The sequence below is a fragment of the Gordonia spumicola genome, assembly GCF_009932475.1.
Lineage (GTDB): Bacteria > Actinomycetota > Actinomycetes > Mycobacteriales > Mycobacteriaceae > Gordonia > Gordonia spumicola.
Window position 1 is genome coordinate 515,010 of record NZ_BJOV01000003.1, and the last position, 459,502, is coordinate 974,511.

429 protein-coding genes, 4 tRNA genes, 3 rRNA genes, 1 other RNA gene, 8 pseudogenes and 1 riboswitch (1 of these 446 running past the window's edge) are annotated in these 459,502 nt (G+C 67.9%); of the genes and pseudogenes, 182 read left to right on the forward strand and 263 right to left on the reverse strand.

What is annotated here, in order from left to right:
* Positions 1–227: 227 nt before the first annotated feature.
* Positions 228–1,436, reverse strand: a complete 1,209-nt coding sequence (locus GYB83_RS08485) for a low temperature requirement protein A (RefSeq protein WP_228461315.1) — start codon at positions 1,434–1,436, stop codon at positions 228–230.
* A 207-nt stretch (positions 1,437–1,643) separates the two neighbouring features.
* Here GYB83_RS08485 and GYB83_RS08490 point away from each other — a divergent pair, with 207 nt between their 5' ends.
* Together GYB83_RS08490 and GYB83_RS08495 are read left to right on the forward strand one after the other, a co-directional pair.
* Positions 1,644–3,116: an IS30 family transposase gene (locus tag GYB83_RS08490; RefSeq protein ID WP_371865023.1), complete on the forward strand. Its 1,473-nt coding sequence runs from the start codon at positions 1,644–1,646 to the stop codon at positions 3,114–3,116.
* A gap of 33 nt (positions 3,117–3,149) precedes the next feature.
* A complete protein-coding gene (locus GYB83_RS08495) occupies positions 3,150–4,439 on the forward strand; it encodes an HNH endonuclease signature motif containing protein (protein ID WP_161895073.1) in 1,290 nt (429 codons plus the stop codon).
* A gap of 94 nt (positions 4,440–4,533) precedes the next feature.
* Here GYB83_RS08495 and GYB83_RS08500 read toward each other — a convergent pair whose 3' ends face one another.
* From GYB83_RS08500 to GYB83_RS08520, 5 genes are all read right to left on the reverse strand, one after another.
* The gene (locus GYB83_RS08500; RefSeq protein WP_161895074.1) at positions 4,534–6,660 is read right to left on the reverse strand and encodes an ArnT family glycosyltransferase; all 2,127 of its coding nucleotides are present in this window, start codon (positions 6,658–6,660) and stop codon (positions 4,534–4,536) included.
* Complete coding sequence (locus GYB83_RS08505) at positions 6,657–7,919, reverse strand: bifunctional glycosyltransferase family 2/GtrA family protein (RefSeq protein ID WP_161895075.1); 1,263 nt, start codon at positions 7,917–7,919, stop codon at positions 6,657–6,659. The genes GYB83_RS08500 and GYB83_RS08505 overlap by 4 nt, the downstream gene beginning before the upstream one ends.
* A gap of 66 nt (positions 7,920–7,985) precedes the next feature.
* Positions 7,986–8,375: a PPOX class F420-dependent oxidoreductase gene (locus GYB83_RS08510; protein WP_161895076.1), complete on the reverse strand. Its 390-nt coding sequence runs from the start codon at positions 8,373–8,375 to the stop codon at positions 7,986–7,988.
* Between the two features lie 5 nt (positions 8,376–8,380).
* Complete coding sequence (locus GYB83_RS08515) at positions 8,381–9,388, reverse strand: aldo/keto reductase (RefSeq protein WP_161895077.1); 1,008 nt, start codon at positions 9,386–9,388, stop codon at positions 8,381–8,383.
* Between the two features lie 11 nt (positions 9,389–9,399).
* Positions 9,400–9,834, reverse strand: coding sequence for a MerR family transcriptional regulator (locus GYB83_RS08520; RefSeq protein ID WP_161895078.1), 435 nt, complete (start codon positions 9,832–9,834; stop codon positions 9,400–9,402).
* A gap of 89 nt (positions 9,835–9,923) precedes the next feature.
* Between GYB83_RS08520 and GYB83_RS08525 the strand changes: the two genes are divergently transcribed.
* Positions 9,924–12,059: a RecQ family ATP-dependent DNA helicase gene (locus GYB83_RS08525; RefSeq protein WP_161895079.1), complete on the forward strand. Its 2,136-nt coding sequence runs from the start codon at positions 9,924–9,926 to the stop codon at positions 12,057–12,059.
* Positions 12,060–12,066: 7 nt separating this feature from the next.
* Here the strand turns inward: GYB83_RS08525 and GYB83_RS08530 are convergent, their stop codons facing one another.
* The 11 genes from GYB83_RS08530 to GYB83_RS08580 form a co-directional block, all read right to left on the reverse strand.
* The gene (locus GYB83_RS08530; RefSeq protein WP_161895080.1) at positions 12,067–13,188 is read right to left on the reverse strand and encodes an Rv1490 family membrane protein; all 1,122 of its coding nucleotides are present in this window, start codon (positions 13,186–13,188) and stop codon (positions 12,067–12,069) included.
* A 76-nt stretch (positions 13,189–13,264) separates the two neighbouring features.
* Positions 13,265–13,381, reverse strand: a 5S ribosomal RNA gene (gene rrf / locus GYB83_RS08535).
* A gap of 108 nt (positions 13,382–13,489) precedes the next feature.
* A 23S ribosomal RNA gene (locus tag GYB83_RS08540) occupies positions 13,490–16,619 on the reverse strand.
* 444 nt (positions 16,620–17,063) lie between these two features.
* Positions 17,064–18,584, reverse strand: a 16S ribosomal RNA gene (locus GYB83_RS08545).
* Together the 16S, 23S and 5S rRNA genes form the textbook arrangement of a ribosomal RNA operon.
* A 490-nt stretch (positions 18,585–19,074) precedes the next feature.
* Entirely contained in the window at positions 19,075–20,592 is a 1,518-nt protein-coding gene (locus GYB83_RS08550; protein WP_161895081.1) for a multicopper oxidase family protein, read from the reverse strand.
* Positions 20,593–20,655: 63 nt separating this feature from the next.
* Positions 20,656–21,081, reverse strand: a complete 426-nt coding sequence (locus GYB83_RS08555; protein ID WP_161895082.1) for an HIT family protein — start codon at positions 21,079–21,081, stop codon at positions 20,656–20,658.
* A 9-nt stretch (positions 21,082–21,090) separates the two neighbouring features.
* The gene (locus GYB83_RS08560) at positions 21,091–22,521 is read right to left on the reverse strand and encodes a sensor histidine kinase (RefSeq protein WP_161895083.1); all 1,431 of its coding nucleotides are present in this window, start codon (positions 22,519–22,521) and stop codon (positions 21,091–21,093) included.
* Positions 22,518–23,228, reverse strand: coding sequence for a response regulator transcription factor (locus GYB83_RS08565; protein ID WP_161895084.1), 711 nt, complete (start codon positions 23,226–23,228; stop codon positions 22,518–22,520). Before GYB83_RS08565 ends, GYB83_RS08560 begins: the two co-directional genes overlap by 4 nt.
* A gap of 76 nt (positions 23,229–23,304) precedes the next feature.
* Entirely contained in the window at positions 23,305–24,489 is a 1,185-nt protein-coding gene (locus GYB83_RS08570; RefSeq protein ID WP_161895085.1) for a winged helix DNA-binding domain-containing protein, read from the reverse strand.
* Positions 24,486–24,878 carry a RidA family protein gene (locus GYB83_RS08575; protein ID WP_161895086.1) on the reverse strand — a complete coding sequence of 131 codons (393 nt, stop codon included), beginning with the start codon at positions 24,876–24,878 and terminating at the stop codon, positions 24,486–24,488. The genes GYB83_RS08570 and GYB83_RS08575 overlap by 4 nt, the downstream gene beginning before the upstream one ends.
* Positions 24,875–26,437 carry a carboxylesterase/lipase family protein gene (locus GYB83_RS08580; protein ID WP_228461317.1) on the reverse strand — a complete coding sequence of 521 codons (1,563 nt, stop codon included), beginning with the start codon at positions 26,435–26,437 and terminating at the stop codon, positions 24,875–24,877. Before GYB83_RS08580 ends, GYB83_RS08575 begins: the two co-directional genes overlap by 4 nt.
* Positions 26,438–26,495: 58 nt before the next feature.
* On the opposite strand from GYB83_RS08580, the gene GYB83_RS08585 reads away from it, so the two are divergent.
* Positions 26,496–26,966 (forward strand): GyrI-like domain-containing protein, encoded by a 471-nt coding sequence (locus GYB83_RS08585; protein ID WP_161895088.1) that lies wholly within the window; start codon positions 26,496–26,498, stop codon positions 26,964–26,966.
* 168 nt (positions 26,967–27,134) lie between these two features.
* A complete protein-coding gene (locus GYB83_RS23580; protein ID WP_228461319.1) occupies positions 27,135–27,983 on the forward strand; it encodes a helix-turn-helix domain-containing protein in 849 nt (282 codons plus the stop codon).
* Here the strand turns inward: GYB83_RS23580 and GYB83_RS08595 are convergent.
* Together GYB83_RS08595 and GYB83_RS08600 are read right to left on the reverse strand one after the other, a co-directional pair.
* Positions 27,916–29,151 carry an MFS transporter gene (locus GYB83_RS08595; RefSeq protein ID WP_161895089.1) on the reverse strand — a complete coding sequence of 412 codons (1,236 nt, stop codon included), beginning with the start codon at positions 29,149–29,151 and terminating at the stop codon, positions 27,916–27,918. The two genes, GYB83_RS23580 and GYB83_RS08595, sit on opposite strands and share 68 nt — an antisense overlap.
* Before the next feature lie 121 nt (positions 29,152–29,272).
* Positions 29,273–29,344, reverse strand: a tRNA-Thr gene (locus GYB83_RS08600).
* A 27-nt stretch (positions 29,345–29,371) separates the two neighbouring features.
* Here GYB83_RS08600 and GYB83_RS08605 point away from each other — a divergent pair.
* The 5 genes from GYB83_RS08605 to otsB are packed head-to-tail and all read left to right on the forward strand — an operon-like array spanning position 29,372 to position 34,086.
* The gene (locus GYB83_RS08605) at positions 29,372–30,895 is read left to right on the forward strand and encodes a threonine/serine exporter family protein (protein ID WP_161895090.1); all 1,524 of its coding nucleotides are present in this window, start codon (positions 29,372–29,374) and stop codon (positions 30,893–30,895) included.
* Positions 30,896–30,936: 41 nt separating this feature from the next.
* Entirely contained in the window at positions 30,937–31,713 is a 777-nt protein-coding gene (locus tag GYB83_RS08610) for a MerR family transcriptional regulator (protein WP_161895091.1), read from the forward strand.
* 10 nt (positions 31,714–31,723) lie between these two features.
* The gene (locus GYB83_RS23370; protein WP_186349745.1) at positions 31,724–31,885 is read left to right on the forward strand and encodes a hypothetical protein; all 162 of its coding nucleotides are present in this window, start codon (positions 31,724–31,726) and stop codon (positions 31,883–31,885) included.
* A gap of 3 nt (positions 31,886–31,888) precedes the next feature.
* A complete protein-coding gene (locus tag GYB83_RS08615) occupies positions 31,889–33,325 on the forward strand; it encodes an alpha,alpha-trehalose-phosphate synthase (UDP-forming) (RefSeq protein WP_161895092.1) in 1,437 nt (478 codons plus the stop codon).
* A complete protein-coding gene (gene otsB / locus GYB83_RS08620) occupies positions 33,322–34,086 on the forward strand; it encodes a trehalose-phosphatase (protein ID WP_161895093.1) in 765 nt (254 codons plus the stop codon). Before GYB83_RS08615 ends, otsB begins: the two co-directional genes overlap by 4 nt.
* Positions 34,087–34,137: 51 nt before the next feature.
* Here the strand turns inward: otsB and GYB83_RS08625 are convergent, their stop codons facing one another.
* Entirely contained in the window at positions 34,138–34,887 is a 750-nt protein-coding gene (locus GYB83_RS08625) for an SDR family NAD(P)-dependent oxidoreductase (protein WP_161895094.1), read from the reverse strand.
* Between the two features lie 41 nt (positions 34,888–34,928).
* On the opposite strand from GYB83_RS08625, the gene GYB83_RS08630 reads away from it, so the two are divergent.
* The gene (locus tag GYB83_RS08630) at positions 34,929–36,056 is read left to right on the forward strand and encodes an ROK family transcriptional regulator (RefSeq protein WP_161895095.1); all 1,128 of its coding nucleotides are present in this window, start codon (positions 34,929–34,931) and stop codon (positions 36,054–36,056) included.
* A gap of 405 nt (positions 36,057–36,461) precedes the next feature.
* Entirely contained in the window at positions 36,462–36,959 is a 498-nt protein-coding gene (locus tag GYB83_RS08635; protein ID WP_161895096.1) for a hypothetical protein, read from the forward strand.
* Between the two features lie 77 nt (positions 36,960–37,036).
* On the opposite strand, the gene deoC is transcribed toward GYB83_RS08635, so the two are convergent.
* Positions 37,037–37,699, reverse strand: coding sequence for a deoxyribose-phosphate aldolase (gene deoC / locus GYB83_RS08640; RefSeq protein WP_371865049.1), 663 nt, complete (start codon positions 37,697–37,699; stop codon positions 37,037–37,039).
* A 42-nt stretch (positions 37,700–37,741) separates the two neighbouring features.
* Between deoC and purU the strand changes: the two genes are divergently transcribed.
* The gene (gene purU / locus GYB83_RS08645; RefSeq protein ID WP_161895098.1) at positions 37,742–38,632 is read left to right on the forward strand and encodes a formyltetrahydrofolate deformylase; all 891 of its coding nucleotides are present in this window, start codon (positions 37,742–37,744) and stop codon (positions 38,630–38,632) included.
* Positions 38,633–38,841: 209 nt separating this feature from the next.
* Here purU and GYB83_RS08650 read toward each other — a convergent pair whose 3' ends face one another.
* The 6 genes from GYB83_RS08650 to GYB83_RS08675 all read right to left on the reverse strand — a co-directional run bounded on the left by GYB83_RS08650 (position 38,842) and on the right by GYB83_RS08675 (position 43,461).
* The gene (locus GYB83_RS08650) at positions 38,842–39,906 is read right to left on the reverse strand and encodes an LmeA family phospholipid-binding protein (RefSeq protein ID WP_161895099.1); all 1,065 of its coding nucleotides are present in this window, start codon (positions 39,904–39,906) and stop codon (positions 38,842–38,844) included.
* Positions 39,903–40,724, reverse strand: coding sequence for a carbon-nitrogen hydrolase family protein (locus GYB83_RS08655; RefSeq protein WP_161895100.1), 822 nt, complete (start codon positions 40,722–40,724; stop codon positions 39,903–39,905). The genes GYB83_RS08650 and GYB83_RS08655 overlap by 4 nt, the downstream gene beginning before the upstream one ends.
* Positions 40,725–40,752: 28 nt before the next feature.
* The gene (locus tag GYB83_RS08660; protein WP_161895101.1) at positions 40,753–41,583 is read right to left on the reverse strand and encodes a hypothetical protein; all 831 of its coding nucleotides are present in this window, start codon (positions 41,581–41,583) and stop codon (positions 40,753–40,755) included.
* Between the two features lie 64 nt (positions 41,584–41,647).
* Positions 41,648–42,442, reverse strand: coding sequence for a class I SAM-dependent methyltransferase (locus GYB83_RS08665; protein WP_161895102.1), 795 nt, complete (start codon positions 42,440–42,442; stop codon positions 41,648–41,650).
* Complete coding sequence (locus GYB83_RS08670) at positions 42,439–42,951, reverse strand: DUF2505 domain-containing protein (protein ID WP_161895103.1); 513 nt, start codon at positions 42,949–42,951, stop codon at positions 42,439–42,441. The genes GYB83_RS08665 and GYB83_RS08670 overlap by 4 nt, the downstream gene beginning before the upstream one ends.
* A 21-nt stretch (positions 42,952–42,972) precedes the next feature.
* Entirely contained in the window at positions 42,973–43,461 is a 489-nt protein-coding gene (locus GYB83_RS08675) for a DUF2505 domain-containing protein (protein WP_161895104.1), read from the reverse strand.
* Positions 43,462–43,485: 24 nt separating this feature from the next.
* Here GYB83_RS08675 and GYB83_RS08680 point away from each other — a divergent pair, with 24 nt between their 5' ends.
* The gene (locus tag GYB83_RS08680) at positions 43,486–44,550 is read left to right on the forward strand and encodes a UDP-N-acetylmuramate dehydrogenase (protein ID WP_161895105.1); all 1,065 of its coding nucleotides are present in this window, start codon (positions 43,486–43,488) and stop codon (positions 44,548–44,550) included.
* Here GYB83_RS08680 and GYB83_RS08685 read toward each other — a convergent pair.
* The 5 genes from GYB83_RS08685 to GYB83_RS08705 form a co-directional block, all read right to left on the reverse strand.
* Positions 44,528–45,604, reverse strand: a complete 1,077-nt coding sequence (locus GYB83_RS08685) for an alpha/beta fold hydrolase (RefSeq protein ID WP_161895106.1) — start codon at positions 45,602–45,604, stop codon at positions 44,528–44,530. The two genes, GYB83_RS08680 and GYB83_RS08685, sit on opposite strands and share 23 nt — an antisense overlap.
* Before the next feature lie 24 nt (positions 45,605–45,628).
* Positions 45,629–46,375, reverse strand: coding sequence for a MerR family transcriptional regulator (locus tag GYB83_RS08690; RefSeq protein ID WP_161895107.1), 747 nt, complete (start codon positions 46,373–46,375; stop codon positions 45,629–45,631).
* A 19-nt stretch (positions 46,376–46,394) separates the two neighbouring features.
* A complete protein-coding gene (locus GYB83_RS08695) occupies positions 46,395–46,727 on the reverse strand; it encodes a DUF2516 family protein (protein WP_161895108.1) in 333 nt (110 codons plus the stop codon).
* A gap of 9 nt (positions 46,728–46,736) precedes the next feature.
* Positions 46,737–47,192, reverse strand: a complete 456-nt coding sequence (locus GYB83_RS08700) for a helix-turn-helix domain-containing protein (protein ID WP_186349746.1) — start codon at positions 47,190–47,192, stop codon at positions 46,737–46,739.
* A gap of 135 nt (positions 47,193–47,327) precedes the next feature.
* Positions 47,328–48,545 carry a DUF445 domain-containing protein gene (locus tag GYB83_RS08705; protein WP_186349768.1) on the reverse strand — a complete coding sequence of 406 codons (1,218 nt, stop codon included), beginning with the start codon at positions 48,543–48,545 and terminating at the stop codon, positions 47,328–47,330.
* Between the two features lie 130 nt (positions 48,546–48,675).
* Between GYB83_RS08705 and GYB83_RS08710 the strand changes: the two genes are divergently transcribed.
* Positions 48,676–49,452: a TetR/AcrR family transcriptional regulator gene (locus tag GYB83_RS08710; protein ID WP_228461407.1), complete on the forward strand. Its 777-nt coding sequence runs from the start codon at positions 48,676–48,678 to the stop codon at positions 49,450–49,452.
* Positions 49,449–50,288, forward strand: coding sequence for a polyphosphate kinase 2 family protein (locus GYB83_RS08715; RefSeq protein WP_161895110.1), 840 nt, complete (start codon positions 49,449–49,451; stop codon positions 50,286–50,288). The genes GYB83_RS08710 and GYB83_RS08715 overlap by 4 nt, the downstream gene beginning before the upstream one ends.
* Before the next feature lie 60 nt (positions 50,289–50,348).
* Here GYB83_RS08715 and GYB83_RS08720 read toward each other — a convergent pair whose 3' ends face one another.
* The 4 genes from GYB83_RS08720 to GYB83_RS08735 all read right to left on the reverse strand — a co-directional run bounded on the left by GYB83_RS08720 (position 50,349) and on the right by GYB83_RS08735 (position 54,745).
* Positions 50,349–51,101, reverse strand: coding sequence for a heparin-binding hemagglutinin (locus GYB83_RS08720; protein ID WP_161895111.1), 753 nt, complete (start codon positions 51,099–51,101; stop codon positions 50,349–50,351).
* Positions 51,102–51,326: 225 nt separating this feature from the next.
* The gene (locus GYB83_RS08725) at positions 51,327–52,214 is read right to left on the reverse strand and encodes a 3-hydroxybutyryl-CoA dehydrogenase (protein WP_161895112.1); all 888 of its coding nucleotides are present in this window, start codon (positions 52,212–52,214) and stop codon (positions 51,327–51,329) included.
* A gap of 127 nt (positions 52,215–52,341) precedes the next feature.
* A complete protein-coding gene (aceA, locus tag GYB83_RS08730) occupies positions 52,342–53,634 on the reverse strand; it encodes an isocitrate lyase (protein WP_161895113.1) in 1,293 nt (430 codons plus the stop codon).
* Positions 53,635–54,001: 367 nt separating this feature from the next.
* Positions 54,002–54,745 carry a hypothetical protein gene (locus tag GYB83_RS08735; RefSeq protein ID WP_228461321.1) on the reverse strand — a complete coding sequence of 248 codons (744 nt, stop codon included), beginning with the start codon at positions 54,743–54,745 and terminating at the stop codon, positions 54,002–54,004.
* Positions 54,746–54,805: 60 nt separating this feature from the next.
* Here GYB83_RS08735 and ramB point away from each other — a divergent pair, with 60 nt between their 5' ends.
* Genes ramB through GYB83_RS08765 form a run of 6 tightly spaced genes read left to right on the forward strand, consistent with a single transcriptional unit; the run spans position 54,806 to position 59,442 of the window.
* Positions 54,806–56,230 (forward strand): acetate metabolism transcriptional regulator RamB, encoded by a 1,425-nt coding sequence (gene ramB / locus GYB83_RS08740; protein ID WP_161895114.1) that lies wholly within the window; start codon positions 54,806–54,808, stop codon positions 56,228–56,230.
* Positions 56,231–56,290: 60 nt separating this feature from the next.
* The gene (locus tag GYB83_RS08745; RefSeq protein WP_228461323.1) at positions 56,291–57,229 is read left to right on the forward strand and encodes an alpha/beta hydrolase; all 939 of its coding nucleotides are present in this window, start codon (positions 56,291–56,293) and stop codon (positions 57,227–57,229) included.
* Between the two features lie 21 nt (positions 57,230–57,250).
* A complete protein-coding gene (locus tag GYB83_RS08750) occupies positions 57,251–57,790 on the forward strand; it encodes a carboxymuconolactone decarboxylase family protein (RefSeq protein ID WP_161895115.1) in 540 nt (179 codons plus the stop codon).
* Complete coding sequence (locus GYB83_RS08755; protein WP_161895116.1) at positions 57,787–58,431, forward strand: class I SAM-dependent methyltransferase; 645 nt, start codon at positions 57,787–57,789, stop codon at positions 58,429–58,431. Before GYB83_RS08750 ends, GYB83_RS08755 begins: the two co-directional genes overlap by 4 nt.
* 1 nt (position 58,432) lies before the next feature.
* The gene (locus tag GYB83_RS08760) at positions 58,433–58,762 is read left to right on the forward strand and encodes a cupin domain-containing protein (protein ID WP_161895117.1); all 330 of its coding nucleotides are present in this window, start codon (positions 58,433–58,435) and stop codon (positions 58,760–58,762) included.
* A gap of 2 nt (positions 58,763–58,764) precedes the next feature.
* Positions 58,765–59,442: a helix-turn-helix domain-containing protein gene (locus tag GYB83_RS08765; RefSeq protein WP_161895118.1), complete on the forward strand. Its 678-nt coding sequence runs from the start codon at positions 58,765–58,767 to the stop codon at positions 59,440–59,442.
* Positions 59,443–59,457: 15 nt separating this feature from the next.
* On the opposite strand, the gene GYB83_RS08770 is transcribed toward GYB83_RS08765, so the two are convergent.
* Positions 59,458–60,333 (reverse strand): DNA-3-methyladenine glycosylase family protein, encoded by an 876-nt coding sequence (locus GYB83_RS08770; RefSeq protein WP_161895119.1) that lies wholly within the window; start codon positions 60,331–60,333, stop codon positions 59,458–59,460.
* Positions 60,334–60,455: 122 nt separating this feature from the next.
* Between GYB83_RS08770 and GYB83_RS08775 the strand changes: the two genes are divergently transcribed.
* The 4 genes from GYB83_RS08775 (at position 60,456) to GYB83_RS08790 (ending at position 65,899) form a co-directional block, all read left to right on the forward strand.
* Positions 60,456–62,498, forward strand: coding sequence for an acetate--CoA ligase family protein (locus GYB83_RS08775; RefSeq protein ID WP_161895120.1), 2,043 nt, complete (start codon positions 60,456–60,458; stop codon positions 62,496–62,498).
* A gap of 33 nt (positions 62,499–62,531) precedes the next feature.
* A complete protein-coding gene (locus tag GYB83_RS08780; protein ID WP_161895121.1) occupies positions 62,532–63,968 on the forward strand; it encodes an aldehyde dehydrogenase family protein in 1,437 nt (478 codons plus the stop codon).
* A gap of 34 nt (positions 63,969–64,002) precedes the next feature.
* A complete protein-coding gene (locus tag GYB83_RS08785; protein ID WP_161895122.1) occupies positions 64,003–65,163 on the forward strand; it encodes an acyl-CoA dehydrogenase family protein in 1,161 nt (386 codons plus the stop codon).
* A 136-nt stretch (positions 65,164–65,299) separates the two neighbouring features.
* The gene (locus GYB83_RS08790; RefSeq protein ID WP_161895123.1) at positions 65,300–65,899 is read left to right on the forward strand and encodes a TetR/AcrR family transcriptional regulator; all 600 of its coding nucleotides are present in this window, start codon (positions 65,300–65,302) and stop codon (positions 65,897–65,899) included.
* A gap of 40 nt (positions 65,900–65,939) precedes the next feature.
* On the opposite strand, the gene GYB83_RS08795 is transcribed toward GYB83_RS08790, so the two are convergent.
* Positions 65,940–67,418 carry a cytosine permease gene (locus GYB83_RS08795; RefSeq protein WP_161895124.1) on the reverse strand — a complete coding sequence of 493 codons (1,479 nt, stop codon included), beginning with the start codon at positions 67,416–67,418 and terminating at the stop codon, positions 65,940–65,942.
* Entirely contained in the window at positions 67,418–67,582 is a 165-nt protein-coding gene (locus GYB83_RS23375) for a hypothetical protein (RefSeq protein ID WP_186349747.1), read from the reverse strand. The genes GYB83_RS08795 and GYB83_RS23375 overlap by 1 nt, the downstream gene beginning before the upstream one ends.
* Positions 67,583–67,708: 126 nt before the next feature.
* Between GYB83_RS23375 and GYB83_RS08800 the strand changes: the two genes are divergently transcribed.
* Positions 67,709–69,094, forward strand: a complete 1,386-nt coding sequence (locus GYB83_RS08800; RefSeq protein WP_161895125.1) for a flavin monoamine oxidase family protein — start codon at positions 67,709–67,711, stop codon at positions 69,092–69,094.
* A gap of 66 nt (positions 69,095–69,160) precedes the next feature.
* Here GYB83_RS08800 and GYB83_RS08805 read toward each other — a convergent pair whose 3' ends face one another.
* From GYB83_RS08805 to GYB83_RS08815, 3 genes are all read right to left on the reverse strand, one after another.
* On the reverse strand, positions 69,161–70,759 hold the full coding sequence (locus GYB83_RS08805) for a thiamine pyrophosphate-binding protein (RefSeq protein ID WP_161895126.1): 1,599 nt from the start codon (positions 70,757–70,759) through the stop codon (positions 69,161–69,163).
* A gap of 43 nt (positions 70,760–70,802) precedes the next feature.
* Complete coding sequence (locus tag GYB83_RS08810; RefSeq protein WP_161895127.1) at positions 70,803–72,026, reverse strand: Glu/Leu/Phe/Val dehydrogenase dimerization domain-containing protein; 1,224 nt, start codon at positions 72,024–72,026, stop codon at positions 70,803–70,805.
* A gap of 122 nt (positions 72,027–72,148) precedes the next feature.
* Positions 72,149–72,742, reverse strand: a complete 594-nt coding sequence (locus GYB83_RS08815) for a TetR/AcrR family transcriptional regulator (protein ID WP_228461324.1) — start codon at positions 72,740–72,742, stop codon at positions 72,149–72,151.
* 220 nt (positions 72,743–72,962) lie between these two features.
* Between GYB83_RS08815 and GYB83_RS08820 the strand changes: the two genes are divergently transcribed.
* The 3 genes from GYB83_RS08820 to GYB83_RS08830 all read left to right on the forward strand — a co-directional run bounded on the left by GYB83_RS08820 (position 72,963) and on the right by GYB83_RS08830 (position 81,012).
* Entirely contained in the window at positions 72,963–74,399 is a 1,437-nt protein-coding gene (locus GYB83_RS08820; RefSeq protein ID WP_228461325.1) for an amino acid permease, read from the forward strand.
* Positions 74,396–75,634: an NAD(P)/FAD-dependent oxidoreductase gene (locus tag GYB83_RS08825; protein WP_161895128.1), complete on the forward strand. Its 1,239-nt coding sequence runs from the start codon at positions 74,396–74,398 to the stop codon at positions 75,632–75,634. Before GYB83_RS08820 ends, GYB83_RS08825 begins: the two co-directional genes overlap by 4 nt.
* Before the next feature lie 146 nt (positions 75,635–75,780).
* Positions 75,781–81,012, forward strand: coding sequence for a beta strand repeat-containing protein (locus GYB83_RS08830; RefSeq protein WP_161895129.1), 5,232 nt, complete (start codon positions 75,781–75,783; stop codon positions 81,010–81,012).
* Positions 81,013–81,090: 78 nt separating this feature from the next.
* On the opposite strand, the gene lpdA is transcribed toward GYB83_RS08830, so the two are convergent.
* A complete protein-coding gene (lpdA, locus tag GYB83_RS08835; protein WP_228461327.1) occupies positions 81,091–82,476 on the reverse strand; it encodes a dihydrolipoyl dehydrogenase in 1,386 nt (461 codons plus the stop codon).
* Between the two features lie 102 nt (positions 82,477–82,578).
* Between lpdA and GYB83_RS08840 the strand changes: the two genes are divergently transcribed.
* From GYB83_RS08840 to GYB83_RS08855, 4 genes are all read left to right on the forward strand, one after another.
* The gene (locus tag GYB83_RS08840) at positions 82,579–83,154 is read left to right on the forward strand and encodes a TetR/AcrR family transcriptional regulator (RefSeq protein ID WP_161895131.1); all 576 of its coding nucleotides are present in this window, start codon (positions 82,579–82,581) and stop codon (positions 83,152–83,154) included.
* Positions 83,151–84,392: an oxidoreductase gene (locus tag GYB83_RS08845; protein WP_161895132.1), complete on the forward strand. Its 1,242-nt coding sequence runs from the start codon at positions 83,151–83,153 to the stop codon at positions 84,390–84,392. The genes GYB83_RS08840 and GYB83_RS08845 overlap by 4 nt, the downstream gene beginning before the upstream one ends.
* A gap of 217 nt (positions 84,393–84,609) precedes the next feature.
* Positions 84,610–85,962, forward strand: a complete 1,353-nt coding sequence (locus GYB83_RS08850) for an MFS transporter (RefSeq protein WP_161895133.1) — start codon at positions 84,610–84,612, stop codon at positions 85,960–85,962.
* 24 nt (positions 85,963–85,986) lie between these two features.
* On the forward strand, positions 85,987–88,023 hold the full coding sequence (locus GYB83_RS08855; protein ID WP_161895134.1) for a prolyl oligopeptidase family serine peptidase: 2,037 nt from the start codon (positions 85,987–85,989) through the stop codon (positions 88,021–88,023).
* A gap of 57 nt (positions 88,024–88,080) precedes the next feature.
* On the opposite strand, the gene GYB83_RS08860 is transcribed toward GYB83_RS08855, so the two are convergent.
* On the reverse strand, positions 88,081–89,592 hold the full coding sequence (locus GYB83_RS08860) for an HNH endonuclease signature motif containing protein (protein ID WP_161895135.1): 1,512 nt from the start codon (positions 89,590–89,592) through the stop codon (positions 88,081–88,083).
* A 295-nt stretch (positions 89,593–89,887) separates the two neighbouring features.
* On the opposite strand from GYB83_RS08860, the gene GYB83_RS08865 reads away from it, so the two are divergent.
* From GYB83_RS08865 to GYB83_RS08875, 3 genes are read left to right on the forward strand one after another with little or no spacing between them, the layout of a single operon-like run.
* A complete protein-coding gene (locus GYB83_RS08865; RefSeq protein WP_161895136.1) occupies positions 89,888–91,081 on the forward strand; it encodes an ABC transporter substrate-binding protein in 1,194 nt (397 codons plus the stop codon).
* Positions 91,078–92,118, forward strand: coding sequence for a FecCD family ABC transporter permease (locus GYB83_RS08870; protein WP_161895137.1), 1,041 nt, complete (start codon positions 91,078–91,080; stop codon positions 92,116–92,118). The genes GYB83_RS08865 and GYB83_RS08870 overlap by 4 nt, the downstream gene beginning before the upstream one ends.
* On the forward strand, positions 92,115–92,900 hold the full coding sequence (locus GYB83_RS08875) for an ABC transporter ATP-binding protein (RefSeq protein ID WP_161895138.1): 786 nt from the start codon (positions 92,115–92,117) through the stop codon (positions 92,898–92,900). Before GYB83_RS08870 ends, GYB83_RS08875 begins: the two co-directional genes overlap by 4 nt.
* Positions 92,901–93,274: 374 nt before the next feature.
* On the opposite strand, the gene GYB83_RS08880 is transcribed toward GYB83_RS08875, so the two are convergent.
* The 7 genes from GYB83_RS08880 to GYB83_RS08910 form a co-directional block, all read right to left on the reverse strand.
* A complete protein-coding gene (locus tag GYB83_RS08880; protein ID WP_228461330.1) occupies positions 93,275–93,901 on the reverse strand; it encodes a rhomboid-like protein in 627 nt (208 codons plus the stop codon).
* Positions 93,902–93,917: 16 nt separating this feature from the next.
* Positions 93,918–94,745, reverse strand: coding sequence for a hypothetical protein (locus GYB83_RS08885; protein WP_161895140.1), 828 nt, complete (start codon positions 94,743–94,745; stop codon positions 93,918–93,920).
* A 17-nt stretch (positions 94,746–94,762) separates the two neighbouring features.
* Positions 94,763–95,728, reverse strand: coding sequence for a polyphosphate kinase 2 (gene ppk2 / locus GYB83_RS08890; protein WP_161895141.1), 966 nt, complete (start codon positions 95,726–95,728; stop codon positions 94,763–94,765).
* A 64-nt stretch (positions 95,729–95,792) separates the two neighbouring features.
* The gene (locus GYB83_RS08895; RefSeq protein WP_161895142.1) at positions 95,793–96,317 is read right to left on the reverse strand and encodes a DUF6764 family protein; all 525 of its coding nucleotides are present in this window, start codon (positions 96,315–96,317) and stop codon (positions 95,793–95,795) included.
* 170 nt (positions 96,318–96,487) lie between these two features.
* The gene (locus tag GYB83_RS08900) at positions 96,488–96,922 is read right to left on the reverse strand and encodes an SRPBCC family protein (RefSeq protein ID WP_161895143.1); all 435 of its coding nucleotides are present in this window, start codon (positions 96,920–96,922) and stop codon (positions 96,488–96,490) included.
* A 51-nt stretch (positions 96,923–96,973) separates the two neighbouring features.
* Positions 96,974–97,537: a TetR/AcrR family transcriptional regulator gene (locus GYB83_RS08905; protein WP_161895144.1), complete on the reverse strand. Its 564-nt coding sequence runs from the start codon at positions 97,535–97,537 to the stop codon at positions 96,974–96,976.
* Positions 97,534–98,364 carry a tyrosine-protein phosphatase gene (locus tag GYB83_RS08910; protein ID WP_161895145.1) on the reverse strand — a complete coding sequence of 277 codons (831 nt, stop codon included), beginning with the start codon at positions 98,362–98,364 and terminating at the stop codon, positions 97,534–97,536. Before GYB83_RS08910 ends, GYB83_RS08905 begins: the two co-directional genes overlap by 4 nt.
* A 65-nt stretch (positions 98,365–98,429) precedes the next feature.
* Here GYB83_RS08910 and GYB83_RS08915 point away from each other — a divergent pair, with 65 nt between their 5' ends.
* Both GYB83_RS08915 and GYB83_RS08920 read left to right on the forward strand, forming a co-directional pair.
* A complete protein-coding gene (locus GYB83_RS08915; RefSeq protein WP_161895146.1) occupies positions 98,430–99,716 on the forward strand; it encodes an amidohydrolase in 1,287 nt (428 codons plus the stop codon).
* A gap of 24 nt (positions 99,717–99,740) precedes the next feature.
* Positions 99,741–101,399 carry a protein kinase domain-containing protein gene (locus tag GYB83_RS08920; protein ID WP_161895147.1) on the forward strand — a complete coding sequence of 553 codons (1,659 nt, stop codon included), beginning with the start codon at positions 99,741–99,743 and terminating at the stop codon, positions 101,397–101,399.
* Positions 101,400–101,649: 250 nt separating this feature from the next.
* Here the strand turns inward: GYB83_RS08920 and GYB83_RS08925 are convergent, their stop codons facing one another.
* Positions 101,650–102,492 carry a serine protein kinase RIO gene (locus GYB83_RS08925; protein WP_161895148.1) on the reverse strand — a complete coding sequence of 281 codons (843 nt, stop codon included), beginning with the start codon at positions 102,490–102,492 and terminating at the stop codon, positions 101,650–101,652.
* A 209-nt stretch (positions 102,493–102,701) separates the two neighbouring features.
* On the reverse strand, positions 102,702–104,327 hold the full coding sequence (gene groL / locus GYB83_RS08930; RefSeq protein ID WP_161895149.1) for a chaperonin GroEL: 1,626 nt from the start codon (positions 104,325–104,327) through the stop codon (positions 102,702–102,704).
* A gap of 230 nt (positions 104,328–104,557) precedes the next feature.
* Between groL and GYB83_RS08935 the strand changes: the two genes are divergently transcribed.
* Positions 104,558–104,830 (forward strand): excalibur calcium-binding domain-containing protein, encoded by a 273-nt coding sequence (locus GYB83_RS08935; RefSeq protein ID WP_228461331.1) that lies wholly within the window; start codon positions 104,558–104,560, stop codon positions 104,828–104,830.
* 85 nt (positions 104,831–104,915) lie between these two features.
* Here GYB83_RS08935 and phoA read toward each other — a convergent pair whose 3' ends face one another.
* Complete coding sequence (gene phoA, locus GYB83_RS08940) at positions 104,916–106,403, reverse strand: alkaline phosphatase (protein WP_161895151.1); 1,488 nt, start codon at positions 106,401–106,403, stop codon at positions 104,916–104,918.
* A gap of 213 nt (positions 106,404–106,616) precedes the next feature.
* Here phoA and GYB83_RS08945 point away from each other — a divergent pair, with 213 nt between their 5' ends.
* The 7 genes from GYB83_RS08945 (at position 106,617) to GYB83_RS08975 (ending at position 113,565) form a co-directional block, all read left to right on the forward strand.
* On the forward strand, positions 106,617–107,849 hold the full coding sequence (locus tag GYB83_RS08945) for a sensor histidine kinase (RefSeq protein ID WP_161895152.1): 1,233 nt from the start codon (positions 106,617–106,619) through the stop codon (positions 107,847–107,849).
* On the forward strand, positions 107,846–108,616 hold the full coding sequence (locus GYB83_RS08950) for a LytR/AlgR family response regulator transcription factor (RefSeq protein WP_161895153.1): 771 nt from the start codon (positions 107,846–107,848) through the stop codon (positions 108,614–108,616). The genes GYB83_RS08945 and GYB83_RS08950 overlap by 4 nt, the downstream gene beginning before the upstream one ends.
* Before the next feature lies 1 nt (position 108,617).
* Positions 108,618–108,989, forward strand: a complete 372-nt coding sequence (locus tag GYB83_RS08955; protein ID WP_161895154.1) for a hypothetical protein — start codon at positions 108,618–108,620, stop codon at positions 108,987–108,989.
* 124 nt (positions 108,990–109,113) lie between these two features.
* Positions 109,114–110,793, forward strand: a complete 1,680-nt coding sequence (locus GYB83_RS08960; RefSeq protein WP_161895155.1) for a sodium/solute symporter — start codon at positions 109,114–109,116, stop codon at positions 110,791–110,793.
* Positions 110,793–111,425: a hypothetical protein gene (locus GYB83_RS08965; protein WP_161895156.1), complete on the forward strand. Its 633-nt coding sequence runs from the start codon at positions 110,793–110,795 to the stop codon at positions 111,423–111,425. The genes GYB83_RS08960 and GYB83_RS08965 overlap by 1 nt, the downstream gene beginning before the upstream one ends.
* Positions 111,426–111,568: 143 nt before the next feature.
* Positions 111,569–111,934, forward strand: a complete 366-nt coding sequence (locus GYB83_RS08970) for a DUF485 domain-containing protein (protein WP_161895157.1) — start codon at positions 111,569–111,571, stop codon at positions 111,932–111,934.
* Positions 111,934–113,565: a monocarboxylic acid transporter gene (locus tag GYB83_RS08975; RefSeq protein WP_161895158.1), complete on the forward strand. Its 1,632-nt coding sequence runs from the start codon at positions 111,934–111,936 to the stop codon at positions 113,563–113,565. The genes GYB83_RS08970 and GYB83_RS08975 overlap by 1 nt, the downstream gene beginning before the upstream one ends.
* Before the next feature lie 84 nt (positions 113,566–113,649).
* Here the strand turns inward: GYB83_RS08975 and GYB83_RS08980 are convergent, their stop codons facing one another.
* Complete coding sequence (locus tag GYB83_RS08980; protein ID WP_161895159.1) at positions 113,650–115,056, reverse strand: amidase; 1,407 nt, start codon at positions 115,054–115,056, stop codon at positions 113,650–113,652.
* Positions 115,057–115,139: 83 nt separating this feature from the next.
* On the opposite strand from GYB83_RS08980, the gene GYB83_RS08985 reads away from it, so the two are divergent.
* From GYB83_RS08985 to GYB83_RS09015, 7 genes are all read left to right on the forward strand, one after another.
* Complete coding sequence (locus tag GYB83_RS08985) at positions 115,140–116,336, forward strand: acyl-CoA dehydrogenase family protein (RefSeq protein ID WP_161895160.1); 1,197 nt, start codon at positions 115,140–115,142, stop codon at positions 116,334–116,336.
* A gap of 19 nt (positions 116,337–116,355) precedes the next feature.
* Positions 116,356–117,465, forward strand: coding sequence for an acyl-CoA dehydrogenase family protein (locus tag GYB83_RS08990; protein WP_161895161.1), 1,110 nt, complete (start codon positions 116,356–116,358; stop codon positions 117,463–117,465).
* Positions 117,466–117,516: 51 nt separating this feature from the next.
* Complete coding sequence (locus GYB83_RS08995; RefSeq protein ID WP_161895162.1) at positions 117,517–117,978, forward strand: SRPBCC family protein; 462 nt, start codon at positions 117,517–117,519, stop codon at positions 117,976–117,978.
* Between the two features lie 81 nt (positions 117,979–118,059).
* Positions 118,060–118,767 (forward strand): phosphatidylserine decarboxylase, encoded by a 708-nt coding sequence (locus GYB83_RS09000; protein WP_161895163.1) that lies wholly within the window; start codon positions 118,060–118,062, stop codon positions 118,765–118,767.
* Positions 118,767–119,768: a CDP-alcohol phosphatidyltransferase family protein gene (locus tag GYB83_RS09005; protein WP_371865027.1), complete on the forward strand. Its 1,002-nt coding sequence runs from the start codon at positions 118,767–118,769 to the stop codon at positions 119,766–119,768. The genes GYB83_RS09000 and GYB83_RS09005 overlap by 1 nt, the downstream gene beginning before the upstream one ends.
* 1 nt (position 119,769) lies before the next feature.
* Positions 119,770–122,019, forward strand: a complete 2,250-nt coding sequence (locus tag GYB83_RS09010; protein WP_161895164.1) for an AAA family ATPase — start codon at positions 119,770–119,772, stop codon at positions 122,017–122,019.
* A gap of 106 nt (positions 122,020–122,125) precedes the next feature.
* Positions 122,126–122,587, forward strand: a complete 462-nt coding sequence (locus GYB83_RS09015; protein WP_161895165.1) for a hypothetical protein — start codon at positions 122,126–122,128, stop codon at positions 122,585–122,587.
* 102 nt (positions 122,588–122,689) lie between these two features.
* Here GYB83_RS09015 and GYB83_RS09020 read toward each other — a convergent pair whose 3' ends face one another.
* Positions 122,690–123,112 carry a hypothetical protein gene (locus GYB83_RS09020; RefSeq protein WP_161895166.1) on the reverse strand — a complete coding sequence of 141 codons (423 nt, stop codon included), beginning with the start codon at positions 123,110–123,112 and terminating at the stop codon, positions 122,690–122,692.
* Between the two features lie 77 nt (positions 123,113–123,189).
* Here GYB83_RS09020 and GYB83_RS09025 point away from each other — a divergent pair, with 77 nt between their 5' ends.
* From GYB83_RS09025 to mnhG, 6 genes are read left to right on the forward strand one after another with little or no spacing between them, the layout of a single operon-like run.
* Complete coding sequence (locus tag GYB83_RS09025) at positions 123,190–126,063, forward strand: Na+/H+ antiporter subunit A (protein ID WP_161895167.1); 2,874 nt, start codon at positions 123,190–123,192, stop codon at positions 126,061–126,063.
* Positions 126,060–126,719, forward strand: coding sequence for a Na(+)/H(+) antiporter subunit C (locus tag GYB83_RS09030; RefSeq protein ID WP_161895168.1), 660 nt, complete (start codon positions 126,060–126,062; stop codon positions 126,717–126,719). Before GYB83_RS09025 ends, GYB83_RS09030 begins: the two co-directional genes overlap by 4 nt.
* Positions 126,716–128,326: a Na+/H+ antiporter subunit D gene (locus tag GYB83_RS09035; RefSeq protein WP_161895169.1), complete on the forward strand. Its 1,611-nt coding sequence runs from the start codon at positions 126,716–126,718 to the stop codon at positions 128,324–128,326. Before GYB83_RS09030 ends, GYB83_RS09035 begins: the two co-directional genes overlap by 4 nt.
* Positions 128,323–129,132 carry a Na+/H+ antiporter subunit E gene (locus GYB83_RS09040; RefSeq protein ID WP_161895170.1) on the forward strand — a complete coding sequence of 270 codons (810 nt, stop codon included), beginning with the start codon at positions 128,323–128,325 and terminating at the stop codon, positions 129,130–129,132. Before GYB83_RS09035 ends, GYB83_RS09040 begins: the two co-directional genes overlap by 4 nt.
* On the forward strand, positions 129,129–129,389 hold the full coding sequence (locus tag GYB83_RS09045) for a monovalent cation/H+ antiporter complex subunit F (RefSeq protein ID WP_161895171.1): 261 nt from the start codon (positions 129,129–129,131) through the stop codon (positions 129,387–129,389). Before GYB83_RS09040 ends, GYB83_RS09045 begins: the two co-directional genes overlap by 4 nt.
* Positions 129,386–129,712, forward strand: coding sequence for a monovalent cation/H(+) antiporter subunit G (mnhG, locus tag GYB83_RS09050; protein ID WP_161895172.1), 327 nt, complete (start codon positions 129,386–129,388; stop codon positions 129,710–129,712). Before GYB83_RS09045 ends, mnhG begins: the two co-directional genes overlap by 4 nt.
* Positions 129,713–129,781: 69 nt before the next feature.
* On the opposite strand, the gene GYB83_RS09055 is transcribed toward mnhG, so the two are convergent.
* The 4 genes from GYB83_RS09055 to napA form a co-directional block, all read right to left on the reverse strand.
* On the reverse strand, positions 129,782–130,915 hold the full coding sequence (locus GYB83_RS09055; RefSeq protein WP_228461333.1) for a glutamate--cysteine ligase: 1,134 nt from the start codon (positions 130,913–130,915) through the stop codon (positions 129,782–129,784).
* Positions 130,916–130,935: 20 nt separating this feature from the next.
* Positions 130,936–131,544, reverse strand: a complete 609-nt coding sequence (locus GYB83_RS09060; RefSeq protein WP_161895173.1) for a superoxide dismutase family protein — start codon at positions 131,542–131,544, stop codon at positions 130,936–130,938.
* A 52-nt stretch (positions 131,545–131,596) separates the two neighbouring features.
* The gene (locus tag GYB83_RS09065) at positions 131,597–132,106 is read right to left on the reverse strand and encodes a LytR C-terminal domain-containing protein (protein WP_186349749.1); all 510 of its coding nucleotides are present in this window, start codon (positions 132,104–132,106) and stop codon (positions 131,597–131,599) included.
* Positions 132,107–132,179: 73 nt separating this feature from the next.
* Positions 132,180–132,524, reverse strand: coding sequence for a nucleoid-associated protein NapA (gene napA, locus GYB83_RS09070; protein WP_161895174.1), 345 nt, complete (start codon positions 132,522–132,524; stop codon positions 132,180–132,182).
* 195 nt (positions 132,525–132,719) lie between these two features.
* Between napA and GYB83_RS09075 the strand changes: the two genes are divergently transcribed.
* Genes GYB83_RS09075 through GYB83_RS09095 form a run of 5 tightly spaced genes read left to right on the forward strand, consistent with a single transcriptional unit; the run spans position 132,720 to position 135,786 of the window.
* Positions 132,720–133,310: a peptide deformylase gene (locus tag GYB83_RS09075; RefSeq protein ID WP_161895175.1), complete on the forward strand. Its 591-nt coding sequence runs from the start codon at positions 132,720–132,722 to the stop codon at positions 133,308–133,310.
* 2 nt (positions 133,311–133,312) lie between these two features.
* On the forward strand, positions 133,313–133,987 hold the full coding sequence (locus GYB83_RS09080; protein WP_228461334.1) for a GNAT family N-acetyltransferase, cg3035/Rv0428c family: 675 nt from the start codon (positions 133,313–133,315) through the stop codon (positions 133,985–133,987).
* 38 nt (positions 133,988–134,025) lie between these two features.
* Positions 134,026–134,538 carry a guanyl-specific ribonuclease gene (locus GYB83_RS09085; protein WP_161895176.1) on the forward strand — a complete coding sequence of 171 codons (513 nt, stop codon included), beginning with the start codon at positions 134,026–134,028 and terminating at the stop codon, positions 134,536–134,538.
* Entirely contained in the window at positions 134,535–134,999 is a 465-nt protein-coding gene (locus tag GYB83_RS09090) for a barstar family protein (RefSeq protein WP_161895177.1), read from the forward strand. The genes GYB83_RS09085 and GYB83_RS09090 overlap by 4 nt, the downstream gene beginning before the upstream one ends.
* Positions 135,000–135,003: 4 nt before the next feature.
* Positions 135,004–135,786 carry an exodeoxyribonuclease III gene (locus GYB83_RS09095; RefSeq protein WP_161895178.1) on the forward strand — a complete coding sequence of 261 codons (783 nt, stop codon included), beginning with the start codon at positions 135,004–135,006 and terminating at the stop codon, positions 135,784–135,786.
* 58 nt (positions 135,787–135,844) lie between these two features.
* Here GYB83_RS09095 and GYB83_RS09100 read toward each other — a convergent pair whose 3' ends face one another.
* Together GYB83_RS09100 and GYB83_RS09105 are read right to left on the reverse strand one after the other, a co-directional pair.
* Entirely contained in the window at positions 135,845–136,597 is a 753-nt protein-coding gene (locus GYB83_RS09100) for a siderophore-interacting protein (RefSeq protein WP_161895179.1), read from the reverse strand.
* A gap of 41 nt (positions 136,598–136,638) precedes the next feature.
* Complete coding sequence (locus tag GYB83_RS09105) at positions 136,639–136,980, reverse strand: GNAT family N-acetyltransferase (protein ID WP_161895180.1); 342 nt, start codon at positions 136,978–136,980, stop codon at positions 136,639–136,641.
* 158 nt (positions 136,981–137,138) lie between these two features.
* A riboswitch (TPP riboswitch) is annotated at positions 137,139–137,251 on the forward strand.
* Between GYB83_RS09105 and thiC the strand changes: the two genes are divergently transcribed.
* From thiC to GYB83_RS09130, 5 genes are all read left to right on the forward strand, one after another.
* Positions 137,244–138,890, forward strand: coding sequence for a phosphomethylpyrimidine synthase ThiC (thiC, locus tag GYB83_RS09110; protein WP_161895181.1), 1,647 nt, complete (start codon positions 137,244–137,246; stop codon positions 138,888–138,890). Its footprint overlaps the riboswitch before it by 8 nt.
* Positions 138,887–139,726 (forward strand): bifunctional hydroxymethylpyrimidine kinase/phosphomethylpyrimidine kinase, encoded by an 840-nt coding sequence (thiD, locus tag GYB83_RS09115; protein WP_161895182.1) that lies wholly within the window; start codon positions 138,887–138,889, stop codon positions 139,724–139,726. Before thiC ends, thiD begins: the two co-directional genes overlap by 4 nt.
* A gap of 149 nt (positions 139,727–139,875) precedes the next feature.
* A complete protein-coding gene (locus GYB83_RS09120) occupies positions 139,876–142,116 on the forward strand; it encodes a serine/threonine-protein kinase (RefSeq protein WP_228461336.1) in 2,241 nt (746 codons plus the stop codon).
* Between the two features lie 29 nt (positions 142,117–142,145).
* Complete coding sequence (locus GYB83_RS09125; protein ID WP_228461411.1) at positions 142,146–142,970, forward strand: serine/threonine-protein kinase; 825 nt, start codon at positions 142,146–142,148, stop codon at positions 142,968–142,970.
* The gene (locus GYB83_RS09130) at positions 142,967–144,895 is read left to right on the forward strand and encodes a hypothetical protein (protein ID WP_161895185.1); all 1,929 of its coding nucleotides are present in this window, start codon (positions 142,967–142,969) and stop codon (positions 144,893–144,895) included. The genes GYB83_RS09125 and GYB83_RS09130 overlap by 4 nt, the downstream gene beginning before the upstream one ends.
* 56 nt (positions 144,896–144,951) lie before the next feature.
* On the opposite strand, the gene GYB83_RS09135 is transcribed toward GYB83_RS09130, so the two are convergent.
* The 5 genes from GYB83_RS09135 to GYB83_RS09155 form a co-directional block, all read right to left on the reverse strand.
* The gene (locus GYB83_RS09135) at positions 144,952–146,175 is read right to left on the reverse strand and encodes an acyl-CoA dehydrogenase family protein (RefSeq protein ID WP_161895186.1); all 1,224 of its coding nucleotides are present in this window, start codon (positions 146,173–146,175) and stop codon (positions 144,952–144,954) included.
* Position 146,176: 1 nt separating this feature from the next.
* Positions 146,177–147,187: a phosphotransferase family protein gene (locus GYB83_RS09140; protein WP_161895187.1), complete on the reverse strand. Its 1,011-nt coding sequence runs from the start codon at positions 147,185–147,187 to the stop codon at positions 146,177–146,179.
* Positions 147,187–147,639, reverse strand: a complete 453-nt coding sequence (locus GYB83_RS09145; RefSeq protein WP_161895188.1) for a MaoC family dehydratase — start codon at positions 147,637–147,639, stop codon at positions 147,187–147,189. Before GYB83_RS09145 ends, GYB83_RS09140 begins: the two co-directional genes overlap by 1 nt.
* A gap of 4 nt (positions 147,640–147,643) precedes the next feature.
* Positions 147,644–148,399, reverse strand: a complete 756-nt coding sequence (locus GYB83_RS09150; protein WP_161895189.1) for an SDR family oxidoreductase — start codon at positions 148,397–148,399, stop codon at positions 147,644–147,646.
* 275 nt (positions 148,400–148,674) lie between these two features.
* On the reverse strand, positions 148,675–149,727 hold the full coding sequence (locus GYB83_RS09155) for a helix-turn-helix domain-containing protein (protein ID WP_161895190.1): 1,053 nt from the start codon (positions 149,725–149,727) through the stop codon (positions 148,675–148,677).
* A 203-nt stretch (positions 149,728–149,930) separates the two neighbouring features.
* On the opposite strand from GYB83_RS09155, the gene GYB83_RS09160 reads away from it, so the two are divergent.
* Both GYB83_RS09160 and GYB83_RS23380 read left to right on the forward strand, forming a co-directional pair.
* Positions 149,931–151,229: an IS256 family transposase gene (locus GYB83_RS09160; RefSeq protein WP_161894958.1), complete on the forward strand. Its 1,299-nt coding sequence runs from the start codon at positions 149,931–149,933 to the stop codon at positions 151,227–151,229.
* 194 nt (positions 151,230–151,423) lie between these two features.
* On the forward strand, positions 151,424–151,966 hold the full coding sequence (locus GYB83_RS23380) for a hypothetical protein (protein WP_186349750.1): 543 nt from the start codon (positions 151,424–151,426) through the stop codon (positions 151,964–151,966).
* Between the two features lie 172 nt (positions 151,967–152,138).
* Here the strand turns inward: GYB83_RS23380 and fgd are convergent, their stop codons facing one another.
* Both fgd and GYB83_RS09170 read right to left on the reverse strand, forming a co-directional pair.
* Positions 152,139–153,149, reverse strand: coding sequence for a glucose-6-phosphate dehydrogenase (coenzyme-F420) (gene fgd, locus GYB83_RS09165; RefSeq protein WP_161895191.1), 1,011 nt, complete (start codon positions 153,147–153,149; stop codon positions 152,139–152,141).
* A gap of 40 nt (positions 153,150–153,189) precedes the next feature.
* Entirely contained in the window at positions 153,190–154,374 is a 1,185-nt protein-coding gene (locus GYB83_RS09170) for an acyl-CoA dehydrogenase family protein (protein WP_161895192.1), read from the reverse strand.
* Positions 154,375–154,537: 163 nt separating this feature from the next.
* Here GYB83_RS09170 and GYB83_RS09175 point away from each other — a divergent pair, with 163 nt between their 5' ends.
* Positions 154,538–158,425, forward strand: a complete 3,888-nt coding sequence (locus GYB83_RS09175) for a Pls/PosA family non-ribosomal peptide synthetase (RefSeq protein ID WP_161895193.1) — start codon at positions 154,538–154,540, stop codon at positions 158,423–158,425.
* A gap of 10 nt (positions 158,426–158,435) precedes the next feature.
* On the opposite strand, the gene GYB83_RS09180 is transcribed toward GYB83_RS09175, so the two are convergent.
* From GYB83_RS09180 to GYB83_RS09190, 3 genes are read right to left on the reverse strand one after another with little or no spacing between them, the layout of a single operon-like run.
* The gene (locus GYB83_RS09180) at positions 158,436–158,693 is read right to left on the reverse strand and encodes a variant leucine-rich repeat-containing protein (protein WP_161895194.1); all 258 of its coding nucleotides are present in this window, start codon (positions 158,691–158,693) and stop codon (positions 158,436–158,438) included.
* A 39-nt stretch (positions 158,694–158,732) separates the two neighbouring features.
* Positions 158,733–159,116 (reverse strand): hypothetical protein, encoded by a 384-nt coding sequence (locus GYB83_RS09185; RefSeq protein WP_161895195.1) that lies wholly within the window; start codon positions 159,114–159,116, stop codon positions 158,733–158,735.
* Position 159,117: 1 nt separating this feature from the next.
* Complete coding sequence (locus GYB83_RS09190) at positions 159,118–159,564, reverse strand: hypothetical protein (protein WP_161895196.1); 447 nt, start codon at positions 159,562–159,564, stop codon at positions 159,118–159,120.
* 163 nt (positions 159,565–159,727) lie between these two features.
* On the opposite strand from GYB83_RS09190, the gene GYB83_RS09195 reads away from it, so the two are divergent.
* A complete protein-coding gene (locus tag GYB83_RS09195) occupies positions 159,728–161,113 on the forward strand; it encodes a M1 family metallopeptidase (RefSeq protein WP_371865028.1) in 1,386 nt (461 codons plus the stop codon).
* A gap of 143 nt (positions 161,114–161,256) precedes the next feature.
* Here GYB83_RS09195 and GYB83_RS09200 read toward each other — a convergent pair whose 3' ends face one another.
* Both GYB83_RS09200 and rfbA read right to left on the reverse strand, forming a co-directional pair.
* The gene (locus GYB83_RS09200; RefSeq protein WP_161895198.1) at positions 161,257–161,859 is read right to left on the reverse strand and encodes a dTDP-4-dehydrorhamnose 3,5-epimerase family protein; all 603 of its coding nucleotides are present in this window, start codon (positions 161,857–161,859) and stop codon (positions 161,257–161,259) included.
* Positions 161,860–161,863: 4 nt separating this feature from the next.
* Positions 161,864–162,739, reverse strand: a complete 876-nt coding sequence (gene rfbA / locus GYB83_RS09205) for a glucose-1-phosphate thymidylyltransferase RfbA (protein ID WP_161895199.1) — start codon at positions 162,737–162,739, stop codon at positions 161,864–161,866.
* Positions 162,740–162,796: 57 nt separating this feature from the next.
* Between rfbA and rfbB the strand changes: the two genes are divergently transcribed.
* Positions 162,797–163,816 (forward strand): dTDP-glucose 4,6-dehydratase, encoded by a 1,020-nt coding sequence (gene rfbB / locus GYB83_RS09210; RefSeq protein WP_161895200.1) that lies wholly within the window; start codon positions 162,797–162,799, stop codon positions 163,814–163,816.
* Positions 163,813–164,832, forward strand: coding sequence for a UDP-glucose 4-epimerase GalE (gene galE, locus GYB83_RS09215; protein WP_161895201.1), 1,020 nt, complete (start codon positions 163,813–163,815; stop codon positions 164,830–164,832). Before rfbB ends, galE begins: the two co-directional genes overlap by 4 nt.
* A gap of 99 nt (positions 164,833–164,931) precedes the next feature.
* On the opposite strand, the gene GYB83_RS09220 is transcribed toward galE, so the two are convergent.
* Both GYB83_RS09220 and GYB83_RS09225 read right to left on the reverse strand, forming a co-directional pair.
* A complete protein-coding gene (locus GYB83_RS09220; protein ID WP_161895202.1) occupies positions 164,932–166,188 on the reverse strand; it encodes an MFS transporter in 1,257 nt (418 codons plus the stop codon).
* A complete protein-coding gene (locus GYB83_RS09225; RefSeq protein WP_186349751.1) occupies positions 166,185–166,814 on the reverse strand; it encodes a GntR family transcriptional regulator in 630 nt (209 codons plus the stop codon). Before GYB83_RS09225 ends, GYB83_RS09220 begins: the two co-directional genes overlap by 4 nt.
* Before the next feature lie 171 nt (positions 166,815–166,985).
* Between GYB83_RS09225 and GYB83_RS09230 the strand changes: the two genes are divergently transcribed.
* The 6 genes from GYB83_RS09230 (at position 166,986) to GYB83_RS09255 (ending at position 171,638) form a co-directional block, all read left to right on the forward strand.
* Positions 166,986–168,170 (forward strand): NAD(P)-dependent malic enzyme, encoded by a 1,185-nt coding sequence (locus GYB83_RS09230; RefSeq protein WP_161895203.1) that lies wholly within the window; start codon positions 166,986–166,988, stop codon positions 168,168–168,170.
* 41 nt (positions 168,171–168,211) lie between these two features.
* Positions 168,212–169,066, forward strand: coding sequence for an arylamine N-acetyltransferase family protein (locus GYB83_RS09235; RefSeq protein WP_161895204.1), 855 nt, complete (start codon positions 168,212–168,214; stop codon positions 169,064–169,066).
* 68 nt (positions 169,067–169,134) lie between these two features.
* A tRNA-Thr gene (locus GYB83_RS09240) sits at positions 169,135–169,210 on the forward strand.
* Between the two features lie 159 nt (positions 169,211–169,369).
* Positions 169,370–169,591, forward strand: coding sequence for a hypothetical protein (locus GYB83_RS09245; RefSeq protein ID WP_228461338.1), 222 nt, complete (start codon positions 169,370–169,372; stop codon positions 169,589–169,591).
* Complete coding sequence (locus GYB83_RS09250; protein ID WP_161895206.1) at positions 169,579–170,364, forward strand: hypothetical protein; 786 nt, start codon at positions 169,579–169,581, stop codon at positions 170,362–170,364. Before GYB83_RS09245 ends, GYB83_RS09250 begins: the two co-directional genes overlap by 13 nt.
* Positions 170,365–170,438: 74 nt before the next feature.
* Positions 170,439–171,638, forward strand: a complete 1,200-nt coding sequence (locus GYB83_RS09255) for a cytochrome P450 (RefSeq protein ID WP_161895207.1) — start codon at positions 170,439–170,441, stop codon at positions 171,636–171,638.
* A 3-nt stretch (positions 171,639–171,641) separates the two neighbouring features.
* Here the strand turns inward: GYB83_RS09255 and GYB83_RS09260 are convergent, their stop codons facing one another.
* Together GYB83_RS09260 and GYB83_RS09265 are read right to left on the reverse strand one after the other, a co-directional pair.
* Positions 171,642–172,640, reverse strand: a complete 999-nt coding sequence (locus GYB83_RS09260) for an esterase/lipase family protein (protein ID WP_161895208.1) — start codon at positions 172,638–172,640, stop codon at positions 171,642–171,644.
* A complete protein-coding gene (locus tag GYB83_RS09265; protein ID WP_161895209.1) occupies positions 172,637–173,794 on the reverse strand; it encodes a lipase family protein in 1,158 nt (385 codons plus the stop codon). The genes GYB83_RS09260 and GYB83_RS09265 overlap by 4 nt, the downstream gene beginning before the upstream one ends.
* 133 nt (positions 173,795–173,927) lie before the next feature.
* Here GYB83_RS09265 and GYB83_RS09270 point away from each other — a divergent pair, with 133 nt between their 5' ends.
* Entirely contained in the window at positions 173,928–175,148 is a 1,221-nt protein-coding gene (locus GYB83_RS09270) for a PucR family transcriptional regulator (RefSeq protein ID WP_161895210.1), read from the forward strand.
* Between the two features lie 53 nt (positions 175,149–175,201).
* On the opposite strand, the gene GYB83_RS09275 is transcribed toward GYB83_RS09270, so the two are convergent.
* From GYB83_RS09275 to crcB, 3 genes are all read right to left on the reverse strand, one after another.
* The gene (locus GYB83_RS09275) at positions 175,202–175,783 is read right to left on the reverse strand and encodes a hypothetical protein (protein WP_161895211.1); all 582 of its coding nucleotides are present in this window, start codon (positions 175,781–175,783) and stop codon (positions 175,202–175,204) included.
* Between the two features lie 113 nt (positions 175,784–175,896).
* Positions 175,897–176,253 (reverse strand): fluoride efflux transporter FluC, encoded by a 357-nt coding sequence (locus tag GYB83_RS09280; RefSeq protein ID WP_161895212.1) that lies wholly within the window; start codon positions 176,251–176,253, stop codon positions 175,897–175,899.
* Complete coding sequence (gene crcB, locus GYB83_RS09285; RefSeq protein ID WP_161895213.1) at positions 176,250–176,669, reverse strand: fluoride efflux transporter CrcB; 420 nt, start codon at positions 176,667–176,669, stop codon at positions 176,250–176,252. The genes GYB83_RS09280 and crcB overlap by 4 nt, the downstream gene beginning before the upstream one ends.
* Before the next feature lie 62 nt (positions 176,670–176,731).
* On the opposite strand from crcB, the gene GYB83_RS23385 reads away from it, so the two are divergent.
* Complete coding sequence (locus GYB83_RS23385) at positions 176,732–176,869, forward strand: hypothetical protein (RefSeq protein ID WP_186349752.1); 138 nt, start codon at positions 176,732–176,734, stop codon at positions 176,867–176,869.
* An 11-nt stretch (positions 176,870–176,880) separates the two neighbouring features.
* Here GYB83_RS23385 and GYB83_RS09290 read toward each other — a convergent pair whose 3' ends face one another.
* The 3 genes from GYB83_RS09290 to GYB83_RS09300 form a co-directional block, all read right to left on the reverse strand.
* Positions 176,881–178,146 carry a DNA polymerase III subunit delta' gene (locus GYB83_RS09290; protein WP_161895214.1) on the reverse strand — a complete coding sequence of 422 codons (1,266 nt, stop codon included), beginning with the start codon at positions 178,144–178,146 and terminating at the stop codon, positions 176,881–176,883.
* Between the two features lie 233 nt (positions 178,147–178,379).
* The gene (locus GYB83_RS09295; protein ID WP_161895215.1) at positions 178,380–179,267 is read right to left on the reverse strand and encodes an IS3 family transposase; all 888 of its coding nucleotides are present in this window, start codon (positions 179,265–179,267) and stop codon (positions 178,380–178,382) included.
* A 2-nt stretch (positions 179,268–179,269) separates the two neighbouring features.
* On the reverse strand, positions 179,270–179,572 hold the full coding sequence (locus tag GYB83_RS09300; protein ID WP_161895216.1) for a transposase: 303 nt from the start codon (positions 179,570–179,572) through the stop codon (positions 179,270–179,272).
* Positions 179,573–179,630: 58 nt separating this feature from the next.
* On the opposite strand from GYB83_RS09300, the gene GYB83_RS09305 reads away from it, so the two are divergent.
* On the forward strand, positions 179,631–181,193 hold the full coding sequence (locus tag GYB83_RS09305) for an adenylate/guanylate cyclase domain-containing protein (RefSeq protein WP_161895217.1): 1,563 nt from the start codon (positions 179,631–179,633) through the stop codon (positions 181,191–181,193).
* A 156-nt stretch (positions 181,194–181,349) separates the two neighbouring features.
* On the opposite strand, the gene topA is transcribed toward GYB83_RS09305, so the two are convergent.
* The 3 genes from topA to GYB83_RS09320 all read right to left on the reverse strand — a co-directional run bounded on the left by topA (position 181,350) and on the right by GYB83_RS09320 (position 186,042).
* Positions 181,350–184,442 (reverse strand): type I DNA topoisomerase, encoded by a 3,093-nt coding sequence (topA, locus tag GYB83_RS09310; protein ID WP_161895218.1) that lies wholly within the window; start codon positions 184,440–184,442, stop codon positions 181,350–181,352.
* A 721-nt stretch (positions 184,443–185,163) separates the two neighbouring features.
* On the reverse strand, positions 185,164–185,739 hold the full coding sequence (locus GYB83_RS09315; protein WP_161895219.1) for a hypothetical protein: 576 nt from the start codon (positions 185,737–185,739) through the stop codon (positions 185,164–185,166).
* A gap of 99 nt (positions 185,740–185,838) precedes the next feature.
* Positions 185,839–186,042, reverse strand: coding sequence for a cold-shock protein (locus GYB83_RS09320; protein WP_005171662.1), 204 nt, complete (start codon positions 186,040–186,042; stop codon positions 185,839–185,841).
* 232 nt (positions 186,043–186,274) lie between these two features.
* Between GYB83_RS09320 and GYB83_RS09325 the strand changes: the two genes are divergently transcribed.
* Positions 186,275–188,593 carry a DEAD/DEAH box helicase gene (locus GYB83_RS09325; protein WP_161895220.1) on the forward strand — a complete coding sequence of 773 codons (2,319 nt, stop codon included), beginning with the start codon at positions 186,275–186,277 and terminating at the stop codon, positions 188,591–188,593.
* A gap of 51 nt (positions 188,594–188,644) precedes the next feature.
* Here GYB83_RS09325 and GYB83_RS09330 read toward each other — a convergent pair whose 3' ends face one another.
* The 6 genes and pseudogenes from GYB83_RS09330 to GYB83_RS09355 form a co-directional block, all read right to left on the reverse strand.
* The gene (locus tag GYB83_RS09330; RefSeq protein ID WP_161895221.1) at positions 188,645–189,043 is read right to left on the reverse strand and encodes a type II toxin-antitoxin system VapC family toxin; all 399 of its coding nucleotides are present in this window, start codon (positions 189,041–189,043) and stop codon (positions 188,645–188,647) included.
* Entirely contained in the window at positions 189,040–189,264 is a 225-nt protein-coding gene (locus GYB83_RS09335; RefSeq protein WP_161895585.1) for a type II toxin-antitoxin system Phd/YefM family antitoxin, read from the reverse strand. The genes GYB83_RS09330 and GYB83_RS09335 overlap by 4 nt, the downstream gene beginning before the upstream one ends.
* A gap of 47 nt (positions 189,265–189,311) precedes the next feature.
* Positions 189,312–189,674: an Rv3654c family TadE-like protein gene (locus GYB83_RS09340; RefSeq protein ID WP_161895222.1), complete on the reverse strand. Its 363-nt coding sequence runs from the start codon at positions 189,672–189,674 to the stop codon at positions 189,312–189,314.
* The gene (locus GYB83_RS09345) at positions 189,658–190,020 is read right to left on the reverse strand and encodes a TadE family type IV pilus minor pilin (RefSeq protein ID WP_161895223.1); all 363 of its coding nucleotides are present in this window, start codon (positions 190,018–190,020) and stop codon (positions 189,658–189,660) included. The genes GYB83_RS09340 and GYB83_RS09345 overlap by 17 nt, the downstream gene beginning before the upstream one ends.
* Before the next feature lies 1 nt (position 190,021).
* Positions 190,022–190,150 (reverse strand): annotated as a pseudogene (locus GYB83_RS09350) (DUF4244 domain-containing protein); the annotation flags it as partial.
* A gap of 126 nt (positions 190,151–190,276) precedes the next feature.
* On the reverse strand, positions 190,277–190,498 hold the full coding sequence (locus GYB83_RS09355; protein ID WP_161895224.1) for a hypothetical protein: 222 nt from the start codon (positions 190,496–190,498) through the stop codon (positions 190,277–190,279).
* 166 nt (positions 190,499–190,664) lie between these two features.
* Here GYB83_RS09355 and GYB83_RS09360 point away from each other — a divergent pair, with 166 nt between their 5' ends.
* From GYB83_RS09360 to GYB83_RS09385, 6 genes are all read left to right on the forward strand, one after another.
* Positions 190,665–191,405 carry a metallophosphoesterase gene (locus GYB83_RS09360; protein WP_161895225.1) on the forward strand — a complete coding sequence of 247 codons (741 nt, stop codon included), beginning with the start codon at positions 190,665–190,667 and terminating at the stop codon, positions 191,403–191,405.
* Positions 191,406–191,499: 94 nt separating this feature from the next.
* Positions 191,500–191,694: a hypothetical protein gene (locus GYB83_RS09365; RefSeq protein ID WP_161895226.1), complete on the forward strand. Its 195-nt coding sequence runs from the start codon at positions 191,500–191,502 to the stop codon at positions 191,692–191,694.
* Positions 191,695–191,738: 44 nt separating this feature from the next.
* Positions 191,739–192,602, forward strand: coding sequence for an MT-A70 family methyltransferase (locus GYB83_RS09370; RefSeq protein WP_161895227.1), 864 nt, complete (start codon positions 191,739–191,741; stop codon positions 192,600–192,602).
* Positions 192,603–192,643: 41 nt separating this feature from the next.
* Positions 192,644–193,411, forward strand: a complete 768-nt coding sequence (locus tag GYB83_RS09375) for a BglII/BstYI family type II restriction endonuclease (protein WP_161895228.1) — start codon at positions 192,644–192,646, stop codon at positions 193,409–193,411.
* A 139-nt stretch (positions 193,412–193,550) separates the two neighbouring features.
* Entirely contained in the window at positions 193,551–195,344 is a 1,794-nt protein-coding gene (locus GYB83_RS09380; protein ID WP_161895229.1) for an McrB family protein, read from the forward strand.
* Complete coding sequence (locus GYB83_RS09385) at positions 195,341–196,711, forward strand: 5-methylcytosine restriction system specificity protein McrC (protein WP_161895230.1); 1,371 nt, start codon at positions 195,341–195,343, stop codon at positions 196,709–196,711. Before GYB83_RS09380 ends, GYB83_RS09385 begins: the two co-directional genes overlap by 4 nt.
* A gap of 43 nt (positions 196,712–196,754) precedes the next feature.
* Here the strand turns inward: GYB83_RS09385 and GYB83_RS09390 are convergent, their stop codons facing one another.
* On the reverse strand, positions 196,755–197,324 hold the full coding sequence (locus GYB83_RS09390) for a hypothetical protein (protein WP_161895231.1): 570 nt from the start codon (positions 197,322–197,324) through the stop codon (positions 196,755–196,757).
* Positions 197,314–198,441 (reverse strand): hypothetical protein, encoded by a 1,128-nt coding sequence (locus GYB83_RS09395; protein ID WP_161895232.1) that lies wholly within the window; start codon positions 198,439–198,441, stop codon positions 197,314–197,316. The genes GYB83_RS09390 and GYB83_RS09395 overlap by 11 nt, the downstream gene beginning before the upstream one ends.
* 385 nt (positions 198,442–198,826) lie before the next feature.
* Here GYB83_RS09395 and GYB83_RS09400 point away from each other — a divergent pair, with 385 nt between their 5' ends.
* From GYB83_RS09400 to GYB83_RS09440, 9 genes are all read left to right on the forward strand, one after another.
* A complete protein-coding gene (locus tag GYB83_RS09400) occupies positions 198,827–200,590 on the forward strand; it encodes an ATP-dependent nuclease (protein WP_161895233.1) in 1,764 nt (587 codons plus the stop codon).
* A 507-nt stretch (positions 200,591–201,097) separates the two neighbouring features.
* Positions 201,098–201,337 carry a hypothetical protein gene (locus tag GYB83_RS09405; protein ID WP_161895234.1) on the forward strand — a complete coding sequence of 80 codons (240 nt, stop codon included), beginning with the start codon at positions 201,098–201,100 and terminating at the stop codon, positions 201,335–201,337.
* On the forward strand, positions 201,334–201,993 hold the full coding sequence (locus tag GYB83_RS09410; RefSeq protein ID WP_161895235.1) for a recombinase family protein: 660 nt from the start codon (positions 201,334–201,336) through the stop codon (positions 201,991–201,993). Before GYB83_RS09405 ends, GYB83_RS09410 begins: the two co-directional genes overlap by 4 nt.
* 50 nt (positions 201,994–202,043) lie before the next feature.
* On the forward strand, positions 202,044–202,493 hold the full coding sequence (locus GYB83_RS09415; protein WP_161895236.1) for a hypothetical protein: 450 nt from the start codon (positions 202,044–202,046) through the stop codon (positions 202,491–202,493).
* A 61-nt stretch (positions 202,494–202,554) separates the two neighbouring features.
* Entirely contained in the window at positions 202,555–202,929 is a 375-nt protein-coding gene (locus tag GYB83_RS09420; RefSeq protein ID WP_161895237.1) for a hypothetical protein, read from the forward strand.
* Complete coding sequence (locus tag GYB83_RS09425; protein ID WP_161895238.1) at positions 202,926–203,492, forward strand: antirestriction protein ArdA; 567 nt, start codon at positions 202,926–202,928, stop codon at positions 203,490–203,492. The genes GYB83_RS09420 and GYB83_RS09425 overlap by 4 nt, the downstream gene beginning before the upstream one ends.
* A 342-nt stretch (positions 203,493–203,834) precedes the next feature.
* Positions 203,835–204,128 (forward strand): helix-turn-helix transcriptional regulator, encoded by a 294-nt coding sequence (locus GYB83_RS09430; RefSeq protein ID WP_161895239.1) that lies wholly within the window; start codon positions 203,835–203,837, stop codon positions 204,126–204,128.
* 109 nt (positions 204,129–204,237) lie between these two features.
* Positions 204,238–204,621 carry a hypothetical protein gene (locus GYB83_RS09435; protein ID WP_161895240.1) on the forward strand — a complete coding sequence of 128 codons (384 nt, stop codon included), beginning with the start codon at positions 204,238–204,240 and terminating at the stop codon, positions 204,619–204,621.
* 27 nt (positions 204,622–204,648) lie between these two features.
* Complete coding sequence (locus GYB83_RS09440; RefSeq protein WP_161895241.1) at positions 204,649–205,611, forward strand: hypothetical protein; 963 nt, start codon at positions 204,649–204,651, stop codon at positions 205,609–205,611.
* Between the two features lie 200 nt (positions 205,612–205,811).
* Here the strand turns inward: GYB83_RS09440 and GYB83_RS09445 are convergent, their stop codons facing one another.
* The 5 genes from GYB83_RS09445 to GYB83_RS09465 all read right to left on the reverse strand — a co-directional run bounded on the left by GYB83_RS09445 (position 205,812) and on the right by GYB83_RS09465 (position 211,842).
* Positions 205,812–207,611 (reverse strand): hypothetical protein, encoded by a 1,800-nt coding sequence (locus tag GYB83_RS09445; protein WP_161895242.1) that lies wholly within the window; start codon positions 207,609–207,611, stop codon positions 205,812–205,814.
* Positions 207,612–208,727: 1,116 nt separating this feature from the next.
* Positions 208,728–208,988: a hypothetical protein gene (locus GYB83_RS09450; RefSeq protein WP_161895243.1), complete on the reverse strand. Its 261-nt coding sequence runs from the start codon at positions 208,986–208,988 to the stop codon at positions 208,728–208,730.
* Between the two features lie 11 nt (positions 208,989–208,999).
* Complete coding sequence (locus GYB83_RS09455) at positions 209,000–210,034, reverse strand: DUF2637 domain-containing protein (protein WP_228461413.1); 1,035 nt, start codon at positions 210,032–210,034, stop codon at positions 209,000–209,002.
* Positions 210,034–211,599, reverse strand: a complete 1,566-nt coding sequence (locus GYB83_RS09460; RefSeq protein WP_161895245.1) for an AAA family ATPase — start codon at positions 211,597–211,599, stop codon at positions 210,034–210,036. The genes GYB83_RS09455 and GYB83_RS09460 overlap by 1 nt, the downstream gene beginning before the upstream one ends.
* A 63-nt stretch (positions 211,600–211,662) precedes the next feature.
* The gene (locus GYB83_RS09465) at positions 211,663–211,842 is read right to left on the reverse strand and encodes a helix-turn-helix domain-containing protein (RefSeq protein ID WP_161895246.1); all 180 of its coding nucleotides are present in this window, start codon (positions 211,840–211,842) and stop codon (positions 211,663–211,665) included.
* 134 nt (positions 211,843–211,976) lie between these two features.
* On the opposite strand from GYB83_RS09465, the gene GYB83_RS09470 reads away from it, so the two are divergent.
* Complete coding sequence (locus tag GYB83_RS09470; RefSeq protein ID WP_161895247.1) at positions 211,977–212,399, forward strand: helix-turn-helix domain-containing protein; 423 nt, start codon at positions 211,977–211,979, stop codon at positions 212,397–212,399.
* A 1,089-nt stretch (positions 212,400–213,488) separates the two neighbouring features.
* Here the strand turns inward: GYB83_RS09470 and GYB83_RS09475 are convergent.
* The 9 genes from GYB83_RS09475 to GYB83_RS09510 form a co-directional block, all read right to left on the reverse strand.
* A complete protein-coding gene (locus GYB83_RS09475) occupies positions 213,489–215,174 on the reverse strand; it encodes a recombinase family protein (RefSeq protein ID WP_161895248.1) in 1,686 nt (561 codons plus the stop codon).
* On the reverse strand, positions 215,171–215,365 hold the full coding sequence (locus GYB83_RS09480) for a hypothetical protein (protein WP_161895249.1): 195 nt from the start codon (positions 215,363–215,365) through the stop codon (positions 215,171–215,173). Before GYB83_RS09480 ends, GYB83_RS09475 begins: the two co-directional genes overlap by 4 nt.
* 221 nt (positions 215,366–215,586) lie before the next feature.
* Positions 215,587–216,168 (reverse strand): type II secretion system F family protein, encoded by a 582-nt coding sequence (locus tag GYB83_RS09485; protein ID WP_161895250.1) that lies wholly within the window; start codon positions 216,166–216,168, stop codon positions 215,587–215,589.
* Entirely contained in the window at positions 216,165–216,932 is a 768-nt protein-coding gene (locus tag GYB83_RS09490) for a type II secretion system F family protein (protein WP_186349753.1), read from the reverse strand. The genes GYB83_RS09485 and GYB83_RS09490 overlap by 4 nt, the downstream gene beginning before the upstream one ends.
* Complete coding sequence (locus tag GYB83_RS09495; protein WP_228461342.1) at positions 216,929–218,104, reverse strand: TadA family conjugal transfer-associated ATPase; 1,176 nt, start codon at positions 218,102–218,104, stop codon at positions 216,929–216,931. The genes GYB83_RS09490 and GYB83_RS09495 overlap by 4 nt, the downstream gene beginning before the upstream one ends.
* Complete coding sequence (gene ssd / locus GYB83_RS09500; RefSeq protein ID WP_161895252.1) at positions 218,101–219,141, reverse strand: septum site-determining protein Ssd; 1,041 nt, start codon at positions 219,139–219,141, stop codon at positions 218,101–218,103. The genes GYB83_RS09495 and ssd overlap by 4 nt, the downstream gene beginning before the upstream one ends.
* A 64-nt stretch (positions 219,142–219,205) precedes the next feature.
* Positions 219,206–219,694 carry a class I adenylate-forming enzyme family protein gene (locus tag GYB83_RS24090; RefSeq protein ID WP_371865031.1) on the reverse strand — a complete coding sequence of 163 codons (489 nt, stop codon included), beginning with the start codon at positions 219,692–219,694 and terminating at the stop codon, positions 219,206–219,208.
* A gap of 15 nt (positions 219,695–219,709) precedes the next feature.
* Complete coding sequence (locus GYB83_RS09505; RefSeq protein ID WP_371865032.1) at positions 219,710–220,801, reverse strand: class I adenylate-forming enzyme family protein; 1,092 nt, start codon at positions 220,799–220,801, stop codon at positions 219,710–219,712.
* A 1-nt stretch (position 220,802) separates the two neighbouring features.
* A complete protein-coding gene (locus GYB83_RS09510) occupies positions 220,803–221,750 on the reverse strand; it encodes an esterase/lipase family protein (protein WP_161895253.1) in 948 nt (315 codons plus the stop codon).
* 312 nt (positions 221,751–222,062) lie between these two features.
* Here GYB83_RS09510 and GYB83_RS09515 point away from each other — a divergent pair, with 312 nt between their 5' ends.
* On the forward strand, positions 222,063–222,881 hold the full coding sequence (locus tag GYB83_RS09515; protein ID WP_371865033.1) for an HAD family hydrolase: 819 nt from the start codon (positions 222,063–222,065) through the stop codon (positions 222,879–222,881).
* A 431-nt stretch (positions 222,882–223,312) separates the two neighbouring features.
* On the opposite strand, the gene GYB83_RS09520 is transcribed toward GYB83_RS09515, so the two are convergent.
* On the reverse strand, positions 223,313–224,065 hold the full coding sequence (locus GYB83_RS09520; protein WP_161895255.1) for a Fic family protein: 753 nt from the start codon (positions 224,063–224,065) through the stop codon (positions 223,313–223,315).
* 207 nt (positions 224,066–224,272) lie between these two features.
* On the opposite strand from GYB83_RS09520, the gene acs reads away from it, so the two are divergent.
* The 3 genes from acs to GYB83_RS09535 all read left to right on the forward strand — a co-directional run bounded on the left by acs (position 224,273) and on the right by GYB83_RS09535 (position 227,791).
* The gene (acs, locus tag GYB83_RS09525; RefSeq protein WP_161895256.1) at positions 224,273–226,216 is read left to right on the forward strand and encodes an acetate--CoA ligase; all 1,944 of its coding nucleotides are present in this window, start codon (positions 224,273–224,275) and stop codon (positions 226,214–226,216) included.
* A 110-nt stretch (positions 226,217–226,326) separates the two neighbouring features.
* A complete protein-coding gene (locus GYB83_RS09530) occupies positions 226,327–226,848 on the forward strand; it encodes a phage holin family protein (protein ID WP_161895257.1) in 522 nt (173 codons plus the stop codon).
* Positions 226,849–226,858: 10 nt separating this feature from the next.
* Positions 226,859–227,791 carry an alpha/beta fold hydrolase gene (locus GYB83_RS09535; RefSeq protein WP_161895258.1) on the forward strand — a complete coding sequence of 311 codons (933 nt, stop codon included), beginning with the start codon at positions 226,859–226,861 and terminating at the stop codon, positions 227,789–227,791.
* A 15-nt stretch (positions 227,792–227,806) separates the two neighbouring features.
* Here GYB83_RS09535 and GYB83_RS09540 read toward each other — a convergent pair whose 3' ends face one another.
* From GYB83_RS09540 to nth, 4 genes are read right to left on the reverse strand one after another with little or no spacing between them, the layout of a single operon-like run.
* Complete coding sequence (locus tag GYB83_RS09540) at positions 227,807–229,012, reverse strand: MarP family serine protease (protein WP_161895259.1); 1,206 nt, start codon at positions 229,010–229,012, stop codon at positions 227,807–227,809.
* On the reverse strand, positions 229,009–229,764 hold the full coding sequence (locus tag GYB83_RS09545) for an NUDIX hydrolase (protein WP_228461344.1): 756 nt from the start codon (positions 229,762–229,764) through the stop codon (positions 229,009–229,011). Before GYB83_RS09545 ends, GYB83_RS09540 begins: the two co-directional genes overlap by 4 nt.
* Positions 229,761–230,450 (reverse strand): TlpA family protein disulfide reductase, encoded by a 690-nt coding sequence (locus GYB83_RS09550; RefSeq protein ID WP_228461346.1) that lies wholly within the window; start codon positions 230,448–230,450, stop codon positions 229,761–229,763. The genes GYB83_RS09545 and GYB83_RS09550 overlap by 4 nt, the downstream gene beginning before the upstream one ends.
* Complete coding sequence (nth, locus tag GYB83_RS09555) at positions 230,447–231,133, reverse strand: endonuclease III (RefSeq protein ID WP_228461419.1); 687 nt, start codon at positions 231,131–231,133, stop codon at positions 230,447–230,449. The genes GYB83_RS09550 and nth overlap by 4 nt, the downstream gene beginning before the upstream one ends.
* A 181-nt stretch (positions 231,134–231,314) precedes the next feature.
* On the opposite strand from nth, the gene GYB83_RS09560 reads away from it, so the two are divergent.
* Together GYB83_RS09560 and GYB83_RS09565 are read left to right on the forward strand one after the other, a co-directional pair.
* The gene (locus GYB83_RS09560; RefSeq protein ID WP_161895261.1) at positions 231,315–231,584 is read left to right on the forward strand and encodes a hypothetical protein; all 270 of its coding nucleotides are present in this window, start codon (positions 231,315–231,317) and stop codon (positions 231,582–231,584) included.
* A 134-nt stretch (positions 231,585–231,718) separates the two neighbouring features.
* Positions 231,719–232,393, forward strand: coding sequence for a Crp/Fnr family transcriptional regulator (locus GYB83_RS09565; RefSeq protein WP_161895262.1), 675 nt, complete (start codon positions 231,719–231,721; stop codon positions 232,391–232,393).
* A gap of 156 nt (positions 232,394–232,549) precedes the next feature.
* On the opposite strand, the gene GYB83_RS09570 is transcribed toward GYB83_RS09565, so the two are convergent.
* From GYB83_RS09570 to sp36, 3 genes are read right to left on the reverse strand one after another with little or no spacing between them, the layout of a single operon-like run.
* Complete coding sequence (locus GYB83_RS09570; protein WP_161895263.1) at positions 232,550–233,356, reverse strand: MBL fold metallo-hydrolase; 807 nt, start codon at positions 233,354–233,356, stop codon at positions 232,550–232,552.
* 4 nt (positions 233,357–233,360) lie between these two features.
* Positions 233,361–233,831 carry a RidA family protein gene (locus GYB83_RS09575; protein ID WP_161895264.1) on the reverse strand — a complete coding sequence of 157 codons (471 nt, stop codon included), beginning with the start codon at positions 233,829–233,831 and terminating at the stop codon, positions 233,361–233,363.
* A 5-nt stretch (positions 233,832–233,836) separates the two neighbouring features.
* A complete protein-coding gene (gene sp36, locus GYB83_RS09580; RefSeq protein ID WP_161895265.1) occupies positions 233,837–234,001 on the reverse strand; it encodes a Sp36 family protein in 165 nt (54 codons plus the stop codon).
* A gap of 73 nt (positions 234,002–234,074) precedes the next feature.
* Here sp36 and bagA point away from each other — a divergent pair, with 73 nt between their 5' ends.
* The 4 genes from bagA to GYB83_RS09600 are packed head-to-tail and all read left to right on the forward strand — an operon-like array spanning position 234,075 to position 238,131.
* Positions 234,075–235,079, forward strand: coding sequence for an ATPase BagA (gene bagA, locus GYB83_RS09585; protein WP_161895589.1), 1,005 nt, complete (start codon positions 234,075–234,077; stop codon positions 235,077–235,079).
* Entirely contained in the window at positions 235,079–236,176 is a 1,098-nt protein-coding gene (gene bagB / locus GYB83_RS09590) for an ArsA family ATPase (protein ID WP_161895266.1), read from the forward strand. The genes bagA and bagB overlap by 1 nt, the downstream gene beginning before the upstream one ends.
* 4 nt (positions 236,177–236,180) lie before the next feature.
* The gene (locus tag GYB83_RS09595; protein ID WP_161895267.1) at positions 236,181–236,864 is read left to right on the forward strand and encodes an Abi-alpha family protein; all 684 of its coding nucleotides are present in this window, start codon (positions 236,181–236,183) and stop codon (positions 236,862–236,864) included.
* 1 nt (position 236,865) lies between these two features.
* Positions 236,866–238,131 carry a DUF445 domain-containing protein gene (locus GYB83_RS09600; protein ID WP_161895268.1) on the forward strand — a complete coding sequence of 422 codons (1,266 nt, stop codon included), beginning with the start codon at positions 236,866–236,868 and terminating at the stop codon, positions 238,129–238,131.
* Between the two features lie 48 nt (positions 238,132–238,179).
* Here the strand turns inward: GYB83_RS09600 and GYB83_RS09605 are convergent, their stop codons facing one another.
* Positions 238,180–238,509 (reverse strand): WhiB family transcriptional regulator, encoded by a 330-nt coding sequence (locus GYB83_RS09605; RefSeq protein ID WP_161895269.1) that lies wholly within the window; start codon positions 238,507–238,509, stop codon positions 238,180–238,182.
* A 277-nt stretch (positions 238,510–238,786) separates the two neighbouring features.
* Between GYB83_RS09605 and GYB83_RS09610 the strand changes: the two genes are divergently transcribed.
* Together GYB83_RS09610 and GYB83_RS09615 are read left to right on the forward strand one after the other, a co-directional pair.
* The gene (locus GYB83_RS09610; RefSeq protein WP_161895590.1) at positions 238,787–241,213 is read left to right on the forward strand and encodes a penicillin-binding protein; all 2,427 of its coding nucleotides are present in this window, start codon (positions 238,787–238,789) and stop codon (positions 241,211–241,213) included.
* Between the two features lie 32 nt (positions 241,214–241,245).
* The gene (locus GYB83_RS09615; RefSeq protein WP_161895270.1) at positions 241,246–242,214 is read left to right on the forward strand and encodes a metallophosphoesterase; all 969 of its coding nucleotides are present in this window, start codon (positions 241,246–241,248) and stop codon (positions 242,212–242,214) included.
* 175 nt (positions 242,215–242,389) lie between these two features.
* On the opposite strand, the gene GYB83_RS09620 is transcribed toward GYB83_RS09615, so the two are convergent.
* The 13 genes from GYB83_RS09620 to GYB83_RS09680 form a co-directional block, all read right to left on the reverse strand.
* Positions 242,390–242,463, reverse strand: a tRNA-Pro gene (locus GYB83_RS09620).
* Positions 242,464–242,555: 92 nt separating this feature from the next.
* On the reverse strand, positions 242,556–242,762 hold the full coding sequence (locus tag GYB83_RS09625; protein ID WP_161895271.1) for a helix-turn-helix domain-containing protein: 207 nt from the start codon (positions 242,760–242,762) through the stop codon (positions 242,556–242,558).
* 1 nt (position 242,763) lies between these two features.
* The gene (locus tag GYB83_RS09630) at positions 242,764–243,252 is read right to left on the reverse strand and encodes a DUF2975 domain-containing protein (protein ID WP_161895272.1); all 489 of its coding nucleotides are present in this window, start codon (positions 243,250–243,252) and stop codon (positions 242,764–242,766) included.
* Between the two features lie 54 nt (positions 243,253–243,306).
* Positions 243,307–244,782 carry a hypothetical protein gene (locus tag GYB83_RS09635; protein ID WP_161895273.1) on the reverse strand — a complete coding sequence of 492 codons (1,476 nt, stop codon included), beginning with the start codon at positions 244,780–244,782 and terminating at the stop codon, positions 243,307–243,309.
* Complete coding sequence (locus tag GYB83_RS09640) at positions 244,782–245,171, reverse strand: hypothetical protein (RefSeq protein WP_228461348.1); 390 nt, start codon at positions 245,169–245,171, stop codon at positions 244,782–244,784. The genes GYB83_RS09635 and GYB83_RS09640 overlap by 1 nt, the downstream gene beginning before the upstream one ends.
* 122 nt (positions 245,172–245,293) lie before the next feature.
* On the reverse strand, positions 245,294–245,725 hold the full coding sequence (locus GYB83_RS09645; protein WP_161895274.1) for an organic hydroperoxide resistance protein: 432 nt from the start codon (positions 245,723–245,725) through the stop codon (positions 245,294–245,296).
* Between the two features lie 54 nt (positions 245,726–245,779).
* Entirely contained in the window at positions 245,780–246,430 is a 651-nt protein-coding gene (locus GYB83_RS09650) for a hypothetical protein (protein WP_161895275.1), read from the reverse strand.
* Between the two features lie 24 nt (positions 246,431–246,454).
* Positions 246,455–247,867, reverse strand: a complete 1,413-nt coding sequence (locus tag GYB83_RS09655; protein ID WP_161895276.1) for a hypothetical protein — start codon at positions 247,865–247,867, stop codon at positions 246,455–246,457.
* A 171-nt stretch (positions 247,868–248,038) separates the two neighbouring features.
* Positions 248,039–249,295 carry a lipase family protein gene (locus GYB83_RS09660; RefSeq protein WP_161895277.1) on the reverse strand — a complete coding sequence of 419 codons (1,257 nt, stop codon included), beginning with the start codon at positions 249,293–249,295 and terminating at the stop codon, positions 248,039–248,041.
* A 69-nt stretch (positions 249,296–249,364) separates the two neighbouring features.
* Positions 249,365–250,567, reverse strand: coding sequence for a tetratricopeptide repeat protein (locus GYB83_RS09665; RefSeq protein WP_161895278.1), 1,203 nt, complete (start codon positions 250,565–250,567; stop codon positions 249,365–249,367).
* Positions 250,564–251,787, reverse strand: a complete 1,224-nt coding sequence (locus GYB83_RS09670) for an ATP-binding protein (protein WP_161895279.1) — start codon at positions 251,785–251,787, stop codon at positions 250,564–250,566. Before GYB83_RS09670 ends, GYB83_RS09665 begins: the two co-directional genes overlap by 4 nt.
* A gap of 27 nt (positions 251,788–251,814) precedes the next feature.
* Positions 251,815–252,840 (reverse strand): aspartate-semialdehyde dehydrogenase, encoded by a 1,026-nt coding sequence (locus GYB83_RS09675; protein WP_161895280.1) that lies wholly within the window; start codon positions 252,838–252,840, stop codon positions 251,815–251,817.
* Between the two features lie 2 nt (positions 252,841–252,842).
* Positions 252,843–254,108 carry an aspartate kinase gene (locus tag GYB83_RS09680; RefSeq protein ID WP_161895281.1) on the reverse strand — a complete coding sequence of 422 codons (1,266 nt, stop codon included), beginning with the start codon at positions 254,106–254,108 and terminating at the stop codon, positions 252,843–252,845.
* A 147-nt stretch (positions 254,109–254,255) separates the two neighbouring features.
* On the opposite strand from GYB83_RS09680, the gene GYB83_RS09685 reads away from it, so the two are divergent.
* The 3 genes from GYB83_RS09685 to GYB83_RS09695 all read left to right on the forward strand — a co-directional run bounded on the left by GYB83_RS09685 (position 254,256) and on the right by GYB83_RS09695 (position 256,945).
* Positions 254,256–255,428, forward strand: a complete 1,173-nt coding sequence (locus GYB83_RS09685) for a hypothetical protein (protein ID WP_161895282.1) — start codon at positions 254,256–254,258, stop codon at positions 255,426–255,428.
* A 94-nt stretch (positions 255,429–255,522) separates the two neighbouring features.
* Positions 255,523–256,263, forward strand: coding sequence for a FadR/GntR family transcriptional regulator (locus tag GYB83_RS09690; RefSeq protein ID WP_161895283.1), 741 nt, complete (start codon positions 255,523–255,525; stop codon positions 256,261–256,263).
* A 13-nt stretch (positions 256,264–256,276) separates the two neighbouring features.
* Positions 256,277–256,945 carry a cache domain-containing protein gene (locus GYB83_RS09695; protein ID WP_161895284.1) on the forward strand — a complete coding sequence of 223 codons (669 nt, stop codon included), beginning with the start codon at positions 256,277–256,279 and terminating at the stop codon, positions 256,943–256,945.
* Between the two features lie 930 nt (positions 256,946–257,875).
* Here GYB83_RS09695 and GYB83_RS09700 read toward each other — a convergent pair.
* The 4 genes from GYB83_RS09700 to GYB83_RS09715 form a co-directional block, all read right to left on the reverse strand.
* Complete coding sequence (locus GYB83_RS09700; protein WP_228461350.1) at positions 257,876–258,085, reverse strand: HNH endonuclease signature motif containing protein; 210 nt, start codon at positions 258,083–258,085, stop codon at positions 257,876–257,878.
* 54 nt (positions 258,086–258,139) lie between these two features.
* Positions 258,140–258,697, reverse strand: coding sequence for a hypothetical protein (locus GYB83_RS09705; protein ID WP_161895285.1), 558 nt, complete (start codon positions 258,695–258,697; stop codon positions 258,140–258,142).
* Entirely contained in the window at positions 258,694–259,209 is a 516-nt protein-coding gene (locus GYB83_RS09710) for a hypothetical protein (protein WP_161895286.1), read from the reverse strand. Before GYB83_RS09710 ends, GYB83_RS09705 begins: the two co-directional genes overlap by 4 nt.
* Positions 259,210–259,270: 61 nt before the next feature.
* The gene (locus GYB83_RS09715; RefSeq protein ID WP_161893848.1) at positions 259,271–260,584 is read right to left on the reverse strand and encodes an ISL3 family transposase; all 1,314 of its coding nucleotides are present in this window, start codon (positions 260,582–260,584) and stop codon (positions 259,271–259,273) included.
* A gap of 387 nt (positions 260,585–260,971) precedes the next feature.
* Here GYB83_RS09715 and GYB83_RS09720 point away from each other — a divergent pair.
* Positions 260,972–261,151 (forward strand): annotated as a pseudogene (locus GYB83_RS09720) (transposase); the annotation flags it as partial.
* A 418-nt stretch (positions 261,152–261,569) separates the two neighbouring features.
* Here GYB83_RS09720 and GYB83_RS09725 read toward each other — a convergent pair.
* From GYB83_RS09725 to GYB83_RS09755, 8 genes and pseudogenes are all read right to left on the reverse strand, one after another.
* Positions 261,570–263,264 (reverse strand): hypothetical protein, encoded by a 1,695-nt coding sequence (locus tag GYB83_RS09725; protein ID WP_161895287.1) that lies wholly within the window; start codon positions 263,262–263,264, stop codon positions 261,570–261,572.
* A gap of 658 nt (positions 263,265–263,922) precedes the next feature.
* Positions 263,923–264,240: a hypothetical protein gene (locus tag GYB83_RS09730; protein ID WP_228461352.1), complete on the reverse strand. Its 318-nt coding sequence runs from the start codon at positions 264,238–264,240 to the stop codon at positions 263,923–263,925.
* A 39-nt stretch (positions 264,241–264,279) separates the two neighbouring features.
* Complete coding sequence (locus GYB83_RS23850; RefSeq protein ID WP_267130322.1) at positions 264,280–264,462, reverse strand: MspA family porin; 183 nt, start codon at positions 264,460–264,462, stop codon at positions 264,280–264,282.
* 82 nt (positions 264,463–264,544) lie between these two features.
* Positions 264,545–264,898, reverse strand: a pseudogene (locus GYB83_RS23855) (MspA family porin); the annotation flags it as partial.
* 327 nt (positions 264,899–265,225) lie between these two features.
* Positions 265,226–266,026 carry an ABC transporter permease gene (locus tag GYB83_RS09740; RefSeq protein WP_161895290.1) on the reverse strand — a complete coding sequence of 267 codons (801 nt, stop codon included), beginning with the start codon at positions 266,024–266,026 and terminating at the stop codon, positions 265,226–265,228.
* A gap of 16 nt (positions 266,027–266,042) precedes the next feature.
* Entirely contained in the window at positions 266,043–266,939 is an 897-nt protein-coding gene (locus tag GYB83_RS09745) for an ABC transporter permease (protein WP_161895291.1), read from the reverse strand.
* A gap of 94 nt (positions 266,940–267,033) precedes the next feature.
* Positions 267,034–268,212, reverse strand: a complete 1,179-nt coding sequence (locus GYB83_RS09750) for an ABC transporter substrate-binding protein (protein ID WP_161895292.1) — start codon at positions 268,210–268,212, stop codon at positions 267,034–267,036.
* A 32-nt stretch (positions 268,213–268,244) separates the two neighbouring features.
* Positions 268,245–269,264 carry an ABC transporter ATP-binding protein gene (locus tag GYB83_RS09755; protein ID WP_161895293.1) on the reverse strand — a complete coding sequence of 340 codons (1,020 nt, stop codon included), beginning with the start codon at positions 269,262–269,264 and terminating at the stop codon, positions 268,245–268,247.
* Between the two features lie 203 nt (positions 269,265–269,467).
* Between GYB83_RS09755 and GYB83_RS09760 the strand changes: the two genes are divergently transcribed.
* Positions 269,468–270,955 (forward strand): MFS transporter, encoded by a 1,488-nt coding sequence (locus GYB83_RS09760; RefSeq protein ID WP_161895294.1) that lies wholly within the window; start codon positions 269,468–269,470, stop codon positions 270,953–270,955.
* Between the two features lie 54 nt (positions 270,956–271,009).
* Here the strand turns inward: GYB83_RS09760 and GYB83_RS09765 are convergent, their stop codons facing one another.
* Complete coding sequence (locus GYB83_RS09765) at positions 271,010–271,435, reverse strand: hypothetical protein (RefSeq protein ID WP_161895295.1); 426 nt, start codon at positions 271,433–271,435, stop codon at positions 271,010–271,012.
* 335 nt (positions 271,436–271,770) lie between these two features.
* On the opposite strand from GYB83_RS09765, the gene leuA reads away from it, so the two are divergent.
* The gene (gene leuA / locus GYB83_RS09770; RefSeq protein ID WP_161895296.1) at positions 271,771–273,618 is read left to right on the forward strand and encodes a 2-isopropylmalate synthase; all 1,848 of its coding nucleotides are present in this window, start codon (positions 271,771–271,773) and stop codon (positions 273,616–273,618) included.
* A gap of 80 nt (positions 273,619–273,698) precedes the next feature.
* On the opposite strand, the gene GYB83_RS09775 is transcribed toward leuA, so the two are convergent.
* Positions 273,699–274,310: a hypothetical protein gene (locus GYB83_RS09775; RefSeq protein WP_161895297.1), complete on the reverse strand. Its 612-nt coding sequence runs from the start codon at positions 274,308–274,310 to the stop codon at positions 273,699–273,701.
* Positions 274,311–274,644: 334 nt separating this feature from the next.
* Positions 274,645–276,996, reverse strand: coding sequence for an Ig-like domain-containing protein (locus GYB83_RS23590; protein WP_161895298.1), 2,352 nt, complete (start codon positions 276,994–276,996; stop codon positions 274,645–274,647).
* 177 nt (positions 276,997–277,173) lie between these two features.
* Between GYB83_RS23590 and GYB83_RS09785 the strand changes: the two genes are divergently transcribed.
* Positions 277,174–277,791, forward strand: coding sequence for an ASCH domain-containing protein (locus tag GYB83_RS09785; protein ID WP_161895299.1), 618 nt, complete (start codon positions 277,174–277,176; stop codon positions 277,789–277,791).
* Positions 277,792–277,828: 37 nt separating this feature from the next.
* On the opposite strand, the gene GYB83_RS09790 is transcribed toward GYB83_RS09785, so the two are convergent.
* Positions 277,829–278,806 (reverse strand): helix-turn-helix transcriptional regulator, encoded by a 978-nt coding sequence (locus GYB83_RS09790; RefSeq protein WP_161895300.1) that lies wholly within the window; start codon positions 278,804–278,806, stop codon positions 277,829–277,831.
* Positions 278,807–278,937: 131 nt separating this feature from the next.
* Here GYB83_RS09790 and GYB83_RS09795 point away from each other — a divergent pair, with 131 nt between their 5' ends.
* Entirely contained in the window at positions 278,938–280,371 is a 1,434-nt protein-coding gene (locus GYB83_RS09795; RefSeq protein ID WP_228461354.1) for an MFS transporter, read from the forward strand.
* 66 nt (positions 280,372–280,437) lie between these two features.
* On the opposite strand, the gene GYB83_RS09800 is transcribed toward GYB83_RS09795, so the two are convergent.
* Entirely contained in the window at positions 280,438–281,514 is a 1,077-nt protein-coding gene (locus tag GYB83_RS09800; protein ID WP_161895301.1) for an alpha/beta hydrolase, read from the reverse strand.
* 87 nt (positions 281,515–281,601) lie between these two features.
* Here GYB83_RS09800 and GYB83_RS09805 point away from each other — a divergent pair, with 87 nt between their 5' ends.
* Both GYB83_RS09805 and GYB83_RS09810 read left to right on the forward strand, forming a co-directional pair.
* Complete coding sequence (locus GYB83_RS09805; RefSeq protein WP_161895302.1) at positions 281,602–282,903, forward strand: MurT ligase domain-containing protein; 1,302 nt, start codon at positions 281,602–281,604, stop codon at positions 282,901–282,903.
* Positions 282,903–283,616, forward strand: coding sequence for a type 1 glutamine amidotransferase (locus tag GYB83_RS09810; protein WP_161895303.1), 714 nt, complete (start codon positions 282,903–282,905; stop codon positions 283,614–283,616). The genes GYB83_RS09805 and GYB83_RS09810 overlap by 1 nt, the downstream gene beginning before the upstream one ends.
* A 34-nt stretch (positions 283,617–283,650) precedes the next feature.
* Here the strand turns inward: GYB83_RS09810 and GYB83_RS09815 are convergent, their stop codons facing one another.
* From GYB83_RS09815 to GYB83_RS09840, 6 genes are all read right to left on the reverse strand, one after another.
* Complete coding sequence (locus tag GYB83_RS09815; protein WP_161895304.1) at positions 283,651–284,205, reverse strand: uridine kinase family protein; 555 nt, start codon at positions 284,203–284,205, stop codon at positions 283,651–283,653.
* Complete coding sequence (recR, locus tag GYB83_RS09820; protein WP_161895305.1) at positions 284,192–284,803, reverse strand: recombination mediator RecR; 612 nt, start codon at positions 284,801–284,803, stop codon at positions 284,192–284,194. The genes GYB83_RS09815 and recR overlap by 14 nt, the downstream gene beginning before the upstream one ends.
* 9 nt (positions 284,804–284,812) lie before the next feature.
* Positions 284,813–285,166: a YbaB/EbfC family nucleoid-associated protein gene (locus GYB83_RS09825; protein ID WP_161895306.1), complete on the reverse strand. Its 354-nt coding sequence runs from the start codon at positions 285,164–285,166 to the stop codon at positions 284,813–284,815.
* A gap of 19 nt (positions 285,167–285,185) precedes the next feature.
* Entirely contained in the window at positions 285,186–285,515 is a 330-nt protein-coding gene (locus GYB83_RS09830; protein WP_161895307.1) for a hypothetical protein, read from the reverse strand.
* Positions 285,516–285,532: 17 nt separating this feature from the next.
* A complete protein-coding gene (locus GYB83_RS09835; RefSeq protein WP_161895308.1) occupies positions 285,533–286,462 on the reverse strand; it encodes a pseudouridine synthase in 930 nt (309 codons plus the stop codon).
* A 62-nt stretch (positions 286,463–286,524) separates the two neighbouring features.
* On the reverse strand, positions 286,525–286,962 hold the full coding sequence (locus GYB83_RS09840; RefSeq protein WP_161895309.1) for an SRPBCC family protein: 438 nt from the start codon (positions 286,960–286,962) through the stop codon (positions 286,525–286,527).
* 113 nt (positions 286,963–287,075) lie between these two features.
* On the opposite strand from GYB83_RS09840, the gene GYB83_RS09845 reads away from it, so the two are divergent.
* Together GYB83_RS09845 and GYB83_RS09850 are read left to right on the forward strand one after the other, a co-directional pair.
* Positions 287,076–288,488, forward strand: a complete 1,413-nt coding sequence (locus GYB83_RS09845) for an FAD-binding oxidoreductase (RefSeq protein WP_161895310.1) — start codon at positions 287,076–287,078, stop codon at positions 288,486–288,488.
* Positions 288,485–289,753: a class I SAM-dependent methyltransferase gene (locus GYB83_RS09850; RefSeq protein WP_161895311.1), complete on the forward strand. Its 1,269-nt coding sequence runs from the start codon at positions 288,485–288,487 to the stop codon at positions 289,751–289,753. Before GYB83_RS09845 ends, GYB83_RS09850 begins: the two co-directional genes overlap by 4 nt.
* A gap of 101 nt (positions 289,754–289,854) precedes the next feature.
* Here GYB83_RS09850 and GYB83_RS09855 read toward each other — a convergent pair whose 3' ends face one another.
* From GYB83_RS09855 to ffs, 3 genes are all read right to left on the reverse strand, one after another.
* Complete coding sequence (locus GYB83_RS09855) at positions 289,855–292,149, reverse strand: DNA polymerase III subunit gamma and tau (RefSeq protein ID WP_161895312.1); 2,295 nt, start codon at positions 292,147–292,149, stop codon at positions 289,855–289,857.
* 9 nt (positions 292,150–292,158) lie between these two features.
* Positions 292,159–293,433 carry an aspartate aminotransferase type Ic gene (locus GYB83_RS09860; RefSeq protein ID WP_161895313.1) on the reverse strand — a complete coding sequence of 425 codons (1,275 nt, stop codon included), beginning with the start codon at positions 293,431–293,433 and terminating at the stop codon, positions 292,159–292,161.
* A gap of 25 nt (positions 293,434–293,458) precedes the next feature.
* Positions 293,459–293,553, reverse strand: an RNA gene (gene ffs, locus GYB83_RS09865) — signal recognition particle sRNA small type.
* 60 nt (positions 293,554–293,613) lie between these two features.
* Here ffs and GYB83_RS09870 point away from each other — a divergent pair.
* Positions 293,614–293,702 (forward strand) — tRNA-Ser (locus GYB83_RS09870).
* A gap of 211 nt (positions 293,703–293,913) precedes the next feature.
* Here the strand turns inward: GYB83_RS09870 and GYB83_RS09875 are convergent.
* From GYB83_RS09875 to GYB83_RS09895, 5 genes are read right to left on the reverse strand one after another with little or no spacing between them, the layout of a single operon-like run.
* Positions 293,914–295,113 carry an acetate kinase gene (locus tag GYB83_RS09875; RefSeq protein ID WP_161895314.1) on the reverse strand — a complete coding sequence of 400 codons (1,200 nt, stop codon included), beginning with the start codon at positions 295,111–295,113 and terminating at the stop codon, positions 293,914–293,916.
* Positions 295,110–297,275 carry a phosphate acetyltransferase gene (pta, locus tag GYB83_RS09880; protein WP_228461356.1) on the reverse strand — a complete coding sequence of 722 codons (2,166 nt, stop codon included), beginning with the start codon at positions 297,273–297,275 and terminating at the stop codon, positions 295,110–295,112. The genes GYB83_RS09875 and pta overlap by 4 nt, the downstream gene beginning before the upstream one ends.
* A gap of 23 nt (positions 297,276–297,298) precedes the next feature.
* Positions 297,299–297,847 carry a TetR/AcrR family transcriptional regulator gene (locus tag GYB83_RS09885; protein ID WP_161895315.1) on the reverse strand — a complete coding sequence of 183 codons (549 nt, stop codon included), beginning with the start codon at positions 297,845–297,847 and terminating at the stop codon, positions 297,299–297,301.
* A 21-nt stretch (positions 297,848–297,868) separates the two neighbouring features.
* Entirely contained in the window at positions 297,869–298,237 is a 369-nt protein-coding gene (locus GYB83_RS09890) for a DUF5709 domain-containing protein (RefSeq protein ID WP_161895316.1), read from the reverse strand.
* 18 nt (positions 298,238–298,255) lie between these two features.
* Entirely contained in the window at positions 298,256–299,152 is an 897-nt protein-coding gene (locus GYB83_RS09895; RefSeq protein WP_161895317.1) for a cation diffusion facilitator family transporter, read from the reverse strand.
* 93 nt (positions 299,153–299,245) lie between these two features.
* On the opposite strand from GYB83_RS09895, the gene GYB83_RS09900 reads away from it, so the two are divergent.
* Together GYB83_RS09900 and GYB83_RS09905 are read left to right on the forward strand one after the other, a co-directional pair.
* Complete coding sequence (locus GYB83_RS09900; RefSeq protein ID WP_161895318.1) at positions 299,246–299,689, forward strand: hypothetical protein; 444 nt, start codon at positions 299,246–299,248, stop codon at positions 299,687–299,689.
* A 38-nt stretch (positions 299,690–299,727) separates the two neighbouring features.
* The gene (locus GYB83_RS09905; protein WP_161895319.1) at positions 299,728–300,288 is read left to right on the forward strand and encodes a hypothetical protein; all 561 of its coding nucleotides are present in this window, start codon (positions 299,728–299,730) and stop codon (positions 300,286–300,288) included.
* A gap of 9 nt (positions 300,289–300,297) precedes the next feature.
* On the opposite strand, the gene GYB83_RS09910 is transcribed toward GYB83_RS09905, so the two are convergent.
* Positions 300,298–300,861 (reverse strand): HdeD family acid-resistance protein, encoded by a 564-nt coding sequence (locus GYB83_RS09910; protein ID WP_161895320.1) that lies wholly within the window; start codon positions 300,859–300,861, stop codon positions 300,298–300,300.
* A 24-nt stretch (positions 300,862–300,885) separates the two neighbouring features.
* On the opposite strand from GYB83_RS09910, the gene GYB83_RS09915 reads away from it, so the two are divergent.
* From GYB83_RS09915 to GYB83_RS09925, 3 genes are all read left to right on the forward strand, one after another.
* Positions 300,886–301,770: an acyl-CoA thioesterase domain-containing protein gene (locus GYB83_RS09915; protein ID WP_161895321.1), complete on the forward strand. Its 885-nt coding sequence runs from the start codon at positions 300,886–300,888 to the stop codon at positions 301,768–301,770.
* A 17-nt stretch (positions 301,771–301,787) separates the two neighbouring features.
* Positions 301,788–302,555: a deoxyribonuclease IV gene (locus GYB83_RS09920; RefSeq protein ID WP_161895322.1), complete on the forward strand. Its 768-nt coding sequence runs from the start codon at positions 301,788–301,790 to the stop codon at positions 302,553–302,555.
* A gap of 173 nt (positions 302,556–302,728) precedes the next feature.
* Entirely contained in the window at positions 302,729–304,555 is a 1,827-nt protein-coding gene (locus GYB83_RS09925) for an acyl-CoA dehydrogenase (RefSeq protein WP_161895323.1), read from the forward strand.
* Positions 304,556–304,670: 115 nt separating this feature from the next.
* Here the strand turns inward: GYB83_RS09925 and GYB83_RS09930 are convergent, their stop codons facing one another.
* Both GYB83_RS09930 and GYB83_RS23595 read right to left on the reverse strand, forming a co-directional pair.
* Positions 304,671–308,162, reverse strand: coding sequence for an nSTAND1 domain-containing NTPase (locus tag GYB83_RS09930; RefSeq protein ID WP_228461358.1), 3,492 nt, complete (start codon positions 308,160–308,162; stop codon positions 304,671–304,673).
* Positions 308,114–308,416, reverse strand: coding sequence for a hypothetical protein (locus tag GYB83_RS23595; RefSeq protein WP_228461360.1), 303 nt, complete (start codon positions 308,414–308,416; stop codon positions 308,114–308,116). Before GYB83_RS23595 ends, GYB83_RS09930 begins: the two co-directional genes overlap by 49 nt.
* Positions 308,417–308,592: 176 nt before the next feature.
* Here GYB83_RS23595 and GYB83_RS09935 point away from each other — a divergent pair, with 176 nt between their 5' ends.
* Complete coding sequence (locus GYB83_RS09935; RefSeq protein WP_161895324.1) at positions 308,593–308,757, forward strand: hypothetical protein; 165 nt, start codon at positions 308,593–308,595, stop codon at positions 308,755–308,757.
* Positions 308,758–308,949: 192 nt separating this feature from the next.
* Here GYB83_RS09935 and GYB83_RS09940 read toward each other — a convergent pair whose 3' ends face one another.
* Together GYB83_RS09940 and GYB83_RS09945 are read right to left on the reverse strand one after the other, a co-directional pair.
* Complete coding sequence (locus tag GYB83_RS09940) at positions 308,950–309,426, reverse strand: hypothetical protein (protein WP_161895325.1); 477 nt, start codon at positions 309,424–309,426, stop codon at positions 308,950–308,952.
* Positions 309,427–309,500: 74 nt separating this feature from the next.
* The gene (locus GYB83_RS09945; protein ID WP_161895326.1) at positions 309,501–309,824 is read right to left on the reverse strand and encodes an ArsR/SmtB family transcription factor; all 324 of its coding nucleotides are present in this window, start codon (positions 309,822–309,824) and stop codon (positions 309,501–309,503) included.
* A gap of 91 nt (positions 309,825–309,915) precedes the next feature.
* Here GYB83_RS09945 and GYB83_RS09950 point away from each other — a divergent pair, with 91 nt between their 5' ends.
* Complete coding sequence (locus GYB83_RS09950; protein WP_161895327.1) at positions 309,916–311,136, forward strand: MFS transporter; 1,221 nt, start codon at positions 309,916–309,918, stop codon at positions 311,134–311,136.
* A gap of 60 nt (positions 311,137–311,196) precedes the next feature.
* Here GYB83_RS09950 and GYB83_RS09955 read toward each other — a convergent pair whose 3' ends face one another.
* Positions 311,197–311,709: a glycine cleavage system transcriptional repressor gene (locus GYB83_RS09955; protein WP_161895328.1), complete on the reverse strand. Its 513-nt coding sequence runs from the start codon at positions 311,707–311,709 to the stop codon at positions 311,197–311,199.
* Positions 311,710–311,875: 166 nt separating this feature from the next.
* The gene (locus GYB83_RS09960; RefSeq protein ID WP_161895329.1) at positions 311,876–312,652 is read right to left on the reverse strand and encodes an SDR family NAD(P)-dependent oxidoreductase; all 777 of its coding nucleotides are present in this window, start codon (positions 312,650–312,652) and stop codon (positions 311,876–311,878) included.
* A 160-nt stretch (positions 312,653–312,812) separates the two neighbouring features.
* Between GYB83_RS09960 and GYB83_RS09965 the strand changes: the two genes are divergently transcribed.
* Positions 312,813–313,982 (forward strand): hypothetical protein, encoded by a 1,170-nt coding sequence (locus GYB83_RS09965; protein WP_161895330.1) that lies wholly within the window; start codon positions 312,813–312,815, stop codon positions 313,980–313,982.
* A 1-nt stretch (position 313,983) separates the two neighbouring features.
* Here GYB83_RS09965 and GYB83_RS09970 read toward each other — a convergent pair whose 3' ends face one another.
* Both GYB83_RS09970 and GYB83_RS09975 read right to left on the reverse strand, forming a co-directional pair.
* Positions 313,984–315,669 carry a VanW family protein gene (locus tag GYB83_RS09970; protein ID WP_161895331.1) on the reverse strand — a complete coding sequence of 562 codons (1,686 nt, stop codon included), beginning with the start codon at positions 315,667–315,669 and terminating at the stop codon, positions 313,984–313,986.
* Between the two features lie 131 nt (positions 315,670–315,800).
* The gene (locus GYB83_RS09975; protein ID WP_161895593.1) at positions 315,801–317,135 is read right to left on the reverse strand and encodes an acetyl-CoA C-acetyltransferase; all 1,335 of its coding nucleotides are present in this window, start codon (positions 317,133–317,135) and stop codon (positions 315,801–315,803) included.
* A gap of 154 nt (positions 317,136–317,289) precedes the next feature.
* Here GYB83_RS09975 and GYB83_RS09980 point away from each other — a divergent pair, with 154 nt between their 5' ends.
* Positions 317,290–318,651 carry a 3-oxoacyl-ACP reductase gene (locus GYB83_RS09980; protein ID WP_161895332.1) on the forward strand — a complete coding sequence of 454 codons (1,362 nt, stop codon included), beginning with the start codon at positions 317,290–317,292 and terminating at the stop codon, positions 318,649–318,651.
* Entirely contained in the window at positions 318,651–319,532 is an 882-nt protein-coding gene (locus tag GYB83_RS09985; protein WP_161895333.1) for a MaoC/PaaZ C-terminal domain-containing protein, read from the forward strand. The genes GYB83_RS09980 and GYB83_RS09985 overlap by 1 nt, the downstream gene beginning before the upstream one ends.
* 74 nt (positions 319,533–319,606) lie before the next feature.
* On the opposite strand, the gene GYB83_RS09990 is transcribed toward GYB83_RS09985, so the two are convergent.
* Entirely contained in the window at positions 319,607–320,215 is a 609-nt protein-coding gene (locus GYB83_RS09990; RefSeq protein WP_161895334.1) for a TetR/AcrR family transcriptional regulator, read from the reverse strand.
* A gap of 25 nt (positions 320,216–320,240) precedes the next feature.
* Positions 320,241–321,419: a glycoside hydrolase family 3 N-terminal domain-containing protein gene (locus tag GYB83_RS09995; protein ID WP_161895335.1), complete on the reverse strand. Its 1,179-nt coding sequence runs from the start codon at positions 321,417–321,419 to the stop codon at positions 320,241–320,243.
* A 127-nt stretch (positions 321,420–321,546) separates the two neighbouring features.
* Between GYB83_RS09995 and GYB83_RS10000 the strand changes: the two genes are divergently transcribed.
* Together GYB83_RS10000 and GYB83_RS24095 are read left to right on the forward strand one after the other, a co-directional pair.
* The gene (locus GYB83_RS10000) at positions 321,547–321,750 is read left to right on the forward strand and encodes a DUF2613 domain-containing protein (protein WP_161895336.1); all 204 of its coding nucleotides are present in this window, start codon (positions 321,547–321,549) and stop codon (positions 321,748–321,750) included.
* 4 nt (positions 321,751–321,754) lie between these two features.
* Positions 321,755–325,903, forward strand: coding sequence for a DUF3367 domain-containing protein (locus tag GYB83_RS24095; RefSeq protein WP_161895337.1), 4,149 nt, complete (start codon positions 321,755–321,757; stop codon positions 325,901–325,903).
* On the opposite strand, the pseudogene GYB83_RS10010 reads toward GYB83_RS24095, so the two are convergent.
* Positions 325,792–326,955: pseudogene (locus GYB83_RS10010) on the reverse strand (acyltransferase family protein); the annotation flags it as partial. The gene GYB83_RS24095 and the pseudogene GYB83_RS10010 overlap by 112 nt on opposite strands.
* Before the next feature lie 39 nt (positions 326,956–326,994).
* Between GYB83_RS10010 and pgfA the strand changes: the two are divergent.
* On the forward strand, positions 326,995–328,107 hold the full coding sequence (pgfA, locus tag GYB83_RS10015) for a cell envelope lipid trafficking protein PgfA (RefSeq protein ID WP_186349756.1): 1,113 nt from the start codon (positions 326,995–326,997) through the stop codon (positions 328,105–328,107).
* Positions 328,108–328,503: 396 nt separating this feature from the next.
* On the opposite strand, the gene GYB83_RS10020 is transcribed toward pgfA, so the two are convergent.
* The 7 genes and pseudogenes from GYB83_RS10020 to GYB83_RS24100 all read right to left on the reverse strand — a co-directional run.
* Positions 328,504–329,541, reverse strand: coding sequence for a hypothetical protein (locus GYB83_RS10020; protein ID WP_161895338.1), 1,038 nt, complete (start codon positions 329,539–329,541; stop codon positions 328,504–328,506).
* A gap of 81 nt (positions 329,542–329,622) precedes the next feature.
* Positions 329,623–330,150 (reverse strand): hypothetical protein, encoded by a 528-nt coding sequence (locus GYB83_RS10025; protein WP_161895339.1) that lies wholly within the window; start codon positions 330,148–330,150, stop codon positions 329,623–329,625.
* A 144-nt stretch (positions 330,151–330,294) separates the two neighbouring features.
* A complete protein-coding gene (locus GYB83_RS10030; RefSeq protein ID WP_161895340.1) occupies positions 330,295–330,723 on the reverse strand; it encodes a hypothetical protein in 429 nt (142 codons plus the stop codon).
* A 302-nt stretch (positions 330,724–331,025) separates the two neighbouring features.
* A complete protein-coding gene (locus GYB83_RS10035; RefSeq protein WP_161895341.1) occupies positions 331,026–331,664 on the reverse strand; it encodes a hypothetical protein in 639 nt (212 codons plus the stop codon).
* A gap of 724 nt (positions 331,665–332,388) precedes the next feature.
* Entirely contained in the window at positions 332,389–332,712 is a 324-nt protein-coding gene (locus tag GYB83_RS10040; RefSeq protein WP_161895342.1) for a hypothetical protein, read from the reverse strand.
* A gap of 33 nt (positions 332,713–332,745) precedes the next feature.
* Positions 332,746–333,036, reverse strand: a complete 291-nt coding sequence (locus GYB83_RS23860; RefSeq protein WP_267130323.1) for an MspA family porin — start codon at positions 333,034–333,036, stop codon at positions 332,746–332,748.
* Positions 332,963–333,385: pseudogene (locus GYB83_RS24100) on the reverse strand (MspA family porin); the annotation flags it as partial. The pseudogene GYB83_RS24100 and the gene GYB83_RS23860, both read right to left, overlap by 74 nt.
* A 408-nt stretch (positions 333,386–333,793) precedes the next feature.
* Between GYB83_RS24100 and GYB83_RS10050 the strand changes: the two are divergent.
* Positions 333,794–334,393, forward strand: coding sequence for an HD domain-containing protein (locus tag GYB83_RS10050; RefSeq protein WP_161895344.1), 600 nt, complete (start codon positions 333,794–333,796; stop codon positions 334,391–334,393).
* 21 nt (positions 334,394–334,414) lie between these two features.
* Here the strand turns inward: GYB83_RS10050 and GYB83_RS10055 are convergent, their stop codons facing one another.
* On the reverse strand, positions 334,415–335,572 hold the full coding sequence (locus GYB83_RS10055) for a polysaccharide biosynthesis protein (RefSeq protein ID WP_228461364.1): 1,158 nt from the start codon (positions 335,570–335,572) through the stop codon (positions 334,415–334,417).
* 89 nt (positions 335,573–335,661) lie between these two features.
* Here GYB83_RS10055 and GYB83_RS10060 point away from each other — a divergent pair, with 89 nt between their 5' ends.
* Both GYB83_RS10060 and GYB83_RS10065 read left to right on the forward strand, forming a co-directional pair.
* On the forward strand, positions 335,662–336,576 hold the full coding sequence (locus GYB83_RS10060) for an HpcH/HpaI aldolase/citrate lyase family protein (RefSeq protein WP_161895346.1): 915 nt from the start codon (positions 335,662–335,664) through the stop codon (positions 336,574–336,576).
* Between the two features lie 4 nt (positions 336,577–336,580).
* Positions 336,581–338,230, forward strand: coding sequence for an MmpA family trehalose lipid delivery protein (locus GYB83_RS10065; RefSeq protein WP_161895347.1), 1,650 nt, complete (start codon positions 336,581–336,583; stop codon positions 338,228–338,230).
* Here GYB83_RS10065 and GYB83_RS10070 read toward each other — a convergent pair.
* Positions 338,173–339,300, reverse strand: a complete 1,128-nt coding sequence (locus GYB83_RS10070; RefSeq protein WP_161895348.1) for a glycosyltransferase family 4 protein — start codon at positions 339,298–339,300, stop codon at positions 338,173–338,175. The two genes, GYB83_RS10065 and GYB83_RS10070, sit on opposite strands and share 58 nt — an antisense overlap.
* A 28-nt stretch (positions 339,301–339,328) precedes the next feature.
* Here GYB83_RS10070 and GYB83_RS10075 point away from each other — a divergent pair, with 28 nt between their 5' ends.
* Positions 339,329–340,072 (forward strand): class I SAM-dependent methyltransferase, encoded by a 744-nt coding sequence (locus GYB83_RS10075; protein WP_161895349.1) that lies wholly within the window; start codon positions 339,329–339,331, stop codon positions 340,070–340,072.
* A gap of 83 nt (positions 340,073–340,155) precedes the next feature.
* Here GYB83_RS10075 and GYB83_RS10080 read toward each other — a convergent pair whose 3' ends face one another.
* The 7 genes from GYB83_RS10080 to GYB83_RS10110 all read right to left on the reverse strand — a co-directional run bounded on the left by GYB83_RS10080 (position 340,156) and on the right by GYB83_RS10110 (position 348,138).
* Positions 340,156–340,647 (reverse strand): hypothetical protein, encoded by a 492-nt coding sequence (locus tag GYB83_RS10080; RefSeq protein WP_161895350.1) that lies wholly within the window; start codon positions 340,645–340,647, stop codon positions 340,156–340,158.
* Entirely contained in the window at positions 340,644–343,193 is a 2,550-nt protein-coding gene (locus tag GYB83_RS10085) for an ABC transporter permease (RefSeq protein WP_161895595.1), read from the reverse strand. The genes GYB83_RS10080 and GYB83_RS10085 overlap by 4 nt, the downstream gene beginning before the upstream one ends.
* Before the next feature lie 14 nt (positions 343,194–343,207).
* Positions 343,208–343,987, reverse strand: coding sequence for an ABC transporter ATP-binding protein (locus tag GYB83_RS10090; protein WP_161895351.1), 780 nt, complete (start codon positions 343,985–343,987; stop codon positions 343,208–343,210).
* 164 nt (positions 343,988–344,151) lie between these two features.
* Positions 344,152–345,972: a phosphoenolpyruvate carboxykinase (GTP) gene (locus GYB83_RS10095; protein ID WP_161895352.1), complete on the reverse strand. Its 1,821-nt coding sequence runs from the start codon at positions 345,970–345,972 to the stop codon at positions 344,152–344,154.
* 114 nt (positions 345,973–346,086) lie between these two features.
* The gene (locus tag GYB83_RS10100; protein ID WP_161895353.1) at positions 346,087–346,389 is read right to left on the reverse strand and encodes a DUF6802 family protein; all 303 of its coding nucleotides are present in this window, start codon (positions 346,387–346,389) and stop codon (positions 346,087–346,089) included.
* 28 nt (positions 346,390–346,417) lie between these two features.
* A complete protein-coding gene (locus GYB83_RS10105; RefSeq protein WP_161895354.1) occupies positions 346,418–347,479 on the reverse strand; it encodes a hypothetical protein in 1,062 nt (353 codons plus the stop codon).
* Complete coding sequence (locus GYB83_RS10110; RefSeq protein ID WP_161895355.1) at positions 347,476–348,138, reverse strand: hypothetical protein; 663 nt, start codon at positions 348,136–348,138, stop codon at positions 347,476–347,478. Before GYB83_RS10110 ends, GYB83_RS10105 begins: the two co-directional genes overlap by 4 nt.
* 68 nt (positions 348,139–348,206) lie before the next feature.
* On the opposite strand from GYB83_RS10110, the gene trmB reads away from it, so the two are divergent.
* The 5 genes from trmB to GYB83_RS10135 all read left to right on the forward strand — a co-directional run bounded on the left by trmB (position 348,207) and on the right by GYB83_RS10135 (position 354,294).
* On the forward strand, positions 348,207–348,986 hold the full coding sequence (gene trmB / locus GYB83_RS10115) for a tRNA (guanosine(46)-N7)-methyltransferase TrmB (RefSeq protein WP_161895356.1): 780 nt from the start codon (positions 348,207–348,209) through the stop codon (positions 348,984–348,986).
* Positions 348,987–348,989: 3 nt separating this feature from the next.
* Positions 348,990–349,646, forward strand: a complete 657-nt coding sequence (locus tag GYB83_RS10120; protein ID WP_161895357.1) for an NYN domain-containing protein — start codon at positions 348,990–348,992, stop codon at positions 349,644–349,646.
* A gap of 74 nt (positions 349,647–349,720) precedes the next feature.
* Positions 349,721–352,714, forward strand: coding sequence for an MMPL family transporter (locus GYB83_RS10125; RefSeq protein ID WP_161895358.1), 2,994 nt, complete (start codon positions 349,721–349,723; stop codon positions 352,712–352,714).
* Positions 352,715–352,741: 27 nt separating this feature from the next.
* Positions 352,742–353,881 (forward strand): lysylphosphatidylglycerol synthase transmembrane domain-containing protein, encoded by a 1,140-nt coding sequence (locus GYB83_RS10130; protein WP_161895359.1) that lies wholly within the window; start codon positions 352,742–352,744, stop codon positions 353,879–353,881.
* A gap of 5 nt (positions 353,882–353,886) precedes the next feature.
* Positions 353,887–354,294 (forward strand): DUF3054 domain-containing protein, encoded by a 408-nt coding sequence (locus GYB83_RS10135; protein WP_161895360.1) that lies wholly within the window; start codon positions 353,887–353,889, stop codon positions 354,292–354,294.
* A 4-nt stretch (positions 354,295–354,298) separates the two neighbouring features.
* Here GYB83_RS10135 and GYB83_RS10140 read toward each other — a convergent pair whose 3' ends face one another.
* Complete coding sequence (locus GYB83_RS10140; protein WP_228461366.1) at positions 354,299–355,924, reverse strand: NTF2-like N-terminal transpeptidase domain-containing protein; 1,626 nt, start codon at positions 355,922–355,924, stop codon at positions 354,299–354,301.
* 137 nt (positions 355,925–356,061) lie between these two features.
* Positions 356,062–356,226: a hypothetical protein gene (locus GYB83_RS10145; protein ID WP_161895362.1), complete on the reverse strand. Its 165-nt coding sequence runs from the start codon at positions 356,224–356,226 to the stop codon at positions 356,062–356,064.
* A gap of 35 nt (positions 356,227–356,261) precedes the next feature.
* Here GYB83_RS10145 and GYB83_RS10150 point away from each other — a divergent pair, with 35 nt between their 5' ends.
* From GYB83_RS10150 to GYB83_RS10160, 3 genes are read left to right on the forward strand one after another with little or no spacing between them, the layout of a single operon-like run.
* On the forward strand, positions 356,262–356,987 hold the full coding sequence (locus GYB83_RS10150) for a pirin family protein (protein ID WP_161895363.1): 726 nt from the start codon (positions 356,262–356,264) through the stop codon (positions 356,985–356,987).
* Between the two features lie 19 nt (positions 356,988–357,006).
* Complete coding sequence (locus GYB83_RS10155) at positions 357,007–358,983, forward strand: M13 family metallopeptidase (RefSeq protein WP_161895364.1); 1,977 nt, start codon at positions 357,007–357,009, stop codon at positions 358,981–358,983.
* Entirely contained in the window at positions 358,977–361,046 is a 2,070-nt protein-coding gene (locus GYB83_RS10160; RefSeq protein WP_228461421.1) for an MMPL family transporter, read from the forward strand. The genes GYB83_RS10155 and GYB83_RS10160 overlap by 7 nt, the downstream gene beginning before the upstream one ends.
* Here GYB83_RS10160 and GYB83_RS10165 read toward each other — a convergent pair.
* Positions 360,937–361,926: a DMT family transporter gene (locus GYB83_RS10165; RefSeq protein WP_161895366.1), complete on the reverse strand. Its 990-nt coding sequence runs from the start codon at positions 361,924–361,926 to the stop codon at positions 360,937–360,939. The two genes, GYB83_RS10160 and GYB83_RS10165, sit on opposite strands and share 110 nt — an antisense overlap.
* Positions 361,927–362,022: 96 nt before the next feature.
* Here GYB83_RS10165 and GYB83_RS10170 point away from each other — a divergent pair, with 96 nt between their 5' ends.
* The 3 genes from GYB83_RS10170 to GYB83_RS10180 are packed head-to-tail and all read left to right on the forward strand — an operon-like array spanning position 362,023 to position 365,251.
* On the forward strand, positions 362,023–362,913 hold the full coding sequence (locus tag GYB83_RS10170) for a LysR family transcriptional regulator (RefSeq protein ID WP_228461368.1): 891 nt from the start codon (positions 362,023–362,025) through the stop codon (positions 362,911–362,913).
* An 18-nt stretch (positions 362,914–362,931) separates the two neighbouring features.
* Positions 362,932–364,263 (forward strand): L-serine ammonia-lyase, encoded by a 1,332-nt coding sequence (locus tag GYB83_RS10175; protein WP_161895368.1) that lies wholly within the window; start codon positions 362,932–362,934, stop codon positions 364,261–364,263.
* Between the two features lie 43 nt (positions 364,264–364,306).
* Positions 364,307–365,251 carry a R2-like ligand-binding oxidase gene (locus GYB83_RS10180; RefSeq protein WP_161895369.1) on the forward strand — a complete coding sequence of 315 codons (945 nt, stop codon included), beginning with the start codon at positions 364,307–364,309 and terminating at the stop codon, positions 365,249–365,251.
* Positions 365,252–365,302: 51 nt separating this feature from the next.
* Here GYB83_RS10180 and GYB83_RS10185 read toward each other — a convergent pair whose 3' ends face one another.
* Positions 365,303–366,472: a L,D-transpeptidase gene (locus tag GYB83_RS10185; RefSeq protein WP_161895370.1), complete on the reverse strand. Its 1,170-nt coding sequence runs from the start codon at positions 366,470–366,472 to the stop codon at positions 365,303–365,305.
* Positions 366,472–366,780 carry a hypothetical protein gene (locus tag GYB83_RS10190; RefSeq protein ID WP_161895371.1) on the reverse strand — a complete coding sequence of 103 codons (309 nt, stop codon included), beginning with the start codon at positions 366,778–366,780 and terminating at the stop codon, positions 366,472–366,474. Before GYB83_RS10190 ends, GYB83_RS10185 begins: the two co-directional genes overlap by 1 nt.
* Before the next feature lie 50 nt (positions 366,781–366,830).
* Between GYB83_RS10190 and GYB83_RS10195 the strand changes: the two genes are divergently transcribed.
* Positions 366,831–367,694, forward strand: coding sequence for an alpha/beta fold hydrolase (locus tag GYB83_RS10195; protein WP_161895372.1), 864 nt, complete (start codon positions 366,831–366,833; stop codon positions 367,692–367,694).
* On the opposite strand, the gene GYB83_RS10200 is transcribed toward GYB83_RS10195, so the two are convergent.
* The 5 genes from GYB83_RS10200 to GYB83_RS23965 all read right to left on the reverse strand — a co-directional run bounded on the left by GYB83_RS10200 (position 367,691) and on the right by GYB83_RS23965 (position 371,789).
* On the reverse strand, positions 367,691–368,170 hold the full coding sequence (locus tag GYB83_RS10200; protein WP_161895373.1) for a hypothetical protein: 480 nt from the start codon (positions 368,168–368,170) through the stop codon (positions 367,691–367,693). The two genes, GYB83_RS10195 and GYB83_RS10200, sit on opposite strands and share 4 nt — an antisense overlap.
* A 176-nt stretch (positions 368,171–368,346) precedes the next feature.
* Positions 368,347–368,955: a TetR/AcrR family transcriptional regulator gene (locus tag GYB83_RS10205; protein WP_161895374.1), complete on the reverse strand. Its 609-nt coding sequence runs from the start codon at positions 368,953–368,955 to the stop codon at positions 368,347–368,349.
* Entirely contained in the window at positions 368,952–370,121 is a 1,170-nt protein-coding gene (locus GYB83_RS10210) for an NAD(P)/FAD-dependent oxidoreductase (RefSeq protein WP_161895375.1), read from the reverse strand. The genes GYB83_RS10205 and GYB83_RS10210 overlap by 4 nt, the downstream gene beginning before the upstream one ends.
* Positions 370,118–370,297, reverse strand: coding sequence for a rubredoxin (locus GYB83_RS10215; protein ID WP_008377101.1), 180 nt, complete (start codon positions 370,295–370,297; stop codon positions 370,118–370,120). Before GYB83_RS10215 ends, GYB83_RS10210 begins: the two co-directional genes overlap by 4 nt.
* A 1-nt stretch (position 370,298) precedes the next feature.
* Positions 370,299–371,789 (reverse strand): fatty acid desaturase, encoded by a 1,491-nt coding sequence (locus GYB83_RS23965; protein WP_161895376.1) that lies wholly within the window; start codon positions 371,787–371,789, stop codon positions 370,299–370,301.
* A gap of 134 nt (positions 371,790–371,923) precedes the next feature.
* Between GYB83_RS23965 and GYB83_RS10225 the strand changes: the two genes are divergently transcribed.
* Complete coding sequence (locus GYB83_RS10225) at positions 371,924–372,703, forward strand: SGNH/GDSL hydrolase family protein (protein ID WP_161895377.1); 780 nt, start codon at positions 371,924–371,926, stop codon at positions 372,701–372,703.
* Here the strand turns inward: GYB83_RS10225 and GYB83_RS10230 are convergent.
* Positions 372,688–373,290 carry a hypothetical protein gene (locus tag GYB83_RS10230; protein ID WP_161895378.1) on the reverse strand — a complete coding sequence of 201 codons (603 nt, stop codon included), beginning with the start codon at positions 373,288–373,290 and terminating at the stop codon, positions 372,688–372,690. The genes GYB83_RS10225 and GYB83_RS10230 overlap by 16 nt on opposite strands.
* A gap of 111 nt (positions 373,291–373,401) precedes the next feature.
* Between GYB83_RS10230 and GYB83_RS10235 the strand changes: the two genes are divergently transcribed.
* On the forward strand, positions 373,402–374,724 hold the full coding sequence (locus GYB83_RS10235) for a PIN-like domain-containing protein (protein WP_161895379.1): 1,323 nt from the start codon (positions 373,402–373,404) through the stop codon (positions 374,722–374,724).
* Positions 374,725–374,913: 189 nt separating this feature from the next.
* Positions 374,914–376,149, forward strand: coding sequence for a hypothetical protein (locus GYB83_RS10240; RefSeq protein WP_161895380.1), 1,236 nt, complete (start codon positions 374,914–374,916; stop codon positions 376,147–376,149).
* A gap of 6 nt (positions 376,150–376,155) precedes the next feature.
* Here GYB83_RS10240 and GYB83_RS10245 read toward each other — a convergent pair whose 3' ends face one another.
* From GYB83_RS10245 to GYB83_RS10260, 4 genes are all read right to left on the reverse strand, one after another.
* Entirely contained in the window at positions 376,156–376,350 is a 195-nt protein-coding gene (locus GYB83_RS10245) for a hypothetical protein (protein WP_161895381.1), read from the reverse strand.
* A 328-nt stretch (positions 376,351–376,678) separates the two neighbouring features.
* A complete protein-coding gene (locus tag GYB83_RS10250) occupies positions 376,679–377,191 on the reverse strand; it encodes a hypothetical protein (RefSeq protein WP_161895382.1) in 513 nt (170 codons plus the stop codon).
* Between the two features lie 184 nt (positions 377,192–377,375).
* Entirely contained in the window at positions 377,376–379,574 is a 2,199-nt protein-coding gene (locus GYB83_RS10255; protein ID WP_161895383.1) for a 3-hydroxyacyl-CoA dehydrogenase NAD-binding domain-containing protein, read from the reverse strand.
* A 29-nt stretch (positions 379,575–379,603) separates the two neighbouring features.
* Entirely contained in the window at positions 379,604–380,815 is a 1,212-nt protein-coding gene (locus GYB83_RS10260; protein WP_161895384.1) for an acetyl-CoA C-acetyltransferase, read from the reverse strand.
* 127 nt (positions 380,816–380,942) lie between these two features.
* On the opposite strand from GYB83_RS10260, the gene GYB83_RS10265 reads away from it, so the two are divergent.
* Genes GYB83_RS10265 through GYB83_RS10280 form a run of 4 tightly spaced genes read left to right on the forward strand, consistent with a single transcriptional unit; the run spans position 380,943 to position 384,904 of the window.
* The gene (locus GYB83_RS10265; protein WP_161895385.1) at positions 380,943–382,118 is read left to right on the forward strand and encodes a TetR/AcrR family transcriptional regulator; all 1,176 of its coding nucleotides are present in this window, start codon (positions 380,943–380,945) and stop codon (positions 382,116–382,118) included.
* Positions 382,111–383,016: an adenylate/guanylate cyclase domain-containing protein gene (locus GYB83_RS10270; RefSeq protein WP_161895386.1), complete on the forward strand. Its 906-nt coding sequence runs from the start codon at positions 382,111–382,113 to the stop codon at positions 383,014–383,016. Before GYB83_RS10265 ends, GYB83_RS10270 begins: the two co-directional genes overlap by 8 nt.
* Before the next feature lie 50 nt (positions 383,017–383,066).
* Positions 383,067–384,074 (forward strand): ATP-binding cassette domain-containing protein, encoded by a 1,008-nt coding sequence (locus tag GYB83_RS10275; RefSeq protein WP_161895387.1) that lies wholly within the window; start codon positions 383,067–383,069, stop codon positions 384,072–384,074.
* A complete protein-coding gene (locus tag GYB83_RS10280; protein ID WP_161895388.1) occupies positions 384,071–384,904 on the forward strand; it encodes an ABC transporter permease in 834 nt (277 codons plus the stop codon). The genes GYB83_RS10275 and GYB83_RS10280 overlap by 4 nt, the downstream gene beginning before the upstream one ends.
* A 287-nt stretch (positions 384,905–385,191) precedes the next feature.
* Here GYB83_RS10280 and GYB83_RS10285 read toward each other — a convergent pair whose 3' ends face one another.
* On the reverse strand, positions 385,192–385,857 hold the full coding sequence (locus tag GYB83_RS10285; protein WP_161895389.1) for a hypothetical protein: 666 nt from the start codon (positions 385,855–385,857) through the stop codon (positions 385,192–385,194).
* Between the two features lie 124 nt (positions 385,858–385,981).
* Complete coding sequence (locus GYB83_RS10290) at positions 385,982–386,407, reverse strand: hypothetical protein (protein WP_161895390.1); 426 nt, start codon at positions 386,405–386,407, stop codon at positions 385,982–385,984.
* 152 nt (positions 386,408–386,559) lie between these two features.
* On the opposite strand from GYB83_RS10290, the gene GYB83_RS10295 reads away from it, so the two are divergent.
* The gene (locus GYB83_RS10295) at positions 386,560–388,488 is read left to right on the forward strand and encodes a TerD family protein (protein WP_161895391.1); all 1,929 of its coding nucleotides are present in this window, start codon (positions 386,560–386,562) and stop codon (positions 388,486–388,488) included.
* Between the two features lie 10 nt (positions 388,489–388,498).
* On the opposite strand, the gene GYB83_RS10300 is transcribed toward GYB83_RS10295, so the two are convergent.
* Positions 388,499–389,752 (reverse strand): ROK family transcriptional regulator, encoded by a 1,254-nt coding sequence (locus GYB83_RS10300; protein ID WP_228461370.1) that lies wholly within the window; start codon positions 389,750–389,752, stop codon positions 388,499–388,501.
* Positions 389,753–390,058: 306 nt separating this feature from the next.
* On the opposite strand from GYB83_RS10300, the gene GYB83_RS10305 reads away from it, so the two are divergent.
* Positions 390,059–390,721: a histidine phosphatase family protein gene (locus GYB83_RS10305; protein ID WP_161895392.1), complete on the forward strand. Its 663-nt coding sequence runs from the start codon at positions 390,059–390,061 to the stop codon at positions 390,719–390,721.
* Between the two features lie 134 nt (positions 390,722–390,855).
* Here the strand turns inward: GYB83_RS10305 and GYB83_RS10310 are convergent, their stop codons facing one another.
* The 5 genes from GYB83_RS10310 to GYB83_RS10330 form a co-directional block, all read right to left on the reverse strand.
* Entirely contained in the window at positions 390,856–391,596 is a 741-nt protein-coding gene (locus GYB83_RS10310; protein WP_161895393.1) for an SDR family NAD(P)-dependent oxidoreductase, read from the reverse strand.
* Positions 391,593–392,609 (reverse strand): phosphotransferase family protein, encoded by a 1,017-nt coding sequence (locus GYB83_RS10315; protein ID WP_161895394.1) that lies wholly within the window; start codon positions 392,607–392,609, stop codon positions 391,593–391,595. Before GYB83_RS10315 ends, GYB83_RS10310 begins: the two co-directional genes overlap by 4 nt.
* Positions 392,606–393,808: an acyl-CoA dehydrogenase family protein gene (locus GYB83_RS10320; protein ID WP_161895395.1), complete on the reverse strand. Its 1,203-nt coding sequence runs from the start codon at positions 393,806–393,808 to the stop codon at positions 392,606–392,608. The genes GYB83_RS10315 and GYB83_RS10320 overlap by 4 nt, the downstream gene beginning before the upstream one ends.
* An 86-nt stretch (positions 393,809–393,894) precedes the next feature.
* Entirely contained in the window at positions 393,895–394,509 is a 615-nt protein-coding gene (locus tag GYB83_RS10325) for a TetR/AcrR family transcriptional regulator (protein ID WP_161895396.1), read from the reverse strand.
* 4 nt (positions 394,510–394,513) lie between these two features.
* Entirely contained in the window at positions 394,514–395,155 is a 642-nt protein-coding gene (locus tag GYB83_RS10330; RefSeq protein WP_161895397.1) for a TetR/AcrR family transcriptional regulator, read from the reverse strand.
* 82 nt (positions 395,156–395,237) lie between these two features.
* On the opposite strand from GYB83_RS10330, the gene GYB83_RS10335 reads away from it, so the two are divergent.
* Entirely contained in the window at positions 395,238–396,107 is an 870-nt protein-coding gene (locus GYB83_RS10335; protein ID WP_161895398.1) for an oxygenase MpaB family protein, read from the forward strand.
* 3 nt (positions 396,108–396,110) lie between these two features.
* Here the strand turns inward: GYB83_RS10335 and GYB83_RS10340 are convergent, their stop codons facing one another.
* Both GYB83_RS10340 and GYB83_RS10345 read right to left on the reverse strand, forming a co-directional pair.
* Complete coding sequence (locus GYB83_RS10340; protein ID WP_161895399.1) at positions 396,111–397,529, reverse strand: LLM class flavin-dependent oxidoreductase; 1,419 nt, start codon at positions 397,527–397,529, stop codon at positions 396,111–396,113.
* Between the two features lie 82 nt (positions 397,530–397,611).
* Positions 397,612–398,202, reverse strand: coding sequence for a helix-turn-helix domain-containing protein (locus tag GYB83_RS10345; protein WP_161895400.1), 591 nt, complete (start codon positions 398,200–398,202; stop codon positions 397,612–397,614).
* 18 nt (positions 398,203–398,220) lie between these two features.
* Here GYB83_RS10345 and GYB83_RS10350 point away from each other — a divergent pair, with 18 nt between their 5' ends.
* The 3 genes from GYB83_RS10350 to GYB83_RS10360 all read left to right on the forward strand — a co-directional run bounded on the left by GYB83_RS10350 (position 398,221) and on the right by GYB83_RS10360 (position 400,240).
* The gene (locus GYB83_RS10350; RefSeq protein WP_161895401.1) at positions 398,221–398,922 is read left to right on the forward strand and encodes an AzlC family ABC transporter permease; all 702 of its coding nucleotides are present in this window, start codon (positions 398,221–398,223) and stop codon (positions 398,920–398,922) included.
* Positions 398,919–399,239, forward strand: a complete 321-nt coding sequence (locus GYB83_RS10355; RefSeq protein ID WP_161895402.1) for an AzlD domain-containing protein — start codon at positions 398,919–398,921, stop codon at positions 399,237–399,239. Before GYB83_RS10350 ends, GYB83_RS10355 begins: the two co-directional genes overlap by 4 nt.
* Positions 399,240–399,466: 227 nt before the next feature.
* Positions 399,467–400,240 carry a CPBP family intramembrane glutamic endopeptidase gene (locus GYB83_RS10360; protein ID WP_161895403.1) on the forward strand — a complete coding sequence of 258 codons (774 nt, stop codon included), beginning with the start codon at positions 399,467–399,469 and terminating at the stop codon, positions 400,238–400,240.
* 180 nt (positions 400,241–400,420) lie between these two features.
* Here the strand turns inward: GYB83_RS10360 and GYB83_RS10365 are convergent, their stop codons facing one another.
* Positions 400,421–401,701 carry an alpha-hydroxy-acid oxidizing protein gene (locus GYB83_RS10365; protein WP_161895404.1) on the reverse strand — a complete coding sequence of 427 codons (1,281 nt, stop codon included), beginning with the start codon at positions 401,699–401,701 and terminating at the stop codon, positions 400,421–400,423.
* Positions 401,702–401,853: 152 nt separating this feature from the next.
* Here GYB83_RS10365 and GYB83_RS10370 point away from each other — a divergent pair, with 152 nt between their 5' ends.
* Positions 401,854–402,966, forward strand: a complete 1,113-nt coding sequence (locus tag GYB83_RS10370) for a CopD family protein (RefSeq protein WP_228461372.1) — start codon at positions 401,854–401,856, stop codon at positions 402,964–402,966.
* On the opposite strand, the gene GYB83_RS10375 is transcribed toward GYB83_RS10370, so the two are convergent.
* The 13 genes and pseudogenes from GYB83_RS10375 to GYB83_RS10430 all read right to left on the reverse strand — a co-directional run bounded on the left by GYB83_RS10375 (position 402,919) and on the right by GYB83_RS10430 (position 411,366).
* The gene (locus tag GYB83_RS10375; protein WP_161895406.1) at positions 402,919–403,395 is read right to left on the reverse strand and encodes a DUF4334 domain-containing protein; all 477 of its coding nucleotides are present in this window, start codon (positions 403,393–403,395) and stop codon (positions 402,919–402,921) included. The two genes, GYB83_RS10370 and GYB83_RS10375, sit on opposite strands and share 48 nt — an antisense overlap.
* Before the next feature lie 25 nt (positions 403,396–403,420).
* A complete protein-coding gene (locus GYB83_RS10380) occupies positions 403,421–404,041 on the reverse strand; it encodes a TetR/AcrR family transcriptional regulator (protein ID WP_161895407.1) in 621 nt (206 codons plus the stop codon).
* A gap of 51 nt (positions 404,042–404,092) precedes the next feature.
* Positions 404,093–404,584, reverse strand: coding sequence for a flavin reductase family protein (locus GYB83_RS10385; protein ID WP_161895408.1), 492 nt, complete (start codon positions 404,582–404,584; stop codon positions 404,093–404,095).
* Positions 404,581–405,390 carry an enoyl-CoA hydratase-related protein gene (locus GYB83_RS10390; RefSeq protein ID WP_161895409.1) on the reverse strand — a complete coding sequence of 270 codons (810 nt, stop codon included), beginning with the start codon at positions 405,388–405,390 and terminating at the stop codon, positions 404,581–404,583. Before GYB83_RS10390 ends, GYB83_RS10385 begins: the two co-directional genes overlap by 4 nt.
* Positions 405,387–405,782 carry a RidA family protein gene (locus tag GYB83_RS10395; protein WP_161895410.1) on the reverse strand — a complete coding sequence of 132 codons (396 nt, stop codon included), beginning with the start codon at positions 405,780–405,782 and terminating at the stop codon, positions 405,387–405,389. The genes GYB83_RS10390 and GYB83_RS10395 overlap by 4 nt, the downstream gene beginning before the upstream one ends.
* Before the next feature lie 36 nt (positions 405,783–405,818).
* Positions 405,819–407,144, reverse strand: coding sequence for an MFS transporter (locus tag GYB83_RS10400; protein WP_161895411.1), 1,326 nt, complete (start codon positions 407,142–407,144; stop codon positions 405,819–405,821).
* A 16-nt stretch (positions 407,145–407,160) separates the two neighbouring features.
* A complete protein-coding gene (locus GYB83_RS23875) occupies positions 407,161–407,514 on the reverse strand; it encodes an amidohydrolase family protein (protein WP_267130324.1) in 354 nt (117 codons plus the stop codon).
* A gap of 79 nt (positions 407,515–407,593) precedes the next feature.
* Positions 407,594–408,016 (reverse strand): annotated as a pseudogene (locus tag GYB83_RS23880) (amidohydrolase family protein); the annotation flags it as partial.
* Positions 408,017–408,020: 4 nt separating this feature from the next.
* Positions 408,021–408,410 carry a RidA family protein gene (locus GYB83_RS10410; RefSeq protein WP_161895412.1) on the reverse strand — a complete coding sequence of 130 codons (390 nt, stop codon included), beginning with the start codon at positions 408,408–408,410 and terminating at the stop codon, positions 408,021–408,023.
* A gap of 35 nt (positions 408,411–408,445) precedes the next feature.
* Positions 408,446–409,603 (reverse strand): LLM class flavin-dependent oxidoreductase, encoded by a 1,158-nt coding sequence (locus GYB83_RS10415; RefSeq protein ID WP_161895413.1) that lies wholly within the window; start codon positions 409,601–409,603, stop codon positions 408,446–408,448.
* A gap of 172 nt (positions 409,604–409,775) precedes the next feature.
* Positions 409,776–410,480 (reverse strand): SDR family oxidoreductase, encoded by a 705-nt coding sequence (locus tag GYB83_RS10420; protein ID WP_161895414.1) that lies wholly within the window; start codon positions 410,478–410,480, stop codon positions 409,776–409,778.
* A complete protein-coding gene (locus tag GYB83_RS10425; protein WP_161895415.1) occupies positions 410,477–410,917 on the reverse strand; it encodes a hypothetical protein in 441 nt (146 codons plus the stop codon). The genes GYB83_RS10420 and GYB83_RS10425 overlap by 4 nt, the downstream gene beginning before the upstream one ends.
* Complete coding sequence (locus GYB83_RS10430; protein WP_161895416.1) at positions 410,914–411,366, reverse strand: MaoC/PaaZ C-terminal domain-containing protein; 453 nt, start codon at positions 411,364–411,366, stop codon at positions 410,914–410,916. The genes GYB83_RS10425 and GYB83_RS10430 overlap by 4 nt, the downstream gene beginning before the upstream one ends.
* A gap of 127 nt (positions 411,367–411,493) precedes the next feature.
* Between GYB83_RS10430 and GYB83_RS10435 the strand changes: the two genes are divergently transcribed.
* Together GYB83_RS10435 and GYB83_RS10440 are read left to right on the forward strand one after the other, a co-directional pair.
* Positions 411,494–412,639, forward strand: coding sequence for an acyl-CoA dehydrogenase family protein (locus GYB83_RS10435; RefSeq protein ID WP_161895417.1), 1,146 nt, complete (start codon positions 411,494–411,496; stop codon positions 412,637–412,639).
* A complete protein-coding gene (locus GYB83_RS10440) occupies positions 412,639–413,676 on the forward strand; it encodes an acyl-CoA dehydrogenase family protein (RefSeq protein ID WP_228461374.1) in 1,038 nt (345 codons plus the stop codon). The genes GYB83_RS10435 and GYB83_RS10440 overlap by 1 nt, the downstream gene beginning before the upstream one ends.
* A 158-nt stretch (positions 413,677–413,834) precedes the next feature.
* On the opposite strand, the gene GYB83_RS10445 is transcribed toward GYB83_RS10440, so the two are convergent.
* The 7 genes from GYB83_RS10445 to GYB83_RS10475 all read right to left on the reverse strand — a co-directional run bounded on the left by GYB83_RS10445 (position 413,835) and on the right by GYB83_RS10475 (position 423,434).
* Complete coding sequence (locus tag GYB83_RS10445; protein WP_161895418.1) at positions 413,835–415,088, reverse strand: bifunctional 3,4-dihydroxy-2-butanone-4-phosphate synthase/GTP cyclohydrolase II; 1,254 nt, start codon at positions 415,086–415,088, stop codon at positions 413,835–413,837.
* A 75-nt stretch (positions 415,089–415,163) separates the two neighbouring features.
* The gene (locus GYB83_RS10450) at positions 415,164–416,357 is read right to left on the reverse strand and encodes a thiolase family protein (protein ID WP_161895419.1); all 1,194 of its coding nucleotides are present in this window, start codon (positions 416,355–416,357) and stop codon (positions 415,164–415,166) included.
* 26 nt (positions 416,358–416,383) lie between these two features.
* Complete coding sequence (locus GYB83_RS10455) at positions 416,384–417,850, reverse strand: aldehyde dehydrogenase family protein (RefSeq protein WP_228461376.1); 1,467 nt, start codon at positions 417,848–417,850, stop codon at positions 416,384–416,386.
* A 56-nt stretch (positions 417,851–417,906) separates the two neighbouring features.
* On the reverse strand, positions 417,907–419,022 hold the full coding sequence (locus GYB83_RS10460; protein ID WP_161895420.1) for an LLM class flavin-dependent oxidoreductase: 1,116 nt from the start codon (positions 419,020–419,022) through the stop codon (positions 417,907–417,909).
* 136 nt (positions 419,023–419,158) lie between these two features.
* Positions 419,159–420,682, reverse strand: a complete 1,524-nt coding sequence (locus GYB83_RS10465) for a GMC family oxidoreductase (protein ID WP_161895421.1) — start codon at positions 420,680–420,682, stop codon at positions 419,159–419,161.
* A gap of 74 nt (positions 420,683–420,756) precedes the next feature.
* Positions 420,757–422,256, reverse strand: coding sequence for an aldehyde dehydrogenase family protein (locus GYB83_RS10470; protein ID WP_161895422.1), 1,500 nt, complete (start codon positions 422,254–422,256; stop codon positions 420,757–420,759).
* A 32-nt stretch (positions 422,257–422,288) separates the two neighbouring features.
* Positions 422,289–423,434, reverse strand: coding sequence for an LLM class flavin-dependent oxidoreductase (locus GYB83_RS10475; protein ID WP_161895423.1), 1,146 nt, complete (start codon positions 423,432–423,434; stop codon positions 422,289–422,291).
* Between the two features lie 349 nt (positions 423,435–423,783).
* Here GYB83_RS10475 and GYB83_RS10480 point away from each other — a divergent pair, with 349 nt between their 5' ends.
* The 3 genes and pseudogenes from GYB83_RS10480 to GYB83_RS23975 all read left to right on the forward strand — a co-directional run bounded on the left by GYB83_RS10480 (position 423,784) and on the right by GYB83_RS23975 (position 426,063).
* Positions 423,784–425,742 carry a flavin-containing monooxygenase gene (locus GYB83_RS10480; protein ID WP_161895424.1) on the forward strand — a complete coding sequence of 653 codons (1,959 nt, stop codon included), beginning with the start codon at positions 423,784–423,786 and terminating at the stop codon, positions 425,740–425,742.
* Positions 425,739–425,876 (forward strand): annotated as a pseudogene (locus GYB83_RS23970) (carboxymuconolactone decarboxylase family protein); the annotation flags it as partial. The gene GYB83_RS10480 and the pseudogene GYB83_RS23970, both read left to right, overlap by 4 nt.
* 61 nt (positions 425,877–425,937) lie before the next feature.
* On the forward strand, positions 425,938–426,063 hold the full coding sequence (locus tag GYB83_RS23975) for a carboxymuconolactone decarboxylase family protein (RefSeq protein ID WP_308469477.1): 126 nt from the start codon (positions 425,938–425,940) through the stop codon (positions 426,061–426,063).
* A gap of 62 nt (positions 426,064–426,125) precedes the next feature.
* On the opposite strand, the pseudogene ku reads toward GYB83_RS23975, so the two are convergent.
* A pseudogene (gene ku / locus GYB83_RS10490) lies at positions 426,126–426,899 on the reverse strand (non-homologous end joining protein Ku); the annotation flags it as partial.
* A gap of 51 nt (positions 426,900–426,950) precedes the next feature.
* Between ku and ligD the strand changes: the two are divergent.
* Genes ligD through GYB83_RS10505 form a run of 3 tightly spaced genes read left to right on the forward strand, consistent with a single transcriptional unit; the run spans position 426,951 to position 430,167 of the window.
* Entirely contained in the window at positions 426,951–428,879 is a 1,929-nt protein-coding gene (ligD, locus tag GYB83_RS10495; RefSeq protein ID WP_161895426.1) for a non-homologous end-joining DNA ligase, read from the forward strand.
* A 48-nt stretch (positions 428,880–428,927) separates the two neighbouring features.
* Positions 428,928–429,515 (forward strand): CHAP domain-containing protein, encoded by a 588-nt coding sequence (locus GYB83_RS10500; RefSeq protein WP_161895427.1) that lies wholly within the window; start codon positions 428,928–428,930, stop codon positions 429,513–429,515.
* Between the two features lie 34 nt (positions 429,516–429,549).
* On the forward strand, positions 429,550–430,167 hold the full coding sequence (locus GYB83_RS10505) for a CHAP domain-containing protein (RefSeq protein ID WP_161895428.1): 618 nt from the start codon (positions 429,550–429,552) through the stop codon (positions 430,165–430,167).
* 78 nt (positions 430,168–430,245) lie between these two features.
* On the opposite strand, the gene GYB83_RS10510 is transcribed toward GYB83_RS10505, so the two are convergent.
* From GYB83_RS10510 to GYB83_RS10565, 12 genes are all read right to left on the reverse strand, one after another.
* Complete coding sequence (locus GYB83_RS10510; RefSeq protein WP_161895429.1) at positions 430,246–430,662, reverse strand: nitroreductase family deazaflavin-dependent oxidoreductase; 417 nt, start codon at positions 430,660–430,662, stop codon at positions 430,246–430,248.
* 88 nt (positions 430,663–430,750) lie between these two features.
* Positions 430,751–431,452 carry an Rv1363c family protein gene (locus tag GYB83_RS10515; protein ID WP_186349757.1) on the reverse strand — a complete coding sequence of 234 codons (702 nt, stop codon included), beginning with the start codon at positions 431,450–431,452 and terminating at the stop codon, positions 430,751–430,753.
* Positions 431,449–431,982: an Rv1363c family protein gene (locus GYB83_RS10520; RefSeq protein ID WP_228461378.1), complete on the reverse strand. Its 534-nt coding sequence runs from the start codon at positions 431,980–431,982 to the stop codon at positions 431,449–431,451. Before GYB83_RS10520 ends, GYB83_RS10515 begins: the two co-directional genes overlap by 4 nt.
* Complete coding sequence (locus GYB83_RS10525) at positions 431,955–433,364, reverse strand: MCE family protein (protein WP_161895430.1); 1,410 nt, start codon at positions 433,362–433,364, stop codon at positions 431,955–431,957. The genes GYB83_RS10520 and GYB83_RS10525 overlap by 28 nt, the downstream gene beginning before the upstream one ends.
* On the reverse strand, positions 433,361–434,452 hold the full coding sequence (locus GYB83_RS10530; RefSeq protein WP_161895431.1) for an MCE family protein: 1,092 nt from the start codon (positions 434,450–434,452) through the stop codon (positions 433,361–433,363). The genes GYB83_RS10525 and GYB83_RS10530 overlap by 4 nt, the downstream gene beginning before the upstream one ends.
* Positions 434,449–435,567: an MCE family protein gene (locus GYB83_RS10535; RefSeq protein ID WP_161895432.1), complete on the reverse strand. Its 1,119-nt coding sequence runs from the start codon at positions 435,565–435,567 to the stop codon at positions 434,449–434,451. The genes GYB83_RS10530 and GYB83_RS10535 overlap by 4 nt, the downstream gene beginning before the upstream one ends.
* Positions 435,564–436,553 carry an MCE family protein gene (locus GYB83_RS10540; protein ID WP_161895433.1) on the reverse strand — a complete coding sequence of 330 codons (990 nt, stop codon included), beginning with the start codon at positions 436,551–436,553 and terminating at the stop codon, positions 435,564–435,566. The genes GYB83_RS10535 and GYB83_RS10540 overlap by 4 nt, the downstream gene beginning before the upstream one ends.
* Positions 436,553–437,590 carry an MCE family protein gene (locus GYB83_RS10545; RefSeq protein ID WP_161895434.1) on the reverse strand — a complete coding sequence of 346 codons (1,038 nt, stop codon included), beginning with the start codon at positions 437,588–437,590 and terminating at the stop codon, positions 436,553–436,555. The genes GYB83_RS10540 and GYB83_RS10545 overlap by 1 nt, the downstream gene beginning before the upstream one ends.
* Positions 437,587–438,753: an MCE family protein gene (locus GYB83_RS10550; protein ID WP_161895435.1), complete on the reverse strand. Its 1,167-nt coding sequence runs from the start codon at positions 438,751–438,753 to the stop codon at positions 437,587–437,589. Before GYB83_RS10550 ends, GYB83_RS10545 begins: the two co-directional genes overlap by 4 nt.
* Entirely contained in the window at positions 438,750–439,616 is an 867-nt protein-coding gene (locus GYB83_RS10555) for an MlaE family ABC transporter permease (protein ID WP_161895436.1), read from the reverse strand. Before GYB83_RS10555 ends, GYB83_RS10550 begins: the two co-directional genes overlap by 4 nt.
* 26 nt (positions 439,617–439,642) lie before the next feature.
* Positions 439,643–440,416 carry an MlaE family ABC transporter permease gene (locus GYB83_RS10560; RefSeq protein WP_161895437.1) on the reverse strand — a complete coding sequence of 258 codons (774 nt, stop codon included), beginning with the start codon at positions 440,414–440,416 and terminating at the stop codon, positions 439,643–439,645.
* Positions 440,413–442,152: an FAD-dependent oxidoreductase gene (locus GYB83_RS10565; RefSeq protein ID WP_228461380.1), complete on the reverse strand. Its 1,740-nt coding sequence runs from the start codon at positions 442,150–442,152 to the stop codon at positions 440,413–440,415. The genes GYB83_RS10560 and GYB83_RS10565 overlap by 4 nt, the downstream gene beginning before the upstream one ends.
* Before the next feature lie 183 nt (positions 442,153–442,335).
* Between GYB83_RS10565 and GYB83_RS10570 the strand changes: the two genes are divergently transcribed.
* A complete protein-coding gene (locus GYB83_RS10570; RefSeq protein ID WP_161895439.1) occupies positions 442,336–442,938 on the forward strand; it encodes a TetR/AcrR family transcriptional regulator in 603 nt (200 codons plus the stop codon).
* Positions 442,939–443,040: 102 nt separating this feature from the next.
* Here the strand turns inward: GYB83_RS10570 and GYB83_RS10575 are convergent, their stop codons facing one another.
* Positions 443,041–444,879, reverse strand: coding sequence for an NAD(P)-binding domain-containing protein (locus GYB83_RS10575; protein ID WP_161895440.1), 1,839 nt, complete (start codon positions 444,877–444,879; stop codon positions 443,041–443,043).
* Positions 444,880–445,048: 169 nt separating this feature from the next.
* Here GYB83_RS10575 and GYB83_RS10580 point away from each other — a divergent pair, with 169 nt between their 5' ends.
* On the forward strand, positions 445,049–446,266 hold the full coding sequence (locus GYB83_RS10580) for a GAF domain-containing protein (RefSeq protein ID WP_161895441.1): 1,218 nt from the start codon (positions 445,049–445,051) through the stop codon (positions 446,264–446,266).
* Between the two features lie 29 nt (positions 446,267–446,295).
* On the opposite strand, the gene GYB83_RS10585 is transcribed toward GYB83_RS10580, so the two are convergent.
* From GYB83_RS10585 to GYB83_RS10610, 6 genes are all read right to left on the reverse strand, one after another.
* The gene (locus GYB83_RS10585) at positions 446,296–446,793 is read right to left on the reverse strand and encodes a flavin reductase family protein (protein ID WP_161895442.1); all 498 of its coding nucleotides are present in this window, start codon (positions 446,791–446,793) and stop codon (positions 446,296–446,298) included.
* A gap of 16 nt (positions 446,794–446,809) precedes the next feature.
* Positions 446,810–447,577, reverse strand: coding sequence for an SDR family NAD(P)-dependent oxidoreductase (locus GYB83_RS10590; RefSeq protein WP_161895443.1), 768 nt, complete (start codon positions 447,575–447,577; stop codon positions 446,810–446,812).
* Entirely contained in the window at positions 447,574–448,776 is a 1,203-nt protein-coding gene (locus GYB83_RS10595) for an amidohydrolase family protein (RefSeq protein WP_161895444.1), read from the reverse strand. Before GYB83_RS10595 ends, GYB83_RS10590 begins: the two co-directional genes overlap by 4 nt.
* Before the next feature lie 47 nt (positions 448,777–448,823).
* Positions 448,824–449,348, reverse strand: coding sequence for a hypothetical protein (locus tag GYB83_RS10600; protein WP_161895445.1), 525 nt, complete (start codon positions 449,346–449,348; stop codon positions 448,824–448,826).
* A 139-nt stretch (positions 449,349–449,487) separates the two neighbouring features.
* Positions 449,488–449,829: an NIPSNAP family protein gene (locus tag GYB83_RS10605; protein WP_161895446.1), complete on the reverse strand. Its 342-nt coding sequence runs from the start codon at positions 449,827–449,829 to the stop codon at positions 449,488–449,490.
* Positions 449,830–449,850: 21 nt separating this feature from the next.
* The gene (locus GYB83_RS10610; protein WP_161895447.1) at positions 449,851–450,180 is read right to left on the reverse strand and encodes a hypothetical protein; all 330 of its coding nucleotides are present in this window, start codon (positions 450,178–450,180) and stop codon (positions 449,851–449,853) included.
* 398 nt (positions 450,181–450,578) lie between these two features.
* Between GYB83_RS10610 and GYB83_RS10615 the strand changes: the two genes are divergently transcribed.
* On the forward strand, positions 450,579–451,364 hold the full coding sequence (locus tag GYB83_RS10615) for an enoyl-CoA hydratase (RefSeq protein ID WP_161895448.1): 786 nt from the start codon (positions 450,579–450,581) through the stop codon (positions 451,362–451,364).
* Between the two features lie 26 nt (positions 451,365–451,390).
* On the forward strand, positions 451,391–451,978 hold the full coding sequence (locus GYB83_RS10620; protein WP_161895449.1) for a TetR/AcrR family transcriptional regulator: 588 nt from the start codon (positions 451,391–451,393) through the stop codon (positions 451,976–451,978).
* Positions 451,979–452,112: 134 nt separating this feature from the next.
* Here GYB83_RS10620 and GYB83_RS10625 read toward each other — a convergent pair whose 3' ends face one another.
* The 7 genes from GYB83_RS10625 to GYB83_RS10655 form a co-directional block, all read right to left on the reverse strand.
* Positions 452,113–453,114, reverse strand: coding sequence for an oxidoreductase (locus tag GYB83_RS10625; RefSeq protein ID WP_161895450.1), 1,002 nt, complete (start codon positions 453,112–453,114; stop codon positions 452,113–452,115).
* Positions 453,115–453,155: 41 nt separating this feature from the next.
* Positions 453,156–454,274: an acyl-CoA dehydrogenase family protein gene (locus tag GYB83_RS10630; RefSeq protein WP_161895451.1), complete on the reverse strand. Its 1,119-nt coding sequence runs from the start codon at positions 454,272–454,274 to the stop codon at positions 453,156–453,158.
* Positions 454,267–455,448 carry an acyl-CoA dehydrogenase family protein gene (locus GYB83_RS10635; protein WP_161895452.1) on the reverse strand — a complete coding sequence of 394 codons (1,182 nt, stop codon included), beginning with the start codon at positions 455,446–455,448 and terminating at the stop codon, positions 454,267–454,269. The genes GYB83_RS10630 and GYB83_RS10635 overlap by 8 nt, the downstream gene beginning before the upstream one ends.
* Positions 455,449–455,717: 269 nt before the next feature.
* Positions 455,718–456,719, reverse strand: coding sequence for an acetyl-CoA C-acetyltransferase (locus tag GYB83_RS10640; RefSeq protein WP_161895453.1), 1,002 nt, complete (start codon positions 456,717–456,719; stop codon positions 455,718–455,720).
* Positions 456,716–457,549, reverse strand: coding sequence for an enoyl-CoA hydratase (locus GYB83_RS10645; RefSeq protein WP_161895454.1), 834 nt, complete (start codon positions 457,547–457,549; stop codon positions 456,716–456,718). Before GYB83_RS10645 ends, GYB83_RS10640 begins: the two co-directional genes overlap by 4 nt.
* Positions 457,546–459,042, reverse strand: a complete 1,497-nt coding sequence (locus GYB83_RS10650; protein ID WP_161895455.1) for an aldehyde dehydrogenase family protein — start codon at positions 459,040–459,042, stop codon at positions 457,546–457,548. Before GYB83_RS10650 ends, GYB83_RS10645 begins: the two co-directional genes overlap by 4 nt.
* Positions 459,039–459,502 carry the 3' portion of an AMP-binding protein gene (locus tag GYB83_RS10655; RefSeq protein WP_161895456.1) on the reverse strand. 1,225 nt of this gene lie beyond the right edge of the window, so 464 of the gene's 1,689 nt are visible here — the last part of the coding sequence; its start codon lies off the right edge, out of view; its stop codon occupies positions 459,039–459,041. The genes GYB83_RS10650 and GYB83_RS10655 overlap by 4 nt, the downstream gene beginning before the upstream one ends.

Consider the following 459,502-nt stretch of genomic DNA (forward strand, 5'->3'; position numbering starts at 1 on the left):
CAACCGCTCAACCAGCATGACGGCGACATCGGTTCATTTGTGCAACAGCCCGTGCCCGCGGAGCGGGCAGATCGCCGAAGGAGACTCCGGGTCTATGCCACGCGTCAACTCGTCCGACTCATACCGACTGACGTGTTAAGTATTTCGGCAAGACTTAACATGTCGAGCGGATGTGTCAGATGACCTGACACGTCCGGCCGAACCGCTCCCCCGGGAGGAACTGCCGGTCAACCTGCCGCGTCGACGCTGCCGTTGAGCTCGATGACGAGGGTTGCCAGCACCGGCGCGAGCGCGCCGACGACGACTCCGACGAGCAGCGGTCCGCCCGCCGCCACGAGGGCGACGGCCGCGACGACCGGCGCGACCGCGGCCAGGGTCATCCACATCGCCAGACGCGTCGGACCCGCGAGATAGAAGTGCAGGGCGATGGCCCCGAGAGTGAAGATCAGCAGCGGGATCGCCGACGTGAGCAGCACACTCATCTCGGAGATGTGCGCTTCGCCTTCGATCCAGAGGGCGATCACGTGCATACCCGCGCCGACGGCCGCGCAGCCCATGAAGACCGGGACCATGCCGTATCCCCACACGAAGCAGCGGTCTCGATTCTCGTCGAGGGCGTCACCGTTGGGCATGATCGTGTACAGCCACCACATGGCGAAAGTGACGCCGAGCGCCGTCGCACCGAGCACGGCAGTCTGCGCGCTCCAGCCGGTCCGACCGATCTGCGCCTGCAGGACCGCGACGGTGCCGACGACTCCCTCGCCGAGCGTGATGACCACCAACGTCGAGTACCGCTCGGTGATGTGGAACGGATTCCACGGGGTGCGCTTGACGAACACCTCGGCGATGAACGGGCCGAGGAACTCGACGAACACGCAGATCCCGATCGAGACGAGCGTGAGCGCGAGGCCCATCGGCGCGAGGGCGACGACGATCCACCCGAGCTGCGCGACGATGCTCGCGATCGCGTAGGTGAGGCAGGTCCCCCGATACGGCGGCGATTGCAGTGCGGCCCGCAGCCATTGCGGGATCAAACCGATCCGCATCACCATGTAGCCGAAGACGATCACCTTCACGTCGATGTGATGGTCGGCGTCGATCGAGGTGAAGACGGCGGGGATGCCGGTCGCCATGATCGAGACGCCGATCATCTGGACCAGGACCGACAGGCGGAACCACGGGTCGTCGGTGTCGAATGCCGACGCGAACCACGCGAAGTTGATCCACGCCCAGATGGCTCCGAACGTGACGATCAGGTAGCCGACGATCGCGGTGAAGAACTTGCCTTCGGCGAGGAACTCGGCGAGTTGAACGCCTGCGACGGCGAACAGGACCACGAAGATCAGGTCGTAGAAGACCTCGAGTCCGCTGCCTGCGCGCTCCCCTTCATCGGGGTCCCTGCCGGTCATCCATTGGAGTTCTGTTCTCACGGGCACGGGCCAAGCCTAGGACGTTCGGCTGAGGAGTCGAGCGCAACGTCGATGCGACACGCGCCAATGCGCGAGTGACTACTCGAGACGATAAGTGCAGACCACGTCGTCCATCTCGAATAGAACATACGAACATAGCTATTGTGATGTAAGACATGTCAGAGTAGAGTGGAGATAACAAAAAAACAGACACTCGGCAGGGAGGTGGACACCATGACGAACATCGAACTGCCCGACAATGCGCTGGATCTCGTGCGGTTGCAGGATCAGGTCGCGCAGAGGCTCGCGGTGGTGTCGCTGGCCGGTCTGTCGAATCGCGAACTGCTGGCCGCCTCGGACATCAATGAGCGGTCCAACCGTCGTGGTGTCGGCGTCGATGCACGGCTGTTCGCCGAGGTGTCTCAGCGCGGTGGGCGGATTCAGGTGGCTAGCGCAACACTCCGAGGAGAGGAGTTTGCTGTGCCAGATCGGTTTCCATGGGAGGTTCGCTCGGCTGTCTTGACGGCGCTCATAGAGGGCGGCTCTGGCCGTGACGTTTCCGCCTCGTTGAATGTCGGATTGGCGACGGTCCACAAATGGGCCCATCGCGCTGGACTTCGGTACCACTTCGGCAAGACTGGCGGTGTGATTCCAATGACTGCCGGTCAAGCGACCGGCGAGGTTAAGTATCGGCGACTCACGCTCGCGGACCGTTCCTTCATCGAAGCTGGACTTGCCTGCAGCCCGCCCCTGTCGATGCGCAAGATCGCGGCCGAGCTAGGAGTCGCGCCATCGACAGTCTCCCGTGAGATCAAGACGCGCCAGCAACTCAGCTATAAGGCTCAACCTCACTATCACGCGGCAGCGGCGCACTATGCCGCGGTGGCTGATCGCATAAGACCGAGGGTGGTGAAGCTCGAAGTCTTTGGTGAACTGCGAAATGAAGTTGTGAAACGGTTGAACGACCGACTCTCGCCGGAGCAGGTCTCAGCCGAACTCCGGAAAGAGTTCCCTGACGACCCGGAGATGCATGTGTCGCACGAAACGATCTACCAGGCCCTCTACGTGCAAGGACGAGGGGCGCTGCGGCATGAACTGACCGTCGAGAAGGCCCTGCGCTCGGGACGAGCGGTACGCAAGCCACGCTCGAAGCTGCCGGCCGCGACCAATAGACCGTGGCTTGAAGGAGCCCGCCTCACAGATCGCCCCGCCGAGGCTGCCGATCGAGCGATCCCAGGGCACTGGGAGGGGGACCTGGTTATCGGCTCACGGAACAGCGCCCTGATTAGCTTGGTCGAACGCCGCTCGCGCTACACCCTTGTTGGACGTCTGGTCGACAACCGGCTGGCGCTAACCGTTGCCGAAGTCCTCCAGCAGATGGCAGTGCGTGTACCCGACGCCCTGTTCAGCACGCTCACTTGGGATCAGGGTCCGGAGATGTCTGAACACGCTCAATTCACCGTGGCAACCGACTGCAAAGTGTTCTTCTGCGACCCCCACTCGCCCTGGCAGCGACCCACCAACGAGAACACCAACGGACTGATCCGAGACTTCTATCCGAAGGGCACCGACTTCAACACGGTCAGCGACGAAGACTTGTACGAGATGGAACGCCTCCTCAACCGCCGCCCCCGGAAAGTCCTCGGATGGAACAAACCCCGAGAGGTACTCTTCGAGGACATCACAGGTGTTGCGCTAGCCACCTGAATCCGCCGTGCGTACCGCGAGTTGGGATCGCAGATGCCCGGCAAGTACCTCGAAGGTCAGCTCCGCTTGTCGGTGCGGGCCCGTAAACAGCGCACCGATGCGGCGTTGAGCCTGAGTTCGTTGGTCGCCTTCTCCGGCGAGCAACTCGACCCGACCCTCCCGGCCACTGCAGGCGCCGTCGCGGATGGTGACCTGTCGCTCGACCACGTCGCGGAGATCGTCGACGTCATCGACGCGATTCCCTCGGCGATCCCCGCCGATGTGAAGGCTCGTGCCGAAGCAGAGTTGGCCGGGGTGGCGCGGACGTTGACTCCCGAGCAGACCCGCACCGCCGGCAAGCGGATTCTGGCCCACCTCGATCCCGACGGTGAGTTGACCGACGACACCGACCGAGCCCGCACCCGTGGTGTGACTCTGGCTCCGCAGGATCGGCGGCTCATGTCGGCGATCAGCGCCAAACTGACCCCGGCGGCCCGCGCCAAACTCGAAGCACTGCTCGTCTCATGGGCGGCACCGGGGATGAACAATCCCGACGACGAACAGTCCCCCTCCGGATCATCGGCCAATGTCGACCCCGACGCCCTCTCTGCGGCCGCCGAGCGGAACACCCGTTCGCAAGCGCAGCGCAATCACGATGCGCTGGAGGCCATGTGGACGTTCCTGATCGCCAACGGCGGTCTCGGTGAGGGCACTTCCCTGTCGTCGCAGCTGGTGGTGACCGCGTCGCTGGATGATCTCGAATCCCGCTCGGGTGTCGCGACCACCGCCACCGGGACTCGTCTGCCGGTCAAGGACCTCGTCGAGATCGCCGGCGACGCGACCCCGTGGCTGGAAGTGTTCGCCACCGCCTCAGCACAGATCCTGTACCTCGGGCGCGGCAAACGCCTCGCCTCCCGGGCCCAACGGCTCGCATTGTTCGGCCGCGATCGCGGGTGCACCGCGCCAGGATGCACCGTCCCGTGGTCCAAGACCCAGGCGCACCACATGCCGGACTGGCAAGACGGCGGCCCCACCGACATCGACCACCTCGGTGGAGCGTGCGGCGGCCACAATAGGTCGGTCTCGACGAAGCCTGGCGGATGGGAGACCACCATCCTGCAGACCGGCCCCTTCATAGGCCGGGTCGGGTGGCGGCCCACCGGCTCGAACGAGCCGTGGAAGGTCAACCACGCCCTACAGCCGGAGAAGGCCCTCCCGACGTTCGGAGACCGGGTCACCGAATCCGGGTCGGCCGTCGAGAAATGGCTCGCCTGCCGAATCCCGGCCCCACCACCGGGTCCGCCCGTCCCGCCGGGGACGGACGTGGTGCGGTACCCCGCCTGAGACAGGTCAGGCGGGGACACCGTCATGCACTCACATCAACTCCGAGATCCACGCCCCTCGCCTGTCCGCGAGGGGCGTGTCCCGAGTGTGCCGGTTACTTCGGCGACGTCAGGTCGTACAGGGTGACGCCGTCGACCGTCTTCGAGGTGAAGGTGGCGGTGATCCACTCCTTGATCTGGGCTGACGTGCCCTCCGAGCCACCGCCCATCATGCCGCGTCCCCCTTCGATGAAGTAGTGGATCTTGCCGTCGGCGACGTACTGCTTGAACTGCGCCAACGTGGGCGACGGGTCAGTGCCGTTGAATCCGCCGATCGGCATCACCGAGTAGCCGGACGCGATCTGATAGCCGGACGCCTCGTTGGAACCGACGGCCGCGGCGACCCACGTGTACTCGGACGCGTTGTCGCGGAGCAGTGCGACCATCTCGTCACTGGGCTTGGAGCCGTTGAGGAGTCCGCCCGCGGGACCGTTCATGCCGCGGTTGTTCATACCGGAGTTCGTCGAGCCGGGGCCGGTGGCGCCCGGCATCGTGCCGCCGGGGAAGCTCATGCCGCCGCGGTTGCCCGTCGAGCCCATGCCGGGTGGCGTCATGCCGCCGAATCCGCCTCGATGATGTCCGCCGGGTCCGAACATGCCGCCCGCGACCCGCGGTCCGGCCGAGATGATCGCGCCTTCCTTGCCCGTGTTCACGGTGTCGATCGTGTAGGCGAGAGGACCTGCTAGACCTGCGACGATGGCGGCCGTCGCTCCTGCGGCGAGGGTCCGGTCCTTCCATCCGCTACCGGGTGCGACGAGGAGCGCGGCGCCTGCGACGAGGCCGACGATCAGCACCAGCCACCGCAGCCACGGCACGAACTCGGGCGACCGGTCGAGAAGGGCGAAACCCCAGCCGACAGTCGTCCACGTGGACACGGCGAGGACGAGGCGAACCCACAGCTTCTCGCGGGCGGGCCACACGACGGCGGCCGAACCGGCGATCACCGCGGCGACGGCCGGCGCCATCGCGGCCGTGTAGTACGAGTGGAAGATGCCCGCCATGAAGCTGAACGTCAACGTCATGACCGCCAGCCAACCGCCGAAGAGCAGCAGGTAAGCGCGGCGACGATCGGTGCGCGGCGCCCGGCCGATGACGACGAGCGCGGCGACGCCCAGGATGATCGCGGCCGGGATCAGCCACGCGATCTGGCCGCCCTGCTCGGCGTCGAACATCCGGGTGATGCCGGTCTGACCCCACATCCCGCCGCCGGGGCCGCGTCCGCCGGGTCCACCGGGGAAGCCCTGCTGACCGGCCATGTCGGCGAACCGGCCGCTCTGGCCGCCCATCCGGCCGCCGCCTCCGACGCTGCCCTTCTCGTTGCCGTCGAGGCGGCCGAGACCGTTGTAGCCGAAGGTCAGATCGAGGATCGAGTTGTTCTGCGAACCGCCGATGTAGGGACGGCTCGACGCGGGCCACAGTTCAACGGTCAGGATCCACCAGCCCGCGCTGACGATAAGCGCGCCCAGAGCGGCGAACAGGTGGCCGACGCGGCGCAGCCATCCGCCGGGTGCGGCGACGAAGTACACGACCACCATCGGCGGGACGATCAACATCACTTCGAGCTGCTTGGCGAGGAAGCCGAACCCGACGGCGACGCCCGCGGCGATCATCCAGCGGAGCTTGCCGGACTCGGCGGCCTTGAGCAGCGCGCCCATCGCGGCGACCATCAGCAGGATGAGGAGGGCTTCGGGGTTGTCGAACCGGAACATCATCGCGGCGACGGGCGTCAACGCGAGGACCGCGCCCGCGCCGATTCCTGCCCAGTGTCCGAACACGCGGCGGGTGATGACGTACAGCAGTGCGACGGAGCCGACGCCCATCAGCACCTCGGGCACCAGCACCGACCACGAGTTGAGGCCGAACACCCGGACCGACAGCGCCGGTATCCACAGGGACGCAGGCGGTTTGTCGACGGTGATCGAACTCGCCATGTCGGACGAGCCGAAGAACCAGGCCTTCCACGACTGCGATCCGGCCTGGATGGCCGCCGTGTAGAACGAGTTGCCCCACCCGTTGGCCGACAGGTTCCACAGGTACAGCACCGTCGTCGAGACGAGCAGGACGGCCAGCGACCAGATCGTCGTCCGCCTGCTCGGACCGTCGGACGTGTGGGGTGTCGGGTCCGGGTCTGTCGGCGGCTCGTCGTCGTGGACGACCCTGTCGAGCGTGTCGGTGGCGGTCATGCGGGGGCTCCTTCGCCGGTGCGGCCGCGCGCGACGAAGAGTCGCCGCAGGCCTACGAATCGGGTGGCGGTCGCCACCAGGTTGGCGGTCACGAGGACCGCGAGTTCGGTGCCGCGTCCCGCGTGGGGAGCGAGACTGTGCAGGGCCGCGAGCGAGCCCGCGGTGACGAGCCAGCCGAACATGAAGACGGCCAGACCCATCAGGTGATCGCGCATCGCGCTCTCGGCGCCGCGGACGCCGAAGGTGAAGCGTCGGTTGGCCGCGGTGTTCGCGATCGCGGTGATGCCGAGCGCCAGGAAGTTCGCGGTCTGCGCTCCGACCATCGGATGCAGCATCAGATACAGGAGCGCGTAGACGACCGTCGACGTGACGCCGACGGCGCAGAATCGGGCGAGCTGTCCGACCATGCCAGCGGGGACACCGTCGACGGCAGGACCGGGCAGCCGGTCCCGGCCGAGGGTCGCGCGGAGTTCGGCGATCGGGAGTCGCCCGCGCGCCAACGCCCACCCGACGCGGGCGCATCCCCGCAGGTCGGCGACGGCCGTCGCGACGATGTCGACGGAGCTGTCGGGGTCGTCGGTCCAGTCGACGGGCACTTCGGCGATGCGAAGGCCGACGCGTTCGGCGAGCACGAGCAGTTCGGTGTCGAAGAACCAGCCGGTGTCCTCCACGTAGGGCAGGAGACGGCGCGCGACGTCGGTCCGCATGGCCTTGAACCCGCACTGCGCGTCGGAGAACCTGGCGTGCATCGTGGTGCGGAGGATCAGGTTGTACGAGCGGGAGATCATCTCGCGTTTGGGCCCGCGCACGACCCGTGACGACCTGGACAGCCGGGTGCCGATAGCGATGTCGGAGTGCCCGGAGATCAGCGGTGCGATCAGCGGCATGAGCGCGTTCAGGTCGGTCGACAGGTCGACGTCGCAGTAGGCGACGATCTGTGCGTCGCTGCCCTGCCACACCGTGTTGAGCGCCCCGCCGCGGCCCTTGCGGTCGAGGTGGACCACCCGGACGTCCGGATAGTCGTCGGCGAGACCCTCCGCGATCCGCAGGGTGCCGTCGGTGCTGGCGTTGTCGGCCACCGTGATCCGCGACGTGTACGGGACCGCGGCGTGCAGATGATCGCGCAGACGCACGACGGCGCCCGCGATGTCGTCTTCCTCGTTGTACACGGGGATGACGATGTCGAGGATCGGTGGTGGTGGGGTGTCGGCGACGGCGTCGCCGCGCGCTGTCGGGTCGGGCTCGAGTTGCGTCGTCATGGCAGCTAGATTCGCCGCCGAGCCTCCCACACCACTGCGATCACCCTGTCAGCTTCCTGTGAGGGACTACTGGCTGCTCGTGGACACCGGGACCACGCGGTACACCACGCGGTCGGCGACATCGCCGGGCGGCCCGTCCATCGCGAGTCCGTACCGTTCGGCGAGCGAGGCGAAGAAGGCCCCGTCGACATCGCGATCGATGCGCTCGCACACGCCTCGGACCTCGAGGTAGCGGTAGGGCTGGTCGGGGTCGTTGACCGATACCGCGACCTCCGGATGAGCGGTGATGTTCTTGTACTTCTGCCTGGTCGTGGTGTTCGTGAACAGCAGGTGTTCGCCGTCGAACGCGAACCACATCGGGTTCACCTGCGGGCGTCCGTCCGGTCGGATCGTCGCGAGATGTGCGTACAGCGGTCGTTCCAGCAGGTCGCGATGGCTCTCGGGGATCACGGTCATGTCCGTCACTCCCGGCCCGACGAGATCCATGCGGGATCTGCGACGATGTTGCGCGTCCCACGGATCAGCGATGAGACCTCGCCGAGCGCGGTCATCGCGTCCTGGTCGAGGAGCAGGTCGACGGCCGCGGCGTTCTCGGCGACCCGCGCAGGCGACCGGGTACCGGGGATCGGCACTGTCGGCAGTCCCGCGCGTCGCCCCGACTCCAGCAGCCAGGCGAGAGCGACTTGCGCATTCGTCGCCCCCAGACGATCGGCGACACCCGCGACGACGTCGACGGCCCGCTGATTCGCGTCCCAGTTGTCGCCCATGCGGGCGGTGCCGCCGCGCAGGTCGCCCGCGACCTGATCGCGAGTGAGAGTGCCCGTGAGGAATCCGCGACCGAGCGGCGAGTACGGGACGAACCCGACACCGAGCTCGGCGCACGCGGGGATCACGTTGGCTTCGACGTCACGAGACCACAGGCTCCACTCGCTCTGGACCGCGGCGATCGGGTGCACCGCGTGGGCCGCCCGCAACTCCGCCGCGGTCACCTCGGACAGCCCCAGGTGGCGCACCTTTCCGGCCGCCACGGCCTCGGCCATCGCGCCGACCGTCTCCTCGACCGGCACGTCGGGGTCGCGGCGGTGCAGGTACCAGAGGTCGATCACGTCGACGCCGAGCCGGGTCAGGGAGGCGTCCAGGGTCTCTCGGGCGTACGCGGCATCGCCGCGGGTCGGCTTCTCGGCCCGGCCGGTGATGCCGAACTTGGTCGCGATGCTCACCTCATCGCGCCGATCGGCGAGGAGCTTCCCGACGAGTCGCTCGTTGGAGCCCGCGGGCCCGACCAGCCCGGGCTCCGGTTCGCCGTACACGTCGGCGGTGTCGATGAACGTGATGCCTGCATCGACGGCCGCGTGGAGGACTGCGAGCGCCGACTCGTCGTCGGTGCCGCCGTACACGTGGGTCACGCCCATCCCGCCGAAGCCGAGGGCGGAGGTGACGAGTCCGTCGCCCAGGAGTGTGGTGTGCATAGTGCTCTCCTTCATTCGCGGTTGCGTTGTTCGTCTATGACGTCGGAGTCGGTGATCGGCTGATCGCCGCAGTCGAGGCCGTGGTCGATGAGTCGTCGATAGTGGGCGATCTTCGCGTCGACCGCGTCGAGATCGTCGATGAGCTCCCGCATGCGCGCCTCGATCTCTTCGCGATGGTCTTCGAGGACGCGCATGCGGCGGCCGTGCGTGCGGGCGCCCTGGTCGACGAGCGTCACGAAGTCCCGCATGTGGGCGACGGACATCCCGGTACGCCGCAGCCGCATGAGCAGGTCGATCATTCGGATGGTCGCGTCGTCGTACCTCCGGACTCCTGCCGAGTTCCGCGGGACCGCCGGGATCAGCCCCTCCGCTTCGTACCAGCGGAGCGTGTCGCGGGACAGCCCGGTGCGGGCGGAGACGTCGGCGATGCTCAGTTCATCGGTCATGTGGTCACGGTAGAGGCTGGAGTCCACTCCAACGCAAGCCTGTGGACAACGCATTCGACGGTGTCGGCGGTCACCGTTAAGTTGTTGGCATGTCCACTACGAGCGTTCTCACCGACACGCAGCGCATCGTCGCCGACCGCGTCATCACCTCTCTCGCGGGACCGGACGCCCGGCTGCGCGACGATCAGGAGACGGCCGTCGCGACGCTCGCGACGCCGGGTTCACGTGCGCTCGTCGTGCAGGCGACGGGCTGGGGAAAGTCGGCCGTGTACTGGGCGGCCACCGCAGTCATCCGTTCTGCCGGCGGCGGCCCCACGCTGATCGTCTCCCCTCTCCTGTCCCTGATGCGCGACCAGGTAGCGGCGGCCGGACGTGCCGGGCTCGCCGCGGCGACCGTCAACTCGGCCAATGTCGAGGACTGGGCCGCGATCGAGAACGACCTGCTGTCGGGTCGACTCGACGTACTGCTGGTCTCGCCGGAACGACTGGCGAACCCCGGTTTCGGGGCTCGAGTGCTGAACGCGCTGGCCGGAAAGCTGGGTCTCGTGGTGATCGACGAGGCGCACGCCATCTCCGACTGGGGACACGACTTCCGGCCCGACTACCGTCGCGTGTCGGACGTCCTGCAGAACCTCAATCCCCAGACGTCGGTGCTCGCGACCACCGCGACCGCGAACCGACGCGTCACCGACGACGTCGCCGCACAGCTCGGCGCCGGGAACGGAGGGAGCGGGCCGGATGATCACCGCGGGACCACGCTGGTCCTGCGTGGCCCGTTGGCGCGTAAATCGTTGCACCTCAACGTCGTCGACGGTCTGTCGCCGATTCAGCGCTACGGCTGGGCGGCGCAAGAGATGCCGTTCCTCCCCGGGTCGGGGATCATCTACGTGCTGACCGTCGCCGACGCTGATCGGCTCGTCGCGGCGATCCGTGCGGTGTGGGGGGACGAGTATCCCGTCGCCGCGTACACCGGTCAACTGCCCGCCGAGGAGCGTCACGGGTTGGAGGACGCGCTCCTCGAGAATCGGGTGAAGGCGCTGGTCGCCACGTCGGCGCTCGGCATGGGATTCGACAAGCCTGACCTCGGGTTCGTCGTGCACGTCGGTGCACCGCCGTCGCCGGTGTCGTACTACCAGCAGGTGGGTCGTGCCGGACGCGCGCTCGACGAGGCCGTCGTCGTGCTGCTGGCATCGGCTCTCGACGACGCGATCTGGGAGCATTTCGCGACCGCGACCATCCCCGACCCCAAACGCATGTCGCGCCTGCTCGATGCGATGGCCGGCGCCGGCGGGCCGATGAGCGTCGTAGCACTCGAGTCGGAGACCGGTGTTCGGCGCGGCAAGGTGGAACTGATGCTCAAGCAGCTCGCCGTCGACGGCGTGGTGGAGCGGACGTCGGACGGGTGGGAGACCACCGGCAAGCCGTGGACCTACGACGCGGACCACTACGAAGGCGTCCTCGCCGTACGACGCCGTGAGGCCGACATCATGCGTTCGTACGTCCGCGGAGAGCGGTGCCTGATGCGCCTTCTCACGGAGTCGTTGGACGACCCCGCGGCGGCCGACTGCGGACGATGCTCGGTGTGTCGCGGCGAGCTGACGCCCGGCCTCAACGCCACTCCGAAGGACGAGACGGTCGCGACCATCTCCGCAGTCTTGCGCAGCAAAGCACAGGTGTTGGAGCCGCGGAAGATGTGGCCGCCGAAGGGATCGTTCACGCGCAGCGGTCGGATCCCACCCGATCTCGCCGCCGAACCGGGGCGGGTCCTCGCATTCGCCGACGCACCGCAGTGGGGCGACGTCCTCGTCGGAGCCAAACGCGGAGACGAAGCGTCCCGCGGACATCTGGCGGAGTCCGCCGTCGCCGTTCTCGGCGACTGGCGACGACGCGGCGGCGTCCGACCGGACGCCATCGTCTCCCTCGATCTTCGGGGCGGCGACGTGGCGGCCGATCTGGCAGACCGTCTCCGTGCGGTCGGCCGCAGGCCCGGCTCGACGTTCCCGGTGCTGCCGGGACAGGTACCGGGTAGGGAGGCGACGAGCGGTGTCGAGGCGACGTACTGGAAGGAGCATCTCGGGTCGGCGCCTGCCGACGTGGCCGGGCTCGCCGTGCTTCTCGTGGTGGACGAGACCGCGACCGGGTGGGCGGTGACCCTGGCGGCGGCAGCCTTGCGTGCGGCGGGCGCCACCGCCGTGTCGCCGATGGTGATCCACCAGACCGTCTAGGAGACGCCTAGGGCAGGTAATGCTGGACGAACGTCATCCACCCGCCGCGCCACACCGGGGTCGTCGCGGTTCCGAACAGCGCGTGTTGCACGCCCCAGCCGAGCAGGTAGACGACGACGAGTCCCGCGGGCGGTTCTGATCGTCCCTCCGTGCGGCCGAGGGCGAGGAACGCGGTGGCGATGGCCGCCATGTGGATCCACCGTCCGTAGTCGGCTGCGATGAGCGACAGGGACAGGATGACCGCGATCTGTGCGGGCCACCACCACCGTCGCTCACAGAACCGTCCCAGCCAGCAGACCGGCAGCAGTGCGAGCGCGGCGAGGGGCACGAAGTACAGGTTCTGCGGCATGAACCCGATCGTGTAGTCGTACCCGTACTGGAGGTCGTAGCCGAGCCACCGGATCGATCCGTCGCAGATCTGCTTGTCGAACCCGCGACTCAGCAGGTCGTCGCAGATCCCGGCCGCCGCCCGTGTTCCGCCGGGGGCTGCCAGGCTCGCGCCGACGGCGGCCGCCGAGACGACGAGGATCGACGTACCGGCGATCCGCCACTGCTTCCGGTCGTCGCCGAACGCTCGCCGACACAGGATGAGCAGGGTCGGCAGGAGGACGACCGTCGCCTCCCACGACAGGAGCGACACCGCCCAGATGACGCACGATGCGGATACGAGGAGCATTCGTGCACGGCCGACTCGGTCGGCGGCGAGACTCATCACGGCGAGTGCGAGGAACGCGATGATCTCCTTGCGGAGTCCGCCCTGCGGGTCCCAGCCCGCGAACGGGACCGCTGCCGGTCCGCACCACAGGAGGATCGACGTCGACGACCATTCGTCTTTGCGCAGGCGGTAGACGACGAAGGCCACAAAAAGCAGCCAGAGAGTCATCTGGAGGATCGCTGTCGCGACGAGCAGGTCGTCCGGGTAGGCGAAGCGCAGGATCTCGCCGATGAATCCGCGTCGGATGAATCCGGCCGAATAGTTGATGAGCCAGTCGCCGGTCTGGTGGTCGTTTCCGCCCGCCCGCACGACACGCCAGTACGTGCTCAGCGACACGAATGTCGAGAACGCCAGAATCGTCAGCGCGAGCACGGGTCGCCAGGTGAGTGCTGCCTGTACTTTGACGCGGTTCATGATCCGCCCAGTGTATCGGGTGTAGAAAGCATTCGAGCCCCTCAACCACAAGGGTTGAGGGGCTCGAATAAGTTGAGTTCGGCGGTGTCCTACTCTCCCACACTGACTAAAGTGCAGTACCATCGGCGCTGGAGGGCTTAGCTTCCGGGTTCGGAATGGGGCCGGGCGTTTCCCCTCCGCTATAGCCACCGAAACAATATGAAACTATCAACAACCACCACCAACCCAGGTGACGGTCGTGTGTTGTTTCAGAAGTAGATAGTGGATGCGAACACACTCAAAAACAAAGTGTGTGAGTGTTGTTAGTAAGTCCTCGGCCTATTAGTACCAGTCACCTGAACACATTACTATGCTTACAGTTCTGGCCTATCAACCCCATAGTCTGTAGGGGGCCTTACCCACCCGAAGGTGGTGAGAAACCTCATCTTGGAACAGGCTTCCCGCTTAGATGCTTTCAGCGGTTATCCCTTCCGAACGTAGCTAACCAGCAGTGCCCTTGGTAGGACAACTGGCACACCAGAGGTTCGTCCGTCCCGGTCCTCTCGTACTAGGGACAGGTTTCCTCAAGTTTCTAATCGCGCGCGGCGGATAGAGACCGAACTGTCTCACGACGTTCTAAACCCAGCTCGCGTGCCGCTTTAATGGGCGAACAGCCCAACCCTTGGGACCTACTCCAGCCCCAGGATGCGACGAGCCGACATCGAGGTGCCAAACCATCCCGTCGATATGGACTCTTGGGGAAGATCAGCCTGTTATCCCCGGGGTACCTTTTATCCGTTGAGCGACACCGCTTCCACTTGCCGGTGCCGGATCACTAGTCCCGACTTTCGTCCCTGCTCGACATGTACGTCTCACAGTCAAGCTCCCTTGTGCACTTACACTCAACACCTGATTGCCATCCAGGCTGAGGGAACCTTTGGGCGCCTCCGTTACACTTTAGGAGGCAACCGCCCCAGTTAAACTACCCACCAGGCACTGTCCCTGAACCCGATCAGGGTCCGAGGTTAGAAGCCCAATACGATCAGAGTGGTATTTCAACAACGACTCCACCAACACTAGCGTGCCAGCCTCACAGTCTCCCACCTATCCTACACAAACCGTACCGAACACCAATACCAAGCTATAGTGAAGGTCCCGGGGTCTTTTCGTCCTGCCGCGCGAAACGAGCATCTTTACTCGTACTGCAATTTCGCCGAGCCTGTGGTTGAGACAGCAGAGAAGTCGTTACGCCATTCGTGCAGGTCGGAACTTACCCGACAAGGAATTTCGCTACCTTAGGATGGTTATAGTTACCACCGCCGTTTACTGGGGCTTAAATTCTCAGCTTCGCCACCCAAAAGTGACTAACCGGTCCTCTTAACCTTCCAGCACCGGGCAGGCGTCAGTCCGTATACATCGTCTTACGACTTCGCACGGACCTGTGTTTTTAGTAAACAGTCGCTTCTCTCTGGTCTCTGCGACCACCACCAGCTCCCACCGCAAAGGCGTTCACCAGCCGTGGTCCCCCTTCTCCCGAAGTTACGGGGGCAATTTGCCGAGTTCCTTAACCACAGTTATCTCGATCGCCTTAGTATTCTCTACCTGACCACCTGTGTCGGTTTGGGGTACGGGCCATGTACCAACTCGCTAGAGGCTTTTCTCGGCAGCATAGGATCACTGAATTCACCCCAACGGGCTACGCATCACCTCTCAGGATTATGTGCGACACGGATTTGCCTATGTCACTCCCTACAGGCTTACACCAGTACAACCACTGACTGGCCCAGCTACCTTCCTGCGTCACCCCATCACTTGACTACTACACCCAAGGTCCCACGCAGCCACACCCAGACAACCCCGAAAGGTCGAAAAGATGCTTTTGGATGGTTAGTACAGATGATTCGCCACTGGACGCGGATACACGGGTACGGGAATATCAACCCGTTGTCCATCGACTACGCCTGTCGGCCTCGCCTTAGGTCCCGACTCACCCTGGGCGGATTAACCTGGCCCAGGAACCCTTGGTCATTCGGCGGACAAGTTTCTCACTTGTCTTTCGCTACTCATGCCTGCATTCTCACTCCCACACCCTCCACACCTAGATCACTCCGGCGCTTCCACGGATGCAGGACGCTCCCCTACCCACCCACACCACTAGACCACAAAAGTGGCCGATGTACATGTGTGAGTGCCGCGGCTTCGGCGGTGTACTTGAGCCCCGCTACATTGTCGGCGCAGGATCACTTGACCAGTGAGCTATTACGCACTCTTTCAAGGGTGGCTGCTTCTAAGCCAACCTCCTGGTTGTCTTCGCGACCCCACATCCTTTTCCACTTAGTACACGCTTAGGGGCCTTAGCCGGCGATCTGGGCTGTTTCCCTCTCGACTACGAAGCTTATCCCCCGCAGTCTCACTGCCACGCTCTCACTTACCGGCATTCGGAGTTTGGCTGACGTCAGTAACCTTGTAGGGCCCATCGGCCATCCAGTAGCTCTACCTCCAGTAAGAAACACGCAACGCTGCACCTAAATGCATTTCGGGGAGAACCAGCTATCACGGAGTTTGATTGGCCTTTCACCCCTACCCACAACTCATCCCCTCCATTTTCAACTGAAGTGGGTTCGGGCCTCCACAAAGTCTTACCTCTGCTTCACCCTGGCCATGGGTAGATCACTCCGCTTCGGGTCTAGACCCAGCGACTTGGGGCGCCCTATTCAGACTCGCTTTCGCTACGGCTACCCCACACGGGTTAACCTTGCCACTGAGCACTAACTCGCAGGCTCATTCTTCAAAAGGCACGCCATCACCCCACCCCAAAAGGGAAGGCTCTGACGGATTGTAAGCGTCCGGTTTCAGGTACTATTTCACTCCCCTCCCGGGGTACTTTTCACCTTTCCCTCACGGTACTAGTCCGCTATCGGTCACCAGAAAGTATTTAGGCTTACCGGGTGGTCCCGGCAGATTCACAGCAGATTCCACGAGCCCGCTGCTACTTGGGAAACACTACAACCAGACCGCGCGTTTTCAGTTACGGGACTCTCACCCACTACGGCAGACCATTCCAGGCCACTTCACCTAACACACGATTTTCTTACTGGCCGACACGCCGGCAGACGCACCAATAATGCTCCCACAACCCCACACGCACAACCCCTGCCGAGTATCACATACGCATGGTTTAGCCTCATCCGCTTTCGCTCGCCACTACTCACGGAATCACTATTGTTTTCTCTTCCTGTGGGTACTGAGATGTTTCACTTCCCCACGTTCCCTCCACACCCCCTATATATTCAAGGGTGGGTAACACGACATAACTCGTGCTGGGTTTCCCCATTCGGACACCCTCGGATCACAGCTCGTTTGACAACTCCCCGAGGACTATCGCGGCCTACCACGTCCTTCATCGGCTCCTGGTACCAAGGCATCCACCGAACGCCCTAAAACACTTACAACAACACCCACAAACACACCACCACCCCACCACAACAACCCCGAAAGGCCATCACAGCTTCGTGCGGCACGAATGTGGACATCACAAAAATCAACATACATTTTGAAATTGCAATACGACACCTATATTTCAAGATGCTCGCATCCACTATCCACTTCTCAAACAACACACACCCACCCACACCCAACACCACACGACGTGGCGGAATGTCAGCGAGCAGAGACAACAACCACCACCCACCCCCACAAGGGCAGGACAGCGCGTGTTCTCTCAGAACCCCGATAGTGTGCAAAAAGACAACAGCCAGTCACCCGACTGCAACCACCAGCAGAACACCGACTCTCGCGGCGCCCAACCATCACGGTGGGTTCTTGTGTTTCACCCTATGAACAAACACCAACCCCAGCTGCGTTCGAGTGGGCGTTGGGTGTTGTCTGCTCCTTAGAAAGGAGGTGATCCAGCCGCACCTTCCGGTACGGCTACCTTGTTACGACTTCGTCCCAATCGCCGATCCCACCTTCGACGGCTCCCTCCCACAAGGGGTTAGGCCACCGGCTTCGGGTGTTACCGACTTTCATGACGTGACGGGCGGTGTGTACAAGGCCCGGGAACGTATTCACCGCAGCGTTGCTGATCTGCGATTACTAGCGACTCCGACTTCATGGGGTCGAGTTGCAGACCCCAATCCGAACTGAGACGCGCTTTAAGGGATTCGCTCCACCTCACGGTCTCGCAGCCCTCTGTACGCGCCATTGTAGCATGTGTGAAGCCCTGGACATAAGGGGCATGATGACTTGACGTCATCCCCACCTTCCTCCGAGTTGACCCCGGCAGTCTCCTGCAAGTCCCCGGCATAACCCGCTGGCAATACAGGACAAGGGTTGCGCTCGTTGCGGGACTTAACCCAACATCTCACGACACGAGCTGACGACAGCCATGCACCACCTGTACACCAACCACAAGGGGGGCTATATCTCTATAGCTTTCTAGTGTATGTCAAACCCAGGTAAGGTTCTTCGCGTTGCATCGAATTAATCCACATGCTCCGCCGCTTGTGCGGGCCCCCGTCAATTCCTTTGAGTTTTAGCCTTGCGGCCGTACTCCCCAGGCGGGGTACTTAATGCGTTAGCTACGGCACGGAATCCGTGAAATGGACCCCACACCTAGTACCCACCGTTTACGGCGTGGACTACCAGGGTATCTAATCCTGTTCGCTCCCCACGCTTTCGCTCCTCAGCGTCAGTTACTACCCAGAGACCCGCCTTCGCCACCGGTGTTCCTCCTGATATCTGCGCATTTCACCGCTACACCAGGAATTCCAGTCTCCCCTGTAGTACTCAAGTCTGCCCGTATCGCCTGCACGCCTGCAATTGAGTTGCAGAATTTCACAGACGACGCGACAAACCGCCTACGAGCTCTTTACGCCCAGTAATTCCGGACAACGCTCGCACCCTACGTATTACCGCGGCTGCTGGCACGTAGTTGGCCGGTGCTTCTTCTCCAGGTACCGTCACTCGCGCTTCGTCCCTGGCGAAAGAGGTTTACAACCCGAAGGCCGTCATCCCTCACGCGGCGTCGCTGCATCAGGCTTGCGCCCATTGTGCAATATTCCCCACTGCTGCCTCCCGTAGGAGTCTGGGCCGTGTCTCAGTCCCAGTGTGGCCGATCACCCTCTCAGGTCGGCTACCCGTCGTCGCCTTGGTAGGCCATTACCCCACCAACAAGCTGATAGGCCGCGGGCCCATCCCAAACCGCAAAAGCTTTCCACCATCCACCATGAAGCAGAAGGTCATATCCAGTATTAGACCCAGTTTCCCAGGCTTATCCCAGAGTTTGGGGCAGATCACCCACGTGTTACTCACCCGTTCGCCACTCGAGTACCCCCGAAAGGGCCTTTCCGTTCGACTTGCATGTGTTAAGCACGCCGCCAGCGTTCGTCCTGAGCCAGGATCAAACTCTCCAACAAAAAATACAGAAACACGACCCGAAGACCGCAATTTCAGCACAAGCCAGAAAGCACAACCTGACCAAATCCAAAAAACTGACAAGAATTCAATCAAAAACATCATCGTCCACCAAGGAACCATGATCTGTCCATCAATCCTTCATGCCACAAACCAAAAAAATATGTGGCACAAGAACATCTATTTTACACACTATCGAGTTCTCAAAGAACACACACCCACCAGCACCGATCCCCACAAACAGGGACTGAACTCCAGTGAACTTGCATTGTACGCTGACCGGCTCGCGGCCAACTTTTCCAGCCTAGCGTCTCCGCGACCCGCAGTGCAAATCGTCGGTGTCGGCTAGAAGGCCGGTCCCACCAAGCAACCCCAGCCGGAATCTCGCGACCCGACGTAGAGGAGGTTTGGAGGGAGTTCGTCTTTCGCGGCCTGGCCGCTGCGGACTCGATATAAGTTACGCATCGGGGCCGGGAATGCCAAATCGCCTGGTCATCGCGGTTTCGGGCGCTTCGGCCTGCGCCCACGCGCGTCGGCGACTGTGCTCCCCGGTCGAACCACGAGGAGTCGTCCCTCCATGCCTTGGTCGTTGTTGAGCGCGAGCTGACTGCCGAAGACGTACGGGACTCGCGTCGATGTGTAGTCGATGAATCTGACGGCGAGGTCCATCCGGGCGCCCGGAGGCACGAGGACCGTGTCCTTCCAGCCCGACGTCTGCACACGGGAGGCGGTGCCGCCCGCCGACAGGACTCTGAACTGGGTTCCGTGGATGTGAAGGTTCTCCACTCGTGAGTCCCGATTCCGGACCGTCCACCGTTCGTAGGCTCCAACGGCGACGACGGCGTCGGTCCGGTGGGGATCGGCGATCTGGCCGTTGATCTGGAACCACTGAAGGTCGACGAAGCGACGTTTCGCCATCCCGACCGATGGGCTGGTCCGGACCGTCGGGTTGAGCGCGGACGGCAGAGCCGGCGCGGTGGACGTCGTCGGCGGTGGCCCGACGATCGTCATCAGGTCGAGTTCGTCCAGTTGTCCGATGTCGGGCGCGTCGTCGCCCAGCCCGATGCTCGCGGCGAACGGAACGGTGCGGAGAGTGAGGGTCTCGCCCGGGATGAGGTCGACGACGATCTCCGCCCGCTCCCCCGGGCTCAGCAGCATGCTGCTGACGGTCTGCGGCTCGTCGAGCAGCCCGCCGTCCGAGGCGATGATCGTGAAGCGTCGGTCGTCGGAGAACGCGAGGTTGACGACGCGCGCGGTCGCGGCGTCGACGATCCGGAAGCGGACACGTCGAGTGCGTGCGGTGAAAGTAGGGGAAGCGATTCCGTTGACCGTGACGGTCTCGCCGACGATTCCGACGTCGGGATCGATCTTCTCGTCCAGTGAGTGGTCGGCGGTGAACAGTTTGTCCTGGAGGATCAGGGGGACGTCGTCGACGCCGTACTCCTTCGGAAGGTCCAGGCGTGCGGAGGCGGCGTCGTCGACGATCAGCATTCCGGCGAGTCCGCGGTGGATCTGTCTGGTCATCGAGCCGCGCGCGTTCGGGTGGTACCAGAGGGTCGCGGCCTGCTGTCGGACGCGGAAGCGCGCTTCCCAGCCGCGCCCAGGCGCGATCGGCTGGTCCGGTCCACCGTCCATCTCGGGCGGTGTGTGGAGCCCGTGCCAGTGGACCGTCGTCGACTCTCGCAGTCCATTGACGACCTTGATGCGGACGTCGTCGCCGCGGGCCACGCGGATCGTCGGTCCTAGCTGCGATCCGTTGTATCCCCACGTCGCGGTCCGGGCGCCGGCGAGAATCTCGCTGGTCCCGGCCTGCGCCGTCAGCCGAAACGTCTTCGTCTTACGACGAGTGCTCGGGGCGAGTATCGGTGGAATGGGCAGCGGCCGGGTGACCGCCGACACCTCGGTGACCGCGGGTGTGCCCGCCGAGCACGCGGCGACTCCGCCCGCGAGGAAGGCGAGACCGGCGCCCTTGAGCAATGCCCGTCGCGACAGGGCCCCGTCGACTTCCACACCCTCTCCCGTTCCCGCTGTCGGTTGATCGGACGAGCTTAACCGGGAGCCGATGTGGGCCGGTCAGCCCGGCACGTTCTCGCCGTAGCCCAATGCGCGGAGCGACGTGCGGATGCGGTCGGCGGCGTCGTCCAGCGACTCCGGCGACGGGTTCGGATCGGCCTTCGTCAGATCGAACGCTTCGAGGGAGTGCGCCGGGAACACGTGGATGTGCAGGTGCGGCACTTCGAGACCCGCGATGAGCAGCCCCATGCGGGGAGCGTCGAATGCGTCCTTGACGGCGCGACCGATCTTCTGCGACACGTCGGACAGGTGAGTGAAGGTCGGCGTGTCGATCTGTTCCCAGTGGTCGATCTCCTTGCGGGGGACGACGAGCACGTGTCCGGGGGTCACCGGGTTGATGGTCAGGAAACCGACGCTCTGCCCGTCCTTCCAGACGAAACGTCCGGGCAGGTCGCCGTTGATGATGTGCGTGAAAACCGAGGCCATGCCCCGACACTACCGAGGGTCTGCGGTGTTCGCGCTCGGCAACGCGAACCAGAACTCGGCGCCGTGTCCGGGCTCGGACCGGACGCCGACGCGACCGCCGTGGGCCGCGACGAGCGCCGCGACGATCGACAGCCCCAGTCCGCTGCCCGACGCCGTCTGATCGCGATGGCGAGACGGGTCGCCCCGGTAGAAGCGTTCGAAGACGTGCTCGGCCTCGTCCGAGGAGAGCCCGGGTCCCGTGTCGGCGACGCTGACGACGACCTCCCCGTCGTCGATCCGGGCGGACACGGTGATCCGGTCGTCGTCGCCCGTGTGCGCGACGGCATTGCCGAGGAGGTTGCCGAGCACCTGCCGGAGTCGGAGACGGTCGCCCTCGACCTGCGCCGTCGGCTCGAATCCGGCGAGGTCGAGAGTGATCTCACGACCGGGGGCCGACGCGCGCGCCGCCTCGACGGAGTCGACGAGCAGCGCGAGGACGTCGACCGGCGAATCGTCGAGCGGACGTTGCGCGTCGAGCCTGGCGAGCATGAGGAGGTCTTCGACGAGCATCGTCATCCGGTCGGCCTCACCCGATATCCGGCGGACGGCGTCGCCGGAGTCGCTGACCGCGCCGAGCGTCATCAGATCGGCGAATCCCTTGATCGAGGTCAGCGGCGTCCGCAGTTCGTGAGACGCGTCGGCGACGAACCGGCGCATCTTCTCCTCGGACTCTCGGGCCTGACGTTCGGATGCGGCCGTCGCGGCGAACGCGCTCTGGATCTGCGCCAACATCGCGTTCACCGACTCGCCGAGACTCCCGACCTCCGTGTTGGCGGGCCGGGCGGGCACACGCTGGTGGAGGTCGCCTCCCGCGATGGCGTGGGCCGTCTCCTCGACGCGCCGCAGCGGCCGCAGACTCGATCTGACCAACAGGTAGCTGAGCACTCCGATGAGCAGCACCACGATGCAGCCGACGCCGACCTGCAGCCAGATCAGCCGCGACATCGTCGCATCGACGTCGCTGAGCGGGATCGCGATGACGACGGTCGCGCCGTTCTGCTGCCTCTTCGCGATCCGCCACTCCGGCCCCGATCCGACCGACCGGACCGTGGTCGGTCCGACGTCCCCCGACGGCAGTGACGACTGGTCGGGCGACGACCCGAAGTCGTTGAAGACGAGCTGGAACCCGTTGGGCAGGGTGGACGCCAGGTAGTACTGCGATTTGGGCCGACGCAGCCCCGGCGGCCCCGGCTGATCGTCGTCGCGGATGGCGGGCGGACGTGCCCACCCGTGGATCGCGTCGTTCAGTCCCTCGTCGACGCGGGACACCAGGTCGGCGCGCATCGCCGACGTGACTGCGACACCGGACGCCCCGAGCCCGGCAAGCACCAGGATCACCGTCGACACGACGAGCGTCACCCGCAGCGGCATGGCCCGCATGCGCCGGGCGATCGCGTTCATCGAGGTTCGCGCATCACATAGCCCACTCCGCGCAGGGTGTGGATGAGCCGCGTCGGACCGGTGTCGATCTTGCGCCGCAGGTACGACACGTAACTCTCGACGACGTTCACGTCGCCGCCGAAGTCGTAGTTCCACACGTGGTCGAGGATCCGCGGCTTCGACAACACCGTCCCCGCGTTGACCATGAAGTACCGGAGCAGGGTGAATTCGGTCGGCGACAGCGGAACCAGTTCCCCGGCCTTGAGGACCTCGTGCGTCTCCTCGTCGAGTTCGAGATCGGCGAAGACGATCCGTGACGACGCTTCCTTCTCCTCACCGTGACCGCTGCGTCGAAGCAGGACGCCGAGCCGGGCGACCACCTCTTCCAGGCTGAACGGCTTCGTCACGTAGTCGTCGCCGCCGACGGTGAGGCCGTTGATCTTGTCCTCGACGGAATCGCGCGCCGACAGGAACAGGGCTGGGGCCTCGATGCCGTCGGCCCGGAGCCGACGCAGCAGGCCGAAGCCGTCCATCCCCGGCATCATCACGTCGAGCACCAGCACATCGGGTTTGAACGTCCGCGCGACGTCGATCGCGCGCGGACCGTCCGCCGCCGAGCGCACCTCGTGTCCTTGGAATTTCAACGATACCGACAACAGTTCCCGGATGTTCTCCTCGTCGTCGACGACGAGGACCTTTGCAGGGTTGGCTGATGCGCTCACGGTCATGATCACCATGGTGCACCCGGCCCCTATCCCCTCGCTGGCCGAACGCTGGGAGGTTCCTGTGAGGCGACCCGGGGTCTCAGCGAGGCCTCACGTCACGCATCATCGGCGACGCGAAAGCACCCTGACTGAGACGGACGTCGCCGAGCCAGTCGGCGAGGTCGGCCGCACGAGCGTCGAGGGCCTTCACCGCAGCGACGGGGAGGTCCTCGAGCGGTTGGACGCGCACACTGTCGCCCTCCTGCACCCAGCCTCCGACGATCCGGCCGTCCCACCACGCGGTCTGCCCGCCGTTTCCATTGCTGTCGAACAGGTGCCGGACGTGCCCGGGGTCGAGGTAGAAGTCGCGGCCACGCCACCCCATCGTCGTCGGGTCGAGGCCGGGCAGCAGCAGCGCCCGTGGCGCGACCGGTTCGACGGGGTCGACGTCGTCGGACATCAGGTAGCCGGTGTCGCCGGAGTCGAGGTCGACCTCGGTCACGTCGAGGGCCGAGAGCGCCCTGCGCACGGCGGTCTTGGTGGACCCGAGCCACCAGACGATGTCGGCTTCGCTGCCGGGGCCGAACGAACGGAGCCAGCGTTCGACGAGGTCGCGGTGGCCGTCGTCCGGGGTCACCTCGGCCAGTGGTCCGCCCAGCCATGACGTCATCGACGTCCACCCCGGCTTGGACGCCGTCCAACCCGCACGGTTGTGTCCGCGCACCACATCACCGGCCGCCGCCAGGTGATTGAGGACTCGCGGGAGCATCGGGGACGCTCCTCCGTACGACTTGCCCACGTCACGCATGATCGAGATGTCGAGACCGGGGAGCGCCTTCCGCACCTGTCCGGAGACGAGTTCCGTGCCGTCCAGGAGGTCGAGGACCGCGGTGCGGGCCCGCTCGAGCCACGCCTCGGGATCGGCGGGACCGTCGTCGCGCCGCAGGTCACGGAGCATGTTGGTGCGTTCGGATGCGGCGACGCGGCTGCCGACGGCCCCGACGGCGTCGGCCAGGACCGGCCTGCTCATCACGAACAGCGTCCGCCGCATCGCGAGTTGTTTGACGACGCTCCGCTCGTCGTAGAGCGCCGCGTCGACGTCCGACGCCGCGATGTCGTGATTGCGGGCCCAGGCCGCGAGATGCACGGACGACGCCGTGGTCGCGTGCAGTCCGACGACGGCGTCGGCGATCTGCACCGGCGATGCGCCCGTCGACGACTCGAGGAGATGCCTGCGCTGGAATCGGGCCCGCCGCTGCGCGTCGTCGATCCGTGGCCGCGTCATCGGGTCACCGCGACGGCGTCGAGTTCGACCCGTTGACCCGGGTACGGCAGCACGGTCACGGCGACGATCACCGCGGGCGGGGTGGAACCGTCGAACGCTGCCTCCACGGCCCGCCACACGTCGGCGATCACACCGCGATCGGCGGTCTCGACGTAGACGGTCAACTTGGCGATGTCGGCCGGCGTCGAATCCTGTTCCGCGAGAAGCGTTGTGAGCAGTCCGACGGCGTGCGTCGCCTGGGCGACGGGATCGTCCGGCGACACGATCGCGCCCGCCGCGTCGAGCGGTGAGACACCCGCCGTGAACAGAGTCCGTCCCGCGGGCACGCGTGAACCGTAGGCGAAGCCGCCGTCGAACAGGGAGTCTGAGCCGAATCTGGTGACCGTCATTGGAAGCTCAGCACCTCGTCGCCCCAGGCGCGGAGCATCGCATCGTCGAGGCCGACGGCGGCGGAGTCGTCCGCGCCGATGCGCAGCGACGCGTGATCGTCGGCCGTGTACGGGTTCCAGCGGGCGGAGTCGTCGATGTTCGGATCGCCCGTCGTGGCGAACGCCAGCCACCGACCCTGCACCCGCCTGGTGACCTCGTCGCCGGTGGGGCGCCCGCCGAGTCGGTACATCGGATCGCGTTTGGTCGTCGACGGGTTGCCCCACACGTACGGCACCTCGGTCGCGTGGGCGGCGCCGAAGCCGATGAACCGCAGGAGCGGCGTCGCCCAGTCGAAGCGGTACAGGTGGACCGACGCGCGGGCGTTGTGGGCTTCGGCGATCCACAGGGCAGGCATGCGGAATCCGATGTCGCGGGAGATCGCCATGCTCCGGACCTTGGCCTTGACGTGCTGATACGACTCGTCGAGGTGCTCCGGTTCGGGCAGCGGGAGGTGCGGCTGCTCGGTTCCGATGAGAGCGAACATCGCGTCGACGTGCTCCGCCTTGACCGGCATCAGGGGCGACGACATCCATTTGAACAGCGACGTCTCGTGCCGGTTGGTGCCGATCATCAGCGGCACCGGCAGTGCCCGCCCGGCCTCGTAGACGCGCAGCGGGTCGTCGGGGATCAGGTCGCCGTCCACGATCGGAGTGTGGGCGATGGTGCCGGGATGCTCGCGCGGCACCGAGAGGAACATCTGCTGTGACGCGGCGACCAGCGCGCCGACCGGGATGTCACGCAGCGCTTCCGGAGTCACCTTGTCGGCGGGCATCAGATCGAGCATGGCCCGCGCGTAGCGGGCGGCGCGGTCGGGCCCGTAGACGGATGTGGCGGGCGAGCTCTGCGCGATCGCTCGATGGATCAGGCCCTCCGCGGCAGGCATCGTCAGGAGCGTCGTGACGATGCCGCCGCCCGCGGACTCCCCGAAGACCGTCACGTTGCCGGGGTCTCCGCCGAAGCCCGCGATGTTCAGATTCACCCACCGGAGTGCGGCGAGGACGTCCGACATTCCGCAGTTGGCATCGAACGTCTGCCCGTCGCCCGACCACGACGAGAAGTCGACGAAACCGAACGCGCCCATCCGGTAGTTGATCGTCACGACGACGACCGGCGTCCCCGCGTCGAGCCCCGCCCCGATCAGGGACGTCGCGTCGTACAGCGGTTGCGATCCGGCGCCGCACAGGTAGGCCCCGCCGTGGATCCACACCATCACCGGAAGCCTGTCATCGCTGCGGGACGCGCCGCGCGGTGTCGACACGTTGAGGTACAGGCAGTCTTCCTCCTGCCGTGCGCCCTCGTTCAGTTCGATCACCGGCATCACCGGCTGCGGGCACACCGGGCCGAACGTGTCCGCGGGGACCACGTCGGTGTGCGCGATCGGGTCGACGGCGTGCCGCCACCGCAGGTCGCCGACCGGCGGCCGCGCATACGCGACGCCGCGCCAGACGTCGAGCGTCTCGGTGGCGACGCCGCGGATCGGACCGTAGTGGGTGTCGACGACCAGATCATCCTGAATCACGAAACCATTGTGCCGCGAGCCGTGCGGGCTCTGCAGGCGCAGACGTACCCTGTCGGGCATGAGCATCCCGCTGTTCTTCCGCGACGAGTCGTTCCTGCAGCCGATGGAGGTGACGCTGCCCGACGACATCCGCGTCGTCACGCAGTCGTTCTACGACGTCCGGATGGAGGACATCCGGGACATCTTCGACGAGTCGTTCCAGGTCCTCGCGGGCTGCAGGCCCGTCGGCCCCGGTTACGGCCTGTACGAGGGCGATCCCCACGACGTCTTCGACCTCACCCTCGGCTTTCCCGTGGACGCCCCCGTCGACGTCGAAGGCGTCGACAACGGCGTGTTCCCGTCCGGCAAGGCCCTGATCATGAGCCACATCGGCGCCTACGAGGGCATCAGCTCGGCGTGGGAGTCGCTGTTCGAGGTCCACCGGGTGAACGGCGGCGGCGACCCGCGCGGCGTCATCGAGATCTACGTCAATGACCCGTCGGTCACCGAACCCGAGGACCTCCGCACCGATCTGATCATCCTGTACTGACGCATCTCCGCCGAAGGTTCCCCGATTCGGACGACTCGACCCCGATTCCGACCCCGATCGACCAAATCGGGGAACCTTCCACGCAATTCGCCGGGACAGACCGGATCGGCACCGGGGTGGCGGCCGAACCCGGGAATACGGTGCGCGCGGCGCGCGCTGGTTCTGCACGTGAGCACTTCGTACGCGGGCGCGACCTCAGACAATGTCGACCGGGCGCTCGCCGCGCTCGATTGGACGACCCTCAGTTCTTGCCGCGAACGGTTCACGATCGGGCAGAGCAGGCTGTTCGCCGGATCGTCGGCGGGCTTCACGTATGTGGCGAACGGTCGGGCGACGCTCGACGACGGTGAGCGGCGAACCCTGGTCGCGGGCGACATGATCCTGTGGCCGCGGGGCTTCCGGGCCCGACTGCACGCCGACACCGACGCCGACGTGGTGCATGTGACGGTGACGCCGAGCACCGCGCCCACCGCGGCGCTCGCCGCGCTGCCGTCGACGATCGTGGTCCGCGAGTTCGACGCGGCCGAGCCCGCCGTCACCGGCCTCGTCGAAGCGATGGACTGCGGGCCGACCTCGCCGCTCGCGCGGGCGGGCGACGTCGTCATCTGCAGCCGCATCGCGACGACCGTCGTCTCGGTCGTGATCAGGGCCTGGTTGGAACGCGGCTGCGCCCCCGACTTGTGGGCCGACCGTCTCGCCGATCCCGAGCTGTCGAAGGTCATCGACGCCCTGCACGCCGAGCCCGGTCGCATGTGGACAGTCGACGAGTTGGCGCGCGAGGCGACGATGTCCCGGTCGGCGTTCGCTGAGCGATTCCGCGACCTGACCGGGACGTCGCCCGCGTCGTACCTGACCGGGGTGCGGATGGACGCCGCGAAACGCCTGCTCAGCGAGGGAGCAGGCGTCGCGGCGACGGCGCACCGTCTCGGCTACGAGTCGGAAGCCGGCTTCAGCCGTGCGTTCCGGCGGCACACAGGACAGCCTCCGGCTCGCTGGCGGCGCTCGACGGCCGGCTGACCGGACCACGCGCGGAGCCGAAGAGGGCGCCTCCGACCACGGCGGCCGCGACGGCGATCCACAGTGCGATGGTGATCCCGACGCTGTCGGCGATCGCGCCGCCGATCGAGGCCCCGAGCGTGATCGCGATCTGGAACCCGGCGACCAGGAGGCCGCCGCCCGCCTCGATCCGGTCGGGCGCCACGCGACCGATCCACGTCGACACCACCATCAGCCACGATCCGAAGGCGAAGCCCCAGGTGGCGACCGCGATGACGACGACAGGCAGAGCGTTCGGCGCGGCCGCGACCGCGGCGACGCTCGCGGCGATCAGCGCGGGCACCAGGTACCGGGCCGCGTCGAGATGCTTGTCGACGACGAGCCCGACGACGAAGTTTCCGACGACGCCGCCGACGCCGAACACGACGAGGATCGCGGCGATCGTCGCGGCGTTCAGGTCGGGATCGCGTTCGAGCGCCACCCGGATGTACGTGAACGCGACGAAGTGCCCGAAGACCGTGAGGACGTGGCCGGTCAGACCTCGCGCGATGCCTGGAACTCGAACGGTTCCGGTCAGTGCGCCGAGTCGTTCACCGCCGGCGGGTGCGACGAACGGCAGGACTCTCCACAATGCGACCGAGACCGCCACCGACAGCACCGCCGCCCCGGCGAACACGACCCGCCAGTCGAACACCGATCCCAGATAGGCGCCGAGCGGCACGCCCGCGACCGTCGCGACGGTGGTTCCCGTGTTCACGATCATCATCGCCCTGCCCAGATGCTCTGGTCGCGCGAGCCGGGACGCGACGGCGATCGACATGGCCCAGAACCCGCCGATCGACGCCCCGAGCAGCAGTCGCGCCGCGAGCAGGAGCCAGATGTTCCCGGACACCGCTACCAGCAGGTTCGATCCGGCGGCGAGGACCGTCAACCCGACGAGCAGCAGCCGTCGGTCCAGTCGCGGCAACAGGACGCCGATCGTCGGGGCCGTGAGGAAGCCGACGAAGGCCGTCGCCGTGACCGTCTGTCCGGCGTTGCCTTCGGAGACGCCGAGCGACGAGGCCATCGCGGGCAGCAGACTCGGCGGGAGGAACTCGGCGGTGACGAGCACAAAACTCGTCGCCATCATGACGGCGATCGCCGACCATCTGGTCGCGATCGACTCCTGGGGGACTGTCGTCGTTGTCATGAACCCAGTCTTTCGGCCGCCCACCATCGGCACGTGACCGAAACTCCAGCGGATCCGACCGATCGTCCACGAAAACGAAAACGAAAACGGGCCGGGACGTTCGACGTCCCGGCCCGCGCCGAGCCCCCGGTCGGGATCGAACCGACGACCTGCTGTTTACAAGACAGCTGCGCTACCACTGCGCTACGGAGGCGTGCACCCACTGAGGAGGCGTCCGGTGATGAAGTATATCGATCGCCTCCGCGACGTCCCCCACTACCATCGATCACGCACCCGATCGCAGGACAGGAGGCAAGACGACGTGCGCCCGTTCTTCCGCAGAGGCCTCGACAAGATCCTCGGCAACGCCCAGGCCACGATCGACACGATCGAGCCCGGCAGCATCGTCGTCGCGCCCCGAAAACCGATCGCGCTCGACGACGAGGCCGCGATCACCGAGGTGCTCGACCTGGCGGCCAAGATCGGGGCGGTCCTGCTCGACTCGGGTACCGGCGCGATCGACACGCGCCGACAGATCGAGTTCGTCGCGGGCATCTACGGCCTCGAAGATATCGACGTGGACGTCACGTTCAACACCATCATGATCTGCGCGCGGCGGGGGTTCTCACTGCCGCCGGTGATGGCGATGCGGACGGTGCACTACCGCTCGATGGACTTCACCCGATTGGCGCACGTGGACCGGCTGGTCCGGAGGATCCGGCAGTTGGCGATCACTCCGGGCACCGCGCACCGGATCGTCGACGAGATCATCGCCGCGCGGCATCCCTACCCGTACTGGGTCGCGACCATCGGCTGGGGCGTGATGGCGGCGGGTGTGTCGATCCTGTTGGGCGGCACGGCATTCGTCGGACTGACGTCGTTCATCACCACCTTGGTCATCGTGACCGTCAACCGCCGCCTGGCACGGGACGGCACGCCGATGTTCTTCCAGCAGTTCGCGGGCGGATTCATCGCCGTCATGCCCGCGGCGACGCTGTTCCACTGGCGCGAGCAGATCGGTGTCGACTTCCTGCCGTCGCAGATCATCGCGGCGGGCATCGTCGTCCTGCTGTCCGGGCTGTCGCTCGTCGGCTCGGTGCAGGACGCGATAACCGGCGCGCCGATCACCGGAACCGCGCGGTTCTCCGAGGTGGTGTTGCAGACGGGCGGCATTCTCGCGGGTGTCGCACTGGCGCTGCGCGTGACGGAATGGTTCGGCGTCTTCCTGCCGGGGTTGGGGACGCAGACTCCGTTCGGGCCGGTCGACACCCTGACCCGCATGACCGGTGCGGCGCTCGCCGCGGGGGCGTTCGCGCTGGCGAGCTACGCCGAGAGGCGGGCCATCCCGGTCGCGTTCGGTGCGGGCGTCGTCGCGTCGGGTGTGGCCTTCGGACTCGCGCTGACCCAGGCCGGGACGATCGTGGCGTCGGCTGCGGCGGCGATCGTCGTGGGACTCGTCGGTGGTCTCGCCGCCCGGCGCGCCCTCACTCCCCCGCTGGTCATCGCGGTGGCGGGCATCACGCCGCTGCTGCCGGGCCTGGCGATCTACCGCGGCCTGTACGGGATCATGAGCGGTCAGTCGCTCGAGGGGTTCGGGCAGGTCGCCGCCGCGCTGACGACCGGATGCGCGCTCGCCGCGGGCGTCACCCTCGGCGAATTCCTCGCCCGGTCGCTGCGTCGACCGAGCATCCCCGCCGTCCTCGTCCGGATCCCCGTCCGCCCGGAGCACTTCCCCCGTCGAAAGCCGCGACGAGAAAGTCCTTGACCCTCACGCGGCGTGAGGCGCCACGATCTTCAGGAGTGACGATGACACGAGACGAGACGTGGACCGTGGGTCGGCTGGCCGAGCATTTCGGGGTGACGGTGCGCACACTGCACCACTACGACGAGATCGGCCTGCTGTCCCCGACCGAACGATCGACGGCGGGCTACCGGCTGTACACGCGGGCGGACCTGGTCCGACTGCAGCAGATCGTGGTGTATCGACGGCTCGAGATGTCTCTCGACGACATCGCCGACCTGCTCGACGGGTCGGACGACGCTGTCGACCACCTCCGCCGACAACGTGGAGTCGTCACGGCCAGGCTCGACGAACTCAATGAGCTCGTGAGCGCGATCGACGACGCATTGGAGCGTGAGATGACGAACCGACCCGCCACAGACGCGGAATTGAAAGAACTGTTCGGAGACGGGTTCTCCGACGAGTACCAGGCCGAAGCCGAGGAACGGTGGGGCGAGACCGACGCGTGGGCCCAGTCCGCGGCCCGCACGTCGACGTACACGAAAGCCTACTGGGCGGAGGTCAAGGCCGAACAGGACGCGGTGAACGCCGAGTTCGTCAATGCCAAGAGGTCCGGCGAGCCGGCTGACGGCGAGCGGGCGCGGGCGGCGGCCGAACGCGCTCGCCTGCAGATCAACGACCGCTTCTACGACTGCGATCACGAGTTCCACCGCTGCCTCGGCGAGATGTACGTCGCCGACGAGCGGTTCGCCGCCACCTACGACGCCCTCGAACCCGGACTCGCGCGGTACGTCCGGGATGCGATCGTCGCCAACTCGGACTCGTACAGGTCGCCGGAGTAGAATCGTCGCCATGCCTGCCAAGACCGAAGACATCGCGGACGACGACCTGACTCCCGTGGCCGACGAGACGGCGATCTCGGCCCGCCGCGTGGTCGCCACGTACGCCACCGACGCCGACGAATGCCGGATGCTCCTGGCGATGCTGGGAATCGGCGCAGACGAGTCCGCCTAGGACATGTCGCGCACCGGTGCGGAATTCGTCGTCGTAGCCAATCGGCTCCCCGTCGACAAACGCGTCCACCCCGACGGGACCGTCGAGTGGAAACGCGCCCCGGGCGGTCTCGTCACCGCGATGACCCCGACCTTCGCCACCCGTGAGGGCGCCTGGGTCGGGTGGAGCGGGGGCGCGGGCCCGGCCGATGCGCCGGACACCGTCGACGGCATCGACATCCACGCCGTGCCGCTGAGCGCGGACGAGATCGTCGACTACTACGAGGGCTTCGCGAACTCGACCCTCTGGCCGCTCTATCACGACCTCCTTGTCGAACCGGTCTTCCGGCACGACTGGTGGGACACGTACGTGTCGGTGAACCGCCGGTTCGCGGAGGCCGCGGCCGCCGCCGCGGCGTCGGGAGCGACGGTCTGGGTGCACGACTACCAGCTCCAACTGGTCCCCACCATGCTCCGGGATCTGCGTCCCGACCTGCGGATCGGTTTCTTCCTGCACATCCCGTTCCCGTCGTATGAACTGTTCACGCGACTCCCGTGGCGTCGTGAACTGCTCGACGGTCTGCTCGGGGCCGACCTGGTCGGGTTCCACCTGCCGGGCGGCGCCGAGAACTTCATGACGCTCGTCCGCCGCGTCTGCGGGCTCGAGACGTCCCGCGACCCGGTCGGCGTCCGCGACGGCCTCGGCACGGTCCGGACCGCGTCGCGCACGGTCCGCGTCGGGTCGTTCCCGATCTCGATCAACGCCGCCGACGTCGCCGCACAGGCCGCAGCGCAGACCGGACGGGCAGCGGAGATCCGCGCCGAGCTCGGCGATCCGCGGACCATCCTCCTCGGCGTCGACCGCCTCGACTACACCAAGGGCATCGACGTCCGCCTGGGCGGTCTGGAAGGACTGTTCGCGGCCGGGCGCCTCGACCCGGCGGAGACGGTGTTCGTGCAGTTGGCGAGCCCCTCCCGCGAGCAGGTGGACAGTTACATCGCCGTCCGCAACCGGATCGAGCAGACCGTCTCGCACATCAACGGCACATACGGCACCACCACGTCGCCGCCGGTCCGCTATCTGCTGCGGCCGGTGCCGCGTAACGAACTGCTCGCCTACTTCATGGCCGCCGACGTGGTCCTCGTGACGCCGCTGCGCGACGGCATGAACCTCGTGGCGAAGGAGTACGCGGCGTGCCGCGCCGACCACGGCGGCGCCCTCGTGCTCAGCGAGTTCACCGGAGCCGCCGCCGAACTGACGGACGCCTACCTGCTGAACCCGTACGACGAGCGCGACGTCATGGATGTGATCGAGGCCGCCGTCACCGACGACGACGACGCTCGTCGCTCACGGATGGCCGCCCTGCACCGTCAGGTCCTCGACTTCGACGTCGACCTGTGGGCCACCAGTTTCCTGCAGTCGTTGGCGGGCGCGGGCGCCGCGAACGAGGAGACCGCGTGAGGTCGGACGGCCCACTCGCCCACGCGGTCGCCGAGTTCGCATCGCTCGACCGCGTGCTGCTCGCATCCGACTACGACGGGTGCGTTGCGCCGATCGTCTCCCGGCCCGAGGACGCCGCACCGAATCCGCGGTCGGTGCGCGCACTCGCCGAGGCCGCCCGACTGCCCGGCGTGGAGGTCGCCCTCGTGTCGGGTCGGGCGCGCGCCGACCTCGCTTCGCTGTCCGGCCTCGGCGACCCCGTGATCCTCGTCGGGAGTCACGGCGCCGAGTTCGACACCGGCTTCGCCGACCCCGTCACCGCCGACAAGCAGGCGCTCCTCGACCGGGTGGTCGCCGACTTCCAGGCACTGTCGGTGCGCTTCCCCGGAACATCCGTCGAGACGAAGCCCGCGAGCGCAACCCTGCACGTGCGGAACGCGTCGTCGTCGGACGCCGACGCCGCGCTCGCCCTCGCCGCCGAGGGGCCCGGCTCATGGGACGGCGTCCACGTCACATACGGCAAGGCCGTCATCGAACTCGCCGTCATCGAGACCAGCAAGGGTCACGCCCTGGACCGTCTCCGCGAACGGGCCGGAGCCCAGGCCGTCCTGTACCTCGGAGACGACATCACCGACGAGAAGGCCTTCGCCCACCTCACCCTGCCCGGCGACATCAGCATCAAGGTCGGCGACGGCGCGACCGCCGCCCGCTACCGCGTACCGGGCACGGACGACGTCGCCGACGTCCTCGACGCGGTGGTGGCCCGCAGGCAGAACCGCTGAGTCGCCGGGTCCTCGGGACCGTCTCCTCTCAAGCGTCCTAGCCAGGTCTATCTAGCCGGTTCTGATGTTTCGGCGCGCGCTGGCTTGATCACGCGGCTTCATCACGATCTGGTCGAGGTTCACGTGCGGCGGGCGAGACGCGACGAACGAGATCACCTCGGCGACGTCGTCGGCCACCAACGGCTCGAGTCCGGAGTAGACGGCGTCGGCCTTCGCGGCGTCACCGTCGAAGCGGACCAGGGAGAACTCCGTCTCCACCATGCCCGGCGCGATCTCGGTGAGTCGGATCGGCTTGCCGAGCAGTTCCAGTCGCAGCGTGCGGTGGATCATCGCCTGACCGTGTTTGGCCGCGGTGTACCCGGCGCCGTTGTCGTAGGGTTCGATCGCGGCGAGCGACGTCACCGTCACGATGAGGCCGTCGCCCGACTCCTCCAAGGCCGGGAGCAGGGCTTTCGTGACACGCAGGGTGCCGGCCACGTTGGTCTCCCACATCCACTGCCAGTCGTCGAGGTCGGCGTCCGCGACACTCGCCATCCCCTTCGCCCCGCCGGCGTTGTTGACGAGGACGTCCACGCGGTCCAGCCCCGCGACGAAACGCTCCACCGACTCCGCATCCGTCACGTCCAACTGCTGCGCGCGTCCGCCGATCTCGGCGGCCAACTCCTCCAGCCGGTCGACGCGCCGCGCACCGAGGACCACCTCGTACCCGTCACGCGCCAGCGACCGAGCCGTCGCGGCGCCGATCCCCGAACTCGCACCGGTGACGACCGCGACACGACGCTTGTATCCTCGACTGCTCATGTCACCAGTCTAGGGACGGCCCGGCTGTTAGATTCGACGCCATGACCTCAGGCGGCGTCGTCCCCGCACGACTTCGAATCGGCAGCGGCCCGACGGCTGCCGTCTTGCACGCGATCCGGGTGAACGGACCGGTGACGCGCGACCAGATAGTCCGCGCAGTCGACTTGTCCGCGGCGACCGTGAACCGGCAGGTCAACTCCCTGATCGAGGCGAATCTGATCACCGAGCGTCCCGACCTCGTCGACGTCGGGGCCATCGGCCGACCCAAGATCCCCCTGACCCTCGACCGCGACCACTACTGCGTCGCGGGCATGCACGTCGGAGCCTTGCGGACCGCGCTCGTCATCGCCGACCTCCGCGGCCGGACGCTGTACTCGCACGCCATCGCCACCCAGGAGTTCGCGGGCATGGACGCCTCCGACGCCGTCCGACGCCTGTGCGGTCTCCTGCGCGAACTCGCCGACCGTTTCTCCGGTCGCCGTGTGCTGTGGGGCGGCGCGGCCATCGGCGGCGCGGTCGACGCCGACACCGGCATCGTCGACCATCCGATCCTGAACTGGCACCGTCAGCCGCTCGGTCCGGAACTGACTGCGGCGCTCGGCGTGCCCGTCTCCGTGTCCGAACACGTGCAGGCGATGGCCGCGGCCGACCTGATCCTGTCCGGCGCGATGGACCACGGCCAGTCCGGCCTGTTCTTCTATGCTCGCGAGACCGTCGGCATGGCGATGACCATCGCAGGCGAGGTCCACCAGCCGTCGCACGGCGCAGGCACGATCGCCGGACTACCGGTGGTCCCCGGGATCCTGTCGACCGAGCCGCTCGCACCGCTGCAGTCGGTGATCGGGACCGACGCGACCAACGCCGTCGCCGCACGACTGCGCATCGAGCCCGACGCGAGCGTCATCGCCGATCACCAGGCGCGTGTGCTCGGCGAAGCGGTGGCCGCGATGCGCGACATCCTGAACCCCGACGAGATCATCGTCGCGGGCGACGCGTTCGCCACCCACCCGCAGGGTCTGGCTCCGGTACAGGCCGCGTTCGACGCGGCGACCCGGATCGATCGTCCGCTGCAGATCAACCCGACCTGCTTCGGCGTCCACGTCCCCGAGGCCGCGGCGATCGCCGTCGCGCTGTCGGCCGTCTACGTCGACCCTCTCGCCGTCGTCTAACTGGACGGTTGATTCCCGGTGACAACGTCGCCGTCCGCTGTGTCTCCACTGGTCACGCCGGCCGCTGAACAGTTCGCATACGAGCCAGCTTCGGCGAAATACACTGCTGCACAAGAAAATCCGGCCCATGTCGGGCGGTTTCGACTCGCGACTCCGCTAGCACTGCGCCACGGCTCACACCGTCGTGGGGAGACGCATCACCGGGAATCATTCATCTAGCGTCGATCGGTCCGCCGCGCCGCGAATCGACGCCGTCGACCGGACGTCTTCCCCCGATCGGTGGACCTGTGTTTCCACCGGTGCATCCCCCGTCACGGGGACGTTCACCGACCTCTCCGGCGGGCAGAGTCATGGGTGTCAGACAACGACACACCACCGGCCACACGCCAGAGACGAGGAACCACCATGAACACCACCACCACCGCAACCGCCGGACGCCGCCTCTCCCGCAACCGCCTCGCCGCCGCGGGCGCAGCCGTCGCCATCGCCGCGGGCATCACCGCAGCCGCGGCCGTCGGAGCCGGCGCGGCCCACGCGGGCACCATGCCCATCACCCACCCCGGCGAACCGACCATCGCCACCACGATCACCAACCACACCGACAAGACCGAACACCTCCTCGGCTCCTCGGCAGGCGGCGGCCAGTGGATCAACGCACCCCGGCACACCCTGGCCCCGTACGCCACCGAGACCGTCACCGCATCCGCTCCCACCGGCCACGCCGAGACCGTCACCGTGAACTACCGGATCGGAGCGACCGGACCCACGGCCGTCTACCAGATCGTCGACGCCCCGTCCGGAGCGAACACCAACGCCACCGGAACCACCGGAGACCAGTACCGGATCAACTCCACCGTCGACACCGGATACCCCACCGTCAACGCCGGATTCGACCTGTGGTGACACCCCCGCGAGACAGTTCGCCGACCGAGAACGTTCGCGCATACTCGACGGTCTTGTCGTCGAGCACGGTCAGAGGGCTACGACGCGAATCCGTCAAGGACCGCGCGCGAGCCGGACAGTCCGAGGCGGTTCGCGCCCGCGGCGATGAGCTCGGCGGCGAACTCCGCCGTGCGGATGCCGCCGCTCGCCTTGACCCCGACGTTCGGCCCGACCGCTGCGCGCATCACCTCGACGGCGCGGACGCTCGCTCCGCCCGCCGGGTGGAAGCCCGTCGACGTCTTCACGAACTCGGCCCCCGCCTGCGCGGCACGCAGGCACACTTGCGTGAGCCCGTCCTCGCCGATGGCCTCCAGCAACACCGCCGACTCGACGATCACCTTGAGCACCACGTCTGGGCCGATGCCTTCACGGACCGTCATGACATCGGCGAACACCTCGTCGTACCGCCCGTCGACGGCCGCGCCGACGTCGATCACCATGTCGACCTCGCGCGCTCCCGTCTCGACCGCCAACCGGGCCTCGGCGGCTTTGACGAGCGAATGATGCTTACCCGAGGGAAAGCCCGCGACGACGCATACACGCACGTCCCCGGCGTCGATCGGCAGCATCGACGGCGACAGGCACACCGACGCGACACCTAGCTCCACGGCCTCCGCGACGGCGGCCTCCGCATCGGCGCGCGTCGCTTCGGGCTTGAGCAGGGTGTGGTCGACGAGGGCCGCGACGGCCGCTCGGTTCATGTTGCTTTTCGTCACGTCATCGAGCTTGGCACACTTGGACGGGTGACCACCGCACAGCGCCCCACGAGCGAGCACCCACGACGGCTCGTCCTCACCCTCGGATGCCCCGACACGACCGGCATCGTCGCCTCGATCTCCGGTTTCATCTCCGACATCGGAGGCTGGATCACCGAGGCCTCGTACCACTCGGACGAGTCGACGGGCTGGTTCTTCACCCGCCAGGCGGTCCGCATCGACTCGCCGGAGATCTCCATCGACGACGTCCGCGAACGCTTCGCCTCGATCGCCGCCGCCATCGGCCCCGACGCCGAATGGTCGTTCACCGACACTGCGGTCGAGAAGTCCGTCGTCCTGCTGGTCAGCAAGGACAGTCACTGCCTCACCGACCTGCTGTCGCGCGCCGAGCGCGGCGAGTTCCCGGCGACCATCGCCGCCGTCGTCGGCAATCACCGCGACCTCGAAGAGCTGACGACGCGCTTCGGCGTCCCGTTCCATCACGTCCCGTTCCCCGCCGACGGAAAGGCCGAGGCGTTCGCACAGGTCCGGGGCATCGTCGACGGCTACGACCCGGACGCGATCATCCTGGCCCGTTTCATGCAGATCCTGCCCGCCGACCTCTGCCAGGCGTGGGCCGGTCGCGCCATCAACATCCACCACAGCTTCCTGCCGAGCTTCGTCGGCGCCCGTCCGTATCACCAGGCGTTCGACCGCGGGGTGAAGCTCATCGGCGCCACCTGCCACTACGTGACCGCCGATCTCGACGCCGGACCGATCATCGAGCAGGACGTGAGCCGCATCAGCCACGACTACACGACGGCCGACATGGTCCGGCAGGGCCGCGACATCGAGACCCTCGTGCTGTCTCGCGGCGTCCGCTGGCACCTGGAAGACCGGGTCCTCGTCTACGGCCGCAAGACCGTCGTCTTCTCCTAGACGACTGATTCCCGGTGTGAGCGAGCCTATCCGTTCCATTCGCGAGCGAAGTGAGTCGAAAGGTCTAGCCGGATAAGACCTTTCGACTCGCAAGCTCGCTCAAGGAACGGGGAGCGACAAGCACGCTCGCTCAAGCAACGGGGAGCGACAAGCACGCTCGCTCACACCGGGCATCACTCATATCTAGACGAGTTGCGGGCAAGCCGTGATCAGACGGAGCAGTTGCCGGAGGAATTGCCTGTCTGGCCCTCCGATGCGGCCTTGAGGTTCACGTCGGAGCCGGAGAACGCGAAATCGATACCGGTCGCCGTCACCTTGAGGTCGCTCACCTTGATCTGCTTGAACAGTTGACCGAACATCGAGCTCGTCACCTGGTCGACGATCGGCTGCGCGTAGTCGTTGGGCAGGCCGAACATGAGCGCCTTCGCCTCGGTGACCTCGAACTTCACCGAACCGCCCGTAGTCACCGGCTTCAACGTCACCGTGGCCGGGACGGTGATGATCGCGACCGGGACGTCGACGTTCAACGTGAATGTCCCGGCGTTCGCGTCGCCGGTGATCGACGTGATCGTGGTGACGCCGGACTTGTCGTTCTCGCTGCTCAGTTCGGTGATCCGCTTGTACGGCAGCGAACCCGACCCCTTCAGTGAGCGGACGGTTCCGCCATCCGTGCTGATCCCCTCGGCGCGCGCGTGCAGACGCATGTTGCCGGCGTCCCCGTCGTTCGTGTCCACCTGGACCCAGGACACCTCGCTGCCGAAGATCGACAGGAGCATCGGCTTGCGGGAGACGGACACGTCGGTCGACGCGCCGGTCAGGTTGCCGAACGCGTTGGAGATGCAGTCGGTGACCTTGCTGCGCATGTACAGCTCCGACCCGACTCCCGCGATCACCAACAGCAGGACGACGGCCGCCGAGATCAACGCGATGGTGCGACGACGACCACGCTTGTCACCCGCGGGCGCCGACCTCGTCACCGGGATCGCCGGCGACGACGCGACCGGGATGCCCGGGCTGCTCGACGGGTCGAACCCTCCGGTGCCGAGCGCGTCCATCTGGCGGGTCACCGGTCGCGACTGCCCCTGCGGCGGAACCTTCGCGGCTGGGCGACGGCTCGGGTCGATCGGTCCGGTCACCACCTCACCGGTCGGACTGTCCGCGGGCGACCCGGCGGACGGCAGCGGGCCCTGCGTCGGAGTCGGCCCCGAGGACTGCGTCGAGTCCCGGTCGGTCGGGTCGGGCTCGGTCGAGTCGGGCTTACCGGAGTCGGTCATGTCGCATCGGTCCCATCCAGGCTGCGGATCTCACGGCGATTGGCTAGGGTCGCCAGCGCCGCTCGCGCCTTGTCTGTCCGGGTCAGATCGATATCGTGCACACCGACCTGCTCACCGGAGTCATAGTCGGCGATCACGCTACCGAACGGATCTGAGATTCGGCTATGGCCGATCCCCGTGGGAGCCCCGCTGTCTCTGACTTTCGGGTCGTCGGGCAACGCCTGTCCGACGGCGACGACGGTGGTCCCGGAGTCGAGCGCCCGTGCCGAAGCCAGCAGTTCCCACTGCGCGAGCTTGCCCGCGCCCGACCCCCAGGACGTCGGGACGACTATCAGCTCGGCTCCCCTGGCTGCGAGTTCGACGAACAGTTCGGGGAACCGGATGTCGTAGCAGGTCGCGAATCCGACGCGACGGCCCGCGATCTCGGCGATCACCGTGCGTTCGCCCGGCGCGATGGTCGCCGACTCCGCGAATCCGAACGCGTCGAACAGATGGATCTTGTCGTAGCCGAGGGCCGGCTTTCCCGGCCGGGCGATCAGCAGCGTGTTCCGGATGCGGCCGTCGTCGGACGGGGTGAACATGCCCGCGACGACGGTCACCCCGGTGTCATTCACGAGACGGACGACGCGGGACGCCCACGGTCCGTCGAGCGGCTGCGCGACGCCGGTCAGTGACACGCCGAATCTGCACATCGACGCTTCGGGGAACACGATGAGGTCGACGCCGTCGGCGGCGACGCGTTCGGTCTCGGCGACGATGCGCGTCAGGTTGACGTCGGGGTCGGTTCCGGTCGAGATCTGGGCCATCGCCAGACGCACGTGAGCTCCTGCCTGTCGGGCTCGTCGATCAGCGCTGGTACAGGGTGGATCCCTCGGGGCCGCTCGACGAACTGATGAACTTAGCGAAGCAGTGGTCCTTGTCGAGCGACTGACTCACGCACCAGTTGAGCGCCGACGACGGCGTCGGGAACGACTGGGCCGACACGATGATCCACCAGTTGGTGATCGAGAAGACCGGCCATTCCGACGATCGAAGGAGTCGAACGTTGGGGTACCTCTGCTTCATCGAAACGTACTCGTTGTAGATCGCGGCGTTGTCCCAGGTGCGCCCTTCGGCGTACAGACCCGGCTGTTTCGCGCTGATCTGCGCGGTCCAGCGGTTGTTGTAGTTGGACCGCATGTACGAGGTGTCGGCCGCGGCGGCCGACGCCAGATCGGTCTGCGCCTTCGTCTCCGGATCGACGTGTGCGGTCGACAGGGTGGTCGTCGGGCCGGTCGCCTGCTGCGCGGCGGTGGTCTGCGACGTCGTGTCCGAGGTCTTCTCGGACACCTTCTTCCACACGACGACGCAGCCGACGCCGAGCGCGACGATGCAGGCTATCGTCAGGCCGATGAGCACGCCGCGCATGGCCGACGACTGTCGCTGCTGCGGCGGGTACGGCGCGAACCCGCCGCTCATCGGGTACTGCTGATACGCGTACTGCTCCTGCGAGGGCTGCGTGTACTGGTCGGGTTGGGGGATGCCGCCTGTCGGGTAGTGCCCGGTGGCGGCGTAGCTGGGATTGGTGACCTGCGCGGTCGAGTTCTTGTCGAGGGAGACCTCGTTCGAATCGATGCCGCGGTGCATCGTCTCGGAGAACGGGTTCACGCCGCCGTCAGGGCGTCCGGGAGTCGACATGCGCTCATCGTAACCACACTCGGGCCAATCGGACGCACACGTCATCTGTTCGAATCAACCGAGGTCAGGCCGGTTCGTCGGGCGCCACGAGCGACCACGGGACCGTCAGGTGATTGTCGACGCGCCGCCCGCGCGGCACGGTGACGGGCAGGCCGTCCGCGGCGAGCATCGCGAGCGCGACGCGCCACCGGTCCCGTGGCCCGAACGCCGCCTGGGCCGCCGCCCGGTCCCAGGCGCGGTCGGCGGCGACGAGCAGATCGTGGATCGGCTCGCCGGGCACGTTGCGGTGGATCAGCGCCTTCGGGAGGCGGGGTGCGAGGTCGGACGGCCGGTCCGAATGCGTCGGCGACCAGCACAGCGTGAGTTCGATCGGCCCGTCGGCGTCGAGCAGCACCCAGCAATGTCGGCGGCCGATCTCGTCGCACGTCCCCTCGACGATGAGCCCGCCGGGGGCGAGCGCCGAACGCATCCGTGCCCACGCGGCGTCGACCTCGGCCTCGTCGTACTGGCGCAGAACGTTGTAGGCCCGGACCAGACCGGGCCGCAGTCCGGCCAGTTCGAACCCGCCGAGCGCGAACTCGACGCCGTCACGGGGCGGGACGATGCGGGCGGGATCGATCTCCAGTCCGACCAACCGCAGGTCGGGGACGACCGTTCGCAGACGCGACGCCATCTCGACGGCCGTGTCGGGCCGTCCCCCGTAGCCGAGGTCGACGGCGAGGGGAGTCGGGACGTCCAACGCCTGGAGGACGCGACCGTCGCCCGCCATCGCCCGGTCGACACGACGCAACCGGTTGATGTTGGTGGTGCCTCGGGTGATCCGACCGAGCGGCTTGCCCGCTCGACCGGTCCGGCTCATGCGAGGTTCTTGTCGACCCATCCGGCCGTGAACTCGGCCTCGCCGCGGAACAGATCGACGAGGTTGATCAGCATGAGCTGCTCCAACTTGCCGTTGACGAACGGAATGAAGACCTTGACCTCGGTGGTCTTGCGGACGGTGCAGCCGGTGGCCGTCGGGAAGAGGACCTGCTCGCCGTTGAGGGAACCGGGACCTGCCGGGATCGACGCCGTGTAGGTGCCCGAGGTCTTGTCTCCGTCGAACGCGCCGAGGGTCTCGACGCGCGTGATGATCATGTCCTTCTTCATCACGGTCTGCGCGATCGGCGGCAGCATGTCGCGGGTGATCGTCTGCTGCAGCACCACCCGCATGCCGTCGTCGCCCGTCTCGAACTCCTGGACGTTCGAGATCGGCGTCAGTTCCCGGAACTCCTCCATGAGAGCGTCCCAGTACTGCCGCTGCATCTGCGCCTGGTAGATCTTCTCCGCCGGGTGCTCGTAGCGGGCGGAGTAGCTGAGCCGTCGTGCCATGATCCCAGGGTAACCGGCCTGTTAACGGTCCTGGAAATCGAGAGTGGCGTCGCGTTCGGCGTCGAGCAGCATCACGACCTGCTCGATCACGGCCCGTTCGATCTTTCCGCCGACGAACGGGATCGACACGTCGACGCTGCCCGCGTACCGTGCGACGGCCGGTTCCCCGGTGATCGCGATGTCGCCGGAGATCTTGGCCGGCGCGCCCGACACCGACGCGTCCATGCGGCCGGTGACGGTGCCGTCACTCTTGGTGAAGACGCAGGTGCGGGGGATCTCGAGGTCGCCGGGGCGGACCGCGGTGACGGCCTTCGGCAGGTTCTCGGCCGCGATCCCCTGCTTGGTGACGACGGTGACGACGTCGCCGTCACGGCTGAACGACTCGAGGACGCCGTGCTCGGCGTTGGTCGCGTGGAGCAGCGCCCGCCAGTACTGCTCGTCGCTGAGCAGTGCCCACAGTTCCGCGACAGAGAACGGGTACGACACCGAATGCTCGAAGTTGCTCGCCATGGGTGAGAGGTTACCGTTACCGGCATGACCCACGCACAGTCGCTGTCCGCGTACACCACCCTGCGTCTGGGCGGCCCCGCCCGGGCCGTCGTCGAGTGTGCGGACACGCTGTCGCTGGTGGAGACGGTGACGCGCCTCGACCACGCGGGCGAGCCCGTCCTGCTGATCGGCGGCGGGTCGAATCTGGTGATCGGCGACGACGGGTTCGGCGGGACCGCGGTGATCGTCCGCAGCACCGGCATCGAGTTCGGCTCGGACGACGACGGTCCGTTCGTCACGGCGGCCGCGGGCACCGACTGGGACGAGCTCGTCGCCGCGACCGTCGACGCGGGCTTCGGCGGCCTCGAATGCCTGTCCGGCATCCCCGGAGCCGCGGGCACGACGCCGGTGCAGAACGTCGGCGCGTACGGCGTCGAGGTCGGCGACCTGCTGCGCGGCGTCGAACTGCTCGACCGCACGACGGGCGGGCGCGAGTGGGTCGCCCCGTCCGATCTCGGCCTCGGCTACCGGACGTCGAAGCTGAAAGGCGCCGACACGCACGTCGTCCTGACCGTCTCGTTCCGGCTGAACGCCGACGCCGTGTCGGAGCCGATCGCCTACCGCGAACTGGCGCAGCGCCTCGGGGTGGACGAGGGCGCGACGGCCTCGGCGCGGCTGGTCCGAGAGGTGGTCCTTGGACTGCGCGTGGGCAAGGGCATGGTGCTCGACGCCGAGGACCACGACACGTGGAGCGCGGGCTCGTTCTTCACCAACCCGGTGATCGGCGACGACCGGATCGACCGGGTGATCGCGGCGATCACCGACCGGGTCGGCGACGACGTGCGGATTCCCCGCTTCCCCGCCGACGGCGGAACCAAGCTGTCGGCCGGCTGGCTGATCGAGCGGGCGGGATTCACCCGCGGCTACCCCGACGAGCAGGCTCCCGCCCGACTCTCGACCAAGCACACCCTGGCATTGACCAACCGCGGGGACGCGACGACCGACGACCTCGTGACCCTCGCGGCCGACGTGCGGGACGGGGTGCGCGACGCGTTCGGCGTCGAGCTGCACCCCGAACCCGTGTTCGTCAGCTGTTCACTGCCTCGCTGACGTCGCCGAGAACCGTGTCGAGCAGCCGGTTGTACGCCGCGGCCCGCTCGATGGGAACCATGTGCCCGGCGCCCGGGTACTCGGTGTACGAGTGCAGGACACCGTTTCCGCGCAGCACCGCCGCGATCTCGCCGGCATGGTCGGTGCCGGTCAGCCGGTCCTTCGTCCCGACGACGACGGCCGTCGGGACGCTGATCCGCTCGAGCCCGGCGACCACGTCGAGCGTGTACATCGCCGAACCCCACGCGCCGCGCGCCTTCGGCGAACACGCCGCGATCTGCTCGTGGCTGAAGGCGACGTGCGCCTGCCGGGCCACCGGGCCGAGCGCGACGTAGTGCGAGATCTTCTCCGACAGCCCGGTGGCGGGCAGCGGAACGGGCGACGACACGAACGCCTTCTCCACCAGCGGTTCCGCCGGACGCAGGGCCGCCGGGAGTTCGGGGACCAACTGCTGGCGCTGGACGACGTCCTCCGCCGCGGTCGAGGTGAGGACGATCGCCGAGATCTTCTCCTCCATGCCCGCACTGAACTGCGCGGCCCACGACATGATCGTCATGCCGCCCATCGAGTGGCCGATGAGGACGGCACGTTTGCCGTCCGGCACCATCTCCTCGAGGACCGCCTGCAGGTCCTGGCCGAGGAGATCCATCGTCGGGCGGATCGCACCCATCTCCGACAGCCCGTGCCCACGCTGGTCGTACGCGATGACGGCGCGACCGCTGTCCGCGAAATGGTTGAACTGCGGATTCCAGAACGACGTGTTGCACGTCCAGCCGTGGATGAGGACGATCACCTCGTCTGCGGCATCGACGTCGCCCATCGTCGCGACGTGCAACAACGCGCCGTCGGGAGTGCCGACGACCGACGACCGCGGGGCCTTCGCCGGCACCCGGACGAGCGGGTCGGGACCGTCCTGCACGGGTGCGGGGTACTTGAGCGCCTCGCGGAGGATGAGCCCGCCGATCAGCCCGAGTTCGGCCGCCACAGCGCCCGCGGCGAGTCCGCCTCCGACGATCGCGGCCTTGCCGAGTCGTCCCCAATTCACGTGAACCATCAGTGATCCTTTCTCCGCGCCGCGTCAGTCGCCCGACGACGCCGCGGAGCCTTTCGACTTGTCGAAGATCGAGCTCGCCTCGCCGACGGCGCGGGAGATCTCGTCGTCGAGCGCCTTGGAGAAGGCTGACTCGACGATCTCGTGCGCCATCGGACGCACGGTCTGAACCAGTTCGGCGATCTGCGTGAACGTCTTGTCACCGAGGTTCGGCAGGTTCTCGTCGAAGTACTTGTCGGTGATCAGCGAGACGAAGCTGTGCGCGACGTCGGACAGGTCCTGCTCGACGCGGACCCACATGTCGAGGAGGACGTCGATGTCGATGCCCGCCTTGACCAGGGCCTCGGCGCTGCCGAGCACCTCGGGGTTGCGGACCGCGTAGTGCGCTCCGTCCTTGGTGAGGAGGCCGAGCTTCTGGCTGATGCCGATCGCGCGGTCGGACGCGCCGAGCGACTTGCGCAGTTCGGTGATCGTGATGGTCGCGGCGCGTTTGATGCTCATGAACCGGCTCGCCTTGGGCGAGTCGCGGAGCACGTGCTCCACCTTCATCCCGTAGTGGGCGGCGTGCAGGAGTTCGCTGATCGTCGCGAACGTGTACCCGCGCTCGAGCATGCGGGAGATCAGGTTCAGGCGCACCAGGTGCTCGTCGGAGTACCAGCCGGTGCGTCCGCGGATCGCGGGCGCGGGCAGGAGTCCGCGGTCCTGGTAGACGCGGATGTTGCGGACGCTGACGCCCGACACCTGGGCGAGGTCGTTGATGCGGTACTCGGTCATGCGCGGTCCCGTACGGGTGTCATCCGAGCTTCCGGAACCAGTTGCGGTTCAGGATCTCGTCCACGCGGACACGGACGTCGACGATGTACACCATCGTCGCGATGACCGCGATGAGGAACAGGGCGATCAGCGACATGCTCATGCCGCCGAGGACGAACAGCAGGATCAGGGCGTTCGCTCCGGCCAGCAGCGCCACCCAGAACGTCTTCGACTGCGCGTCCACGGCGGAGAAGGCGTCCGGCCGCGTGGACGCCGCGTGCACCAATGCGATGAGCGCCGACAGCTCGGCGATCACACCGATTGCCAGCAGCAGATACAGCTGGGCGTACTGGACGACCTCTTGAACACTCACCAGGCCACCTTACCCACGAGCGTTGTCAACGTCGGCGTTCGCATCGTCGACGCCCTCCTCCGCCTTGGCGTTCTCCCGCCGGAACGAGTCGTAGATCTCCAACAGCATCTGCTTCTGGCGTTCGCTGATCGAGTCGTCGACGAGCAGGGCGTCGCGCACCGGGCTCGCCGGACGCTCCTCCAAGATCCCCGCACGGACGTACAGCACCTCGGCCGACACGCGCAGGCCCTTCGCGATCTGCGCGAGGACGTCTGCGGAGGGTTTGCGGAGTCCGCGTTCGATCTGCGACAGGTACGGATTGCTGACGCCCGCTCGCTCGGCGAGTTGTCGGAGCGACACCTGCGCGGACAATCGCTGCGTGCGGATGAATGCTCCGATGTCCTGCGCGGCCGCGGCCACCGCTTCCGCGGTCGTCGCGTCGTCCGTCGCCTGATCGGTTGAGGAGTTCCTGCTCTGGCTGCTCACGTTCACTACCCGTTCTCTCTGGAACTCCAGTGTGCCGAACGAGTGCTAGCAAGTGCAAGCACCGGCCGTCCCCTCGACTGCGCTCGGGGAGCCGGAATCGGCGCTTCCCCCGGTTCCCCGAGCGCAGTCGAGAGGTCAGCCGAACACGAGCACGGAGACCGTGTAGATCGCCAGACCGGCGAGGGAGCCGACCACGGTGCCGTTGATCCGGATGAACTGCAGGTCGCGGCCCACCTGCAGTTCGATCTTGCGGCTCGTCTCCTCGGCGTCCCACCCGCGGACCGTGTCGGTGATCACAGAGATGATCTCGGTGGAGTAGTTCTCGGCGACGTGGCGGGCGATGCGCGCGATCCACGTGTTCATCTTGTCCTGCAGCGGCTGGTCGTCGCGGATCCGGACGCCGAGGCGGACGACGGCGTCGGCGATCGACGTCCGCAGGGTCGACGACGGGTCGTCGAGCATCTGCTCGATGACGTCCTTGCCCGCCTGCCAGGCGGTGGACGCGGCCCCGGTCACCTCGTCGCGGCCGAGCAGTTCGGCCTTGATGCCCTCGAACTTCGCGATGGTCGCCTCGTCGTGCTGCAGTTCGTACGCGAAGTCCTTGACGAACTGGTGCATGGCGCGCCGGACGTCGTGCGTCGGGTCCGCACGTACCTTGTACGTGAACTCGGTGAGCTCCTTGTAGATTTTGTCGCCGACCAGGTTGTTCACGAAGTTGGGCACCCAGGCCGGGCCGTCCCTGTCGACCACTCTGTCGATGAGCTCCTGGCTGCCGAGCGCCCAGTCGTGCGCCCGGTCGCACAACACCTGGATGATCGGCTCCACGCGCTCCTCGTCGACGAGCTGTTCGAGGATGCGGCCGAGGGGCGGAGCCCACAGCGGTTCCGCGGCCCACCGCAGGACCGCCTGGATGAACTTCTCGACGTCCTCGTCGCGCAGCATCTCGGCGCCGATCTTGATCGCGCGCGACACCTCGTCGTTGACGCGGACCGAGTTCGCCGGGTCGGCGACCCATCCGGACACCCGTCGCGGCAGGTCGAGCGACACGGCTCGTTCGACGATCACCTCGGGCGTCATGAAGTTCTGCTCGACGAACTCGCCGAGCTGGTCGCCGATCTGGTCCTTCTTCCGCGGGATCAGCGCCGTGTGGGGAATGGGGATGCCGAGCGGCTGACGGAACAGAGCGGTGACCGCGAACCAGTCGGCGAGCGCGCCGACCATGCCCGCCTCGGACGCGGCACGCACGTATCCGACCCACGCCGCGGTGTCGGAGCCGTCGCGGTGCTCGATCCACCTCATCACGAAGTACACGACCGCGGCCCCGACGAGCATGCCGGTCGCGACGACCTTCATCTTCCGGAGATCGCGCACACGTCGTTCGTCGCCCGCCCCGTCCAGGCCTGCAGGCGACGATTTCGGCGAAACACCCAAGGTTGTCGACACGTCACCAGTGTCCCCGAACACCCACTAAAGTTGCCAGGTGATGCCTAACCTCAACCCGCTGTCGTCCGCGACGGTCGCTGTGAACGCCGCCCGGACCCTCACCCGTGAGCTGGAGCAGCGCATTCTCATGCCAGCAGTCGAGGCCGTCACATCCGACGGCCGCAAACAGCGCTGGGAGAAGCACAAGCAGGAACGTCGCGCCGAGCTCACAGCGGGGACCGTCGCCGCCATCCGAGACCTGGGCGCGGACGCCGGAATGGACGAGATCGCGTCGCACGTCGGCGTGTCGAAGACCGTGCTGTACCGCTACTTCGCGGACAAGAACGACCTGGCGGCGGCCGTCACCGTGACATACATGGAGTCGACGCTGCTGCCGAAGGTCAGCGAGGCGCTGTCGGACGACCTCATCGACTACGACCTGGTCCGCGCGGTGATCGGCGCCTATGTGGAGACCGTGTCGGAGGACCCGAACCTGTACCGGTTCACGACGGGCCGCACGGCCGGCAGCAGTTCGATCGCGCACACCGAGCGGATCTTCGCGGGCGCGGTCGCGTCGACGCTCGAGGTCCGGCTGGCCGCGCGCGGCGCCATGACGACCGGAGCCCGGACGTGGGCGACCGCCATCGTCGGGGCGATCATCCGCGCCGTCGACGACGTCCTCGCGCACGGAGACGGCTCCACCTCGCAGCTGGTGGACGAGTTGACGATGCTCGTGTGGGGCGGCCTGGTCGGCATCGTCACCCGGAACGGCGATCCGGAGGCCTTCGCGGCCGATCCCCTGCCCATGCCGCCCCTGCCCGACGAGGAGCCGACGTGACACTCATCCGGACCGACGAACTGCGGGCACGCGCGGCGGGTCCCATCGCCTCGTTCGATCCGGCGTCGACGCCGGGCTACCGCGGCGACAAGGCGTCGGCCGCGGACGACCTCGCCGCCGTCGGCGACGAGTTGTCGAGCCTGCAGGAGATGCTGTTCGCGAACGGCCGGTCCGGCGACGACCGGTCGGTGCTGCTGGTGCTGCAGGGCATGGACACCGCGGGCAAGGGCGGGATCGTCCGCCACGTCGGCGGACTCCTCGACCCGCAGGGCGTCTCGGTGACCGGATTCGGGAAGCCGACCGACGAGGAACTTGCTCACGACTTCCTGTGGCGGATCCGCAACGCCCTCCCGAAGCCGGGACGGATCGGCGTGTTCGACAGGTCGCACTACGAGGACGTGCTCGCCGTCCGAGTGCACTCCCTCGCCCCGGAGAGCGTGTGGCGGCCCCGATTCGAGCAGATCAACAACTTCGAGGCCGAGCTCGCCGACTCCGGCGTGACGATCGTGAAGTGCCTGCTCACGGTGTCGAAGGCCGAGCAGCGATCCCGTCTCGCCGAGCGGCTCGACCGCCCGGACAAGTACTGGAAGTACAACCCGGGCGACATCGACGCACGAGCGTTCTGGGACGACTACCTCGTCGCCTACCAGGACGTTCTCGACCTGACGGACACCGACGTCGCCCCGTGGCATCTGATTCCGGCCGACCGCAAGTGGTTCGCCCGACTGTCGGTGGCCCGGCTGCTCCTCGAAGCGCTCCGCTCGCTCGACCTGTCGTGGCCGCCCGCCGATTTCGACGTCGCCGCCGAGCGCGCCCGCCTCGCCGCCTTGGAGTGATCGACGACGCGAAAGACCCCGCCACCGGCAGAGAGGGTGGCGGGGTCTTTCGCTAGAACCTTACTTGGCTGCGGGAGCCTTCTTGGCCGGAGCGGCCTTCTTGGCCGGTGCGGCGGGCTTGCGAGCGGCGGCGGCCTTCTTGGCCGGCGACGTCGCGGCGGTGCGGGCCTTGGCCTCGACGGTGCCTGCGGCGCCCGCGACCTTGTTGGCTGCGGCGTTGGTCTCGGACTTGACCTTGGCCGCGGCCTGCTCGACCTTCACGGCCGCGCCTTCGACCTTGGCCGACGCCTCGGAGAGGTCCACGGCGGCGTCTTCGACCTTGTCGGCGGCGAGGCCGACGAGTCCGGCCGCACGCTCGCCGACCGCGCGGGTCTGCGACGACACGGCGCCCAGAGCGTCTTCGGTGAGGTCGACGGCGTCGTTGTAGGCCTTCTCGACGCGGGTCAGGTTCTCCTGGACCACGGCGTTCTCGCGGAGGCGTGCGACGGTGGTCTCGCCGCGCTCAGCGAGGGTGTTGTAGAAGTTGGTGGCGCGCTCGACGTAGGGGTCGGCGACCTTGCGCAGCTCGTCGGCGTTCAGCTTGCCGCGGAGCTCGTCGATCGTGGGCAGCTCGGCGGGGAGCTCCTCGATGCGGGTGCGGGTGGCCTCGATGCGGGTACGGGCGCTCTCGATGCGGGTCTGGGTCGCTTCGCGGCGGGCTTCTGCGCGAGTACGCAGGTCGGCGAGGGCGTCCTTGACTTCCTGGACGGCAGCGTCGCCGGCGCCGACGACGGCGAAGACCGGGGTGGGGATGGTGCGTTCGGCGGTGCTCATGAGAACTCCTAGTTCACGTGGTTTTCTGACACTCCGAGTATCGCGCACCTTGCTAACTAGAGCAAGCACTATGCTAGCGAACGTGGTCAGGATCACGACCCGTGAATACCTCGAAAAGCAGCGGTATTAGACCACCTGACCTGCACTCATCACGTCCCCGACGACGGCGCGACCGCGGACTGCCGAATTCGGCCCAGCGCTAGCAGAATGCCTCCAAGCGCCGTCTCAGGACGCGACAGCGGCCCGATCGGCATAGTCGTGGAAGCCCTGGCCCGACTTCTTGCCGAGCCTGCCCTCGTCGACCATCCGGACCAGGAGCGGCGGCGGCGCGTACAGGGGTTCGTCGAACTCCTCGACCATCCGGTCCGCGATCGCCTTGACCGTGTCGAGGCCGACGAGATCCGCGATCTTGAGTGGACCCATCGGATGCGAGAAGCCGAGGACCATCGCCTTGTCGACGTCGTCGACGGTCGCGAAGCCGCTCTCGACCATCCGCATCGCGGTCAGGAGGTACGGCACGAGAAGGGCGTTGACCACGAAGCCCGAACGGTCGGCCGACCTGATCACCTGCTTGCCGAGGACGTCGTGGGCGAAGGTCTCGGCGCGCGCCGCGGCGCCGTCGCCGGTGTTCGTCGTGGTGACGAGTTCGACGAGCGGGATCGTCGGCACCGGATGGAAGAAGTGGAGGCCGAGCACCCGGCTCGGGTCACGGGTCGCCGCAGCGAGTGCGGCGATCGGGATGGACGACGTGCTGGAGGCGATCACCGCGTCCGGCGCGGTGACGATGTCGTCGAGCCTCGCGAACACGGCGGCCTTGGCGGCCTCGTCCTCGGGGACGGCCTCGACGACGAGCTGGCGGTCGGCGAAGTCCGCGAGGTCGGATGTGAAACGCAAGCGCCACGACGCCTGCTCGCGTTCGCGTTCGGTGAGCACGCCGACGGAGACGCCGCGGTCGAGTGCGGCGAGGATGCGAATGCGTCCCTTGGCGACGAGATCGCGCGACGGGGCATAGACGAGCACGTCGACTCCGGCGCGAGCGCAGATCTCGGCGACACCCGAACCCATCCGACCCGCGCCGACGACGCCGACTCGGGTGACCTTCTCGGTTGTCACTGTCGCAACTCCTGTCCGGAACGAATGGGGGCGGGTAGCAGACGATCCCGGATCGGGCGAGGCTCGCGCCCCACCCGATCCGGGATCGTCATGGCGTTGACCGTCTCACGGGGAGACGAGGGAGGTCCTAGTGGAACTGGCCCTCTTCGGTCGAGCCCTTGAGAGCTGCGGTCGAGGTGTTGGGATCGACGGTCGTGGCGATCTTGTCGAAGTAGCCCGCGCCGACCTCACGCTGGTGCTTGGTGGCGGTGTAGCCGCGCTCCTCGGCAGCGAACTCGCGCTCCTGCAGGTCGACGTATGCCGACATCTGGTTGCGGGCGTAGCCGTGAGCCAGGTCGAACATCGAGTAGTTGAGGGCGTGGAAGCCGGCCAGCGTGATGAACTGGAAGGTGAAGCCCATCGCGCCGAGCTCGTTCTGGAACTTGGCGATGGTGTCGTCGTCCAGGTGCTGCTTCCAGTTGAAGGAAGGCGAGCAGTTGTACGAGAGGAGCTGGTCCGGGAACTCGGCCTTGACGGCCTCGGCGAACTGCTTGGCGAGTGCCAGGTCGGGCTTGCCGGTCTCCATCCAGATCATGTCCGCGTACGGCGCGTAGGCCTTGGCGCGGGCGATGCAGGGCTCGATGCCGTTCTTGATGCCGTAGAAGCCTTCGGCGGTGCGGGTGCCGTCGAGGAACGGACGGTCGCGCTCGTCGACGTCCGAGGTCAGCAGCGTGGCGGCCTCAGCGTCGGTGCGGGCGATGACGACGGTGGGGGTGTTCGCGACGTCGGCGGCGAGGCGAGCCGAGGTCAGCGTGCGGATGTGCTGCTGGGTGGGGATGAGCACCTTGCCGCCGAGGTGGCCGCACTTCTTCTCCGAGGCGAGCTGGTCTTCCCAGTGGGTGCCCGCGGCGCCGGCCGAGATCATGGCCTTCTGCAGCTCGTAGACGTTGAGGGCGCCGCCGAAGCCGGCTTCGCCGTCGGCGACGATCGGGACGACCCAGTTGTCGACGGAGTTGTCACCCTCGACAGCGGCGATCTCGTCGGCGCGCAGCATCGCGTTGTTGATGCGACGGACGACGGCCGGAACCGAGTTGGCCGGGTACAGCGACTGGTCGGGGTAGGTGTGGCCCGCGAGGTTCGCGTCGCCTGCGACCTGCCAGCCCGACAGGTAGATGGCCTTGAGGCCCGCGCGGACCTGCTGGACGGCCATGTTGCCGGTCAGGGCACCGAGGGCGTTGATGTAGCTGCCGTCACCCTTGGTGACGCCTTCCCACAGGATCTCGGCACCGCGGCGGGCGAGGGTGTTCTCCTCGACGACCGAACCCTGCAGCTGCACGACCTGCTCTGCGGTGTAGTCACGGGTGATGCCTTCCCAGCGCGGGTTGGTGTCCCAATCCTGCTGGATCTCGGCGGCGGTACGCGGCTTTCCGACGTTGCTCATAGCCTTCGCTTTCGTTAGAACTGCTGGATTCGCAGTGTCTGCTTGGATCTCGGCGCTCCCCGGTTGCGAACCGGCTTACACCTGGAGGCGATGCCTGACGCCAGGTTGCCACAGATCAAACGTCCTGGTCCAGCCCTTGTTACTGCAAAGTTAGGGCATTCGCTTTCGCAATTTTGCAAATGTTGCGAAGATCGTCGAATGCCAGACCGAAGGCTCCTCGCAAAAAAGTACGCGCGTACTGGGAAAACGTCAGACGCGATGCGGCCGACCGCATCGGACCGGCCGCGCCTACACACCCCCGATCGACAGCACAATAATTCATGCGTGTGAGGGACATCACCGTCCGGTGCGCGGCGCCGACCGTCGTCTACTCGGCGCAGGCGCGGTCGACGGCGTCTCGGACGAGGTCGGCGAATGCGGCCTCGGTGATCGGCGGCTGCGTCGACGGCGCGCCCGGCATCACCTCGGCCTCCGTCCCGGAGACGCCCAGCTGGATGGTGATCACCTGGCCGCCCGGACGCTCCACCAGGACGTTGGCGAGCAGCGCCGTCCGCGACCGCGGATTCGCGCCCGCGGGACGTTTCACCGAATCGGTCCGCACCAGGTACGCCTGGACCACGTGGTCGGCCCTCAGCGCGGGCAGTTCGACGGACGTGTTGGTGATCGGAACGCCCGCGAGCGATCCCGTCGACGGCGTCGCGGTGACGACTGCGCACGGTCCGCTGGTGTCGCGCCGATCGGCGTCCACGTCGCGACGGACGCTGCTGAGGAGTTCGCTGAACACGCCGGTGTCCGACTGCGCGACCACCAGGACCGTGTTGTCCTCGGTGAGCTGTGGATTGAACTTCGCGTCGGCCGTCGGCTTGCAGTCGGCGGGGGCGAACGCGACGGTGGCCGCGGAGTCGAGAGTCGCGCGGTTGGCGGCGATGAGGTCGGCGACCGACTGGGGCACCACGGTGAACCCGGCGGGCACTGCGTCGCCCGGCAGCAGCCGCGACGCGAGGTCCGAGCCGGGGTCGGACGGCCCCGATCCACACGAGGTCAGGAGCATCGCCGCGACAGCGACGCCCGCGGCGGTGATGATGGTCGTACCCGGCAGTCGTGAACGCACGCGGTCACGGTACCCCGGACCATCGACTGTCGACGGGCGACGGAGAGGACTCGGCTTTCGATGAGCGGCACCAAGATGTACGTCGGCGCTCGGCTCCGGCGACTCCGCGGCGAGCGTGGACTGTCGCAGTCGACGATGGCGACGACCCTGGGGATCTCGGCGTCGTACCTGAATCAGATCGAGCACGACACCCGGCCGCTGACGGCTCCCGTGCTCGCGAAGATCACCGAGATCTTCGGCATCGACATCGGCTTCTTCGACCCGCAGGACGACGTCCGGCTCGTCGCCGAGCTGCGAGAGGCCCTGCTCGACGAGGACCTCGACTTCGATCCGGCGGCGAGCGACGCGAACGAGGTGTCGGCGATGGTCGGCTCTCACCGCGCGATCGCGGAGGCTCTCGTCGGCATGCACAGCAGGTATCGGGTGGTGTCCGAGCAGTTGGCGGCGGCCACCGCCGGCCGCGGCGAGACGAGCGGACGCGGTGCGATCAGTGCGCCGCACGAGGAGGTCCGGAACTTCTTCTACCAGCGGCGCAACTACATCCACGAGTTGGACGAGGCCGCCGAGGGGCTCACCTCGCGGATGCGCATGCACTCGGCCGACGTCCGCGCGGGCCTCACCTCACGCATCGAGGAGGTCCACGGGATCCGAATCGCCCGGCGCGTCGACCTCGGCGACAACGTGCTGCACCGGTTCGACAAGGAGAGGCGGCTCATCGAGTTCTCCGCGGCGCTCTCCCCCGGTCAGCGCGCGTTCAAGGTCGCGGCCGAACTCGCCTACCTGGAGTTCGGGGATCTGATCACCTCGCTCGTCGCCGAGGGCGGCTTCTCCACGGACGACGCGACGGCCCTCGCCCGGCAGGGGCTCGCGAGCTACTTCGCGGCGGCCGCGGTGCTGCCGTACGCCCAGTTCCACGGCGCCGCGGAGGACTACCGGTACGACATCGAGCGGCTCTCGGCGTTCTACGCGGTCTCGTACGAGACCGTCTGCCACCGACTGTCGACGCTGCAACGTCCGAACCTCCGTGGGGTGCCGTGGACGTTCGTGCGCGTCGACCGCGCGGGCAACATGTCCAAGCGGCAGTCGGCGACGGGTTTCAACTTCTCGTCCAGCGGCGGGACGTGTCCGCTGTGGAACGTGTACGAGTCGTTCACCTCGCCCGGCAAGATCCTCACGCAGATCACCGAGATGCCCGACGGACGCGAGTACTTCTGGGTGTCGCGGACGGTGGAACGCCGCGCGGCCCGCTACGGCCAGCCGGGCAAGACGTTCGCTATCGGCATGGGTTGCGAACTCCGCCACGCGAACCGCGTCGTCTACTCGGACGGAGTCGGGATCGGGTCGGACGCCAGCGCCACCCCGATCGGCGCGGGCTGCCGCGTCTGCGATCGACGGAACTGTCCCCAACGGGCGTTCCCGCCGCTCGGCTCCACCCTCGACATCGACGAACACCGCAGCACCGTCTCGCCATACACGACGACATGACGTCGCGTTCGGCGGGGGGATGACCGTTTTCGGGCGGCCCGTCGGGCACGATCGGAAGGTGTGAGCAGAAGTGTCCGGTGGAAATCCCTCGTCGCGGTCCTCGCGATGTCAGTCGTCGCGCCGTTCCTGACCGTGCCCGGAACCGCCGACGCCGCGACGGCTCGGGTGGTCTCCGTGCACCGGGTGGACGGACAGCTCGCCCTGGTGCGCGTGTACTCCCCCGCACTTCGGACGGTGATCACCAACCAGGTGCTCCTCCCGCCCAACGGTGCGCCGACTCCCGTGTTCTATCTCTTGAACGGCAAGTCCGGCGGCGTCGACGGAGACAGTTGGCTCCGCAAGACGCGGTATCGGACGTTCTTCGCGGGCAAGCGGGTCACCGTGGTGTCGCCCGTCGGCGGTGGATACACCTGGTATTCGACGCGGGGTTGGCAACGGTACCTGCAGCATGATCTCCCCGCCGCGATCGACGCGAGGTTCCCGACCACCGGGCGGGCGGCGATCGCGGGTCTCTCGCACAGCGCGTCGGCCGCGCTCGACATCGCCGGACGTGACCGCCGGTTCGTCGCCGCGGCCTCGTACAGCGGATGCCCGGCGATCACGTCGCCGACGGGAACGGCCGCCGTCGTCGCGACCATGGCGAGCGGCGGACAGAACGCGTTCGCGGTCTTCGGCCCCGCGGGCGGCCCCGGCTGGGTGGACCACGATCCGGCGCGCAACCCGCGTCGGCTCTCCGGGAAGGCCGTCTACCTCGGCGCGGGCAGTGGCGTGCCGGGCCGGTTCGACGGTCCGGTCCTGGGCTACCCCGGACTGCTCGTCGGTCCGACGCAGGTGGAGTCCATCGTCCGCGGCTGCACCGACGTCATGCGCGCGTCCCTCGCGCGCGCCGGGGTGCGGCACACGGTCCGCGTCTTCTCCACCGGGGCGCACACGTGGGGTCTGTTCTACCGCGAGCTCAAGGACAGCTGGCGCGTGATCGCCCCCGCGCTGCATCGCTGAGCCGTCGACTACCGTGTGGTCATGACCACACCTCGCGTGAGTCCCGGCGGCTTCGGCGACCTCGGACCGATCAACTGGCTCGTCGTCCGGGCGATGTCGCTCGCGACCGGCACCGAGAACGCACACATCTTCGCGACCCTCGGCCGCAGCAAGGGCCTGTTCCGCGGCTGGCTACACTTCTCCTCGCGCATGATGCCGTTCGGCGAACTGTCCCGCAGGGAGACGGAGATGATCATCATCCGCGTCGCTCACCTGCGCGGATGCGACTACGAGCTCGATCATCACCGTCGTCTCGGTGCGAAGGCAGGCCTCGACGCGGACGCGATCGACCGCGTCATCGAGGGCCCCGACGCACTGTGGGGCGACCGCGAACGCACGCTGCTGCTGGCCGCGGGCGAGCTCGTCGCCGACCGGGACCTGTCGGATCAGACGTGGGACGCCCTGCGCCGTCATCTCACCGAGCGACAGGCGATCGCCTTCACGCTGCTCGTCGGGCAGTACGACTCCCTCGCCACCACGATCGGCGTGCTGCGGGTGCAGCGGGACGGGTTCGCACGGTGAGCTCCATCGCCCAGCGGATGATGGGCAATCCCGTCTTCTCCCAGGTGTACGAACGCGCATGGCGGCCGCTGTTCACTCGAGGCTTCAGCCTCGGCGCGTCCGACACCGCCGACTACGACCGAGCCCTGCGCGCCTACCTGGCACGGCCGGGCGAGCGGACGGTCCTGGACATCGCGTGCGGACCGGGCAACTACAGCGCGGACGCCTCGCGCGGCCTGACCGGCGACGGCCGGTACATCGGCATCGACTTCTCGGCGTCGATGCTGGCGCAGGCAGTCCGGGACAACAGCGCCGACCGGGTCGCCTTCCTCCGCGGGGACGCCCATCGTCTCCCGTTCGCCGACGGCACGTTCGACACCGTTCTCTGCCTCGCGGCCCTGTACCTGATCCCGGACCCGTTGCCGGTGCTCGACGAGATGGCCCGGGTGTGCGCACCCGGCGGCGAGGCGATCGTGTTCACGACGTCGCGGACGTCGATCGCCGCGCTGCCCGGCGCGGACGCCCTGACCGCCCTGTCCGGCCTGCGGATCTTCGGCGTCCGAGAGATCACCGAGCGGTTCGCGGCGCTCGGCATGGAGCACGTGGAGCAGACCGTGACCGGCGTCGGACAGTTCGTGCACGCACGCAGACCGGCCGAGTGACATGCACGCCTATCTGACAGACCTCGACGCGCCCAACGACACGACGGGCGACCGTCCGACGCTGCGACGACTGCATCTGAGCGACACCGAGACCGTCATCCGCATCGCGTTCCGCGCGGGTCAGCAGATGCGCGAGCACACCGCGGCACATCCGATCCTCGTGCTCGGCCAGACCGGCGAGATCGACTTCACCGTCGAGAACCAGACGCATCGACTGCGTCCGGGCACCGCCGTCACCGTCGACCGGATGGTTCCGCACGCGCTGACGGCGGTCACGGACGGGACTGTCACACTTGTCATGATCCACGGGAGCCGAGCACAGGGAGAGTGACGATGACGGACGCGACCGGTCGCCCGCGCGACCGAGTACGGGAACTCCTCGCGACGTCCGACACCGAACTCGACGCGCACGAGGTCGGCAGAGCGCTCGACATCCACGCGACGACGGCCCGCTTCCACCTGAACAACCTGGTCACCGAGGGCGCCGCGATCACCGTTCAGCTGCCGCCCGAGGGGGTCGGCCGTCCACGGCTGGCCTACACGATCGCGCCGCCGCCCGCCGCCGACGAACTCGACCGGCTGCTGCTGATGCAGCTCGGTCCGACGCCGGAGGCCCGGGAGGCCGCGGCGGCGACGGCGGGGCGTCAGTGGGCCCGACTGCATGCGGCGCCCGCCCCCCAGGCCGCACTCCCCGACCCGGTCATCGCCGTCGAGACGACCCTCACCCGCCTCGGATTCCGCATCACCGACGTGCTGTCGGAGTTCGGGCGGCATCGGATCACGCTGTGCTCATGCCCGCTGAAGCACCTCGCCTCGCGCGCGCCCGAGGTGGCCCGCGGGGCGGTCCGCGGGGCCGTCGACGAGGCCCTCGCCGCGGGCGCCCTCGACGATGCGTACGACGCCGTCGTGCATCCCGATCCGGACGGCGACTGCACCCTGATACTGGTCCTGTCCGGTGCGGAGCAGCTCACGCTCGACGAGATGCTCGCGACCGTCACGCCACCGGACTGAACCCGTCGTGCTCGGTCAGAAGTCGCGGTAGTCGCGCACCGGCATCCGCGCGCCGCGTCGCTCCGGCGCGGTGCCCGCCACCTCGCACAGCCTGATCACGCGGTACCGCTGACCCCGGTAGGGCTCGAGCAGTTCGAGCATCCGGGCGTCGTCGATCCTCTCGCCGATCAGCGTCGTCCCCACGATCGACGGCGTGTGATAGTCCCCGACCGGCACCGCGTCGGGGTCGCCGAGTGCCCTGATCCGCGTGTGCGCGGCCGTCCACGGACCGATCCCGCGCAGCGTCGTCAACGCGTCGGCCTGGCGTTCGACGTCGACCCTCGCCGCGGCGCGGATGGTCCGCATCCGCACGGGTTCCGCTCCGCTGCGATGCCAGTCCGCTTCGGTGATGTCGCGCCACGTCTCCCGTGGCGGCGGGACGCGCATGTCCGGCGGCACGGGCCCCGGCGCGGGTTCGCCGTAGCGTCGCAGCAGGTACCGCCACGCTCGGTGGGCCTCGCTGCCCACCACCTTCTGTTCCAGCACATTCGCGACGAGCGCCTCCCACACCCGACCGCTGGCGCCGATCCGCAGGCCGGGCCGCGCCGAGACGAGGCGTCGCACCACCGGGTCGACCGCCGTCAGCTCCTCCGGCCGGTCGAGCGCTCCGACCATCGCGGGCGCCGAGTCGAGGAGCCACGCCGCGCCCGGTCCCCAGGCCCTGACCACCACCTCATCGCCCCCGACGCGCACGGCGACCGTCCCCGCGCCGTCGGGCGTGTGAACGGCCCGCCAGACCGACCCGTCCGGCGCACGACGGTAGGCGGGGTCGGCTCCGCCCCTGCGGTGGACGCCGAGGATCGCACCGAGCGCCACCGGACCAGCGGTTTTCCAGGAGCGTTCGGCGGCCATGGGTCCATTCTGCCGCCCCGGCGAAATTGTGACTTGACACACGCATCGCTCGGCGACACAATTCTTAACTGAGCCGCCAGTCAGTTATCTGGCTCTCCCCGAACCAGTGAGGTGCATCACCCATGAACAGCCCAGTCCAGACCTCCCTCCCCACCGGACTGTCCGTGTTCAGCACTCCCCGCTCGGTCGCCGTGGTCGGCGCGTCGTCGAACCGCACCAAGTGGGGCTACTGGCTGGCGGCCGGAGCCATCGCGGGCGCCGGCCGGCGTGACGTCCACCTGGTCAACGCGCGCGGCGGAGACATCCTCGGCCACGCGTGCGTCACCTCCCTCGCCGAGCTCGACGAGGCCCCCGAACTCGTCGCCCTGTGCGTCCCCGGACCGATGGTCGGCGCCGTCGTCGACGAGGCCCTCGCCATGGGAACCCGCGGTTTCCTCGGCATCACCGCGGGCATCGAGGACGAGCCGCTGATCGCGGAGCGCATCCGCGCTGCCGGGGCCCGCCTCGTCGGAGCGAACAGCCTCGGCATCTACGACGCCGCAGGCGAGCTCGACCTGAGCTGGGGCAACTTCACGCCGGGTCCGATGGCGATCATCTCCCAGTCCGGTCAGCTCGGCAGCGAACTCGCCCGCTTCGGCCAGCACAACGGCATCGGCGTCTCCCGGTTCGTGTCGATCGGCAACCAGACCGACGTGACCGCGGCCGAACTCCTCGCCGATCTCGTCGACCACGAGGCCACCCGCGTCGTCGTCGTCTACCTGGAGTCGTTCGCGGGCGGAGCCGAACTCTTCGACGCCGTCGCCGCACTGCGCGCCGCGGGCAAACCCGTCATCCTGCTGACCGTCGGCGCGAGCGCCGCGGGCAGCCGCCTCGCCCGGTCGCACACCGGTTCGCTCACCGCTCCCGTCGACATCGTCGACGCGGCGTGCCGCGCCGCCGGAGTGCTGCGCGCCCAGTCGCCCGGCGAGGTGATCGACGTGGCCCGCAGCGTGATCGCGGGCGCGGCGCCCGCCGGTCGTCGCACGGTGATCGTCGGCGACAGCGGCGGTCAGTGCGGCATCGCCGCCGACCAAGCGGCCGCCCACGGACTGTCGGTCCCCGCCCTCGGCTCCGACGCCGACGCCGCGCTGACCGCGCTCCTGCCCGCGGGCGCGGCGACGTCCAACCCGGTGGACCTCGCCGGAGCTGGCGAGGCCGACCTCGCCAACTACGTCAACGCCGTCGCGCTGGCGCTTGCCGACCCTGACGTCGACTCCGCCGTCCTGACCGGCTACTTCGGCTGCTACGGCGCCGACAACCCGGCGCTGATGGACGACGAACTGGCCCTCGCCCAGCGTCTCGCCGATGCCGCCCGCGCGGCAGGCAAGCCCCTGTACGTCCATTCGATGGAGGCGACCGGCCCCGTCGCCGACGCGCTCTGGGCCGCGGGCGTCCCTACCTTCGGCACCGTCGAACCGCTGCTGCGCGCCCTCTCCGGGACGGCCGTGTACTCGCTCCCAGCGCGTGACGTCACGATCGGGTCCGTCGTCGGCGACGCCCCGACCGACGGGTACTGGAACGCCCGCGCGCTCCTGCTCGACCGGGGAGTGGCGTTCCCCGCGGCCGCCGTCGTGACCAGTGTCGACGAGGCCGTCGCCGCCGCGGCCGAGCTCACCGCGCCACTGGTCCTCAAGGCCGCGTGGCTCGAGCACAAGAGCGAGGTCGGCGGCGTGAAGGTCGGACTGTCCGGCGAGGACGTCGCGGCCGTCTTCGCCGACATGCACGGACGGCTCGGCGACGGCGACTACGTCCTCGAGGAGATGGACACCCGCCCGGACGGCGTCGAAGTCCTCATCGGCTGCCAGCGCCATCCGGACCTCGGCGTCACGGTGACCGTCGGGACCGGCGGCGTCGCGACCGAGGTGTACGCCGACGTCGTGCTCGAATCGGCTCCGGTCGACGCCGCGACCGCCGCCGACATGATCTCGCGGCTCAAGGCGCACAAGCTCCTCGCCGGTTGGCGGGGCAAGCCGGCGACCGACGTCGCCGCCCTCGCCGACGTCGTCGCCGCAGTGTCCCGGCTGGCCGCCTCCGACTCCCGGATCTCCGAGATCGAACTGAACCCGGTCCGCGTGGCCCCCGGCGGCGTCGTCGCCCTCGACGCGCTCATCGTCGCCGACCGCTGACCCGAACCCCACCCGACCAGGAAGGACCAGCACATGACCGCACCAACGACCGTCGCCCTGTGGCAGCGCGACGCGGCGCTCATCGACGGCGCGTGGCGCACCGCCGCCACGACAGTCGACGTCCACGACCCGGCGACCGAAGCGAGCATCGGCACGTCCGCATCGTGCGGCGTCGCCGACGTCGACGCCGCCGTGTCCGCCGCCCGCACCGCGCTCCCGGCGTGGAGCACCGCATCGCCGGAGGCACGCGCCGACGTCCTCGACGCCCTGGTCGCCGAGCTGCGCAACCGGCGCGACGACCTCGTCGCCGCGACCGTCGCCGAGGTCGGGGCCCCGCTCGGCGTTGCCCGCGAGGCCCACATCGACCTCGGCATCGAGATCATGGCCGATTTCGCCGAGATGGCCCGCACCTTCGAATGGCAGACGACGATCGGCAACTCGCGGATCCTGCGTCGCGCCGCGGGCGTCGTCGCCGCGATCACGCCGTGGAACTACCCCTTCTACCAGCTCGTCGCCAAGGCCGGAGCCGCCCTCGCCGCGGGCTGCCCGATCGTCGTCAAGCCCGCGGAGCTGACTCCGCTGTCGACCTACCTGTTCGCCGACGCGGCCATCGCTGCGGGCGTACCCGCGGGCGTGTTCTCGCTGGTCCCCGGCGCGGGACGCGTCGTCGGCTCCGCCCTCGCCGAACACTCGGGCGTCGACGTCGTCTCCTTCACCGGTTCCACCGGTGTCGGCAAGACGATCGCCGTCGCGGCCGCGCAGAACATCAAACGCGCGTGCCTCGAACTCGGCGGCAAGTCGGCCAGCGTGATCCTCGACGACGCCGACCTGGACGAGGCGGTCCGGACGAGCGTCGCCGCGGGCCTGTTGAACTCCGGGCAGACGTGCAGCGCCTGGTCCCGGCTGCTGGTCCCCCGCGGCCGGTACGAGGACGCCCTGACGATCGCCGCGGACGCCGTCGCGGCCATGCGCGTCGGCGACCCCACCGACGAGGCCACCGACCTCGGACCCGTCATCTCCGCCGCCCAGCGCGCGTCGATCGTCTCCGCGATCGACGGCGCCCTCGCCCGAGGCGCACGCCTCGTGTGCGGCGGCCCCGATCCCCTGCCGGAGTTCCCGGGAGGACACTTCGTCGCACCCACCGTCCTCGCCGACCTGCAGGCCGACGACCCGGCGGTACGCGACGAGATCTTCGGTCCGGTCATCGTCGTGCTCCCGCACGACGGCGACGACCACGCCGTGCAACTCGCCAACGACAGCGAGTACGGCCTCGCCGGGGCCGTCTGGTCCGGCGACACCGACCGCGCGATCGCCGTGGCGTCGCGCATCGACACCGGCCAGGTGGACGTGAACGGCGCGCCGTTCAATCCGCGTGCGCCGTTCGGCGGCTGGAAGGCCTCCGGACTCGGCCGAGAACTCGGACCCGTCGGACTCGAAGAGTTCACCGAGATCACCAGCATCCAGTTGTAGCCCCTCCCCCCGAGCACCTCCAGAAAGGCATCCCATGAGCACCGTGAACATCCCCGCATTCCCGTTGACCGACGAGCAGAAGCAGATCATCGAGCTCTGCCACGACTTCGCCGAGAAGGAGATCCGCCCGCGCGGCCGCGAGGTCGACGAGGCCGACACCGTGACCCCGGTCGACATCTTCCGCAAGGCCGCACAGGTCGGCATCGCCGACTTCATGATCCCCACCGAGTACGGCGGCGGCGGCATGACCGACGTCTTCACCCAGTGCCTCGTGCAAGAGGAGCTGTGCTGGGGCGATCCCGGCATCGGCAACCTCGTCTGCTCGAACGGCTTCTTCTCCGACCCGCTGATGGTCCTCGGCACCGAGGAGCAGAAGCGCAAGTGGCTGCCGCCGACCACCGGCCCCGACGCGATCATGACCTCGCTCGCCACCACCGAGCCCGGTTCGGGTTCGGATGCGGCGTCGATCATCACCACCGCGACCAAGGTCGACGGCGGCTACACGATCAACGGCCAGAAGGCATGGATCTCCAACGCGGGCGCGGCCGAGCAGTACGTCGTCTTCGCCAAGACCGACAAGACCAAGCGGTCGGCCGGCGTCACCGCCTTCATGTTCAAGAAGGACACCCCCGGCGTCTCGTTCGGCGAGCCGATGAAGAAGATGGGTCAGCGCGCCATCGTCTGCCGCGAGGTGTTCTTCGACGACATGTTCGTGCCCGACGAGGACCGTCTCGGCGAGGAGGGCCAGGGCTTCTACGGCCTGATGGGCACGTTCGACATCTCGCGAGTGGTGCTCGGCGCCGCCGCCGTCGGCGCCGCCCGCGCCGCGTACGAGTACGCCCTGAACTACGCCCGCGAGCGCAAGCAGTTCGGCGTCCCGATCATCGAGCACCAGGCCGTCGCATTCCGCCTGGCCGAGATGGCCACCCGCATCGAGTCGGCCCGCCTGCTGGTCCACCACGCGGCCCGCGTCATCGACAGCGGCCAGCGCGCCACCGGCCTCGCCGCCATGTGCAAGCTGCAGGCGTCCGAGACCGCCATGTTCGTCACCCACGCGGCCGTCCAGACGCTCGGCGGCTGGGGCTACTCCCGCGAGTTCCCCGTCGAGCAGTGGATGCGCGACGTGAAGCTCGAGGAGATCGAAGAGGGCACCTCGGACATCATGAAGCTCGTCATCTCGCGCAACCTGGACTGACAGTCCCACACCATGACCGCGGTGTCGCCTTCGGGCGGCACCGCGGTTCTTCGCTGCCGCCGTCACGTTCGACGAGGACAGTCCAGACGCCGGTCGTTTAGTGTCGAGGGGCGTCCGTACTACAAGGGAGTCCACAGTGCCACGACCGAGCGTGGAAGCCGAGCGCCGCGAGCAGATCCTGTCCGCGGCGTGCGAGGTGATCGCCGAACGCGGGATGCAGTCGTTGCGACTGTCCGACGTCGCTGCGCGGGCCGGAGTCTCGTCTGGCACCGTCCACTACTACTTCGACACGAAGCGCGACGTGATCAATGCGGCCTTCGAACTAAACTATGAGCGGTCCATCGAAGGACGTCGTGCGATGCTCGCGGGCGACGAGACCGATTCCCTCGCGACGCTGCGGGCCCTCGCACACAGCAATCTGCCCGTCACCGAGGCGTCGATCCGAGCCTGGCGGGTGTGGGCCGAACTGTGGGCCGAGGGCATGCGCGACGAGACGTTGCAGGACATCAACTCGCGCTTGTACGGCCAGTGGCGCGAACTCGTCCACGACCTCGTCGTCCACGGCCAGGAACGCGGCCAGATCGTCGACGGCGACGCCGCCGTCTTCGCCGACGTCCTCGTCTCCATGATCGACGGCATGAGCATCCAGAACCTCATGCACTCCCCCGAGATGCCCGTCGACCGGATGATCTCCCGTATCGACTCCTACCTGGACGCCATCGCGGTCCGCACGTGAAACCACCGCGTCACCGACGCGGTGGTTTCACGTCTGAGGCTCAGACGGCCGACTGCAGATCTCGCGACCTTCCCTCGTACAAGCCGAGACCGGACGGCATCACGACAAGTCGAGTCAGCACATAGTGGGCGAAGCCCGCCACGAGGAACGACGGCACCGACGCCGTCGTGTACTTGAAGATCCCCGCGGGCTCGTAGGTGATCGGGTTCAGAAGCAGGCAATACACGACGACCCCGAGCCCGACCGACACGAACGCGCAGATGTTGACTCCTCGCCAGTAGCCGTAGCCCGAGTGCGCTCCGTCGGTGTATAGCTGGCGCACGTCGAGCACGCGGCGGCGCAGTATGAAGTAGTCGACGATCTGCACACCGCACAGGGGTGCGAGGAAGAGCGCTCCCCACGAAAGGAACTGGCTGTAGTTGTCGTACACGGCTTGCGGAAAGAACACGAGGACCACCGCGGGGCCGAGGATGACGGTGATCAGCGCAGGCCAGGAGACACCACGAAGGAGGCGACCGCCGCCGCCGCGCAGCGCGACCATCGAGGCGTATCCCTGCGACAGGATCGCGGTGATGTTGGCGAGCGCGACGACGAACAGCGCCAACACGCCGAACGTGCTGCCGATGAGCGGGATCATCCACTCGGTCGGGTCGTCGAGCTTGAGGGTCAGCGCCGCGAACACACCGACGACCGCGGCGATCACCGACGCACCGAAGATGCCGAGGAAGTTCGGCCAGAACGCCGACCGCGACGTGCGGGTCAGTCGGGCGAGGTTGCCCATGTTGGGCCACCATGCGAATCCGCCCGCGATGTTGATCTCGATGGCGAGCATGAAGCTGACGTGCGAGTCGTCGGCGGGCTCCAGCGGCGCGAGCGAGGCGATGTGGTCCCAGGTGTCGCGGCGCAGCACCATCACGAGGATCGCGATGATGATGAGGATGAGCAGCGGGGCGATGACCTGGCAGACCCGTTCCACCGAGACCGGACCGCGCGACAGGATGAGCCACGAGACGACGACCGCGCCCACCGCGATGATCGACAGGGCCGTGGTCGAGTTCGACAGCTGCCACCCGAACATGTGGCTCAGCGCGTTCACCATGCCGTGACCGAGCATGATGGCGAGCACCGCCGACCAAGCCGCCGCGAGCAACGTCGACATGAACACCATGACCACTCTCGCCCCGCCGTTGCCGAAGACGCTTCGGAGCCCGATGAACTGTTCCACGCCGTACTTCGCCGAGGGCAGACACGGCGCGAGGGCCACGAAGAACACCGCGACGCCGTATCCGATCGCGATCGTCGCGATCGCCTGCTTGGCGCCGACGTAGTAGGCGACCGCCGATCCCTGGAGGAACGCCCAGGTCGCGACCGCCAGTCCGATGTTCACGACCGAGTAGTCCCAGAATCCCCAGATCCGTTCGCGACGGGTGAGAGGGAGTTCGTTCAACGTCGCGTCGTCGACCGTGGACGGGGCCTCGGCGACGATGGTCTCGCCGGTGACGGCCTTTCGGGAGCGCATCACAGGCACCACCAGAGGAGCAGTGCGGATCCGACGACGAGTCCCACGACGGCGAGGACGATGTCCCGCGCAGGCAGATCGGCCAGGATCATCCCGTTGTCGTCTGGGGATTCCAGGAGTTGGAGGCGTCGTTCCAACTCCGTGTCGAACGCGTCGGTTGCCATGTGTGACCTTTCTGACTGACGAACCAGTTAAGTGAGAATGTGTGGTCCCTCACATGCTTGTCAAGACTGAGTCCAGATCACTTCTCATAATTGACTGGCGAATCAGTTAATGTCACGATGGGATCCATGTCACATTCCGAGAACGTCTCCGAGACGTCACCCGACCGAGTCGACGTGGTCGTCGTCGGCGCAGGCTACGCAGGACTGTCCGCTGCCCTCGCACTCGTCGACGCCGGCGTGAACGCGGTGGTACTCGAAGGCGCCGACCGCGTCGGCGGCCGCACGCTCTCCGAGGTCCGCCCGACCGGCGTGACCGTCGATCACGGCGGACAGTGGGTGGGCCCCACCCAGACTCGGCTGCTCGGCCTCGCCGAGCGATTCGGCGTCCCGACCTTCCCCACGTACTGGGCAGGCGACCATCTGGAGATCTGGGCCGACAGCAGCATCAATCGATATCGCGGGACAGGACCCGACGAGGGCGACGGTCTCCACGAGTACGAGGCCCACATCGAGGTGCTCGACGCGCTCGCCGCCACCATCGACCTGCACGATCCCAGCGGGTCGCCCGACGCCGCCGCATTGGACGACGAGACGGTCGCCTCCTACCTGGTCCGCACGGTCCCCTCCGAGGGTGCGCGACGCCGATTCGCGCTGGCGGTCGAAGGCGTCTGGGCATGCGAACCCGCCCACTTGTCGATGCTGCACTTCCTCTTCTACATCGCCGCCGCGGGAAGCTTCGACGAGCTCATGGAGACCGACGGCTGCGCCCAGGACTCCCGTTTCGTCGGCGGCGCACAGGCACCCGCACTCGCCGTGGCAGCCCACCTCGGGGACCGTGTCCGACTCGGGTGGCGCGCCGACCGAGTCGTCGTGACCGACGACGGTGTGCTCGTCGAGACTCCCGTCGGAACCGTCCGCGCCGACCGTGCGATCCTCACGCTTCCGCCGCAGGCCGCGGGCGCCGTCCGGTTCGATCCCCCGCTTCCCCCGGCGAAAGCCCGATTCGTCGACCGCAGCGTGATGGGAGACGTCGCCAAGGTGCACGTCACCTACTCGACCCCGTTCTGGCGAGGCGAGGGACTCAGCGGCCAGGCGACCGTGTACGACGAGCGTGAGACGGGCGTCGTCTTCGACAACTCCCCCGACGACGCGAGCCGGGGCGTCCTGGTGGCATTCGTCTACGGCCGCCGCGTGGATCCGTGGGCCCGGCTCGAAGCCGATGAGCGCCGCGCCGCGATCATGACGACACTCGTCGACCTCTTCGGCGAACGCGCGGCCGATCCCGTCGACTACGTGGAGAAGATCTGGTCGACCGATCCCTGGATCCGCGGTGCCTATGCGGCCAACCCCACGCCCGGGGCCTGGTCGGCATACGGAGAGCAGGGCTGGCGCATCCCCACCGGCCGCCTCCATTGGGCCGGCTCGGAGACGTCGAGCGTCTGGAACGGCTACATCGACGGCGCCATCGCGTCCGGCCGACGCGCCGCACAGGAGATTCTCGACCTGCGCTGACCGGCGCCGCACGAGCACAAGGCCCGGAACCTCGACGGAGGTTCCGGGCCTTGGACGTAGCCGAGATCAGACGGCGGGTTCGCGCACGTAGATCAGAGTCGGACGATCGGCGGCAAACGCCTCCCGAACGGCCGGGCCGACCTCCGCGTACGACGCGGCGTCGACGCCGTGGCAGCCCAGTGCCCGAGCGACACCGGCGAAGTCCGGTGTCGGAAGGTCCACCGCGATCGGCGTCTCGTCCCGGTCGACCATCTCGTTGCGGATCTCGCCGTAGCCGCCGTTGTCGACGACGACGACGGGCAGTGCGATGCCGGCCTGCGCCGCGGTCGCGAGCTCCGGGAGCGAGAACATCACACCTCCGTCACCGATGACCGCGACCACCTGGCGGCCGGGCGACGACACCATCGCGCCGATGCCTGCGGGCAGCGAGTACCCGAGGGTGCCGAGTCCGGACGGGTACATGAACGACCGCGGTGCGTAGCGCGGGAGGTTGCCCATCAGGCCGTAGTAGCACGACATCGTCTGGTCGGCGACGATCACGGCGTCGTCGTCGAGGACCTCGGCGAGCGATTCGGCGAGTCCGACGTACGCCGCACCGATGGTGCGTGCATCTTCGGTGAGCTTGGGACGCCACGCGGCCGCGCGATCGGCGCCGCTGTCGGCCCGACCGGTCACCGGGGCGAGCCGCTCGGTGAGGTCGGCGAGGACGGCCGCGGCGTCGCCGACCACTGCAACCTCGGGGATCGCGTTGGTCGCGACCGCGAGCGGATCGATGTCGATGCGCACCAGGCGGGTCGCCGGCATCGGGCCCCACCACCAGTCGGCGGGCGCGAGTTCCGTGCCGACGGCGACGACGACGTCGCAGTCGCGGACCAGATCGAGGGTCACCTCGAGCGGCACGCCCGCGCCCAGCGCCAGCGGGTGGTCCTCGCGGACGACGGCTTTGCCGTTGGCGGTCGTGACGACCGGTGCGTCGAACTTCTCGGCGAACGCCAACACCTCCGCGGTGGCGCGGCTCGCGCCGCCGCCCGCGACGATCAACGGGCGCTGCGCGGACGCGATCACCTCGGCGGCAGCGGCGACGACCGACTCCGCCGGGACGATCGACGGCACGGTGACCGGAGCCTCGGCGACGACCTGCGCCTGCGCTTCGAGCAGGTCGAGCGGGATCTCCAGGTACGCCGGACGCGGGCGTCCGGTGGTCATCGCGGCGAAGCACTGCGCGACGGCGTGCGGGATCTCCGCGACACTGGTCACTCGCTGTGCATGGGCGACGACTGCCGACATCGCATCGATCTGGCTGCGCACCTCGTGCAGCAGACCGTTGTATCCGCTCGGATGATCCGACGGCATGCCGGGCGCGATGAACAGGACCGGAACCGAGTCCGAGTACGCCTGCGCCGCCGACGCCGCGGCATTGAGGATCGCCGGACCGGTCGTCGTCACGACGACGCCGGGACGGCCGGACAGCCGCGCGTAGCCGTCGGCCGCGTAGCCCGCACCCTGCTCGTGGCGGGGAGTGACGTGGCTGATCGACGACGCCTCGAGCGCGGCGTAGATCGCGAGATTGTGCGTGCCGGGGATGCCGAAGACGGTGTCGACGCCGTGAGCGACCAGCGCGTCGACGACGGCGCCGCCTCCCGAGCGGAGAACACTAGCTGACATGGATATCTGAACTCTCTGTTGAAGTCGAGACGGCGAAGCCGACTCAGTAGATCGGGAACTCGTCGGAGATCGCGGCCAGCTTGCGCGATGCCATCTCGAACGCGGCGGCACGCAGGGAGACGCCCTCGGCCTCTGCGATGTCGAACATCTCGTCGCTCAGGGCGGTGATGCGGCTGTTGATCTTGGCGAACGACTGCTCGGGAGTGCCGTCGACGTCACCGAAGAAGACCCACCACCACCAGGCGTTGGTCGCCGAGTTGGCGACGAAGTCGGGCGAGACCTCGATACCGCGTGCGGCGAGCAGCTCCTCGGCCTCCGGGGTGACCGGCATATTGGCCGCTTCGACCACCAGGCGAGCGCGAACCTGATCCTGGTTGCCGTCGTTGATGCAGTACGAGATGGCGGCGGGCACGAGCACGTCGGCCTCGAGCGAGAGCCAGTCCGACGAGTCCAGGCAGCGGTCGCCGTCGCGGAGCTTAGTGCGGTCGACGTTGCCCTTGGCGCTGCGCGTGAGGAGCAGTTCTTCGACGTCGAGGCCGGCCTCGTTGTAGACGACGCCTTCGACGTCGACGATGCCGACGACGCGGACGCCGACCTCGGCGAGGTAGCGAGCCGTCGCGCCGCCCATCGAGCCGAAACCCTGGATCACGGCGGTGGTGTCGGCCGGCGCCATCTCGCGACGGGCCATCGCCGCGAGGGCGGCCTTGGCGACACCGTAGCCGCCGACCAGCTCGTCGAGGCTCACGCCGTCGACAACACTGTTGAACGCGGTGGACATCCGGCCCCGGGCGGCGTCCGGGTCGTCGACGACCCGCTCGGCCGCCTGGATGGAGCTGCGGAGTCCGACCTCGGGAAGCAGACGGTCGATGGTGGTCTGCTGGACGCCGAAGTCTTCACCCATGGTCCACCGGGTGTCGATGATCGGCGCGGTGGCCTGCAGGAACCGGCGGAGGACACCGTCGGCCTCGGGGCTGTACGGATCGAAGTCGATTCCGCCCTTGGCGCCGCCGAGCGGAACGTAGCGTGCGCCGGGCTCGTAGTGGACGCCCTCCTTGAGCGTCATGCCGCGGGCCAGGCCGCGGACCTCGTCGAGGGTGCAGCCGGCGCGCATGCGCAGACCGCCGGAGGAGACACCGCGGACCAGTCGATCGATGACGACGTAGCCGGTGGCGTCGCTCTCGGTGTCGTGCCAGACGATCTCGAAGAAGGCGTTGTCGTCGCGAGCGCCCGCGGAGGCGTCGATCGCGTTGGGGAGTGTCAGGGACATGGTTCGCTCCTGCGGTAGTGGTGCGTCGATCGGGGTGCGACGCGGAACAATGCTTGACTGAGTACTTAGTCAGTATGGCACCGATCACACGGGAGGGCAACCCTCGAGGGCGATCACATCGATCAGATCCCGAGTTCGCGCTCCAGCGCCAGCTGCGTCCAGTCCCGGATCTGCTCCATCGAGACGACGTCGTCGAACACCACGTGCTGGACCGCGAGACCGTCGAGCATCGATGTGAGGCGCCAGGTGGCCGCCACCGGATCGGGGCAGGTGAACACGCCCTGCGCGACGCCGTCGTCGATGATGCCGATGAGCACCTCGCGCCAGCCCTCGTCGAGGTCGTGGACCACTCCGCGCAGCGTGGGGTCGCGCAGGCTCGCCGACCACGCCTGCACCCACAGTCGCCAGCCGAACTCCGAGCCGGACGGACCGTACTCGATGAGCATCGTCCACAGCCGTTCGGTGACGTCCGACGACGAGGCGGCCAGCGCGGCGTCGCGGTGCTCGATGTCGCGGTCGGACGCGTATCGCAGAGCCTCGACGATCAGCGTCTCGAGGTTGTCGAAGTGATAGAAGACCAGGCCGACACTGACCCCGACACGCTTGGCGACGTCCGCACCGCGCACGCGGTCGATGCCGCCCTCTTTGATCATGTCGAGGGTCGCCCTGAGAATCCCCTCACGCCGATCGGCGGAGTCCTTCGTCACCCGAGTCACCAGGGCAATGCTACGGGTCCGATATGCGTCGTAGCCACCTGTGATCCGTGCGGGGCCTTGACAACACTGTGATGGCCGTCGCATTCTGATTGCGCTGACTGAGTACATAGTCAGCAGATCGTGGACAGTCCGACGCGCAGGGGGTTGCGACCGGGCGTCCGCGCACACACTTCAGGAGCACACCGTGTCAGTAGCCCCGACCACCGGTTCCGAGGAACCGGTGACCTCCCAGACAAGCGGAACGGAAACGCCGTTCTACACTCCCGAGGGGCCAGCCCTCAAACGCGTCATGAAGAGCCGCCACCTGTTCATGATCACCCTCGCGGGTGTCATCGGCACCGGCCTGTTCCTGGGCACCGGACAGGTGATCGGCTCCGCGGGCCCCGGCGGAACCATCGTGGCCTACCTCGTCGGCGGCGTCCTGCTGTACCTGACGATGGTCTGCCTCGGCGAGATGTCGGTCGTCATGCCCGTCAGCGGCTCGTTCCAGGCGCACGCCACCAAGTACATCGGGCCGGCGACCGGATTCACCATCGGCTGGGTCTACTGGATCAGCTGGGCGTCGTTCATCGGCCTCGAATTCACCGCTGCCGGCATCACCATGAAGTTCTGGTTCCCCGACACCCCGACATGGGTGTGGTCGGCGATCTTCATCGCCGTCCTCTTCCTCGTGAACTGCTTCACCGCCCGCTCGTTCGCCGAGACCGAGTACGCGCTCGCCGCGGTCAAGGTCCTCGCCGTCGGCGTGTTCATCGTGCTCGGCGTCCTCGCCATCACCGGCGTCATCAAGATGGACGGCATCGAGGCTCCCGGCCTCTCGAACTTCACCTCGAACGGCGGCTTCTTCCCCGTCGGCTTCGGCGCCGTCTTCGCCGCCATGATGACGGTCGTCTACACGTTCATGGGCTCCGAGGTGATGGGCGTCGTGGCAGGCGAGACGGAGAATCCCCGCAAGGCCGTCCCGAAGGCCGTCCGCACCATCGTGTTCCGCCTCGTATTCCTGTACCTGGGCTCCATCCTCATCCTGATCGCGCTGATCCCGTGGGAGCAGCTCGGCCTCGACGAGAGCCCGTTCGTCACCGTCTTCAAGGCGATCGGCATCCCCTACGCCGCGGGCATCATGAACTTCGTCATCCTGGTCGCCATCCTGTCGGTCGGCAACACCGGCCTGTACATGTGCACCCGCATCCTGTGGTCGCTCGCGCAGGAGAAGGCCGCTCCCCGCGTCTTCGGTGTCACCACCAAGCGAGGCATTCCGATCTGGGGCCTGCTGTTCACCCTCGTCTTCGGCCTGCTGTCCCTGATGACCGAGTTCGTCGCCGCGGACACCGTCTTCGTCTTCCTGATCTCGGTCAGCGGCGTCGGCGGAGCCCTCTGCTGGATGACGATCGCGCTGTCCCAGTACCGCTTCCGTCGGCAGTACGTCAGGGGCGGCGGCAAGGTGAAAGACCTGCCCTACGCGGCGCCGATGTTCCCGCTGACCCCGATACTCGTGATCCTCATGAACTGCGTCGTGTTCGTCTCGATGGCCTTCGACGACACTCAGCGATTGTCGCTGATCCTCGGCCTCGGCTGCGTGCCGGTGTTCTACGCGATCTACCAGTGGGGCATCAAGCCGCGGATCGCCGCCGTCGCGACGCCGGATCCCGCCGCATGACCGCCCCCGCATCCGTCGCCGTCGTCGGCGCCGGGATGGTGGGCCTGTCCACGGCGTGGTTCCTGCAGGAACGCGGCGTCGCCGTGACCGTCGTCGACGCCGTCGGCCCCGCGGCAGGCGCCTCCTGGGGCAACGCAGGCTGGATCACCCCGACCCTGTCGACGCCGCTCACCGACCCGTCGATGCTCACCTACGGTCTGCGCAGCCTATTGAGCCCGACGTCACCGCTGTACATTCCGCCGCGCCCCGATCCGAAGCTCTTCGGATTCCTGGCACGGATGGCCCGCAACAGCACCACGCCCCGATGGAAGGCCGGTGTCCGCGCCCTCGTCGACATCAACCTCCAGGCGTTGGACGCCTTCGACGCACTCGCCGACGGCGGCGTCGACGGACCGATCCAGGAGGCCGACGACTTCCTGTTCGCCTACACCGACCCGACGGGCCCGCAGGGCATGGTCGACGAGGGGCGGAAGATCACCGCGCTCGGGCAGCGGGTGGACGTGGAGCCGATCTCCGTCGGCGACGCGCACCTGATGGCTCCGATGCTGTCCGAGAAGATCCGCGGCGCACTCCTCCTGCGCGGCCAGCGGTTCCTCGATCCGCCGCGCTTCGTCGCCGCACTCGCCGAGTCGGTGGTCGACCGCGGAGCCGCCCTCCGGACCGCGCACGTCCACGAGGTCGTCGACCGGGGCAACCGCGTCCGGCTGATCGGCGACGACATCGACGACGCCTTCGACGCGGTCGTCGTCGCCGCGGGCGTCGAACTCGGGCGGCTCACCCACCGCTACGGTGTACGGACGCGCATCCGACCTGGCCGCGGCTACAGTTTCGCCGTCGACGTCGCCGACATGCCGCCCGGCCCGGTGTACTTCCCCGGCTCGTCCGTGGTGTGCACGCCGCTCGGCGACCGGATGCGCATCGCCGGGATGATGGAGTTCGGACGTCACGGCGACCCCGTCGACCAACGCCGCATCGCCGCCATCGTCGAATCCGTCCGACCGCTGCTGCGCGGCGTCGACCTCGACGACCGGCACGACGAATGGGTCGGTTCGCGCCCGTGCACGCAGGACGGACTCCCGGTCGTCGGACCGACGACGTCGCCGCGCGTGTTCGTCGCGGGCGGGCATGCGATGGAGGGCATGACGCTCGGCCCCGCCACCGGACGACTCCTCGCGGAGACGATCTGCACCGGAGCCGCCCCGTCGGCCCTCGCGGGGTTCGACCCGCTCCGCTGAGCACTCCCGGCTCCGCCCGCGCGGGCGGAGCCGGGGCGTGTCATCGAGTAGTCGGACGCCCCGATACAGGTAGTCGGGGCGCTTGTGGAAGTTCCTTCGAAAGCCGGTGATGGAAGCCAACACCGTCACAGCGAGGGAGTCCGGCCATGCACCACACCGCACGCAATCGGGCACGACTGATCGGCGCCGCGGCAGGCGTATCACTGCTGTTCAGCCCCGCCGGGAACGCTCAGGCCGACGAGCCGGTCGACTCGTCGACGAGTTCGGTGTCCGACACCGAGGCGCAGACCCGGCCCACCGAGCCGGAGGACGCGCCCGCGTCGGACGAGACGGCCGCGGCGCCCGCACCGACTGCCGACGCGAGCACCGCCGCGCCGCAGACCTCCGATACCGCGCCGCCCGCGTCCGAGGCCCCCGCGACGCAGGACCCCGTGGTCCCGGAGTCGCCTCCCGACGATCCGGCGCCCCAGACCTCCGTCGTCGACACCCCGACCGCGACGACGACGATCACCACCTCGCCTGCACCCGCGGTTCCGTCGACCGACGACGACACGGCAGACACCGCACCACCGCAGGACGCCCGGCCCGCCTCGCCCGCCGCGTTCGCACCGACGACGATCGGTGCGCAACAGGCCGATTCGCCGGAACCGGCCCCGCTCGCGGTCATGGCGCCCGCCACCGCGCCGCTGACGGCGCCGGAACCCAGCCTGTTCGGCATGCTGGCACTGTTCGGGGCGCCTCTCGCCGCGGGCTCCACCAGCCCCGCCGCGCCCGCCCCCTGGATACTCGGCTGGTGGAGTCGACGATTCCAGCAGAAGCTGCTCAACAGCACGCCCACCACCGCCACACCCACCGTCAGTGACGGCGGCGACACCGACGACCGGACCTACGCCGTCGCGGTTCCCGCGTCGGACGCCGACGGCGACGCCCTCACGTACACGGTCACTTCGGCACCGAGGCACGGGACTGTGACCGCGGTCCCCGGCGGCTACCGCTACGTCGCCGACCCCGGTTTCAGCGGAGTCGACACCTTCCAGGTCCGGGTGTCCGACGCGTCCGCCGAACCTCACCTTCACGGCCTCGACAGTCTGTTCTCCCTTTTCACGGGCGTGTCAGCGCACGAGACGTACCGGACCGTGTCGGTCGTCGTCGACGCATCCGCTCCGACCAACCAGGCGCCGACCGTCACCGGCGACAACGGCACACCCGCCCCCGACGGAACGGTCAGCGGAACGATCACCGCCTCCGATCCCGACGGCGACCCGCTCACCTACACGGTCAACGGCGTCGGCTACACCCGCGGAACAACGCTCACCACCGACACCGGCGACTTCGTCTGGGACGCCGCCACGAACGGCTACACCTTCACACCGTCCGCCGCCGCCAGACATCGCGCCGCCGCCGACGACGCGGACGCCGACGACACCGCCGAGACCTTCGTGATCGTCGCCTCTGACGGGCGCGGCGGCACATCGACTACGACGCTCACCACCGTCATCACCGGCGACAACACGGCCCCTGTCATCGCCGGACCGACGACCGGCGCGGTGGACCGTGCAACCGGCACGACGGTCGGAACGGTCACCGCATCCGACGGCGACGCCGACCCCCTGCGGTACGCGGTCACCACGGCCCCGTCCCACGGCTCGGTCGAGATGCGTCCGGACGGGTCGTTCGTCTACACGCCGGACGGTACCGACCGGTCGCCTGCGCCGACGGACTCGTTCACCGTCACCGTCGACGACGGCCACGGCGGAACGGTCGCCGTACCGGTCTCGATCGCCGCGTTCCCCCGCTACTTCCTCGACGTCGATCCGCAGAACCTGTTCTGGGACCCGTCCGATGCGGACACGGCCGCCGGGGCCGTACCCGGATCACCGGTCGGCGTCGTCGAGTACTCGGTGGACGGTTCCGGCGCCGTCGTCGTTCACAACACGGGCACGACGCCGATCTCGGTGCTGCAGTACAACACGAACGGCGGCACGCAGAACATCGCCGAGTACGTCGCCATCGCACCCGGCTCCTCCCACACGTTCGGTGTGTCGGCGACCGGATCCGCGCTGGACCAGTTGGTGGTCCAGACGCCCCGCGACGATCAGGGGCGACCCGTCGTCGCCGGGAGCATCGTCCGGCGATCGGACGGCAGCTTCTTCCAGAACACCGTGCCGCGCGTCAACGCGGCGCCGACGTTGACTGCGAGCGACCAGGTCGACGCCGCGTCGTCGACGACGGGCCGTCTCACCGTCGACGACGCGGACGACGATCCGCTGACCTACACGGTCGACGGCATGACGTACCGCCGCGGCGAGACCGTGTACACGGTCAAGGGAGCGTTCACCTGGAACAGCACCGACGACGGCTACACGTTCACTCCGTCCGCGGCCGCGCGCCATGCGGCGTCGGCGCCCGGAGCGACCGCCGACGACAAGTCCACGACCATCACCATCGCGGTGGACGACGGATTCGGCGGACTGGCCTCCACCACCGTCACCGCTCCGATCACCGCGGACAACTCCGTGCCGCTGGTCACCGAGTCGAACAGGGTCGACTCCCCCTCGTCGAGTACGGGCGTGTTGACCGCGTCCGACCCCGACGGAGATCCGATCACGTACACCGTCAACGGCGTCGCGTACTCCCGCGGCCAGACCGTCACCACGCCCAAGGGCTCGTTCGTCTGGAGGCAGGACGGCACGTACACCTACACGCCGACATACCAGGCGCGTCACCGTGCGGCCGCCGACGGCGCATCGTCCACCGACAAGACGGACGTCGTCGTCATCCGAGCCGCGGACGGTCACGGAGGAACGGCCGCGACGGACGTCTCGTTCGCGATCGTCGGGGCCAACTCGCCCGCCCAGCTCGACACGACGACCCCGGTCGGCGCGGTTGTCGCGGCGGGCACCTCCACGGGCAGCTTGGCCCCGCGGGCGAGCGACGTGGACCACGACCCCTTGACCTTCTCGGCACCGTCGTCGACGACGACGGGCGGCGGAAGCGTCACCGTCGCCCCCGACGGGACGTTCGTCTACACCGCCCCGATCGGCGGGTCGCCGACGGCCACCGACAGTTTCACGGTCCATGTGTCCGACGGCCACGGCCCGGCGACGGTCGCCGTCGTGACGGTCCCCGCCCGCAACACCGCTCCACAGTTCACGGCGGGGAACCGGAACGACGGCGCCACCACGAACACCGGCACGATGACCGTCGCCGACGCCGACGGGCATCCGCTGACCTACACCGTGAACGGCCAGGCCTACACGCGCGGGAGCACCGTGTCGACTCCCCAGGGAACCTTCGTGTGGCGGGCCGACGGAACCTACACGTTCACCCCGTCGACGGCCGCCCGGCACGCCGCATCGGCGACGGACGCCGGCCCCGATCAGGTGAACGCCGTCGTCACGCTGGTCGCATCCGATGGGATCGACTCGACCACGTCGACGCTGGTGTTGCCGCTCGTCGGCACCAACAGCGCACCGGTCCTGACCGTCCCTCCCGCACCGGCGCCCGCGGGCGGCAGCGCGGTCGTCAGCGGCGGCTTCACGGCGTCCGACGCGCAGAACGATCCGCTCCGCTTCCGGGTCACCGACGCCGCCCCGACCGGCACGCCGGGGACGTACACGACCGCGGCGGGCGGAACCGTCGTTCTCGACCCGACCGCCCGCACCTACACGTACACGCCGACCGCCGCGATGCGGCTGGCCGCGTCCGACATCAACGCCCCGGCGAGTACTCGCACCGACACGTTCACCATCGAGGTCGACGACGGTCACGGCGGCGTCGTCACCAGGCTGGTCACCGTCACCGTCGACCCGGTCACCGCGGCAGGCTACGCGGTCGGTCCGGTCGTCCTCGGGCCGGACGGAACCCGCTACCTGACGGCATACGACTCGTCCGGCAGCACCACCAACGTCACCGTCGTCTCCCCCGATGGGACGATCGGCCGGGCCCAGATTCCGGGGAGCCCGTCGGGAGGAGTCCAGCTCGATCCCTCCGGCGACGCGTATCTCACCGTCGCCGACCAGGGCTCGTACTCCGTCTACCGGCTCGGCGACGACGGACGGTGGACCTCGCTCAACGGCACCGGAACGCCCGGCACCACCGCCCGGCCCCTGACGTTCCGCCACGGACCGGCGGGGACCACCGTCTACGCGGTCACCCAGTCGGCGACCACGTCCTACCTGTCGGTGATCTCGCCGACCGGGACGACGGTGACCGGGCCGATCCTCGGAGCCACTCGCGGCTACGACGTCGCCGCCGACGGGACCGTCGCGCTGACCACCATCGAGTCGACGGCGAACGGGGACGTGTACCGAACCTCCTACATCTCCCCCACCGGCCAGGTCACCACGCATGTCCTCGGCGGCGGCCCGGTGACCGACTTCAACAAGCTCACGGTGGGTCCGACGGGGATCCCGTACTACGTGGCGACGTCCGGGTCGACGACGACGGTGCACACGATCACGCCCAGCGGACCACACAGCTACTCGGCGACTGGCGATGCCACGTCCAGGCCGACATTCGGCGCTGACGGCACCGCCTATCTCCCGATCCGCAACTTCGACAACAGCACCACGGTGATCATCATGACGCCGAACGGATCGACGACCCGCACCGTCACCGGCAACGCCGTCGACGGGGTCGTCTTCGCGGGCGAGACCCCGTACCTCGTCACACAGACCATCAGCGGAGGATGCCTGATCACCGACCTGCGTCCCGGCGGCGGGTCGAGTACATGCACCGTGACCGGGACACCGACGTCCGGCACCGCGGTCGGCGCGGACGGCACCGTGTACGTGCGCTCGTACGTCTCCTCGCCGACCAGCGGCTGGACCTGGTACGCGACGCCCGTCGTGCCGGGCGGTTCCCCGAGGCCCTCGGTGGTCACGTCTCTGGGCGCACTGCCGACGATGCTTCCGAACGGATCCGCAGCGTATGTCGGGCTCACCGGCGACCAGACGTCCGGGTACACGACCCCGGTGACGATCGTCCGACCGGACGGCACATCGACCGATCTCTCGTTCGACGGCCGGTACTACAACAAGACGGTCGGAGATACCGGCATCCTGTACTTGACGCCGCTGACGGCCGGTCCACCGATCGTGATGATCGACGGAACCACTCCCAGATCGATCCCGATACCTGCCGGAACCCTCTATCAGGTCGTCGAGAGGCCGGGTGGCGGCGCGTACGCCTACGGCAGCACCGGGTCGTCGACGACCTTCGTGATGTACATCGACCCGGACGGAACCACGCGCACGATCACGATCCCCGGATCACCCGTCAATCAAGGGATCACCATCGCCCCGGACGGCTCGGCGACGATCACGACCATCGCGTACCTCCCGAACGGGTCGGTCACACGAGTCACCGACCTGTAGTCGTCCCGGAGACGAGAAAAGTGTTGAGTTGAGGTCCGTGACGGGCCTCAACTCAACACTTTCGCGTCGGGGTTCCTCTTACAGGTTGATCATGTGGCCGATCGCGCCGTGGAAGGTCTCCTGCAGGGCCTCACTCATCGTCGGATGCGTGTGGACGTTGCGGGCGAGTTCCTTGGCGGTCAGGTCCCACTTCTGCGCCAGGGTCAGTTCGGGCAGCATCTCGGAGACGTTGTCGCCGACCAGGTGACCGCCGATCAGTTCGTCGTTGGTCCCGTCAGTGATCAGCTTGACGAAGCCGGCCGGTGCGGCGAGTCCCTGCGCCTTGCCGTTGGCGCTGAACGGGAACTTGGTGACCTTGACGTCGTACCCTTCGGCCTTGGCCTGCTCCTCGGTGAGTCCGAACGATGCGACCTGCGGCTGGCAGAACGTGGCGCGCGGCATCATCCGGTAGTCGCCGAGCGTCATGGTCTCGGCTCCGGCCATCGTCTCGGCGGCGACGACGCCCTGAGCCTCGGCAACGTGCGCGAGCTGCAGCTTCGCGGTCACATCGCCGATCGCGTAGATGCCGTCGACGTTGGTGCGCATGTGATCGTCGATCGCGATGGCGCCGCGGTCGGTGAGTGCGACACCGGTGTTCTCCAGACCGAAGCCCTCGACGCGCGGCGCGAAGCCGACGGACATGAGGACCTTGTCGACGGTCAGGCTGCCGTCGTTGCCCTTGGCGTCCTTGTACGTGACGACGACCTGGCTGCCCTGATCGTCCACGGTCTGGACGCCGGTGCCGGTCATGATCTTGACGCCGAGCTTCTTGTAGGCCTTCGTCATCTCCTTGGAGACGTCGGCGTCTTCGTTCGGGAGGATGCGCGGCATGAACTCGACGATGGTGACGTCGACGCCGTAGTTGGCGAGGACGTATCCGAACTCCATGCCGATCGCGCCCGCGCCGACGATGACGATCGACTTCGGGAGGTCGCGCGTGAGGATCTGCGTCTCGTAGGTGACGACGTTCTCGCTCAGCTCGACTCCGGGCAGGAGACGGACGGTGGAGCCGGTGTCGATGATGACGTTGTCGAACGTGATCTCGCGGTCGCCGACCTTGATGGTCTTGGCGTCGGAGAAGACGCCGTAGCCGTCGATCTCGGTGATGCCGTTCTTCTTCATGAGGAAGTGGACGCCCTTGACGATGCCGTCGGACACCTGGCGAGAGCGGTCGAAAGCGGCGCCGAAGTCGAACGACACCTCCCCGCTGATGCCGAAGGTCTTGGCCTCGTGATTGAAGACGTGGGCGAGTTCGGCGTTGCGGAGCAGCGCCTTGGAGGGGATGCAGCCGACGTTCAGACAGACACCGCCCCACCACTTCTCTTCGATGACGGCGGTCTTCATGCCCAGCTGGGCGGACCGGATCGCGGCCACGTACCCACCGGGTCCGGCTCCCAGGACAACTGTTTGAAAATGTTCAGCCACGACGTCCACCCTAACGCTCATCGGCCTGCGGTGTCGGTGCTCGGTCCAGGAAGTTTCAATCAATGATTGAAACAATGTTTGAAACGTGATGTACTGCACGTCATGGCGACAGACGTGACCCGCACCCGTCTTCTCGACGCCGCGGAGAGAATCCTCGTCGACACCCCGTACGAGCAGCTCAGAGTCCGCGCCGTCTGCACCGAAGCCGGCGTCAACCCGGCCGCTGTCCACTACCATTTCGGCTCGCGTGAGGGATTGGTCACCACGCTGCTCCAAGACCGCCTCGGACCCGTCTGGGCGGAGCCGCTCGACGACATCAGCGACCGCGACACGTCCGTCCGGGAGATCGTCGACGCCATCCTCGAGCCGATCGGCCGCCTCGCCTCCGAACCAGAACTGGCCCAGCACCTCCGCCTGCTGGGACGGTTCGTGATGACGCACGGTGAACTCGACTGGACCGGGACGTGGTTCCGCACGCAGGCGTGGGTGGCGCTGCTCACCCGTGCGATCGACGTCGACGAGGCCACCGCGCGACGACGGTGGCGCTTCACGTTCACCGTGCTGATGACCGAACTGTCGGCCCCGTCGACGCCGAGCCCCGCGACCATCGCGGCACTCGCCGACTTCCTCACCGCGGGCCTGACCGGCCCGAGTCCCTCCCGGAAGGATCCACGATGACCAGCCATCTCTCGACGGTCGACCCGTTCGCTCCCGCACCGCTCGGCCCGATCACCCCTCGCAACCGGCTGATCAAGTGCGCGACGTTCGAGGGCCGCACCCCCGACGCGCTCGTCACCGACGAACTGATCGAGTTCCACCGCGAGACCGCGGCGGGCGGCGTCGGGATCAGCACCGTCGCCTACTGCGCGGTCGCACCGGAGGGGCGGACCGACCGTCATCAGATCCTGATGGTCCCGGAGGCCGCGGAGGGTCTGCGGCGTCTCACCGACGCCATCCACTCCGAGGGAGCGCTCGCCGCCGCCCAACTCGGGCACGCCGGGCCGGTCGCCAACTCGATCTCCAACCGCGCGAAGGCCCTCGGCCCCGGCCGGATCCCGGCTCCGATGGGCATGTCGGCGACAGCCAAAGTCGATGCCGACGACATCAAACGCGTCACCCGGAACTTCGCCGACGCGGCACGACTGGCCGTCGACTGCGGTTTCGACGCCCTCGAAGTGCACTGCGGGCACAACTACCTGATCAGCTCCTTCCTGTCGCCGCTGCTGAATCATCGGCGCGACGGTTACGGCGGATCGGTCGAGAACCGCGCCCGCCTGGCCCGCGAAGTCCTCGAAGCGGTCCGCGGCGCGGTCGGCGACGAAGCGGCGGTCTGGGCCAAGCTCAACATGTTCGACGGCGTCGGCAAGCCGGGACGTGGACGTGGCGGCAAGCCGTGGAGCGGATTCAACGTCGACCAGGCCTGTGAGACGGCGCAGTTGTTCGAGGCGGACGGGTTCATCGACGCCATCGAGCCGACGGCGGGCAGCTCGCTGCTCAACCCGATGTACCTGTTCCACGGGAAACCTCCGCTGGCCGAGTTCGCCGATGCGATGAAGGGCCCCATCCGCACCGGGATGAAGGCCGTCGGCCCGCTGTTCCTCAAGCACTATCCGTATCGGGACGCCTACCTGCTCCCGCTGGCCGCGGAGCTCCGCGCGTCGGTCTCACTGCCGCTGATCCTGCTCGGCGGCATCACCGATCGGGCGTCGATGCAGACCGCGCTCGACGCGGGTTTCGACTTCGTGGCGATGGGCCGGGCCCTGCTCCGCGAACCCGATCTGCCGCTGCGGATCAAGGACGATCCGACGACGACGTCCCGCTGCGTCCACTGCAACCTCTGCATGCCGACGATCTATTCGCAGACACGGTGTCCGATTCGTGAGGGAGAAGTTCCGGATACCTTCTCACCTGCATGAACGGCGCTCTCAGGGGCCGTGAACGCCGCCTTCGCGTTTCCCATCGACGAATGGACATGCTAGGTGTGGATGTAGTCCATTCGGGGGAATGATCCCCTCGTCGTCAACCGTCCGCGAGGACCGTCAGGAAGTGGTAACCGCCGCTCTGCGCGAAGCGAGCGACCCGTCCACCTGACCCGGAGACATCGACTCCTCGAGCACGAATCGACGAACAGAAATGACTGACTCGCCGTCCACCCAGGACTTCCAGGCTCCGCCGACCGCACTCGTCCGCAAGGCGATCGCCGCATCCGCGATCGGCAACGCGACCGAGTGGTACGACTACGGCGTCTACGCCGCGACGACCACCTACCTGACGCAGGCGTTCTTCCCCGGCGCGTGGGGCACGACAGGCACCATGCTCGGCTTCGCGGTGTCGTTCCTCCTACGACCGCTCGGCGGCTTCGTGTGGGGCCCGATCGGCGACAAGCTGGGTCGCAAACACGTGCTCGCCCTCACGATCCTGTTGATCTCGCTCGCGACGGCCCTCATCGGCCTGCTCCCGACCCACGCGTCGATCGGCGTCTGGGCTCCCGTGCTCCTGATCCTGCTGCGCGTGGTCCAGGGATTCTCGACCGGCGGCGAATACGGCGGCGCGGCGACGTTCATGGCCGAGTACGCCCCCGACCGCAAGCGCGGTCGCCTCGGCAGCTTCCTGGAGTTCGGCACGATGGCCGGACTGTCCGCGGGCACCGCGTTCGTGCTGCTGCTGACGTCGATCCTCGACGCCGACCAGATGGCCTCGTGGGGCTGGCGCATCCCGTTCCTCGTCGCCCTCCCCCTCGGTCTCGCGGGCCTCTACCTGCGGTCGCAGTTGGACGATCCGCCCGTCTTCGCCGAGGTCGAGAGCAAGCGCGGCCACGAACCGTCCGGCCTGGAACTCCTCAAGACCGCGGCCGTCGACTACTGGCGGCCCGCGCTGATCATGTTCGGCATGGTGATCGCGTTGAACGTGTCGAACTACACGCTCCTGGCCTACCAGCCCGACTACCTGAAGAACACCATCGGCCTGTCCGAGTCGGCAGGCTCATGGGTGATCCTCATCGGCCAGATCCTGATGATGCTGATGATCCCGGTCTTCGGCCGCTGGTCCGATTCGACGGGCCGCAAACCGATGTGGCGAGCCTCGTTGATCGGGCTGTTCGTCTTCGCATTGCCGATGTACTGGCTCATGGGTCAGGGCTTCGCGTGGGCGATCGTCGGCTTCGCCGTCCTCGGCCTGCTGTACATCCCCCAGTTGGCGACGATCTCGGCGACCTTCCCCGCCATGTTCCCGACGCACGTGCGGTACGCGGGCTTCGCCATCTCGTACAACGTGTCGACGGCCGCGTTCGGCGGCACCGCTCCGCTGGTGAACGACTGGGTGGTCGGCGACACCGGCTGGCACTTGTTCCCGGCCGCCTACATGATGGGCGCCTGCCTCATCGGCATGGTCGCCCTCCACTTCCTCAAGGAGACGGCGGGCGCGTCGCTGCGCGGCACCGACATCCCCAGCGCCGAGCCCGAAGACGCCGAACCGGCGCTGCGCTGACGAGGGTGCGTAGCCTGGGGAACCGTGACCGACGAGAACACGATCGACGATCCCCACCTGTGGCTGGAAGACGTCACCGGAGACGAAGCCCTCGACTGGGTGCGAGCGCACAACCAGCCGACTGTCGACGAATTGACGTCATCGGACAGGTTCGCCGAGATGGAGGCGGACACGTTGGAGATCCTGTCGTCGGACGACCGGATCCCGTACGTGCGCCGACGCGGCGAGTTCCTCTACAACTTCTGGGTCGACACGACCAACCCGTACGGGCTGTGGCGTCGGACGACGCTGGAGTCGTACCGGTCGGACGACACCGTGTGGGACGTGCTGATCGACGTCGACGCTCTCCGCGAGGCCGAAGGTGAGAACTGGGTGTGGGGCGGGGCCGCGATGCTGCGGCCCGACTACGACCGCGCACTGATCTCCCTGTCGCGGGGCGGAGCGGACGCATCGGTGGTCCGCGAATTCGACGTCCCGTCGCGGACATGGGTCGACGACGGCTTCGCGCTGCCCGAGAACAAGTCGAGCGTCGGGTGGATCGACAGGGACACCGTCTACGTCGGCACCGACTTCGGCGAGCAGCCCGACGGGGCCGGTTCGTGGACGTCGTCCGGCTACCCTCGCGTGGTGAAGCGCTGGTCGCGCGGCACCGACCTCACCGACGCGGTGACGGTGTTCACCGGCGAGGTCGACGACGTCGCGGTCGGCGCGGTGTTCGACTCGACACCCGGGTTCGAGCGGCACTTCGCGTACCGATCGACAGACTTCTACAACGCCGACCAGTTCGAGATCCGCGACGGCGAGCTGATCAAGGTCGACATCCCGTCGGACGCCGACTTCTCGCTGCGGCACGACGTGATGCTGGTGTCCCCGAAGTCGGCGTGGACCGTCGACGGTGTCGAACGCGCAGCGGGATCATTGTTGGCGTTCGACTACAACGCCTTCCTGGCGGGCGACCGCACGCACACGGTGCTGTTCGAGCCGGATGCGCACACCAGCCTGGAGACCTACGCGGTCACGCAGTCGCGCCTGATCCTGGTCACGCTGCACGACGTCGCGACGCGGTTGCAGGCCGTCGAGTTCGACACGTGGACGCCGACCGAGCTCGCGGGTGTCCCGGAGTTCGCGACGATCGGCGTCCTCGACACCGACGCCGACCACAGCGACGAGATCTGGTTGTCGTCGAGTTCGTTCACGCAGGCCCCGACTCTGTTGTACGGCGACGCCCGGACCGGCGTGGAGCCGATCAAGTCGTCGCCGGAGCGGTTCGACGCATCGGGCGTGAGCACACGTCAGTACTTCGCGACGTCCGACGACGGCACCGAGGTCCCGTACTTCGTGATCAAACGGGACGACGTGGAGCAGGGCCCGACACTGCTGTACGGCTACGGCGGCTTCGAGAACTCACTGACGCCCGGATACCTCGCGGTCGCGGCGCGCAGTTGGATCACGCGCGGCGGCATCTACGTGTACGCGAACATCCGCGGCGGCGGCGAGTACGGACCCCAGTGGCACACGCAGGCCGTGAAGGCCGGGCGGCATCTCGTGTACGAGGACTTCTCGTCAATCGCACGCGACCTCGTCGACCGCGGTCTGACCACGCCCGCGCAGCTCGCGGCGCAGGGCGGATCGAACGGCGGCCTTCTGATGGGCGTGATGGCGACGAGTTACCCGGAACTGTTCGGCGCGCTGGTGTGCCAGGTGCCGTTGATCGACATGAAGCGGTATCACCTGCTGTTGGCGGGCGCGTCATGGATGGCCGAGTACGGCGACCCCGACGATCCGGCCGAGTGGGAGTTCATCTCGGAGTACTCGCCGTACCAGCGGGTGAGCTCTGACCCCGCCTACCCGCAACTGCTGGTGACGACGTCCACTCGCGACGACCGCGTCCACCCCGGGCATGCCCGCAAGTTCACGGCGGCCCTCGAAGCCGCGGGACAACCGGTGCGCTACTACGAGAACATCGAGGGCGGGCACGGCGGAGCCGCCGACAACAAGCAGGCCGCGTTCAAGAGCGCCCTCGCGTACGAGTTCCTCTGGCGGACCGTGGGTCGTTCGTAGAAGCGCCCCGCCTACGGCTCGATGTGAGTGCATGACGGCATCCCCGCCTGACCTGTCTCAGGCGGGGTACCGCACCACATCCGTCCCCGGCGGGACCGGCGGACCCGGTGGTGGGGCCGGCATCCGGCAGGACAGCCACTTCTCGACCGCCGACCCGGACTCGGTGACCCGATCGCCGAACGTGGGGAGGATCTTCTCCGGCTGCAGGGCGTGATTGACCTTCCACGGCTCATTCGAGCCGGTGGGCCGCCACCCGACCCGGCCCGTGAAGGGACCAGACTGCAGGATGATGGTCTCCCATCCGCCGGGCTTGGTATCCACGCTGCGGTTGTGCGAGCCGCACGCACCACCCAAGTGGTCGATGTCCGTCGGACCACCGTCCTGCCAATCGGGCATGTGATGCGCCTGGGTCCGCGACCACGGCACCGTGCAGCCCGGCGCCGTGCAGCCACGATCACGACCGAACAGGGCCAGACGCTGCGCCCGGGAAGCCAGGCGCTTACCGCGCCCGAGGTACAGGATCTGCGCGGACGCGGTGGCGAACACTTCCAGCCACGGGGTGGCGTCTCCGGCGATCTCCACGAGATCCTTGACCGGCAGACGAGTCCCGGTGGCGGTAGTGGCGACTCCGGTACGAGCTTCGAGATCGTCCAGCGACGCGGTCACCACCAACTGCGACGACAGGGAGGTGCCCTCACCGAGACCGCCATTGGCGATCAGGAACGTCCACATCGACTCCAGCGCATCGTGATTGCGCTGCGACTGCGAACGGGAGTCCCGCTCAGCCGCCGCAGACAGCGCCTCGGGATCGACGTTCGCCGATGATCCGGACGGGGACTGCTCGTCGTCGGGATTGTTCATCCCCGGCACCGCCCATGACACGAGCAGCGCTTCGAGTTTCGCGCGTGCCGCCGGAGTCAGTTTGGCGCTGATCGCCGACATGAGCCGCCGATCCTGCGGAGCCAGAGTCACACCACGGGTGCGGGCCCGGTCGGTGTCGTCGGTCAGCTCACCGTCGGGGTCGAGGTGGGCGAGAATCCGCTTGCCCGCGGTGCGGGTCTGTTCGGGAGTCAACGTCCGTGCCACCTCGGCGAGTTCGGCTTCGGCGCGGGCCTTCACATCGGCCGGAATAGCAGCTGGGATCGCGTCGATGACGTCGACGATCTCCGCGACGTGATCGAGCGAGAGGTCGCCGTCGGCCACGGCGTCTGCGGTGGCCGGGAGGGTCGGGTCGAGTTGCTCGCCGGAGAAGGCGACCAACGAACTCAGGCTCAACGCCGCATCGGTGCGCCGTTTACGGGCCCGCGCCGACAACCGCAACTGACCTTCCAAGTACTTGCCCGGCATCTGCGACCCTGCCAGACGGTACGCACCCCGCTGGGAGACCTCGGCGAACAGCCGCTCATCCACCCCGACACCGCGACGGTTGGACCGCTCATTGACCTCGGAGGCCGCGAGCAGTTCCCGATCGGACAACCCGGCGAGCGACGCCGAGGCGAGCTTCCGCGTGACCTCGTCCCGCAGTCGAGCGAGCTCGAGCGGATTGTCGGGGAGTTCGATGCTCGTCATGGTGTCCACCTCCTCCGAAGGGTGCCCTCTTCTTTCGTTGTCTCCACCCTACACCCATATGTCACAAATCACAATAGATTGATTCATACGTTCTAATCGAGACATGACGGTGGACTTGCGGACTCGCTCACCGGGCAGTTACGTTTCTTGACGTCAACCAGCTTCGGCGTGGGGAAGCCGGTGCGAACCCGGCGCGGTACCCGCCACTGTGTGCGCCCCCGGGGCCACAGCCAGACCTCCGCGGCGAGCTGACCCTTCTCACCGGGGCGGTGTGTCCCCGAGAGAGGTGCATGCCGTGCGCCCGCATTTCCGCAAGGCCGCGCTCGCGTGCCTGCTCGTGGTCCCCCTGACCGTCGCCGGATGCTCCGGATCGTCGTCGAACGATGCGGGAGCCGACCGTGACTGCATCACCGACTTCGACGCGAACACCGACTACTTCCCCGACAAGTCGACGATCACCGACGCGTCCGGACTCGCCATCGAGTACCACAAGTCGTATCAGGTGGTCACCGTCAAGGAGCCGTCACCCGGCGCGAAGCCCGCATCGTATGTGCTGGTCAGGTGCGGCGCGCCCGCCCCGACGCTCGACGCCGCGCTCGCCGACGCACCCCAGGTGCAGGTTCCGGTCCGATCCCTGTACTCCGGGTCGACCACGCACCTGCCCGCCCTCGTGGCGCTCGGGGCCACCGACACGGTGACGGGCGTCAGCTCCGCGGACTACGTCTCGACGCCGGAGATCCGCGCGCGGATCGACGCGGGCAAGGTGGTCCAGTACGCCGACGCGGGCGTCCCCAACGTCGAGAAGGTGATCGCCGGACAGCCGGACGTCCTCGTCTCCGACGGCAACGAGGACCCGTCGTACGCCAAGATCCGCCAGGCGGGGGTCCCGGTCCTCGCCGACGCCGACTGGCTCGAGGCCACTCCCCTCGGCCGCGCGGAGTGGATCAAGTTCTTCGCCGCGCTCACCGGGACCGAGAAGAAGGCCGCGGAGGTGTTCTCCGAGATCAAGCGGCAGTACGACGACGTCGCCGCGAAGACAGCCGCCGCACCGAAGACGAACGTGCTCGTCGGCGGCATCGAGAACGGCGCCTGGACGATGCCCGCGGGCGGCAACTACTTCGGCCGCCTGGTCCGGGACGCGGGCGGCGACTACCCGTGGGCGTCCGACCCGTCGACCGGCTCCCTGCGCCTGTCGATCGAGTCGGTGATCGACAGGTCCCGGACCGCCGACGCGTGGCTGCTGTCGGATATGACCGTCGCGAGCCTTGCCGACCTCTACAAGCAGGACGAGCGGTACCGGGTGTTCGCCCAGCCCGCCAAGCGCGCGTGGAACGCCACGAAGGCCATGAGCGCCACCGGCGGCAACGACTACTGGGAGCGCGGTGTCCTGCGTCCCGACCTCGTCCTCGCCGACCTGGCCGCAATCCTGCATCCCGACCTGTTCCCGGGTCACGACTCCGTGTTCTATCTGCAGCTGCCGCCGCAGTGACCACCCGGTCCCGCGGCTGGGCGTGGCCTGCGCTGATCGTCGTCGCCGTCGTGTCGGCCCTGGTGACGGCGTCGATCGGCGCCGTCGTACTCCCGGTGTCGGACGTGGTGCACGTCCTGACCGGCGGTCACGCGGCCGACCCCGGCCACGACGCGATCCTGCGTCTGGTGCGGTTGCCGCGCATCGCGACGTCGGCGATCGCCGGGGCCGCGCTCGGCGTCGCGGGCCTCCAGATGCAGACCCTGTTCCGCAACGCGCTCGCCGACCCGTACATCCTCGGGGCGAACTCGGGCGCGAGCCTCGGGGTGGCGGTCGTCGCGCTCGCGGGCGGGGCGGGCGGTCCGGCGTTCGTCGGCGTCGTCGCCGGGTGGGGCCGACTCGGCATCGTCCTGGCCGCGGCGGCCGGCGCCGCCGCGGTCCTCGGCATCATCCTGTTGATGGCGGTGTGGGTCCGCAACGCGGTGACGCTGCTGCTGATCGGCGTGATGCTCGGATCGGTGACCGGAGCTCTGGTGGCCGTCCTCATCGTCTACGCCGACCCGACGTCGGTGCAGAAGTACATGATCTGGGGTCTCGGGACGTTCTCGTCCACGTCGTGGAGCGACATCCGCCTGGCGGCACCGGTCGTCGCGGTGACGATCCTCATCGTGTTCTTCACCGTCAGACCGCTGAACGCGCTGCTGCTCGGCGAGGGGTACGCGCGGTCGATGGGCGTCGACCTGCGCATCGCGCGGACTGTCACCCTGCTGACCGCCGCGCTGCTCACGGGCGTGGTCACCGCGTTCTGCGGACCCGTCGGCTTCCTCGGGCTGGTGATCCCCCACGTGGTCCGCGGGCTGCTGCGCACCTCGAACCACCGCGTACTGATCCCCGGCTGCGCACTGGCCGGAGCCGTCCTCGCCGTGTGGTGCGGCGCCCTCGCCGACCTGCCTGGCGAGAACATGTCCCTCCCGCTCAACGCCGTCACGGCGATCGTCGGGGCGCCGATCGTGATCGCCGTCCTGCTGCGCGGCCGCAACCGAGGAGGCGTCGTATGACCGGCCTCGAACTGCACCGACTCACCGTCGGCTATCGGGGACGACGCGGCCGGACCGTCGCGTCCGACCTGTCCGCGGTGGCCGAGACCGGCCGTCTCACATCGCTGATCGGACCCAACGGCGCGGGCAAGTCGACGCTGCTGCGGACGGTCTGCGGACTGCAGCCGCCGTTGTCCGGGACGGCCACGCTCGCCGACGGCACCGACGTCTCGTCCATGAAGGCCGCGGAGCTGGCCCGACGCGTCGCCGTCGTCACCACCGACACCGTGGAACCGGGTCGCCTCACCGCGCGCGAGGTGGCCGCACTGGGCCGGACCCCGTACCTCTCACCGACGGGCCGGCTGTCGGACGTCGACCGCCGACGCACCGACGACGCCCTCGCCGCGGTCCGCGCCAAGCATCTCGCCGACCGCCAGTTCCACGACCTGTCCGACGGCGAGCGTCAGCGCGTCCTCGCCGCCCGCGCCCTCGCGCAGGAGCCGGAGCTGCTGGTGCTCGACGAACCGACGTCTCACCTGGACGCCCCGTCGCGCGTCGAGTTCCTCGACCTGCTCGCCACGCTTGCCCGCGAACAGGGCATCGCCGTGCTGATGAGCTCGCACGAGCTCGAACTCGTCATGCGTCTGTCCGACGAGGTGTGGCTGCTGCGCACGGACGGGACCATGATCACCGGGACCCCGGGCGAACTCGCCGACGACGGCTCCGTGTCGGCCGCCTTCGACCGCGGCCGACTCCGCTTCGACGCCGACCGTCTCGCCTTCGTCATCGACACGCGCTCCTGACCAGGCTCGCAACGTTGTATGAGTATTCGCACCGGATTGACGGTTCGGGACCCTAGTGTCCTGAACCGCTAGTCCGTTGCATAAGTACTCGCACCCCCAACGGTGGTTGAGCCGGGACGGAGCGATAGCGGAGGGCCGCGTCGAAACCCGGTGACATTCGCTGGAACTGCAGTCCGGCTACTGTCGAATCGTCACCATGAAACGTGGCGTGACCAGTGATTTCAGGCGACCTCACCAGGTTTCGACGCGGCCCTCCGCTATCGCTCCGTCCCGGCTCAACCACCATGAATGTACGACTATTTACTGAACGGATGAACCGGCTCGACCACAATTGGGATGCGAATACTTACACAAAGGAATAGCGGTTCGGGACCCTAGCGACGGAACCAGTGCAGGGGTGAGCGGAGTCTGGGCCTGCCACGGGTGATCGGGTACAGCGCGAGACCGATGACGGTGGCCGCGAAGTGCCCGGCGTCGGTGAAGTCGGGTGCGCCGACCACGAGGGGCGTGACGACCGTCGCGAGCACGACCGCCGCGTAGATCCACCGCCACCACGAGGTGAGCCGATACGCGAGGACCCCGACGACCGCCGCCATGAAGTAGCTGACGCCGACGTCGACAGCGTCACGCAGACTGGGGTCGGCGCGACCATGCCCGATGGCGAGGTCGAGCAGGCCCTGGCTGGCGAGGGTCGCGAGGACGTGACCCGCGAGCCCGACGATCACGAACCGCCCGGTTCCGAGCCACCGTTCGGCGACGGCGAGGAACACGGTGAAGCCGATCAGGTACGGGAGCCAGTAGGCCCCGTCCAACCAGAAGAGGCTGCCGACCATCGCCCGCATCGGATGCTCCGACAGGTTCTCGAGGTTGGTCGAGCGCCTGCCGAGGATCCGGTCGACGACTCCGGGCGCCAGTGTGTGCTGGGCGATGGTGGTGACCAGCAGGACGAACAGCCAGGCGTAGGTCACGGGCGCGCTGCGGATCCACGATGCGATCCTCACGACGCCCGCACGCATCTCAGTACATCCGAGTTCGACGGCCAGAGGCCACGCGCAGCACCAGGCCGGCGGCGATCACGAGGGCCCCGGAGGCTCCGACGACGAGCGCCACGTGCGCCAGGTCGGACGAGACGCCGTCCGCCACGACCTCCACGGTCCGGCGGGCCGCCTCATCCGTGTCGGCCGCCTTGTCGCCCGCGAGCGTCCGGATGTACTGGGCCACGCCGAACGCGCCGAGCGCCGCGAGCACCAGGCCCACTCCGAGCCACGCGAGCACCGTCGACCGACGATTGGCCGTCGCCACCGCGAGGAGCCCGGCGACGATCGCACCGATGAGCGCCGCCCACGACGTCGTGTCGACGAGGTCGCCCGTCGACTCGAGCGACCCGGCCGTCAGCCGGTGCTGATCGATGCCGACGTAGATCGGGCGGTCGATCGTGACCGGCGTCGGCAGCGGAGCCGTCGCCAACACCCGGTTCACCATCGGCGTCACGTTGATGTCCATCACATGGACGTCGGTGTCGGCTCCGGGCGCGGTGAACAGCCAGTCGTGCTGCTGGCGGGCGATCTCCTCGAAGTCGGTGACGAAGCCGTCGCTGCGCACGTAACTCTGCGCCAGCGGCGTCACCGCCGAACCGGCGAGCGGGACGCTAGTCTGATCGGCGACCGCCGCGGCGACCTTGGCCGCGAAATAGTCCTGGACCTCGGTGTTTCGTGCCGCATCCGCGGCCGACTTCGCGAAACCGTCCGTCGACACCACCCGCTGCGACACCCACATGCCGGGGACCGCAACGATCATGCAGACGATCGCGACGACGGTGAACAGGCCCGAGACAACACTTCGCACTCGTTCGAGGCTACCGGCTACTCGCCGACGAGATCGCGCGCACGACCCACGATGAGCGGATCGGGTGTACCGACGATGGACGCGTCCTTGCCGTCGTAGTCGTGCAGACTCAGCACGTACCGCATCGCGTTGATGCGGGCCCGCTTCTTGTCGTTGCTCTTCACGACCGTCCACGGCGCGTGATCGGTGTCCGTGTCGGCGAACATGCGCTCCTTGGCGTCGGTGTACGACTCCCACCGGTCGAGCGACGCGAGGTCCATCGGCGACAGCTTCCACTGGCGGACCGGGTCGATCTGCCGGATCGCGAATCGGGTGCGCTGTTCGAGCGGCGTCACCGAGAACCAGAACTTGGTGAGGTGCACGCCGTCGTCGACCAGCATCTTCTCGAACGCCGGAGCCTGGTGCATGAACTGGTCGTACTGCGCGGGCGTGCAGAAGCTCATGACGCGTTCCACGCCTGCGCGGTTGTACCAGGAGCGGTCGAAGAAGACCATCTCACCGGCGGCGGGCAGGTGCTGGACGTACCGCTGGAAGTACCACTCGGTCGACTCGCGTTCGGACGGCTTCTCCAGTGCGACGACCCTCGCCCCGCGGGGATTGAGGTGCTCGTTGAATCGTTTGATGGTGCCGCCCTTGCCCGCAGCGTCGCGCCCCTCGAACAGGAACAGGTGACGCTGGCCGGTCTGCTTGGACCACTTCTGCAGTTTCAGCAGCTCGATCTGCAGGCGACGCTTGGTGACCTCGTACTCGCGGCGGCTCATCCGCTCCTGGTACGGGTAGTCCTCGCGCCACGTGTCGACGACGTTCCGCTCGGGCAGCGTCAGCAGGATCGGGTCGTCGTCATCATCGTCGACGACCGTGAAGTTCCCGGTGTCGCGCAGGTCGACGAGCTGCTGCAATGCTGCGCGCCCGGACACGACGCTCAGGTCCGGACCGATGTTCTGCTGTTCGACATTCTCCACCGGCACAGGGTAGCGCCCCATCGCCCGACCCGCTGGTCGAGCCGGGCGCGCGTCGGGCCGGACGGGACCAAGGTCCCCCGCGTCGTCAGTGGATGTCGATCGACCCCGACTTCACGCAGAACGCGCCGGTGGTGCTGTCGTACGCCGCGCCGAAGCCGCCCGCACAGTACGTTCCGCCGGGGCCCGCGTACGCCTGGCCGCCCCAGCCGCCGATGGCGATCGACGTCCCGTCGTGGCGCGCCATGGCGACCGACTCGGCTTTGGGGCCCGTCGTGATCGAGTAGGCGTTGCCGCCGTAGATGCCGCTCGAGAGGGCCTGCGAGCCGGGCTGCAGGTTCTTGCTCGTGGCGCTGCCGCCGGTGGTGGCGACGGCCGTGGCGATCCCGCTGCCGCTGGTGTCCTCGGCGCTGGCCCGCGATCCGGGGCCCGCATTGGCGATGCAGTGGCTCTCACCTCGCGCGTGCTCGGTGCGCGCGTTGTCGACGGCTCCACAGGTTGTCGATGCGTGCGCGTCACCGCCTCCGAACAGTGCCATCGCCCCGAACGCCGCACCGCACGCCACCGCGCCGAACAACACCCGAATACCTTTATGACCAGTGGAAATACGCACGCCTCGCCCTCTCTGTCGACCGTCGCGGACGACGTTACTCCCGTCACATCATGCACCGCCATGTGCCATGAATCGTTATCTCGCCGACACGGGCCCGAGACTATGCATGGGACGAGAGAGGCCGCCGAGACCGGTGGTCTCGGCGGCCTCTCGGGTCGCTCAGCGGAATGTCAGGCGCGCCGCTTCGCCTCGTCGGTCAGGCCCTTCTTCGCGGTGTCGACGGCCATCTTCTGGGCTCGCTTCACGATCAGGCCGGGCAGCTTGATCTTGAGCTCGACACTGAGGTCGAACTTCACGTGCGAACCCTCACCCTTGGGGGTGACGGTGTACGTGCCCTCCTGCTGGCTCAACTGCGAACTCTCGACGAGGGTCCACGAGCAGGTGTTCTCGGTCCACGTGTAGTCCAGGACCTGATCGTCGGTCATGCCGACGGCGCTGACGGACGCCTCGACGCGTGCGGGGCTCCCGTCCTCGTGCTCGGTGATGATCTTCGCCGACTTGTGCGGACCCGACCATTCGGGCAGCGACTCGACGTCGAGGAGGATTTCCATGATCACCGACGGCGGTGCGTCGATGTCGAATTCAGTGCTTGCGGAGACAGCCATGCGGAAGAACTTACCCCCGCACCTCGCCGCAGTCGCCAGTGTGGCAACAAATCAACCCGAATCCGGCCCGCCGACCATACGTGTGAGCTGGTCGGCGACGAGATCGAGCGGGTCGACGCTCCGCTCGGCACGGCACAGGATGACCGCCCCCTCGAACGCCGCGAGCACCGTGACCGCGACCGCGTGCGCGTCGTCGGCGGTGAATCCGCGGGTCCGCAGGCTCACGGCGAGAACCTGTTCCCACCGTCGGTAGTACTGCGCCGCGATGACCGCCGACTCCGGCGCGTCCCCGTGGGCGGCGCCCGCCGCGGCCGTCGTGCTGCCGCTCGCGAAGTCGGAGTCGGTGAGGACGCGGCGCCACATGGCGGCCAGATCCGCGACTGCGTCGGCGGGCGACTCGCGGGCGCCGTCCACGAGGACGTCGTCGACGCGGGACGCCGCGCGTTCGACCGCGGCCTCGATGAGCTCCGTCCGACCACCGGGGAAATGATGGTAGACGCTGCCACGCGGCGCGTCGGCCTCGGTGAGGACGTCGCCGATGGACGTCCCCGCCACTCCCTTGCGCGCGATGACGTCGGCGGCAGCGGCCACCATCTTCACGCGCTGCGAGGTCATGCCAGCAACGCCCCGCGGAGCATCGCCTGCACATCCGGGCCGATGCCGAGACCGTCGGCGAAGTAGGCCTCGATCGATCCGTGCCGGTCGGCGACCTCGTCGAACGATGCGGCGAGGAACGCCTCGCGGACGCCGAACACCGGCAGCAGCAGATCGGGGTCACCGCCCGCCTCGGCGAACGTGTCGAAGATCGGCTGCAACGACGGGACTAACCGCTCGTTGGTCAGCAGATAATCGGCGAGGACGTCGTCGCGGGACACGCCGAGCAGGGTGAGCAGCGCGGCCGCCGCCCATCCCGTGCGGTCCTTGCCCGCGGTGCAGTGGAACAGCGCCGGACCGTCTCCCCCGGCGAGGCCGGTGAAGAAGTCGCGGTAGGCCGACCGTGCGCTCGGGAGGTTCACCAGGTCGCGGTAGGTGGACGTGATGGCGGCCACGGCCCGTCCACCGCCCAGCTGTTCGCCTGCCTTCGCTACCAGTTCGGGGTCGGAGAAGAACTCGGCGAGGTTGGCCGGGACCGCCATCGACGAGTCGGCCAGCACGTCGAGGCCGACGTTCGACGCTCCGTCGAACGTCGGATCGGGTGACGCCTCGCGTTCGGCCGCCGACCGGAAGTCGTAGACGGTGCGGACGCCGAGCGCCGCGAAGTCGTCGGCGTCGTCGGCGGTGAGCGGCCGGAAGTCGGCCGACCGGTACAGCAGTCCGGGCCGGACGGTCCGCCCGTCCGCGGCCGTCCACCCGCCGAGGCCACGGAGGTTCACCAGCGACGGGACCGGGCTCGGAGCGCCCGGCGCGGCAACGGATTCGGGACTGTTCGGCTGGGTGACCATGCCCGTCATTATGCCGCCGCCGGAAACCGACGGCCGAACGCTCCGGCACGGATACGCTGGCACGCATGGTGACCTCCCGTTCGCTCCCCAAGGATCTGATCGCCCGCGTCGACGACCTCGTGGACGCCGACACCGTGCGCCTGGTGGACTTGTTCAAGGACATCCACCGCAATCCCGAACTCGGTTTCGAGGAGATCCGCACCGCCCGTCTCATCGAGAAGGCGCTGCAGAACCTCGGTTTCGACGTCACGAAGGGCATCGGCAAGACCGGCATCGCCGCGACCTTCCGGAACGGTCCGGGGCCGGTCGTCATGTACCGGGCCGACATGGACGCGAACGCCGTCCGCGAGGAGACCGGCCTGGACTACGCGAGCACCGTCACCGCGTCCAGGGAAGACGGCACCCAGGTGCCGGTCGGGCACATGTGCGGGCACGACGCGCACGTCACCTGGCTCATCGGCATGGCGAACGCGCTGGTCGCGGTGCGCGACGAGTGGTCGGGGACCGTCGTCCTGATCGGGCAGCCCGCCGAGGAGCTCATCACCGGCGCGCAGGCGATGCTCGACGACGGCCTCTACAACTTCATCCCCACGCCGGACGTGCTGATCGGCCTGCACACCGCGCCCGGCCCGGTCGGCATGGTGATCAACCCGCCCGGCACACGGATGGCCGGGACCGACCAGGTGGACGTGCATTTCCACGGCGTCGGCGGGCACGGATCGATGCCGCACAAGGCGAAGGACCCCGTCCGGATGGCGGCGCAGGCCGCCCTCGACTTCACCTCGCTGGTGCCGCGGACCGTCGAGCCCAACGCCACCGCCGTCGTGTCGGTCGGATCCATCCAGGCCGGAACGGACAACAACGTGATCCCGTCCGAGGCGCTGGTGAAGGTGAACCTGCGCTGGTTCGAACCGCACGTCCGTGAGGCCTTGCTCGGCGGGATCCGCACCGCGTCGGAGTCCATCGCCCGGGCCGCGGGGATGGGCGACGACGAACTTCCCGACCTCGTCCTCAAGGGCGCGTCCCCGCCCCTGGTGAACACTCCCGACCTGGCCGAGGCGATGTCGGCGTCGCTGCGCGAGATCATCGGCGCCGAGAACGTCGTCACCGACATGCCCGCCGTGACCGGCTCGGAGGACGCGCACATGCTGCGCGGACCGCACACCGATCTGCCGTTCAACTACCTGCTGGTCGGCGTCGCCGCGCCGGAGGTCTTCCTCGACGCCCTGTCCCGCGGCGAGCTGGTCCCCTACTACCCGCACAACCCGAACTACGTCGTCGATCTCGCCGCGATCGGTTTCGGGACCAAGATCGCCGCCTACTCGGTTCTGGGTCTGCTCGACCCGCGCTGACCGATCGCTGACTACGCTTGCGCCGTGGACCAGACGGGGACTTTGCGGGAGGGCGAGGAGTTCGCCGGGTATCGGATCGTGCGGAAGCTCGGTGTCGGCGGGATGGGCGAGGTCTATCTCGCCTCGCATCCACGCCTGCCGAGGGAGGACGCGATCAAGGTGCTGGGCGCGGTCGACGCGTCCGACGGCCAGTTCCGGGAGCGATTCCTGCGAGAGTCCGACATCGCCGCCGGAATCGACCACCCGAATGTCGTGTCGATCCACGACCGCGGGGTGGCAGGCGACCGGCCGTGGATCGCGATGTCGTACATCGACGGCACCGATGCCGCCCGACTTCTCGCATCCGCCCCCGGCGGCCTCGATCCCGCGGCTGTCGCGCACATCGCGCTCGACGTCGCCGACGCCCTCGATGCGACGAACGCGCAGGGCATCCTGCACCGCGACGTGAAACCCGGCAACATCCTGCTGACCGAACGGCTGCACCGCGGACGGCCCCGCGTCTACCTGACCGACTTCGGGATCGCGAAGGCCGCCGGGCAGGCGCAGTCGTTGACGGCGACGAGTTCGTTCCTCGGCAGCATCTCGTACTGTGCACCCGAGCAGATCGCGGGGACCGCGGGCCCGGCGACCGACCAGTACGCGCTCGCCGCCACCCTCTTCCACCTGCTGACCGGACGAGAGGTCTTCGTCGGAGCACACGTCGGCGAACTCCTCCACCAGCACCTGACCGTGGCTCCGCCACGCGCGTCCGGTGTCCGCCCGTCGCTGCCCACGACCGTCGACGACGTTCTGGCTCGCGCGCTCGCGAAGGACCCGACCGACCGGTTCGCCTCGTGCAGCGACTTCGCCGACGCATTGGCTGCCGCCCTCGACGGCACACCGCCGACCGCGCAGTGGGCTCCGACAACCGTGAACCCGGTCTCGGCAGCCCACCCGCCCGCACCCGCCGCCGCTCGACAGCAGGCCCACCCCACGCCCGGCCCGATGTGGGCGCCCGGACTTCCCGGCCCTCGTGAACGTCGGGGCTTCGCGGCCGCCGCTCCGTTGCTCGCCGCCGAGACGCTGCAGGTCACCGGTCTGCACCTGGCCGCACAGGGACCGGCTCGCGGCATCCGCAAGGAGCTGGCCGACCGCTGGGACCTGAACGGGCCGGTGTCACCCGAGCAGGTCCGGACGGCCGTCGGCGTCGGCTCGTACACCGTGCTCACCGATCCCGTCCTGGAGTGGCTGCGGTCGGCGAACGTCGTGTTCGGCGCCCACTCCCCGAGTGGCCTGCGGTCGGCGATCGCCGACCATCTCAACGATCTCACCCACGAATCGATCGTGACGGCCGTCCTCGACGTCGCATCGGAGCGGATGCTCGACTCCGCCGCCAGGCTCCCCACGACGGTCTCCGCGTGGGACTGCGCGCGCAGCATCCAGCTCGTTCGCAAGTGTGTGACGGTCGGCTATCTGCAACCGGCCGACGCGTGGCCGTTGATCGCCGAGTTCGGCGACGCCGCAGCCGTCTACCCGTCGTGGGAGGCGTTCGCATGGGGCTTCGAAGTGGGGTGCGCGGTCGAGGCAGGCCTCCACACGTCCGGCAAGCGCGCCGTGCGACGGTCGCTCGACCGCACCGAACCGGTGGTCCGTTCGCTGTTGGCCGATCCGACCGGCCCGTGGCGCGCCGTTCCGCTGCACTGACGGAAGCATCAGTCTTGGTGGTTGAGCTGGGCCGGAGCGTTAGCGGAGGCCCTTGTCGAAACCACCGTCACCCGGGCTGGGAGTCCGACAAGACATCTTGGTGGACAATGAGTTCCAGCCCGGGTGACGGCGGTTTCGACAGGCTGCTTCGCTAACGCTCCGCAACCGCTCAACCAGCATGACAGCGACGTCGGTTCATTGTGAAACAGCCCGGTCTGCCCTCGGAGGACTGTCTCGGGGACGTTTTCCGTCACCAGGCCGCGGCGATCACCTCGCCGAACAACTCCTGCGGGTCCACGTCGAGGCCGCGGCGGGCGAACCAGTCGCACATGTTGGTGCAGTCGCGCTGAAGGAAGTCCGCGCCGTTGGGGTTCGCGATCAGGTCGACCATCTGCGGCACGTCGATGATCACCAGCCGCTCGCCCGCGGCGAGGACGTTGTACGGCGACAGGTCTCCGTGGACGAACCCGGCGGCCGACATCGCGAGCATGGCGCCGCGGAGTTGATCGAACCAGTCGACGAGCAGGTCGCGGTCGGGCCGGACCGCGGCGAGCCGAGGCGCCGGGCTGCCGTCCACCGCGACGAGTTCCATCAGGATCTCGGTCCCGTCGATCTGCACCGGGTACGGGACCGGGACGCCCGCGTGCAGGCAGCGGACCAGCGACTCCCATTCGGCGTGCGCCCACTGTCCGGCCGCCATCTCACGACCGAAGGCCGACTTGCGGTTGACGGCCCTGGTCACGCGGGAGTCCCGCACCCGCCGTCCTTCGGTGTACCCGGCGTTCCGTCGGAATGACCGGTGCTGGTCGTCGCGGTACCGCTTGGCGGCGAGGACGCAGCGCTCACCGGTGGCGGGCACCGCGCGTTCGAGCAGGTGGACGTCTGCTTCCTTGCCGGTCTTGAGGACGCCGAGGTCTGTCTCGAGCGCGGCCCGGTCGGTCACCAGCCAGCCCGGGACCGGCTGCGGACCGCGTTGCAGCGGTTCGACGTCCCAGTAGCGGGTGAAGCGTTGATCGTCGCCGGGGTCGTCGATCGGGCGGTAGTCGAAGGTGTAGAGATCAGCGTCGGAGGACGCCTCGTCGTACGAAGTCATGGATGCTCCAGAGAGGGGTGTGATGGCGGGTCGAAGTCACGCCGACGACAGTCATATGCATGTCACTTCCTCTCTGGTGCGGGTGCGGACAACCGGGAACACTGCCAGGGCGTCCGCGCCGAGGCAATCGATTTAACGCCGAAGGCCGGCCACCCGTGTGGGGTGACCGGCCTCCGGTGAGTTCTGCAGTGAACCTCTGATCTGTCAGATCAGAAGCCCATGCCGCCCATCTCGTCGCCGCCCGGCATTGCCGGCATGGCGTTCTTCTCGGGCTTGTCGGCGATGACGGCCTCGGTGGTGAGGAACAGGGCCGCGATCGACGCTGCGTTCTGCAGTGCCGAGCGGGTGACCTTCACCGGGTCGTTGATGCCTGCGGCCAGCAGGTCCTCGTACTCGTTGGTCGAGGCGTTGAGGCCCGTGCCGACCGGCGAGTTGCGGACCTTGTCGGCGACGACGCCGGGCTCGAGGCCCGCGTTGATCGCGATCTGCTTGGCCGGAGCCGACAGTGCGACCTTGACGATGTTCGCGCCGGTGGCCTCGTCGCCGTCGAGCGACAGGCCGTCGATGGCCGACTCCGACTGCAGCAGTGCAGCGCCGCCACCGGCGACGATGCCCTCTTCGACGGCAGCCTTCGCGTTGCGGACGGCGTCCTCGATACGGTGCTTGCGCTCCTTGAGCTCCACCTCGGTGGCCGCGCCTGCCTTGATGACTGCGACGCCACCGGCCAGCTTGGCGAGGCGCTCCTGCAGCTTCTCGCGGTCGTAGTCGCTGTCGCTCTTCTCGATCTCCGAGCGGATCTGCGCGACGCGGCCGGCGATCTGCTCAGCCTCGCCCGAACCGTCGACGATGGTGGTCTCGTCCTTGCTGACGACGACCTTGCGCGCGGTGCCGAGCAGTTCGAGGCCCGCGGTCTCCAGCGAGAGGCCGACCTCTTCGCTGATGACCTCGCCACCGGTGAGGATGGCGATGTCGGCCAGCATGGCCTTGCGACGGTCACCGAAGCCCGGAGCCTTGACGGCGACGGACTTGAAGGTGCCCTTGAGCTTGTTCACGACGAGGGTCGAGAGGGCTTCGCCTTCGATGTCCTCGGCGATGATCAGCAGCGGCTTGCCGGCCTGGATGACCTTCTCGAGCAGCGGGAGCAGGTCCTTGATGGTCGAGATCTTGCCCGAGACGAGCAGGATGTACGGGTCCTCGAGGACGGCTTCCTGGCGGTCCGCGTCGGTGACGAAGTAGCCGGAGATGTAGCCCTTGTCGAAGCGCATGCCCTCGGTGAGCTCGAGCTGCAGGCCGAAGGTGTTCGACTCCTCGACGGTGATGACACCCTCGTTGCCGACCTTGTCCATGGCCTCGGCGATCAGATCGCCGATGCTCTGGTCGCCTGCCGAGATGCCTGCGGTAGCAGCGATCTGCTCCTTGGTCTCGACCTCCTTGGCGGAAGCGAGCAGCGAAGCGGTGACGGCCTCGACGGCCTTCTCGATGCCGCGCTTGAGGACCATCGGGTTCGCGCCGGCCGCGACGTTGCGCAGGCCTTCGCGGACGAGTGCCTGAGCAAGGACGGTGGCGGTGGTGGTGCCGTCACCTGCGACGTCGTCGGTCTTCTTGGCGACTTCCTTGACCAGCTCTGCGCCGATCTTCTCGTACGGGTCCTCGAGCTCGATCTCCTTGGCGATGGAAACACCATCGTTGGTGATCGTGGGGGCGCCCCACTTCTTCTCCAGGACGACGTTGCGGCCCTTGGGGCCGAGGGTGACCTTGACGGCGTCGGCGAGGCTGTTCAGGCCGCGCTCGAGTCCGCGACGGGCCTCTTCGTCGAAAGCAATCTGCTTTGCCATTGGTGTGTGATCCTCCGGTTGGGGGTGACACTAAGTTCTCGTAGGGTCGGACTCGATGCCCGCGACGGACGACCGGGGTGTCTTGTGAACCGATCTCACCGTTCCGACCTGGCACTCGCATGCCGCGAGTGCCAGACTCCGTTTTAGCACTCACCTATGGAGAGTGCAAGGTATGCAGGCCCCCGATCTGGGACTACCCGCGCCCGACGGGCCCGCCTACGATTTCGCGGGTGATCACTCGAATCTGCACCGCGGCAGCCATCGCCCTGACGGTCGTCGCCGTCGCACCGCACACCGACGCCGATGCCGCCCCCGTCAAGCGCTACGCGAACTGCGCGGCACTCAACAAGGACTACCGCCACGGCGTCGCCCGCCCGGGCGGACGCGACGTCGTCAAGGGGAAGAGCAAGCCTGCCCGCGGATACGTCGTGAACAAGGCCGTCTACCAGAAGAACACGCACCTCGACCGCGACAAGGACGGCGTCGCCTGCGAGAAGAAATAACACCCGAAAGGCAGAACCACCGCGCCACAGCACCGATGACGGCCTCTGGACCGTCGTCGACGCTGTGGCGCGGTGGTTCTCCGGACTACTTCTTCTGGCGGTCGAGCCCGAGCTGGTCGGTGATGTAGAAGAACGGGTCGGTCTGGTCGGACAGACCCGAGACGTTCGCGGCGCCGGGGCCGTATGCGGCGATGCGGACCTGGCCGCCGGTGTGCTGTTCCTCGCCGGGCTCGAGCGAGGTGCCGTAGCTGACGGTGATCATCTCGCCGTCCTTCGTCGTCAGGTTGCGAGTGAGGCCGGGCATCGGGAGTTCCGCGTCGGGCTCGGCGACCTGGCTGGAGTGCGCGTGATCGCCGGTCACGATGACGAGCGTGTCCTTGCTCTCCTTGGCGAAGGCGAGAGCCGTGGTCACGGCGTCCGACAGCTGGACGGTCTCACCGATCTGGCCGCATGGGTCGGCGTCGTGGTTCGCCTTGTCGATCGAACCCGATTCGACCTGTAGGAAGAAGCCCTTGTCGCCCTTGAGCAGGTCGATGGCCTTGCTCGTCATGTCGCCGAGCTTCGGGACGTTCGACGTGAACTCGGGGTTCGGGGCGCACGTGACGGCCGGCTGCTTGTTGCCGTCCTTGACCGCCGTCGCCTTACCCCACACACGCGGAAGGTTGCCGTCGGCGAAGACGCCGAGGAGCGGCTTGTCCTGGTCGGCGGACTGGACGTTCTTCAGTTCGTCGGCGCCCCGGATCACCTGGTAGCCGCGTTCTTTGGCCTGGACGTCCAGGGTCTTGCCCTTGTACTCGCCCGCGGTGGCGGTCTCGGTGAAGGTCTCCCAGCCGCCGCCGAGGGTCACGTCGGGGCGGGCCGCGAGGAGCTGTTCGGTGATCGACCCCTTGCCGCCGTTCTCCAGGGCGTTCTCCGGGCACTTCTCCAGTGTCGCCTTCGGGCCGTAGCACTTGCGCTGCGACACGTGCGCCACCTGCACGGCCGGGGTGGCGTCCTGGATCTCGGTGGTGGTGACATCGCCGGTCTTGAGGCCGTTGGCCTTCGCGATCTCAAGGATCGACCGCTGAGCCTTGCCGTTGACGTCGACGCCGATCGCACCGTTGTACGTCTTGGTCCCCGTCGACCACGCCGACCCGGACGCCGCCGAGTCGGTGACGTAGCTGGGCTTGTGCGAGGTCTTGTTCAGCGAGTATGTCGTGTAGTCGCCGCTGAAGGGGAGCTGATCGATGCCGGGGAGCTGCCCGGCCGCGCCATACTGGTAGTCGCGCGCCAGGGTCAACTCCTGGTTGGCGGTGCCGTCGCCGATGATCAGGATGACGTTCTTCGCGCCCGAGCGCTGGATCGAGTCGGCGATCGCCGCGGTCTGATCCTCGGTGAGACGACGCGCCCCGCCGTTCTGCGTGATGTCGCCCGTCGCCGCCCGCTGGATGTCGACGCCCGCGACCTTGTCGCCGTCGTTGCCGACGGCGTCGTCCGACGAGCACGCCCCGAGGACGCCGGTCGCACCGAGGACCGCGACCGCGCCGAGCGCGCTGATCGCCCGGACCTTCTTGTTGCCGTATTTCTGAGCCATGGACGTATGGCAACAGTCGAATATGAACTCGCGGAACCAGTCGGCTGAACAGATGACATACAGTCCGTGATCGACGCGTCTTCGTCTGCTCTCGTTAGCCCATAGCTCGCCGAGTCCGTCGCTCCACATGGGTCGAGCGTCCTCGATGCACGGGACGGTGTACGCGGTGGCAATGCGCTCCGCGGCGGCGGATACCGACTAGCGTCAGGACGCATGTCGGGCGAACTGATCACCATCGCGATCCTCGGGGTGGCGTTGGCCGCGTTGCTGGTCGCGATCGCCCTGCGGACGAGGAAGGTAGTGGCGACACCGCACGAGCGGGCCGTCTACGACACCCTGCAGACCGCGGCGCTGGCGGCGCGGCCCCTCCGCAGCGGGCTCACCGAACAGTCGGCAGCGGAGGCCGTCGGACCGCTGCTGGCGTTGACCTCGGCCGACGGCGTGGCCCTGTACGGGCCGGGCGCCGAACTCCTCGCCCGCGCGGGCGACGACGACCTGTGGACCCCGCCGATCATGACGGCGACCGCAGACCTCGCCGCGACGGCCCTGCGCGACCAGCGTCCGGCCGTCGAACGCGGACCCGGCGGGACCGCGGCCCTCGCCCGACACCTGCTGGCCGCTCCCCTGCTCACCGACGACATCAGCGCGGGAGTCCTCGTCGTCGCCTCGCTCGACGAGCCGGGTCCGGGAAGAATCGGCGCGATCACCGAGGTGGCCCGCTACGCCGCCAGCCAGTTGCAGCTCGCCGAACTCGACGCGTCCCGCGCACGCCTCGACCGCGCCGAAGTCCTGGCGCTGCGCGCACAGATCAGCCCGCACTTCATCTACAACGCGCTCAACACGATCGCGTCGTTCGTCCGCACCGACCCCGACCGGGCGCGCGAACTGATCCTCGACTTCGCCGACTTCACCCGCTACTCGTTCCGCGCGGCGGGCGAGTACACGGCGCTCGCCGACGAACTCCGCAACATCGACCGCTATCTGACCCTCGAACGCGCCCGCTTCGGGCCGGGACTCACCGTGAAACTGCAGGTGGCGCCGGAAGTGCTCGGCGTCGTCGTCCCGTTCCTGGCGCTGCAGCCGCTCGTGGAGAACGCGGTCCGCCACGGGCTCGCGGGGCGCAAGTCCGGGACCATCAGCATCGTCGCCCGCAACGAGGGCCCCGACTGCCTGCTGTCCATCGAAGACGACGGCGTCGGCATGGACCCCGAACTGCTGCGGACCGGAGCCATCGACGCACTCGACCCGGCAGGCCCGGAGGAGTCGGACGGCGCGCACGTCGGGCTCACCAATGTGGACCAACGTCTGCGGTCGGCGTTCGGCAACGACTACGGTCTAGTGGTCGACACCGCCGTCGGCGCGGGCACACGCGTGAGCATGCGGATCCCCAAGTTCGCGTCCGGCATCCGCGTCGACCCGGCCGCCGACGGGAGGGATGACCGATGACCGGACTGACAGTCCTCGCCGTCGACGACGAAGCCCCCGCCCTCGACGAACTCGCCTACCTCCTGAACAGGCACGACGCCGTCGCGGCCGTCATCACGGCGTCCGACGCGACAAGCGCCCTGCGCGAGCTCGCCGACCGGGACGTCGACGCCGTGTTCCTCGACATCTCGATGCCGGGCCTGTCCGGGATGGAACTCGCGGGCGTGCTCGCCAACTACGCGTCGCCGCCGCCGATCGTCTTCGTGACCGCGCACGACGACCGCGCCGTGGACGCCTTCGAGATCGGCGCCCTCGACTACCTGCTCAAGCCGCTCCGCGACGCCCGACTGCACCAGGCCGTCGACCGGGTGGTCGCCCACCTGGGGACCGCTGCCGACGAACCCGAGCCCGTCGTCGAGAGCGACGAGGTGATCCCTGTCGAGTCGGCGGGCGTCACCTCGCTCGTGCGACGCGACGCGATCTCCTGGGTGGAGGCCGTCGGCGACTATGCCCGACTGCACACCGACACCGGCCCGCACCTGGTCCGGGTGACCCTGTCGACCCTCGAAACCCGCTGGCAGTCGGCCGGTTTCGCCCGAGTGCACCGCAGTTACCTGGTGAATCTGCCGATGGTCGTCGGGCTCCGATCGTCCGGAACGACGACGATGGTCCGCGTCCAGGCGAACGGCCGGTCGGCCGCCGTCGAACTGCCCGTCAGCCGCAGACAGGTCCGCGAGCTGAAGGACCGCCTGGTCCGCGACCCGATGCGCACCATCCGCGGCGTCTGACATGCCCGACTTCCCGCCCCGCGAACGCGTGGTCCTGTCTCAACGACGCGGGGCCCGCATGGTGCGGACCCGTGTCCAGGTGGCCGAACAGAGCGGAGTCGGCGAACATCTCGTCCGCGGTCTGGTCCGCGCCCAACTGGCGCTGGCGGTCCGCCTCGGTCTGGCAGTCGTGCTGATCTTCGTCGCCATCCCTGTCCTCGGCGCGACCGTCGAACCGTTCGCCTCCGCCACCGTCGTCGGCATTCGGTTGAACTGGGTGATTCTCGGCGTCCTCCCCTACCCCGTCCTCTACCTCGCGGGCCGCCTCTACCTCCGCCTCGCCGAACAAGCCGAACGCGACTTCGAACGCCTCACCTCCGACGAGCCGTCGTGAGTGGCAACACGCTTCGACTCGCTGCGCTCGCTCAACGAACGGGGGAAGGAAGCCCAGCGGGGAGAGTCAGCCCGGTCGTTGAGCGAGCGAAGCGAGTCGAAGCGTCCATCCAGGACCACACCCGATGAGCGGGTGGACGCTGGCCGCGGTGATCGCCGCGGCCGCGGGAACCCTCGCCGCCGGCGCCTACGCGGGACGGGGCGCCCGCTCGACGTCCGACTTCCTCGTCGCCTCGCGCGGTATCGGCCCCGGCTGGAACGCCGCGGCCATCGCGGGCGAATACCTGTCGGCCGCATCGTTCCTCGGTGTCGCCGGGCTCGTCGCGAAGTACGGCGCCGACGCCCTCTGGTACCCGATCGGTTTCACCGCCGGGTACCTCGCGCTGCTGCTGTTCGTCGCCGCGCCGCTGCGGCGGTCCGGTGCGTACACGGTCCCCGACTTCGCCGAGTTCCGTCTCGCCTCGCCTCGCGCGCGCCGGGTGTCGATGCTGGTGGTGGTCGGCATCTGCGTCCTCTACCTGGTGCCGCAATTGCAGGGCGCGGGCCTCACCCTCGACATCCTGCTCGGCCTGCCGTCGTGGATCGGCGTGCTCGCGGTCGGACTCCTGGTGATCGTCAACGTGGTCGGCGGCGGCATGCGGTCGGTGACGTTCGCGCAGGCCGCGACCTACTGGCTCAAGTTGACGGCGATCGCCGTGCCTGCCCTCGCGATGGCGGTCCTCTTCCTCGGCAGCCCGCACCGGCTGGGTGATCCGGTTCCACCGCATGTGCAGACCGCGACGACGGTCGACGTCGGTCGCACCGTCTCCGTCCGCATCGACGATCCGACCGGCGTCCTGATCGACGGAGCCCCGACCGTGCGCGGCGTCGTGACCGTCGCCGAGGGCTCGACGATCCGACTGGCCGCCGGAGCCCAGACTCCCATCGTCTCCGGCATCCCGCGGACGGGCGACGCCTGGGCGTCGTCCGGCGGCGGCCTCGGCGGCGACCACCCGATGTACCAGGTGCTGTCCCTGATGGTCGCGACGTTCCTCGGCGCGATCGGCCTGCCTCACGTACTGGTCCGGTTCTACACGAACCCCGATGGTCGGGCGGCCCGCCGGACCGCTCTCAACGTGATCGCCGCACTGTCGGTGTTCTACCTGTTCCCGACGATCCTCGGCGCTCTCGCCCGGGTGTGGACACCGCAGATCCTGTCGACGGGCAACGCCGACGCCGCCGTCCTGCTCCTGCCGTCCGCCGCACTCGGCGGAGTGTGGGGCACGCTGCTCGGAGCCCTCGTCGCCGCGGGCGCGATCGCCGCGTTCCTCGCGACGTCGTCGGGTCTGCTGGTGTCGATCGCCGGTGTCATGTCGACCGATCTGCTGCCCGCGGGCGTCCGCAGCTTCCGGATCTGTGCGGTCGTCGGGGGACTCGTCCCGATCGGGTTGGCGTTGAGCGCCGGGTCGTTGGAGCTGTCGCGGTCGGTCGGCCTCGTGTTCGCCGTGTCCGCCGCCACGTTCTGTCCGCTGCTCCTCCTGGGCATCTGGTGGCGCGGTCTCACCGCGACCGGAGCCGTCACCGGACTCGTCGTCGGCGGCATCACGTCGATCACATCCGTCACCCTGGTGGCCGTCGACGTGCTCGACGGCTGGCCCGGCGTGATCGCCGACTATCCGGCCGCCGTCACCGTGCCGTTGACGTTCGCGGTGATGATCGGAGTCAGCCGAATGACACGCGCGACGGTTCCCCCGCGGGTCGCCGGTATCTTCGCAGCCATGCATGTACCGGAACGTCTCGGTCTCGGGGTGGAGAGGACTCCCTGATGGGCGCCGGGGGTGCTGGGCTCATCCTCATTCTCGTCCCGCTGATGGTGGTCATCGTTCTGGTGGGCACGCTCCTGCTCGTCATCGCCTGGAACACCCGCGGCGACAAGCACTCCCGGACCACGGCGATCATCGGCGGTGTGCTCATCGGAACCGTGGTCCTCCCCGTCGCCGGAGCCCTGTTCTTCGGGGCCATCGCCGGGGTCTTCCTCAACGACCCGAAGACCCTCGTCGTCGATCTCCGCAGTCCCGCCAACGCCTCCGAGCTGGGTGGCACCCCGTTCGAAGGTTCCGACACGATCCGCGAATTCACCTCCGAGAACATCGATCTCACGCTCCCCGACGGCTCCACGTTCACGGCGCACGATGTGACGATCTCCGTCCATACAGACACCTCCGATCGCATCGAGTTCGTGTCGATCAACCGCCGCCTCACAGAGCCCTGGGGCGACGCCGTCGACACTCTCCGCGACTGGTCGCACGACCTCGGCGTGGCCGTTCAGACGCCGACGCGCCACGACGTGCAGTGGGAGCAGTCGGCAGAGTCCGGCGGCGCCGTCGTCGACCTGCGCCTGTATCCGACGAGCGCTGGGAACGGCACGGTGTACCTCACGGTCCGACTCGACCGCTGACCGTTCGCCGACGACGACGGACCGTTCGTCGCACCGTCGACAGACCTCGTCGATCAGCTCACAACTTCTCTCCTGTGTGACACCGGTCTCGTTCATGCTCATCGCATGCGATTCACAGTCAACTCACCAGCGAAGGAGTGATCGTGTCCGACCAGCCTCCCGCCAGGCTCGAACCGTCGCCCGACGAGTTCCTCGTAGCCCAGGCCAGCCCCGAATTCACCAAGCTCCGCGCGAGTCTGCGGCGCTTCGTCTTCCCGTTGTCGGCGTTCTTCCTCATCTGGTACGGCGTGTACGTGCTGCTCGGCGCGTTCGCGACCGACTTCATGGGCACCAAGGTGTGGGGCAACATCAACGTCGGTCTCATCCTGGGTCTCCTCCAGTTCGTGACGACGTTCGCCATCACGTTCGCCTACGTCCGGTTCGCGAACCGAGACCTCGATCCGCAGGCGGACGCGATCCGCCAGAAGTTCGCCGACGGCGAGTACGCCGCGGTCGCGAAGGAGAAGTGATGACCACCCGACTCGCAGCAGCCGAAGCCGTCGGCAATCCGACCGTCAACATCTCGATCTTCATCGCCTTCGTCGCCATCACGATGTTCGTGGTGATCAGGGCCAGCCGCAAGAACACGTCGGCGTCCGAGTTCTTCACCGCGGGCGGCGGCTTCTCCGGCCCGCAGAACGGCATCGCGATCGCGGGCGACTACCTGTCGGCCGCCAGCTTCCTCGGCATCGCGGGCGCCATCGCCGTCTACGGCTACGACGGCTTCCTGTACTCGATCGGCTTCCTCGTCGCGTGGCTCGTCGCCCTGCTGCTGGTGGCCGAACTCCTCCGCAACACCGGTCGGTTCACGATGGCCGACGTCTTGAGCTTCCGCCTCAAGGAGCGCCCGGTCCGCATGGCGGCCGCCATCTCGACGCTCGTCGTGTCGCTGTTCTACCTGCTGGCGCAGATGGCGGGTGCGGGCGGCCTCGTCGCGCTGCTGCTGAACATCCACTCGAAGTCGGGTCAGGCGATCGTCATCGCCGTCGTCGGCGTCCTGATGATCGTGTACGTCCTGATCGGCGGCATGAAGGGCACCACCTGGGTGCAGATCATCAAGGCCGTCCTGCTGATCGCGGGCGCCGCGATCATGACGGCGATCGTGCTGATCAAGTTCGGATTCAACATCTCGCACCTGATGGGTGAGGCCCAGAGCATGTTCACCGGCTCGTCCGACTCGAAGGTCGCCGCGCGCGACGTCCTGGCGCCCGGAGCCAAGTACGGCGGGTCGACGGAGTCGAAGATCAACTTCCTGTCCCTCGGTCTCGCCCTCGTCTTGGGCACCGCGGGTCTGCCGCACGTCCTGATGCGCTTCTACACGGTCCCCACCGCGAAGGAAGCACGACGCTCCGTCGTCTGGGCGATCACCCTGATCGGTGCGTTCTACCTGTTCACGCTGGTCCTCGGCTACGGTGCGGCCGCACTCGTCGGCCCGGAGAAGATCCTCGGCGCGGCGGGCGGCGAGAACGCCGCGGCCCCGCTGCTGGCCCTCGAACTCGGCGGCACGGTCCTGCTCGGCATCATCTCGGCGGTCGCGTTCGCGACGATCCTCGCCGTGGTCGCCGGTCTCGCGATCACCGCGTCGGCGTCGTTCGCCCACGACATCTACGCTTCGGTCATCAAGCGCGGCCAGGCGTCGGAGACCGATCAGGTCCGCGTCTCCCGGATCACCGTCGTCGTCCTCGGCGTCGCGTCGATCGTGCTCGGCATCCTCGCCAACGGGCAGAACATCGCGTTCCTCGTCGCCCTGGCGTTCGCGGTGGCGGCGTCGGCAAACCTGCCGACCATCGTGTTCTCCCTGTACTGGCGCCGGTTCAACACCCGCGGCGCACTGTGGAGCATGTACGGCGGTCTGATCTCGTGCATCGTCCTGATCGTCTTCTCGCCCGCCGTCTCCGGCACCGCGAAGTCGATGATCAAGGGCTCCGACTTCCACTGGTTCCCGCTCGAGAACCCCGGCATCGTGTCGATCCCGCTGGCATTCGTCCTCGGCATCGTCGGCACTCTGACGTCGCGCGACCGCGGCAATCCCGCCAAGAACGCAGAGATGGAGGTCCGCTCCCTCACCGGAGTCGGAGCCGAGGGCGCCGTCGCCCACTGACCTCTTCGCCGAACAGTCACCGCTCCGGGGCGGCGATGCTCTCACGAGTATCGCTTCCCTGGAGCGGTGACTGTTAGGACGGCCCTAGGCGGACTGAATGCGGGCGAACGGCCTGGCGGCTTCGAGTTCGTACGACAGTTCCAGAAGGGTGCGTTCGTCGCCGAGGTCGGCGGAGAAGTGGATACCGATCGGGAGACCGGTCGAGGTCTGCGCCAGCGGAAGCGAGACGGCGGGGGTGCCGCTCACGTTGTTGGCCGGCGTGAACGACACGTAGTCGACGAGCTTGGCGAACACCTCGTCGAAGTCACCCGCGGGCGAGAGGACGCCGATCTCGGGGGTCACGTGGGCCAGGGTCGGCGACAGGACGACGTCGAAGTCGTCGAACAGGCTGCGGAACGCCGCCGTCCCCTTGTGGAGGCCGCGGATCGCCAGCGGAGTCCGGTAGAAGCGTCGCGCGAAGCGATTCGACAGTCCGCGCGTGAACGGGTCGATCTGCGAGTTGTCGAAACCCTTGCCGATCGTGAACCTGCCGAGTCGGTCGATGCCGAACGCCATCAGTGCCCAGTAGTCGGAGAAGTCGTCGATGAACGACCGATCGACGGGCAGCGGGACCGTCGTCACCCGGTGACCGAGCGACTCGAGCAGTTCGACGGTGCCGTTCACGGCCTTGTCGGTGTCGCGGTCGAGGAGGCCGCCGGTGATCGGCGCGTTGACCAGCGCGATCCTCAGCCGTTTGTCCCCCGGCCCCTGGACGTCGCCGATCGCGGGCATCCCCGCCGCCGGGTGGCGGCGTTCGACGTCGGCGAGAAACGCGGCGCTGTCGCGCACGGACCGGGTGACGACGCCATTGCTGACCAGGTCGATCGGGAGACTCTTCGCCATCTCCGCCGGAGCCGTCCGCCCTCGGGTGGGTTTGAACCCGACGAGGCCGCACGCCGCGGCCGGGATGCGGATGGAGCCGCCGCCGTCGTTCGCGTGCGCGATCGGCAGCACACCCGATGCGACGAGGGCCGCCGCGCCGCCCGACGACGCACCCGACGAGAAGTCCGTGTCCCACGGGTTGCGGGTGGGATCCCGGTCGACGAACTCGGTGGTCGCGGTGAGCCCGTACGCCGGAGTCGTCGTGGCGCCGATCATGTTGAGGCCGGTCTCGACGAGTTGGTCGGCGAACGGCTCGTTCTCGGACGCCTTCACGTCGGGGGTGGCCGCCGACCCGTTGCGGGTGGCGATCCCGGCGAACGCCGTGTTGTTCTTCACGGCCGACGGGACCCCGGCGAAGACGCCGCCGAACGATCCGTCCGCGCGGGCGACCGCCCGGTCGCGGTCGTCGACGGCGACGGCGTTGAGCTGCGGATTCACCGCGTCCAACCGCGCGAGCGACGCGTCAAGCACCTCCCGCGCGCTGACCTCACCGGATGCGATCCGCCGGGCGACGCCCACCGCGTCGAACTCGCCGAGTGCGTCGTCGCGAAATGCGTGAACGTGTCTCATGGTCGCTCAGCCTACTTTCCCGGCCGGTAGTGTCTCGCGCCACCACGTGACGTGACGCACATCCACACGGTAGGAGTAGAGGCATGCAGCTGCGATTCACCCCAGAGGAAGAAGCCTTCCGGACCGAGCTTCGAGAGTTCTTCACCACCGAGATCCCCGAGGACATCCGGCGACGCAACGCCGAGGGCAAGACGATCTACCCGGACGACATCGTCACCACCACCCAGATCCTGAACAAACGCGGCATCGCGGTCCCGGCCTGGCCGGTGGAAGCGGGCGGGCAGGACTGGACGCCGGTGCAGCATCACATCTGGCGCGAGGAGATGGCCCTCAACTTCGTCCCCGACCTGCTGCCGTTCAACGCGGGCATGGTCGGCCCGGTGATCGCGCACTTCGGCAACGACGCGCAGAAGGAACGGTTCCTCCCGATCACCCGCAACCTCGACCTGTGGTGGTGCCAGGGCTTCTCCGAGCCGGAGGCCGGCTCGGACCTCGCGTCGCTCAAGACCCGCGCGGTCCGCGACGGCGACCACTACGTCGTCAACGGCCAGAAGACGTGGACCACACTCGGTCAGTACGCCAAGTGGATCTTCATGCTCGTCCGCACCGACCCCGACGTGAAGAAGCAGGCGGGCATCAGCTTCCTGCTCATCGACCTCGACACTCCCGGCATCGAGATGCGCCCCATCCAGCTGATCGACGGCGGGTACGAGGTGAACGAGGTGTTCTTCAGCGACGTCCGCGTCCCCGTCGAGAATCTCGTCGGCGAGGAGAACCAGGGCTGGACGATCGCGAAGTTTCTGCTCGGCAACGAACGCTCGGGCATCGCCCGCGTCGGCTACACGAAGACCAAGCTGGCGCGCGCCAAGGAGCTGGCTTCTGGGATCGCCACGCCGAACGGCACCCTGCTCGACGATCCGGCCATCTCGTCGCGCCTCGCCGACTTGGAGAATCAGCTCCTCGCCCTGGAGATCACTCAGTTGCGCGTGGTCGCGGGGTCGGCCAACGGCAAGCAGAACCCGGCGTCGTCGCTGCTGAAACTGCGCGGCTCGGAACTGCAGCAGCAGGCGATGGAACTGCTCGCCGACATCGCGGGCCCCGACTCGCTGCCGGTCGCCGGAGTGGACTCCGCGGCCGCCAACGGGACCGCCGACGTCGACTCCCCCGCGTGGGCGCAGCTGACCGTCCCCACCTACCTCAACTACCGCAAGGTCACGATCTACGGCGGCTCGTCCGAAGTGCAGCGCCAGATCATCGACAAGGCCGTGCTCGGCCTCTAGCGACATCAGGAGAACTTTCATGGAATTCGATCTGTCCGAAGAACAGGTGATGTTGCGCGACACCGTCCGCGACGTCCTGACCTCCCACTACGACGTGGAGACCCTCCGCTCGGTCACCGACACCGACGTCGGGTGGAGCCCTGACGTGTGGCGCTCGCTCGCCGAGATCGGCATCCTCGGCCTCGTGTTCAGCGAAGACGACGGCGGCATGGGCGCGGGCCACGAGGAACTCTCGGTGGTGATGGGCGAGCTCGGCGCCAGCCTCGCACCGGAGCCGCTGCTCGGATCGGTGGTGGTCCCCGGCCTGCTGGTGTCGCGGACCGCCGACGCCGCGACGCGCGCCGACATCATCGGCGGGCTCTCCGCGGGCGAACGGATGCTGGCGTTCGCGCACACCGAGCCGAGGGACCGCTGGCCGCACGCCGCGGTGGCGACGACCGCGGTCGACGGCCGTCTGACGGGAACGAAGACCCTCGTCGACCACGGCGACGTCGCCGACACGTTCGTCGTCTCCGCACGTGAGCAGGACGGCGCCATCGGCCTGTACCTGGTGGCGGCCGACGACGTCACGCGCACCGCGTACCGCACTCACGACCGCAGGCGGGGTGCACAGATCGAGCTCGCAGACACGCCCGGCACACGTCTGGGCGACGGCGACGCGTCGCAGGTCATCGCCGACGTCGAGGTCGCGACGCAGTCGGCGCTCTGCGCGGAGGCCGTCGGCGCGATGACCCGCGCGCTGGCGCTCACCGTCGACTACCTGAAGACGCGCAAGCAGTTCGGCGTCCCGCTCGCCACGTTCCAGGCGCTCACGCACCGCGCCGCCGACATGTACGTCTCGAACGAACTCGCCCAGAGCATGAGCACGTATCTGACGGCGTCGTTGGCCGACGGCGACTACGACCCGGTCACGGCGTCGCGCGCCAAACTGCAGATCTGCCGCAGCGGACGGCACATCGGCCAGGAGGCGATTCAGATGCACGGCGGCATCGGCATGACCGCCGAGTACCCCGTCGGCCACTACGTCAGCCGCCTGACCGCCATCTCCCACACCCTCGGCGACGCCGACGCCCACCTCGCTCGACTGTCGGGCAGGGTGTCCGAGTACGACATGGTGACCGTCGGCTGAGGCGGCCGTCACGCTACCGCTCGTCACAGCAACTGGTTTAGGGTGACGGGCATGGCTGAACCCATCATCGAAGACTCGATCGACGTCAACGCATCCCCCGAGGCCGTGTGGTCCGTGATCAGCGACCTCAAGCGCATGGGCGAGTGGAGCCCGCAGTGCAAGAAGATGGTCGTGCTCGGGGGCGACGTGCGCCAGGGCGCCCGCACCGTGAACCTGAACCGCCGCGGCCCGCTCTTCTGGCCGACCAGCGCGAAGGTCGTCACCTTCGATCCGAACCGGGAGATCGCGTTCCGGATCGCCGAGAACCACACCGTGTGGTCGTACCGGATCGACCAGACCGAGGGCGGCGTCCGCGTCACCGAGACGCGCACCGCGAAGGACGGCAAGACCACCGCGGTCTCGGCGTTCCTCGTCGACAAGGTGTTCGGCGGCAACGACTCCTTCGAGGACGAACTGCGCGAGGGCATCCGCGAGACGCTCGGGAAGATCAAGCGCGCTGCGGAAAGCGTCTGACCGCTGCCCTAGACTCGGGAGCAATGATTCCCGCTCCCGGCGTCTGACACGGCCGGAGCCCGACCTAGAAGGAGCCTGAAGGTGGCACGACGCCCCAAAGGTCCCGACGCACGCACCGGCATCGGCCACCTGATCGACCTGTTCAATCAGACGGTCCCGCCGATCCATCCGAAGGGCCTGCCGTTCGTGGCCGCCCCCGCGGCGGTCGCCGTCCTGGCCCGCGACAACCCGTGGGTGGCGCGCCCGGCGATGGCTCTCGCCGGCGCGTCGGCGCTGTTCTTCCGTCATCCGTCCCGCGTCCCCCCGACGGGCGCGGGACTGGTGGTGGCGCCGGCCGACGGCACCATCGCGCTCGTCGACGAGGCGATCCCGCATCCCGAACTCGGCCTCGGCGATCAGCCGCTGCCGCGCATCTGCACGTTCCTGTCGGTGTTCGACGTCCACGTGCAGCGCGTCCCGATCGCCGGCCGCGTCCTGTCGGTGGTGCACAAGCCGGGCGAGTTCCTGTCGGCCGACCTGCCGGAGGCCAGCACCGCCAACGAGCGCACGTCGATGACCATCGCGACTCCCGACGGCCCGCAGGTCGGCGTGGTGCAGATCGCCGGGCTGCTCGCCCGCCGCATCGTCAACGACGCAGCGGTCGGCGACGACCTGGTCCTCGGCGACACGTACGGCCTCATCCGGTTCGGTTCCCGGGTGGACGTGTTCCTGCCCGCGGGCACCGTCCCGAAGGTGGCCGTCGGCCAGCGCGCCGTGGGAGCCGAGACAGTCTTCGCGGACCTGAGCTGATGGCCGACGGACCGTCCCGTCTGGGCCGACGCCGCCGCGACGGCGCACCTCGTCGCCGCATGCGGGTGGCCGGTCGTGTTCGCGGAGCCGACAGCGAACGTCGTCGCCGTCACCTCCGCGACGGCCGCATGTTCCTGCCGTCCGCGCTCACCATCCTCGCGGTGTGCGCCGGTCTGAGCGCGGTCCGGTTCGCGGGCGAGGACAAGGTCGATCTGGCGCTCGGGTTGCTCGTCGTGGCCGCGGTGCTCGACGGCCTGGACGGCCGCGTCGCGCGCATGATGGACGCGACGACCAAGATCGGCGCGGAGATCGACTCCCTCGCCGACGCCATCAACTTCGGTGTCGCGCCCGCGCTGATCGTCTACTCGGCCGTCCTCGTCGGCACCGACGACTCCGCCAAGGACATCGGCTGGATCCTCGTCCTCATCTACTGTGCGGCGATCGTCCTGCGCCTGGCTCGGTTCAACACGCTGCTCGACGACGATTCCGCTCCGGCCTACACGAAGGAGTTCTTCGTCGGCGTGCCCGCGCCGGCCGCCGCCGTGATGGCGTTGCTGCCGGTCGGCATGATGCAGCACTTCGGCGAGGGCTGGTGGACGTCGACCGCGGCGGTCGGATCGTGGATGGTCTTCGTCGCGCTGCTGGCGGTGAGTCGGATCCCGACGTTGTCGTTCAAGACGGCGCGAGTGCGCCCGAGCGCCCTGGCGGGACTGTTGATCGTCGTCGCCGCCGCGGCCGCACTCCTCATGACTTTCCCGTACCTGCTGATGCTGATCGGCGTCGCCGCGTACCTGCTGCACATGCCGTTCGCGTGGCGCATGCAGCAGCTCGTCGCTGCTCGCCCCGAGCATTGGGAGGTGTCGGCCCGCGACCGCAGGCTGCAACGCCGCGACGAGCGTCGTGCGGCGGGCGGCGGCGTGGTGCGACGCCGCGTGACACCGCGTACCTCGTCGGCCCGACTGGGCCTGCGTCGCCCGTCCCACCGCAGCGACGAGCAGTGACGTGACAGGGCCGTCGCTCGCGCTGACCGCGCGGTTGAACGTGTCCGCGGCCGATTCGCGCCGCGGCCTGGTCCGCGTGCATCCGGAAGTGTTGACGGCGCTGTCGCTCCGCGAGTGGGACCCGATCTCGCTGACCGGGGCCAGGACTGTCGCCGCGGTGGTGGCACGGGCATCCGACGACGTCCCGCCGGGCACCCTTCTGCTCGACGACATCACGTTCTCCAATCTCGGCATCCGGGAGAACACCCAGGTCGTAGCCGGTCCCGTCACGGTGTACGGCGCGTCGCGGGTCGCGGTGACGGGCTCGTCCGCGGCGGTGTCCGGGGTGTCGGACGCGGCGTTGCGTCGCGCGCTGCTCGGGAAGATCGTGTCGGTCGGCGACGCCGTCTCCCTGCTTCCTCGCGACCTCGGCCCCGATCTGACGGCCAGCGAGGCGACCCGTTCGATGGCGTTGACTCTCGGCATCACGTGGACCAACGAGCTGCTGACGGTGACCGCGACCGATCCCGCCGGGCCGGTGAGCGTGCAGACCAACACCGCGGTCGTGTGGAGCCCCGCCCACGCACCTTCGCCGCCCGTCGAGCCCCATCAGTCCGTCGAGCCCCATCGGTCCGTCGAGCGCAGTCGAGACGCCTCCCAGCCCGTCGAGTCTCCCCGGCTCGTCGAGCGCAGTCGAGACGTGACCTCGCCGCCGCGCCCGGTCGCGGAGTTGGTCGGCGTCGACTCGCAGACCGCGCGGTTGTCGGAGTGGCTGTCGGTGACGCTCGACTCGCCGGACATCTTGACGGCGCTCGGGGCGCAGCCGCGCCTCGGCGTGCTGGTGACCGGTCCGGCCGGGGTCGGCAAGGCCACCGTGGTCCGCTCGGTGTGCGCGCATCGCCCGTTCGTCGAGGTCGACGGCCCGACGACCGGCGCGTTGGCCGACGAGGGACGTCGTCAGGCGGTCGCCTCGGCGATCGCGCGCCTACAGGCGCAGGGTCCGGGCGTCTTGCTGATCACCGACGTCGACTCCCTGGTCCCGGTGGACGGCGACCCGGTGTCGACGTTGATCCTCGACGACCTGAGGTCGGCGATCGCGGGCGGCCGGGTGGCGCTGGTCGCGACGAGCGCGGATGCGACGAAGGCCGATCCCCGACTGCGGGAGCCCGACCTGTGCGACCGCTCCTTGACCATCGGGCTGCCGGACGCCCCGTTGCGCGCGAAGCTGCTGGCGGCCATCCTGCGCGGTGTGCCGACGGACGGCGATCTCGACCTCGACGACATCGCCGCGCACACTCCGGGTTTCGTGGCCGCCGACCTGGCCGCGGTGGTCCGCGACGCCGCCCTGCGGGCCGCGGCCCGAGCGGCCGCCGACTCGTCGACTCCGGCGCTGCGCACGGCCGACCTGTCGGAGGCGTTGACGGTGGTGCGACCCGCGTCGCGGCTGGAGTCGCCGGATGTGGCGCTCGGCTCGATCACGTTGGACGACGTCGGCGACATGGTGGAGACCAGACAGGCCCTCACCGAGGCCGTGCTGTGGCCGTTGCAGCATCCGGACACGTTCGCGAGGTTGGGCGTCGACCCGCCGCGCGGGGTACTGCTGTACGGCCCGCCGGGTTGCGGCAAGACGTTCCTGGTGCGGGCGCTCGCCGCGTCGGGCCGACTCTCGGTGCACACCGTCAAGGGCGCGGAACTGCTGGACAAGTGGGTCGGCGCGTCCGAACGCGCGGTCCGCGACCTGTTCACGCGGGCCCGCGAGTCGGCTCCGTCGTTGATCTTCTTGGACGAGGTGGACGCGCTCGCTCCGCGCCGCGGCGGGTCGACGGATTCGGGCGTCGCGGATCGGGTGGTCGCGGCGTTGTTGACCGAGCTCGACGGGGTGGAGCCGCTGTCGGACGTCGTCGTGCTGGGTGCGACGAATCGGCCCGACCTGATCGATCCGGCTCTGCTGCGGCCGGGACGGCTGGAGCGGCTGGTGTTCGTCCCGCCGCCGGATGCGGCCGCGCGCGCCGACATCCTGCGCGCGTCGTCGCGGAGCGTGCCGTTGGACGGGATCGATCTCGACGCGCTCGCCGCCGAGTTGGACGGCTATTCGGCCGCCGACTGTTCGGCGCTTCTCCGGGAGGCCGCGTTGGCCGCGATGCGCCGGGACATCGAGGCGGCCACGGTCACCTCGGCCGATCTGGATGTGGCGCGCGCAGCGGTCCGCCCGTCCCTCGACGCCGATCAGGTCGCCGAACTCGAGGCGTACGCGGAGCGTCGTCGCGGCTGAACGGCCAGGACACCCGCACGGCGTTCCCAGCCGGTTGCCAGGTTCGTGGGGTTGTCTGGTACTCGACAGCGGCCGCCGCGCCGCATGACGAGAAGGATTTCCACAGATGAGCGACCCCAAGGATCAGACACCCGCTGACCCGACCACCCCGCTGCCCGTCGACGACCCGACCGCCCCGACCGAGCCGGTCGCCGCCGAGCCCGCGCCGGTCCCGCAGGCCTCGGCCGCCGCGCCGAAGGCTCCGGTCGTCGTACCGGTGCAGCGCCGCTTCCTGATCGCCGGTTCGGTCGTCGGCGCTCTCGCCGTCGTCGGCCTCGCGTTCGGCGCCGGGTACATGGTCGGCGATCGGGGCGGCCACGACTCCGACAGACACGACCGCCAGATGTCGCGCTTCGAGGAGCGGTCGGGCCAGAACGGCCGCTTCCCCGGCATGGGCCAGTTCCCCGGTCAGGGGCAGTACCCGAGCGACGACCAATTCCCCGGTCGCCGCGGCCGTCAGCAGCAGGACCTGCCGACCGACCCGAATCAGACACCGTCGTCGACGACTCCGTCCGCCGTCCCCGGCTGATCCTCTCCACACCCGAACTCCGGCGACCACATCCCCGCCCGGTCGCCGGCCCCGCAGCCCCGTCGCAGCCCCCGATGCGACGGGGCTGCGTCATGCGGGCGGCTACTTGGTCTTGGTGACCTGATAGAACAGCGTCGACGGTCCGGCCGAGGCGTCGGCGGACACGCCGACGCTCACCCAGAGGGTGCCGCCGTCGACGCTCTTGGAGAGGGTGACGGTCTGATTCGACGCGTCGCCCGTGCGGTCCGACTCGGTGAAACCCTCGTCCGTGAGCTTCTTCGTCGCGTTGACGAGGGCGTTCCCGTCCGCGGCGCTGCCCTGGACGGTCAGCCGCCACACGCCGTCCCGGCCCGACGCCGACAGCAGAGCACCGTCGACCAGCGGCACGTCGTCGGACGGGAAGTCGGACGGAAGCGCGACGCCGGGACGATCGGATCCTTTGTCGTCGTCGCCGCACGCGGTCAGTGCGACGCCGCCGAGGACGAGGACGAGCAGGGCGGCGCAGACACGGAGGACAACGTTCATAGTCGAAACGGTAGAGTAGGAGGCACGAGAACCACAGTTCCGACACCCCGCCCGCCCCAGACACGACGGAGTGCCCCTTGATCGCAGTGATGATCGCGCTGGCTATCGGCGCACTCGCATCACCCCCGATCATGAAACTGTGCGGAACGCGCGGGTTCTACATCCTGGCGTTGATGCCCGCCGCGGCACTCGTCTGGGTGATCTGCCACTGGCCCGACCCGAACGCCCAGCCGCGCACGGAACGACTCACGTGGGTGCCCGCGCTGCAGATGGACATCGACGTCCGGTTCGACACCTTGTCGGCGATCCTCTCGGTGCTCATCCTCGGCGTCGGATCGCTCGTCCTCGTCTACTGCGCCAACTACTTCGACACCATGCGCCGCCGCGTCGAGACGTTCGGCGGCGAGATCGTCGCCTTCGCCGCCGCCATGTTCGGGCTCGTCGTCAGCGACAACACACTGGTCCTGTACGTGTTCTGGGAAGCGACGACGGTCCTGTCGTTCATGCTCGTCGGCTTCAACATGGTCCGCGCGACGTCCCGCCGCGCCGCGACGCAGGCCCTGCTCGTCACCACGTTCGGCGGCCTCGCGATGCTCGTCGGCATCATCATGCTCGGCGAACGCACCGGCAGCTACCTGCTGTCCGACCTGCTCGCCCATCCGCCGACCGGCGGTCTGTACATCGACGTCGCCGTCGTCCTCATCCTCGTCGGAGCGATCTCGAAGTCGGCGATCGTCCCGTTCCACTTCTGGCTGCCCGGCGCGATGGCCGCCCCCACACCGGTCAGCGCCTACCTGCATGCGGCCGCGATGGTCAAGGCGGGCGTCTACCTCGTCGCCCGTCTCGCACCCGCGTTCTCGGACCGGCTGAGCTGGCAGGTGCTCGTCATCGGGCTCGGACTGGTGACGATGCTGCTCGGCGGCTGGCGTTCCCTCCGCGAACGCGACCTCAAATTGATCCTGGCCTTCGGCACCGTCTCCCAGCTCGGCTTCATGATGGTGCTCGTCGGCATCGGCGACGCCGGCGTCGCGATGGCCGGCCTGTCGATGGTGATCGCTCACGCCCTGTTCAAGGCCTGCCTGTTCATGGTGGTCGGCATCATCGACCACTCGACCGGCACCCGCGACATCCGACTGCTCGCCCGCCTCGGCCACCGCCTGCCCGTCCTCGCGGGCATCGCGGCCGTCGCGGGCGCGAGCATGGCCGGACTGCCGTTCACGTTCGGTTTCGTCGGCAAGGAGACGGCGTTCGGCTCCGTCTGGAACACCGGAGCCCTCGACACGTGGGCCGCCTACGTCGTCGACATCACCCTGCTGGTCGGTTCGATCATCACGTTCGCCTACACGACGCGATTCCTGTGGGGCGCGTTCGGCCGCAAGGTCCGCACCTTCCCGACCAGGCCCGTCGCCGCGCTGCACCCGCCGAACGCCGCGTTCCTCGCTCCGCCCGCGGTCCTGGCCGCGACGGGCGTGGTCGCCGCATTCGCCGCGGGCTGGGTCGGCGATCAGTTCGTGCCCTACGCGAGCACCCTCCCCGACTACGGCCACGAGCTCGAGCACCTCGCCATGTGGCACGGCTTCGGGCTCCCGATCGTGTTCTCACTGATCGTCGTGATCTGCGGAACGTCCCTGTTCCTGTTCCTGCGCAAGCGCCGTCGGACGGTGTTCAAGAACCCGCCGCCCCTCAACGCCGACCGCGTGTACGACGCCACTCTCCGCGCCGCCGACTCGGCGTCGTTGTGGGTCACGCGATACACCCAGCGCGGTTCGCTGCCGCTGACGCAGGCCGTGATCCTGTCTACGGCCGTCCTGCTCCCGGTCGCCGCCCTGGCTCTCGGCAACCGCGACGCGCTGCGCGTCCGCGGGTTCGACACCGCCGAACAGGCCGTCGTCGGCGTGCTGATGGTGGCGTCGGCGCTCGCCGTGACGGTCCTGCGCAATCGTCTCGCCGCGACCCTCGTCGTCGGACTCACCGGCTACGGCTGCGGAGCGATCTTCGCGATGTACGGGGCGCCCGACCTCGCCCTCACCCAGTTCCTGGTGGAGAGCGTGACGCTCGTCGTCTTCGTGCTCGTGCTGCGCAAACTCCCCGCCGAACCGGCGTCGCGACACACCACCGGTTTCAAGCCCGCCCGCGCCCTCATCGGCGCGGCGTTCGGCGCGATGCTCGTGGTCATCGGCCTGTTCGCGGCCGCCGCCCGCTCCACACAGCCCCTGCAATTGCGGCTGGGCGACGCCGCGTACACGTTCGGCCACGGCTCCAACACGGTGAACGTCCTGCTCGTCGACGTCCGCGCCTGGGACACCCTCGGCGAGGTGTCGGTCCTGATCGTCGCCGCGACCGGCGTCGCGTCGATGGTCTTCCGCAGCCGCCGGTTCGGGGCAGTCCCCCGCGTCACCGACGCCGCCCGACTGCAGGCTGGCCTCGCCGACGACGACGTCGTCAACGATCGCACCACCTGGCTGCGCGGCAGCGAGTTCCGCGACCCCCGCCACCGCACGATGGTGCTGGAGGCGACGACGCGCGTCGTCTTCCCGACCCTGGTGATCCTGTCGCTGTACCTGTTCTTCGCAGGCCACAACGCGCCCGGCGGCGGCTTCGCAGGCGGCCTCGTCATGGGTCTGGCCCTGGTCCTGCGCTACCTCGCGGGCGGACGCTACGAACTCGGCGAGGCCCTGCCCGTCGAGGCCGGAACCATCCTCGGCACGGGCCTGCTGATCTCCGCGACGACGGCCGTCACGTCGCTGTTCCTCGGGGCGCCTGCCCTGTCGTCGGCCGTCGTCGACCTGCACCTGCCGATCTTCGGCGACGTCCACATCGTGACCGCGCTGTTCTTCGACCTCGGCATCTACCTGATCGTCGTCGGACTCGTGCTCGACGTCCTGCGCAGTCTCGGAGCCCGCCTCGAGACGCCGGACGACGCCCCGATCAGCTCGGAGGCGCTCCGATGAGCATCAACCTCGGCCTCTTGATCATCGCGGGAGTCCTCGCCGCGACCGGCGTCTACCTGCTGATGGAACGCAGCCTGATCCGCATGCTCTTCGGGCTCATGCTCGTCGGCAACGGCATCAACCTGCTGGTCATCACCCTGTCGGGCCCGCCGGGGAACCCGCCGATCCGAGGCCGCAGCTCGGCCGGGCAGACCAGCGTCGCCGATCCCCTCGCGCAGGGCATGGTGCTGACCGCCATCGTCATCACGATGGGCGTCGCGGCGTTCGTGCTCGCCCTGACCTATCGCCTGTTCATTATCAACCGGCGCCCCGACACCGAGGCCGACGTGGAGCCGACGTCCACCGAGACGGGCGTCGACGACGACATCCAGGACGATCCCGAAGACCTCAAGATCGCCACCAGCACCTTGCAGAACTTCCCCGACCGAGACCGGTCCGACGATCCGCTCACCGGAGCCGACACGGTCGCAGGCGACTTCTTCGACGACCACGGCAACCCGCTCACCGCAGAGGAGTTCGAGAAGGTGCACCGCGGCGTCATCGAGACCGACCTCATGCCCGAGGACGCCGACCTCATCGCTCACCTCGTCGAGGACGGCGACGACATGCCCGAAGACCCCGACGACGAGACGGTGGCCGGGGGTGACGATCGATGATTCCCCAGGCCTCCTGGATCGGTGTGCTCATCGTGCTGCCGACACTCGCACCGATGCTCGGCGCGGGTGTCACCCTGCTGCGCGGCCGGAGCCCCAACGTCCAACGCCCGGTGACCGTCGGCGCGATCACCGTCGCCCTCGTGGCATCGGCGATGATGCTGTACCTGACGAGCGTCCACGGCACGTTCGCCGTGCACATCGGCGGCTGGGGCGCGCGCGACGGCGGCGACTCACCGCTCGGCATCACGCTCGTCGTCGACCGGCTCGCCGCCCTGATGCTGGTGGTGTCGACGACGGTTCTGCTGTGCGTCGTCGTCTACGCCATCGGGCAGGGCATCCGCGACGGCACCACCGAACAGCCGGTGTCGATCTTCCTGCCGACCTACCTGATCCTGACGGCAGGCGTGTGCAACGCGTTCCTGGCGGGCGACCTGTTCAACCTGTACGTGTCGTTCGAGGTGCTGCTCGCCGCGTCGTTCGTGCTGCTCACGCTGGGCGCCAGCGCCGAACGTGTGCGTGCGGGAGCGTCGTACGTGATGGTGTCGATGGTGTCGTCGCTGATCTTCCTCGCCGGCATCACGTTCGCCTACACCACCACCGGAACACTGAATCTCGCCGAGATGGCCGTCCGGCTCGACGACGTGCCCGACGGCACCCGCAATGCGCTGTACGCGGTGCTGCTCGTCGCGTTCGGCATCAAGGCCGCCGTCTTCCCGCTGTCGACGTGGCTGCCCGACTCGTACCCGACCGCGCCCGCACCGGTCACCGCGGTGTTCGCCGGCCTCCTCACCAAGGTCGGCGTGTACGCGATCATCCGTGCGCACTCGCTGCTGTTCCCCGGCGGGACGATGGACACGGTCTTGATGATCGCGGGCCTGTTGACGATGCTCGTCGGCATCTTCGGCGCGATCGCCCAGTCGGACATCAAACGTCTGCTGTCGTTCACCCTGGTCAGCCACATCGGCTACATGATCTTCGGCATCGCCGTCGGTTCGGTCGAGTCGACGTCGGCCGCCATCTACTACGTGGCCCACCACATCCTCGTGCAGACGACCCTGTTCCTCGTCGTCGGACTCATCGAACGACAGGCCGGCTCGTCGTCGTTGCGACGGCTCGGCGGCCTGATCGCCAGTCCGCTGCTGGCCGCGCTGTTCCTGATCCCGGCCCTCAACCTCGGCGGCATCCCGCCGTTCTCCGGATTCCTCGGCAAGGTCGCACTGTTGCAGGCGGGCGCGGCGCAGGGCTCGGTGCTGTCGTGGATCCTCATCGCGGGCTCGGTGATCACCAGCCTCCTGACGCTGTACGTCATGGCCCGCATCTGGACGAAGGGCTTCTGGCGGGCCCGGGCCGACGCCCCCGAGGGCGACCTCGCCGCGAGCACCCCGTCGGCGCTCGTCGAAGAGGGCACCGACGTGCTCGTCGTCGACCGCGAAGACGTCGGACGCATGCCCGTCACGATGGTCGTCCCGACGGCCGCGATGGTCGCCTGCGGTCTCGCGTTGACGATCTGGGCCGGACCGATCTTCGAGTTCACCGACAGCGCAGCGCACGCCGTCCTCGACCGCACCGACTACATCGGCGCCGTACTCGGGAGGGCCGCACCGTGAGCAACACGCCGTACCCCGACCGTCCCCATGTCGCGCCCCAGGACAAACGCCTGATCCCGTCGCTCGCGGGCAGGCTGTGGCGGGCGGCCCTGCTGTGGTTCGCATGGCCCACCGTCAAGGCCTACGTCTGGCTCAACGAGCATCTCAAGTTCCCGGTGTGGGCCGGCGGCGACCTGCGCGAGTTCGCCCTGCGGCTGTGGGGCCTGTTCTGGCTGGCGTTCGTCTGGGTGCTGCTGTGGGGCGACATCACGTGGGGCAACATCGTCGTCGGAGTCGTGCTCGGCATCGTCGTGATGACGGTCCTGCCGCTTCCCCGAGTGCCCGTCGAGGGTCGCATCCACCCGATGGCGGCGATGCGACTCCTCGGCTCGCTCGTCGTCAACTTCATCTCGTCGAGCGCCCAGGTCGCGTGGGCCGCGGTGAAGCCGGGGCCGCCTCCCCTCGGTGCGGTGGTCCGCGTCCACATCGCCATCAAGTCCGACCTGGTCCTCACCCTCGCCGTGAACTACATCAACCTGGTGCCGGGGACGATGGTCGTCGAGATCGATCACCTGCGACGCATGCTGTACGTCCACATCTTCGATGTGAGCAAGCAGCGATACATCGACACGTTCTTCAAGCAGATGGCGTACGTGGAGCGTCAGTTCATCAAGGCCTTCGAACGCGACTCCGAATGGCATCCGAGCCCCTTCCACGGCATCGACGACGACTATCACCACGTCCCGTTCAGCGATCGCCAGCGGGTCGCCGAGGACAGCGACGGCGGACGTCGCGGGCTGTTGCGTCGACGGAAGGACGACCGGTGACCTACGTCTGGACCGTCGCGGCGACGATGCTGCTCATCGCCGTCGTGCTCACCACCTACCGCACGCTCCGCGGACCGTCGACGCTCGACCGTCTCGTCGGCGTCGACGCGATCGTCGCGATCCTCATCTGCGGTCTCGCCGTGTGGGTGGCCGCGACCGGCGACACGACGATCGCCGCGGGAATCGTCGTCTTGAGCCTGGTCAGCTTCATCGGCTCGATCGCCGTGGCCCGTTTCCGCAGGAGGGACGACGAATGATCCGCGACATCCTCTCTGCCGTCTTCGTCCTCTCCGGCTCGCTGCTGGCGCTGACCGCCGCGATCGGCATCGTCCGCTTCCCCGACACGCTCAGCCGCATGCACGCCGCGACGAAACCGCAGACGTTCGGGATGATCCTCGTGCTCATCGGCACTCTGATCCAGCTCCGCGGTCACCCCGACAGCGGGATGCTGATCCTCACGGGACTGTTCACCCTGCTGACGGCTCCGGTCATCGCACAACGCGTCGGACGGCTCGTCTACCGCGAACAGCGCATCGACGAACATCTCCTCGACGAATCGCAACTCCGCCGCCGTTCCTGAGCCGCAATAGTCACGCGGTGGTCGTGTACAAACACGACCACCGCGTGACTTTTCCGGGTATTCGGTGAGTCAGTCGAGCTCGGCGACGACGGACGCGACGACGTCGCGGAGCGAGCCTGTCCGCTCGAACACCTCGTGCTGCCGTTTGTAGCTGATTCCGCGTGCCACGATGTCGGCGACGGACGCCAGCTCCTCCACACAGCCGAGGGAGGCCGCCACCGGTTCCAGGCGGACCAGCAGGTCGGCGAGGTCTTCGGTGACGAGACGTTCGGCGCAGTCGGCGTCTTCGATGATGATCGCGTCGATGCCGTAGCGCGCGGCCCGCCACTTGTTCTCCTGCACGAGCCACGGCGCCATCTGGGGAAGCGTCTCGCCCGCGGTGAGACGACGGTCCAAGTCGACGATCAGGCAGTGGATGAGCGCGACGATCCCGGCGAGTTCCCGCCTATTCGACACGCCGTCGCAGACCCGGACCTCGATGGTCCCCAAGTGCGGAGACGGTCGGATGTCCCAGCGGATCTCGTTGAGATGATCGATGATGCCGGTGGTCTTCTGGTCGGCGGCGAACGCCTCGAACTCGTGCCACGTCTCGAATTGGAACGGCAGTCCGGCCGTCGGCAACTGCTGGAACATCATCGCGCGGTTGCTCGCGTAGCCGGTCTCGTGACCGGCCCACATCGGCGACGACGCCGACAACGCCAACAGGTGCGGATAGTACTTGAGCAGCGACGACAGGATCGGAAGCACCTTGTCGCGGTGACTGATCCCGACGTGCACGTGCACGCCCCAGATCAGCATCTGTCGTCCCCACCACTGGGTGCGGGAGATCAGTTCCGCATACCGGTCGCCTTCGGTGAGCTGCTGGGCCGACCACTCCGCGAACGGGTGCGTGCCCGCGCCGTACAGATCGACGCCGATCTCGTCGGTGAGTCCGCGCACCACGTCGAGCGTGGCTCCGAGGTCGGCCATCGACTCGCCGACGGTGCGACAGACACCGGTGACCAACTCGACGGTGTTCCCGAGGAGTTCCCGATGGATCTGCCCGGACCGGTCCACTCCGCGACCCTTGACCAGTTCGAAGAAATCGGACGCGGCGTTGGTGAGGTCCCGCGTGTCACGGTCGACGAACGCGAGTTCCCATTCGACGCCGAGGGTCGGTTCCGGCGACCCGACGAAGGGGATCGGAGTGATCGGGACGCCCACGTGTCGCTGCTCGGCGCCGGTCAGACGTTGCCTGCGATGAGGCCGCAGGCCTCTCGCTGAGTGCCGTCGTTGTCGCCGACCTTGTGGACGATGAGCGCCTTGCCCCGGATGTCGTTCACCGTGAACGCGTCCGTGGTGACGCTGCCCGTGGCGGTGCCGTTCTTGAGGACGGTGACCGAACCGAGGTCGCCGCTCTCCGGCTTGCCGGTGTGGCCGCCGACCTGCAGGTGTCCACCCGCCGTCGAGAAGTTCGTCGACGCGTCGCACTTGCCGACCTCGTGGATGTGGATGCCGTGGGCTCCGGGCTCGAGGCCCGACAGCTTGAAGGTGACGGTGACGGCGTCGCCCTCGGCGGAGAAGGTGGCCGAGCCGACGCTGCCGCCCTTGAGGTCGGCCAGGGTCACGGTCGCGGCGTCGCTGTCCGAACGCTTGACGCCCGCGTTGACCTCATCACCCGGCTGCACCTGGTCGCCGGTGATGACGGCCGGGCGCGTGGTCAGGTTGTTCGGCTGATCCGAGGGGTGCTCGTCCGGCGAGCAGCCAGCCAGGACGGCTGCTGCGGCACCGGCAGCGGCGACGACCGCCAGAACACGGGTGGTCGAGATTCCGGTGAGGTTACGGGCGGACATGTCGCTCCTTAGATCGCGTGGTGAGAGGGCTGAGAGTCAAGTTCTTCTCGGATCATTCCGAGGTGACGAGGACGACGAGCTTGTCGGGGCATTTGGTGAACGCAGCGGGCCGTTCGCTCGGCGCGGCTCCGCCGGGCACCGATTCGGCGACCTTCCGCGCCGCGGCCTCCTGGCCCGCGCCGTAGAAGATCGTGTTCTCGCTGATGCTGCGAGTCTGGTAGTTCTCGGTCGCCTCCACCGTGAACCCGGCGTTCGTCAGCGCGGTGGACGTCTTCGCAGCGAGGCCCGCGATGGTGCCGACGTTGTACACGCAGATGCCGCCGACGTCGGCGGCGTCCGCGACGGTGGACGGAGCCTGCTTGGTCGGCGTCTTGGTGGCGGGAGCCGACGGGGTCGGACTCGCGGGCGCGCTCGATTCGGCGTTGGCGAGATCGGCCGCCGGGTCGTCGCCGCTGTCCATGACGCTCTTCAGTCCGAGGCCGATGAAGACCACGGCGATCGCCAGCAGGAGCATGGCGCCCGCTCGGAGAGGCAGTCGGTTGGTTTCTCGGTCAGCTTTCATCACGGCAACTTTAGCTCACGACGTCGCGTAGTACGTCGCGGCGTGGGCCGCGTGTGCCGATTGGGAGACAACCCTAGATGTCGAAGCCGAGACGACGAGCGGCGCGTGCCTTCTGGCGCGACGCGCGGAGTCGACGGAGACGCTTGACGAGCATGGGGTCGGCCGCGAGGGCCTCCGGCCTGTCGACCAGTGCATTCAGGATCTGGTAGTACCGCGTCGCGGACAAGCTGAAGAGTTCCTTGATGGCCTCTTCCTTCGAACCCGCGTACTTCCACCACTGCCGCTCGAAGGCGAGCACGTCGTGTTCCCTCCGAGTCAGGCCGTCCGGGCCCACCTCGTGGGGATCGATCGGCTGTGCGGTCTGCGCAGCGGCGACCGAGTCGTCGTCGTTGGGGGTACGCGCGGTTGCGCCGTCCATCTCGCTCCCTTGAAAAGATTCCGCCGAATGTCCACTGCCGAAGTACGCCACAGGTCGGCTCCCCGCCCGCCCGGACCGCCGGGCCCGGGGAGGAATCACACTCGTGTGGTTTCGCCGATGAGTCTAACCATTCCCGACGTGTGACTCGTGACGACACGCACGACGTGGAGTGTTCCGCCGGTAAAGTGTCTGCACATGGCAATTCTTCCGATCTGCATCGTCGGCGAACCAGTTCTGCACAAGCCGACGACTCCCGTCGAACTCGATGCGAACGGCGTCCCGTCGCCTGAGGTCATCACGCTGCTCGACGACATGTACGCGACCATGGACGCCGCGAACGGTGTGGGCCTGGCCGCCAATCAGGTCGGCCGGGATCTGCGCATGTTCGTCTACGACTGCCCGGACGGCGGAGTGCGGCGCCGCGGCGAGGTGATCAACCCGGTGCTGGAGACGTCGGAGATCCCCGAGACCATGCCCGATCCCGACGACAACGACGAGGGCTGCCTGTCGGTGCCCGGCGAGGGTTTCCCGACCGGCCGCGCGTCGTGGGCGAAGGTGGTCGGCACCGACCGCACCGGAGCCGCGGTCGAGATCGAGGGCGAGGACTTCTTCGCCCGAATGCTGCAGCACGAGACCGGCCACCTCGACGGATACCTGTACGTCGACGTCTTGGTCGGCCGCAACGCGCGTGCGGCCAAGAAGGCGATCAAGCGCAACGGGTGGGGAGTCCCCGGCCTCACGTGGACGCCCGGCGAGGTCCGGGACCCGTTCGGCCACGACGACTGATCGTGCCGTCCCCCGATCCGGTGATCGGCGATCGGGTCGTCGTCCGATACCGACTGTCCGACGCCGCCCCGGCGGACTGGCGCGAGGTTCCGAATCCGGTTGTGGCGCACGGCCCGTCGCTGTCGGATGTGACGGGCGTGCTGGTGTCGTCAGACGACGCGGCGCTGGTCGTGCTGCGCGACGGCCGGGAGACCGTCATCCCCCGCTCCGCGGTCTCGTCGATGCGGACCCTGTCGCGGACGGTTGTCCGCAATTCGCAGATCCGTGACGTCGAACGAGCCCTCTGTGCGGCGGCGGGCGGCGAACACGCAGCGATCGACGGATGGCTGCTGCGGGCGGGCGGCTCCGGGCTCCGCGGGAACCTCGCCGTCCCCGTCGATTTCGGCGCCTCGTCGGCGTCCCTTCCGACGGTGCGGGCGTGGTTCGACGACCGCGGCCTGCCCGCTCGCGCGCTGCTTCCGGACCGGCTCGTCCGCGCGGGGTCGATCCCCGTCGTCGACGACGGGGATGCGGTGGAGGTGCTCGTCTGCGATCACCGTCCGCCCGTCGACGCGGTCGAGTTGGCCGACGGCAGGTGGGCCGTGACGGTCCCCGCCGACGATCCGCGGGCACGAGAGGCGGCTCGACGATCGGGACTGACCCTGCATCACACCGGACGGGTCCACACGCTGGGCTGATGCGACGGCGGCGCGTCGAGCCGCTACCGTGGACGCTGATGTCCTCCCCCACGCCGCCCTCCGAACAGTCTCGCCGCCGCCTGCTGGCGTCCGCGATCGCCGTCCTCGTCCTCCTGGCTGTCGGCGCCCTGACCTGGTGGATCGACGGACGCAGTTCCCCGGACGAGGCGTCGCCGCCTGCGTCGTCGGTGAGCATCGTCGACGGAAGCACCACGACGGCGGCCGACCGGTCCCGCACCGATCGGCCGGGACCCTCCGACACTCCCGCCAGGGTGGAACAGACCCTCCAGTACATCGATGCCGGCGATTGGCCCGCCGCGGCGAATGCGCCTGGCACACACGGCGGCGACACGTTCCGCAACAACGAGCGCCGACTGCCGGTGAAGTCGACGAAGGGCAAGCGGATCCAGTACCGCGAGTGGGACGTCAATCCGAAGCAGCGCGGCCGCGGTCGCGACGCGGAACGCATCATCACCGGCAGCGACGGGTCCGCCTACTACACGCTCGACCACTACGAGACGTTCACCAAGATCCGAGGTCCGTCGTCATGAGCATCGTCGAATTCGTCCGCACCGGAGCAGTCGGCGTCGTCTCCGAGACGCCGTCGCTGTTCGGGACGGGCGCGGTGACCCGACGAATGGACGCGGCGGACATGCGCACCGTCGACGATCTGCTCGACGCGTTCGCACAGGCCTGGGACTTCCCCGACCATTTCGGGTTCAACCGGGATGCCCTCGACGACTGCATGCGCGACCTGCCCGACGGCCTCCGGACTCCCGAGGGGACCGCGGCGAGCGGATACCTGACGGTGATCGACGACGCCGCGCGACTCCTCGCCGACGACACCGCGGCCCTCGAGTGGTTCGCCGAGTCGGTGGAGTTCTGGCACGACCATCACCGCGCGCACGGCCGCGGCTTCGCGGTGCTGCTGGTCACGGACCACCCGGAGATCGTCGTCGAGCGGTGGTCCGCGGTCGGAGTTTCTCTTACGGACGTGTCCGGGAGAGACTGAACCCATGCGCCTGGCGACCTGGAATGTGAACTCGATCCGCGCGCGCTCGGAGGACGTCGTCGCGTGGATGACGCGGCACGCCGTCGACGTGCTCGCCATCCAGGAGACCAAGTGCTCCGACGACCAGTTCCCGGTCATGAGCTTCATCGCACACGGCTATGACGTGGCGTTCCACGGGCAGGGCGGCTACAACGGCGTGGCGATCGCGTCGCGCGTCGGACTCTCCGACGTGCACATCGGGTTCGACGGTCAACCCGAGTTCGACGGGGTGCGCGAGGCGCGGGCGATCTCCGCCCTCTGCGGCGGAGTCCGAGTGTGGAGCCTGTACGTCCCGAACGGCCGCGCCCCCGGCGACCCGCACCTGGACTACAAGCTGGCGTGGCTCGACGCGCTGGCCGGCGTCATGCAGTTGGAGCTGACTCACGACCCGGCGTCGCAGATCGCGCTCGCGGGCGACTGGAACGTCGCACCGACCGACGACGACGTGTGGGATCCGGAGTTCTTCGCCGACAAGACGCACACCTCCGACGCCGAACGTGCGGCCTTCGCCGCGTTCGCCGACGCGGGCTACGTCGACAGCGCCGCACCCTTCACACCCGGCCCGGACACCTACACGTTCTGGGACTACACCGCGGGACGCCACCAGAAGAACGAGGGCATGCGCATCGACTTCGCGCTGTGCTCACCGGCGTTGGACGACCGCGTCCACGACGCGTTCATCGACGTCGCCGCCCGCGCCGCCAAGGGCGCGAGCGACCACGCTCCCCTCGTCCTCGATCTCTCCTGACCGTCTGCTCCCCGAGCGCCATCGTCCGGCTCCCCGAGCGCAGTCGAGGGGCCGGGGGTCAGGCGAAGGGCTTGCCCACACGCCAGTAGGCGCGCGACTTGACACCCGACCGGCCGAGCCGGAAGCCGGAGCGGAAGACCGAGGTCACCGCGCGGGTGCTCGCCGCGTCGAGCGCGACCCACGCGTGCGCTCCGGACGCGTCGAAGGCCGCGTCCCGGATCGTCTCGACGAGTCCCCTGCCGTCCCGTTCGCGTCGCACCCGGTGGACGGTGTCCTGCGGTCGGACGCGGATCGGCAGGTCGTTGTCGTCGTCGTGCACGCACTCGAACCAGACGGTCGCGGGGACGTCGGTCCCGGTCGCGGTGAAGGCGTCGAGCAGGGAGTTGATCGCGGCGAGGGAGGCCGTGTCGCCCGCGATCAGCCACCGCGTCGGGGCGGGGTCGGGCATGTCGAACTTGCTGCCCATCACCGAGACCGACAGCCGGTCGCCGACGACCGCGTTCTGCGCCCAGCGTGCGGCGGGACCGTCGTGCAGGGTGAACTCGAGGTGGAACGTGTCCGACTCCGGATCGGGGTCGACGAGCGTGTACCCGCGCTGATGCAGCGCCTCGTCGGACGGGAACCACCCGCGGACCCACATGGTCGGGTGGAGCGGGATCTCCGACAGCAGACCGCCGCCGGAGAAGGCCAGTCGGAGGTAGTGGTCGGTCACCCGCTCCGTCGCGGTGACTGTCAGTTCGAAGTCGTCCGCGCGGAACGCCTTCATGATCGCGCCCTGCCAGCCTCGGGACGGGGCCTTGTTCTCACTCATTCGGTTCGCCTCTCATAGATGAGGCGAGCCTAACCGAAGGTTCAGGCGGGAGCGAGCGCGACGGCTCCGGGATGCTCGTCGATGTAGTGCTTGGTGAAGGTGCACAGCGGTCGGACGCGGAGTCCCTGGGCACGCATGTACGCCATCGCCTCGCCGGTGAGCTCCGTGGCGAGCCCGTGTCCGGAGTACTCGTCGTACAGGACGGTGTGCAGGATCGTGACCGTCCGGTCGGGGTCGATGCGATAGCCGAGGACACCCACGAGGTCGCCCGCGACCCACAGTTCGAAGCGCTCGCGATCGCGATTGTGGACGACCTCCGAGATCTGCTGCAGCAGCGTTCGCGCCGACTGCTGCGGCGGACGATGACGGTTTCTCAGATGCATGACACCTCCTGTGATGGCCGTCACAACACTACGGAACCGTAACTAAGTGGCGCAAGTCACACCAGTCACATCTGCATCACATTTGCATGTCGGCCGGACGCGTCACACACCGGGCGGCGGAGTGCCGTAGGCTGGCCGGGTGCCTCCTGGGCACACACAACTACACACGCGGGGGCTCTCACGATCCGAGGGCTGAGATGGCGACCGGCGGTCGTCGACCGCTCGAACCTGTCCGGGTAATGCCGGCGTAGGGAGGAAGAGTCATGGGCACCACTGTGTCTGCAGACAGCGTCACCACTGGCCCGATTCAGGGCAGCACCAAGGAATACCTCGAGATCGACGAATTGCGCGTGCCGCAACGCCGCGTCCACCTGACCAACGGCGAACACCTCGACCTGTACGACACGTCTGGCCCGTACACCGACTCCGGCGCCGTCATCGACGTCGAGGCGGGCCTGCCCGCGATCCGCGATCAGTGGAGCAAGCCCGCACCGGTCGACGGCGTGTCGACGCAGCTCGCGTGGGCTCGGGCGGGCGTCGTCACCCCGGAGATGCGGTACATCGCCGCGCGTGAGGGCGTCGACGTCGACCTGGTCCGCAGCGAGGTCGCGATCGGCCGCGCCGTGATCCCCGCCAACCATCGGCACCCCGAATGCGAGCCGATGATCATCGGCAAGGCCTTCGCGGTGAAGGTCAACGCGAACATCGGCAACTCGGCGGTCACGTCGTCGATCGCCGAAGAGGTGGAGAAGATGGTGTGGGCCACCCGCTGGGGCGCCGACACGATCATGGACCTGTCGACGGGCAAGGACATCCACCTCACCCGCGAATGGATCATGCGGAACTCGCCCGTCCCGGTCGGCACCGTGCCGATCTACCAGGCGTTGGAGAAGGTCAACGGCGATCCGACCAAGCTGACGTGGGAGATCTACCGCGACACCGTCATCGAGCAGGCCGAGCAGGGCGTGGACTACATGACCGTCCACGCAGGCGTGCTGTTGCGCTACGTCCCGCTGACCGCCAAGCGCGTCACCGGCATCGTCTCGCGCGGCGGGTCGATCATGGCGGCGTGGTGTCTTGCGCATCACCGGGAGTCGTTCCTATACACGCACTTCGACGAGCTGTGCGAAATCCTCGCACGCTACGACATCACCTTCTCGCTCGGCGACGGTCTGCGTCCCGGGTCCATCGCCGATGCGAACGACGAGGCCCAGTTCGCCGAACTCCGCACCCTCGGCGAGCTCACGACGATCGCCAAGAGCCACGGCGTCCAGGTGATGATCGAGGGCCCGGGCCACGTGCCGATGCACAAGATCGCCGAGAACGTCCGCCTGGAGGAGGAGTGGTGCGAGGAGGCTCCGTTCTACACGCTCGGACCGCTCGCCACCGACATCGCGCCCGCCTACGACCACATCACATCGGCGATCGGCGCGGCGATGATCGCGCAGGCCGGCACCGCGATGCTCTGCTACGTCACCCCGAAGGAGCACCTCGGTCTCCCCAACCGGGACGACGTGAAGGTCGGCGTGATCACCTACAAGATCGCCGCGCACTCCGCAGATCTCGCGAAGGGACATCCGCGGGCGCAGGAACGCGACGACGCGCTGAGCAAGGCGAGGTTCGAGTTCCGGTGGAACGACCAGTTCAACCTGGCCCTCGACCCCGATACGGCACGCGAGTACCACGACGAGACGATGCCCGCCGAGCCCGCGAAGACGGCGCACTTCTGCTCGATGTGCGGACCGAAGTTCTGCTCGATGCGCATCTCGGCCGATGTCCGCACGTACGCGGAGGAGAACGGTCTCGTCACCGCCGACGACATCGACCGGGCGATGGCCGAGAAGTCGGAGGAGTTCGCGGCCGCGGGCAACCAGGTGTACCTGCCGATCAGTGAAGTGCCCGTGTCGTGACCGATCTCCTGCCCACCGCCGCCCCCGGCGTCACGCCGACGCGCGTCATGACGATCGCAGGCTCCGACTCCGGCGGAGGCGCGGGCATCCAGGCCGACATGCGGACGTTCGCGATGCTCGGACTGCACGCCTGCGTCGCCGTCACGGCTGTCACCGTGCAGAACAGTCTCGGGGTCAGCGGTGTGCAGACGATCGAACCGGACATCGTCGCGGCTCAGATCCGGTCGGTCACGTCCGACATCGGGGTGAGCGCGGTGAAGACGGGGATGCTGGCGACCGCCGAGATCATCACGGCGATCGCCGACGCCGCCACCGAGGTCGGCATCGGCGGCGGAGGGGTGCCGCTGGTTGTCGACCCGGTGTGCGCGTCGATGCACGGCGACCCGCTCCTGCGGGCCGACGCCCTCGACACCCTGGTCGGACGCATGTTCCCGCTGGCCGACGTCGTCACGCCGAACCTCGACGAGGTGCGGCTGATCACCGGGATCGACGTCGTGGACGCCGACACCCAGCGCGACGCCGCCCGCGCACTGCGCGACCTCGGAGCCCGGTGGGCGCTGGTGAAGGGCGGCCACCTCCGCGGCAGCGACCGCAGCCCGGACCTGTTGTTCGACGGCGACGACTTCGTCGAGATCGACGCCCCGCGCATCGACACCCCGCATGATCACGGCGCGGGCGACACTCTGGCCGCCGCGATCTGCGGCGCCCTCTCCCACGGCTACTCGATGCCCGACGCGGTCGCCTTCGCCAAGGGCTGGGTCACGCGGGGACTCGCTTCCGCGTATCCCCTCGGCGCGGGCCACGGCCCCGTCAACCCCCTCTGGCGCGTCGGCTGACCCACGAGTCGAATCCGGAAGTTCACTCTTTCGTTCGACACACGGCCGGGCGTTTTGCGACGTAAGGCGTGAAACAATCGGAGGTTCGAGTCGTCAGTCAGGAGCCGTCCGTGGAGTTGAGACCCGGAGACGTATACGCCGGTTTTCGTGTGTTGTCCCAACTAGGGGCGGGTGGAATGGGCGAGGTGTACCGGGTCGAGCATCTCGAACTCCGCCGAATCGAGGCACTCAAACGCATTTCCGGTGCCGGGACCACCGATCCCGACTTCCACAAGCGGTTCCGATCCGAGGCCCGCACCACGGCTGCGTTGGACCATCCGTCGATCATCGGAGTGAACAACTACGGCATCGCCGATGACGGTTCGCCCTGGATCGCGATGCCGCTCCTACACGGCGACGATCTGAAGGGCCGGATCTTCACTCCGAGGGTCCTCGCACCGATCGCCACTCAGATCGGGGCCGCGCTCGACTATGCCCATTCCCACGGCGTGGTGCATCGTGACATCAAACCGGCCAACCTGTTCCTGACGATCGACGCCGAGTCCGGGAAACCCACCGACGCGATGATCCTCGACTTCGGCATCGCGAAAGCCGCCGACGCCACCAAGCTGACCGCCACGAACACCCTGATCGGCACGCTCGCCTACACCGCTCCGGAAGTGATCGAAGGGCGTCCAGCGTCACCGGCGAGCGACCAGTACGCGCTGGCCTGCACTATTCACGAGCTGCTCACCGGAGTGAGCCCGTTCAGCGGAACCAGTGCCTCCCAGATCATGGCCGCTCACCTCGACAAGCCTGCACCTCCGCTGTCGCAGACCGATCCGCGTCTGGCCCCGGCCGACCCGGTGATGGCGAGAGCCCTCGCAAAAGACCCCGCCCGGCGGTACCCGTCGTGCGGTGCTTTCATCGGCGAATTGAACTCATCGCTCGGCCGACCCGGATACCGCCCGGCTCCGGCCGTCGTCTCCCCGACTTTCGTCTCCCCGGCCTTCTCCACGCCGACTCAGATCGCGCCCGCCGCTGTGTCACCGTGGCAGAAGAACCGAACGACAATTCTCGCCGCCGCAGCCGCAGTCGTCGCGGTCCTGGTCGTGATCAGTGCTGTTGTGGTCCTCGGTGGCGGCGACGAGAACCACGACGGCGGGCTCCTGGCCGGGCAACTGACGTCGGAGTTCCCCACCGCGCCGGACGTCGCATGGAAGTTCAGCCCGTCCGATGTCGGTGCGAGCACCCTTCAGCGGATGGGCAGCGGCTTTGTGGCGCTTCGCCCGCCGTTCGCCTACGACGACACGGCGATCATCACGATCGCGGACGAACACCTCGTCGGGACCACCCTCGCGACAGGTGACCGGTGGACGTCTACCCAGACGGTCGACACGTGTGCCGATCGCATAGTCGACGGACTCGTCGGCTGCCTCAGTGGTTCCCAACTCGTCCTCATCAACACGATCGACGGATCGACCCGGACATCCGCTCCGGCGTACCCCGGACTGGTCGGCTCGAACGCCGCCGGCCACTTCGTCCTGCCTGACGACAGTGCAACCGGCAGCGGCGAGATGCAACTCACCAAGTTCACGCCCGACGGCGTGGAGTGGGCGAAATCGTACACACCCGATGCACTCGGATCGTCACTTCAAGGACGGGGAACCGTCCTGACCAGTGACACAGCGGTGTTCTTCGGCACGGCTCCCGCGTTGTTCGTGGACGCGGCCAGCGGTGACAGCCTCGTTCAAGGCCTGATCGATCCCGACTCGGCGAGGGTGACACCGGCCGGAACATTCGTCGTCGGCACCAAACAAGGAGATGTTCAGTCGACCGTCGCGGTGTACCCGAACGGAAGCATCCGCGACGTCCCTCACGGGTCGACGTCTACCTGGAGCACGGCCACGCCCGAAGTCGCCGACGAGAAGTACGGCAATGTGCTGTGGGTGGGCGACAAACCTGTGGGGCTCGACGAACCGGTACCCGGCTGGCCTTCGGCGGTCTCGGCGTTCAGCGACGGTTCGTCCGGACCGATCGACATTCCGTTGGCGACAACCGACTACACGATTCTTGCCGGAGGCGACATCGTCGCCGTGAACACCGCCACCGGATCAGAACTGTGGCGACATCCGTCGGCGAAGGGAGGCCTGTCGTACGGCGGCCGAGCCGTGACCGACGGTCGGCACATCATCTTCTTCGACTCGTCCACACTGATCGCAGCCGACCTCGCGACCGGTGAGGTCGCGTGGACACTTCCGCTCACCGATCTGATCGGATCGTCGTCGTCTACCGGGGGAGCCCTGAGTCTGCTCGCCGCAGGCGACATGCTCATCGTCGCATCCGAAACCGGTGGCATCGCCGCGCTCTCTCCATCCGGTGGCGCCGCAACGACACCAGGCACACGCTGACCTCTCGTCCAAAGGACTACTTCGTGACAATGCAGCAAGGCACCGTGTTCGGCGACTACCAGATCGTTTCGCTACTCGGTTCGGGCGGGATGGGCGACGTCTATCTCGTCGACAACACCCGTCTCGGCCGTCGTGAGGCATTGAAGGTGATCTCCGGTCACGGCATCGACGACCCCGCGTACCGCGACCGGTTCATCGCCGAAGCGCGAACCGCTGCGTCGCTCGAACACCCCTCGGTGGTCGTGATCAACGACCTGGGCATCGCACCGGACGGCAGCCCGTGGTTCACGATGCCGCATCTTCACGGGCACGACCTGCAGACCGGCCGCTACACCGATACCGACCTGATCCGCATCGCGCGGCAGATCGGCGACGCACTCGACTTCGCCCACTCCCGCGGTATCGTCCACCGCGATGTGAAGCCTGCCAACATCTTTCAGCTCAAAGATGAGAACGACGGGACCGCTCGCGACACGGTGCTGCTCGACCTGGGTATCTCGCAGGCAGTCGGCGACAGGTCGGCCGACAGCGGGTTCGTCGGCACGCTTGCGTATTCGGCTCCCGAACTCGTCGACGGTCGGCCCGCCTCCCCCGCCAGCGACCAGTACGCGCTGGCGTGCACCCTCTACCAGTTGTGCACCGGGCGGCCGCCCTTCGCACATGCGCAGCCCGCCACCGTGATGCTCGGCCACCTGCGGAGGCAGGCTCCTCCGCTGACCGACGTCCACCCCTCGCTGGCTGCCTTCGACGCCGCACTCCGCGGGGCGTTGGCGAAGAACCCCGCACAGCGCTACCCGAACTGTCGGGCGTTGTCCGACGCCGTCACCCACGCACTCGCGCCGTCGATCCGATGACCATGCAGCCCGGCCACGTGTTCGCCGGCTACACGATCATCGCCTCGCAGTGGGCCGACGACGTGGGCTCCCGCTACCTCGTCGAACACCCGCATCTTCATCGACGCGAAATCCTCACAATCGCCGCAGGTACGTCACGAGGCGATCAGTTCACCAGTCGTGTTCAGGCGGTGGCGGCGTTGTCGCACCGTTCGCTGGTCCGCATCTACAACTACGGCACCGAGCCCGACGGCACCCAATGGCTCACCACACAGCAGATCCACGGCGAGTCCCTTGCGAGACGGACTCCGTCGCTGGTCGAGATCGGATCGATCGTCTCCGACATAGCCGACGCGATCGACCACGTACACAGTCGAGGTCTGTCGCACGGGCGTATCGGACAGTCGACGATCCTGCTCACCGACAAACAGATCGGCGGCGGCCGGGTGGTCATCGATGGTCTCGCCGATTCGGCGACTGCGTCGGCCGCGCCCGCTCGCTCCAATGATCAGGCGGATCTCGCAGACCTGGCCCGGCGGCTCCTCATTGCGGCAAGCCCGACCCCCGTCCCCGAGACGGCCGAGGTGGTACTACGACGAGGCTCGGCACTCGAACCTGAACTTCGTTATCCCGACTGCCGTGCCTTCGCCGCCGAACTCGCCCGGACACTTCCCCGCCAGGAGCCCACGAGACCAGCACCCACGCCACTGATCTCAACAGCCCCCCACCCGATGCCCACCCCAGCGCAATCGGCGCCGACACAGCTCCGCATCACCCCGACCACTTCGGGCGCACCGAGGAAGTCGAAACGCACGATCGGCCTCGTCGTCGCGATTTCGGCCGCAGCAGTAGCAGTTGTCGTCGCCGGACTCGTGCTGTGGCCCAGCGGAACGGCCAAGGAGTCTTCTGCCTCCGGGCTGTCCGGGGTCACCGCGATCAGCGTCGGATCAGGTGCAGCGTCCGGCGGGACCACCGCATGTGCCGTCGCCGACAGGCATGCGTACTGCTGGGGAGACAATTCGAACGGCCAACTCGGCGACGGCGGAACGACCCGCAGTACCGCTCCGAAGCGAGTCGACGGCGTGTCCGCTGCAACCGACATCGCCACCGGATTCGGTCAGACCTGCGCGGTCGCCGACGGAGCGCTCCTGTGCTGGGGCCGCGGCTTCCTTGTGTCATCGAAGACGCCCTCGCCCATCGGCGGGCTCAGCGGCGTCGAATCGGTCTCCATCTCGGAGAAGACGATCTGTGCGACAGCCACGGGAACCGCCTACTGCTGGGGCGGTGACGACACACCCGCGCCATCGCCTGTAGCCGGACTCCGGCAGGTCACCACGTTGTCGACCGGTGCCGGGACGACATGCGCCATCGCCTCGGGAGCTCCGTACTGCTGGGGAACCAACGCTAACGGCCAGGTGGGCGACGGTACCGCCACGACATACACCGACCACGAATTGAACGACTCCGACCGCTCGTCACCGACTCGAGTCGCGACGCTCGGCACAGCGTCCACGATCAGCACGCGCGGCGGAACGTCGTGCGCCGTGGCCGACGGCCGCGCGTACTGCTGGGGGCGAAACGACTCCGGCCAGCTCGGCGACGGCAGCACGAGACATCGTTCCACACCCGTTGAGCTGTCGGGACTCTCCGGTGTCACGTCCATCGAGACGTCCGGCTCCAACACGTGCGTCGTCTCGGGCGACGGCGTGTACTGCTGGGGGGCCAATTGGGCCGGTCAGCTCGGTGACGGCTCGACCGGCGATCAGCGATCGCCGGTCAAAGTCGATGGTCTCGGCACCGCTACGGCCGTGTCGGTCGGCGGCGACGTGACATGCGCGATCGTCGAGATTCGGGCCGAGTGCTGGGGCGACAACAGGTCCGGCGCTCTCGGCGACGGTTCGTCGAGTACCAGCTCCTCGACTCCGGTGACCGTCATCGCGCCTTGACTCACCCCACTTTGGTGACGTTCTCCGGACTGGCTCCGGAGAACGTCACCAAATGTTCAGCTGTTCTGACGCTTGCGGATCTCCGCCTTGGCGAGGGAGTTCTTGTGGACCTCGTCGGGGCCGTCCGCGAAGCGGAGGGTGCGGATAGCGGCGTACGACTCGGCCAGCGGGAAGTCCTGCGAGAGACCGCCCGCGCCGTGCACCTGGATCGCCTTGTCGAGGATCCACTGGACGGTCCGCGGCGTGGCGATCTTGATCGCCTGGATCTCCGTGTGCGCGCCCTTGTTGCCCACGGTGTCCATGAGCCACGCCGTCTTCAAGACGAGCAGACGCAGCTGTTCGACGCGGACGCGCGATTCGGCGATCCAGTCGCGGATCACGCCCTGCTCGGCGAGCGGACGGCCGAAGGCGACGCGACCCGTCGCGCGGTCGCACATCATCTCGATGGCACGCTCGGCGAGACCGATCGCACGCATGCAGTGATGGATGCGGCCCGGCCCGAGGCGGGCCTGCGCGATCGCGAAACCGGCGCCCTCCGCCGCGATGACGTTCGACACCGGCACCCGGACGTCGGTGAACCGCAGTTCGGCGTGACCGCCGTGGCTGTGATCGTCGTACCCGAACACCTCCATCGGACGGACCACGTCGAGCCCCGGGGTGTCGCGCGGGACGAGGACCTGCGACTGCTGCGCGTGACGCGGCGCCGACGGATCCGTCTTGCCCATGACGATGAAGATCTTGGCGTTCGGGTTCATCGCGCCGGTGATCCACCATTTGCGGCCGTTGATCACGTACTCGTCGCCGTCGCGCACGATCGACAGTTCGATGTTCGTGGCGTCCGAGCTGGCGACGTCGGGCTCGGTCATCGCGAACGCCGATCGGATCTGTCCCTCCAGCAGCGGCTCCAGCCACTGGGCCTTCTGCTCGTCGGTGCCGAACTCGTTCAGCACCTCCATGTTGCCGGTGTCCGGGGCGGCGCAGTTGAACACGGCAGGCGCGAGATGCCCGCTGCGACCCGTGATCTCGGCGAGCGGCGCGTACTGCAGATTCGTCAGACCCGCGCCTCGTTCACCGGGCAGGAAGAAGTTCCAGTACCCGCGGCTGCGGGCCTCGGCGCGCAACTCCTGCAGGATCGGCGTCGAGTCCCACGCCCACCGGTCGTCGCCTGCGGCGAGCAGCTGGTCGTGGAAGACCTTCTCGGCCGGGTAGATGTGCGACTCCATGAACGCGGTGACGCCCTCGATGAGGTCCGCGGTCTTCGCGTCGTATCCGAAATCCATGTCAGTTCTCCTTCAGAGCGGCCAGTCCGGCGTCGAGCAGCGGGAACACGCCCGCACCGACGTCGGCGAAACCCTCGCCGACGGTCTGGCCCTGGCCGAATCGGTAGTAGATGCCTTCGACGATGCCCGCGAGTTTGAAGCTGGCGAGGGCGAGGTAGAAACTTAAATCGCCGAGATCGCGGCCCGACGCCGCCGCGTAGCGGGCGATCACCTCGTCTTCCGACAGGTAGCCGGGCGCCAGGTTCACGTCGCTGACGGCGCCCTCGGCGATGGTCGCGAAGCGCGCGTAGACGAGCATCAGGGCGAGGTCGGTGAGAGAGTCGCCGATGGTGGCGAGTTCCCAGTCGACGACGGCGGCGGGCTTGTCGTCGGGGTCGACGAGCACGTTGTCGAGGCGGTAGTCGCCGTGGACGATGCCCGGCGTCGCATCCGCCGGGACGCGGTCGACGAGCTTGGCGTACAACGCCTCCATCGTGGGCAGGTCGCGCGTGTGGGCGGCGGCGAACTGCTTGCGCCACCGCTCCACCTGGCGTCCGAGGAAACCCTCGGGACGACCGGCGTCGGCCAGTCCGACGGCACTCGGGTCCACCTGGTGCAGGTCGACGAGCGTGTCGATGAGCCGTTCCGAGATCGCGCGAGTCCGATCGTCGCCGAGCGCACGCAACTCGTGCTGCGAGCGGTACGGGACGCCGTTCACGTCGGACATCACATAGAACGGCGCGCCGAGGACGTCGACGTCGTCGCAGAACGCGTACATGTGCGGGACCGGGACCGGCGTGGGTCCAAGCGCGGACATCATCCGATGCTCGCGGCCCATGTCGTGCGCGGTCGCCATCAGCTTCCCGACGGGCGGCCGACGCAGAATCCACGTCGACGCGCCGTCGGAGACGCGGTAGGTGAGGTTCGACTTGCCGCCCGCGATGAGCGTGGCGGTCAGATCGCTCCCGGCGCCGTCGACGTGCGACGGCAGCCAGGAACCGAGAACCTCGAGATCGAGACCCGGCGTCTCCATCAGAACACCACGACCGTGACGGTCTCGGCGACGCACACGGGCTTGTCCCCGCCCTCGCGCTCGACAGTCACTCGGGTCACCACCTGGTAGCCGGCGCCGGTCTCGGTGACCGAGGCGATCTCCACGCCCGCCCTGACGCGGGAGCCGACGGGGACGTTCGCCGGGAACCGCACCTTGTTGCTGCCGTAGTTGATGCCCATGGTGGTGCCCTCGACCTTGTACACCTGCCACGACAGCATCGGGATCAGCGACAACGTGAGGTAGCCGTGGGCGATTGTCGTGCCGAACGGACCGGACGCGGCCTTCTCCGGATCGACGTGGATCCACTGATGATCGCCGGTCGCCTCGGCGAACAGGTCGATGCGCTTCTGATCGATCTCCACCCAGTCGGAGTATCCGAGGTGTTCGCCGACTGCGGCGAGGAGTTCGTCGGCGCCGTTGAGGATGCGCATGGAGTCAGTCCTTCGGTCCGCCGGCGACGTACAGCACCTGGCCGGAGACGAAGCCCGCGCCCTCGCTGGCGTAGAAGCTGACCGCGTGGGCGATGTCGGCCGGCTCGCCGACGCGCTGAACGGGGATCTCGCGTGCGGCCGCGGTCTTGAAGTCGTCGAACGTGATGCCCATGCGCTCGGCGGTGGCCGCCGTCATCTCGGTGGCGATGAAGCCGGGGGCGATCGCGTTGGCGGTGACGCCGAAGCGCCCCAGCTCGAGGGCGAGCGTCTTGGTGAATCCCTGCATGCCTGCCTTGGCCGCCGAGTAGTTCACCTGGCCGCGGTTGCCGAGCGCCGACGTCGACGACAGGTTGACGATGCGACCCCACTTCTCCTTGGTCTGGTGGACCTGGACCTCGCGCGACATCAGGAATGCGCCGCGCAGGTGGACCGCCATGACCGCGTCCCAGTCGGAGACGGTCATCTTGAAGATCAGGTTGTCGCGGATGATGCCCGCGTTGTTGACCAGGATCGTCGGTGCGCCGAGTTCGGCGGCGACGCGCTCGACGGCGGCCTTCACGGCGCCCTCGTCGGAGACGTCGGCTCCGACGGCGATGGCACGCCCACCGGCCGCGGTGATGCCGTCGACGACGCTCTGGCAGGCGGCCTCGTCGAGGTCGAGGACGGCGACGGCGTGACCGTCGGACGACAGGCGGCGAGCCACTTCGGCCCCGATTCCGCGGGCTGCTCCGGTGACGATCGCTACGCGCTGGGTGGTCATGAATGCTCCTTCGATGGTGGATCCGCTGCCATGCATGGTCCGCCGGTGAGCCCGGCGTCGCAGGGCTTTCGCGAGGACACCGTCAACAGTTCACCGACGCTCGAGCCCACCAACACCATGCTAAGCAAGCGCTTAGTTACTGGTGATGCCCACTATGCCGCACGGTGTGACCCGCGTCAACCACTTCCGTGAGGATGACTGCCGACACCTCCTCGAACAGCAGAGAGCCCCGCACGGACTTCACGTCCGTGCGGGGCTCTCCGGAGTTCACTGAGTCAGGACATGACCTGCTGGCGGTACTCCACCGGGCCGACGCCGTGACGCGCCTTGAAGCGATTGCGGAAGGTCGCGACCGACCGAAAACCGGACGCGGCCGAGATGTTGCCGATCGGCAGCCACGGATTGGCGATCAGCATCTCGCGGGCGGTCTCGATGCGCGAGTCCGCGATGCGGGTCGCGAGCGAGTTCTCGGTGTTCTCGAACAACCGGTACAGCTGACGACGCGACAGATGCAGTTCCGCGGCGATCGAATCGGGCGTGAAGTCGGGGTCGCGGTGGCGACGCGCGATCAGGTCGAGCGCGGCCTGATGATTGAACAGCGAGTCGTCCTGCAGGACGTAGCGGTCGTCCGACGCGAGTTCGGCGAGGGCCGCGGTCACGAGGTCGATGGCGGCGAGTTCGGTGTCGCCCGCGGGAGCGGGGAGATCCGCGGCCGCGGTGTCGGCGGCGAAGCGCCGGACGAAGCCCGCGGCGGCACGCGACAACGGGCTCCGCGTATTGATCGGACGACGCGGCTGCTCCGCGATGTAGCGGTGCTTGCCGAGCAGTGCCAGCGGGATGACCAGACCCGACGGGTCGGAGACGGCGGCCGTCGTGAGCTGGAACGGCGTCGACGTCGAGACGAACAGCAGGTCGCCCGCACCGTAGGCGTGCTCCTGCGACGCCTGCCGGACCACGGACTTGCCGCGCATCGATGTGACGGTCACCAGGAGAAGTTCCGACGGGTTGGCCTTGATGCTCTCGGCCGTGCACTCCATGCGGACGGCCGAGTGCAGCGCACAGAAGGTGCCCATCATCGACAGTGCGCGCGAGTAGCGGACGGCGCGGAACTGTTCGGGGTCGTGCGAGGTGACCTCGATGTCGGTGTTCCACTCCGCGACACCGGCGCTGCCGATGAAGCGGTCGGGGCGCGCCATGCGCTGACGTTCGATGCCGAGCCGCGCTTCCCAGGCGGCGACGGTACGAGGCGTCAGCTGCGTGCCGAGCGTCATCGCGTCGTGGTTTCGTGCGTGGGGCGGTCGCGCCGTCACCTGGGCAGGGCGCGTCATATTCATGGTTGTCATAAGAGATGACCTCAAAAGTTCGGGGTTTCAAGGTCGGCTTGGGAGGGAGCCGAGGCGGATGCCGGGGCGTGTCAGATGGTCTGTGTAAGCGGTGAGGTTCAACCCTGAAGGGAACCGCTGTAGTGACTATCAATGATGATGTGAGCGTGGATGATTCGCGTGCAGATCGACGACAGAAGCAGACCGAGATGGCCAGTGAGTTGGTGGCATCGGGTGCGTTGGATGAGGTGTTCGCTCGTATCGATGCCGGCGAGCCGGTCGGCGGGCAGGACGGACTACTGAGCTCGCTCCTCAAAGCCACCCTCGAACGCGGCATGAACGCGGAGCTGACCGAGCATCTCGGGTACGAGGCCGGAGACCCCGAAGCAGCATCGTTTCCGAACTCGCGCAACGGATTCAGCGCGAAGACGGTCGCTTCCGAGGTCGGCGATGTGGATCTGGCCATCCCGCGCGATCGGGACGGGACGTTCACCCCGATGCTCGTGCGCAAGGGCCAACGCCGCCTCGATGGTCTGGACGCGATGATCGTCTCGCTATACGCGGGCGGGATGACGGTCCGCGATATCGCCCACCACCTTGCGTCGACGATCGGCACCGAACTCTCGCACGAGACGATCTCGAAGGTGACCGAGGAAGTCGCCGACGAGGTCGCGACCTGGCAACACCGTGATCTCGACGCTCTGTATCCGGTGATGTACCTCGACGCGATCGTGGTCAAGATCCGCGATGGCGCACACGTGCGGAACAAGGCCGCCCACCTCGCCGTCGGCGTGGACATGGACGGGGTCAAACACGTTCTCGGGATTTGGATCCAACAGAGCGAAGGCGCGAAGTTCTGGGCGTCGGTGTGCGCGGAACTGCGTAACCGCGGCGTACAGGACGTGTTGATCGTGTGCTGCGACGGGCTGACCGGGTTCGCTGAAGCCGTCGAGGCCACGTGGCCGCACGCAACAGTCCAAACGTGCGTGGTGCATCTGATCCGGGCCTCGATGCGGTTCGTCTCCTACAGCGACCGTAAAGCCGTGGTGCGCTTGCTCAAGCCGATTTATCAAGCGCCGACCGAGCACGCTGCCGCGGACGCGTTAGACGCGTTCGCGGACTCGGATATGGGCCGAAAGTACGTGTCGGCGGTTAAAACGTTCCGCGATGCGTGGGAACGGTTCATTCCGTTTCTGGCGTTTCCACCGGAGTTGCGGCGGGTCATCTACACCACGAACAGTATTGAGTCACTGAACTATCAACTGCGCAAGGTCACGAAGAACCGGGGGCATTTCCCGAACGACGCGGCCGCGATGAAGCTGTTATGGCTGGCCATCGGCAACATCGAGGACAAACGAGCTCGCGAGCGCATCAAGGAACAAGGACTTCCCTCGCACAAACGCAAAGCCGCGGGGCGGCTCGTGGAAGGCGCGGTCACCACGAACTGGAAACGAGCGCTCGAGCAACTCTCACTGACCTACCCCGAACGTATCGACCATCACCTCTAAACCGAACACCTGACCGACTTACACAGAAATCTTGACAGGCTCGGATGCCGTGATGAACGTTACTTCCACGAGCAAGCACTAGCCAGAGTTTCCGGAAAAAATTTGATCGATCGATCGGAACAGGTTCGCGGTACTGTGTACGGACGCCCGATTCCGGGCCCGACCGCTGGACCGTCTCGCCCGAGGAGCAACCGTTGACTCAGCCGCCGAACCCGCCGTCGTCCGACGAGCCGGTGGCGAGCGAACCGCAGCTTGCGCCCTACCAGCCCGCGGACCCCGCATCCGAGCCGCTGCAGTCTCCCGTCGAGGGGACCGAGTACGCGCAGACTCCCTACGGCCCCGTGCCGACCGACCTGTACGGCAGCCCGACCGCCGTCGCCGCGGCTGCGGACAAGGCCGCCGTCAACACCGTCGTCCGGCGCTGGCAGATCATCACGACGGTCGCCTGCGCCGCCGCGGCCCTCGTGATCCTCGGCTTCTTCATCGTCGGCCAGAAGAGCGGCAGTCCCGCCCCGACCCGCACCGTCACCTCCGTCGCCACCGAGACGGAGACCGAGACCGGCCGCAACACCACGAAGGTCAAGACCCAGACCGCCACCGAGACCAACGAGCACACCCGGACCGCGACGGAGACCGACACCGTCACCCGCACGCGCACCGCGACGGTCACCGAAACCGAGACAGAGACCGAGACGACGACCGTCTACACACCGTCTCCGGCAGCTCCCGCCAACTGACGTCGGCCCTCCTCGAGCGAGCCTCCCGCGATCCCTTCCGCTCCTTGAACGAGCGTGCCCTTCCGCCCCTTGAGCGAGCTTGCCCTTCCGTTCCTTGAGCGAGCTTGCGAGTCGAAAGGCGCTGCGTGACAAAACCTTTCGACTCGCTTCGCTCGCTCGAGGAGCGAGGAGTTCAGGCGAGCTTGCGGAGTTCGGGAACGACGTCTTCGGTGAAGGCTTCGAGGAAGCGGCGCTGATCGGCCCCGGGGCTGTGGAAGACAAGGTGGTTGAGGCCCGCGTCGATGTACTGCTTGATCTGGGCGACGGCGTCGTCGGGGGTGGAGGCGATGATCCACCGCTTGGCGACCTGCTCGATGGGCAGCTCGTCGGCGAGACGTTCCATCTCGACCGAGCTGGTGACGGAGTGCTTCTGCTCCGGCGTCAGCGACAGCGGGGCCCAGAAGCGGGTCTGTTCGAGGGCCCGGTCGGGGTCGCGGTCGTAGGAGATCTTGATCTCGATCATCTTGTCGATGGCGTCGACGTCGCGTTCGGCCTTGGCCGCGCCCTCGGTGACGGCGGGGATCAGCTTCTCGGTGTACAGCTCCATGCCCTTGCCCGAGGTGCAGATGAAGCCGTCGCCCGCGCGCCCGGCGTACCGCGCGACGACGGGTCCGCCCGCGGCGATGTACACGGGCACCGGGTTCTCCGGGATGTCGTACATGTACGCGCCCTTGGTGGAGTAGTAGTCGCCCTCGAAATCGACCTGGTCGCCGGTCCACAGTTCGCGCATGAGGCGAACCGACTCGCGCAGACGCGCGAAACGCTCCTTGAACTCGGGCCATTCGCCTTGGAAGCCGGTGGCGTACTCGTTGAGGGCCTCGCCGGTCCCGACGCCGAGCATCACGCGGTCCGGGTACAGGCACGCCATGGTCGCGAACGCCTGCGCGACGACGGCCGGGTTGTAGCGGAACGTCGGCGTCATCACCGACGTCCCCATCTGGATGCGTTCGGTGCGTTCGCCGACGGCCGTCATCCACGCGATGGAGAACGGGGCGTGGCCGCCGTTGTGGCGCCACGGCTGGAAGTGGTCGCTGACCGTCACCGAGTCGAGGCCGAATTCTTCGGCGGCGACACCGAGTTCGACGAGGTCGCGGGGGCCGAACTGTTCTGCGGATGCCTTGAGGCCGAGTTTGAGCGGAGCCATGCTTCTCCTTGTGTGCGAGTGGGGTGGGAGGGATGAGTGGTCAGCGGAAGGCGTCGTACCCGGTGAGGGCCTTGCCGATCATCAGCTGATGCATCTCGCTGGTGCCCTCGTAGGTGAGGACCGATTCCAGGTTGTTGGCGTGCCGGATCACCGGGTACTCGAGGGTGATCCCGTTGGCGCCGAGGATGGTTCGGCATTCGCGGGCGACGGCGATCGCCTCCCGCACGTTGTTGAGCTTGCCGAGACTGATCTGCTCGGGACGGATGGCCCCGGCGTCCTTCATGCGTCCGAGGTGCATCGCGAGGAGGAACGCCTTGCCGACTTCGAGCGCCATGTCGGCGAGTTTGGCCTGGGTGAGCTGGTAGCCGCCGAGCGAGCGGCCGAACACCTCGCGGTCGTCCGCATAGCGCAGCGCGGTCTCCAGACAGTCGCGGGCGGCGCCGACCGCGCCGAACACGATGCCGAAACGGGCTTCGTTGAGGCAGCTGAGCGGTCCGCGCATGCCCTGCACACCGGGCAGCACCGCGTCGGCGGGGAGGCGGACGTCCTCCAGCACGAGTTCGCCGGTCACCGACGCGCGCAGCGACATCTTGTGCTTGATCTCGTTCGCCGTGAAACCGGGGGTGTCGGTCGGGACGACGAAGCCGCGGATGCCGCGCCCGCCCGCGTCGGGGTCGGTCTGCGCCCAGACGACGGCGACGTCGGCGACCGGCCCGTTCGTGATCCACATCTTGGCACCGTTCAGGATCCAGTCGTCGCCGTCGCGCCGGGCGTTGGTCCGCATCCCGGCGGGGTTCGAACCGAAGTCGGGTTCGGTGAGTCCGAAGCAGCCGATGGCCTCGCCACGCGCCATCGCGGGCAGCCACCGATCCTTCTGCTCGTCGCTGCCGAAGGCGTGGATCGCGTACATCGAGAGCGAGCCCTGCACGGAGACGAAGCTCCGCAGCCCGCTGTCGACCGCCTCCGCCTCCAGGCACGCCAGCCCGTAGGCGGTGGCCGACGCCCCGGCGCAGCCGTACCCGTCCAGGTGCATGCCGAACAGACCCAGTTCACCCAGCTCGAGGGCGAGGTCGCGGACGGGCAGCGCACCGTCCTCGAACCACTCCGCGACATGCGGCCGGAGCCGCTTGGCTCCGAAGCCTCGGACGGTCTCCACGATCGACCGTTCCTCGTCGTCGATGAGTCCGGCGAAGCCGAACAGATCGTCCACGCTGATGCCTGCCATTCACGTCTCCCGTCGTCGGCGCGGTGTGGGCGGTCACACTCCGAATCCACCATACGGTCACGCACTGCATCGCCTGCACTGCGGAGGAGCCTCCCGTGGGGCAAAATGACTCCGACGCGGGACTGCTCGCGTCGGCTGACGACACCTCGAAGGGGAAGCACACGTGCCGATACCAGCGGAGTTCCTGCTCGGCGACCAGGCGCCGGCCGGACGCACCCTGTGCGACGTCCTCGCGTCGACCGCGCGCACGCACCCCGACGCACCGGCGATCGACGACGGCGACCAGATCGTCACCTACTCCGAACTGATCGCACTGGTCCGGCGCGTCAGCGGACGACTGTCCGCGATCGGCGTCGGCCGCGGACACCGCGTCGGCATCCGCATGCCGTCCGGCTCCCGCGACCTCTACATCGCGATCCTCGCCACGTTGTGGGTGGGTGCGGCCTACGTCCCGGTGGACGCCGACGATCCCGACGAGCGCGCCGAGCTGGTGTTCGGCGAGGCCGACATCGACGCGTTGTTCGACGCCGACGGCGTGCACCCGCAGTCCGGCCGCGACGCCACCGCGCCGCTCGACGGGCCCATCGCACCGGTAGGGACGTCGCCCGCCACACAGACCGACGACGCGTGGATCATCTTCACCTCCGGTTCCACCGGCAAGCCGAAGGGCGTGGCCGTCACTCACCGCAACGCCGCGGCGTTCGTCGACGCGGAGGCCGCCCTGTTCCTGCGGGACGAGCCGCTCGGCCCCGACGACCGCGTGCTCGCCGGCCTGTCGGTGGCGTTCGACGCGTCGTGTGAGGAGATGTGGCTCGCCTGGCGCAGCGGGGCCTGCCTGGTCCCGGCGCCGCGCGCACTCGTCCGATCGGGCATGGACCTCGGCCCGTGGCTGGTCAAGCGCGACATCAACGTCGTCTCGACGGTCCCGACCCTCGCCTCGATGTGGCCCGCCGAGGCGATCGAGGCCGTCCGCCTGCTGATCTTCGGCGGCGAGGCGTGCCCGCCCGAGCTGTCGGACCGTCTCGCGACCGACGACCGCGAGGTGTGGAACACGTACGGCCCCACCGAGGCGACAGTCGTCGCGTGCGCGTCGCCGCTGCGGCGCGGAGAGCCCGTCCGGATCGGCATGCCGCTGATCGGCTGGGACCTGGCCGTCGTCGACGCGAACGGCGAGCCCGTCGCCGAAGGCCAGTCCGGCGAACTGGTGATCGGCGGCGTCGGCCTGGCCCGCTACCTCGACCCGGTCAAGGACGCCGAGAAGTACGCGCCCGCACCCGCCCTCGGATGGGAGCGCGCCTACCGCAGCGGCGACATCGTCACCCTCGACAGTCGCGGACTGCTGTTCGTCGGACGCGCCGACGACCAGGTCAAGATCGGCGGCCGACGCATCGAGCTCGGTGAGGTCGACAACGCGCTGCAGAATCTGCCCGGCGTGTCCGGCGCGGCCGCCGCCGTCCGCAAGACCGGCTCGGGCTCGTCGATCCTCGTCGGGTACCTGGCCTCCGCCGACACCGATTTCGACGTCGCCGCCGCCCAGGCCCGACTCCGGGAGGAGTTGCCCGCCGCGCTCGTCCCCCGGCTGGTCCTGCTCGACGAACTGCCGACCCGCACATCCGGCAAGGTCGACCGCGACGCCTTGCCGTGGCCGGTCGTCGGCGCCGACGCGGGCGACGGGCCGTCCGACCTGTCGGGCACCGAGGCCTGGCTGGCACAGCAGTGGGCCGACGTCCTCGGGGTGTCCGTCGGCAGCGCGAAGGCCGACTTCTTCGCCGAAGGCGGCGGGTCGCTGTCGGCGGCGCAGCTCGTCACGGCGCTGCGCACCCGGTACCCGGAGATCACCGTCGCCGACCTGTACGACCACCCGCGGCTCGGGTCGCTCGCCGAGATGCTCGACGCGCTCGACCCGTCGGCCGCGGTGGAGCCGCGCATCGTGAAGCCCGTGCCGCCGTCGACCGGCGTCGCGCAGACCATCGCCTCCATCCCGCTCGCGACGCTCACCGGCATCCAGTGGGTCACCTGGTTGGGTGTCGCGAACAACGTCGGACGCGCCGCCGCCTCAGGCCTCGGCTACGACCCGGTCTGGTTGATCGAGGTGAACTGGTGGTGGCTGCTCGCCGCGTTCATCGTCTTCGTGACGCCGATCGGCCGCATGAGCATCGCCGCCGTCGGCGCACGACTGCTGCTGGCCGGAGTGGGCCCCGGCGACTATCCGCGCGGCGGCGGGGTGCACATCCGCCTGTGGACCGCCGAACGACTCATGGCGGCCAGCGGTGCGCACAACCTGTCGGGAGCCCCGTGGATGCCGTCGCTGGCTCGCGCGCTCGGCGCCACCATCGGCAAGGACGTCGACCTGCACTCCCTGCCTCCCGTCACCGGCCTGTTGCGGATCGGCGACGGCGCGGCGATCGAACCCGAGGTCGACCTCGCGGGCTGGTGGCTCGACGGCGACGTCCTGCACGTCGGCGAGCTAGTCGTGAAGCCCGGCGCCACCGTCGGCAGCCGCTCGACGCTGCTGCCGGGCGCCGTCGTCGGACGCGACGCCATCGTCGATCCCGGCTCGGCCGTCGTCGGCAAGGTCAAGTCTCGTCAGCGCTGGGGCGGATCGCCCGCGGTGAAACTCGGCAAGGCGAAATCCGAGTGGCCCACTCAGCGGCCTCAGACGCGGCGCTGGTGGGTCGCCGTCTACGGTGCGACGGCGCTCGTCATCTCCGGCATCCCGCTGGTCTCGCTGGCCGCGGGCCTGGCCGTCGCGGGCAGTTGGGCGCTATCGGCGGACCGACTGCGCACCGCCACGTGGCGCATGCTGGCCCTCGCCCCCGCGGGTGCGCTCGCCGCGATGGTCGTGTTCGCGCTGCTCACGCTCATCCTGGTGCGCCTCGCATCGATCGGCATGACCGCGGGCGTCCACCCGGTCCGCTCGCGAGTGGGCTGGCAGGTGTGGGCCACCGAACGCATGATGGACGCCGCCCGCACCTACCTGTTCCCGCTGTACGCGAGCCTGTTGACGCCGTGGTGGTTCCGCGCGCTCGGCGCCGACATCGGCAAGGCCGCCGAGATCTCGACAGCGTTGGTCATCCCGAAGTTCACGACGGTCGGCGACGAATCGTTCCTGGCCGACGACACCCTCGTCGCGTCGTACGAGCTGGGCGGCGGCTGGATGCGGATCGGCGAGGCGAAGGTCGGCAAGCGCGCCTTCCTCGGCAACTCGGGAATGATCGCGCCCGATCGGAAGGTCCCCAAGAACGGTCTCGTCGCCGTCCTGTCGGCTGCTCCGCAGAAGGCCAAGAGCGGGTCGAGTTGGCTCGGCAGCCCGCCGGTCCGACTGCGCCGTACGGCCAACGAGTCCGACTCGTCGCGCACTTTCGCTCCGGGGTTCGGCGTCAAACTGGCCCGCGCGATCGTCGAGACGCTGCGCCTGGTGGCGGTCATGGTCTCGTTCACGATCGGCGTCGCCGTCCTGTTCGCCCTGCAGATCACCGCCGACAAGCACGGCGTGGTCATCGCGGCCCTGGTCAGCGGGCTGGTCCTGCTGGCCGCCGGGGCCGTCGCGGGCGCCGTCGCATGTGTCGCGAAGTGGACGGTCGTCGGACCCATCCGCCCCTCCGAGCATCCCCTGTGGAGTTCGTTCGTCTGGCGGAACGAACTGTCGGACGCGTTCGTCGAGACCGTCGCCGCACCGTGGTTCGCGAATGCCGCCACCGGCACCCCGGTTCTCAACCTGTGGCTGCGGTCGCTCGGCGCGAAGATCGGAAAGGGCGTGTGGTGCGAGTCGTACTGGCTGCCCGAGGCCGACCTCGTCGAACTCGGCGACGGGGCCAACGTGCAGCGCGGCTGCGTCGTCCAGACGCACCTGTTCCACGATCGTGTGATGGCGATCGACGCCGTCCGGCTGGAGGCCGGAGCCACGCTCGGACCGCACTGCGTGGCACTCCCCGCCTCGGGTGTCGGGGAGTCTGCGACTGTCGGACCCGCGTCGCTCGTGATGCGCGGCGACGTCGTCCCCGCTCACACCACGTGGCAGGGCAATCCCATCGCTCCGTGGACGCCCTGAGCCGTTCGAGTCAGCGCGGTCGGCGAGCCAGTTCCGCGTTGACGGCGGGATCGCCGAGAGAACCGAGCCAGGTCAGCAGATCGTCGTAGGTGGCGGGGTTGCGGGCGAGTGCGGGCCGCAGGTGCGGCGCGTCGGCCGCGATCCGGTTGAGCACCTCGGCCGGCGTCGACGGGTCTGCGGCCATCGCCTCGGTGAATCCGCCCTGCGCCGGCATCGCGGGCGTGCTCGGGACATTCGGCGCACTGTGGATGTTCGGCGAGCTCGGCATGCCCGGCGAACTCGGGATGTTCGGCGAGCTCGGGTACCCTTACTGCTGTTGTTGACCGGGCTGCTGATGTTGAACAGGCTGCTGGTGACCGGGCGCGTAGCCCGTCGGGGCCCGCGACGGTCCGGACAGCGACTTCAGCGCGTCCATCGTCTGGTTCACGTTCGCGAACGGCGGCATCCCGCGGAATACGAGGAAGGCGTAGAAACCGCCGACCAGCAGGATCGCGAGGCCGACCAGCAGCCACGACGTCACCATGATCAACACCGACACCACGACCACCACGCCCGCGACGATGAGCGCGTTGCGCACCGGCTCGGCCATCGGCTGGCGAGGAGCCGTCGGCCGCATCGGCGGCTGCTGGCCGTACGGCTGCTGCGGCCCCTGCCCGTACGGCTGAGGCTGCGGATATTGAGGACCGGTCATGTCAGTTGCACTCCGCTCGGATGTGGGACGTCTTCGACGAGATCGACGACCACGTGATGAAGCCGGAGCCGCCCGCGTTGCCGAGGTTGTCGCCGTCCTCCTGAACTCCCTCGTCGTCGTAGTCCTTGGCGACGGATGCGAGCTCGTCGACCTCGGACGTCACGTCGTACGTGCTGTCGTCGTCGAAGGCCGACTTCAGGCTCGAGTACGCGGAGCACAGCTCGCTGCGTGAGGAGTGGCTGGTGAAACTGCCGCTCGACCCGACGAACATGCCGATGAACCCGATCACCAGGAGCACGCCCAGCACGGCGGGGAGCGGCGGGACACCGCTCAGACCCGCGAGCGGCGACGTGTTCTGCTGCGGGTACCCGGGTTGCGGATAGCCCGGCTGACCTGCAGCTTGTTGATTCCAGCCACCTGGCTGGTTGGACGGCTGCTGGGGATACATGCCCACCTGTCTTCGTCATCGGCACACCGCGGGCAGTCGCGGCCACTGTCCATCACACAGGTTCACCGTCCACGACCGGAAGAGGAACCCGCCGATTTCACCTCATCGGTTGAGTGCCGACGTCTAGAGACTCGGCGCGCCTGCCGGCCGTGCCGCGGCTACGATGGAGCCCGACCGGACGACAGACGGAGAGGTAGTGCGGAACAAACCGAACGCGCAGGAGCCGACGCTCGCCGGAGGCCACCACGAACTCGATCCGTACCTGCCTCGAAGCGGCAACCTCGGGTACCGCATCTCCCGGTACGCGTTGGTCCTCGACTACCGCGTGTCGAGCAACCGTCTCGCGGGGGTCGCGACGATCACCGCGACGTCGTACCAGCGGCTGACCCGTTTCACCCTCGACCTCGCGACGTCGTTGCGCGTGGACCGCGTGACCGTCAACGGCTCCCGAGTCCGCTTCTCGCACAGGTCGGGCAAGCTGTCGGTGACCCCTGCCGACCCGATCCCGCCGGGCGGTGCGATGACCGTCGTCGTCCGCTACAACGGCAATCCTCGACCGGTCCGCAGCCAGTGGGGGACGGTCGGCTGGGAGGAGCTCGACGACGGCTCGCTCTGCGCCAATCAACCGAACGGCGCGCCGTCGTGGTTCCCGTGCGACGACCATCCCGAGGCCAAGGCCCCGTTCCACATCGAGATCACCACGGACAGCCCGTATCACACGCTGGCGAACGGACGACTGGTGTCGAAGCAGCGTCGCGCCGCGATGACGACGTGGGTGTACGACCAGGTGGAGCCGATGTCGACCTATCTGGCGTCGATCCAGATCGGACAATACGACCGTCGCGTCCTGTCCGACGGCGACGTGCCCGTCCACGCTCTGGTGCCGAGGCGACTGTCGGCCGAGTTCGACGTCAGCTTCGCCCGCCAGGTCAAGATGGTCGACGCGTTCACCGAGATGTTCGGCCCGTACCCGTTCCCCCAGTACACCGCGGTCGTGACCGACGACGAACTCGACATCCCGCTGGAGGCGCAGAGCTTCTCGACGTTCGGGTCGAATCACTGCGACGGCACCCTCGATCATGAGCGGCTCATCGCCCACGAGCTGGCGCATCAGTGGTTCGGCAATTCCGTGACGTGTGCCCGCTGGCAGGACATCTGGCTGCACGAGGGTTTCGCCTGCTACTCGGAGTGGCTGTGGAGCCAGCACAGCGGGGGCCGGTCGGCCGACGAGTGGGCGCGCCACTACTACGAGAAGCTGCAGCACACGCGCTTCACCACGCCGCTCGCCGATCCCGGCCCGTCACAGATGTTCGACGACTGGGTGTACAAGCGCGGAGCCATCACCCTGCACGCACTGCGTCTGCGCATCGGCGACGGCGACTTCTTCGCCCTTCTGCGCCGCTGGACCGACAAGTACCGCTACCGGACCGTCACGACGGAGGATTTCGTCGCCCTCGCGTCGACGTTCACCTCGACACCCCTCGGCGACATCTGGCGCGACTGGCTGCACACCCCCGCACTTCCCCCGTTCCCCCACCTGCATCCCTGAGATCGGTTGATCCATCGCGGTCCGGCGACGTATCGCCGCCGGTCACCGATAGATCGACCGATTTCGGGAGGGCGTGAGCTTGTCCTGCGGTCTTCCTGGCGGGACGTAGAGAAAGAGCCTTCATCGTCCGGGAGGCGACCGCTCTACCGCTGTCCCCCGTTCGGTCCCGTTCGCGGCAACAGTCCGAGTCGTTGGGCCTCGGCGAGGCCCGGGGCGGCTACGTCCTTATCCGAGAGCCGGTACTCGAGCGGGCTCCCGTCACGTCCGACGCGCGGCCAGTCGATGCCGAGCGTCTCGTCGAGCGGATTCACGCCGTGCTCGGCGGCCGGGTTGTACCCGGTGGAGCAGAGGTAGGTGACGGTGGAGCCGTCCATCAGCGAGCAGAACCCGTGTCCCAGTCCTTCGGCCAGGTAGACGGCCTTCCGATTGGTGTCGTCGAGCAGCACGGCGTCCCATTTCCCGAACGTCGACGACCCGACGCGCAGGTCGACGACCACGTCGAGGACCGCTCCGACGTTGCACGTCACATACTTCGCCTGACCGGGTGGGACATCGGCGAAATGGATGCCACGCAACACGCCCGCGGCCGACACCGAGGTGTTGACCTGGGCCAACTCGAATCGGTGACCGATCGTCTCGGCGAGGAGGTCGCCCTTGAACGCCTCCAGAAAGAGACCGCGGTCGTCTCCGTGCTGAGCGGGGGTGAACTCCCACGCGCCCGGGATGGTCAGTTCTCGAACCTTCATGTGTCTACAGTTCCCGTCCACGGTCGAGGAGGTCGTACAGGTATGCGCCGTAGCCCGACTTCACGAGGGCCGCGGCGCGCTCGCGCAGATGCGCGTCGTCGATGTAGCCGAGCCGCCACGCGATCTCCTCGGGCACCGCGATCTTCAGTCCCTGTCGCTCCTCGACCGTCCGGACGAAGTTCCCGGCGTCGAGCAGCGAATCGAAGGTGCCCGTGTCGAGCCAGGCGGTTCCGCGCGGGAGGACGGTCACGCTGAGCTTCCCGCGGCGCAAGTACTCGGCGTTGACGTCGGTGATCTCGTATTCGCCGCGGGCCGACGGCTCCAGGCCGCGCGCGATGTCGACGACGTCGTTGTCGTAGAAGTAGAGCCCCGGCACCGCGTAGCGGGACTTCGGCCGCGTCGGCTTCTCCTCGAGGGAGACGGCCGTCCCGTCCGCGTCGAACTCGACGACGCCGTACGCTGTCGGATCGGCGACTCGGTAGGCGAAGATCGCGCCGCCGTCGACGTCGCCGAAGCCCTGCAGCCTGCTGCCGAGGCCCGGGCCGTAGAAGATGTTGTCACCGAGGACGAGGGCCGCGGCGTCGTCGCCGATGTGATCGGCTCCGAGCACGAACGCCTGCGCCAGCCCCTTCGGCTCGGGCTGCACGGCGTAGTCGATGCGGACGCCGAACTGCGATCCGTCGCCGAGGAGATGCCGGAACGACTCGCTGTCGTGCGGGGTCGTCACGACGAGGATGTCCCGCACGCCCGCCAGCATCAGCGTCGAGAGCGGGTAGTAGATCATCGGCTTGTCGTAGACGGGCACGAGCTGCTTGCTGACGCCCTGCGTGATCGGGTGCAGACGCGACCCGGTGCCACCGGCGAGGATGATTCCGCGCATGCTGCAAGCCTATCGGTACAGTTGAGGGACCATTCGAAGCCACACCTACGGAGACCCATGCGAGTCCTGGTGACCGGCGGAGCCGGGTTCATCGGAGCCAACTTCGTCCTGTCCACCCTGTCCACCCGACCGGACGTCGACGTGACGGTGCTCGACAAGTTCACCTACGCCGCCAACCCGTCGACGCTGGCTCCGGTCGCAGACCGGGTGCGCGTGGTCCGCGGCGACATCGCCGACGCCGCCGTGGTCGACCGGCTGGTGGGCGAGGCCGATCTGGTGGTGAACTTCGCGGCCGAATCGCACAACGACAACTCGCTCGCCGACCCGTCGTCGTTCGTGCAGACCAATCTCGTCGGGACGTACACGCTGCTCGAAGCGGTCCGCCGCCACGGCGCCCGACTGCATCACGTGAGCACCGACGAGGTGTACGGCGACCTCGACCTCGACGACCCGGCGCGCTTCACCGAGGAGACGGCGTACAACCCGTCGAGCCCCTACAGCTCGACCAAGGCGGGCAGCGACCTGCTGGTCCGGGCCTGGGTCCGGTCGTTCGGGATCACCGCGACGATCTCGAACTGCTCCAACAACTACGGCCCGTACCAGCACGTGGAGAAGTTCATCCCCCGCCAGATCACCAACGTCCTGACGCGGGTCCGACCCAAGCTGTACGGCGACGGCCGCAACGTCCGCGACTGGATCCACGTCGACGACCACAACGACGCCGTCTGGACCATCATCGACCGCGGCGAGCCCGGCGAGACCTACCTCATCGGAGCCGACGGCGAGGTCGACAACCGCACCGTCGTCGAGACCATCCTGGAGATGCTCGGGCAGCCGCGCGACGCGTTCGACTTCGTCACCGACCGCGCGGGCCACGACCGCCGCTACGCCATCGACTCGACACGCCTGCGGACCGAACTCGGGTGGACGCCCCGCTACACGGACTTCGCGTCTGGGCTGGCCGCGACCGTCGACTGGTATCGCACCCATCAGGATTGGTGGGGACCCGCCAAGGACGACGTGGAACGCTCGTACGCACAGACCCAACAGGTCATCGACCCCGAAGGAGACCGATGAAGGTCCTCGTCACAGGAGGAGCGGGCTACATCGGCTCCCACACCGTCCTGCAGTTGCTCGCCGCCGGACACGACGTGGTGATCGCCGACGACTTCAGCAACTCGAAGCCGAGCATCATCCCCCGTCTGGTCGAGCTGTCGGGGACGCCGGTCACCGTCTACACGATCGACCTCACCGACGAGGCCGCCACCGACGGCCTGTTCGCGGTCGAGAACATCGACGCCGTCATCCACTTCGCGGGCTTCAAGGCCGTCGGCGAGTCGGTCGCGAAGCCGATCTCCTACTACCGCACCAACATCGACACGGCACTGTCGGTGCTGCGGGCGATGGACGCCCACGGGGTGCGGACGTTCGTGTTCTCGTCGTCGGCCACCGTCTACGGCGAGAATCCCGTCCGGGAGCGCACCGAGGACATGCCGACGTCCGCGACCAACCCGTACGGGTGGACGAAGGTGATGATCGAGCAGATCCTGCGCGACGTCGCCGTCGCCGACGACTCGTGGCGCATCGCGCTCCTGCGGTATTTCAACCCGGTCGGCGCGCACCCGAGCGGCGACATCGGCGAGGACCCGAACGGCGTCCCCAACAACCTGATGCCGTTCGTCGCACAGGTCGCCGTCGGACGCCGCGAGAAGCTGGCTGTCTTCGGCGACGACTACGACACCCCCGACGGCACCGGTCTGCGCGACTACATCCACGTCGACGATCTCGCCGCGGGCCATCTCGCCGCGTTGGACGCGATCGCCGTCGGCGACCGCCCGTTGTCGGTGTGGAATCTCGGCAGCGGCCAGGCGGTGTCGGTGTTGGATGTCGTCAACGCGTTCGCTCAGGCCAGCGGCAGGGATGTCCCCTACGAGATCGTCCCCCGTCGCGCGGGCGACCTCCCCGCGTACTGGGCAGACCCGTCGAAGGCGAACGCCGAACTCGGCTGGACCGCGACTCGCACGATCGACGACATGTGCGCCGACGCCTGGCGGTGGCAGTCTAAGAACCCGAACGGCTTCCCCGACGCCTGACTGCTCCGCCCCGGCCGTCGAGGACCTTTCGACTCGCTTCGCTCGCTCAAAAAACGGGCGGGGACCCCGTCCTTGAGCGAGCGAAGCGAGTCGAAGCGTCTAGCGAGGAGAACCTTCAGCGCCGGCGAGATCCACTTCCATCTCGCGAGGACGGACGCTGTGGGGTCCGGCGATCGACGTCCGGTTGCCGATGACGACGACAGCCACCGCGAGCAGCGCCATCGCGATGCCGAAACCGAACATATGCGGGTAGCCGACGGACGGGAACCGCTCGGTGACCGCGGCCATGATCGCCGGTGATGCGAAGCCGAGGTAGGTGAGACCGTAGAACACCGCGGTCAGGCCGCCGAGGTCGTCGGGGCCTGCGATGCGCTGGACTTCGAGCAGCCCGGAGATCAACGCCATGCCGTATCCGCAGCCGAGGACGGCCGCGGCCAGCAGTGCGATCGGGATCGACGTGGTGTTCGCGGCGACGATCGCCAGGGCGAGGCCGCCGACGACCATCGCCAGGGCGATGACCATCGTCCGCGGGGAACCCGGCTTGTCGATGCGGCGGCCGAGGGTCTGGATGAAGAACCCGGCGGTGAGTCCGACGACGCAGCACAAGCCCGCGAACGCGATGGCCCAGGTGGAGGTCTTCTCCGTCATGATCGCCGGGATCACCGCGTACGCGACGGCGCAGGCGCCGAACACCCAGGGCGCGACCGGCGCGACCATCACCCAGAATCGGGGGTGACGTGCCGAGCGGATCCGCAGGTCGTCGCGGAGACGACGACCGGTGTCGACCGCCTGCCGCGACTCGGGAGCCCCGAGCAATGCGACGAACGAGATCACCGCCAGCGCGATGTTCACCGCGTACGACAGCTGGTTCGGCCACGGTGCCCACTGCGCGAGGATCGCGGCGAGGCCTGCGCCGATGCCGAAACCCGAGGTCAACGACAGCGCGGCACGCCGGGCGCCCGCCGTCGCGGAAGCGCCGTCGGCGTCGGAGAGTTCCTTGATCCAGCTCCCGCCGACGGCCATCGCGAGGCCGAGGGCCACGCCGCTCAAGACGCGGCCGATCGACAGCAGCGCCACCGAGCCTGAGCCGCACGCGAGCAGCAGTGATCCGGCCGCGGCGATCAGCGGCGACGGCAGCATCAACGGGCGTCGCCCGAATCGGTCGGACAGGGGTCCGCCGATGAGGAGCGCCGGGACGATGCCGATCACGTAGGTGAACAGGAGGAGGTCGACGGCGACCGGCGCGATGTCGGTCGTCGTGCGGTACATGACGAGCAGCGGGGTGAACTCGTTGCCGCCCCATGCCGCGGTGAAGACGGCGAGCGAGACGGCCTGCCAGCCTGCGAAACGTTTCATCGGGGCCCTCCCGGGATGTCGTGGACGCCGCTGAGGTGTGCGGCGAGACCCGAGGCGAACTCGTCGGCGTCGCCCGCGGCGATGGTCGCGGCGAGCGCCTCGTGGTCGGCGAAGATCTGGTCGGCGACGGCTCCTCCACGGTGCAGACGGGTGGTCGTCATGCGGCGGTGCCGTTCGCCGAGCGAGACGTACATGTCGGCGAGCAGCGCGTTGTCTCCCGCGGCGACGATCAACTGGTGGAATTCGGCGTCGAGGACTGCGAACTCGGACAGGTCGGCGTTCCGGTGTCGCTCGAGGTTGTCGGCGAGCGCTCGTCCGAGGTCGGCGAGTTCTTCGGGCCTGCCGACGACGGACCGTACCGCGTGACTCTCGATGAGGACGCGCGCGTCGAGGACGTCCCTGGCCTCCCGGTCGCTCACGGGCACGATGAAGGCTCCCCGTTTCGGGTACAGGCGCATCCAGCCTTCGGCGGCCAGGCGCAGGAACGCCTCGCGCACCGGCGTCCTGCTCACGTTGCAGCGGTCGGCGATCTCGCCTTCGCTGATGAGGTCTCCGCCGCGCAGGGCGCTCGTGAGGATCTGCTCCTTCACGTCCGCGTAGACGCGGTCGGCCGCCGAATCAGTCATAGATACATGATAGATACTTTTGGTTCCCATGTCGTGTCGGCGGGTCGTTTCGCAGGTCCGCCGCCAGGCGGAATGCACGACGGTGACAGAATCGGTTCGGACCTGCGCGATGTATCCCGCATCACCTCGCTTCGAGCGCCCTTCGCCGGGCCGACGTCAAGGAGAACACCCGTGACCAGCACCGACTCCCTCGCGAACCACCCGATCACCGACGACGAGATCTTCCGCTCCCACGTGGGCGGCAAGCTGTCCGTCGAGTTGGCGTCCCCGATCGCCACGCAGCGGGACCTGTCGATCGCGTACACGCCGGGCGTCGCGCAGGTCTCGCGCGCCATCGCGAAAGACGTCTCCCTCGTCGACGAGTACACGTGGACCAAGCGTCTGGTGGCCGTCGTCTCCGACGGCACCGCGGTGCTGGGCCTCGGCGACATCGGCCCGCGCGCGTCGCTCCCCGTCATGGAGGGGAAGTCGGCGTTGTTCCGGACCTTCGCCGGACTCAACTCGATCCCGATCGTCCTCGACACCACCGATCCGGACGAGATCGTCGAGACGCTGATCCGCCTGCGCCCGAGCTTCGGCGCCGTGAACCTCGAGGACATCTCGGCCCCACGCTGCTTCGAGATCGAGCGCCGCGTGATCGAGGCGCTCGACTGCCCGGTGATGCACGATGACCAGCACGGCACCGCGATCGTCGTCCTGGCCGCCCTCAAGGGCGCGACCGCACACCTCGGCAAGGACGTCACGACGCTCAAGATCGTCATCTCCGGCGCGGGTGCGGCCGGCGTCGCGTGCGCGAACATCCTGCGTGCCGCGGGCGTCCCGGACATCGTGGTCCTCGACTCGAAGGGCATCGTCGGCGGTCACCGCGACGATCTGAACGAGTTCAAGTCGGAACTGGCCGCGTGGAGCAACCCGCGGGGACTGACCGGCGGCGCGGCGGAGGCGCTGGACGGCGCGGACGTGTTCCTCGGCGTGTCCGCGGGCCTGATCGACGAGTCGTTCATCGCGTCGATGAACGACGACGCGATCGTCTTCGCGCTGTCGAATCCCGATCCGGAGATCCACCCCGAGACCGCGAAGAAGCACGCCGCGGTGGTCGCGACGGGCCGCAGCGACTTCCCGAATCAGATCAACAACGTCCTCGCGTTCCCCGGCGTCTTCGCGGGCGCGCTCGACGCCGACGCGCGCCGCATCACCGAGGGCATGAAGATCGCCGCGGCGGAGGCCATCTTCGGTGTGGTGGGCGACGACCTCGCGGCCGACCACATCGTCCCGAGCCCGCTCGATCCGCGCGTGGCACCCGCCGTCGCCGCTGCCGTCGCCGACGCCGCTCGCGCGGAAGGCGTGACCCGGTAACTCGATCGCGCCCGGCGGGCGTCGCGGGCAGAATGGCGCTCATGGGATTGTGGAGCGGAGACGACCTCGACCTGTCGGCGTACCTGAGGCGGATCGGCGTCGCCGACGGTCCCCCGCCGACGCTCGACACCCTCCGCGCGTTGCATCGCGCGCACACGACGTCGATCCCGTTCGAGAATCTGGAGATCATTCTCGGCCGCGGCCTGCCGCTCGACCTGGCATCGGTTCAGACGAAACTGATCGACTCGCCGCGCGGCGGGTACTGCTTCGAACACGTCGGATTGTTCGCGGCCGCGTTGGAACGTCTCGGGTTCACGTTCACGCCGATCATCGGCCGCATCACGCTCGGCGCCGACTGGACCGGACGACCCGCGACGCACGCACTCGTGATCGTCGAGGTCGACGGCGTCCGTCATCTGTGCGATGTCGGCTTCGGTCGAGGACCGCTAGAACCGATCGAACTGCGCGACGGCGTCGAGGCGGACCAGGACGGGTGGCGGTTCCGGCTGGGGTCGTCGCCGGTCGGCGACCTCTTCGACACCACTCGGTGGACGCTGTCGCAGTTCGACGGCGAGTGGGTGGAGCGGCATTCGTTCGTCCTCACCCCGCAGACGCCGACGGACTACCGGGTGGGCAATCACTTCGTGTCGACGTCGCCGCGGTCCCCGTTCGTGACACGGCCGTTCGTCCAGCGCTTCGCCGTCGACGAGCACGTCACTCTCGACGGCGACACCGTCACCACCCGGCGCCCCGACGGTTCGATCCTCACACGGAACGTGGCGGCCGAAGAACTCCCCGCCATTCTCGCCGAGTCGTTCGCCATCTCCCTGACCTCGGACGACGCCGCGTCCCTCGTCACCCTGGAAGCCAGCCGTCGCGCGTCCGCCGCCACCTGACCACCCCGTTTTGCTCCCAAGGCCACCCACTCTGTAGCATCATCTGCGCTGCCTGCCACAGGCCGCACGCCGCCTTAGCTCAGTCGGTAGAGCGAGTCACTCGTAATGACTAGGTCAGGAGTTCGATTCTCCTAGGCGGCTCCATGAAAATGCAGGTCAGACAACGTCTGACCTGCATTTCTGGTTTCGACTACCCCACCGCACGCCACAACATGGGGCAATCGGGTCACAACGGCCAGCCTTCACCCAACTACCAGTACCGTCTAGTGATGCTTGCCTTGATCTGTCTAGTGTCACTAGAATATGGTTGTGACAAAGCGGCGGGACATCCTCAAGATGCTCAAACAAGGAGCCAGGGCCGCTGGCGTAACGTACGAAGCCGTCGAGGGCGGCAATCACACAGTCGTCAAACTCGACGGATACCGCGTCCCGGTAGCGCGACACAACGAGATCGACAACAGCATGGCGATCATCATCTATAAGGAAGCCGAAGCGAAGCTGGGGAAGGACTGGTGGAAGAAGTGACCGCACACTCCGTGATCGTTGAACGCGCCGAGACCGGCTGGCGCATCTATGTTCCCGACGTCGATCGCTACACTTGGGCCCCCCATCTTCGTGAAGTCGAGAAGATGGCGCGCGATCTCATCCAAGTGATGACCGACCGGCCAATCGACGACATCGCAGTCGACATTCAACTCCCCGCCGAGCTCAGCGCTCCCATCCAAAGACTGCACACCGCTCGGGGCGCGGCTGCCGACGCCGATGCCGCCGCGCGGGAGGCGCAGCGCGTGGCCGCGACAACTCTGCGCGACGCTGGTACCACTCTGCGTGACGTCGCCGCAGCATTGAACATCTCTCACCAGCGCGTCCATCAGGTCCTCGCCGACGCCGCTGAACGACGCAAACGGCTCAATGATTTCCGAACCACAGTCGACCGCATCGTCGCCAGGGACACCGACGTCGACATGGTCGTCAACGACGAAGGGGAACGTGTGGTAGTAGTCGCGTTGGGCGACGAGTTGCTTTCTCAGCTGATCGAGCGACTACGGTCGGCCGGTGGATATGCCACGGTGTTCGTGCTATCAGCGTCGGGCGCAATCCGCTCCGCCACCGTGGTCCGAAGCGAATGTTCGATCGCCGAGCCAGACGACGATCTGACCGGAACCAACCGGCCGGGAAGCATGGCTCTGATCGACACGTTCATCGACTACCTCGCGTTGCATCCGAACGGCGTCAAGCTGGACAGTGCCGCTACAGACTCGCACGCAAAGGGTCTGCGGACACTGCAATCCGCTTGACCGCCCCATCACGTTGAATGACCTTCTCCGCCAAACCCCGAGACAGATCGGGCGATGTGTCTTACGTTGACGGAATGACCACCACTGAGCAGGGATACACTCTCCGTTCCGACGAGTCGTGGCGCGATCCGTTTCCGATGTACGCCTGGCTGCGCGAGCACGATCCCGTGCATCGAGTGGTGCCGGACAAGCGGCCGGAGGACGACTTCTGGGTCCTCACCCGGCACGCGGACGTGACGGCGGCGGCGAAGAACTGGCAGACGTTCTCGTCGGCGAAGGGCCTCACCGTCACCTACGGCGAGCTCGACAAGATCGGGCTGGCCGACAATCCGCCGTTGGTGATGCAGGATCCGCCGGTGCACACCGAGTTCCGGAAACTCGTGTCGCGCGGGTTCACACCGCGACAGGTGACGACGCTGGAGCCGTTGGTGCGGGAGTTCGTCGTCGAACGCATCGAGCGGCTGCGTTCCGGCGGTGGTGGGGACATCGCCGCGGAGCTGTTCAAGCCGTTGCCGAGCATGGTCGTCGCCCACTATCTCGGCGTCCCGGAGGAGGACCGAACGCGGTTCGACGCGTGGACCGATGCGATCGTCGCCGCGAATCCCGGCGCCGATCTGGGTGCGGCGATGACGTCGGCGTCGGACGCCGTCCTCGAACTGACGGGCTACTTCGCGGAACTGATCGAGCATCGCCGCAAGCATCCAGGCGACGACACCGTCTCCCACCTGGTGGGGGCGGGCAGCAGCGACCTGCTGTCGATCCTCGCGTTCGCGTTCACGATGGTCGCGGGCGGCAACGACACGACGACGGGCATGCTCGGCGGCTCGTCCGCCCTGCTCACCGAGCATCGCGATCAGCGGCGGATCCTGCTCGACGATCCCGACGCGATCGGCACGGCGGTCACCGAACTGCTCCGACTCACCTCGCCGGTGCAGGGCCTCGCGCGGACGACCACGCGCGATGTGACGTTCGACGACGTGACGATCCCGGCAGGCCGCAAGGTGCTGCTCTGCTACGCCGCGGCCAACCGCGACGAACGCGTCCACGGGCCGGACGCCGACCGGCTCGACGTCCGGCGCGATCCGCCCGGTCTGCTCACGTTCAGCCACGGCTCGCACTTCTGTCTCGGGGCCGCCGCGGCCCGGATGCAGGCGACGATCGCCCTCACCGAACTGCTGGCGAGATGCCCCGACTACGACGTAGACGTCGACGCGATCGCCTGGGCTCCAGGCAATTACGTTCGACGTCCACTGTCGGTGCCGTTCTCGGCGTGAGGGCTACACCAGCCAACCGTGCTGCTTGCAGACCGGTGCGGTGGTGCCGTCGAGGGCGCCCTTGACGACGGAGATGACGTACGGCGAGTAGACCATCGTCAAGTGATCCGACCAGTCCTTGCCGCAGCCGTTCTGGATCGTGATGTTCTTGACGCCGGGGTACCGGAGGAACGCCGAGTCGTAGGGTGTGACGACTTCGTCGTATCGGCTGGCGAGGATCGTGTACTCGACGCCGGGGTAGATCACGCGGCCACTGTTGAGCTGCTTGATGAACGGAGATCCGACCGACTGGTCGATGGGTCCTGCTCCGTACAGCCAGGCGTAGAAGCCCATCACGTCCAGGCCCGCATTGTTGATCTGCCTGCCGATCCAGGCGAGGCCGTCGAGCGTGGTGCCGTGGTTCGGCGGCGCGAGCATGACGAGCTTGCCGATCTTGTTCTTGTCGGGGTCCGACGCGTTCGCGCCGCCGTCGGCCTTCATCCACTGGCGCACGACGACGCCGCCCTGTGAGTGCGTCACCACGTCGACCTTCGCCGATCCGGTAGCCGTGCGGACGCGGTCGATGTAGCCGCCGAGCTGCGTCGCCGACTGCTGGATGCTGGCGACGCCGTTGGCCGCGGGCAGGATGGTGCCGGCGCCGCCCTTGTCGAGCAGATCGGTACGACCGTAGTTGGGCGCGAACACGCAGCGCCCCGACGCTGCGAGCTCCGGTGCGACGGCGGCCCAGTTGTCGTACGCGTCCTCATAGGTTCCATGCACCAGCACCACCGGGTTCTCGCCCGCTTTCGGCTTGCAGCCGAAGTCGTTCGCGCCGGGCGGGGCGGAGTTCGGGTGCACCTGCGCGTACAGGTAGCCGTCCCAGAAGCCGTTCTGGCGAGGACCCTCCTGGCCGGTGTTCCCGATCGTCGGCAGCGTCTTCGGCGCCGCCCGCACCGCCGGCGCCGCCACCGTCACGGCGGCGACGGCGATCATCACAGCCACCCACAACTTCGTCCTCGTCATGTACGAACTTCCTCTCTCCCAATGTGCCGCAGGCCCTCGGCCTGCGCGTCGCGCTGCTCTTGCAGCCAGTCCAATGCGCCGCGAGCCGTCCAGAACTCGAGCGGCAGATGCGTTCCGAACGGCAGCCGCCGGTAGTCGATGCGGGCGCCCGCGGCTCGATAGCGGGCGACGAGGGCGTCGACGTCGGCGACGGCGATCACTTCGTCGCGCACGCCCTGCTGGATGAGCATCGGCATCGCGGGAGCCTGCGCTCCGGGCCGGATGTCGTCCATGACCGCGGCCAGACGGGGATCGGCGAGCAGGCCGTCGACGCCGTCGCGCAGGTGATCGTCGAGGTTCATCCGCTGCAGTCGGACGAGCAGCGAGACGGTGGTCCGCTCGTCCGCCACGTCGAGTTCGGCGCGCAGGACGTCGTCCATGTGCTCGTCGAGGACGTGCGTGAGGCGCGGGTACGCGCGTCGCAGACCGGCGATGAACATGACCGGGAAGCCGACGAACCGACCGGAGGACAGCCTGCGCAACGCATTGCCGGGATCACCGACCGGCGACCCCGCGACAGCCCCGACGATCGGCAGTTCCGGCGCGTAGTCGGCCGCCGCCTCCGCCGCCCACGCCGTCGCGAGACCCCCGCCGGAGTATCCCCACAACCCGATGTCCAGGTCGAACGTCCCGCCGTCCATGCCGAAGCGGCGCGCGGCGCGGAGCCCGTCGAGCACCCGGTAGCCGGGTTCGCGCGCGGCGCCGAGCCTGCCGCCCGGGCCGCAGTGGTCCGGGATCGACACGACCCACCCGCGCCGGAGCGCGGCGACCACATGCCCGAGTTCGAGCTGCGCCAGGCTTCCCGCCGCGCGGGCTCCGAGCCGGAGTGCGTACGACGGTGCGCATCGCGGCGTCACCGCGTCGATCGCGCACTGGAACGACATCAGCCCGCGATACTCTCCGCGCGGGAAGAGCACCGTGGTGGTCGCCGCCTCGGGTGCGCCCGTCAGATCGGTGGTCCGGTACTGGAGCTGCCACGCGTCGACGGACACCGGAACCCGCCCGAACGCCGCCGGGAGCACCTGACGTTCGGCGAGGACGCCTCCGGGCCGCCTGGCCTCGAACGCGGGAGCGGGTAGATAGAACGGGTCCTCGTCTGGCGGTCGAATGCTCACGGGACAACGGTATGAACGCGAGCACCGTCCGGTCACTGCACCCAGGCGAGAAGGTTTCGGGGGAAGTTTGTGGTGCGAACCAATATCGGCGTCCGATGCGTGTTTCCGGTGCTCCGTGCAGCACTATGTCTGCATGACCGAGGCACTCACCGACCGTCCGCCCCTCTTGACGCGTGTGCGCGAGCAGTGGGATTCTATAGCCGCGAAGCTCCTCGAAGGCGGTCTGGCCGCGACGACGCCGGACGGGCTGCCGGACGATCATTTCAACGCCGACGTGCTGCCCGCGATCACCATGTGCGGATACGCGCTGTTCGAGGCCGTGTCGACCGGCCGCGACCTGACCTTCGATGAGGTCCGCGTCTTCGCCGGTCCGGTCGCCGAGCGTCACGCGGAGGACCGTCTCCCGCTGCAGATGCTGCTGACCGGCATTCACGAGTCGGCGCAGATCCTGCTGACCGAGGCCGCCGCGATCGCCGAAGACGACGAGATGGCCGACATGCTCGACCTCGGCAAGCGCATGCTCAACATGCTCGGCAGCATCACCCTGTCGGTGGTGTCGGCGTACACCGAGGTGGAGCAGTCGATCTATCACGCCGAACGCGAAGCGCGGCGCGAACTGTGCGCAGCCCTGATCGACGGCCGCCCGGCGGCCGGACTCGCGGCGCGCGCGGACACGACGATCGCCGACCGTTACCTCGTCCTGTCGCTGCGGGTGGACGTCGACGCCAGCCCCGTCAGCGCGGCGCACCTGATCACGCGGCGCCGGAGGCGACTCCTGCAGCAGATCCTCGACGAGTTGACGTCGAGCACCACGCCCGCCGTGTTCGACGGCGTCGTCGGCACCGCGCTTATCCCGGAGTCGTCGGTCGACATCGACGACGCGGCACGGTGGGCGGCCATGACCGCGCGACTGACCGCCGAGTTCGACGCGGACGTCCACATGATCCTGACCGCGGGCGTCTCACCTGAGCACATCCCGGCATCGGTCGCCGACGGCACCGAACTGGCCCGCCTCGCGTGCGCGCTGCGGAGGCCGAGCGGAGCCTACAGCCTCGACGACCTGCTGCTGGAGTACCAGATCACCCGTCCGAGCCCGGCCCGCGACCGTCTCGCCGACCGCGTCGCACCGCTGTTCACGCAACCGCATCTGCTGGAGTCGCTGCAGGCGCATCTCAAGCACGGCGCCAACCGCAAGGACGCGGCGAAGGAGGTGTTCGTCCACCCGAACACGTTCACGTACCGCCTTCGGCGGGTCGCCGAACTGACCGGGCTCGACCCCGCCGATCCCTACGAGTCCCGCATGCTGGCCGCCGCGCTCACCATCTCGAAGACGCAGGAACCGGCCGCGGGCTGACCCCCGACCGGTTCTCCCGCTCCTTGAGCGAGCTTGCGAGTCGAAAGGCCGACTCAGCCGAACAGCTCGCCGAAGTCCGGGAGGACTCCCTCGACACTTCCGAAGACGTCCGACGACCCGGTGTCCGGCGGGGTGCCGATGCCGAACACTTGAACGTCGTAGTCGCCGATCGAGCCGGTTCCGAGGCCCTCGATCGTGCACACGCTCTGCACCGTGTACGCCGGGGCCTTGACCGTCGGCCCGGACCACCAGGCCACGTCGACGGTCTGCCCGATCGGGACCGCGCGGCCTCCGAACGCGGTCGGGTCGCCGATCTCCGCGGCCAACGCCGCCGCCTTGACCTCGGCATCTTTCGCCTCGGCGGATGCGGGCGGCAGTTCCAGGAGCTTCTCCGTCAGCGGCTTCATCTGCTGGAGCTTCGGCAGCTTGTCGTATCCGTACAGGTAGACGACACAGTTGAACTCGTCGCCCGTGGTGTTCGTCAGCGACACCGTCGGGGTGGTCCCGTCGACCATGCCGGACGCCGGGTGACCTGTCGCCGTCGTCCACGCCTGGGCGGTTCCGACGCCCGACGCCACTGACGCGACCGCACCGATCGCGCCGATGACGGCGCCGACTCTGATTCGTGTGGACATGGCGACTCCTTCGGGTGTGGCGACAACGCTGCGACTGCCAAGTGCATCACGGGCGCGCGGCGATCAGGACCTCACGCGGCGAAGTTGGATCGAGCGGGGGACACAGCCCCTGCTCAGAGCGCGTAGGCGACGGCCAACCCCGCCGCGCACGCCCCGACCGATCCGATCAGGGTGAGGGCGGCGTAGACGAGGCCGCGACGTCCGCCCGCGCGGACAGTCTCCAGGACCGACGTCGAGAACGTCGTGTAGCCGCCGAGCAGGCCGGTGCCGACCACCGTCTGCCACGCGTGTGGAGTCCCGTGGAACATGACGAGTCCGGCGAGCACGCCCATCGCCAACGAACCTGTCACGTTGATTCCGAACGTGGGGCCGGGAAAAGCCGCGGGCCACCGGCGCCGACACGCGTCGTCGACGACGAATCGCAGCACCGCGCCGACGGCGCCCGCGAGGAACGTGAGGATCGGGATCATGCCAGACGCACCGCCCGCCGCGCCGCGATGATGCCCAGTGCGGCGGCCGCCACGCCCACAATCACGCTGACCAGTGCGTACACGACCGCCAGCCAGACATGGCCGCCCTTGCCGAGCAAGGAGATCTCCAGCGAGAACGCGCTGTAGGTGGTGAAGGCGCCGCAGAAACCCGTCCCCGCGACGAGCCGGAACCGGCGGCGGCGTCCCACATCGGGGCCACGCCGGACGAGCCCCTCGAGCAGCGCACCGAGCACGAACGCGCCGACGATGTTCACCAGGAACGTCCCGACCGGCCACTGACCGTCACGCGCGGGCCACAGTTCTTCCGCCGCCCACCGCGCCACGGTTCCCAGGACACCGCCGACGAACACCCACGACAGGTCGTCGACGCGCGACGGTCTCGGGTGCTCACTCACGCTGCAATCCTACGGACCTATAGTTGAGGAGTCATCGACCGCATCGGCACGAGGAGCCCGCCATGTCCGAGTTCATCGACAAGATCAAGCACAAGGTGGAAGAGATCTCCGCGGCGGTCGACAACGAGCTCACCGTTCTCGAAGGCGCGGGCGGCGACGATCCCCTCGCGCACGACGACGGCGACCCCGAGAAGGCCTAGCTGAAATACGCCTAGCGCTTCAGCTGGTCGCCGAGTCTGACGACCATCGCGCCGACCGCGAACTTCGGCTTCACGTTCATCTCCAACACCTCGCGGCATTCGAGGACGGCTTCTATGCAGTTCAGGAGCTTCTCGGGCGTCGCGTAGTCGGCCATGGGCGTCACGACGTCGTGCTCCTTGTCCGGGTGCATCATGGTGACCCGCGCGCCGAGGGACACCGCGAGGGCGTCGCGAAACAGGGCGGCCAGGTCGACGAGCGCCCGGTCGAGGACATCGCGCATGATCCTCGTGCGGCGCGACTTCTGGCGCTTCTCGAGTTCCTTGATGACGCCCGCGGTGCCGCGCGGGGGCCGCGCGGTGCCCTTGCCGGTTCCGCCCGCGCCGAGCGCCGTCATCAGCTCTTCGGTCTCCGCGGCGTCCACCTCGTCGCCGATCGCCGCCGCGGCCTCGGTGGCCGTCTTGACGAGCTTGTCCGCGGCCGCGAAGGCCGTCGAGTCCCGCGTCGCCGCCCGCGCGAGGCTCAACGCCTGATCGCGTTGGGCTCGTGCGGACGAATCGGTGGCGAGATGCTTGGCACGTCCGACGTGCCCGCCCGACACCGACGCCGCCCATCGCGCCGACTCCTCGTCGATCCCGTCGCGCTCGATCAGCACGGCCGCGATCTGTTCGCTCGTCGGCGCGGTCAACGGGGCGTGCCTGCACCGTGATCGCAGGGTGATCGCGATGTCCTCGGGCGACACCGATGGTGCGCACAGCAGGAAGATGGTCCGCTCGGGCGGCTCTTCCACCGCCTTGAGCAGCGCATTCGCACCCTGTTCGGTGAGCCTGTCCGCGTCTTCGACGACCACGATCTGCCAGCGGCCCGTCGTGGGACGTCGGGCCGACAGAGCGACGATGTCGCGGATCTGCTTCACCGAGATCGTCAGCCCGTCGGGGACGATGTGCCGCACGTCGCCGTGTGTGCCACCCATGACCGTCGTGCAGGCTCGGCACTCGCCGCATCCGACCTCGTCCGCCTGGCACTCCAACGCCGCGGCGAACGCGGTCGCCGCCACCGATCGGCCGCTGCCGGGCGGGCCCGTGAACAGCCACGCGTGCGACATCGACTCGCGCACGCCGACCGGAAGCTCGTCGACCGGGTCGCCCGAGAACATCGACACGGCGCCGTCGTCGGTCTCCGCCAGGCGTGCCGCGACCAGGCGCGCAGACGTCGCCGCGGCACGCAGATCGGCTGCCAACGCGTCCTGTCCGATCAATCGATCGAAGACATTAGTCACATCTGCCAGCCTAAACCCCAGTTCAGAACGCAGATGATCCGCAACCCGTTTAACAATTGCAAGCACCCCGGTACCGTGGATTGTCAATCCCCTGGAACCGTAGAGACGAGATTTTGTCTGACAGGCCCCTGCTTTGTCGGTGATTGGGGACCGAGAGGGACCGCGGAGAATCTCCTTCCTGATGAACTTGGCGCCGGCGACTGGGCTGGTCGAGGGGCTGTCGGGGCGGACATCTACGCCGCCTCCTTCTGCTCGGTGGCCAGCGCCTGCTCGTAGTCGATGGGGCTGATCATTCCGATCGATGAATGGCGCCGCTCGTGGTTGTACTGCTCGATCCAGGCGGCGATTGCGCGACGAGCCTGGACTTTGGTGGCGAAGTGCTCGAGCTCGCGCAGCTCGAACTCCAGGGTGGAGTGCCAGCTCTCGATGACCGCGTTGTCCAGGGCCGAGCCGACCCGGCCCATCGACTGGTGCACGCCCATCCGGCCGCACGCTTGGCGGAAGAGGTCGGCGGTGTATTCGCTTCCTTGATCGGTATGCATAATGACCGATCTGACGGCGTCTTTGCCGCCCCGCACGGCGATCGCCATCTGCAATGCTGCGCGGGCCAGTGGGGCGTCGTGGTGCTCCCCGATGGCGAACCCGACGATGCGGCGAGAGCCCATATCCAGCACACTGTCGAGATAGAGTTTGCCCTCGTCAGTGGGCACTTCGGTGCCGTCGCCGTACCACTTGTGATTGATCCGGTCGGTGGCGAAGTCCCGGTCGATTCGGTCCGGTGCCCGCCACCGGCCCCGCCCTTGCCGGGTGGTGGACTTGCGGCGTTTGCGGCGCCGGGCGCCCAGGTCGAGCTCGCCCATGATCGCCGCCACGGTGTTCACGCTGACCTTCCAGCCCTCATCGCGCAGGTCAGCGGTGATCCGCGGCGACCCGTAGGTGCCGTTATGCTGCGCGAACAGCCGTTTGATGTCCACGGCCAGCTTCTCGCGGCGGGCATGGCGGACCGAGGGGTCGCCGTGGCGCCACTTGTAGAACCACGGCTGGGACACCCCCAGCGCCCGACACGAGGCGGCGTGCGGGATGCGCTGCTCTGCCCTCTGAGCAGCGATGAAGGTAGCCACAGCTACCGGCCCATCGCCTCTTCCACCCAAAGGGCCGTGGAGCGCTTGAGGACATCACGCTGCATCCGCAGCTCCACATTCTCCCGGCGCAAACGGGTCAGCTCGGCCCGTTCGTCCTCGCTCAAGCCGGTGTTGCCGCCGTCTCGTTCGGCACGGGCCTTGGCGCACCAGTTGCCCAGCGTGCCCTCGTTGACACCCAGATCCCGGGCGACCTCAGCGATCGACTTACCGGTCTCGGTCACCAACTGGACCGCACCCTGCTTGAAATCCTCGTCGAACTTTCGATACTTCCTCGTCGTGCTCATCGCCACTCATCTCCTCAAAGGCGATGTCTCTATGGTACGAGGGGAAACCCAGGATCTCGTGGTAGCAAGACGGTTCGGACTCGCCAAGCCTGCGCAGACCCTGCGCTGGCTGGCACGTACGCCCTGGCCGATTCTCGCGCTCGACCTGCTCCGCGCCAACCTCATCGGAGCCCTCTTCACGTTCGCGTTCCTCCGCTTCGGCATGCCACCCGCGGACGCCTTCTCGATCGGCGACGCCGACGCGTACAACCAGGTCGCATTCGCGATCTACCTGGTCATCGCGGTGATTGTCGGCATGTACGCCACCGTGAAGCTCAGCATGCCGGTCCTCGTCTGGCACCGTCGCAGGTCACGGCTCGACGACGAGGCCGCCCGCAAGCGCGCCCTACGACTCCCGTCGCTGCTGACCCTGACCACCCTCGGCCTGTGGACCGTCGGCGGGATATTCCTGTCCCTCATCAACTGGCGGACGACGTCCGGCAAGGACGCGATCCTGGTCGCCCTCGCAAGCCTCGTCGGCGCGATGGTCACCGCCGTGCTCTCGTTCATGCAGTCCGAGCGGGTTCTCCGCCCGATCACCGTCACCGCGATGGCGAACGACCCCGACTCCACCAACGCGCCCGGCATCACGGCCCGGATCTCGGTGTTCTGGGCCGTGACCGTCGCCGTTCCGATGCTGGTGATCGGCGCGCTGATCGTCCTGGAGCACTTCAAGTTCATCGACACCGACCCGACCGGTCTGCTGAGGCCCATCCTGTGGCTGGCGGGCGCATCGATCGTGTTCGGCCTCCTCGCGATCTCGCGGCTCGTCGGTTCGATCACCGACCCCATCAAGCAGTTGCGCGTCGCATTGGCGCAGGTCCGCGCGGGCAACCTGAATGTCGCCGTGAAGGTGTACGACGGCAATGACCTCGGCGCGCTACAGGCCGGATTCAACGACATGGTCGCCGACCTCCGTGAACGCCAAGAGCTGCGCAACCTGTTCGGTCGGTACGTCGGCGAGGACGTCGCCCGCCGCGCGATCGAGACCGGCACCGAGCTCGGCGGCGAGGAACGCTACGTCGGCGTGCTGTTCGTCGACATCGTCGGATCGACACGGCTGGCCGTGAACCGCCCGCCGCGCGAGGTGGTGGAACTGCTCAACGAGTTCTTCCAGATCGTCGTCGAAGTGGTCGGCAGGCACGGAGGCTTCGTCAACAAGTTCCAGGGCGACGCCGCCCTCGCGATCTTCGGCGCACCGCTCGACCAGGAGGACTTCGCGGGCGCAGCGCTCGCCGCGGCCCGTGACCTGCGCGTCCAGCTCGATCGCAGGCTCGGCGACGTCGACATGGGCATCGGAGTGTCCGCGGGCAAGGCCGTCGCCGGGCACATCGGCGCGCAGGCCCGCCTGGAGTACACGGTGATCGGCGACCCCGTGAACGAGGCCGCACGCCTCACCGACCTCGCGAAAGACGAGCAGACCCGCGTGCTGGGCTCGGCGCGTGCGGTGTTCCTCGCAGGTGAGGAAGAAGCGGCCCACTGGGCGATCGGCGAGGGCGTCGAACTCCGCGGCCGCGGAATCGAGACACTTCTGGCGCGCCCCGACATCGCCGTCACCGCGCCGACATCCGCGGACGACTGACATCCGCTCCTCTCGGCTGCATCCGCTCCCCTCAGCTGCATCCGCTCACCTCGGGAGAGGAGCGGATGTAGCCGAGAGGAGCGGATGCCGACGAAGGGAGCGTATGGAGGCCACCCGTCGTCCGCAGCGTCTTCGACCAAGAGCCGCGGCAGAAGCCTAAGCCTCCGGAGCAGCCTTCTTGGCCGCGGCCGTGGTCTTCTTCGCCGCAGTCGTCTTCTTGGCTGCCGTGGTCTTCTTCGCAGCCGTCGTCTTCGTGGCCGCGGTCTTCTTAGCGGTCGTTTTCTTAGCGGCGGCCTTCGTGGCGGTCGTCTTCTTGGCCGCTGCCTTGGTGGCTGTCTTCTTGGCGGTCGTCTTCTTCGCGGTCTTCTTGGCCGCCTTCTTCGCCGGGCCGCGGGCGCGACGGTCGGCGAGCAGTTCCATCGCCCGCTCTGGGGTGATGGTGGCGACTTCGTCACCCTTGCGAAGGCTGGCGTTGGTCTCGCCGTCGGTCACGTAGGGACCGAAACGACCGTCCTTGATGACCATGGCGCCACCGCTGACGTCGTCGTTCTTACCGAGTTCACGCAGCGGCGGTGCCGCCGCGGCGCGTCCGCGACGTTTGGGTTCGGCGTAGATCTTGATCGCCTCGTCGAGGGTCACATCGAAGAGCTGAGCTTCGCTGGTCAGCGACCGCGAGTCGGTGCCCTTCTTCAGGTACGGCCCGTAGCGGCCGTTCTGCGCGGTGATCTCCTCGTTCGTCGCCGGATCGACGCCCACGACGCGCGGCAACGACAGCAGCTTGAGCGCGTCCTCGAGGGTGATCGTCGAGATGTCCATCGTCTTGAACAACGAACCGGTACGCGGCTTGGGCGCAGCCTTCTTCGCCGCCTTCTTGGCGGTCTTCTTCGCCGTCGACGTCACGGTCGCGACACCGCCTGAGGGGACCTCGTCGAGTGCGACGACGGCGTCGCCGGTCGGCAGATCCCCGCCGTCGCGCGGGGTCGGTCCGGCCGGGATGGTCGGGACGGGCGCCCCGTCGTCAGGCTCCCCGTCGTCAGGCTCCTCGTCGTCGGGGAGGACCTCGGTGACGTACGGGCCGAAGCGGCCCTCCTTGGCGACGATGCGGTGCCCGGTCACCGGGTCGACGCCCAGTTCCCGTCCGTCCTGAGGCGTCTCGAAGAGCTTCTCGGCGACGGCGAGGGTCAGCTCGTCGGGCGTCATGTCGGCGGGCAGGTTCGCGCGCTGCAGATCGGGTTCGGCATCCGGACCTGCGACGTTGCGTTCCAGGTACGGTCCGTAGCGACCGACGCGGACGAACACCGGGCGATTCTCGGAGTCGTCGAACAGCTTGATCGAGTTCACTTCGCGGGCATCGATGCCTTCGAGGTTCACGCCGACGAGCTTCTTGAGACCGCCGAGTCGCGCGATCGCGCCGGCCGCGTCGTCGCCCTTGGCTTCGGGGCTTTCGTCACCGAAGTAGAACTCGGTGAGCCAGGTGGTCCGGTCTTCGTCGCCGGACGCGATCTGGTCGAGGTCGTCCTCGAGGGAGGCGGTGAAGTCGTAGTCGACGAGGCTGTTGAAGTAGCTCTCGAGGAGTCCCACTACGGCGAACGCGACCCACGAGGGGACGAGGGCATTGCCCTTCTTGATGACGTAGCCACGGTCCTGGATGGTGCCGATGATCGACGCGTACGTCGACGGGCGACCGATGCCGAGCTCTTCGAGGACCTTGACCAGCGACGCCTCGGTGTACCGGGCGGGCGGATTCGTGGAGTGGCCGTCGGCGACGAGCGACGTGGCCGTGAGCGCCTGGCCTTCGACGAGGTTCGGGAGGCGGCTCTCGGCGTCGTCGGCCTGACCGCCCGCGAGGTCGTCGACGGTCTCGACGTACGCCGACAGGAAGCCGGGGAAGGTGATGGTGCGGCCGGACGACGCGAACGTGACCTCTTCGCCGGTCGACGCACGCCCCCCGATCCGCAGGCTCATCGTGGTGCCCTTGGCGTCGGCCATCTGCGATGCGACGGTCCGCTGCCAGATCAGTTCGTAGAGGCGGAACTCGTCGGTGTCGAGTGCCGACGCCACCTGTCCCGGGGTGCGGAAGGTCTCGCCCGCGGGACGGATCGCCTCGTGCGCCTCCTGCGCGTTCTTGACCTTGCGGGTGTACTGACGCGGGGTGGCGTGGACGAACTTGTCGCCGTACAGGTCACGGGCCTGCGCGCGGGCCGCGTTGATCGCCGAGTCCGACAGCGTCGTCGAGTCGGTACGCATGTAGGTGATGTAGCCGTTCTCGTACAGCCGCTGCGCGATGCGCATCGTGCGGTCGGACGTGAAACGGAGTTTGCGGCCCGCCTCCTGCTGGAGGGTGGACGTCATGAACGGCGCGTACGGGCGCCGCGTGTACGGCTTCTCTTCGACCGAGGTGACCGTGAGCGCGGCGCCGTCGAGCGCTGCGGACAGCGCGTTGGCTCGCGCTCCGTCGAGGACGGTGACGCCGGACGCCTTCTTGAGTTTGCCGTCGGAGCCGAAGTCGCGGCCGGTGGCGACGCGGTCGTCGTCGATGTTGACAAGGCGCGAGGCGAAGGTGCGCGGCGCGGCGTTCTCGCCCGCGTCCATCGTCGCGGCGATGTCCCAGTAGTCGGCCGACACGAACGCCATGCGCTCGCGTTCACGTTCGACGATGATGCGCGTCGCCACCGACTGCACGCGGCCCGCCGACAGCTTCGGCATGACCTTCTTCCACAGGACCGGCGACACCTCGTAGCCGTACAAGCGGTCGAGGATGCGGCGAGTCTCCTGGGCGTCGACCATCGGCATGTCGAGTTCGCGCGGGTTCTCGGCGGCGGCGAGGATCGCCGACTCGGTGATCTCGTGGAACACCATCCGCTTGACAGGGATCTTCGGCTTCAGGGTCTCGAGGAGGTGCCACGCGATGGCCTCTCCTTCGCGGTCACCGTCCGTCGCGAGGTAGAGCTCGTCGACGTCGCGCATCAGCGCACGCAGCTCCGACACTGTCGACTTCTTGTCCGCCGAGACGACGTACAGCGGCTCGAAACGGTCGTCGACGTTGACGCCGAGTCGTGCCCAGGGCTGCCCCTTGTACTTCGCGGGCACGTCGGCAGCGCCGCGCGGAAGATCGCGGATGTGTCCACGCGACGACTCGACCACATAGTTCGAGCCGAGGTATCCCTGGATCTTGCGCGCCTTCGTCGGGGACTCCACGATCACGAGTCGCCGCGTGGCGGGGGATGCGCTGCTGCCTTTGGTGGCCACACCGTGCCCTTCTTTGAGAATTTCGCTGTTCGCTGCCCGTTGTACCTTATATACGGGGTGTTCTGCACTCCACCCCGCCTAACGGGTACAAGGTCCTGGTTGTTCCCGGGGGTGTGAGCTGGCAGTTCGGTCATCCAAGTCAGAGAGACGGACGACGCCCCATCACTCGGAACTCCTCGAGTACGTCGATGTCCTGATATCTGTTGAGCCCTTTGCCCGCAGATCCGTCCTTCAAGGTCTCAGGTGTGAACTGCTCGACTGCCGATGCCGGGAGAAAGTAGATCGCGTCTGCCCCGGACCAGTGATCGTGACACCTGATTCGGCACCGACTTCGGCAGTCTCCGTCGCACCGTCATGCCGATAGACGAGAGCGTAATGGGTGACACCCTTGTCCAGCCGCACTTGGCGCTCGCGACGCGCACCCATGAAACCGAGTCTCATCGCCTTGACTCCTGGGCCCACGTAGACCTCGCCTAGGAACGCGCGCTTGACGTCTACTCCGACACCGTCCCACCACACGTCCCGCGCACCCTGTCCACCCATGCTCCACATCACGTCTTCGTTGGGGTACGCCACGGTCGCCCACGCGGCGAACAACAGTTCACTGACATCGGCTCGGAACGCTCGGACGCCTGTCCATGTGTACCTGGCCCCGAAATCTGGTGAAACGGATTCTTCATACATACCGCCACATTGACACATCCTCGCACCCGCGACTCACTCATCCAGTCGGCCACACACCTTCCGGCGCACCGTGGGGGACACCGCCGACGGTCTCGGAGAGACGTGCGAGACGCTTGCGGCCGGACACGCGCAGGGCGGGGTTCTGTCCGCGTACCCCGACGAGGGTCGGCGCGATGCCGACGCGCATGAGCGCGGTCGCGAGGGGCGCATGAGTGTCGGGCGCGCTGTGGTCGAGCCCGAGGATGTAGTGGGCGCCGTCGAAGCGGCCCGATGCGAGCACCCACAGGCGTAGGGCGCGCGGGCTCGGCGTCCACCCGTCGGGGACCGCCTTGACCGCACCGGACGACCAGCGACGGTGCAGTGCGGTGATTCGGGGATTGGCTTCGGTGCGGGCGATCGGGGAGCCCTCCTCCGACGTCAACGTCTCCGCATCCAGGCCGGTGGCCGCGATGTCGGCGGCGATCTCGTCGGCTCGCCACTTCTCGTGCACGACGACGGACACGCGCGCCCCCACCGAAGTGTGAACCGACTGCCCTTGCGCGGCAAGGAGACCCGCGAGATCGTCGATCACCGGGTCTTCGGTGTCTGCGGAGAACAACGACATCTGGCTCACGTCATGATCCTATCCCGCAACGCACAACACCCGGCCCCGCCGAAGCGGGACCGGGTGCTGTGTCTAAGTGTCTGGAGTCGCCCCGAGAGGCGAGTGAAATCAGACTGCGCGAACGCCGGTGGCCTGCGGGCCCTTGGTGCCCTGGCCGACCTCGAACTCCACGCGCTGGTTCTCTTCGAGGGTGCGGAAGCCGTTGCCCTGAATCTCCGAGTAGTGGACGAACACGTCGTCGTTGCCCTCGTCAGGCGCGATGAAGCCGAAGCCCTTCTCCGCGTTGAACCACTTCACAGTGCCCTGTGCCATTTACTGCATTCCTAACTTTTGTTCTCCCGCCGCGGAGTGTCCCGACGGGGGCCTGTTCCGACCGCCATACCTCAACTAGCCCCGCCAATGGCGATGGAACCGACTGCAGTACCACGTTCGCAACGACCTCGATCATCGAAACCGAGGGTGCGACCGTGACCAGCTAACCACGTTTCTCCCCGGCGCGATACTTTTAGGGCCCGACGATTTGAAAGAGCCTGGAGCAACGACCATGCAGCCCGCCACCTACGGCAGTGAACTGCTCGGTCGGACACTAGCCGGAACGTCGGACGACGAGGCGTCTCCGCTCACTCACATGGCCGTGATCCCCACGCGCACAGCCGAATTCGACGACTGGCCCGAATGGGTGCACCCGCAGGTCCGCGACGCTTTCGTCGAACGCGGCGTCCGACGCCCCTGGCGGCATCAGGTGACCGCCGCCGATCACGCCCGCGCCGGGCGGCACGTGGTCGTCTGCACCGGCACCGCGTCGGGCAAGTCACTCGCCTACCAGCTGCCGATCCTCACCACGTTCGCCGAGGATCCGACCGCGACGGCTCTGTACCTGTCCCCGACGAAGGCGCTCGGCAGCGATCAGCTGCGGGCGACGGCGCAGCTGATCACGGGTCGCTCGGCCTTCGGTCATCTCCAGCCGTGCGCGTACGACGGCGACACCGACTCCGAACTCCGACAATGGGCACGCGCCCACTCGCGGTGGATCTTCACCAACCCCGACATGCTGCACGTCGGGATCTGCTCGACGCATCCCAAGTGGCGCCACTTCTTCGGCAAGCTGAAGTACATCGTCGTCGACGAATGCCACCACTACCGGGGCGTTTTCGGTTCGCACACGGCGCTCGTCCTGCAGCGGACCCTGCGGATCGCACGACGCTACGGCGCGAATCCCGTCGTCATCGGCGCGTCGGCGACCGTGTCGAATCCCGCACAGGCGCTGTCCCGGCTGATCGGCGACGATGTCGTCGCCGTCACCGACGACGCGTCGCCGCACGGGGAGCGGACCGTCGCGATGTGGGAGCCGGGTTTCCTGGAGGTCTCCGGCGGAGAGAACGACGCTCCCGTACGACGCGCCGCGGGTGCCGAGGCCGCCCGCCTGTTGGCCGACTTCGTCATCGAAGGCGCACGGACGCTGTGCTTCGTGCGGTCGCGACGCGGCGTCGAAGTGACCGCGGTGAAGGCCAAACAGATCCTCGCCGAGGTGGCGCCCGAGTTGGAGAGCCGCGTCGCCGCCTACCGGGCGGGCTATCTGGCCGACGACCGCCGCACACTCGAACGAGCCCTCGCCGACGGCGAACTGCTGGGTGTCGCCACGACCAACGCCCTCGAATTGGGGGTCGACATCAGCGGATTGGACGCCGTCGTCGTCGCCGGGTATCCGGGCACCGTCGCGTCGTTCTGGCAGCAGGCCGGACGCGCCGGTCGACGGGGCGAGGGCTCGCTGGTCGTGATGATCGCGCGCGACGATCCGCTCGACACGTACCTCGTCCATCACCCGGAGGCGTTGTTGGATCGGCCCGTCGAGGCGACCGTCACCGATCCGACGAACCCGTACGTCCTCGGTCCTCATCTGTTGTGCGCGGCCACCGAGTTCCCGATCACCGACGACGAGGCCGCCGGGTGGCAGGCACTCGACGTGATCGAGCAGTTGGTCGCCGAAGGGCAGTTGAAGCGCCGCAAAGCGGGCTGGTATCCGTCGCCCGGCCTGGACCCGCACGGCGACATCGACATCCGCGGCGGCATCGGCGGACAGGTGTTGATCGTCGACGCGACGACGTCGCGACTGCTGGGCACCGTCGACTCGTCCCGCGCTCGGACGTCGGTGTTCCCGGGGGCCGTCTACCTGCATCAGGGCGAGAGCTTCGTCGTCGACGAACTCGACCTCGACGACGGCCTCGCGCTCGCCCATCCGGAGGAGCCGGACTGGACGACGTCGCCGCGCGAGGTGAGCGACGTCGTGATCGACTCCTATCTCGAGAGGCGGACGTTCGGGCCGCTGACCGTGGCCTTCGTCGAGGTGACGGTGACGAGCCAGGTGGTCGGGTTCCTGCGGAAGGCGCTGTCGGGCGAGATCCTCGACCAAGTCGCGCTCGATCTGCCCGAAGAGACCCTGCCGACCCGTGCCGTCATGTACACGCTCGACCCGGACGCGATGGTCGACGCCGGAATCGCCCCGGACAAGTTCCCCGGTGCGCTGCACGCGGCCGAACACGCCGCGATCGGCATGCTCGGGCTGGTCGCGACGTGCGACCGCTGGGACATCGGCGGCCTCTCGACCGACGTCCACCCGCAGACCGCGCTCCCGACGGTGTTCGTCTACGACGGCTTCCCCGGCGGCGCGGGCTTCGCCGAACGCGGCTTCCACGCCTTCGCCGACTGGATCGCCGCAACCGACGTCGCCGTCTCCTCGTGCACCTGCGACTTCGGGTGCCCGTCGTGCGTGCAGTCGCCCAAGTGCGGCAACGGCAACGAACCCCTCGACAAGGAACACGCCGTCACACTCCTGCGACTCCTCGGGCGGCTGTACGGGAGCTGACAACGTCGGCACTCGCGGCCGCGCCTGGCGCGGCGAACAGTGCCGAAGTTGTCAGCGTCTGGTGTCGAGCGTCTTTGTCGGAGCGCCGTCGACGAGAATCCGGTCGCTGGTCGCGATCGTCAGGCCACGACGCGCGGCCTGCGCGACAATCATCCGATCGAACGGATCCCGATGTCCCCACTCCAGGGACCCGGCGAGGATCGCGTCCGCCGGGTCGACGGGAAGGTCGACGGCCGACATCGAGTTCACCGTGTCCGCCCACGTCGCAAGGAGCGCACTCGCGTTCAGTCTGCCCAGCCGGGCCTTGGTCGCGACCTCCCACGCCGAGGCCGCCGAGACGTACAGGTCGTTCGCCGGGTCGCTGATGACGGCCAGCGCGTCGCCGTTCACGCGAGTCGGATCGCTGACGAGCCACAACAATGCGTTGGTGTCCAGCAGCAGCGCCGTCACGACTCGCCCTCCCAGGCAGCCAGTTCGCCCTCCGGCAGAGGCGCATCGAAATCATCGGGCACGACCATGCCGGGCAGCTGTCCGAACTGCCGAACCGTCGGCAGCACCGGAGACAACACTGCAACCGGCCTACCGTGATTCGTGATCGTCACCGGCACTCCGGTCCGCTCCACCTCCGCTAAGACTGCGTTCAGCCGCGCCTTCGCTTCCGTGCTGCTCATCATGGTCACGCCATCCACCGTACGCGTGAAATGACTAGTGCTAATAGTCATTTCTCCCCCTCCACCGGCCCGGCGCGGGCCGCGGCGACAGCGTCGCGCACGCCGAACCCGCCGAGGCGGACCGAAACGGCGATGCGCAGGACCACGTCCTCCCCGTCGACGATGCACGAGGAGATCCGCGGCGAGCCCTCGGCACCGGCGAGCAGGTCCGCGGCGGCCTCGCATCCGTCGTCTCCGATCAGCTGAGCCGACGCGGCCGCGAGCGCCCCCAGGTCGGCGGCACTCTGCGCCCGATGACGCGCGACGACGGCCGCCCCGACATACAACACTCCGATGAGGATCGACGCGAGCGCCGCGATCACCACGGCTCCGGTGATCGTGGAGAAGCCCTCGTCATTGCGCGGACGCATCGTCGGCCCCGACCGGTTCCATTGCGGCGACGGCCTTCGCGCTCACCGTGAGCAGCGGGACGAGGGGGACGTCGGACGACACGGTGACCGCGACCGTCTCCCCCGACGTCACGACCGACACCCTCGCCCCGCCGGGCGCGACGGACCGTCCGACCGACTCCGCGGACGCGTCGCCCGCCGCCGTCAGCCTGGCGATCTCGCGGGCCGCGTCGGTGCACCGGATCTGCGTCGCCACCCCCGCGACGGCCCCGATCCCGACGAGCAGGAACACCGCGATCGCCGCCAGCGCGAACGCCGCCTCGACCGTCACCATCCCGCGCTCGTCGACGAACAGCCGGCTGAGCACGTCAACCCACCGACGTGCTCAACGCTTTGGAGATGATGCCCGTCAACGCGCTCAACACGTTGTCGCCGGTCACGACCGTGTAGAGCAATGCCCCGAAAGCGGCGGCCGCGATGGTGCCGATCGCGTACTCTAGCGGTTCTTATTACAACACTAGCGCAGCTCGTTGACCTGCAGTGTTGCCCAACCTAGACAAAGTACGTCGAATACCACACTCAGTAGCTGGCACCGGGATGTTCTGACTGGACTGCGGGGGCGGTTAAAGAATCTGCCTCAGCCAGTCCGGCATGCTCGGGTCATCTAGCACCCACGACTCCTGGAAGGTCTCGTCGTTCTGCCAAGTGCTCTCCTTGCCATCAAATGATTTGAAGCGGTTGCATTTGTACTTGACGACGACGTCACCTTCCCGCCGGTACTCGTTCCAGTAGTAGTTCTGCTTGCCATAGCCGCTCCACTCCCTGGTGCGGTAGATCATTGTCATAGGCGGTGAGTGTAGCCAGGCACGCGTCCCCAAAGGGCCTACTCGGCGACCCGTCGACCCAGCTCGCCTTCCTCGGCGACTACGTCGACCGCGACGGTGAACACCCCGGCCGGTTCATTGCTTGCGCATGCAAGTAAAACCGAGCCTTTTGTATAGAGGAGCATCTGTGACCATCACCTACGCCATTCCCGACCTCCACGGGTGCCTGACCGCGCTTCGCGGTGCCCTGACCAAGGTTGACCTCTCCGATCCGTCGACCCATCTCGTGTTCCTCGGCGACTACGTCGACCGTGGACCCGACAGCGCAGGCGTCCTCTCTGCTGTGAAGGACCTCTGTGACGCCCACCCCGACCAAGTGGTCGCGCTCGCCGGCAACCATGAGCGCTGGTTCCTTGACTGGCTCGACGCCGACGATAGCGACCCCACCTGGCTGCTGGCCGACACCGGGCTCGTCACGGTCCGCTCGTTCCTGCCGACCGAGGCCGTCGCGGAGCTGGCGGGCGGGTCCATCGACACTGTCAACGCCACCCTCAAGCGCGAGATCGTCGCCCGTCATGGCGGTCTGATCACCTGGCTGCGTCAGCTGCCGCTGCACTATGAGACGCCCACGCACATCTACGTGCACGCTGGCGTCGACGAGGAGGCCGGACCGATGTGGAAGGCCATGACGACCGACGACACGCTCACCGAGAAGTTTCCGCCGTCGCTTGGCAAGCACGCCGTCGGCAAGATCATCGTCGCCGGACACGTCGGTGTCGGCCCGCTGCATGCGAAGGAGGGCCGGATGCGCTGCTGGGAGCCCTATGTCGACGCTGGCCATGTGTACCTCGACGGGCGTGTGGAGGACACCGGCGTGCTCAACGTCATGTGCTACGACAGCGTGAGTCGGACGATGTCCTTCCTTTGATACGCGGCACAAGCACCCGCCGGCCGGTGGCTGGCGGGTGCTTGTTCTCTCGATTCGCTGTGCGCCGCCATCTGCACGCGATCTACTGGTGGGCGTGGGCGACGACGAGATGATGACCGAGGCCGAGATCGACGCCGAGTTCGAGCGCACGCAGCCGATCGGCAACGCGATCAACGCGCTCGCACAGGCCGAGCTGGCAGTGGCCGCCGTCGACGAGATGCCACCCGATGTGGCAGTCCGGGTCGGCGATACTCTGCGTAATCTGTGCAACCGCAAGGGCGCGCCATAAGATCTAAAATCGCTGATTAGATCTTTTGCTGGTAGGCTCGTTCCATGCCGCCTACGATCGACACTCTGCCGCAGACCTCTGACATCGCGCCGCTCCCGACCGTCGACGGGGGTTTCAAAACCGTCCTCGCCGACCCGCCATGGCGCTTTGCTAACCGCACCGGCAAGGTCGCCCCCGAGCACCGCCGCCTCGACCGCTACGGCACCATGGACCTCGATGCGATCAAGGCTTTGCCCGTCGCCGATGTCACCGCCAAAGATGCTCACCTCTACCTCTGGGTGCCTAACGCTCTACTACTGGAAGGCATTGATGTCTTGCAGGCGTGGGGCTTCCGGTACGTCTCGAACGTAATCTGGGCCAAGCGTCGCAAAGACGGTGGCCCCGACGGTCGCGGGGTCGGCTTTTACTTCCGCAACGTCACTGAGCCGATCCTGTTCGGCGTGAAGGGCTCCATGCGCACCCTGGCCCCTGCGCGCTCGACGGTCAACATGCTTGAAACCCGTAAGCGCGAGCACTCCCGCAAGCCCGACGAACAGTATGGCCTGATCGAATCGTGCAGCCCGGGTCCCTACTTGGAAATGTTCGCCCGCTACCCACGTCCTGGGTGGTCGGCGTGGGGCAACGAGGCTGACGCCGATATCGAACCGAAGGGGCAGTCCCACAAGGGCTACGCCGGTGGCGCCATCGAGTCGTTCCCGTCGCTGGCGCCTAACGAGCGCATGAGCCCGTGGCTGGCCGACAGGCTCGCACGAATCCTCGCCGAGGAGTACGAGGCTGGCGCCAGCGTCCAGCAACTCGCGGACCAGTCCGGCTATTCGATCCAGCGCGTGCGCGGGCTGCTCGACAAAAGCGGCGTCGAGCTACGCCGCCGGGGTCGGCCGAGGAAGGACGCGCCCACCGGCGCGTAGATCTATGGGAACGCTCGATCAGTGCGGCAGAATCGTTCTCCATGCAGCTCACCGAGTCCTGGCGCGACATGTTCCCGCAGAGCGTCCTCGACCGCTACGAGTTCCGCGAAACTCGCAACGCGTCGCGGGTCATGCACACGCTGGAACCAAAGGCGTTCGATGACCTGGTTGAAGTCCTCGATGGATTCTGGCTGACGATGGACAAGCTCACCACTCCCGGTGGCAACAAGACCGTGATCGCCGCGGAGCTCGATGATCTGTTCCGTGTGCGCGGCTGGCGCGAAGGCCAATACGACCAGGACCTGATTACCCGGCTGACGCTGACACCATGGCCCACCGGCCAGGAGAGACACAAGGTCATCGAAACCAGCAACAGCTACGGAGGGCACAAGATCGATAACGTGCTCGGCCGCGCTGCCGTGGACGTCGAGTGGAATCCCAAGGACGGCAACCTCGACCGCGACCTAAACAACTTTGTGAACCTTTATGAGGGCGGGGTTATCGACACTGGCGTGATCCTGACGCGCGTGGCCGATGACCTGCGCTACTTTGTGCGAGACTTGATCGCCGAGACCAAGGCGGTGCAGGTGCCGGAGCACTGTACCGCCTGGCGAGAGCGCATGAGGAAGCTCTCAAAGGACCCAATGGGAACCTCGACTACTTCAAACTTCGGAAAGCTGGTCCCGCGCCTGGAGCGTGGAGACGGACGAGGTTGCCCGATTCTCGCCATCGCGATCACCAAGAAGTGCTACGTGCCGCCGACGGGTACTCTTGATGCTGAAGTCCGTAGGCTGGCCGCAGCAATGTAATGCGCGGTCGCGCTGTCCAGGTAGGCAACGCCCGCGCGAGAATCGCGGAGAGCGCGACAAGTGTGCATCGTTGCATCATCATTTCCATCGCAACCAGCCGATCGCATGTAGCGCACCAGTTGGTGGCAGACTTTGTCCTGTGAGCCCTGTACCGACAGTCGGAAAGATCTCGTTCACCAAGTTCACTTCGCCCGAGGCGATGATGGAGAAGTTGGCAACGGTTGTGCCCGGAACGACGACCGCCGCCGAGGTGGAACAGCTCCTGGAGAGTACGGCGATAACTCAGGGATCGACGCCCTCGCCACTGTGGAACGATCTGATCGATTACGACCCTCCTGTGGACGACCGCGCGAAGGCAAGCTCGCAGGTCGTCATCGACAACGAGCTCCTGCGGTCGGCGCGAGATGCCGAGAGTTTCCAATACCTCGTCCTCTGGGCTGCGCTCAATCTCGCCGATACCAGACTGGACACCATCACGCAGACCTTCCTGACCGATGGCGACGGCCGGTTCGACGTAGCGATGATCAACCGCCAAGCCCTCGGCCAAGCGCTCATGGCCTACGCACCCAACGATCCGTCCTTCCCGAAGGACGGCAAGCCAGTGATGAACATCCTCAGCCTTCTTGAGCGTTGCCGCCTCATCGTTCCGGAGAAGCACGGCGGATCGATCATCGGGGTCGAGCAGTTGCTACCGACCCGGTCCGCGGCCGTTCCTGTGGTGAAGTTGGTGGCCGAACGCCTCAGCCACCAGGGCATCGTTCCCGTTCGCGGACGGAACCCTGCAATGGCGCTGGCGATCGGCGCCAACGCCTGGTTGGGGCTCTCCTCCGAGGAGTTCCTCGATGCGCTGCGTCCCCGAGCTGCCGTGTCCGCCCCGGCCGGGCGCAGCCCACTTCCCGACGACCTGTACGAACTGGCCACCCAGGTTCGCCGACGAGGGCAGGTGGTCCTGCAGGGCCCGCCCGGCGCCGGCAAGACCTACGTCGCCAGGAAGTACGTCCGCTGGGCGACCTCGGGCCAGGTCGACAAATGCCGCCTGCAAACGATCATCGACTCCCTGCCCGTCAACGAGCGCACCCTCGACGGCATCGCCACGGAGGTCAAGCGACTGGGCATCGCCGCTCTCTGGGACATCGTCCAGTTCCACCCCGGTTACGACTACACCGACTTTGTCCGTGCCCTGGTCGCCGAGCCCGTGGCTGGCGGCGTCACCTTCACCCCCAGGCACAAGCTCTTCAGCCTCATGGCCGGCGTCGGCAACAAGCTCGAGGAAGAAGGCTATGACCTTGAGCTGGTCCTCATCCTCGACGAGATGAACCGCGGCAACATTCCCAACATCTTCGGTGAGTTGCTCTACGGGCTGGAGTACCGAGGCGAGGCGGTCTCTACGCCGTACGCGGTCGACGGCGACGCGTCCATTACTGTGCCCGAGCGCCTGCACGTCATCGGCACGATGAACACCGCCGACCGGTCCATCGCCGTCATCGACTACGCCCTGCGCCGCCGGTTCGTCTTCCTCAACGTCTACGCCACCGACGCCCCGATCCGCAGCTACGGCTTCGACTCCGAGACCACGCGCGAGGCCGCCCTCTACCTGTCCGGGATCACTGCGCACGCGCTCTCGGAAGCACCGGCAGGCCTCCAGGTTGGACCCTCGTACTTCCTCGCCGATGCCGACGAGCACGGTAGCTCTCTCGAAGTCCTCGCCGGTCGCTATGTGTACGAGGTTCTGCCTCTGCTATCCGAGTACGAGATGGAGGGCGAGATCGATGCCGCCGCACTCAACTCCCTGCGCAGCGAACTCGCTCTCACCGCCGACGCCACGCAGCGCCAGCAGGCCCAGGGCCTCGCCAGCCTGCTCGCCCAGCAGGTGTCCGGCGCCTCTAACGGCGACGCGCCCACAGCTGGGGATCCCGCCGAGCCGGCCCCATGACCCACTCGCACCAGGTCGAGGTCGGCGAGCGGCGCTCGGTGCCCATCGACGCTGCGGTGGCCGAGGGTGTCCCCGAGGAGTTCTGGCGCGCCGCAGACTGCTCGGTGCAGCTATCGCCCCGACAGGGCGACTGGACCCTCACAGCCGGCGACTGCGTCGGCGTCAGCCGGATCATCGCCGGAGATCTGGACCTCACGCTAACCGTGGCGCCGAAGCTGCCCGATGCCGACATGTTCTTCCTCGCTGACTACGCCTACGGCCAGCGGCAGGAGGCCTTGCGCGTCCTCGACTTCGACCAGGTCGCCCTGGCGAAGGTCCACGAGGACCCCACCGCATGCTTGCTCATGTGGCACGTCAACGCCATCGACGCCTTCGCCTCGCGCTGGCTACGCCGCGACTACAGGTCGAACGAGCGAGTCTTCGACGGGAAGGTTAAGGGCCGGATCCTGCTCGACCGGTACGTCACCGGTCACCTGGCCGGCGGTCGTGCTAACGAAATACCGTGCCGCACCATCGAGCAGACCCAGGACACGCCCAACAACCAGGTGCTCAAGGCAGGACTCCGCCACGTAGCCGCGCTGAGCCATAGCCTCCCTGTCGAAGCCGCGGGCAGAGCCGTCCGCCACCGGGTCGCATCGGCCCTGCCCAAGTTCGCCCAGATCGCCGACGTCAACGTCACCCAGACCGTGCTGCGCGCGACCTCAACCCGCGGGCCGCAGCGCCACTACGCCCAGGTGCTGCGGGCCACGCGTAGCCTGCTCGATGGTCGATTCACCGGGATCCGGGCCGGCGATATGAACACCGAGTCGTTCATGTGGCGCATGCCCGTCCTGTTCCAGGAGTCCGTGCGCGGGATCGTGTCGATGATCGACGAGGTTGAGCTGGACCAGACCAAGCCGCCCGCAGCCACCGTGCACGACAGCTCAGGACTCCGGATCCGGACCTCCAAGGTCGACCCCGACCTCGTCATCGGCGTCCCCGGCCACGGGTCGCTGCTCCTGGACACCAAGTACAAGAACGTCCTGACCGGACCGACCACCACTCCCGAATCAGATTCGATCGTCCTCAGCGAGAAGGTCCGCATCGCCGTGTCTCGGTCCGACATCTATCAGGCGGTCGCGTACGGGCACCACGAGAAGTGGTCGGACGACGTTATTGCTTCGGGCCTGCTGTTCCCGGTGAGCCTGCCGGTCGGGGCCTCGCTGCCCGAACCCATGTCCGTCCGGGGCTTCGGCGAGTCGATCCCTCTGCTGTTCATCGACATCGGCCCCTCTGCCCGCCAAAACCTCCAACACTTCCGCAGCGCCTTGCTGCAGTTGGCCAGCACCGGCGTCGCCCCTACGCCCAGTGCCCTCGTAGCTCCCTGATCGACCACATGCGCTGAAGTCACGACCAGCGAGCCCGGTCCACCTACGCGCTCCGGCTGGCCCGTCTCACCGATTCGGCTATCTCGTCGGCTCGCTGGTTGTTCGAGAAGTGCCTGGCGACCTGGTTGACCACCTGTATGCAGCCGAACAGCGACCAGCTCAGCAGGACCAGCGGCACCGCCGACAGCGTGAACACCACGCCCCAGTGCAGGCCGGTCACCAACGGCCACAGGATGCCCAGGCACAGGGAACTCAGACTCGCCAGGACTGCGGTAACAGCCACCACCCGATAGGGCCACAGGATGCCGCCGAGGCCGGCGGGAGCGTTCTGCAGCAACAGTCGGTAGTTCGGCCCGATCACCGCGATCAGCACCGTCATCGCGGTGATGACCAGCGTCGCGATCGCCGCTGCGATGCCGCAGACGCCGATGTAGACCGCGCCCATAGATGCGGCGACAGCGCTGCTGAGCGCTGTGGACAGCGCAACCGTGACGCCGATAACCACGCCCGCGCCGAAGTCCCACGACCAGACGATGACGCCGACCCTGGACGCGGTGAAGCTCCGCCACCAGCCGGTGGCGGCCTGCTCGTCGGCACTCCGATCAGTCGTCACCTTCTCCAGTGTCCTCCGTGCTCGGCTCCTGCGGTAGGGCTTCGGGATCGACCTCACCGGTCGGACCCGCTGGTACGTCGTGCTGCGCAGCGTGGTCTCCGGGGTCGGCTGGCGCGGCGCCGTCTGGCTCCTCGTCGCTGGACTCAGTCGGCGTCGTTGTACCGCCCTCGACAATCTCTTCTCCGCTGGTCACGCCTTCGTAGGACACCTCGGCACCGACCTGCCCATCGGCGACGGTCTCTGCATCGGCCGGTACCGGCTCGTCTGAGTACGTCATTGGCGGAGGCAACTCGAGAAGGTGCTCGCGCAGCACGTCCAGGTTCACCTCTCCGTTAGGGTTTGTCGCCAGTTCTTCGCTCTGTTCCTCGTCGCCGACGGCAGAGTTGTACGTGGACACGATCTCGGTCCCGTCCGCCATCTCGATCACGCCTGTGTACCGGCCGTCGCCGTAGCCGCGCTCGACGTGGTTCTGCGACTGTTGGATGAAATCCGCTTCGACGTTCAGGCCTGCGTCGTTGGCGAAGATCGCCTGTGCCGAGTGTGATCCGGTGGCGTTGAACAGGTCTTCGATGCTCTGCGAGTCCTGCCACCTGGGGTTCGGCTCCGTCAGGGAGAAGCGGACCTTGGTCACGCGCGTGACGGTACGCTTCCACTCCGACAATGCGACCTTGCGCCGGTAGGGCTCGACCTGCCAGTGCAGGCCCTTATCCTTGATCCCTTCGTTCAGGATCAACCTCAGCGCGCGCACCGCCGAATCAATCCGCAGCGTCGATCCGCGGTCCTGCACCAGGCCCGTGAGGCTCCCCAGGTCCACAGCGAACACCGTGGTGGTGCCGCGGTGAGTCAGCTGGTCCCGGAAGTCCTTGGCCTCGTCGTCCCAGACCTCCTCGATGCCGCTTTCGGCCGAGAATCCAACGCGGCCGGTGAGCACGTCGTCGGCGATGTGGACCTTGCCGATCCGCCACAGCCGGTTGTAGCTCTCCGCAGAGGCCCCCGGCGTCAGTCGATTGCGGAGTTGATCGGCGGGTTCCTCGAACAATTCGCCCACCGCCGGCTGGATGAACTTCACCGCGAATACCCGCCCGCGCGCTTCTGCCTTGTCCTCTTCGCTTGCCACTCGCTCACCCTAATGTGAGCGCCGGGCCGCACGGCGTCGGACTCAGACATCGGGGGCGAAGCGACCAAGCCGACACAGCCTGTCCGCAAGCCGGTCGTTGACCGCACTTCCGATGGAAGGACACGTCGCCAGGTCGTGCGCTGTACGTTCACCCGTACGGGCTGTCGAGCCCGGTCAGGGGCCTCTCCGCGAGCCACCGTGTCCGCCCGCCGCTTGTGCACGCTCGCCAGGGCTGCACAACTGAACCGTGCAACGCCATCGATACGAATGTGACACTCGAGCGTTTCGCCTCGCACGCCAAATCTTCCACGCTAGGCTTGATCCGGCGGTTCCCTGTGGATGTGGACCGAAGTAGTTCAGGTTGACGACGCAGAGAGGCGTTCGAATGCTGCTCGAGAAGGTTGAGATCTCAGGCTTCCGGTCGATTGAGTCGGGTCTGGAGATCTCTATCGGGTCACCCACGATCCTCGCCGGCCATAACGATGCAGGCAAGAGCGCAGTGCTTGACGCTGTGGCGTTTCTTCTGGGCGACATAAAACTGTCGGACCGGGACCGCACATACGACCAACCTGGCGTGGACGGGGAATTGACGCGAGTTTCCGAGACTATTGTCGAAGGATTGTTCAACGTCACGCCAGACGAAGCCGAAGAACTTTCTATCGGGCGTCAACTACGCGTGAGAAGAGCTTACCGCGAGGGCGGTACAACTCTCGAGATGCTCGCTGCAGTCCCAGTCGATGAGCGCTTGCAGGAAATCGAGAGTCAGGACGTCAAGACGCTGAAGTTTCGGCTAGAAGGCTTGGGTCTGCCAACGACCGGGAATAAGCCCGACCTGATTGCTCGATTGCAGGAACGTGCCGAATCAGCGGACAAGGAAGACAAGTGGGTATCGGCCAGCGTAGCGGTTAAGCGGATACTTCCCCGCGTCCAACGATTTGACGCAACGTCGACGCAGAACCCTGAAGACGCCATTCTTGCAGCGCTACGAACCTCTTACAGTACTCACACGGACGACGACACCGTGAAAGGCAATCTGCGGGCATTAACCGACACGCTGCAGACCCGTGTTGCCAAAGACGCGGAAGATCTACGTGCGCACATAACCTCGCAATGCGCGGACGTTGGTGATATCAGGATTGACCCCATCGTTCGCCTTGATAGCGGCCTCAAGGGGGTGGAAGTCAGTGCTGTCAATTCCCGCGACGAACAGGTTCACCTAGGTCAATCCGGCACGGGGCGTTCGCGTCGAATTGCGTTGGCGGTATGGCAGTTCAATGCAAACCTGCTGAGCGAATCCAGCCAAGACACAATCCTTCTCTACGACGAGCCCGACACCCATCTTGACTATGGGAATCAACGAGGGTTCATGGATCTACTTAATGAACAGGCCAAGGTTCCCAACGTCCGAATCATCGTGGCAACACACTCTATGAACTTGATCGATGGCGTGGACATAGCCAACGTCGTTCACCTGCACCATGTCGACAGCCGAACCAAGGCGGACGTCATTGCCGACGACTCGGAAATCGGTTCGCACCTCGGGCTGATCGCAGCTTCCCTCGGCTTGAGAAACACGGTCCTCCTTCACGAGAGACTGTTTGTCGGCGTAGAAGGGATGACGGAGTTCCGTGCTTTTCCAGTGTTGTTCAGGCGTGCGACCGGCCGACAGCTTCAAGCCTGCGGTATCGCGGTGTGGCCATGCGACAATAACGACGGAGCACTCAGATTTGCTCAGTACCTTCGCGATCACGGTCGCGAGGTTGTGATCGTTGTCGATAGCGACTCTAGAGATACTAAGCTCTTCTCAGATGCGAGCCTCTCGGCGCGCAACCTGAAGTTGGGCGACCATGTGATCACCATTGGCGCACGCGAATTCGAGGATACGTTCACGGACGAGCAGTGGGCTGAGTGCGCCAACCGAGAGTGGCCACGCAATGATGGCAGGCGCTGGACCGTCGACCACTTCTCGCAGCATCGCGAATCGAAGTTTAGTTCGAAGATATACGAAATGCTTCGCCCTAACACCGATGTCGAGGTCAGCGGAAAGCCTGACATCATGATGAAACTCGCACTGGGACTCAAGGCGCCAGGCGAGGTGCCGGCGACACTAAGCCAGATGTTCGAAACTTTGATCGAACGCGCCCGCTAGCGTAGCTGACGCCGAGCAAGCATTCGCTTCCGGCGCTGATCTATGGTCGGCTCCTCCCAGGAGTGGTAGCCGATCAGCTCCGTCCACTCGAGAGAGTGCGATCGTTCGTCCCGGCAACACCATCTGCAGGCGCTAGGAGAGACGGCGTGGCCTACCGGGGTCTCTGTGGCGAGCACGCGCGTCCTCCTATCTCTCACGCGACGTCCTGACTTAATCATGGCCCTCCGACAACCGATTTGCCGAGGCTTTGGTGAGCAAGGACACTCGACCCCTCCGTAGACCTGTCCGCGCCTAGCAACAAGCACAGATTGTCCGTTCTCACGGGAGTTCAAGGCTCCGAGTGTCGTCCCACTGAGGTACACCCTGGCGAGACACCCCAGCACTCGACGAACTGCGTCTCAGTCAAGTCCCATTCCCATCAACTAGACACATTCTCATTGAGATTATAGACTTGACTGAGACAAACCCAGTGCCGCGATAGACGCGGACGACCGAACGGAGAACACCGTGCCCCTCACCCTCCGACTACATCCCCGCGCCAAACGCGCCGTGGAGCGAGCCGCGACCCACCGGCCGACCACCGTCACCGGCCTCGTCGCTCGGATCGACGAGCAGGGCACGGTCATCATCGACCTCCCAGACCAGCGGGGCAGCGAGCTGGTCCGCCGGATCGAGGCGGCCAAGCGGCGCGACGGCCGTGAGGCCGACGACGGCCGCAAGGGCCTGTCGATGGGGGCGCTGCTGTGACCGGCCCCAAGCTCGTCGGCTACCGCCGTGTGAGCACCGTCGACCAGAAGGCTGACCGCCAGCTCGACGACCTGATCGCCGCGGACCTCGTCGACCCCGTGTTCACCGACAAGGCCAGCGGCAAAGACACCCGGCGTCCCAAGCTCGCCGAGGCGCTGCGCTATGTGCGTCCTGGCGAGACTCTTGTCGTGCACAGCATGGATCGCCTCGCTCGGAACCTCGACGACCTGCGACGCATAGTCAAGGTGCTCACCGTCGGCGGCGAGATCCAGATCGGCGACGAGGTGGTCGCCTGCAAGGGCGGCGCTCGGGTGCAGTTCGTTAAGGAGGGGCTGACCTTCACCGGCGACGACTCACCGATGAACACCCTGCTGCTGTCCCTGCTCGGCGCCGTCGCCGAGTTCGAGAGGTCGCTGATTCTGGAGCGCCAACGCGAGGGCATCGCGCTGGCCAAGGCAGCGGGCAAGTACCGCGGCAGCGCACCGAAACTCAACGACGCCCAGATCGCCGAGCTGGCACGCCGGAAGGCGGCCGGCGAGGGCGTCGCGGCCCTGGCTCGCGACCTCGGCGTCAGCCGCGCCACCGTCTATCGCGCAGTCGAGCGGGCCGGGACCTCCCAGCAGGCGGCAGGGCGCAGCGCAGCCGCGACGGCGTAGCCGACGCCGAGAGCCTCCTCGACACCACACACGTCGAGGAGGCTTCTCTCATGTCCGCAGTTCCCAGTGCGTCCCCCGCAACCAGCACCGCAACCAGGTCCGGTGCACGCGTCGTCGTCACGCGTACCGACGACGTGATCGACGGCGCCGAGCCGGTCGTCGCCGTGATGGTCGACGACGGCGAGATCCTGTCCTTCACGCCGGCCACCGCCGCCCACCTTTCCGGGATGCTCGTCCGTGCCGCGACGGCCGAGATCGCTGTGAAGATCCGGGTCACGAACAGCTATCCCGACAGGTCGTTCGAGCACACCTACGACGTCGTCGCGCCTGCGCCCCGCGATGACGAGGACGTCTACGACTGGTGCTACGACCACTTGTGGCAGTACACCGGTGAGGGGCCGCAATACGCGAACGTTCCTGCTGCGTATGAAGTCGAGATCCTTTCTGCGCCAACCCCGTTCACGCACTTGATCGGACTCAAGATCGACAGCTACGGGTAAGCGCCGGCGAAGCCGTCGACGACCGCCACCTCGAACACCACACCGAGGGAGGGGACCACCCATGACGACGATCTTCTGTGACCCGTGGGTCGAGCGGCACATCGCCACCGGCCAGCTGTCACCGGGAGCCCGGGGGCTCACCCGCGAGGACGCCGCCAGCCAGTACAACGAGGCGAACGGACTCATCTCGGCCGACGTTGACTATCTCTACACACCGACCCAAGCCGCGACCGCTGCCCGCGAGCTGCTCAGCGACATCGGCGTCGAGATCGCCGAAGGTGCTCGCATCCTGCTCACCGACGGCACTGGCGGTCCGCACTGCTGGACCTTCCTCGTCGAGCCGAGCCAACTCGAATACGCCTGCGAGCAGCACCGGTACATCACCGGCGAGAGCATCAACGCCGACGCATTGGAAGGGGCGCTGCCGTGGGCATGAAACCGAACGTCGCCATCACCGAACCCGACCGCCCACGCGTGTGGATCGGTTCCCTCGCCGCGTACAACGGCTCGCACGACGGCGTGCCGCGCCTGATCGGCGAGTGGTACGACGCGACCGACGCGGGCAGCGTCACCGTCGCCGACCTGCACCAGGGCACCGGTGTGCCGTTCGGCGACGATGACGAGTTGTGGGTCATGGACCTGGACGGCGACTGGCCGGTGCGTCGTGAGATGGACCCGAGTACCGCGGCCGAGTGGGGCGCACTGTACGAGGAGGTCACGCCGACTCTCTGGCCGGCGTTCTGCGCGCTGGCCAGGGCAGAGGGTGTCGACGACCCGCGGGACGTCGACGTGCAGGCGTTCACCGACCGGTACCGGGGCGAGTGGGAGTCGTTCGAGGAGTACGCGCGCGACTACGTCGAGAGCGTCGGCGAGCAAAGCAGCTGGCCGGAAGATGCCAAGACGTACTTCGACCTCGCTCGGTACGCCCGCGACCTGGCGCACGGCTACACCGTCGAGCCCGCACCGTACGGCGGGGTCTACGTGTTCAGCGACTCGTGATCGCCCCGGGGGGCTGGCCGCTGCGCGAGCCGGCCCCCAGGTCATTCACCTATACGACACAGGACTTTGCAGGGTGTGTGAGCTACGTCTCATATCTTGACATGACCTGCTACCCTCTTAGACGTATAGATAGGCCACCGCGGGAGCGGTCTGCCCAGCTCATCGCCCATTTTCTGTCACAAACCCCTGGTACCAATGAACGCGTCGTCCTGATGGGCGGCGCGTTTCTTTTGCACTATGCGACGATGCCGATGGCGCAGTAGTGCACCATAAGTCGGACACGACAGATCGGCCGTGATCCGCACAGCAGGGAGGACCGCATGACCATGACAAGATGGGCCCGTGCCCGCACCAGACGCCTCGATCCCGCAGCGAGAGCTACTCGCGCGACCCGTGCGTCGTGAGGCCGTGGGGCGAGCGCTGAAAGCAGCCCGGATCGCAGCGAGCCTCAACAAGCAGCAGGCCGTTGCCGCGTCGGGCGTTTCCAGGCATTCGTTGATGCGCTTGGAAGCGGGTAGCGGCTCGATGAATCTCGACCGCCTGTGGTCTCTTGCTCGCGCGTACGGCACCACGCCGTCGGCCATCCTCGCCGCTGCCGAGGCTGACCCGGACGCGGCCGAGACGCTCAAGCCCTAACCGGCTCTCCGTACACACCTTCACCTCACGACGTCGACACACTCGACGTCCGCACCCGTGCGCGGGGTACTCACACACCACCTGACACCACCACCACCTGGGAACCACCATGAAAACTCGCATTATCACCGCTCTGACCGCCGTGTTCGTCGCCGTCGCCGCTCTGGCCGCCACCACCGCGACCGCTCCCGAGGCCTCTGCCCGCGTCTCGTCGGGCAAATACACCTGGACCACGACGAAGACCCTCACTGGTGCCAAGGGCTCTTACCCGGTCACCATCCGTGGGAACGTCCTGACGCTCAACATCCCGGGCGTCATCATCGGCGCGTCCAAGCACGCTCGTATCCACCAGACCCGCTCCGGCGGGTTCTTCGACTACGGCGGCAACCGGTACGTGCTCCGCAAGTCAGGCCGTAAGTACGTCGGCGAGGAACTGTGGCTGACCATCAACGGCGCCGTCGTGGGCCGCACCAGCCTCACGCCGCGCCGCTGAACGCACCCGCGAACTCGAAGGAGAACCATGCCTGACCTTGACCTCTACGCCATTCACGGACTCGACAGGCGCGCGCCCAGCGAGGCTCTCGCCGCTCAGCTGACCGCGCAACTCAACGGTGCCGCCGACCCCGTCCAGCGCCAGCGACTCGACATCGCCCGCGCGATCCTCGGAGATCCGCAGCGGCGAGCACGCTACGACGCCCAGCTCGGCGACCCGGCCGCACCGCCCATCACCGAGGCCATCCTGACAGGCCTGGCTGGCCGCCCCGCGCCTGTGCAGGCCGCCAAGTCCGTCTTCGCACAGCCGCGAGTGTTGGCCGCACTCGCCGCCTTCCTCGGAGTCCTGCTGATCGTCGTCGTCTCGGCCGTGGCGTGCAGCGGTGGCGGTGACGACAGCAATAGCGGCAGAGACGCCGCTACACCCGGCACGCCGTCGACCCTGGCCACGAAGAAGCAGAAGCCACCGACCGTCTACTCGGCCGAGTACCGCTCGGACGACGCAAGCTTCGTGCCGAGCGCGGCCATGCGAATCGACTCCCAGCTCAATCTCGAATCGACTGCGCGCAAGCTCGGATGGACCTCCGCAGATTTCGGGTCGACGAACACCACGAGCCTCTCGCTCGCCCGCGTCACCGAGTCGGGGAACATCGAGCTGACTTGGTGCGACGAGCCGTCCCCGGACGTCCCCAATTCGCGCATGCGGTGCTTCGCCGTCACCGCCTCTTCTGATCTTCGACTCCTCAGCGACGCTGCATTCCCGCAATCCGAGCGAGGCACGCACACGTCCAAGGGCGGGAAGGTCGGCGGACTCTTCAAGTACGTCCGTGTCACCAGCGGCGACCGACTGCCGACCGAGGCCATCACGGTCAAGGGCGGCTATACGACACTGGAGGCCTCGGAGTTGGTGGCCGGCGAGCGCGACGACGTCGCGTACTTCGTGGTGCCGGGCTCGCTGAAGGTGTACAAGGCAACGGTGGTGCGCGACTGAGCAGCCTCCACGCAGCACAGAACCTCCTTACCCAGTCGGGTGAGGAGGTTCTTTTCTCTGCACAGCGGTGACGGAGCCTGTTCCAGCGGAGTGGTAGCCCGCGCGCAGACTCCGACAGTGCTGAACAAGCCCGACTCCCGTTGCTGATGCAACGGGAGTCGGGCTCTTCTTTTTCGCCTCTGCACGCCTGGCCGCCTCGCTCAGTCGCCCAGCTCCCGGTCGCGGCGCTTCAGGCCGTGCGTCGGTGCGGACCGGCCGATGCGGCCGGTCATCTCGGCGCCGCGGGCGCGCACCGAGGCCACCGTGTCCGCGAGATAGGAGTCGAGGTCCGGGTGCCGTTGGCTGGGCCGCCAGGACTTGGCCGCCATGCTCATGAGCTGGTCGTGCACGGTTGAGCCGCCTGTCAGCTCCCAGCGCTTGGCAGCGGCGACGTAGGCCGCGGACTGCGCCAGCTCGACGCTCTCGGGGTCCCAGCCGGGAACCGGCGGCATCGACGCCCTGCGGTCGTCGACCTCGGCCCGGAGGTCGGCCAGGGCAGCCTCGACACGCTCGTCGATCGCTGCCTGCTGCTCGCGTTCGTAGGCGGCCAGCCGCTGGTCGGCCTCGGCTCGGGCTCGGGTCTCCTCCTCTGCCAGGGCCTCGCGCTGGGCGTCCTCGGCCGCTCGCTGGCGCGCCAGCGAGGCCTCCGTCTCGGCCAGGGCTTCGCGGGCCTTGGCCTCGGCGCGCGCGGTCTCGGCATCGCGGGCGCTCAGCTCCTCCTCGTCCATGTGGACGTCGATCTGATGGAGTTGCATGGCCTCGTCGAGGTCGGCACCGGCGCGAGCCAGGTCGCGCTCCTTGGTCGCGACGGCGGACCGCGCGTTGGCCAGTTCCAGCTTCTCGGCCTCGGAAGCTCCGAAGGCCTTCTTGTCCAGAGACGTTCCACGCGGATTCACCTCGGCCTCGACATCGATACCGGCGGCGAGCATCGTGCGGCGGTAGACCTCCTGGTAGCGGTGCATCTTCGTCGCCCCGGTGATCTGGACTCGGCGGGTCTTGCCGGTCTCGGGGTCGGTCCGTTCCTCGGTGACCTCCCGGGACTGGCCCCACATCTGCTGGGCCTCGGTCCGCAGGTGCGGGCTCGCCTGCACAGGAGCACCGACGCTGCTGCGCAGGAGTTGACCGTCGTAGTCGACCAGCCGGCCGCGGTCGTCGATGCCGCCGATGGCGGCGGCGGCGATCTCCGGCGCGCTGCGCACGCGGTCGATCCCGTCGAGGTCGACCTCCAGCTCGATGAGGCCCGCGCGAGTCACCGGCTTGCCGTACTTCACGACCGGCGCGCCGCCCTCATCGATCGCGGCTCCATCGGCGTCGAAGGCCATCGATTTGACCATCGGCGCGAAGGTGTCGGCCATCCAGTGCACGTGGACCGCGGATTCGTCGAAGTTCCACACCACGCCGTGGACCGCGTCGTGGCCCCCGGTGAGGACATCGGTGGTCAGGTGGGCGTGCGTCTCGGCGAACCAGCGAGAGACCGCCGCGCGACCGGCCTCGTCGTCGGGCATCACCCACCGAGAACGCCTGCCAATTTCCGTCCCGGCTTTGTTGAAGACCGGGTAGTAGGCCGGAATCTCTTTCAGCAGGGACTTCGGCACCCATGCGACGATCGTCGTCGTCTCGAACGTACTGTCGGCCAGTTTCCGCTTCACCGCGTCGATGCGGCCGTCCCCGTAGTCGAGCACCGCCTCCACGCCGTCGACGGCAGTCAGCTCGCGCAGGCCGCCGTTCCCGTCGTTGACGTAGGCGGCGTTCAGGTGCGTGTCAGCCGCCACGATGGACGGATTCCGCTTCGCCTGGCGCGCGGCGTCGGCGTCGTCGAGCTGGCGCATCGCCTCGCGCAGGATGCGGGCCCGCTCGCCGCGGGTGGAGGTGCTCGGCTTCGCCCCGGCCGCCTCGCGGCCGTGCTGGAGGTGCTGGGCGTGCCAGCCCGCGCGGGAGGCAGTCGCTGTCGACTCGGCCACGGCCTCGTCTCCTCTCTGTTGTGATTGCTCGGCACTCGCCGCGGGGCCCTGGTCCGGCCCTCGTCGGGGCGGCTGGCGCCGCCCCTCCTCCGACCGGCCCTGCCCGCGACGTGCGCCTGCGCCCAAGTCAAACCCGGGTACGACGGGGCCCTGAGCGACGCTGCGGGGCCCTGGCTCCGCCTGCCCCCACCGTCGTTCCACCCATCGTACCCGGGTTTGACTTTTAGCGCCTTAAAGTCAAACCTCCAGTCGCTACGCTCCCTCCGGTTTGAGGCGCTCTCCGAGGGCCCTGCCGGGGGCCCGTCGGGCGCTGGCGCGCCCTCTACGGGGTCAGGCCTGTTCGGCCCGACCCCGCCGTCGGCGCGGCGCGTCCTCCCTCTTCGGGAGGGCGCTGCGCGCTGGGTTCCCCGGCGCTGACGCGCCGGACTGGGGAGCGGTGTCCCGCCGCGAGGCCTGCCGTGCCCCACCCAGGGAACTCTGCGCCGAGACGTCGCGGCGACCGCGGCGGGCGAGTCTGCTCAGATGGCAGCGGCGGACCCATGATGGAGCCAGGCGACGCCGGTCGGTCGCGGGGTGGCCGCGGAGTCCCGTGATCAGTGGGGCCCAGAGTCAGTGGGACGGTGCAGAGGTCTGGGCCCAGTCGGTCACGGTCGACGTGGCGTTGAGGCGAACTGGTGACTGTCGACACGGCGGGGTGCTGGTCGCCGGGAGGATGCGTGGGTCGCATGGCGCGGCCGGACTATCGCAGTCCGAGTTACGCACAGGTGCCGACGGAGAGACCCTGAACAAACGACAGCCAGTAATCATGGACCCGCTGTGGTGCGTCGACACGCCGACCAGCGACCACCCGTGCCTCGTTGCGGGGCGCGACGACCCACGAGAGATGCATCGGGACGACGTCGAGCGTCCACCCGGGGGCCGGCGGTGCCCGCGGTTCGGGTCTGACTGGGCCGGATCGGGTCGATCCGGTACGACGACACCGCCACCGAGACGCCAGCGGCGTCGTGTTTCGAGGCTTCGGTGGGTCGTCGCCGTGGGTGTCACCGGCCCGTGGAACGACAGAGCCCCGTCACCAGCAGGCGACGGGGCTCTGTCGTTAGGTGGCCGGTCCGCGCGTCAGGGGCCGTCGTGCACCGGCTCCGCCGGACGCGCGCGGTTCGGCGCGTCGTCGGCGCACAGCAGCGCGGCGACCTCCGGGGAGTCCTCGAGCTCGTAGAACACCCGCTCGGCCTCGGCCACGTAGACCCGTCGGCCGCCACTGGCTGCGGCGATCATCCGCTCACCGACTCGGCCAGCCAGAGCCTTCAGCTCCCACAGAGTCTCCACGCGCTCCTCGGCGAGCATCAGCCGCTCGTCCAGGCTCATCAGTTCGGTCATGATCTGTCCTCTCAGTTGTTCACCACGGCCAGCGCCGTGCGGCGTTGGCCCTCGATCGCGCGCAGCTCCTCAGCGACCCTGACGAGCCCGCTGACCGTCGATGCGGACATGCCCGCGGCGTCGGCCACCGCACGGCGCGACCCTCCGGCGGCGGACAGGTCCAAGACCCGTTCGACGACAGCGGCGTCGGCACGGCTGTTTGCGGCCTGACGGACCCGCTCGGCGAACGCGCGACCGGCGCTCGCCGAACGTTCGTCGAACGCCTCGGAGGTGTTCGACCGCGCCTGTTCGGCGGCGTCGCCGCGCTGTTCGTCCAGCGATTCGCAGGTGATCGGCGACACCGGTTCGCCAGCAATGCCCACGTGTTCTGCGAACGCCTCGGAGGCGTTCGCCGAACACCCGATCTCGTCCGTCATGGTGTTCGTCGAACGGTCGCCCGACGCTGTGACCATGCCGTTCGCCGACAGAACGCGGTCAAGCTCAGTGTCCGCGCCGTCGATCAGGTCTACGGCAGACACTGCGATCGACTGTTCGCCGAACACCGGGGATCGTTCGTCGAACGTCTCTGCGGCGTACGGCGAATGGCCTTCGTCGGACGCAGCCGTGTCCCGGCGAATGCGGTCCGACGCCGCCCACAGCGCGATCGTCGCGCCGATGATCGGCAGATCGACCGCCAGGGGCGCGGCCCACGCCAGCACCGGGCTGACGCCCAGGACCACGCGAGCGGTGTACGCCAGCGACTCATAGCTGATGGCGAACGAGATGGCCGCCACCACCGCGGCGATGACGATCAGCACTCGGCCGATGGCACCGTCGAACCGCTTCACCACCAGCATCAGCAACTCGGTCATCATCAGCAGCAGGACTGGGAAGATCGTCACGCCCGCGACCGACCAGCCCGGGCCGAGGCCGGACGGACTCGCCCCGTCGGGGTGCTCGGCGTGCCACAGGCTCCACGCGTGGAGCCCGTTGCCGACCACCGACAGTGCGACGCCGACTATCAGGACGCCCGCGTAGTAGCCGCGCCTGTGCGCGTCGGGCCGCATCAGCACGCCTCCTGGACCGCGGCACCGACCTCGGCGGGCTCGGGCCAGCGCGGGGTAGTCGACTGTTCGACCGCCGGAGCGGGCGCGACAGCGACGGGCCCGAAGCCGACCAGCGCCCGCTCGGCGACAGTCGCGAAGCCCTCCGGGGCGGCTCCAGGTGCGCCGTCCACGCCGATCACCCGCGTTCCCCGGCGGAACGGCTGCGACCGCACGCGCCCGGCGCCCGTCCACTCGTCCAGGACCTCCTCGACCCACGCGCGCGCTCGGGTCCGAGACATCTGGATCGCGGCGTCGGCGTGAGAGGCCAGAGCCTCGATCAACTCGGTCGGAGCGATGCCGTCGGGATCCGACTCGTCGATCAGTCTGGCGATCTCGGCCCGGCGGAGCGTCTCGGAGTCGGTGCCGGCGGTGCGCTCGGCCGCCTTTGCGGCGGCGGCCTCCTTGACGATCGATCCAGCGGAGACCACTTCGACTGTCCAGGGCTCTCCCCGCCGCACGGTCAGGGTGCCCAGGCTGTCGTCCCCGTGACTGCCCAGGTGGCCGATGAGGGAGCCATGCCGGTCCTTGACCGCTCTGAGACGACCGACTGCGACGACGTCCTCGGGCAGCGACGGAGGGGTCGCCGACTCGCCTTCACCCGCCTTCGACTTGCGCGCCGGAATCAGCATGATCACGTTGTCGGGGGTGTCGATCTTGGCGGAGGCTCCCCGAGGGCGGTCTGCGGTCTCGTGCCCGACGTGGTCGATGATGACCACGCTCGTCAGCGTGCGCAGCACTTCGACCAGAGCAAACAGCTTGTTGCAGTCGGCGGCGGAGTTCTCCTCGCCGCCCATCGCCGACAGGCCCTTGGACATGGAGTCGATCGCTACCAGCTTCGGCGGATGCTGTTCGAGGCCCCGAAGCACTCGCGAGAGTGCGTCGGCGGTGCTGATCTGCTCCGAGGCGGCCAGCTGGGCCGGATCGACGACGTTGACAGCCCGCCGGCGAATCGCCTCGGCGGGCGCCCCGAGCAGCATCAGCCGCGAGTAAAGGTTCGTCACGCCGTTGCCGTCCAGATCCAGGTACACCGCGCTGGAGGATTCCCAGTCGGCGGCTTCGGCGGCGTCCAGGCACGCGGACTGGATCGCCCAGGTCTTGGCCGATCCACCGGGCCCGGAGAGCGTCGTCAGCCCCCGCTCGGCGATCAGTCCGCCCAGGTACGGGCAGCGGGCGGGCTCCTGGTCGGCGTCCAGCATGTCCACATCGACCTCGCCGAGGGCGTCCAGGCCGATGCTCAGCGGTTCGGTCGTCGTCGCGGCGGCCAGCACAGCCGACTGCCGCACGCCCGTCTGGGCACTGACCAGCGTCATCAGTTCCGGCCAGCTCAGCAGGCCCTGCTCCGCCTCCTCTGCGAGGGCGACGAGCTTGTCCGGGCCCAGGGCCAGCAACCGTGGCACGAAACGCGCCAGTTCGGAGACCTCGCGAGACGCCCCGTTCTCGTCGATCTCCCCGTTCGCGTGCAGGGCGCCGAAGAGACGCTGAGCGACCTCGGTGGTAGTAGAATCATTGGTGATGGCAATTGTCATCGTCTCGCCTCCCAGCGACTAATGAACCCTCGGACCGCCCACCGGACCCGGGGTTCCTTTGTTTCAGGCCGCAGTGAACTGCGCTTCGATGAGGGCGCACACATCGTCGGCGCGCACGTACAGCGATCGCCCGATGCGGGCGCTCGGCAGTTGCCCCGTCGCCAGGAAGGACCGCCACCGGTCCTTGCCGTAGCCGGCCGCAGTCCGTGCCTCTTCGCTCTTCACCAGTCCGTCGGGAATCATGTGCGAACCTCTCGTCTCTCGAATGTCCGATGATCGGACAGGATATCCCTTACTCATCGAAAGTAGCACGGATTAAGGCGACAGGTGACGACCGACATCGCAGCTGTCCGATTACCAACGGCTAGAATGCGGAAATGGCGGCTAAGAAGATCGAGATCGGCGAAAGTGGACGGTCGGTGGCACTCAACGTCACCATTCGGCGGGCGACGGCGGGGCTCGCGGTCGCCGAGCTCGCTGAGAAGGTGACGGCCGCGGGCCGTCACCTCACTCGGCAGGCGCTCAGCGAGATCGAGGCCGGACGGCGGCGTGTGGATGCCGACGATCTGGCCGCTCTCGCGCTGGCGTTGGGGACCTCGCCGGCGGCGCTGCTCATGCCTCGGGCGGATCACGCCGAGGACGTCGTGGCGCTGACCGGCGCACGGATGCCTGCACACGTGGTGTGGGCCTGGCTCACCGCCCAGGCTCCGCTGGAGGTCCCCGACGACCCTGACGAGGCTGAGCGGACGCGGGCCGTCTGGACGGCGACGACCACGCCGCCCTGGGCGCGGCCGCGGTGAGCTGACGAGAGGGCCGCTTCGGTGCGTGCCGGGTGCCCAGATCGGGCTCTCGCGCCGCCGGGCCCTACGGGCCCCGTCGGCGGTCGCCCGAGCCTTCGCGTCTGGATGGAGACGAGGGAGGAGGGGGAACGCGGCGGTGCGCTCCCGCGCCGCCGCGCCTGGCGGCCCTTCGGCGGGTCGCGACCCGCCTCGCGTTCGGGGGTCGAAGCCGGGGGAGGCCGCTGGCCGTCAACGGGGTCGACCCCGGGGCGCATCTGACAGCGGCGTCCTTCGCCCCACGGGAACCAGTACCCGGCTGTCGACGCCTTGAGATGAGGCGATGGTGCCCACGGTCGTTCTGATCAATTGCAACCCGTGCCCCTTCTCCACCGCGTCGACAGCCGGGCACTGGTTCCCACGGTCACGATCCGCGGACTCCACCCAGATGCTGTCGACGCCCAGAAATGGCGGCCCTGCCCGACGATCCTCCAGCACCCCTCCTTTCCGGCGTCGACAGCCGGATACTCGGCACCCGCTGTTCGTGCCCGAGATCCAGGCGCTGCGACTCACCGACGGGTCCCGCAGGGCCCCGTCGATGAGGAGCACCGCCACCCCGACTTCCACACCCGGTTTCCCGTATGAAATTTCCTTCCGAGGCGCGGCACGACGGCCCTCCAGCAGTAGCGCCATAGCGCGGGGGTACTTCGTACACCCCCGCGCTATGGCGCTATGCCTTCGGGGCCTAGTCATTTGCCCAGGTCGGAAGCGGTTTACTTAAGCGCCGTTAAGTCTTCGTTCGATCGTCCGAACGGCACTTATAATTCTCCTGAGAGAACCATCGAAGAATCACCTGTTTATGCTGGTCAGTGCGCTGCATCCGACAATGCGGGGCGCGGTTTGCGCGATGTTCGAAGATACTCGAACGGCACTTATGAATATCCTTAACATGAGGGGTTGCGCGTGTCGTCGCCGCCTGTGCCTGGCGACCCGCCGAAGGGCCGCCAGGCCCGGCGGCGCGGGAGCCGGACGGCAGCCTGCGCGACACCGTCGCGGAGCGAATGCGCGTACCCGTCCGTTCCTGCACCGTCCGCGAGGCGATCCGTCGCAGCACTACTCGACTTCCGTCGGTTCCTCTCCATCACGCCAAATCCGGCCTGCCAACGCTTCGGAAATGGAGCCCCACCCATCGCCGTCCCATCCGCCGGCCGCGCGCACTTCGGCCATCGCGGCGACTGGGCCGGGAAGAGTCTCGGAATCGAGATCCGGTGAGCCCATGTCGATTTCGAACGACGTCACCGTGGTCCTCCCGTTCTCCGATGACGTCTCGCTCGTCCACGTCGCACGAATGCCGCTCTGCCGCAGCCACAGCGTTCGCTCCGCCTGATCGACCTGGGCCCACCACTCCGCCACGGTTAGGCCGGTCCCCTCGTAGCGCCAGCCGCTCTCTTCCACCGGTGTCGCCTCCAATTCTTCCTGGCGTGCGGTCAACGCCGCGATGCGCTCGTCGAGCCTGTCCCGCTGCGGGGTCCCCCGGCGGTAGGCTGGAGTGCCGACAAGGTCAACGACGTCGGCCAGCATCTCCCGGACTTCCTGCAGTTCGCCGGTCACCGCGTTGCCGGTGAACCACACGCGCCGACGACGCTCCATCGGCCCCAACACGCCGAGCACCTTCTCCTCGACCTTCTTGTCGGCCCACTCCAACGACACGGTTCGGTTGCCGCACGAGTCCTTGTACTGGGCGCTGGCGCAACGGTACCTGGGCTGTCTCCCTTTGCCGCCCTTGAGCCTGTAGCCCGGCCGACCGCACACTCCGCAGAACAACACCTGGGTGAGCAGGGCGGCACTCCGCTTCGTCGGCTCCTTGCGGTTCTCTCGGCCGGCGAGTTCCTTCCCCACCCGGTCGAACACGGCCTTCGTCAGAATCGGGGCCGCCCGCACGATCGGCGCTCCTGTCTCGTCCACGACGACGGTCTCCGGGCCGAGGACGCGATTGCCTTTGGCATCTCGCAGCGGCTGACCGTCCGCGCCGAGCACCGCGTCCCTGGTGACAACACGGCCCAGCATGGCCGACGAGGTCAGCGCGCGCTTCAGCGGAGCGCTGTGCCACTGGTACCCATGGACTTTGCGTTTTCTGAGCTGCGCGAAGCGATCCCGCGGAGTCAGGACCTTCCGTGTCGTCAGATCGTGAGCGATGCTCCGGAGACTCTCGTGCGCGAGCACGCGGTCCACCACTTCACGAACTACTTCGACCTGCTCTGCATCCTGGACGAGCTTGTGGTGCGCGCCGTCCTTCTCCGGGGTGTACCCCCACGGCGGAACGCCGCCGCGCCATCGGCCTGCGGTGATGGTGTGCTTCGACGCTGATCCCGTCCGAGCGCGGATCGCCTCCAGCTCCATCTCGGCCACTTTCGCCACCAGGAGCGCGATGATGTCGCCGAACGGCGCGTCGAGGTCCAAGAACGCCTCTGTCGCCGACACCAGTTTGATGTGGTGTTCCTGCCCCCACGAGATCAGATCGGCGAGGTCAGCGAGCCGGCGCACCAGGCGGTCCATCCGGTAGAACACCACGATGTCGTAGCGCTGCGGGGTCTTCAACCAAGGTCCGAGTTCGGGCCGATCGAACGGCGGCACCGCAGCGCTGACGCCGGGGTCGTCGGCCACCCCGACGACCTCGTAGCCGCGCTTCTCGCACAGCTCCCTACACTTCTCCAGCTGTCGCTCCGGCGACGTCGTCGCCTCGGTGACACGGGATAGACGGATGACGATCAGGGCGCGCTTGGGTGCCGGCGTGCTCATCGGCGACGCTTCTGGCCGGGGAGCCCTCCGCCGACAACGCGGATCACGTCCGGCCGGTCCGGCGAACCGATTTTGCCTGGGCACTTCCGCATCGCACCGCTGGCGATCCGGTGATAGTGGCGAACGAGCCGGCGGTCGTCGTCGGCCTCGACCCGCGCGTGGCACTTGGGGCAGTAGAGCGTCTCCGTCATACCATCGACGTTAGGCAATGGATGTAAAAGTATCCAGCTGAATATTCGGCCGTCGACATCCCCTCCTCGTCGGCGATCAACCGTCCCGCGAGGCTTCTGACCTCCGACGTCCACCGATGCTTGCCCATGTCTCCCCCTCGAGATGCCGGGCCCGCCGATCGAGCCCCTCGTAAGTGAAGACGCACGGAACCCGTGTCCGGTTCCGTCGGAATTCCACAGGCTCACACCGACCCGAGCATGCCCGAGGCGAGTCCGATGACGACTGGGACGATGCCGAGGCAGACGAAGGCCGGCAGGAAGCACAGACCGAGTGGTCCGCTGACTCTCACGCCGGCCTTCTCGGCCGCGGCGAGCGCCCGATCGGCTTCGAGTCGGCGGACGTCACACGCGAGTTCGGCCACGCCGTCGGCCAATGAGGCTCCCGCCCGCGACGCACGACGCGCGAGTGACGCGAGGTCGGCGAACGACGACGCGTCGCCTGTCTCGAACGTCCACGCGGTGTCCGGATCGGCCCCCAAGGCGAGGAGTTCCGCCGCGCGGCGCAGTGGAACGGCCACCGTGGAGGGGGCGTTCTCCGCGGCGACATCGGCCGCGGACGACACCGGCAGTCCACTGCGCAGACAGACTGCGAACACGTCGTACGCCGAGGCGACGTCGAACGGATCGGGCGCCGACCGTGCGACGCCGAGCCACCGCGCTTCGCGCACGGATCGAGGACGTTCGACGACCCGCGCCAACGTCCAGTCGGCGCCGGGCCAGATCCACAGGGCGACCGCCGTGCACAGCCCGATGAGCAGGATCATCGCAGTACCTTGTCGGTGATCGCGATCGTCCACCACACGCCCGCGACGGCCAGCCCGGTGCCGACGACGAGCAGGATCCCTCCGACACCCGGCCCGACCAGGACCGCGAGCGGTCGCGCCCCCATCGCCTGCCCCAGGCCGATCCCCAGCACCGGGAGCAGCGCCAGGACGGTCGCCGTGGCGCGCGGTCCGGCCAGTCCGGCCGTGGTGCGGGAGCGATGTTCGGCACGAGCGGTCAGGTCGGCCCGCAGCGACTGCATCAGGTCGATCATCGGCAACCCCCGCCCGGACGACGCCGCCCACGCCGACGCCAACCGGTCGAGCCCCGCGGCCCCGTCCACCGGATCGCCTCCCAGCTCGGCCCGAGCGGCCATCCGTGCGAGTTCGTCCGCGACGGCCGACGGCCCGTCGCGCGCGAGTTCGTCCGCCGCGCTCCGACAGGCGTGGACGATCGGTGCGCCGACCGACATCTCGGCGATCATCACCGACAGCGCCCGACGCACCAGCGCGTCGCGGCGGTCGGCCGCCGATCGTCTGGCGGCCCGGCGTCGCACGCCGATCACCGTGGCCGCCACCAGCCCCGCGGCGAGCGCGGGCGCCGGACCGGCCACCGACAGGGCGACGACGGGCACTGCCGCGATCATCCACGCCGGATCCACATCGTAGGGTCTCCGGACGGTCGCGGGCAGCCGCCGGAACACCGCGGGCCTCGGCCACAGCAGCACCGCGGCTCCGACCGCCGCCAGCAGCGGCGCGACGCTCACGACGCACCCCGCTCCGCGAGCATCGCGTCGAGTCGGGCACGCGCCGATGTGAAACCGGCCCGACGCGACCACACGGTCACCACCTCCACGAGGCCGTTCCCGCCACGATCGAGGACGCCGATCTCGGCGAGCCCACGCCGACCGGTCGGGTCCCGTCCGAGGCCGAGGACCAGCTGCACCGCCGCGGACAACTGCGAGTGCAGGGCCGCGCGGTCCATGCCGCCGAGCGCGGCGAGGGCTTCCATGCGCGCGGGCACCTCCGACGTCGAATTGGCGTGCAGCGTCCCGGCGCAGCCGTCGTGGCCGGTGTTCAGCGCGACGAGAAGGTCGATCACCTCGGCGCCGCGGACCTCGCCGACGACGATCCTGTCGGGCCGCATCCGCAACGCTTGACGGACCAGAGTCCGCACCGGGACCTCGCCGACTCCTTCGACATTCGCGGTCCGCGCGACGAGTCGCACCACGTGCGGATGCCGCGGTGCGAGCTCCGACGCGTCCTCGACCGTGACGATCCGCTCACGGGGCCCGCATTCGCCGAGCAGCGCGTTGAGCAGCGTCGTCTTACCCGTTCCGGTGCCTCCGACGATGACAAACGCGAGCCTCGAGGCGACGACCGCCCGCAGCACCCCGGCGACTCCGACGGGGATCGCGTCGGCGGCGACCAGCGCGTCGAACGTCTGCGTCGCGCTCCGAAGCACACGCAGGGAGATGCACGTCCCGTCGACCGCGAGGGGCGGGATCACCGCGTGCAGCCTCACCTGGACGCCGCGCCGACCGACCCCGGACAGCTGCCCGTCCACCCACGGCTGCGCGTCGTCGAGCCGACGACCCGCGCCGAGCGCCAGACGGCCCGCGAGACGACGGACCGAGGCCTCGTCGTCGAACGACACGTCCGTCAAGACCAGGCCGTCGCCTCGGTCGGCCCACACCTGCGACGACCCCACCACCAGCACATCCGTGATCTCGGGCTCGGCGAGGAGCCCTTCCAGCCGTCCCGCTCCGACCATCTCGGTCTGCAGGTATCGCAGCGCGTCGAGCAGGTCGGTGTCACCGAGCAGTCCGCCCGACTCCGCCCGGATCGCGTCGGCGATCACCGCCGGATCGGGATCGGCGGTCTGGGCGGCGAGCCGCTCGCGGACCCGCTCCAGCAGGTCCGCGCCGACACCCGTCACCTCGCACCGCCGCGCAGCCTGGAGCACACGTCTCGCGCGGCGGACGTCAACGGGCCACGTCGACGAAGCCGCAGACCGGACGCCTCGCATCGTTTCGCCAGCGCCCGCTCCGGCCGGTATCCGCCGAGCAGCGGCACGCCGACGGCGTCGGCGACGTCACGGGCCCGCAGCCCTCCCGGCGACGGGCCGCGCACCACCAGGACCGAGTCGCGGTCACCGATCATCCTCGCCGCGGTCCGCCTGGCCGACGCCACCGCGTGGACCGACGCCGTCGTCACCAGGACGACGAAGTCAGCGGTGTCGATGAGACCCGACGCCGACGGCCCCGGTTCGCGTCCCACGTCTGCGACGACGACGTCGCCCGATGTGCGTCCGGCGTCGACGACGGCCAGCACGGTGTCGGGTCGCAGCGGCGTCACGTCGTCGCGCGCCGGGCCGATGATGCTCACTCGACCCGTCCGCGGCAGCGCGGCCCGCAGTGCCGGACCGCTGATCACTCCGGTCTCGCCGGTCACCTCCGGCCACCGCAGGCCCGCCTCGTCCTCGACCCCGAGCAACAGGTCGACTCCCGAACCGGACTGATCGGCGTCGATGAGCAGCACGTCGTCGGACGCCGACGCGGTCAGCGCGACCGCCGCGGCCAGGGTGGACGCGCCCGCGCCTCCGTGTCCGCCGACGATCGCCACCGCACCGGCCGGTCGTCGAGCGGGTCGCCGGAACTCGGACAGCGCCCCGACGAGAGCAGACTCCTCCGCGGGCAGGATGAAGCCGCCCTGCGCCCCGAGGCTCATACCCGCCTGCCAGCCGCGTCGGTCGTCGCCCGCACCGACGACGACCAGTCCCGGGCGCCGGGGCGGTCGCACCCCGGCGAGCAGTTCCAGGGCGGGTCCGTCGACGGCCACCGCGGTCGCCCGCAGCCAGTCGTGACGGCACGACGACGGATCGCCCACGACGAGCGTGTAGCCCGTCGCCGCCGCGCACCGCGCGAGATCGGCGTGCAGATCGGAATCGGTCAGAACCAGCAACACATCCCCCATGACCGACATAGTGGACCCGATTCACCGAAAGGGAAAGCGCGTTGTCCACAGGGCCTGTGGACTATCAGCCCTTGCGCACGAGGTGCTTCTGAATCTTCCCGGTCGCGGTCTTCGGCAACGCCTCGACCACGTCGATCGCCTTCGGCGCCTTGAATCCGGCGAGTCGTTCGCGCGCCCACTCACCGAGCTCGTCCGCATCGAGGGACGCACCGGGAGCTGCGACGACGACGGCGGTCACCGCCTCGCCCCAGTGTTCGTGCGGACGTCCGACGACGGCCGCCTCCGCCACCGCGGGATGCCCGAGCAACACCCGCTCCACCTCGACGGAGCTGACGTTCTCGCCGCCGGACTTGATGATGTCCTTCGAGCGGTCGGTGAACCAGACGACGGCCTCGTCGTCGAGGTGCCCGATGTCGCCGCCGTGGAACCAGCCGTGCGCGAAAGCCTCCGTGTTGGCGGACGCGTTGTTCCAGTAGCCCTCCATCAGCTGGGGGCTGCGGTAGACGATCTCACCGGTCTCGTCGGCCGGGAGCAGCGCGCCGTCGCCGTCCATGATCGCGATGTCGGTCTACACTGTCGCCGGACCCCACGACTCGTCCTTGACGCCCTGGTGACCGTTCCACTGCAGCTCCGACGCGGGCGTCGTCTCCGTCTGCCCGGACCCCAGGATGATCGCCGCGCCGGGGAACCGGGCACGCACCCCGGCCAACACCTCCCTCGCCATCGGCGCCATCGCGTACAGCCCGGTGATCAACGACGACGTGTTCTCGGCGGTCAACGCCGGCTGTGCCACGAGTGCCGCCCACATCATCGGCAGCAGCGTCACATGCGTGACGCGGTGATCGACGAACGTCTGGGCCAGCGCGGCAGGGTCGAATCCGCGGAGCAGGACCGCGGTGCCGCCGACGAGCAGCGTCGGCAGCATCAACGCGTCGAGCGCGGTGACGTGGAACAGCGGCAGCACGATCGGCTGGACCGGATGGACGACGTCGGGTCGCAATCCGAGGCCGAGTGCCGACGACAATGCGCTGATGTGCACGGCGACGTGGCTGGTCAGCACGCCCTTGGGCCGCGAGGTGGTGCCCGAGGTGTACAGGCAGTGCACGATGTCGCGGTCGTCGACGATCGTCTCGACCGGAGAGTCGTCGCCGGAGGACGCATCGTCCCAGGCGATGGTCGGGACGCCGGCGATGTCGGTCGGCGCGTCGCCGAGCATGATCACCTCGGTCACCGCAGCGGACCCGTCGGCGAATGCACCGGCCAGCACCGGCGTGAACGCCGACTCGCTGATGATCGCGCGGACGCCGCTGTCGGCGAGCTGGTAGGCGACGTCGGACGACGAGATCGCCAGGTTGAGCGGCATCGCGGTGACGCCGATCTTGGCGAGCGCGAACAGCGCCACCGGGAACTGCCAGCGGTTCTGCAGTTGCAGGGCGACGGCGTCTCCTCGTGTGAGACCCCGTTCCAGGAGTCCACGTGCGAGTGCGTTCGCGCGGCGTTCGAGTTCACGGAACGTGACGGTCACGTCGCCGTCGACGATCGCGGGACGGTCGCCGAACTGCCGCGCGGCACGAGTCGGCAGGTCGCCGATGCACACGCGGTGCGTCAGGTTGACGGTGAGGTCGTCGACGCCGGACAGATCCGGCCGCATGCCGACCATGTCAGGACTGCCCGGTGAAGGGCGGGACCACCTCGCACGGGACCTTCACCGGATGCTCCGGATCGAGGGCGTTGAGCGCGAAGTACGCGGCCCGGCGGGAACCGGCGATGGCGAGGTGATCGCTGTAGTCCTTGGCGCAGGTGTCCTGGACGACGATGTTCTTCACGCTTTCGCCCGGCCGCGGCTTCACATAGCCTGCGGTGTACGGAACGACGAGCTCGTCGTACCTGGTCATGATGTTCGTGTAGTCGATCCCCTTGACGTACGGGCTGCCGCCCTTCCAGATCTTCTTGTTGAACGGCGATCCGGGCAGCATCGCACCGCAGCCGATGCACATGGGCATCGGTGTGGCCCCGATCGCCTCGCCGAGCTGGTTCATCACCGGGTTCAGCGAGCCGGTGCCACGCCACAGCGGGGCGAGCGAGATGTACTTGGTGACCTTCGACGCGCCGCCGTAGTACTTCAGGTAGTACGTGGGCATGTAGGTGCCCTGCGAATGGCCGATGAGGTCGACGGTCTTCGCGCCGGTCGCCGCGAGGACCCGGTTGACGAACTTCGCGAGCTGCGCGGCGCTGACCTGCTGGTAGTCCATGCCGCCGACCGCGGTGAACGGCCACGGCCAGCCCTTGAGCGCGCCGTAGGTGAGCGCGAAGACGCAGTAGCCGCGATTCTTGAGGAGCGGCACGTACGCGCCCCAGTTGGTGGTCTTGGCGCCGCCCGTGCCGTGGACGAGGACCACCGGCCGCGGATGCTCGGCCGTCGGCTTGCAGGAGAAGTCGTTGGAGCCGGGCAGTGACGAACCGGGATGCTGCAGTTCGTGCGGGATGCCGCCGAAGAAGTTGAAGTTCTCCGGCAGCTTCTCCGCCCGTGCCGAACCGGGTGCGACCACTGCCGTGACGCAGAGCAGCGCGGCGCACACTGCGACCGCAAGACGTCCGATGGACTTCATGGTGACGACCTCTCCCCCGGCCGCCACGGCGACCTAGCGTTTGCTTGGTTAGAGCGAAAATACACGCCCGACGGGGAGGAACGGAAGAGGGAGGCGGCAGGTGACCGGCCGGAGAAAGACGACGACCCCGACCAGGGGGGAGGAGGTCGGGGTCATCAGCGTTTCAGCCCCGGGGGGTCGGGCTGAAAGCTACCGGCAGTGCCGGACACTCAAGAATTTACACGCGCCCGCGCGAAGATTGCAACTCCAACTATCTCCCGATTCGTGTTTCCTACGTCACACTCGATCGTTCACATGACGTACGATTCGACCGTGATCACGGCACAGCCGACCCGGATAGCCGCCTTCTTCGACCTCGACAAGACGGTGATCGCGCGATCGAGCGCGCTCGCCTTCACCAGGCCGTTCTACGACGGAGGCCTCCTCACCCGGCGAGCGATGCTCCGCTCGGCGGTCGCACAGCTCCAGTTCCTGCTCGCGAACGCGGACGAGGACCACGTCGACAAGCTCCGCAAGCACGTCACCGACATGTGCACGGGCTGGGACGCGGACCTCGTCAAGTCGATCGTCTCCGAGACCCTCGACGAGGTGGTCCGTCCCGTCGTCTTCCCCGAGGCCCTCGAACTGATTCGCCAACACAAGGACGCGGGCCACGACGTGGTCCTCGTGTCCGCGTCCGGCATCGAGATGGTCGAGCCGATCGGCGACCTCCTCGGCGTCGACATCGTCCGCGCCAGTCGGATGCGGATCGTCGACGGCCGCTACTCCGGCGACCTGGACTTCTACTGCTACGGCGACGAGAAGGCAACCGTCGTCCACGAGCTGGCGGACGAGTACGGATACGACCTGTCCCGGTCGTACGCGTACTCGGACTCGATCACCGACCTGCCGATGCTCGAGGCAGTCGGACACCCGGCCGTCGTCAACCCCGACAAGCCCCTGCGTCACCACGCCGAGGCGAATCTGTGGGAGATCCTCGACTTCGACATCCCCACGACCGCCGCGCATCGCCCGAGCCCGACGACCGTCGGGATCGGAACGGCACTGTGCGCCACCGGGATCGGAGCGATCGCCGCCGCCGTCCTCTACCAGCGGCATCACGCCCGTCAGTCACCCGAACGAGCGGCCTGAGAAATTTTCGCCAAACGCTTGCAGTGATCGAGGTCACAGCGTAGAAATGGGTTACGGAATCGCAGACGGCAAAGCTCAGGTCGGCAGAGAAGACCTGATCCCCCGGAAGCGGCTCCCAGCACGGACGGCAAGCACCCACGCGGAGCGCGCCGCATTGGCACAAGCGTTGTGCGCCTGCGACACCGTCGCATCATTCGTGGACCTCCCCGCCGAGAAGTACTCAGCATGGGAAACACGTCGAGATGCCGCGGTCAACCGCCGAGGCGATCCCACAACCCACCCAGCACGCTTGGTAACTCGCGTCCGTGCTTGCGGGCGACACCCCTACATCCGGATCTCGACCGGTAGGGATGTCGCCCGCATTTGTGTGCGGACCTTTCGACTCGCAGGCTCACTCAAGGAGCGGGAAGGGCACTCGCTCTCGCAAGGCCTCAGCCCGCGGCGGCGTCGGCGATCGACTTCGCCTCGGCCGCACCCGCCTCCATCGCTTCGCAGCACAAGACGATCCAGGCGCCGATCGCACCGGCGTCACCCGTGCCGAACAGGGCGGCGAGTTCGCGATAGTCGCCGATGCGGCGCAACCACGTCACCTCTGGCACCCCGAGCAGATGCGGGTCGAGGCCCGTCGCCGCCGACACCAGACGCGACGCACCGCGGGCGACCACGCCGTTGCCCTCGGTGAAGGGCGCCAACGACAGCAGCTCGCCGTGGACGACGGCCGCCAGGACGGGCGCGGGAACCGTCGACCCGCCGGTGATCAGCTGTCCGAGCAGGTCGAGGCGCTGCGCGATGTGCGGTTCGCTGCGGGGACGACCCAACACCTCGGGGTCGTCGACGAGACCAGCCGCCGCCAGCGTGTGCAGCCGGGCCAACGCCTGTGCGGGAGCCCGGCGGAACACCGCGCCCAACTGGTCGATGCCGTCGGCGTCCAACGCCTGCGCCACCCGGATCGCTCCGTCGGTGATCGGGTCGTCGAACTGGGCGTCACGCTGCAGCTCGACGCTGCCGCCCTCGATGGCCGCGGACGACCGGCCGGCCCGCCACGACGCCTCACGCGACGTCTTGTCCCAGCCGCGGAGGTTGTATCGATGACGGTGAACGGCGCTCAACGCGTCGCGCGCCGACTCCGCGGCGTCGCGGACGTCGGGCAACTCGAGCAACGGGGCCAGCGGGTCAGCACTCACCCCGGCAACGATAGTCGCGCGTCCGCCCGTCGCATCTCATCGACCGTTCGTCGCGGGGACCGGGCTGTGAGTCGATCCACAACGCGCGTGCAACGTCCGGTGACTACGCTCACAGATGAGCCGCATCCGGGGCCCCACGACACCCGGTGCTTCCGCTTGATCCGGCGCCCGGAGCGCCGACAGTCGCGAACGAAAGGCAGCACGACGATGACCGAAGCCAGCAAGGTGTACCCGCCCTCCGACGAGTTCGTCGCAGGCGCCAACGCGACCGCGGAGATGTACGCCCGCGCCGACGCGAACCCGGACGAGTTCTGGGCCGAGCAGGCTCGTCGTCTCGACTGGGCGACCCCGTTCACCCAGACCCTCGACTGGTCGGGCGCACCGTTCGCGAAGTGGTTCGTCGGCGGTGAGCTGAACGTGTCGGTGAACTGCGTCGACCGCCACGTCGCCGCGGGCAAGGGCGACCGGGTGGCGATCCACTGGGTCGGCGAACCGATCGACGACACGCGCGACATCACCTACAGCCAGCTCAAGGACGAGGTCTCGCGCGCCGCGAACTACCTCAGCTCGATCGGCCTCCAGGCGGGCGACCGCGTCGCCATCTACATGCCGATGGTCCCCGAGGCGATCATCTCGATGCTCGCCTGCGCCCGCTTGGGCCTCACCCACTCCGTGGTGTTCGCGGGCTTCTCCGCCGCCGCCCTGCGGTCGCGCGTCGACGACGCCGAGGCGAAGGTCGTCATCACCACGGACGGCCAGTTCCGCCGCGGTGAGCCCGCACCGTTGAAGGCCGCCGTCGACGAGGCCCTCGGCACCGGCGACGACGCCGCGCCGTCGATCGAGAAGGTCATCGTCGTCCGCCGCACCAACCACGATCCCGACCTGAACTGGGTGGAGGGTCGCGACGTGTGGTGGGAGGACACCGTCGACGAGCAGTCGCCGGTCCACGAAGCGGAGGCCTTCGACGCCGAGCATCCGCTGTTCCTGCTGTACACGTCGGGCACCACCGGCAAGCCGAAGGGCATCGTCCACTCCTCGGGCGGCTACCTGACGCAGGCGTCGTACACCTTCCACAACGTGTTCGACCACAAGGAGGGCCGGGACGTCTTCTGGTGCGGCGCCGACATCGGCTGGGTGACCGGCCACAGCTACCTCGTCTACGGCCCGCTCTCCAACGGCGCCACCGAGGTGATCTACGAGGGCACCCCGAATTCGCCGAACGAGCACCGTCACTTCCAGATCATCGAGAAGTACGGCGTGACCACCTACTACATCGCGCCGACCCTGATCCGCACGTTCATGAAGTGGGGCCGCGAGATCCCCGACGCACACGACCTGTCGTCGCTCCGCCTGCTCGGCAGCGTCGGCGAGCCGATCAACCCGGAGGCCTGGCGCTGGTACAACGACGTCATCGGCGGCGGCCGCTGCCCCATCGTCGACACCTGGTGGCAGACCGAGACCGGCGGCATCATGATCTCGCCGCTGCCCGGCGTCACCGCAACCAAGCCGGGTTCGGCGATGCGGCCGCTGCCCGGCATCAGCGCGACCATCGTCGACGACAACGCCAACCCGGTCGGCGACGGCGAGCAGGGCTACCTCGTGCTCGACCGCCCGTGGCCCGGCATGCTGCGCGGCATCTGGGGCGACCCCGAGCGTTTCAAGGAGACGTACTGGTCGCGTTTCGAAGACCAGGGCTGGTACTTCGCGGGCGACGGCGCGCGGTACGACGAGGACGGGGCGCTCTGGGTGCTGGGCCGCGTCGACGACGTGATGAACGTGTCGGGCCACCGCATCTCGACGTCGGAAGTGGAGTCGGCGCTGGTCGCGCATCCCGCCGTCGCCGAGGCCGCCGTGATCGGCGCCGCGGACGAGACCACCGGCCAGGGCATCGTCGCGTTCGTCATCCTGATGGGCGGCATCGAGAACACCGGCGACGCGCTGATCGCCGAGATGCGGCAGCAGGTCGCGGTCGACATCTCGCCGATCGCCAAGCCTCGCGAGATCAACATCGTGCCCGAGCTGCCGAAGACCCGGTCGGGCAAGATCATGCGCCGTCTCCTCAAGGACGTGGCCGAGGGACGCGAACTCGGCGACACCTCGACCCTCGTCGACCCGTCGGTGTTCGAAGCGATCCGGGCCAAGCGCGCCTGACCCGCCACCTGTGAGCGCCTCGCCGGACGGACTGTCGGGCGGGGCGCTCACGCGTGACGGGGCGGCATGGCAACATGAAGTCCGATCAACGTCCAGCAAAGGGAGAATTCGTGAGCGGCAATCAGGACACCTGGCCTCAGCAGCCGACCGACGCCCCGCGCGTCCCGTCGATTCCGCTGTCCGACGCCAACCTCGGACCTGACGGCGAACCGACCATCGGCAATCTCGTCAAGGACGCGACGGCCAGCGCGTCGACGCTGTTCCGCGCCGAACTCGCACTCGCGAAGTCCGAGCTCGTCACCGAGGCCAAGAAGGCCGGGGCCGGCAGCGGCCTGATCGTCGGAGCGGCCGTCCTGCTTCTGTACGCGAGCCTGTTCTTCTTCGTGTTCCTCGGTTTCCTGCTCGACGTGTGGCTCCCGACGTGGGCGGCCTTCGGCATCGTCTTCCTGATCCTGATGGTCGTCTCGATCGCCGCGATCTTCGTCGGATACCTGCTGTTCAAGAAGCTGAAGGCGCCCGAGAAGACGATCGAGTCGCTCAACACGATCGCCGAGGTGATCCCCGGCCGTCCGGCGAGCGGCGGCGTCGCGCACCCGCAGATCCCGCCCGCGCGCGACCCCATGAGCCGCTGACCGATCCGGCGTGACGCCCCCCGATCCCACCGAAGTCCGTTTCGACGGCCCGTGGCAGCATTTCGACGTCCGCGCCGGCGGCCTGCGCTTCCACGCCGTCGAGAGCGCGACGTCGATCGCTGACCGTCCACTCGTCCTCCTGCTGCACGGATTCGGCGAGTTCTGGTGGACGTGGCGGCATCAACTGCCCGCGTTGACCGCCGCGGGTCACCGCGCCGTCGCCGTCGACCTGCGCGGCTACGGCGACTCCGACAAGCCGCCACGAGGCTACGACGGCTGGACCCTCGCGGGCGACACGCACGCGCTGATCCGCGCGCTCGGACACTCGACGGCGTCACTCGTCGGTCACGCCGACGGCGGCCTCGTCTGCTGGGCGACGGCCACCCTGCACCCGAAGGCCGTCGATCGTGTGGTGGTGCTGTCGTCGCCGCACCCCCGCGCGCTGCGGCAGGGCGCCCTGTTCAACACGGAGGAACGTTCCGCGTTCCTCGCCCCGTTCCTGCACAATCAGCTGCCGCGCATCGGCGAGCGCCGCCTGACCCGGGGGAACGGCGCGTTCGTCGCCGAGTACTTCACGCAGCGGTCCGGCAGGAGGTGGCGGGAGACCGCCGATTTCGTCGAAGCCGTCGAACGGAACCGACTCGCCATCCAGATCCCCGGCGTCGCACACTGCAGCCTCGAGTACCGACGGTGGGCGTTCCGCTCCCAGTTCCGACCCGACGGCTGGCGGTTCATGGAACTGATGAACAAGCGCCTCGATCACCCGTTCCTGGCCCTCCGCGGCCGCGAGGACGAGTACATCCTCGACTCCGTCATGGCCGCCAGCGGTGAATGGTCGCGGAACTTCGACTACCGCACCGTCAACGGTGCGGGCCACTTCCTGCACCAAGAGGACCCCGACACGGTGAACAGCGCGATCGTCGAGCACCTCGCACGGGCCTGAGCGGAGTCGGCCGACCTACTTCGACGTGACGCACGACTGCGTGCTGACCGCGGCCGTGCGGTTCTCCGACTGGGTGAGGTCCTGCTGCACCTGTGCCGCGGTGAGAGCGAAGCCGGTGTCGTCGGCCGGATCCTGCGAGGCCCCGAAGACCATTCCGAGCACCTTGCCGTCCGGGGTGATCATCGGGCCGCCGGAGTTCCCCGAACGGATGAGGCCGCGCATCGTGTACACCTGGCGTTCCACCGGCTTGGCGCTCTGATAGATGTCGGGACCGTTGAGGTTCACGACATTGCGGATCCGGACCGGGGTGACCGTGTACGGGCCGTTCTCCGGGAAGCCGAGGACGATCGCGTCGTCGGACGTGGACGCCTGCTCCGGCGCGAAATCGAGGACCGGAGCCCGCAGGCCGGGGACGTCGAGGATCGCGACGTCGTTGCGGTAGTTGAACCACACGACCGTCGCGTCGAGGTGACGTCCGCGGGCCGTCTCGACGCTCACCTCGTCGGTGCCCGCGACGACGTGCGCGTTGGTCATGATCCGGTTCTGGGCGACTACGAACCCGCTGCCCTCAAGGGACTGCCCGCAGCTGTGGGAGACGCCGGTGATCTTGATGACGCTCGGACGCACCTTGTGGACGATCGCCGAGTCGGCCAGCTGGGAGTCGGGGGCGTCGACGTTCGACACCTGGGTGGCGCCGAACGGGCCGATGACCTGCTTGAGGCCGGACGAGTCGATGAGTTCGGTGAGCTCGTTCGGGAGGTTCCGCATCCACTGCGGGGCCACCGCGTCGACGGCTTGGACGACCGCCGAGTCGTCGACCGCTTGCGAGATCCGCGGTTGATCGGCGCTGCGCAGCGGGAACGACAGCAGCCACGCGGCCACGAGGACCGCCAGTACCTGCAAGACCGATCCCACGCCGCTGTCGACGCGACGCACCGCGGGCGAGTGGATGCTGCTGCGGGCCGCGCGGCCCAGGACCATGCCCGACACCTCGCCGACGACGATCAGCCCGACGATCAGCAGGACTCCGACGACGAGCCGCAGCCGTGGATCGTCGAACTGTTTGATCACCAGAGGGGCGAGCAGCACGCCGGCCACCGCTCCGATGAGGACGCCGGCGAACGCCAACGCCGACGCCGCGGCGCCCTGCCGGTAGCCGCTGAACGCGGCGAGCAGGGCGATCGCCAGGATCGCCAGGTCGACCCACACCGAGCCGCTCACAAGCGGCCGCCCGGGATGTGGGTCATCTTCTCCAGCGGTCGCACATCATCTTTGTCCCAGGGGACCTCCCAGCCCGCCGCTTCGGCGATGGCCGCGATCAGTCCACCGGTGAAACCCCAGATCAGCATGCCGTCGTACATGAACGCGGGACCGCGGTACACGTTTCCGCCCATGAACGACCGGCTGACCTGGAATCGGTTCGCCGGGCTGAGGAGTTCCCGCAGGTTGACGCGCGTCACGCGAGCCGTCTCCCCCTCGTCGACCACGCGGACCGGCGTAGGCGACGACCAGTGCGCCAGTACCGGCGTCACCTGGAAACCGGACGGGACGGGAAATGTCGGCAGTGCCGCGAGGACGTCCACGCCCTGCGGGATCAGCCCGGTCTCCTCGTTGGCCTCGCGCATCGCGGTGCCGACGGGGAACTGGTCCCCCGGGTCGCGGCTGCCGCCGGGGAACGCGATCTGGCCGCTGTGCGTGCGCAGGGTGGCCGCGCGCTCGGTCAGGAGGACGTCGGCGTCCGCGGGCACCCCGCCCGGATGGTCGGCGGCGGCGTCGAACGACCCGCCGAACAGCACGAGCACCGACGCCGCGCGCGATCCGCGGAGCGCACCCACCCACTTCGACCGGTCCCCGCCGCGATTGAGGACCTTCTCGTTGACGACGCCGACGTCGTCGGTCACCGCACGCATCCACTCCGGGATCAGCGCGCGGTCGACGAGCGCGCCGGGCGAGTAGTCGAGTTCGCGGCTCATAGGGTCACTCCCAGGTTGTCGCGGACCGCTGCGGTCAGGTCCTCGTACGTGTCGAACACGCGCGGCAGGACCGCGGCGACGGTCCCGTCTGCGCGGACGAACACCGTCGACGGGAACACGCGCGGCGCGCCGACGGCTTCCGCGATGGAACCGCGGGGATCGGTGACGACCGGCATGTGCACTCCGACCTCCTGGAGGAACTTGAGCACGAAGTACGGCTTGTCGCCGCCCTCACGCGCGTGAACGGCGAGAACGTTCAGCGTGCCACCGGAGTCTGTGGACAGTCTGTCGAACAGTGGAAGCTCGCGCCTGCACGGCAGGCACCACACCGCCCACATGTTGATGACCAGTGGTTTCCCCGCGGTCGCCGCGCCGACGTCGATCGTCGACCCGTCAGCCATGCAGGGCGCCGTCACTCCCGCGAGGACACCGGTCGCCCGCGCACCGGAGGGGGTGGGGCACGGTGTCAGCGCGGCGTCGCGGCGAGCCGCGTCGATCTCACTCTGCGCGACGGTCTGATCGGTGACCCCGGACGTCGGCCCCGTCGGCGCGGACGCGGGCTCCGGATCGTCGGACCCGCGCGGCCACAGCGCGACGACGAGCGCGATCGTCACGATCACGAACGCGATCATCGCGCGCATGCCGGGCAGCGCGAACGTCTTCTTGACGGTGTCGAGCCCGCTCATCCGACGATCCCCGCCAGTGCCAGCAGGTGCTCGGTCTCCGGGCCCTTCACCAGGCTCGCCGCCTTGCCGGGATCCGTCGGACCTTCGCCGTACGACGGGCAGTCCTTCGCGAGGACGCAGATCCCGCACGCGGGCGTCCGGGCATGGCAGACGCGACGTCCGTGGAAGATGATCCGATGCGACAGGTCGGTCCACTCCTTGCGCGGAATCAACTCGCCGACGACCTTCTCGACTTTCACCGGATCGGTCTCCCGCGTCCAGTCCCAGCGCCGCACGAGACGTCCGAAGTGTGTGTCGACGGTGATTCCGGGCACGCCGAATGCGTTGCCCAGCACCACATTCGCTGTCTTGCGTCCGAATCCGGGGAGAGTGACGAGTTCCTTGAGCGTGCCGGGGACCCGGCCGTCGAACCGTTCGACGAGCGCCTGTCCGAGACCCTGGATCGAGTTCGCCTTGTTTCGGTAGAAGCCGGTCGGGCGGATCATCTCCTCCAATTCGACGCGGTCCGCGCTCGCGTAGGCGAACGCGTCCGGGTACCGCTCGAACAGGGCAGGCGTCACCTGGTTGACGCGGACGTCGGTGCACTGCGCGGACAGGATCGTCGCCACCGACAGCTCCAGGGGCGTCGTGAAGTCGAGCTCGCAGTACACGTGCGGAAACGCCGTCTGCAGGGTCCTGTTCATCCGACGGGCGCGTCGGACCAGGCCCAGCGGGGTCTCCGGCTTACGTCTGCTCACAACAGTCCAGGTTAGCGGCCCCCGCGTCGTCACCCCGCCACGAGACTCGGCGACGATGCGGTAACAACTCGGTGACGACCTCCGTTCTGGTTTCCAGCTGCGCCGACGGTGGTGTTGACTTGCCTCCATGCAAGGACTGGCAGCGCTCCTCTTCCCTCCCGTGCTCATGCTGTTCGCACTGGCGATGGAGCGCGTCCAGAACGGTCTCGACCGGCTCTCGGTCGGCCGCGCCCACGTCGAGGAGTTCCTCGAGACGGCGGACGAGACCGACGTCGGCAATCTCGCCAAGGACGGTATGCCCGCCGCGCTCGACGAACTGCGCCTGCGCCGCGACAACGATCTCTGCGGTGATCCCGTGCTGCCCATCGAGCCGGAATCGCGGACCCGAGCCAGCTGATTCACGTAAGTCCACTTTCGGGATATTTCGCCCGACTGTGACCGCCTCGTACACGCGTGATCAATTCAACAACTATGATTTTCCCCGTAGTGTTGAACTTCGAGCGCACGTTCGGAATAAGAGAGGTTCTTTAGGTGGAAGAGATACTCGCCAGGGCAGGTATTTTCCAGGGGGTCGAGCCCACAGCCGTCGCTGCACTCTCCAAGGAGTTGCAGCCGCTCGAGTTCCCGCGTGGACATGTGATCTTCCACGAGGGTGAGCCGGGCGACCGCCTGTACATCATCCTCACCGGCAAGGTGAAGCTCGGGCGTCGTTCGCCCGACGGTCGCGAGAACCTGCTGACGATCATGGGCCCGTCGGACATGTTCGGCGAGCTGTCGATCTTCGATCCCGGCCCCCGCACGTCGTCGGCGACGACGGTGACCGAGGTCCGCGCCGTGTCGATGGACCGCGACGCACTCCGGAAGTGGATCAAGGACCGTCCCGAGATCGCCGAGCAGTTGCTCCGCGTCCTGGCGCGTCGCCTGCGTCGCACCAACAACAACCTCGCGGACCTCATCTTTACCGACGTCCCCGGCCGCGTCGCCAAGCAGCTGCTGCAGCTGGCTCAGCGTTTCGGCACGCAGGAGGGCGGCGCGCTCCGCGTGACGCACGATCTGACGCAGGAAGAGATCGCGCAGCTCGTCGGCGCATCCCGCGAGACGGTGAACAAGGCTCTCGCCGACTTCGCTCAGCGCGGTTGGCTGCGTCTGGAGGGCAAGAGCGTCCTCATCGCCGACTCCGAGCGCCTCGCACGCCGCGCTCGCTGACGCGAGCCGGTCCCACACCGCTCCTTGAGCGAGCTTGCGAGTCTCGAAAGGCCTGGTCCCGGACACACCTCCGGGACCAGGCCTTCGTCGTCAGAACCTTTCGACTCGCGAGCTCGCTCAAGGAACGGGCGGGGCGCTAGCTCAAGGAACGGGGCGTCAGAGGGTGCGCAGGTATTCCAGCTGCGTCTTGACCGACATCTTGGCGGCGGGCCAGAGCTTCTCGTCGACGTCGGCGTAGACCTTCTTCACGACCTTCATCGGCTTCGCGTCGTGAGCGGACACGCCGAGGGAGTCGAGCGCCGCGCGGATCTGATCGAGCCGCTCCTCCCGATGCTGCTTGTAGAACCGGGCCACCGGGCCGAGGGCCGCATGGTCGGGCCCGTGACCGGGCAGCATCACGGCGTCGGACGCGTCGACGATCAGCCGGTTCAGGGAGTTGAAGTAGTCGGCGAGCGTCCCGTCCCGCGGATCGAGGACGGTGGTGCCGTGACCGAGAACGGTGTCGCCGGTCAGGATCGCCGTCACCCCGTCGTGTTCGACGAGGAAGCTCGTCGAGTCTGCGGTGTGGCCCGGCGTGTGCACGACGGCGATCCGCAGGCCCGCGGCCTCGATCACTTCCCGGTCCCGCAGTCGCGGGGCGCCTTTCGAGTACTCGTCGGAGTACGCGCGCGTCGGCGCCCCGGTCATCGTCCGGAATCGCTTCAACGCACCGACATGATCGTGATGACGGTGCGTGAACAGCGTCAGCTCGACGTCTCCGGCGACGTCCACGACCGTCCGCAGATGCTCGCGGTGCTTCTTGGGACCGGGATCGACGACGACGGACGTCGCCGATCCGGGAGCGCGCAGGATCCACGTGTTGGTTCCGTCGAGCTCCATGAGTCCGGGATTGCGGCACAGCACCACCGACGCGAAAGGCGTCACCTCGCGGACCGTGTCGTAGGCGGGATGCACCACGGTCATGACGTCAGCGCACCTGGACGATCAGTTCCACCTCGACCGGCGCGCCGAGCGGAAGCTCCGCGACGCCGACGGCCGACCGCGCGTGGACGCCCGCGTCGCCGAACACCTCGCCGATCAGGTCGGACGCGCCGTTGATGACGCCGGGCTGGCCGGTGAAACCGTTCGCCGACGCGACGAAGCCGACGACCTTGACCACCCGCACCACGTTGTCGACGCCCGCGACCGAGTCGACGGCGGCGAGCGCGTTCAGCGCGCACTGGCGGGCCGCGGCGTTGGCCTGCTCGGGGCGGACCACGCCCTCCGCGCCCTCGGACACCTTGCCGACCACGTCGAGCTTCCCGTCGACGACGGGCAGTTGACCGGACGTGTAGACGAGGTCGCCGACCCGCAGAGCGGGGGTGTAGCTGCCGACCGGTGCGACCACCGGAGGCAGGGTGATGCCGAGTTCGGCGAGACGATCGCTCCACTGACCCATGACGATCAGCCCTTCGGACGCTTCAGGTAGGCGACGTGCTGCTCGCCGGTGGGGCCGGGCAGGACGCTGACCAACTCCCATCCGTCCGCTCCCCACTGGTCGAGGATCTGCTTGGTCGCATGCGTGAGCAGCGGAACGGTGACGTATTCCCAGGCGATAGGTGTGCTCATGACGCTCACCTTATCGGTTAGCGAACAGCTCCGTCGCCACGGTCGATAAGGTGATCGGGTGGTCGAGAATCAGATGACGGACGACGCGGACACCGTGTGGCCGCCCGCGGCACGCGACGCCAGGCTGCATTTCGTGTCCGGCAAGGGCGGCACCGGTAAGACCACGGTCGCCGCCGCGCTGGCGTTGGCGTTGGCAGCCAAGGGACAGCGGGTGCTGCTCGTGGAGTGCGAGGAACGCCAGGGCATCGCGCAGCTCTTCGACAGCCAGCCCCTTCCGCCGGTCGACACGCAGGTCGCCTCGCTCGAGGGCGGCGGCTCCGTGTGGGGTCTCGCCCTGCAGATCGAGTACGCGCTCCTGGAGTACCTCGACATGTTCTACAACCTCGGCTTCGCCGGACGAGCGATCAAGCGGGTCGGGGCCATCGACTTCGTGACGACGGTCGCGCCGGGCCTTCGCGACGTCGTCATCACCGGCAAGATCAAGGAACGCGTGATCGCCGTCGACAAGAAGGGGCACCGACTGTACGACTCGATCGTCGTCGACTCCCCGCCCACCGGCCGCATCGGCAACTTCCTCGACGTGACGTCGGCGATGGCCGACCTCGCCAAGACCGGCCCCATCCGCAATCAGAGCGACGGCGTCGTCAAGCTGCTGCACTCGGCGGACACGTCGGTCCACCTGTGCACGCTGCTCGAGGCGATGCCGATCCAGGAGACGATCGAGGCCGTCGACGAACTCAGGGCCAAGGGACTGCCTGTCGGGTCGATCCTGGTCAACCGGGTGGAGCCGGCACACCTTCCGGAGGATCAGCTCGACGACATCGCCGAGGGATCCGTCGACGCGGACCGCGTGCGCGCCGCACTCGCCGACACCGGTGTGACCGTCGACGACGCCGACCTGGCCGGGCTCCTCACCGAGACCATCCAGTACGCGGCCCGGCTGCAGGCGCAGCACGTGGCGCGCGCCGAACTCGACGGGATCGACGTCCCCCAGATCGAACTTCCCACCGTCGAGCAGGGCGTCGATCTCGGCGGCCTCTACGAACTCGCCGACGTCTTGAAGAAAGCGGGAGTCTGATGCCCGACCTGAAGATGGGCGCGGTGCTCACCGATCCGAACACGCGCGTGGTGATCTGCTGCGGCTCCGGCGGCGTCGGCAAGACGACGACCGCGGCGGCGATGGCGTTGCACGCGGCCGAGCAGGGCCGCAAGGTCGCGGTGCTGACGATCGACCCGGCGCGTCGCCTGGCGCAGTCGTTGGGCGTGAGCGAACTGACGAACGAGCCGCAGCCGGTCCCCGTGTCGGACGACTCGAAGGGCACCTTGGACGCGATGATGCTCGACATGCGTCGCACCTTCGACGACATGGTGGTGGAGCACTCGACGCCGGAACGCGCCGAGGCCATCATGAACAACAGCTTCTACCAGACCGTCGCGTCGTCGTTCTCCGGCACGCAGGAGTACATGGCGATGGAGAAGCTCGGCCGCCTCCTCGACGAGAACCGGTGGGATCTGATCGTCGTCGACACTCCCCCGTCGCGCAACGCCCTCGACTTCCTCGACGCCCCGAAGCGTCTCAGCTCGTTCCTGTCCGGCCGACTGATGAAGATGCTCGTCGGCGGCGGCCGGGGCGTCGGACGCGTGGTGACCGGGGCGATGAGCATGGCGATGCGCGGCATCTCGACGATCGTCGGAGGCGACATCCTGCGCGACGTCGCCATGTTCGTCCAGTCGCTCGACTCGATGTTCGGCGGCTTCTCCGAACGCGCGGAACGCACGTACGACCTGCTCAAGCGGCCCGGCACGCAGTTCGTCGTCGTCGCTGCCCCCGAGCCGGACGCGCTGCGGGAGGCGTCGTTCTTCGTCGACCGCCTGTCGAAGGACACGATGCCGCTGGCGGGCCTCATCGCCAACCGCACACACCCGAACCTGACGTCGCTGTCGACGCCCGCCACCGCCGCCGCGCTGGAGAAGGTCGACGACGATCTGACGCGTGGCGTCCTGCAGGTGCATGTGGATCGCGCCGCCACCGCCAAGCGGGAACTGCACCTGCTGCAGCGGTTCACCGCATCGCATCCGAGCGTGCCGATCGTCGGCGTGCCCGCGCTGCCGTTCGAGGTCGCCGACTCGGACGCGCTGCGGGCGGTCGCCGAACAGATAGTCAGTCGCGGTTGACCTCATGAACAGCTTCTTCGACCCTCGCGGCCTGCTCGAGTCGGCGGTCTCGGTCGGACGCACCGCGCTCAGCGTCGCCGAGTGGACCGAGGAGCAGCTGTTGTCGTTGGCGCGGGCGGGCCTGGACGCGATCGATCCGGCGGCGGCAGCCTCCGACGACAAGCCCGCACCGCCCGAGAAGCCCGCACCCGAGCCGGAGCCGCCGACCAGGCGGCTGACCGACAAGATGACGGGCCTGCTCGATCAGGCGCTCAATCAGGGCACCACCGCGAGCAAGCTCGAACTGTACGGTCGCATCCTCGATCAGCTCGTCGCCGATGAGGCCCGGATCGTCGGGGCGCTGTCCGACGGGGCCGCCTCGCCGTTGATCAACGTGGTCTCACGCGCGTCCACCCGCACCCCGGTGTTGGAGAACGCCGCACTCATCGGCCGCACCGCGAACCTCGCGCTGCCCGAGATGGTGCCGGCCTATGTGACGCACCTGCTGTCGCTCGGACTCCTCGAGGTCGGCCCGGAGGACCCGGCTCTGAAGATGGACTACGAGGTCCTCGCGGCCGAGACGATGGTCCTGCGGGCCGTCAAGGCGTCGTCGGTCGGTCCCGTCGGGCCGCGCATCGACAGGCGGACGCTACGCTTGTCGCCGCTCGGTCTCGACCTGTGGAAGACCGCCATGGCGAACGGTGACTGACATGACGTCCCACGTGGTCGCGATTCAGACGTGGAGCGAGATCACCCACGACTTCGGCGCCAACTGGCTGATCTACCTGTCGATGCCGATCATCGCGGCGTTCGTCGGCTGGAGCACCAAACTCGTCGCGCTCGAGATGATCTTCAAACCGATCGAGTTCCGCGGCATCGGTCCGATCGGCTGGCAGGGGATCGTCCCGCGCCGAGCGGGCAAGGTCGGGTCGACGACGATCGAACTGCTCACGTCCAATCTGTTGCGCCCCGAGGAACTGCTCGACCGGTTCGACGCTCACGAGGCCGTCGAGGCCATCCGTGAGCCGTTGACGTCGGCGATCGAGGAGATCACCCGCGACGTCGCCGAGGAGATCCGGCCTGGCCTGTGGGATTCGCTGCCGTCCGCGGCCCGCCGCGCGATCCACGCACGCATCGAACAACAGGCCCCGGTCGTCGTCGAGCATCTGCTGGACGAGATGCGTTCGGACATCTCCCGGTACATCGACCTGCAGTACCTGGCGGTCACCACCCTCGTCCGCAACAAGGAGAAGCTGAACAAGCTGCTCAAGACGGTGACGTCGGGAGCGATGAGCTTCGTCCGGCGCAGCGGCATCTATTTCGGCTTCGGCATCGGCCTCGTGCAGATGGTCGCGTGGGGACTGTTCCAGAATCCGTGGATCATGCCGATCTTCGGGTTCAGCGTCGGATTCCTCAGCGACTACATCGCGTTGAACATGCTGTTCCGGCCGCTGCTGCCGACGAAGTACTTCGGGTTCATCACGTTCCAGGGCCTCCTGCATGCGCAGCGTGAGCAGATCACGCGCGACTACGCGAAGATCCTCGCCGAGGACCTGTTCTCGCCGGAGAACCTCATCGAGGGCATCCTCGAGGGTCCGGGATCGGACAAACTGTTCGCCCTGGTCGCGAGGGAGATGGAGACGGCGATCGATTCGCAGGTCTCGATCGCCAAGCCGCTGATGAGCCTCACCGTCGGCACCGCCCGCTACCGGGAGTTGAAGGACAAGGTGATCGTCGCGGTGCTCGCCCACGTGCCGGACACCCTCGCCAAGGCGAACGACTACGCGTTCGGCGTCATCGACCTCGAGAACACGATCGTCGAGAAGATGGGCGAGCTCACCGAGTCCGAGTACGAGTCGATCATGCGGCCGGTCTTCAAGGACGACGAGCCGCTGATGATCGCGATCGGAGCCGTCCTCGGCGGCCTGGTCGGCGAACTCCAGGTTCAGATGATCGAACTGTTCGCCAATCATTGAGCGCGAAAGCAGTCGAGCCCGACGAGGATTCGTCGGGCTCGTTCGCGTTCAGTTCTTGTCGGGGACCGCGCCGATGCGCTGACGGCGGCGTTGGGCTTCGAAGAAGGCCGCCCAGGAGGTGACCTCGGGATGCTGGCGGAGGAGAGCCCGACGCTGGCGCTCGGTCATTCCGCCCCACACGCCGAACTCGACGCGGTTGTCGAGTGCGTCGGCGCCACACTCCATCTGGACCGGGCAGTGCCGACAGATGGTGGCCGCTTTACGCTGGGCCGCCCCTCGAACGAAGAGGTCGTCCGGGTCGCCGCCGCGGCAGCGTGCCTGCGACACCCAGGTAAGGCGTGTTTCCGATTCTCCGGAGGACAACGGCGCCAAAGTCATTGCGCGATCCCACCTTTCACAAACCCATCGACACGAGTCGAGGCTCGACCCGCGCATAAGATCTCCGACGGAGCGTCACCCTGCATTTGGTCGCATTGTGGGGTAGCTCACGTCAATCACCCTATTGAGACGCCCATCGCAACGCAAGTCGGGGGTCCCCAAGCAGTGGCGACCGGGATCCGATGCAGGTCGCTACCCGGGAGACGGCGCGGGTCCACGTATCCTGGCGTCCGTGCGGAAGACATCTAACTTGGCCGGCCTCGCCGTGGCATGCGTCATGGCGGGCGTCCTGGTCGCGGGCCTGCTGTTCCCGATCGTCGGCGGACTCGGGGTCCTGACCAACCGGGCCGCAGCGACGATGGAGAACAGTTCGTCCGAGCTGCTGAGCGGGACGCTGCCGGAGGTCACCACGGTGACCGACTCCACCGGCAAGCCGATCGCCCAGCTCTTCGATCAGTACCGCTACCAGGTGGGATACAACGACATCTCGCAGGACATGATCCGCGCGATCATCTCCATCGAGGACCGCCGATTCCTGGAGCACGACGGCGTCGACTGGCGCGGCACCATCCGTGCGGCGCTGAAGAATTCGGCGTCGGGCGACGTCCAGCAGGGCGCGTCGACGCTCGATCAGCAGTACATCAAGAACTACCAACTGCTCGTCCTCGCCCGCACCGAGGCCGAACGTCAGGCCGCGATCGAGACCACCCCGGCCCGCAAGCTCCGGGAGGTCCGCATGGCGCTGACCCTCGAGCAGACCCTGATCGACCAGGCGAAACGCGACCGCGGGCTGGACGACGCCGCCGCCAAGCAGGACGCGAAGAAGCAGATCATCACCCGTTATCTGAACGTCGTCCCGTTCGGCAACAACGCCTACGGCATCGAGGCCGCGGCGCAGACGTACTTCGGCCACTCGGCGAAGGAACTGACGGTCGAGCAGGCCGCGATGCTCGCCGGCATGGTGCAGTCGAGTTCCGGCCTGAACCCGTACACGGACCCGAAGGCCGCGACGGCGCGTCGAAATCTGGTGCTCGACACCATGATCGACAACTTCCCCGAACGGAAGGCCGAGTTGACGGCGGCCAAGGAAAAGCCGCTCGGCGTCCTGCCCGAGCCGCGCACTCCGGTGCAGGGCTGCATCGCCGCCGACGATGCGGGCTTCTTCTGCGACTACGTGCTGCAGTACCTGGCCGACAACGGCATCTCCCGCCAGCAGGTGATGCGCGGCGGATACCTGATCCGCACCACTCTCGACCCGACCGTCCAGGCGTCGACCCTGCGTGCCGCACAGGCGCAGGCCGACCCGCGCACCGACGGCATCGCAAACGTGATGAGCGTCGTCCGACCCGGCAAGCAGTCGCACGACGTCGTGTCGATGGTCTCGAGCCGCGACTACGGCCTCGACGCGAAGAAGGACCAGACCGTCCAGCCCCAGCCGTTCTCGATGGTCGGCGACGGAGCCGGTTCGGTGTTCAAGATCTTCACCGTCGCCGCGGCGATGGAGAAGGGCCTCGGCACCAGCGCGATGCTGCAGGTCCCGTCGAGCATCGCGGTGTACGGCATGGGCAACAGCAACGGGGCCAACGGGTGCCCGGCGAACGCGTACTGCGTGAAGAACGCCGGCGCGTACGCCGCCCAGATGTCGGTCACGCAGGCCCTCGCGACGTCCCCGAACACCGCGTTCGTGAATCTCCTGCAGCAGGTCGGCGTGAAGCCAGCCGTCGACATGGCCGTCCGACTCGGCATGCGCTCGTACAACCAGCCCGGCACGTCGGGCAACGGCGACCAGTCCCTTGCCGAGTACATCAAGAAGGGCAACTTCGGCTCGTTCACCCTCGGCCCGTTCGCGGTGAACGCACTCGAACTGTCGAATGTGGCCGCGACCCTCGCGTCGGGCGGCGTGTGGTGCCCGCCGAACCCGATCGTGTCGATCCAGCAGGCCAAGCGCGACCAGTACGGCAACCGCGTGGTGGACGAGAAGGGCAATCCGGCGATGACGTCGGTGCCGTTCAACGCGCCGCAGTGCGAGCAGGTGGTCGACGCCGGCCTGGCGAACACTCTGGCGAACGCGATGGGCGACGACGACAAGGGACCGGGCACCTCCGCGCAGGCCGCCCGCTCGACCGGCTGGAATCTTCCGTTGTCGGGCAAGACGGGGACCACCGAAGCTCACCGCTCGGCGGCGTTCCTGGGCTTCACGAACCAGATGGCGGCCGCGTCGTACGTATACAACGACGGCCCGACGCCCGCCGGGATCTGCACCTCGCCGCTGCGTCAGTGCTACGACGGCGACGTGTACGGCGGCTACGAACCGGCCCGCACGTGGATGAACGGCATCCTGCCGGTCGCCACCAAGTTCGGTCCGGTGGCGATGCCGCCGGTCGATCCGCAGTACGTGGCCGGCAGCGATCGCGGCCGGATACCCGACGTCAGCGGTCTGCCCGTGAGTCAGGCGACGTCCCGACTGCAGGAGGCCGGGTTCAAGGTCAACGAACTCGAGGTCGACAGCGGGCGCCCCAAGGGCACCGTCGTCTTCACGGCTCCGTCCGACAGCGCGATGCCGGGCAGCACCATCGCCGTCTACGTCAGCAACGGGCGCGGATCGTCGACGGGCCCGAGCGGACGACGGGGTTCGGGCACCACGGAGAAGACGGTCGAGGTGCCCGGTGTGGGCCCGGTGGTGATCGAGGTTCCAGACGAATGATCGGTGTCGGTGAGCACGCGTATCGTGGACGCATGCTCTCCGGTTCGCAATCCCCGTCCCGCGCGGCTCGTCTCGCCGCGGGAGCCGCAGGCGCCGCTGCTGCAGGCCTCGTCTACTCGACGGTGATCGAGCGCAACGCGTTCGCTCTCCGACACGTGACCGCACCGGTGCTGGAGGCCGGGTCGTCGCCGCTGCGTGTACTGCACATCAGCGACATCCACATGACGCCGCATCAGCATCTCAAGCAGGCGTGGATCTCCGAGCTCGACTCCCTCGAGCCGGATCTGGTCATCAACACCGGCGACAATCTCGCGCATCCGAGCGCGGTACCCGCCGTCGTGCAGTCGCTCGGCGGTCTCCTGTCGCGTCCCGGCCTGTTCGTGTTCGGCTCGAACGACTACTTCGGCCCCAAGCCGAAGAATCCGTTCAAGTACTTCAAGAAGGACCACAAGCGCACGCACGGCGAGCCCCTGCCGTGGCAGGACCTGCGTGCCGCGTTCACCGAACGCGGCTGGCTCGACGCGACACACGCCGTCCGCGAACTGGAAGTCGCCGGGGTCCGGATCGCGGCTGCGGGCGTCGACGACCCGCACATCGAACGCGACCGCTACGAGACCGTCGCAGGCCGCCCCAATCCCCTCGCACAGCTCCGACTCGGCCTCACCCACTCCCCCGAGCCCCGTGTGCTCGACAGTTTCGCGGAGGACGGCTACGACCTCGTCATGGCGGGCCACACGCACGGCGGGCAGCTGTGCGTGCCCGGCTACGGCGCGATCGTCACGAACTGCCACATCGACAGGTCCCGCGTGAAGGGCCTGTCGCGGTGGGGCGCGTCGATGGCGTTGCATGTGAGCGCGGGCCTCGGCACATCGCCGTACGCTCCGGCCCGATTCAGCTGTCGCCCCGAAGCGACGCTCCTCACGCTCACCGCGGTCTCGAACGGCGGCGACGACGCCGCCGTCGACCTCACCCTGCCCAGCCTGGAAGTCGTCACCACCTGACGGCCGTCCCGGCGCCGCGGCCGGAGAACGAAGCATTCACCGACGAACGAGGCACGCATGCGTGCCTCGTTCGTCGTCGAGACCCTCGTTCCGGTGTCCCCGATCGGAGAAACGAGTGAGGCCCTGACCAGGGTCTCCCCTGGTCAGGGCCTCAAACTGCTATCTCAACCTAGCGTCGGGGTGGCGGGATTCGAACCCACGACCTCTTCGTCCCGAACGAAGCGCGCTACCAAGCTGCGCCACACCCCGTGTGCAACCTGGTACAGCCTACAACGAGGGTGACTGAACTATTAAATCGGCAGGTCAACACGCCTATCGGACGGCATTTCGGCGGTTCGCGGTCACTCGTCGACCCAGTGCAGGATGTCCCCGGGCTGACATTGCAGGACGCGGCAGATCGCCTCCAGCGTGGAGAAGCGGACCGCCTTGGCACGCCCGTTCTTCAGGACGGCGACGTTGGCGGGTGTGAGCCCGACCTGGTCGGCGAACTCGCCGACGCTCAGTTTGCGCTTGGCGAGCTCCACGTCGAGCCGGACGACGATCGGCACGTCAGATCACCCCGTCGAGGTCCGAGCGCAAGGTGGTCGCCTGCCGCAGCAGCGACCGCATCACCAGCATGAGCAACGCGAGGACCAGACACGCGAGTCCGAGCATGGTCAGCACGATGGGCAGTCCCGGATCGTCGACCGCACCGAACAGCCCCAATGCGATGAGAAGGCCGGCCGGGACGAGCCCGGCGCCGACTGTCGCGACGATGATCGCATCGACCCAGCGGAACGACGACTCGTCGAAGATCCGATCTCGGCGCACTCGCCCGAGGAGCACCCAGATCGACACGAGGACCACCTGCAGGCAGAGGAATTCGTAGCCGACAAGGACGGTGCCGAGCCACCGTTCTCCGGCCGTCACGTCACCGATGCTCTCCAGGTAGCGGAACTTACCCGGGAAGGACAACGTCTGCAGGACGGTGACGCCGACGAAGAGCAGCACAAGCGTGACGCGCAGCGGCCAGTAGGCGACCGACATGATTCGTTCCATGAATCGACTATCACTCGAAATCTATCGATAGTCAATCGATAGATCGGGGCGCCACTACTGATAGGACACGAACATCGGTTGCGGCTCGACGTCGAACGTCGCCAACGGCGAGAACATCGGCCTGTCCTCCTTGTAGAAGTTCTTCCAGCCGAGCCACACGTTCGGCGGCAGTCCGGTGATGATCCGCTGCCACGTCGCGCGCTTCACCGAGGCCGTGCCATGACCGTCGGCGTGGATCACGGTGGCGAGTTCGGGGTGCGACGTGTCGAGCCTGCTGCGATCGCCGAGCATGTCGGCGTCGAACTGGTGCAGGACGAACACCTTCTGCGGGAGATGCTCGGTGCGGACGAGGTCGGCGAGCCAGTCCGCCGTCCGATTGACCTCGTCGGGATCCACCGATCCGATCTGCGTCAGATGCACCTGCCTCGGCTTGAGCCGCCATTCCGGGTCGAGTGCGAGCCCGACATGCGGCTCCAGCAACAGGTCCCGGTACATCTTGGCCTGCGTCAGGAAGTCCATGCGCCCCGGCTGCAGGTCGAGCGTGACGTACACGCCCGCGTCGCGGGCCGCGTCGACCCACGGGCGGATGGCCGACGGGTCGATGATGTTCGTGTACTTGCCCCGATATCCGGGGTCGGACGACGCGACCGTCACGATGATCTCGAACGTCGGCACCACCGGCACGTCGACGAGCCGTCCGTACGGCCGGGCGACGCGTTTGACGCGGCGGATGGACGCCGGGATGTCCTGCGCGCCGAGCGGTCCGAGGTCCGGACCGCCGGGAGACCCATACAACGCGACCATTCGCCTGCCGGGGAAGACGATCTGCCCGCCGCCGGGCAGTTCGGGAACAGTCCGGGCCTGCGCTATGCGGTCGGCGACGGTCTTCTCGGCGCCGAAGTCGCCGACGGTGACGATCGGGCGGTCGGGGTCGGCCTTCAACGCGGCGACAGCGGCTCCGCTCGACCGCGGATCCCCGACGGGCACCCGGACCCCGGTCGCCCCGGCAGCCTCCGCGTTGGCGGCGCCGACGTCGCCCGAATCCGCTACGAGGACGAGCGGACGACCCTGAGCCAACTCCGACGGGACGCCTGGCCGAGTCGTCTCCGACGTCGTGACCGGCAGCCGGAAGTCGGGCTGATCGGCGCCGATTCCGATCACCGACGACACGTCGAGGGCGCCGAGCGCGAATCCGACGGGGAACGTGTACGTGTCGTCGACGATGTGGAACACCGGTATCCGGTTACGTTCGGCGACGGCGATGCCGTGCTCGAGATCGTCCTCCGACGCCGCGGACGACACCACGACGGCGCTGGGCGACGACCGGAACATCGATCGCGCCGCCTGCACCGACGCGGGGGCGGCGCGATTGTTCTCGACGACCGTCAACGACGGCAGCTCGGAAGCCGCGGCGTCGGACGGCTGTGCGGGGACGACGATCGCCGACGACGCGGTGAGGACCGCGACGGCGACGAGGACCCCGCCCGCGAGGAGCGGACGGGTCCGGGTCGATCCCCGCCTCGGGGCCATCAGTCGTCCGTGTCGTCCACGTCGACGAAGGTCACGCGCGGGGTGGTCGCCGCCGCGAAGACCGCCAGGCCGACATAGGTGAGCGCGCCGAGCGCGAAGACGATCGTCACCGCGAGCAGCACTCCCCACATGATCATCGCGACGACACCGTCACGGGAGTCGAGGACCAGGGCGCCGAAGCCCGCGAGAATCGCGCCGAGCAGCGCCCACGCGGCACTGCGGATCTTCGGCCCCACTTCGGTGCTGTAGAACAGCCGCTTGTAGACACCCGTCTCGAACTCGTCGACGGCGGCGAGCCGCACCGGGTCGCCCGACGCGAGGTCACGCAACGTGCGTGCCAGTTCGGCGTCGCGCAGCAACGACGCGGACTCCCGCTGTCGGTATGCCACGAAAGCGATTGTCGCGATCGTCGTCGCGAGAAGTCCGATGCCAGTTGCAAATGCCCACGTGTTCACAAGCGATCACGCTACCGGCCCGAGGGCGCGACGCGCGTCACACCCTCGGACGGACGTCACACGCGCGACGTGACGGTGCTCACGATGTTGCCGCGGGTGGCCTTGGAGTAGGGGCAGAATCCGTGGGCCGCGAGGGCGATCTCGTTCGCCTGTGCGGTCTCGGCTCCGGGCAGGTAGACGTCGATGTCCGCGGTGAGACCGAAGCCGCCGTCGACGTCGTCCTTGCCGATGCCGACGGTCACGCGGACCTCCGTGCCCTCGGGCACGGCGACTCCCGCGTTCTTGGCGACGAGACGGAGTGCTCCCATGAAACACGCCGCCCAGCCCGCGGAGAACAGCTCCTCCGGGTTGCTGCCGTCGCCACTGCCGCCCATCTCGACCGGCGGGGCGAGAGTCAGGTCGATACGACCCGAATCGGAGACGACCTCACCGTCGCGGCCGCCGCCACGGGAAGTCGACGAAACTCGGTACACGGGGGTCACTGTCATCTTGTCTCCTCAGTTCGTTCGCCGCACACGGGCGCGCACGGGCCGTAACCCAACCTACCCGCCCTTCGCGACGCGCATGGGCCGCACGCGCATCGACGCCGGGAGCCACTGGCCGACGCTGCGACGCATCGTCATGAGGATCGAACCGATGAGGAACGCGAACTGCACCCACGCCGTGGCCCACACCCACCGCGGCGACCCGTCGTAGTTGAAGAGCAGGTCGGCGCACACCGGGACGAACAGCAGCAGGACGACGACCGTGGACATGTACACGTTCCGCAGGTTGCGGCTGTGCTTGCTCGCGATCCCGACGAGCATCGGCCACGTCAACGCCATCAGCACCGGGATCCCGATGAGGAATGCCGTCGGCCAGAACGACGCCAACGACCGCGCCTTCTCGTCGGGGTCGACGTCGGGGACCCGCTCCATCCCGGGCCGGAGCCGCTCGGCGAGCATCGACGTGATGTGGTCGAGGTTGGCGAACCCGTAGACCACCCACACGAGGCAGGCGACGCCCGCGATGAGCCAGGCGATGCGCGCGTCGCGGATCAGGGCGCGAGGCGGCTCACCCGGGTCGACCGGCCGCGACGGATAGCGGTCACGCTGGTCGGCGTCCTTGGACTTGCGGGCGATCTCCGCCATGTCCTCGGCGTCGAGTTCGGCTTGCGTCGGAATGCGATCCGGCTCGCCGTCGGGCTCTGTCATGGATCGATCGTCGCACAGACCGCGTCAGGAACCGATCTTCAGCATTCGGGTGATCGTCGCCTGCCACAGGACGCCGCCCGGACCGATCATGCCGGTGAGCTGCATCGGCTCGTCGACGGGCGCGTCCCCGACCTTGCGGGTGACGACACGCTTCCCGGTGGCGAAGCTGATGCCGACGTAGTCGACGGGTCCGAGTTCTTGCGGGCCCGGACGGTACGGGCCGTAGGCGAGGCCGTGGATGAGGCCGTCGGCGCGCGAGAGCCGCGGCAGCGTCGCCATGCGATCGGTGCGGGTCTCCCACACTCGCTTGCACTTCCCGTCGACGACGTCGATGCGTGTCATGCCGCCGCGGAACGGGGCGGATGCGGGTCTGCTCGGACCGCTGACCGCCATCGGCGGATAGACGAAACCGTACGTGCTGGGGATGACAAGACTGTCGCCCCACGCCATCGGCGAGTTCTCGGTGCCCTGCGGGCTCGTCGAGAACGCACGCAGCGAGCAGACGGGTGCGCCGGTGTCGCTGTCGAGCACCCACAGCTTCGGGATCTTCGCGTTGTCGACGATGGCGACCCAGCCGTCTCCGTTCGGCCCGAAGTAGGTGGGCGTGGTCCCCGAACCCCAGGTCAGCTGGCCGGGACGCCGGGCGTCACCGCGGTCGTAGGCGCGACGCCAGACTGTCCGCGGCACCCCGTCCGCGCCCGCCCGCATCTCGTAGAGCGCGTGGGTGGTCAGGATCGAGACACCCGACCGGCGGACGCTCAGACCGTTGCCTAGGTCTTCGCCCTTCGGCAGGTGCATGGAGCTCACGCGACCCTTCGCGTCGACGGTCCCGACCACTCCGTGGGTGGTCGCGAACCAGACGCGTCCCTGGAAGTCGGGCGCGAGACCGGTCACGCGGTCGGCGCCGAGATGCTTGCGGATGTCGACGCGACGGTCGACGGACAGTCGCCAGCCCTTCGACGTCCGGTGGTGCCCGACGTGCAGGATCGCCCCGCTTCCGTCGGCGACGACGACGCGGTTCTTCTCGTCGAGGTACCCGTAGACGCCTCCGAGGAGGCCGCCCTTCGTCAACGGGAGGGTGGCGATCACCGCGGCCGTCTTCGGGTCGAACATCGTGACGACCGGCGTCGCGACCTGCGGCGGACTGCCCGCGACGTAGGCCGTGCACAGCGAGACCGGATAGCCGTCGGTCCCGATGAAGACGGCCGCGCACACCCCGCCCGGCGTACTGGAGGCCAGGACTCTGGCGCCCTTGCCGGGACCGCGCAGGCCGGTGCTGTCGGTGGACGCGCCGTCGCCGTGCATCATCGACGTCCAGTCGGTGGCGACGCCGGGCGGGGTTCCCCCGTCCGGTGCGGCGTTCGCCGCGGGGGCGACGGCGCTCAGACAGACGGCGATCGCCGCGAGGACCGACGCGGCACGAGTGAAACGCTTCATTCGATCAGTTGATCATGTTCGATGTGCGAAGGTCACGGATTCACCTCATGGTGAGCCGAAGTCGGCACGACCTTCCCGCCGCCTGCCCCGAAGATCGGTGAGAACAACGACGTCCGGCGGCAATATGCCGCCGGACGTCGCCGATCAGACCGATTTCAGGAGCGCGAACCGTCAGCTGTTGAACTCCGAGAGGAGGAAACTCGTCGCGGGGAGGAGCTTGAACACCATCGGGAGTGCGTGATTGACGACGAGGCCGGGGAAGATCGGCGGGGTGTAGTCGCGTTCGAGGGTCACGTCGGCGCCCTGCGCCTTCCAGTCGCGGTACAGCTGCACGACCTGATCGGTCGGGATGACGTCGTCGTTGATGCCGGTGGAGATCAGGACCGGAGCGTTCGGCTTGAGCCGGCCGATGCGCTGGTCGTCGAGCATCCGCTGGATCTCCGGGTAACGCTTGATGACCGAGGCGAGCGACTCGCCCGTGCGCGTCCACTGGTTTGAGCGCTGGAAACCGAAGCTCAGGCCAGTGTCGCCGATGCACTGGGTGGCGACGTCGTGCAGGACACGCTTGCCCTGTGCATTCGTCTCCTTCTTCAGGATCGGCCCGAGCGCAGGGTAGCGGGCGTCGAGCCCGTTGATCGCGTAGCCGATGGCTCCCGCGATGAAGGTGCCGTCGATCTTGGTGATGACCTTCGACAGGTCTGCGGGCGGTGCGCCGGCGTAGGAGGCCTTGACGTTGAGGTCGGACGCGTAGGTCGACGCGAGTTCGGCCGCGGCCGCCGCTGCGCCGCCGCCCTGCGAGTAGCCGCTGAATCCGACGGGCGCGTCGGCCGGAGCCTTCGAGACCTTGAGTGCGGCGCGCGCGGCGTCGAGCATGGCGTGGCCGGTCTCGAGGCGGTTCACGTAGGTGTGGATGCCGGGAGTGCCGAGGCCGATGTAGTCGGTGATGACCACGCGGACGCCGTTGAGCAGCATCAGGTTCATCTCGAGCGCGGTGTAGTTGACCGCGATGCTCGGCTTGGACGGGTCGATCGCGAGGGGGAAGCTCATGAGCTTCGATCCGGCGCACTGGTCACCCTGGCCGACGGTGCCCGGTCCGATGACGACGGTCGGGCGGACGCCCTTGCCCTTCCACGGCGCGGTCGGCTCGACGAAGGTTCCGGTGACGGCCGTCGGCTTGCCGTTCTGCAGCGTCGACGTGTACATCAGACGCGTCGCGGTGCCGGGCCACTGGTTCTTGACGCCCGGGATCTGCAGGAGCAGCGGGCTGGGCTCGGTGCGGATCACCGAGCCGGGAGTGGCGTCGAACGACGCGGGCGGCGCGTAGAAGTTGCGCGCCGCGTCAGCGGGCGCAGCAGTGGTGGACACGAGCCCCGCGGCGGCCACGACCGCTACGAGACTTGCTGAGACTATTCCCCGAAAATTTCTCATGGGAGCATTGTAGTGCACAATTCCAAAAATGTGTAACGCGCACCACGGTCAATACGATAAGCCGGGACGTCAGCGCTCGTTCAGAAGCGATTTACCACCGCTGAGCAGGCCGAACAATAGAGGGAGCACCGCGAACCCCGCCGCGATCGGAGGCCCGACGACGGCTGCGGTCAACAGGACGAAGCTCACGGCGCACAGTGCGATCCGCAGAACGGGCCAGAAACCCACGATCGACTCCCGAACCGCGGACCACCCGCTGCGGGGCACCGCGGCCAACGTCGATCCGACGAACACCGCGATCACGACCAGTACGAGGAGCCCGCCGCCCCGCGCCCAGAGCGGCAGAGTTCGATCGACTACCGTCCGGCGACCGTCTGTGGGTTCGAAGCCCGCTCGATCGGCGACGGTGAACGCCGCCGGAGCCACCGGATGGGTGGGGAACGTGAGATCCGGTACGAGAGTCGGCCTCGGCGGCAGAGTCGGAGGGGTCAGCAGTTCGGTCGGCACCCTGATCGTCGGCACGGGGGCGGGCTCGGACACCACCTCGTCCGCCGACATGATCAGGCCGACTGCCAGCGCGAACAGGATCACCTGAACGGTGAGGATCAGTCGGACGAAGATGAAGGCGAGGATGCCGACGGCCTGAGCACCGGACTGCGGAAACTGCGACGCCGCCGCGAACACCGCCCGGATCGCGCGTCGGAAGCGCAAGCCGCGAGCTTCCAGCATCGCCAAGAAGTACATGTTCTGCCAGACGCCGGGCTCGTCCGCCACGTACTGGCGCATGTCGCGCCGAGCGGCCGCGAACCGCTTCGACTCCCGGTGGATCAACGCGCGGACCCGGAGCAGATCGGGTTCTTCGGGCGACAGCGCTCCCGCTTGGTCGACGAGCCGCATCGCGCCGGCGGGATCGTCTGACTTGATCGTCTCGGCCAACGTCAGGATCACCTCGGCGTTGTCGGGCTCGAGCCGGAGTGCGGTTTCGGCGGCGTGCCGCGCCGACATCGTCGCACCCGCCCATGTGCATGCCTGGGCGTACATGGTCAGGCCTTCGACCCACTCCGGTTCGGCCGCGACCACCATGTGCAGCGTCGCCTGCGCCTGCTGGTATTCGCCTGCGCGGAACTGGATCAGGCCGAGCACGTAGATCGCCCGCACACTGCCCGGCTCCATGCTCAGCGCGAGAAGACACTGCTCGCGGGCCCGATCGAGGTAGGACAGTCGAAGGTATTCGACGGCGCGATCGATGATGTCGTCTGCGGTCGGGGTCACCGTCGCCCGCGCATGAACTTGGCGAGTTCGTCGAAGCTGCCGTCTGAGTTGGCGAACTGCAGCACCGATCTGGCCGTGTCGAACCATGCGCCCGCACTGCTTCGGACCTGAGACAACGCGGATCCGACTTCACGCATCGTCACCGGCTCGACACGTCCCGACGCGAGCGACGCGCTCATCGCGTACTGAGTCGCCAGGTTGCAGACGTGCATGAGGTCGGCTCCGGTCAGACCGTCGGTCCGCCGCGCCAGATCGATGAGGTCCACGCCCACGACCGGACGGTCCCGCAGGTGATACGTCAGTATCGACACCCGGGCGTCGAGATCGGGCGGGGTCACCAGGATCATCCGGTCGAACCGTCCCGGCCGACGCAGCGCGACGTCGACGTCCCACGGGTGATTGGTCGCGCCGAGGATGTAGACGCCGTCGTTCGCCGTCGTGCCCGAGTCCATCTCGACGAGAAGCTGATTGACGACGGTCCGCAATCCGTCACCCCGCAGCGCCCCGCGCCGGTGACCGAGCGCATCCAACTCGTCGAAGAACAGGACGCAGGGCGCGTTGCGTCGCGCGGTCGCGAAGATCGCGGCGAGTGCTTCTTCCGATTCGCCGAGGTGACTGTGCAGGACGTCGGAGATCCCGACCCGGTAGAACTTGGCTCCGAGTTCGCCCGCAACCGCCGTCGCGAGGAACGACTTTCCGCATCCGGGAGGCCCGTACAGGAGCAGCCCGCCGCGGGCGGAGGTTCGGAAGGCCTGCGCGAGCGCCGGATTCCGAAGCGGCGCGAACAACGTCAAGTCGAGTTGACGTTTCACGTCGTTCATTCCGCCGACGTCGGCGAGCCGGACGCCGACGGTCTCCAGGCCGTCGACGTCGTCCTCGGCGATGGGGACCGGCGACGCAGAGGCGAATGCTTCGACGAACTCCGAACCGTCGATCTGGTCCTCGGCCGCCGACCAGTCGAATCCGTCGGCCACGGGCGGAGCCTCGGTCGCGGGCGGGTTCTGGACTCCTGCCAAGGCGTCGGTGCACCGGCGGAGGAGCCCGACGAGCCGGGGGTCGCCGGGGGCGAGGGCGAGTCCGGCGCCGCAGTGCTCGAGGGCTTCCGCGGCACGTCCCCGCTCGACGAGCAGTTCCACAAGGTGCACGCGCAGGTCGACGACGTCGGGCTGTGCGCGCACCGCGGCGGCGATCGCCGCGATCACCGGGTCGGGCTCGGCCATTGTCTCCCCTGCCCCCAGACGATCCGGTTAGACCAGCAGCTCGGCGATCTGAACCGTGTTGAGCGCGGCGCCCTTGCGCAGGTTGTCGCCCGAGACGAACAGCGCGAGAGCCTTGCCGTCCGGGGCTCCCGGATCCTGACGGATGCGCCCGACGAGCGAGACGTCGCCGCCCGCCGCGTCGAGCGGAGTCGGGACGTCGGCGAGCTGGACGCCTGCCGCGTCGGCGAGGATCGCGCGCGCCTCGTCGGGGGTGATCGCCTCGTCGAACTCGGCGTTGATCGAGAGCGAGTGGCCGGTGAACACGGGCACGCGCACACAGGTGCCGCTGACAAGCAGGTCGGGCAGCCCGAGGATCTTGCGCGACTCGTTGCGCAGCTTCTGGTCCTCGTCGGTCTCGCCCGAACCGTCGTCGACGATCGACCCGGCGAGCGCGATCACGTTGAACGCGATCGGCGCGACGTACTTGTCGGGCTCGCCGAGGTCGACGGCCTTGCCGTCGTGGACGAGCTTCTCGGCCTCGTCGACGCCCTTGCGTACCTGTCCCGCGAGTTCGGCGACACCGGCAAGGCCGCTGCCGGAGACGGCCTGGTAGCTGGAGATCACCAGACGACGCAGCCCCTTCGCGTCGTGCAGCGGCTTGAGGACCGGCATCGCGGCCATCGTGGTGCAGTTCGGGTTCGCGATGATGCCCTTGGGCGGGTTCTGGGCGAGTTCGCCGTTCACCTCGGAGACGATCAGCGGGACGTCCTCGTCCTTGCGCCACGCCGACGAGTTGTCGATGACGGTGACGCCCGCCGCGGCGAAGCGCGGGGCCTGGACGCGCGACATGGTGGCGCCCGCCGAGAAGAGCGCGATGTCGAGCCCGGTCGGGTCGGCGGTCTCGGCGTCTTCGACGACGATCTCACCGTCGCCCCACGGCAGGGTGGTGCCCGCCGAACGCGACGACGCGAAGAACCTGATCTCGTCGACCGGGAAGTTGCGCTGCGCGAGGATCTCGCGCATGACGGCTCCGACCTGACCGGTCGCGCCGACGACTCCGACTTTGAGACCCATGACTATCGACCCGTTCCCGCGTAGACGACGGCTTCTTCGTCGGCGCCGAGTTCGAACGCGTCGTGCAGCACCTTGACAGCCCGGTCGAGGTCCTTCTCGCGGACCAGCACCGAGATGCGGATCTCCGAGGTGGAGATCAGTTCGATGTTGATGCCCGCGTCGCTGAGCGACTCGCAGAAGGTCGCGGTGACGCCGGGGTGGCTCTTCATTCCCGCGCCGACCAGCGAGACCTTGCCGATCTTGTCGTCGTAGAGGACCTCGGCGAAGTCGAGCTCGGCTTTGAGCGCACCGAGCTTCTCGACGGCCAGCGGCCCGAGTTCCTTCGGCAGGGTGAACGTGATGTCGGTCTTGCCGGTGTCGATCTTCGACACGCCCTGCAGGACCATGTCGATGTTGATCTCGGCGTCGGCGACGGCACGGAACACCTTGGCCGCGTAGCCCGGCTTGTCCTCGAGTCCGACGACGGTCACCTGGGCTTCGCTGCGGTCGTGCGCAACACCGGTGAGAATGGCTTCTTCCACGGGAATGTCCTCCATCGAGCCGGACACGATGGTGCCCGTGTTGGTCGAGTACGACGAGCGCACATGAACGGGAACGTTGTAGCGGCGCGCGTATTCCACGCACCGGAGCATCAGGACCTTGGCGCCGCATGCCGCCATCTCGAGCATCTCCTCGAAGGAGATGGCGTCGAGACGACGAGCGTTGGGGACGATGCGCGGGTCGGACGTGTAGATGCCGTCGACGTCCGTGTAGATCTCGCAGACGTCGGCTTCGAGCGCCGCGGCCAGTGCGACGGCGGTGGTGTCCGAGCCTCCGCGGCCGAGGGTCGTGACGTCTTTCGTGTCCTGCGAGACGCCCTGGAAACCGGCGACGAGCACGATGGTGCCCTCGTCGAGCGCGCTGCGGACGCGGCCGGGCGTCACATCGATGATCTTGGCCTTGCCGTGGCTGGACGTCGTGATGACGCCTGCCTGCGAGCCGGTGAACGAGCGGGCCTCTTCACCGAGCGCTTCGATCGCCATCGCGAGGAGCGCGTTGGAGATCCGCTCGCCGGACGTGAGCAGCATGTCCATCTCGCGTTGCGGCGGGTTCGGATTGACCTGTTCGGCCAGGTCGAGGAGTTCGTCGGTGGTGTCGCCCATCGCCGAGGCGACGACGACGACGTCGTTGCCCGCGCGCTTGGTCTCCACGATCCGCTCCGCGACGCGACGGATGCGTTCGGCATCCGCCACGGACGAGCCACCGTACTTCTGGACGACCAGTGCCACGTGTGCACCTTCCTCAGTATTCTCATCGAGCTGAACTCGGGGTTCGGTTCATTCGGTCAGTGGTCCACCTTACCGGCCTGCGGAGTCGTCCGTGCAGGCTGCGCGTCCCGGTGTGACCTCCGCTACGTGTCCGTAGGATCAGCGGGGATGGCTTCCCCTCTGCGCACGCTCCCGGCGACTCTCCGGGCGTCACCCACCGCCACCGCTGTCGCGGTCTATCTCACGATCCGCGCGGTCGGACTGCTGTTTCTGACCTGGTTCGGTTCGATCCACCATGTCGGCCTGCACGCGTTGCTGACCAAGTGGGACGGCAAGTGGATGCTCGACATCGCCGACTTCGGATACGACGGCGTCCCCGACACCGGTATGGACGCGAACGGGATCCACACGGCGACAACCGCATACGCGTTCTTCCCCGGCTATCCGGGTCTGGTCGGCCTGATCGCGCAGCTGCCGTTCGTGAGTCCGTTCGCGGCGGGCGTGATCGTGAATGCGGCGATCGGCTGCGCCGCCGCGGTCGGCATCGGACGTCTCGGCATGCTGTGCGCGCGCCACGTCCGCCCGGCCATGACGGAGTCGGCTGTCCGACGGTCCGGATTGATGCTGGTGGTCCTGTTCGCGGCGGCCCCGATGGGCGTCGTCCTGTCGATGACGTACACGGAGGCCCTCTTCTGCGCGCTGGCGGCGTGGGCGCTGGTGGGCGTTCTCGAACAGCGATGGCTGCTGGCCGGCTTCAGCGCCTTCGCCGTCGGTCTGGTCCGTCCCACCGGCATCGCCGTGATCGTGGTCGTGATGGCCGCGGCCACGCTGGCCCGGCACGACGGGACACGCGCATGGATCGCCGGGGCGATCGCACCGCTCGGCTACATCGGATACCTGTGCGTGGTGTGGGCCAAGACGGGTACGCCGACGGGCTGGTTCAAGATCCAGACGTCGGGTTGGGACACGCGGTTCGACGGCGGCCGCGCCACCGTGACGTTCCTGTACGACAACCTGACGTCGTCCGGCGACTTCGTGTCGCTCGCGACCTCCCTGCTGATCCTCGCGTCTCTGGTGCTGCTGGTGTGGTCCATCGTCGACCGTCCGCCGTGGCCGGTGTCGGTGTACGCCGTCCTCGTGATGGCGTCGGTACTGCTGTCGAGTGGGCTGATGCAGTCGCGGCCTCGCCTGCTGCTGCCCGCATTCGTGATCCTGTTGCCGGTCGCCATCCGGCTCGGCGGCGCGTCGCGCGCCGTCGCCGTCTCGACGGCCGTCGGCGCGACCCTCGCGTCCGCGTGGTTCGGCGCCTACATGCTCACCGTCTTCCAGTACGCCATCTGATCCGCGTTCGGCCACCGCGTCGCCGAAGCCGCAAAAGCCGCGTTCATCTCGCCGGTACACTTTCAAGGACGACACCAACCCGAGGGGGCCGACGATGACCACTGCGCCGACCCGCAGCGCGTCGGCCGTGTTCCGCCCCCTTCGTTCGGGCTCGCTCGTCGATCAGATCACCGAACGGATACTCGACGCTGCCGAATCGGGTCTACTGCAGCCCGGGCAGCGACTGCCCAATGAGGCGGAGTTCGCCGCCGCCCTGGGCGTGTCGGCGTTGACGATCCGCGAGGCACTCTCCCGTCTGCGTGCGGAGGACGTCGTCGTGACGACGCGCGGGCGGACGGGCGGCAGTTTCATCTCCCCCGCGATGGCCCCGTCCACGGTGCGGGCCGATGCACGTCTGCGCGACTTGACTCGGCTGGAGATCGCCGAGATGGGCGCACACTTCGAGGCGCTCGCCGTGGGGTGCGCGCGGGCCGCGGCTCGACGCGCAGGCGCCGCCGACATCGCGGCACTGCGGGCGATCACGGTCATCGAGCCGGACGTTGCGGACGTGTCGGTCGCATGGCGACAGGCGGAGACCGAGTTCATGGTCGAAGTCGCGGCGATCGCCCGCATCGCGCGCCTGTCGCGTGCTCTCATGTCCGTGCAGTCGGAGTACGGTGTCCTCACTCTGCTGCCGAACGAAGACCCGAAGTACCGTGACGATGTCGCCCGATTGAGGGACGATGTGACGCGGCATATCGAGTCGCACGACGAGGGCGGCGCGTCGTCGTCGATCCGTGATCTCGTCGCCGCGAACACGACGTGGCTGTTGACCAGGCGCGCCGAACTGATCTGAAGGGTGGGCCCACATGAGCCAGGCAACGGACCGTCCTACCGCGGTGACCGACATCGCCGCCGTGATGGACACCTTCCCCAGCCGCGTTCAGGAGTGGTCCACTGCTTTGGGCCGGACATTGGACGCGCACGCCGGCGCCCTCTCGGCTGCTGCGGTCGACCGGATCGTGAAGCCCGACGTGGAGGCGATGCTCGCCGAAGTCGGCGCGCACATCGCGGGCGGCGGTTTCGTCGCCGCGTCCGGACTGCTTCCGTCTGGTGGCAGTTTCATGGCGTGGTGGCAGGGCGAGTCCGTCGACCGTGTCGACGCGCTCGCCAACCTGTCGATGACTGCCGCGAACCGCTATCTGGACGCCGACTGGTACCGCGGCCCGATCTCCACGGGCCGCCTGACGATCACCGGCCCCTACATCGACCTGCTGTGCACCGACGAGTTCGCGCTCACCTACACCTGCCCGGTCCCGTGGTCGGGCGCCCCCGCGGTCGCGGGCATCGACGTGACCGTCGCCGATCTCGAGAAGGTCCTCACCCGCCCCCTCGCGAGCCTCGGTCCGCACGCCGCACTCGTCAACGCCGAAGGGCGCGCGATCGTGACCGCGTCTCCGACGGAACTCCCCGGCGACTTCGTCGACACCGACCGACCCACCTGGCCCCTCGGGTACGGCCTGTCCGTCGTCGTGTGATCTGGCGTCATCGGGTAGCCTCACGCAGAGCTATGGACAGCATTGCCACCATTGTCAGCAACGGCGTTCGTAGGTCCCGCGAACAATCCAACAAGAAATCGATCGAGCCTCGGGATTTCGTTGCTGAATTCGCCCGACCGGCCGGTTTCATAAAGAAAGGCGCTGTCGCCTGCAACAGTTGTTGTTGTGAAACATCAGTTACGACCAGGGCGAGGATCACCTATCTGGTGAATAGCTCCATAGCGGCGAGATGATCGCAGGCAAGTCACAGCAATTTACTCCGTCAGCCACTTAATGAAGTAAGTCCTCACAATTCCAGCGCCGACCTCGACCGCAAACCCTATGGCAGTTCCTACGCCCGGAAACCCCGCGGCCCCACGCGAGGGAGCATCCAGAGAACCCACTGTCACACAACGTTCTTAATTGTCTCGCATGTCGTTCCGGCGAAGAAGCAGCTCCCATTCACCGGACTCGTGATGGTCTCGGTAAACAGCAAGAAATCGGTTCAATGTTTCACCCAAACGAATCCATTCACTGCGTGGCGCGATTGAGTCATGTATAATCCATCCATCCCCCGGCGAGTACAAGAATCGATGGTCATATCCTTGCATGTCCCCGACTACCACGTCGTCGTCATGGAAGCTGTCGTCCTCGATCCACCAGTCCCTCAAGAGTGCACTTGTCTGCTCACGGCTTGTCTTCGGGTCGTAGAAGATTACCCCGTCTGACCCTTGCGAGTAGAACAAGGCTATCTCTCGCGAAACGCCCCAATGCGCACGCAATGCCGGAGGGAGTGTTCGGCCGGACCATGCATCGTCGATCTCACTTGACTGAGCGGGAGGTTCAGAGTAGGTCACTGAAACATACTGGACTCCACCGAGTTCAGTAAAATACTCCCGGGGGTAGGTGTCGACAATTTCGAGAATAGATCTAGGGTCGTATGCCAAAGTATCTGAACCAATCCGTGAATAGGTAGTGTATTTCTTTAGGCAAGGGTACTAGGTTGTTGAACTCGTTTGTACCTCCGAACTCTCGAGGGATGATGTGGTGGATCTCCCAACCTTCAAACGGCCTTCCTTGAACCAGGCGGTACCGGATATCCCCGCCGGATCCACTCTCGTATGAAGGCCTGTCCGTCATCGTGTGATCTGGGGTTATCGGACAGAAGCCTCCGCAATCAGGCGGTGACGGCACCTAACGTTCCGGCCACTGCAAATTCAGTGCGTTCAGCAGCGGAATGAACGGCGAGCCCACAAATCCAATCTCACCGACAACCGGTGCCGTGTCGCTGTCCAGATCGATCAAGGCGCCAGGATCGACATCGAACACACGCGCAGCTCGAGTCGCGGCGTCGGCTCCACGAACCTGCCTCGCGATCGAGCCCTGATCCGCTTCATACTCTTCGTCTTGCGCGTAAAGCCTGTACACCAACGACGGCCCCTCAGAGCCTAGTTTCCACACCCCGAACTGAACGCCATACTCGTCGGAGTCCTCGCACACCACTGCCCGACCTTGATCTGCGCCGGTGAAGAATTCCCGCTCGGCACGATCGGCGATCATCCCTGGAGCACTGACAGTCAGTCTCGCGCCGCCTTCCACCTCGACAATGGCTGTCCACAGTTCATCAATCGGACCCGAACCTGACATCTCTCGCCACTGCCGCGTGAGGACATCGACGATCCTCGCCCGTAGGGCGCGGGCAGACTCCTCCGACGAGAGGTCGGAAATGACGACTACCCCGTAAGTACTCACCACTGCACCTTCGCTTCCGGAACATCGATACTTGGAACCTCAGAGTCCGGAACACCGAGGGCCACCAAAGTCTGTCGCCGGTTTTCCAGAAGTAGACCGACAACGGTTGGGCGATCCCCTGCTCGAAGTGCGACCAAGACATCTGAGTAGAACGTGGCGGGGTCTGGAGCTTTCCCAGCCAGCATCGATAGCACCGAGAAGTCGGCTTCATCGAGAATTCGCACGATATCCTCGGATAGCTCGTTCGATCCACGGGAAGCACTCAACACCCTCCGCATGGTCAGCTCTTGAAACGACTGGCCCCAGAACATGGTGTCTGCCATCCCTCTCTCCGACCAGCGAACAAATGCGGCCTCTAAGCGATCCAACTGGCGAGGCGCATCACACTCCTGCAAAAAGAGCGAAGCATCCGCATATTTCGCGAATTTCGCAACAACATCCGGATCGTCACATTGATGAAACTCAGGAAGGCGCGTCGATCCACCGACAGCGAATCCACTATCGCCCGTCACCGTAGCAGGACAGTGCTTTCCCAGAAACGCAGAGTACGCGACCAATCGGGCTCTTCGGATTTCAGAGTGCGTTGATCCGTTCGGCGAGCTGACCTGAGTGCAGTAGGGACCGCAAGATGTAGTGGTCGAGGTTGCGGAAGCCTTGGGCAATTCCGCGCAGGTGTTCGAGGCGACCGTTGATCGCTTCGACGGGACCGTTGGAGACGCCGACGTCGAAGTAGGCGAGGATCTCCGCGCGTCGGTTCCAGAGTGTCCGCCCGAGTTGAGCGAGTTCTTCCAGCCCAGGCGGTAGGCCTTTCTGGATCCGTTTGAGGGCCTTCCACATCAGTTTCTTGCCCTCGCGGCGTTGCGGGTGCTCGTAGGCGGCGATGATCTGCAAGTAGATCTGGTGCGTGACCTCGACCGCGACGTGCTCATCTCGGCTGGTCAACGCCTCGAACAGCCGGACCTTCTGTTTGCCGGTCAGCAGTTCGGTCCGGGTGTGCAGGATCCGGCGCACCATGTAGAGCGGGTCACCGGCCCTGCCTCGGTGCCCGCACGTGTCCTGCTGGACTCGGGTGCGGCAGCGGTCGAGTTTCTCCCCGGCCAGACGTACAACGTGGAACGGGTCCATCACGATCCGCGCCGCCGGGAGTTCTTCGGCAGTGGCGGTCTTGTAGCCGGTGAACCCGTCCATCGCCACGACCTTCACCCGATCCCGAAACCGTTGGTCACGCCCGCCCATCCACGTCTTGAGGACCATCTTCGATCGGCCGGCGATCATATCGAGCAGACGCGCCGGCCCAGTCCCCTCAACGACGGGGGTCAGGTCGATCAGAACCGTCACCCACCCCGAATCGCCTTGCCCGCGAACGTGTTTCCACTTGTGCTCATCCACCCCGAGATGCCGTACACCGGCCAGGTGCCCGCCGTCGTAGACCAGAGCCCGAGCTGACTCGACCGCGACGGTGTTGACCGTGGCCCAGTCGATCCCGAGCTGTGCGGCGACCGCGGCGACGCTCATCTTGTCGATCGCGATGCGTTGCAGGATCCACCGCCCGGTGCGGCGGGTCATCACCGCTCGGGGCGCCGTGATCGTGGTGATGTCGGCACGAAACACCGACCTCGAACAGTCGACAGTGCTGCACACGAACCGCGGGACCGCCACATGCAGCAGCACCGGCCGCCCCGCGGCCGGGACATCAGTGAGGACCCGATCAACATGGTCACGCCGCTGACCAGCAACATCGCAGCCAGGACAGCGCGGATCAGGGTCGAGGATCTGGCAGAAGATGTGAGTCCGGTCGTCGATGTCGACGGCCGCTCCAATGATCGTGACGCCGAGTTCGACGGTTCGGCAGATCATGTCAGCAGCAGGGCACGTAGGCTCGTTCATGGGTCCTGTGGTCGTGAGGAAGATCGTTGAGGAACCTTCATTCTCACACCCAGGACCCGCCTACATGTTGTGGTCGTACGTGCTCGACCCGAACCTCATCTACGCACTCTTAGATCCGAAGAGCCACCAATCGTCCAATAGATCTCGTTTCCTCGCGATACACAAACTGCAGCGACCACGAATCCGGATACCGGACGATCATACGATCCGAACCAGACCCTACCGCCATCCAGCCCCTATCGAGTTTCGACATCGCTTCGTCAACAATTCCACTCCAGACGCCAGCTGGCATACTCATAGTTCAGATTCCTTCAATCAGAGCTTCGCGAAGCGGAAGGACATTTGGATTCGGGTAGCCGCCGCCTTCGACCAGATCGACCACGCTTACCCGGGCAGGAACTGCATCTGGTGATGGACAACTACGCCACCCACAAGAAGACCGAAGTCCGCGACTGGCTCACCGCGCACCCGAACTCCCACGTCCACCTCACGCCGACATCCGGGTCATGGCTCACCCTCGTCGAAGTATGGTTCGGGATCATCGACCGCCAAGCGATCCGCCGCGGGCGTGTTCACCTTCAAGTTCGAGAGCACAGAAGGAGACTTTTCGATTCATCAAACAAGATCGATTTCTATCGACTACAAAAACCAAGATCACCGTATGTCGCAACCGATTCTCTCGAGGGCAGCGCCTTCGGAGATTCTGCCGAATACCATGTCTGCTCCACGGTTTCAATTCGACCATTCGCAATCCACAGTATCAGTTCCCCGACCAATTCGCCCGAACCGTCCACAACAGCAATTGCAGAAGGGCAAGGTCCGTCTTTCTGCCTAACCCGACCTGACGACGGAACGTCAAGCCGCGCCATCGTGGCTGGCCCCTCATAGGTTGTCACGAGCGCCATCTGCTCCTGAATCGCAGGGTCAGGCTGTTCGCTCGCCAAGAGCATGAGCGCTTCGTGCTGTCCTACCGAAATTCTAGTCGTCATCGTATGAACACCGTTCCGATTCTCGGGATGCCGTTCACCACAGCACCTCTAATTACAACCATTTCACCGTGAATAGCACGCTCCACCTCAAATGGGCCTCTGGTTGGAAGGTCTGGACCTTGAATGCTTCGAACGATTTCGCGCATTGCGGCCTCCTCGCCTCCGCTCCGCGCGACCACGGAGTCGAGCTTGTGTTTTGGGACAAACACGTGGTCCATCTTGTCAGGCCGGAGTGCGTCGGCCAGCGTCTGTTGCTGACCAGCGTCAAGCGCGCCTGCAGCGTTACCCGGTGCCGCGGGGGCGCCCGGTCCCGAATGGAGGTGTGGATTGGGTGCGGCAGGAGCCTTCGGTGTTGGGTGGACGCCGGGGATTCCGCCGGGTGGCGGCAGCGGGTCAGGGTCTACTCCGGGGACATGCTTGGGCATCGGGACGGGGGCGGTCCCAAGCGGCGCTTGTCGCGGTTTCGGTATGGGTAGCTTCTCGGCAATCTTCGGAATTGCCTTATTGAGTCCGGGAATCTTTCCAGCAAGCTTTGAAGCGCCTTTCATGGCGAGGCCGGCGCCAGGGATCGGCATGAACCACCAGAGAGCATCAGTGAACATGCCACTATCGATCTGGTTGATGGGACGTTCCTGAAGATCCCCATCAATATCGTTCGACCAGTAGCGCCGGAAAGATCCGTCAGGATTTACTTCGGCCTTCCTACGGCCGACTACCGCGTCGTCCCTGTCCGGGTCGCGCATGATCCAATCTACGACACGCGTACCGTCTGGAAGAATTGTAACGTCGATTTTCGTTTCGAAATGGCTTTGGAAGTCACCGCTGCCCTGAGTCCACTCACCTGGTAGGAAGATCGATCCGTCCGGACGAAAGTAGGCGTCATGCCATTTTCCGTCCTCCCCGATCATTCGGCCCTTGCCGGAACCGTCGCGCGCGAACTCGCCAAACTGGATGAGGCGGCCATTCTTGTCTCGGACTTCGAGTCGGTAGCGGCCACCCTCGCGCGGAATCTTCGTCCACTTGCGGCCGTCCCGCTCCATCTCCCAGTTTTGCTGGCCGTCCTTTCGCGTCCACTCGTTACCGTCAGAGTCCTTGAACTTGGCGTCCATCAACTGAGCAGGCGGGTCCTCCTGCGCAGGCGGCACCCACGGTTGCTGCTGCTCCTGCTCTGGCGCGGGATCGTACTGCTGCGTGCCCTGCCCCTGGTCCTGCGGCGACCAATTGTCCTCCAGGACGCCCGCCCCACCGTCGCCGACTCCGAGCGCGCTCCCTGATTGCGGTCCCGGGCCGACACCCTCAGCCGGTAGGCCACTCGACGGCGCATTCGGGTCCACTGTCGGACGACCCAAGTCGTACTCGGGATCCCAATCAGGGTGATCTGGGCCCCACGGAATTTCGCTGCCCGGTGCCGCCGGGACAAGAGCAGGGTCGGCCAGGATGGGGTAGAGGGCGTTCTCTGCCGGCTCCACATGCTGAACGAGGTCGCCGTTCTCATCGACGGCGTACCACGTCTTCTGCGGACGGCCTGCCGAATCGAATGCCCACGGCCGCGCGACCTGCCCGATCGCGTTCCCGTCCTTGTCGTAGACGGTCGCCGACCCGTCCGGGTTCACCGTCGTGTGCCCGCCGTCGGGGACATCCATCCCGAACCGATACGTCGTCGGCGACGACTCATCATGAATCAACACCATCCGCGAGGGCCCGACCGTCGCCCGCGTCGAACCACCCCGCCGCAACAACCCCCGAGCCCTCGGACTCGCCGCCGCGACAGCCGCAGCACCGGCGATCGCCCACACCGGCAACGGAATCGACCCACCATCATCGCCGGACGCCGGCGACAGGAACGCCTGATCCGATGGTGACTGCTCCGACTGTCGCACCGGCACCCCCGCGGGCGCAGGGGTGCGTCCGGGCGTCTGCTCGTTGTTGGCCGGCTGGCCCGGACGGTTCGTTGTGACCGTCGCCGGAGCCGGAGTCTTTGGACCTCTCGACGCTCCGGTCCGTCCCGGGCGCTGGTCCGTAGGTTGGCCGCCGACGATAGGCGTACCGTCCCCCGTACCTGGGCCCGGACCGGCATCACCACCGATCACCGGCCCACCGCCAGGCACACCAGGAGAACCCGGAGTCGTCGGCGTCACACCCGGCATCGGCGGCGGCGTAGTCGTCGGCACACTGATACACGGCCACCCCGGCCCGTACTGCGCCCGCAACTGAGCACACAACGCATCACCATCCGCGCCACCCACACCCACCGCACCAGCAGCGAGCACCGCGATCGCGCCGACGCCACCAGCGACCGCAACCCGCACCGGCCACCGACGACGACGGTCCCCCCGCATCCTCATCGCCTCAGCCGTCCTTACCCGACCGAAGAGCGGTGATGATCGCATCGACACCGGCCCAGAACCAACGGCCACCGATCGACATCACCACGAAGAACCCGAGAAACACCCACACCTCACCAACCTGGGCACCCCACGAACCCAGATTCGACACCGTCATCGCAGCAGCGACAAGAACCCCGCACCCGAGCAGGAACAAGACGATCGTGCCCACCGGCACCGACCCGGCCGCATCGCGCGTCGCCGCCCGGTCGTCGCCAGCCGGAGAATCGACACGATCGATCTTCCGCGAATCGTCAGCAATACGTGTCGTGTTGTCTGTCAACGTCATATTGGATCCCTTCTCGTGACGGTAGGCAGGCTGCTACAGCAGGTGCGGGGAACCGTAGATGGTGAACGTGTTGTCATTGGCCGCCGTTGCCATCGAGACGCGGATGTAGGCGCGGACCGCAGGCCGTGCGCCGACACACCCGGAGATCTCGACCCGAACACCCTCCGCGCGCGTTCCCGCACGCGCACCGGCCAACGCCTTCTGACCGAACTTCACATCGACCGTGGCCCCCGTTCGCCAACGTCGTCGACACCGTCGGCATCGCCTGGACTCCGAACACCACCGCCGGCGGCCACGTGATCGACGCCTGCGCCGTCGGACCACCAGAAATTCCCACGTTCACCGATGCCATCTGCCATTGGCACGACAACTGATATCCCGAGGTCAGGACCGCCGCATCCACCGGCACAGCACCCTGACCAGTGATCTCAGCCTCGCCCCGCAAATCCAAGAACGCCTCGAACGAACCGACCCCGCGCGAAAGCGGCGGCACCGACACGATCTTCTCCGCCGACTTCGTCAACCGGACCGTCCACCCATCATCAGAACGCTTCACCACCGTCCGATCAGGAAACCGATGAACCCGATCAGCCGACGCCACACCACCACCGGCACCCACCAGCGCGGCCAATGCGGCCAGCGCCGCAACCATCCGAACTATCAACCGCACAACACAACTCCATCAGCCACGGCCAGCCACACGAACACACGACATACGATCGAATGTTCTGACCTGTTGACTGGTACCTACCTTAGTGATTTCAGCGACGATAGCAGGGCGACGCTACCTCGGCAGCCAGCAGGCGAACACGGCGCGGAAACGCTCCCGCACTGCCTAGAATTGCCGCCCATCACGTTGTGCAGGATCGCTGACCAGCGGAGCGTCGAATCCAATCGAAGAACGTCGGCAGCTGCGGAGTTGGAGATATGAAACGCTCGCGCCCGGGAACGACACCGGGCGCGAGCGAGACTGGGTGGATCAGCGGGTGGTGGACTGCTGACCGGAGAGACGCTGGGCCAGCCAGATCGGGACCACCGAGACCACGATCAAGACGACAGCCACCACGTTGACGATCGGGGCTTGGACCGGACGGAACAGGTTCTCCAGAATCCAGACGGGCAGCGTCTGCTCGCCCGACCCCAGGGTGAACGTGGTCACGATGATCTCGTCGAAGCTCAACGCGAACGACAACAGGCCGCCGGCCAGCAACGCCGACCGCAACTGCGGCAGGGTGACGTTCCAGAACGTCTGGAACACGCCAGCCCCGAGGTCGGCGGACGCCTCCTCCAGCCGCGAACTCATCTGCTGGAGTCGGGCCTGCGCATTGTTCAACACCGTCACCATGCAGAACGTGGCGTGCGCGACGATGACCGTCCACATCGACAACGGCAGACCGAGGACCGTCGTGAACAGGTTGTTCAACGCGATACCGGTGACGATGCCGGGCAGCGCGATCGGCAGGATCGCCAGCAAGTTCACCGAACTCTTGCCGAAGAACGAATACCGCTGCAGCGCCATCGCCAGCAGCGTGCCGAGCACGAGCGCGATCGCCGTCGACACGAGCGCCACCTTCACCGACACCCACACGGCGTCGAGAACGGCCTGATTCTGCGCGGCCTTGCGCCACCACTCGAGGGTGAAGCCGGTGGGCGGCCAGCCGAACGACTTGTCGGCGTTGAACGAGTTCACGAGCACCAGACCCAGCGGGACATAGATGAACGCGAGGACGATCGTCGTCAGAATCCCGAGGACCCAACGGGCGGATGCGGACAGTCTCATGACATGTTCTCCCAGCTCAGACGTTCTTCAATGCGCCAGTGCGGCGGACGAGCAGCAGGTAGGCGAACACGATGACGATCGGCACCAACGAGACCGCGGACGCGAGCGGAAGATTGTTCGCCGCACCGACGTTCGCGTAGACGACGTTGCCCAACATCTGCGTCGTCCCGCCGACGATCTGAACGGTGATGTAGTCGCCGAGCGACAGCGAGAACGTGAAGATCGTTCCCGCGATGACGGCGGGCTTGAGCAGCGGGAGGATCACCCAGCGGATGGTCGCGCCCGGTGCCGCACCGAGGTCGCCGGACGCCTCCAGCAGCGAGTTCGGGATCCGTTCGAAACCCGCATGGATCGGCAGGATCATGTACGGCAGCCAGACGTACGAGAGCGTGATGATCACGGCCGTGAGGCTGTATCCGGGACTCTCCAGGCCGAACGGCTTCCCGAGCCAGGAGAACAGGCCGCCGTCGGCGAGAATGTTGCGCCACGCGTACACCTTCACCAGGTAGCTGGCCCACAGCGGCATCAGCACGGCGGCCACCAGCAGTTTCTGCCACCGTTGCGGCGCGACCTTCGCGATGAAGAACGCGATCGGCAGCGCCAGGATCACGTCGATGACGGTCACCGCGAGCGCGACGAACAGCGTCCGCAGCGCCACCTTCTGATAGATCGACTCGGTGAGCACCGCCTTGATGTTGTCGAACGTCCACGACTGGTGGATGGCTCCGGTGAACGTGTCGACCGTCCACAGGGACGTCACCAGCAGCAGGATCAGCGCCAGCACGTAGATCAATGCGAGCCAGCCGGTCGGCAGGATCAACAGTCCGGCCAACCGCAGCCGCGGCATGCGGTTGAGCAGCGCCGACAGCGGACGTGAACGCACCGGTCCGTCCGTGCGGGAGATCGTGGTCATCGAGAAGTCCTCAATAGGGGTGGGTCGGTTGGGTGTTGCCGGTGCCGGGACGGGGCGGTGACCGCGCGGGGTGGCCGCGCGGTCACCGAACGCCTCAGCCCTTGATCTCGAGCCAGGCCTGCGTCCACTGCGCGTAGTCGATGCACTTCACGTCGGTGCGGCCATCCAGGCAGTTCGCGACCGGCGTCGTCCAGTACCAGATCTTCGACGCGTAGTCCGCGTCCCCCGAGTGGTACGTCTCGCAGTGCTTCTTGTCGGTCGTCAGGTCACACGCCTTGGGGTTGGCCGGCGACTCGCCGAAGTACTCGGCGACCTGCGCGTTCGCCTTCGGGCTGACGATGTAGTCGAGCCACTTGTAGGCGCAGTTCTTGTGCTGCGACTTCGAGCTGATCATCCACGTGTCCGACCAGCCGGTGGCGCCCTCCGACGGCAGGACCGTCGCGACCGGCGTCTTGTTCTCGAGTGCGATGTTCGCGCCGACCTGCCAGGTGGTGCCGACAACCGACGAGCCGTTGCCGAACGCCTGCACCGACTTGGTGATGTCGTTCCAGTACTCGCCGATGTTGGGGCGCTGCTCCTTCAGGAGCGAGACGGCCGCGTCGAACTGGGTCTGATCCAGTGCGTACGGGTTCTTGATGCCGAGTTCGGGCTTGTGCGCCATCAGGTACATGGCGGCGTCGGCGATGTAGATCGGCGAGTCGTACGCCGTCACCTTGCCCTTGTGCTTCGGCGCGTCCTCGAACACCGCACGCCACGACGTCGGTGCCGGCTGGACGATGTCGGTGCGGTACATCAGCAGGTTGGCGCCCCAGCCGTGCGGCACACCGTAGTTGACACCGTCGACCGTGTTCCACGGCTTGTTCTTCAGGAACGGGTAGACGTCCTTGTAGTTCGGGACGAGATCGGTGTTGATCGGCACCACTTCGCCGCCCTCGATGAGACGCAACGACGCGTCGCCCGACGCCGAGACGACGTCGTACTGGCCCGACCGCATCAACGAGAGCGCCTCGTCGGACGTGCCGAACGGCTTGAAGTCGACCTTGCAGCCGGTCTGCTCCTCGAACGGCTTGACCCAGTTGACGTTCGGATCGTTGCTTCCGTCTTCGACGTAGCCGGGCCACGCGAGGATCGACACTGTGCCCTCGCCCTGGCCGAGCGACTGCATCTTGTCGGTGGAACGACCGCTGTCGCTGTCCGTTCCACACGCGGCGACCGTCATGGACAGCACCGCGGCGGCGCCCGCTGCGGCGAGTGCCCTCTTACTGAACTTCATGGTGTTCCTTTCGATGTGGGTGCGGCTCGTGCTCACGCCGCGTTGTCGGGCAACCAGACGACGTCGGCGTCCGACCACGACACGGTCACCGTCTGTCCTGCTTCGATCCCGTCGCCGCCGTCCCGATCGAGCACCACCAGTTCGGTGCCGTCGTCGAGACGGACGGTGACGTGGGTGGACGCGCCGAGGTAGGCGACCGAGGCCACCTCGCCTGCGCTCGAGCTTCGGCCGGCCCCCGCCGGTTCGCCGAAGACGATCTGTTCCGGCCGCAACGTGAACTGGTCACTGCGGCCGTAGCGCTTCGACGCCGCGGCGGCGGTGAACAGGTTGGACGTTCCGACGAAGTCGGCGACGAACCGGCTGTTCGGCCGCGTGTACAGGCCACGCGGCGTATCGACCTGCTGCAGGGTGCCGTCGTTGAAGACGCCGACCCGATCGCTCATCGTGAGCGCCTCTTCCTGGTCGTGCGTGACGAACACGAAGGTGATGCCGACCGACCGCTGCAGTTCCTTGAGCTCCACCTGCATCTCCCGGCGCAGCTTCAGGTCGAGGGCGCCGAGCGGCTCGTCCAGCAGCAGGACGCTCGGCTCGACGACGAGCGCACGCGCGATCGCCACACGCTGACGCTGACCACCGGAGAGCTGTTCGGGCTTGCGGTCGGCGAACGATCCCAGCTGCACGCGATCGAGGGCTGCGCGGGCGCGCTCGCGACGCTCCTTGCGCCCCACCTTGCGGACGCGGAGTCCGTAGGCGACGTTGTCCAGGACGCTCATGTGCGGGAACAGCGCGTAGTCCTGGAACACCGTGTTGACGTTGCGCTCGAACGGAGCCTTGTCCGTGACGTCGTCGCCGTGCAGCTCGATGGTCCCCGAGGTGGGGAGTTCGAACCCGCCGATGAGACGCAGGACGGTGGTCTTGCCGGAGCCCGACGGGCCGAGCATCGAGAAGAACTCACCGTCGTAGATGTCGAGGTCGAGCGAGTCGACCGCGGTCATGTCGCCGAACTGTTTACGCACCTGGCGGAGTCGGACCGCCGCCTTCTGGTCTGTCATCGCCACACCTCTCGCACCTGCCGTGCATCACATCGACCATTCGTTGTGATTTGGATCATGGCTGAAAACATATAACACCAGAGGCTTTATGAAAAGAGTTAGAGAAGAAGTTCCTGAGGAAGTACCCTGAATTCGGTCGTTCACCTGCCGATTCGCAGGACGCCGCCTCCCCCGTCTCCCGCGATCCGGAAGAGAAGCCCCGCATGTCCGCGCCCGCCATCGGCCAGACCGCATCACGTCGAACGTGGTTCGGCCTGATCGTCCTGCAACTCCCCGTGCTGCTCGTCTCGATGGACTTCTCGGTCCTCTACCTGGCGATCCCCACGATCATCGATTCACTCGGACCGTCCGCCACCCAGCAGCTCTGGATCCTGGACATCTACGGCTTCATGATCGCGGGCCTGCTGATCACGATGGGCAACATCGGCGACCGCATCGGACGACGTCGCATCCTCCTCGCCGGGGCCGCCGTGTTCGGAGTCGCGTCGGTGATGGCGGCGTTCGCGCCGAGTGCCGGATTCCTCATCGCGGCACGCGCCCTCATGGGCATCGGCGGCGCGACCCTCATGCCTGCCAGCCTGTCGCTGATCGCCAACATGTTCCCGCAGCCTCGCCAGCGGGCCAGGGCGATCGGCGTGTGGACTGCCGCGTTCGCGGGCGGCGCCGCCATCGGCCCGGTGATCGGCGGCGCGCTCCTGCACCACTACTGGTGGGGCGTCGTGTTCCTGATCAACGTGCCGGTCCTGGCCGTGCTGTTCCTGGCCGCGCCGTACCTGCTCCCCGAATTCCGCGCCGACCACACGGAACCGTTCGACTTCATCGGCGTCGCACTGTCCCTGCTCGGCATCCTCCCCGCCGTCTACGCGGTCAAGGCGCTCGCCGCCGAGGGCGTGTCGGCGGGCGCGATCGGCGCCGGAGCGTTCGGCGTCGTCATGCTCGTCGCGTTCCTCTGGCACGAGAAGCGGACGCCGTCACCGCTGCTCGACCTGCAACTGTTCACCAACGCCACGTTCAGCGCGTCCCTGTCGATCGCACTCGTCGGCATGATGACGCAAGGCGGTCTGGCCTACCTCACCAACCTGTATCTGCAGTCGGTCCTCGGCTTCGATGTGCTGGACGCCGCGCTGGCGGGCATTCCGATGGCGGTGACGGTGGCGTTCTTCTCCATCTACGCCGACCGTCTCACTCGGAAGATCGGCGTCCGACTCACCCTGGCCGCGTCGGTCCTGATCGCCGCGGCCGCCACCCTCGGCATGGTCGCACTGACGCAGACCAGCAGCCTGTGGGTGTTCCTCGTGCTCACCGCCATCGCAGGCATCGGCTTCGGCATCCAGTTCTCGCTGGTCACCGACGTCATCGTCGGGTCCGCGCCGCCGGAGAAGTCGGGCGCGGCGTCGGGCATCTCGGAGACGAGCTTCGAACTCGGCACGGCACTCGGCCTCGCGCTGCTCGGTTCGCTGGCGACCGCCGTGTTCCTCTCGAAGGACGACGGCCACGGGTTCGCCGACTCCCTCGGCGAGACGTTGAAGGAGCACGGCGACGTGGGAGCGGTGGCCGACGCCGCCCGGGCCGCCTTCGTCGACGGCCTGCACGCCGCGGCCATCGCGGGCGGCGTCTTGCTGACCATCCTCGCCGTGGTCGTGATGGCCGTGATGCGCGGGTCCGTCCGACCGGAGCACTCCGCGCACTGACATCGAACGACGACGGCCGCCGAGCGTGTCGGCGGCCGTCGTCGTGGTTGGCGGTCAGTAGCGGCTGCAGGTGGCCTCCGCCTTGGCGATCGCGGCGCGGATCGCCTTGCGCTCGGCCTTCTGTGCGGCCGTCGGCTTCTTGTGGGCGTCCGGCTTCTTCTTGTGTTGGCCCTTGTGTTCACCCTTGTGAGCGCCCGGCTTGTGATGCTCGGCGCGGATGACGTGCTCTTCGAAGCGACGCTTGGCCTTCGGGTTGGTCTCGAGCTTATGCCAGAGCGCGGGATCCTCCTTGGCGAGCGCCTTCTCGACCTGCGCGAGAGTGCAGTCGGTCCCCGGGACCTTCGTCGACGGCGCGGGCGCGTGCTTGACGGTGTTCGGCGCGGCCGACGCGGCCCCGGCCACCGGACCGGCGAACAGCATGGCGGTGGCGCCCGCGGCGATGGCCGCGCCACCTGCCACGCGTGTGAAGAGTCGGTTCATGTGGAGTTCCTTTCGAGCCGGACGTCGAACGGTCTCGTCCGACGTCGACCGAAGGTAGAGATCGGAAACCTGTGTGTCGCTGCCGTTCTCCGTACAGGTTCCTGTCAATCCTGTGAACTCCGCACCGGTCGCAACACGGCCTGTCCCCGCAGATCCGGCGGATCGACGCATCCGGTCCGGCCTGTGCGTCGATCATCGAGTGGTACCGTAGAGCCATGCAGCGTGCACTCCTTCTCGGTTGCCGCGGCGGGGTCTGATCCGACCGGCCCTCCGTCGCGGGGCCTCTTCACGCGCCGGTCAACCCCATCCTTTTCTTCCTAGGAGATTGACCGATCATGGCACCAGCTGACGCATTCACTTCCGGACCGAGCCGCATCGTCGAACCGTCCGGCCCCATCCCCGACGGCCAGCCGAGCTGGAATCCGCAGCGCAACTCCGCGATGCCCGTCCACCGTTACCGGAGCTTCGAGGCCGAGGTCGAGAAGATCTCGCTGCCCGACCGCACCTGGCCCGACAAGGTGATCGACCGGGCTCCGCTGTGGTGCGCGGTAGACCTGCGCGACGGCAACCAGGCCCTCATCGATCCGATGAGCCCGGCCCGCAAGCGCCGCATGTTCGACCTGCTGGTCCGCATGGGCTACAAGGAGATCGAGGTCGGCTTCCCCTCTGCCAGCCAGACCGACTTCGACTTCGTCCGCGAGATCATCGAAGACGGCGCCATCCCCGACGACGTCACCATCCAGGTGCTGACGCAGTCGCGCGCCGAGCTGATCACCCGCACGTTCGAGGCGTGTGCCGGTGCACAGAACGTGATCGTCCACTTCTACAATTCGACGTCGATCCTGCAGCGGCGCGTCGTGTTCCGCGCCGACAAGGAGGCGATCACCAAGATCGCCACCGACGCCGCGACCCTCTGCCTGGAGGAGGAGAAGAAGTACCCGGACACCAACTGGCGTTACGAGTACTCCCCCGAGAGCTACACCGGCACCGAACTCAGCTACGCCAAGGAAGTCTGCGACGCGGTCTCCGCCGTCATCGAGCCCACCCCGGCCAAGCCGCTGATCATCAACCTGCCCGCGACCGTCGAGATGGCGACGCCGAACGTGTACGCCGACTCCATCGAGTGGATGAGCCGCAACCTGGAGCGTCGCGACTCGATCATCCTGAGCCTGCATCCCCACAACGACCGGGGCGAGGGCGTCGCCGCCGCCGAGCTGGGATACGCGGCGGGCGCCGACCGCATCGAAGGATGCCTGTTCGGCAACGGCGAACGCACTGGCAACGTCTGCCTGGTGACGTTGGGCATGAACATGTTCAGCCGCGGCGTCGACCCGCAGATCAACTTCGCCGACATTGACGAGATCCGGCGCACCGTCGAGTACTGCAACCAGCTGAACGTCCCCGAGCGTCATCCCTACGGCGGCGACCTGGTCTACACCGCGTTCTCCGGCAGCCACCAGGACGCCATCAACAAGGGCCTCGATCAGATGAAGATCGACGCCGACGCGCAGGACAAGGACGTCGACGACATCTTGTGGCAGGTCCCCTACCTGCCGATCGACCCGAAGGACGTCGGCCGCAACTACGAGGCCGTGATCCGCGTCAACAGCCAGTCCGGCAAGGGCGGCGTCGCCTACATCATGAAGGCCGACCACGGCATGGACCTGCCGCGTCGCCTGCAGGTCGAGTTCAGCCGGGAGATCCAGAAGATCACCGACGGCGAAGGCGGCGAGGTGAACGCCAAGGCCATCTGGGACGTCTTCGCGCAGGAGTACCTGGAGCCGGTCAACCCGCTGGAGCGGATGCGGCAGCGCGTCGACGCCGCCGAAGAGGACGGCGGCGAGGACCAGATCACCGCGATCGTCAAGGTCGACGGCGTCGAGAAGGAGATCACGGGTGCGGGCAACGGTCCACTCGCCGCATTCGTCAGCGCGCTGTCGACCGTCGGATACGACGTCCGCGTCCTCGACTACTCCGAACACGCTCTGCGTGCGGGCGACGACGCGAACGCCGTCAGCTACGTCGAGGCCGACATCGACGGCGAGATCGTGTGGGGTGTCGGCATCGCGCCGTCCATCACAACCGCGAGCCTGCGGGCCGTCGTCTCGGCCGTGAACCGCGCCCACCGCGCCGTGGTTCCCGCCGAAGAAGCCGCCGAAGGGGCCCGCACCTGGGCCCCGTGACGCCAGAAGCACGAACCGCCCGGCCTCATCCACCGCGTCGTGGATGGGGCCGGGCGGCTGTCGCCTAACAGTCCTCGCGGTCAGCCGCCGAGCGAACCGCCCAGTCCTTCCAGGCTTCCCCAACTGGACTCCAGGGTCTGGGCGGTGACCCACGTGTCGAACGGGTGCAAATCCAGCGTGAAGACGGCATCGCCCAGAGCACCGTCGGTGCCGCCATCGGCGTTGCTGCATCTGACGAGTCCCGTGTAGTCGCTGAGCGGTGCCCGGTACGGGCGATCATCAGGTGCATTGACGATGATCGACAGATCTGTCTTCGTGTCGCCGTCGGCGTCGGTCGCCCAGAAGAATCCCTTCGCGACGGAATTCTCCTTCGCGTCGAGGAAATCACGACGACCACTCATCGGCGCGTCGACGAGCTTGCCCGAGGTGTTCAGCAGGCTGGTCGGGAAACTCAGATTGCGCTTGAGCTCATCGACGTGGTCTCCACGCCAGATGAGCGCGGTGCACCGCTGCTCCGCCAGGCCCGTGCCACGGTTGTCGATCTCGATTGCTACGCCGTTCTTGCTGTCGTTCATCACCCGCGCGAACGAATGCGGCGCGGCGGTCGCGGTACCTGCTGTAGGCGTAGACACGCCGACCGTTGCGACGACCACGGCAAGCGCACTCATCATCGCCCTAGATTTCACCATCACGATTTGTTCTCCTTCAGAGTTCGACCGGCTACATTGCACCCCGATGCCGCACTCCGATCCAAGGCAAAACGGCACGAAACACCCGAAATCAACCGTTTGTACTAGGTGCGACGCTCTACTTGCTCACCAGAACGGCCGAGCGCACCATGCCGCTCCGCCCTTAGACGCCCCTCGCGCAGCTGTGCGGGGGGACGTTTCTCGTCGCAACCCGCGCAACCGTCACCGCTCCCGCGGAGCAGCAGCCGTGGCGGGGTTGCTTCCCCGGAGGGGTGACGAGTAGACGACAGGGCCCTCCCGGAGGATTCCGGGAGGGCCCTGTATCCGTGTCAGACGATCAGAACAGCGAGCGGACCACATCGGCGGTCGACATGTTCAGGCTGCCGAAGTCGAGCGAGCCGTTGCCGCCATCCGTGCCGCCGTCGGTCCCGCCGCCGACGGTGACGACCTTCGGTCCCGAGATGGAACCGGCGTAGCCGTCGGTGCCGGAGTAGGTGGCCGTCACGGTGTGATTGCCCGACGAGGCGAGAGTCGCCGTCGTCTTCGCCTCACCGTTCACGACGGTCACCTCGTGTCCGACCTTGGCGCCGTCCACGTAGAACTGCACGGTGCCGCCGTTCAGGTCGGCCGGGGTCAGCGTCGCCTTGAACTCGACCTCCGCGCCCTTGTCCACGTTGGTCGGAGCCGAGACGGTGATCGTCGTCGCCTGGTCGCCCGGGTCCGGAGCGGAGACGACGATCGTCTTCGCGGCCGAGGTCGAACCGTTGAAACCGGTGGTACCGGAGTACACGGCCGTCACCTGATGGCTGCCCGCGGTGGCGAAGGTGTGCTGGATCGACGCATTGCCGCCGGTCACAGCGGCAGGCGAACCGACATTCGCGCCGTCGACCTTGAACTGCACCGTGCCGCCGGACGGAGTCGGCGAGACACTCGCCGAGAGCGTCACCGCGTCGCCGGTGAAGGCGGTGCCCGGCGAGGTCACCGTGGTGTCGGTGTCCTCGTCCGTCGGCGTCGGATCGTTGACCGTGACCGTCTTGGCAGCCGATGTCGAACCGTTGAAACCGGTCGTACCCGAGTACACCGCGGTCACCTGATGAGCACCCGTCGTCGAGAACGTGTGCTGGATCGACGCGTCACCGCCGGTGACCGCCTTCGGGGTGCCCACATCGTCACCGTCGACCTTGAACTGCACCGTGCCGCCGGACGGAGTCGGCGAGACGCTGGCCGACAGCGTCACCGCGTCGCCCTTGGTCGCCGTCGAAGGGGCCGACACCGTCACGGTCGTGTCCTCGTCCGTCGGGGTCGGATCATTCACCGTCACGGTCTTCGCCGCCGACGTCGACGAACCGAAGCCCGTCGAACCCGAGAACGACGCCGTCACCTGATGGGAGCCCGTCGCAGCGAACGAGTGCTGAATCGACGCGTTGCCGCCCGTCACCGCGACCGGCGAACCGACCGCGTCGCCGTCGACCTTGAACTGGACGGTCCCGCCCAGCGGCGTCGGCGACACCGATGCCGACAGGGTCACGGCGTCGCCCTTGGTGGCCGTGCTCGGCGCGGTCAGGGTCGTGGTGGTGTCGATGTCGACCGGAGTCGGGTCGTTGACGGTCACGGTCTTGGCCGTCGATGTGGAGCCGTTGAAGCCTGCGGCGCCCGAGAACACGGCCGTCACCTGACGGGAGCCCGTGGCCGCGAAGGAGTGCTGGATCGACGCTGTGCCGCCCGTCACGGCGACCGGCGAACCGACGTCGTCGCCGTCGACCTTGAACTGCACCGTGCCGCCGCCGGGGTTCGGGGCGACCGACGCCGACAGCGTCACCTCGTCGCCCTTGGTGGCGGTCGCGGGCGCCGACACCGTGGTCGTCGTGTCCTCGTCGACCGGTGCGGCGGCCTCGATGTCGATCGTCGCCAGCGGACCGCCGCCCGCGTTCAGACCCGAACCTGCCGCGTCGCGTGGGCTGCATCGAGTCGGAGCCCACTGCGTGCCGAGCAGGCTCGCCTTCGCGAGCTGCGTGCTCCAGTTCTGGTCGGTGTTGTTGTTGCCGGCCGCACCCGCGATGCGAACCGTGGGCGTGATGGTTCCGCTGGCGCCCGCGGTCATGGTGACGTCGACGGCGGGCAGCCGATAGAAGGTGTCACCGTTGCTGTTGGTCGACCCGTCGAGGTTCTTCTTCGTCTTCGGAATGAGGATTCCGCCCTCTGCCTTGAGGTTGGTCGTCGGGCTGTTGCCGATCACCTCGTTGTTTCCGGACAGACGCAAGACCGTTCCAGCGGGATCGACCGACCCGGCATCATTCACCCGAAGCACGTTCGGCGCGACGCCGCCGAGGCCGACCCCGGTGCCCGGGACGACCTCCGCGCTCACGAACGTGGCGTTCGAGGGGATCGCGAAGTCGGCCTTCAGACGCGAGATGTTCGTCGTCGTCGCACCCGAATCGCTGTTCGGGTACGAACCTGCGATCGGCTGCACGCGGTACGTGAACTGCTGGCCCGGCGTCACCGACTCGGGAGCCGTGATGGTCACTCCGGCGCCGACCACCTTGGTGACCGTGACAATCGAGCTCGCCGTGCAGAAGTTGGTGAAGTTCAGCGTCGACGTCGCCGCCTGGGCCGGCGCGGCACCCAGCGTCCCCGCGATCAGCGCGGCGCCGCCCACCAGGGCGGCCACGCGACTGGTTGTCACTCTCATGAAGATCCTTCGTTCAGTTCACCGGAAGATGGATTCCTACATCTATGACAGCGATCACAAATTGAGCCAAGCTGGTGACTCCGACATGGCACGAAAGCACGACCTCCGACCGGAAACTCGGCAGAAGAACGTCGTCGACACGCTGTTTCCGCGCCGGACTTACGGCAGAGTGGAACCGTGCTGATCTCGAAACCGATCGCCGAAGGAATACGGGAGGGACGAGTCACCTGCCAGTTCCGCAGATGGGACGAACCGCGGGTGAAAGTCGGATCCACTCAACTCACCTCGGCGGGTCTCATCCGATTCACTCGCGTAGTGCGGGTGAACGACATCGCGCGAGTCTCCGACCGATCGGCCCGAGCGGCGGGTATGAGGGACGCCGCCGCCCTGCGCAAGGCGCTCGCACCCAGACCCGCCCGCACACCGTCGCCGCGCGGATCGAAGGGCGGCGACACGATCTACCGGATCACCCTCGAATGGGCCGGCGAAGATCCCCGACTCGCCCTTCGCGAGACCCTCCCGACCGACGCCGAACTCGCCGACATCGGCACCCGTCTCGCCCGACTGGACAAGCGGACGACCGGCCCGTGGACCCGCGACATCCTCGAGTGGATCCGCGACAACCCGCACGTCGTCTCCAAGGAACTGGCCGCACTCCGCGACGTCGACCTGCTCCCCATGAAGGCCGACATCCGCAAGCTCAAAGCCCTCGGGCTCACCATCAGCCACGACGTCGGGTATGAACTGTCGCCCCGCGGCGCGGCGTATCTCGATCATCTCGACTCCGCTCGATGAGCGGGTCGGAGCAACGCTCGATGACCGGGTAGATCGATCAGCGCTCCGCGAGGTAGAGGGCGCGCGCTTCGCGGGCGTTTCGACCGCGGAGTTCGTGGAGGACCGACGGCGGGATCTCGACGAACTCGTAGTCGGCGTCGAGGCCGCCCATCGCGACGGCGATCCAGCGGGCGTCGTCCACCTGCATCGTGACCAGAGTGCCGTCGGCGTGATCGGCGATGTCGGCGTACCTGCCGATGCGCGAACGGACGAGGTCGGGATCGGTGTGGACGACGAGCCGCACCACGTGCTGATCTCGGCCCGCGCGCAGACTGTTGCGCACGTATCCGGCCGCATCGCCGCCCGGCACCGTGCGCGGGGCGAACCGGCGCTTCTCCGGCCTCGCGTCGGCCAGCCGGTCCAGCCGGAACGTCCGCCAATCGAGACGGTCGAGGTCGTAGGCGAGCAGGTACCAGCGCCGTCCGACGGGCACCAGCCGCAGCGGCTCCACTCGTCTCCGACCCGGCTTCCGTCCGTCTCGGGCGGCGGGCGCGTAGTCGAAGGTCAGCTCGATCGAATCGCGGCACGCGAGCGCGACAGTCGTCAGCGCTTCGGCATCGATCGCGGGGGCGTCGGCCTCCCCGGGCAGGGTGACGCTCATGGCCCGGACGGCGTCGGCACGACGACGCAGTTTCGGCGGCAACACCTGCATCACCTTCGCCAGCGCCCGCACCGACGACTCCGCCAGCCCCGCGGCCGGGCCGGACGCCGCGCTGCGCAGGGCCGCGACGATAGCGACCGCCTCACCCTCGTCCACCACCAGCGGCGGAAGCGACCCGCCGGGTGCGAGCTGATAGCCCCCTCCCGCGCCCCGGACCGATTCCACGGGATAGCCGAGGTCGCGGAGACGTTCGACGTCGCGGCGGACCGTCCGTTCGGTGGTCCCGAGACGGTCGGCGAGTTCAGCGGCCGCCCACAGGCGGTGTGCCTGCAGGAGTGCGAGCAGCTTCAGCGTCCGCGTCGTCGTATCGGCCATGCGTCGATTCTCGCGCATATAGCGGACAGAAATCGACCGGAAACATCGCGCACCGTAGCGGACAGTTCCTGTCCACATTGGTTCGTAACGTCATCGGTGACCGAACGATCACCCCTGGCAGGAGCACTGACGTGACCACCACACTCGACGGCCCGTCGCCCACCGCGACCGACGACGCCCGACCATCCATCAGCGGACGAGCACGGACGATCGCCCTGATCTGCCTGCTCGCCGCGTCGTTCATGGAACTCATGGACGCGACCGTCGTCAACGTCGCGCTGCACACGATGCAGACCGACCTCGGAGCGTCGGCGGCCGCCCTGCAGTGGGTGGTCGCAGGCTATCCCCTGGCCTACGCGATCGGCCTCATCCTCGGCGCCCGACTCGGCGACGCCTACGGACGCCGACGCCTCTTCGTACTCGGTCTCATCGGTTTCGGCGTCACGTCGCTGGCATGCGGTCTGGCCGCCGATCCGACCCAGCTCGTCGTCTTCCGGATCCTGCAGGGCGCGACCGCGGCGCTGATGGTCCCGCAGGTCCTCACCAACATCCAGGTCCTCTATCCGCCTGCCGAGCGCGGCCGGGCGATGGGCCTGTTCACGTCGATCATCGGTGTCGCGGCAGTGACCGGGCCGGTGCTCGGCGCCGTCATCACCGACGGCGACTGGTTCGACCTCTCGTGGCGTCCGGCGTTTCTGATCAACGTCCCGATCGCCGTCGTCGCCGTTCTCGCCGCCCGGGTGTTCATCCCGGAGACGCGAGCCGACCGTCCGGCGCCCATCACGCTCGGCTCGGTCGCGCTGCTCGGCGGCTCGCTCGCGGCGATCATGGCTCCGATCACCCTCGGCCCGGAGAACGATTGGCCTGCATGGGGATTCGTCCTGATGGCGCTCGGCGTGATCGGACTCGTCGCCTTCGGCGCTCGACAGGTGATCACCGAACGCAACGGGTCGGTCCCGATGGTCCCGCCGTCGGTGTTCGCCACCGCGTCATTCCGGTCGGGCCTCGCGGCGTTCGCCGCACTGTCGATCCCGACCGGCGGATACTTCCTGGTCCAGTCCCTGCACGTTCAGTTGTCGCACGGCTGGTCGGTGCTGCACACCGGCCTGATGTGGATCCCGTTCTCGATCGCCGTCCCGATCGCGGCAGGACTCTCCGCCACCGTCCTGGCCGCCAGGTTCGGCAAGCACGTCCTGCAGGCCGGAGCAGCCGTCCTCGTCACCGGCATGACGTCGATGATCGTCGCCGACCAGTCCGCGCACCCGGCGTTCTGGTTCGCGGTGGCGCTCGCCGTCGCGGGCCTCGGGTTCGGCCTGATCGTCGGCGCCGCGGGCCTGCTCGTGCTCAACGACGTCCCCGTCGAGCACGCCGGAGCGGCGTCGGGCGTCTTCAACACGGTCCAAGCGTTGTCGGTGGCCGTCGGAGCGGCCGTGATCGGCACCGTTTACAGCACCGGATCGTCGATCGACGAGTCGTACCGCACCGCGATGCTCGTGATGATCGGCCTCGTCGCCCTCGGCGCGGTGATCGCTCAGGCCATGCCCAAGGCATCCCGAGCGGTGTAGTCGTAGATGAATCCCCGATAGCGACATCGGAGGCCGACATCGGCGTCGAACATCGCTATCGGGGATTCATTCACGTCGGGACGCGGCGTCCATCGCGGCCACCGCAGCGGACGCCATCCGGTTGACCACCGCGCGGGCGGTCGGACTGATCAATCCCATGTTCGCGAAGCCGTGGATCATGCCGCCCGCGCGCTCGAGCGTGACGTCGACGCCCGCCTTCTCGAGGGCAGCGGCGAACTCGACGCCCTCGTCGCGCAGCGGGTCGAATCCCGCGACCACCACGTGCGCCGGCGGGAGACCCTCGAGGTCTCCCTTGAGCGGCGACACGCGCGGATCGTCGACGAGATCACTCGACGGAAGGTACGCGTCGACGAAGAAGTCCATGTCGGCCTTGGTCAGGAACAGGCCGTCGGCGAACTCGCGGATCGAGTCGCGGGTCACCGACACGTCGGCGACCGGGTAGATCAGCAGCTGCAGGCACGGGATGACGGCGTCGTCGCGAACCTGCTGGGTGACGACGGCGCTGAGGTTGCCGCCCGCCGAGTCGCCTGCGACGACGATCGCATTCGGGTCGATCCCCCAGCCAGGCGCCTGTTCAACGGCGAACCGGAACGCCGCGATCGAGTCGTCGACCGCGGCCGGGAACGGATGCTCCGGAGCCAGTCGGTAGTCGACGGACAGGACGTCGGCCCCGGTCTCGACGGCGAGCGCCCGCACCAGCGAGTCGTGGCTGCCCCGGCTCCCGATGACGAACCCTCCACCGTGCAGGAAGACGATCAGACCGCGCGGCGTCCCCTCTGCCGCCCGGTAACGAGTGGCCGGGATCGGGCCGTCGGGCGACCCGATCACGAGGTCCTCTTCGATCGCGAACGGCGCGAACGTCTGCGCCATCGCGGTCGACGTCTGATCCAGGAGCCTGCGCGAATCGTCGACGCTGCCGTTCATGAGTCCGACACCGGGGAGGTGCCGGGCCGCCGCGGCCACCAACGCCATCTCGGGCGCGAGAGATTCACCGGCTCGGTTGGTACGCGTGAGCCTCGACAGCGCGTCGAGAACCGGTTGCGGGAGGAGACCTGCGGCGATCAGGGCGGGACGCTCGACCCGGGACCGCAGGGACAGGCGTACTTGCGTTGCGCGACTCACAATCGCCGAACTTACCACTGACCGTTGACAAGGTCACGCGGACGCGGCACCACGCAGCGACTCCCGAGCGTATGGAAAAATCGTGGGATGCCCTCCGCGTCACGTCTCCCGGTCCGCACTCGCGCCGCACTCGCCGCCGCCGCGTCCGCCCGATGGGCGTCGCGAACCGCGGGTCGAGGCAAGGGATCGATGATCGGTGGACTCATCGCCGAGAAGATCGACCCGCGGATCATGTCGCGCCTGGCCGCAGGGAAGAAGACGGCACTGATCACCGGCACCAACGGCAAGTCGACCACCACCCGCATGACCGCCGCGGCGCTCGCCACCATCGGCGACGTCGCGACCCAGGAGGACGGCGCCAACATGGACGCCGGGATCATCGCGACGCTCACGCTGCACCGGCCCGCCCCGCTCGCCGCCCTCGAGGTGGACGAGCTGCACGTGCCGAACGTCGCCGACAACACCTCGCCAGCCGTGATCACGATGCTGAACCTGTCGCGCGACCAGCTCGACCGGGTCGGCGAGATCAACGTGATCGAGCGACGCCTGCGCGGCGCGGTCGACGCGCACCCGGAGTCGACGATCGTCGCCAACTGCGACGACGTGCTCGTCACGTCGGCGGCCTTCGATGGCGGCGACGTCGTGTGGGTCGCCGCTGGCGCGGCGTGGGTCGGCGACTCCGTCGGCTGCCCCCGGTCCGGTGAGGCGATCGTCCGCAGCGGCGACGACTGGTATTCGAGCGGCGATGCGTCATTCCGCAGGCCCACGCCCGCCTGGTGGTTCGACGACGAGAACGTCTACGGCCCCGACGGATTCACCGCTCCGATGACGTTGAGCGTGCCGGGTCGGGCCAACCGCGGCAACGCGACACAAGCGATCGCGACGGCCGTGGCGATGGGCGCCGACCCCGCGGCCGCGACGAAGGCCGTCGGAACCGTCGGAGAGGTCGCGGGCCGGTACGGCGTCCAGCAGCTCGGCGCGCACCGCGTCCGGACGCTGCTCGCGAAGAATCCCGCGGGCTGGCAGGAGGCCCTGTCGATGATCGATCCCGACGCCGACAGTCTGGTGATCGCCGTGAACGGCCAGGTGCCCGACGGCGAGGACCTGTCGTGGCTGTGGGACGTGCGGTTCGAGGAGTTCGAGAACACGACGGTCGTCGCCTCGGGCGAACGCGCCGCCGACCTGTCGGTGCGACTGCTGTACGCGGGCGCCGAGCACACCGTGGTCGACGACCCGTTGACCGCGATCACGCAGTGCCCGCCCGGCCGCGTGGAAGTCTTGGCGAACTACACGGCGTTCCGCGATCTCGCGATCGCGATGACTCGAGCCGGAGCCGGGAGCGTAGCGAGCGGGCCGAGTGTCACAGGCGCGGACGCGGAGGAGAAGTGATGAGCGAATCGACCCTGCGGATCGGACTCGTCCTGCCCGATGTGATGGGCACCTACGGCGACGGCGGCAACGCGCTGATCCTGCGTCAACGTGCGCGGATGCGCGGGTTGGACGCGGAGATCGTCGAGCTGACGTTGGACGGCGACGTCCCCGACTCACTCGACGTCTACACCCTCGGCGGCGCGGAGGACGCCGCCCAGCGTCTCGCCACGCGTCACCTCACCGACCATCCCGGCCTCCAGCGCGCCGCGGAGAAGGGGACCCCGGTCCTCGCGATCTGCGCCGCCATCCAGGTGCTCGGCCACTGGTACGAGACGTCGTCGGGCGAACGGGTGGCCGGCATCAGCATGTTCGACTGCACCACATCGCCGCAGGCCGTCCGCTCGATCGGCGAGTTGATCACCGGGCCGCTGCTCGACGGCCTCACCCAGCCGCTGTCGGGGTTCGAGAACCACCGCGGCGGGACCACCCTCGGCCCGGCCGCCAAGCCGCTCGGGCGTGTGAAGCACGGCATCGGCAACGGCGGCGGCGACGCGATCGAGGGCGTCGTCCAGGGCAGCGTGATCGGCACGTACATGCACGGTCCGCTCCTGGCCCGGAACCCGGAACTCGCCGACTACCTCCTCGCCAAGGCGACCGGAGCCGACCTGGCTCCCCTCGACCTCCCTCAGGTCGACCGCCTCCGCCGCGAACGACTCGCCGCCGGTCGCTGATCCTCGCGGGCCGCGGAGGTCTCGACGCCTGGACTCAGGCGCGGACCACCCGGCACCGCTCACGGGTGCGATCGACGGCGAACCAGCCCTCCTCGAACTGCTGCCATGCGGCGAGGTTGGCTCGGTCGTGTTCACCGTCTCGTGCGACCGTCCGTTCCAACCGTTCCGCGGCCGACGGTCCCTCGACCCAATAGGCGGCTGTCAGCCGATCGGCGACGGACCGACGGGCGGAGGTGACTCCTTCGACGATCAGGATCGGCTGCCACCGCTCCCACACCTGCGGCCCCGTCTCGGGGACGCCGTCGACCCACACGCGCGGCCGGTAGAGGTAGTCCTGGTGTCGCGCGAAGGAGCGCAACACGTCCCGTTCCATCTCCGGCCACCACGACGCGGGCTCGTCCCACGTGGCGTAGGCGTCGGTGCCGATCAGGACCGAGCGTCGGCCGCGGTCGGCGAGTGCTCGGACGAGTTCGGTGGCGAATGTGCTCTTCCCCGAGCCGGAGTGGCCGTCGACGGCGATCAGCCCGCTGGTCAGGCCGTCGCGCGCAGCCACCGCGTCGGCGACGTGCGCCCAGTCAGACGAGGACACGACGCCCGGACAACGCGCGTCCGAGGGTCAGCTCGTCGGCGAACTCGAGATCGCCGCCCATCGGCAGACCAGACGCGAGCCGCGTCACCGACAGTCCGGGGAAGTCCTTGAGCATGCGCAGCAGGTAGGTCGCCGTCGCCTCGCCCTCGGTGTTCGGGTCGGTCGCGACGATGATCTCGCTGACCACCGACCCGTCCGACTGCTCGGCGAGACGTTTGAGGAGCTCGCGGATGCGGAGCTGATCGGGGCCGATGCCCGACAGCGGGTCGAGCGCGCCGCCGAGAACGTGATAGCGGCCGTCGAACTCGCGGGTCCGCTCGATCGCGTAGATGTCCTTCGGCTCCTCGACGACACAGATCTTCGTCGCGTCCCGCCGGGCGTCGGCACAGATCCGGCAGAGTCGTTCGGCGGCGATGTTGCCGCACTCCGCGCAGAACGTGACGTCGTCACGCACCTTGCCGAGCGCCGCGACGAGTCGGTCGATCTCCACATTCTCGCCCGCGAGCAGGTGGAACGCGATGCGCTGCGCACCTTTCGGACCCAGTCCCGGCAGTTTCGCCAGCTGGTCGATCAGATCCTGGATGGGGCCCTCGTACATGCGGTCGACTCAGCCCAGTCCGGGCAGTCCGCCCGCGAGCGGCCCCATCTTCTCCGCGGCGATCGCCTCGCGATTGCGGGCCAGATCGGCGAGCGCGCCGACAAGCAGGTCCTGCAAGGTCTCGACGTCGTCCGGGTCGACGACGTCGCGACCGATCTCGACCGCCGTCACATCGCCGGTGCCGTTGCCGATCACCTTCACCAGGCCGTTGCCCGCCTGGCCCTTGACCACGGTGTTCGCGATCTCCTCCTGAGCCGCGACGAGCTGGGCCTGCATCTGCTGGGCCTGCGCGAGGAGTCCGGCCATCGGGTTGTCCCCGCCGCCGCCACCGAAGAGGGCACTGGGATCGAATGCGTCAGTCACGACGTCAAGGATACTGCCCTCAGCGGAGCAGACGCTCCACGTGCTCGGCGAGTTCGTCGACGGTCACGTCGTCGCCCGCGATGACGTCGAACGAGATCACCTCGTCGCCGAACAGTCGGGCCGCCCGGGGGACGAGGGCGAACTCGAATCGGTCGTCGACGCGTCGCCACTGGGTCACCGCGTCGTACACGGGGGCGCTCGCGCCCGTCGTCAGGCAGTACTCGGCCGCGCGCGGGCCGCCGGGCAGGTCGCGTTGCAACTGCACGCACGCGTCCGACTCCTCGTCGAGGAACACAACGGCCTCGCACCCCAGGTCCGGATGCCGTTCGTAGCTTCCGATGATCGCCATCGAACGAGCGTATCCGTTTAACATTCCCCGCTCACGAGCGGCGACCCTCCAGGAGGGCCTGCCGGGCCCGCATCGGTGACTGTTAAAACAGCGGTCAGGTCCCGGCGACTCTCGAACCGTCGGACCGAGCCTGTGAACGGGTCGATGAACGCGACGGAATGCGCGAGGAGACGCAGCGGCCTGGTGAAATCGTCGGCGGCGTCGACGCGTTCCCTGTCGACGTCGGGGTACAGCGGGTCGTCGACGATCGGCACGCCCAGTCCCGCCATGTGGAGTCGGAGTTGGTGCGTGCGGCCGGTGGCCGGGCGGAGTCGATAGAGGCCGAGATCACCGCCGCGGGACTCGATCATGTCGATGTCACTGACCGCGTTCACGTCGCCGTCGACGACGCGAGCCCGCAAGTCGCCCGCGTCCTTCTCGATCCGGTTCTCGACCCGCACGCCGACGAGCGACGGGTCTGCGGGCGCCAGCGCTCGATACTCCTTCGTCACCTGCCTGGACGCGAAGAGGTCCTGGTAGGCGGCCCGCGAGTCGGGCCTGCGCGTGAACAGCAGGACTCCGGCGGTGAGACGGTCCAGCCGATGTACGGGTGCGACGTCGTCGCCGAACTCCCGCCGCAATCGCACCAGCGCCGTCTGCGTGACATGCGACCCGCGTGGCATGGTCGCGAGGAAGTGCGGCTTGTCGACGACGACCAGGCGGTCGTCGACATGCAGAACGGGCATGTCGAACGGGACCTCGGGCTCGTCCGGCAGGTCTCGGTAGAGGTACACCGGAGTCGGGCGGGTGACCGTGGCGGTCAGATCGACGGGGCGACCGTCCACGTCGACGATCTCCCCGGCCGCGGCGCGACGCTCGAGGTCATCGGACGTCCAACCGGTCAACGACGGCGTGAGCAGCAGTGTGTCGGCGACGGACAGTCTCCGATCGCAGGTGCGCAGGACCACCCGGGTGGCGTCGACGCCGTCCCGGGCGGCCAGCGGCTTGGCGCGGCGGCGCCCCCGACGGCTCAGTTCTCGAGCCGAGTCTTCAGGTTGCCGAGCAGTTCGTTCTGGATGCGGTTCAGGCCCTTCGGGGCGAAAGTGCGCTCGAAGAATCCGCCGATGCCGCCCGCGCCCTTCCACGAGGTGGTGGTCTCGACCTGTGCGCCCGCACCCGCCGCGGTCACGCGGTAGGTGGTCACCATCGTCGAGTTGCGGTCGGTCTCGGTGATCGTGTCACCTGCGACGGCGACGTCGGCGAGGACGTCGCGCGAACGCTTCTCGGTGGCCTGCAGGACCCAACCGACGACGGTGCCCGCGCCCGTGCCGCCCTCGACCACGCGGTACTCGCGGTAGTTGGCGGGAAGGATCGCCGAGCGGACCGACGCGTAGTCGGCCAGAGCCGAGAGGACGGTGTCCGCGGGTGCGGCGATCTGGACGGTTGCGGTGGCGGTGACCTGACCCACTTGGGTGACTCCTTTGAGCGTATGCGCTGCTCCCGCGTGCGGGAGCCTGTCCCTCCACGGTACTTGTGATCCTGTCTGCACCGTTCATTCGTGACGAGCGCTACGGTGGCTATGTGGCCGCCATCCGTTCGGAGTACAACGTCGCCGCGTTCGATCGCGGCGTCGCCCGCCTCATCGACAGTTACCGCGCGATCCCGCCCGGAGCGACCGTCCGCCTCGCGAAGAAGACGTCGAACCTGTTCCGCAAGCGCGCCGCGGTGACCGCTCCCGGACTGGACGTCTCGGGTCTGGACTCGGTGATCTCCGTCGACCCGGCGACGCGAACCGCCCAGGTGGCGGGCATGTGCACGTACGAGGACCTGGTGGACGCGACGCTCGCGCACGGCCTGGCGCCGACCGTCGTCCCTCAGCTGAAGACGATCACCCTCGGCGGCGCGGTGACCGGCATGGGAATCGAATCGACGGCGTTCCGCAACGGACTCCCCCACGAGGCCGTCGAGGAGATCGAGATCCTCACCGGCGCGGGCGGACTCGTCGTCGCCAGGCCCGACAACGAGTACCGCGACCTGTTCTTCGGATTCCCCAACTCGTACGGGACGCTGGGCTATTCGGTGCGGCTGCGGATCCGCCTGGAGCAGGTGAAGCCGTACGTCGAACTGCGCCATGTGCGGTTCACCGATCTCGACGAGATGCAGCGAACGATGGCGACGATCGCCGCCGACCACGTCTACCGGGGCGAGCAGGTCGACTACCTGGACGGCGTCGTCTTCAGCGCCGAGGAGAGCTACCTCGTGCTCGGCCGTCAGACCGATGAGGCCGGGCCGGTCAGCGACTACACCGGCATGCGGATCTTCTACCGCTCCATCCAGCACGACGACGTCGACGCCCCGAAACGGGACCGACTCACGATCCGCGACTACCTGTGGCGGTGGGACACCGACTGGTTCTGGTGCTCGCGGGCGTTCGGCGCCCAGAATCCACGGATCCGCCGGTTCTGGCCGAAGAGGTACCTGCGCAGCAGCTTCTACTGGAAGCTCATCGGGTACGACCACCGGTGGAACGTCGCCGATCGGCTCAACGCGCGCAAGGGTCTGCCCGCCAATGAGCGGGTGGTTCAAGACATCGAGGTGCCGATCGAGCGAACCGCCGAGTTCATGCGGTGGTTCCTGCGGGACGTCCCCATCGAACCGGTGTGGCTGTGCCCGTTGACGCTGGCCGAACCGTCACCCGGCGACGACACGCAACCCTGGCCCCTCTATCCCCTGCAGCGCGGGCGCACGTACGTGAACATCGGATTCTGGTCGGCCGTCCCCGTCACGCCGGGCAAGCCCGGCCACACGAACCGGCTGATCGAGAAGAAGGTCAGTGGACTCGGCGGCCACAAGTCGCTGTACTCGGAATCGTTCTATCCGGAGGACGAATTCTCGGCGCTCTACGGGGGCGAGGCGTATCGCCTGCTCAAGGAGCGATACGACCCGGACGGCAGGCTCCTGCGCCTATACGAGAAAGCGGTGAAGCAACAGTGAAACTCGCGCACGTCTTCGAGCGACTGGTCGGGCACGAGCTCGGCATCAAGGTGACGGCGTACGACGGCAGCAGTGCCGGACCGGACGACGCCCAGTACGGGCTGCATCTGAAGAATCCGCGCGCGACCACATATCTCGTCACGGCGCCCGGCGATCTCGGGCTGGCTCGCGCCTACGTGTCCGGCGACCTCGAGATGACCGGCGGACACCCCGGCGACCCGTACGGCATGCTGCAGGCTCTCGCCGCCGACCTGAAGTTCACCAAGCCGAGCCCGCTCGAACTCGTCGGCGTCGCACGCGAGATCGGCGTCGAGCATTTCAAGCCGATCGCCCCGCCCCCGCAGGAGTCGCTGCCCAAGTGGCGCCGGATGGCCGAAGGCCTGCGGCACAGTCGCGAGCGGGACGCCGAGGCCATCCACTACCACTACGACGTGTCGAATCGCTTCTACGAGCTGGTCCTCGGCGAATCGATGACGTACACGTGCGCCGTCTACCCGCATGAAGGCGCCACCCTAGAGGAGGCGCAGGAGAACAAGTACCGACTGATCTTCGACAAACTCCGACTGCAACCCGGCGACAAACTGCTCGACATCGGCTGCGGTTGGGGCGGCATGGTCCGCTACGCGGCGCGGCGGGGCGTCCACGCGCTGGGCGTCACCCTGTCCCTGGAACAGGCGCAGTGGGCGCAGAAGGCGATCGCCGACGAAGGACTGAGCGAATTCGCCGAGGTCAGGCACAGCGACTACCGCGACGTCCCCGAGACCGGATTCGACGCGGTCTCGTCGATCGGCCTCACCGAGCACATCGGCGTCGCCAACTACCCGAAGTACTTCACGTTCATGCGCGACAAGGTCAAGCCCGGCGGCATGATCCTGAACCACTGCATCACCCGGCCAGAGAACAAGCACCGAAGCAAGGCCGGCCCGTTCATCGACCGCTACGTGTTCCCCGACGGCGAACTCACCGGCAGCGGCACGATCATCGCCAAGATGCAGGACGTCCCGCGCCTCGAAGTGATCCACGAGGAGAACTTCCGCATCCACTACGCGATGACGCTCCGCGACTGGAACGCCAATCTCGTGAAGAACTGGGACGAGGCCGTCGCCGAGGTCGGTGAGGGCACCGCCCGACTCTGGGGCCTGTACATGGCGGGCTGCCGCATCGGTTTCGAACGCAACATCGTCCAACTCCACCACGCCCTGGCGACCAGACTGCACCTCGACCAGGAGCAGACCCTGCCGCTGCGGCCCTGGTGGGTCCCCTGATCGACGTCTAGGAGACGTCTCACCGCGAAGATCGCGCCGCTGACGGTGTCACGAGGGCATATTGCCCTCGAACCGGCGTCAGCAGCGCGATCTTCGCGGTGTCATTCGACGGGTCGGGCTCCGAGTTCGGATTTGAGCAGTTCCAGCGCCACCTGATCGGGGTCGAGGCGGGCGTCCGGCGTCGCCGTGTGCGCCTCGGCGACCATCTCGTCGCGTTCGTCGTCGGTGAGGTCCTCGTCGGCGGTGAGCGGCTCGGGTTCGGGTTCCGGTTCGGGTTCCGGCTCTGGAGCCCGCTCTTCACGCGGGCGACTCGGGCGGGTGAACGTCTGGCGCTTCGGCGGCTCGGGCGGGGTCTCGGACTTCACCGCGGGAGCCGAGTCGGGCGTCGCCTGGACGACGCTGACCGAATTGCCGGGACCGAACACCTCGCCGATCGCCGCGGTCAGAGCGCGGAGTCCGCGGTCGTCGGAGAGTCGTCCGACCAGGGCACTGTGCGGATGGCCGAGCACGATCTCCGACCCCGCGACCGCGTGCACGAACGCTGCGGACAGCATCGCTTCCAGGACGCTGCTCTGCGATCGGACCGCGGCCCGGATGTCGGGCCAACGAGCCGTCACCTGCTCCACCGTCAGACCGGACGCCGCCGCTGCGGGCTCGGGCTCCGGCGCGGGAGCGGGTGCACGTCGTGGCGGGTCGTACGGCTCGGGCGGAACGTCCATCGCGGGCTCGGGCGGCAGCGGAATGTCGTCGACGGACGCCTGGCGACGCCGCGGTTCACGCGGAGGCGTCTCGGCTCGACCCGACGGGCGGGCGGGCTCGTCCTTCTGCTCGGGCGCGGCAGGTGCGTCGGCCGGGCCTCTCGACTCCGCTCGAGGATCCGGGGAACGCTCGGGTTCCGGCGCACGCTCGGGTTCCGGCGCACGCTCGGGTTCCGGCACGCGCTCGGGTTCCGGCACGCGCTCGGGTTCCGGCGCGCGCTGGGGTTCGGCCACTCGCTGCGGTTCGGGCGCGCGTTGGGGTTCCGGCGCACGTCGAGGTTCGGGGGCCGCTGCGGGCGCGGGAGCCTGGGCGGGTGCGGGCACCGGTTCCGGTGCCTGAGCAGGCCGACTGTCCGGTGCCTGCGCGGGCCCCTCCGGCTTGCGCTGCGAGGGGCGGGTGAAACGCGACGGCGGTTCGTCGGGCCTCGGCGCCGCGGGCGCGCTCGACGGACGCGGACCGTCTGCGCCCGCGGGGGCGGCCGCACCGGCCGGGCGGCGTTCGAGGGTCTCGATGCGCTGAAGCAGGGCGGCGTCGTCGGAGGAGACGCCGGGCAGCAGCATCCGCGAGCACATCACCTCCAGCAGGAGCCGGGGCGACGTGGTGCCGCGCATGTCGCCGAGCGCGGCGTGCGCGACCTCGGCGTACCGGGTGAGGGTCGCGGGTCCGAGGTGGTCGACGACGGCCTTCATGCGGACGAGTTGATCGTCCGGCGCTTCGACGAGTCCGCGGTCGGCGGCGTCGGGGACGGCCTGCAGCAGGATCAGGTCGCGGAAGCGGTCGAGGAGGTCGATCGCGAAACGTCGCGGGTCGTGACCCGCGTCGACGACCCGTTCCACCACCCCGAACAGCGCCGATCCGTCACCGGCGGCGAGCGCGTCGACGGCGGCGTCGATCAGGGCGGAGTCGGTGACACCGAGGAGGGAGAGGGCCCGGTCGTAGGTGACGCCCTCCGGTCCGGCTCCGGCGAGGAGTTGGTCGAGGATGCTCAGCGAGTCGCGCGGCGATCCGCCGCCCGCCCGGATCACGAGCGGGTACACCTCGGGGGCGACGAGGACGTTCTCCTTGGCGCAGATGCCTTCGAGGAGTCCGCGCATCACCGGCGGAGCGAGCAACCGGAACGGGTAGTGGTGGGTGCGCGACTTGATCGTGGTGAGCACCTTCTCGGGCTCGGTGGTCGCGAAGATGAAGATGAGGTGCTCCGGCGGCTCCTCGACGATCTTGAGGAGCGCGTTGAAGCCCGCCGACGAGACCATGTGCGCCTCGTCGATGATGAACACGCGGTACCGCGATTCGGCCGGGGCGTAGAACGCACGATCGCGCAGGTCGCGGGTGTCGTCGACGCCGCCGTGGCTGGCCGCGTCGAGCTCGACCACGTCGAGGTTGCCGGGTCCGCCGGGGCCGAGCGACACGCACGAGTTGCAGACGCCGCACGGCGTCGACGTTGGCCCTTCGGCGCAGTTGAGGGACCGCGCGAGGATGCGCGCCGACGACGTCTTACCGCAACCGCGCGGACCCGAGAACAGGTATGCGTGGTTGATGCGGCCCGCGTCGAGCGCGCGGCTCAACGGATCGGTGACGTGCTCCTGGCCTACGACTTCGGCGAACGTCGCCGGGCGGTATGTGCGATAGAGGGCCACAGGTGAAGACTACCGGTGGCCGTCGAGGAGCACTTCCGTCGCACCGAGGAGGGCACAGGTCGCGACGCCGTCCATGGCCGTCCGCAGTTCGTCGATCGGCGGGAACGTCGGCGCGAGGCGGATGTTCCGGTCGTGCGGGTCCTTCTTGTACGGGTACGTCGAGCCTGCCGCGGTGAGCGCGATGCCCGCGTCTTTGGCGAGCGCGATGGTCCGTGCGGCCGCGCCGTCGATGACGTCGAGGCTGATGAAGTAGCCGCCCTCAGGGGTGGTCCAGGAGGCGATCTTGGAGTCGCCGAGGCGCTCTTCGAGGATCTGGAGGACGAGCTCGAACTTGGGCGCGATCAGTTCGCGATGACGGTCCATGTGGGCCCGCACGCCGTCGGCGTCTTTGAGGAACTGCAGATGACGCAGCTGGTTGACCTTGTCGGGGCCGATCGTCGACGCCGACTGGTATTTGGTGAACCAGGCGAGGTTGGCCGCGGACGACGCGAAGAACGCGACGCCCGCTCCGGCGAACGTGATCTTGCTCGTGGATCCGAACACGTAGACGCGGTTCGGGTGTCCGGCCTCGTCGGCGAGGTCGAGGATCGGCAGCGGTGCGGGAGCCTCGTCGACCAGCGTGTGGACCGCGTACGCGTTGTCCCAGTAGATGCGGAAGTCGGGTGCGGCCGGAAGCGCGAGGAGTCGGCGGGCGACGTCCTCGGACACCGTGTACCCGGTCGGGTTGGAGTAGGTGGGGACCAGCCACATGCCCTTGATCGACGGGTCGTCGGCCAGCAGTGCGGCGCAGGCGTCGACATCGGGGCCGTCGGGGTTCATCGGGACGTTGACCATCTCGATGCCGTACAGCTCGGTGATGCCGAAGTGGCGGTCGTAGCCGGGGACGGGGCACAGGAATTTGATCGGTTCGGCGGACCACGGCTTGTCGGAGTCGACGGTGCCGTGGAGGAGTGCGTAGACGGTGACGTCGTGCATGGCCTGCAGGCTGGCGTTGCCGAGTGCGACGGTGCGGTCCGCTCCGGTGCCGAGGAGTTCGCCGAAGATCTCGCGCATCTCGGCGAGGCCGGAGACGCCGCCGTAGTTGCGCGTGTCGACGCCGCTCGGGGAGCGGTAGTCGTCGCCCGGCAGAGACAGCATCGGGTTCGACAGGTCGAGCTGGTCGGGTCCCGGCTTTCCGCGGGTCAGATCGAGGTTCAGGCCTGCGGCCTGCAGCGTCTCGTAGCGCTTACGCAGATCGTCTCGGGTGGAACGGAGTTCGTCGACACTCATCGAGTGAAAGTTCAACGTGGAACCTCTCGCGCGTAAAAAGACAAGAGGATCCCGCGCACCCGAGAGAGCCCGTTGACCCTTGCTGCCTTCCGGCCCTGGGGGAGTTCACAGGATGCACGCCGCGCGGGATCCGTAGACCAGTGTAGCCGGGCCGTTTTGAGATCCCAACCCGGGACCAGCTAGCATCGTCGTGTTGGAGGATTCGCCTAGTGGCCTATGGCGCTCGCCTGGAACGCGGGTTGGGTTAACAGCCCTCAGGGGTTCGAATCCCCTATCCTCCGCCACGCGTCTGGACCCCTGCCCGAGGAACGAGGGCAGGGGTCCAGACGCGTATTGGGCGCAGCGGATTCGGGAGGAGCGTAGCGACGGTTCCCCTATCCTCCGCCGCCGCACATCCCACACGACTGAAACCGAACCATAAGGATTCACGCCCTGAGCACCGCTTCCCGCCCACGAATTATTCGTGAGCGGGAAGCGACGCGTGGGGCGTGACGGTCACACGGAGACGACGGCGACCGCGGCGCGGGCGATGGCGAGTTCCTCGTTGGTCGGCACCACGAGTACCGCGACGGCGGAGTCGTCGGTGGAGATCAGCCTCGGGTCGGGTGACCGGACAGCGTTGCGGTCGGGGTCGATCCGGATCCCGTAGCCCTCCAGGCCCGCGAGGGCGTCGGCGCGGACCGGGACGGCGTTCTCGCCGACGCCCGCGGTGAACACGATCGCGTCGACGCGGCCGAGCTCGATCATGTAGGCGCCGATGTAGCGGCGGAGTCGGTGCAGGTAGACACGGTATGCGCGGTCGGCTGCCTCGTCTCCGGCGGCGACGCGGTCGAGGATCGCGCGGAAGTCGTTCTCCCCGCACAGACCCTTCAGGCCCGACTTCTTGTTGAACAGCACGTCGATCTCCTCGATCGACATGCCCGCCACACGCGACAGCTGGAAGACGACGCCCGCGTCGATGTCGCCGGTGCGGGTGCCCATCACGAGGCCTTCGAGGGGTGTCATGCCCATCGTCGTGTCGATCGGGGACCCGCCGCGGACGGCCGACGCCGACGCGCCGTTGCCCAGGTGCAGGACGATCTGGTTCACGTCCCCGACGTCGCGGCCGAGGAACTCCGCGGCCCGCCGGGACACGTACTCGTGCGAGGTCCCGTGAAAGCCGTATCTACGCACGGCGTACTCGCGCGCCACCTCGGCGTCGAGTGCGTACGTCGCGGCCTCGGCGGGCAGATCGCTGAAGAACGCAGTGTCGAAGACGGCGACCGCGGGAACGTCGGGCAGGAGGGCTCCGACCGCGTTGATCCCGATCAGGTTCGCGGGATTGTGCAGGGGTGCGAGCGGCGAGATCCGCTCGATCTCCGATCGCACGGTCTCGGTGATCAGCGTCGGCTCGAAGAAGCTTCGCCCGCCGTGCACGACGCGGTGCCCGACCGCGGCCAGCCCCGAATCGGCGATGTCGACGCCGTCCGCCTCGAACAGCTCCATCACCAGGGCGATCGCCGCCTCATGGTCGGGAAGCGACGCCTCGCGCCGCGTCTGCGATCCGCGGTACCAGTGCTTGACGGCCGACTCCGGCTCCCCGATCCGTTCGACGAGCCCGTCGGCGATCACCTCCTCGGTGACCGGGTCGAGCACCTGATACTTCAATGACGACGACCCCGCGTTGACGACCAGGACCGAACCGGTGATGCTCATGCGTTGTCCTTCTCGACTGCGCTCGAAGAGCCGGGCGAAGCGCTCGACGAGCCGGAGACTGCACTCGACGAGCCGGGGGCGCTTCCCTTGATGATCTGCGCCTGGATGGCAGTGATGGCGACGGTGTTGACGATGTCGGACACGAGGGCTCCGCGGGAGAGGTCGTTCATCGGCTTGTTGAGGCCCTGCAGGACGGGGCCGATCGCGATGGCGTTCGCACTGCGCTGCACAGCCTTGTACGTGTTGTTGCCGGTGTTGAGGTCGGGGAAGATCAGGACCGTCGCCCGACCGGCCACCGGCGAGTCGGGCATCTTGGTCGCGGCGACGGACGGTTCGATCGCCGCGTCGTACTGGATGGGCCCCTCGACGAGGACCTCCGGTGCGCGTTCGCGGACGAGTTCGGTCGCGGCACGGACCTTGTCGACGTCCTTGCCGGAGCCGGAGCCGCCCGTCGAGTACGACAGCATCGCCACGCGCGGCTCGATCCCGAACGCCGCCGCGGTGCGCGCCGACGAGATCGCGATGTCGGCGAGTTCCTCGGCGGTCGGGTCGGGGACGATCGCGCAGTCGCCGTAGGTGAGGACCTTGTCGGCGAGGCACATGAAGAAGACGCTCGACACCGTCGACACCCCGGGCACGGTCTTGACGATCTCGAACGCGGGCCGGATCGTCTGCGCGGTGGTGTGGACCGCCCCCGACACCATGCCGTCCACGCGGCCGGTGTGCAGCATCAGCGTGCCGAAGTACGACTCGTCGCGCACCACCTCGAGCGCGCGCTCGGTCGTCATGCCCTTGTGCTTGCGGAGTTCGGTGTAGACGTCGGCGAACTCGTCGATTAGGTCGGACGACGCCGGGTCGATCACGTCGACGGCCGTGAGGTCGATGCCGAGTTCGTTGGCGCGGCGTCGCACGGCGTCGACGTTGCCGAGCAGCGTCAGCTTCGCGACTCCGCGGCGCAGGAGGCGATCGGTGGCACGCAGGATGCGGTCGTCACCGCCCTCCGGCAGCACGATGTGCTGGACGTCGGACCGGGCCTGCGACATCAGCTGGTACTCGAACATCTGCGGCGTCACGACCTCGGCGACATGCAGGTTCAGCTCGTTCATCAACTCGGACGGCGACATGTGCCGTTCCATCAGACCGAGTGCGGCGTCGATCTTGCGCACCGATCCCGACGCCATCCGACCCCGCGTGTGCGACGCGATGCGCGCCGTCTCGTACGTCCCGTGCTCGCTGGTCAGGATCGGCAGCGTCGGCCGCAGTCCCTTCACCAACGCGTCGATCATCGGATGCGGCCGCAGTCCGCCGTTCATCACGATGCCTGCCAGCCGCGGGAAACCCTCCGCCGCATTCGCGTTGACAAGCGCCAACAAGACGTCGGACCGGTCGGCGGGCGCGATCACCACCATCGACTCGCTGAGCCGTTCCAGGATGTGCTCAACGGTCATGCCGCCGACCATCACCTCGACGGCCTCGCGATCGAGGAGCGCGTCGTCGCCGCTGTACAACGACGCGCCGAGCGCCCGCTGCAGCTCGCCCATCGTCGGCGCGGTCAGCAGCGGCTCCTCCGGCAGTGCCCAGCCGCGGACGCCCGTGCTTGTCAGCGCGGCCGCGTGCGCGGCGACACGGTGCGGGTCGCACCGGTTGGCGACGACGCCGACGGTGGTGCCGTGGGCGGCCTTGATATCGGAGATCAGCATCTCGGCGATGGCCTTCACCTCGGCGGGCTCCCGGTCGAGCGCCTTCACGACGAGAAGGATCGGCGCCGACAGGTTCGCGGCGATCCGCGCGTTGTATCCGAGTTCGGACGGCGACGCGACGTCCGTGTAGTCCGAGCCGATCACCAGCACGTTGTCGCACTGGTCCGCGACCGAGTGGTACTTCGCGACGATGTCGGCGATCGCGGCGTCCGGGTCGCGGTGGACGTCGTCGTACGTGACGCCGAGACAGTCGTCGTAGGGCACGTCGACCGACGTGAACTGAAGCAACAGATCGAGGATGTAGTCGCGTTCCCCCGCTGCCGCGCGCGAGATCGGACGGAACACGCCGACGCGTCCACCCGTCGCGGCCAGGAGTGCGAGCACTCCGAGTGCGACGGTCGACTTGCCGGTGTCCCCCTCCGCCGACGCGATGTAGATGCTGCGGGCGCCAGAGCCAGTCATGTCGCCCAGCGTATCGCCGAACGTCACCGGATGACGGCGCGCACCACCATGTCGGCTATCTCGTCGTCGGACATGGACGATTCGGGGACGAGCATGCACGAGTACACGGTCCGGACCATGTACTCGATGCCCGCACGCGGCGACGGGTACATGGCGGCGGCCTCGTCGTCGGGGAGCCGTTCGAGTGCGGAGTCGACGATCATGTCGATCAGCGACGGCCCCGTGGAGCCCTCGACGGAGACGATCGACCGCACGACCTCCTCCGGCTCGTTCCGCAGGATGTACTGCAGCGCCTGGTGTCCGCGGATGTGTCGGAGCGATCCGACCACGCGCTTGCGCACACGGGTCGGGATGTCCGGCTCGCCGGCCGCCCACCGCTCGAGCTCGGTCTGCAATTGCGCCAACTCGTGCGCCACGATCGCCGACACGAGAGCCTCACGCCCGCCGAACATGCGGTACGCGGTGGCGCGGGCGACGCCCGCGTGTCGTGCGACCGACGTCAGGCTCAGCGCCTTCGCTCCGAATCGCGACACCAGGCCGACGCCGACTTCCAGCATCCGGTCACGGTCCATGCGAGAAACCGTATCGAAGCCTCACTCGATGATGTGCATGGCGGCCTCTTCGGCCGACGCCCCGGCGCCGTCGACTCCGGCATCGCGACCGAACACGTCGGAGTCGCCGTCGAGGTCGGACGCGACGATCCGGCCGGCACGCGACGTGCCGCACTCGGACTGCTCGGGGAAGTCCGGGTCGGTGTCGTCGTCCCCGTACACGTCGGGCACCTCTTCGGCGAGACGCGAGTCCAGGGTGTCGTGCTCGTGACTGCGCGGGGCCCGGTCGGGCGGCGAGTAGCCCCTGTCGAGGATGTCGCCGACCTCGGCGTCGTCGAGGGTGTCCTCCGGCTGCAGCTGGTCACTGTCGTCGACGCTGTACTCGCCGTCGTAGTCGTCCCGGGCACTCATGTCTTCAGGGTAGGACGATCACCGTCGCCACGGCTCGTAACTGCGGGGATCGTCGATCGGTTCCAGATGGACGGTCGGTCGGAGGTCGTCGACGGCCTCGTGCAACGCCTGCTCGACCTCTTCGACGAGGTCGTGCGCGCGCTGGACGGTCCACGCACCGGGCACCAGCATGTGCAACTGCACGAACCGGAGATGTCCCGCTTCGCGGGTCCGGACATCGTGGAAGTCGACGCCGTCGGTGCGGAATCGCTCGAGGACCGCGTCGACGGCCAGCCGTTCGTCGTCGGGGATGACGGTGTCCATCAGCCCCATCGCCGAATCGCGGACGAGCCGCCAGCCGACGAAGACGATGTTGACCGCGACGGCGATCGCGACGATCGAGTCGAGCGCGGGCCAGCCGGTCACCGCGACGAGTCCGACGCCCGCGATGACGCCGACCGTGGTCCAGACGTCGGTGAACAGATGCTTGCCGTCGGCCTGCAGCGACATCGACCGGTGACGGCGGCCGACGGAGACCAGCTTCCAGGCCACCACGCCGTTGAGGACGGTGGCGACCACGGAGATCAGCAGGCCGACGCCGAGCGATTCGAGTTCGTGCGGGTTGATGAGCCGCTCGATCGCCGTGTACATGATGAAACCGGCGGCGACGACGATCATCACGCCCTCGACCACCGCCGAGAAGTACTCGCTCTTGGAGTGCCCGAAGTTGTGATCGTCGTCGGACGGTCGGGCGGCGACCTTCAACGCGATGAAGGCCCCGACCGAGGCGACGAGGTTGACCACCGATTCGGCGGCGTCCGACAGCAGGCCGACCGACCCGGTGACCGACCACGCCAGCGTCTTCAGGGCGATCGTCGCGATCGCCGCCGCGATGCTGAGCAGTGCCCACCTGCTGAGATCTTCGCGTTCGCTCACCGTCTGATGGTCTCACCCGCTTGTCATTCGGGCACCTTACAACGACGAATCGCGTCGATAGTGTGACGTCACACCGCCCGTACAGGAGGCATCGTGATCGTGAATCCGGCACACGGCTCGTCGCTGTCGACGGCGTTCCGCGTGGACGTCGTCGTCGCGCTGGTCGGCGCCGTGACCGCGGCGGGCGCTCACCTGCTGCCCTGGTACGCCTCGGCGATACGGCCCGCGTCGACGGTCGACGGCTTCGGCCGGGCGAGCGACCCCGGTGTCATGCAGCACGCCAATCACCTGCAGTGGATGATCGGGGTCGGCGTCGTCGGCGCGCTGATCCTGCTTGTCGTCCGCGTCTGCGGCGGGTCGGACGACGCGTGGCGTCACGCGGCGACCGTCGTCGCCGCCCTCTCCGGGGTCGGCGCGCTGTTCGCGGTCCTCGCCGTGCCGGACGACATGGTCCGCGCGGACGGACTGTGGATCGCGGCGACCGGAGCCGCGGTCACCGCTGTCGGGACGTTGCTTCTCCGCCGCAATCTCGCATAGCGCCCTCGGGCCGTGCGACGAGCGTGCACCATGAATCCATGTTGGACGAATTGAACTCCCAGGCGCGTTCCCTGTACGACGCGGGCGAGTTCACGCACGCGCTCGCCGACTACTCGGTCCTCCGCGAGATCCGCTCCCGCAGGGAAGGGCCCTATTCGGTCAAGTACCTCGCCGCGCTGCACGACTGCGTCCGTTGCATGTCGCAGTTGCACCTGTGGTCCGACTCCGACCTGCTGTGCAGCGAGTTGCACGCGAAGTACGTCCGCACGCACGGTCGGGGCGGTGCGGACACCGTCGACGTCGCCCGCCATTGGGCGTGGGCGATGGTCCACCTCGACCAGGCCGATCACGTCGCGGCGCTCTGTCTGACGACGGCCGACGCCATGTGGGACGCCGACCTGCCGGGGGCGGACCGGCTTCTCGGCGCCGCGGCAGCGCAGTCGACGCGCTCGGCGGAACTCGCCGAGACCGGCCTGATCGACGGGGTGGCGCTCCGTCACACCGCCGACGTCGTCGCGTCGCTCAACCGCTGGAACGGCCTCTTGACGTCCGACGCCGCCGCCCGGACGTCGGCGACCGAAAGCCTCGCCCCAGCCTAGGCGTAGTTCCTAGGCCGCCCGCTTCTTCGGGAGGGTCAGGAGCGTGGCGAGGCTGACGGCGATCAGCATCACCGCGAACACCCAGAGGATCGCCGAGAGCGTCGCGAACGCGGGCAGCACGATCATGGCGATGCCCGCACCGATCAAGATGATTCCGGACACCACCACGAGCCAGCGCGGCACGAGGTACGTCGCGAGGCGGAGTTCGAGAAGGTCCTGCAGGCCGGCGAAGATCCAGCCGACCCCGATGAAGATGCCGAGCAGGGTCAACGACTCCGCCGGGTTCAGGATCGAGATGACGCCCGCCGCGAGGACGATCGCGCCGAACGCGCCGAGGACCACGCGCACGAGGAACGGGGCCTCGGTGGTCGCGAAGGCCATGAACAGGCGGAGCAGGCCCGCCACCACCAGCGATGCACCGAACAGCACGGCGACGACGGTGAGCGTGGCGCCCGGCCACACGAGCATCGTGATGCCGAGCGCGATGCCGACGACGGACGACCCGATGAGGAACGAGCGCAGCGCGTTGACGGCGTTGTCCGGGAGCGCGGGCGGTGCTGGGAGAACAGTCATGCGGCAAGCGTAACGTCGGAACGCATGTCGACCCACTCCTTCTTCCTTCCCGGCGATTCTTCTCGTGTGGTTCCGACGCCGATGGCCCTGAGCCTGTGGGGTCCCGACGCGCTGAACGGCCCGGCCGTGTGCGGTCTGGCCGCGTACGCGGCGGAGCGTGATCACGGCCGCGAGGGCTGGCTGCCCGCGCGGTTCACGCTGGAACTCTTCAAATCGGCGCGTCGGATCCCGACGAGCCTGCACACCGAGGTGTTGCGCGACGGTCGGCGCATCAAGGTGGTGCAGGTGAGCGTCCGGCAGCACGACGGCGACGACGAGAAGGGCGTCCTCGTCGCACAGGGCAACACCGTGTTCCTCAAGCAGGGAGACAACCCGCCCGGCGCCCGCTGGTCACGGACGGCCGCCGACTACGACGTCCCGGAGACCGCCGACGACGACTTCCACACGTGGTTCCACAACGACCGCCTCGGCTGGGGCTCAGACATGACGAAGTACCAGGACGGTGGTCGTCGACGGCTGTGGAGCCGCCCGATCCCGGTGCTGCCGGACGTGGAGCAGACCCCGTTCCAGCGCGCCGTGATCTCCGCCGAGGGCACCAGCCTCGCGACCAACTGGGGAGAGGGCGGGATCGGCTTCATCAACGGCGACCTGACCGTCGCGTTGAGCAGGCTGCCCGTCGGCGACCGGCTCGGCGTCGAATCGGACCATCACCTCGAAGACTCCGGCGTCTCGGCCGGCACCGCCACCCTCTTCGACGAGCGGGGCCCGTACGGGATCGGCATGGTGACGGCCGTCGACAACACCCGCGCGATGATCGACTTCACGACGGTCCTGCCCGCGTCGGCGTACAAGGGCGACGGACCGTTCACCCCGGACGGCGAGCGACGCGGGGACGACCGCAACGTGTGACCTCTATCGTTGACGGCATGCGCATCGGAGCCCACCTTCGCCAGGACGAGAACCCCGTCGCCACCGCCAACGAGCTCGGCATCGACATCTTCCAGATGTTCGTGACCGACCCGCAGAGCTGGAAGAAACCGGAGATCCATCCGCACGCGGAGGAGATCCGGAACTCCCCCGTCGACGTGGTGGTGCACTCGAGCTACCAGATCAACGTCGCGAGCCTGAACAATCGCCTGCGCATGCCGTCACGGAAGGCAGTCGAGCAGCAGGCGGCCGCGGCCAAGGACCTCGGCGCCATCGGGCTGGTCGTCCACGGCGGGCACCTCCGCGACGGCGAGGACGCCGCTGCGGGCTTCGAGAACTGGCGCAAGCTGTTCGAGCGGCAGGCCGACAAGGGCGGGTTCGGCGTACCGATCCTCATCGAGAACACCGCGGGCGGATCGCATGCGATGGCCCGCACCCTCGAATCCATCGAACGTCTGTGGGACGCGGTGGGAGACTTCGACGAGGCAGGCTTCTGCCTGGACACCTGCCATGCGTGGGCGGGCGGCGAAGACCTCGTCGGCCTCGTCGAACGCATCAAGGCCATCACCGGGCGCATCGACCTCATCCACCTGAACAACTCGCGCGACGAGTTCGACTCCGGCCGCGACCGGCACGCCAACATCGAGTCCGGCCACATCGACCCCGACGTCCTCGTCGAGCTCATGAAGACCGCGGGCGCGCCCGGCGTCCTGGAGACCCCCGGCGAGGGGATCGCCGACGACCTCGCCTATCTGCGGAGTCACTGACGGCGCTCGACGAGCGGAGGGCGGAGCCCGCTTGCGCGACGCTTGCAAATGTTAGCGGGGCCACATTGCGCAGCGGTTGTTCGCCCGCGCGCCGAGGGCTATTCTGTCAATAGTTACCGGCAAGTAACATCCTTGCCCGGTCAGCCCCCTCAAGTCATCGGTAAGGAACTCTCATGGGCCATTACAAGTCCAACCTCCGCGATCTCCACTTCAACCTGTTCGAGATGTTCGAGCTCGACAAGGTCCTCGCGACGGGCGCGTTCGGCGACCTGGACAGCGAGACCGCCGTCGACATGCTCCGCGAGGTGAAGACCCTCGCCGAGGGCCCGATCGCCGACTCCTTCGTCGACGCCGACCGCAACCCGCCGGTCTTCGACCCGACCGATTTCAGCGTCACCGTCCCCGAGAGCTTCAAGAAGAGCTACAACGCCTTCATCGACGCGGGCTGGGACAAGGTGAGCGTCGACGAGGCCCTCGGCGGCCTCCCCGCTCCCCGCTCGCTGTACTGGGCGCTCGGCGAGATGGTGCTCGGAGCCAACCCGCCCGTGTTCATGTACGCCGCGGGCACCGGCTTCTCGAACATCTTCTACGACAACGGCACCGACGAGCAGAAGAAGTGGGCGACGATCTGCGCCGAGCGCGGCTGGGGCGCCACCATGGTGCTGACCGAGCCCGACGCCGGTTCGGACGTGGGCGCGGGCACCACCAAGGCCACCCTGCAGGAAGACGGCACCTGGCACATCGAGGGCGTGAAGCGCTTCATCACCTCGGCCGACCAGGACATGACCGAGAACATCTTCCACCTGGTCCTGGCTCGCCCCGAGGGCGCCGGACCGGGCACCAAGGGCCTGTCGCTCTTCTTCGTCCCGAAGTTCCACTTCGACCACGAGACCGGCGAACTGCAGGACCGCAACGGCGCATTCGTCACCAACGTCGAGCACAAGATGGGCATCAAGGCCTCGGCCACGTGTGAGGTCAGCTTCGGCCTGCACGGCACCCCCGCCAAGGGCTGGCTCGTCGGCGAGACCCATTCGGGCATCGCCCAGATGTTCGACGTCATCGAGCACGCTCGCATGATGGTCGGCACCAAGGCCATCTCGACCCTGTCGACCGGCTACCTGAACGCCCTCGAGTACGCCAAGCAGCGCGTCCAGGGCGCCGACCTCACCCAGATGATGGACAAGGCCGCACCGCGCGTCACCATCACTCATCACCCGGACGTCCGCCGCGCCCTGCTCACGCAGAAGTCGTACGCCGAGGGCCTGCGCGCCGTGTACCTGTACACCGCGTCGCACCAGGACCCCGAGGCCGCCGAGATCGTCTCGGGCGCGTCGCCCGAGCTGGCGCACAAGGTCAACGACCTGCTGCTCCCGATCGTCAAGGGCGTCGGCTCCGAACGCGCATACGAGAAGCTCACCGAGTCGCTGCAGACCCTGGGCGGCTCCGGCTTCCTGCAGGACTACCCGCTCGAGCAGTACATCCGCGACTCGAAGATCGACTCGCTGTACGAGGGCACCACCGCCATCCAGGCGCAGGACTTCTTCTTCCGCAAGATCATCCGCGACAAGGGCCAGGCGCTGGCACACGTCGCCGGTCAGATCCAGCAGTTCATCGACAACGGTGAAGGCTTCGACGCCGAGCGCGCGCTCCTCGCGACCGCACTGCAGGACGTCCAGGGCATGGCGGCCAAGCTCACCGGTTGGCTCATGGCAGCCCAGGAGGACCCGAAGCAGCTGTACCTGGTCGGCACCGCGTCGGTCCGCTTCCTGATGGCCGTCGGCGACCTCGTCATCGGCTGGCTGCTCCTGCGCCAGGCCGTCGTGGCCTCCGCCGCTCTCGCGAACGGCGCATCGGGCGACGACGTCGCCTTCTACCAGGGCAAGATCGCCTCGGCGACCTTCTTCGCGAAGAACATGCTCCCGCAGCTCACCGCGGTCCGCCACATCGTCGAGAACAACGTCGACAACGATCTCATGGAGCTCGACGAAGCAGCTTTCTGATCGAGTCCTCACCAGCTCGATCCGAAGTGAGGAAGAACCCCGCCGTCCTCGGCGGGGTTCTTTCGTCTTCGCGGTGTCGCGCGTCGACAACTCCTACATGGTCGGCGACACCACGTCAGGCGCAGGAGTCGTCGCCCGACGCGATGCGGTGGCGATCGGCCTGCGCCGGGGTGAGCGGCGCGGTCACCGAACAGATCCAGCGACGACCGTCCGCGGGATCGAGCGACGCCTCGTAAAGCAGGCCGGTGGTCTCCCCGCCCGTCACGAACACGTCCGGAGCCGCGATCCTGGACGGGAACTGCCACCGCGCGGTCGACGACCGCGAACCGCCGAACACCGGCGTCACCACCCGCCGGTCCGACAGATCGCCGTCGTCGCCGAGCCGATAGGCGACGATGCCGCGAGCGTCGGTGCCGACCAGCAGGGTGTCGTCGTCCATCACCGACAGCAGGTCGGGGTCGTCGACGTCGAACCGGGCGACGGGCGCACCGTCGTCGGCCCGCCACTGCGTGATCGCGTCGGCCGCCACGTACAGGTACCTGCCCGTCGGGTCGAAGACGACGTCGCTCACCGCGGCCCTGATCGGGATCGTCGCCTGTCGTCGCCGCGTCGCGACGTCGTACAGATAGACGTGGCCGTCGTCGGACGACACCGCCAGACGACCGCCGCGGTCGTCGACGGAGATCGCACGGATCAGGTCGGACGGTCCCTCGAGCGGTCCGCCGAGCGGCGCGGGCGCGGCCGGATCGGCGACGTCCCACATGGCGACCGCGGTGTCGGACACTCCGCCGACGAGCACCCGCCGACCGGGGACGAACGCCACCGTCGACGTGTAGCGCGTCCCCGTCGAGATCGTCGCGGCCTGCCGCGGCCGGTCCGGGTCGGTCAGGTCCCACAGCTCTATCGAGCCGCCGTTGTTGTTGGCCGTCGCCGCTACCCGCCCGTCGTCGCTGATCGCGACGTTCGGTCGGTCGTTGACGCGGCGCTGGATGGGCGTCGACCCGCGTCGACGCCAGCCGTCGCGGTCGTGCGTCCAGACGTTCAGGCGGGTGTCGGCTCCCACGGTCGCCATGACCGCCCCCGCGCGGTTCTGCGCGATGCCGCTGATGACCTCGCCGTGAGCCGGCTGGGCGCGGGGTGGCAGCCGCCACACGTCGATCCGGCCGTCCGACCGTCCGACCGCCGCCTCGCCGCCCCTCGGGCTGAAGCCGACGCTGAACGCCCGGACGTCGCCGCGCGTATCCGAGCGTTCGAGGTCCCACACGATCGGCGGGGAGGTCGTCGTCGTCACGTTCCACACGTGCACCACACCGTCGACCCCGGCGAGCGCCAGCAACGGCGCGGTCGGGTCCGCGGCCATCGACCACGACCCGGCGGTCACGCCGGACAGGCCCGCGTTCTCGACGCGGGGCGACGCCGGGTCGGCGACGTTCCACAGCGACATCGACGGATTGTCGCCGGAGACGGCGAGGACGTCGCGGCCGGGGAGGAACGCCAGCGCGTGCGTGATGCTGGGGAACCCGCCTATCGGATCGCCCGCGGACACCGCCCCGTCTCCGGTCACCCGCCACAGGCGGACGGTCTGATCCTCACCGCCCGATGCGAGCAGCCCGCCCGAACTGTCGAAGGCGATGGCGCGCACCGCGCCCCGGTGACCGCGGAGGTCGGTCCGCACCGTCGGCGCGGCGTCGTCGCTGTCGATGCGGAACAGCGTGACCGTCCCGTCGTCGGACGTGGTCGCCAACCGCGAACCGTCCGGGCTGAACCTGGTGAGGTACGACGTCCCCCGGCCCGACCGGAGTTCGGCGATCCTCCGCGGGACCGCGGGATCGGCGATGTTCCACAGACGGACCGCCCCGTCGCCGCTGGCCGCGGCGAGCAGCGGACGCGTCGGAGAGAACGTCACCGAGGTGACGAAGTTGCCGAATCCCGAGATCGTCGCCAACTGCGCGAACGGCGTCGCACCAGACGTTCGGCGCCACAGCCGGACGGTCCGGTCGTTGCTCGCCGACGCCAGCAGCGAGCCGTCGGACGAGTACGCGACGTCGTAGACGGGAGCGCCGTGCCCGTCGAGCGTCGCCGCCAGCGGAGCAGACAACGCCGACGTCAGCAGCTCGCGGAAGTCGGCGTCACCGGGGAACCTGCGCTCGGCGGCGAGCGTCAACCGCGCGGCCGTGGTCGGATCCGACGAGACGAGACCGTCGATGTCGGACAGCAGCGCGTTGCGCTCGGCCACGTTGCGCTGTCGTTCCAGATCGCCCGCCTGCCGGTTGACGGTGACCGCGGCGACACCCGCGGCGAGCGCCAGGACGGCGATCACGACCATCGTGCCGACCCGCAGGGTCTTGGCACGGCGGCGTCGACGCACCGACTCGTCGATGAACCTCAGTCCGCACGGGGTCAGGAGATCGCGGCGGACCTCGCCGAGACCCTCGAGGTTCTCCAGCGACTCGACGAGTCGACCGCCCGAGTACAAGAGGTCGCCGTCGCGTCCGCTCTCGGCCCAGGCGACGGCGTCGTCGGCCAGCCGTTGACGCCACCGCAGCATGTCCGCGTCGTCGGCGATCCAGGTCGCCAGGCGCGGCCACGAGGTCAGAACGGCGTCGTGGATGAAGGTGACCGACGAACCCGCCGTGATGAGTCGGGCATCGGCGAACACGTCGATGATCCGGTCGGCCCGGCCGGGGAAGCGGTCGCGCAGATCGGACAGGTCGACGCGGGCCCGCAGCGGGACCCCGCGCGGCCCGAACCGCACGAGCGACAGGAGGAGCGCTCGGGCCGAGTCGTGATCGTCCGCGGCGATCGTCGTCCACGCGTCCTCCGCGGTGTCGGCGATCGCCGACGCGATTCCGCCGAGTCGCCGATAGGTCGCCACCGTGATGCTGTTCGCCGACCGCGTGGCCCACAAGCGCTCGAGCGTGTGCGCGAGCAGCGGGAGTCTGCCCGCCCGATCGTCCGTCGTCGCCGTGTCGTGCAGGTCGCGGATCAACAGGTCCGCGAGGCCCGGATCGATGCGCCCGCCCGCCAGTCGGATCGGCTCGCGGATCACCTCGCCGAGCCGCGCGTCGGACATCTCGCCGACGATCACCGACCGCTCCTGCCAGGCCGTCGCCAGGAACCCGACGTCCAGGCAGGCGTCGAAGAAGTCGGCTCGGATGCCGAGGACGAGCGTGGTCCTCGTCGCCAACTGCTCGACCGTCGTCATCACCTCGTCGCGGACCGACGGTTCGAGGGCAAACACGCCTTCGAACTGATCGATGACCGCGAGTTCCGAGAGTTCGGCACGGTCGACGTGGAGTCCGTCGTCGCCGATGGCGAGTCGGGTCGGCCGGTTCCACGGTTCCGGTGCGCTCGCGAGGCCCGCGCGCAGCACCGACGACTTCCCCGCGCCGGAGACACCGGTGACGACCACGATGCGCAGACCGTCCGATCGAGACACGGCGTCGAGTTGCTCGACGAGTGCTGCAATCGTCGTCGCGCGCCCGAAGAAGACGTCGGCGTCGGCCTCGGTCATCGGGGCGAGGCCGCGGAACGGCGCGCTCGTCAGCATCGGCGGCTTCACCGTCGACGGGGTTCGCTCTGCGCGGCCGCCCAGATCTCCCGCCATGTCGCCAGCGGGACCACGTCCGCCGCGCCGGAGTCGATCGCACGGACCGTGAGCCACGTCAGGAGCGGCTCGACGACGGCGTAGTCGCGGGGGATGTGGCGACCGTTGCGCCAGTCGCTGATCCGTTGCCGCGACAGTGATGCGCCGGAGCGCGACGCGGCCTTCGCGGCCGACTCGAGCGTCGGACGGCCCGCCTGAACGAAAAGCATGCGCAGCGCGGCGCCGAAAGCGTCTGTCTGCTGCGTCGAAGTCACCAGACGAGCCTAAGTCATGGGGCGAGCCTGTCCGGACCGGACAAACGGAAATGCCCTTTCACCTGGCGTGATACCGCACCCGCGTACGAGAATCCGGCGCGGGCGTCGACGCGTCCCCTAACGTTTGTGGCGTCGGTCGATGACCGAATCGAACCCCATCCACCAGAGGACGCCCGATGACCAGAAGCCTGCAGCTGTCGCTGTTGAAGCTCGCTGCCGTCATCGTCGCGGCCATCGCACTGGTGGTGATCGCGGTGACAGGTCCGGCGATGGCGGGAGACGCCGGATCCTCACCCGGTTCGACACGAGACTCGGGGACGCCCATCGGGAGCCTGGGCTGACCCGTCACGGAGACTGCCGCCACCATCCGACGGGGGATGGTGGCGGCAGCACCGTTTTCTGGGGCCGTCGACGTCGTCGCACTCGACACCCACGCGTCCACGACTGGTTCGCGTAGACCCATCCACCGCGTTCGGAGCCTCCCATCGACGCCCCGAATACGATCGCATGGCGATCGGTCGGCAAATAGGCGCTCACCCGGAAGCGGTGGTGCCCGCGGGAGACGTCTGGACCCAGCCGCCGTGGTTCGAGCAGCGGACGGTGTCGGGCGCGGTCACTTCGCATCGACCGGTCCCGACCGTGATCGCCGATCCGACCGCCAGTTGCGGGGCGCCCGACCAGCGCGGCCAGACCGCGGCCTTCACGCCGTTCGCGTCGATGTCCACGGCGAGCGCCCCGTTGTAGGGAGCGCCGGGCGGGAGATGGCACGTCAGATTGCCCATCTGACCGTCGGACGCCCGACCGATGCCGCACGTGATCTGACTGCCGGCGGCGAAGACGTAGAGGTCACCGGTGCGTTGATACGGACTCGGGTCGACCTCGGAGGCCTGCGACCGGTTCTGCAGCGTGCCGAGGGGAGCCGTCGTCGACCCCGTCTCGTCGTCTCCGGAACCACAAGCGGCGACACTCGTCATAGCCAGCAGGAACAGGACAGCGACGACTCTTCTCACGCCTCGACCCTAGGAGCCCCCACCGCTCGAGCCACCGCGGTGAGCGGCGAATTCATGCGAATGGTCGATCGGACTCACTCGGCCCGCAGACCGGCGTCGGCGGCCGACAGGACCGCGGAGAGCAGTCCGGGGAACGCCGCGTCGACGTCGTCCGCGCGCAGCGAGTACCGCGCGCCCTGTCCCGCGGCATGACGTTCGACGACGCCAGCCTCACGCAGGATCTTGAAGTGATGACTCGCGGTCGCCTTCGTGACGCTCTCGTACAGCGCGGCACACGACAGCGACTCCACGTGCTGCAGGCGGCGCGCCATTTCGAGACGGACCGGATCGGCCAACGCGGAGAGGACGGTCTGCAGGTCGGCGACCGGGGTCTGGGCCACGGTGTCACTGCTGGTCATGCTGCACTCTCCGAAAATAGTTTGATGATCGTCGAACGGTCGTATAGCCTCGCTACTGTTCGATAGTCGTCAAACATACTCGGAGGTCGCCATGACTGCCACCGCCTACGGCACCACGACGCCGTCTCCGACGACGACCGTCCATCCGCAGCGCTGGTCGTTCGCCCTGCTGCTCGCGTTGCTGGCGCTCGCGCTCGGAGTCTCCGGGCTCCCGTCGCCGCTGTACCCGATCTACCAGCAGGAATGGCACCTCAGTCCGGTCTCGATCACCGTCGTCTTCGCCGTGTACGCGATCGGCGCACTCGGGTCGGCCTTGACGGTCGGTCCGATCTCCGACGCGGTCGGGCGCAAGCCGGTCCTGATCTCCGCACTCGTCGCGATCCTCGCCGGACTCGGGCTGTTCCTGATCGCGACGAGCGAGTGGCAGTTGATCGTCGCCCGGTTCCTTCACGGCAGCGCGATCGGTGCGATCACCGTCGTCGCGGGCGCCGCCCTGCTGGACGTCCGCCCACACGGCGGCGCCCGCAACGGCATGCTCAGCGGGGTCGCCCTCAATGTGGGCATCGCCTTGACGGTCTTCGGCGCCGCATCGGCCGCCCAGTGGGCGTCGAACCCGCTGCGCGTCCCGTTCGCGATCGTCGGCGTCGTGGTCGTGGTGATGCTTGTCGCGGTGATCGTGCTCATCGAGCCGCACACCGAGAAGACCGGCGCACGCATCCGCATCCAGCGGCCGTCCGTGCCAGGCCCGATGCTGGCCGACTTCTGGTTCTCCGGGATCGGGATCCTCAGCGCGTGGTCGGTGCTCGGCGTCTTCCTGAGCCTCTACCCGGCGTTGACGCAGCACTCCACCGGTCACACGTCGATCATCTTCGTCGGCATCGTCGTCGCGGTGATGGCCGCCGCGTCGGCCGTGTCGCAGTGGGTCGGCGGGCGTTTCGATCCGCGGACCTCCGCGGTCGTCGGGCACATCGGCATGATCGTGTCGCTCGGCGGGGCCGTGTGGGCACTCAACACGGGTTCGACGGTGTTCGTCATCGCCGACTCGATAGCCCTTGGCATCGCGTTCGGGCTGGCGTTCGGCGGATCGCTGCGCCACCTGAACGACGTGACGCCGCCCGACGCCCGCGGCCGCGTGATGAGCGCCTACTACCTGCTCGGATACCTCGCGATGGGCATTCCGACGGTGATCGCGGGAGCCCTCGCCTCGCAGTACGGCACGGCGCAGGTGTTCCCCTGGTTCGCGGGCGCGATCTCCGTCGCCTGTCTCGGCGCGGCGATCATGGGAACGCTCGGCGCCCGCACCACCGCATAGCGACCGACAACGTCGGCACTCGAGGCCGCGCTGAGCGCGGCCGCGAGTGCCGAAGTTCTGTCAGTCGAGATCGAGGTCGACGAGAAGCTCCGCGGCGATCCGTTCGAGGTCTGCTCGAACCGTCGCGAGGTCGACCGTCGGCGGAACCAGGACGTGGATCTCGGCCTCGAAGAGCAGCCCGCCCGCCATCGGGGCCTCGCGGGTGCCCGTGATCAGGTTCTCGATGGTCACACCGCTCGCGCTGAGTGCGGCGGACAGTTCCTGCACGATGCCGGTGCGGTCGTTGCCGAGGACACTGATCGTCAACGACGCCCACTCACCGTCGCGGGGCGCGGCGTCGTCACCGGAGTGCACAGCCACTTCGAGGAGCCCGTCCAGCCCGGTGACGGCCGCGATCAAGGCGTCGGCCTGATCGGCGGGCACCGCCACGACGACGATGCCCGCGAACTTCCCGGCCAGCTGAGCCAGCTGACTCCGTTCCCAGTTTCCACCGTTGGACGCCACCGCGTCCGACAGCGCCGACACCAGACCCGGGCGATCGTCACCGATCACCGACAACACGAGATTCCGCATGAGGAGAACCCTATCGACGATCCCCCGTGGCGTCCGCCGGACGCGGCAGCCGAGTGCTCGAACACCTGGAAACAGTTTCGTCCGCCGGTTGTGTCGCCTATGGCGTCACAACCGGCGGACGAACTTCTCGACTGCGCTCGAAGGGCGGGGAGAGAGTGCGCTCGTACTACTTCGGGGGCATCCGGATGCCGCCGTCGACGCGGACGACCTCGGCGTTCATGTACGAGTTGGTGATGAGTTCTTCGACCATCGAGGCCAGCTCGTCCGGCACGCCGAGGCGCTTCGGGAACAGGACGCTCTCACCGAGCTTCGCCTTGAAGGCCTCCGACGCCTCGCCGGTGCCGTAGATCGGGGTGTCGATCAGGCCGGGGGCGATGGTGTTCAGACGGATGCCGACGGCCGACAGGTCGCGGGCGACGGGCAGGGTCATGCCGACGACGCCGCCCTTCGACGACGAGTAGGCTGCCTGGCCGATCTGACCGTCGAACGCGGCGACCGATGCGAGGTTGACGATGGCGCCACGCTCGTTCGAGGCGCCCGGCTCGTTGCGGCTCATGGCGGTCGCGGTGAGGCGCACGACGTCGAACGTGCCGATCAGGTTGATGCCGATGACCTTCTTGTACAGCTCGAGGTCGTGGGCCGACGAGTACTCGCCGTCCTTGCCGATGGTGCGCTGCGCCCAGCCGACACCGGCCGAGTTGACGACGGCCTTCAGCGGGCCGAGCTCGAGGGCCTTGGCGATGGCCGCCTCGATCTGCTCGGTGTTGGTGACGTCGACGTTGACGAACGCGCCGCCGATCTCGGCGGCCAGGGCCTCGCCGTCTTCGGCCTTCAGGTCGGCGATGACGACCTTCGCGCCGCGCTTGGCGAGACGACGGGCCGCAGCCGCGCCGATGCCCGACGCGCCGCCGGTGACGATTGCACTTGCTCCAGTGATGTCCATGCTCGCGAGCATAACCAATCCGTGACCGCTGACACAGGCCGGGTCTGCAACGCGTTCTCGTCCCGTTGTGGGTCGAACAGGTGACTGTCGGCGATCGCCCGACTCCCCCGCCGCGACCGGACTAACGTCACGGGTCTCGGCGAGAAGTGAGGGCGACGCCATGGGCCGTACACGCACACTGACATCAGCGATCGCGGCGGTCGTCGTCGCCCTCGCCGCGACCGCGATCGCCCCGCCGCACGCCGGCGCGCTGCCCGCCGGATTTCCGGGCAGCATGAACGTCATGGTCGGGACGATCGCCGAAGCACCCGGCGGGACCGCGAACGTCGCGACTCTCGCGCAGACCACCGACCGCGCGGCAGTCTCGTTCAGCAACTTCCAGTTCGCGGCGGGCAACACGCTGAAGATCACGACGCCGTCGCCGGAGTCGGTGACGATGATCATCTCCGATCAGCCCAACCCGACGGCGTTCGAAGGATCGATCCAGAGCACCGGCCGTCTCCTGTACGTGAGCATCGGCGACGGCCTCACATTCGGCTCGGGTGCGAGCATCACCGCCGACCGCTTGACCATCACGACCGCATACGTGTCGCCGACCCTGTTCGCCGACGGCGCCGTCGCGGGCACCACCGCGAGCAACGGGACCGTGTCGGTGAACGCGGGAGCGCAGCTGTCGGCGGCGCACGGAGTGCAGATCCACGCCTCGCAACTGACGAACAACGGCACGATCTCCGGAGGATCGGGCGAAGCCGGACTCTACGGTCGGGCCACCATTGCGGTGCACACGACGACGGGCCTGCTGACCGTGCCCGAGGCGAGCACCGGAGGCGGCACCGTCGACAACGGCGGGGTGGTGAAGGCCGACGACGGAAGCGTCGTCCTCGCCGCATCGGTGGTGACGTCGCCCGGAATCGCGAAGACGTCGGGTGTGGTCCTGACCGACGGCTCCGTCCCGTCGTGGACCGCGGGCACCGTCACCCTGGCGGCGCAGTCGTTCGACGCGACCGGACTGTCCGTGGCGCCCGGCACGTCGATGACGGCGAAGATCCAGTGCTCGACATCGGGCGCCCGCCCCACCGCGACCACGGTGGTCGCCGACACGGTCGGGTTCACCGCGACGAACGCCCTCGATCAGCAGGTCACGATCGGCGGAGCCCCGTTCACCCTGTTCCGCACCGCGCGGTCGACACAGGGCGCGTCGAACGTCCTGCGCGTCGACGCCGTGTCGTCGACACCGGGATCTGGGATCGGCGTGGTGACCTGCACCCGACCGATCGGCGGCATCGACTTCGGCTCGTCGGAGAACGGCTCGATCGGCTCGTGGGGATGACTCAGCGGCAGCGGACGATCGGCTCCGGCGCGTAGCGGACCGTGCGGGTGTGACGGCTGATCTCGCGGCGGGTGCGGTGATCGCGGATCACGCGGGTGTTCGACGCCGTGAACCCCGGCAGTCCGCTGCTGGCGACGCAGTCGCCGCCCCGCGGGACGTCGACGGTCTCGGGTGACGTCGGCAGCGTCCGGTCGCCGGTGATCGACTCCACGTCGCGCGTCTTGGTGCTCCACAGCCGGACCGTGATGCTCGACGACGTCCACTCCGTGTCGATGAACACCCCGTACTTGGTGTCGTTCTTGAACTTGAGGTCGATGAGACCCTCGAACACGGTCGCCTCCCGAGCCTCCGGGTACCGCGAGATGTAGTAGGCGTGCTCGGTGTGGTCCACGTCCTGCAGGCCCGCGAAGTACGCGGCGTTGTACAGCGTGGTGGCGAACTGGGAGATGCCGCCGCCGACGGCTGTCGACGGCCGCCCGTGGTCGATGATCCCCGACTCGACGTAGCCCTGCGCGGTGCCGCGGGGACCGGTGTAGCCGTTGAGGGAGAACGTCTTCCCCGGCAGGACGACGGCGCCGTCGACCTTCTCGGAGACGATGCGGATGTTCTCGCCGGACGGACCGCTGAAACCGCCGGTGGTGAACTCCGAGACCATCTCGGTGACGCCGAGCTTGCGCGCCGCCGACGTGGTCAGTTTCGGCCGGGTGACCGCATAGTCGACGTCGGCCTTGCGGTCCTCGCCGATCGACGCCGCGGCGATGGCATCGGCGGTCTTGAGCCAGTCGACCTTCGCGCCGTCGACCGACGGGACCACCGAAGGCTTGCCGCCGACGAGCCGGAATGTGGCGTCGACCGGGTCGGACTCGGTCTTGTCGGTGCGGTCGGCGATCAACTTCTTCGCGTCGTCCGGCTTCACGTGCGGGACGAGGCCGCCCTTGCCGTCGGGCACGAACGTGACGAGCGACCCGAGCTCGCGCGGGGTGACGACGACGTCCCGGCCGCGGGTGGTCAGACGGATCGGGGTGGACGTGACCTGCGGCGCGACGTCGCGCACGGTGGCGTCCACGGTCGTCTTCGTGACGGTCGGCGAGAAGGGCTCCATCGCGAGGTCGACGACGCCCCCGGCCACCCAGTGGTCGGCGACGGTGCGCCGGGCCGCGTCGCGGTCGATCCGCATGCCGGCCGCGGGCTCGTCGCCGATCGGGGTGAGCCCGTCGAAGTGGACGCCGCCCTCGACGGCGGCCTGTTCGAGGGTCGACTTGTGCGCGTCGAGCGCCTTGTCGAACGCGGCGCGATCGATGCGGACGACGGGCGTCACTTGGCGGGTGGACCCGGCCATCGCGGCGAGCCGCGTGAACGGATTCGCCGGTTGTTCCTTGAGTCGGGCGAGGGTGGCGTCAACGTCGAAGTCGGCTCCGAGTTCCGAGGGGTCGACGGCCGCGGTCCCGGACGCGGTCCTCACGGTGATCGGTCCGTGCGACAGTTCCGCGATCTGCCGGAGAGTGGCGTTCGCCTGGGCGTCGGTCTGCCCGCCGAGATCGAATTCGGCGATCCGGACGCCGCGGGCCGTCTTCCCGTGGCCGAGTGCGACGTCGAAGGCGAAGACGAGCGCCACCAGCAGGACCGCGGCGATGGATGCGCGCGCGATCAGGGCTCGTGCGCTCGTGCGCTTCGACGAAGAGTTCACAACAGTCACGATCTTATGCAGAAGACAGAACTCCGGCTGAACCGCCGGGTCGGGGGTCTGGCGGTTCAGCCGGAGCTATCGGGTCTATAGCTTCGGCGGACCCTGCCGTTACAGGGTCCGCCGAAATGATGTCAGCCTTCGACGATCGCGGTGACGCCCTGGCCGCCCGCGGCACAGATCGACACCAGGGCGCGGCCGCCGCCGTTCTCCTTGATCTGCTTCGCCGCCTGGGCGATGATGCGGCCGCCGGTCGCCGCGAACGGGTGACCCGCCGCCAGCGACGAGCCGTTCACATTGAGCTTGCTGCGGTCGATCGAGCCGAGCGCCTTGTCGAGTCCGAGGCGCTCGCGGCAGTACTCATCCGACTCCCATGCCTGCAGGGTGCACAGGACGACCGAGGCGAACGCCTCGTGGATCTCGTAGAAGTCGAAGTCCTGCAGGGTGAGGCCGTTGCGCTCGAGCAGACGCGGAACGGCGTACGTCGGGGCCATCAGCAGACCGTCGGGGCCGTTGACGTAGTCGACGGCCGCGGTCTCGGTGTCCACCAGGTAGGCGAGGACGGGCAGCTTCTTCTCCGCGGCCCACTCGTCGCTGGCGAGCAGTACCGTCGACGCGCCGTCGGTGAGCGGCGTCGAGTTGCCCGCGGTCATCGTCGCGTCGCCCAGGCTCACGCCGAAGGCGGGCTTGAGGGTGGCGAGCTTCTCGACGGTCGAACCGGGACGCAGGTTCTCGTCACGGGTCAGGCCGTGGAACGGGGTGATGAGGTCGTCGAAGAAGCCGCGGTCGTAAGCGGCGGCCATCTTCTGGTGGCTGGCCGCGGCCAGTTCGTCCTGGTCGGCGCGGCTGATGCCGAACTCCTTGGCGGTGATGGCCGCATGCTCGCCCATCGACATGCCGGTGCGCGGCTCGCCGTTGCGGGGGATCTCGATGCCGAGCTTGGCGACCAGCGCCAGGGCGGCCTTGATGCGGTCCGGGGTGCTCTTGGCGCGGTTCACCTCGAGCATCTGACGGCGCATGTCCTCAGAGACGCCGATCGGGGCGTCCGACGTGGTGTCGACGCCGCCGCCGACCGCGACGTCGTAGCGACCCGAGGCGATGCCGTCGGCGACGGCCGCGATGGCCTGCAGGCCGGTGCCGCACGCCTGCTGGAGGTCGAACGCCGGGGTGTACGGCGACAGTCCCGAACCGAGGACCGACTCGCGGATCAGGTTGAAGTCGCGCGAGTGCTTGAGGACCGCGCCGCCCGCGACCATGCCGAGCTGCTCGCCCTGCAGGTTGAAACGGCTGACGAGGCCCTGGAGCGCCGCGGTGAACATCTCCTGGTTGCTGACGGTCGCGTACGCCTTGTCCTGGCGGGCGAAGGGGATGCGGTTGCCGCCCAGGATGGCGACGGGACGCTGCTGGCGGGTTTCGGGCTTGCGGGGCGTGTACGAGGCCACGGGTACTCCTGGTTGCGAGGGGACCATTGTTGTCATCATTCTTACTCCAGAGTAAGTTCTATGTCGACCTCGACGTATGCGGTGAACGTCACAGGTGCGAGGCCGTGCACGCGGCGGCCCGTCGCACCTATCGTCACCGGCAGACCTCGAATCGAGTTTTCGACTACTGAAGGAGCCCGCCGTGGCAGGCAACACCGATCTCTACTCGTCTTTCGTCAACTCCGGCCCCGGCGCGTTCATCGCCAGCCGCGTCGGCCTCCCCCAGCCGCCGCACCTGCGCCGCTACTCGGCGTCGGCCCCGGCCCTCGGCGGCCCCGTGGTCCTCGGCGGCAGCGGCCGCCTCGTCGAGCCGATCCGCGAGATCCTCACCGCGGGTGACGATTACACGCTGATCGAGAACAACAACGGTGGCCGCAGCGCCGACAAGCTCGGTGCGGCCGTCTTCGACGCGACCGGCATCACCAAGGCCGCCGAGCTCGAGCAGCTCTTCGAGTTCTTCACCCCCGTCATGCGGTCGGCGGGCAACTCGGCGCGCTTCGTCGTCCTCGGCACCACCCCCGAACTGACCGGCTCGGCCGACGAGCAGATCGCCCAGCGCGCGCTCGAAGGCTTCACCCGCTCGCTCGGCAAGGAGCTCCGCAACGGCGCGACCGCTCAGCTCGTCTACGTCTCGCCGAAGGCGAAGACCGGCCTGTCGGGCCTCGAGTCGACGCTGCGCTTCCTGCTGTCGGCCAAGTCGACCTACGTCGACGCCCAGGTGATCCGTGTCGGCGACGCCAACGGCGCCAAGGTCGGCAGCTGGGACAAGCCGCTCGACGGCAAGGTGGCCCTGGTGACCGGTGCCGCTCGCGGCATCGGAGCCACCATCGCCGAGGTGCTCTCGCGCGACGGAGCCCACGTCATCTGCGCCGACATCCCCGCCGCGGGCGAGGCCCTGTCGGAGACCGCCAACAAGGTCGGCGGCACCGCGCTCCCCCTCGACGTGACCGCCGACGACGCCGGAGCCAAGGTCGCCGAGCACGTCCTCGAACGCCACGGCGGACTCGACATCATCGTCAACAACGCGGGCATCACCCGCGACAAGCTGCTCGCCAACATGGATTCGGGCCGCTGGAACTCGGTGATCGGCGTCAACCTGATCGCCCCGCAGAAGCTCGTCGACGAGCTCGTCGAACGCGACGCCCTCCGCAAGGGCGGAGCCGTCGTCGACGTCTCGTCGATCGCGGGCATCGCGGGCAACCGCGGCCAGACCAACTACGGCGCATCGAAGGCCGGCGTCATCGGCCTGGTGAACGCCTACGCCCCGATCCTGGCGAAGAAGGGCATCACCATCAACGCGGTGGCCCCGGGCTTCATCGAGACCGCGATGACCGCCGCGATCCCGCTCGCCACCCGCGAGGTCGGGCGCCGCATGAACTCGCTGCAGCAGGGCGGCCAGACCGTCGACGTCGCCGAGACCGTCGCCTACTTCGCCAACCCCGCCAGCAACGCCGTCACCGGCAACGTGGTCCGCGTCTGCGGTCAGAGCCTCCTGGGCGCCTGATGTCGACGGTCACTCTCACGTCCCTGCCGGGACCCGCGCAGATCTACCCGAAGGCCGTCGCAGCGATGCTGCCGGTGATCGGCAAGCCTGCCCGGGTCGCGGCGGACGCCGTGGTCCCCGACACCGTCTACCGGATCGAGAACGTGCGGATCGACCTCGATCAGCTCGGCGACTACTGCCACGCGACCGGACTGCCGTTCGGTTCGACGGTTCCGGTCACCTATCTGTTCGTGCTGCAGTTCCCGCTCGCCATGTCGGCGATGGTCGACCCGAAGTTCCCGCTCGGGGCCATCGGCTCGGTGCACATCGAGAACACGATCGAGCGGTTCCGCGCGATCGGCGTCGACGAGCCGCTGACCATCGAGACGCACGCGGAGAACCTGCGCGAACACCGCAAGGGTCTGCTCGTCGACATGGTGTCCGAGTTCTTCGTCGGCCGTGAGCGCGTCGCACGTCAGACGAGCACGTTCCTCAAGCAGCAGCGCACCAGCCTGTCCGGCGGGGAGCGCGGGCCCGCGCCCAAGGATGCGGCCGCGCCGTCGCCCGACCGCGTCCTGAGCGTGGACCTCGGCCTGATCCGCAAGTACGCGGAGGCGTCCGGCGACCGCAACCCGATCCACATGGCCGATCTCACGGCCAAGGTGTTCGGGTTCAACCAGGCGATCGCCCACGGCATGTGGACGGCCGCCGCGTCGCTCGCCAACATCGAGGGCTCGCTGCCCGGCGCGGTCGTGTACTCGGTCCGCTTCGGCAAGCCGATCCTGCTGCCCGCCAAGGTGAACGCGTACTCGTCGCGCGCCGACGGCGGCTACGACGTCTCGGTGCTCAACCGCAAGAAGGGGTACCCGCATCTGACGGGAACCGTCCGGCCCATCGCCTGACACGGCACTCGACTGCGCTCGACGAACCGCCAAGGTCGTTGAGCGCAGTCGTTCTTCCGGCCCGTCGAGCGTCGTCAGTCGTCGGAGTGCGAGCCGACGCCGCGCAGACCGCGCCAGGTGATGCCGAGGAGCAGGTCGGTCGCGTCGTCGAGGTCGACGTCGCCGTCGGACATCCGGTCGGCGACCGCCTCGCCCGCGCCGACGAGTGCGACGGCGGTGAGTTCGAAGTCGATGTCGCGCGCGCCCTCGACGGTGGTACCCCTGCGGATCAGTTCGGTGATCATCGCGGTGACCCCGCGGCGGCTCTCGGTGACAGTGTCCGCGAACACGGCCGAACCGATCGACACCCGGTACAGCACCCGCCACGACGAGGCGTTCTCGTGCACGAACCGCAGGAACTCGCGGACGACGATCCGCGCCTGTTCACGCTGGCGCAGCTCCGGGTCGAAACCCGCGCTCATCGCCTCCAGGAACCGGCCGCCCTCACGGGCGATGCAGGCCGAGAACAGTTCGTCCTTGGAGCCGTAGTACAAATACAGCATCGGCTTGGAGATCTCGGCTTTGGCGGCGATCGCGTCCATCGAGCTGTCGGAGTACCCGTGCTCGGCGAACACGCTGATCGCCGCGTCCAACATCTGCTGCTCGCGGACCGCGCGAGGCAGCCGCTTCGTTCCGCTCGCCATACCCCTAACTTACCATTGAGTAAGTTCAGGCGCAGGTGACGACGCCCTTCGCCTTGAGGATGCGCACGACCGACTGGTCGACCCGCTTGCTGCTGAGCTTGTGCGACGCGACTGCCTTCTCGAGCGAATCGAGGACCTCGGACACCTTGTCGGTCGTGAGCCACAGTCCGACGTCCGACCCGGCGGCGATCGCCTTGCGCACGGCGACGTCGATCGGGAACTTGTCGCTGATCGCCTTCATGCCCGACAGATCGTCGGAGAACACGACGCCGTCGAACGGGACACCTCCGTACCGGGTGCCCTTGCGGAGCATTCCGATGGTCGCCGGGCTGATGCTCGACGGCGTGTCCGGGCCGGTCAGGCCGGGCACGATGAGGTGACCGACCATCACGCCGACGTTGCCGGGATACTTCAGCAGCGTCTTGTAAGGGACGAGGTCGTTGCTGATCAGGTCTTTCAGCGGCGGCGTGCGGACGGTGCCGGTGTGCGAATCCCCTGACCCGTGGCCGTGGCCGGGGAAGTGCTTGTAGACGGGCATGATCCCGGCGTCCTGCAGGCCCTGAGCGTAGGCGCGGGCGTACTTCGCGACGACGTCCGGATCGTTGGAGAACGACCGGTCACCGATCACCTCGTCGTCGGCCTCGTTCGACACGTCCGCGGACGGCGCGAAGTCGACGGTGATGCCGAGGGCCTTCATCTTCAGCCCGGCGGCCTTCGTCATGGCGCGGACCTGTTCGGGCGTCTTCGTCTTCGCGAGCACACGCGGTGCGGGCATGTCGATGCCGAGCTTCGACAGCCGGCTCACCCGCCCGCCCTCCTGGTCGACGGTCACCATCAGCGGGATGTCTTGCGCGGCGGACAGCTTCTTCACCGAACCGTCGCTGAGCATCGACATGTCGGTCCAGCTGCCGATGAACACACCGCCGAGGTGCTCGCGTTCGACGACCTGTTTCGCGTCGGCCGCATCGGTCACGCCGACCACCAGCAGTTGGGCGAGCTTCTCCCGCTCCGACAGCTTCGCGAGTTCATCGCTCCCGCAGAACTTCGGTCCGGCCGCGGTCGATGTGGCCTTGGCCGACGTCGACGACGTGGACGTGGCGGCGGACGACGACTGTGCGACGTCGCTCGGCGAGTCGCCGCATGCCGCGACGGCCAGCAGGGAGGTCGCCGTCAGCGCGGCGACGATGGGACGTAGTGCACGCATGACGACAGTCTCGCATGCGTCGCGCGTCGCCCTCCGGCGACATGCAGGCCATATCGTCCGGACGGATGAGCGCGGTCCCGCTTCGCGGAGGGACGTCGTCCCGGTCCGAGATGGTATTTTGGGCGTCATGGTTCGCGACCGATTGATCTTTGGTGCCCTCGCCGCGGTCGCCGGCGTGATCGTCGGCATCGGCGGCGTCTATTTGGGCGGCACCCTCGCCGCACAGACGAAGCCCGCGACGGACGTCAACAGCTTCAACGGCAAGGACGGGTTCGTCCAGGGCTCCGTCGAGTACGGCACGCGCGGCGGATCCACCGACGACAACTCCTGAAAGTGTGTTGACCCGGCGCGGGACGTACGCGGTCGGCGTCGTCTTCCTGATCCTGTCGTTCTGGCAGGCTCCCGGCCGGATCTCACCGGACACCAAGCTCGACCTCACCGCCGACCCGATCGGTTTCCTCGCGCGCGCCACCCACCTGTGGTCGCCGACGATGCCGATGGGCCAGATCCAGAATCAGGCGTACGGCTACCTGTTCCCGCACGGCGCGTTCTTCGCCGCGGGCGACCTGCTGCACCTCCCGCCGTGGATGATCCAACGGCTCTGGTGGGCCGTGCTGCTGACCGCGGGGTTCATCGGCGTCGTCCGCCTCGCCGAGACACTGCGCATCGGATCGCCGACCTCGCGCCTGATCGCCGCGTCGATGTTCGTCGCCGCTCCGCGCGTGATCACCACCCTCGGCACCATCTCGTCGGAGACGCTGCCGATGATGCTGGCGCCGTGGGTGCTGCTTCAGGTGATCCGACGCAGGCCGACGCACGCCGCGTGCGCCGTGGCGCTGATGGGGGCGGTGAACGCCGTCGCGACGGTCGCCGCGGTCGCCGTGGCCGTCGTCTGGTGGGTGTTCGCGACGGCCCGCCGAGGTCAGTGGCGCGCGGGCCTGATCTTCGGCGCCCAGTGGGCGCTCGGTCTGGCGGCCGCGTGTCTGTGGTGGATCGTCCCCCTGCTGATGCTGTCGCGGGTGTCGCCGCCGTTCCTCGACTTCATCGAGTCGGCACAGGTCACGACCGAGTGGACGTCGCTGACCGAGGTCCTGCGCGGCACCTCGGCGTGGACGCCGTTCGTGTCGGGCGAGCGTGCCGCCGGGGCGATTCTGGTGTCGGACGCGGCGGCCGTCGTCGCGACCGGCGTGCTCGCGGCCGCGGGCCTCGCCGGTTTGACGATGCGCGCCATGCCGTACCGCGGCCGGTGGCTCGCGCTGCTCGTCATCGGCCTGCTCGCCATGTGCCTCGGCTACCCGGGCGCGCTCGGTTCGCCCGTCGACGACGCGGTGCGGACGTTCCTCGACGGCGGCGGAGCCGCACTGCGCAACGTCCACAAATTCGATCCCCTCGTCCGGCTCCCCCTGGTGCTCGGGGTGGCCCACCTGCTGGCCCGCGTCCCGTTCCGGTCGCTCCTGGCGCGGCCGTCCGCGTCGAACGGATGGGCCAGACCCGCGGCCGCGGCCATGGTCGTGGTGACGGCCGTGTTCGGCAGCGGGTCGCTGGTGTGGACCGGCGGGCTCGCGCCGTCATCGAGCTACCGCGCGATTCCCGACTACTGGCGGCAGACCGCCGACTGGCTCGACGCCAACGCGCACGGAGTCCGCACGCTGGTGGTCCCCGGATCCCCGTTCGCCGATCAGCTGTGGGGTCTCACCCGCGACGAGCCGCTACAGGCCCTCGCCTCCACGCCGTGGGCCGTGCGCGATGCGATCCCGCTGACCCCGCCGGGGACCATCCGGGCGATGGACTCGGTGCAACGCGTTCTCACCTCCGGTCGCGGCTCGGCTGCGCTCGCGGACGTCCTCGCCGCGCAGGGTGTCGGGTTCGTCGTCCTGCGGGCCGATCTCGACCCCGCGACGTCCCGCTCGGCAAGACCGCTCGTGGTCGCCGACGCCCTCCGGCGATCGCCGCACATCACCGTCGCGGCACGATTCGGCCCCGACGTCGCGCCGCCGACCGTCGACGGAGTCGTGACCGACGACGGTCTCCGGCCGCCGATGCCCGCGGTGACCGTGTACCGCGTCGGCCGACCCGCGGGCACCGGGCCCCTGCTGACCTCGCTCGACACCGTTCCGCGCGTCAGCGGCGGCCCGGAGGCCCTCGCCGCGATCGACGAGGCCCGGGCCCGCGACGGCAGGCTGCCGCTGGGCACGGCGCTGTTGACCGCGGACGCGCGTCGGGCCGGTGTCGGCGACGGGCCCGGACTCATCGTCACCGACACGCCCGCCGATCGAGAGACGGACTTCGGCCGGGTCGACGATCATTCGTCGGCGATCCGCTCGGCGGACGACCCGCGTCTGACGAAGAACGCCGCCGCCGACTACCCGGTCCCCGACACCCCGCTCGTCGAAGGACAGTGGCTGCTCAACAATCAGCCCGACCAGGTGAGCGTGTCGTCGTCGGGTTCGGCCTCCGACGCCACCCAACCAGGGCGGACGTCGCCCGCGTCGTCGACGGCGGCGGCCTTCGACGGCGATCCGCACACCGCGTGGGTCAGTCGAGGTCTCGAATCGGCCGTCGGACGCTGGCTGTCCATCGACTTCACCCAGGAGCACCGCGATCTCGCGCTGACCGTGACCACCGCGAAGGCCCTCGGCCCAGACGTGACGTCACTGCTGGTCACGACCGATTCCGGCAGTACCGTCGCATCCGGCGTCCGGCCGGGCGAACCGGTTCGGATCGTCGCACCGTCGGGGCCGACCAAGCATGTCCAGATCCGGGCGATCCGCACCTCCGACGGTCTCGGCGGCAATCAGTTCGCCGTCGCCGACGTCGCCCTGTCCGACGCGTCGACCGGCCTCGGGTACTCGATCCGGCATCGGGTGGTCCTGCCGACGCTCGACGCGGCCGACCACGTGTCGAGCTGGGTGCTGTCGGCCGAGCTCGGCGCGCGCTCCGAATGCGCGTCGGACGGCGGACGCGTCCGCTGCGCCGCCGCCCTCGGCCTCGACCCGGAGTCACCCGGACTGTTCGGGCGGGCGCTGTCCGTCCCCGCGGCCGTCGACGTGACGCCGACGGTGATCCTGCGGCCACGGCCGGGCGGGACCCTGACCGATCTGCTGCGCGTCCCCGGAACGATCACCGCCGAAGGCGCGTCCGACGTCACCGATCCGCGCGGCACCGCGGCCGCCGCGGTCGACGGCGACGCGGGCACCGTCTGGACGGCGCCGCAGAAGACGTCGAAGCCGACGCTGGTCCTGCATCTCCCGCAGGCCACGCAGGTGTCGGCCCTGCGCATCGTCGGTCCGGGCGACTACCCCGCGACCCCTACCAGGGTGAGCGTGAACCTCGGCACGGGACGCCAGAAGGTCGACGTCGGTCGGGACGGCCTCGTGACGCTGACGGCCGCAGTGACCGACCGGATCGAGATCACCGTCGAGAAGACGACCGATCTGATCGACGTCAACGATCTCGGCTTCGCACGGCAGTCGCCCGCGGGCATCGCGGAGATCACCGTCCTGCCGACGCGTGCCACGCCCACTCCCGACCTGGACCGTCCCGTCGTGATCGGCTGCGACACCGACCCGCAGGGACCGCTCGGCCTCGGACTGTCCGCCGGGGGTCGAGTCCACCGATTGCGCGTGGCGACGACGGCCCGGGCCCTCCGCGACGGCGATCCGGTGGTCGCCACCGTCTGCCCTGGCGGCGACGTGTCGCTCGCGGCGGGCGAACAGGAGGTGTCGGTGAACCCCGGGGAGGCGTTCGCCGTCGACTCCCTCGAACTGCGCGCGGCGCCCGACGCCGTCGGCTCGAGCACCCCGGCGACCGCCGGACGGTGGGACGCGACGTCGAGGACGGTCGACGTCCCCTCGGCTGCGGGCGCACGTGTCCTGTCGGTCCCGGAGAGCACCAACCCCGGGTGGCACGCGCGCCTGAACGGGGTGGAGTTGACTCCGATCGTCGTCAACGGCTGGCAGCAGGGCTGGGTGATCCCCGCGGGCTCGGCCGGAACCGTCGCCCTCACCTTCGACCTGGACACTCCGTACCGTTGGGTCCTGCTGGTCGGGCTCGGCCTCGTGGCGATCCTGTTCGCTGTCGCGTTCGGACGCCGGAGGTCGACGCCAGCCGATCGTCCCGACGACGTCGATCCGTCGCCGTGGTGGGCGATCCCCGGTGTGGCGGCGATGGCCGTGTTGACCGGCCCGTGGGGCGCGCTCGCCGCCGTCGTCACCGGGATCGTGGTCGCGACGGCGCGACCGGCCGTCCGAGTGTGGACGACGTTCGGTGCGATGAGCGTCGCAACGGTCGCACTCGCGTCCGGCCCGTGGAACTCCGGCGCTGACTACGCGGGATACGGGGTGATTCCTCAGCTCGCCGCGGTCGTCGCCGTGTCCGCCGCAATCACGTCAGCGGTGGCGCCGCACTTCTCCCTGCGCGCCGGCGCGCGGCGCCTTTCGTTGCGCGCCAGCGCGCGGCGGCACGGTTCCTCGACGAACGCGTAGCCCGCCGCGGAGACAGGCACGGTGATCGCGAACGTCAACACCCAGACCAGCACGAAATGGCCGTCGAACGCCGTGATCCCGAACAGGCCGAACACGACCGTCAGGACTGCGACGTGCCAGATGAAGATGCCGTACGACCATCGGCCGAGCGCCGCCATCACCGGTGAGTCGAGGATTCGGAACGGGCCGTCGCCGAGCACGAGCGGAGCGAGGACGGCGTAGGCCGCGATGCCTCCGAGCAGCATCTTGGTCGCATACTGGGCGTCCGACATCGGCGCGAGTCCGACCGGTCCGGCGAGCGGCGTCGACGCGAGGGAGTACGCGATCAGGAACACCCCGGCCATGCGCCATCGGTTCGACGACCACCGGACCGTCGTCCCCGCCGCGGACAACTCGGCCAGGATCAGGCCCGCGGCGAACCACGGGAGGTGACCGAACACCCAGTTCTGCGCCTGTACGCCCGGCGCGAGGGGCAGCGCACTCGCCACCCACGCCCATCCGAGGCTCAGCGCGGCCATTGCGCCCATCACCGGAACCCGGTGGCGGGCGCGGCGCCCGCGCAGCCGGGTCATCGCGTAGCCGATGACCGGGAGCAACAGATAGAAGGCGGCTTCGACGGACAGGCTCCACATCTGCGTGAGGCCGGGCGCGAGGGTCAATGGCACGAACACCTGCGTCAACGTCAGGTTGGCGATCCAAACGGTCGCCGACGATCCGCGAGCCTGTGGAAGGAGCGTCAGCACGGCCACGACGACAACGGCGTACACCGGCCAGATGCGGACGAACCGGTGTCGGAGGTATCGCGTCACGTCGGGCGACGGGGCGTCGCCGCGGGCCGCGTGCGCGTACGGCCGCCACAGCAGGAACCCGCTGAGGGCGAAGAAGAGGGCGACCGCGAGGTCGAGGCGTCCGAGAAGAGGTCCGATCACCGGCCAGTCGAGCGACCGGGTCTGGAAGGCGACGTGCGTCGTCAGCACGCCGAGCGCAGCGACCGCCCGCATGCCCTCGAGCTGCGGGTGGAAGGCGCGACTCCGGTTCGTCGTGGCGTTCATGTCCCGACCCAATGTAGACGCCCCGGTAGCGTCGAGCCCATGTCTGCGCCCCCCTCGCCCCAGTCGCCGGTGTCCCAGTCGTCTGCGCCGCGCTTCACCGGCGCAGACCTGCTGGCGCCGACCGCGTTCTTCCTCGGCGCACTGCTCCTCGCGGCTGCGCTCGCCGTCGGCCCGATCATCGGCGATCGCTTCCGGGCGATCCCGTCCGACGTCGACGTGACGTGGGTGGCCGATGGGTCGTCGAGCTCCCGCATCCTCGACAGGTGCTCACTGAACGCACCGACCGCTCGCGTGCTGGATGCCCAGGTTCAGCAGCGACGACGCATCGTCGTCGTCCGACCGTCCGACGCCGACATCGTGACGTTCCAGGCGGGAACATCACTCGGTGTGAACCGCTACGTGGTCGACGGGAAGTCGGTGAAGGCGAAGGACGTCTGCGCGGAACAGACTCTTGCCGCGACCATCGACCGGGTGACCCTCGACCGCTCCACCGCCCTGACGTCGGGGACGTCCGAGGTGCAGTTCGACGATAAGAAGGGCGCGGTCACGATCCCCGAACGGCGGGGCTACACCTACGTGTTCCCGTACGGGGTCGAGATCGGTGACCGCCCCGAGTACTTCGACGTCACGACCCGCCAGTCGGTGTCCCTGCTCCGCGCGGGCACCGAGACGATCGAGGGGCGTGCGACGATCCACTTCACCGCGACGACCCCCGACACGGACCTGTCGCAGTTCGACACCCGTGCAGTCATCACCAAACCGGCATCGTGGTTCGGGACGTTTCCGAACGTCGCACCGACACAGACGTTGACTGCGACGTTGCATCACTCGTCGCAACGCGACCTGTTCGTCGACGCCGCCACGGGCGTCGTCGTCGACGAACGCGTGACGGTGTCCGAAGAGTACCGTTTCGCCGATTCGGCCGCGGACCGCTCCCAGGCACTCGCGAACTACCGCCTGGTGAACATCGACGCGACGTTCACCGGGGACGACCGCTCCCGCCAGGACGGCGCCGCCGCAGCCGCAGCCCGCCAGCGTCCCGTCACCCTGACCACCGTCACGGCGCCCATCGTCTTCGGTGTGCTCGGCGTCGCTGCCCTAGCGGGCGGTGTCTATCTCAACCGACGGGAACGAGACTCCGCTGACCGCTGACCGGCGCGGCCTTCGATCTTCTAGAGAACTCACGCTGAGCACTCAGAACAGCAGGAGACCAATGAACATCATCAAACACACTGCAATCGCAATGGATACGATTTCTGCGCCGACCCTCCTCCATTTCCCACCCTTCTCCCACTCCCCCCAGCGTTGCACGTATTGATTGTCGACAAGGCAGCGAAACCTGACATCTACCGACTTTCTGTGTCTCGACATCAATACCCCCTTTCCCAAGTCGACTCGTCACGATTCATTCTGACGCAATCAGGGAAACCACTCCAAGAATGTCTTGAGAACCGGATGACCCTCAAGCCACGCGTGGAATCTCAAGTTATATGGGTTCCTACTGAATCTGCCCATTCTAGCCCTAAAGGCGTCGAGAAAGCCCATCGATCAGCAATCTTCATCAAGACAATTGGCGAGAACGTTTGCTTCATTCGCCCCGAACCGCTCGATGCCATCGTGAAATTCGATCAGCACCCCATCGCTATATCTACTAGCCGTAAACCCGGGAGGGAGACCGTCAATTCCACAACGATCAGCCACTCGCCCAGACATGTAGGTCTGCCAACCAGGGAACGCGAGTACGGGATCGGAATCGTCGTCAATGGTGAACCTGAAGCCATTCGCAAGCATGGCCGCTCTTGAGGGCGAGATCGAGGCGCAGTCAGCATCCATGTCCCGAACTATTCCCGTGAACAGAGTTGAGATCTGATCCGAGATGCCCGCCATGTCAGCAATAGAAGGGGAGTTCCCATCAGCATCGAGATTCACCGACAGATTCGGGACGTGTGCCATACTCGATGCGTGCTCGAAGGAGAGAATCGTCTCAAAATTGCTGAACGGAAATCCTTCCCCTTCCGCGGAGAGCTGTAAGTTCCAATCCTGCAGATCGCCAGATTTTTGCCAGTCCACGTTTAGGCGACCGAAAAGGCTCTCAATTTCACACGTACCAGGATCGGAAGAACGCAGCTCGTACAATACCTGACCATCGAGAACCGGCGCCCATTCAAGCTCCTTTCCCACCCAGTCAGAGATTCGACTGAGAACCCGCGCATAGCAAGCGTAGACGGTTTCGACATCAACATTTCCCCGATCGCCATTTACAGCGTTGACGCACACAAGTCCGCTACACTGAATTGGCAACGGATACCCGTTCGAATGATAGAAATCACGTTCGCGCTCAATTCTCGATTCCGGGAATTCATCTGGCGAGAACATCGGTTCATTTCCGGATGCGTACCCAAGAATCCAGCCCGCAGAAAATTCGTCGACGGCCACAAGGTCGACGAATCTCGCGCAGAATCCGCGGCCGCCGTTGACCGGAAGGAGAGAAACCAGACCCCGAAATGTATGAGGGTTTCCCGCGACTCCATAGATCGCGTCTGGATCGTTTTCACCGCGGAGCCGAAAAACAGCCTTGTTGCTCATTTTGAGAACCTCCATTTCAAGGAATTCACCAATCGGAATACTATCGCTAACTAGAGCCACTTCTCTATCAGAGATCGGACGTTAGGCCAGGCGATCAACGCCAATAGTACGAAAGCTGCCACTCATACGCGGGAGGCCCTTGACCATTTCCGGCGCGCCTGCATTCATAAAGTCCGGTGGCGCAGTACCGTCCGAAACTACAGTGGATTCAAGCAGGAAGAAGAATACTTCCGACGACTCCACATGAATCTCGTCAAACGATGAGGAAATAGACGATATGACGGACGAGTATCGTCCATCATCTGGCGAACTGATGGACAGGACGCCCGCCGGCGTCGCAAATCTGCCAGGGATCCGATCGCTCGGCCAGTCGACGGAGACCGTCTCAACACCTTCGAATAAGAGTAGGCCCGCAGACCCGAGATCCCAGAGTTGCAGACTCGTTCTCAGGTCAAAGAGAACGGCAGCCCTTCCTGTTATCGGTGAAATCTTGACCTCCGAGATCTCTGCCTCCCTTAGCGCCTCGGGGTTCTTCAAGGGGCTATACTCCAACAGAGGAAAGTGTTCGCCGGAGATCGCTTGTTCATACAGAAGTTCCTCAAGAATCATGCCTCAGATCCAGATCCTCAGACTATGGAAATATGCGCTAGAGGATATTCGCTTGATACGGCCTGCCCCGAAAATGGGTTGCTGTCTGAGCGATATCGTTCTTTACCACGAAATCCGCTGGGATACGGCCACCGGTCGGCGCGGCTATGCGCTGCGCGAATAGATGACCTCGAAAAGTTCTGGTCCAGCGTCTCTCCTTACTTCAATCGAGTCCGGATCTACCGCGCGGCGCACGAGTTCAATGATCGCCCCCTCGTCAACCATTCCGCCCGGGAATAGCTCGCAACTGACTTGCAACGTGAAGTTCGGTGCCTGCCTCGGCGGCCGGAGTCCTGGCTGCGAGCTTCGAAATCGGCAGCGAACGCCCACATGCCCGCCACTAGGAACTTCGCTCCAGCGACTGATAATCCAGTTATTGCTTCCTTCAGCCATATCGATTTCATCGTCCGCTATTCGAATCGCCCCCGGAAGGTGCTTCACCCGCGACTTTGCGTCCGCTTCGGAAACCCCCGAACCAAACCACGGACCGAGTCCAGGAAACAGCACGTTAAACCCATCCAGCACAGCCTTCATGCGCGACGCAACTTCGCCCCTCTCATACGTGCGGTCTACGCAACGAACATAGAACTTAGCAGATTTCATTGCTTTCCTTAGAGTGCGTTATCTGTGTGGTCAAAAGTTCTGTCGACCACCAGGATCCGTGTGGATGACAATATTGTCAATTCCCAGGTTCCCGGCTTCCTCCATCAGCCAGGTAGCAAGACTCCCGTACTCGCTATACCATTCGAGCACTCCGCCATGTTCTTCGACAATTTTGGATTGCCTGGCCATCTGGTCGATGATTGCTTCGACTCCTTTCTCGTCAATCCAGGTTTTTATCTCGCCCGCGCTATCGAACCAGAAATTGTAGTCGCCCTTGCTTCCAGGAAGTGATTCACGCCGTCGGCGGATCTGAAGAATCCGTCGAACATGGTGCCGTCGACTGCGTATACCCAGTCTTTCTGGACGTGAGTGACGGCTTCCTGATAGTAGCGCGACGCGTCGGACATGGACTCGTTCTTCTTCACCCACTGGCCCGGGCCTCCATCACTATCTCCAGGCATAGGTATGCGGATGGGCATGACGTCGGCGCCTGAGATGACGTTTACGAAGCTGTCTCCGCGCGCATCGACGGCTGTCGTTTCGTGATGGAAGCCGATGACGTCGCCGGCAGTGACGTCTTCGATGGTGCCGTAGAACTGTCCGTTCTTGAACCCGTGCGTCGTCTGCACAGGCCTGCCATTCTTGGTGATTGTCAGAACGTCAGAGGTCAATTGAGACCCCGGGGGCCACGGAGGTGTGTACTGCCACTCGATCCGCCCGTGCTCTGATCCGGGACTGTCGGGGACAAACAACAGTGAACTCCCCGGCAGAGCGACCGCACCTTCGTACAGCGAGACCGGATCACCGGGATAGATGTGTACAGGCCCGTCAGAGCCGTTCGGTGGAGCAAGCCCGCCAACGCCGCTGATCACGGTAGCCGGGCGCGGGGAGAACAGCGACAGAATCCGCCCGAATCCGCCCCGTCCCATCGCGCGGGTGGAGGACGAGTACGGGCGACCCACGCGCGTCGAACTGCCCCGGCGCGCCAGTGACCTCGCGCGAGGGTTGGCTACCGCGACCGCTGCAGCACCAGCGATCAACCACACCGGCAACGGCACCGTTTCACTATCCCCACTATCGGAACCGGGCTCCCGCAACGCTTGATCCTGATCAGACCAATCATTGCCTTGTACGGGAGCGGGTGCGGTCGTCCGAACAGGCGAAGGGCTCACCGGCCGACTGGCAACTGGCCTTTCGTCGATGTTGTCCGCTCGTCGCTGTTCCGGGGCAGCAGGCGCCCGTCCCCTCGGCCGGGCAGGATTCGTGGTCGGGGCGCCCACAATCGGCGTACCGTCCCCCGTGCCCGGGCCCGGACCGGCATCACCACCGATCACCGGCCCACCCCCGGGCACACCCGGAGAACCCGGAGTCGTCGGCGTCACACCCGGCATCGGCGGCGGCGTAGTCGTCGGCACACTGATACACGGCCACCCCGGCCCATACTGCGCCCGCAACTGAGCACACAACGCATCACCATCCGCACCACCAACACCCACCACACCAGCAGCAAGAACCGCGACCCCGCCGACACCACCAGCGACCGCAACCCGCACCCACCACCGACGACGACTGCGGTCCCCCCGAATACTCACCGCCTCAGCCGTCCTTACCCGACCGAAGAGCGGTGACGATCGCATCGACACCGGCCCAGAACCAACGGCCACCGATCGACATCACCACGAAGAACCCGAGAAACACCCACACCTCACCAACCTGGGCACCCCACGAACCCAGATTCGACACCGTCATCGCAGCAGCGACAAGAACACCACACCCCAGCAGAAACAAGACGATCGTGCCCACCGGCACCGACCCAGCCGCATCACCCGTCGCCGCCCGGTCGTCGCCAGCCGGAGAATCGACACGATCCATCGTCCGCGAATCGTCAGCAATACGTGTCGTGTTGTCTGTCAACGTCATATTGGATCCCTTCTCGTGACGGTAGGCAGGCTGCTACAGCAGGTGCGGGGAACCGTAGATGGTGAACATGTTGTCATTGGCCGCCGTTGCCATCGAGACGCGAATGTAGGCGCGGACCGCGGGGCGGGCCCCGACACACCCCGAGATCTCGACCCGAACACCCTCCGCGCGCGTCCCCGCACGCGCACCGGCCAACGCCTTCTGACCGAACTTCACATCGACCGTGGCCCCCGTTCGCCAACGTCGTCGACACCGTCGGCATCGCCTGGACCCCGAACACCACCGCGGGCGGCCACGTGATCGACGCCTGCGCCGTCGGGCCACCCGAAATTCCCACGTTCAAATTGGACATTTGCCACTGACAGGATAATTGATATCCCGAGGTCAGGATCGCCGCGTCCACCGGCACAGTGCCCTGACCAGTGATCTCAGCCTCGCCCCGCAAATCCAGGAACGCTTCGAATGAGCCGACCCCACGCGAGAGCGGCGGCACCGACACGATCTTCTCCGCCGACTTCGTCAACCGGACCGTCCACCCATCATCAGAACGCTTCACGACCGTCCGGTCAGGGAACCGATGAACCTGATTAGCCGACGCCACACCACCACCAGCAACGCCCACCAGCGCAACCGACGCAGCCACCACCGCGACCACCCGAACAATCAACCGCACAACACAACTCCCGAACGCTCACGGTCAGTCACACGAACACTCGACATACGATCGCATGTTTCGACTTATCGACTGTGACTTACCTTGGTAATTGTGTGACGGTAGCAGGCGTCTGCGGTCTCGGCAACCATCAGGCGAACATGACACGAACACGCTTCCGTCCTGCTCAAAGATGCCGCCCATCACGTTGTGCAGGCTGCGCGTAGCTCGACCGTTCTCGGGACAAGGCACGCGGCGGACTGCCGACCACGCGGCACTCTCGGCTGGCGAACGCTGCCAGAAAAGATCGCTGATATCCCCATATTGAAATGGTGGTGCATTTACCATCTGAAATCGCCTAGCTACAAGCCCAGCGTGCCGCTGGCTACTGATCGAGATCGACTATCACCCCGATAGGGAAGGTCAAGAGTGAGCGAATTGCCTGACAGCCCGCTGGTGCGGGCAGCGTTTGATCATGTTTCTGCACACCTTCATGAGGCGATCCTCAACCACTCGGTACGAGTCGCGAGACTGGCAACGGCGATCGGCGAGTCCGAACAGCTAGAACTCGATCCTGACTCCATTTGGGTGGCCAGCCTGTTCCACGATTTCGGCACAGTCGCTGGTGCGGCGTCGGGTGATCGGTTCGAGGTGGTCGGCGGCAACGAAGCCGCTGCGTTCCTGGAACGCCTGTCATTCGCCGATCAGCACGAAGCTCAGGAGATCTGGGACGCGATCGCCCTGCACACCTCTCCGCACATCTCGGAATCTCGGGGCGGCCTGACGCGCGCCATCAGGCTTGGAGTGCTCATGGACTTCGGGGAGGACGTGCTCGAGAACTCGGCATCGATTCGAGCTCGACTCGAGACGATGCGTCCACGGCTGAACATCGAGATCGAGCTTGCCGACCTGGTCGTGTCCCAGGTTCTCGATCGCCCCGAGAAGGCTCCGCGACCGAGTTGGCCGCGTGATCTGTATGAAAGCTATCTGCAGGACCCCGGCTATCGGGGAGTGAACCGAGGGTTCTGACCGGGGCCCGGTGGTGGCGCACTACCCAGCGAAGCGCAGCCATGCTCCGGTCGCGGCGACGGATGCGGCCGCCGACAGGGCGGCGACGGACGCGAGCAGCGGGACCGAGTCGGCGACGACGAGGATCACCGCGATCTCGGCGACCAGCACCGCGAACGCCGGGAGCGCGCCGCGCGCATGATTGCGGGCGATCGCGGCCAGCAGCATCAACTGCAGCACGGCCAGCAGGGCCCCCGTGAGCGCGAACAACCACATCAACGACGCGACTGGCCGATAGTCTTCGGAGATCACCGCCGGAACGAGTGGCCCACCGACAGCCGCCGCACCGGTCACACACAAACCGATCCCGGCGAGAACGGCGAGCGCACGACGCAGGGCGTCCGACGACCGGACCGGATCGGCCAGCCGCGGGTACACGACCACCCCGATGGCCTGCGGCAGCCAGAACGCGGCCTTGGTCGCGACGGCGCCGAGCGCGTAGACACCCGCGTCGGATGCCGTCAGCACCGACCGGGACAGCAGCAGGTCGACGGACACCGCCACGATCATCACGAACTGCACGCCGGATGCGGCGAGCACGTCCGCGAGCGCCACCCGCGAGTGAGCGGCCACGTCTTCCCGACGGCGGTCACGTGCCGCGACGACCGCGACGACGACCGCGGCCACGACCGTTCCCGCGGTTCCCGCAGCGAGCGCGCCGGTCGGACCGCCACCGGAGACGACGGCCCCGACGACCGGGACCGACCGCAGCACGCCGACGCACGCCAACACGAGTCCGAGCACCCCGAACCGACCCGACCCCTGCAGGAGTCCCTGCCCGCCCGCGATCACGGCGAGCGGCGCCGCACCGGCCAGTGCCACAGCGGTCGGAACCAAGGCCGTGTGAGCGATCGTCATCATCACGGCGACACCGGCCGCCGAACAGCAGGCGACGAGCACCGTGACCACACCGATCAAACGCCACAGCCGACTGCGCGACGTACCGCCGACGACCTCCCTGGCGACGACTGCCTGCAGTGCGAGCGCGGGCACCGACAACACGAGCATCGCGGCGTTCAGGACGGAGAACTCGCCGAACCCGTCCGGCCCGAGGACACGGCTGGCGGGCACCTGAACCAGGTAGGCCAGGAGATTCGCGAGGAGTGTCCCCGCCGTCACCGACCCGAGTGCCCGCACCATGCCCACCAGTGTGCCGGGTCGGGTGAGGGTACACTTCATCGACTGCAATGTCCCCACCTTGACCTCGACCGAGTAGGCGCTTCACCTCGATGTACGACACCGAACCATTCCACGAGCCCGATCCGGCCGACGTCGGATCCCGGATCGATCCGGTCCTTGCACGCAGTTGGCTGCTCGTGAACGGTGCACAACACGACAGGTTCGAGGCCGCGTCACGGTCGCGCGCCGACATCGTGGTGCTCGACATCGAGGACGCCGTCGCCCCCAAGGACAAGGACAGCGCGCGCGCCAACGTCGTCGCATGGATGGAGGCGGGTCACTCGGACTGGGTCCGCATCAACGGATTCGGCACACCGTGGTGGGCCGCCGACATCGAAGCGCTCGCCCCGACGTCGATCGGCGGCGTGATGCTGGCGATGGTCGAGTCGGTGGACCACGTCACGGAGACGGCGAAGCGTCTGCCCAACATCCCCGTCGTCGCCCTGGTGGAGACGGCGCGCGGGCTGGAGCGGATCACCGAGATCGCCTCGGCGAAGGGCACTTTCCGCCTCGCGTTCGGCATCGGCGACTTCCGGCGCGACACCGGCTTCGGCGAGAGCCCGATGACGCTGGCCTACGCCCGCTCGCGATTCACCATCGCCGCGAAGGCAGCCAACCTGCCGTCGGCGATCGACGGACCGACCGTCGGCTCCAACCCGCACAAGTTGAGCGACGCGACGGCGGTGAGTGCGGAGTTCGGCATGACCGGCAAGATCTGCCTGACGCCCGACCAGTGCGCGGCCGTCAACGAGGGCCTCTCGCCGTCCTTGGACGACATCAGCTGGGCACGCGACTTCTTCACCGAGTTCGAGGCGGACGGCGGCGAGATCCGCAACGGCTCCGACCTGCCGCGCATCGCACGCGCCACCAAGATCCTCGATCTGGCGCGGGCGTACAACATCGTCCCGAACGACTACGAGATCTCCGATCACTCACCCGCTCCGACGGACACCTACCACTTCTGACCGAATGCTCTACCTGGTCAGCGCCCTGCTCACGGCACTGATCTGCGCACCCCTGCACGGCGGCTACCTGATCTACCGCGACGCCGTCGCCGTCCCCCGGTTCGCGCTGACGCCGTCGGCGTTCGGGATCGACGGCTCGGCACCGCGTGCGGTGCCGCAGGACGCCGTGCTCGGAGTCCTGTCCCGGGTGGTGGACGGCGGCTGGCTCGTCGCGCTGCTGACGACGGCGGCCCTGTTCGGGGCAGGCATCGGCTACGGCAAGCTCGCGCGGCGGCTCGTCCCCTCGGCCGGAACGTCGGGCTCGGTCGCCGCGGCAGTGGTCGCTGTCTGGAATCCGTTCGTCGCCGAACGCCTGCTCCAGGGTCAGTGGAGTCTGCTGCTCGGCTACGCCGCCCTCGCCCCGATCGTGATCGCGGTGGCCGACGGCCATCGTTGGGCGACGCTCGCCTGGTTCGCCGTCGCCGGGTTCACTCCGACCGGGTCCGTTCTGGCGATTGTCGTCGCCGCCGTCGCCGCGTTCGCGACCGGAACGCGGAGGCGAGGCGCCGCATGGATGGCACTGTCGTGGCTGGTCACGGCGTCACCGTGGCTAGTGGGAGCCGTCGTGTCCTCGGCGTCCGGATCATCGGGCGGCGCGAGTGCGTTCGCCCTGCGCGCCGAGCCCGGGCTCGGATCGGTCGGGACCGCGCTGGGCCTCGGCGGCATCTGGAACGCCGAGGCCGTACCCGCCAGCCGCACGTCCGCATGGGCGGCGGTCGCGACCGTCGCACTGATGTCGGTGGTCGTCGTCGGCTGTGTGGAGCTTCGACGCGCCCGGCACCGGACGATCCGGGCACTCGCGCTACTCGCGGGCGTCACAGTGCTGGTCACGGTGCTGGCCGCCACCGGGCCGGGTCTCGCGGTGATGGACGCCGCACTGGCTCACGTACCGGGCGCGGGGCTGCTGCGCGACACCCAGAAGTACCTCGCGCTAGCGGTTCCGTTCGTCGCCGTCGCCGCCGCGGCCGCCGTCTCCCGACTGCGCCGGTCGGTGCCCGCAGGATTCGCCGCGGGCGCGGTCGCCCTGCTGGTGATCGGACCGCTGCCCGACCTCGCATGGGGCGTCGGCGGCGCGATCGCGCCGGTCCGCATCCCCGCCGACTACGCGACGGTCGTCGGCATGATCGACGACGATGGCACCGGCGTCGCACTGTGGCCGGAGTCGAGCGTGCGCACGCTCACCTGGACCCGCGGACCGTCATTGAGCCCGTTGCCCCGGATGGTCGACGCCCCGGTGATCTCCGGCGGCGGCCTGATCGTCGACGGCCGGACGTACGACGCGCCGAGCGGCCGCACCGCTGAGATCATGTCCGCGGTCCGCCGCGGCGACGTCCACGCCCTCGCGAGGCTCGGCATCGGCTGGGTGATCAGCGAGGAGGCCACGCCCCCCGGCGGACTGGACGCGGCCGACGAGGTGTTTCACGGTGAACATCTGCGCCTGTTCCGCGTTTCCGACGCCTCCCCCGCACCGACGCCCGGGGTCCTCGCCTGGACCTCGGCGATCACCGCGACGCTCCTGTGGTTCGCGGCGCTGCTCGCGGGCCCCGCGGCGTGGATTCAGCGCAGGGTCGCGAAGACGGCTTCGAAGCCGTCCGCCGTCGACGACCACGAGTAGTCGCCCGACCGAGCGCGGGCTGCGGCCCCGAGGTCGGCGAGTCGCCGCGGACTGTCCACGAGTGCGGCCACCGCCTCGGTGAGACCGTCGAAGTCGTCCGCGAGCAGCCCTGTCACACCGTCGACGATCGAATCGTTGAGCCCGGCCGAGGCCCGGTAGCCGACCGTCGGCACGCCGTGCTGCGCGGCCTCGATCACCGCCAGGCCCCACCCCTCCTTACGGGACGGCATCAGGTGCAGATCGGCCGCGGCCAGCAGTTCGTGTTTCTCCGCGTCGCCGACGTGCCCGTGGAAGCGCACCCTGTCGTCGATGCTCAACTCCGCGGCCGCGGCACGCAGTTCGTCGTCCCACCAACCTCCGCCCACCACATCGAGATGGACGTCGACGCCGCGGTCCCGCAACCTCGCCACCACGGCCAGCGCATGTTCCACCTGCTTGTGCGGGACCAGCCGGGAGACGACGATCAGCCGCCGTCGAGGGTGCGGCGCCCGCGTGGGCACGCCGTCGGGCACCGGATCGATCCCATTGCACACCACGGTGATCCGGCTTCGGTCCACGCCGAGGTCGACGAGTTCGGCGGCCGACGGCTCCGACACCGTCACATAGCGGTTCCGCCGATGGACGCGCGGGGACAGGCGCGATTCGACGAACCAGCCGATGCGGGACAGGACGGGCCCGGCCACCGGCCACTGCTCCCGGTGGCAGTGATGGACGAGCACGACGGTCGGGGCGCCGGCCACGATCGATGCGAAGAACGGCACTCCGTTCTGGGTGTCGACGACCACGTCCGGACGGTATCCGGCGAGCCTCCCGCGGCCGAACCGGGCGGCGGTCAGGGTCGCCGCCGTGCGCAGGTAGACGGTGAGCCGTCCGCCGCCCCGGAGGACACGCATGCCGTCGACCATCTGCTTCCGCGGAGCGCCCGGATAGTCCGCGGTCACGAAGGTGACGCGGTATCCGCGTCGGGCGAGCTCCGCGCCCACCCGTTCGAGATAACGTTCACTCCCGCCGCCCTGCGGGTGGCCGGTGTCGCGCCAGCACAGCAGCAGGACGTCGGCCGGGGGATTCACTCGATCCAGGGTATGCGACGCTGGGCCCATGACCGCGTCCAGCTTCGCCCGCCGAGCCACCCTGGCCCGTTCGGTCCGACTGTTCCGCGAGTTCCGCTACGAACAGCCCGACCCCGACCGCTTCTACAGCGCGCTGGCGCAGGACACCGCGCAGATGGTCTCCGACGTCCACGGCCCGATGGCCGGCACGTCCGTCCTGGATGTCGGCGGCGGTCCCGGCTTCTTCGCCGACGCGTTCACCGCACGCGGTGCACAGTACCTGTCGGTGGAGCCCGACGCGGGCGAGATGCACGCTGCCGGACTCGACCACCGGACCGCGGTTCGCGCCCAGGGCCAGCAGCTCCCGTTCGCGACCGGCAGTGTGGACGTCTGCTATTCGTCGAACGTCGCCGAGCACACCGACCGCCCGTGGGAGATGGCCGACGAGATGGTCCGGGTCACCCGACCCGGCGGCACGATCGTGCTCAGCTACACCCTGTGGTGGGGCCCGTTCGGCGGGCACGAGATGGGTCTGACGCACTACGCGGGCGGTCACCGTGCGGCCCGTTGGTACACCGAGAAGCACGGTCGTCCCCCGAAGAACCTGTTCGGGGAGTCACTGTTCCCGATCACCGCCGCCGCCGGCCTGCGATGGGCGCGCACCACCCCCGACGCGACCCTGCGGGCCGCGTTCCCCCGCTATCTCCCACGCTGGGCGTGGCCCGTCGTCCGCGTCCCCGGCCTCCGCGAGGTCGCGGCAACCAACCTGGTCATGGTGCTGCGACGCCACTGAGTGCTCGGCAACCGGCCTGACGTGCGGCGTTTCGACTCGATGCCTCGGCTGGCGCCTCGGAATCGGCTCAACGACCGGAGAGGCTACCTCGGTAGGGTGGCCGCGCACGAGATCGGGCCGCCCGACGACGTCGACGAGGCCAGCAGGTCCTCTCCCTGCATGATCGTGCAGGTGATGCGGCCGCGGACCACGATGCCGGTGAGACGGGCCCGGCGGTCGGAGACCGTGGTCTTCTGCTGCCACGGGGTGCCCGTGACCACCACGACCGTCATCGAGGTGCCGCTGCGGTACGACACCCCGACGACGTCGCCGTCGCCGGTGAACTGGTAGGTCACGGTTCCGGGTTCGCCCGTCGGCCGGGTGTGGGTGGACGTCGGCGTGGAACTGGTGGTGCTCGGCCGTTCCGACGACGACGTCGCACTCGACGACGGCGTGCTGGTGACCGTGGCAGCGCCCGTGTCCGACGACGAGGTGTCGCGGAACACGAGCACTGCCACCACGATCAACACGAGGAGAGACAACGCGACCGCCAGTGACAGGACGACGGTCCGCCCGTTGTTCTTCCCGTTGCTCATCCCTCGACGATAGCCTCCAGCGGCCGCGTGCGGGCCGCTGTCACCGCAGGCCACAGGGCCGCGATCACGCCGACGACGGCCGCTCCGACGAGCGTCCCGCCGATCAGACTCCACGGGATGACGACGCCCTCGAGTCCCCAGTAGGCCAGGGTGCGGACCAGCGGGATGCCGATCGCGAGGCCGAGGACGGCTCCGAGCAGGGCGCCGAAGACCGCGATGTACGTCGACTCGAGGTAGATGGACCGGCGAACCTGGGCGCGGGCCATGCCGATCGCACGGAGCATGCCGATCTCCCGCTTGCGCTCCACCACCGACAACGCGAGCGTGTTGATGATGCCGAGGACCGCGATCACCAGGGACAACCCGAGGAGGGCGTACAGCGTGACCATCATCTGGTCGATGTTCGACGAGATCGAGTTCTTGAACTCCTCGCGGTCCTGGATCTGGGCGATCAGATACGGGGCCGTGGCGTCCTCCAACTGAGTTCGCAGGTCCCCGAGGGAGACGCCCGGACGGCCCTTGACCCACACGAACTGCGCCGACCGCATGCTCTCGACAGGCACCAGCTTGTCGTACAGGTCGTCGCCGATCATGTACGTCCCGGCCATCTCGCTCGACTCGTAGACCCCGACGATCGGGACGGCGATCTCGTCGCCGGTGAGCGAAGTGACGGTCACCGTCTCGCCGAGCTTCCAGCCCCTGTCACTGGCCGTCCTCTCGTCGACGGCCATCCCGTCGCCCGTCACGTCGACGACGCCGTCGATAGGCGTGATCGTCGCGACGTCGGAGAACTTCCCGCCGATGGCCGCCGTCAGGTACGTCTGCTCGCCACCGATCTTGGCGACGGCGAACGCCTGCGTGACCACGGTCTGCGCGCCGGGGGCCTTGCGGATGGCGTCGGCGATGCCCAGCGGCATGTTGCCGCCGTTGGTCCCGCTGACGACGTAGTCGGCCTTGACGCCCTTGTCGACCGCCGAGTTGACGGTGCCCTTGAACGACGTACCGAGGATGCCGATCACCACGACGAGCATCAGCCCGAGGGTCAACGCGAACGCGGTCGCCGCACTCCGACGCGGATTGCGGACGGCGTTGGTCCTGGCGAGGCGCCCGACGGTGCCGAACGGCTTCTCGAAGAGTCCACCGAGCACACTCACGAACGGCTGCGACAGTGCGGGCGCGCCGAGCACGATCGCGACCACGGCGAGGAGTGCGCCGATCGCGACGATGAGGGCGCGGGTCCCGCCTTCGCCGAGTCCGCCGATCACCAAGGCCGCGACGGCGAGCACGCCGAGGATCGCGCCGATCAGCGTGCGCTTGCGCAAGGAGCCCGCGCCCGGTTCGACGGCGCTCTCGCGCATCGCCTCCACCGGCGGGATCCTGGACGCGCGCCGCGCCGGGATCCACGCGCTGAGCATGGTCACGATGACGCCGACGAACACCGCGGACGCGATGGCGGCGACGCCGATCTCGATGCCGTTGGACGGCAGACCCTGCGACTTCGTGAATGCCAGCATGCCTGCGGCGATGGCCGCACCGAGGCCGAGGCCGATCACGCCGCCGAGGACGCCGACGAGCAGCGCCTCGGTCAAGACCGACCGCGAGACGTCTCTGCGGCTGGCGCCGATGGCGCGCAGCAGTGCCAGTTCCCGGTTCCGCTGGGCGACGATCATCGAGAAGGTGTTGTAGATGATGAACGTTCCGACAAGCAGTCCGATCGCGGCGAACGCCAACAGGATGTAGCGGAAGATCGTCAGGAAGTCGCCGATGGCCGCCTTCTCGTCGTCTCGCACCTGATCGCCGGTCCGGACCTTGTACAACTCATCGACCTTCGTCGCGTCGCCGAGCGCCGCATGGACGCGGTCGCGCAGCTCGGTGTCGGACACGCCGGGCACCGCCGTCATGTCGACGACCGCGACGTAGTCGCCGTCGGAGAAGTAGTCCTTCGCCGTCTGCTGATCGAACTGGATGCCGACGTACCCGCCGGTTGACGACGACAGGTCGGTGATGCCGACGACGATGACGTCGATCGGATCGGACACTCCGGTGCCGAGGACGACCTTCGTCTTCGAGCCGACGTGCAGGCCTGCCTTGTCGGCGGCGGTCCTGTTGATCGTGATCTCGTTCTCGGCCGTCGGGGCCCGACCCTCGACGAGCTTCATCGAGTCGCCGATCGCCTGATCGGGCGGCAGGTACGCGGACGCGACGCTCGGCGCGCCGCCGGTCTGGATGGCCTTGCCGGACGAGTCGGCGACGGTCACGGGGCCGCCGTAGTTCTCGACGAGCTTGTCGATGCCGAGCTGCGCCTTCGAGTCGCGGAGTTTCGTGACCAGCTCGACCGGAACGCCCGGCGCGTCCCGATCGGCGGCGCTGACCTCGACGGACACGCCCTGGGCGACGTTGTCGAAGATCGCGTTGAACGCGTTCGACACGGTGGATGTGAAGATGACGGCCGCCGCGACGAAGCTGGTGCCGAGGACCACCGAGAACACGGTGAGCACCAGGCGCAGCTTGTGGGAGGCCAGGCTCCGCGTGGAGACCTTGCGCATGACCGAGCCCATGGTCACTGCGCTCCTGCCGAAGCGCCGCCCGCGCCGTCGAGATTCTTCATGACTTCGAAGACGTCGTCCGCCGACGGGCGCACCAGTTCGCGCACCAGCTGGCCGTCGGCCAGGAACACGACGCGGTCCGCGTACGACGCGGCCCGCGGATCGTGCGTGACGATGACGACGGTCTGCTTGAACTCGTCGGTCGCCGCCCGCAGGATGCTCAGCACCTCGCCCGACGACCGGGAGTCGAGGTTGCCGGTCGGCTCGTCACCGAAGATGATGTCGGGACGTCCGACGAGGGCCCGGGCGCATGCGACGCGCTGCTGCTGACCGCCGGACAGCTCACTGGGACGATGCCCGAGGCGGTCGCGGAGACCGAGACGGTCGACGACCGTCTCGAACCACTCCTGATCGACCTTGCGGCCCGCGATGCCCTGCGGCAGCGTGATGTTCTCCTCCGCGGTCAGCGTCGGGACCAGGTTGAACGCCTGGAAGACGAAGCCGATGCGGTCGCGCCGCAGCTTGGTCATCTCCTTGTCGCCCAGGCCCGAGAGTTCCACGTCGCCGATGCGGACGCTTCCGTCCGACGCGGTGTCCAGGCCGGCGAGGCAGTGCATCAACGTCGACTTGCCCGACCCGGACGGGCCCATGATCGCGGTGAACTCGCCCGCTCCGAAACCGATGGACACGCCGCGCAATGCGTGCACGACGGTGTCCCCCGCCCCGTACGTCTTGGTCAATCGGTCGGCGCGCGCGGCGACTCGACCGTGCTGTTCTGCAGCTGCGTGTGTCATGCCGTCCAGAGTCGCAGAGATCACGCACCCGCGCTATCGGGATCTACCCTGACCCGACCCCGAAAACGACAGAAGACCTTTCGACTCGCTCCGCTCGCTCAAGGAGCGGGCGGGGCGACACCCTACCGAGTCGAAAGGTCTTCTAGACGGTTGCTGTATGCCTGTCAGGCGAGGCGTTCGCGGAGGACGTCGAGCTGAGCGTTCAGTTCGGCGGGCAGCTTGTCGCCGACGAACTCGAACCATTCCTCGATGCTCGGGATCTCGTTGCGCCACTCGTCGGCGTCGACCGCGAGGGCCTCGGCGACATCGGCGGCGGGGACGTCGAGACCGGAGAGGTCGAGCTCCTCGGGCTTCGCAACGATGCCGATCGGCGTGTCGACGCCCTCGACGTTGCCTTCGATACGGTCAACCATCCACTTGAGGACGCGGCTGTTCTCGCCGAAGCCGGGCCACAGGAAGCGACCGTCCTCGCCGCGGCGGAACCAGTTGACGTAGAAGACGTGCGGCATCTGCGCGCCTTCACGGCGACCCAGGTTGAGCCAGTGCTCGAAGTAGTCGCCGACGTTGTAGCCGAGGAACGGCAGCATCGCCATCGGGTCGCGGCGGGTCGCACCGACCTTGCCCTCTGCGGCAGCGGTCTGCTCGGAGCCGACGGTGGCGCCCATGAAGACGGCGTGCTCCCAATCGCGGGCCTCGGTGACCAGCGGGACGGTGGTCTTGCGTCGTCCGCCGAACAGGATGGCCGAGATCGGCACGCCCTGCGGGTCGTCCCACTCGGGGGCCAGGGTCGGGCACTGCGACATCGGGGTGCAGTAACGCGAGTTCGGGTGGGCGGCCTTGTCGCCCGATTCCGGCGTCCAGTCGTTGCCGCGCCAGTCGACGAGGTGGTGGGGAGCATCGCCGATGCCCTCCCACCAGACGTCTCCGTCGTCGGTGCGAGCGACGTTCGTGTACAGCGTGTTGCCCGCCTCGATCGTCTTCATGGCGATCGGGTTCGAGTCCATGCCGGTGCCCGGTGCGACGCCGAAGAAGCCGAACTCGGGGTTCACCGCGTACAGGCGGCCGTCCTCGCCGAAGCGCATCCACGCGATGTCGTCGCCGACGGTCTCGGCGCGCCAGCCCGGCAGGGTCGGCAGGATCATCGCGAGGTTAGTCTTACCGCAGGCCGACGGGAACGCGGCAGCGACGAAGTAGACCTTGTCCTCGGGCGAGATGAGCTTGAGGATGAGCATGTGCTCGGCCATCCAGCCCTCGTCGTGGGCCATCGCCGATGCGATGCGCAGCGCGTAGCACTTCTTGCCGAGCAGGGCGTTGCCGCCGTAGCCCGAACCGTACGACCAGATCACGCGGTCCTCGGGGAACTGCACGATGTACTTCTCCGGGTTGCACGGCCACGGCACGTCGGCCTGACCCGGCTCGAGCGGCGCGCCGACCGAGTGCAGGGCCTTCACGAAGAAGCCGTCCTGACCGAGGGTCGCCAGGACCTCGGGACCGACGCGCGTCATGATGCGCATCGACAGGACGACGTACTCCGAGTCGGTGAGCTCGACGCCGAGCTTCGGGTCGTCCGAGCCGAGCGGGCCCATGCAGAACGGCACAACGAACATGGTGCGTCCACGCATCGAGCCGCGGTACAGGTCGGTCATCGTCGAACGCATCTCGTTCGGGTCGACCCAGTTGTTGGTGGGGCCGGCGGCCTCTTCGGTCTCCGAGCAGATGAAGGTGCGCGACTCGACACGGGCGACGTCGGCCGGATCGGAGAGAGCCAGGAACGAGTTCGGCTTCTTCTCGTCGTTGAGCTTCACCATGGTGCCCGCCTCGACGAGCTGCGCGGTGAGACGGTCCCATTCCTCGTCGCTTCCGTCCGACCAGACGACCCGATCCGGCTGCGTCAGTTCAGCGACTTCGGCGACCCAGGCCAGCAGCCCGGGGTGGGTGGTCGGGGCGTTCCCGGGCTCGAGGCCGGGAATGGTCGCAGCGGTCATGCGGGGCTCCTTGGTTACGGCGATGCCTGGCCCGGCGTTGTTCACCCGGCACAGTTGTCCACGAGGATACGCGCTCCTAACGGACATCCGGCAGTCGGGACAGCGAGGAATTCGTCACTCCAGGCGGCCGAGTGATGTCGGACTCCATCGGAGCGGTTCGGACCTCCCGTCCGCCACCTCTGTGCTGCCGTCCGCGTGCAGCGTCGTGATCCGATCGACCCGCCCGTCGCCGTCGGTGTCGGTGAGCACCGCGTGACCGCCGTCGAACTCGGCGGTCAACGACTCGGCGACGCCGTCACCGTCGGAGTCGAAGTCGGCGGGCCCCAGATCCCACAGTGCCCCGTCGTCGTAGATCCACAGCGAGTCGGCGGGATCTGTCCCCGCATCGTCGGATCGCGCATCGAACCAGTCGTCCATCGGCACCCTCTACTCGTCCCTCTTAAGGTTAGACGCGCCGCGGCCCCGTTCGGTTCCATATCTCCCTGCTCACATGCGCTTCGACCGCCGTCACCCGCGCGATCAGGCGGTGCTCCATGCTGGTCCGGGCGAGAGAGACGGTGTCGGCCGTCCATCTGCGCAGAGACGCCCTCGCCGCGGCCGTCCGGCGCACGCCGACGATCCACGCGGCGACCGCCACACCGACAACAGCGGTGACGACGCCGCCGAGCAGCCATCCATCGACGAGCGGAGCCACGAGCATCCGTCCCGCACCGAATCCGCCCGCCGCCCCGAGGAGCAGGACGACGGCGTCCTCGCCCGAGCCGTTCCGGTGCGGAGGCGGACTCGCCGGCCGCATCGGCGGCTCGGGTGCGATGTCCCCCGGGTCGACGCCGGGAAGCCCGAGAGTCGCGGTACGGCGCACATGATTCAGTCGCTCGTCGAGTCCGGCCTCGGCCGTGGACGCGATGACGCCGATCGACTCGATGAGCCACGCGCCGAACGCCCGGCCGTCGCGCACGTCGGCGCAGGCCCGGTCCGCGGTGACGGCCAGCGACTGGACGGACTCGCGGACGGCGGTCGCCGTCTCGGTGCGCGCCGCCGCGATGCCCGCCCGCAGCCCGGACATCCGATCGGATCGTTGCGGACCCGCGGCGACCCGCACGGGATCGGCGAGTGCGACGACGGGCGTCGGCGTGCGCCGCGCGGGCGCCGGAGCCGCGGTGTCGGGCGCGCGACACCAGTCCGCGAGGTCGTCGACGCCGCGGCCGTCCGCCGCCGACACGGCGAACAGCGCGAGTGCCCGATCCGGGTCGAGAGCGTCGCGGGCGCGGGCGGTGGTCTCCGGCCAGTCGGGATGCCGTTCCACTCCGCACGCCACGATCGCGGTGGGCGCCGACTGCGCGGCCAGGAGTTCGCGCTCCTCATCGCCGACGTCACACGACAGATCGATCGCCACGATCACCGCGTCCGGTTCGGTGTCTCCGACGTCCACACCGGCCGCGACCAGGGCCTCCCCGAGCCGGGACGGTTCGGCGCCCGCGAGTCCGACGATCCGAACCCCGGTCACGACGTCGCCCCGGCCAGCACGGCCTCCACCCGGTCGCGATCGTGTCCGCGGGCCGCGGCGAGCGCGAGTTCGGCCCGCAGGCGTCTATCGCGGGCCGCTGCGACGTCGGCCGATGCGGCCCTGACCGCCGCGGCGAGGGCGTCGATCCCACTGATCCGACGAAGTTCCGCGGCGAGCCGCTCGGGTGTGTCCGCGTCGAACCGCGCGGCGTGGGCCACGCCTGCGACGCCGAACCGTCGGAGCAGGTCGGGATCGTCCGGATGCTCGCGGAGCCGGACGAGATCCGTCGGCCCGACGTTCACCGCGGCGAGCAGCCCGGACACCGGATACACCGAAACGCCCAGTTCACGGGCTGCGTCTGCGGCGAGGGCAGCGGGATCGTCGCGCAGGTCGGCTTTGCCCGCCACGACGACGCTCACCCCGGCCCGAGCGAGGGCGTCGACGTCGCATCGTCGCGGCGCGGCTCCGATCACCCGGATCGTCAGATCCGCGTCGTCCGGCGGCGAATGGTCGTCGATCACGCTGGCGCACAATCGGAATCGAGCCCGGACCGCCGCCGCGAGAGTCGTCCTCCCGGTCCGGCCGTGCCCGCCGATCGTCACCCGCAACGGCGCGTTCCGCCGGTCCGTCGCCCGTTCGCACACATCGTCCCCGGTCATCTCCGACCACCTCCCCCAAGGTCGACTTCGACGCTACCTGCGGTGTCGGTTGCCTGCATCGCTTTCGAATGCGCGACGATAGACCGGTGAAGAACGACGAGAACCAGGACAACTCTCGCCTGTATCCCCGTGTGACGAGCTTCCGTTTCCGGCGAGGCGCACTCACCGCGGGGCAGAAGAACAACTGGGAGACGCTGTGGCCCGCCCTCGGCCGCGATCTCCTCACCGGAACCGACGCCGCGGACGAGCCGCCGCTGGACCGCGAGGCGTGGTTCGGTCGCGACGCACCGCTGATCGTCGAGGTAGGCAGCGGCACCGGGATCTCGACGGCCGCGATGGCCGCGGAGGAGCCCGACGTCGACGTCGTCGCCGTCGAGGTGTATCAGCCCGGTCTGGCACAGCTCGTCGGCCTCGTCGATCGCGGCGGACTCACCAACGTCCGGATGATCCGCGGCGACGCGACGGTGGTGCTCAGCGAACTCGTCGCGCCCGACAGCCTGACCGGCGTACGCGTCTTCTTCCCGGATCCCTGGCCCAAGACACGCCACCACAAGCGACGCTTCCTGCAGTCGGGGACGATCGAGCTGATCGCCGACCGCCTCAAGCCGGGCGGCGTGCTGCACATCGCCACCGATCACGCCGACTACGCGCTGTGGATCGCCGAGCTCCTCGCCACCCAGCGGGCCGACCGCGCACACGTCGTTCCACTGACCTTCGAATCTCCGATTCTTCTGGAACGCCCGACGACTAAGTTCGAGGGGCGGGCCCACGTGGAGGGTCGCGACATCAACGAGTTCGTGTACGTCAAACCGTTCCCGCGGGAGACGAAGCGGACGCAGGAGGACTAGCCGATGACCGCACCTGAGTTCGCGGACGCAATGTCGGGCGCGAGCAGCGTCAAACGCGTCCTGCTCATCTGGGACGCCCCCAACATGGACATGGGGCTCGGCAGCCTGCTGGGCGGACGCCCCACCGCGGCCCATCGTCCGCGGTTCGACGCCCTCGGCCGGTGGATGCTGCAGCGGACCGCCGCGATCGGAGCCTCCGGCCGCGCGGACGTCGAGCCGGAGGCGACGGTCTTCACGAACATCGCTCCCGGAAGCGCCGATGTGGTCCGCCCGTGGGTCGAGGCCCTGCGCAACGTCGGCTACGCCGTCTTCGCCAAGCCGAAACTCACCGAAGACAGCGACGTCGACTCCGACATGCTCGACCATCTGCAGGTGAGAAGGCACACACCGGGCCTCGCCGGGGTGATCATCGCGTCGGCCGACGGGCAGGCGTTCCGCGAGCCGCTCCTGGAACTCGCAGGTGAGGGTGTCCCGGTCACCGTGATCGGCTTCCGCGAGCACGCGAGTTGGGCGCTGACCACCGACGGACTGGAATTCGTCGACCTCGAGGAGATCCCCGGAGTGTTCCGGGAGCCGCTCCCGCGGATCAGCCTCGACTCGCTCCCCGACGACGGAGCCTGGCTCACGCCGTTCCGTCCGCTCAGCGCCTTGCTCAAGTAGTGGTTACCGATTTTTCTCAGGTGTAACTGAGACAATCGGAATTTCGAGTGTCCGCGACAAGGAAGGAAGCCGGCGTGTTCGGATCCCTCGGCTCATTCGTGTACCGAATGCGCTACACCGTCATCGCCGTGCTGATCGCACTGATGGGCGGCCTCGGACTCTACGGCATGGACTTGCCGAAGCACTTGTCGCAGAGCGGCTGGTTCGACCCCAACTCGGAGTCGGTCGCCGGATCGATCGTCGCCGACGCCGCTCTCGGCCGCGATCACAAGTCCGATGTGATCCTGCTGGTCAGCCCGCCCGACGGGACGCTCGTCGACGACGACGCCTTCAACAAGAAGATGCAGAAGATCGTCGACGACCTGCTCGCCGAGTACCCGGACGTCGTCAGCCGCGAGGTCGACGCGACCCACGCCGGTCTGATCAGCCCGTTCGACGCGATCACGAACTCGGCCGACCAGGCGGCCGCGGACCTCAAACGCGAGCGGATGTGGACCGCGGACCGCAAACACGGGTTCATCTCCATCGGCGTCGCGGGCAACGACGACACGACGATCCTCAACAACTACAAGAAGATCGAACCGTTCTTCGACGACCTGGCGGGCCGCTACGACCTCCCCGGCACGCAGTTCGAACTGGCCGGTCTGCAGCCGATCGCGGGCGCGATGAGTCGCGGCATGGACGCCGACATCCATCGTGCTGAGATCATCGCGCTGCCGGTCGTCGCCCTGATGCTGCTGTTCGTGTTCGGCGGCGTGGTGGCCGCGATCCTGCCGGTGTTCATCGGCGGCCTCACGATCGCCGGGTCGCTCGGCATCACCAAGCTGATCGCCCAGACCACCGAGCTCAACATCTTCGCCCAGTCCGTGATCACACTGATCGGGCTCGGCATCGCCATCGACTACGGCCTGTTCATGGTCAGCCGCTTCCGTGAGGAGTTGGCCGAGGGCTACACCGTGAAGGCCGCGGTGAGACGGTCGGTCATGACGTCCGGTCAGACGATCGTGTTCTCCGCGACGATCATCGTCGCGGCCCTGGCCTGTCTGTTGATGTTCCCGCAGGCCTTCCTCAAATCCGTGGCGTTCGGCGCGATCGCGTCGGTGGCGCTCGCGGCGCTGCTGTCGGTGACGGTCCTGCCCGCCATCCTGGCGATCCTCGGACGCCGCGTCGACGCGCTGAGCGTGCCGTTCCTCAAGCGGACCCGGACCCGTGAGGAGATCGAGGCCGGGTTCTGGGGCAAGCTCGCGACCTGGGTGATGAAGCACCCGTTGAAGACCGCGATCCCGACGGTCCTGCTGCTCCTCGCACTGATCATCCCGTTCGGCAACATCGCGTTCGGCGGACTGAGCGAGAAGCTGCTCCCGCCGGACAACGCGAACCGCGTCGCACAGGAGCATTTCGACAAGCTGTTCCCGACCGAACGCACCGAAGAGCTCAAGCTGATCGTCGTCTACTCGCAGGACGATCCCGATCCCGCAGGCAAGATCCAGGCGATCGCCGACGCGGCGAACAAGATCCCCGGATTCACGAAGAAGTTCTCGCCGGACGCCTCCGACGGCGGATCGGACGGCGTGTACGGCGATCCGGAGACCGGTCTCGGTGTCACGCAGATGTCGGCCGGCCTGGTGAACCGCAACACCGCGGCCGAGGCGATCAAGGAGCTCAGGGCGATCGACGACCAGGGCCTGCGCGTCTATGTCGCGGGAACCCCGGCACTGACGCAGGACTCCATCGACTCGCTGATGGCGAGGCTGCCGTTCATGGCGATCCTGCTGGTGGCGGTGACCGGGCTGCTGATGTTCCTGGCGTTCGGGTCGATCATCCTGCCGATCAAGGCCGCGCTGATGACGGCCCTCGGTCTCGGTTCCACACTCGGCATCCTGACCTGGATCTTCATCGACGGCAACGGCGCGTCGATCGCGAACTTCACACCCGGCCCGCTGTTCGCGGCGATCCTGGTGCTGATCATCGCGATCATCTACGGCCTGTCGACGGACTACGAGATATTCCTGTTGTCCCGCATGGTCGAGGCCAGACAGAACGGTGCGTCGACCACCGAGGCGATCCGCACCGGCACCGCGCACACCGGCGGCATCATCACCGCTGCGGCCGCGATCCTGGTGGTCGTGACCGGCGCGTTCGGCCTGTCGGACATCGTGATGATGAAGTACATCGCGTACGGCATGATCGCGGCGCTCGTCCTCGACGCCACCGTGATCCGCATGCTGCTCGTCCCGTCGGTGATGAAGCTGCTCGGCGACGACTGCTGGTGGTCGCCGCGGTGGATGCAGCGACTCCAGCAGAAGATCGGGCTCGGCGAGACGACGCTCTCGGACGAACCCGATCAGAAGGAGCACACGCGGTACGACCAGGCCACGGTCAGTTCCGGCGGTGTCGTCGCGGCCGCAGAGGCTCCGACGACGGCGATGAAGAGCATCCGCGTGGAGACGACCAAGCGCCGGGGCCCGGCGACGCCGGAGCCAGCGAGTGTGGAGAGCACGCTCGACGAGCTGATCGACGACGCGCCGAAGGCGACTCCCGTCGACACGGCGCGCAAGAGCAGCGGGCCGGACACCGGGTCGTGGCGGCTCGGCGCGGGCGGTGTGCGGATGGCGTCGCAGGATCTCCGTCCGCGTCCGCCGCAGCCCCGCCCGACGACCGGCGGACAGCAACCACGGCAGGCTCAGCCGCAGGGCGCCGTCTCCCAGCCGCAGCCGGTGATCTCGAAGCCGCAGCCCGCCGTGCGGCCACCGCTTCCCCGCCGACCTCAGCAGCAGCCCGCGGCTCCTGCACGGGCCGCCGGTCCGCAGCGGCCGACGCCCCAGGCGCCCCCGCCCCCGCCCCAGGCTCAGCCTCCGCAGGCTCCGCCCGCCCCGGCTCCGCAGACGCAGGCCCCCGCCGCGCCCCAGGGCCCGCCGCACGTCCAGCCGACACCGGACGTCGTCGAGGATCCGGCGGGCACACGGTCGGCTCGCCAGCTGCGGCCCGACCGGGGCGACGAAGGCAACCAGATCAGCGTGCAGGAGTTGCTCCGTCGGAGTCGCGCCAGTCGGTCGGACCAGGACTGACCGGACCGATGGCTTAGGCTGGACTTCATGTCTGATGACGCCACGGCCGACGCCGCCGACACTCGGTCGGGAACGCGTCGCCCGTGGCGTCGCTGGCTTCGGTGGGGTCTGCTCGTCCTGATCATCGTCATTCTCGGCACCGAGGGCTACCTGATCTGGCCCAAGCTGAAGGACACGTGGGTGCGCTTCGGCAGCCTTCAGTGGGAGTGGGTGCTCGCGTGCATCGTCGCGGCTCTGCTCTCGATGGACAGTTATGCCCAGGTCCAGCGGGTGCTGATGCGATCGGCCGGCGTCAAGGTGCGTCAGCGGGAGTCGTTCGCGGTGATCCTGGCGTCGAACTCGGTGTCACAGACGATGCCCGGCGGTCAGGTGCTCTCGCCCGCGTTCATCTACCGCGAGAGCCGCAAGTGGGGAGCGTCGCCCGTCGTCGCCTCGTGGCAGCTGGTGATGTCCGGGCTCCTGGCCGGTGCGGGACTCGCGGTCCTCGGTCTGGGCGGCGCTCTGCTCGCCGGCGCGAAGACCAGCCCGTTCTCGGTGATCTTCAGCGTGGCCGGATTCCTCGTCTTCGCGATCGGCGCCCAATACCTGGCGAGTCATCCGCAGTCGTTGGAGGCGATCGGCCTCCGCGTGCTCGGCTGGATCAACAACATCCGCGAGAAGCCCGTCGATCACGGCACCGCACGACTCCGGTTGACCCTCGAACAGTTGCAGGCCGTCCACCTGAACCGGCGCGACGGCGCCGAGGCGTTCGCGTGGAGCTTCTTCAACTGGGTCGCCGACGTCGCGTGTCTGGCGTTCGCCTGCTGGGCCGTCGACTCCCATCCGTCCATCGCGGGCCTGATGGTCGCGTACGCCGCGGGCAAGGCGGTCGGCACGGCCGTCCCACTGCTGCCCGGCGGCCTCGGCGTGGTGGACGCGATGCTCGTCCCCGCCCTGATGTCGGCGGGCATGAGCCTGCCCGATGCGACCGCCGCGGTCCTCATCTACCGCATGATCAGCTACGTCCTCATCGCCGTGATCGGCTGGGTCGTGATCGCCGTCCGCTACCGCGGACGTTTCAAATCGGGCGACAACCTCGACCGCGAGATCGAGAACGACCGCGCGCAGACCACCGAGCCCCCGGACGAAGGCCGCGACGAACCGGCCCCCGGAGGGTCGATACCGTAGGAGGCATGTCGCCCGTCTCGTCGTCCCGAAACCCGCTCGGTCCGCTCGCCGTCGCAGCGTGCTGCGATCTCATCGCGCTCGTGGTCTTCGTCGCCATCGGCCGTCGCAGCCACGACGAGGCCGAGTCGGTCGCCGGTTTCCTGCACACCCTGTGGCCGTTCGTGGTCGGCGCGGCCGTGGGCTGGGCCATCGCATACGCGGTCACCCGTTCACGCGGATTCCTGCCGTCGCGGATCGTGCCGGACGGTCTGGTGATCTGGGTGTCAACGGTGATCGTCGGCATGGTGCTGCGCGTGGTGTCCGATCAGGGAACCGCGGTCTCGTTCGTCATCGTCGCGTCGATCGCCACGGGCGTGCTCCTCGTCGGCTGGCGCGGCCTGGCCGCCGTCGCCGACGGCCGCCGGAGGGCTTGAACCGTCAGCGCGTGGAGACGCGGAAGTACTTCTGCGCCACCTGGAGCGCCGCCGTCCCCGACTTGTCTCCGTCGCAGTAGACGACGATCACCTTGCCGCCCTGGATGCCGACGAACCAGCCCGGTCCCTTCGGGCCGTTGGTTCCGACGAGGGCGCGCAGTCCGGGCGCATTCGTGATGTCGCTGGCGTCTCCCTTGCGGGCGATCGTCGCCATCTGACCGAGGATGTCGCGACTGACGGCAGGCGTCAGCGCTCCGAGTTCGCCGTTGTCGACCTTGGTCGTCGCCCCGTTGATGACGTACGGCGCGACGGACTCTCGTCTGCCAGCGTCGGCGCGTGCGAGGGCGACGCCGAGGGCGCCCATGTTGAGCATCGACGCGGTGAAGGAGTCGGGCGAGAAGCGGGCCGTCGACACCGTCGGCGTCGGGTCGCGCGGAACGCTCACACCGGGCGCGACGAACCTGACGCCGAGCCCGTAGTGATGCAGGACGTCGTGTGCGGCCCGCGTGTCGTCTCGGGCTCCGGGCACCGCGCGGTCGACCGCGTCGAAGACCGGCCTCAGCACACTGCCGGTCGCGTACGAGAGCGCGGGTTCGATCTTGGCGGCGGATGCGGCGTCGTTCTGCGCCATCGCGAGGACTCCGCCGGTCTGCGCGTCGAAGATCATCATCGCCGCGGGCTGCGCGACGTCGACGACGGAGTCGCCGAGGATCAGCTGCTGGTTCTGGTCGATGCTGGTGGCGACGTCCTTGCCGGGCGGACCCTGCTCGCCCGCGAGTCGCCGCGGCCGCTGTCCGGGAGCCGCGAGCTGTACCTGCCAGCCCGCCGTCGCGTCGCGAATCGCGTTCCAGTAGTTGGTCAATCCCACTTCGAGCGGGCTCTCGAGCCGCCTGTCGTTCATCACGAGGCGGCCGGTGCGATGCACGGTGACCCCGGTGATCCGCTCGGGATCGGAAGCCAACACCTTCATGTCGGGATCGCGGAGCGTCACGGCGGTGATCGGCTGACCGTTCGCCTTGTCGACCTGGCCCGCGATCACCTTCGCGGTCACCAACGGTGCGATCGGCTTGATCGACGCGGCGAGGGCGGCGATCGCGGCGTCGACCTTCTTGCCCGCGGCGCTCGGGTCGAAGTTGATCTCGTTGACGGGCTCCATCTGCATGAACGTCTTGCCGCTGCGGCTGTCGATCGACGGAGCCGGCCTGGCGTCGGTGCGGATCCGCTGCAACCGGGCGCCCGACGGCATGCCTTGGAACAGCAGGCTCGGATCCCACTGGACCTTCCAGCCGCTCGACAGTTTGCGGACCATGCCGGACGTCGACGTCGCGTACGTGCTGTCGTCCTGCCACTGCCAGGTCGTCTTCATGGTGAACGACGCGGTCCCGTCGCTGTACTCGACGGGCTTGTCGACGACCGTCGACACCGATCGCGCGTCCATCCCGGCCAGTGTCGCCGCGAGCGCCTCGGCCGCGAGGGCGGGCGAACTCGTGAACGTCGACGCGGCCTGCGCGTCCTGCCGTTCGACGGCGTCGGCGAACTCCCCCGCGACCCGTCCCGCATCGGTGGTCTCGTCGCTCCCGCAAGCGGATACCAACCCCACGGCGACGACCACGGCCGACGCCGCGCTCACTGTTCTCGTTCCCCTCCACGCCATGAATCAATTTTCACTTCTTTCACATGCGTTTCTCTAGTCACAGGCTCACATTCGTGGATCGATGAGGTCACGATTGCGCATCGACCCAGCCCCGCAAGCCCGAACACCAGCTCCTACTCCGCGAATCCCCAGCCGATGCGGGGATCGTCGTCGAGGACGTGGCCGACCTCAGAGGTCTGCACCAGGTACAACTCGAGGTCCCGATCGGGCATCGCGGCGAGCCGACTGCAACTAGCCACCCCATCGCGGACCGACCGCCGATATCCGTGAACGGTCATATCTCCCTTCGGGCCAGCTGGTTCATACTGGAGCCATGCCCCCGACGATTCTCCGCGCGTCCGATCGCGTCGCGACGACGACCGAGTGGCTGACGTCGTCGCACAGCTTCTCGTTCGGCGACCACTACGATCCGGCGAACACACACCACGGCGTGCTGATGGTGCACAACGAGGACGTCATCGCCCCCGGTCAGGGCTTCGACACCCATCCGCACGCGGAGACCGAGATCGTCACCTGGGTGCTGTCCGGGTCCGTCGTCCATCAGGATTCGGAGGGCAACAGCGGCGTCATCCATCCGGGGCTGGCGCAGCGGATGAGTGCGGGGACCGGCATCCTGCACTCGGAGCGAAACGACGACCTCGAAGCGGGCGACGAGCCCGTGCACCTCGTGCAGATGTGGATCACGCCCGACGAGCACGGCCTCGACCCCACCTACGACCAGCGGGACATCTCCGCCGATCTGACCCCTGGCACGGTGGTCCCCGTCGCGTCCGGCGACCCGGCCCACGACTCCGCGATCCGCATCCACAACGCGGGAGCCACCCTGTACGCGGTCCGCCTCAACGCCGGGCAGAGCGCCGCCGTCCCGCCGGGCCGCTTCACTCACCTGTTCGTCGCAGCGGGCTCGGTCGCCGTCGACGGCGAGTCGCTGCACGCGTCCGACGCACTGCGCGCCACCGATTTCGGCGGATCCCTGATCACGGCCCACAGTGATTCCGAGGTCCTGATCTGGGCGATGTCCAAGCGGCTCGGGGAATAGCGGGTACCGGTCGTGCACTATGGAGTGCGTGACCATCGAACACAACGGCACCGACCTGACCTCCGGACTCGACCTGGAATGGGTGGACCACTCCGTCCGCGTCGCCGACGACCTCTTCGCGCACGTGAACGGGCGTTGGCTCGACTCGCATGAGATCCCCGGCGACCGCAGCATCGACGGCGCCTTCCACGTCCTCCGCGACAACGCCGAAGCCGATGTCCGCGCGATCGTCGAGGACACCGAACCCGGGACCCTCATCGGCGACCTCTACGCGTCGTTCATGGACGTCGATCGCATCGAGGCGCTCGGACTGGACGCCGTCGCCGAGGACCTGTCGGCGATCGCCGCGATCTCGTCGACCGCCGATCTGGCCCGCACCCTCGGCTCGCTGCAGCGCGTCGGCGTCGGCGGACTGTTCGGCTTCTACGTCGACACCGATGCCCGACAGTCGGATCGATACCTGGTCCACGTGACGCAGAGCGGCCTCGGGCTGCCCGACGAGTCGTACTACCGCGAGGAGAACCACGCGCAGACGCTCGGCGCCTACCGCGAGCACGTCGCGGCGATGCTCGGTCTCGCCGGGGTGGACGACGCCGCCCGCGCCGCCGAGACGATCGTCGACCTGGAGACGCTCATCGCGTCGCACCACTGGGATGTGGTCCGACGCCGCGACGCCGAGGCCTCCTACAACCTGCGGACATTCGCCGAGTTCGCGGACACCGCCACCGGATTCGACGTCTCGGCGTGGCTCGAGGGCGTGCGGCCTCCCAGCGACGAGACGTTCGCCGAGGTGATCGTCGGCCAGCCGTCGTTCCTGGAAGGCGCGGCCGCACTGATCGAGAGTCGGCCTCTCGACGACTGGAAGACGTGGCTCACCTGGCGCCTGCTGCGCAGCGCCGCTCCGTACCTCTCGAGCGACTTCGTCGACGAGAACTTCCGCTTCTACGGCACCACCCTCACCGGTGCGGAGGAGATCAGGGAACGCTGGAAGCGCGGCGTCGGCTTCGTCGAGTCGGCCGCGGGCTTCGCGGTCGGCGAACTGTACGTCGCCAAGCACTTCCCGCCCGCGGCGAAGGCGCGCATGGACGAACTGATCGCGAATCTCGTCGAGGCGTACCGGCGGAACATCACCGACCTGGAGTGGATGACGCCCGCGACGCGTGAACGGGCCCTGGACAAGCTCGGCAAGTTCACCCCGAAGATCGGGTATCCCGCCACCTGGGTCGACTACGCGACGCTGACCGCCGACCCGGCCGATCTCGTCGGCAACTCGCGGCGCGCGGCATCGTTCGAGACGACCCGCGAACTCGCGAAGATCGGGAAGCCCGTCGACCGCGACGAGTGGTTCATGACGCCGCAGACGGTGAACGCCTACTACAACCCCGGCATGAACGAGATCGTCTTCCCCGCCGCTATCCTGCAACCGCCGTTCTTCGACCCGGACGCCGACGACGCGGCCAACTACGGCGGCATCGGCGCGGTCATCGGCCACGAGATCGGCCACGGCTTCGACGATCAGGGCGCCAAGTACGACGGCGACGGCAATCTCGTCGACTGGTGGACCGACGACGACCGCGCCGAGTTCGGCAAGCGGACGTCGGCCCTCGCCGCCCAGTACGGGGAGTTCACGCCCGAGGGACTCGATCCGAAGTACAAGGTCAACGGCGAGTTCACCCTCGGCGAGAACATCGGCGACCTCGGTGGGCTGTCCATCGCACTCGTCGCATACGGCATCGCCACCGAAGAGGCCGACGCAACACCGGTGATCGACGACCTGACCGGCGTGCAGCGCGTCTTCTACAGCTGGGCGCAGATCTGGCGCACCAAGACCCGTGACGCCGAGGCGATCCGCCGCCTGTCGATCGACCCGCACTCGCCTCCCGAGTTCCGATGCAACGGCGTCGTCCGCAACGTCGACGCGTTCTACTCGGCGTTCGACGTCGCTCCCGGCGACGACCTGTACCTCGAGCCGGACCAGCGCGTCCGCATCTGGTGAACGCCCGGACGGCGGCCCGCGTCGGACTTCCCGCCCTGGCGATCCTGGTGTGGCTCGTGATCGCGGGCGTCGCCGGACCGATGGCAGGCAAGCTCAGCCAGGTGACGACCGACGACGCGAGCGCATTCCTGCCCGCCTCGGCCGAGTCGACCCGAGTGGAGGCGATGCTCCCCGACTTCACCGACACCGAGTTCTTCCCGGCGATCGTCGTCGCCGAGAACCCGGCGGGTTGGTCGGCGTACGACTCACGTTTCCTCACCGACGCCCTCGCACCGCTGCAGGGCTCCGAGGGGTTCGCCGGCCAGTTCTCGCCCGCGCTGCCATCGGCCGACGGCACAGCGGCACAACTGTTCGTCCCGGTCGCGACCGCGGGCGAACCGGCCGACGCCGTCGAATCGATCAAGGCCGCGCTGGCCGATCCGCCTCCCGGTGTGACGGTCCGGCTGACGGGTCCCGCCGTACAGGTGGCCGATCTGTCGAGCGCGTTCGCGGGCATCGACGGCATCCTGCTGCTGGTCGCCGGGATCCTCGTGCTCGTGATCCTGGTGCTGGTGTACCGGTCGCCGATCCTGCCGATCGTGGTGCTGCTCTCCGCAGTGTTCGGCCTGTCCCTGGCGTCGGGCGCGGTCTATCTCCTCGCCGACGCCGGCGTACTGGAACTGAACGGACAGAGCCAGGGCATCCTGTTCATCCTCGTGTTCGGCGCGGCGACCGACTACGCGTTGCTGCTGGTGGCGCGCTACCGCGAGCATCTCGCGGACGTCGAGAATCCGCGGGACGCGCTGCGCACGGCATGGCGCGCGACACTGCCTCCGATCGCGGCGTCGGCGGGCACCGTGATCCTCGGTGTGCTGTGCCTGCTGTTCTCCGACCTGAACTCCAATCGGAGTCTCGGCCCGGTCGCCGCGATCGGCGTCACCGCGTCGTTCCTGGTGTCGATCACGTTCCTGCCCGCCGCGCTCGCCGTCCTCGGACGCGCCGCGTTCTGGCCCCGGCGCCCCTCCCCCGGTGACACCGCATCGCCGCATCGACTGTGGACGCGGGTCGCGGACATCGTCGGAGCCGCACCGCGTCGGACGTGGGCGATCACTCTCGTGGTGTTGCTCGCCGGAGCCGTGTTCGCGCCGATGTTCCGCGCCGACGGCGTCTCGACGAAGGACTTCTTCCTCGGTGAGACCGACTCGGTCGCGGGCGCCGAGATGCACGCCGCGCACTTCGACGCCGGTGCGGGCTCGCCCACCTGGGTGCTGGCGCCCGCGCACGTCCTCGAGGCGACGACCGACGCCGTCCGCGGAGTGGGCGGGGTGTCCTCCGCGGAACCGTTGACCGCCGACGGCCGACCCGTCGTGCGAGAGGGAACTGCCGCGGTCCAGGTCACGCTGACCGACGACCCGGACTCGCTCGCCGCTCAGGGCACGGTCTCGACCATCCGCGCCGCCGTCGCACGGATCGGCGGCGTGAAAGTCGGGGGTCCCACCGCCATCGACCTCGACACCCGGCTCACCGCGCAGCACGACAGGAACCTGGTGATCCCGCTGGTCCTGCTGGTGGTGCTGGCCGTTCTGATCCTGCTGCTGCGCTCGCTCGTCGCACCGCTGCTCCTGCTGGGGACGACCGTCCTGTCGTTCGCGACCACTCTCGGCGTGGCGGCACTGCTGTTCAACGGCCCGTTCGGCTTTCCCGGGGCCGACCCGGTCGTCCCGTTGTTCGCGTTCGTGTTCCTCGTCGCGTTGGGCGTCGACTACAACATCTTCCTCATGACACGCGCCCGCGAAGAGGCGCAGCGGATCGGGACCAGGGCCGGCGTGCTGTCGGCGTTGACCAGCACCGGCGGCGTGATCAGCGCCGCGGGCATCGTCCTGGCAGCCACGTTCGCCGCGCTCGCGGTGATCCCGCTGCTGTTCCTCGCCCAGGTCGCGTTCCTCGTCGCGTTCGGCGTACTGCTCGACACGATCATCGTGCGGTCGCTCCTCGTCCCAGCCCTCGCCCTCGACGTCGGCAGTCGAGTCTGGTGGCCCGGGGCATTGAGTCGCGCCGACGCCCGGAACGGCCGACCCGAGTAGGCCCCGGACTCTTCGCCGAGGACTCCGAGGTCTTCTCGTTGCCGATGAGACAGGCCGCCGCACCGATCACCAATCCGACGACGACGCCGACGTCCGGGCGGTCACCCATGATCACCCAGGTGAGGAGGGCCGCTATCGATGGGATCACCCCGAAGAGGAGCGACACGGCGGCGGCTCCGGCCTGCCTGATCGCGGCCAGGTAGAGCGTCGCGGCGACGACCGAATTCGCGATCACGAGAACCCCGATCGACCACGCCGCGGTGTGGACGTCGGAGACATGCTGCGGGGTGAGGATCGCGAAGATCGACGCCGGAGCCAGGGCTACGCCGACACCGATGGTGTTGATCGCGATCGGATGCCCCTGCGAGAGGTACCGCTGCTGGTAGACGCCGCCGACCGCCAGGCCGACGACAGCCATGACCACCCAGCCGATCGCCGCATCCACGTGGCCGACCTCCATGACGCGGCCCGCGAACGCCACGCACACCGCGATGAGCGCGAGCACCGTCGCCAGCACACGGCGGCGGGAGAGCGGCTCGCGGAGCATCGCCGCAGCGGCGCCCGCGGTGATCACCGGGTTCATCGCGATCACGAGCGCGACCAGCACCGGTGAGACTCCCGCGTACATCGCCTGGTAGCAGCCGACGAACTGGAGCCCTTGGGACAAGAAGCCGACGACCACCGCGTGCCACGCCTGCACACCTCGCGGCCACTCCAGGCGCATGACCGCCACGATCACCGCGAGAATGACGACCGACGCGAGGAATCTCGTCACGAGCACGACGCCAGGCGTCGCGGCGTGCACCGCGACGGCCCCGATCGGGTAGCCGAGCGCGTAGAGCACAGCGGTGGAGGAACCGAGTGGAACTGAAAGTCTCACATGATCCACAGTGCAGCCCGGACGCCCGGCGGTCCAACGACTATGTGTGGAGCGATCAATCAGTACTGCTGATGAATCATGGCGTACGGTCGAGAGATGAGCCGCACGTTCGACATCGTCCCCCTGCGGTCGTTGGCTGCCGTCGCCGCGACCGGCGGGGTGAGTCGAGCGGCTCAGTCGTTGGCGCTGACGCAGTCTGCCGTGAGCCAACACCTGCGGCGACTCGAACGGGAGGCCGGCACCGCGCTCGTCCGCAAGGAGGGTCGTGGGATCGCCTTCACCGCCGCGGGCGAGGAACTCCTCTCGCATGCCAGGGCGATCCTCGCGGCCCACGACGCCGCCGTGTCCCGGTTCACCGCCGAGGTGAGCGACACGATCGTCATCGGCGCAGCTCAGAACAGTGCCGCCGTGGTGCTGCCACTGATCATGAGCAGCTTGCGGGAGGGTTTCCCCGGGGCGGAGGTCCGTTTCCACCTCGACCGCAACGCGACGGTCCGGTCCATGCTCGACTCGGGGCGGGTCGACGTCGCCGTCACCACCCGGGTGGCCCCGGAGATGACCCCGCGCGCCGACGGGTTCCGACTGCGCTGGCTGTGGTCGGCTCACTGTCCGCAGCCGTCGGCGGACGAACCCGTGCCCATCGTCGCGTTCTCGGCGCCCTGCACCTTGCGGCAGCCGAGCTTCGACGCGTTCAGCGGCACGCCGGGCGGATGGCACGTCACAGCGGAGGTGAACGATCTCGCAACCGGATTGGAAGCGGCCCGAGCCGGGGTCGGCGCGATGCTCGTCCCCGTCCTCGACCGTCTGCCCGACGGACTGGTCGGGCTCGACGGCGCACCGACGCCGCCCGCGATCCAACTGGGCGTCGCCTACACCGAGCGGACCCGCGCCGACGTCCGGGAGACGGTCACCGCGGTGATCGGCGAGCATCTCGGGACCGATCGCGTGGAGATGCTGCACAATCGAAGTTTTCCGATGCCAGCCTGAACAGCCGAGGGAGTCGCCATGATCAGCGTGTTCGATCTGTTCTCGATCGGAATCGGTCCGTCGAGTTCGCACACCGTCGGGCCGATGCGTGCGGCGGCCGAGTTCGCCGCATCCGTGGCCGACGACCCGCGCGTGGCACGGGTGGACGTCGGCCTGTACGGATCGCTCGGCGCCACCGGCCGTGGACACGGATCGGACCGAGCGGTGGTCCTCGGGTTGGAGGGCGAACGCCCGGAGGACATCGACCCCGCCGTCGTCGACGCCCGGTTCGACGCCGCGAACGCGTCTGGAACGCTTCGCCTCGGCGGTGTGCGCACGGTGGCGTTCGAGGTGGGACTGATCGCCGACCGCAGTCTGCCCCGTCACCCGAACGGCATGCGGTTCAAGGCTTTCGACGACGACGGGAACGTGCTCCGCGAGACGACGTCGTACTCAATCGGCGGTGGATTCGTCGTCGGCGACGAGGCGGAGGTCCCCGACACCACCGTGGTCCCGCACCCCTTCCGAACCGCCGTCGACCTCCTCGACTGCGCCGACCGGACCGGCCTGCCGATCAGCGGCGTGATGCGCGCCGACGAGGAGGCCCGCCGCTCGCCCGCCGAGGTCTCCACCGGGCTGCGGCGCATCTGGGACGCCATGCAGCGCTGCATCGACACCGGCCTGCACACCGAGGGGATGCTCCCCGGCCCCCTGCGGGTCCGGCGGCGCGCCGGGACTCTCCGCGCGAGACTCGACGCGTCGCCGTCCGACGATCCGCTCCGCCACATCGACTGGGTCACGGCGTTCGCACTCGCCGTCAACGAGGAGAACGCCGCGGGCGGCAGGATCGTCACCGCTCCGACGAACGGCGCCGCGGGGATCCTGCCCGCCGTCCTCGCCTACTACATGCGGTTCGTGCCGGGCGCCGAGTCCGGCGACTGCGAACGATTCCTGCTGACCGCGGGCGCCATCGCGGTGTTGTTCAAGGAGAACGCGTCGATCAGCGGCGCCGAGGTCGGGTGCCAGGGCGAGGTCGGCTCGGCCTGCTCGATGGCCGCCGGGGCGCTGTGCGAACTCCTCGGCGGTTCCCCGTCGCAGGTGGAGAACGCCGCCGAGATCGGAATGGAGCACAACCTCGGTCTCACCTGCGATCCGATCGGCGGACTCGTGCAGATCCCCTGCATCGAACGCAACGCGATGGCCGCGGTCAAGGCGATCACCGCCGCGCGGATCGCACTCAATCAGGACGGCCCGCACGTGGTCAGTCTCGACCGCGTGATCGCCACGATGCGCGAGACCGGAGCCGATATGAGCGACAAGTACAAGGAGACGTCGCGCGGCGGTCTGGCCGTCAATGTGATCGAGTGCTGAGAATCGCCGATGTCATCCGTTCGACCGGTCTAGGGTCGCCACCATGACCGAATCCGAAGTACGCGAAGGCTTCTCGACGCTCAGGGCAGGCGGGCTGCACTGGGACGCGTTCCCGCTGCGACTGTTCACGAAGGGCAACGGGAAGACGTGGGACCCGGCATCGCTCGACTTCGGTCGGGACGCCGCCGACTGGGCGTCCCTCGACGACACCCAGCGCCGGAGCGCGACGTACCTCGTCGCCCAGTTCGTCGCGGGCGAGGAGGCCGTCACACAGGACATCCAGCCGTTCATGTCCGCGATGGCGTCCGAGGGCCGCTTCGGCGACGAGATGTACCTGTCGCAGTTCTGTCTCGAGGAGGCCAAACACGCACAGGGCTTCCGCCTGTGGATGGACGAGGTGGGCCTCGTCGAGGACCTCCACCCGTACGTCGCCGAGAACCCCTTCTACCGCCAGTTGTTCTACGACGAGCTGCCGCAGTCGCTGCGCCTGCTGGCGTCCGATCCGTCTCCGCTCAATCAGATCCGCGCGAGCGTCACCTACAACCACGTCGTCGAGGGGTCGCTCGCCCTGACCGGCTACTACGCGTGGCAGAAGATCTGCGTCGACCGCGGGATCCTGCCGGGCATGCAGTCGCTGATCTCGCACATCGCTGACGATGAACGCCGCCACATGGCGTGGGGAACGTTCACCTGTCGTAGGCACGTCGCCGCTGACGACTCACTGTGGGAGGCCGTCACCGAGCGGATGGGCGAGCTGCTGCCGATGGCCCTCGGCATGATCACGTGGGTGAACGAGCAGTTCGACGCCCCGCCGTTCGGGATCGACAACACCGAGTTCCTGACCTATGCCGCCGACCGCGCTCAACGACGCCTCGGCGCCATCGAATCGGCCCGGGGACGGCCGGTCGAGGAGATCGACCTCGACTACTCGCCCGCCACCCTGGAGGACACCTTCGGCGACGAGGACCGTGCCGTTCTCGGCCGCTGATCGCTCCCGGTCAACGCGGTTTCGCCTCGTCCCGTTCAGGTGCCGAGCACCTCACGCGTCGGCGTTGCCCGCCTTCCACACCTTCCACGGGACCGCCCAGTCGCCGTAGGTGTCCCAGACGGGGAGTTCGTCGCCACCCGAATTGGTGATCTCGACGACGTCGCCGAGGCGGAACGTGTCGTACATCCACTGCGCGTCCGCCGGGCTGAGGTTCACGCAGCCGTGCGACACGTTCGCCGATCCCTGCTGACCGACCGACCACGGCGCGGCGTGGACGAACTCGCCGTCGTTGGAGATCCGGAGGTTGTCGAAGACGGTCTCCCGGTAGTAGCCGGGCGAGCCCTGGCACACGCCGTAGCTGCAGGAGTCCATGACGACGCTCGCCGCACGCTCGGACACGACATGGATGCCGCGGTGCGACGGGGTGCTCGGCTCGCCGAGGCTCATCGGCATGGTCCGGACCAACTGGCCGTTGTGGAAGACGGTGAGCTGCTCGGTGCTGCCGTCGGCCTTGGCGATCCACGAGTCGCGGACGTGGTAGTCGACAGCGTTGTCCTCGGCGCCGTAGACGCCGTCGCCCAGGTCGACGCCGTACACGTCGGCTTCGATGTGGATCTTGGTGCCCGGCTTCCAGAAGTTCTTGGCGCGGTAGTGGACGCTCTGATCGTCGGTCCAGTACCAGGCCCCCGGCTGGCTCGGGGTGGTCGTCACGCTCAGGTGCTTCTCGACCTCGGCTCGATTCTTGACCGGCTTGGTGAACTGGAAGACCATCGGCTGCCCGACGCCGACACCGTCGTCGTCGACCATCTCCGGCGCGGGCACGACGTTGGCGTACGCGGTGTCGTCCGGGGTGATGGTCGTGACCGTGAACGTCTTCTTCGTGTGCTTGCCGTCGGTGTTCACCGCATCGGCGGTCACCGTGTACGTCCCGCCGTAGCCGAGGTCTTGGGTGGTGTGCCATTCGGCTCCGCCCGCCGACGACTCGCCCTTGACCTGCTTGCCCTTCTTGTTGGTGACGGTCACCTTGGCAAGACTGCCGAAGCCCGCGCGCACGCTGATCGGGGTGGTCGGGTTGATCGGCTTGGTCATGGCGCCGTCGAGGATGACCGTCGCGGCCGGAGCCGGATCGGGGGTCGAGCTGCCGTTGCCACCGCACGCCGCGGCGAGGAGCGCGACGGACACCAGTCCCGCGGCGGCGAACGCCCGTGCCGATCGGCGCATCACCGATCACCGTCCACGGCCGCGAGAACGCCCGCGGTGGTCGCGGTCGCCGCCGCGGTGACGGCGAGGACCGACGGCCACGCACCGATCTTCTTGGCGAGCGGGTGCGACGCGCCGAAGGCTCCGAGGTAGGCGGCGGCGAGGCCGCCGGTGACGGCTGCGCCACGGCTACGCCACGACAGCCCCGCCCCGACTCCCGCGGCGGCGAGCAGCACTCCGCCGAGTTCGCGGCGGCCGGTGTAGCGGGCGGCTGCGTACCCGCCGATGAGTCCCGCGGCGACCAGCGGGACCGATGAATCGATCGTCATGCGAACATGCTACGCGCGAAATTTACTAGAACACGTTCTATTCTGGTGTCATGGACGTGACATACGAGTCGACCAAACGCGAGCTCACCACCGATCAGGGCATCATCCGCTACCACGAAGCGGGTGCCGACAACGACGACGTGCTCCTCCTCCTCCACGGCAGCGGCCCCGGTGTCACCGGATGGCGCAACTACCGCGGCAACCTGGAGTTCTTCGCCCGGACGCACCACTGCTACGTCATCGAATTCCCCGGATTCGGCGTCTCCGATCCGGTCGACGGCCACCCGGTCCTGACCGCGGGCGCATCGGTGATCCGCTTCATGGACGGCCTCGGAATCGACAAGGCCGCTGTGATCGGAAACTCGATGGGCGGTGTGGTCGGAATCAACCTCGCGATCAAGCACCCCGACCGGATCGCGAAGCTCGTCACGATCGGCGGCGTCGGCCCGAACATCTTCAGCCCGAGCCCGTCCGAAGGCATCCGCCTGCTGCAGGAGTTCACCGACGCCCCGGACCGAGACAAGCTCATCCGTTGGCTGAACTCGATGGTCTACGACCGTGCCGTCGTCACCAACCAGCTCATCGAGGAGCGGTGGGAGGCCGCGATCAATCCGGAGGCCGCCAAGACCGCGGGCATGATGTACGGCTCCAAGGCGTTCGAGATGATGCAGCAGTTCATGGCGAACTCGCCGAACCCGCCCTACTGGGCGTCGATGCACATGGTGAAGTGCCCCACCCTGCTCACGTGGGGCCGCGACGACCGCGTCAGCCCACCCGACATGTCGATGGTGCCGATGCGCCTCATCCCCGACGCCGAACTGCACATCTTCCCCAAGTGCGGACACTGGGTGATGATCGAGGCGAAGGACGCCTTCGAGTCGTCCGTCGCCGCATTCCTCGCACGCCGAGCCTAGAACGCGTTGATCACGGCCCGCCCCGCGAGATGCGGGTGCGAGGTCGTGATCCACGAATCGAGCTGTCCGCGACCCGTCATCAGCCGCAGTTCGGCCGTCTCACCGCAGAACGTCCGGCCCATCCGCTGGACGCACGGGCGAGGTCGATGGGTCCCGTCCACGACGAGGGTCGCCGACTTCGCGCCGGAGGCGCCACGCGCGCCGCGCCAGTGCACCGTCACCGTGACCGAGCACACGCCGGGGCCCCCGAGACGGTACAGATCTGCGGCGACGTAGACCGTCGCCCTGCCGGGCGTCATCGGATGGGTCGACACGGTCCCGCGCACGACGCCGCCGCACGCCGGGCCATCGGCGAGCGTGTAGGTCGGGGAGTACCGCACGGTCGTCGACGCGGCCGCGTGTCCGGGCGGGACCACCAGAGCGGCCCCGACCACTGCGAATCCGATCCCTGCGACCAGGGCGTGTCTACCGGTCATGGCGGTCCTCCGAGCCTCGCACTGTGAGGGTTACATCGCCGTCCGACCACCATTTGTTAGCTATGTCACAATCGTGTCGGTACTCGTCGCAGACCTGCTCCCGAAATCGGTCTTCTCATCGCCTCTCGACGGCACATCGCCACCGAGAGTCGATGAGAAGACCGATTTCAGGAAGCTCAGCCGCGGGCGGCGATGATTGCCGGGGTCATGACGGCCGCAAGGTCGGCCGCGACGTCGAAATCGGCCTCCGGAGGCATCGACACGTAGCTGATCGCCAGGCGCGTGATCATCCGCGCGATCCGGCCCGACGCGTGCGCGGGCATCCGGATCCACGACTCCCGCAGGCTGACGTCCAAACGCGCCGACGCCGACTCGATGAGCGGGGCCGAATCGGTGGTGATCAGTTTGAGCAGGTCGGGCTTGGCCTCGCCGCTGAGCAGCGACGCGATCATCGGGTCCTGTCCGGCGCTGGAGAAGAACCCGGCGAAACCCGCCGTCAGGGCGCCCTCCACGTCTCCCGGCATCGATTCGAGAGCCGCTTCGATCTCCGTCGTGAACTGCTCGACGAGGCGAAGCGCATACGCCTGAGCGAGACCGTTCCGCGACGAGAACTCGTTGTAGACGGTCTGCCTGCTGACGCCGGCGTGCTTGGCTACGTCGCTCATCGTGACCTGCGCCCAGTCCTTGACGCGCAGCAGGTCGCGGAGGCCGTCGAGCAGCGACGTGCGCAGCAGCAGCTTGCTCGCCGCCGCGTACGTCGTGCGGTTTCTCGTCGGTGCGCTCACACCGTCGAGCCTAGCGCTGCATCGATCTCCGCCCGGCACGCCCGGGCGGCCGCCGCCCGCCCCACGGTGACCGCTCCGACGAGACGACCGTCCTTGCTGACACGGACGGTGGCGTCGTTCTCGGCGAGCGATCCGTCGATCTCGACGTCGCCACCCGCGGGCCAGCCCACGGTCTGGATGTTCACTCCGTACTGAATGGTCCAGGCCCGAGGCACGTCCCGGAACGACGGCGCCTGCTCACCGGTGAGCGCTGCCAGCACCGCCGTCGCGACGGCCTTGCCCTGGTCGGTGGCCCCGAACCAGTGTCCCCCGGCGGACGGTTGCCCGGTCAGCAGGTCTGCGGGCGCCGCCGCATCACCGGCCGCGTACACGTCGGACGCGCTCGTCGCGAACGTGTCGTCGACGACGATTCCCGCGCGGGCGGTCTCGATCCCCGCCGCCGCGGCGAGCGCGACATCCGGTGTCATGCCGACGGCCGCGACGACCGGGCCGACGATCCTCGAGCCGTCGGCGAGCACCACCTCGTCGGCAGTGGCCGACGTGACCGCACTGTCGAGATGCAGAGTCACGCCATTGCTGCGGTGCAGATCGGCGAACCACTCCGACACCGAGACCGGGACGACCCTGCCGAGGAGCCTGTCGGCCGCCTCGATCACGTCGACGTCAAGGCCGCGTGCGGCGGCCGACGCGGCGAGTTCGAGTCCGATCAGTCCGCCTCCGACGACCGCCACCCTGGCCGCCTCTTCGACGGAGCGTCGGACGTCGAGAGCCTCGTCGAGCGTGCGGATGGTCGCGACGTCCGGGCCGAGCCAGCCGGGCCGCGCGGCGCTGCCGCCGGTCGCCAGGATCAGTGCCCGATAGCTCAGATCACGACCGTCGCTGCAGGTCACCGTGTGCCCGTCGGTGTCGATGGACGTGACCGTGACACCCGACCTGAGGTCGATGTCTCGTTCGGTCCACGACTGCGGCTTCTGCAGCGCGATCTTCTCCGGCGACAGGTCGGCGGCGAGGAGGTCCTTGGTGAGCGCCGTCCGACGGTACGGATGCTCCGGTTCGGCCGCGATCAGAGTGACCGGCCCGTCGTAGCCGCCGGAGCGGAGGGTGACGGCCGCGGTCGCGCCCGCCGTCCCTCCTCCGACGATGACGACGCCTGCTCCGGCGGTCATGGCCGCGCGACCTCGACCATCTCGAAGTCGGCCTTGGCTGCGCCGCAGTCGGGGCAGCTCCAGTCGTCGGGGATGTCGTCCCAGCGGGTGCCGGGCTCGATGCCGTCCTCGGGCCAGCCCTCGGCCTCGTCGTACTCGAATCCACACTGCATGCAACGGAAGAGTTTGAAGTTCATGTCAGGCTCCAATCGGGAGGAAGTCGATCTTGTCTCGGACGCCGCAGTCGGGGCAGTTCCAGTCGTCGGGCACGCTGGCCCACGGGGTCCCGGGCGCGTAGCCCTCACGCGGGGCACCGTCGGCCTCGCGGTAGACGTACTCGCAGTTGGGGCAGCGGTACGCCGTGGCGGCCGGACGATCGAGCACGGCGACCGCGGTGTCCTGCGCGGCGGCCGGGGCCTGGGCGCGGGCGGCCTGTCCGTACCGGGCGAGGAGCTTGGCCTCCTTGCCGGGCTGCAGATTGGCGCGGGTGAGGTCGCCGTCGTAGTGCTCGATGACGCGCTTGTCCATGATCTTGCGCCAGATCGGCGGGAAGTACGCGATGCCGATCATGCTGGCGTAGCCGCTGGGCAGGTTCGGCGCCTCCTCGAAACTGCGGAGCGTCTGGTATCGACGCGTCGGGTTCGCGTGGTGATCACTGTGACGCTGCAGGTGGTACAGGAAGATGTTGGTGCAGATGTGGTCGCTGTTCCAGCTGTGCGACGGGGTGCAGCGCTCATAGCGACCGCGGGCGTTCTTCTGCCGGACGAGGCCGTAGTGCTCGAGATAGTTGACGGTCTCCAGCAGCGAGAAACCGTAGACGGCCTGCAGGACCATGAAAGGCAGGATCTGCCAGCCGAAGACGGCCGCGAGCACGCCCCACAGGACGATCGACATGACCCACGCGTTGAGAACGTCATTGCTCCGGTGGAACACCGACTTGTCGATCTTCTTGAGACGGTTGGCCTCGAGTTCCCACGCCGACTTCAGGCTGCCGTAGACACTGCGCGGCAGGAACGACCAGAAGGTCTCACCGAAGCGCGAGCTCGCCGGGTCTTCGGGGGTGGCGACGCGGACGTGATGACCGCGATTGTGCTCGATGAAGAAGTGACCGTAGAACGTCTGCGCGAGGGTGATCTTCGACAGCCAGCGCTCGAGCGACACCTTCTTGTGGCCGAGCTCGTGAGCTGTGTTGATGCCGATGCCGCCCATGACGCCGATCGACAGCGCGAGACCGATCTTGGAGACGATGCCGAGCGATCCGCCGTCGACGCCGAGCCAGCTCAGGTCGCCGAAGCGGCCGTTCGGACCCGCGGTCCAGAGGTAGGCCGCGAAGATCAGGCTGGCGAACTGGAACGGGATGTACGCGTACGTGCAGTACCGGTAGTACTTGTCGTTCTCCAGCTGCTCCATGAGCTCGTCCGGCGGATTCTGGCCGTCGGGACCGAAGAAGACGTCGAGGATCGGGAGCAGGACGTAGAGCAGGATCGGGCCGATCCACCACCAGACCGGCGACACGGTGCCGAGCCACGCCCAATCGAGCTTGTCGCCGCCCCAGTTCATCAGCGCGATGAGTCCGGTCGCGATGAACACAGCGGTCGGGGGGATCAGGCCGAGGAGCCAGAGGTGACGCTTCTTGTCGCGCCACTCGAGTGCTTCGACGGGGCTGTCGTCGAGGGTCGGGTTCGCCATGTCTACCTCCTGGTCGGGCGAGCTTGTGATGTTGACATTAGACGTTGATACGTCGCCTGTCTATACATACACAGAGATTTGTAAAGTGCTCGACTTCACAAACGACAAGCGAACACGTGGTTACTATCGGCTGCATGGGCTACACGCGATTCGTCGCCATAGGCGACTCACAGACCGAAGGGATGTGCGACGGAGACGATTCCGCCGGCTACCGCGGCTGGGCCGATCGCCTCGCGGACCGTCTGGCCGTCCACAATCCGGGCCTTCAGTACGCCAACCTCGCGATCCGCGGAAAGAACACGAGAAACGCGCGCGAGGAACAACTCGGACCGTGCCTCGCCCTGCGGCCGGACCTGATCGCGGCTCCACTCGGCATGAACGACGTGATCGGTCGGGCCGACCCGGCGATCGTCCGCGCCGACCTCGACTTCATCTACCGTCGCCTCGCCGAATCCGGTGCGACAGTGGTGATCTCGACGTTCCCGGACGTGGCCCGGACCATCCCGTTCGGCCGGACGGTCGAAGAACGACTACTCCTGCTCAACGACATGATGCGCGAGTTCGCGGCCACCTACGGCTTCGTCCTCGTCGACCTGTACACCGCACCCGTGCTCACCGATCTGCGTTCGTGGGCGCGAGATCGCCTCCACGCCTCACCGGCGGGCCACGACCGGTTCGCCGCGGGCGCCGCCTACGCGCTCGGCCTGCCGGGGAGTTCCGCCGACTGGGGCCACGCGCTTCCGCCCGCCTATGCACCGAATCCGGTGGTCCGCGCACTCGGCGACGCCCGCTGGATGGTCGAGTTCTTCACCCCGTGGATCATCCGCAAACTCCGCGGCCGTTCCCTCGGCGACGGCCGGGCGCCGAAACGACCGGAGCTCACACCGGTGATCGCGCCTCAAGCGCTGCGGTAGTCGACGCGGGTCGTCAGCTCGTCGCGGCACGCGAAGTAGTCGTCCCCCTGCGACGCCGCCCGGACCGTCACCCGCGAGTCGCCGCAGACGATCTGCGACTGCCTGGCCCCGACCAACAGCTTCCACATCCCGGTCTGCGAGTCCTCGACGTCACGTGGACCCGGGACGGGAACCAGCCGTCGCCCGTCGAAGGTGTACACGCCGAACCACGCGTGCGTGCCGTCCGAGCCGCGGCCGACGACCACTTCCGCACCGGGCCGGTCGTCGAGGTCGTACAGCGCGACATCGCTGGTGACGGCTTCGGAGTAGACGTATTGAGCGCGCGGGACGACGGCCGATGCCACTCCCCTGCCGTCGCCGAACACGACGCGCAGTTCCGCGCTTCCGTCGACGCCCTCGACGACGGCGATTCCCTGCAGCGCGCCGCCGTCGGCGACGGAGCCCGCTCCGGCTCGGGTGCACGAGGGTCCGATCGCCCCGCACGGGTCGACGACGCGCGGTGTGGATCGGGAGGCCTCGCCGGGCGAGCACGCCGCGAGCGTCGCCGCAGCCACCGCGATCACCGCAGTCGTACGCACGATCACCATCGGCCCTCCCTGATGCAAGCACGCTACCGAATCTCACGAGCGAACTCCGACTAACCGAGCAGATCGGCTACCGTTCATCACGGAGCCCGGATGGGCCGGAAGGGGACATTCATGGCCGCGAACATCTTCAGCGACTTCTTCGAACACAGCGACCCCGACCTCGTCGACAACGCGGATACTCGACGACGGGCCCTCTACGCGATCGATGCCAACATCCTGATCAACTTGTACCGGTACAGCGACGACACCGCGGATCAGTACATTCGAGCACTCGGACAGATGCAGAGCAGCCTGTTCGTTCCACACCAGGCGATCAAAGAGTTCTGGGCCAACCGCGACCACGTGCGGAAGGGCGTGCACCACAGCGAGGCGAAGGGCAAGATCGAGTCTGCGAAGAAGGTCCTGATCAAGTCGTTCCGGGAGTGGTCCATCCGGTCCAATGTCTCGGTCGACTCGACATCGTCCGAGCTTGTCGGTGGTATCGACGAGGCCGTCGCCGCAATGATGGCGCACATCGATGCCAGCAGCTCCAACCACGCGGAAGGCGTGACCGACGCGATCATCGCGGGCCTGAACGAGGCTATCGGCGACCGCGTCGGCGAACCCCCCACGGCCTCACAACGAGACAGCCTGCTCGCCGAGTTCAACAACCGAGTGAAGGCCGGAAAGGACACTCCAGGCGCGGCCGACATCGGCAAGGGCGACGACCGCTCGGCCGGTGACTTCATCTTCTGGACTCAATGCCTCGACGAAGTTCAACGCCTCCGCAGCGGCGCAGAGGGCCCGCTCGATCTCACCATCGTCACCGACGAGGTCAAAGAAGACTGGGTCCGCCCCTCGGCCCCGGGCTCCGCCAAACGTGCACGTCTGGGACTGGTCAGGGAGTACTACGACCGGACGGGCGGCACGTTGAGACTGGTCGACCGCAGCGGAATCCTCGAAATCGCGATGTCCCAGTTCGGAGCTGACGTCACCGACGCCGCGCGCGAACAGGTCGACAACGTCGCAGACTCGATCGGCACCGAGTGGACGAAAGAGATAGTCGAGTCATACATGAACGTGCTGTGGAATCTTGGCAGCGCTCCTCAGCTCAAGCTCCTGATCGCGGTCGCTGTCGCAGTGCACGAGTTCGAGTGGACCGGAATCTGGAAGGACGACGCCGCGAACCTCGTCGACCGGACCAGCCTGCAAGGTTTCACGGGCGCGTTCCAGACGCCGTTCAAACGGCAGGGGTTTCAGGACCTCAACTCGACCGGAGTGTCCGATCCTCCGATCACCCTCGACTGGTCCACTCAATCCTTCGAGATGAGCGACGACAGCGTCGCAGCCGTCATCGTCGACGTCTGTGGTGAGGACGAGGACTACACCCGTTTGGCAAACGAGGCGCGCGATTGGATCCGTTCCGGCGTCGACCTGACCCCCGAGGGAAGCTGAGGTCTCGTGGGCGAACCCTACGGTGACAGCACACAGTTCTTGGTCCTCCTCGCCGATGTCACGGCCGATCACCGCATACTCTCCTCTCCGGGATGGCAACCGGGACCGCTCCCGATCACCTATTCCAGTCACGAGGGGCGGTCGACGACGACAACCGCTGACACACGCGGGACGAACTTCCCGTCTTCGATGAAACGGCACCTCTTCGACACCGATTTCCGGGGCCATTGCACGATGCCGCCGGTCTCGATGGAGTCGCTCGGGCTGCCCGATGCTTCGCTGGTCGCGGCCGAGTTGACCCTGCTCGACACCTCCGACACCGTGCTCGCGGACCAGACTCGCGGCGTCGTCACGCTGCACATCGCGATCGACTCCGCTGATCCGGGCGACGTCGCGCTGGCGGTCAAGATTCTGTCCAAAGACCGCGGGGACAGCGCGACGAGCCCTCGCGGCGCCCGACTGCGCGAATGGCTCAGACACGCCCCTCCACCGCTCGGCGATCCGGACGCTCTCGGTGACCATTGGCTGCAGACGCCCCGCGACAGTGCCGAGCCGGGTTCCCCATACATGTCCAGGCTGTCGGTGTATCCGATCGCGCTAGCCGAGAGACCTTCGACGGGGGATTCCGGCACCACAACCGTCCGCGACGGCGCTCACGGTGTGTCCGACGATGGGCAGCACCGCAGTCTCCAACTGCTGAGTACGCTCCCGACCGGTCAACGAGTCGACTCGACACGACATCGTTCCGACGAGAGCATCCGGAGAGACGCAGACGGGGTCATTCATCTGTCGAGAGACTGGTCCGCGCTCGTCAAACTGAGCGGCACATCCTTCGTCTTACACAGCGAGACGAGCTCACCTTTCAGGCCACTCGCGCCGATCTATATGCGAACCCTCTACTCGGACGCCCTCGTCATCGGAAGGCTGCAGTCGGCTGCACTCAGCGCCCTGGAGGATGCTGTCCAGCATGCTCGTCAAGCGACGATCGGCGAACGCTCCGGAACCGAACTCCTACGGCGTGTGAATGCGATCGACGAAGCCTGGGTGGTGCTGCAGTCTCGGTACTGGATCCGCGTCGGCGATGCCGTCGGACAGTCGATGAAGTTCACTTCCGCCTATCGCGACGCCATGCAGCTCACCACTCACGCCTCCGAGCTGAGCGACGGCCTTGCGCACTTCACTCGCATCGCGGAACGTCGGGTGAATGTGGCGAGCGCCGAGAGCGAACGGCGAACGACGTCCGCGTTGAACGCGATCGCCTACGTCGGGCTTCCGGTCTCCATCTCTTTCGCAGCGAGCGAATTCACTCCGGGCGACCCGAGCTGGATCAGGTTCGCCGCGATCCTCGGGATCACGTTCGTGTTGACTGCCACGATCTGGTGGGGTTTCCGCAGCTATACGAGCGAGCCCCGCCGCGAGGAGTAGTGCGCCCTACGCGGGCAAACGCCCCTCGGCGACGTCGAGCACCCACTGCTCGGGTTCTTCGCCTTGCAGCCGGGCCACCTTCACCAGAATGTTGGCCGCCGACTGGCGTGCGCGGCTGGTCCGACCGGCGAGAATGAAATCGGCGCCTGCGCGTTCGCGCGCACTCCGTTCAAGACGTGCACGCTCCTCGGGAGACGTCATGACTGTTCACCTCGGCCCGTGTCACTGGACGATCTACGCGCCCTCAGATTAGCAGTCGCGGCCAGGATCCCGATCTCACTAGAGGTCACCAGAGGCGACTCCGTGAGCGCTTCCAGAACTGCAAACCCCAGTTCACTGGACGCGTCGTCGCCCTCGTGGGCTTGCTCCGCCGCCCACTGAAACCGTCGCCACCACTCGGCTCTCGCGTCGAAGCGATCACGGTGCATTCGGTCCGCGGCCTCCGATCGTTGCCGCTGCAACAGTGTCCCGACCACGCCGATCGACGCGAGTACACCGACAACCAGCGTGACCCAGGCCTGTGGCGTCATCATGAGTCCACGTCGAACGGGGCTATCCGCTCCAGGTCGGCAACGATGCGCCGCAGCGCCTCTGGAACTGGGTACAAGGTCCGTTCGGCGGCATCGTGACTGCGGATGGCTCGTCGCAAGTACCGCGCACTGCCACACATCTCCCGGTAGGCGTCGACAAGCTCGTCATCCTCCATCGACGGTGCACGTTCCGGCATCCACCGATGGACCCGCGCTTCCCGATCCCAATCATGCTGGTCGTGGAGCGCCGTGCAGATGCCGACGATCCTCGCGAAGGACGGATCGCCCACGAACAGACTCCACTGCGATACGTGCCCCAGGGTCTCGACACGCGGCGAGAATCGCATCATCCGCGTCAGCCACTCCTTCGCCGATCCACCCTCGTCGCGCGCGAGTTCACCGGCGATCGTGGGCCACTCCCACACCGGAGCCCGGGCGGCCCGACGCAAGGCCAGCCGCAGCTTCGGCGAGGCGTCGTGCCGCCTCTTCGGTGCGGTCTTCTTCCGTGGCATGTCGTCCCCCTTCGACACCACGAGGATCGCACCGAAGAGGCGGAATCGTCGAGGACGAATTCCACAGGCTTTGACCTGCGGAGACGACGAAGCGGCCCCGGTGGATCTCTCCACCGGGGCCGCCATCTCGACTGCGCTCGATGAGCGGGGAAGGCCCGCTCGACGAACGCCGCGAGTTGTCAGATCACTTGACGAGGTTCTCGTTCGTCAGCTTCTCGACTCCTGCCTCGGCCTTCTCGACGAGCGAGGCCGGGGGCTCGAAGTGCGAGCCGTACTTCGACGCGAGGTCGCGGGCGCGGGCGACGAAGCCTGCGATGCCGCCCTCGTAGCCGTTGATGTACTGCACCACGCCACCCGTCCACGCCGGGAAGCCGATGCCGAAGATCGAACCGATGTTCGCGTCTTCGACGGAGGTGAGAACACCCTCGTCGAAGCACTTGATCGTCTCGAGCGACTCGGCGAAGAGCATGCGCTCCTTCATGTCCTCGAACGGGATCTCCGTCGAACCGGACTTGAAGTGGTCACGGATGCCCTGCCACAGCAGCTGACGCTTGCCTTCGGCGTCGTAGTCGTAGAACGCCTTGCCGTCCTTGCGGCCGGTGCGGCCGTTCTCGACCATCCAGTCGATGACCTCGTACGAGCCGTGCTGCGGGGCCTCGCCACCGGCGGCGACGATGGCCGCCTCGGTCTCCTTGCGGATCTTCTGCGGCAGCGTCAGGGTCAGCTCGTCCATGAGCTGCAGCGGCGGAGCCGGGTAGCCGGCCTGGCTGCCCGCCTGCTCGATGAACGCGGGCTCGACGCCCTCGCCGACGGCGGCGACGGCCTCGTTGACGAAGGTGCCGATCACGCGCGAGGTGAAGAAGCCGCGGCTGTCGTTGACGACGATCGGCGTCTTGCGGATGGCGAGCGTGTAATCGATGACCTTGGCGAGGACCTCGTCCTTGGTCTTCTCACCGCGGATGATCTCCACCAGCGGCATCTTGTCGACGGGCGAGAAGAAGTGGATGCCGATGAAGTCCTCGGGACGGTTGACGCCCTCGGCGAGGATGGTGATCGGCAGGGTCGAGGTGTTGGAGCCGAGGACCGCGTCGGGCTCGACGATGTCCTGGATCTCCTGGAACACCTTGTTCTTGACCTCGACCGACTCGAACGCGGCCTCGATGACGAGGTCGACGCCCTTGAAGTCGGCCGGGTCGATCGTCGGGGTGATGCGTGCGAGCAGCGCGTCCGACTTCTCCTGCGTGGTCTTGCCGCGCGAGAGCGCCTTGGCCTCGAGCTTCTCCGAGTAGCCCTTGCCGCGCTTGGCGGCCTCGATGTCGATGTCCTTGAGGACGACCTCGATGCCCGCCTTGGCCGACACGTAGGCGATGGCAGCGCCCATCATGCCCGCGCCGATGACGCCGACCTTCTTGGCCTGGAACTTCTCGACACCCTTCGGGCGCGAGCCGCCGCCGTTGATGTGCTGCAGGTCGAAGAAGAACGCCTTGATCATGTTCTGCGCGACCTGGCCGGTCACCAGCGACACGAAGTAGCGGGTCTCGACCTCGTCGGCGGTGTCGACGTCGACGTATGCGCCTTCGACGGCTGCGGCCATGATGGCGCGCGGCGCCGGCATGTTGGTGCCCTTGATCTGCTTACGCAGGAGGGCGGGCAGTGCGGGCAGGTTGGCTGCGACGGCCGGGTTGGTCGGTGCGCCGCCGGGCATCTTGTAGCCCTTGACGTCGAACGGCTGCTGAGCCTCGGGGTTGGCCGCGATCCACGCCTTGGCGGCGGGGACGAGCTCCTCGATCGAGCCGACGACCTCGTTGACCAGGCCGGTCTCCTTGGCCTTGGTCGGGTTCAGGCGCGGGCCCTGCAGCAGGACGCCCATGAGGGCCTGCTGGATGCCGAGAAGGCGCACGGTGCGGACCACGCCGCCGCCGCCGGGGAGCAGGCCGAGGGTCACCTCGGGCAGGCCGAGCTGGTTGCCCTTGACGTCGGCTGCGACACGGTAGTGGCAGTGCAGGGCGATCTCGAGGCCGCCGCCCAGGGCCGCGCCGTTGATGGCGGCGACGACCGGCTTGCCGAGGGTCTCCAGGCGACGCAGGACCTTCTTGAGGCCGTTGGTGCGGTTGGTGATCTCGGTGGCGATCTCCTCCTTGGACTTGTCGCCGCGTCCCGACGTCATGTCCTTGAGGTCGCCGCCGGCGAAGAAGGTCTTCTTCGCCGAGGTCAGGATGACACCGGTGATGTCGTCCTTCTCAGCTTCGAGGCGATCGACGGTGGCCGACATCGAGTCGATGTACAGCTGGTTCATCGTGTTGGCGCCCTGGTTGGGGTCGTCCATCGTCAGGACGACGACGCCGTCGGCGTCCTTCTCCCACGAAATCATGTTGTCAGTCATGAAAGTCTTTTCCTTTTGTTCCGTGGCCGTCAGAGGCGCTCGATGACGGTTGCGACGCCCATGCCGCCGCCGATGCAGAGGGTGACCAGGCCGTAGCGGCCGCCGATGCGGTCCAGCTCGTCCAGGGTCGAGCCGAGGATCATCGCGCCGGTGGCGCCGAGCGGGTGACCGAGGGCGATGGCGCCGCCGTTGATGTTGACCTTCTCGTGGGGAACCTTGAGGTCCTTCATCCACTTCATGACGACCGAGGCGAAGGCCTCGTTCAGCTCGAACACGTCGATGTCGTCGACGGTCAGGCCCGCGCGCTTGAGGGCGAGCTCGGTCGACGGGGTCGGGCCGGTGAGCATGATCGACGGCTCGGAACCGATCTCGCCGTACGAGACGATGCGGCCGCGCGGAGTCAGGCCGTTGCGTTTGCCCGCCTCCTCGGAGCCGATGAGGACCAGGCCGGAGCCGTCGACGATGCCGGAGCTGTTGCCGCCGGTGTGGACGTGATTGACCTGCTCGACGTTCGGGTACTTCTGCATCACGACGTCGTCGAAGCCCGCCATGGCAGCGAGGCCCGCGAACGCGGGCTTGAGCTTGCCGAGGCTCTCGACGGTGGTGCCGGGACGACGGTGCTCATCGTTGTCGAGGAGCGTGACGCCGTTGATGTCCTTGACGGGGATGATCGACTTCGAGAAGCGACCCTCGTCCCACGCCTGTGCGGCGCGACGCTGCGACTCGGCTGCGTACGCGTCGACGTCGTCGCGCGAGAAGCCCTCGATGGTCGCGATGAGGTCGGCGCCGATGCCCTGCGGTGCGATGTAGTTGTCGTACGCGGTGGCGGGGTCCATGAAGAGCGCGCCGCCGTCGCTGCCCATCGGCACGCGCGACATCGACTCGACGCCGCCCGCGAGGACGAGGTCGTCGAAGCCCGAGCGGACCTTGGCCGCAGCCAGGTTCACGGCCTCCAGGCCGGAGGCGCAGAAGCGGTTGATCTGGGTGCCGGGCACTGTCTCGCCGAGACCCGACGTGAGCGCTGCGGTACGTGCGATCACGGCGCCCTGCTCGCCGACCGGCGACACGACGCCGAGAACGACGTCGTTGATGTCCTTGGGATCGAGATCGCCGTGACGGGCGAGAAGTCCGTCGATCAGACCCGAGACGAGATCGATCGGCTTGACGCTGTGCAGCGAGCCTCCGCGCTGCTTGCCACGGGGCGTGCGGACCGCCTCGTAGATGAATGCTTCGTCGGACACAGGTGTTCCTTTCACACGAACCTCAGATGGTTACGACCATGAGGCTAACCCCCAATAACGGTTTTGGCTATAGCGGGAGGTCAGATGCCTACAAATTCATCCAGACTTCGGCTATGGTCGGTTCACCATGACGTCAACTTCAGGTGTGCGCCGCGCCCGGTCCAACGACCGCAGGCGCCAGCTGATCGACGCCGCGACCCTGCTCTTCGCCGATCGCGGATACCCACACGTCAGCGTCGCCGACATCGCCCGGCAGGCGGGCGTCAGCGCGCCGACCGTGTACCGGCACTTCGAGGACAAACAGGCCCTCCTGTACGACGCCGTCCGGGCGTCCGTCGACGACATGGAGACCGCGACCGCGTCGGCGCATCTCGATCGCGCCGACGACCCCGCGGAGGCGCTCGCCCTGGCCGCCGTGCGGTTGAGCATCTCGAATCCGCAGTCGACGTCGTTGTGGAGATGGTCGGGCCAACACCTCTCGGTGGAGCAGAACCGGGACGTCGTCCGGCGCACCCGCGACGTGCTGCGACAGTGGGCGTCGGCCATCGGCTCCACGCGCCCCGACCTGACCGAACGCGAGACCATGTATCTCGCGGGCGCCGTGCTGAGCGTGGTCGGCAGCGTCGTCGGTCGCGCCGTCCGCACGGTTCCGTTGAACGTCGAGGCCGAACTCCTCGCGCTGCTTCGACGGATCCTGCAGCTCACCCCGAGCGACGCGGAACCCCTCGCCCAGCCTGTCGGCATCGACACGCCGAGCACGCGGCGCGACGAGATCCTCGACGCCGCGGCGGAGCTCATCTCGCGCAACGGTTTCGCCGGGACGGGCGTCGACGAGATCGGCGCGGCGGTCGGCATCACGGGGCCGAGCGTCTACAAGCACTTCCCGTCCAAGAACGCCATCCTGATGGCGATCGGCCAGCGCAGCGCCACTCAACTCGACGCGTGGGCGATGGTGGCGTACGCGGCCAGTCCGAGCCCCGAGGTGCGGTTGAGGTCGCTCGTCGACACCTATGTGCATGTGATCACCTCATCGCCCGACCTCATCGTGGCACTGACCAGTGGAAACGTGCTGTCCGGCGATCCGCATGCCGGCGAATTGGTCGCCAGTCAGCGGCGCTATGTGGCACGGTGGATCCAGCTGCTGACCGAGTACGCCCCGGAGCGCAGCGTCGAATCGACGGGACTCGTCGTGCACGCCGCCCTGGCGATCGTGAACGACGCCGAACGACTGCCGCGCAGCACCGCGCGTCCCGAGTTCGCGGCCCGAATGGCGTACCTGATGAAGGGACTCCTCGGTGTCTGACGATCCGGTCAGCTTCAGTCGTGAGGAACTCGTCGACGCGCTCCACCTCGATCACGACTACGCGCTCCGGTTCTGGAACGCCTTCGGCTTCGCACAGGACACCGGGGCGTCGGGCCACCGGTTCACCCGAGAGGACCTCGCCGCCCTCGCCATCTATGTGCAGGGCGACAACGCGATGGACACGTCGGCACAGCTCGCGGCGGCCCGCTCGATCGGCCAGGCGACGGCCCGTCTCGCCGAATGGCAGGCCGAGCAGATCCGGCTGCTCTCCGCGAACGACGGCGTCGCCGCCACCACCGACCAGATGATCGACGCGCTCGCCCACCTGCAGACGCTCGTCTGGCGGCGTCACCTGGAGTCGTACATGCGCGCGCCCGAGGCGGCCGATCACGAGGTCGACACCATCGTGGGATTCGCCGACATCGTCGGCTACACGTCGATGTCTCGCCAGTTGGGGATGGCCGACCTCGAGAATCTGCTCGAGAGGTTCGAATCCTCGGCGCACACGATCGTCGTGGAGAACGGCGGACAGGTCGTCAAGACGATCGGCGACGCCGTGATGTTCACCTCGCCCGACGCCCGCGCCGCCGCCGAGACCGCCGTCGCCCTGCACGTGGTGGCGTCCGACGGCGAGATCCCAGCCCTGCGGATCGGGATCGCCCGAGGTCACGCGCTCACTCGACTCGGCGACGTGTTCGGCGAGCCGGTCAACATCGCCGCACGCCTGGCCGGGTCGGCCCGTTCCGGCACCACGCTTGTCGACGAGAACCTGTCCGAGGACCTCAAGGGCGACGAACGCTTCTACGTCAGCTCCATCCCGACGCTGTCGGTGCGCGGGTACCGCCGCCTGCACGCTTGGTCCGTCGTCCGGAACCGGCACTGGGACGAGCGGCGCTGACCGCGTAATTCGCCTCGCTCATTGTCGTACCCCTGTCGTAGCGTTGTCGTATGACGAGTCGACACGACACCTCCGCCGCTGTTGAAGCCGTCGATCTGGTGAAGCGCTTCGGCGATTTCACGGCGGTCGACGGCGTCAGCTTCTCCGTGCCCGCCGGAACCGTGCTCGGCATGCTGGGACCGAACGGCGCGGGCAAGACGACCACGGTCCGCATGATGACGACGCTGAGCGCACCGACGTCGGGCACGGCCCGGATCAACGGATTCGACGTGCACGACGACCCGGACGCCGTCCGACGCAGCATGGGACTCACCGGGCAGGCCGCGACCGTCGACGAGCTGCTGACCGGCCGCGAGAACATGCGGATGATCGGCGGCCTCTACGGCATCGGCCGGAAGGCGTTGAAGGAACGCACCGAGCAGTTGCTCCACCAGTTCTCGCTCACCGACGCGGGCGACAAGACTGTCCGCGAGTACTCCGGGGGCATGCGTCGTCGCATCGACCTCGCCGTGAGTCTGATCGCCGCGCCGCCCGTCCTGTTCCTCGACGAACCGACGACCGGACTCGATCCGCACAGCCGCAACGAACTGTGGGACGTGCTACGCGGCCTCGTCGCGGCGGGGACCACCCTGGTGCTGACCACCCAGTATCTGGAGGAGGCCGATCAGCTCGCCGACCGGATCGTCGTCATCGACGCGGGCCGCATCATCGCCGAGGGGACTCCGCTGGAACTCAAGACGCAGGCGGGCGCCGCGAGCCTGATCACCACCGTCACCCACCCGGCCGACCTGCAGGCGGCCCGCACGGTCCTGCGCACCGTCGTCGACGACGTGTTCATCGACGAACACGCCCGCACGCTCACCGTTCCGGCAGGCGGTCTCGCCGACCTGACGCGCGTCGCGGCGCTCCTCGACGAGTCGGGAATCGCGATCGACGACCTCGGGCTGTCGCGCCCCAGCCTGGACGACGTCTTCCTCTCCCTCACCGGCCACAAGGCCGACCGCACCGTCACGACCACCGATTCCGATTCCGTTTCCGAAGAAGGAGCGAGCGCATGAGCGCCCCCGCGATCGACCCCCGCCTCGCGATCAATCCGCCGAGCGTGTGGCGTCAGACGGCGATCATGGTGCAGCGCAGCATGATCCACACCAAGCGGATGCCGGAGATGCTGTCCGACGTCACGGTGCAGCCGATCATGTTCGTCGTGCTGTTCGCCTTCGTGTTCGGCCCGGCGATGCCGATCCCCGGTGGCGGCAGCTACCGCGAGTACCTCCTCCCGGGCATCATGGGTCAGACCATCGTGTTCACCGCGTTCATCGTCGCGAACGGGATCACCGCCGACGTCGACAAGGGCATCGTCGACCGCTTCCGGTCCCTGCCGATCAATCGGACGTCGTATCTGGTCGGTCGTGCCATCGCCTCGCTCATGCACTCGTCGATCGGCATCGTCGTGATGGCGTTGACCGGCCTGGTGATCGGCTGGCGGATTCACAACTCGTTCCCCGAGGCGGTCCTCGCGTTCGCCCTGGTGTTGGTGTTCGGTTTCGGGATGATCTGGTTCGGCATCCTCATCGGATCGTGGCTCAAGTCGGTCGAGGCGGTGAACGGCTTCATGTTCACCCTGCTGTTCCCGCTGACGTTCCTGTCGAACGCGTTCGTGCCGACGGACCCGATGGCGACATGGTTGCGGACCATCGCCGAATGGAATCCGGTGTCGTCGCTGGTCCAGGCGATGCGTCAGCTGTGGGGCAACGGCCCCCACGCACCCGACTCGGCGGCCCTCCCACTTCAGCATCCGATCCTGGCGACGATCCTGTGGTCCGTGGCTCTCACCGCGGTGTTCGCGCCGTTCGCCCTGCGCGCCTTCCGTCGACGCACCGCCGACTGACGGTCTCACCGGCGATCGCGCCTGCTCCGAAGCGTCGTGCCGAGAAGAGCTGCTCTTCGGAACTGAGGGTACGTAGATAAGGCGCGGGCTCTCGGCCAACTCGATCAGTACGAGGGGCGGACCGTCGGCACCAAGTCACCGGAGCGAGTGCAGCCCGGAGCGGGCCGCGACCCCTGTGATTCCAAGCGGTTGGTTGTGAACAGTCACTGTGGCACTCGGGTGCGCTCGACCCAGGTGCCGACGCGCTCCGACAGTCGAAGAGTCGACACTACTGTCGTGTTCCGAAACTAGCCGCCCCCTGTCGGCGGCGGGACGGAGGGGGACTCGGAATCGTTCACATCTGCCCACATCGACCAAGTCCGGCACAGTGTTTCCGCCTGCTCCCTCACTCGATCAGGAATCTCGAAGTAGAGGTCCTCGGCACCGCCGATCAATGAATACTCGGTTCGATCTTCAGCGACTCCGCACATTCCCCATTGCACGTGGGCTCGTGCCAACCAATCCGACCGAACCATGAGCCACTCCGCACCACCCGGCTCAACGTGTACCTTTCCAGGAACGGATACTGAGTCCCCTTCGGTCGCAGAACTCGACTTCATACCCAGACTCTCGGGCGTCCCCAATATGGCAATCCGAGATATGTCGCCGCGGCGCATTTGAAGGGCAAGTATCGTCGCCGGCCGCTTTCCGACATTCCGAACCAGATAGTTGGCGAACTCGATATCCCCCAGCGCATTCTTGTCGAAGGACTCCCGAGGTAGTTCGACAACAGTCAGCGAAGCCCTGTCACTCTCCATCACGTTGCTCGCGACCTCCAGCGAGTTCAACGCCGCCCATGCACTGAAGGCCGCCGCCAGTGCTGCCGCAATCGGAGCCAACATCCCCAAGAACTTAAGAAACTTCTTTAGCCGATCTACCATGCGACAGCAAGCTCCCATGATTTGCGTGTTCATTCGCTAATCAATGGTAGCCGACGAATGTAGTCATCGACTCAAAGGATGCTTTCATGTCGACGCTCCGACTGAAATCTGGGCGAACCCACTCAACGTCCGATAGAGCAGCTCTGCGCTCCGATACTCAGGAGCCCGTCTCGCCGCCTGCCCGCTGCGCACCCATGAGGCCGAGGACCGGTGTGGTCACCTTCTCCAGCGCGGCGACCGTCGACGCCTGTCGTTGTGCGAACTCGGCGACGACGCCGGACAGCTCGGCCTGCACTTCGGCGAACTTCGCAATCGTCTCGGCCAGCTTCCGCTGCTGGACGATGAAGTCCTGCAACGGCTGCGCGATGGCGCCGGCCACGCCTGTCGCGCTGCCCGCCAGACCTGTCACCGCGCCGCTCAGCTCTGCGACCTGCCGAAGCAACTCCTCGGGATCGGCCGCCGCGCCGGCCACCCCGCGGATGCGGTTGATCGTCTCCCCCGCCACCTTGAGCGCCTGCTCCTGCGATTTCGCGAACAGGCCCATCGCCTCGCGCGCCTGCTGTGCGCCGTCCTCCTCCGACATGGGCGAAGCGTAGCGCGCTCGGACCGCTCACACGCCCCGAGTCCCGTTCCAGATCACAGCGCAGTGTCCGTGAGCCCCGGGTCCAGGTTGGTCCGTACGGACGACACGGAAGTCGCATCACCGATGTCCGGCCGACCGGTAGGTTGATTCGAATGGTGGCGACATTGTTGACCAAAGGCGCGAACACGCCCCTCACAACCGGCGACTCCGACCTGTCTCCCCGGATTCAGATCGCGATCGAAGTCGCATCGGACGGAGGCATCACCACAGACACCAGCGCACTGCTCCTCGGCGTCGACGGCCGGGTCCGATCGAACGACGACCTGGTGTTCTACAACCAGCCGAACAGTGTCGACAACTCAGTCCAGCTCCTCCCTCGATCAGACGACGATGTCACGACGAGCCGAGACTGCGTCATCATCGACCTCGCAGTCGTGCCGTCGGATGTCGACCGCATCGTGCTGTGCGCAAGCATCGATCCCGACACCGACGCGACGTTCGGCGACGCCACGAGCACCACGCTTGTGGCAGAGTCGGGCGACCACACGATCGCGACGTTTCCCGTCGACGGCCTCGCCACCGAGCGGGCCCTGATCCTCGGCGAGGTGTACCGTCGGGACACTCAGTGGAAGCTCAGGGCGGTCGGTCAGGGCTACGCGGATGGGCTCGGACCGTTGGCCGCCGAGTACGGGATCGACGTCGACAACTCCGCACCCGAGCCCACACCCGATGCTGTCCCAGCTCCTGACGATGCCGTTGTGGAGCCGACTCCTGAACCGAATGTGCAGATCAAGCGTCAGCGGCGCGCGCCTCGACTTCCCGCCGACTGGCTGGAGCGAGCCACCCCGTATCTCCCCGTGCCCGCACCGACGCCCTTCCATCCGTCCCGGCTGTTTCCGGTGATCGGCCCGAAGTCCTCGAGCGAGCAGGAGGTTCGGGCGACGTCGATATTCCTGTCCACATTGGAGATCGTCCGAGAGTTCGGCCGGGCCGTGATGGCGGCGATCGGCGCGCCCGGAGGCAGAATCGAGACGTTCGTCGAGCCTGCCTTCCCGTTCAACGGATCCGAAGCACGACCCGACGGGCTGATACGCGTCACGCGCGGTTCGACGACATGGACGGCCCTGGTCGAGGTCAAGATCGGCACACGACGGCTCGACGCCGAGCAAGTCGGCACCTATCTGGCCGTCGCCAAGGATCGCAAGTACGACGCCGTGATCACCATCAGCCCACAGTTGAGTCCGACCGCCGGAGGGTGGGGCGTCCAACCCGACGCACGTTCGGTCAAGTCCGTCGCGCTCCACCACATCGCCTGGGAAGAGATCATCACGATCGCGTCGACCACGTTGCACCACACCGGCGTCGATGATCGGGAACGGAGCCGACTGCTCCACGAGTACCTCGTCTACGCCACGCATCCGGCGAGCGGACTCGGTGTGTTCGATGACATGGGCAAGTCGTGGGTCCATGTCCGTGACGGGGTCAAGACGCGCACTATCAGCGCACGCGACTCGGCGCCACTCGATGTCTGCGAACACTTCGACCGTCTCATCCGGCATTGCGCACTCCAGTTGACCGCGATGCTCGGCCAACGCGTCCAAGCGATACCGCCGGCAGAGCACAAGGACACTGTGAGTCGGGCTCGACAGCTCGCCGACTCCGGCAAACTGTTCGGGACTCTCCGAACGGCAGGCGTGGTCGGCGCGCTCATCGTCGAAGCGGATCTGACCCGGGACAAGGCAAGCTGCTCTGTGACGGTTCCGGCGTCTCGATCGGGTCGGCCGCTGACCCACGTCAACTGGCTTCTCCGCCAGCTGTCCGACGTCGCCCCGAAGACTCGGATCACTGTTCATCACGCCGGATGCCGTGAAACGACCGCAGTACTGATCGGCGACGCCCGCGAGCAGCCCACACTCCTGGTTCCCGCGGACGGACGTACGATCCGCGAGTTCACGGTCACCGTCGAACAGACCGTCGGCACCAAGCGGGCAGGGTCGTCGACGGCATTCGCCGCGACGATCACCCACCTGGTCAACACGTTCTACGCAGACGTTGCGTCGTCGTTGAAGCTGCCGAGCTGACCGCGGCGGGTCAGTCGGTGTGCGAGAGAGCGTCGAGCGGGTCGGCGTAGATGGCATCGAGGGCGACGGCTCCCGCGGCCTTCTGCTGAACGGTGATCGCCGAGCGTGCCACGCGGACGTCCCGCTGGGTGACGACCGACGTCGCGCGGAGGGCCTTGCTGACCGCGGGCAGCGCCTCGGGGTAGTCGGTGAACGCCTGACCGCCGAGGATCACGTGATCGGGGTTGAAGATGTCCGAGATCAACGCGACCGTGCGCCCGAGGACCTCGGCGCGCTCGCTGAGGATGTCATGGGCGACGGTGTCGCCGGTCCGGGCCGCGGCACGCAGCTCGTCGATCGACGTGACCGACAGGCCGGCCTTCTCCGCGGCGTACAGGACGCCCGAGTCGCCGACGGTGTCCTCGAGTCGACCCGTGTTGTCGGGGTCGAGCAGCGTGGTGGCCCCGGTCGGGAAGTGACCGATCGTCGGCGGACCGGCGGCGGGCGTGTGAACCGTGCCGTCGACGCTGAACGCGATGCCGACCATCTCACGCGCGTAGAAGTAGAGGAAGTTCTGGCCCTGGTCGGACGGTGTGTTCACGACCAGCTCCGCGGCGGCCATCGCCTCGACGTGCGATGCGACCGACACCGGGAGGCCGATCGTCTCCGCGATCACCCGACCGACCGGCACCTTCGACCAGCCCAGGCGCGGATGGTCGACCACACCGCCGTCGGCGACGCGTCCACCGATGGCGACGCCCGCCCACAGCAGACGCTTGCCGACCCACCGGTCGGCGAAACGACGGGCCGACTGCCCGACCGCCGCGACGACCTCCTCGGCGGTCGCGGCCTGCGGGGTGGGGATCGCGATGGCCCCGACCACACGGTGCATGAGGTCGTGCGTGGTGATCGACGTCGTCTTGTATCCGATGTGGATGCCGACCGTGAGAAAGCCGGTCGTGTTGATCTCGAACGGCACGCGCGGACGTCCGACCGCACCGGGCGGCGTGAGATCGGCGCGCTCACGGATCAGACCCGCCTTCAGCAGGGCGCTGACCTGGCGGTTGACCGTCGAGATCGAGAGGCCGGTCGCGGCGGCGGTGTCGTCGCGGAACACCGGACCCGACACTCGAGCGGTACGGAGGACGAGTGCGGCGGCCTTCGTAGACAGCTGCAGGCCGGCGGTCGCGACATGCGGTGCGGAGGGCGACGGCACCGCGCGGAGTCGAACCGGAGCGACGTCGACGGTCGTGGCGGGGATGGGACGAGCAAGGGTGGAGGTCATGAGATCGGGTCCTAGTGCCGGACGCGCGACACGGATCTACCGTGCGCAACGTTCACGAATGCCCGCAGATCGCGGGCGGGGAATGGGCTGGTTCAGCGCATTCGGCGACAACAGAGGACCCGTGCCAGCGGCAGGCGGCATCCCAGAGCGGTGGTCACGTACGTGACCTCCGGGATTGCGTGCAGCTGGCGAGTCATGCCCCGAAGCTAGCAAGCCGCCGCGCCGTGAGGCAAGTGAGGTGCGCCGTCTACGGTGGAAAGGTGACCACCGCCACGCTCGCATCCACATCCGCCGAGGCTTTCTGACATGGGCGCCGTCTACCTCGTGAGACACGGCCAGGCGCCCGCGCACGCCTACGGGGTCGGCGAGGCCGACCCGGCGGCGCCCGGACTGACCGAACTCGGATTCGCGCAGGCCAGGCGGACGGGCGAGTTGCTCGCACGTCTCGTTCCGACCTTCGACGCCGCGATCTCCGGCGACCTCCCCCGCCAACGCGCCACGCTCTTCGCCGTCCTCGAGGCATTCGACGAACGTCCCGCCCACGAGGTGGACGCCGACTGGGACGAGTACGCGCTGCCCGCATCGCTGATGACGACCGCAGCCGACCTCTACGCCGACCGTGCCGCGTATCAGCGCGTACTCGACGCCGGTCTGAACGGATGGATCGCCGGAACCGAGTCCGGCGAGGAGACGTTCGTCGAATTCCTCGCCAGGACGCGAGCCGCGGCCCAGCGCGCGGCCGCCCTCGCGGGCTCCGGACGCAACGTCCTGGTCACGTCGTCCGCGGGCACCATCGGGCTGCTCATCGCGCAGCTGTGGGGAATCCCGCCCGCGGACTGGCCCGCCGTGTCCAGGACGTTCGTCAACGCGTCGATCACCAAAGTGCTCGTCGGACGCAGCGGTCTCACCGTCGTGTCCGTGAACGAGCACGGCCACCTCGCCGCCGATCGGATCGCGACGTTCCGGTAGAGGCGCGGCTCGATCATCGTCTCGACCCTTCGACTCGCAAGCTCGCTCAGTGCAAGCCTTCGACTCGCAAGCTCGCTCAGGACGGCGCCGCGCTCGACGAACCGGGCTCGACCACGCTCGGCGAGCGGGGCCCGCTACGCCCGGTGCAGGTTGGGGCCGGGGCGAGTGAGCACCGCCTGCGGGAGGACAGCCCAGCGGGACAATTGGGTGACGGCGAACGCGACGGTCGCGACGTCGTCGGCGGAGATCATCTCGTCGCCGGGGATCGCGCCCTCGCCCTTCGTCCACTCCGACATGTCGGTGTCGACGTACCCGGGGGCGATCGACGTCGCCGCGACGCCGTTCACCGACTCCTCGAGGTTGAACGTCTCGCACATCGAGATCAGCGCCGCCTTGGTGGCGCCGTAGGCCGCCATCTCCGGCTCGGGATACACGCCGGTGATCGACGAGATCGCGACGATCTTCGCGGCGCCGGCCACGTCGACGGCGGTCCGCAGGCTCGGCAGCAGGCCCTGCATCAGCTGGAACGGTGCACGAACGTTGACCTGGTACAGACGGTCGAATCGTCGCGCGGGGAAGTCGGCGAACCCGCCCTTGAGGCCCATGCCCGCGTTGACGACGAGCGCGTCGGTCCGACCGTACTCCTCGACGTGCCGCGCGATCAGCGCGGCGACGGCGCCCTCGTCGGTGGAATCGGCCGCCACCGACAGCACCCGGCCCCCGTGCTCGCGCAACAGTTCGGCCCGCGCGTCGAGGGCTTCCTGTCCGCGGGCGCTGATCGTCAGGTCCCAGCCCTCGCGCGCGAACCGGTCGGCGACGGCCGCGCCGATCCCGCGTGAGCCACCGGTCACCAGGGCTACCTTGCGTGTGCTCATTTCACGGCCTCCAGACCTCGTGCGATGAATGATGCGGTCGCCTCCACGGCCTTCTCCGCGCCCGCCGCACCGGACGACCCGCCCTGCAGTGCTCGGTGGGTGATGCCTTCGGCGATGACGCCGAGTTTCAGGTTCGCCAACCCGAGATAGAAGTCCCAGTCGCCCAAGTCGGCTCCGGTGGCCCGCGAGTAGCGGTCGGCGAGCGAATCGGGGTCGGGGATGCGGTCGCTCGTCCACGCGGCGTCGAACCCGAGGACCGACGAGAACACCGGCTCTCGGTACACGCACATGAGAGCGACGTCGGTGATCGGGTCGCCGAGCGCCGACAGCTCCCAGTCGACGACGGCGGCCACGCGCCCGGGGTCGCCGGGCGCCAGGATCGTGTTGTCGATGCGGAAGTCGCCGTGCACGATCGTGCTGCGTCCCGACGTCGGGACCCGTTCGGACAGGGCCGCGACCAGCCGGTCGACGTCGCCCAGTTCGCGGGTCTTGACGATCCCCCACTGCCGCGCCCACAGTTTGACCTGGCGTGCCGCGAAGCCCTCCGGACGGCCGAAGTCGCCAAGACCCACCGCCGCGTAGTCCACGGCGTGCAGGTCGGCGAGCACCGCGATCAGCGCGTCCGTCGCGGCCTCGACCTGCTCGTCGGTCAGGTCGGCGAGATCGTCCGACGAGCGGATCACATCACCGTCGACGAACTCGACGACCGTGCACGGCGCGCCGATCACCTCGCCGGACCTGTCGATCGCGATCGTCGGGGCGACGGGAACACAGGTCTGGGCGAGGGCGGACGTCACGGCCCACTCGCGTTCCATGTCGTGCGCCGACGGGGTGAGCCCGCCCATCGGCGGACGTCTGACGACCCAGTGGCTCACGTCGTCGCGCACGTCGAACGTCAAGTTGGAGCGGCCTCCGCTGATCAGGTCGATCCGCAGGTCGCCGACGACGTCGACCTCGTTGGCGGAGAGGAGTCGCCGCAGGTCGACGTCCCGCAGGCCCGGATGGTCGGTCACTCCTGACGCTCCTTGCGGACACGGCCGACGGCGCGTTTGGCGATGGCCCAGCGGTGGACCTCGGACGGCCCGTCGTAGATGCGGAACGGACGCAGCTCGTTCGCGATGCGCACCAAGGGCAGATCCTCGGAGACGCCGAGGCCGCCGCACATCTGGATGCTGCGGTCGGCGACGCGCGAGAACGCCTCGGCTCCGAAGGTCTTCGCGATCGAGGTGGCGTCCGAGGCGTGCGAGCCCTGGTCGAGTTCCCAGCATGCGCGGACCAGGAGGGCACGGGCCGCGGCGAGGTCGATCTCGTTGTCGGCGACGAGCTGCTGGATCATGCCGAGATCGCCGAGCCGACCGCCGAAGCCCTGCCGCTGTTCGACGTAGCCGAGCGCCACCTTGTGCGCCCGTACCGCCGACCCCATCCAGCGCATCACATGCGTCATCCGGGCCGGACCGAGCCGGACCTGCGCGTAGCGGTATCCCTCGTCGACGGCGCCGAGCACGTCCTCGTCCGACACGAAGACGTCGGCGAACGTCATCTCGCAGTGCCCGCCGATCATCGACTTGTCGGTGGTGTGGATGTGGCGGTCCACGCTGATGCCCTCGGTCTCCGCGGGCGCGAGGAACATCGTCGCACCACCGCGGTCGCCCGGCTGTCCGGACGTGCGGGCCATGATGATGAAGAAGCCCGCCCCGTCGGCGCCGGTGATGAAACGCTTGCGGCCGTTGATCTTCCAACCGCCGTCGACCTTCGTCGCCGTGGTGTTGAGGGCGTTCGGGTCAGCGCCCGCGCCCGGCGACGGCTCGGTCATCGCGAAGGCACTGCGCACGTCGCCCGCGGCGAGCGGCGCCAGGTACTCGTGGCGCTGACGTTCATCGGCGACGTGCGCGAGCATGTGGACGTTGCCCTCGTCGGGGGCGCCGATGTGCAGTGCGACGGGGCCGAACGTCGACGCGCCTGCGGCCTCGAAGACGGGTGCACGCTCGGACATCGTCAGTCCGAGACCGCCGAACTCGACGGGTGCGTGGGGCGCGAAGACACCCGCAGCCTTGGCTTTCGCGTTGAGATCTCGCCGCAGATCGTCGCCCCCTGCCGCGGCCACGTCTCCGTGGAACTCGTTCTCGACCGGCAGCACGTGCTCGGCGATGAACAGTTCGGTCCGGGCGATCAGTTCGACCACTTCGGGCCGGTACGACAGGTCGATCGACATGCTCTCCCCATTTCTGACCGAGCGCTCGCTCGGTCCGTTCGGGAACACTGTCCCACGAGACCCACGTCACGTCAAGAAGGTGAGGGTCAGCGCTCGTGATAGCCGACGATCGCGCGCGCATACTCGAGATTCCGGGCGATCAGCTCGTTCGCCGACATCTCCCCGTCCACCCGGTACCACGTCGAGACGCCGACGCACATCGTCGCCACCGCCCGCGCGGCGCCCTTCGCGTCCGACGTGTCGAACACGCCCGCGGCCACACCGTCGATGACGATCTCGTCGACCATCCGCTGCTGGCGCGTGCGGTGCCCGATGTACGTCGGGCGGTACTCGTCGTCGAGGCTCCGAAGCTCGGTCGACCCGACGAACGCCTGCTCACGTCGGAACATGTGGAAGCGCAACAGCGATTCGACGACGGCGTCGAACCGAGTCAGCGGATCGTCGCCCGCCTCCTCGATCGCCTGCGCCGAACGACGCAGAAGGTCGGTCATCGTCAGCTCGAGCAGCCCCTGCAGAAGCGACTGCTTCGACGGGTAGTGGTGATAGAGGCCCGGCACGGAAAGCCCTGCGCGGGAAGCTATGTCGCGCACCGATGTGCCGTGGTAGCCGTGCTCCATGAACGCTTCGAGCGCTGCGCTCAACGGCGCCGGAAGGTGGACGGCGCCGTAGTCGCGCCACGATCCGGTCGTCTGTCGGGTCATCGAGTCAGCTCCGCTCCGCCGAGGTCGGCAGCATCATGCGCACACACACCGCGACGAGTCGGTCGCGATCGAGGTCCAAGCGACCCTCGGTCCACGAGGCGAGGACGCGGCCGAGGCCGCCCACCTGGAAGTGCGCTGCGGCCATCGTCTCATCGACACGTGCGATGCGCCCCACCTGGGCCGCCGACTCGGAGGTGAGGGCAGCGAACAGTTCCAGCGACGCCGCCCTCCTACCTGCGAGAACGGGACTGTGCAGCGTGTCGGAGAAGATGAGTCTGCCTTTGCGTCGGTCGGAGTCGATCACGTCGACGATCGCCTCGACGGCCGCCTGGACCTTGTCGTGCGGATCCTGACCGGACGCGAACGCAGCCGCCGCCCGCTCGGCGATCTCCGCGATCACGCCGTCGTAGGTGGCGCTCGCGAGTGCGTCGATGTTGTCGAAGCTCTCATAGAAGTAGCGCGGCGTGAGACCCGCGCGGGCGCATATCCCCCGGACGGTCACGGCGCCGCTCTCCGGTTCGGTCAGCATGCCCAGGCTCGCGTCGACGAGCGCCGCGCGGCGACGGGCCACCCTGGCGTCGCCCGCTTCGCCCCCGTACGAACGGAGTTCGTTCGCTGTCTCACCCGGCTTCGTCACGGAGTCCATACTGACATTCCATTCCTTGACAGCGGACGACGTCACGCGTTGAATCGATAACAGGAAACAATCGTTATCACTTGGAGTTGTCATGACTGCACAGCCGATCGAGTCCTTCGAAGCCGACTCGATGCCGCGGGCCACCCGCGTCGAGCTCGACGAACAACAGATCGACGACCTGACTCTCCTCGGGCCCGCACTCCTGGCCGGACCCGCGAACGTGATCATGCAGCTCACTCTGCCCGCCGTCGGCTACGGGGTCTACGAGAGCAAGGTCGACACCGGCAACCTGTACAAGCACCCGATCAAGCGGACCCGGACCACGCTCACCTACCTGGCCGTCGCCGCGATGGGCGACGCCGAACTGCGCCGCAAGTACCGGCAGGCCGTCAACAAGTCGCACGCCCACGTCCGCTCGACGTCGTCGAGCCCGGTGAAGTACAACGCCTTCGACCCGAAGCTCCAGCTGTGGGTCGCCGCCTGCCTCTACCGCGGATGGGAGGACATGGTCCGCCTGTACGGCGACCCGTCCGCCATCACCGAAGAGGCGTACCGCCAGGGCGCGATCATGGGCACCACCCTCCAGATGCCCGCCGAGATGTGGCCCGCGACCCGCGCCGACTTCGAGGCGTACTGGAACGAGACCGTCGCGAGCATGGAACTCGACGACGTGATCCGCAGCTACCTGAAGTCGCTGGTCAGGTTCCAGTTCGCGGCGAAACCGGTCTCGATGATCCTGGGCCCGTGGTCCGAGCTGCTCACCGTCGGCTACCTTCCGCCCGAGTTCCGCGACAAGCTCGGCGTCACCCAGACACGCACCCAGAAGCGTATCTTCGACGCTCACAACGCGGTCCTGCGCGCCGCGGTCAAGGTCATGCCGCGACCGCTCCGCCAGTTCCCGTTCGGGCTGCTGCTCATGGACGTCCGCTGGCGGATCCGCACCGGCCGCCCGCTCGTCTGACCGTCACGCCCCCACGTGGACGGCGCGGGTCGAGTCGTCGATCGTCGACGCCGATCCCCCGACGCGGAACGTCGCGCCCCGATGGTTGTCCGGGAGACGATCACCTCGCCCGAACAGCTTGTTCCTCAGCGACCCCGGCCGATATTCGGACTGGTAGGCGCCACGTGCGTCGAGCGCCGGAATCACATGATCGACGACGTCACGGAACGACCCCGGAGTCACCGCGTACGCGACGTTGAATCCGTCGACGTCGGTGTCGTCGACCCAGTCGATCAAGGTCTCCGCGATCTCGTCACCCGACCCGATGAGGACGGGTCCCATCCCGCCGATCCCTCCCCACGCGGCGACGTCGCGCACCCGCCACGCCTCACCGTCCTCGTCCGCCTGCGAGAACGCGGCCACCGCCGACTGGATCGCGTTCGACTCGACGGCGCCGATCGGGTCGTCGAGGCTGTACCGGGACAAGTCGATGCCCATCCAGCCCGACATGAAGACGAGTGATCCTTCGTCCGACGCGTACCTCCGGTAGTCGGCGGCCTTCGCCCGGGCCGCCTCCGGCGTGCTGTCGGTGATCACCGTGGCGAGCGTGTATATCCGGGCGTCGTACGGGTCTCTACCCGCTGCGACCAGTGCGTCCCGCGTGCGGGCGACCACGTCGCGCAGGATCGTCTTGGTCGGGGCGGCGACGAAGATCGCCTCGGCGTTCTCTGCCGCGAAACGACTTCCGCGCGTCGAGGCTCCCGCCTGGTAGACGACCGGCGTGCGCTGGGCGGACGGTTCGCTCAGGTGGATGCCCGGCACCGTGAAGTGCTCACCGCGATGCCCGATGTGGTGGACCTTCTCCGGGTCGGCGAACACACCGGCGGCCCGATCGCGTCGGACGGCGTCGTCCTGCCACGATCCCTCCCACAGCTTGTACAGGACCGTCAGATACTCGTCGGCATGGTCGTACCGTGCGTCGTGATCGAGGAGGCCCGCGTCGCCCATGTTGCGGACGGCGGCCGGCAGGTAGCCGGTGACGACGTTCCATCCGATGCGGCCGCGGGTGAGATGGTCGAGCGTCGACAGCCTGCGCGCGAACGGGTACGGATGCTCGAATCCGGTGCCGGTGGTGACGCCGAATCCGAGGTTCTCGGTGGCGTGCGCCATCGCCGAGACCAGCAACAACGGGTCGTTCACGGGGATCTGTGCACCTTGCCGGATCGCGGCCTCGTCGGTACCGGCGTACACGTCGTACGTGCCGAGCACATCGGCGATGAACAATCCGTCGAAGCGTCCGCGTTCCAGGAGCTTCGCCAGGTCCACCCAGTAGTCGAGCGTGTTGTAGTCCCACGACCGATCGTCGGGATGGCGCCACAGCCCGGGCGACTGGTGGGCGACGCAGTTCATGTCGAAGGCGTTGAGACGGATCTGGCGGGTCATGGCCCCGATCCTGCGACCGCCGACCGCTCCCGGCCACCGTTCCACGCGCGGTGGGCTCAATCGCCGCGCGTACTTCGCTCGACTACGACTCGCTGAGCAGGACGGCGATCGTGCCGTCGTCGAGGGCGTCGAAGATGTGCTCGACGTCGCCCGGATAGTTCACATAGTCGCCGGGATTCAGGACGACCGCCGACTCGGTCGGCCCGGCCTTCGCCCGCCCGACGCACACCACGACGTGCTCGACGACGCCGCGCGCATGCGGCTGCGACACCCGAGGCCTCCCCCGGTCGGCGCGGATCAGATAGACGTCGCGCCGCGTTCCGTGGCGCGCCGCCGACAACAGCGTCGCCGTGTAGAAGTCGGCTTCACCAGCGGTGATCGTCGGACCTTCGCCGAGCCGGATCACCTCGACGTTCGGCCGCGGCGCGTCGACGAGCGCGGAGAACTGGATGCCGAGCGCCACGCTGATCGACCACAGGGTCTCGACGCTCGGATTGCCGTCGCCCGACTCCAACTGCGACAGCGTCGACTTGCCGATTCCCGCCCGCCGGGCCAGTTCGGTGATCGACAGCCCCGCCCTGGTCCGTTCGCGCTTCAGCGCCGCGGCGACCAGCTTCTGCGGGTTGGCGTTCGAAATATCGGCCGATCGTCCATCTTGACGAACATCATCCATCGGTCCATCATAATGGTCATGCGTTCATCATGGCGAACATTCGTCCCACGGGAGATCCTCGTCATCGGCGCGTCCATGTGGGTCGTCGGCGTGTCGTACGGCGCGGCCGCCCACGGCATCGGTCTCGCCTGGTGGCAGATCCTCCTGATGTCGTGCGTCGTCCTCGCCGGATCGTCCGAGTTCGTCCTCGTCTCCGTCGTCGCGGCCGGCGGCGTCCCGATCGTCGGCGCCCTCGCCGGGCTGCTGGTCAACGCCCGGAACTTCTCGTACGCACTGTCCATCGGGCGGTTCGTGCGCACCGACAAGACCATCTACGCCGCGGCCCACATCGTGAATGACGAGACGGCCGTCTACTCCGCACCCCATCGTGATCCCGTCGCCGCGCGTCGGGCCTTCCTCGTCTGCGGACTCGCCGTCGTCGTGGCATGGCCGCTCGGCGGCCTCACCGGTGCACTCGTCGGCCAGGTGATCGCCAGTCCCGAGACCCTGGGGTTGGACGCCGCGTTCCCCGCCCTGATGGCCGCGCTCGCCTTGCCCGCCCTGCGCGATCCCGACACGCGCTGGGCGGCCGTGTTCGGCGGAACGATCGCCCTTGCCACGGCCGGATTCGTCACCGCCGGACTGCCGGTGATGCTCGCCCTGCTGGGCATCCCGATCGGCCGGCTCGCCACCCGGCGTCGTCCCGCCGCCGAGCCGATCCCCGAGGAGGTGGACGCATGACCGGATGGCAGTTCGCCGGGGCGCTCGCGCTACTCGCCGCGGGAACCTACGGCATCCGACTCGCCGGCCTTCTCTTGCGCACGCGTGTCACGGTGTCACCGCAGGTCGAAGCGGCCATCGAACGCGCGACGATCGTGTTGCTCATCGCCGTCGCGCTCACCGGAGCGCTCTTCACCGGCGACGAGCTCACCGGTCCGGCCCGCCCGATCGGCGTCGCCGTCGGAGTGGCCGCGGCGTGGTTCAAGGCCCCACTGGTCGTCGTCATCATCGGCGCCGCGGCGACCACCGCCCTGCTCAGGCTGATGGGAGTGGCCTGATCGACGTCTCACTCCACTGCACGTGTCGCGCAAACTGGATCTGCCCCACACCGGTGATTGAGCCGTCGCGAACACGTACGAGACACCTCCCCACCGGTGATTGAGCCGTCGCGAGCGCGAGCGAGTGACGAGTCGAAATCTGGCGACGTGCACGCCACCTATCAGCATGTGGCGACGACGATCGTATTGTTCATCGCCGTCGTGCGACTGGTGCATATGATGTCGCAATGACACGTGCTCCAGGCCTCACGAGCGGCCGGAATCTCAGCTATCTCGCCTTCGCCGCGGTCGTCGTCGTGTACTTGCTAATCCTTCAAGCAGGCGGCCTGCTCATCGGCAAAGCCGCAGGTGAAGACTCAATGGACTCCACGCGCGGCGTCGTCTTCACACTGCTGATCCCGATCGGACTGGCACTCGTCTTCACCTACGGCGTCGTCGCCGCGCTCGGCTGGAATCGACAGGTGCTCACCGACGACCGTCCGGTCAGCCGTTGGGTGTGGGCCGTGCCCGCGATTCTCGGAGGGGCTATCGTCCTCGGAATCGACTACTCCGCCTTGGGCGACAAGGGATGGGGTTACACGCTCGCCTTGCTGATCGCGACGCAGTTCGTCGGTTGGGGAGAAGAAGGGATGTTCCGCGGGATCGGTGTCACCGTGCTTCGCAAGCACGGGATGACCGAAGGTCGCGTCGCGCTCTGGTCGAGCCTGATATTCGGCGTCGTCCATTTGAGCAACATCGTCGGTCACGGAGCTTCCGCCGTGCCGCAAGCGATCATCGTCGGCCTCGCCGGGTACTTCTTCTACTTGACGCGACGGGTATCGGGGTCGAACGCGGTGAACTCTGTACTTCACGGATTGTTCGACTTCGCGTTGCTGAGCGGGACGCTCGGGAGCACGGCCTACCTCGGGACATTCGTTCCGATCCTCGCGTATCCCGTACTCGCGATCCTGCTTCTCGCCCGCCGCCATCGCATCGAACCCGCCACCCCGACACTTGCTTGATCGAGCCTCCGCAACGACGTCACAGACGCTTCAGCACACTCCTGTCCAGCCCCGCACGTCGGTGTGCTCAGACACGCCGAGGTCGAGGTGTCGCCGCGAGCGAGACACCTCCCCACCGGCGATGGGGCCGACAACGGCTCAATCAGCATGCGGCGACAGCACGTGGGTGTGACGACGGTTCTACAGCCTCTTCAACGCGGAGCGGTCGAGTGCGTTCACGTCAGTGTGCCCGGACAGGCCGAGGGTGAGGTCCAGTTCGGCGAGGATGTTCGCCACGGCATCCCGCGCGCCGTCGGCGCCGTTCAACGCGAGGCCGTACATGTGCGGGCGGCCGATGCAGACCGCGTCGGCGCCGAGCGCGAGGGCCTTGAACACGTCGGAGCCGGTGTAGAAGCCTGAGTCGACGAGGATCTTGAGTTGCCCCTTCACGGCGTCGACGATGTCGACGAGCGCGTCGGTGGACGAGATCGATCCGTCCACCTGACGCCCGCCGTGATTGGAGACGACGATCCCGTCGATCCCGAGCTCGACGGCCTTGCGCGCGTCGTCGGGATGCAGGACGCCCTTGAGGACGATCGGAAGGTCGGTCATCTCGCGCAGGGTGAGGATGTCGTCCCAGTCGAGCGACGGTCGCGAGTAGATGTCGAGGAACGTCTCGACCGCGGCCCTCGGCTCGGGGGCGGTGAGGTTCTTCCTCAGATCGCCGGGGACGTTGCGGGCGATGGACAACAGGGTCTTGATCGCCCCGATGCTCACCTCCGGCTTGGCGGCGACCGCGCCCTTGAGACGTTCGGAGACGATCTCCCAGAACGTCGGGTCGGACGTGTACTGGTCGATGCCCTCGGCACGCGCGAACGGCAGCGATCCGAGGTTGAGATCCTGCGGGCGCCAGCCCAGCATCGTGGTGTCCAGGGTGACCACGATGGCCGCCGCACCCATCTTCTCGGCGCGTGAGACGAGGCTGCGGACCAGGCGGTCGTCGGTGGACCAGTACAGCTGGAACCAGCGCGGCGCGCCCTGACGGACCGACTCCATCTCGGCGGCGACGTCCTCCATCGGCGCGCAGCCCTGATTCGAGAAGATGTACGGGAGTCCGAGCTCGGCGGCCGCGTGCCCGATGTGCACGTCGGCCCGGTCGTGGGCGAGGGCTCCGGCCCCGACCGGCGAGAACAAGATCGGCGCGGGCAGCGTCTGACCGAACAACTCGATCTGCAGCGACCGCTCGCTCGTGTCCCGCAGGACGCGGGGGACGATCGCCCACCGGTCGAGTGCGTCGCGGTTGGCCGCCATGGTCCGGCCTTCGCCCGCGCCGCCCGCGATGTACGCCCACCCGCGGGCCGACATGGCCGCCCGCGCACGCTCCTCGAGGGTCGCGAAATCCGTGGGGATGGAGGGACTGCGCCCGTGGATGCCTGCCCGGTAGATCTCGTTCTGCCGTGCGCGGCCGATGCTCGAAGTCATGGCGCCATTGTGGCGCACCGCCTCTCACCAGCCCCGCCGGCTCTGACCCTTGCGCATTTTCCTAAGGAACCCTTAAGGTTCGTATTCTTATGGATAGCCTAACCTTGCTTGCCGCTGGATCGGCGCCCTCGGCCAAACCCGCCTGGCAGATCATGACCACGATCGGCTACTTCGCTGCATTGTCGTTCGCGACCGGCTTGTCCATGACCCTCGCCTACCTGCTGCCCGGACGAGCTCGCGACGGTCGGACCGAGGCGGCACTCCTCGCGCTCGCCCGCCCAGTCGCCGTCCTCACAGCACTCGGTGGATACTTCCAGTACGTCGCGCGGGTCGCCAAGTCGGACGTCGACGCCTCCTGGCTGCAGGCCGCGACGTTCACCCACGCGGGCGACTACCTCTCACTGCCGAAGGCCGAGGGCACGTGGATCGCGGCAGGCGTCATGGGCACCCTCCAGTTCGTGACGTTCATCGTGCTCGCCGCGATCGTCTGGAACATCCGTCGCGGACAGCGCGTCGCCGTCGCCGGGTTCTGGACGGCGATCCTCGCCGCGGCGATGCCGAGCCTCACCCTCACGCTCACGACGGCCGACCTGGACACCGTCGCCGACCGCGAACTCAAGCTGACGCACATCCTGGCCACCGACATCTGGGTGGGCGGCCTTGTCGTCCTCGCCGCCGCGGGTGTCATCGCTGCACGTCGTCGTCTCGATGCCGACGCGGCCACCGATGAGGCAGGCGCATGGGAGCAGATGTGGTCGCGGTTCAGCATCTGGGCGATGGGCGCGGTCATCGCGATCGCCGTGTCGGGCATCTGGCTCACCTGGGTGCACCTCGGCTCGTTCGGCCAGTTCGTCACCACGTCGTACGGCCGATTCCTGCTGATCAAGCTGATCCTGGTCGCCCTCATGGTGGGAGCAGGAGCCTACAACGCGCTCGTCCTGATCCCGCGGATCCGGCGCGCGCGAGCGGCAGGCGACGACCGGACCTTCACCCGGCTCGCCCTGCACCACTTCCCGCGCATCGTGATCGCCGAGTCGGTCGCGGCGTTCGCGGTGCTGGTGATCGTCCCGTTCCTCGCCGGCTCGGCGCGCAAGCAGGACGGCCAGGCCGACGCAGGCCCCTTCGACTGGGGCACCTTCGGCCTGGGCTTCGCGCTCATCGCCCTCGCCGTCGCAGGCTGCTCGGCGACCGTCCGCGGCATCGAACGCCGCGACGCGTCACTCGCGGACGAGGAAGAAGTAGAAGTGCCGGTCGCGCACCAGTGAGGTGCTGCCGTTCATGATCCCCATCAGCGTGTTCTCGTCGACCCGCTTGAAGTGGTCGAAGACCGGCTGACCGTCGTACACCATCGTCGCCGTCACCTCACCGCGGAACTCCACGTTCCAGAGGCTGGCGGCACCCTTGCCGATCTCCAGATTCGAGTACAGTTCACCGTCCGCGTTCCGGCACACCATCGGTGCGACGTCGTACCGTCCGCGCAGCCACTTCCCGTGCCAACCGACCGTCGCCAGGCTGCCGTCGAGCGCATGCCCCGACGGGAGCTCGCCGCCGCGGTAGTCGCCGAGGATCTCGTCGATCGCGACCGTCGGCAACGCCGCCCAGATCGCGTCGAGCTCCGCCGGGTCGCTGGGCTCCTGCGACGCCGCGCGACGATGGAAGTCCGCGACCGCGTCCCGCTCCGTAAGTTCACTCATGCTCGCATCTTATGACGACAAGCACTCAGTCGACCACCAGTCCGCCGAGAATCGTGTTCGCATAGATCTCACCGATCTGCCGCGGCGTCATCGGACCGTCGAGGTCGAGCCAGACGTGCGTCCACGCACCCATGCCGATCACGCCGAACGCCACGAGCCGAGGGCTGCCCTCCCGACGGAACACACCCAGCTCCATGCCCTGCTCGATCACATCGACGAAGAAGCCCTCGAACTCGTCGCGCTTGCGCTGGATCTCCGTGAAGAGCTCGCCTTCGAGAAACCGCCGCTCCTGCATGAAGACCGTGATCTCGGACTTGTACATCGACATCGGCTCCAGCAACGCCTCGACGATCAGCCCTCGCAGCTTCTCGACGGGCGTCGCGTCGGGAACGTTGACGACCGCCCTCGCACGGCCGACCTGATAGTTGATGAACTCGTCGTGGACCCGCTTGAGCAGGTCCTCCTTGCTGCCGAAATGGTGATAGAAGGCGCCCTTCGTGAGCCCGGCGTCTTCGACGATCGCCTGCACCGACGTGGCCGCGTACCCGCGACGTTCGAACAGTCGAACCCCACTCGCGAGCAGTTGGGCTCGAGCACCCTCCGGATCGCGCGTCCGCTTGGTGCGAACCCCTTCACGAGCCTCCATCAGAACCACCTCTCCCACCCGGACATACCAACCGGTACGTTAGCAGACCGGTCAGGCGATCAGATCATGAGTGAAGAACTTCCTCCGCGCGTAGGCCAGTACGTGCGTCTGATCGCTCGCCCCGCCGTCGACCACCGCACCGACCACAACCGTGTGGTCACCGGCCTCGATCAGCTGCTCCACACGACACATCGCGTGCGCCGCCGCGGTGTCGACGAGAACCGGGCCGCCGATCCCGTCCTCCGCGACCGCCACCTTCAGCCCGTCGAACTTGTCGTCGGCCTTCTTGGCGAACCGCATGGCGACGTCCTCATTGCCGCGCGCGACGTAGTTGACGGTGAACGACCCCGATTCGCGGACCGCACGCAACGTGTTGGATCCGTGATCGAGGCAGACCAGCAGCAGTGGCGGCTCCAGCGATGCCGAGCAGACCGCAGTCATGGTCAACCCCTGATGTCTGCCGTCGGTCCCGGTCGACGTGACGATCGTCGTCGGTCCGGGCGCCGCGGCCATGATGTCCTTGAAAACGTCCTGATCGATCATTTCCCTGCTCCTGATGAAACCGAGTCGGCGACCCGGGGGCGCGATGTGGAACGTCCAGCGGCTCGAATCGAGTCGCGAACGCCGTCGTGGAAAGAACTCGACGCCTGAGCCCACGACTCGTAGCCGAGGACCGCGTCGAAACCGCTCTCGTCCGAGAGACGGACCGTGCGCTTGACGTCTGCGGCGAGGCCCGGGTGGAGCCGGGCCACGAGGTGCGCGGTGTCGAGAGCCTCCGCGAGCGGATCCTCGGCGTAGACGTCTGCCAGACCGTGAGCGTGCGCGTCCTGCCCGACGACGGTGTCGCCGCGCAGGACCAACCGCATCGCCCGCCCCGCGCCGATGCGCTGGGTGAGGAAATGCGTGCACCCGCCGCCCGGATGGAGTCCGATGCGGGAGAACGTGATCCCGAACTTGGCTCCGGGACCCGCGACCACGATGTCGCACACCAGCGCGAGATTGGCTCCCGCACCGATCGCGTGACCGTCGACGGCTGCGATCGTCGGGAACGGCAGGTCCCGAACCCAGAGGAAGCTCCGGTAGTACGAGAGTTCGCTCTCGCGCGTCTCGGCAGGCCCCTGGCCCTCATGGAAGATCGCATTGAGGTCGGCACCGGCGCAGAACGCCGTGCCCGCACCCGTCACGACGAGCGCTCTGGCTTCGGGGTCGCCGCGCACCTCGTCGGCCAGCGCGATCAGCTCGTCGCGCATCTCCGGCCCGATCGCATTGCGTTTGTCCGGATCGTCGAGCGTCAGGACCCGCACTCCGTCGTCGTGTCGCTCCAGGCGGAGCGTGGTGTAGGCGGTCACCGGGACGCCGGGCGGACGGCGATGGTCTCGATCTGCACGCGGCAGTCGGATGCGATCCCGAGGACGAAGGTGTTGCGCGCGGGGTACGGCCCGTCGCCGAACATCGACTTGTAGGCTCCGACGAACTCCATCCGGTACTCCTCCTCCTGGAGGAAGCACGTCGTCTTGACGATGTCCGAGCGGCTCAGGCCCGCCTCGGCGAGGATCGCGTCGATGTTGTCGAAGCACGCGGCCACCTCGTCGGCGATCGTCACGGCCGACGCACGTCGTTTCATGGTCGTGTCGTCGATCGCGAGGCCGGGAGCGAAGACGAGTTCGTCGGTTCCGGTGCCCGACGAGAGCCCCGCGGCGGTGAAGTCGCCGACGGATTCCGGGTTGTAGTACTCGATCATGAGACTCTCCTGATGTGTGAAGGGATGGTCGGCGGGTCAGGCGTCGCGGAGGTCCACGCGCCTGGTGTCGCCGAGGAGGTGGGCACAGAGTGCGGAGATCACGCACAGCGCGGCGATCATCGCGGACACCGCACCGACGCCGGGGCCTCCGGGCACGATGAACGTGGTCGCGATCAGCGGGCCGAGACCGCCGCCGATCATGCCGCCGATCTGATAGCAGACCGACACTCCCGTGTAGCGGGTAGACGTGGGGAACAACTCCGCAAGGAGCGCGGGAACGGGACTGTTGGCCGACGCGTTCAGCAGCGTCATGCTGACGAAGTAGGCGAGCACGATCAGCGCGAAGCTGCCCGAGGTGACCAGCGGGAACAGTACGAACACCCACGCCGCGGTGAGGAGCGCCGAGGTGATGTAGACGGGCCTGCGCCCGATCCGGTCGGACAGCATCGCGAACGCCGGAATCGTGATCAGCATGCCCGCTGTGCCGATCATCATTCCGTTGAGCAGCGACTGCCGCTCGATGCCGTACTCCTTGCTCGCATAGGCGACGAGCATCGTCGTCGCCACCGTGTACGCCATGAACGGGCCGACGTAGAGGAAGGTGCCGAGCAGAACCTGGCGCGGACGGTCGCGCAGCACCGCGACCAGCGGGATCCGACGGTCGGCGTTCGCGGCGAGCTTCGCGTCCTCGGCGACCGGGCTCTCCTCGATGCCGATCCGGATGTACACGCCGAGGGCCACCATGACGACGGTCGCGATGAACGGCAGACGCCAGCCCCAGGCCAGAAAGTCGTCCTGATCCAGCGCACCGAGCGCGGCGAAGGCGGCGAACGACAGCAGCAGTCCCGCCGACATGCCGATCTGGGTGGCGCTGCCGAGCAGGCCCCGCCGCTTCGTGTCGGCGTGCTCGACGGCCATCAGCGCGGCGCCGCCCCACTCGCCGCCGACCGCGACGCCCTGCAGGAGCCGCAGCGCCACGAGCAGGACCGGAGCGAGGAGCCCTATCTGCGCGTGGCTCGGCAGCAGACCGATGAGCAGCGTCGACGCGCCCATCAGGCCGAGTGTCCACAGCAGCATCGACTTGCGACCGAGTCGGTCGCCGAGGTGGCCGAAGAGGACGCCGCCGAGCGGTCTGGCGAGGTAGCCGACCGCGAGTGTGCCGAAGGAGGCGATCACCCCGAGCGCGCCGTCGGTGTTCGGGAAGAACACCTTCGGAAACACGAGGCTCGCGGCCGTCGCATAGATGAGGAAGTCGTAGTACTCGATGACGCTGCCCACCGCGCTGGCGATGAACACGCGCCTGCGCAGGCTGCTCCGCGCGCCGACAGCGGCGAGGGCAGCGGGGTCGTCGATGGTGGTCATGGATCTCTCCAGGGAGTCAGTCGGGGAGGATGAGGTCGAACGGCCGGTTGTAGAGGATGTCCTCGAGCACGGCCCGCTCGATCGGGAGCGGCATCGCGAGATCGGCGATGCCGAGGAAGTCGGTCGCCGCCTGCCGCGGTTCGAACGACGGGAAGTCGGAGCCGAACACGAGCCTGTCGGTCACGTGGCCTTCGACGGCGAGACGGAGCCCGTTGTAGAGCTGCCACGGTTTGACGGTGAGGGTCGAGATGTCGGCGAAGACGTTGCGGTTCTTCATCATCACTTCGACCGTCTCGTTCATCCACGGCTTGCCGAAGTGGGCGAGCAGGATCTTGGTGTCGCGGAACTCGCGCGCCACCTTGTCGATCATGCTCGGGTAGGCGTGCTCGAGGCAGCCGTCGGGGGGCGAAGACGCTCGCCTGGTGGAACATCAGGAATATCCCCAGGTCGGCGGCGGCGCGGTACACCTCGTACGCCTCGTCGGAGTGCGGGTGGAATCCCTGGTAGGGCGGTGACAGTTTGACGCCGTGCAGTCCCCATTCGGCGACCGCGCGACGCAGTTCGTCGGCCGCGCCGGGCCGCGTCGGGTCGACGCTCCCGACACCGATCGCCCGTTCCCTGTTCTCGTGGAGGTAGCCGCCGACGTAGTCGTTCGGCACGTCCATCCCCATGGCGTCGATCTGCAGTCCCAGCACGAGGAACTTGTCGACGTCGGCGGCCTCCATCGCGCGAGCATGCTCGGCGAGGTCGGCTTCGCCGAAGGCCGGCCTGCCGACGAGTTCGGTACCGCGGTCGGTCCAGACCGGACCGCAGTGGCACAGCTCGAAGACATGGGTGTGCCAGTCGGCGAACGGGCGATCGGGTGCGGTCATCGGATCAGGCGGCCGGTCGACGCGCGATGACGTCGATCTCCACGCGGCAGTCGCCGGCGATGCCGACGGCGACGGTGGTGCGAGCGGGGTACGGACCCTCACCGAACTTCTCCTTGTACGCGGTCCAGAACTCCTGGCGGTACGAGTCGTCGGTCAGGTAGCAGGTGCTCTTGACGACGTCCTTCAAGGTGCAGCCCGCCTCGGCGAGGATCGCCTCGATCTCCTCGAGCGCGATCCGCGTCTCGTCGGCGATGGTGTCCGCCTCCGCCTTGCGGGTGAGGGTGGTCAGGTCGAGGGCCATGCCGCCGGCGAACACGAAGTCGCGGGTGGCGACGCCGGGGTTCATGCCGAACGTCGGGTACAGGCCGTCACCGGGGTTGATGTACTGAGTCATCGTCAATTCGTCCTTACTTCGAGTGGGGATGGATGTCAGTCGTCGCCGAGTGCACGCAGAACGGGAGCGATGTGCTCGGCGAAGAGCTCCATCGAGCCGTCGACGGCGTCGTGATCGATGCCGGGGGTGCCCATCTGCAACAGCCAGTTCTGGATGCCGTGCGACGTGGTCATGCGCACCATGCGCTCCTTGACCGACTCGACGGATCCGATGAACAGGTGGTCGCGGTCCATGAGGAACTGCCACGGGTCCTCGATGGTCTCGGGGTCGAAGTCGGCGGGATCCTCGTGGGCGTCGAGGAAGACGCCGATGCCGCGGACGCGGCAGAGGAAGGTGAAGAAGTCGGTGACTCCCTTCTCGCACACCCGGCGGGCCTCCTCATCGGTCTCCGCGACGAAGGCGAGACGGAGGACCGAGACGCCGTCGCCGTAGGTCGGGCGCACGCCGTCCGCCTTCTCCCGCTCGTCCTGATAGAGCTTCAGCAGGTTGTGCAGGACGTCGCCGGTCGGATACCAGGTGATCGGCGTGGTCCCTCGGTGCGCGGCGCGAGTGAAGCCCTCGACGGACTCGGTGACCGCGAACAGCGGCGGGGTGGGCTGCTGGTACGGCTTCGGTGTGATCCCGAAGGCCACGAGCTTGCCCTCCTCGTTCACCCAGCCCACCGGCGGCTTCGCACCGGGCGCAGCGATGAAGCGGGCGCCGGGGACGGGGAGCGTGTAGCGCTTGCCTTCGTGAGAGAACTGATCTTCGGTCCACAGTCGCGTGACGATCTCGTAGTTCTCGTCGAAGATCTCGTAGCTGTTGTCGCTGCCGTCCCAGCGGCTGGCGGCCGGGTTGAGGTTGAGCACCTCGATCGGCAGGATGCCGCGTCCGAAGGCCACGTCGAGACGTCCGCCGCTGAAGTGGTCGACGAGGGCGATGTCCTCGGCGACGCGGACCGGATGCCACAGTGTCAGCGAGACCGCCGCCATGCCGAATCGGATGTTCTTCGTGCGGGCCGCGAGATCGGTCGCGAGCATGAGCGGATTCGGGAGGGCATCCGTACCGTCGGTGTCGAAGTGATGCTCGCCGAACCAGACTCGGTCGTAACCGAGTTCGTCGGCGAGCACCACGTGACGCCGCGTGACGTCGAGGACGTCGTGCCAGTCCTTACCCTCCCGGTTGGTCAGGGCATGCAGGATGTCCAGTTTCATTTCTCACTCCAGATGTTTCGAGGTTGTCCGAGCGGACTTACAAACCGACTAGTTGGTATCTAACTCGATGCTGGAGCATGTGTCAAGGCTCACGCGAACCAGGTTGAGTGACCCAGCGCGCAGCATCCGCAATACACCCCAACGTAGCCGAATATATTCAATATGCAAGAGGTCAACCGAAGGATCGGCCGCCGCAGCAGTAGACGACCTGACCGGTGACGTATGCCGATGCCGCGCCGTCCGCGAGCCACGCGACGGTCGCCGCGATGTCTCCGGGGTCACCCGCGCGCCCGAGCGGAACCTTGTCGATGATCCGCTGCCGCACCTGCTCGGGCATGGCGTCTGTCATCGCCGTGGCGATGAAGCCCGGCGCGACGGCGTTCACCCGCAGCCTCGGCGCCAACGACAACGCCATCGCACGCGTGAGCCCGACGACGCCGCCCTTGGACACCGCGTAGTTGAACTGGCCGACGTTGCCCAGTTGCGCCCGGGAACTGATGTTGACGATCGCGCCGCCGTCGACGATCCGCTCGGCGAGCGCCGAGATCAGCTCGTACTGCGCGCCCAGGTTCACCCGGGTGACGAACCGGAAGCCGTCCTCGGTCATCTTCGCGATGAGCGAGTCGCGCGTGACGCCCGCGTTGTTGACGAGCACGGCGGGCGGCTCCCCCGCGTCGTCGAGGGCCGCGAGTACGCTCGCCCGCCCCCGATCCGACGCTATGTCGGCGGCCACCCCGATCCCGCCGAGGCGTTCGGCCGCCTCCGCGACGGCCGGATCGAGGTCCACCAGGACCGACCGATGACCCGCCCGCGCGAGCCGATCGGCGATCTCGAATCCGATTCCACGGGCCGCGCCCGTGACGATGGCGAGTGTCATGGCAGTGCCGCTCCCAAGTGCTCCGAGCCGAGCATGAACGGCTGACCGTTCGACGCCCGAGTGGTCAACAGATTCTTCGCAGCCTCGGCGACCCGCGCGTCGTCGACGCCGTCGCCCACGGCGATCACCGATGCGTAGCCGTCGAACCGCGCTCGCTCGAACGCGAGCGCCCGCGCCCCGGCGAGCAGACCGTCGGCCACCGCGGAGTCGAGCGGCGCGGCTCGCCCGAGCAGTGCACTGGTGGTCACGACGTACAGGATCGGGCCGTTCTCCACGACCTCCGGCTGCGTGAGCCGGAAGACCTCCGCGAGCTCGGCCTCCGTGTCGTCCCACGTCGCGAGCGGTCCGTCGGCGACGAACACCAGGCCCGCCCCCTCATCCGGAACCACTGCGGCGAGCGCCGTCGCCAGTCCCGGGTCCGCGCATCGCACTCTCATGCGTCGGCCCTCCTTCTCATCAGGGCGACCATCTCGCCGTCTTGCACCACCTCGCCGCGCTGCGTGAGCACCTCCACGCGCTGCACCATCACGCCGCGGTCGGGCGTGGACGTCTCGATGAGTTCGGTGACCGTGTTGCGCACACGGATGGTGTCGCCGATGAACACCGGCCGCCGGAACTTCCAGGTGCGGATCTCGGCGAAGGCGATCAGCGTCTCGTCGAATATCCCGAGACGGCCACGCAGTCCGGTGACCATCGACAGAATCAACGCACCATGGACGATCCGTTGCCCGAAGTCGCTCCGCTCCATCAGTTCCGCGTCCGTGTGCAGGACATGGAAGTCGCCGGACACACCGGCGAAGTTGACGACGTCGGCCTCGGTCACGGTGCGTCCGACGGTGTCGAACGACATGCCGACCTCGGCGTCGTCGAACCACAGGGGTTGCATCTCAGTTCCTCTCTCACATTTTTACGTACCAAGTAGTATGTAACTGTGGCACACTGACACCGCAAGTGCGCAAGAATGGCGGACTTTCAATACCGGTTGGTATCTACATGCAGGAGAAGGAGCCCTGATGAGAAGCTCGAGACTGGTGCCGCCCACCACCTCGGACCCGCACGCGCACGACGAGTTGCGCGCCCGGGTCCGCGCCTTCCTGGCCGACGAGTTCGAGTCGGGAGCCATCGAACCCGTCGTCGACTGCTGGCTCACCGGATGGGACGAGGACTTCAGCCGCAGGCTCGCCGCGCGGGGGTGGCTCGGCATGACGATCCCCGTCGACTACGGCGGGCATGACCGCGGGCACGTCGAACGATTCGTCGTCACCGAAGAACTCCTCGCCGCGGGCGCGCCCGTCGCCGCACATTGGATCGCCGACCGGCAGATCGCACCGTCGCTGCTGAAGTTCGGCACCGACATGCAGAAGCGATCCCTGCTGCCCGGCATCGCGGCGGGCGAGATCTTCTTCGGGATCGGCATGAGCGAACCCGACTCGGGCAGCGACCTCGCAAGCGTCCGCACTCGAGGCGTACGCGTGGACGGCGGCTGGCGGATCACCGGCGCGAAGGTCTGGACGTCGGGGGCCCATCACGCCCACTACTTCATCTGCCTGGCGCGCACCGAGGCCCGCGACGACGCCCACCGCCACGCCGGGCTCTCCCAGTTCATCGTCGACCTCCACGCCGACGGCGTCCAGGTGAACCCGATCGAGTCGATGAACGGCGGCAGGCACTTCAACGAGGTCGTGCTCGACGACGTCTTCGTTCCCGACGAGATGGTCTTCGGGCAGATCGGCCAGGGCTGGACCCAGGTGACATCGGAGCTCTCGTTCGAGCGCAGCGGCCCCGAGCGATTCCTGTCGACGATGCCCCTGCTCACCGAGCTCGCCGCCTCCCCCGACCTCGTCGAATCGTCGTCGAGCACATTCGGCCGGGACGTGGCCCGCATCGCTGGACTGCACCAGATGTCGACCGCGGTGGCCGGGGCACTCGCCCGTCACGAGCCCGCCGACGTTCCCGCCGCCGTCGTGAAGGTGCTCGGCACCGCACTCGAAGGCGACGTCGCCGACCATGTGGACCTGATGGTCGGATCCGAGACCGGCGACCGGAGCCTCGACGAACTCGTCGCCGTCGCCACCGACCAACGCCCGGGGTTCACCCTCCGCGGCGGAACCAACGAGATTCTGCGCGGTGTGATCGCGCGGGGACTGGGAATGCGCTGATGACAACCACTCCGGCCGCCGTCACCGAGGTCGACTCGGACCTCCAGGCCATGCTCGCCGACGTGTTCACCGCCCACCGCGACGCTCTCGCCGAAGCGCCGCGGACCGTCACCTGGGACGACGACCTCTGGGCGACGCTCACCGAACTCGGTCTGACCCGTCTCACCGGGTCGGACGACGCGGGCGGCAGTGGGGCCGGATGGACCGAGGCCGCCGAACTCCTCCGAGCGGCCGCTGCGGCAGGGGTGCCGACGCCGTACGTCGAGCACGACCTCCTCGCGGGATGGCTCCTCGAAACCGCGGGCCTGCCCGTCGACGACGCGCGGCGCACCGCGGCCGTCGTCGACGCCGACGGCGTGGCGCACGGAGTCGGCTGGGCCGACTCGGCCGACAAGATCGTCGTCGTCCACCGATCCGGCGATGGGTGGACGGTGAGCGATGTCGACTGTTCGAACATCCGAGTGACGGCAGGCGTCAACCGGGCGGGCGAGCCGCGCGCCCGGATCGTGGTCGACACGTCGACGCTGGCCGGAACCCCGGTGGACGCGGCGATTCCGGACCTGTTCCGCCTCCGCGGCGCCCTGGCCCGCGGCATCCAGGTCAGCGGTGCGCTGGAGTCGATCCTGCGCCTGTCGGTGGAGCACACGACTGCGCGCGTGCAGTTCGGCCGTCCGCTGTCCCGATTCCAGGCCGTCCAGAATGCGGTCTCCGACATCGCCGCCGAAGCCGCCCTGGCTCGGACCGTCACCGAAGGCGCCGTCGTCGAGGCCGTCGCCTCATCGTGGGGCGGCTCGACCGCGTTCAAGGTCGCCGTCGCCCGCTCGTGTGTGGGGCACGCGGCCTCTGTCGCCGTCCGAGCCGGACATCAAGTGCACGGCGCGATCGGCACCACCCGCGAGCACCGCCTCCACGAGTTCACGCGCCCGGCCCTCGCCTGGCGAAGCGAGTTCGGATCGGTCTCGTCGTGGGATCGCGTCGTCGCCGACGCCGCTCTCGGCGCCGGCCCGGACGGATTGTGGGCCCTGATCACCAGCTGACGCCGCACGTTCTCTGGGTACGCACCTCACCCCGGGATGTGCAGCGCACAAGAAACGGACGGGAAGTGCCCCGATAGCGGAACGGATGGGGCGGCCGCCCGAGGAACAGACGAAGAGCCCCGCCGAACCGGCGGGGCTCTCGTCGTGGGGCGTGCTGGTCAGCCGAACCAGGAGGGGACGGCTTCTTCCAGGACGTCGACCTGCGGAAGCTCATGGCCCATGCGGTCGCGTTTGGTCCGGAGATAGGTGATGTTGTCGTCGTTCGGGTAGGTGTACAGCGGAATCCGATTCGCCACCGGCAGGCCCGCTGCGGCGACACCGTCCACCTTGCTCGGGTTGTTGGTCAGCAGGAGCACGGACTCCACACCGAGGTCCCGCAGGATGTGCGCGGCGGCACCGTACTCGCGGCTGACGACGGGCAGCCCGAGGTCGAGGTTCGCGTCGACGGTGTCGCGGCCGCTGTCCTGCAGGCCGTACGCGGAGAGCTTGGCGCCGAGGCCGATGCCGCGACCCTCGTGTCCGCGCAGATAGACGACCACTCCGCGGCCCTCGCGAGCGATCCGCCGCAACGACTCCTCCAACTGCGGGCCGCAGTCGCACCGACGTGAGCCGAAGACGTCTCCGGTCAGGCACTCCGAGTGCACACGCGTCAGCACCGGTTCGACGCCGGTGATGTCGCCGCGGACGAGCGCCACGTGCTCGACGCCGTCGTGTGCGGACCGGTACGCGAATGCGGTGAACTCGCCCGCCGCCGTCGGCATGCGGGTCACGGCCAGTCGCTCGACCAGAGTCTCCGTCCGCTTGCGGTACCGCACCAACTGCTCGATCGAGATCATCGACAGCCCGTGTTCATCGGCGAACTCGCGCAGCTGGGGCGCACGCTTCATCGTGCCGTCGTCGTTGACGACCTCGACGAGCACACCGACCGGCGTGAGGCCCGCGGCGCGCGCCAGGTCGACTCCTGCCTCGGTGTGGCCGCGGCGGACGAGGACGCCGCCCTCCCGGTAACGGAGCGGAAACACGTGGCCGGGGCGGTTGAAGTCGCCCGGAGACGCCGACGGATTCGCCAGCATCCGCGCGGTGCACGCCCGGTCGGCGGCCGAGATGCCCGTCGTGGTGCCGACAGCGGCATCGACGGACACCGTGTACGCGGTACGCATCGGGTCCTGGTTCTCCGGGGTCATCAGACCGATGTCGAGACGGTCGAGCAGTTCACCCGGCATGGGGACACAGATGACGCCGCTGGAGTAGCGGATGGTGAAGGCCATCAACTCCGGCGTCGCCTTCTCCGCGGCGAAGATGATGTCACCCTCGTTCTCGCGGTCCTCGTCGTCGACCACGACCACCGGTCGCCCGGCCGCGATGTCGGCGATCGCGCGTTCCACGTCGTCGAGGCGGATCGTGTCGCTCATGGGATTCTCCTTCAGTGGTTGTGGTCGGCGGCCGGTCAGCCGTCGAATCGTTCGAGGTCAGGGTTGTTCGAGGATCTACAGTCGTTCGAGGATCAGGGCGTTGGCCTGGCCGCCCGCTTCGCAGACCGTCTGCAGCCCGAACGTGCCGCCGGTGTCTTCCAACGCGTGCAGCATCGTCGTGAAGAGTCGGCACCCTGTCGCGCCGAGCGGATGGCCGAGCGCGATCGCCCCGCCCCGCGGATTCAGCTTGTCTGGGTCGGCGTCGAGGTCGGCCCGCCAGGCCAGCGGGACCGGCGCGAACGCCTCGTTCACCTCGTAGTGATCGATGTCGTCGATCGTCAGTCCGGTCCGAGCCAGCACCTTGCGGGTGGCCGGGATCGGCGCGGTCAGCATCATCAGCGGATCGTCGGCGACGACCGACATGCCGCGCACGGTCGCACGTGCGGGCAGTCCGAGTCTGCGGGCGGCGTCGGCGCTCGCGATCAGCACGGCCGACGCTCCGTCGGTGAGCTGCGACGAACTGCCTGCCGTCACCCTCCAGTCGATCTCGGGGAAGCGTTCTGCGTACTCGTCGGTGCGGAACACCGTCGCGAGTGTCGCGAGCTTGGCGGGTGCGGTGCCCGGCCGGATCGTCTCATCTCGCGCGACGACGGTACCGTCACCGCTGGTGATCGGCAGGATCTCCCGGTCGAAGCCGCCGGTGCGGGCGGTCTCGTCGGCGAGCCGATGCGAGCGGGCGGCGAACTCGTCGAGCTCGGCCCGCGACTGCCCCCACTTGTCGGCGATGAGTTCGGCGGCCACGCCCTGCGGGACGAGGCCCGGGGCGTACCTGTCGACGACGGACGGCCCGAAGATGTCCGCGCCTTGCCGGTTCGATCCCATCGGCACCCGCGACATCGACTCGACGCCCGCGGCGACCACCACGTCGTACTGCCCGGACATCACTCCCTGCACGGCGAAGGCGATCGCCTGCTGACCGGAACCGCACTTGCGTTCCACAGTCACCGACGGGACGTGCTCGGGCAGCCCGGCCGCCAGCCACGCCATCCGACCCACCGTGTTCGACTGCTCCGACGACTGCGAGACGCAGCCGACGATCACGTCGTCGACGAGTCCCGGGTCGATCCCGGTCCGCTCGATCAGGCCCGTGAGGACCTGGGCGAGCAGCTCCACCGGATGCAGCCCGGCCAACGCTCCGTCGGCGCGGGCGCGCCCCATCGGCGACCGGACGGCTCCGGCGACGACAGCGGCGGGGAGTGGTGTGTTCATTTTCGCGGATCGTCCTTGTCGGCGGGTCACCAGCGGGTGACGACGAGTTTCTGGTCGGTGAAGAAGTCGAGCGGGGCGGCGCCGCACACATGGGAGTCGCCGTAGAAGGACGTGCCGTAGCCGCCCATCGTGATGAACGCCGCCGGGCCGGGGAAGGTGTTGACGCCGACGTTGCCCGCGCGGACCCTCCGCTCGTACTCGGCCGCCACGGCGCCCGTTCGGGTGAAGATGGACGCCGCGTTCCCGAAGTCGGTGTTGTTCGAGAGCGCGATCGCGGCGGCGAGGTCGGGCACCCGATGGATCACGAGGACCGGGCCGAAGAGCTCTGCCGCCTCCAGGTCGCTTCCGGGTTCGAGACCCTCGATGAGGGTCGGTCCGAGGAAGTAGCCGCCCGCGGTGTCCTGCCCGACGGGGATCACGTCTCGCCCGTCACGATGGAACGTCGCGCCCTGGTCCTGCGCCGCGGCGAGGAACTGCAGAAGACGATCGCGGCTGCCTGCACTGATCACCGGGCCCATCGTGACGCCCTCGACGGCGCCGTCACCGGTCACGATCGCGTCGATCGCGGTGGTCAGGGCGGGCAGGAGCTTGTCGTAGACGTCGCCGATGACGACGAGCCGGTCGCCCGCGAGACACCGTTGCCCGGCCATGCCGTACGCCGACATGATGATGCCGTTCACCGCGACGTCGATGTCGGCGTCCTCGGCGATCACGATCGGGTTCTTGGCGCCGCCGTTGGCCTGCACGCGCTTGCCCGCTTGCGCGGCAGCGGCGTAGATCGCCTTCGCGGTCGGCGACGACGTGATGCACGAGACCGCTTGTACGGACGGATGCGCAATCATGTGTTTGACGATGTCGGCGTGCCCGTGGACGAGGTTGAGAACACCCTTGGGCAGTGCGTCCTGGATGAGTCCGAGCACGGTCGTCGACGCGATCGGGTCGGCCTCGGACGCCTTGATGATCAGCGTGTTTCCGGTGACCAGTGCCCAGCTCGTGAACTGCACGGTGTTCATCACCGGGAAGTTCGACGGCGTCACCGCGAGGCAGACGCCGAGCGATTCGCGGACGCGGCGGGCGTCGAGTCCGGGCGCGATGGAGATCGAATCGGCGTGGTAGATCATCGGCGCGGCGATCGCCGTGTCGAGGAAGTCCATCGCGCGCACCACCTCTCCTCGCGCGTCCTCGAGGGTCTTGCCGTGGTCGCGGTTGGTGGTCGCGGCGATGAGCTCGATGTTCTCGTCGAGGATCGCGCGGACCTTGATCAGATGAGCGACGCGTCGCGGCAGCGACAGTCCGCTCCAGTCGTCGAACGCGGCCTCCGCCGCGGCGACGGCCGCGTCGGCATCGGCGATCGACGACGCCCGGAGTGTGTCGATGAGGGCTCCGGTGGTCGGGTTGTAGACGTCGATCGTCTCGTCGCCGGTACCGGTGGCGAACTCGCCGCCGATGATGTTGCGGGCGGCGGTGCCGATCTCGAATGCTGTGGTGGTCACGTCGTGTCCTTCGTCTGCGCTGGTTCTTCAAGTGGGTTTCTGGTGATCTGTACCGGTCAGGCGTGCGCGCCGATCGGGGCGCCGTGCCGGACGCCGAGGTCTCCCCCGACATCGTGCGCCTGCAATCGAGGGAGCACATCGCGCGCGATGAGGTCGAAGTTCCGCGCGGCGACCTCCGGCGACATGCCGCCGAACGACGGCGCCAGCAGGACGCCGCCTGCGTCGAGCCGCTCCGTGTATTCGAGCACCCGCTCGACGACCTGGTCGGGAGTTCCCCAGACCTGCAGGTCGGCGAGGAAGTCGCAGAAGCCGTCCAGACCGTGCTTGGCGATGTTGCGCGCCATGCCCGCGTAGTACTCGTAGCCTTCGATCTCGGCGAACCCGATGTTGTCGAACTCGTAGTGCTCGACGGTCGACTCCGCGTAGCGCCGCAGGTACACCTCGCGCATCTGCCGGGCCTCGGCTTCGGTCTCGCCGACGCCGGTGAAGACGCAGATGATCGGCTTGGGCGCCTCTGCGCCGTTCAGTTCGAGGTACCGCTGCCGGTAGGCGCGCATCTCCTCTTCGGCCTTGGGCCACGGCTTCTGCGCGATGACCATCAGACCGACGCCCATCGACGCCATCAGGTCCATCGACGCGGGCGAGACCGCAGAGGCGAACGTCCGGCCGCGGAACGTCGCATAGGGCGACGGCCGCAGGTCCATCGCGGGTTGCTTGTAGAGCTCGCCGTCGTGGGAGATGACGCCGCTCTCGAGCCCGGTCAGAATCGCCTCGGAGTACTCGGTGAAGAGGCGGCGCGACTGGCCCATGTCCAGGCGGAAGCCGTCGAACTCGACACGTCCGAGTCCGCGGCCGACGCCGAGGATCGAGCGACCCTCCGACAGATGATCGAGGAGGATGAAGTTCTCGGCGGTGCGCACCGGGTCCTGCCACGGCAGCACCTGGACCATCGTGCCGAGGTTGATGCGCTCGGTGCGTCCGGCCAGCCACGACAGGAACTGTGGCACGTCGGGCGTCATCCCGTACGAGGTGAAGTGATGCTCGGGGGTCCACACGGAGTCGAATCCGGCGGGTTCGGCCCGCAGCGCGAGCTCCTTCTCGGCCGCGAACGCGGCGGCGTCCGGCAGTGCGCGATCCAGGTTCTGGAATACGAGTGTCACGCCTGTGTGCACGCCACTCCTCCTTCGATGACTTCGCGGCACTCACCACGTGAGTACCGACTAGTTGGTATGTAAATGATGGTACAGGTCACACCACGGATTGACCAGAGTCCCCGGTGACCCGGACGGCCCCTCCCGATCCCTGGGGTCAGCAGCGGCCGAGAATCAGCGCGGCGACCTTCTCGCCGACCGCCATCGCCGCGGCCTGGGTGTTGCATGACACCACTTCCGGGAACACCGATGCATCGGCGACCCGGACCCCGTCGACACCGCGGACCTTCAGGTCCGGGCCGACGACCGCAGCGTCGTCCGAGCCCATCCGGGCCGTTCCACTCAGGTGGAAGAAGCTGCTCACCCCGTCGGCGATCAACGATTCGAGACCCGCACGGTCGCGGGCCAGCCAATCGCTCGCGTCGCAGCGGCCGCCCCATGCGGAGAACGCTCCGGTCGCGAACAGGCGATCCGCGAGTTCCACTCCGGCGACGGCCGCGTCGACGTCCGCCCGCTCGGACAGGTACCGGGGATCGATGAGCGGCGGCGCGAAGGGATCCGCGGACGCCAGCCTGATCGTGCCGCGAGCCTGCGGCCGCATCAGGCCGATGCCGAAGGTGAACGCCTGCCCCGCAGGCTCCTGCGCGGCCGTGTGATAGTCGACCTGCACATTGCAGATCTGCAGGTCCGGACGACCCGGCCCGCCGTCGAGCGTGGTGAACAGCGTCGACTCCGCGAAATTGCCGCTCGGCGGCGGAAGCGCGACATCGGTCCGCACCCGGACACCGGCGAGCAGAATGTGGTCCTGCAGATTCGCTCCGACCTCGTCGGACTCGGCGACCACCTCGATCCCCAGCTTCTCCAGATCGGCGACCGGACCGATGCCCGACCCGAGCAGCAGACGCGCCGTGGCGACGGCGCCCGCCGACAACACAGTCTCGCGACCGGCGCGGACCGTGTGCCCGACACCGTCCACGAGATAGTCGACGCCGACGCATCTCGTGCCGTCGAATACCAGGCTGGCGGCCTGTGCACCGGTGACGACTGTCAGGTTGGGCCGGTCCATCGCGGGCCGCAGGTACGCGGTCGCCGAACTCTGTCTGCGATGGCCGGAATCGATGAGGAGGTCGTGCAGAGCGGCGCCGCGCAGATCGCCGTCGTTGAGGTCCGCCGCGCGCGGCAGTCCCGCGTGAACGGCGGCCTCGACGTGCGCGATCGACAGCGGATGCGGGTCGACGATCGGCCGCGGACGCAACGGTCCGCCCCGCCCCCGGAACGCCGGATCGCCGTCCGGGACGTCCTCGGTGAGTTTGTGGAACGGAAGCATCGCGTCCCATCCCCAACCGTCCGCGCCGAGTTGCGCCCAACGGTCGTAGTCGTCGCGGTGACCACGCAGGTGCGCCATCACGTTGATCGATCCGCTGCCACCGAGGATGCGGCCGCGCGGCGCGGGCACCGTGCGCCCGAGAACGCTCTGCGGGACCGTCTCCGCGGCCCAGTCGGCGTCGGATCCGAGCATCGTCGGCCAGGCTTCGGGCGTCTGGACGTCGGGGCGACGTTCATCGCCGCCGGCCTCCAGTAGGACTACCGTCGCCGACGGGTCCTCACTGAGCCGCGCGGCGACGATCGCACCCGCCGCACCGCCGCCCACGACCACGAAATCAGGGTTCGAGTCGGTCACGCTTGTCTCCACATCATTGGTTGGGGCTCTCGGGGCGCCTGCCTGTTCGGCCTGCGCCCCGAGAGGTTCGGATGTCAGCCGAGGTCGACGACGACGGTCTTGGTCTCGAGGTAGTCCTCGAGGCTCTCGCGGCACGTCTCGCGACCCCAGCCCGACTGCTTGTAGCCGCCGAACGGCAGCGCCGGGTCCACCGGTTGGTAGGTGTTGATCCACACCTGGCCCGACTCGATGCCGGCCGCCATGCGGTGTGCGCGCGAGATGTCCTGCGTCCACACGGCCGAGCCGAGGCCGTAGTCGGAGTCGTTGGACATCGCCAGCACCTCCTCCTCGGTGTCGAAGGGGATCACCGACACCACCGGGCCGAAGATCTCCTCACGGTTGATCCGCGAATCCGGAGCCACCCCGGTCAGGACGGTCGGCTTCACGAAGTAGCCGCTGTCGCCGTGCACTTCGCCGCCCGCGACGACTGTCGCGCCCTCGGCACGGGCCAACTCGAAGTACGAGGCCACCTTGTCGCGATGCGTCGCCGACACCAGCGGCCCCATCTCGCTGTCCGCCTCGGATGCCGGCCCCACCTTGATCTCGTTCGCACGCGCGGCGAGACCGTCGACCACCTGCTGGTAGACGCCTCGCTGAACGTACAACCGGGAACCGGCGATGCAGCTCTCTCCCGCGCCGGCGAAGATCGCCATCCCGGCGGTCGGAATCGCCTTGGCGAGGTTCGCGTCGTCGAAGACGATGTTCGGCGACTTGCCTCCCAGTTCCAGCGAGACGCGCTTGAGGGTGTCCGCGGCCGCGCGGATGATCGCCTTGCCGGTCGGCACCGATCCGGTGAAGGTCACCTTCGCGACGTCCGGATGCGCGGTCAGTGCGGCGCCGACAGTGCTGCCGAGACCCGAGACGACGTTGAACACGCCGTCCGGGATGCCTGCCTCCTGGCAGAGTTTCGCGAGCACCGACGTCGACAGCGGTGTGATCTCGGCGGGCTTCGCCACCATGACGCAGCCGGTGGCAAGCGCGGGCGCCAGCTTCTTGACCAGCATCATCAGCGGGATGTTCCACGGCGTGATCGCCGCGACGACGCCGACCGGCTCCTTGAGCGTGTAGGCGTGGAACGGCCCGCCGCCGAAGCTCTGCGGGAACGACGGCGAGATCGTGTCGCCGTTGATCTTGGTGGCCCAGCCCGCGTAGTACCGCAGTATCGAGATCGAGAACGCGATGTCGACGTAGCGGGCCTCCGCGAACGGCATGCCGACGTCGAGCGAGTCGATGCGCGCGAGTTCGTCGGCGTTCTCCTCGATGAGGTCGGCGAGCCTGTTGATCAGGCGCGAACGCTCGGCCGGATTCGACGCCCGCCATACCGGGAACGCGGCCTTGGCGGCGGCGACGGCACGGTCGACGTCGGCGGCGTCGCCCGCGGGGACACGGCCGATGATCTCACCGGTGGCCGGATCCTCGACGTCGAGCGTCGCCCCCGAGGCCGCGGGCACCCATTGGCCGCCGATGAACATGTTCTCCGACAGTGCGACGGATGCCCTGAGGTCCTCGGGCACCGCGGTCTGCGTGGTGGTCATGTGTTCTTCCTTGTCGTGTGGGGAGTCGCGGCTCAGACGGCGACCGGCTCGAAGCGCGGTTCGGCGGCCTTGGCGTCGCGTTCGGCCGTGACGGATGCGACGGCTTCGGCCACGGCCTGCTTCGCGTCGAAGTTCTTCATCAGCGGGAACACCTCCTCGCCCATGCGCTTGATGTCCGCGACGTAGTCGGTGAGGACGAGCATGTAGCCCGCGACGTCGAGCTCTGCCCACTCGTCGAGCTGGCGGGCGACGCTCTCCGGGGAACCCGTGATGAAGTCCGTCGACATCTGCACGGCGCCCTTCTGATCCATGCTGGCGAGGATCTCCGAGGTGCCGCCCTTGGCGGAGTCGGTGACGGCGCCCGTCATCATGTACTCGATCGCGGCGTGGTCGGCGTGCTCCACGTAGTGCGCGAGCTTGGCCTCGGCCTTCTCGTCGGTGTCGTCGACCACGACGCCGAGCGCGACGTACGGCTTCACCGGACGTTCGGCGTCGACCATGTCGACCTTGAACTTCTCCATGATCTCGGCCAGCGCCTCGCGGCCGCCCCAGGCGAGGCGGAAGTTGTAGTCGGCGTAGTCCTTGACGAACTTGATGGCGTCGTCGGATGCTCCGGCGGCGACGATTGGGATGCGCTTGTGCGGGAGCGGGCCCATCTTGAGGTCGTCGAACTGGAAGTGCTTGCCCTGGAAGTCGGTGACGCCCTCGTTCCACAGGGACTGGACCACGTGGGCGTACTCGGTGGCGAACTGCCAGCGGTACTCGTTGTAGTCGTAGCCGGGCCAGACGCCGAGCGATTCCAGTTCCTTGGGGTGCCAGCCGCCGGGGACGAGGTTCAGGGCGAAACGGCCGTCGGCGGCGTCGGCGACCGCGGTGGCCGCACGTGCCGCGAGTGCGGGATGGACCGCGAGGAGTTGGACCGAACCGATGAGCTTCATGAAGTCGGTGTCCCGGGCGAGGGCCGCCATCGTCGTCATCGACTCCATCGAGTCGTCCCAGAACCGGGTGGATCCGCCGTGGCCGCGGAGCGACGACATGGTGAGGGCGAAGGTGAAACCGTTGCGCTCGCCTTCCTGAACGATGTCGCGCAGGTGTGCGTAGGTCGGTGAGTACTGCGGTGCGGCCTCCGACATGAGGTAGCCGTTCCGCGAGTTGGGCATGAAGATTCCGAATTCCATTGGGGTTCGCCTCTCGTGCGTGGTTGCTTCGACCGATGGCTCACTTCATACGGACCATTCGGTATGTTGCGCCTTGAAAGCTAACTGAGTCCTGCGCCACAGTCAATGACTTCTGTGAACTGATCGATAGAAGCGCTCTCGAAATCGCCCTGATCATTGGGGATCGCCCGACATGCCGATCAACCATCGGGCGTGGAACCGGCGGCGGCACCCACCCGCCCCAGCCGCTGAATGACCCATATTTACATACCTATTGGTATGGACTGATCGACTCCACGGTGATAGGTTCGCACCAGAAATCTACATACCAACCGGTATGAACAAGGTCCGTCCCGTCCGAGGAGCCCCGATGACCGCATCCCACCCGTCCCCGCCCGTCACCGCGACCGCGGACGAACTCGCCGCAGCCGTCGCCGAAGCGAACATCCCCACCCTGCAGCTCGTGCTGGCACAACTCACCGGCGACGACGGATGGCTCACCGGCGACAACACCCCGTCCCGCACCATCGCCCTCAACGACAACGACGACGGCGGCTTCGACGCCGAGCACCAGTCCCGGATCCGCGCCGCGGTCGTCGATGCGCTCCTCGACATCCGCGACGGCCGTGCCGAAGTCCCGGCCCCGCCGTCGGACGAACGCCTGATCACCATGCTCAGCCGCTCACTCGGCGAGGAGGTGCCGATCGAGTACAGGCCGCTCATGGCGGAAGAGGGCAACTTCCGTCCACGCGACGCCGTCGCCTGGCACGGGCCGCGCCCCACGGCGGCCGACGGTCTGCACGTCCTGATCATCGGCGCAGGTGCGTCCGGAATCGCCGCGGCTGTGCAGCTCGACCGCCTGGGGATCGCGTACACGATCGTCGAACGGCGCTCCGAGATCGGCGGCGTCTGGCGCGACAACGTCTATCCGGGTGCAGGCGTCGACACCCCCGCGCACCTGTACGCCTACTCGTTCGCCCCCAACAACTGGTCGCGGTACTACGCCAAACAGCCCGAAGTACTCGCCTACCTGCAACGGATCGCATCCGAGTCGGGCGTGGGCGACCGTGTGCTGCTCAACACCGAGGTGGAGCGCGTCCGCTGGGACGCCGCCGAGAACGAGTGGGTCGCCGAACTGAGGCATCCTCTCACCGGTGTGACGACCCTGTCCGCGACCGCGGTCCTCACGTGCGTCGGCACCCTCACCGAACCTTCGGTTCCGACCGTCCCGGGTCACGACGTGTTCGCGGGCGAGCAGTTCCACTCCGCCCGCTGGAACACCGACCTCGACCTCGCGGGCAAGCGGGTCGCGATCATCGGGACCGGCGCCACCGCCATGCAGATCGTCCCGGCCATCGCCGACACCGCGGCGCACACCACAATCTTCCAACGCACCCCGCAGTGGCTGGTGCCGAACGTCAACTACCTGCGGCAGGTGTCCGGCGGCGTGTCGACGGCGATGGAGCAGATCCCGTTCTACGCCGCCTTCTACCGGCAACGGCTCATCTGGCAGTTTCAGGACAAGCTGCTCGCGACCCTCAAGCGTGATCCCTGCTGGGAGCACCCGGAGCGATCGGTGAACGACCAGAACGACAAGCACCGCCGGTTCTTGACCAAGGCGATGCTCACTCAGCTCGGGGACGACGCTGCCGAACTCGAAGACTCCGTGATCCCCGACTACCCGCCCTACAGCAAGCGCATCCTGATGGACAACGAGTGGATCGACACCATCCGCCGCGACGACGTCACCCTGGTCGCCGCGGGCGTGTCAGGGCTGGACGAGAGGTCGGTGATCGATTCCACCGGCGCGGCGCATCTCGCCGACGTGATCGTCTACGCGACCGGTTTTCAGGTTCGGAAGATGCTGGCGACGGTCGAGGTGATCGGCCACGACGGCGTGAGCATCAGGGACGTGTGGGGCGACGACGACGCCAGCGCGTACGTCGGGGTGACGGTCCCCGGCTTCCCCAACTTCTTCGTCGTCGGCGGCCCCCAGACGACACCCGCACACGGCGGCAGCGCCATCTACATCTCCGAATGCGCGATCGCGTACGCGCTCGGCGCCCTCGTCGAGATGGCGGAGAACTCGATCGCGTCCATCGACGTTCGTCGAGACGTGTTCACCGACTACAACGCCCGAGTGGACGCCGAGCACGAGACGCTCGTCTGGACTCACCCCGGCACCACGAACTGGTACCGGAACTCGGCGGGCCGCGTCATATCGGCGCTTCCGTGGCGCGGCGTCGACTACCGCGCGATGACCGAACATCCCGACCTCGACGACTACATCGTGGTGCCCCGGCACGAGCCCGTGCGGAACGTCGGATGACCGAGAGCGCGGCCCGACGCACGGTCGGCGACGTGGTGCCCGCCCTCGCCGACCTCACCGACGACGTCCTGTTCGGGGACGTCTGGAACCGCCCGGGCCTGAGTAGGCGCGATCGGAGTCTGATCACGGTCGCCGCACTGATCGCTCTCGGGCGCACCGAACAGCTCGGCGCGCACATGTCGATGGCGCTCGACAATGGGGGTGACGGCAGACGAACTCGCCGAACTCGTCACGCACATCGCCTTCTACGGCGGCTGGCCGGTCGCCTTCAGCGCGGCGGACGTCTTGCGTACCGCAAAGATCGATCGTCTCACCGGGTGACGGGGGCATTGTGCCCTCGAACCCCGGTGAGAGAAACGATCTTTGCAGTGTCAGCCCGCGGCACGGTCTTTGACCGAGGCGCGGAGCGCGGCGAGGAGGTCGGCGACCTCGTCGCCGCCGTCGTCCGAGCTCGCAGGCTCGGGTTCGACGAACGCCTCGTCGCCGCCCGCCTTCGCCTCGATGAGCTTGGCGAGCTCGATCTGATAGGTGTCCTCGAACTGCGAGGGGTCGAAGTCGGAGGCCATCGTCTCGATCAGGGACGCCGCCATGTCGAGCTCTGCGTCACGGATCTGGACGTCGGCGCTCTGGAACGCGAAGTCGGGGACACGGACCTCGTCCGGCCAGAGCAGGGTCTGCAGCGTCATCACGCCGTCGATCACGCGGAGTGCGGCGAGACGGGTCTTGTTGCGGAGGGTGAAGTTCGCGATCGCGAGTCGTTCGGTCCGTTCGAGCGCCTTCGCGAGTAGGACGTACGCCTTGGGCGACTTCGACGACGGTTCCAGGTAGTACGGCTTGTCGAAGTAGATCGGGTCCACCTGGTCGATGGGCACGAACTCGAGGATCGCGATCTCCGGGCTCCGGGTGACCGGCAGTTGGGAGAGATCGTCTTTGGTGAGGATCACCGGCTCCCCCGACTCCGACTCGTAGGAGTTGGCGATGTTCGCGAACTCCACCTCGGTGTCGGTGCCTTCGCGGACACGGCGGTAGCGTATGCGGGTGCCGTCGGCGGCGTCGACCTGATGGGAACTGCGGTCGTGACTCTCCGTCGCGGAATACACCTTGACCGGCACGTTCACCAGGCCAAAGCTCAGATCACCCTTCCAGATCGAGCGCATGAACCCGATTCTGCCATGCCCCGACGACATCGACAGGAGCATGATTTAGGGATGCCCGGTTCCAAGCTGGAGGTCGACGGCCGCCACATCACGATCACCAACCTCGAGAAGGTGATGTATCCGGAGTCGGGCACGCGCAAGTTCGACGTCATCCAATACGTCATCGAGATCGCCGACGCGATGCTCCCGCACATGGCGTCGCGGCCGGTCACGCGCAAACGATGGCCGCACGGCACCGGGTCCGGCCCGTTCTTCGAGAAGGCGTTGCCGCCGGGGACGCCGGACTGGTTGGCGCGCTTCACCATCGAGCACGCCGAGGGAAAGACGATCTATCCCGTCGCCCGGTCGGCCGCCGACCTGGTGTGGCTGGCGCAGATGGCGGCCCTCGAACTGCACGTCCCGCAATGGCGGATCGACTTGTCCGGCACCGGGTCGGCCGGGGACGAGTCGCGCCGCACGGATCGTCTGGTCATCGACCTCGATCCCGGGCCTGACGTGCCCCTGCACCGGTGCGCCGAGGTGGCGATCGCCATCCGGGACGTCCTGTCGGGTGCGGGCATGACGTCGTATCCGGTGACGAGCGGGGGCAAGGGCGTCCACGTGTACGCCCGCTTCCCGACACCGGTGAAATGCGAGTCGGCGCGGGCCGTCGCCCAGCAGATCGCGACGTCACTGGCGGCGGCGCATCCGACGGAGATCACGGCGACGATGGCGAAGGCCGCACGCGCGTCGAAGGTGTTCCTCGATTGGAGTCAGAACACGGCGGCGAAGACGACCCTGGCCCCCTACTCCCTGCGCGGCAGCGACCGACCGTGGGTCGCGGCGCCGCGGACGTGGGCCGAACTCGCCGATCCGACACTCACCCAGCTCGACTACCGCGAGGTCCTTGACCGGTACCGCGAATCGGGGGATCTCCTCATCGACCTCGATCCGCCGGTCGACGCCGTCGCCGGGGTGCCCGTCGATCTCGGGGAGTACCGGAAGTCGAAGGCGTCGCGGCTGCGGTCCGGCGGTCGACGCGCCGAGGGTCCGACGGTGGTGACCGGCGGGTCACGGGGGCCGCGCCCGATGTTGGCAGCCGACGAGGCCGTCGACGGTCTCACCACCGATGCGTGGGCATTCGAAGGGAAATGGGACGGTTACCGCATCCTCGCACGTCACAGCGGCGGTGACGTCCGTCTGTCGTCGCGATCGGGCATCGACATGACAGCCGATTTCCCCGAACTCCGCGAGCTGGGCACGGTCCTGCGTGGATTCGACGTGCTGCTCGACGGCGAGATGGTGGCGATCGACGCGACCGGCCGCAGCGACTTCACGCTGCTGGCGTCGCGGCATCATCGCGACGAGGAGTACACGCTGCGGTATCTGGTGTTCGACGTCCTCGAACTCAACGGGACCGACCTGACGTCCGCACCGTGGGAACGACGCCGCGAAGTGCTCGACGAGCTGGCCCCTGTCATCACGGCGGCGTCGATCGCCGACGTGCCGCCCCTGCTCGACGGCCCCGGTGCGGTCGCGGCCGAACTCGCCCGCGCGAACGGCTGGGAGGGCGTCGTCGCGAAGCGTCGTACGTCCACCTACCAGGCGGGCAGACGCAGCGCGGACTGGCGTAAGCACAAGAACTGGAACGACATCGAAGTGGTCGTCGGCGGCTTCCGCGCGGGACGCGGAAGCCGGTCCGGTTCCATCGGGTCGCTGCTGATCGGCCTGCCCGACGAGAACGGTCTCCGCTACATCGGGCGGGTCGGGACCGGTTTCACCGACGCCGACCTCGACGCCCTCCACGAGGAGTTGAAACCGCTGATCATCGGCCGCAGCCCGTTCATCGGCAGCCTCGACAAGCCCGTCGCGTCGAGCGCCACCTGGGTACTGCCGACGATCGTCGCCGACGTCCGCTTCATGGACTGGACGTCCACCGGCCACCTCCGCCACCCCAGCTGGCGGGGCGTCCGCCGCGACAAACTGCCCGGCGACCTGTAGTCGGTCGGGGAACCGACCGTCCCCCTGAACCGCGCTAGGGTCGACGCCATGTCGAAAGTGCCACGCGCGGCGTGGATCATGCTGGCCGTGATCGTCGTGCTCGGCGGAGGTTCGCTGATAGCCGTGCAGACCGGAGCGGCGCAGAGCGTCCTGTCGATGCTCGACGACGACGGTCCCGACTACCCGACGCTCGACACGTCCCGGCTGACCGCCGCACAGCAGCGCATCGTCGAGGTGACGCATACCGAGTTCGACGCGCAGCCGCCCGGCACGAAGTACTCCGACGGCGTCGACGAGTCGTGGTGCGCCGACTTCGTCAGCTGGGTGATGCACTCGTCCGACGTCGTCTACACGAACCCGAACTCCGGCGGCTGGCGCATCCCCGGCGTCGCCACCCTGACCGAGTACTTCCAGTCACGCGGCGACTTCCGCTCCGCCGACTCCGGCTACCGGCCGAAGCTCGGCGACGTCGTGCTCTACGCCGCCGACAGCAAGTTCGGCCAGCACACGAACATCGTCCTCAGGGACGACGACGGCGTCCTCACCACCGTCGGAGGCAACGAGGCGGGCCGGATCCGCATCGGCTCGTTCGCTCCGGCCACCGACGCTGGACTCGTCGGATACGGCGTGCTCTGACCGCCTTGCACGATTCTCGCTAACGTGGGACGGCATGCAGGCACTCGACGACGCACGCCCGTCTCGCAAGCGCAGACGGATCCTGATCTCGCTCGCCGTGATCGCGGTGGTGATCACGTGCGGAACGGTGGTCGCCGTCGAGACCGGGGCCGTCCGGACCGCGAGGGCCTGGCTCGACAGCCGCAATCGCGACTACCCGTCGATCGACACCGCGCGACTCACGCCGTTGCAGGCGAGGATCGTCGATGTCACCCGCGCCGAGTTCGGCGCACAGCCGCCCGGCACGAAGTACTCCGAAGGGGTCGACGAACAGTGGTGCGCCGACTTCGTCAGCTGGGTGATGCGGGCGTCCGGCCGACGGTTCAGCAACCCGAACTCGGGGAGTTGGCGCATCCCCGGCGTCTACACGCTCACCGAGTACTTCCAGTCGATCGACGAGTTCGAAGCCGCCGGTTCGGGCTACACGCCGAAGCTCGGCGATGTGATGCTGTACGACCACGACAGCCCGTTCCGGCAGCACACCAACATCGTGTTGACCGTCGACGCCGACCGCGTGGTCACGACGGTCGGTGGCAACGAGTGGGGAGGACACGTGAAGATCAGTCGGTTCGACCTCGACGACCGAGGCCTCGTCGGGATCGGCGTCCTCTAGGTCCGAACGTCGGTGACGTTTTCCGGCCTGGGACCGGAAAACGTCACCAAACGTCGCGGGGTGGGCTGAGGCGCCCGGTCACTCCAGGATGAACACGGGGATCTGGCGGTCGGTGTTCTTCTGGTAGTCGGCGTAGGGCGGGTACGCGGCGACGGCCAGCTCCCACCAGTGGGCGCGCTCGTCGCCGCTGATCTCACGGGCGGTCTTCACCGAGACGACGTCACCGTCCTGCACCGTGACCTGCGGGTTCGCCTTCACGTTGTGGTACCAGGACGGGTTCTCCGGGGCACCACCCTTCGACGCGACCATCGCGTACTTGCCGTCCTCCTCCACGCGCATCAGCGGGACGTAGCGCTCCTTGCCCGACTTGGCGCCGAGCGTCGTGAACAGCACCACCTTCATGCCGTTGATGCCGACCCCGTCGGTGGTGCCGTCGGCGAGGATCTGTTCGGTCTGCTTGCGGACCCACTCGGTGGGGCTCAGTTCGGGACTCATGACAACGACGCTAGCGCGATCACGCCGATCGTGCCGGGACGGACGCGACCTTTCGAGTCTTCCCACCGGAGTCGTGCGGCGGTCATCTTCACACGGGCGTGAACTCGGAGATCTTCCACGAGTCGCCGTCCTTGAGGAGGTGGACACGCACCCGGCTCCCGTCGAGCCGCGGTCCCTCGAGTTCCTTGCTCGTGGTGGTCTGGTTGACGAACAGGAGCACGGTCACGTCGTCCGCTTTCGCCGAGACGACGGCCGCCTCGACCACGTCGGCCTTGGTGACGATCGTGTCCCGCTTCGCGGCGGGCTGGATCACGGACGCCCCGAGTTGGGTGTACTCGTCCAGGAACTTGCCGGTCAGCAGCTTCTTCGCCGACGCAGGGAACGCGTCGTCGATGTTCCGGTAGTCGTAACTGAGGAGCTCCGGGACATCCCGGCGAGCGGCGTCGACCGCCGACTGCCCGGCAGCTCGATCGGCAGACGCCGAATCCGCCGTCCACCACACGAACGCGAGGCCGGCCGAACCGGCGACGATGACCGCGGCCAGCACAGCGACCACCATCGTCCGCGCACGCCGCGTCAGAGCAGCGGGCCACGACAGGGCTGCGCCCAGACGTCGCACGAGTCCGCGCCGCCCGGCGTCGGCGTCGGACGCCTCCTCCGCGACCTCGTCGACGGGCGCCCCGGACGGAGCCGTCAGGTCGACTGCCTCTTCACGCAGTTCGGTGTCGTCCATGCTCGTGTTCTCGTCTCTGTCCGTCGTCTCCGCGGTGACTGTCTCGGTGATCGTCACGACACGAACTCCACGTTCCCGACCTTCCAGTCGTCGCCGTGCTTCTCGAGGTCGACGAGCATGCGATACACGCGCTGCTGGCCGTCCGGCGCTTCGGTGTTCTTCACAACCGAACTCACGGCCGCGAGGACCTGCGCGGAGTCGTCGTCGGCCCGCACGATGCCCGCCTCCTTGACCGCGCCCGTCGATCGGACCTCACCGGAGGCGAGGACCTGCGCGAACGAAGCCGACAGCTGTCCGAACTGCTGTTGGAACGCCCCCGTCGCCACCGACGAGATCCGATCCAGATCGGCCTTGGAACGCTTGTAGTCCAGACTCACGAGTCCGGCGACGACGTCCTTCGTCACGTCGAGCACTTCGGCGTCGCGCGCCGAATCCTGCCTGGACTGGTACAGGTCGGCGCCCTTCACGCCGAGCAGCGTGAGAACGACCGCCGCGACGGCCGCCAACGCCCATACGAGACCCACGGACCGTCGTCCGCCCCGCGAGTCGGACTCGACGTCTACCACTTGATCAGCAACGACTGCCATGTCGCATTCCCCTTTCCAGAAGCTGTGCTGCTCGGTGTTCCAACGAAATAGGTGACCCCGTCGGGGCCTCGGAAGCGGCCCGTCGTCTCCGAGTACGGGACGGCCCGATCCACCGCGGACTGCCGTCTGCGCTTCGACGACGGCGGCTCGCCCGCAGTCGTTCCCGGGCGTGCGAGCATCCCCGGCCAGGTGGACGGGAGACCGCCGGGGCAGTCCTCGACCAGGGCCGCGCGAACCGACAGGTCCTTCGCGCAGGGCACGTTCCGCGCGCCGCGGGCGACTTTCGGATTGGCCGCGAGCACGTCGCAGTACTGATCCGGGACGACGGGGACTTTCCGCATGTCGGACGGGTCGCGCCGCTGAGTACGTCCGTACCCTTCGGTGCACGGCGGCGGGTTCAGGGTGTTTCCGAGCTTCACGTCGAGCGGCGCCTGCGGGCTGTCCCCGAGCGCGTAGTCCTTCACCGAGTAGAGCGTCCCCGACGTGAACGCCGGGTACACGGTCAGGATGTGGCGCAGGCCTGGGACGTTCACCCGGAGCACCTGCCCGACGGTCTGCAGATTCGCGAGCAGGGTCGGAAGCGTGGGCGTCAGGTCGTGCAGGGTGTTCGTCACCTCGTCGGCCGCGGCGGGCGCGTCCTCCAGCAGGGTGCGGATCTGACCGTCGCTCATAGCCAGCTGATCGGTGAACGACGCGAGGTTCGCCACCGATGCCCGCAGGTCGGACGCGACCGCGTTGCCGGTCCGGAGCAGCGGTTGAGCGTCGGTGATCAGGGTGACCGTCTGGCCGAGGTCCACCTGTGCGAGCCGCAACAGCCGTTGTGACGAATCGATGAGCAGCGCCAACCGATCACCAGTCTGCCCGAATCCGTCGGACACCGCGTCGACCGTCGTCTGCACATTGTCCGGCGACAGCGCGGCGACGAGGTTCATGGTGCGGTCCAGGACGTCCTTGGTGGGCGTAGGCGACACGTTGCCGCGCGCCGGAAGCACGTCGCCGTCGACGAGGGAGGGACCGTCGCCCGATCGCGGCACCAGGTCGACGTACTGTTCGCCGACGGCCGACTGACTCTTGATCCGCGCCGAGCTGTCCACCGGGATGTGCCGATCCGAGTCGATTCGGAGCGTCACGCGAACCGGTGCGGCCGGGTTCGTCAGGTCGAGGTCGACGCTGTCCACTCGGCCGACGGTCACGCCGCGGTAGGTGACGAGCCCGCTCTCGTACGCACCGCCGGCGACGGTGAACTCGGCCACCACGCGGTACGTCCCGAGCCCCGTCACCCGGCCGACGCCGATGTAGGCGATGAAGCCGTAGACCACGCTGACCACGGTGAGGAGGGCGAACACGATCAGCTGCCCTTTGACGAGCTTGGTGAGTCTCATCGTCGTCCCTTCGTCACGAGCGGAGCGCGGAGCGGATCTGCCGCCTGCCGGGAGAGCATCATCTTCTCGACGTCGATCTTCGGGAGACTGCCGATCACCTTGTCTCGGATGGCGCCGACCGACAGATCGAGCGTCAAGAACAGATTCTGGAAGTCGCCGCGCATGCCCTTGTCGATCGTGGTGACCGGGAACGGCACCGTCAGTCCGACGAGGAGTGATCCGACGAGGTCGTCGCCGGACTGTTCCAGACCGGTGAGCGCGGGGCGAAGCTCCGCCACGATCGACGCGAGATCGTCGTGGCTCGCGGTCAACGCCGACGACACCTTCGCCCCGAACGCGCCGACCCTGTCGAGCATGGTGACGAGTTCGTCCTGCTGATCGGCGAGGATCGTCAGGGCCGGTTCGAGGCCGTCGATCCCCTTGGCGATCGTCGAGTTCTGATCGGCCAGCGCCGCACTGAGACGTCCGAGCGAGTCGATGGCACGGCCGATGTCGCCGCGCTGCTCGTTCAGGCCGGCGACAAGAGTCTTCAGCCGTCCGATCGCCTGATTCGCCTGGTCGGTTCGGCCGCCGGTGGCGGTGTTGAGCTCGGCCATGATCGATCGGAGCTGTTCGAGCCCGCTGCCGTTGAGGATCAGCGACAGCGCGGCCAGCACCGACTCCGTCGACGGGTAGGCGGACGACGAGTTCACGTCGACGGTGTCGCCGGGGAGCAGATGCCCCGCGGCGGGCTTCTGCGGTCGCACGAATTCCAGGTACTGCGCGCCGAGGACGGAGGTCTGCGCCAGCTTCACGGTCGAGTTCGACGGGATCTCGACGCCTTCGGAGATCTCGACCTCCACCGACGCCACGCCCGCGGTGACCGCGATCGAACCGATCTGCCCGACAGTCACGTTGTCGTACTTGACCAGTGAGTTCGACACCAGATTCTGGACGTCGGCCAGCTTCACCGTCAGCGAGTACGAGTCGCCCGAGATCGCGGCGCCCGGCAGGGGAAGCGAGTTGGCTCCGTCGAACCGGCATCCGGCGACCGTCGTCGCGAGAATCGCGAGCGCGACGCAGATCGCCGCGAACCGCGTGCGCTTCATCGTCGGCCGCCCTTCTCCGGCGTCGCCCCGGCGGACCGCGCGAGTTCGGACGTGATCACGCGCGTGAGCGTGGTGTTCGCCTTCTGGCATTCCTTCTTCGGCGCGTCGACGGTCGTCAACAACGCGCAGATCAACGACACCGGGTCCGGGAAGTCGGCGATCGCCAGGCCCGCGGTGAGCGAGTTCGAGTCCGGGTCGTAGATGTTGTAGAGGTTCGACAGCGCGGTCGGTGCGGTGTGCAGGATCTGCGCGAGGTCGTCCTCGCGGTCGACGAGAAGCCTGGTGATGCGTGTCAGGTCTTTGACGTCTCCGCTCAGAGCCGACCGGTTGCGCGCCAGGTAGTCGCGGAGATCGGGGACCATTCCGTTGAGCGCCGTGATCGCGGCGTCGAGCTGGGTGCGGTTGTCGTCGAGCAGCGCCGAGGCGTCGCTGAGCTGTGCGGAGAACGAGACGATCTGATCGTCGGACGCGCGGAGCGCGGTCACCACCTGCTGCAGATTCCGCACCGTCGCGAAGAGATCCGGGCTGCCCGCCGACAGCGTGCCCATCGCGTCCGAGACCGCGTCGACGGCTCGGCGCAGCGATTGCCCGTTGCCGCCGAGCGCTGCGGCCGAGGTGTCCACGAATCGACTCAGTGCACCCTTGTCGTCGGCCGTCGTCGGCCCGAGCTGTGCGGCGAGGTCGGTCACCTGGGCCTTGATGTCGTCGAAGCCGACGGGCACGGCGGTCCGCTTCACATCGACGACGGCGCCGTCGGCCAATGCCGGTCCGCCCGCGCGGACCGGGTTCACGAACTGGACGTACCGTCCGGATACGAGGGTCGGCGACACGATCGCGGCGCGCGCGGTCTCGGAGACGAACACCGAACTGTCGTACGACACCTCGACCGCCACGTCACCCGGCGACGGCTCCACCGATTCGACGGTGCCGATCGCCACGCCGCGCATCTTCACCGGATCGCCGGCGAACAGGCCCGCGGCGTCGGTGAAATGCACGGTCGCACGGGTCGTGTGCGTCCGCTCCCACGCCACGGACACCGCGAGAGCGACCATCGCCGTGACGACGATGCCGATCACGATCACCGTCGGTGCGCCGAGTCGTCTCACTGCCTTCATCGTCCGCCTCCCGGGCTGCCCGGCTGCTGCCCACGCAGGTTGGCCGGGGTGATGTTCTCGAGCAGGACCGCGAAGAACGGGCCGCTGCCCAGAACGTCGGTGAACTGCATGACGTACGGCTTCATGCCGGTGATCGACTTGTCGAGGTTCGTGTAGTTGGCGTTGAGCGTCGCGGTGATGCGGCGCAGTTCGTCGAGCATCGGCGGGGTGGAGGTCCGGTTGTCGACGACCACGCGTTCGAGTTCGTTCGACATTCCCCGGAGGCTGACGAGCAGCCTCCGGATCACGCCGGCACGGTCGTTGAGAGCCTGGAAGAGCACGTCGCCGTCACCGATGAGGCGGGTGAGGTTGCCTTTGCGTTCGGCCAGGACGCCGGACAGCGAGCCCGTGTGCTGCAACAACGTGCGGATGCCCGAGTCCCGCGTGGACACCGTCCGCGCGGCGTCGGCGATGTCGTTCAACGAGCTCCCGAGGTCCGGCGGCAGGCCTTTCACCACCTTGTCGAGGCTCGTCACCGCGTCGACGACCTGCTTCTTGTCGGTGTCGGCGACGGTGGACGTCAACTGATCGAGAGACTCCGTCAGATCGAATCCGGACGTGGTGCGCGCCAACGGGATCCGATCGCCCACCTCACCTGTTCCGGAGGTGATCAGCTCGACGTAGCGACGTCCGAGGGCCGTCTCGACCTTGATCGACGCGCGCGTCTGCGAGCCGAGTTCCCTCCACCCGTCGGTGAGCCGCATCGACACGTCGACGTGGTCGTCTTCGAGCGAGATCGACGTGACCTTGCCCGCCTCCACCCCGGCGACGTGGACGGCGTCGCCGGAGTTCAAGCCGCTCGCGTCGGCGAACTCCGCGACGACCGTCGTGGTGCCGGGCCAGAAGGGAATGGCCCGATAGTTGAATGCGAGGGCGAGGATCACCAGGATCGCCACCGAGCCGATGAACCCGGCACGCAGCGCCCTGGTGGAGTCGTCGGGTCTCATCACTTACACCTCTGTGCCGGGACTTGGATCATCGGAGTGTCTTGGTGTCCGCCGTCGAGCGTCGGATAGCGGATCGCCAGGCCGCACACGAAGAAGTTGACGAAGCTGCCGTATCCGGATGACCGTCCGAGCAGCCGGTACGCCTCGGGCAGTTTCGCGAGCAGCATGTTGATCGTCGACGTGTTGCGGTTCAGGTTGGCCGCGAGGCCGCGCAGGTGCGTGATGTCGGCGGTCAGGTCCGGGCGGACCTCACTCAGCAGTCCGTCGAGCTGAGTGGTCGCCGACTCGATGTCGCTCAATCCGTCGACGAGCGTCGTCCGGTCCTCGGCGAGCCCGGACACCAGACGCTGCATCTGGACGATCATGGAGCCGAACGCGGCGCGCCGGTCGTCGACAGTCCCGAGCACAGTGTTCAGGTCGGTGACCATCGCCCCGATCGTCGCGTCGCGGTCGGCGACCGTCCTGCCCAGCTGTCCGACCTGCGTGACGAGTTCGCCGATGTCGTCGGTGCGCCCGTTCAGCACCGACACCAGCGCGGCCGACAACCTGTTCGTCTGGTCCGGGTCGACACCGACGAGCAGCGGTTTGAAACCGTTGACGAGGGCGTCCATGTCCAGCGCAGGCCGCGTCTTCGACAGCGGGATCACCGAATCCGCAGGGCGCGCGTCGGCGGTCTCCGCCACCGGCGTCATCAGCTCGACGTACCTGTCGCCGATGAGGTTCTTGTATTTGACGTTCGCGTTCGTCGCCATCGTGACGACCACCTCGGAGTCGACGTCCATCGACACCTCCGCGCCGAGGTCGTCGCCGGGCCCATCCGTGCGGACGACGCGGACGTCGGTCACCTTGCCGACCACGACACCTGCCACTTTGACGTCGTCCCCGGTCCGCAGGCCGGACGCCGATGTGAACTGCGCCCGGTACGAGGTCGTCGGGGTGAATCGCAGGTCGCCGACGACCACGAACAGCGCGGCGGTGATCAGCGCCGTCACCGCCAGGAACACGCCGAGCTTGATCGCCGGCCCCGTGACGTTCATCGGGTCATTCCGTAGATCAAGGAGGCGAACGGGTTTCCGATGATGTCCTCCGGGGTCTTCACATCGCGGTACGCGTGACTGCCGTCGTCGAAGTCGACGTGTCCGGGAGCCTTCGCGCCGGGCCCGCGCGGGTAGCCGTAGCAGCTGGGGCCGGACACTCCGGCGTTGTTCTTCGGTGCGTCGGTTCCGTTCCGGTAGGGCGGGTCGCCCATGATCAGCGTTCCGACGATGTCGAGGCCGGCCCTGGCGCCGCCGAACGCACGTTCCAGGTACTTGCGTCCGAGGTTCAGCCCGGACAGGAAGCACGGGAGGATCGGGCCGTAGTCACCGAGCACGCGGGTCGGCGACTCCAGCGCCTCCGCGGCTTTCACCAGCGGTCTCCCGGCGTCGGTCATGAACCTGTCCCCGGTGTTGCCGAATCGGGTGAAGCTCAGCAGGAACGACGTGAGCGCAGCCTGGTCGTCGACGACGGTCGTGGACGTGACCGTGAGGTTGCGGAGCGTCGTCATCAGATCGGGGCTGAGGTCGGCGAACGTGTCGAGGTTGTCGGCGCCGAGCTTCAGATCGCGCCGCAGAGTGGGAAGCGACTCGTTGAAGGTCGCCAGGTAGCGGTTCACGTCGTCGATGACCGAGCCGAGTGCACGTCCGCGGTCGACGATGCCCGTCTGCACGGCGGTCAGCGTCGAGTTGACACGCGCCGGGTCGATGCGGTCGAGGATGTTCACGAGAAGGTCGAAGGTGTCGAACACTTCGACGGGCGTCGTCGACGTGTCGATCACCGAACCGTCCTCGAGCCGCCCCGGAGACGGCGTCGCGGGCATCGCCAGGGCGACGTATTTGCGGCCGAACAGGGTGGTCGGCTCCATCTCGGCGCGGACGTTGGACGGCAGGTCGCCGAGGGTGTCGGCGTCGATCTCCATCCGGATGCGGGCGTGGTCACCGGAGACGTCGACGTCGGACACACGTCCGATGACAACGCCGGACAGCTTCACGTCCGACCCGGGGACGAGCAGGAGCCCCGCGCGTGGAGCGTCGAGGTAGACGGTCTCGGTGTCCAGGAATCGTCCGCGGTACGACATGAGCGCGAGGACGACGATGACCGCGACGACCGCCATCGCGGTGAACGCGTACACGAGGTGACGGGCCCGTGAATGCTCGATCATCCGGACACCCGCACCGTCGAGTGGACGCCGCCGTACAGCGCGATGCCGACGACGAAGTCGACGACCATGATGATGATCAGCGAGGTCCGCACCGCGTGGCCGACGGCGACACCGACGCCGGCCGGGCCGCCCTTCGCGTTGTATCCGTAGTAGCAGTGGACCGCCATCACGGCGACCGCCATGACGATCACCTTGAGCAGCGAGATCGCGACGTCGGTCGGCTGCAGGAACAGCTGGAAGTAGTGGTCGTAGGTGCCGGGTGACTGGTCGGAGAGGAACACGCTGACGAACTTCGTCGCCGCGTAGCCGGTGAACAGGGCGATCGCGTACAGCGGGATGATCGCGACGAGCCCCGCCGCGATGCGCGTGGACACCAGGTACGGCAGCGACTGGACCGACATCACCTCGAGTGCGTCGATCTCTTCGCTGACTCGCATCGCACCGAGTTGAGCGGTGAAGCCCGATCCGACGGTCGCGGTGAGCGCGACGCCCGCGATCACCGGGATCGCCTCTCGGGTGTTGAAGAACGCCGAGATGAAACCCGACATCGCCTCGACGCCGACACGTCCGAGGGAGCTCGAACCCTGCTGCCCCACTTCGTACCCGGCGGCGGCGGTGAGGAATCCGATGATGACGACGGTGCCGCCGATCACCGCGAGCGCACCCGCGCCCAGGGACACCTCGGCGAGAAGCCGTACGGTCTCGCGCCGGTAGTGAGTGAACGCTCGCGGGACCGCGCGCAGTGACGCTCCGTAGAACGCGAGCTGGCGTCCGAGACCGTCGGCCGGGGCGAGGACGCGTCCGAGGTCGGGCCGTTCGAAACGTGCACGCGACGGCTCCTGGCTGGTTGGCGTGCTTGTCATGAGTTCCTCCGATTCACCGGTGCCGCCTAATGCAGGGAGAGGGTCGTGATCACTGCGTTCGCGAGGAACAGCAGCACGAAGCTGAAGACGACCGTCTGGTTGACGGCGTCACCGACGCCCTTCGGTCCGCCACCGGCCTTGAAGCCGAGATGACACGCGACGACGGCCGCGAGCAGGCCGAAGATCCCGGCCTTCAGTTCACTGATGAGCAGGTCGGACGTCCCGGTGAGAATCGGGATCGCGGTGATGTACTGACCGGGTGTCGCCCCTTGCAGGAACACGCCGTACAGGTAGCCGCCGGTCAATCCGATCGCGGTGACCAGGCCGTTGAGGAACACCGCCACCACACACGAGGCGATCACCCGCGGTACCGCGAGACGCTGGATCGGGTCGATGCCGAGCACGCGCATGGCGTCGATCTCCTCGCGGATGGTCCGCGAGCCGAGATCGGCGCAGATGGCTGTGGCTCCAGCGCCCGCGACGACGAGCACCGTGACGATGGGACCGATCTCCCGGATCACCGCGACGCCCGCGCCCGCTCCACTGAGATCGATGGCGCCGATCTCGTTGAGCAGGACGTTGATCTGGAAGACGACCATGACGCAGAACGGGATCGACATGAGCATCGTCGGGACGATCGACACGCTGGCGATGAACCACGCCTGCGACACCAGTTCACGCCACTGGAACGGGCGTCTCGGCAGCGCTTTGAGGATCTCCCAGAAGGTCAGGAAGAACTCCCCGACGGTCACCACTCCGTTGCGGGCCCGACCGAGTGCGGGAGCGAACGCGGAGGTCATCGGCCCACCCACTGTCCGACCGGGGTGATGGACAGGCGCAGGGCTCCTAGAGCCGCGGCGGGGACCACCGGCGCGTGCGGCTCGACCGGCACGATGCGGCGGTAGCCCTCGCCGGGCGCCGGGCGAGTGTCGGCGTCACCCTTGTTGGGCCAGAACGACGCCGCCCGCTCGGCTTGCGCGGAGATCGTGAGCGACGGGTTGACGCCGAGATTCGCCGAGACCGACGAACCGTCGACGACGCTGAGCGTCGGATACCCGTGCACGCGGTGGTAGGGGTCGATGACGCCGGTGGTCGCGTCGTCGCCGATCACACAGCCGCCGAGGAAGTGCGCGGTCATCGGGACGTTGAACACTTCGCCCCAGGTGCCAGCGGGCACGCCGCCGATCTTCTCCGCGATCCGACGGGTGGCTTCGTTTCCGGCCGGAATCCACGTCGGATTCGGTTCGCCGTGACCCTGCCTGCTCGACAGTCGCCGCCCGAACAGACCGCGCCGCGTGAAGGTGGTGATGGAGTTGTCGAGATTCTGCATCACGAGGGCGATGACCGTCCGCTCGCTCCATCCCTTGACCGCGAGGATCCGGCCGGTGGCGATCGGATGCCGCAGGAGGACTCCGAGGAACCGCAGCCATCGGGGCAGCCTGCCGTCGCCGTCGGTCATCGGCGCCTGCAGCATGCCCATCGCGTTCGACCCCTTGCCGTATCGGACGGGCTCGACATGGGTGTCCGGCGTCGGATAGAACGACGACGTGATCGCCACTCCCTTGGTGAGGTCCAGGGACTCGTCGACGTCGTAGCGGATGGCGCCGAGGATCGACTCCGAGTTGGTCCGAGTCAGCTCGCCCAGTCGAGGTGAGAGCGCAGGCAGGCGATCACCGTCGCGCAGCTTGTGAAGCAACCGCTGAGTGCCCCAGGTCCCGGCCGCGAACACCACATTGCGCGCGGTGAACACGGTCCGCCGCTTACGAACCCATGCACCGGTCCGCTCGGTGTGCACCTCCCGCGATCCGTCGGCCGACTGTCGGACGTCGGTCACCGTCGTCAACGGGTGAACCGTCGCACCGCCCCGTTCGGCCAGGCCGAGGTAGTTCTTCACGAGAGTGTTCTTGGCGCCGTGACGGCAGCCGGTCATGCATTCGCCGCATTCGATGCAGCCGGTGCGGTCCGGACCGACACCGCCGAAGTACGGGTCGGAGACGGTGGCGCCCGGTTCCCCGAAGTAGACGCCGACGGGCGTCTGGATGAAGGTGTCACCCGCTCCCATGTCCTCTGCCACCGACTTCACGATCTCGTCGGCCGGCGTCAGGTGCGGGTTGGTGACCACGCCGAGCATCCGGCGAGCCTGGTCGTAGTGCGGCCCCAGCTCGTCCTCCCAATCGGTGATGTGCGCCCACTGGGGATCGTCGAAGAACGCTCCCGACGGCTTGTACAACGTGTTCGCGTAGTTGAGCGAGCCGCCGCCGACGCCCGCTCCGGCGAGGATCACGCAGTCGCGCAAGAGGTGGATGCGCTGGACGCCGTAGGCTCCGAGCTTCGGCGCCCACAGGAAGCGGCGGAGATCCCAGCTCGTCGACGCGAAGTCGGAATCGGCGAAGCGGCGTCCCGCCTCGATCACACCGACCCGATACCCCTTCTCCGTGAGACGGAGCGCGGTGACGCTGCCACCGAAACCGGAGCCGATGACGAGGACGTCGTAGTCGGTCCGATCGGACTGTGCGCGCGGGGCTGCTGCAGACAAGGTGCGGTCTCCGTAGACGAGGGTGATCCAACTGACCACTGATGAACACTGTGATTTGTGCTGCACCATGTTTATACAGTTATGGAGAAACTGTCAACAACTTCCACAATGTAAAGAAACTTGTCACTATGGTCCGAACAGTCTCCACGCTGGACACTCGACTACGAGTCGTAGACTGGCCGCATGAGTCAGATCCGGTCGTTCCAGAGCGAGGTCAGAGACCTGCTCCGCAACCGGATCCTCGACACCGCCCGCGACCTCGTCATCGACGGCGGATGGTCGTCGGTGAACATGTCGAAGGTGGCGCGCATGGTCGGCATCAGCCGGGCGGGCCTGTACAACGAGATGGGCACCCGGCAGGACCTGGCGGCCGCCCTGGTGGCGCGCGAAGCCGATCGCTTCCTCACCGGGGTGGCCGACGCCATCGCGTCGCACCCGGACGACCTGGTCGCCGGCCTCGCGGCCGCGGCGGCGAGCACCCTGCGGACCGGCGAGGAGAACCGCCTCCTGCTCTCGGTCGTCCAAGGCGTGTCCGGAACACCGGAGAGCGAACTGCTGTCACTGGTGGCCGTCGATTCGGAGACCGTCCTCGGCCGCGCGATGGAGACGGTGTCCGAACAGGTTCGCCTCATCTCACCGGCGATGCCCGACGACGATCTCGCGCTTGTCACCGAGGTCATGGTCCGGCTCACGGTGAGTCACCTGCTGCAGCCCCGCGGCGATCAGCAGGCCGCGGTCGACCAGATACGCGCCACCATGCGCGGACTGACCGCCACGCTCGACTGATCCCCAAGACACGAAAGTGGACCGTCCGGCGTGGGGGATGGTCACCGGACGGTCCACAATTGTGGCGACGGGACGGGGCCGCCGCCGGTCTCGGGGGAGAGATCAGCTCAGGTGATGCACCTCCTGCAGCCCGTAGACAGGCGTGTCGAGTCCCTCGAAACGGGCCTTGAGCTGCAGCGCGAGGTACAGGGAGTAGTGGCGGGACTGATGCAGGTTGCCGCCGTGGAACCAGAGACCCGGTTGCTGGGTCGGCTTCCACATGTTGCGCTGCTCGCCCTCCCACGGGCCTGGATCCTTGGTGGTGTCCGAGCCGAGACCCCACACCTTGCCGACGCGGTCGGCCACGTCCTGCCCCATGAGATCCGCGGCCCAACCGTTCATCGAGCCGTAGCCGGTCGCGTAGACGACGACGTCGGCGGGCAGTTCGGTGCCGTCCGAGAGGACCACGCTGTTCTCCGTCAGGTGGTCGACGCCGCCGTGCGCGAGCTTGATGGTGCCGTCGGCGACGCGCTCACATGCACCGACGTCGATGTAGTAGCCCGACCCGCGTCGCAGGTACTTCATGAACAGACCGGAGTCGTCGTCGCCGAAGTCGAGGTCGAAACCCGCGGCTTCGAGGCGGCCGTAGAAGTCCTTGTCGCGTTCACGGATCGCGTCGTAGATCGGGATCTGGAACTGGTGCATGATCCGGTACGGGAGCGACGCGAACGTCATGTCGGCCTTCTTGGTCGTCATGCCGCCCTTGACCGCCTCCTCGCTGTAGAGGGCGCCGAGGCCGATCTCCATCAGCGAGTCGGACTTCACGATGTGCGTCGACGAGCGCTGCACCATCGTGGTGTCGATGCCGTTCTCGACGAGCGCCTTGCAGATGTCGTGCGCCGAGTTGTTGGCGCCGATCACGACGACCTTCTTGCCGATGAAACCGTCCGGGCCGGGGTGACGGCTCGAATGATGCTGGTCGCCGAGGAACGTGTCCGCGCCGGGGAAGGTCGGGACGTTCGCCTTGCCGGACATGCCGGTCGCCAGCACCAGCTGTGTCGGGTGCAGCGTCATCGGCTCACCGTCGCGGACCAGCTCGACCGTCCAGCGTCCGGCCGCTTCGTCGTAGCTCGCCGACGTGCACTCCGTCTTGCTCCAGTACGGCACCTCCATGACCTTCGTGTAGAACTCCAGCCAGTCGCCGATCTTGTCCTTCGGCGCGAACACCGGCCAGTTGTCGGGGAACGGCAGGTACGGGAGATGGTCGTACCAGACCGGATCGTGCAGGCAGAGGGTCTTGTAGCGACCGCGCCACTGGTCGCCGGGGCGGTCGTGCTTGTCGACGACGATCGACGGGACGCCCAGCTGACGCAGTCGCGCACCCAATGCGATGCCGCCCTGGCCGCCGCCGATGACAAGCACATACGGTTGGACCGACCGGCCGAGCTCCGCGGCCTCGATCTCCTGCCGCTCGGCCCACGACTTGGCGCCGGGGTCACTGCCGTGCACCGCGCCCAGTACGCGCGACGCACCGAGCGGCTCCTCGTGATCCTTCAGCTCCTGCAGCGTCGTCAGCAGCGTCCACGCGCGGTCCTGACCGTCGTCGTCGGCCTTGATGCGGAGGTGACCGTCGCCTCGGCCGGTCGCCGTCTCGAACCGGATGAACGCCTCGACCACGCCGTCGGCCTCCGACGGAGCGTCGCTGGCCGCGAATCCGCGCGGCACCGTGTCGGCGAGCCGCTCGTCGAGCATTCCGGCGATCTGGTCCCGCCCCTCCATCGTCTTCAGGTTCCAGGTGAACGACACCAGGTCGCGCCAGTAGCAGTCGGCGACGAACAGGGACGCCACCTGTCGCGGGTCACCGGCCGCCAATGCGTCGTTGAACCTCGCCAGCCAGGCGTCCATCCGCGCCGCGGCCGAACCGGCCTCGGTGTTCATCACGATGTCCGCGGTCTGCGTCATCTGAATTCCTCTCGTCGCTGTTCTGCACTCGTTGTGATGGACAGCACACTCCCCGAGCGAGGGGCGCGACAAGGGTTGCAGAGGGTTGCAACGTCGTTGCGCCGACGCCGACGCGGGAGGACGCTGTCAACAGTCGGTGTGACAGCCGACACAGACAGGGGATGACGACATGCCGACAGCGCTGCACAACGCCGCACTCGAACCCGCCCTCACAACCGGTGAGGATCCGCGCAGTTTCGCGCAGGTCTTGCACGCCGTCTACGACGCGGCGATGGCGGGCGAACAGCTCCCCGCCCGCCCGAGATCGGTGATCGGGCAGTCGTGGGAGCGGGCAGTCGACGCCGGGGTCGACCCTGACATCGGAGGTCCAGGCGATCCGATCTCGGCCGCGGACCTCGACGAACGTCGGTCGACGTCGGGACTGGCCGGGCTCCTCGGCGACCTCACGAACGGGCTCGACGCCGTCGTCCGCGACAGCCCGAACATCCTCGTCGTCGCCGACGCCGACGGCCACGTCCTCTGGCGGGCCGGCAGCTCGGCGGTCCGTCGCCGCGCCGACCATCTCGGGTTCGTCGAAGGCGCGTCGTGGGCGGAGAACGCCGTCGGCACCAACGCGATCGGCACCGCGCTCGCATCCGGGCGGGCCGTCCAGGTGTTCTCGGCCGAGCACTTCGTCCGCACCCACCACGCGTGGACGTGCACGGGCGCACCCATCCACGACCCGAGGACGGGCGGGCTGCTCGGGGCCGTCGACGTGAGTGGACCGGCCGCGACGATCCATCCCGCCACCATCGCCCTCGTCGACTCGGTGGCACGCCTGGCCCAGGCCAGACTGCAACTCGACCACCGCGATCGGCTCGACATGCTGCGCGCGGTCGCCGCACCCATCCTGGCCCGCGCGAGCAGGCCGTCGCTCGCCGTCGACGAGTACGGCTGGGTGGCCGCGGCCGACAGGATGACCCCGACCAGGCGGATCGTCCTGCCCGACGACGTGACGCCGTCGCGCATGCGCATCGCCGACCTCGGCCTGTGCGATGTGGAACCGCTGCCGGGCGGGTGGCTGGTCCGTCCCACCGAGACGACGCCGCACCGGGGCACGACCGTGACGATCGGCGACGGTCCCGACGGGCGGGCCGTCGTCACCGTGCGGACGTCGGACGGCGAGTGGACTCACCGCGCGACGCCTCGCCACCGTGACCTGCTCGTGCAGTTGGCGGCGTCTCCGATCGGCTGCAGCGCGGCGGAACTGTCGTCGGCCCTGTTCGGCGACCCCACCAGGACCGTCACCGTCCGTGCCGAGATGTCCCGGCTCAGGAAGGCCCTCGGCGGCCTACTCGCCACCGGCCCCTATCGCTTCGCGCCGGGGGTCGACGTGCGCGTCGAGTGAGCGGGCCCGACGTCTTGCGAGACGCGCCGTCACAGAGTGGCGAGGCGACGGAAGCGGCTGCCGTGGAAGACGAGGGGCGCGGTGTCGGAGTTGATCTGCAGACCGTCGATCGACAGGAGCGCGATCGTGTGGTCGCCCGCGGGCACCTCCGAGTCGAAGACCACGTCGAGCCAGGCCGCGGCGTCGTGGACGAAGAGTCCGCCGCCCGGCGAGACGTCCCATTCGATGTCCTCGAAACGGTCCGGCGACCGGCTCGAGATGGCTCGACAGATCTCGTCGTGCCCCTCGGCGAGCACGCTGATGCCGAGCCTGCCGTGCTCGCGCAGACGCGGCCACGTCGTCGAACTGTTCTGGAAACACACCGACACCAGCGGTGGATCCAACGACACCGAAGTGAACGAACTGGCGGCCATGCCGACGGGCGCGCCGTCGACGACGGCCCCGACCGACGTGACCCCGGACGGGAAGCACGCGAATGCCTGCCGCAGCGGGACCGGGTCGGCCGTCATCGGTTCGAAGTTGATCATCGCTTCTCGCTCCTTGTCAGAAGACGGTGTAGCCGCCGTCGATGACGATCTCGTCGCCCGTCTGGAATCCGCCGATCCCGCTCGCCAGGTAGACGGCGAGCCGGGCGAAGTCGTCCGGTGAGCCCCACCTGCGTTGCGGCATCCTCTTCATCACGTTGGTCTCGAATGCCGAATGGTCGAGTTCGCGGCCGATCAGGGGCGTCTCGGTCCAGCCGACGATCATCGAATGCGCGTTGATCCCGTGCCGGGCCAGCTCGACCGCGCACGACCGCATCATCGCCGAGAGGCCCGCCTTACTGGCCGCATACCCCTGGCCGCGCGGGGTGCCGTGTTTGGACGAGACGCTCGACGTCCCGACGAGCACGCCACCACCGCCGCGGGAGACCATGTGCCGCGCGGCCTCCCTGATGGTGAGGAAGGCGCCGTCGAGGTTGACGTCGAGCACCTCCCGGAAGTCGGCGAGCTCGGTGTCGACGAACGCCTTGTCGGTGCCGCGTCGACCCGCGTTGGCGAAGCAGGAGTCGACGCGACCGAACTCGTCGACGGTCTCGGCGAACGCCTCGATCACCGCCTGCTCATCGCTGACGTCGCACCGCACCGAGTGCACCTGACCGCCGATCTCGGACAACTCGGCTTCGGCTGCCGCGTTCCGTTCGGCGTTGGTGCCCCAGATGCAGACGTCGGCGCCCGCCCGAGCGAGACCGCGCGCCATCCCGAGACCGATGCCGGAGTTCGCGCCGGTGACGACGGCGACGTGGCCCTTCAGGTCGAAGAGATCGCTCATGCCGGCAGCAGCCATTCGGCGTTGGTCCGGAAGAACTTCTCCGTCAATTCGGCTCCGAGCGGTTCCATCCGGGCCAGCATCTTCGCCTTCGAGTCCTTGCCGCCCTCGGTGTGCGGGTAGTCCGAGGAGTAGCAGAACACGTCAGCCAGGTCGGGATCGTCACGGAAGTAGCGGTCGACCGGCTCGAAGTTGAACGGCGACACCCGCACATTGCGGTTGATGAATTCCGACGGCCGCAGCGAGAACTTCTTCGCGTCCGCGCCGGGGAACACGTCGACGTACATGTTCATCCGACGGGCCGCGTTGCCCACCCAGTGGGCTCCGACCTCCATCAGGCCGACGCGCAGTCGCGGGAAGCGTTCGAATACGCCGCCGAGCACCAACGTCGAGAGATAGTTGTCGATCGCCATGTGCACGGTCGAGAAGATCTGCAGGTTGGCGTTCGGGATCTCCGCCGACTGGAACATCGACGAGAACGTCTCCGCGTACGTCCACCTCGGGTCGAGGAAGAAGAACTCGGTGCCGATGTGCAGGGTGACGGCCACATCGGCCTCTTCGAGCAGCGCCCACATCGGGTCGAACGCCGAGTTCGCGGGCGACAGGCCGCCGGGCGGGACATCCGCCTGCAGGTACACGGCGCGTACGCCACCGTCGACCAGTGCCTTGGCCTGCGCGATCATCTCCTGCGCCGTCGGACGTGTCCGCAGAACGCCGACCGCTCGGATCCTCCCGTCGTCGATGCTCGCGTTCTCGATCGCCCACGCGTTGTGGTCGACGACGAACTGCTCGGCGAACTCCGGCCTGGTCAGATCGCCGAACATAGACGTGTCCGCGCCCCATCGCGCGGCATAGGCGTCGTCGTTCATGCCGCCGATGATCAACGCTGCGAGCGCCGCCGTCGGGAACACGAGCTGTCGATCGATGCCCATCACGTCGAGGACCTCGGCACGTCGACTGAGATCGATCGCACTCGGAGCGGGCGCGCCCTTGATCGACCAGATCGTGTCCGCGTCGATCTCGGTGACGTCGCCGACCACGCCCGGCTGATGCGGATTGGTCGGGGTGGGGTCGGGGTGGGCGCGGCTCGCCGATTCGAAGAGATCTCCGAGCATGCGGCCCGACTCGCCGAACGAGTCCTTGAGAAGGTGGCCGGGGATGTTCTCGTGACTGTCGACGTCGTGGACCAGGAGTGCTGTCATTGGGTTGTCTTCCGCTCGTTTCCGTTGTTGCTAGATCGATCTATTGATCAGCGCGCCACTGCCTTGATCGGAGTGCCCGCCGCTTCGGCGTACTTGAACGCATCGTGGACCTCGATGGTCGGAGCCGAGTCGCCGATGCGGGAGACTCCCGGCAGATTCTCGAAATCGGGTCCGAGGTTCTTCGCCATCAGGCCCGCGAAGTTCGGGTCCTGATACATGCGCTCGCCCGAGATCTTCTTCGTCTCCGGGTCGAAGCTCATGACCACCAGGTACAGGCCGTTGATGCGCTCGCCGTCGTCGTCGGTGAAGGTCATGTGCGCTTCACGGATCAATGTGTTGGGTGCGACGGCGTGCACGCGCTTCTCCGCGGCGACGCCGCCCGCATCGTTGAGGATGCGCTTGTACACCTCGCGGATCGCGTCACGGCCGTCCACCTGGAGGCCGAAGAATACAAGTTCGTAGTGCGGGTTCTCGACGAGCGTCGCCATCGTCGCCTCGACGTCCTGTTCGAGTTCTGCGATCTCGTGCGCGAGAAGGATTTCTTCCATCTCTTTCTTCGTGAGGTCTGCCATGGGAATCACCTGAGCCTTCGAGGGAGTTTCGTGAACTGGGTCACTCTGCGTGAGTGAGATCAGCGTCTCACTCACGCAAAGCGGGGAGGATCCGCCAATCGCGGCGGGATTCGGCCGGGCTGTCAGCCGAGCGCGCGATTCAGCGGATGGGAGAGAACGACGTCGGGTCGAGGAAGACTGCGGTCGCGCCGGCGGTGACCCGCTCGCCCGTCGACTGGACCTCGGCCCACTCGGGGTCGGCCCAGAACGCCTCCCACGACGCGGCCGCGGCTTCGCGGCTGTCGTGGCCGACGATGTACGTGAGATTGTCGGTCGGTGCGCCGGTGTCGTCCGACTCCACCCAGTAGCCGATGCTGGTCATGCCGTGCTTCTCGAAGAGTGCGACCGCGTGATCGTTGAACCGTTCCACAAGCGCCTCCACCTTGCCGGGGAAGGCCGTGTAGGTGCGGAGTTCGTAGACGCGGGGGCTGTCCGTGCTCATGACGAGATCCGTCCTTCCGTGTCAGTGGTTGGCGTTGGCCGCGTGCTCGGCGGCCCGGTCCAGACGAGGCACAGGCGGCGGCACCACATCCGCAAGACGACTCACACCCGGAATGTCACCGAAATCGGCGCCCAGGATCTCCGTCATCGACGCACAGAAACTCGTGTCCATGTACATCCGCTCCCCCTTGATCTTGTCGCCCTCGAACGCCATCACCGCGAAGTACTGACCGGTCACCCGACCATCCGGAGTGTCGAAGTAGACGTACGCCTCCCGGCACAGCTCGTTCTCCGACACCGCGTGCACCCGACGATCGGCCCACGTGTTGACCCGCTCACTACCCGGCAACATGCGCTTGTACGTCTCCAGAACGGCGTCGTGGCCTTCGATGCGCCACCCATCGTCGGCAGCTCGTACACGGGATTCTCGACGAGAGTCGCCATCGTCGCGTCGAGATCCATATCGAACTCGGCCTTCTCATGAAGAGCGAGCAACTCTTCCATCTGCTGCTGGGTGAACTGTGCCATCGTCTGGCTCCTGCCTGAAGGAGGGAAGCGCGGCCCGTCTCGGGTCCGCGAATGAGTCGAGGCGGGCGGATGTCGCACCAGAGCGCCTCTCGCAGATTCACTAGATAGATCGATCTACTGCCGAAGACAGTAACGTGCGTCACTCGCGACGTCAATGGATTCGGAGAAATTATAAATAGAACGATCTAGCGCCCTCGTGCGATGGGCGCTACGGTAACGGTCATGCTTCTCACCGAGACCGCAGACCGCGTCCGCACGATCACACTGAACCGCCCGGAGTCGCGCAACGCGCTGACACCTCGGCTCGTCGCCGAGATCCAGGCCGCGTTCGCCGCCGCCGACGACGACCCCGACGTCGCCGTCATCGTCCTGACCGGCAGCGATCCCGCGTTCTGCGCCGGCGTTGACCTCCGAGTGATCGGAGCCGAAGGAGGCTGGGACAACATGGGGTCACCGCCCGGGTCCGCAGCGGGCGACGCCCCGATCGGTCACCCGTGGACGCCGATCTCCAAGCCCGTCATCGGCGCGATCAACGGCCCGGCCGTCACCGGCGGACTCGAGCTCGCCCTCGCCTGCGACATTCTCATCGCATCCGACCGCGCGCGCTTCGCCGACACCCACGCCCGCGTCGGAATGATGCCGCTGTGGGGGCTCACCGCACGCCTCCCCGAGGCCGTCGGATTCGGCTTCGCACGGCGAATGAGCCTCACCGGCAACTTCGTCGACGCCCCGACCGCCCTGGCCCACGGCCTCGTGACCGACGTGGTGCCGCACGACGAACTGCTCCCCGCGGCGCACGCCCTCGCATCCGACATCGCATCGAACAACGCGGCGGCCGTCGAGTCGATCCTGGGGTCGTACCGACGAGTGCAGGACGTCGCACTGGCACCGCAGGTGTCGATCGAGACGGAGACCGCCACGACATGGCTCGCCGGCGACGCCGGGACGCGGATCGCGGCGGACGCGGACGCCGTCATCGAGCGAGGGCGATCACAGTCTCGCCGATAGACAGATCGATCTAGTAAACTGTGGGGATGACTTCGAGCACCCGCACATCCGACACCCGCACCCGGCTCGTCGAGTCGGCCGCATCGCTGTTCAGCAAGCAAGGCTACGGCGGCACCGGCATCAAGACGGTGCTCGCCGACGCGGAAGCTCCGTACGGCTCGTTGTACCACTTCTTCCCCGGCGGCAAGGAGGACCTGGGCGTCGCCGCCCTGCGGTTCGGCGGCGAACGCTACCGCAAGCAGATCGAGGCCTTCCATCCCGCGGGAGCTGATCCCGTCGAGGCGACGGAGCGCTCGTTCCAGCACGCGGCCGATCTGCTCGCCGCCACCGACTACGAGGACGCCTGCCCCATCGCGACGATGGCGCTCGAAGCGGCCAACACCCACGAGTCACTGCGGGTCGCGGCGGCGGAGGCGTTCGAGTCCTGGCTCGACGTCCTCGCCGCGCGCTTCGCCGAGGCCGGCATGACCCCCGCCCGCGCCCGCGAAGTGGCCGTCGAGTGCTTCTGCCTCATGGAGGGCGCGGTCATGCTCGCCCGCACCACTCGATCCCCCGAACCGCTCCACGTCTCCGGCCGCGCCGCCGCCTCCCTCGTCACGGCCGCCCTCGCCTGACCGACCCAGCGTCGGCCCTCGACTGCGCTCGGGAAGCCGGCAGGCACGCAACACTCCAGCCGCCCGTCGAGCGCAGTCGAGACGCACCGAGCGGAGCCGAGACGCCGGGGCGCTCGACTCCGCTCGGTGGGAAACTACAGCTTGACCAGGGTGCGGCCGCGGACGGTACCGGCGAGAATGCTTCCCGCGGTGCCCTGAATGTCGTCGAGAGCCACCTCGTTGGCGATCGAACCGGTGAGATTGCGGGGCTTCAGGTCGGTGCCGAGGCGCTTCCACACCGCGGCACGCACGTCCGGCGGGCACATCACCGAGTCGATGCCGAGCAGGTTGACGCCGCGGAGGATGAACGGCAGCACCGTCGTGTTGACGACGGGACCTCCGGTGAGGCCGCAGTTCGCGACCGAACCGCCGTAGCGAGTGTTCCGCAGCAGGTAGGCGAGAGTGTCGCCGCCGACCGGGTCGACGGCGGCCGCCCACCGCTCCCCCTCCAGCGGCGGAGCCTCGGTGGCCGAGACCTCCTCGCGGCTCAAGATCTCGGTGGCGCCGAGTTCGCGCAGGTAGTCGTGCTCCGACTCCTTTCCGGTGCTGGCGGAGACCTCGTAGCCTAGGCCCGCGAGCATGTCGACGGCGACGCTGCTGACGCCGCCGGTCGCACCGGTCACCAGCACGCGGCCCTGGCCGGGGCGCAGGCCGTTGTCCTCGAGACGCTGGATCGCCAGGCCCGCGGTGAACCCCGCTGTGCCGAGGAGCATCGCCTGCTTGGGGCTGAGCCCGGCGGGAAGCGGCTCGAGCCAGTCGGCGGGCACGCGGGTGTACTCGGCGTAGCCGCCGAAACGGGCGGTGCCGAGTTCACGGCCGATCGCGACCACCTCCTGCCCGACCTTGAACCGCGGATCGTTCGACTCCACGACGGTTCCGCAGACGTCGATACCGGGGATCATCGGGTACGTGGCGACCACCGGGCTCTCCGGCAGCATCGCGAGACCGTCCTTGTAGTTGATGCTCGAGTACCGCGTGCGGACGGTGACGTCGCCCGCGGGCAGATCGTCGAACGTCAGCTCTCGGACTCCCGCGGCGAACTCGCCGTCGCTCTTGCTGAGCACGAACGCCCGGAACGGTGTGGCAATAGCAGTCATGTCTTCTCTCCTTGTCGGGATGGGTTCGGCGAACCGCGGGATCAGCCCGCGGCGACGTCGATCGGGGTGGGTTCGGCGGTGTCGAGAACGAGCGCCGCGAGGCGGTCCCGGTGCTCGTCGGCCGACCCGAGCAGTGCCGCGTCGGTGACGGCCCGCTTCAGATAGAGGTGTGCGCTGTGCTCCCACGTGAAGCCGATGCCGCCGTGCGACTGCACCGCGCCGCGCGCGACCGACGTGTACGCGTCCGAGCACACGGCCTGCGCGATCGATGCGGCGACGTCGGGATCATCGGTGCCGTCCTGCAGTGCCCACGCACCGTGATAGGCCGCCGACCTGGCCTGTTCGACGTCGATCAGCATGTCGGCCAGGCGATGCTTCACGGCCTGGAACGAGCCGATCGGCCTGCCGAACTGCAGTCGGCTGCCCGCGTAGTCGACGCACAGGTCGAGCAGGTGCTGGGCGCCGCCGACCTGTTCGGCGGCCAACAACACCGAGCCGACCCGCGAGACGTGGTCGCGGATCGGTCCGGCGACGTCGGCGATGAGGCGGGCAGGAGCGCCGTCGAGGACGACGCGAGCCTGCGGTCGGGTCTGGTCAAGGGTCGCGAGCCTGGTCCGAGCGACGCCCGGACCCTCCGTGTCGACGACGAACAGCGCGTCGCCGTCGGGTCCGCCCGCGACGACGAGCACGTGGTCGACGTCGGCGGCGTCGACCACCGGACCGAGGTCGCCCGACAGCAGCCAGTCGCCGCCGCTGCGCGACGCGGTGGCCGGTCCGTCGACGAAGGTCGCGGTCCGCGAGCCCTCGACCAGCGCGCCGAGCAGTTCGTCGCGCACCGATGACTCGGGTGAGGCGACAAGCGCCGGGATCGCCGACATCACGGTCCCGACGACGGGCCCGCAGTACACGGCGGCGCCCAGTTCCTCGACGAGGATCGCCGCGTCGACGATGCCGCCGCCCGATCCGCCGACCTCTTCGGGGACGCCGAGTCCGAGGACGCCGAGTTCGGAGCCGAGGCGGGCCCAGGCCGCGGGGTCGAACGCGGGCGTCGACTCCATCAGGCGGCGGACCGTCGTCTCGTCGGAGTTCGTCTCACAGAACCTGCGGACCGCCGACCGCAGTTCGTTCTGCTCGTCGGTGAACGCGAATTCGTCAGCCACGGGGCACCTCTCTCCAGGGACGGCCTGCATCGGCGCGCAGATCGCCCGGCAGGCCGAGGATCCGTTCGCCGAGGATGTTGCGCAGCACCTCCGAGGTGCCGCCTTCGATCGTGTTGGCGCGCGACCGCAGGAACCGCTGCTGGACGTCGCCGCCCCGATTCGCGTCCTCCGCACGCACCTCGGTCATCGCATAGCTGCCGTACAACGCGGCTTCCGGGCCGAGCAGGTCCATGCAGAACTCGTAGACGCGCTGATTGAGTTCGGCTCCGACGAGCTTGTCGATGGACCCCTCGGGGCCCGGACCGCGGACCGTCGCCGTGACACGGCCGCGTTCGGACGTGAGACGCCCGGCCTCGGCGCGCAGCCACAGCTTCGTGAGCCGGTCCCGCAGCACCGGAGTGTGCCGGTCGGGGCGCTGCGTCCACAGCGCGACGGCGTCGGCGATCGTGCCCTCCCCTCGCCGCAGTCCACTCGCGCCGATGCTCGACCGCTCGTTCATCAACGTCGTCATCGCGACCCGCCAGCCGTCGCCGACCGCGCCGAGGCGGTGACTGTCCGGAATCCGGACGTCGGTCAGGTACACCTCGTTGAACTCGGCCTGCCCGGTCATCTGCCGCAGCGGTCGAACCTCGACACCGGGAGCGGTCATGTCGACCACGAAGTAGGTGAGACCCTTGTGTTTGGGCACGTCGGGGTCGGTGCGCGCGATCAACAGCGCCCACGACGCGATGTGCGCCAGCGTGGTCCACACCTTCTGCCCGTTGACCACCCAGTCGTCGCCGTCGCGGACGGCCGATGTAGCGAGACCCGCCAGGTCCGAACCCGCACCGGGCTCGGAGAACAGCTGGCACCAGATCTCGTCGGCCGACGCCAGCGGTCGAAGCCAGTGCTGCGCGAGCTCGGGAGTCTGCGCGTGCTCGACGATCGTCGGCGCGGCCATCCCGTGTCCGATCGGGTTCAACAGACTCAGGCTCGGCACGCCGGCCTGCTCGGCGATCTCGTCGGCGACGCCCTGCAGGCCGCGCGACAGGCCGAGCCCGCCGCGTCCCTCCGGGAAATGGACCCACGCCAGCCCGGCGTCGTACCAGGCGCGCAGCACGTCGCCGGTCGGCGTCGTCGCCGGCGGATGCTCGGCGATCACATCGCGGGCCGCATCGGCCACACGGTTACGCATAGTTCTCTTCTCTCTTCGTCTCTTGGTCTCTTGGGTTGGGTGCCTGGGTTCGGCGTGGTTTCGACTCGATGCCTCGGCTAGCGCCTCGGAATCGGCTCAACCACCGAGCGAAAAGCTCTCGACTTCGCCTCCGTTCGACCACCGGGCGAAAGACGCTCGGCTTCGACTCCGCACAACCACCGGGGTGGACGCTCGGCTTCGACCCCGCTCAACCACCGGGGGTGGGGGCTCGGCTTCGACTCCGCTCGACCGCCACGCGGCAGGCCGGATCAGGCGGCGAGGGGACTGCCGACGGTGACGACGACGGCGACGGTGCGGCCGGGGTCGGAGGCGATGAGCGCCCCGGAACGACCTCCGGTCGCTTCGAGCGAGCCGACCATGCTGACCAGGGACCGCAGCGGACCCGACCGGGCGAGGCGGCCGAAGCCGAGCTCGCCGCCGCGCGGATTCACCAGGTACCGGCTGATGCCGGTCGACTTGATCCACGCGACCGGGGTGATCGGATCGTCCTCGGGCAGTTCCAACTGATCGAGGTGCGCCGCGTCCACCCCGCACGGAGCGAGCATCGCGTCGAACGACGACGCGTCGAGCGGTTCGACGACGCCCGACCGCGACACCACGTCGAGTCCGGCCCGCCACCGCAGTCCCAAGTCGAGCGCGCGCGCCCGGCTGGTGACGATGACGGCGCTCGATCCGCGGGCCGGGCCCGGGCACTGCGACCGCCGGGCGCCGAACGTGTCGGCGAGATAGCCGGGCGCCGTCGTGACGATCTCCCGAGCGAAGTCCCCCGCGAGCGAGCATTCGATCGACCGCGCGAACGATGACCGGATCCACTGCAGCACCTCGTCGGCGCCGACCTCCCAACGATTCGCGACGGTCACCGCGGTGCGCCGGAACCAGTTGTCGTCGGCGTCTGCGGCGAACGCTCCCGAGCCGAAGTCGCTGGCCGCGACCACCGCGATCAGGTCCGGACGTTCACCGACCGCGGCGACCGCCCGTTCCAGCGCGGTGGCTCCGGTGGCGCTGACCGTGGTCCGCACGTTCAGCGGCGGCTCCTCGAACGTCCAGCCGTCGGGTGTGCTCGCGTCGGACGGCAGATACCGAGGGTCGGCCAGGAACAATTCCCCGACGGCGTCCACGTCGATCCCGGAGCGGTCGAGCAGCGCCCGGACGACGCCGTCGAGGATCTGCGACGGCGTCTCCGGGACTCCGGGGCCGTCGGGGACCACGGCCGATCGTCCCGCGTCCACCAGGACGACGTCGGCGGTCACGACCGGGCCCCGAACGTGGCCGTCATGAACGACGGATCGATCAACATTCCGTGGACCTGCTGGTTGTGGCTGTGCGTCAGCTGGTGATACGCGAATGCGGTCTGCATCGCGTTCACCCGGCCCTGGTTGTCCTGCGCGGCGTTCACCGACTCCTTGGCGAGCCGGAGCGCGAACAGCGGCTTCTGCGCGATCCTCGACGCGAGGGCGAGGGCGCTGTCGGCGAGTTCGTCGCGCGGCACCACCCTGTTGACCATGCCGAGTTCACGGGCCTCCTCCGCCGACAGGAAGTCGGACGTGAAGAGCATCTCCTTCGCCTTGCGGACGCCGACCTCGAACGGGTGATTGAAGAACTCGACCCCCGCGACGCCCATCGACGCCGTGTTGTCCTGGAACTGGGCGTCGTCGGACGCGATCACCAGATCACACGGCCACACCAGCATGAGGCCGCCCGCGATCACCTTGCCCTGCACGGCGGCGATCGTCGGCTTCGGAAGGTTGCGCCACCGTTCCGACAGGCCGATGTACATCTCCTTCTCCACCGCCATCTGCGACTGGGCTCCGTCGCACGCGAAACCACACCACGTGCCGACCCGATCGTGCTCGGTGATGACGCCTATCCGATCCTCCTCGCGCAGGTCGTGGCCCGCGGAGAAGTGCGGACCGTTCGCGGCGAGGATGATGACGCTGACGTCGTCGTCCTGCGCGGCGCGGTCGAACGCGTCGTTGAGCTCGTACAGGAAGCTCATGCTCTGCGCGTTGCGCGTGTCCACCCGGTTGAGGACGATCCGTGCGACCTTGTCGGCCGGACGCTCGTACAGGATGTCGCTCACGACTGCGCCCGGCCGTCCAGGCGTGAGACGGTGTCGGCCGCCGCGCCCTTCGCCATCGCCTCCGCGCCCGCGACCCGCTCGTCGGTGAGCGGCGGCAGGAGGTTCGGGACCAGCGCCACCGGCAGGTCGCTCTGCGCGATGGGACGGTGGTTGGAGAACGTGTCGAAGCCCGCCTTGCCGTGATAGCCGCCCGACCCGCTCATGCCCGCGCCGCCGAACGGGACGTCGTCGTTGTTGTAGGCGAGCGCGAAATCGTTCCGGGAGACGGCGCCCGACGTGGTGAGCTGCACGAACCTCTGGAAGTCCGCGGTGTCGCCGCCGAACCAGTACGACGACAGCGGATGCTCGCCCGCGGCGGTGTACGCGATGGCCTCGTCGACGTCGTCGTAGGTGTGCAGCACCAGGACGGGGCCGAATATCTCTTCGCCGTGGATCTGCGCGTCGGCGGGGACGTCGGTGAGCAGGGTCGGCGGGATCCGGCGGGCGTCGGCGAGCGGGAGGGCCGCCAGTTCGGCCTCCGGCACGAGGACGTGTTCGGTGGCGCCCTTGGCCGTGGCGTCGTCGACGAGGCCGGTCACCCGGCGGTAATTGGCGTCGTCGATCATCGACACGACGTCGGGGTTGTCGGCGAACGTCGGGAAGTACGTGGCGATCGCGTCGCGGTAGGCGGCGACGAACTCGTCCTTGCGCGCGGCCGGGACGAACGCGTAGTCGGGCGACAGACAGACCTGGCCGTTGTTGAGCATGCGGCCGCCCGCGATGCGGACGGCCGCGCCCGCGATGTCTCCGTCAGGGGCGACGATCGCCGGGTTCTTGCCGCCGAGCTCGAGCGTCACCGGGACCAGGTTGGCTCCCGCCGCGGCGGCGACGAGGCGTCCCACCTTGGGCGAGCCCGTGAAGAACAGGTGATCGAACCGCAGGTCGCTGAAGGCGCGGGCGGTGTCGAGGCCGCCGCCGACGACCACCACCTCCTCCGGGCTCATCCGGGACGCGACGGCGCGGGCGAACACCTCCGCGGTGCGCGGGGCCATGTCGGAGAACTTGATCATCACGCGGTTGCCCGCGGCCAACGCCTCGGCGGCGGGCGCGAACACCAGCACCACCGGGAAGTTCCACGGGCCGATGACGCCGACGACGCCCTTCGGACGGTGCTGGACCTGCGTCGGGATGATCCCGCCGAGCCCGGCCTGCGCCTGCGTCGGGGCCATCCACTCCTCGAGGTGGTCGCGGGTGTGGGCGATCGACTGGAGTGCACCGAGGATGTCGATCTCCAGCGACGTCGTCGTCGGGCGGGAGCCGAAGTCCGCGGCGAGGGCGTCGGCCAGTTCGGCCGTGTGCTCCAGGACGCCCGCCACCAGGCGGTCGATGCGGTCGCGGCGGGTCGCCGCATCCGGGATCGGGTCGGCGGCGTGCGCGGCGCGCTGGGCGTCGAGCAGTCGCTGAAGTTCGGCTGCGGTGACGTCTGCGGTGATGTCGGAGGCGGTGATCGTCATGGGACTAGCTCCTTGTTCTCGGAGTGGGAGGTGTCGGGGGACGGGGTGGTGAGTGCGATGTCTTTCGCCCAGCGGTAGTCGGCCTTGCCCGCGGGGCTGCGGAGCACCTTGTCGACGCGGACGAAGTCCTTGGGCAGCTTGTAGCGGGCCAGCCGCGGTTCGATGTCGGCGCGCAGTTCGTCGTCGGACGGGTCGTGGCCGTCGGCCACCGCGACGACGGCGACCACCTCGCTGCCCCACCGGTCGCTGGGGCGGCCGACAACAACGACGTCGGCGATCCCCGGGTGGACGATGAGCGCCTCTTCGACCTCTTCGGCGTAGATCTTCTCGCCGCCAGAGTTGATGGTCACCGAATCGCGGCCGAGAAGTTCGATGCCGCCGTCGGCGAGGTGCCGCGCGCGGTCGCCGGGGATCGCGATGCGCTTGTCGCCGATCGTCGGGAAGGTCCGCGCCGTCTTCT

Excerpts from the sequence above, each read along its gene's own strand:
- GYB83_RS09885 (WP_161895315.1), bottom strand. The coding sequence starts at position 297,847 with ATGGACCGTGACCGGATGCTGGAAGTCGGCGTCGGCCTGGTGTCGCGA.
- GYB83_RS08960 (WP_161895155.1), top strand. The coding sequence starts at position 109,114 with ATGAGCGGGTGGACGCTGGCCGCGGTGATCGCCGCGGCCGCGGGAACC.
- GYB83_RS08750 (WP_161895115.1), top strand. The coding sequence starts at position 57,251 with ATGACCACACCTCGCGTGAGTCCCGGCGGCTTCGGCGACCTCGGACCG.
- GYB83_RS10440 (WP_228461374.1), top strand. The coding sequence starts at position 412,639 with ATGACAACCACTCCGGCCGCCGTCACCGAGGTCGACTCGGACCTCCAG.
- GYB83_RS08615 (WP_161895092.1), top strand. The coding sequence starts at position 31,889 with ATGTCGCGCACCGGTGCGGAATTCGTCGTCGTAGCCAATCGGCTCCCC.
- GYB83_RS08505 (WP_161895075.1), bottom strand. The coding sequence starts at position 7,919 with ATGACGACGCAACTCGAGCCCGACCCGACAGCGCGCGGCGACGCCGTC.
- GYB83_RS23375 (WP_186349747.1), bottom strand. The coding sequence starts at position 67,582 with ATGGCAACCGACGCGTTCGACACGGAGTTGGAACGACGCCTCCAACTC.
- GYB83_RS08490 (WP_371865023.1), top strand. The coding sequence starts at position 1,644 with ATGACGAACATCGAACTGCCCGACAATGCGCTGGATCTCGTGCGGTTG.
- GYB83_RS08780 (WP_161895121.1), top strand. The coding sequence starts at position 62,532 with ATGACCGCACCAACGACCGTCGCCCTGTGGCAGCGCGACGCGGCGCTC.
- ppk2 (WP_161895141.1), bottom strand. The coding sequence starts at position 95,728 with ATGGGGCGCTACCCTGTGCCGGTGGAGAATGTCGAACAGCAGAACATC.
- GYB83_RS09060 (WP_161895173.1), bottom strand. The coding sequence starts at position 131,544 with ATGTCCGCCCGTAACCTCACCGGAATCTCGACCACCCGTGTTCTGGCG.
- GYB83_RS10200 (WP_161895373.1), bottom strand. The coding sequence starts at position 368,170 with ATGACCGGTAGACACGCCCTGGTCGCAGGGATCGGATTCGCAGTGGTC.
- GYB83_RS09125 (WP_228461411.1), top strand. The coding sequence starts at position 142,146 with ATGCAGCAAGGCACCGTGTTCGGCGACTACCAGATCGTTTCGCTACTC.
- GYB83_RS10545 (WP_161895434.1), bottom strand. The coding sequence starts at position 437,590 with ATGAACGTCACGGGGCCGGCGATCAAGCTCGGCGTGTTCCTGGCGGTG.
- GYB83_RS10500 (WP_161895427.1), top strand. The coding sequence starts at position 428,928 with ATGTCGAAAGTGCCACGCGCGGCGTGGATCATGCTGGCCGTGATCGTC.
- GYB83_RS09400 (WP_161895233.1), top strand. The coding sequence starts at position 198,827 with ATGCTGCTCGAGAAGGTTGAGATCTCAGGCTTCCGGTCGATTGAGTCG.
- GYB83_RS10350 (WP_161895401.1), top strand. The coding sequence starts at position 398,221 with ATGCGTTCATCATGGCGAACATTCGTCCCACGGGAGATCCTCGTCATC.
- ramB (WP_161895114.1), top strand. The coding sequence starts at position 54,806 with ATGAGCGGCACCAAGATGTACGTCGGCGCTCGGCTCCGGCGACTCCGC.
- GYB83_RS10600 (WP_161895445.1), bottom strand. The coding sequence starts at position 449,348 with ATGGCAGACCTCACGAAGAAAGAGATGGAAGAAATCCTTCTCGCGCAC.
- GYB83_RS10170 (WP_228461368.1), top strand. The coding sequence starts at position 362,023 with ATGAGCCGCACGTTCGACATCGTCCCCCTGCGGTCGTTGGCTGCCGTC.
- GYB83_RS09335 (WP_161895585.1), bottom strand. The coding sequence starts at position 189,264 with ATGAGCAGCACGGAAGCGAAGGCGCGGCTGAACGCAGTCTTAGCGGAG.
- GYB83_RS08850 (WP_161895133.1), top strand. The coding sequence starts at position 84,610 with ATGACTGACTCGCCGTCCACCCAGGACTTCCAGGCTCCGCCGACCGCA.
- GYB83_RS10185 (WP_161895370.1), bottom strand. The coding sequence starts at position 366,472 with ATGCGCCGATCGGCACGGGCGTTCGCCGCCGCGGGACTGGTGTCCGTC.
- GYB83_RS10240 (WP_161895380.1), top strand. The coding sequence starts at position 374,914 with ATGAAACGGCACCTCTTCGACACCGATTTCCGGGGCCATTGCACGATG.
- GYB83_RS09985 (WP_161895333.1), top strand. The coding sequence starts at position 318,651 with ATGTCGACGGTCACTCTCACGTCCCTGCCGGGACCCGCGCAGATCTAC.
- GYB83_RS10570 (WP_161895439.1), top strand. The coding sequence starts at position 442,336 with ATGAGTCAGATCCGGTCGTTCCAGAGCGAGGTCAGAGACCTGCTCCGC.
- GYB83_RS10520 (WP_228461378.1), bottom strand. The coding sequence starts at position 431,982 with ATGGCAGTCGTTGCTGATCAAGTGGTAGACGTCGAGTCCGACTCGCGG.
- GYB83_RS10365 (WP_161895404.1), bottom strand. The coding sequence starts at position 401,701 with ATGACTTCGAGCATCGGCCGCGCACGGCAGAACGAGATCTACCGGGCA.
- leuA (WP_161895296.1), top strand. The coding sequence starts at position 271,771 with ATGGCACCAGCTGACGCATTCACTTCCGGACCGAGCCGCATCGTCGAA.
- GYB83_RS08810 (WP_161895127.1), bottom strand. The coding sequence starts at position 72,026 with ATGTCCCTGACACTCCCCAACGCGATCGACGCCTCCGCGGGCGCTCGC.
- GYB83_RS09005 (WP_371865027.1), top strand. The coding sequence starts at position 118,767 with ATGGCCGACGGACCGTCCCGTCTGGGCCGACGCCGCCGCGACGGCGCA.
- GYB83_RS09385 (WP_161895230.1), top strand. The coding sequence starts at position 195,341 with ATGACCCACTCGCACCAGGTCGAGGTCGGCGAGCGGCGCTCGGTGCCC.
- GYB83_RS09965 (WP_161895330.1), top strand. The coding sequence starts at position 312,813 with ATGGGCCGTACACGCACACTGACATCAGCGATCGCGGCGGTCGTCGTC.
- GYB83_RS08845 (WP_161895132.1), top strand. The coding sequence starts at position 83,151 with ATGACCAGCCATCTCTCGACGGTCGACCCGTTCGCTCCCGCACCGCTC.
- GYB83_RS10250 (WP_161895382.1), bottom strand. The coding sequence starts at position 377,191 with ATGCCACGGAAGAAGACCGCACCGAAGAGGCGGCACGACGCCTCGCCG.
- GYB83_RS09460 (WP_161895245.1), bottom strand. The coding sequence starts at position 211,599 with ATGACAATTGCCATCACCAATGATTCTACTACCACCGAGGTCGCTCAG.
- GYB83_RS08690 (WP_161895107.1), bottom strand. The coding sequence starts at position 46,375 with ATGACCGAGTACCGCATCAACGACCTCGCCCAGGTGTCGGGCGTCAGC.
- GYB83_RS08635 (WP_161895096.1), top strand. The coding sequence starts at position 36,462 with ATGAACACCACCACCACCGCAACCGCCGGACGCCGCCTCTCCCGCAAC.
- GYB83_RS08785 (WP_161895122.1), top strand. The coding sequence starts at position 64,003 with ATGAGCACCGTGAACATCCCCGCATTCCCGTTGACCGACGAGCAGAAG.
- GYB83_RS09935 (WP_161895324.1), top strand. The coding sequence starts at position 308,593 with ATGACCAGAAGCCTGCAGCTGTCGCTGTTGAAGCTCGCTGCCGTCATC.
- GYB83_RS10285 (WP_161895389.1), bottom strand. The coding sequence starts at position 385,857 with ATGAACACGCAAATCATGGGAGCTTGCTGTCGCATGGTAGATCGGCTA.
- GYB83_RS09015 (WP_161895165.1), top strand. The coding sequence starts at position 122,126 with ATGAGCGACCCCAAGGATCAGACACCCGCTGACCCGACCACCCCGCTG.
- napA (WP_161895174.1), bottom strand. The coding sequence starts at position 132,524 with ATGGACGGCGCAACCGCGCGTACCCCCAACGACGACGACTCGGTCGCC.
- GYB83_RS10370 (WP_228461372.1), top strand. The coding sequence starts at position 401,854 with ATGACCACGATCGGCTACTTCGCTGCATTGTCGTTCGCGACCGGCTTG.
- GYB83_RS10085 (WP_161895595.1), bottom strand. The coding sequence starts at position 343,193 with ATGCGCAAGGTCTCCACGCGGAGCCTGGCCTCCCACAAGCTGCGCCTG.
- GYB83_RS08965 (WP_161895156.1), top strand. The coding sequence starts at position 110,793 with ATGGGCGCCGGGGGTGCTGGGCTCATCCTCATTCTCGTCCCGCTGATG.
- GYB83_RS10355 (WP_161895402.1), top strand. The coding sequence starts at position 398,919 with ATGACCGGATGGCAGTTCGCCGGGGCGCTCGCGCTACTCGCCGCGGGA.
- GYB83_RS10510 (WP_161895429.1), bottom strand. The coding sequence starts at position 430,662 with ATGAGTCCCGAACTGAGCCCCACCGAGTGGGTCCGCAAGCAGACCGAA.
- bagB (WP_161895266.1), top strand. The coding sequence starts at position 235,079 with ATGCCCGACCTGAAGATGGGCGCGGTGCTCACCGATCCGAACACGCGC.
- GYB83_RS08775 (WP_161895120.1), top strand. The coding sequence starts at position 60,456 with ATGAACAGCCCAGTCCAGACCTCCCTCCCCACCGGACTGTCCGTGTTC.
- GYB83_RS09440 (WP_161895241.1), top strand. The coding sequence starts at position 204,649 with ATGCCTGACCTTGACCTCTACGCCATTCACGGACTCGACAGGCGCGCG.
- GYB83_RS08875 (WP_161895138.1), top strand. The coding sequence starts at position 92,115 with ATGACCGGCCTCGAACTGCACCGACTCACCGTCGGCTATCGGGGACGA.
- GYB83_RS08650 (WP_161895099.1), bottom strand. The coding sequence starts at position 39,906 with ATGACCGACTCCGGTAAGCCCGACTCGACCGAGCCCGACCCGACCGAC.
- GYB83_RS09990 (WP_161895334.1), bottom strand. The coding sequence starts at position 320,215 with ATGGCGAGCGGAACGAAGCGGCTGCCTCGCGCGGTCCGCGAGCAGCAG.
- GYB83_RS08980 (WP_161895159.1), bottom strand. The coding sequence starts at position 115,056 with ATGAGACACGTTCACGCATTTCGCGACGACGCACTCGGCGAGTTCGAC.
- GYB83_RS10025 (WP_161895339.1), bottom strand. The coding sequence starts at position 330,150 with ATGATTCTTGAGGAACTTCTGTATGAACAAGCGATCTCCGGCGAACAC.
- GYB83_RS10530 (WP_161895431.1), bottom strand. The coding sequence starts at position 434,452 with ATGAAGCGCACGCGGTTCGCGGCGATCTGCGTCGCGCTCGCGATTCTC.
- GYB83_RS08630 (WP_161895095.1), top strand. The coding sequence starts at position 34,929 with ATGACCTCAGGCGGCGTCGTCCCCGCACGACTTCGAATCGGCAGCGGC.
- GYB83_RS09575 (WP_161895264.1), bottom strand. The coding sequence starts at position 233,831 with ATGGGTCAGTGGAGCGATCGTCTCGCCGAACTCGGCATCACCCTGCCT.
- GYB83_RS10535 (WP_161895432.1), bottom strand. The coding sequence starts at position 435,567 with ATGAAGGCAGTGAGACGACTCGGCGCACCGACGGTGATCGTGATCGGC.
- GYB83_RS09415 (WP_161895236.1), top strand. The coding sequence starts at position 202,044 with ATGTCCGCAGTTCCCAGTGCGTCCCCCGCAACCAGCACCGCAACCAGG.
- GYB83_RS10360 (WP_161895403.1), top strand. The coding sequence starts at position 399,467 with ATGACACGTGCTCCAGGCCTCACGAGCGGCCGGAATCTCAGCTATCTC.
- GYB83_RS09660 (WP_161895277.1), bottom strand. The coding sequence starts at position 249,295 with ATGAGAAATTTTCGGGGAATAGTCTCAGCAAGTCTCGTAGCGGTCGTG.
- GYB83_RS09255 (WP_161895207.1), top strand. The coding sequence starts at position 170,439 with ATGACCACCACTGAGCAGGGATACACTCTCCGTTCCGACGAGTCGTGG.
- GYB83_RS10540 (WP_161895433.1), bottom strand. The coding sequence starts at position 436,553 with ATGAGACCCGACGACTCCACCAGGGCGCTGCGTGCCGGGTTCATCGGC.
- GYB83_RS10120 (WP_161895357.1), top strand. The coding sequence starts at position 348,990 with ATGACCGCACCTGAGTTCGCGGACGCAATGTCGGGCGCGAGCAGCGTC.
- GYB83_RS08910 (WP_161895145.1), bottom strand. The coding sequence starts at position 98,364 with ATGGTCACCCAGCCGAACAGTCCCGAATCCGTTGCCGCGCCGGGCGCT.
- GYB83_RS10230 (WP_161895378.1), bottom strand. The coding sequence starts at position 373,290 with ATGGTGATCGTGCGTACGACTGCGGTGATCGCGGTGGCTGCGGCGACG.
- GYB83_RS08990 (WP_161895161.1), top strand. The coding sequence starts at position 116,356 with ATGGAATTCGATCTGTCCGAAGAACAGGTGATGTTGCGCGACACCGTC.
- GYB83_RS10245 (WP_161895381.1), bottom strand. The coding sequence starts at position 376,350 with ATGACGTCTCCCGAGGAGCGTGCACGTCTTGAACGGAGTGCGCGCGAA.
- GYB83_RS10145 (WP_161895362.1), bottom strand. The coding sequence starts at position 356,226 with ATGACCGTTCACGGATATCGGCGGTCGGTCCGCGATGGGGTGGCTAGT.
- GYB83_RS09090 (WP_161895177.1), top strand. The coding sequence starts at position 134,535 with ATGAGCATCGTCGAATTCGTCCGCACCGGAGCAGTCGGCGTCGTCTCC.
- pta (WP_228461356.1), bottom strand. The coding sequence starts at position 297,275 with ATGACTGGCTCTGGCGCCCGCAGCATCTACATCGCGTCGGCGGAGGGG.
- GYB83_RS09995 (WP_161895335.1), bottom strand. The coding sequence starts at position 321,419 with ATGCGTGCACTACGTCCCATCGTCGCCGCGCTGACGGCGACCTCCCTG.
- GYB83_RS09650 (WP_161895275.1), bottom strand. The coding sequence starts at position 246,430 with ATGACAGAGCCCGACGGCGAGCCGGATCGCATTCCGACGCAAGCCGAA.
- GYB83_RS08525 (WP_161895079.1), top strand. The coding sequence starts at position 9,924 with ATGTCCACTACGAGCGTTCTCACCGACACGCAGCGCATCGTCGCCGAC.
- GYB83_RS08560 (WP_161895083.1), bottom strand. The coding sequence starts at position 22,521 with ATGAACGCGATCGCCCGGCGCATGCGGGCCATGCCGCTGCGGGTGACG.
- GYB83_RS09475 (WP_161895248.1), bottom strand. The coding sequence starts at position 215,174 with ATGAGCACGCCGGCACCCAAGCGCGCCCTGATCGTCATCCGTCTATCC.
- GYB83_RS09370 (WP_161895227.1), top strand. The coding sequence starts at position 191,739 with ATGCCGCCTACGATCGACACTCTGCCGCAGACCTCTGACATCGCGCCG.
- GYB83_RS09960 (WP_161895329.1), bottom strand. The coding sequence starts at position 312,652 with ATGGACATCACTGGAGCAAGTGCAATCGTCACCGGCGGCGCGTCGGGC.
- phoA (WP_161895151.1), bottom strand. The coding sequence starts at position 106,403 with ATGGCTCAGAAATACGGCAACAAGAAGGTCCGGGCGATCAGCGCGCTC.
- GYB83_RS09455 (WP_228461413.1), bottom strand. The coding sequence starts at position 210,034 with ATGCGGCCCGACGCGCACAGGCGCGGCTACTACGCGGGCGTCCTGATA.
- GYB83_RS10080 (WP_161895350.1), bottom strand. The coding sequence starts at position 340,647 with ATGAGCAACGGGAAGAACAACGGGCGGACCGTCGTCCTGTCACTGGCG.
- GYB83_RS10060 (WP_161895346.1), top strand. The coding sequence starts at position 335,662 with ATGTACGACACCGAACCATTCCACGAGCCCGATCCGGCCGACGTCGGA.
- GYB83_RS09925 (WP_161895323.1), top strand. The coding sequence starts at position 302,729 with ATGGGCCATTACAAGTCCAACCTCCGCGATCTCCACTTCAACCTGTTC.
- GYB83_RS08565 (WP_161895084.1), bottom strand. The coding sequence starts at position 23,228 with ATGACCGTGAGCGCATCAGCCAACCCTGCAAAGGTCCTCGTCGTCGAC.
- GYB83_RS09615 (WP_161895270.1), top strand. The coding sequence starts at position 241,246 with ATGCTCTCCGGTTCGCAATCCCCGTCCCGCGCGGCTCGTCTCGCCGCG.
- GYB83_RS10190 (WP_161895371.1), bottom strand. The coding sequence starts at position 366,780 with ATGACGATCGATTCATCGGTCCCGCTGGTCGCCGCGGGACTCATCGGC.
- GYB83_RS08995 (WP_161895162.1), top strand. The coding sequence starts at position 117,517 with ATGGCTGAACCCATCATCGAAGACTCGATCGACGTCAACGCATCCCCC.
- GYB83_RS09955 (WP_161895328.1), bottom strand. The coding sequence starts at position 311,709 with ATGCGGAATCTCGTGTTGTCGGTGATCGGTGACGATCGCCCGGGTCTG.
- GYB83_RS10275 (WP_161895387.1), top strand. The coding sequence starts at position 383,067 with ATGACGAGTCGACACGACACCTCCGCCGCTGTTGAAGCCGTCGATCTG.
- GYB83_RS10475 (WP_161895423.1), bottom strand. The coding sequence starts at position 423,434 with ATGGAATTCGGAATCTTCATGCCCAACTCGCGGAACGGCTACCTCATG.
- GYB83_RS09600 (WP_161895268.1), top strand. The coding sequence starts at position 236,866 with ATGACGTCCCACGTGGTCGCGATTCAGACGTGGAGCGAGATCACCCAC.
- GYB83_RS10625 (WP_161895450.1), bottom strand. The coding sequence starts at position 453,114 with ATGACTGCTATTGCCACACCGTTCCGGGCGTTCGTGCTCAGCAAGAGC.
- GYB83_RS10215 (WP_008377101.1), bottom strand. The coding sequence starts at position 370,297 with ATGAACTTCAAACTCTTCCGTTGCATGCAGTGTGGATTCGAGTACGAC.
- GYB83_RS08570 (WP_161895085.1), bottom strand. The coding sequence starts at position 24,489 with ATGACGCGGCCACGGATCGACGACGCGCAGCGGCGGGCCCGATTCCAG.
- GYB83_RS09715 (WP_161893848.1), bottom strand. The coding sequence starts at position 260,584 with ATGAACGAGCCTACGTGCCCTGCTGCTGACATGATCTGCCGAACCGTC.
- GYB83_RS09725 (WP_161895287.1), bottom strand. The coding sequence starts at position 263,264 with ATGGTGTTGATTCATGATGAGTCGTCGCCGACGACGTATCGGTTCGGG.
- GYB83_RS10590 (WP_161895443.1), bottom strand. The coding sequence starts at position 447,577 with ATGAGCGATCTCTTCGACCTGAAGGGCCACGTCGCCGTCGTCACCGGC.
- GYB83_RS08675 (WP_161895104.1), bottom strand. The coding sequence starts at position 43,461 with ATGGCGAGCAACTTCGAGCATTCGGTGTCGTACCCGTTCTCTGTCGCG.
- GYB83_RS10555 (WP_161895436.1), bottom strand. The coding sequence starts at position 439,616 with ATGACAAGCACGCCAACCAGCCAGGAGCCGTCGCGTGCACGTTTCGAA.
- GYB83_RS10430 (WP_161895416.1), bottom strand. The coding sequence starts at position 411,366 with ATGCAACCCCTGTGGTTCGACGACGCCGAGGTCGGCATGTCGTTCGAC.
- deoC (WP_371865049.1), bottom strand. The coding sequence starts at position 37,699 with ATGAACCGAGCGGCCGTCGCGGCCCTCGTCGACCACACCCTGCTCAAG.
- GYB83_RS09905 (WP_161895319.1), top strand. The coding sequence starts at position 299,728 with ATGTTGGACGAATTGAACTCCCAGGCGCGTTCCCTGTACGACGCGGGC.
- GYB83_RS09485 (WP_161895250.1), bottom strand. The coding sequence starts at position 216,168 with ATGATCCTGCTCATCGGGCTGTGCACGGCGGTCGCCCTGTGGATCTGG.
- GYB83_RS08945 (WP_161895152.1), top strand. The coding sequence starts at position 106,617 with ATGTCGGGCGAACTGATCACCATCGCGATCCTCGGGGTGGCGTTGGCC.
- GYB83_RS09470 (WP_161895247.1), top strand. The coding sequence starts at position 211,977 with ATGGCGGCTAAGAAGATCGAGATCGGCGAAAGTGGACGGTCGGTGGCA.
- GYB83_RS10445 (WP_161895418.1), bottom strand. The coding sequence starts at position 415,088 with ATGAGCGACACGATCCGCCTCGACGACGTGGAACGCGCGATCGCCGAC.
- GYB83_RS08575 (WP_161895086.1), bottom strand. The coding sequence starts at position 24,878 with ATGACGGTCACCAGATTCGGCTCAGACTCCCTGTTCGACGGCGGCTTC.
- GYB83_RS10030 (WP_161895340.1), bottom strand. The coding sequence starts at position 330,723 with ATGAAGGCTGTGCTGGATGGGTTTAACGTGCTGTTTCCTGGACTCGGT.
- GYB83_RS09340 (WP_161895222.1), bottom strand. The coding sequence starts at position 189,674 with ATGCGTCCGCGCAATGACGAGGGCTTCTCCACGATCACCGGAGCCGTG.
- GYB83_RS09550 (WP_228461346.1), bottom strand. The coding sequence starts at position 230,450 with ATGAGCGGGCTCGACACCGTCAAGAAGACGTTCGCGCTGCCCGGCATG.
- GYB83_RS08915 (WP_161895146.1), top strand. The coding sequence starts at position 98,430 with ATGGTGACCTCCCGTTCGCTCCCCAAGGATCTGATCGCCCGCGTCGAC.
- aceA (WP_161895113.1), bottom strand. The coding sequence starts at position 53,634 with ATGAGCAACGTCGGAAAGCCGCGTACCGCCGCCGAGATCCAGCAGGAT.
- GYB83_RS08975 (WP_161895158.1), top strand. The coding sequence starts at position 111,934 with ATGACCACCCGACTCGCAGCAGCCGAAGCCGTCGGCAATCCGACCGTC.
- GYB83_RS09930 (WP_228461358.1), bottom strand. The coding sequence starts at position 308,162 with ATGGCGGGAGATCTGGGCGGCCGCGCAGAGCGAACCCCGTCGACGGTG.
- GYB83_RS08825 (WP_161895128.1), top strand. The coding sequence starts at position 74,396 with ATGACCGCCCCCGCATCCGTCGCCGTCGTCGGCGCCGGGATGGTGGGC.
- GYB83_RS08830 (WP_161895129.1), top strand. The coding sequence starts at position 75,781 with ATGCACCACACCGCACGCAATCGGGCACGACTGATCGGCGCCGCGGCA.
- GYB83_RS08800 (WP_161895125.1), top strand. The coding sequence starts at position 67,709 with ATGTCACATTCCGAGAACGTCTCCGAGACGTCACCCGACCGAGTCGAC.
- GYB83_RS08955 (WP_161895154.1), top strand. The coding sequence starts at position 108,618 with ATGCCCGACTTCCCGCCCCGCGAACGCGTGGTCCTGTCTCAACGACGC.
- GYB83_RS10575 (WP_161895440.1), bottom strand. The coding sequence starts at position 444,879 with ATGACGCAGACCGCGGACATCGTGATGAACACCGAGGCCGGTTCGGCC.
- rfbA (WP_161895199.1), bottom strand. The coding sequence starts at position 162,739 with ATGCGCGGAATCATCCTCGCCGGTGGCACCGGGTCGCGTCTGCACCCG.
- GYB83_RS10480 (WP_161895424.1), top strand. The coding sequence starts at position 423,784 with ATGACCGCATCCCACCCGTCCCCGCCCGTCACCGCGACCGCGGACGAA.
- ligD (WP_161895426.1), top strand. The coding sequence starts at position 426,951 with ATGCCCGGTTCCAAGCTGGAGGTCGACGGCCGCCACATCACGATCACC.
- GYB83_RS10040 (WP_161895342.1), bottom strand. The coding sequence starts at position 332,712 with ATGACGTTGACAGACAACACGACACGTATTGCTGACGATTCGCGGACG.
- GYB83_RS10620 (WP_161895449.1), top strand. The coding sequence starts at position 451,391 with ATGACTTCGAGCACCCGCACATCCGACACCCGCACCCGGCTCGTCGAG.
- ssd (WP_161895252.1), bottom strand. The coding sequence starts at position 219,141 with ATGGGGGATGTGTTGCTGGTTCTGACCGATTCCGATCTGCACGCCGAT.
- GYB83_RS08610 (WP_161895091.1), top strand. The coding sequence starts at position 30,937 with ATGACACGAGACGAGACGTGGACCGTGGGTCGGCTGGCCGAGCATTTC.
- GYB83_RS08900 (WP_161895143.1), bottom strand. The coding sequence starts at position 96,922 with ATGGCTGTCTCCGCAAGCACTGAATTCGACATCGACGCACCGCCGTCG.
- GYB83_RS08950 (WP_161895153.1), top strand. The coding sequence starts at position 107,846 with ATGACCGGACTGACAGTCCTCGCCGTCGACGACGAAGCCCCCGCCCTC.
- GYB83_RS09185 (WP_161895195.1), bottom strand. The coding sequence starts at position 159,116 with ATGACCGGTCCTCAATATCCGCAGCCTCAGCCGTACGGGCAGGGGCCG.
- GYB83_RS08685 (WP_161895106.1), bottom strand. The coding sequence starts at position 45,604 with ATGGTTCACGTGAATTGGGGACGACTCGGCAAGGCCGCGATCGTCGGA.
- GYB83_RS09945 (WP_161895326.1), bottom strand. The coding sequence starts at position 309,824 with ATGACCAGCAGTGACACCGTGGCCCAGACCCCGGTCGCCGACCTGCAG.
- nth (WP_228461419.1), bottom strand. The coding sequence starts at position 231,133 with ATGAACAGGACCCTGCAGACGGCGTTTCCGCACGTGTACTGCGAGCTC.
- GYB83_RS10235 (WP_161895379.1), top strand. The coding sequence starts at position 373,402 with ATGGCCGCGAACATCTTCAGCGACTTCTTCGAACACAGCGACCCCGAC.
- GYB83_RS09145 (WP_161895188.1), bottom strand. The coding sequence starts at position 147,639 with ATGCGCATCCTCAACGGCGCCGACGAACTCCTCGCCGCAGTCGGCGAA.
- GYB83_RS09790 (WP_161895300.1), bottom strand. The coding sequence starts at position 278,806 with ATGGCCGATACGACGACGCGGACGCTGAAGCTGCTCGCACTCCTGCAG.
- GYB83_RS08805 (WP_161895126.1), bottom strand. The coding sequence starts at position 70,759 with ATGTCAGCTAGTGTTCTCCGCTCGGGAGGCGGCGCCGTCGTCGACGCG.
- GYB83_RS10075 (WP_161895349.1), top strand. The coding sequence starts at position 339,329 with ATGACCGCGTCCAGCTTCGCCCGCCGAGCCACCCTGGCCCGTTCGGTC.
- GYB83_RS10195 (WP_161895372.1), top strand. The coding sequence starts at position 366,831 with ATGGACGTGACATACGAGTCGACCAAACGCGAGCTCACCACCGATCAG.
- GYB83_RS08770 (WP_161895119.1), bottom strand. The coding sequence starts at position 60,333 with ATGGCCGCCGAACGCTCCTGGAAAACCGCTGGTCCGGTGGCGCTCGGT.
- GYB83_RS10310 (WP_161895393.1), bottom strand. The coding sequence starts at position 391,596 with ATGAGCACACGCAAGGTAGCCCTGGTGACCGGTGGCTCACGCGGGATC.
- GYB83_RS08520 (WP_161895078.1), bottom strand. The coding sequence starts at position 9,834 with ATGACCGATGAACTGAGCATCGCCGACGTCTCCGCCCGCACCGGGCTG.
- GYB83_RS09320 (WP_005171662.1), bottom strand. The coding sequence starts at position 186,042 with ATGGCACAGGGCACTGTGAAGTGGTTCAACGCGGAGAAGGGCTTCGGC.
- GYB83_RS08495 (WP_161895073.1), top strand. The coding sequence starts at position 3,150 with ATGCCCGGCAAGTACCTCGAAGGTCAGCTCCGCTTGTCGGTGCGGGCC.
- GYB83_RS09270 (WP_161895210.1), top strand. The coding sequence starts at position 173,928 with ATGACCGAGGCACTCACCGACCGTCCGCCCCTCTTGACGCGTGTGCGC.
- GYB83_RS10615 (WP_161895448.1), top strand. The coding sequence starts at position 450,579 with ATGCTTCTCACCGAGACCGCAGACCGCGTCCGCACGATCACACTGAAC.
- GYB83_RS09890 (WP_161895316.1), bottom strand. The coding sequence starts at position 298,237 with ATGAGTGCCCGGGACGACTACGACGGCGAGTACAGCGTCGACGACAGT.
- GYB83_RS10635 (WP_161895452.1), bottom strand. The coding sequence starts at position 455,448 with ATGCGTAACCGTGTGGCCGATGCGGCCCGCGATGTGATCGCCGAGCAT.
- GYB83_RS09695 (WP_161895284.1), top strand. The coding sequence starts at position 256,277 with ATGAGCCAGGCAACGGACCGTCCTACCGCGGTGACCGACATCGCCGCC.
- GYB83_RS09100 (WP_161895179.1), bottom strand. The coding sequence starts at position 136,597 with ATGAGTGAGAACAAGGCCCCGTCCCGAGGCTGGCAGGGCGCGATCATG.
- GYB83_RS09630 (WP_161895272.1), bottom strand. The coding sequence starts at position 243,252 with ATGGAACGAATCATGTCGGTCGCCTACTGGCCGCTGCGCGTCACGCTT.
- GYB83_RS10340 (WP_161895399.1), bottom strand. The coding sequence starts at position 397,529 with ATGACCCGCCAGATCCGTCTCAACGCCTTCGACATGAACTGCGTCGCC.
- GYB83_RS09810 (WP_161895303.1), top strand. The coding sequence starts at position 282,903 with ATGAGCGAATCGACCCTGCGGATCGGACTCGTCCTGCCCGATGTGATG.
- GYB83_RS10560 (WP_161895437.1), bottom strand. The coding sequence starts at position 440,416 with ATGACCTCCGCGTTCGCTCCCGCACTCGGTCGGGCCCGCAACGGAGTG.
- GYB83_RS10180 (WP_161895369.1), top strand. The coding sequence starts at position 364,307 with ATGACCGAATCCGAAGTACGCGAAGGCTTCTCGACGCTCAGGGCAGGC.
- GYB83_RS09920 (WP_161895322.1), top strand. The coding sequence starts at position 301,788 with ATGCGCATCGGAGCCCACCTTCGCCAGGACGAGAACCCCGTCGCCACC.
- GYB83_RS10375 (WP_161895406.1), bottom strand. The coding sequence starts at position 403,395 with ATGAGTGAACTTACGGAGCGGGACGCGGTCGCGGACTTCCATCGTCGC.
- GYB83_RS09085 (WP_161895176.1), top strand. The coding sequence starts at position 134,026 with ATGTCCTCCCCCACGCCGCCCTCCGAACAGTCTCGCCGCCGCCTGCTG.
- GYB83_RS08840 (WP_161895131.1), top strand. The coding sequence starts at position 82,579 with ATGGCGACAGACGTGACCCGCACCCGTCTTCTCGACGCCGCGGAGAGA.
- GYB83_RS09355 (WP_161895224.1), bottom strand. The coding sequence starts at position 190,498 with ATGACAATGATCTACCGCACCAGGGAGTGGAGCGGCTATGGCAAGCAG.
- GYB83_RS09135 (WP_161895186.1), bottom strand. The coding sequence starts at position 146,175 with ATGGATTTCGGATACGACGCGAAGACCGCGGACCTCATCGAGGGCGTC.
- GYB83_RS10095 (WP_161895352.1), bottom strand. The coding sequence starts at position 345,972 with ATGACCGCTGCGACCATTCCCGGCCTCGAGCCCGGGAACGCCCCGACC.
- GYB83_RS10330 (WP_161895397.1), bottom strand. The coding sequence starts at position 395,155 with ATGGACTCCGTGACGAAGCCGGGTGAGACAGCGAACGAACTCCGTTCG.
- GYB83_RS09030 (WP_161895168.1), top strand. The coding sequence starts at position 126,060 with ATGAGCATCAACCTCGGCCTCTTGATCATCGCGGGAGTCCTCGCCGCG.
- GYB83_RS09195 (WP_371865028.1), top strand. The coding sequence starts at position 159,728 with ATGGAGCCCGACCGGACGACAGACGGAGAGGTAGTGCGGAACAAACCG.
- GYB83_RS08510 (WP_161895076.1), bottom strand. The coding sequence starts at position 8,375 with ATGACCGTGATCCCCGAGAGCCATCGCGACCTGCTGGAACGACCGCTG.
- GYB83_RS08665 (WP_161895102.1), bottom strand. The coding sequence starts at position 42,442 with ATGAGCCGGACCGGTCGAGCGGGCAAGCCGCTCGGTCGGATCACCCGA.
- GYB83_RS10550 (WP_161895435.1), bottom strand. The coding sequence starts at position 438,753 with ATGATCGAGCATTCACGGGCCCGTCACCTCGTGTACGCGTTCACCGCG.
- GYB83_RS10175 (WP_161895368.1), top strand. The coding sequence starts at position 362,932 with ATGATCAGCGTGTTCGATCTGTTCTCGATCGGAATCGGTCCGTCGAGT.
- GYB83_RS10470 (WP_161895422.1), bottom strand. The coding sequence starts at position 422,256 with ATGACCACCACGCAGACCGCGGTGCCCGAGGACCTCAGGGCATCCGTC.
- GYB83_RS09225 (WP_186349751.1), bottom strand. The coding sequence starts at position 166,814 with ATGACTGATTCGGCGGCCGACCGCGTCTACGCGGACGTGAAGGAGCAG.
- GYB83_RS10290 (WP_161895390.1), bottom strand. The coding sequence starts at position 386,407 with ATGTCGGAGGAGGACGGCGCACAGCAGGCGCGCGAGGCGATGGGCCTG.
- GYB83_RS09910 (WP_161895320.1), bottom strand. The coding sequence starts at position 300,861 with ATGACTGTTCTCCCAGCACCGCCCGCGCTCCCGGACAACGCCGTCAAC.
- GYB83_RS09505 (WP_371865032.1), bottom strand. The coding sequence starts at position 220,801 with ATGGTCGGCATGCGGCCGGATCTGTCCGGCGTCGACGACCTCACCGTC.
- GYB83_RS09075 (WP_161895175.1), top strand. The coding sequence starts at position 132,720 with ATGGCAATTCTTCCGATCTGCATCGTCGGCGAACCAGTTCTGCACAAG.
- GYB83_RS09655 (WP_161895276.1), bottom strand. The coding sequence starts at position 247,867 with ATGAAGCGTTTCACTCGTGCCGCGTCGGTCCTCGCGGCGATCGCCGTC.
- GYB83_RS09975 (WP_161895593.1), bottom strand. The coding sequence starts at position 317,135 with ATGGTCCCCTCGCAACCAGGAGTACCCGTGGCCTCGTACACGCCCCGC.
- GYB83_RS10345 (WP_161895400.1), bottom strand. The coding sequence starts at position 398,202 with ATGGATGATGTTCGTCAAGATGGACGATCGGCCGATATTTCGAACGCC.
- GYB83_RS09065 (WP_186349749.1), bottom strand. The coding sequence starts at position 132,106 with ATGAAAGCTGACCGAGAAACCAACCGACTGCCTCTCCGAGCGGGCGCC.
- GYB83_RS09425 (WP_161895238.1), top strand. The coding sequence starts at position 202,926 with ATGAAACCGAACGTCGCCATCACCGAACCCGACCGCCCACGCGTGTGG.
- GYB83_RS09190 (WP_161895196.1), bottom strand. The coding sequence starts at position 159,564 with ATGTATCCCCAGCAGCCGTCCAACCAGCCAGGTGGCTGGAATCAACAA.
- thiC (WP_161895181.1), top strand. The coding sequence starts at position 137,244 with ATGGGCACCACTGTGTCTGCAGACAGCGTCACCACTGGCCCGATTCAG.
- GYB83_RS10210 (WP_161895375.1), bottom strand. The coding sequence starts at position 370,121 with ATGACCGCCGGAGCAGGCGTCGTCATCGTCGGAGGAGGGACGGCGGGC.
- GYB83_RS08680 (WP_161895105.1), top strand. The coding sequence starts at position 43,486 with ATGACCCACGCACAGTCGCTGTCCGCGTACACCACCCTGCGTCTGGGC.
- GYB83_RS09875 (WP_161895314.1), bottom strand. The coding sequence starts at position 295,113 with ATGAGCATCACCGGTTCGGTCCTGGTCGTCAACGCGGGGTCGTCGTCA.
- GYB83_RS23875 (WP_267130324.1), bottom strand. The coding sequence starts at position 407,514 with ATGATCGACAAGGTGGCGCGCGAGTTCCGCGACACCAAGATCCTGCTC.
- GYB83_RS10385 (WP_161895408.1), bottom strand. The coding sequence starts at position 404,584 with ATGATCGATCAGGACGTTTTCAAGGACATCATGGCCGCGGCGCCCGGA.
- GYB83_RS08705 (WP_186349768.1), bottom strand. The coding sequence starts at position 48,545 with ATGAAGGTCGTCGCGACCGGCATGCTCGTCGGGGCCGCGGTCGTGTAC.
- groL (WP_161895149.1), bottom strand. The coding sequence starts at position 104,327 with ATGGCAAAGCAGATTGCTTTCGACGAAGAGGCCCGTCGCGGACTCGAG.
- GYB83_RS09160 (WP_161894958.1), top strand. The coding sequence starts at position 149,931 with ATGGCCAGTGAGTTGGTGGCATCGGGTGCGTTGGATGAGGTGTTCGCT.
- GYB83_RS09300 (WP_161895216.1), bottom strand. The coding sequence starts at position 179,572 with ATGAGCACGACGAGGAAGTATCGAAAGTTCGACGAGGATTTCAAGCAG.
- GYB83_RS09140 (WP_161895187.1), bottom strand. The coding sequence starts at position 147,187 with ATGGAGACGCCGGGTCTCGATCTCGAGGTTCTCGGTTCCTGGCTGCCG.
- trmB (WP_161895356.1), top strand. The coding sequence starts at position 348,207 with ATGCGCGACGATAGACCGGTGAAGAACGACGAGAACCAGGACAACTCT.
- GYB83_RS10325 (WP_161895396.1), bottom strand. The coding sequence starts at position 394,509 with ATGACCCGACAGACGACCGGATCGTGGCGCGACTACGGCGCCGTCCAC.
- galE (WP_161895201.1), top strand. The coding sequence starts at position 163,813 with ATGAAGGTCCTCGTCACAGGAGGAGCGGGCTACATCGGCTCCCACACC.
- GYB83_RS10395 (WP_161895410.1), bottom strand. The coding sequence starts at position 405,782 with ATGATCGAGTACTACAACCCGGAATCCGTCGGCGACTTCACCGCCGCG.
- GYB83_RS09645 (WP_161895274.1), bottom strand. The coding sequence starts at position 245,725 with ATGACAGTGACCCCCGTGTACCGAGTTTCGTCGACTTCCCGTGGCGGC.
- GYB83_RS10055 (WP_228461364.1), bottom strand. The coding sequence starts at position 335,572 with ATGGTGCGGGCACTCGGGTCGGTGACGGCGGGGACACTCCTCGCGAAT.
- GYB83_RS08500 (WP_161895074.1), bottom strand. The coding sequence starts at position 6,660 with ATGACCGCCACCGACACGCTCGACAGGGTCGTCCACGACGACGAGCCG.
- GYB83_RS10335 (WP_161895398.1), top strand. The coding sequence starts at position 395,238 with ATGACTGCACAGCCGATCGAGTCCTTCGAAGCCGACTCGATGCCGCGG.
- GYB83_RS08625 (WP_161895094.1), bottom strand. The coding sequence starts at position 34,887 with ATGAGCAGTCGAGGATACAAGCGTCGTGTCGCGGTCGTCACCGGTGCG.
- GYB83_RS10000 (WP_161895336.1), top strand. The coding sequence starts at position 321,547 with ATGGTTCGCGACCGATTGATCTTTGGTGCCCTCGCCGCGGTCGCCGGC.
- GYB83_RS09155 (WP_161895190.1), bottom strand. The coding sequence starts at position 149,727 with ATGACGCGCCCTGCCCAGGTGACGGCGCGACCGCCCCACGCACGAAAC.
- GYB83_RS10305 (WP_161895392.1), top strand. The coding sequence starts at position 390,059 with ATGGGCGCCGTCTACCTCGTGAGACACGGCCAGGCGCCCGCGCACGCC.
- GYB83_RS09750 (WP_161895292.1), bottom strand. The coding sequence starts at position 268,212 with ATGAAGTTCAGTAAGAGGGCACTCGCCGCAGCGGGCGCCGCCGCGGTG.
- GYB83_RS10605 (WP_161895446.1), bottom strand. The coding sequence starts at position 449,829 with ATGAGCACGGACAGCCCCCGCGTCTACGAACTCCGCACCTACACGGCC.
- GYB83_RS08585 (WP_161895088.1), top strand. The coding sequence starts at position 26,496 with ATGAGCATCCCGCTGTTCTTCCGCGACGAGTCGTTCCTGCAGCCGATG.
- GYB83_RS09745 (WP_161895291.1), bottom strand. The coding sequence starts at position 266,939 with ATGACCACGATCTCCCGCACGGACGGACCGGTGCGTTCACGTCCGCTG.
- GYB83_RS10100 (WP_161895353.1), bottom strand. The coding sequence starts at position 346,389 with ATGGACGACTGGTTCGATGCGCGATCCGACGATGCGGGGACAGATCCC.
- GYB83_RS24090 (WP_371865031.1), bottom strand. The coding sequence starts at position 219,694 with ATGGACGGCGACGGCGCGCTGCTCCCGGCCGACGAGACCGGTGAGATC.
- GYB83_RS09950 (WP_161895327.1), top strand. The coding sequence starts at position 309,916 with ATGACTGCCACCGCCTACGGCACCACGACGCCGTCTCCGACGACGACC.
- GYB83_RS08660 (WP_161895101.1), bottom strand. The coding sequence starts at position 41,583 with ATGTCGACTCCCGGACGCCCTGACGGCGGCGTGAACCCGTTCTCCGAG.
- GYB83_RS09685 (WP_161895282.1), top strand. The coding sequence starts at position 254,256 with ATGGCTTCCCCTCTGCGCACGCTCCCGGCGACTCTCCGGGCGTCACCC.
- GYB83_RS09545 (WP_228461344.1), bottom strand. The coding sequence starts at position 229,764 with ATGAGCCGCGAACTCGACTACTCGCCCGGCGCGCTCGTCGACCGCGCG.
- fgd (WP_161895191.1), bottom strand. The coding sequence starts at position 153,149 with ATGGCTCCGCTCAAACTCGGCCTCAAGGCATCCGCAGAACAGTTCGGC.
- GYB83_RS09245 (WP_228461338.1), top strand. The coding sequence starts at position 169,370 with ATGGTTGTGACAAAGCGGCGGGACATCCTCAAGATGCTCAAACAAGGA.
- GYB83_RS09690 (WP_161895283.1), top strand. The coding sequence starts at position 255,523 with ATGACCACTGCGCCGACCCGCAGCGCGTCGGCCGTGTTCCGCCCCCTT.
- GYB83_RS09560 (WP_161895261.1), top strand. The coding sequence starts at position 231,315 with ATGCAAGGACTGGCAGCGCTCCTCTTCCCTCCCGTGCTCATGCTGTTC.
- GYB83_RS10400 (WP_161895411.1), bottom strand. The coding sequence starts at position 407,144 with ATGACCACCATCGACGACCCCGCTGCCCTCGCCGCTGTCGGCGCGCGG.
- GYB83_RS09595 (WP_161895267.1), top strand. The coding sequence starts at position 236,181 with ATGAACAGCTTCTTCGACCCTCGCGGCCTGCTCGAGTCGGCGGTCTCG.
- GYB83_RS09150 (WP_161895189.1), bottom strand. The coding sequence starts at position 148,399 with ATGACCACCCAGCGCGTAGCGATCGTCACCGGAGCAGCCCGCGGAATC.
- GYB83_RS09805 (WP_161895302.1), top strand. The coding sequence starts at position 281,602 with ATGCCCTCCGCGTCACGTCTCCCGGTCCGCACTCGCGCCGCACTCGCC.
- GYB83_RS08760 (WP_161895117.1), top strand. The coding sequence starts at position 58,433 with ATGCACGCCTATCTGACAGACCTCGACGCGCCCAACGACACGACGGGC.
- GYB83_RS10020 (WP_161895338.1), bottom strand. The coding sequence starts at position 329,541 with ATGAGCAACAAGGCTGTTTTTCGGCTCCGCGGTGAAAACGATCCAGAC.
- GYB83_RS09130 (WP_161895185.1), top strand. The coding sequence starts at position 142,967 with ATGACCATGCAGCCCGGCCACGTGTTCGCCGGCTACACGATCATCGCC.
- GYB83_RS08905 (WP_161895144.1), bottom strand. The coding sequence starts at position 97,537 with ATGACCTCGCAGCGCGTGAAGATGGTGGCCGCTGCCGCCGACGTCATC.
- rfbB (WP_161895200.1), top strand. The coding sequence starts at position 162,797 with ATGCGAGTCCTGGTGACCGGCGGAGCCGGGTTCATCGGAGCCAACTTC.
- GYB83_RS09510 (WP_161895253.1), bottom strand. The coding sequence starts at position 221,750 with ATGAAGTCCATCGGACGTCTTGCGGTCGCAGTGTGCGCCGCGCTGCTC.
- GYB83_RS09180 (WP_161895194.1), bottom strand. The coding sequence starts at position 158,693 with ATGCCGAGCTCGCCGAACATCCACAGTGCGCCGAATGTCCCGAGCACG.
- GYB83_RS10155 (WP_161895364.1), top strand. The coding sequence starts at position 357,007 with ATGGAGTGCGTGACCATCGAACACAACGGCACCGACCTGACCTCCGGA.
- GYB83_RS10525 (WP_161895430.1), bottom strand. The coding sequence starts at position 433,364 with ATGAGACTCACCAAGCTCGTCAAAGGGCAGCTGATCGTGTTCGCCCTC.
- GYB83_RS09450 (WP_161895243.1), bottom strand. The coding sequence starts at position 208,988 with ATGACCGAACTGATGAGCCTGGACGAGCGGCTGATGCTCGCCGAGGAG.
- GYB83_RS10585 (WP_161895442.1), bottom strand. The coding sequence starts at position 446,793 with ATGATCAACTTCGAACCGATGACGGCCGACCCGGTCCCGCTGCGGCAG.
- GYB83_RS23590 (WP_161895298.1), bottom strand. The coding sequence starts at position 276,996 with ATGAGAGTGACAACCAGTCGCGTGGCCGCCCTGGTGGGCGGCGCCGCG.
- GYB83_RS09220 (WP_161895202.1), bottom strand. The coding sequence starts at position 166,188 with ATGAAACGTTTCGCAGGCTGGCAGGCCGTCTCGCTCGCCGTCTTCACC.
- GYB83_RS09670 (WP_161895279.1), bottom strand. The coding sequence starts at position 251,787 with ATGGCCGAGCCCGACCCGGTGATCGCGGCGATCGCCGCCGCGGTGCGC.
- GYB83_RS08925 (WP_161895148.1), bottom strand. The coding sequence starts at position 102,492 with ATGACTTCGTACGACGAGGCGTCCTCCGACGCTGATCTCTACACCTTC.
- GYB83_RS08605 (WP_161895090.1), top strand. The coding sequence starts at position 29,372 with ATGAAGTATATCGATCGCCTCCGCGACGTCCCCCACTACCATCGATCA.
- GYB83_RS09020 (WP_161895166.1), bottom strand. The coding sequence starts at position 123,112 with ATGAACGTTGTCCTCCGTGTCTGCGCCGCCCTGCTCGTCCTCGTCCTC.
- GYB83_RS08555 (WP_161895082.1), bottom strand. The coding sequence starts at position 21,081 with ATGGCCTCGGTTTTCACGCACATCATCAACGGCGACCTGCCCGGACGT.
- GYB83_RS09700 (WP_228461350.1), bottom strand. The coding sequence starts at position 258,085 with ATGACGGACAGGCCTTCATACGAGAGTGGATCCGGCGGGGATATCCGG.
- GYB83_RS09035 (WP_161895169.1), top strand. The coding sequence starts at position 126,716 with ATGATTCCCCAGGCCTCCTGGATCGGTGTGCTCATCGTGCTGCCGACA.
- GYB83_RS09435 (WP_161895240.1), top strand. The coding sequence starts at position 204,238 with ATGAAAACTCGCATTATCACCGCTCTGACCGCCGTGTTCGTCGCCGTC.
- GYB83_RS09420 (WP_161895237.1), top strand. The coding sequence starts at position 202,555 with ATGACGACGATCTTCTGTGACCCGTGGGTCGAGCGGCACATCGCCACC.
- GYB83_RS10225 (WP_161895377.1), top strand. The coding sequence starts at position 371,924 with ATGGGCTACACGCGATTCGTCGCCATAGGCGACTCACAGACCGAAGGG.
- GYB83_RS09760 (WP_161895294.1), top strand. The coding sequence starts at position 269,468 with ATGTCCGCGCCCGCCATCGGCCAGACCGCATCACGTCGAACGTGGTTC.
- GYB83_RS23975 (WP_308469477.1), top strand. The coding sequence starts at position 425,938 with ATGGGGGTGACGGCAGACGAACTCGCCGAACTCGTCACGCACATCGCC.
- GYB83_RS09915 (WP_161895321.1), top strand. The coding sequence starts at position 300,886 with ATGTCGACCCACTCCTTCTTCCTTCCCGGCGATTCTTCTCGTGTGGTT.
- recR (WP_161895305.1), bottom strand. The coding sequence starts at position 284,803 with ATGTACGAGGGCCCCATCCAGGATCTGATCGACCAGCTGGCGAAACTG.
- GYB83_RS10135 (WP_161895360.1), top strand. The coding sequence starts at position 353,887 with ATGTCGCCCGTCTCGTCGTCCCGAAACCCGCTCGGTCCGCTCGCCGTC.
- GYB83_RS09740 (WP_161895290.1), bottom strand. The coding sequence starts at position 266,026 with ATGAGACTGTCCGCATCCGCCCGTTGGGTCCTCGGGATTCTGACGACG.
- GYB83_RS08670 (WP_161895103.1), bottom strand. The coding sequence starts at position 42,951 with ATGGCACGACGGCTCAGCTACTCCGCCCGCTACGAGCACCCGGCGGAG.
- GYB83_RS10130 (WP_161895359.1), top strand. The coding sequence starts at position 352,742 with ATGTCTGATGACGCCACGGCCGACGCCGCCGACACTCGGTCGGGAACG.
- GYB83_RS10255 (WP_161895383.1), bottom strand. The coding sequence starts at position 379,574 with ATGACTGACAACATGATTTCGTGGGAGAAGGACGCCGACGGCGTCGTC.
- GYB83_RS09570 (WP_161895263.1), bottom strand. The coding sequence starts at position 233,356 with ATGACCGTGGTGCATCCCGCCTACGACACGGTCCGCGAGGTGACGCCT.
- GYB83_RS10150 (WP_161895363.1), top strand. The coding sequence starts at position 356,262 with ATGCCCCCGACGATTCTCCGCGCGTCCGATCGCGTCGCGACGACGACC.
- GYB83_RS09170 (WP_161895192.1), bottom strand. The coding sequence starts at position 154,374 with ATGGCAGGCATCAGCGTGGACGATCTGTTCGGCTTCGCCGGACTCATC.
- GYB83_RS10505 (WP_161895428.1), top strand. The coding sequence starts at position 429,550 with ATGCAGGCACTCGACGACGCACGCCCGTCTCGCAAGCGCAGACGGATC.
- GYB83_RS09480 (WP_161895249.1), bottom strand. The coding sequence starts at position 215,365 with ATGACGGAGACGCTCTACTGCCCCAAGTGCCACGCGCGGGTCGAGGCC.
- GYB83_RS23385 (WP_186349752.1), top strand. The coding sequence starts at position 176,732 with ATGTCCGAGTTCATCGACAAGATCAAGCACAAGGTGGAAGAGATCTCC.
- GYB83_RS10300 (WP_228461370.1), bottom strand. The coding sequence starts at position 389,752 with ATGACCTCCACCCTTGCTCGTCCCATCCCCGCCACGACCGTCGACGTC.
- GYB83_RS08765 (WP_161895118.1), top strand. The coding sequence starts at position 58,765 with ATGACGGACGCGACCGGTCGCCCGCGCGACCGAGTACGGGAACTCCTC.
- GYB83_RS10065 (WP_161895347.1), top strand. The coding sequence starts at position 336,581 with ATGCTCTACCTGGTCAGCGCCCTGCTCACGGCACTGATCTGCGCACCC.
- GYB83_RS10435 (WP_161895417.1), top strand. The coding sequence starts at position 411,494 with ATGAGAAGCTCGAGACTGGTGCCGCCCACCACCTCGGACCCGCACGCG.
- GYB83_RS10410 (WP_161895412.1), bottom strand. The coding sequence starts at position 408,410 with ATGACTCAGTACATCAACCCCGGTGACGGCCTGTACCCGACGTTCGGC.
- GYB83_RS10580 (WP_161895441.1), top strand. The coding sequence starts at position 445,049 with ATGCCGACAGCGCTGCACAACGCCGCACTCGAACCCGCCCTCACAACC.
- GYB83_RS10425 (WP_161895415.1), bottom strand. The coding sequence starts at position 410,917 with ATGAGAGTGCGATGCGCGGACCCGGGACTGGCGACGGCGCTCGCCGCA.
- GYB83_RS10110 (WP_161895355.1), bottom strand. The coding sequence starts at position 348,138 with ATGACCGGGGACGATGTGTGCGAACGGGCGACGGACCGGCGGAACGCG.
- GYB83_RS09610 (WP_161895590.1), top strand. The coding sequence starts at position 238,787 with ATGGCGGGCGTCCTGGTCGCGGGCCTGCTGTTCCCGATCGTCGGCGGA.
- GYB83_RS09260 (WP_161895208.1), bottom strand. The coding sequence starts at position 172,640 with ATGACGAGGACGAAGTTGTGGGTGGCTGTGATGATCGCCGTCGCCGCC.
- GYB83_RS08720 (WP_161895111.1), bottom strand. The coding sequence starts at position 51,101 with ATGAGCACCGCCGAACGCACCATCCCCACCCCGGTCTTCGCCGTCGTC.
- sp36 (WP_161895265.1), bottom strand. The coding sequence starts at position 234,001 with ATGAGCACACCTATCGCCTGGGAATACGTCACCGTTCCGCTGCTCACG.
- GYB83_RS09280 (WP_161895212.1), bottom strand. The coding sequence starts at position 176,253 with ATGATCCCGATCCTCACGTTCCTCGCGGGCGCCGTCGGCGCGGTGCTG.
- pgfA (WP_186349756.1), top strand. The coding sequence starts at position 326,995 with ATGTCTGCGCCCCCCTCGCCCCAGTCGCCGGTGTCCCAGTCGTCTGCG.
- GYB83_RS10450 (WP_161895419.1), bottom strand. The coding sequence starts at position 416,357 with ATGAACACACCACTCCCCGCCGCTGTCGTCGCCGGAGCCGTCCGGTCG.
- GYB83_RS10610 (WP_161895447.1), bottom strand. The coding sequence starts at position 450,180 with ATGTTGCCGGGTAGTGAGCGGGTCAACACGTGGGCCGATCGTCGGGTG.
- GYB83_RS10265 (WP_161895385.1), top strand. The coding sequence starts at position 380,943 with ATGACGTCAACTTCAGGTGTGCGCCGCGCCCGGTCCAACGACCGCAGG.
- GYB83_RS10320 (WP_161895395.1), bottom strand. The coding sequence starts at position 393,808 with ATGTCGATCGACCTGTCGTACCGGCCCGAAGTGGTCGAACTGATCGCC.
- GYB83_RS10595 (WP_161895444.1), bottom strand. The coding sequence starts at position 448,776 with ATGACAGCACTCCTGGTCCACGACGTCGACAGTCACGAGAACATCCCC.
- GYB83_RS08595 (WP_161895089.1), bottom strand. The coding sequence starts at position 29,151 with ATGACAACGACGACAGTCCCCCAGGAGTCGATCGCGACCAGATGGTCG.
- GYB83_RS09235 (WP_161895204.1), top strand. The coding sequence starts at position 168,212 with ATGGGATTGTGGAGCGGAGACGACCTCGACCTGTCGGCGTACCTGAGG.
- bagA (WP_161895589.1), top strand. The coding sequence starts at position 234,075 with ATGACGGACGACGCGGACACCGTGTGGCCGCCCGCGGCACGCGACGCC.
- GYB83_RS10415 (WP_161895413.1), bottom strand. The coding sequence starts at position 409,603 with ATGAAACTGGACATCCTGCATGCCCTGACCAACCGGGAGGGTAAGGAC.
- GYB83_RS09635 (WP_161895273.1), bottom strand. The coding sequence starts at position 244,782 with ATGGCCCCGAGGCGGGGATCGACCCGGACCCGTCCGCTCCTCGCGGGC.
- GYB83_RS10295 (WP_161895391.1), top strand. The coding sequence starts at position 386,560 with ATGGTGGCGACATTGTTGACCAAAGGCGCGAACACGCCCCTCACAACC.
- GYB83_RS08860 (WP_161895135.1), bottom strand. The coding sequence starts at position 89,592 with ATGACGAGCATCGAACTCCCCGACAATCCGCTCGAGCTCGCTCGACTG.
- GYB83_RS23965 (WP_161895376.1), bottom strand. The coding sequence starts at position 371,789 with ATGGCGAACCCGACCCTCGACGACAGCCCCGTCGAAGCACTCGAGTGG.
- mnhG (WP_161895172.1), top strand. The coding sequence starts at position 129,386 with ATGATCCGCGACATCCTCTCTGCCGTCTTCGTCCTCTCCGGCTCGCTG.
- GYB83_RS23370 (WP_186349745.1), top strand. The coding sequence starts at position 31,724 with ATGCCTGCCAAGACCGAAGACATCGCGGACGACGACCTGACTCCCGTG.
- GYB83_RS09200 (WP_161895198.1), bottom strand. The coding sequence starts at position 161,859 with ATGAAGGTTCGAGAACTGACCATCCCGGGCGCGTGGGAGTTCACCCCC.
- GYB83_RS09830 (WP_161895307.1), bottom strand. The coding sequence starts at position 285,515 with ATGGCGATCATCGGAAGCTACGAACGGCATCCGGACCTGGGGTGCGAG.
- GYB83_RS08795 (WP_161895124.1), bottom strand. The coding sequence starts at position 67,418 with ATGCGCTCCCGAAAGGCCGTCACCGGCGAGACCATCGTCGCCGAGGCC.
- GYB83_RS09105 (WP_161895180.1), bottom strand. The coding sequence starts at position 136,980 with ATGCATCTGAGAAACCGTCATCGTCCGCCGCAGCAGTCGGCGCGAACG.
- GYB83_RS08530 (WP_161895080.1), bottom strand. The coding sequence starts at position 13,188 with ATGAACCGCGTCAAAGTACAGGCAGCACTCACCTGGCGACCCGTGCTC.
- GYB83_RS09605 (WP_161895269.1), bottom strand. The coding sequence starts at position 238,509 with ATGACTTTGGCGCCGTTGTCCTCCGGAGAATCGGAAACACGCCTTACC.
- GYB83_RS09095 (WP_161895178.1), top strand. The coding sequence starts at position 135,004 with ATGCGCCTGGCGACCTGGAATGTGAACTCGATCCGCGCGCGCTCGGAG.
- GYB83_RS10090 (WP_161895351.1), bottom strand. The coding sequence starts at position 343,987 with ATGACACACGCAGCTGCAGAACAGCACGGTCGAGTCGCCGCGCGCGCC.
- GYB83_RS09275 (WP_161895211.1), bottom strand. The coding sequence starts at position 175,783 with ATGTCCACACGAATCAGAGTCGGCGCCGTCATCGGCGCGATCGGTGCG.
- GYB83_RS10380 (WP_161895407.1), bottom strand. The coding sequence starts at position 404,041 with ATGGAGGCTCGTGAAGGGGTTCGCACCAAGCGGACGCGCGATCCGGAG.
- GYB83_RS10650 (WP_161895455.1), bottom strand. The coding sequence starts at position 459,042 with ATGACGATCACCGCCTCCGACATCACCGCAGACGTCACCGCAGCCGAA.
- GYB83_RS08710 (WP_228461407.1), top strand. The coding sequence starts at position 48,676 with ATGCCTAACCTCAACCCGCTGTCGTCCGCGACGGTCGCTGTGAACGCC.
- GYB83_RS10420 (WP_161895414.1), bottom strand. The coding sequence starts at position 410,480 with ATGACACTCGCCATCGTCACGGGCGCGGCCCGTGGAATCGGATTCGAG.
- GYB83_RS09375 (WP_161895228.1), top strand. The coding sequence starts at position 192,644 with ATGCAGCTCACCGAGTCCTGGCGCGACATGTTCCCGCAGAGCGTCCTC.
- GYB83_RS09465 (WP_161895246.1), bottom strand. The coding sequence starts at position 211,842 with ATGATTCCCGACGGACTGGTGAAGAGCGAAGAGGCACGGACTGCGGCC.
- GYB83_RS09765 (WP_161895295.1), bottom strand. The coding sequence starts at position 271,435 with ATGAACCGACTCTTCACACGCGTGGCAGGTGGCGCGGCCATCGCCGCG.
- GYB83_RS10280 (WP_161895388.1), top strand. The coding sequence starts at position 384,071 with ATGAGCGCCCCCGCGATCGACCCCCGCCTCGCGATCAATCCGCCGAGC.
- GYB83_RS08985 (WP_161895160.1), top strand. The coding sequence starts at position 115,140 with ATGCAGCTGCGATTCACCCCAGAGGAAGAAGCCTTCCGGACCGAGCTT.
- acs (WP_161895256.1), top strand. The coding sequence starts at position 224,273 with ATGACCGAAGCCAGCAAGGTGTACCCGCCCTCCGACGAGTTCGTCGCA.
- GYB83_RS09755 (WP_161895293.1), bottom strand. The coding sequence starts at position 269,264 with ATGACAGACCAGAAGGCGGCGGTCCGACTCCGCCAGGTGCGTAAACAG.
- GYB83_RS09675 (WP_161895280.1), bottom strand. The coding sequence starts at position 252,840 with ATGGGTCTCAAAGTCGGAGTCGTCGGCGCGACCGGTCAGGTCGGAGCC.
- GYB83_RS08515 (WP_161895077.1), bottom strand. The coding sequence starts at position 9,388 with ATGCACACCACACTCCTGGGCGACGGACTCGTCACCTCCGCCCTCGGC.
- GYB83_RS09325 (WP_161895220.1), top strand. The coding sequence starts at position 186,275 with ATGCAGCCCGCCACCTACGGCAGTGAACTGCTCGGTCGGACACTAGCC.